The following is a 454,040-nucleotide window of genomic DNA, read 5'->3' on the forward strand; positions in this document are numbered from 1 at the left end:
GCGGTCCAGCCACGCCTCACCGAGTGCGACAGAGCGGCGGGTCGCGTCGCTGTCGACGCGCGGCGTCGCCGCCCAGCGGCCCACCATGTCGGGCGGGGTGAGCGCGGCGAACGAGGTCCGCCCGGTGCGCACCCGCGAGCGCGTCGGCCGGCGCTTCGCGCGATGCGCGGTCCGTCCCCCCGCCAGGCGCGCCCGGATCGGGGCGAAGGAGTCCGGCGCGATAACGCCGGCCTCCACGAGGTCCCAGATGGCCTCGCGCAGCTCGTCGGACGTCGTCGTGGCGCTTTCGAGCAGGTCCGTGAACAGGTACCCTCCCCCGGCGCGCACCTTCTCCGCCACCTGCGTCTGCGTCAGAGAAAGCGCGGGCTCGGGCACGTCCGGCATGAGCTGCCCGGCGTAGTCGGCGGGCAGCAGCATGATCCAGGGGTCGCGCGCGCCCGCCGTGCCGGCGCCGACGATGGCCACCTCACCGGAGGCGGTGAGCTCGTCGAGCATCTCGGGGCTGTAGTCCCCCACGCGCGAGGGCAGGACGTGCGACTCCCACGCCGAGGCCGGAAGGCGCACCCCGGCGAGCTGTTCGAGCACGGTGTACACCCCGTCGGCGCCGCGCAGGGCGGGGCGCTGCCCGGCCGGGGCGACGTGCGACCAGCTGGGCAGAAAGCGCCCGAAGGCGGACTGGGAGACGGGCTGTGTCTGGGCGCGGGCGGCCGCCAGGGAGCGCGAGCGGATGATGCGCAGCACCTCGGCGGCGACGTACTCCTGCTCCTCGACGCCCTGCCGGTAGCGGCCCTCAATCACACGCCCGGCCTCCACCGCTGGCTGCAGCGCCGAGTAGGCGGCCCCGACGGCGAGCCCGAAGGCGTCGGCGAGGTCGCGCAGGGTGAACGGCCCGCGGGTGCGCACCCATCTGCCCACGAGCTGGGCCAGCGCGTCGGGGATCGTGTCCTGCTGGGCGGGCACGCCGGGCGGGACGGGGACCCCGAGCCCGTCGCGCAGCAGCGGCGCGTCGAGGGTCTGCGCGATGTGCTCGCGCCCGCCGATGCGCACCCGCATCACGCGAGACCCGAGCGCCGACTCCAGCGCAGCCAGGGGCACGGACGTGTAGTCACCGAGCTGCTCGAGCGGCACGGGGCCGACGATGCGCAGGGTGTCGGCGAACTGCTCGGAGGTTGCGGCGCGGCCGAGGCGGCGCAGGGAGGCGTCGACCTCGGCGATGATGGTGGCGTCGAGAAGCTCGCGCAGCTCGACGGTGCCCAGCAGCTTGGCCAGCAGCGACGGGTCGAGCGCGAGCGCGGCGGCGCGCTTTTCCGCCAGCGGCGTGTCGCCCTCGTACATGAAGGCGCCGGTGTAGTTGAACAGCAGCGAGGAGGCGAACGGGCTGGGCTGGGAGGTGGTCACTTCCGCGATGCGCACGCGCCGCGTCTGCAGGTCCCCCATCACCTCGCGTAGCGACGGCACATCGTAGACGTCTTGGAGGCACTCGCGCACCGTCTCCAGGATGATCGGGAAGGACGGGTAGTTCCTGGCCACGTCGAGCAACTGCTCCGCGCGCTGGCGCTGCTGCCACAGCGGGGCGCGCGCCCCAGGGTTGCGTCGCGGCAGCAGCAGCGCGCGGGCGGCGCACTCGCGGAAGCGGGAGGCGAAGAGAGCGGAGTTGCCCACCTGCTCGGTGACGATGTCGGTGATCTCGTCGGCGTCGAAGGTGAACAGGGCCGCGCCCGGCTCCTTCTCCCCCTGCGGCAGACGCAGCACGATGCCGTCGTCGCCGGCGACGGCTTGGGCGTCCATGCCCGTTTCCTGGGACACGCGCCACCCGGTGGCCAGCGCCCACGCCGCGTTGACGCCCTTGCCGAAGGGGGTGTGCAGCACCACCCGCCAGTCCCCCAGCTCGTCGGTGAAGCGCTCGAGCACCAGCGTCTTTTCGTCCGGGAGGATGCCGGTGGCCTCCGCCTGCTCGTCGAGGTAGGCGTGGAGGTTGCGCTGCGCGTTCTCCCCCAGGGAGGGGTCCATGGTTCGCTCCCGGCGGAACTCGCCGACGGCCTTGCCCAGCTCGTAGGGCCGGCCCAAGCCGTCGCCCGTCCAGAAGGGCAGCCGGCCGGTGTGGCCCGGGGCGGGGCTGACCTGTACCTGGTCGCGCGTGATGTTCTCGATGCGCCAGCTCGACGCCCCGAGGGTGAAGACGTCGCCGACGCGGGACTCGTACACCATCTCCTCGTCCAGCTCGCCCACGCGGCGCGGGGCGGCCCCCTCTGCACCGCCCGACCCGACGAGGAACACACCGAACATGCCGCGGTCCGGGATGGTGCCGCCGCTGGTTACGGCCACCCGCTGCGCCCCGGGCCGGGCGGTGAGCACGGTGCCCTCGAGCACGGCGCGCGGGCGCAGCTCGGCGAAGTCCGTCGAAGGGTAGACGCCGATGATGAGGTTGATCACCGCGTCGTAGACCTCGCGGGCCAGGTCGCGGTAGGGCCAGGCGCGGCGGACGGTGTCGTACCACTCATCGACGTCGAGGTCGGCGACGCTGACGGCGGCGATCGTCTGCTGGGTGAGCACGTCGAGCGGGGAGACGGGGGTGTGCAGTTCCTCGATGAGCCCGGCGCGCATCCGCGGCACGGTGACGGCCGTCTGCACGAGGTCGGCGCGGTGCTTCGGGTAGAACGTGCCCTCCGAGACGGCGCCGACGGAGTGCCCCGCGCGGCCGACGCGCTGCAGCCCGGAGGCGACGGAGGGCGGTGATTCGACCTGGATGACCAGGTCGACCGCGCCCATGTCGATGCCGAGCTCGAGGGAGGACGTGGACACGACGGCGCGCAGCGAGCCCTCCTTGAGCGCCGTCTCTGTGCTCAGGCGCTCTTCCTTGGACACGCTGCCGTGGTGGGCGCGGGCGATGACGGGGGCGGCGTGGCCGGCGGTGTCCACTCCCTTCATCAGCTGGGCCGGGGGGCGTCGAGGAGCGGGGCTCAGGCTGTCCGGGTCGTGCTCGTGCGCCCAGAGCTCGTTGATCTGGCTGGTCAGGCGCTCTGCGGCGCGGCGGGAGTTGACAAAGACGATGGTCGAGCGGTGCGCCATCACCTGCTCGTAGACGGCGCGCTCGATGTGCGGCCAGATGCTGGAGCTGGCTTTCGGGAGGTCGAGCGGGACGTCGAGCGGGCTGTCGAGCTGGTCGCCGAGCTGGTCGCCGAGCTGGTCGTCGATGACTGCGGAGCCGATGGTGGAGGCGTCCTCGGGGACGGGCAGGTCGCTCATGTCCTCGACGGGCACGACGACGTCGAGCTCCCATTTCTTCTCGCCGGGCGGGTTGATGATCGTGGTGCGCGGGCCGAGGAAGTTGGCCACGGCGTCTAAGGGGCGCACCGTCGCGGACAGGCCAATGCGCTGGAAGTCCCCCGCGATCAGTGCGAGGCGCTCCAGCGACAGGGTCAGGTGCACGCCGCGCTTCGTGCCGGCGAGCGCGTGGATCTCGTCGACGATGACGGTGTCCACTGTTGTCAGGATCCCCGCCGCCTTGGAGGTGAGCATGAGGTAGAGCGATTCGGGCGTGGTGATGAGGATGTCCGGGGGCCGGCGCAGCTGGCGGGTGCGCTCGGCCTGCGGGGTGTCGCCCGAGCGCACCGCCACCGAGATGTCGGGCATGTCGCGGCCGAGGCGCTGCGCCACCCGCGCGATGCCGTTGAGCGGGGCGCGCAGGTTGTTTTCCACGTCGACGCCGAGCGCCTTGAGCGGGGAGATGTAGAGCACCCGCACGCCGCCGTGCGTGGAGGTCTGTGCGCCGTCGATGGGCAGGGCCTGCTGCCCCGCGCGTTCGACGAGGCTGTTGAGGGACCAGAGGAAGGCCGCGAGCGTTTTGCCGGAGCCCGTCGGGGCGACCACCAGGGAGTTCTCCCCCGCCGAGATGGACTCCCACGCCTCAGCCTGGACGCGGGTGGGCGCTGCGAAAACCTCCCGGAACCAGGTGGATACCTGGGGGTGGAAGCGCGCCAGAATCTCCTCGGGCATGGCTGTCACTCTACGGTAGGGTCATAACCATGACGGCTTCGTACTCTGACTCCCGGCTGACCAACCTGATCGCGCAGGGCACCGGCGAGATTCTCAAGGGCATCCGGGGTGTCGGCCTGCTGCGGGGCCGCGAGCTCGGCGAGGCGGGCGACGACCTCGCCCAGAACTGGATCGCCCGGGTGCTGTCCCAGCACCGCCCGGAGGACGGCTTCCTCTCCGAGGAGGCGGCCGACGACCTGGGGCGGTTAGACAAGGAGCGGGTGTGGATCGTCGACCCGCTCGACGGCACCAAGGAGTTCGCCACCGGCCGCCAGGACTGGGCCGTGCACGTCGCCCTCGTGGAAAACGGGGTGCCCACCCACGCCGCGGTGGGCCTGCCGGACCTGGGCGTGGTGTTCAAGTCCTCGGACGTGCGCCACGTCTCGGGCCCCTACGCCCGCAAGATCGCATTGTCGCGCAACCGCCCGCCCGCCATCGCCGGCGCCGTGGCCGAGTCCCTTGGCTTCGACACCGTCGGGGTGGGCTCGGCCGGCGCGAAGGCGATGCACGTGCTGCTCGGCGACTACGACGCCTACGTCCACGCCGGCGGCCAGTACGAGTGGGACCAGGCCGCCCCAGTGGGCGTCTCGCTGGCGGCGGGCCTGCACTGCTCCCGCCTCGACGGCTCCGAGCTGCGCTACAACAACGCCGACACGTATATCCCGGACCTGCTCATTTGCCGCCCCGAGCTGGCCGATGAGATCCTGAACATCTGCGCCGCCTTCCGCGACGAGCACGGCGACTACGAGGGCCCCGCGGCCTAGAAAGGAACCCATGGTTCCCACCCCCTACGAGGACTTGCTTGACGACGTCCTCTCCAACGGCACCCCGAAAGGCGACCGCACCGGCACCGGAACGCTGAGCGTCTTCGGCCGCCAGCTGCGCTACGACCTGTCCGAGGCCTACCCCCTGCTGACCACCAAGCGCATCTACTTCAAGGGCGTCGTCGGCGAGCTGCTGTGGTTCCTCCGCGGCGAGTCCAACGTGCGCTGGCTGCAAGACAACAACATCCGCATCTGGAACGAGTGGGCCGACGACACCGGCGAGCTGGGCCCAGTCTACGGCGTGCAGTGGCGCTCGTGGCCCACCCCGGACGGCCGGCACGTCGACCAAGTGCAGGAGGCGCTGGACACGCTGCGCGCGAACCCGGATTCGCGCCGCAACGTCGTCTCCGCGTGGAACGTCGCCGAGCTGGACAAGATGGCGCTTTTGCCCTGCCACCTGCTGTTCCAGCTCTATGTCGCGGACGGGACGCTGTCCATGCAGGTCTACCAGCGCTCCGCCGACATGTTCCTGGGCGTGCCCTTCAACATCGCCTCCTACGCGCTGCTCACCCACATGTTCGCCCAGCAGGCAGACCTGAAGGTCGGCGAGCTGATCTGGACGGGCGGCGACTGCCACATCTACGCCAACCACGTTGAGCAGGTCAAAGAGCAGCTTTCCCGCGAGCCGCGCCCTTACCCGCAGCTGAAGCTGCGCAAGGCGGATTCCCTGTTCGACTACACTTTCGACGACATCTCGCTCGAGGGCTACGACCCGCACCCCACGATCACCGCGCAGGTGTCGGTGTGATCGGCGCGATCTGGGCCCAAGACCTGGGCGGTTTGATCGGCGACGGCACGGGAATGCCGTGGCACCTGCCCGAGGACCTGAAGCATTTCAAGGCCGTCACACTGGGCTACCCCGTCATCATGGGGCGCACGACCTGGGAGTCGCTCCACGTGCGCCCGCTTCCGGGCCGGGACAACATCGTCGTCTCCTCGCGCGCGCCCGGCGAGTGGTCGCGCGGCGCCACCGTCGTACCGCAGCCGCCGGAGGAGTTCGACGGCGACGCCTGGATCATCGGCGGGGCGCAGCTCTACGCCGCCACGCTCGATACAGTGGACGTCATCGAGCGCACGCTTATCGACGCCCACCTCACCGTCCCCACACCCGTCCACGCCCCCGACATCCCAGGCGCGTTCGAGTGCGTCTCCGAGGCGGGCTGGGAGACGTCGACAAGCGGGCTGCGCTACACGTTCCAACGTTTCGAAAGGACAGCATGACCATCTACGCCACCACCTGGTGCCCCTTCTGCCGTTCCCTGCTCGACGCCCTGAGCGGCACCGACATAGACTACGAGGTCGTCGACGTCGACCAGGACCGGGACGCCGCCGCGTGGGTCGAGTCCGTCAACGGCGGCAACCGCGTCGTGCCCACCGTGCGCTTTTCGGACGGGACCCACGCCACCAACCCACCGTTCGCGCAGGTCAAGGCGAAGTATGAGGAGTTGAACGCGTAAGGTACCCTACCTGTATTGCCCTAGTAGCTCAGTGGATAGAGCACGGCTCTCCTAAAGCCGGTGTCGGAGGTTCGATTCCTCTCTGGGGCGCTTTTGTCATCAGGGACTTTCGGTTAACTTTTCCATTCATTTCAGGAAACTCCTTCCAGGTTAAACCGGGTGTTCTAAATTCGGTAACTTTTTGGAAAACTATCCCCGAAACGACGAAAACCGGCCGGTTTCAAGCCCCAGAAAGGCTTTCCGGCCGGTTTTTGCGTGGTAACTCGGCTTCGTTGCACGACCTGTAGGCTACTCGGCATGAAGTCCTTGAAATTCAAGGTCTTCGCCGGTGGCCTTATGGCTTACGCCGCCTTCGGTGGCGCGTTGTCGCCCAACTTCCATTGCTCAATGTCGTCTGAGTCGGGCCTACGCCCGCCCCGTGGAGCAGGCGGAGACGGCTTCTGTTCAGTGTGAGGGCGCGACCAAGAAGCAGCGTCGAGCATGGCAAGGTTCACCCCCACTGCGGCCATAGCCATGCACAGCATCTGCGCTGCCCACCCGCGCATGAGACGAGTCGTCACGTCGCCGGCACCCTGGTACGAGCCGTTTTTGAGCATGGCGTTGCGAGACTCAATGGTGTTGCGGCGGCCGTACTCCTTGCGCCACTCGGCGGTCATAAAGGCCGGGCCGTGCTGAAGGAACTTCGCGCCGTCCTCGGCGGTGTTCTTCAGCGTCACGGTGCGCTGCTGGCAGACTTTCGGGAACGAACGGTTCAGGTTCAACCGTTTCGTGATCTCACGAATGTCGGTTTCGCTACCACCAAGCAGCAAGTCGTCGGGTGCGCGCTTCTGGGCGACCTCCCACACGCTTCGAGCTAGCGCTGCCGCCGCCGGAACAGCAGGGGCCGCGTCTTCCGCTGCACGGTGCGTCACCGCAACCCGCACCACCCCGTTCGCGTCGAGGGCGACGTCGCCGGCTTTGATAAGAGCAACCCCCGGTCCAAGGCCGGCTCCTAAGCCAAGTCCTACAATGACGGTCGCACGCTCGCGGCGAAGCTCGGTGGACTGCGAGACAACCCAATGGTGCAAACGCTGCCAGTCGCCAGGCTCGTACGGTTTGGCGGGCGGCTTTTCGATGTCCCGTCGGTGGTAGAGACTTAACTCTTGGCCGTGCAAAGCCTCATGGATAAGCCTGAACATGTATCGCTCGTCCGCTACCGAATTCCTCGACTTCAAGCCTTCCAGCACTGCGGTCAGGTTCGACTCGCCAAGCACCGTCTCCACGGTGACAGCACGACCAGAGTTGAACACCCTCGCAGACGCGCGGGTGAGCACGCGCAACCCGCCTTTGACGTTGGGGCCCGCCGCGGTGTCCGAAACGAACACTTTCGAGCCGGTTTCCTACTCGACAACCGCCTTGATAGCCGTTTCGCGCACAAAGTCCGCAATGTGCTCCCGAGCGCCGTCGTCGGTGCCCTGGGGGACGTAATTTTCAATGCGGCGCAGGACTTCTTCGCGCTGCTGGTTGGTAAGCGTCTTGCTGCACCGCCTCGGGCCTCGGGTCGGTGCTCGACACGGGTGAACGAGACGGGGCGCTCGGCGCAACCAGGTGCAATAGCAAAGCCAGCACCCCCGCCTAGTGGTTGCGCTACGGTTCGCCGTTGAAGGGCTGTAGCGTGGCAGGCATGGCCCAGTTCCCTCCACCGCGACGCGCATACGCAACGTGGCCCGACGTGGACGTCGAAACGGTGCCCGAGGTCTACCGCAAGGCCTGGGCGCTGCGGGAAAACCTGGTCAAAGCGGTCGAGTACTACGTAGCCAAAGGGTGGGCGAAAAACAGGTCGGACTTCGCCCGCAGGTGCGGGCTGCACCCCTCGGCGCTCTCGCGCTGGGTCACAGGCGACGTGTGGCCGTCTGCCGAGACCGTCGCCGCGGTCGAAGCCGCGGTTCATATGCCCATGTGGTCGTACCAAAAAGCTCCGTCGAGGCGCGGACTGCGCTCGAAGGGCGGGTACGTCTACCCGTAAGTCGTGCGGGTGTGTGCTGGTAATCGTTTCGTTGTTTCGCATGCGTAAAACGCTCGCACACTCGAAAAGTGCACCCCCTGCCAGGCGCAAGTTGGCCCGATTCGATGCGTCGACCCGGAAGGAGTAAACGACGTCGACGCGAGCGGTGAAAGAATGTGCATGCTTGCACGCGAGATTGACCACTTCCGGGTGTGTTATGCGAACTCACTTATGTGAAGGGTTCATGTCTTTTTACCAGTCGAAAACAGGTTCCCCTTACAGGCTGTTTTGTCGGTCCAGTGTCGTGCCCCCGGCTACTGTGATATACGACGAAAACCCACACGAAGAATGCTAAGGAGACACAGTTGGGCAGACAACAACGCCTTGAGCTGACCTGGACGAATAAGGACAAGGCGCTCATTCCTACCGAGCAGGGCCGGTACGGCTACACCTGGGTTGACCCGCGGGACCCGAGGTACTGCGAAACGAGGGTGTTAACGGTTGACGAAACGGTGACCGGAACGAGGGCGGACAAGGAGGACGGCACCACCTACTCCGAGCGGGCAGACCTAACGCCGCAAACAGACAACCTGCTTATTCTGGGCGAGTCCGGCGACGTGCTCGAAGCGCTCACCCGCGTACCCGAGTGGTCTGAAAAGTACGTCAGCAAGGTGAAGTGCATTTACATCGACCCGCCGTTTAACACCGCGCAGACCTTTGCGAATTACGAGGACAATCTGGAGCACTCCGTCTGGCTGACGATGATGCGTGACCGGCTGCTGCACTTGCGGGACTTGCTCAATGAAGACGGGTCGATCTGGGTTCACTTGGATTACGCCGAAAACCACCGCATGAGAACGCTGCTCGATGAGGTGTTCGGCGCGGGGAACTTCCTATCGGAGTTCGTTTGGCAGAAGGCAGACGGTCCGCGTAACGATGCCACGTACTTCTCAACGGATCAGGATGTCATCATCGCCTATCGGAAAACCGATAATTTCTCCGTTAATCGACTACCAAGACCCGCTTGGATGAATACGAGGTTCTCAAACCCGGATAACGACCCAAAGGGTCCGTGGGCGATGGGCGACCCCTGCGCCCCCGACGCCCCGAACAATCAACCGATGGTTTATGCAATTCAACATCCAATTACCGGAGATCTCATGTATCCCTCGCAGGGAAGTTGCTGGCGAATGTCGCCCGCGACTGTCTTTGTGGAGATGAATAAATGGGCACCCTACGAAATGAGGGACATTGGCGACCGTGAGAAACGGGCTGCTGTTTCAGGTGTGAGGGTATCTGAGGCGCAAGACGTCGTTCCAGCGTTGATGCTTACTGAACCACTAGAGGAGTCTACTCGTCGTGTCCGGGAGAAAATAGACTCCGGCGAGACTATGCCGGAGTTGGTTTTCACCAGGAATGGCCTCGGGAGGCTCATGCGTAAGGCACGAATTCCGTCCGGGGGTGTAGTACCAAGAACCCTGTTGCTCAATGAGCAGGTAAGTCACAGCCGCGGTGCGAAAAAAGAGATTGTTGCTCTTTTCCCCGGCACCACAGCTTTCGCCACCCCCAAGCCCGAACGCCTCCTCGAACGCATAATCCACATCGCAACGAACCCCGGAGACGTCGTCCTCGACGTGTTCGCCGGTTCGGGAACCACCGCAGCAGTCGCCCAGAAAATGGGACGCCGCTGGGTCACCTGCGAACTCGTGGAGGACACCTTCAACCGCTTCACCCGCCCACGGCTGGAGAAGGTTATCAATAACGAAGACCAGGGCGGCATCACCATCCAGAAGGAAGAGCGAGCCGACGCGACCGAGGACGGTTTGCCTGAGGGTCTTACCCCAGAGGAAGCGCAGAAGTTCACCTCGCTGCTGAATAAGACCATCAAGAACGACGATGAGCTCAAAAAGAACCCCGCAGTCAAGCAACTCAAGGCCATGACCAAGACCAAGCCAGTCAAGGGTGTCGTCAACTGGCGAGGCGGCGGAGGCTTTCAAGTCGCCCACCTTGAGCCAGCCTGCTTCGACTACGACCCAGAAATTGCGCTTACCACCCTGACCGAGCACGCCACCGGCGATTTGCTCGTGCGTTCCGTGGCCGCCCAGCTCCGTTTCGCACTCACCCCGAGCGACCTGCATTTCGACGGCGAACGCGGCCGTGAGCACCTCGTTGTGGTCGAAGGTGTCCTCGACGAGGAGAAGGTGAGCGAAGTCATGGCGCACCTCCCAGAAGGTCACTCCGTCGTCTTCGCCGCGACTGTGGTTGACGAGAGCGCCCGCGAGCACGTCCGGTCGTTCAAGAACGGCTCGCGAGTCGTTCACGTCCCGCTTGAGATTTTCCCGTACTCCGACACAGCCGACGAGGAGAAGTAACCATGACACAGAAATTGAACCTCTCCTTTGACGAGAACCTGGTTGCAGAGTTAACCGCTAAGTTCGACCTCCGCGCACCGAACGCCGAAGCGCTTGCCGATTTGGTGCAGCGAATCGAAGATGGCAACTACGACGCGTTAGAACCGCTGGTGCTCAACCTTGCAACGGGTGCCGGCAAGACCTACGTCATGGCAGCGTTTATTGAGTACCTGCGCCGTCAAGGCCACCCGAACGTCATGGTGGTCACGCCGACGAAGGTCGTGCAGGACAAGACAGTCCTCGACTTCACCGAGGGCTCGCACCGCTACATTGGCGGCTTCGACGTGCCGCCCCGGCTGGTCGCTCCGGGTGACGTGTCGAACTTGCGAGTCAATGACGCAGCCGCCGGCCTGTTTGTAGGCGAAGGTGCCTCTACGCTCTACGTGTTCAATGTCCAGCAGCTTTTCCCTCCGAAAGACGGCGGCAAGAATGTCGCAACGGGAGACGAAGCGGCGCGCCGCAAGACATGGAAGTTCCAGGAGGACTCCGGCGCGCTGGCGCAACGGTTGATCGACACGGAAGACTTGGTCATTATTGCCGACGAGTCGCTCCTGTTCGGCTCCACTGCGAAGACATTCCGCCAGTCGCTGACTTCGCTGAAACCCGCCGTGACTGTGGGGCTGACCGCCTCGCCAGACAAGGGCGACGACGTTGTCTACCGCTACCCGCTGTGGCGGGCTATCCAGGACGGCTACGTCAAGCAACCGGTGCTGGTCTACCGCGAATCAGGCTACGACTCGGAAGATCGCCAACTCCAAGACGCATTGTCGCTTTTGGCTATCAAGGAAGAGGCATACGCGAACTACAGGGCGGCCCACCCGAACGGCAAGCAGACCAAACCGCTGCTGTTCGTGGTCTGCTCTGGGGTGCCTCACGCCACTGAGGTTGCCGAGCGCCTGCGCGGCCCCGGCTTCGTAGGCGACCCGCTTGCAGTGCTCCAGGTGGACAACGAGCACAACGACAACACCACCCAGTCGTTCTTGCGCTCCCTCGACACAGACAACTCCCCGGTTCGGGTGATCGTCTCAGTCAACAAGTTGCGTGAGGGTTGGGACACCAAGCGCATTGCCGTGATGTGTACCCTTCGCACAATGGGCTCTGAAGTACTCACCCAGCAGGTCATGGGCCGAGGCCTTCGTCTGCCGTTCGGGGCGCTCACAGGTGTTCCTGCCATAGACGAACTCGACATTTTGTCGCATGAGTCCTTCGTCAAACTTTTGGAAAACGAAAACGTCCTCAAACAGTTCGGCATCGAGGACGCGGTGCGAGAAGGCGACGGCAAGAAGGTCATCGTCCCCCCTGGCACGACCAACCCACCGCACGTGGGAACCGGTACGGGCGCCGGTGCTACGGGTGGCACCGCTACTGGCACCGGCGAGACCGGCACCACAGTGCAACCTGGCGAGGACACTGGCACCTCCGGTGACTTTCCTGACACCCCAGCAGTTGACCGCACCGTCGGCACACGAGCGCTCACCGACGAAGACGACATTGGAAAAGACGTTGAGGTATTCACCCCGGTAATCGTCAACATCAACGAGAAATTCGCCGGCACCACCTTCGACTTCCCATCTTCGACCATGACGAAAACGAAAAAGCAGTTCGACCTGGTCGACATCCCAAACTCCGTCATTGTCGAACGCGCGGACAAGGTCACCGACACCGACGAGTACCTGGCCCGAACGAAGATCGGTGTGGCAGACGAGGGCAACAAAATCGAACTCGACAACGACGACCGCTCCGCCGTGCCGAGTTTCAAACAGACTCCTTCCCAAGTCGCCGCGGAACTCATCCGCCGCGTCATGGGTTCGGGCACGGTTGCCGCGACGGCAGAGAACACGAGCCAACTCAAGCGCCGCATCGTGCCGACATTCATGGAGGCGACGAAGATCGAGCAGTGGACGGAGAAGGCCAAGGAGTCCGCGGCCCGACACCTGCGTGAACTCGTCATTGAAGAGTCTAGGAAAGCAAACGCCCAGACCGGGACCGCGGTGGCGATCCACCCGGTGGCCCTCCCGATTGACGACTCGTTCGTCCTCGACCTCGACAAGAAGGTCCTCGACCTGCTCGACCGGCAGGAAAAGACCGCGGGTAAGGCAGGTTTTAGCAACGCGGAATACTACGGCACCTGGAAGAAGGGGTTATTTGAGGCCGCGCGCTTCGACTCGTTTACCGGCGAGTACCGCCTGGCGGCTCTGCTTGACCTCGACCCCAACGTGGTGTGGTGGAAGCGTATTTACGCCCACGAAGGTGCGCGGGTGGCCTACACCCCGCACAACTCCTACGTTCCGGACTTTGTCGTATTCGACAAGGACGGAACCCACTGGATCGTCGAAGCCAAGGAAAACCGCGGCCGCGACGACGGGCGCGTCCAGGCCAAACGTGCAGCCGCCGAGCGCGTGGTGCGCCAGCTCGTGGGTATGCCGGAGTACGAGGACCAGACCTGGGGCTACCTCATTGCCTACGAGGACGACATTGCCTCTTCCGACTCGTGGGCCGACTTGGTTGCCGGTTCGGTGACGGAACGGATGCCGAGGTTGTAGTCGTGCGCAAAAGCCGGACCGTAGAACGTACCTGCGGTACGGCTTCTCGCTTTGTGAGGCGGGGTTCCCTACCAGCCCGCTCTAAAGTGAAGGCTCCGTGCCTGGACGAATGAAGCCGTTATCCAAGTTTAGGTAGTCACATCAGCTAGAGAACGATGCCCGACAGCGTGCCCCTCGTAACGCCGTTGACGTTCAACTCCAGCACCGCTTGTTTATCTGACGGGTCCCATTCAACGTAAGGAATCACGACCCGGAACTCCGTCTCGGAGTACTCGTGGCGGAAGTCAACGCACATGGTTGCCCCGGTCGCCCTCAACGCCAACGACATTGTATCTCGCTCAAAACCATCAAACTTGGCGTTGAACGTATGCGTGTCGGTGTAAAGACCGAACGTGGCGTAGCCCAAAAACGGCTCGCCCGTGAACTGCCACGCGACGGTCAACGCTTCGGTTCCCACCTCGACTCTCGCGGCGGTGAGTTCCGCTTCGGACGAGTTCCGCGCTGCGTCCGCGATGCGCTGGATGTCCTCATTAGGTGTGTTCATTGCGAAGCTACTTCCTCTCTCTAGTGGATGTGGTTCAAAGGGTAGCGCCACGTTCGCGTTGTCCGACGGCGGTAATGACCGAAGAACGAGAGGAGCAAACGTATCGAACCGTTCCGAAATACATACTGAATCGCGGGACGAGTTTGCTTTTTAGCCTGACAGAGTCGACGGGGTGTTCGAAAGAAAACGAGGCACGTCGCGGCGGCCATTACGCTTAACGTGTCGATTCCCGTTTCGAAGGAGAATGATGCTCGGCTACAGAAATTTTGCCCTGCTTGAACTGGACGTTAACCAAGGACACCAACGATTTGAGTTTGCTGACGATAGCGCACAGTCGGGTGCTATCACCTGCCCGGTGTGCGGAGAAGGAAAGACGGTCAACATCGCCTGGGCCACCGACAGGCGCAACTTCGTTGAAACCGGGTACCGCTGGATGGTCTGCCAAGATTGCTGCGGAGCTTCAATCAGCATTTTTCGGGAGGGTGGTGGCGAGGAGATCTACCCGCCGCGGACACAACAGCAACCTATCGACAACCTACCTGGCGACGTTGCAGAGATGTGGGAGGAAGCGAACCTCACATACTCTGTTGGCGCCTACACCAGCGCGGTGCTTATGTGCCGCAAGATAGTCTTCGCTGCTGCTGTTCGTTGCGGTCTACCAGAGAAAAACGACAGGGGCTGGGCACCAAAGTTCGAAGAGTGCGTGAATTTTTTAGTAAATGAGGGAATTCTCACTAAGCGCATCAAGGACAGTTGGGCTGACAGCATTCGACTCTGGGGCAATGCCGCCACTCACGAGCTGAAATCCGTGAGGCAATCCACCGCGATGAAGGCCATCGAGTTCGCCCAGATGATCCTTCGCATGGCCTTTGAGTTTGAGGGAAACGCAAGGACCGAAAACGAGTCTTGAGGGTAGTCCCCCGAAACGACACCCGCCCCGCTAACCGCTGCGCAACCCGTTCCGACCGGCGACAATACACCCATGCCAGCTGCGAAAGAACTCACCCCGCGCCAACGCAACCAGCTCGGCTGGCGGCTGGGTTACGTCCGTTAGCGTGGCTGCCGCGCAGCCCGGCTCGATCATGCGCCGCGGGGTCAGCAGATCATGCCCCCGACGCCCCCGCGGCCACTGGCGGCCTCGCGCAGCGAACCGACCCTGCCGCCGAATTAGGGCACAATCTTGCGCTCAAATTAAGTGAGCCTTACCATGCTAGAGGTTTGTCAACTAAGCCTAGGCTTACTTACCTGAAGGGTGAATCGTGAAAGTATCACGGACGTTCGCAGCGCTGCTGTTGTCGCTCATGGCAGTGCTCGGCCTCGCTGGCTGCGCATCGGATTCTGGCAGCGGCGGAGACAACAACGGCGACGGCGGAAAATCCGGCGAGACTGCGCTCACCGTGACGGACGCGGCGGGCCGGACGGTGGAGTTCGACAAGCAGCCGGAGCGCATTCTCCTCGGCGAGGGGCGCGGGGTCTTCGCCACGTCGATCCTGCTGGATGACCCGTTTGAGAAGGTCGTGGCGTACGGCGACGACCTTGACAAGGCAGCGTCGGCGATGCGCGCGAAAATGCTGGAGAAGTTCCCGGGCGCCAAAGATCTGCCGATGATCGGGTCGCTGCAAAAGGGCGATGTCACCGTGGAGAACCTCTTGGCGCAAAAGCCGGACGTCGTCGTGATGACTCTCGACCAGAAGAAGGTCGTCGAGCAGAACGGATTCCTCGCCGACATGGACAAGGCCGGCCTGAAGTACGTGTTCTCGGACTTCCGCCAGGATCCGCTGAAGAACACCCCGGTGTCCATGACGCTCTTCGGTGAGCTCTTCGGCAAGCAGGAGCGCGCGAAGAAGTACAACGAATTCTGGGAAGGCAAGGTCACCGACATTACCGAGCGGGCGGCCAAGACCACCGAGAAGCCGAAGACGGCGGTGTGGATGGCTGCCGGTTTCAACGACTGCTGCTCCATCGCCGGCGACGCCAACCTGGGCAAGCTCGTGACTGCGGCCGGCGGCCACAACATCGGCCCCGACATCCTGGGCACGGACGAGACCACCATCACCCCGGAGAAGCTCGTCGAGGTCAACCCGGAGCGGCTGATCGTCTCCGGCGGCGAGTGGGCGCGCGACCCGCAGAAGACCGACGCGTTCCGCCACGTTGAGCTGGGCTACCACGCGGATGCTGCTACCGCACAGAGCACCTTCGACGGCCCGCTGCAGACACCGGGCATGGACCAGCTGACCGCCCCCACGTCGGGGCACTACTACGCCGTTTACCACCAGTTCTACGACAGCCCGTACAACGTGTTCGCGCTCGAGGCCTTCGCGAAGTGGTTCCACCCGGAGGAATTCAGCGACCTGGATCCGGCGAAGGACTTCGAAAAGTTCCACGACGAGTGGATGCCGATCGAGTACAGCGGCACGTTCTTCCTCGACAGCCAGGCCGTTCACCAGTAACAACGAGTGACGGGAAGGACTCAATGACCACACGCGTAGTGCCCGACTCCGACGTCGCGGAGGATTCGCCGGAGCGCGCGATTGATAGTTACAGGCGGCGGAGTCGTCGAAAAGCAATCGCGATTGCCGTGCTTGTCGCGGCGGCGATCGCGAGCTTCCTCGTCGCAGTCGTCGTGGGGCCCATTGAGCTCTCCCTGTCGGAGGTCTTTCGGGCCGTCTTCTCCCCCGAATCCGTCGACGAGCAAACCGAGACCGTCGTGCGCACGCTGCGCCTTCCCGCGGCGGTGATGGCGGTGCTCGTCGGGGCGAGCCTGGGGCTGTCCGGCGCGCAGATGCAAACGATCTTGGACAACCCGCTCGCGGAGCCGTTCACCCTCGGCATTTCGGCGGCGGCGGCGCTCGGCGCGGCGGTGTCCATCGTCATGGGCTGGACGTTGATCTTCAACGCGCAGCTCAACCTCGCGCTCACCGCGGCGTTGTCGGCGCTGTTCGCGGTGCTCATCATCGCGGGCGCGGCGATCTGGCGCGGCGCCAGCGCGGAATCGATGATCCTGCTCGGCATCGCGCTGTCGTTTTTCTTCCAGGCGCTGCTCTCGCTGCTGCAGTACGTGGCCAGCAACGAGGCGCTCCAGCAGATCGTGTTCTGGACGATGGGCTCCATGCAGCGCGCGTCGTGGTCCGCAAACATCGTGCTCGCCGTCGTATTCGCCGCCGCGGTCCCCTTCTGCGTGGCCAACTCGTGGCGCCTCACCGCGCTGAGGCTTGGCGACGACCGCGCCGCCGCCCTCGGCATCGACGTCCAGCGCCTCCGCGTGAGCACCCTGCTGGTCGCGTCGCTCCTGGCGGCCGCTTCGGTGGCGTTCACCGGCGTGATCGGCTTCATTGGGCTCGTTGGACCGCACATCGCGCGCATGATCGTCGGCGAGGACCAGAAGTTCTTCCTCCCCGGCGCGGCCGCGGCGGGCGCGATGCTGCTGGGTCTGGCCTACGCGGTCTCCTTGTCGATCATCCCGGGCGTGGCCATCCCGCTGGGCATCATCACCTCGCTGGTGGGCGTCCCGTTCTTTGTGTTCCTCATCTTCACTCGTACGCGCGGAAGGAGGGGGTAGCCCATGGCGATCAGCACGACAGACCTCGTTGTCCGTTACGGGCGCACCAAAATCATCGACGGCATGACGTTCGGCCCGCTGCGCAGCGGTGCCATCACCGGCCTCATCGGCCCGAACGGCGCCGGCAAGTCGACGCTGGTGAAGACACTCGCCGGCATTAACAAACCCTCTGGCGGCAGCACCGACATCGTCGTTGACGGCCGCACCCTCACCGGCACAGAGCGCGTGCGCAACGTCGGCTACGTGCCGCAAGACATGCTTTCGCGGGCGACACTCACGGCCTTCGAGTCCATCATGGTCTCCGCCCGCCGCCGCGGCGAAGGCACCAGCGCCGCGCTGGAAAAGTCCGCGGCGGTCATGCACCGCCTCGGCATTACGCGCCTGTCGGACCGGATGATCTCCGACATGTCCGGCGGCCAGCGCCAGCTCGTCGCCGTCGCCCAGATGCTCGTGCGCGAGCCGCGCATCATGCTTCTCGACGAACCCACCTCCGCCCTCGACCTGCGCCACCAAGTGGAGCTTTTGCAGATCATCCAGGACGAGGTCCGCGGCAGTAACCGGCAGGCTTTGGTGGCCCTGCACGATCTCAACCTCGCCGCGCGTTTCTGCGACGAGCTGCTCGTGGTCAAGGACGGCCAGGCGATCGCGCAGGGAAGCCCCGCCGACGTGCTCACCCCTGAGCTACTCGAGCGGGTCTACGGGATCAGCGCCCGCATCATCAACGACGCCGGTGTGCCCATCGTTTGCCCGGTGCTGCGCTTGCCGCGACGCGACAACCCCACGGACGTGCATCCGGAGATCCCCGTCGACTCCGGGGCCAGCCTGCCTTAAGCGCCGGGGGCGTCGTCGGCCTGGCTCGTTGGCTCTGCGAGCTTGTCGAGCGCGGCGAGGTGGCCCTCGAGGGCCCTCTCGCCAGCGCGGGTCAGCGTCACCCACACGGAGTCCTTCGCCCGGCTGGAACCGTACTCGCGGAAGCGAGAAATGTATCCGTGCTGTTCTAGCGCCGTGAGCTGTTTTGACAGTGTGGCATCAGACAGGTCGGTGACCTCGCGCAGGCGCGAGAACTTCATCTCGCGGCGAGTGGTCCCCTCGGTCGCGCCCCCGGCGCGCAAGGCCGCGCATATTTTCAGGCGGTTGAGCGGGTGAATGACGGGATCGATCAATGGAACCTCCGCCACGTGAGGCCGTAGAACAACGTCATCGCCGCGGCTGTCAGCACACCGACAACGACACCGGCTGTCGCATTGCCGTCAGGAAAGTAATGCATGAAAACCTGCATGCCGACGTACACGACGGTGTACACCGCGAGGAAAGCGAGCGCTGATTTCCAGCTCCATCGTCCTTCATCTGCGTGGGGATCTTGCTTCATTGACGCTCGGACAGGCTGCCTGCTCCCCTGCTCCACGTAGATGACCAGCCCCAATGCGAGGAGGAAAGCGGCCAGGCCCAAGAAACTGCCGGCGAGCGCTGCGCCGGCGCCGAGGCCCATGAAGATTCCCACCAGTGAGATCAGCCCCCATGGCACCGGAATGTCGCGGGCGCGTGTCTCCACGTCCCGCACGGCTGCGAGGGATTCGGTCGCCTCGCGCAGACCGATAGCTGGCCGGGGAGTCTCGTTGTTTTCCACAACGGATAATATATTGCTTTCCGCAATGGAAATCAAGGGTCAGCAGCAGCGAGAACACGAAGACGCGTAGAACGGGGAGCGCTTCGCGCGCCGGTTCATTGATAAGCTCCGGCGAACGAGCGCCCCCGTTTCCTGAGGGACGCACGGGAGACACGGGCAGCTAGCGCCGGTATCCGCACCCGCGGCCGAGGTGCAGAAGGGACTCTTATTTCGACTTGCCGTTGTTCCGGATGAACATACCGAGCGCGATGCCCGCGATAAGCGCAACCATCGCGATGACGATGACGGTCAGCGACATAGTGTTCCCCTCCTCTCGACGATTCGACGATAAGGGCGAGAATACTAGTTTTTAGAAACAAACGCCGTAGCGAGCGGGACCGCCACCGCTCGGCGGGTGGCGCTAGACGCGCTCGAGGATCATATCGAGGGTGTCGTTCACCGCCTGAATGGACGCCTCGTCGGCGGTGCTGACACCGATGGTGACGATGACGCCGTTCTTCTCTGCGACCGTGGTGTAGACCTGCAGGGGCGCCCCGTCGCCGGACTCCGTGGTCTGGACCATCGCGTAGCCGTCGGAGGCGTCGGCCTCGAACGGGCGCTGCTCGGTAGTGACGTTTTGGGTAATGCCCGCGACCTCCACCGTCATGGCGCTGCATTGCTCCAATTGCGCCGTCGCGTTGGCCAGAGGGGCCTCCGAAATACTCTTGTCGTAGGCGATGACGTTCATGTCGTCGACAAGCGCGGTGCCGATGGTGAGCGTGTCGGGCGAGATCTTTGTCGTGTCGAAGGAGCCCTGCCCCTGCTGGGCGGCCTCGGCGCACTCGGGGGATCGACGACGATCCCGAGGTTCTCGGCCTCGGCGGCCCCGGCCTCCGTGATCTGCTTGAACACCTCGACGTCCTCGGCTGTATCCTGGTTGACCTGCTGGTCCTTATAGGTCACGCCAGCCAGTAGGGTGGCGAAGTCGTGGTCAAAGGGGGTTTCAGAGGCGGGGCTCTCCGCACCCCCGTCCTGTGCGGTGCTCTCCGCGGTGTCGGTGGTTCCCGTGCTCTCCCCGGCTGTGTCCGGCGCGGGGCTCGCCTGCTCCTCCTCAGAGCTGCAGCCGGCCACGGCCAGCAGCCCTGCCGTCGCGGCGCTTGCTCCCAGGGCCTTGAGTGTGCGGGTCATAGGTGTACCTATTCCTTTCCATCGAGGTCTCCGGTCATCTTCTGCGGTTCACGTCTGGCGGGACGACCCTCCACGCGTGATAACGCCCAAGCATAGGCACCTAAAGCAGACGCGACGAGCAGGTTTAAGCCCCCCCAGCCCGCTCGGGTTCCCCCGTGACGGCGAAAAGCCCGCGCCGGCAGCATCACTGATGCCGCCGGCGCGGGCTGCGACTGCCCAAAGTCGCTGCGGGCTCCTTACTCGCTGTGGTCGTAAAAGCCCTTGCCGTTCTCCTCGCCGTAGCGCTCCTTGTCCAAATAGTCTTCCTTGAGAGCCTTAACAAAGCGCTTCTGCCAGTCGGGGGCGTCGCCCTTTTCGATCTCGTTGGACTCGATGGCGTAGAGCGTACGCAGGCCGATCATGTCCATCGCCTCGAAGGGGCCCTTCACCATGCCGCTGGAAACCTTCCAGTCCGTGTCGATGTCCTCAATCTTGGCGTAGCCGTCGATCCACAGCTCCTCAGCTGCACGCAGCCATGGAAGCAGCAGCGAGTTGAGGATGTAGCCGCCCTTTTCCTTCTCCAGCACCGCCGGGATCATGCCGATTTCCTTGGCAAACTCCGTCAGCGTGTCCACCAAACCGTCCTTTGTGCCCTTGTGGGGCATAATTTCCGCGATGTTGCGCACCCAGATGTTGTTAGCAAAGTGGATGTGCAGGAAATCCTCCTCGCGGCCGGTGGACGGCGCGATGTCGGAGGGCAGCATGGTCGAGGAGTTGGAGGTGAGGATCGCGCTGTCCTTGGCGGCCTTGCCTGCCTTGGACCACACGTCGTCCTTAATGTCCGCATTCTCCGGCACGGCCTCGATGATGAGGTCGGCGTCGCGCACGGCCTCCTCTAGGTCCGAGGTCTGCGACAGGCGCTCGCGGGCCTCGGCGACGCCGTCCTTCGTGGCGTCCTCGACGTCGTTGACGTAACGGTCCTCGAAGGAGTCGAAGCGCTTCTTCGCGGCCTCCACGGCGTCGTCGTCGATGTCCCAGGAAATAACGTTGAAGCCCTTGTAGGCGATCTGGAACGCAATCTGGGCGCCGAGGACGCCGGCGCCCAGAACGGTCACATTCTTGATGTCAGTCATGAATCAATCTCCTTATATCGTGTCATCTGTGGTGACGTGCCCCACGGTACGCCCGTTTTGGTGATCCTTCAACGATGTGACGAGAACCCCAGCGCAGACTGCCCGCCGGGCGCGCCCGCCTGCATCCGGTACACGCCGCTTATGGCGCCCTGCCACCACACTCCGCCGGGCGTGAATGTGCCGACCATTTGCAGCGTGTCGGTCAGCGGCGTGTGGCCTATGCGGTTGCGGGAGGTGATGGCGCCCGTGGAGGCGTCGATAGTAATAGCGTCGAAGGCGAGACCGGTGAGTCCGAACATCGGGGGCCGCTCGACGGTGTAGATCGTGTTGTTCGCGGTGGACAGGCGCGGCACCGCGGCGGACGCGATGGGCTGCGACCACGAGCGGGAGCACGCGCCGTCGGCGACTTCGAACCTTTCCATGCCCCCGCTGAACGCCGCCGCGCGCGGGCTGGACGGCCCGGCGCCCTCGGGGACCGCTGGGTAGGGGTAGCCGTAGGTGCTGGCCACGATGACGGAGGTGCCCACCCCGATCGCGGAATTCTCCGTCCCGCTGCGCCCGGGGGAAAATAGCGGCGCGGAGCACACCAGCGCGCCGTCGGCGGCCGAGTAGACGAGCAGGTTCGTCTGGGCGTCGGCGTTATCGGTGATGGTCACGTACTCCCCGCCGGTGGGGCCGAAGAAGGTAGGGGTTGCCCCCGTGCCCCAGCTCAGCTGCCCCGGTTTGCGGGCGCTGCCCCGGTCGTAGGCCTGGCGCCACTCCACGCCGCCGCTCGCCGTCAGCACGTAGAGGGCGTGGGAGGTGGCCACCGCGACCCGCTCGCCGTGGGCCGAGATGGAGTTGTCAATGCGCTCGGGGCCGGTCGCGGCGGGATCGCCCAGCACGAACTGCCGCAGCGCTGGGGCGTCGTTGTTGGTTTCCCCCGCCGCGAGCACGCCGACGCGCCCGTGCGCGGTGGCTAGCCAGATGTTGCCGGCGCTGTCGGGCACGAGCCCGACCACGGAGTCCCCCGGCGCGATGAGGCTGGAGACGTTGACGCGCTCGTCGATAGCGATGGACGGCGCGCCGTCGCGGGTCCGCTTGGCTAGCTTGACCAGCTCGTTGTTGCCGGTGACGAGGACGAGGCGGTCGCGCTCGTCGAGGTAGGCGTAGACGCCGCCAAGCAGGGACCCCTTCGGGATGTCCAGGCTCGCCAGCGCGCGCCCCGTCGCCGGGTCGAGCAGCAGGGCGACGGGCGCGCGGCCGATCATCGTTGTGCACAGCGCCCACACGGCCCCGCTGGAGTCGGCGAGGATCGTCGGGCAGGCGGCGAAGGTGACGCTAAAGTCCGTGCGCAGCGGGCCGGGCGCGGGCCCGGCGAAGTGGGTGGTGTCGGAGGATTCGACGTCGCCATGCATCGTCGACACCTGTCCTTGTTCAGCTGCTAGCTCAGCCCCCTGCTCAGCGCGAGCCTCGGTGGCGTCGGCAACACAGGTCCCGGCCAGTGCGCAGGCCGTCAGCAGGGCCGAAAGTACGCGGGTAATCACCCGTTCAGCGTAGAAGCCGCGGGCCCAGCCGTCTACCATATTCATTCGCGTGAATAGAACCGATTGGAGCACCATGACCGGCCTGCCGCTCATGGCGGCGTTCGCCGTCGCCATCGCCGTTTTGATCCTCATGATCTCGGCCCTGAAGGTCCACCCCTTCCTGTCGCTTCTCGCGGTCTCGCTGGCGTTCGGCCTCGTCGGCGGCGTGCCGCTGCTCGACGCCGTGGGACCCGACGGTGAGGTCGAGACGCCGGGCATCGCCACCCTCATCGGCGAAGGCTTCGCCGAGACCTTCGCGTCGTTCGGCCTCGTCATCATTTTCGGCACGCTCATCGGCCTCCTCCTCGAGAAGACGGGGGCAGCCTTTCAGCTTGCCGACGCCCTCGTGCGCGTCATCGGCACCCGCCACCCCGTCCTGGCCATCCAACTGATGGGGTGGGTCGTCTCCATCCCGGTCTTTAGCGATTCCGGCTACGTCATCCTCAACCCGGTGCGCCGGGCGCTGGCGCAGCGTACCGGCGCCTCCCCCGTCGCCATGGCGATCGCCCTCTCGGCCGGCCTGTTCACCTCCCACGTGTTCATCCCGCCGACGCCGGGCCCGATCGCCGCGGCCGCCAACCTCGGCCTGGAGGACAGCCTGCTCCTCATCATCGGGCTGGGCACCCTCGTGTCCGCGCCGGTGCTCGCGGTGGCCTACGCCTACGCGGTCTACATCGGCGGGAAGATCACCACCGCCGAAAGCGAGGCTGTGCCCGGCGCGGATGTCGAGGCGGCGTACGAGGAGCTGCGCACCTCCTACGAGCGTCTTCCCTCGACGGCACTGTCAATCGCCCCCATCCTCGCCCCGATCGCGCTCATGGCCGCGGGCTCGATTGCCACCGCTGTGGGCTACGAGGACGGGGCCGGTGAGTTCGTGGTGTTTGTGGGGACCCCGACGATCTCGCTGGCGATCGGCGTCGCGCTGGCCTTCGGGCTGCTCGTGCAGACCCGCATGGCGGGCCGCTTCTACGGCTTCACCGAGGAGGGCCTGCGCATTGTCGGCCCCATCCTCCTCATCACCGCGGCCGGCGGCGTGCTCGGCCGGGTGATCGCGGCGACCGACGTCGTCGATTTCATCGCCGACAACGCCACGCAGTTGTCCCACCTGGGCCTGTTCTTCCCGTTCCTGGTCACCGCGATGTTCAAGACGGCGCAGGGCTCGACCACGGTGGCCATGGCGACCACCTCCAGCATCGTCGCCCCGCTGCTGCCTGTGCTCGGGCTGGAGACACCCGTGCAGGTGGGGCTCGCCGTCATGTCCATCGCGGCGGGCTCCCTCGTCGTCTCCCACGCCAACGACAGCCATTTCTGGGTGGTGGCCAACCTGTCGCGGCTCAGCGCGCAGCAGTCCTACCGCTCACAGACAGTCGTCACCGCGCTCATGGGCGCCACGGCCATGCTGACGATCTGGGTTCTCGGGCTCATCCTTGTGTAAGCCCGTGCGCCCGCCCTCCTAGACTGTCCCCCATGACCAGCTACCTCACCCCGACCACACAAGTGCGGGTGTCCGACCTGAAGGCAAAGAAACGCACCGACGGCACGGGCGAGAAGTGGGCCATGCTCACCGCCTACGACTACTCCACGGCGCGCGTGCTCTCCGAGGCCGGCATCGAGTGCCTGCTCGTCGGAGATTCCGCCGCCAACGTCGTCTTCGGCTACGACACCACCAACCAGGTCTCCCTCGACGAGATGGCCTACCTCGCCGCGGCGGTCGTGCGCGGGGCGGGCAACGCGCTCGTGGTCGTGGACCTGCCCTTCGGCACCTACGAGGCCAGCGACGCCCAATGCGTCACAAGCGCCACAGAGATCGTGCGGCGCAGCGGCGCGCACATGGTCAAGATCGAGGGCGGGGCCCGCATGGCCAGCCGCATCCGCGCGCTGAAGGACGCCGGGCTGGCGGTGTGCGCCCACGTGGGCTTCACCCCGCAGTCGGTGGACAGCCTCGGCGGCTTCAAGGTGCAGCGAGACAGAGATGCGGTGGAGGAGGACACGGACGCCGTCGTCGCCGCGGGCGCGGACATGGTCGTCTTCGAGATGGTCCCGGCCGCGCTCGCCGCCGAGATCACCCAGCGTTGCCCCATCCCCACCATCGGCATCGGGGCCGGCCCCGACACGGACGCGCAGGTTCTCGTGTGGCACGACATGGCGGACTTTCCGGCGGGAGCGCGTCGGCCGCGCTTCGTGCGCCAGTTCGGCGCCGTGGGCGAGGAGCTCGCGCAGGCCGCGGCGGCCTACAAGCAGGCCGTGGCCGAGGGCGCCTTTCCCTCCGCCGAGCACACGTTTTAAAGCGCCACGTTGTCGATCAGCCGCGTCGTGCCCACCCGCGCGGCGACAAGCATGCGCGCCGGCCCCTCGTAGCCCTCGGGCACGGCCTCGAGCTCCGGGGTGGTCAACGCGAGGTAGTCGAGGGTGAGGCCGGGGGTGGCGTCGAGAAGCGAGCGTGCCCGCACGGGGTCCTTCGTGGCCAACGCCCGCGACAGCACCCGCGCAACCTCGGCGTCCTCCGGCGACAGGTAGCGGTTGCGTGAGGACATGGCTAGGCCCGACTCCTCGCGCACGATGGGGCAGCCGTGGATGGTGACCGGCAGGTTGAGGTCGGCGACCATCTGCCGGATGAGCACGAGCTGCTGGTAGTCCTTCTCCCCGAAGAAGGCATCGCTCGCGCGCGTGAGCGAAAAAAGCTTAGCGACGACAGTCAGCACCCCGGAAAAGTGCGTCGGGCGCGACGCCCCCTCGAGGATCGTCCCGGCGGGCCCGGGATGGATGGTGGTGCGCGGCCCGTACGGGTACATCGTGGCCACGCTCGGGGCGAAGACCGCGTCGACGCCCTCCCCCTCGAGCAGCGTGACGTCCTCGTCGAGGGTGCGCGGGTAGGCATCCAAGTCCTCACCGGCGGCGAACTGCAGCGGGTTGACAAAGATGCTCACCACCACCGGCGCGCCGAGTTGCGTGGCCTGCCTCACGAGCGACAGGTGCCCCTCGTGGAGCGCCCCCATGGTGGGCACGAGGCTGATGGAGGGCGCTGCGCCGAGGGCGCTGCGCAGCTCGGAGGGCGTGTGGGTCAGTGCAGTCATGCCGGATAGGCTACCCCGCGCCGCCCGGCCAACGGTGATAAGTTACGCGTGTGACATCGCACTACTTGTGGGACCACTAGGAGGACCCCATGCCCCACCGCCGCCTCTCCCGCCGGACGTTCCTCGCCCTCGCGGGTACCTCGGTAGCCGCAAGCGTCCTCGCGCCGCGCGCTGCCGCGCAACCCCGCGCGCTCGGCACCGTACTCGACTACTCCGCGGGCGTGCCGTCAGGCCGCTCCGTCCGCGCCGCCGGCCACCTCGGCGCCGTGCGCTACGTCTCGCACCCGCGCCCGGGCGCCGACTGGATGCGCGGCAAACCACTTCGGCCCGCCGAAGCGGCAGACTTCAGGGCCAACGGGCTCGCCACCGCCTCCGTCTACCAGTTTGGCAAGGGCGCCACCGCCGACTGGCTCGCGGGCGCGGCGGGCGCCGCGACCCACGCCCCGCAGGCCATCGCGCTCCACCGCGCCGCCGGCGGCCCCACGGGCCGCCCGATCTACGTGGCCATCGACGACAACCCCAGCCGCGCACAGTACGACGCCCAGATCCGCCCCTACCTGCGCGCCTTCTCCGCTACGCTGGCCGCCGCCGGCTACCAGACCGGCGTCTACGGCAACTACAACGTCATCCACTGGTGCGTCGAGGACGGCATCGGCACCTACTTCTGGATGCACGACTGGGGCTCCGGCGGCCGCATCCACCCGCGCGCCCACCTGCACCAGCCCTCGGGGCAGACCACCGTCATCGACGGCGTGGAGTGTGACGTCAACACCGTCTTCGCGGCGGACTGGGGGCAATGGGCACCGTCCCCGACACTGTCACCGTCACCCGCCCCCGCGCCCGCCGCTCCCCTGCAGCAGGCGGTGCAGACCTCCAGCCAGCTGTCCTCGCAGCTGCCCGTCGAGCAGATGCTGCGCGCCGCGCTGGGACGGTAGCCCGTCCACGGGGCGAGAACCAGGCACGAAAAAAGGGGACCTCGCGGTCCCCTTTTTTGTGCAGGCTGCCCCCGGCCGTTAGTGGTCGACCGGCTTTTCGACGCCCACGCCCGTCAGGGAGCGGACCTCCATCTCCGCCTGGAGGTGGTCGAGGTTGTCGGGCTTGCCCACGAAGGTACCGATGATGCCGGCGAGGAAGGCCAGCGGGATCGAGACGATACCCGGGCTGGTGAGCGGGAAGACGGCCCAGTCAGCGTTGGGGAACATCGCCGTCGCCGAGCCGGAGACGGCGGGCGACAGAATGATCAGCAGCAGCGCCGAGACGAGGCCGGTGTAGATCGAGGCGACAGCGCCCGCGGTGTTGAAGCGCTTCCAGTACAGCGAGTACAGGATGGTCGGCAGGTTCGCCGAGGCGGCGATAGCGAAGGCCAGCGACACCAGGAAGGCGACGTTCTGCTGCATCGCGAGGATGCCGAGCACGATGGCGACGATGCCGATGACAACCACGGTGATGCGGGAGACGCGGACCTGCTCCGCCTCGGAGGCTTGGCCGTCGCGAAGCACGGCGTCGTAGACGTCGTGGGCGATGGACGCGGAGGCCGTGATGGCCAAGCCGGCGACGACCGCGAGCACGGTGGCGAAAGCCACCGCCGAGATGAGCGCCATGAAGATCGACCCGCCCAGCTCGAAGGCGAGAAGCGGCGCTGCCGCGTTTGCACCACCCGGCGCGTTCAGGATGCGGTCCGGCCCCACGAGGGCGGCGGCGCCGTAGCCGAGCACCAGGGTGAGCAGGTAGAAGGAGCCGATAAGGACGATTGCCCAGGTCACGGACTTGCGGGCCTCGGTCGCGGTGGGCACCGTGTAGAAGCGCATGAGCACGTGCGGCAGGCCAGCCGTACCCAGCACCAGGGACAGGCCGAGCGAGATGAAGTCAATCTGCGAGGTCAGGGTCGCGCCGTAGCGCAGGCCCGGGGCGAGGATGTCGGCGGCCTCGTAGCCCTTCTCCTGGATGTTCTGCGAACTCGCGTGCATGTCGACGGCGTCGGTAAACAGCGTGTTAAAGCCGCCCCTGACGGCGACGAACACGAGGACGGTCATGATGGCCACGCCGCCGATGAGCAGGACCGCCTTGATCATCTGCACGTAGGTGGTGCCCTTCATGCCGCCGATGAGGACGTAGGCGATCATCACGATACCGACGACGAACACGCACGCGGCCTGGGCGCCGAAGGAGTGCAGGTTAAGCAGCACGGACACGAGCGAACCCGCGCCTGCCATCTGCGCGATCAGGTAGAACAGCGAGACAAAGAGGGTGCCAAAGGCGGCCGCGACACGCACCGGCTTCTGGCGCAAGCGGAACGACAGCACGTCCGCCATGGTGAAGCGGCCGACGTTACGCAGCGGCTCGGCCACGAGGAGCAGGGCCACGAGCCACGCCACGAAGAAGCCGATGGAGTACAGGAACCCGTCGTATCCCGTCAGCGCGATCGAGCCGACGATGCCGAGGAAGGACGCCGCAGAGAGGTAATCGCCGGCGATGGCGAGGCCGTTCTGAGTGCCGGAGAAGGACGCGCCGCCGGTGTAAAAGTCGGAGGATTCCTTCGTGGTCTTGCCCGCGCGGGTGACAATGAACAGGGTGACGGCAATGAAGGCGGCGAAGATCGCGATGTTGAGGATCGGGTTGCCCACTCCCTCCGGCTCCGCTGCCTCTTGGGCCAGGTACAGGGTGTTCATCTTTTCTAGCCCTCCATCTCTTCACGGATGCGCGCCGCGCGCGGCTCAATGTTCTTGTTGGCGTACACCACGTACGCCCACGTGATAATGAACGTGGTCACGAACTGGAGGATGCCCAGCCACATGCCCACGTTGAGGCCCAAGAAGGGCTGTGCCATTGCGTCGGAGTAGAAGGTCGCCACAAGGACGTAGAAGATGTACCAGACGAAAAACGCCACTGAGACTGGGAAGGTGAACCCGCGGTACGCCTTGCGCAGCCCTTGAAACTCTGCGCTCTTCTGCATCGCCTCGAACTCGTTCGGCGACGGTTCGCGGCGGGTGGGGACTCGCGTCGATCCTTGGGACACGGCCTCATCCTTTCTGTGCTGTGCCAGCAGTGTCGCTGGGATGTCGTCGCAGCGCAGGCATGCGGCGGCATGTCGCACGCGACCGGACACGAAAAATGTAACCCAATACACAGCCACACAAGAGAGGTTTTGCCACACTACATGTCAGGCGCGCTCCCCGATACCCCCGAGATCCCCCCTCACCTGCTTAAATGAAAGGTATTATGTGTACCCCCGCGGTCCTAACGCCCCTCCTCCGGGAAGGTGCGGGGATCGCCCGACATGCGCCCGCCCTGCACAGCGTCCAGCGTGGCGACGTCCTCGTTATCGAGCCGGAGGTCCACCGCCGCGAGGTTCTCCACAAGCCGCTGCGGGTTCGCGGTCTTGGGAATCACGGAGCACCCCAGCCCCATGAGGTAGGCCAACGCAACCTGCGCCGGGGTCGCCCCATGCTTGTCCGCGACGGCAACGATCTCGGGGGCGTCGAAATTCGCGCCCCGCGCGAGCGGCGCCCACGCCTCGGTGAGGATGCCCTTTTCGCGGTGGTACGCGCGCAACTCCGGCTGCGTGAAGCCCACGTGGAGCTCCACCTGGTTGAGCGCCGGGACGACGCCGGTGGCGTCGATGATCTCGTCGAGGACCTCGGGGTAGAAGTTAGCCACGCCGACCGACTGCAGCTGCCCCAGCCCCTGCAGCCTGGCCAGTTGTTCGAACGCCTCGATGTAGAGGCCGCGCTGCGGCCACGGCCAGTGCACAAGGTAGAGGTCTATGAAGTCCAAGCCCAGGCGCTTCAGGGACTCCTGGTACGCCTCACCCGCTCGGTGCTGGTCGTCGTTCCACAGCTTCGTGGTCACGAACAGCTCCTCGCGGGTGACGTCCCCCGCGGCGATCGCATCGCGGATGGCCTTTCCTACCTCGACTTCGTTGCCGTACAGGGAGGCCGTATCAATGTGCCGGTAGCCGAGTTCGATGGCGGTGCGCACGATCGTGCCCACATCCTCCCCCACGAGCTTGTACGTTCCAGCTCCGATGAGGGGCAGGTCGTGGCCGTCGTTCAGCGTGGTAACAGGAATACGCATGACCCCCATTGTGCCACTAGACAAGGCCGCGGATCCGCGGCCTTGATCACCCTAGTTCGCGTCGAGCAGATCGATCACGAAAACGAGGGTGCGCCCGGACAGCGGGTGCCCGCCGCCTGCCGGGCCGTAGGCCTTCTCCGGCGGGATGGTCAGCTCACGGCGGCCGCCGACCTTCATGCCGGGAATGCCTTCCTGCCAGCCTTCGATCAGGCCCGCGAGAGGGAACTCCGCGGCCTCGCCGCGGTCCCAGGAGGAGTCGAACTCCTCGCCGGTCTCGTAGTCGACGCCGAGGTAGTGCACCTTGACAAAGCCGCCGGCGACGGCCTCGGCGCCCTCGCCGACCGACAGGTCCTCGATAACGAGCTCTACGGGGGCCGGTTCCTGCGGAACCTCGATGCTGGGCTTTTCCATAATGATTACTCCTTAATAAACGAAAAACCGCCGAGAATGTTCTCCCAAGTATAAGGGAAACGTCACTCTCGGCGGAACGCGCACGCGCTCGCTGGCTAGCTAGCGCTGATCACGCGGCACGAAGGAGCGCTGCGTCGCACCGGTGTAGATCTGGCGCGGGCGGTTAATCTTGGTGTTCATTTCCAGCTGCTCGCGGTAGTGGGCGATCCAACCGGGCAGGCGGCCGATGGCGAACAGGACGGTGAAGAAGTCCGTCGGGAAGCCCATGGCGCGGTAGATCAGGCCGGTGTAGAAGTCCACGTTGGGGTAGAGCTTGCGGGAGATGAAGTAGTCGTCCTTGAGGGCGATCTCTTCGAGCGACAGAGCCAGGTCGAGCAGCTCGTCGCCGCCGAGGTGCTCGAGCACCTCGTGGGCGGTCTCCTTGACGATGGCCGCGCGGGGGTCGTAGTTCTTGTACACGCGGTGGCCGAAGCCCATGAGGCGCACGCCCTTTTCCTTGTTCTTCACGCGGTTCATGAAGTCGGTGGCGTCGCCGTCGTGGTTGTTCTTGATGTCCTCGAGCATCTCCAGGACCGCCTGGTTGGCGCCGCCGTGCAGCGGGCCGGCCAGGGCGTTAATGCCGCCGGCGATGGAGACGAACATGTTGGCCTGCGCGGACGCGATCATGCGCACCGTGGAGGTGGAGCAGTTCTGCTCGTGGTCGGCGTGCAGGATGAGCAGCTTGTCCAGCGCCTTGACCAGGACCGGGTCGATCTCGTAGGGCTCGGTCGGGTACCCGAACATCATGCGCAGGAAGTTCTCGCGCGCGTTCAGGGAGTTGTCCGGGTACATGTAGGGCTTGCCCTGGGACGCGCGGTAGGCGTACGCGGCGAGCATGGGCACCTTCGCCATGAGGCGGACGGTGGCCTTGTCCAGCTGCGCCTCGTCCAGCGGGTCAAGCTGGTCCTGGTAGTACGCGGAGAGGATGTTTACCGACGACGCCAGGACGGCCATCGGGTGCGCGTTGCGCGGGAAAACGTTGAACGCGGCCTTGAAGTCCTCATCCAGCAGCGTGTGGTGGCGGATCTCCTGGTTGAAGGACTCGAGCTGCTCGCTCGTCGGCAGCTCACCGCGGATGAGCAAGTACGAGACCTCGTTGAAGGTGGCGTTGTTGGCCAGGTCCGCGATGTCGTAGCCGCGGTAGCGCAGGATGCCCTCGTCGCCGTCGATGTAGGTGATCTTGGACTCGGTGGAGCCGGTGGAGACGTAGCCCGGGTCGAAGGTCACCAGGCCGGTCTCGCCAAGAAGCTTGCCCAGCACGAAACCGTCGTTGCCCTCGGTCGCGCGCATGATGTCCATCTCGTACTCGCCACCGGGGTAGTGAAGTACGGCCTTGTCAGTGTTCTCGGAAGCCACTTTTTACCTTTCCACGAAAATAGGGGCACTCCCCTCATACCGTCACGCAAGGATTTCCTGGCGCGTCCTACTGAGGGGAGGATCTTTCTATGAGCCGATCCTAGCAAAGTTTGTGATACGCACGACAACAATCAGGCTTTTCAACCCCGACCACAGTTCACCCCGGTCAACGGGGGTAAGGCATACTGATGTGCAAACTTCGCAACTGCTAACGGAAGGGCCGCCATGAGCTCATACCCCACCCTCCCCGCCGACCTCATCCCCACCGACGGCCGCTTCGGGTGCGGCCCCTCCGCCATCCGCCCAGCGCAGATCGACGCCGTCGTCGCCGGCGCCACCTCGATCCTGGGCACCTCCCACCGGCAATCGGGGGTGAAAAACGTGGTGGGCGCCATCCGCGAAGGCCTCGCGGAGCTGTTCAGCCTGCCGGAGGGTTACGAGGTCGTCCTCTCCCTCGGCGGGGCGACCGCCTTCTGGGACGCCGCCACCTTCGGGCTCATCGAGCGCGCCTCCGCGCACCTGAGCTTCGGCGAGTTCTCCTCCAAGTTCGCGGCGGCCTCCTCGAAGGCCCCGTGGCTCGCCGAGCCTGAGGTGGTCCCGGCCGAGCCCGGCTCTGCCCCCTCCCCCGCCGCGCTCGCCGACACCGGCGCGGATGTGGTCGCGTGGGCGCACAACGAGACGTCGACAGGCGTGATGGTGCCCGTCACCAGGCCGAACGATTCTTCGCTCGTGCTTATCGACGCCACCTCGGGCGCCGGGGGCCTCCCCGTCGACGCGGCGGAGGCGGACGTCTACTACTTCTCCCCCCAGAAGTGCTTCGCCGCCGACGGCGGGCTGTGGCTGGCGCTGATGAGCCCCGCGGCGATCGAGCGGGTGCATGCGATCGCAGCGTCGGGCCGCTTCATCCCGGCCTTTGTGGACCTGAAAACGGCCGTGGACAATTCGCGCAAGAACCAGACGTACAACACCCCGGCTGTGGCGACGCTTCTCATGCTCGCCAACCAGGTGGAATGGATGAACAGCAACGGCGGGCTCGAAGGGATGGTGGCGCGCACGGGGGCGTCGTCACGCGTGCTCTACTCGTGGGCCGACGCCCACGATCTGGCCACTCCCTTCGTCGCGGAGCCGGAGTCGCGTTCCTTGGTGGTAGGAACCATCGACTTCGACGCATCCGTCGACGCCGCCGAGCTGGCCGCGGCGCTGCGCCACAACGGCATCGTGGACACGGAGCCCTACCGCAAGCTGGGGCGCAACCAGCTGCGCATCGGGATGTTCCCCGCTGTGGCGACGCAGGACGTGGAGAAGCTGACGGGGGCGATCGACTTTCTCCTCGACTGCGGCGTCGGACGCGCCCATTAGCACTGGCTTGTGGGTTAAGCTGGGCACATTGCCCATGCCCTCACGCAGTTGAAGGAGTTTGAATGCGCGAGCTTTACCTCATCGAGGAGGAATCGACGGAGACGTTTTACGTCCTCCGCGACGCTGAGGGGGTCCGCTACCAGCTCGCGCGCGCGGCGTTGACGGCTGAGCCCGCCGACGACACCCCCACCTTCACCGAGGTCGCGGAGGAGCGTAGCCTGCCCGAGCCGGACCCTCGCTTTTCGACGCCCCTGTCGATGCGCCCCAACGAGATTCAGTCGCGCATCCGCGGCGGCGCCACCGCCGAGGAGCTCGCGGACGAGATGGGGGTCGCCGCCAGCCGCCTCGAGGTTTACGCGCACCCCGTCCTGCTCGAGCGCGCCCAGGTCGCCGAGGCCGCGAAGCAGTCGCACCCCCTGCGCGACGACGGCCCGGCCAAGCTGACGCTCTTTGAGATCCTCGCCACCGCCTTCGCCGCCCGCGGCCACTCGATTTCCACCGCCACGTGGGATGCGACCCGCGAGGCCGGCGACGACTGGGTCGTCCACCTGCGCTGGAAGGCGGGCCTGTCAGACAACGAGGCACTGTGGTCGTTCAAGCGCGCGATGAGCTCCGCCCCGACGACCGAGGCGCGCAACGCCGTGGCCGCCGACCTGACCGACCCGGACTTCGCGCCCCCCGTGCGCTCGCTGACCGCGGTGGGCGACTCTGTCGCGGAGCACCCGGATTCAGAATCGGGCCCCGACGCGGCGACCGCGGCGGAGAGCGCGGACGCGGACGAGTCCGCCGACGCCGTCGCGGAAGGCGATTTCCTGCAGCACCCCGAGGCTGACGCCCGGCCGCAGAAGCGCTCCCGGCGCGCCGTCACCCCGCACTGGGAGGACGTCCTGCTCGGAGTGCGCACCACCACGAAGCGACCGCGTAAATAGCACGAGGCACAGAGCACGAGGGGGACCCTATGCATTACCCAGCCGTTGTTACCGTCTGGTTCGTCAACGCCGCCGACCCGGCCGCCGTCCTCGACGGCGAGCCCCGGGCCGATCGCGGTTTCGGCCGTAAGCTGCTGGCCCAGCTCAACCCGGCCTGGCCCATCACCCCGATCGGCGAGTTCCCTCTCAACCGCTCGTCCACCCCGGGCCCGGCGGAGTTCTATATTGCGGGTTTCCCCGGCGTGGCGGTCGTGCGCACCTTCGTCGAGGACGTCTCCGTCCTCTCCGACGCGATGCCTCAGCTACGCGCCAGCCTTCCCTCCTCGGACACCTACATTTTCGCCGAGGGAACCGACAGCGACTTCGCCGGCTTCGCCCATTTCACCGGCCCGAGCGTGCGCCGCGCCTTCGCCGCCACCCGGACGGCCGTCCTCGAGGACGTGGGGCTGCCCGACCCCTTCGAACAGCCGTTTTGGGCCGGGGAGGAAGCCGAGCAAGTCGGCGGGATCTCGCTGCCCTTCGACCCCGCCGACCTCACCCGCGTGGCCCAGGAGAACTGGATCGGCGTACCGGTCTCCCCGTCCGGCCCGGACATCCACGTCGTGGGCTACGCCGTCGACGGGCGCCCCGAGCCGAAGATCACCTCCCCCGCTCCCGCGACAGCGTCGGTCACGGACGTGGCCGCCCGCTTTGCCGAGCGCGACAAGGACTACGACGACTACGAGCGTGCTGCGCCCTCCGACGCGGAGGGCGGCGGGGACGAGTTCGCCCGGCTCGCCGACGCCACCGTCGCCGCCGCCCGCCGCGTCGGCCGCAGCCTGGCCCGCCAGGCGCGCGGGGTCAAGGACCTCGTCGTCGAGCGCATCCGACACTCCGACCGCTAGAGCCCGCGCGCCCTTTCGTAGAAGGCGATAGCCGCCGAGGTGGCCACGTTGAGCGAGTCCGTCCCCTCGGCCATGGGGATCTTCGCTCGCACGTCGGTCGCGCGCATCGCGTGCTCGGTGAGTCCGGGGCCCTCGCCCCCGACGAGGAGGGCCACTTTCTGCTCCTCCCGCCCCGCCAGCGCCTCCTTGATGTGCACGGCGCCGTCGTCCGGCGTCAGCGACACGAGCCACCAACCGGCGTCGCGCAGCTGCTCCAGCGAACGCTGCCACGTCGTGCCCGTGCCGTCGAGGTGGGCGAAGGGCGTGCGCAGGACGTGGCCCATGGAGACGCGGACGCTGCGCCGGTAGAGCGGGTCGGCGGTGCCGGCGCCGAAGAGGACGCCATCGACGCTCATGCCGGCGGCGTTGCGGAAGATGGAGCCGATGTTTTCGTGGTCCCCCACCCCCTCCAGCACGACGACGGTACGCGCCCCGTCGATGACGTCTGCGACGCTCAGCGGCTCGGGGCGCTCCCCCACCGCGAGCAGGCCACGGTGCATGTCGTAGCCGGCGACCTCGCCGAGGAGCTCGCGGGTGACCTCGTAGACGGGCACGCCCTCCGGCAGGCGCTCGCCGAAGTCGGCGAGGAAGGTGTCGAGCCGACCTCCGAAACCGATGACGCTGCGGACCGGGAAGCGGGATTCGACGAGACGGCCGCACACGAGCGGGCCTTCGGCAAAGACGAGGTCCTTCTTGGCGTCGGAATGCTTCAGGTCGCGGATGTCGTCGAGGCGGGGATCCAGCGGGTTCGTGATGGTTATGCGGTGCGTCATGCCGGGTTACCCCAGAGCGTCCATGATCGGGCCGTGAGCGAAGAAGACGACGAAGAGCGCGGAAATGAGCCACATGATCCAGTGGACGTCTTTGCGTTTGCCCGCGAACAGCGCCATGAGGGTAAAGGAGATGAAGCCCACCCCGATGCCGTCGGCGATGGAGTAGGTAAACGGCATTGTGGCGATGGTGAGGAAGGCCGGAAGGGCGATGTAAAACTTCGACCAATCGATGGTGCCCACCTGCATCATCATGAGCGCTCCCACGATAACGAGGACGGGCGCGGCGGCCTCGATGGGCACGATGGCGTACAGAGGGGTGAAGAACATGGCCAGCAGGAAGAGCACGCCAGTCACCACGTTGGCCAGGCCCGTGCGCGCGCCGTCGGCGATGCCCGCGGAGGAATCCACGAAGACGGTGTTCGAGGAGGAGGACGCCGCGCCGCCGAGCACCGCGCCGAAGCCTTCGACTACGAGGGCGCGCTTGAGGTTGGGCAGCTCGCCGTTGTCGTCGGTCAGCTGAGCCTGGCGGCCGAGCGCGGTCATGGTGCCCATCGCGTCGAAGAAGTTCGCCAGGATCAGGGTAAACACGAGCAGCGAGGCCGCGACGACGCCGGCGTGGACGAAGGCGCCGAACAGGTCGACGTTGCCCACGATGGACAGGTCGGGCACCCCGCCGAGCGAATCGGGCAGCGAGGGCACGGCCAGCGCCCAGCCGTCCGGCGACTCGGAGGAGGGGCCGGCGCCGACGATCGCCTCGACGATCAGGGCGATGATCGTCGTGGCCACAATGCCGAGGAACAGCCCGCCGGGGATGTTGCGGATGACGGCAAAGCCGCAGATGACCAGGCCGACGACGAAGACGAAGGTGGGCCAGGAGGCAATCGAGCCGTCGATGCCGAGCTGGACGGGGACTGTGGTCATCGCGGCGTCGGGGACGCGGCGAACAAATCCGGCGTCGACAAGCCCGATGAGCGCAATGAACATGCCGATGCCGACGGACATCGCCGCCTTCATGGAGTCCGGGATCGCGCGGAAGACCGCGGTGCGGAAGCCTGTGACGGCGAGGATGCAGATGACGATGCCGTCGATGACTACTAGGCCCATCGCCTCGGGCCAGGTCAGGCCCTGCTGGCCGACGAGGGTGACCGCCACGAGCGTGTTCAGGCCGAGGCCCGTCGCGATGCCGAAGGGGTACTTCGCCACTACACCGAACAGGATGGACATCACGCCGGCCGCGAGCGCGGTCGCCGCCGCGACCTGGGGGATGCCGAGGACCACGCCGTCGCGGTCAGCGCTTGTGCCGATGATCAGCGGGTTCAGCAAAATGATGTAGGCCATGGCGAAAAAGGTGACCACTCCGCCGCGCACCTCGGTGCCCACCGTAGAGCCGCGCTCCGAGATGTGAAAAAATCGGTCGAGCCCTCCGCCGGAGCGGCGCCGAGATGTGGATTCGCTGGTACTCACGCCATGTTTCCCTTCGTTACGCGTGTGAGCGCGGTGCAGATCTTCTGAAGTGTGTGGGCGGCGTTTCGGCCGCGGCCTGTCACCGCTAAGACTGTCACCGCTTCGGCGAAATGAGAAATTGAGGAGTTGTGTCGTGCAGGTTTTCACCTTCGTCGTCTCGGAGGGCGCCGTCGTCGATGCACCCGCCTACGCGCGGGCGCTGCGGGCCCTCGGCGTGAGCGCCTCCGAGCTGAACCGCCTGCGCGTGCGACTCTCCCTCGTCTCCGGCACGCGCCGGGCGATCATCGAGGTCAGCGGCGGCTACGCCTCGCTCTCCCTGCGCCCGCTGAGCCCCTCGCCCGAAGAGATCACCGTCACCTCCTCTCCCCTGCGTGACGAACGCGAGCACCCGGAGCTGTTCGGCCCCGACTGCGGGTGGCAGCGCTTCGCCCTCGCCTCGCTGCCCACGCACGAGGGTGTGCTTGTCGACGCCTCCTCCCGCGTCCCCCAAGCCATCGCCGCGCCCCTGCTGACCATCGCGACCGACGGCACCGCGCGCGTCACGGTCTCCGGACACCCGAGAACGACGCCCTCGATCGCCATGGACGGGGTGCTCGATATCCTCGCCTGGCGCGGCGCGACGATCACCACCGCACCGGAGGGCTTCCGGGTCGCCGAGCTCACGGAGTCCGAGACCTGGGTGGTCGACTCGCTCTACGGCGCGCGCCTCGTCGCCAGCTGGCGCGAGTACGGCACCGTGCGCGGCGGGCGCACGGCGGTGCAGCGCGGGGACCTGCCGACGCACCGGGAGGTCAACGAACTGCGCGGCGCCCGGGCGTCGTCTTTCTAGGTGCGCGCACGCGTCCTAGAACAGCGGCTTTTCGTCGTCGTACGGCGCGGCCGACGTGACGTCGGCGGTATCGAGCTCGGTGTCCGAGTGCGCCCCGCAGCCGTAGCTCGCGGCCACGACGCGCCCGTCGGCCGAGTATTCGTTGGTGCACACCCCGAAGTTGTCGCCGACGGGTTCTCCCATGGGCACCCAGAACGCGCAGCTGCGACAGTAGAGCGTCGCTTGCTCGGCGAACTCGCTGGTGGGGCCGAACTCGCCCGTTCGCCAGCGTGTTTTCGCCTCCTCGAGCCCGGCCTGGGTGAGGTAGTGCTTGGTGTCACGGCCTGCGAAGGTGACGGCGTCGCGGGAGAAGGAGTCGTCTGTCAGGCGTTCGTCGTCCGGCGCCGGCGCCATGAGGTCGCCCGGCCCGAGGTCGCCGGGGCGCAGACGCTCGGAGTAGGGAACCCAATCGGGCGCCTCGAGCGCGTCGCCGCTCGGCGACGGCACGAGCGCAACTTCGTTCACGGTGACCCAGGACGAGCCAGTGGCGCATGCGACGACGGCGTTCCACTCCCACCCCGGGTAACCGGGTTCGTCGGCCGCGAAGCGGTGGGTGGCCACGTTGGCGCTCACCCCGGCCACCCCGATGTGCTCGCCGACCTCGCCCCCGGCGATCTCGTCGAGGGCCTCCCTCGCGGTGGCGACGGCCCGACCCCCAAGCAGGGGACGGCGTGGGCGGGAGGAACGTGAAGATCTGGTGGAAGCAGACACTCACCCATTATGCGTGAGCTGATGCATGATGGTGGGTATGGGTCTTCGTCTTCGCATCACCAGCGCCCTCGTCGCCCTGCCCGTCGTCCTGCCGAGCGCAGCGTGCTCGTCCGAGACTGCGGAAACGGACGCGGCTGCGGAGCCGGAGCAGCTCACCGCGGTGGTCCAGGACCGTTACGACTTCGACCCCGGCAGCTTCACCCAGGGCCTCGAGGTCGCCGACGACGGGACGCTCTACGTCGGCACCGGCCAGGAGGGCGAGTCCCGGGTCTACCGGCGCACCCTCGGCGGAGAGGAGCTGGTCAGCCGCGACCTCGACCCGCAGTACTTCGGCGAGGGGATCACCCGCGCGGGGGACCACCTGTGGCAGCTGACCTGGCGCGACGGGGTCGCCATCCAGCGCGACGCGCACTCTTTGGAGGAAACGGCACGCGTCCCCGTCTACGGCGAGGGCTGGGGCCTGTGCGCCCGCCAGGGCGAACTGATCTACTCGGACGGCACCAGCTACCTGCGCCGGATGGACCCCGCGACGATGCAGGAGCGCGAGCGCTTCGAAGTCACTCGGCAGGGCACCCCCGTCACGGGGCTCAACGAGCTCGAGTGCGTGGGCGACGACGTCTACGCCAACGTCTTCCTCACCACGGACATCCTGCGCATCGACGCCGAGACGGGCGAGGTTACCGCCGTCATCGACGCCTCCGGGCTGGACAACAACGCCGCGCCCGACCCGAACAACGTCCTCAACGGCATCGCGTACATTCCGGGCACCGACGAGTTCTATCTTTCCGGCAAGCGCTGGCCGGACCTGTACAAAGTCACCTTCGAGCCCGCGGGATAGACTCACCGCCATGAGCTCAACGAAGAAGGTGCCCGCCTGGGTGCAACTGCTCGTCATCGCCGTGGGCGTCGCCGTCCTCGTCGGCGGTTTTGCTCTCTTCCTCGAGTGGCAACGCACCCGGCCCGTCACCCCGCCGGGGGAGCTGCGGGTGGAGGTTTCCAACGGCGGTTCGACGCTCTTGGTGGAGCCGTACACCGTCTGCGGCCTCGACGAGCAGTGCGACGGCGGCGAGCCGCCCACGTTCGAGCTGAACGAATCGAGCCCGGTCACCTTCAGCCTGCCCGACGACATCGCCTCCTCGAGCTGGGCGCTGCTGTCCATCTACGACGACCCCACAGCGAACGAGGAGCAGCTCTTCCAGTCCGGCGAGGCCGACACCGCCACGACGAAGGCGGTCAAGGACGGCGCGCGCCTCGTCGTCGCCGAGGTGTCCTTCCTCAGCGTGGACACCACCGCGGACGGGGAGGAACGCCCCGTCGTCGCCACCTGGTCCGTTGCCTTCGAATAGGAGCCGGGCCTAGGCGTCGAGCTCCTTCGCCACGGCGCGCAGGATCTCCGCCACCTGGCGGGCCTCCTTGCGCTCGGGGTAGCGCCCGGCGGTCAAGGCCGGCTGGACCTGAGTTTCGATGAGCGTCATGACGTCGGCAAGCATGCTGCCCAGCTCTTCGGGCTTGCGACGGTGGACGGGGCGGCGCTTCGGAGTCTCAAGCACCGCGACGCGCAACGCCTGGGGGCCTTTGCGCCCAGCTGCGAAGTCGAACTCGATGCGCTGGCCGGCGACAAGTTCGTCGACCCCGTCCGGCAGCACGGACTTGCTGATAAAGACGTCCTCGTCGCCCGGATTGGATGCAAAGCCGAAGCCCTTCTCAGCGTCGAACCATTTCACCTTTCCGATGGGCATGTGCGTCCCTCTTTCCTTACGATAAGTGCTGTAAATTCCGCCTATCATACCCGCGGCCGCGCCGGCAGCGCAGGGCCGACCACGGATGCATGTGACATAGTTCACATTTTGCGCTTCCGGGCGCGCGAGCTGCGCAAACGCCGACCCGCGCGGCCCACCGATGGCCATTCCGTGTTGGTTACGTGACTCAATCGTTACAAAGCGATAGAGTGACGGCCATGCCCACACCGGGCGACACGCTTTCCGGGGCGCACGCCGAATCCCGCCCAGCCCCGCGGAGGCGGATAAACCAGACGTTATTTTACCAGGGCGGGAGCGGGGAACCCACCGCGCTTTCGCGCACGGGGTGAAGCCGCGCACCGCGCGGCCTGGCACCTCCGCCAGAACCCGACAGCTAACTTCGCAGGCGAGAACAAGAGAGGACACGAATTCATGGGACGCCACAGCAAGCAGACCGCAACCTTCGCCGCCAAGGCGCTCGCCGGCACCGCCGCCGCAGCAGCCCTGACTGGTCTCGTCGCCCCCCAGGCCTCCGCCGCCCCCGACTCCGATTGGGACCGCCTCGCGCAGTGCGAGTCCGGCGGCAACTGGGCCATTAACACCGGCAACGGCTACCACGGTGGCCTGCAGTTCTCCGCCTCCACCTGGGCCGCGTACGGCGGCACGGAGTTCGCCCCGACCGCCAACCTGGCCACCCGCGAGCAGCAGATCGCCGTCGCCGAGCGTACCCTCGCCGGCCAGGGCTGGGGCGCATGGCCCGCCTGCTCCCGCAAGCTCGGCCTGAACTCCGCCCCGACCCCGCGCACCGTTTCCGCTGCCTCGGCTCCTGCCCCGGCCCCTGCCCCTGCCCCCGCGCCGGCCCCGAAGCAGCCGGTTGAGACCGAGGTCGACGCCCTGTACAAGCAGATCGTGTCCACGCTTGCTACGTACAACATCCACGTCCCGAACGCTGTGCACGACGCGTACAAGGCCAACCGCGACGACTACAACGCGTTCTACAACGCCAACAAGCCGCTCATCGAGGCCGCTCTCGCCGGCGACGCCGCGGGCGCGCTCGCAGCGCTGCGCTAAAAACCGCGTACTGGACAAACAGCAACCGCCGCCCCAGGAAAGCACGTCCGGGGCGGCGGTTGCTGTGTTCGGTGGGCGCGCTTAGCGGTTGATGCGCGTGGTGGGGTGCACGTACCCGGTTTCCTCGTAGGGGCGCGGAAGAATCAGATCGTCGCCGAAGGGGCTGGACGCGCCGGCGAGGGTGGAAGTGATTTCGGTAACAGGGTGGCCTGTCGGGGTGTACTCGGGCCAGGCCGGGTTCTTGCGGCCGATCTTCTCAACGTCTTTAGCCATAGGCAATATTGTCTCACGTCCGCTGCGAAAACGCACGTACACTCACCCCCATCATGGACACTCTCATCTCCTCCCTTGCCGCGCTGTCGGACCATGAGCTGCGTACCCTCATCCGCGCCCGGCCCGACGCTACGTTTCCCACCCCGCCCTCGCTGGCAGCGTTGGCGTCGCGTCTCGCCCTTCCCGCGTCGCTGGCTCGCGCGATACGCACGCTCAACGCGGCGGATATCGCGGTGTTGGAGACGCTCGCCGACCTCGGCGCCGAGCTCGAGCCGGTGGACCCGGCTGCGCTCGCCGGGCAGGCCGAGAAGGGCGTGGACGTGGACGCAAGCGTCGCGAAGCTTCGCACGCGGGCCCTCGTCTACGGCTCCGAGGGCCTACGGGTCGCCCCGGGCGCCCTCGCCGGCCTGCCCGCCGGGTGGCGCATCCTCGACCGGGCGCCCGCGGACCTGCAGGAAAAAGTGGAGGCCCTCGACCCAGACTCGCGCGACGTGCTGGACAGGCTGGCGCACGCGGGCGGGATTGGCATGATGCGCTCGCTGAACCCGACCGTGCAGGCCCTCATCGACGCAGGTCTGCTCGCCCAGCAGGGCCCCACCACCGTGCGCCTTCCCCGCCCGGTGCGCGAGGCGCTGCGCGGCGAGCGGCCGCGCGAGTACCCGCTTACCCCGCCGCCCGCCGACCCCGTCGACCAGGAAGCGGTCGACCGCGAGGCGACCGCCCAAGGCCTCGACGCAGTGCGCGAGATGCGCCAACTCGTGACGCTGCTGCTCGCCGACCCTCTGCCGCTGAACAAGGACTCCACCGTCGGCGTGCGCGCCCTCGCCACAGCCACCGCGCAGCTCGGTTTCGACCCCGCGCTCGCCGTGACCATCGGTGAGGCGGCCGGCATCATCGGCCGCGGCGACGTCGACGAGCGCCCCGCCCTCGCCGCGACGAGGGAGGGGCTCGCCTGGCTAGAGGCGCCGCTCGCGCAGCAGTGGGCGATCGTCCTCGCCGGGTGGGTCGCCTCCCCCTGGCGCATCGACCTCGATTTTCGGCTTTTCGACGCCCCCACGCGCAGCCATTCCCTCGCCGCCGCCCGGGAGACCATCCTCGAGGGCCCGCCCTCGCTGCTCTTCCGCGCCCCCGTCGCGGCGGCCGGCATGTCGGAAACGCTCATCGACTCGATTCTGCGCGAAGCGCACCACGTCGGCGCGGTGGCAGAAAATCACGCCTCCACCCCCATGCGCGCGCTCCTGACCGGCGGCGACGTCGTCGAGGCGACGCGTGCCCTCGTCCCCGCGGAGGTCACCGAGGTCATCGCCCAGGCCGACATGACGCTGCTCATCCCGGGCCCTCCCACCCCGGAGACGGCGCGCGCCGTCGAGGCCTTCGCCGACCTCGAGTCCCCCGGCCTGGCCAGCGTCTACCGCGTGTCCGAGGCCTCGCTGCGCCGCGCTCTGAGCGCCGGGTGGGGCGCCCGCGAGCTACACGAGTGGCTCACCGCGCACTGCATCGGGCAGGTCCCCCAGGCCTTAAGCTTCCTCATCGACGACGTCGCCCGCACCCACGGGGCGCTGCGCGCCGGGCAGGCGCTGAGCTACGTCCGCAGCGAGGACCCCGCCCTGCTGGCGAGGGCGGCGGGCACAGCGGCGTCGCTGCGCATGCTCGCCCCGACCGTGGCGGTGTCGGCCCTCTCCCTCACCGCACTGCTCTCCGAGCTGCGCGCGGCCGGGCTGCACCCCAGCGCCGAGGACGCATCGGGGGCGGTACTGAACATGCCGCCAGAGCCGGAGCTCGTGCGCGCCACCCCCTCGCGCCTGCCGCGGGTTCCCGCCCCGCGCGATACCGAGGAGGTGCTGCGCGCACTGCGGGCCGGCGGCGACGCCGGGGATGCACCCACCACCAGCACCGCCGACGCCATCGACGTCATCCGCGCGGCGGCACGGGCGCGGCGGCGCATCTCCTTGCGCTTCGTGGACAGCGCCGGCACCGCGAGGTCGCTCACGGTCGTGCCGCTGCGCGTTGCTGCGGGCCAGGTCGACGCGCAGGACGTCGCCAAGCGGCGTATCGTGCGCGTTCCCCTCTCCCGGGTGACGGCGGCGGAAGCGCTGTAAACAGCGCGTCCCTCACATATTTGTTAGCCTTTCCTTCGTCACTGATTCCCACACCGAAGGTCACCCCATGCCCACGCTCGTCATCGACAACCTGCACAAACGCTTCGGCGAGGTGCAGGCGCTTCGCGGGATGAGCCTCAGCGTCCGCCCCGGCGAGGTCTACGGCTTCGTCGGCTCGAACGGCGCCGGCAAGTCCACCACCATGCGCATCGCGCTCGGCGTCCTGAGCGCCGACGAGGGCGAGGTGCTTTTCGACGACTCACCCCTCGACACCACCTCCCGCCGCCGCATCGGCTACATGCCCGAGGAGCGCGGCCTGTACAACAAGGACAAGATCCTCGACCAGCTGGTGTTTTTTGCCACGCTGCACGGCCTTTCGCGCGCGGTGGCCACGAAGAACGCGACGCAGCTGCTGGAGGAGCTCGGCCTCGCCGACCGCGCCGACGACACCGTCGAGGCCCTGTCCCTCGGCAACCAGCAGCGCGTGCAGCTCGCGGCGAGCCTGGTCCACGATCCCGACATCCTCATCCTCGACGAGCCCTTCTCCGGGCTCGACCCCGTCGCCGTCGACGTCATGAGCGAGATGCTGCTCGAGCGCGCCCGCACCCACAACATCCCCGTGCTGTTTTCCTCGCACCAGCTCGACCTCGTGCAGAGGCTCTGCGACCGCGTCGGCATCGTCGCCGCCGGCTCTATGGTCGCCGAGGGGACGGTGGACGAGCTGCGCTCCCGCGGCCCGCGACGCTTCCAGGTGACAACACGCGCCCGCGGCTGGTACCCGCCCGGTACTCGCGTGATCTCTGACGAGGATGACTCCGTCATCCTCGAGCCCGACGACCCCACGGAGTCCGACGTGGACCAGCGCATCCTGGCTGCTGCCCTCGCCGCCGGGCCGGTGCGCTCCTTCTCCCCCGTCACCCCCGACCTCACCGACTTGTTCAAGGAGGCTGTCCAGCCGTGAGTGATTTTCCCCGGTACTCCCCCGCTGGTGCGGTTGCGACGACGGCCGCGCGCGAGAGCCGCGTTCTTCTGCGCACTGCATCGTCCTGGGCGCCGTTGATCATCCAACTCATCCTCATCGCCGTCGCCGCCGGTCTCCTCGCCTGGCAAGGGGCGCCGGGCGAGGAGGGAGAAAAATCTCCCCGGATCGCCCTCGTCGACGTGCCCGCCGCGCCCTTCGAAGAAACCGGCGCCGAGGTCTCCGAGGTGGGTGAGCGCTCCGCGGCGGAACAGAAGGTTCTCGACGGCGAGGTCGACGCCGCCATCGTGGGCACCGACGCGGGGTGGGACCTCCTCTCCGACGGCACGCCGTCCACCTCCCTCAGCGCGTTCGTCGCGGTGACCTCCGACGCGTACTCCACGCAGGAGGCCCTGGCCGCCTTCGACCTCACCCCGGAGCAGTTCGACGCCGCGGCGCCGAACACCGAGGTCACCCTCGTGGACCTGTCTGAGCCGGACCCCGGCGAGCGAAGCGATACCACCCTCGCAAGCATGATCGCCGCGATAGGGGTGACGCTGCTGCTCATGATTTCCACGATCGCCTTCGTCGTCGTTGTCGGCAACAGGGTGGCCACCGAGAAGTCCTCCCACGTTGCCGAGCTGCTGCTGACCGCCGTCCGCCCGTTCGATTTCCTGCTGGGCAAGATCCTCGGGACGTTCATCGTGGCCTTTGCCAACGCCGTCATCGTCGTCGCGGCGGTGGCCGCGGCGCTCGCCCTCAGTGGGATCACGGAGAGCATTCCCGTCGACTGGCCCCTCCTCCCCCTCATGCTCATCCCCTTCTCCCTGTCCATGCTGTTCTTCAGCCCGCTCTACGCCGCAGCCGGGGCCATGGTCAGGCGCATGGAGGACTTGGGAACGACCCAGACGCCCATCCTCATCCTCCTCATCGCCTCCATCTACGTCCCTTTCTTCGGTTTCTCCTCGACGGACCAAACGTGGATGCAGGTGCTCAGCTGGCTCCCTCCGTTTTCCATCTACACCGCGCCGGTCACCTACGCGGCCGGGGACTTCACCGCGCTGCAGCTCGCGGCCTCCCTCGCCCTCTCGCTCGCCGCCTCGCTCGCGGTGACGTGGCTGGCCGCGCGCGTTTACCGCCGCACCATCTTGAACAACGGCTCCGCGTTCAACTGGTTCAAGGCGGTGCGGGCGTAAGCCGGAGGTGCTCAGGGGCATAATGGATGGCCTCCCCGGCCACGAACGAAGGAAGGAACCCAGTGCCCGACGGCCCGCTCATTGTTCAATCGGACAAGACCGTGCTTCTCGAGACGGCCCACCCGCAGGCCAGCCTCGCGCGGGCGGCGCTCGCCCCCTTCGCGGAGCTCGAGCGCGCCCCCGAGCACGTGCATACCTACCGCATTACTCCCCTGGCGCTGTGGAACGCCCGCGCCGCTGGCTTCGACGCGGAAACCGCGGTGGACACGCTCGAGCGTTACTCCCGTTTCCCCGTCCCGCAGGCGCTGCTGATCGACGTCGCAGAGACGATGGCCCGCTACGGCCGCGTCGCTTTGGTCAAACACCCCGCCCACGGGCTCATCCTGGACGCCGACGAGGCCGCGCTACTCACCGAAATTACGCGCCACACAAAGATTCGCCCGCTGCTCGGCCAGGCAATCGACGGCACCACGGTCGCCGTGCACCCCTCCGAGCGCGGCCGCATTAAGCAGGAACTAACCAAGATCGGCTGGCCCGTCGACGACCGCGCGGGCTACGTCGACGGCGAGGCCCACCCCATCGCCCTCACCACCGACGGGTGGCAGCTGCGCGACTACCAGCAGTACGCCAGCGAGGCCTTCTGGGAGGGCGGTTCCGGGGTGGTCGTGCTGCCCTGCGGGGCCGGAAAGACGGTGGTGGGCGCGGCGTCGATGGCGCAGGCGCAGACCACCACGCTCATCCTGGTCACCAACACGGTGGCGGGCCGGCAGTGGCGCGACGAGCTGCTGCGCCGCACCACGCTGACCCCGGAGGAGATCGGCGAGTACTCCGGGGAAAAGAAGGAGATCCGCCCGGTGACCATCGCGACCTACCAGGTGGTCACGCGCAAGACACACGGCGAGTACAAGGCGCTGGAGTTGTTCGACTCGCGCGACTGGGGCCTCATCATCTACGACGAGGTCCATCTCCTGCCCGCCCCGGTCTTCCGGATGGCGGCTGACCTGCAGTCGCGGCGGCGCCTCGGGCTTACCGCGACGCTCGTGCGCGAGGACGGCCGCGAGGATGACGTGTTCTCCCTCATCGGCCCGAAGCGCTACGACGCGCCCTGGAAAGAGCTCGAGATGGCCGGCTACATCGCCACCGCCGAGTGCGTGGAAGTGCGCACTACGCTGGGGAAAGAGGAGCGGCTGGCCTACGCCACCGCGGAAACGCGCGACCGCTACCGGGTCGCCGCGTGCTCGGAGGGCAAGCTGCGGGCCGTCGATAAGCTTCTGCACAAGCACGCCGGCCAGCAGACCCTCATTATTGGGGCCTTCATCGACCAGCTGGAGGAGATCGCCCGGCGCACCGGCGCGCCGCTTGTGCACGGGAAAACCACCACAAAGAAGCGCGAGGAGGCCTTTGCCGCCTTCCGTGCGGGCGAGATTGACACCCTCGTGGTGTCCAAGGTGGCGAACTTCTCTATCGACCTGCCCGAGGCGGCCGTGGGTATCCAGGTCTCGGGCGCGTTCGGCTCACGGCAGGAGGAGGCGCAGCGGCTCGGCCGGCTGCTGCGACCGAAAAACGGCGGCGTGGAGGCGCGCTTTTACACCATCGTCGCGCGCGACACCCTCGACGCGGAGTACGCGGTGCACCGCCAGCGCTTCCTCGCTGAGCAGGGCTACGCCTACCGGCTCGTGGACGCGGACGACCTATAGAATCGTGCGCATGAGCGAGATGAAGGTGTTCCGGTTCGACGTTGACGAGGCGTACGCGCAGAAAAACAACGAAATGCTGCGGGACACGCGCTACCTGGTCATCTCGGGGGTCTCGCTCTTCGTTCTCTGCCTCATCGGCGCGATCCTGGTCTGGTTTTTCGTCGACCCGGCCTCGCCGTGGCGGCTGCTGGGGTCCCTCGGTCTGCTGCTCTTCGGCGTCATGATGCTCATCGTGGGCCTGCTCGTGCCCCGCTCGGTGGGCTCGGCGCAGTCGCTGTACGACGCCCACCCCCTCGCCGCGGCCATCATCGCGGAGAGCAGGGGCACCGACTACACGCTTCTGGCCTTGGTGAACACGACGGTCGACCCGGCCCAGCCTGCCCACTGGGCGCTGACGACGCAGACCGTCCGGTCGCTGCCGCACACCCCGGACACCGTGGGGGCGAAGGTTCCTGTCGCCGCGGTCGGCGGGCGCCGTTCCGTGCACGAAAAGGGACGGTGGCAAGTCATTACCCCCATGCCGATTGCCTGGGGCACCCCCGATCCCTCGGTCGTGGACGCCGCGAAGAAGGCCGTGCCGCGCGAGCAGTGGCACATCCTGGATACCTCGCGCCCGCGCCTCAAGGAGGTTATGGCGGCGAAGTACCGCCTCCTCCCCCTCGACGAGCTACCCCTGAATTAGCCCCTGACGGGGGGAATGTGACCCCGGATACAATTTTTTCCGGAATATTCCTTCAATCACTTCCAATCATGACCTTTTTTCGATTAATTTAGTTTCCTAAGCAAAAAGCGACCCGCCGCTACTAACAGCTATTGATCTCGGTTGTTGATCAGTACGGCGGGTGTGATGTGAAAGGAAACGGCTTTGTCGACGTCCACTACCGCGACCTCCTCCCGAGGAAGGTTCCACCGCGTCCTGGACTGGCGCCCCGCCAGCATCCTGGCTCGCATCCTCATCGTTCTCGCTCTCGTGGTGCCGCTGCTGATCTCGGCGACCTACATGTGGGCGATGTGGGACCCGAGCAAGACCTTGCCCAACGTCCCCTTGGCTATCGTCAACGAAGACAAGGGCGCCGAGAACGACGGCGAGTTCCAGGCAGTCGGCGACCAGGTGGTCCAGGGCCTGCTCGAGACCGAATACCTCGACTTCCGCGAGGCCACCGCCGAGGAGGCGCGCCTCGGCCTGACCAAGGGCGACTACCTCTTCGTGGTCACCATCCCGGAGGACTTCTCCGAGCGCGTTGTCTCCCTCATCTCGGACAACCCGCGCCAGTCCGAAATCCGGGTGGACTACAACGACTACGGCGGGACGAACGGCGCTGTCCTCACCGCCGGCCTCGTCCCGCAGCTGCAGGCGGAGGTCGCGGCGCAGATCACCGAAACCTACGCCACGGAGACCCTGGACGGCATGAACCAGTTGGGCGACGGCATCCGCCGTGCCGCCGACGGCGCGACGAAAATCGATGACGGTTTGGGCCGCCTCAAGGACGGAACCGGCAGGGCGGTCGACGGCATCGGACAGCTCGACAACGGCGCCTCCCAGCTCAACGACGGCGCCTCCCAGCTCGATAACGGCGCGACCGAGCTCAACAACGGCGCCTCCCAGCTCAACGACGGCGCGAAGCGGCTCGAGGCCGGCGCCCACGAGCTGAGCAACGGCATGGTCACGCTCAAGGACGGCACCCGGCAGCTTGGCGACGGCGCCGCCCAGATCGACGGCGGCGTCCAGCAGCTCACCGGCACCCTGATCCCGCTGCTGGAGCGCGTCCAGGGTGCGGTCGGCCAGATCCGCCCCGTCGTGGACACCCTCTACGCCGCCGGCCTGACCGCGCAGGCCGACCAGCTCAACAGCACCCTGTCCAAACTCGACCCCGCTAACTCCGAAAACATGGTGTCGCAGCTCAACCGGCTGCGCGACGGCACGGCCGAGCTGAGCTGGAACCTCAACAGCCCCGAGGCGCCCTACCTCAACGGCGTGAACCGCCTCCTCGATGGCTCCCAGCAGCTCGCCAATGGCTCCACCGAGCTGCGCGACGGCACCGACCGTCTCCGCGACGGCACGGTCCGCCTCAAGGACGGCACGGTCCAGCTGAAGGACGGCACCGTCCGGCTCAAGGACGGCACCACTCAGCTTGTCGACGGCGGCGCCCAGCTCAGCGACGGTGTCGACCAGCTCAAGGACGGCTCCGGCGAGTTGTCCGAGCGCCTCGTCGAAGGCGCCGAGAACGCCCCCGTTGTCTCGCACCTGGATGACTCCGCCCGCCAGATGGCCGTGCCCATCCTCTTCGAGGAGGCCAACCTCCACCCGACGCAGGGGCTTGTCGACGAATCGAACCCGACCGTCAAGACCGTCGAGAGCGGCTTCTCCCTCATCGTCATGCTCATCTTCGGCTACCTCGTCATGGCCGTCCTGTCCGCCCTGCTGCCCCACGTCGTGGGGCGCCGCGCGGACAGCCGCACGGCCGCGGGCCCGGTCCTGCGCGCCTTCGGCCTCATCTTCCTCATCAACCTGGCCGTCCTGGGCGTCTTCACCGCCATCTCTGTGCTCACGGGCTGGCGCCCGGATAACTGGGCGACGATGGCCGTGGTCGTCGCGTTCATCGCCGCGAACGGCGCCGCCCTGTTCCAGTTCTTCCGGGTCCTGTTCGGCCGCCTCGTCGGCGGGCTGTTCTCCGTCGGATTCTTCGCCCTCGGCCTGTTCGTCTTCGGCGGCGTCTGGCCGGTGCCGACCATCCCGGGCCCGCTGCAGTTCTTCCACGCGCTGCACCCGATGAGCTACGCCCGCGACGCGTTCATGCGCGCCACCGACGGAATCTACGACGGCACCTTCTGGGTCGCCCTCGTGGTCCTGCTTGGGTTCATCGTGGTCCCGCTGATCGCGTCGGTGGTCATTTACAACGCCCGGCGCCACGGCGCCGCGACGGAGCTCGAGGAGGACCGCCGCGAGACGCGCCTCGGCGAGGAACCACTCGCCTCCGTGACGTACTAAAAGAAAAAGCCGGGCAGATGCCCGGCTTTTTCTCTGCGCGTCACCCGCGCGCTACTCCTTGGTAATGCCATAGGAGTTGTGCAGCGCAACCTCGCGGTCCTCGCCGTTGTGCAGGTCACCCTCGACTTGGTAAAAGTCGATCGTGAAAGTCGCGGGGGTGACGGTGTAGACGGCGAAGCTCTGGATCGTCGACTGGCGGTAGTTCTCGTGCTTGTGGTCGAACTTCGGGGTCTGCTCCGGCTGCTCGGCCACGTCGAAGAGGCTGTTCCACAGGTCGACGTCCTCCTCGGTCATCCAGTCCAGCTTCGGGCGCACGTTGTGCACGTGGTCCGCGCCCTTCTGGTAGATCGCGTCGTACGTCTTGGTGCCGGACGTGTTCGGGATGACGTAGGTGACGCCCTCCGGGTTGACGTGGTGTTCCACGCCGTCGATCTCGCGCTTCTCGGTGTCCTCGACCTCGCCGTAGGAGAAGTTCTCCGGGCTGTAGGTCAGGGACTTGGTGCGGGTCAGGTTGTGGTCGTGGCCCTGCAGCACGATATCGACGTCGAGCTCGTCGGCCATCTGGACGAACTCCTCGCGCGTCACCTGGACGTCCTCGTCCTGCAGCGAGTGGTAGGACGCGGAGTACACCGGCTTGTGGTAGGCCAGGATGATCCAGTTGGCGCCGTTCTCGCGAGCCTGGCGGATGTCGTCCTTCGCCCACTCCATCTGCTCGCGGCCGACAGCCCCCTCGTCCGGGTTGTCCTCGGACTCCTTGTTGTCGTTTGTGTTCATCACCACGAAGTGCGCGCCCGAGTAGTCGAAGGAGTAGTAGGAACCGCCGTCGACCTTGTCGTTGGTGACGGGCACGTTGGTGTGCTCGTTGAACGAGGTGGTGTGGACACCGTCCTCCCAGCGCAGGTTGTACTCGTCGTGGTTGCCCGGGGTGTAGGCGTGCGGGAGGTTGAGGTTGGCGTCGCGGGAGGCGTTGAGGTTGTCCACCCACTCGTCCTCGACGGCTGCTGTTTCCACGAAGTCGCCGGTGTGCAGAGCGAAGGTTGCGTCGGGGGCAACCTCCATCGCGTGCTCCAGGGTGTCGGCGCCGTACGCGGCCTCGTTGTTCACGTGTTCGTTCCAGTACGCGTTCTGGGTGTCCGTGTAGTGGATGAACTGGAAGGATTCCTCGTTCGGGTCCGAGGTGGTGAACGACCCAGTCTCGGAGAAGCCTTCGGACTCCGAGCCGACCTGGAAGTAGTAGGTCGTGCCAGGCTGCAGACCGGTGGCGGTGGCTTTGTTGGAGTGTTCAGTGACGTCGACAAGCGATAGGTGCGCGAGCTTGGAACCCTCCGAGGTCCACTGGCTGTTCTCGCGGTCGATCTGCTCGTCGGTGAAGTAGCCTTGAATCTCCTCGGGATTGCCCTCCTCGTCGACAAGCATGTCTCCGTCCTCGTCGAAGGTGACGGCGGCGTAGATGTAGTAGCCGTTCTCGTCGCGCTCCGCGTAGCGGTTGGTCACCTCGGTGGTCTCGGCGACGAACTCCATGGCCCCCGACATGTCCTCCTGCTCGGACACGCGCAGCATGGAGTCGTCTAAATTGTCCTTGGTATACCAGTTGAAGCCCATCTCGGTGGAGGTGTCCTCCATGAGGTTCATGGCGATACGATCGGGCTCGTTGTCCACCGCGACCTCGGCCACCTCGGGCTTCGTATCCTGCAGCTCGATGAGGTCCAGACCGTTCTCCGCCCCGTACACGGGATCGACCTCGACGGCCTCGGTTTCCGTTACCGTCTCCTGAGCTTGGTTCTCGGTGTTCTCGCCCTCCTCGGCGCAGGCCGACAGAAACAGCGCTGAGCCGGTAAGCAGAGCAATAGTTTTCACAAACGTGGATTTTTTAAACACAGTCAGTCCCTCACAAAGTCTTCGCCGAGCTTATCTACACGTTTTCGCTCAGCGCTGGCCTCGCCCACCGTAGGGTGACCACCTAAACCGCTCGTGACCGAGAAGTAAACCCCAATCAAATATCGAAAAGGCCCGCCAAAGTCCGGCCGGCCGCGCAACGCTTCTCGACGCCATCTGACCGCCCACAACAAGGCCGCTGTCCCGCGGCGTCCTTGCGCTGCTGACGCCGGCTGCTCACAGTTTTCCGCGTTCGAGCATGCGGATGCGCTCGGTACCGGATCTGCGCCCATTCCTCCAATGAAATCACCCATCCAATCTTTTCCGGGTGGGCTACTTTTCGAGGAGCGTTTTGGGCTACTTTTCAAAGAGCGCTGACATCCCGCGTTGCGTGGCCGGGGTTAGCCTGAAACGTCCGCAATGCGGAGTTTCGGGCCAGCGGGTGGTGCGGTCTCCGTTGGGCGTTGAAAAAATCTGCAATGTCGTCAGGTCTGGGCATTGCTGTATGCATTGCATAGTTCCATCGCGGGCAGTAGTCCGCAGTGCGGAGTCAGAACGTCGCGACAGGGTTGACGCCGCTGGTTCCGCGTTGCGTGGCTGGCGTTAGCCTGAAAAGGCCGCAATGCGGAGTTTTCGGCTGGCCGGTGGTGCGGTGCCGGCGGGGGTTGGAACAAGTCTGCAATGTCGCCAGATTCAGGCATTGCTGTATGCATTGCATAGTTGCGTCATGGGGTGGTCGTCCGCGGTGCGGAGTTTTGCGGTGTCGCTTACATACATGTGGCGGCCAGGTATGAATGGCTGGCGGGGGGTGCGCACACCCCGTGTGGGCGCTCCCCCGCAGTTGAACATGGTGGTGCCCCCCTTGCGTGTTGGTGGGGGGCACACACAAAAAACAAGGGGGGTGGCCAGCCGTTCCACCTTGTTCTCTGCCCGCTTGGGGTGGGTGTGGTGGTGGGGCTGGTCACCCCCCTTTAGGGGTTTTATTTGGTTGTTGTTGTTGAGTTGTTGGGTCGGCGGTAACTTACTCTCCCACCCCCTCCCGGGGGCAGTACCATCAGCGCGGGCGGGCTTAGCTTCCGGGTTCGGAATGGGACCGGGCGTTTCCCCGCCGCCATCAACCACCGACACATTCATCGGGACAGGCAGCACAAACTGTGTACTGTATTCGATTCTGGTACTGGCTCACACACCATGAATAAAGGGGGTGGTGTGGTGTGTCAGATACTGCATAGTGGACGCGAACACACGGTCTTTACGGTGCTTCTTGTTGGTTTGTTTTGTTTTTTGTTGGTGTATTAGTACCGGTCACCTTCACGTATTGCTACGCTTCCAGATCCGGCCTATCAACCCTATCGTCTGTAGGGAACCTCGAATGAAACCTCATCTTAAAACAGGCTTCCCGCTTAGATGCTTTCAGCGGTTATCCCTCCCGTACGTAGCCAACCAGCCATGCTCCTGGCGGAACAACTGGCACACCAGAGGTACGTCCGTCCCGGTCCTCTCGTACTAGGGACAGCCTTCTTCAAGTTTCAACGCGCGCGGCGGATAGAGACCGAACTGTCTCACGACGTTCTGAACCCAGCTCGCGTGCCGCTTTAATGGGCGAACAGCCCAACCCTTGGGACCTACTCCAGCCCCAGGATGCGACGAGCCGACATCGAGGTGCCAAACCATCCCGTCGATATGGACTCTTGGGGAAGATCAGCCTGTTATCCCCGGGGTACCTTTTATCCGTTGAGCGACACCACATCCACAAGTAGGTGCCGGATCACTAGTCCCGACTTTCGTCCCTGCTCGACTAGTAAGTCTCACAGTCAAGCTCCCTTGTGCACTTAGACTCGCCACCTGATTGCCAACCAGGCTGAGGGAACCTTTGGGCGCCTCCGTTACTCTTTGGGAGGCAACCGCCCCAGTTAAACTACCCACCAGGCACTGTCCCCAACCCAGATCATGGGCCAAGGTTAAGGTATCCACTACGGTCAGAGTGGTATTTCAACAACGACTCCACAACCACTAGCGTGGCCGCATCAACGTCTCCCACCTATCCTACACAAACCGCACCGAACACCAATACCAAGCTATAGTGAAGGTCCCGGGGTCTTTTCGTCCTGCCGCGCGAAACGAGCATCTTAACTCGTACTGCAATTTCACCGGGCCTGTGGTTGAGACAGCAGGGGAGTCGTTACGCCATTCGTGCAGGTCGGAACTTACCCGACAAGGAATTTCGCTACCTTAGGATGGTTATAGTTACCACCGCCGTTTACTGGGGCTTAAATTCTCCGCTTCGACCCAAAGGGTCTAACAGGTCCTCTTAACCTTCCAGCACCGGGCAGGCGTCAGTCCGTATACATCAACGTAAAAGTCTTCGCACGGACCTGTGTTTTTGATAAACAGTCGCTCCCCTCTATTCTCTGCGACCCCACACAGCAACAACCACCGCAAAAGGGTGGCGCACCATGTAAGGTCCCCCTTCTCCCGAAGTTACGGGGGCAATTTGCCGAGTTCCTTAACCACAGTTCACCCGACCGCCTTAGTATTCTCTACCTGACTACCTGTGTCGGTTTCGGGTACGGGCCGTGTACACACTCGCTAGAGGCTTTTCTCGACAGCATAGGATCACCACCATCACCCACAAAAGGGCTACGCATCACGCCTCACACAAAAGGGCCGATGCATTTCACACCAACCCGTGCCACACGCTTACACCGCAATCCATTAAACGGCGTGGCTACCTTCCTGCGTCACCCCATCACTGCACTACTACGGATCAGGCCCCACCCCACACACCACCACCAGTGGCCCAAAGACCACAACAGTAGCGGCATAAAGGGCGGTTAGTATCACCGCCTCGCACCTGGGCGCATATACACGGGTACGGGAATATCAACCCGTTAACCATCGACTACGCCTGTCGGCCTCGCCTTAGGACCCGACTCACCCTGGGAAGACGAACTTGACCCAGGAACCCTTAGTCATCCGGCGGATAAGATTCTCACTTACCACTCGTTACTCATGCCTGCATTCTCACTCGCACACAGTCCACAACCCCTTACGGTACTGCTTCACCCCATGCACGACGCTCCCCTACCCAAACACACACAACATGTGCTTGCCGCGGCTTCGGCGGTGTACTTGAGCCCCACTAAATTGTCGGCGCGGAACCACTCGACCAGTGAGCTATTACGCACTCTTTCAAGGATGGCTGCTTCTAAGCCAACCTCCTGGCTGTCTTCGCGATCCCACATCCTTTTCCACTTAGTACACCCTTAGGGGCCTTAACCGGCGATCTGGGCTGTTTCCCTCTCGACTATGAAGCTTATCCCCCACAGTCTCACTGCCATGCACCACTTCACCGGCATTCGGAGTTTGGCTGACATTGCTAAGATGATAGTCCCGCTCAACCAACCAGTAGCTCTACCTCCGGCAAGCTAACATGACGCTGCACCTAAATGCATTTCGGGGAGAACCAGCTATCACGGAGTTTGATTGGCCTTTCACCCCTACCCACAACTCATCCCCTCAGTTTTCAACCTAAGTGGGTTCGCGCCTCCACAACCTCTTACAGCTGCTTCACACTGGCCATGGGTAGATCACCCCGCTTCGGGTCTAGGACATGCCACTAACAACACCCAATTAGGATTCGCTTTCGCTACGACTACCCCACCAACGGGTTAACCTCGCGACATGCCGCTAACTCGCAGGCTCATTCTTCAAAAGGCACGCCATCACACACACGAAGGTGCTCTGACGGATTGTAAGCGCACGGTTTCAGGAACTATTTCACTCCCCTCCCGGGGTACTTTTCACCATTCCCTCACGGTACTATCCACTATCGGTCACACTGAGTATTTAGGCTTACCGGGTGGTCCCGGCAGATTCACAACAGATTCCACGAGCCCGCTGCTACTCGGGAAACACACCAACATCCATGCATATGCCTTCACGTACAGGGGCTCTCACCCACTACGGCGCACCATCCCAGGCAACTTCCGCTAACACACACACAAACGCACAGACATGACAGTGCCTGAACAATGCATCCCCACAACCCCACATGCGCAACCTCTGCCAAGTATCACACACACATGGTTTAGCCTCATCCACTTTCGCTCGCCACTACTCACGGAATCACACTTGTTTTCTTCTCCTACGGGTACTGAGATGTTTCACTTCCCCGCGTCAACCCCCACACAGACTATGAATTCACCTGCAGGTAACACCACACAACCGGTGCCAGGTTTCCCCATTCGGACATCCTCGGATCAACGCTTAGTTGGCAACTCCCCGAGGCTTAACGCAGCCTCACACGTCCTTCATCGGCTCAGCATGCCAAGGCATCCACCGTACGCCCTTGACCAAAAAACACAACACAAAAAACACACAAGAATAAAGATGCTCGCGTCCACTATACAGTTCTCACACACCACACCCACACACCCAACCACCACCACAACAAAGCAGCAGCAGCAAGCATGCAAGCCACAGAACAACACACATGTGCCATCCCAGACACCCAACAGCGCACCAACACACAACCACATTTGCTTGCAGGAAAAAGGCCACATACCACACGCACAAAGCACAACAACCACACGTCATGCCGGCATGCATCCACCCGGATTTTAAACAACACAGTGGCAGCACCACACACGGGCACTCAACCACCACACCTGCAACCGCAGGCACACAAAACAAAAGCTCCTTAGAAAGGAGGTGATCCAGCCGCACCTTCCGGTACGGCTACCTTGTTACGACTTCGTCCCAATCGCCGATCCCACCTTCGACGGCTCCCACTTAAGGCCACCGGCTTCGGGTGTTACCAACTTTCATGACGTGACGGGCGGTGTGTACAAGGCCCGGGAACGTATTCACCGCAGCGTTGCTGATCTGCGATTACTAGCGACTCCGACTTCATGGGGTCGAGTTGCAGACCCCAATCCGAACTACGACCGGCTTTCAGCGATTAGCTCCACCTCACAGTATCGCACACGCGCTGTACCGACCATTGTAGCATGTGTGAAGCCCTGGACATAAGGGGCATGATGATTTGACGTCATCCCCACCTTCCTCCGAGTTAACCCCGGCAGTCTCTCATGAGTCCCCAACCAAATGCTGGCAACATAAGACAAGGGTTGCGCTCGTTGCGGGACTTAACCCAACATCTCACGACACGAGCTGACGACAACCATGCACCACCTGTACACCAGCCACAAGGGAAACTACATCTCTGCAGCGATCTGATGCATGTCAAGCCCAGGTAAGGTTCTTCGCGTTGCATCGAATTAATCCACATGCTCCGCCGCTTGTGCGGGCCCCCGTCAATTCCTTTGAGTTTTAGCCTTGCGGCCGTACTCCCCAGGCGGGGCGCTTAATGCGTTAGCTACGGCACGAACCCCGTGGAAGGGACTCACACCTAGCGCCCACCGTTTACGGCATGGACTACCAGGGTATCTAATCCTGTTCGCTACCCATGCTTTCGCTCCTCAGCGTCAGTTACTGCCCAGAGACCTGCCTTCGCCATCGGTGTTCCTCCTGATATCTGCGCATTTCACCGCTACACCAGGAATTCCAGTCTCCCCTACAGCACTCAAGTTATGCCCGTATCGCCTGCAGTCCCACAGTTAAGCCATGGACTTACACAAACGACGCGACAAACCACCTACGAGCTCTTTACGCCCAGTAATTCCGGACAACGCTCGCACCCTACGTATTACCGCGGCTGCTGGCACGTAGTTAGCCGGTGCTTCTTATCCAGGTACCGTCACAAAAGCTTCGTCCCTGGCGAAAGGAGTTTACAACCCGAAGGCCTTCATCCCCCACGCGGCGTCGCTGCATCAGGCTTGCGCCCATTGTGCAATATTCCCCACTGCTGCCTCCCGTAGGAGTCTGGGCCGTATCTCAGTCCCAATGTGGCCGTACACCCTCTCAGGCCGGCTACCCGTCGACGCCTTGGTAGGCCATTACCCCACCAACAAGCTGATAGGCCGCGAGCTCATCCCATACCGCAAAAGCTTTCCACCACCGACACTAAACGATGGTCCTATCCAGTATTAGACCCAGTTTCCCAAGCTTATCCCGAAGTACAGGGCAGATCACCCACGTGTTACTCACCCGTTCGCCACTCGAGTACTCCTGCAAGCAGGAGCCTTTCCGTTCGACTTGCATGTGTTAAGCACGCCGCCAGCGTTCATCCTGAGCCAGGATCAAACTCTCCACAAAAAGTTTCAGCAGAAACAGGCCGTGAAAAGCCCAAACCCAACCAAAAACAAACCAACCACCACACCACACCACACAAAAACATGCAGCACAGCGCAGCAAACTGGCCAATCCTCAAATTACAAAACAGCCACCCCCCACCCGACGAGGGCAAAAAAAAGGGGGGCAACCAAAAAACAGCATCCACAATCCGCGAATCAATCACGCACCACAAACACCAACAAGCAGCATCCCATCAAAGGTTCAGACACCACCCACCGGCACACACCAACCACCACCATCACAAACAACAGCAGCAGCCAGCACACGCAGCACACAACCAACCCACAAACAAAAAATGCATTGGCACACTATCGAGTTCTCACACAACACACGCACACCCTCACAGCCCAACCAGACTGCTCAAGCGGCAAGAAGTCAATCTACACAACCGGTAACCAGAAGTCAAACACAACGTTAACCCCAGCAACCAACTCTGCACTTATCAACTCCCCATCACCTCGCGGCGACGAAACAACACACTAAACCCCCACCCACCAACACCACAAATCCCCAGCACAACCCCACAAAATGCGGGCAGCGTCTAGTGGTACGCCGCGATGGGGCCGTGCGGCCCGTCGATCACCGTGATCTCGGTATTGAAGATATCGGTGAGCAGATCGTCGCGCATGATTTCGTCGGGTGTGCCGAACGCCGCGATCTGCCCGTCCTTGGCGGCGCAGATGTAGTCGGCGTAGCGCGCGGCGTAGTTGATGTCGTGCAGCACGATAATGATCGTTCGACCCAGGTCGTGGGCCGCGTCGTAGAGGTGGCGCATCATGTCCACAGAGTGGGCGATGTCGAGGTTGTTGAGGGGCTCGTCGAGAAGCACGTACTCGGTCTCTTGGCAGAGCACCATCGCTACGTAGGCGCGCTGGCGCTGCCCGCCGGACAGCTGGTCCAAGTAGCGGTTTTCCAGGGGTTTCAGGCCCAGGAAATCGACGTACTTGGAGATGATCCCCTCGTCCTCCTCATTCAGCCGCCCCTGCGTGTACGGAAACCGCCCGAACCCGACGAGCTGGCGCACCGTCAAGCGGGTGACAAAGTGGTTTTCTTGCCGCAGGATCGAGATGATCTTGGCCAGGTCCTTGGACTTCGTGGAGGTCACGTCCATCTGCGCGATTTCCACGGTGCCCGAGTCCACGGCGAGCAGGCGCCCAATCATGGTGAGCAGGGTCGACTTGCCCGCCCCGTTGGGCCCCACCAAGGCGGTGATCCCGCCGGCGGGAATTTGCAAGTTGACCGGCCCGATGGCGACGTCGTCGCCGTAGGCCTTGCGGACGTCGGTAAGCGTAATCACAAGCGGCCCTTTCTGAGGATGACGACGAGGAACGTGAGTCCTCCGACGAGCTCGATGATGATGGACACGGCACCCTGCGCGTAGAAGATGTGGTTCATCACGAAGTACGCGCCGGTCAAGATGGCAAACCCGAGGAGGAACGCCATCGGCAAGATATAGCGGTGATCGTAAGTGTCGGAGAACTGGTACGCAAGGGTGGCGACGAGGAACCCGAGGAAGGTCATCGGCCCCACGAGCGCGGTGGACACCGCCATGAGGATGGCGACGAGGACGAGCGTGAAAACCGCGTGCACGCGGTGGTTCACCCCCAGGTTGAGGGCGACGTCGCGTCCCAGCGCAAGCACGTTCAGCCGGCGCGAGTTCGCGTACATGAGGGCGGCCGCCACGATGACAAGGGGCACGGCAAGCGGGTAGTACTCGGGGTCGGCGTTGTTGACCGAGCCGAACATTCTCGCGGTGAGCACGTCGAACTCGCTCGGCGTGAGCATGCGCTGCATGAACGTCGACAGCGACCCCAGCCCGCCGCCGATGACCACGCCCACGAGCAGCATCGCGTGCATGTTCGTGTTCGAGTCCATGAGCAGCCAGGTGTACAGGATGAGCGACAGCCCCACCATGAGCAGCAGCTGCACCACAAACATGTCGAGGGTGCGCGCGTTATTGAGGCCCGCGGCGCCGAAAAAGTACACGGTCGCCGTGTGAATCGTCCGGTACAGCGCCTCGAAACCCATGATCGAGGGCGTAATGATGCGGTTGTTCGTCACCGTTTGGAACGCCACCGTCGCCACGGCCTGGCACAGCGCGACGATCGCCATCGTCACCACAGAGTTCATGCGCCGCTCGACGATGAGCCAGTAGCCGCGCGTGCCGTACTCGACGGGGTTTTCGTAGGCGATCAGCCCGATCACGAAGGCCACGGACAGCAGCGACAGGACCGCGAACAGGATCCAATAACGCCTTTTGCTTGTCGACGTCTGAAAGGCGCCAACATTCCTCACAGTGCTACCCACGACGTGTCTTCCTCACAATCAAAGCGACGAACACGACAGCACCCACGACCCCCAAGATGACGGAGACGGGCATCTCGAAGGGCGCGATGATCGTCCTTCCGAGCAGGTCACACACGGTCACGATGGCAATACCGAGCAGGCAGACGAAGGGCAAGTTGGACCGTAGGTCGTCGCCACGCGCCATGGACACGAGGTTGGGCACGATGAGCCCGAGGAACGGAAGGTTGCCCACCACGACCGTGACAACGCCGGTGGCCACGGCGACGAGCCCTGTGCCAACGAGGACCACCCGGTTGTAGTTGAGGCCCACGTTGGTGGCCACGTCCTCCCCCAGCCCCGCGACGGTGAGCTTATCTGCGTAGAAAAAGACCGCCACCACCACAAGAAGCACGATCCACAGAACCTCGTACTGCCCGGAGATCACGCTGGTAAACGAGCCCGCGAACCACACGCCGAGCGACTGCAGCAGCTCGGCCTGCAGCGCGAAGAACGTGGACACGGAGCTGACCACCGCCCCGAGCATGATGCCAACGATGGGGACGACGAGCGAGGAACGCAGCTTGACGCGCCGCAAGAACGCGAAAAACACCATGGTGCCCACAAAGGCGAAAATGACGGCCACGATCATGCGGGTGAGAATCGTCGCTTCGGGCATGAAGATCAGCGTGACCAAGAGTCCCAGTCCCGCCCATTCGGTGGTGCCCGTGGTCGTCGGCTCCACGAAGCGGTTCTGGGTAAGCATCTGCATGATCAGGCCGCTCATTGCCATCGCCGCGCCCGCCAGCACGAGCGCGACGGTGCGCGGCACGCGCGTGGCCTGAAACATGTCCCAGCCGTCGGCGTTGCGCCAAATGTCGTACTGGCCGACAAACAGCGAGGCCGCGAGCAGGGCGATAACAGCGGCAACACCCGCTAGAAGCTTCCAGCGGGTGTTGGTGGTGGTCGTTCGTGACATTACTGAGCGGATTCGAAGGCCTCTGCCAGCGCGTTCAGGATCTCGGTGTACGTGATGATCGACTCGTTGGTGTACGTGTCGTTCGGTGCCACGTAGATCTGGCCGTTCTGCACGGCGGGCACGTTCTGCAGCGGAGCGGCGTCCGCGAGGACCTGCTGCGCCGCCGGGGAGCCCTCGTCGCTGCGGGTGCCGGCGTCGCGGTCGAGGACGAGCAGCCAGTCGGGGTTGGACTGCGCGATGGTCTCCACGGAGATGTCGTCACCCTGGTGGTCATCGGTGGCGTTCTCAACCTCGAGGGCCGGCGTCAGGCCGAGCAGGTCGAAGATCGGGCCCCAGGTGCGTCCGACGGTGGGAGCGACGTAGCCGATCTCGCCGCCGGAGACGTTGAGTGCCATGACGGTCTGCTCCGGGTCGTAGGCGTCCTTGGCTCGGTCGACGGCGGCATTGAAGTCGTCGACAAGCTTCTGCGCTTCCTCCTGCTTGTCAAAGACCTCGCCGAGCGCCTGCACGTGGCGGATGAGCTCCTCTTCGAAGGGCTCGCCGTCGCGCGGCTCGAAGTCGAGCACCGCGGCATTCGGGACGAGGTTCTCAATCTCCTCGTCGTAGCGCTGGAAGCGCTGGCCGGAGACGACGACGTCCGGGTCGGCGGCCACGATGGCCTCCAGGTTCGGCTCGCGGTGGTTTCCGATGTCGACGATGTCCTCATCGTCGCCGATGCCCGGGATCGTGACCGGCACGATGGCGCGGGCAGCCGCGACGGGCTTAATGCCCCACTGGTCGAGGATCTCGAAGGAGCGGTTGTCCAAGGCGACGACACGCTCCGGCGGGCTCGGGACCTCCTTGGTGCCGTAGTTGTCCTCGACGGTGACAGTGCCCTGCGCGTCGCTGTTCGCAGCGGTCGCGGAGGTTTGCGCCTGCTCCTGCTGCTCGGGGGCGCCGTTATCTGCGCAGCCGGCGAGTCCAAGCGACGTCGAGACCGCGACTGCCAGCAACGCTACACGTGTGGGGAAACGAGACATTGATCGTGCTCCTCTTTTTCGTAAAGCTCGGTAGTAGCTACCTAGGAAAACCTACATTGCCGCCATAGCTAAGCCAATCCTTACCCCCGGCGGGTTCTGTATTTACAGTACACAAGCGTTTCCTAAATCAACGCACGGGGGTAAAAGCGGGGAGCACGTGGTGGGCGAATTCTTCGATTTGCTCCTCCGCATCGCGCTCGGAGGCGCGGAAATTCACCATCACGTGACTGATCCCGATCTCGCGCTGCGCCTCAAGCAGCCGCCGCAGGGCGGTGCGCCCCAGCCGGTAGCCAAACGTGTGGCCCTCCGCCGGGGCGTCGGGGTCCGGGTGGAGGTCCACCCACAACGACTCCGCAAAGGGCTTCCACTCCCCTCCCGCCTCAGTGACCGCCTCGTTCCAGTTGCGCACGTTCACCTTCTGCACCTCGAGGCCCTTGTGGTACATCAACCATCCGTGCGTGTTGGCCGCGCGCCACTGCATCGTCTGCTGCAGCGAGCCCGTGGCCAACAGCGGCACCTCGCGGGCCAGCGGCTTGGGCACGACATCCGCCCCGCCCATCTTTCCGCCCGCCCAGCGGATCGGGGTCCAGCTGGTCGTCAGCGCCTCGCGGTAGACGCGCAGGTGCTCCGCGAGCACGTCGCCGCGAGTCCCCCGGTCCTGCCCGAACGCCGGGAACTCCTCCGGGCGATCGCCCGTGGCGACACCCATGAGGAAGCGCCCTCCGGACAACCGATCGAGCGTCGCCGCCCGCTTCGCCAGAAGCAGCGGATGCTGGAAGGGGACGACGATCGCCGCCGTCCCCAGTGCGATCTCGCTCGTCTGCGCCGCCAGGTACGACAGGTACATCCACGGATCCCACACCTGGCCGACGTCGCCGAACGTTTCCACCCGCAGCGGGATGTCGCGCACCCACACCGCGGCGAACCCGGCCTCCTCCGCCGCGCGCACCAACCGCACCTGGTTGTCGAGGCCATCGAGCGGGTTTTCCTCCGCGCCGGCCTCAATGGGCAGCGTGAGCCCCACCGTCAGCTCGCCGCGACGGAAAGTGCGGGCAAACCCGGGCAGCTGCGTGTAGGAGCGTTCCGAGAGACGAAAGAGCGGGTTGGTCTCAGCCATAAGGCCAGGATACGAGACCGCGGCGACGTTCACGGCGGTGCGGGGGTGCGGTTGGAACCGACGCAGCACGGTGGCCGCGCCGGGGCTAGCTGTGCTTCCCCGCGGCGTTGTGAACACGCTCGTGGTCGTTGTCTAGCGGGGTGGCGCAGCCCGCGTTCGAGGAACGCAGCAAGCCCGCCCGATTCCGGGCATTTAGGATGGTGCGCTCCAGGTGAACTCGTTGAACTCCGCCAGCGTCCGCGCGTCGTCGTTTCGCACCGGCAACCCCCGATCCCTGCTGACATAGCGCGACCCGTCCGGGTAGCAGAAGTGGATGTCACCCTCGTCGCGCAGGATGGTGACGGCACCGTCGCTGACGAGGCTGTGGCACGCCGAGCACAGGGGCAGCAGGTTGTCGAGGTCGGTGGTTCCACCGTCGGCCCAGTCGTGGATGTGGTGCATCTCCATAAACCGCGTATGGGTACAGCCCGGCATGGCGCATTGGCTGCGCCACATGAGCATCAGCGCGTTGATCTGGGCGTTGGTGGCAAGGCGGAACGCGCGTCCAGTGTTGAGCACGAGTCCGGTGCCGTCGACCCGGTTGATCCGGTAGTGAGCGTTGGCGAGGAAACTCTTGACGGCGTCGGAGCCGGCACCGGGGTTCAGCGGCAGGTAGGCGCGCCCGTCGGTGGTCATCACGATGTTGACGTGGGCGCCCGGAGCACGCAGCGGGTTGTTGGGTTGCGACAAAGTGATGTTGATCATGCCCATAAACGCGCTCAGCAGGGCGTCGGCGGTGGGCTGGCCGTACATGGAGGGGGCGGCTGCCAAGCGTTGGGGGTCGAGGACGCCGTCGGCGCCTGTCAGTGTGGACCAGTCGACGCTGCGCCAAGCGAGTTCGCCGGTTTTCAGCGCGGCCATGAGGCGGGCAGCTTCTGCCGGGCTGAAGTTGGCCCACAGGCTGAGGCGCCCGTTGGGGCGTGGGGCGACGCGTACGTAGGAACGCGCCGCTGGCTGAGGGGCGCCGTTGCGGTGTGCGAGGAGGGCGAGTTGGAGGTCGCTATAGGTCAGGGTGCGGGCGAGATCAACGAGTTCGTGTTCGTTGCTGTCGTCGAGGTGTGTCAAGCCCCGAGTTTTGTAGAGGGTCCTATTGTTGTCGATTAGGCCGCTTGGGTGTTCGCGGCGGTGTATTCCTGATGGACCTGGCTCGGTGGGCGGTACCCCAGCGCCGAGTGCACACGGCGGTTGTTGTACCAGCCGACCCATGTCGACGTCGCGACGAGAACATCTCGCAGTGCCGGCCAGGTCCTACGGTCGATGAGTTCAGCTTTGAACACTGAGTTCAGCGCTTCTGCCATCGCGTTGTCGTAGGAGTCTCCCCGCGAGCCAACCGATGCGATAACCTGCGACTGGGCCAAGGTCTCTCCGTAGACGACCGACCTGTACTGCACGCCCCTGTCTGAGTGATGGATCAGACCGGAGACATCTTCACCGGCGCGCAGGCGCGCTGACAAGGCCATGTCAAGTGCGTCTTTAGCCAGCGATGTGCGCATGTGGTTGGTGATCTGCCAGCCAACAATCTCCCGGGTATACGCGTCGAGAACGAACGAGGCATACACCCACCCGACACGCGTGGGGATGTATGTGATATCCGCGACCCACAGCCGGTTCGGCGCATCGACACAAAAGTCGCGCTCGACCAAGTCGACTGGGCAGTTATCGGGGGCAGCGCTGCGGGTCGAGGGCTTTTTCTTCCGGCGCCGGATACCACGGATGCCTTCGAGTGCCATGAGGCGCTCAACGGTGCACCGGGCGACGTGACCGAAGTCACCTTGGCGATTGATCTCAGCCCATAGTTTGCGCGCTCCATAGCAGGAGTAGTTGTCGTCGTAGATGGCACGCAACGCTTTGCGTAGTTGTCGGTCGCGGATAGATCGAGATGATTCAGGCCGGGATTTGTAGGCGTAGTAGGTGCTCAGGGCGATTTTCGCGTCGGTTGCCGCCAAGGCGCGAATAATCGGCTCGACCCCGAACTCCTCCCGGTTGTCGTCGATGAACCGGACGACTACGTGTGTGGGCGCTCGCACTCCGCCGCGAAAAAAGCTGATGCTCTTTTCAAAATCTCGTTGGCGCGCTTCGCTTCAATCAGTTCAGCTCGCAGTCTGCGGTTCTCCGCTGCACAATCCACCGATTCAGCCGGGGTTGCCGCGCCGGATTGTTTATGAGCGCGGACCCAGCCGCGCAGAGTTTCCTTGCTCATTCCGAGCTCGACAGCGATGCGGGATATCGCACCACGAGACGTGTCAGGGTCAGCTTGCGCGTGCAGCACCAGTTCGATGGCGCGCTGCTTCAACTCAGGCGTGTACTTCGAGGGCATGTGTAGGGCTCCTTTTCCAAATTCCTACCCTCTATTAAACCCGGGGCGAACCAGTGAACGGTGAGCAGTCGGGCCTTGGAGTAGGTGATCTCGCCGTTGCGGAACGCGGCGGCCATGACTGGGAAACCGTGCATGGCGCGGGCGATCTTGACGTACTCGTGGGCGGTGGAGGTGGGGATATCGAGAGTGCGGATCAGCCATGTAGCAGTGGTGCGGGCGCCGAAGTGAGACGCGAGGTTGTTGGCGTCGAAAAGCGCGATGGCCCAGAGTGTGTGCGCTTTGCGGCGGGTCACCATGCCGAAGGCGTGTTCGATGGCTGCGGCGATGTCGGCAGGTGCACTTTCGCAGCTGATAGTGGTGGGTGGTGTGGTCATGAGCAAGGCCCCCGTCAGTGTCGATCGTGTGTGTGAATACGACTGTAGCAAGGCCACCGGACATGGGGCGTGGCCTGCTGTTATGCAGGGCGAAAGCCGAGTTATAAAACACACGTTTGAGACGGTCTCGGGGGGCAAAAAGTCCGCAATGCGGACCCGAGGGGAGGTGGCAAGCAGGCAATGCACCTGCGCAAAAAGTCCGCAATGCGGACCCCTCCCCCACTGCGACGCTCTGTGGCGCCGACTCGCATGCACAAACCCCCGGCCGTGATATGGCCGGGGGTTACCGCGGTGGAGATGCCGGGAATTGAACCCGGGTCCTCCGTCACCGCACCAGGGCTTCTCCGTGCGCAGTTTGCGCTACGCCTCTACTCGGCCCTCCGGATCAGGCAAACATGTCCGGATGACGGGCCCAGTTGGTGGAAAAAGTCCCTTCCGCGCCCCACCAACAAGGCCGGAAGGCAAGTCCCCTGAGTCGATGCCAGGTACCGGGACGGGGACAAGCCCGGCCTGACAGACACGCGGTCGCTACTTAGGCAGCGAGGGCGTAGTCACGCTGAGAGTTCTTCTCTGCGTTTATTGTTTGCTGCGACGCTTACGGTGGTCTCCAGCCTGCACCGGCACGCTTCCCCTGGTTTGATCAACGGAGTCGAAACCAAAATCATCCCCATTGCCTACGGCGGGATATGCAGTGACCGTAGGAGAAATTACTCTAGCCGGTTAGGGCGCAATGCGCAAGAACTCGACGGTCGCGTCCGCATCGACGGCCAGCCGGACGGCCCTGGCCACGGCGGTGGCGGGCATCTTCGGGCCGTTCTCGTCGGCGGCGAGCATGTCCGTATCGGTGCGGCCCGGGTGCACGGAGGTCACACGGATGCGCCCCCGCTCCTCTTCCCGCAGGGCATCGGTGAATCCGCGCAGCGCGAACTTGGAGGCGCAGTACGCTGTGGCGTTTTCGATGCCCGTGAAGCCGGCGCCCGAGTTAATCGTGATCAACAGGCCGTTCGAGCGGCGCAGCGCGGGCAGCAACGCCCGGGTGAGCTCGATGCCGGCGAAGACGTTGACCTCGAAAGTGTCGCGCCATTGGGCGTCGCTCAGCTCGGCGAAGCTCCCCTTCGGGAAAACGCCCGCGGCATGGACGAACACGTCGAGGGCGTCAATCTCGGCGGCCGCGTGGCGGATGGCGACCGGGTCGCGCAGGTCCACCTCGAAGGGCTCCGCGGAGGGCAGCTGCGCCACGATGCCGCTCGCGTCGCTGCTCGCCCCCGCCAGGATGTGGTGGTCGGAGGAGAGTTCCTCGGCGATCGCGCGGCCGATGCCTCGCGACGCCCCGGTGATGAGAGCCTTCTTCATGCTTTAATCCCCTTGAACTTGCGGCCGAGGTCACGGGCGATCTCCCGGTCCTCGGTGCGGCGTTTGATGGCCTGGCGCTTATCGTAGTCCTGCTTACCCTGGGCGAGCCCCAACTCCACCTTGACCTTTCCCTCCTTGAGGTACAGGGACAAGGGCACAAGCGTGCGGTTGCCGTCCTTGATCTTGCCCTCGAGCGAGTCGATCTCTCGGCGGTGCAACAACAGCTTGCGCGTGCGCCGAGGGCTGTGGTTCGTCCACGAGCCGCGCGAGTACTCCGGGATGTGGAGGTTGCGCAGCCACACCTCGCCTCTGTCCACTGTGGCGAAGGCTTCGACGAGGCTGGCACGCCCCTCTCGCAGCGACTTGATCTCGGTGCCCACGAGGGCGATGCCCGCCTCGTAGGTGTCCAGGATCGTGTAATCGTGGCGCGCCTTTCGGTTGGAGGCGATGACCGCGCCAGGCGTCTTCTTTTTCTTCTTCTTGGCCATAATTCGTGCCAGTCTACCTGCTTACTTGCGCACGTAACTGCGCAGCGCCACCTGCGCGGCTGCCCCACCGATGACCAACGCCGCCAGCGTCACCAGCGGCATGGTGATCCACACCGCAGAGTCGGGGGTCGGGGCGATTAGCTGCGCCGCGTAGAGGTCGGCGAGCATCGGGTCGACCACGAAGCGCTTGCCCGCCCACGCCAGGACCGTGCCGAGCACACCGCCGATGAGGACCGACAGGACAGCCTCGAGGACGAAGGGCGCCTGCGTGAACCAGCGCGACGCGCCGACCATGCGCATGATGCTGATCTGCTCGCGGCGGTTGAACGCCGCGAGCTGGACCATGTTGGCGATGAGCAAGATGGCGGCGAGAGCCTGCGCCGCGGCGACGAGGAAGGCGACGTTGCGGAACGTATCCATCGTGTTCGCCGCCTCCCGCACCGTGTCAGCCTGGTCGGTGACGGTGGTCACCTGAGGCAGGTCGCGGACCGCGTCGATGGGGGCCGGGTTCGAGGGGTCGACGAGGCGAACGTGCAGCGCCGCAGGCAGCGCCTCCGGGCTGGTCTCGCGCACAAGCTCGGGTTCGGTCTCCTGGAACAGCTCGACGAAGCGCTCGTAGGACTGCTCGCGCGAGCGGAAGGTCACCTGCTCGACGCGGTCGTCGGCTTGCAGCTGGTCACGAACCTCCTGGCACTCCGGGCTCGAGCAGTCCGCGTCGTTGACAGAGATCGACTCATCGAGCTCAACCATCACCTCGACGCGGTCGAGGTACAGGTCCTTCGTGTCGGCGGTGGCCTGGGAGATCATGATGCCGGCACCCACGAGGGTGAGCGACAGCGCGGTCGTGATCACCAGGGCGATCGTCATCGTGATGTTGCGGCCTAGGCCGCGCACGCCCTCGCGGACAATAAATCCCCAGTTCATCAGCGGCCCTCCGTTCCGTACACGCCGTGCGCGTCGTCGCGCACCAGCTTGCCCAGGTTCAGTTCCATGACGCGCTTGCGCATGTCATCGACGGCGCGCGCGTTGTGGGTGGACATCACCACCGTCGAGCCCAGGCGGTTAATGCGGGCCAGAAGTGCCATGATCTCGTCTGCGGTGGCGGGGTCCAGGTTGCCCGTGGGCTCGTCGGCAAGCACGAGCGGAGGCCTATCGACGAAAGCGCGGGCGATCGCCACACGCTGCTGCTCGCCGCCGGAGAGCTCGCTGGGCATGCGCGAAGCCTTGGCGTCAAGGCCGACCAGCTCCAGCGCCTCGGGCACGAGTTTGGCGATCTTGGCCTTCGATTTGCCCGTCACCTCCAGCGCGAAGGCCACGTTGTCGTACACGCTGAGCTTGGGCAACAGGCGGAAGTCCTGGAACACGTAGCCGATGGACTGTCGCAGCCTGTTGATCTCGCGGCCCTTGAGCTCGTTGACGTGGAAGTCGTTGAAGTAGATGTCGCCGCTGGTGAGGTTCTCCTCGCGGATCATCAGCTGCAGGAAGGTGGACTTTCCCGAGCCGGACGGGCCGATGAGGAAGACGAACTCGCCGTCCCCGATCTCGAAGGAGACGTTGTCCAGCGCCGGCCGCGTTGAGGTCGGGTAGATCTTGGTAACGTCCGAAAACCTAATCACCCGTTTCACCCTACCTGTTACGGGTGGGCCAGTAGTTAATTGAAAAACGCCCCGCCCCTCCGGCGCTGCGGAGGATGCGGGGAGGGCCGCGGGGAGGGCGCGGGGCGCGTGGCTCTAGTCGGCGACGTAGAGGTACTGCTTATTCACGAACTCGTCGAGCGCGAACACCGACAGCTCGCGGCCGAAGCCGGAGCGCTTCACGCCACCGAAGGGCAGGGCCGGGGAGAAGGCCTGGCCGACGTTGACGTGGATCATGCCGGTCTCGATCTGGTTCGCCACCTTGACCGCGCGGTCGGTGTCGTCGGAGAAGACCGCGCCGCCGAGGCCGTACTGGGAGTCGTTCGCCAGCGCGACGGCCTCCTCCTCGGACGCGACCTTGTAGATCTCGGCGACCGGGCCGAAGAACTCCTCGTAGTAGGACTCGCTGCCCACCGGAACGTCGGTGAGGACCGCCGGGGAGAAGTACGCCGTGGTCTCGTCGATCTCGCCGCCGGTGCGCAGGTTCGCACCCGCTGCGACGGCGCGCTGCACCTGCTCGTGGAGGCCCTCCGCCGCGTGGCGCGAAGACATCGGGAAGTACTCGCCCGCGCCCGGGGCGCTCGGGTCGCCCTTGGAGTAGCCCTCGGCGATGGCCACCATCTCGTCGACGAACTGGTCGTAGATGTCCTCGAGCACGATGATGCGCTTGTTGGAGGTGCAGGCCTGGCCGGCGTTGGAGATGCGCTTGTCCCACGCCTCCTGGGCCGCGGCTTTGACGTCTGCGGCGTCGAGGATGACGTAGGGGTCGGTCCCGCCCAGCTCGAGGACGACCTTCTTCAGGTTCCGACCCGCGATCTCCGCGATCTTCGCGCCGGCGCGCTCGGAACCGGTGAGCGAGACGCCCTGGACGCTCGGGTGCGCGATGATCGTCTCGATTTGGTCGTGCGTGGCGTAGACGTTGATGTACACGCCGTCCGGCAGGCCGGCGTCCTTGAGCAGCTGCTCAAAGGCAGCGGCGGACTTCGGGGTGATGTCTGCGTGCTTGAGGATGATGCAGTTGCCGTTCATGAGGTTCGGGCCCGCGAAGCGCGCGATCTGGTAGACGGGGAAGTTCCACGGCATGATGCCCAGCAGCGTGCCCAGCGGCAGGCGGCGGACGACGGCCGAGCCGCCGGGGACGTCGATCTTCTTGTCGGCGGAGTGCTCGGCGGCGTGGTCCGCGTAGTACTGCAGGATGTCGCCGGAGAACTCCATCTCCCACGCACCCTCCGGAACGGGCTTGCCCATCTCCTTGGCCGCGATCTCCGCCAGCTCGTTCGCGCGCTCCTTGAGCAGCTGCCCCGCCTTGCTGACGATCTGCGCGCGCTCCTCGTAGGAGGTCTGGCGCCACGTTTCGAACGCCTTCTCGGAGCGGCTCAAGATGTCCTGGATCTGCTCGTCGGTTGCGGTCTCGAACGTCTCCAGGACCTCGTTGTTCACGGGGTTTTGGACGCGATACTTGTGGGCCATCATGGTCCTTTCGGTAGGGAAATAACGCCGTGTTTGTGGACTGTATCTCACACCAAAGGCAAATGTGACCCGTCGCTCATTTTCATGCGTTTATCGTTTCCGATTAAGACCGGACGCGGACGTTAATCCTCGTTCTGCTCCGCCATACGCCAGCGGATGCCGGACTCCAAAAAGCCGTCGATGTCGCCGTCGAGCACCTTCTGCGGGTCCCCCACCTCGTAGTTCGTCCGCAGGTCCTTGACCATTTGGTACGGGTGCAAAACGTAGGAGCGCATCTGGTTACCCCACGAGGCGTTGCCGCCCGCGCCCAGGGCGTCGAGCTCGGCCTTTTCCTCCTGCCGCTTGCGCTCGAGAAGCTTCGACTGCAGCACGTTCAGCGCCGAGGCCTTGTTCTGGATCTGCGACTTCTCGTTCTGGCACGTGACTACGATGCCGGTGGGCAGGTGCGTGATGCGCACCGCCGAGTCTGTGGTGTTCACCGACTGCCCGCCGGGGCCGGAGGAGCGATACACGTCGACGCGGATGTCCGAGTCGGCAATGTCAATGTGGTCCGTCTGCTCCACCACCGGCAGCACCTCCACCTCGGCGAAGGACGTTTGGCGGCGGCCCTGGTTGTCGAAGGGCGAGATGCGCACGAGGCGGTGGGCCCCCTGCTCCACCGACAGCTGCCCGTACATGTAGTCGCCGTGGACGACGAAGGTCGCCGACTTGATCCCGGCCTCCTCCGCGTAGGAGATGTCGTAGACGTCCACCTTGTGGTCGTTCTTCTCCGCCCAGCGCACGTACATGCGCATGAGCATCTCCGCCCAGTCGGCCGCGTCGACGCCGCCAGCGCCGGAGCGGATGTTGACCACGGCCTCCCGCTCGTCGTAGTCGCCAGAAAGCATGGTCTGCACCTCGAGGGAGGACACTGCTTCTTCCAGGGCGGCCAGTTCGTCGTCGGCAAGCGATGCCTCGCCCTCTTCTTCGGCGAGCTCGTACATCACGGGCAGGTCGTCGAGCCGGGAGCGCAGGGAGGTGACCTTGCGCAGTCGGGCCTGCACGTTGGACAGCTCCGTCGTCACCTTCTGGGCGTGATCCGGGTCGTCCCACAGCGAAGGGTCGCCCGCCTGCTGCTCCAGCTCGCGCGCCCGCGCCTCGAGGGCGTCGAGATCCATGACCTTTTCAATCGTCGTCAGCGTCGAATCTAGGTCCTGTATGCGCGAAGAAGTCTCAGGATGCATAAGGCCCCACTGTAGCCCAGCGCCCATAATGGGGATCATGGCAACCACCCAAGAATTCATCACCGCCCACTCCTGCGCCACCGACGCCGAGCTCGCCGCCGCTCTTGTCACGCACGCGGGCTCACTCGCCCTGCGCATGCGCGCCGAGGGCCTGGAGACCGACTACAAAACCTCCATCTCCGACGTGGTCAGCGACGCCGACCGGGCGGCCGAAGCCTTCGTCGCCGAGGCGCTGGAGGCCCTGCGCCCGGACGACGGCATCCTCGGCGAAGAAGGCGCAGCTACCCCCTCCGCGAGCGGCCGCGTGTGGGTGATCGACCCCGTCGACGGCACCTTCAACTTCCTCCAGGGCTCCGACTACTTCTGCTCCGCCGTCGCTGTGACGCACGGCGAGGACATCCTCGTCGGGGCGGTCCACCGCCCCGCCACCGAGACGACCTGGGTCGCCGCCGAGGGCACCGCCACCCGAAACGGCGCTCCCCTCGCCCCGCTTGTCGACGCCCCCCTGTCCGACAAGGGCCTGGCCACATACCTGCACCCGAGCTCGATGCGTGACGACGCCGTGCGCGAGGCGTGGCTGCGCGCCGCCCGCGACGCGGCGACGGTGCGCATGCTCGGAGCCGGCTCCGTCGACCTGGCCAACATCGCCTCCGGCCAGCTCGGCGCGTGGCTGCAGCACAGCGTGGCGGACTGGGACTGGCTGCCCGGCAAGGCCCTGGTCGAGGCCGTGGGCGGCGCCGCGATCACGGTCGAGGCGGGCGGGGTGACCTGGTGCGTCGCCGGCAACCGGCAGATCGTCGCCGACATTGCGGCTCGGCTCGAAGGCTAGGCGCGGCGGGTAGGCTCGGAGGGCATGTCGAACACCCCGAGTTACGCAGACGATCTGGCCCTCGCGCTCGAGCTGGCCGACACCGCCGACGCCATCACCCTGGACCGCTTCGAGTCCGCGGACCTACACGTCGAGTCGAAGCCGGACATGACGCCGGTCTCGGACGCCGACCTCGCCGTTGAGGAAGCGTTGCGGGCCCGGCTCGAGGAGTCGCGCCCTGCCGACGCCGTCCTCGGCGAGGAGTTCGGCGGCGCGGCCGCGCTCGAGGGCCGCCAATGGGTCATCGACCCCATCGACGGCACGAAGAACTTTGTGCGCGGCGTCCCCGTCTACGCCACCCTGATCGCCTTGCTTGTCGACGCCACCCCGGTCGTCGGGGTCGTCTCCGCGCCCGCGTTGGCCCGCCGCTGGTACGCCTCCGCCGGCGCCGGGGCGTGGCGCACCTTCAACGGCGGGGCTCTCACGCAGCTGTCCGTCTCGGGCGTCACGGAGCTGTCCGACGCGTCCCTGTCCATGTCCTCCCTCGAAGGCTGGACGGCCCGCGGCTTGCGGGACTCGTTCCTTGGCCTGACCGAGACAACGTGGCGCTTGCGCGGCTACGGGGATTTCCTCTCCTACTGCTTCGTCGCCGAGGGCTCCGTAGACATCGCCGCCGAGCCGGAGGTCTCCCTGTGGGACCTCGCCCCCCTGTCCCTGCTGGTGACGGAGGCGGGCGGGCGCTTTACCTCCCTCGCCGGGGTCGACGGGCCCCACGGCGGCGACGCCGTGGCCACCAACGGCCACCTCCACGCGGCGACGCTCGAGGCGCTTTCTACTCCGGGAGCGTAAACCCCCGGCCCGGCGCGTCGCGGCCCTCGATGTCGCTCATGACGGCATCCATGCGGGTGCTCACCGTCGGCGCGTGCAGCGCGCCCTGCAGCGGGGTGTGGCACGCCAGGTTCACCTCCGGCGGGAAAAACCCGCCGGTGACAAGGCCGACTAGGCGGTCGCCCGCCACAAGCGGGGCGCCGGAGTCGCCGTACATCGCGCACACCTGGCTGATGTTGTTCCGGTCCCACTCGTGAAAGGTCATGCCGCAGGTGTGGCCGGAGGCAACGCCCTTCTTGCACACGACGGTGCCCGGGCGCTGCGGTGCCCCGCCGACGGTGTTGATGGTCACGCCGTTGTACGTGCGGCTCACCTCGCTGTTCGAGCCGAGCTCGATGACGGAGTAGTCCAGCTCCGGGTTGGTGGCCACCACCGTTCCGGAGTCCCCAACCTGCGGGGAGTCCGCCGAGGCGACAGGCGTGCCAGGCGCGCCGCAGTGGCCGGCCGTGATGGCGACCTTGCGCCCAGACTCGTCGTAACCAGCCACGGCCACCGTGCACATGCTGTCACCGACGTAGACCGGCGTGCCCGGCCCGTAGAGCGAGACGCCCCGCTCGCGTGCAGCGTCCGACTCCGCCGGAATCGCAGGCGCGTCGTGGAAGGACCCGGGGACGCGGTGCAGGACCTTCTCCGCGAAAGGCTTGCCCGCCAGCACCCGCGCCGGAAGGCCCGTGCGCCAGACGTAGTTGGGGTCGACGGCGCGGGCGGCTGTCTCTACGGGGGCCTCCACAGGGGGCCCCGCTGGGGTTTCCACAGGGGGTTGAGCGGCGCCGGCGAAGGGGGCAGGGGCAGGCGCGGGCACGGGCAGCTCTGGCAGCTGGGGCGGTGCAGGCGCGTGAACGTCGGGAAGCTCAGACAGCTGGACGGAGGGCAGCACGGGCAGCACGGGCGCGTTAGGCAGCTTGGGCGGCTCGGGCACCTCGATAGCGCCCGCGATTGCGTCGACGAGCTGCGCCGCCTCCGCCACGTGCGGCAGTTGCGGCACCTGTCTCTCCTGCGCGTGCGCGGCGGGAACCCCCGCCACGCCGGTCGTGCCAATAGTGACTGCAGCGGCGAGCGCCAGCGTGCGGCTGCGCCCGCGGAAACGGTGGCCCATGAATTCCGCTTTCCTCGAGTGACTTCCCGCGATTTCTCACGTATGAACATTCTTCACTTTGCCAAACCCGAGCCACTTTGTCCCCTCGCTCCTCCCCCGGCTCCCCCCGTGCGGAAATCCTGTTAGGTTTTCTTGTGTGCGAGCGTCCCAGAAGAAACCGCCCCGTCTCATCGTCCCCGACGTTGCGCGAGGTTGCGCGCTCCTCGGCATCGCCGTCGCCAACGTGAGCCAGACGTGGATCATCAACGACTACGCCCAGCCCGACGCGCTCGGCAGCACCCTCGGCGGCGTGCGCCCCGATAGCGTGACGGACAAGGTGTTCGCCGTGCTCGCCGCGCTGTTCGTCCACGTCCGCGGCCTGCCGATGTTCTCCACACTGCTCGGCTTCGGCATCGGCCTCATCGCCGCCAGCCTGTACCGGAAGAATTACCCGCCGAACGCCGCGCGCACGGTCCTCGTGCGGCGCTACCTGTGGCTCGCCGCCTTCGGCCTCATCCACATGTTCGCGCTGTTCTGGGGCGACATCATGACCGCCTACGGCGTCATCGGGGTGATCGTCGCGCTGATGCTCACGCTGTCGACGCAAGCGCTGCGCATCGTCGCGTACGCCTTGCTTGCCCTCTCGATCGCGTCGACGAGCGCGATCGGCCGGCTTGACTCCGGCGGCGCCGCACTAGGAGGCATCATGCAGACCGCCCACCTCGGCTCCCTCGCGGAGTACGTGCGCGACAACGCCATGTTCAGCCTGTTCATTGCCGCCGGCACTCCGTTCAGCTCGTTCATGCTCGGCGGGCTAGTCATCCTCGGCTTCGTGTGGGCCCGGGAGGGCTACCTTGTGGACGTCGACAAGCATCGTCGTACCCTCGTGACCTGGACCCTTGTCGCTGCGGCCGTGATCCTCGTGGTGGGCCTGCCCCTCGGCCTCTCGGCCATCGGCGTGATCGACCCGAGCTACGAGGCGGCACTGTACTACATCAATAGCGGGTTCGGCCTACTCACCGGGCCCGGCATCCTTGCCGCGATTGCGCTGGCGCTGAATTCGGTGCAGCAAGGGATGTACCGCCGCTTCGAGGAGACCGGGGAGGCCTCCGCGCCGGCGTGGACCTACCCGTTCGTCGCGCTGGGCAAGCGCTCCATGTCCGGCTACATCGCGCAGTCCGTGCTGTTCATCGCCCTGGCCATGCCGTTTAGCCTGGGGCTGGGCGTCGAGTCCTCCGTCACCGGCAAGACGGCGGTCGGAGCCCTCGTGTGGCTGATCACGCTGCTTCTCGCATGCGCGCTGGAGGCGGCGAACCTGCCGGGCCCCTTCGAAAAGGTGCACCGCAGGCTCGCCTACGGCCGCGCCGAACGCATCGAGCCCTATCAATCTCCCCAAAGCGGCCCAGAGCAGCTACCCTGACAGGAGACCGAACACGGGCGCCCCACAGCGAGGGGCTGAGACCGCGCTACTGCTCGCGCGGGCACCGTCTGAACCTGTCTGGTTAGCACCAGCGAAGGAAGTTGAAGGAGTGTCATGGCAGACATCTATGCGTCCGAAATCCACCCGAAGCACCGCTACGCCCCCCTGGTGAAGGACGGGCTCGAGGTCCCCGAGACGGCGATTGACCTCGACGACTCCCCGACCGGCCCGAACGCCCCGTTCAGCATCTACCGCACGCGCGGGCCGTGGGCCGAGCCCGAGGACGGCCTGCCGGGACTGCGCACCGAATGGATTACCGGACGCGGTGACGTCGAGGAGTACGAGGGCCGCGCACGCAATTTGCTTGACGACGGCACGCGGGCCGCCAAGCGCGGCGCAGCCAGCGAAGAGTGGCGCGGCGCCACGCGCGCCCCGTTGCGCGCGACGGAGGGCAAACGCGTCACCCAGATGCACTACGCCCGCCGCGGCGAGATCACCCGCGAGATGGAGTTCGTCGCCCTGCGCGAGCACTGCGACGTGGAAAAGGTGCGCGAGGCGGTGGCGACCGGCCGGGCCATCATCCCGAACAACGTCAACCACCCCGAGAGCGAGCCGATGATCATCGGCAACCAGTTTCTGACCAAAATCAACGCCAACATCGGCAACTCCGCGGTGACCAGCTCGATCCGCGAGGAAGTGGACAAGCTGCGCTGGGCAACCCGCTGGGGTGCCGACACCGTCATGGACCTGTCCACCGGCAACGACATCCACACCACCCGCGAATGGATTGTGCGCAACTCGCCTGTGCCCATCGGCACCGTGCCGATCTACCAGGCCCTCGAGAAGGTGGGCGGCGTCGCCGAAGAGCTGACGTGGGAGATCTTCCGCGACACCGTCATTGAGCAGGCCGAGCAGGGCGTCGACTACATGACGGTCCACGCCGGCGTGCGCCTGCCCTTTGTGCCGCTGACCACCAAGCGCGTCACCGGCATCGTCTCGCGCGGCGGCTCCATCATGGCCGGCTGGTGCCTCGCCCACCACAAGGAGTCCTTCCTCTACGAGAACTTCGACGAGCTCTGCGAGATCTTCGCCGCTTACGACGTCGCCTTCTCGCTTGGCGACGGCCTGCGCCCCGGCTCCATCGCCGACGCCAACGACACCGCCCAGTTCGCGGAGCTGAAGACCATCGGCGAGCTGTGCAAGCGAGCCTGGGACTACGACGTCCAGGTTATGATCGAGGGGCCGGGCCACGTGCCGCTGAACAAGATCCAGATCAACAACGAGAAGGAAGAAGAGTGGTGCGGCGGCGCCCCCTTCTACACGCTCGGCCCGCTGGTGACCGACATCGCCCCCGGCTACGACCACATCACCTCCGCCATCGGCGCCGCCAACATCGCCGCCGGCGGCACCGCGATGCTGTGCTACGTCACCCCGAAGGAGCACCTCGGCCTGCCCAACAAGGACGACGTGAAGACGGGCGTGATCACGTACAAGCTCGCCGCGCACGCCGCGGACGTGGCCAAGGGCCACCCCAACGCGCACGCGTGGGACGACGCGATGAGCAAGGCCCGCTTCGAGTTCCGCTGGCACGACCAGTTCGCCCTGTCCCTCGACCCGGACACCGCGCAGGCCTACCACGACGAGACGATGCCCGCCGAGCCGGCGAAGACGGCGCACTTCTGCTCCATGTGCGGCCCGAAATTCTGCTCCATGCGCATCAGCCAGGACATCCGCGACGAGTTCGGCGACAAGATCGACGAGGCGCTCGCCGACGAGCAGGCCACCCTCATCGCCGACCTGGGCATGCCCACCCTGAGCCCGCGGATGGACCGGAAGGATGGCGAGGAGGAGATGGCCGCGCAGTTCCGCGACCACGGCTCGCAGGTCTACCTCGCCGAAGGCAAAAACGCGTAGGCGCTCGTACACTTGCCGTCATGGCTAAGGACACACACCCGGAAAACACCGCCGGCGGGCCGAGCGTCAAGGACGGCGAACTCTACGAGAAGCTGCGCGACGAGGGAAACTCGAAGTCGAAATCGGCGGCGATTGCCAACAAGGCCGCCGCCACCTCGCGCTCGGCGGTGGGGGAAAAGGGCGGCGAGTCCGGTTCCTACGAGGACTGGACGCGCGAGGAGCTCTACGAACGCGCCCAGGAGCTCGAGATCGAGGGGCGCTCCTCCATGACGAAAGACGAGCTGATCAAGGCGCTGCGCGATGGTCAATAGCGGCCTGGACCTGCGCTGCTACTTTGTCACCGGCGCAGGCCCCGACGTCGTGGCCCGGGCGCGCGCGGCGGCGCTCGGCGGCGCGGGCCTGATCCAGGTCCGCAGCAAACCGATCTCGGCGCGCGAGCTCTACCACCTCGGCCGCGAGGTGGCCACCGCCGTGCGCGAGGTCAGCCCCACCGCGCGCGTGCTTATCGACGACCGCGTCGACGTCGCCCTCGCCCTGCGCGAGTACGGGGTGGCCGGCGTCCACCTCGGCCACGACGACCTCGACGTGCGCGTCGCCCGCGACCTGCTCGGGCCCGAGGCAATCATCGGCCTGACCACCGGCACCGTGGAGCTGGTGCGCGCGGCCAACGAGCTCGCCGGCTACGTCGACTACATCGGCGCGGGGCCGTTTCGGGACACCCCGACGAAGGACTCGGGGCGCGCCCCCATCGGTCTGGAAGGCTACCCCGCCCTCGTGCGCGAGGCGACGATGCCGGTCGTCGCCATCGGCGACGTCACCGCCGAGGATGCCGCCGATCTGGCCGCCACGGGGGTGGCCGGGCTCGCGATCGTGCGCGGCATCATGAACGCCCCTGACCCGCGGTCATACGTTCGCCGCGTCGTTGACGAGTTCGAGCGGGGGCGACGGGTGTTAAATAGAACACATGAATAGCAGACGAGTCTATGCCAGCGTCCTCGCTTTTTTGATGACCGCAGGATGGGCGGCGAACCACTTCGCCTCCGTGATTGTGCTCCTGCGCGAGGAGCTCGACCTCTCAGCGCTGCTGGTCAACGGCGCGTACGGCATCTACGCGCTGGGTCTGCTGCCCTGTCTGCTCCTCGGCGGCGCGGCCGCCGACCGCTTCGGCGGGCGCCCCGTGGTGATGACGGGTAGCACCATTGCACTCGCGGGCAACCTTTCGCTCATGCTCTTCCACGGCCCCGTCGGCTTGCTCGGCGGCCGCCTGATCGTCGGGCTCGGCGTGGGCCTCGTGGTCAGCCCGGGCACGGCGTGGGCGGCGCGCCTGCGCGGCGCGAGCGGGGCCACGGTGGCCGGTATCGCCCTGACGTCCGGCTTCGCCATCGGCCCCGTCGTCTCGGGCGCGGTGGCAACGTTGGATGCCCCCATCTGGCTGCCCTTTGCCCTCAGTATCGCCGCCTCGGCCGCGGCGATCGCGTTCTCCGCGACGACGGGGGATGTCCCCAACGCCGTGACGGGCCCCCAGGAGGGCACCCCCGCCCCCCTCGAACCCGGCGCGTCGGCGGGCAAGGCGCTCGCCACCGCGGTCCCCGTGGCGATGTGGGTCTTCGCGGCCATCATCTCCTCCGTCATCGTGCTTGCCTCCCGCGTCGCCGAGTACTTCTCCACCGGCGTGTTCCTTCCCGGCGTCGCCGCGGTGTTCGGCTTCGGCACGGGCATGCTCGTCCAGGCGCTCGGGCGTTCCTTTTCCTGGGGCCCGTTCTCGGGCGTGGCGGGAATCGTCCTCGCCATGAGCGGCTTCCTCCTCGTGGCCACCGGCGGCACGGACCCGTCGCTGCCACGCTTCTTCGTTGCCACGATCCTGCTCGGCGCGGCCTACGGCCTGTGCCTTCGCGACGGGCTTCTCGACGTCAACGCCTACGCCCCTCCCGCCTACCGCGGACGCGTCCTCGGCGCCTATTACGCCGCCACCTACATCGGCTTCGGCCTACCGCCGCTGCTCGAGGTGCTCGAGCCCCACACCGGCCCGTCCCTGCCCTTCTACGTGCTCGCCGGCGGGGCGGCCGCGGCGGCGGTCCTGCGCACGTGGCAGATCCGCTCGGGGTATCTAGCACGGGCGTAGAATGGCAGCGATGTTGTCGTATTCTGCTTCCCCCCGGGTCACCTCATGACGGGCCAGCTCGACGTCGCCGTCGTCGGTGCGGGCATCATCGGCCTCGCCACCGCCCTGACTCTCGCCGACCGCGGCCACAGGGTCACCGTCTACGACCCCGCTCCGCTCTCCGGCGCCTCGCACCACGCTGGCGGGATGCTCGCCCCCGCGGCCGAGGTGGTGTACAAGCAGGAGCCGCTGTTTCCCCTCATGCGCCGCGCCGCTGAGTGGTATCCGGAGCTCATCGATCTGACGGGCACGTACTCCTCCGCTCACACGGGCTACCGCATCGAAGGAACCCTCGTCGTCGGCCGCGACCGCGCCGATCGCGAGCACCTCGAGAACCTGCGCGCCTACCAGTCCGCGCACGGCATGAGCGTCGAGCCGCTCACCATGCGCCGCGCCCGCTCGCTCGAGCCCGCCCTCTCCCCCGCCCTGGCCGGCGCCGTGCGCCTGCCCGGCGACAGGCAGGTCCAGCCCCGGCAGTTCACCCAGGCGCTCTACGCCGCGTGCGCCGCGGCCGGGGTCCGCTTGGTCGACGAGGCCGTGGCCGACGTGCGCGACCTGCCCGCCGACCAGGTGGTCATCTGCGCAGGCCTCGGCGCGCGCGACATCACGGGCTGGTACGAGGGCGAGCGCACCCCGCTTAAGCTGCGCCCCGTGTACGGCGATGTGCTGCAGTTGCGCGTCCCCGCCCACCAGTTCCCGCTGCTGAACCACGTCGTGCGCGGCTTCGTCGAGTCGCGCCCCGTCTACCTCATTCCGCGCGGCGACGGCACCCTCACCATCGGCGCCACGTCCCGCGAGGACGAGCGCCCCCAACCCCAGGCGGGCGGGGTGCACCAGCTGCTTCGCGACGCCATCGAGATCCTCCCGGCCATCGAGGACTGCGACTTCATCGAAGCGACGACCGGGGCACGCCCCGGAACGCCGGACGACCTGCCGTACCTCGGGCGCGTCAACGACAGGGTGGTCGTCTCCACCGGGTACTTCCGCCACGGGATCCTGCTCGCCTCGGTGGCGGCCAGGTGCGGTGCGGAGCTCGTCGAGAAGCGAGCTCCCTCCCTAGACTTGAGTGCGTGTACCGTCATGCGTCACGCGTGAGAACTTTGGAGGTTTGTGTGAAGATCACGTTCAACGATTCCCCCCGCGACACGTCCGCGCAGACTGTCGAAGAGCTGGTCGCCGAGGCCCTCGGCTCCGTGCCCGAGGCCGGCACCGCCGTCGCCGTCGACGGGGACGTCGTCCCCCGCTCGGCGTGGGCGCAGACCCCTCTTACCGAGGGCGCGCGCGTGGACCTGCTCACCGCCGTCCAGGGAGGTTAACCGTGCTCACAATCGCGCAGCGAGAGTTCGGCTCGCACCTGATCATGGGCACGGGCGGGGCGAGCTCCATGGACATGCTCGAAAAGGCGCTCGTCGCCTCCGGGACCGAGCTGACCACCGTGGCCATGCGCCGCCACGCCGCGACCTCAGGCGGCGGCGAATCCGTCTTCGAGCTGCTCACGCGCCTCGGCATCGAGGCCCTGCCCAACACCGCCGGGTGCCGCACGGCGCGCGACGCGCTCATCACCGCCCGCCTCGCCCGCGAGGCGCTCGGCACGGACTGGGTCAAGCTCGAGGTCATCGCCGACGACCACACGCTGCTTCCCGACGTCGTCGAGACGGTCGACGCCTGCGAAACCCTCGTCGACGAGGGCTTCACCGTCCTCGCCTACACCTCCGACGACCCGGTCGCGGCGAGGCGGCTGGAGGACGCCGGCGCCAGCGCCGTCATGCCGCTCGGCGCCCCGATCGGCACCGGACTTGGCATCCTCAACCCGCACAACGTCGAGCTCATCTGCTCCCGTGCCGAGGTGCCCGTGCTTGTCGACGCCGGAGTGGGCACCGCCTCCGACGCCTCGCTCGCCATGGAGCTCGGCTGCTCCGGGGTGCTGCTCGCCAGCGCGGTCAACCGCTGCCACGACCCCGTGGCGATGGCACAGGCGATGCGCCTGGCCGTGGAGGCCGGCGCGCTGGCCCGTCGCGCCGGGCGCATCCCCAAACGCGAGCACGCGGTGGCCTCCTCCAGCTTCGAGGGCTTGGCCAGCTGGGCGGACCAGGTGTTGTAACGGCCAGGCGCTGGGCACGCGAGACCCCGGGTTCTCGCGTGCCGTCCTTTTAGTCGTGCTTTCGCGGCGACTGTTCGTCGACGATGGTGAAGCCCGGCTCCACCTCGGACTCGGACCCTGGGTCCCAATCGTTGTCGACCTCGCCGGCCACCGCAAGATCGCCCTCGATGATGAGGGACTCGTTGAGCTTCCAGCTGCCCTGGTCCTCGTCGTAGACGAGCTCGGGCAGCTCCAGCTCATTGCCGTCAGCGTCGTAGCCCGGAGCGGGCTTGTTCTCGCCCTCCTCGAGCTTCTCGGCGCTGTCGGTCTTCTCCCACTGACGGGTGCGCACGCGGCGGCGGACCGCCCTATCGTCGTTCATGGCCTTGACAAGGGCGTACATGATGAAGAAGTACGCGAAGAAGAACGGCAGCGCGATGATAATCACCACTTCCTGCAGCGCGGCGATGCCGGAGTCGTTGATGAACAGCAGCGCGGCCGTGACCACGCCGATGGCGACGACCCAGCCGACGCGGTAGTACACCGGCGTCTTTTCCTCCTCGCCAGCGGCGAACATGTCCATGACCATCGCGGCGGAGTCCATCGAGGTGACGAAGTACAGCACGAGCGTGATCAGCGCGACGGCGCCCACGAGGCCGTAGAGCGGGTACTGCTCAAGCAGCGTGAACAACGCCTGCGGGGTGTCGTCTTCGACGACGACCGGCTGGGTGAGCACGCCCGGGTTCTGCTCCTCCTCTTCGATGGCGGCGCGGCCGAAGATGGAGAACCACACGAGAACAAAGGCGGTGGGCAGAAGCAGCGTGCCGCCGATGAAGGAACGCACCGTGCGGCCCCTGGAGATGCGGGCGAAGAACATGCCCACGAACGGGGCCCAGCAAATCGTCCACGCCCAGTAGAACGCGGTCCAGGTGGCGTGCCAGCCCGGATTGTCGTTGAAGGAGTCAACCCAGAACATCATCTCCGGCAGCGAGGAGATGTACATGCCGAAGGACTCGGTCACCTGGCCGATCAGGCGCAGCGTCGGCCCGGTGAGCAGCACGAAGATCATGAGCGCGACGCTGGCGGCGATGTTGACGTTGGAGAGGATCTTAATGCCTCGGTCCAGGCCGGAGGCGACGGAGATGCAGGCGGCGAGGGTGATCGCCAGGATGATTCCCAGCTGGACCGGGGTGATAAGCGGCACGTCCCACATGATGTTCATGCCGGCGGAGATCTGGAGCACGCCGAGGCCGACGGAGACGCCGATGCCGAAGACGGTGCCGATGATGCCCAGGGAGTCGAGCAACTTGCCCGGCCACTCGTAGATCCGACGGCCCAACAGCGGGGAGAACAGGGAGGACAGGCGCGCCGGCATCTTGCGCTTGTAGCTGAAGTAGCCCATCGCCAGGCCCGGCAGCGCGAAGAGCACCCACATGTGGATGCCGAAGTGGTAGTAGGAGAACTCGAAGGACTGGTTGATCGCCTCGCGGCTCATCGACTCGAAACCGCCGCGCGGCGGGTTAAAGGCGTGGTGCAGCGGTTCCGCGGCGCCCCAGAACAGCAGGGAGGCGCCCATGCCGGCGGCGAAGAGCATGGCGAACCACACGGGGACGCTGTACTCGGGTTCCTCGTCGTCCTCGCCGAGGCGCAAGTTGCCCAAGTCGGACACGAAGATCACGATGAGAAAGACCAAGACCGCGGAGGTCCCGCCGATGTAGAACCACGAGAGGTTCTCCATCAACGTCGACGAGATGGTCGCGTACGCCTCACGCGCGCGGTCGCCGAAAGAGAGTGTAAGAATAACGAAAAGTGCAATGAACCCTACGGATGTGAAAAGGATGAGCGGGTCGGCTTGCAGCCGCCGACTTTTCCCTGCGTTCTGTGGTGCTTTGGTTGCCATGTCATGGAAGCTTAGCGAAGGGGTAGTACTAAAGTGGAACGAGTGAGTGACCTGCCGCACGGCGAGCTGCGCCGCACCGCTCGCCAGATGAACCTCCCTGGCTTCGGCCTTGAGCAGCAAAACGCACTGCACAACGCCCACGTCTTCGTCATCGGCGCTGGTGGATTAGGGTGCCCGGTGATGCAGACGCTCGCGGCGACCGGAGTCGGACGGATCTCCGTCATCGACGACGACACAGTGAATATAAGCAACATTCACCGCCAGATCCTGTTCGGCGCCGAGGACGTCGGACGCCCGAAAGTCGAGGTGGCCGGCGAGCGCCTGCGCCAGCTCCAACCCGGCATTGAGCTGGGGCTTTACCGGGAGCGCTTCACCCCCGACAACGCCCTCGGCCTCCTCGAGGGCGTCGACGTGCTTATCGACGGCTCCGACACCTTCGCCACAAAATTCCTCGCCGCCGACGCCGCCGAGCTCTCTGGAACCCCCTTGTGTGGGGGTCTGTGCTGCGCTACCGGGGCGACGTCGCCCTGTGGTGGACCGGCCCCGGGGCTCCCGCCGACGGCGCCGGCTTGCGCGACCTCTACCCCACCCAGCCCGCGGCCGACTCCGTCCCGGACTGCGCCACCGCCGGCGTGCTCGGGGTGACTACCTCCGTCGTCGGCGGGCTCATGGCCACCGAGGCGGTCAAGCACCTCACCGGCGTGGGCGAGTCGCGGGTGGGCCGCCTCCACATCTACGACGCGCTCGGCGGGAGCATCCAACGCTTCACCGTGCCCCGCGACCCCGCCCGGGCGCTCGTTGACGGCTTCAGCGAGTACGAGCCCGTGGCGTGCGAGGTCAACGATGCGGGTGGGGAGGGCGTCGAGAAGCTTTTGCTCCAACCCTCGATCGACGTCCGCGAGCCCCACGAGAAGGCGCTGCGCGACGTCGCGCGGCCGGGGGTGAACCTGCCCACGAGCGAATGGGAGGAGCACCCGGAGAGGGCCCGTGAGCTCGTGGAACGCTTCGACGAAGGCGATCAGGTCACCGTCTACTGCGCCTCGGGGGCCCGCTCCGGGCGCTTCGTCGAGCGCTTCGGGGGCGACTTCGCCGCCCGCGGCATCACGCTCCACAACCTCCCGGGCGGGGCGAACGCGCACGGCAGCGACATCTAGAACGCCCCGGCTCAGCGTGCTAGAATGACCGCCGATGAAGGGGAGTAGCTCCCTCCGCGCGGCAGCCAGCTGGGCGGTTGTGGCTGGTCGACACACTGGCGTTCGCGCCCGGCCTGCCAGCTCGTCGCCGCCCGGTACGCGGCGCGAGTGAACGAGACCTTCGGCCCGCACGTACGCGGCGCCGAACGGTCTTTGCGTTTGCGGCCGGTCGGCGCCCCGATCCGGAGGTTGCCCTGTGCCAGACCCCGACTTCGTCCGCACGCCCCAGCAGGAACAAAAGCTCCTCGAGCGCTTCATGTGGCTGTCCATCGCGGCCTCGATCGCCACCGTCGCGTTGAAGTTCGGCGCCGCCCTCGTCACCGGCTCGGTCGGTTTCCTGTCCGACGCCATCGAGTCCGTCATCAACGTCGTCGCCGCCATCGTCGGCCTCTGGGCGCTGAAGGTCGCGGCGAAGCCCGCCGACGACAACCACAACTTCGGCCACGCCAAGGCCGAGTACTTTTCGGCCCAGGTCGAGGGCGCGATGATCCTCGTCGCGTCGATCGCGATTATCTTCACGGCGATCGAGCGCATCATCAACCCGCAGCCCATCGAGCAGGCTGGGCTCGGCCTCATCCTCTCCACCGTCGCTGCGGTACTCAACCTCGCGGTCGGCCTCGCCCTCGTGCGGGCCGGCAAACGGTACCGTTCGGCCACCCTCGACGCCGACGGCCGCCACCTGCTGACCGACGTCTGGACCACCGCGGGCGTCCTCCTCGGCATCGCCGTCGTCGCTCTCACTGGGTGGCAGGTCCTCGACCCCATCGTCGCTCTCCTCGTGGGGCTCAACATCCTGGTCACCGGTTACCAGCTGCTCAAGAGCTCCATCCAGGGCCTGCTCTCCCAGACACTGCCCGACGACGAGCTCAGGCTTATCGACGCCTTCCTCGCCCGCTTCGCCGACGAGCACGACGTGGCCTTCACCAACGTGCGCACCGTCGCTTTCGGCCGCGAGCGCCTCGTCAACGTCGTCATGCAAGTCCCCGGCTCGTGGAGCGTCGAGCGCTCCCACGACTATGCTGACCTCGTCGAGTTTGGCATCGCCACAGAGCTCGGCGGCGCAGAAACCGTCGTGCACATCGAGCCGCTCGGCGTGGATACCCAGGTCGGACCGATGTGGGTGCCGTAACACCCCTGCCACCACAGCTACCCGCTAGGAGAACCCTCATGTCCCGCCCCTCCATCGCCGTGCTCGCCATGACCGTCGCAACCGTGGCCCTCGCCGCCCCGGCCCACGCTGCGCCCTTCCCCGACCGCATCGGGCAGACCCCGCCGCGCACCGCCATCTCGTTTACTCACTCCCCTTCCGGCTTTCAGGCTGGCAGCCCGAACCAACACGAGGCCCGCTCCGGGCTGTCCATCGTGAAGCTCTACATCGCCGACTACGTTTTCGACCACGGTTCGGCCGCCGACCACGCGGCGGCTGTGCAGATGCTGCGCACCTCCGACGACGGCATCGCCACGGCGCTCTACACCCGCTACCCCGACTCCATCGCCGCCACCGCCCGCAAGTACGGGCTGCGCACCACACACGCGGGGGCCGCGTGGGGCGCGAGCACGACGTCGACCTATGATTCCGCCGCGTTCCTCGAGGCCCGCAAGCGCGACCACGGCCTCGGCGACCCGATCCTCGTCGCGCTGGCCACCGCCACGCCCGTCGCCGCCGACGGCTACCGCCAGGACTACGGCACCGCCCAGCTCCCCGGGGTGATCGGCACAAAGTGGGGATGGTCCGACGACCGCACCAGCGCCCACGCCAGCGTGTCCTACGGCACGGACTTCACCGTCGCCGCCCACACGTACGGCCCCGCGGCCCAGCTCACGGCCGACGTGGCCGCGGCCTTCGACGCCCCGCCCGCGGCGTCGCCCGCCGAGCGAGCGATCACGGACGCGGCCGCCGCGGCCCACGCCGCCGTGGATAGCGCCACGGACGCGCTGGCCGGGGCGTTCGGCTCCTCCGCGCCCGCGGCTCAGGCCGTGCGCGACGCGGCAAAGGGCCCGCACGCCAGCATCAACGATGCCGCCGCGCGGGCCCGTGACGTAGCCCAGCTCAGCTCACGCTCGAACTAGTTATCCTTCTTCGGGTTGTTCTTGTCCGGGCCAGTCTCGTCGTAGAAGCCCTTTCCGGACTCCCAGCCATAGCGGCCCTTGTCCAAGTATTCTTCCTTCAACGTTGTGACGAGGCGCTCCTGCCACTCCTCCGCGTTACCCTTTTCAACGGCGTTGGAGTTAATGGCATACAGCGTGCGCAGGCCAACCATGTCCATGAACTCGAAGGGGCCCATCGGAGCGCCCGTGGAGACCTTCCAGTCGGTGTCGATGTCCTCGATGGTGGCGTAGCCCTCCATCCAGAGGTGCAGCGCAGCTCGGTGGAACGGAATGAGCAGGGAGTTGAGGATGTAGCCGTTCTTTTCCTTTTCCAGCACGGCCGGCACCATGCCGATTTCCTCGGCGAACTCCTTCATGATGTCCACCAGGCCGTCCTTGGTGCCCTTGTGCGGCATGATCTCGGCGATGTTGAGCACCCAGATGTTGTTGGCGAAGTGGAAGTTGAGGAAGTCCTCCTCGCGCCCGCTGGCCGGCGCAATGTCGGAGGGCAGCATGGTCGAGGAGTTGGAGGCGAGGATGGCGCCGTCCTTGGCGGCCTTGCCCACCTTGGACCACACGTCGTCCTTGATGTCGGTCTTCTCCGGCACGGCCTCGATAATGAGGTCGGCCTCCTTTACGGCCTCCTCCAGGTCCGTGGACTGGGCCAGGCGCTCGCGGGCCTCAGCAACACCCTCCTTCGTCGCGTCCTCGACGTCGCGCACGTAGCGGTCCTCAAAGGAATCGAAGCGCTTCTTCGCGGCCTCAACCGCGTCGTCGTCGATGTCCCACGAGATGACATCGAAGCCCTTGTAGGCGATCTGGAAGGCAATCTGGGCGCCGAGGACGCCGGCGCCCAGAACGGTCACTTTCTTAATGTCAGTCATGGATCAATCTCCTTGAATGCGTGTTTTTGCTTACACCACCACGCTAGGCGTGTCGGTCGACATCTCGCAACAACATCAGGACTTCCTTCACCTTCACACCGTCCACCATCGTGTCTGGGGTCGCCCCCGTATCGTGAGCGCCCCGCCACCGCGCCTTCCGGCAGGATGCTCACATCTCCCATAGGTCAGCGATGCCGCGAGCCTGGTCCCCGGTCGCGGGCAAAGGATCCGGGCGGCCGCCCCGCACCTCGGCCTCGGCGAGCAACTGCTCGCTCGCCGGGCCACACGAAGGGGCGGGGTAGGTTGCGTCTGTTGGCGTTTACGAACGCCCCGAAAGCGGTGTGGACGAAGGTGTGGTCACACAACCCCACCGAAAAGCTCAACCGGGAGATCAGACGCCGCACCGACGTCGTGGGGATCTTCCCCAACCGCGACGCCGTCGTGCATCTGGTCGGGGCGGTACTCGCCGAGCGACACGAGTGAGAAGGATCAAACAGAAACGCTGCATGTCACTGGCTAGTCTCGAGCAGACCACAGGCATCGCTGCTGCCGGCACGATCGATGCCGCCCCAGCAGAAGGAAACGAAACCGCCGCATGTTCACACCCCCACCCCCCCAGCCCCGAGCCAGGCCGTGACAACAAGCCCCCGAACATCACCACAATTCGAAACCAGATACACCACCACCCAGGACTTGACCGATGATGACCGACAACGGTGCGTGCTACCGTTCCACGGCGTTCAACGCTGCCCTGGGCACGATTAAGCATATCTACACCAAGCCGTACCGCCCGCAGACCAACGGCAAGGTCGAGCGGTTTAACCGCGCCCTGATGCAGGAATGGGCCTACGCACGCCCCTACAGCAGCGAAAAGGCCCGACAGCAAAGGTACGCGGAATTTATCCACGACTACAACTACCATGATGGTTCGCCCCGGGTTTAATGGAGGGTAGGAATTTGGAAAAGGAGCCCTACACATGCCCTCGAAGTACTCGCCTGAGTTGAGGCAGCGCGCCATCGAACTGGTGCTGCACGCGCAAGCTGACCCTGACACGTCTCGTGGTGCGATATCCCGCATCGCTGTCGAGCTCGGAATGAGCAAGGAAACTCTGCGCGGATGGGTCCGCGCTCATAAACAATCCGGCGCGGCAACCCCGGCTGAATCGGTGGATTGTGCAGCAGAAAACCGCAGACTGCGAGCTGAACTGATTGAAGCGAAGCGCGCCAACGAGATTTTGAAAAGAGCATCAGCTTTTTTCGCGGCAGAGCTCGACCGCCCACACACGTAGTCGTCCGGTTCATCGACGACAACCGGGAGGAATTCGGGGTCGAGCCGATTATTCGCGCCTTGGCGGCAACGGGCCCGACCCCTGGAAAGTGGACACAGGGAATTGAACTTATGCGGTCAGGGTGAGTTTACCGCAGGTGCGGTTTTCGTACTCGATGGGCGAGAGATAATCGCACCATGAGTGTCTGCGTTTCTGGTTGTAGCGCACACACCAGGCGAAGACGTCCCGTCTGGCGTGCAGCATCGAGTCGAAGCATTTCCGGTTGTGCAGCACCTCGCGTTTCAATGTCGCGTTGAACGACTCCGCCAGCGCGTTGTCTGCGCTGGTTCCCACCGCCCCCATCGATTGGGTCACCCCTAGCATCGTGCATCGTGAGCGAAATGCCTTCGAGGTATAGACACTGCCGTGATCGGAATGAAAAATCGCTCCTTTCAGACTGCCCCGGGCGCGCCGCGCTTGGTCCAACGCATCGATAACCAGATCGACGCGCATGTGGCAAGCAATAGAAAATCCCACCAGCCTGCGGGAATAACAATCGATCACGGTGGCAAGATACATATTGCCGCCACCGGATACCGGCAGGTAGGTAATGTCGCCGACGAGCACGCGATTCGGCGCCGGGGCATGAAACTGCCTGCGAACAAGAACCCGGCAAAGACACTGCGGCCAGCATCTGCCACGGTGGTGCGCACGCGACGTTTCTTCGTGAACCCCTGGATGCCCATGGCCTTCATGATGCGTGCAACGCGTTTGTGAGTAACCACCGCATGCGCCCCCGAATCAGGATCGTTCAACACCGCGGCGATGCGTTTGGCTCCGTAGAGTCCGTGTTCGTCGGTGAACACAGTGCGGATACGAGCACCAAGAACAGCATCGTCAACAACCTTCTGACGGCGCGCGGCCTGTGTGCTTTTCCACTTGTAATAGGAAGATCGCTGCACCTTCAGCACGTCGCACATCCGTGTGAGCGAAAACTCGGTGCGATGGTCCCAGATGAACTTGAAGCGGATCACAAGCCCATCTCTTTCGCAAAATACTGCGCCGCCTTGCGAAGGATATCTCGCTCTTCTTGAAGAAGCCGGTTGTGCTTCTCGAGCTGTCGGATCCGCTCTGAATCCGATGCTTTTCGGGCTCGAGCTGCGGCATCAATCGCGCGGGCTTTTTTGCCCGTGCCGTAGCGCTTGACCCAGGCAGCGAGACTGCCACGGTTAACACCGAGATCATGAGCAACCGAGTTACAAGACACACCGTCTGTGTCTTCGTACATCGCGACCGCGTCGCGCTTGAACTCCTCAGAGTAGGACTTACGAGGCATCAACTGAGACTACCTTCCTCCGGCTATCAACCGGGGCTAGCCTATGTCCACCAACAAGGGGTCAGGTCCGGTCCCAGATGAACGTGAAGCGGATCACAAGCCCATCTCTTTCGCAAAATACTGCGCCGCGGTGCGAAGGATATCTCGCTGTTGTTGAAGAAGCCGGTTGTGCTTCTCGAGCTGTCGGATCCGCTCTGAATCCGATGCTTTTCGGGCTCGAGCTGCGGCATCAATCGCGCGGGCTTTTTTGCCCGTGCCATAGCGCTTGACCCAGGCAGCGAGACTGCCACGGTTAACACCGAGATCATGAGCAACCGAGTTACAAGACACACCGTCTGTGTCTTCGTACATCGCGACCGCGTCGCGCTTGAACTCCTCAGAGTAGGACTTACGAGGCATGGACTGAGACTACCTTCCTCCGGCTATCAACCGGGGCTAGCCTATGTCCACCAACAAGGGGTCAGGTCCCTTCCTTTGGCTATCAACCGGGGCTAGCCTATGCCCACCAACAAGGGATCAGGTCCTACCGTTGCGATACTGTTTTTCTTCATGGCGAGCCTTCTACTTAGTTAAGGACAGCTTTGCTCTCTGATTTGCTTTGGATGCGGACCAAAGCAAAGTGATGATTTGTACCACTAGAGTGGCTACTGGGAGGACGTAAACTGAACCCGTAACAGCGTTACCGTCGGGCTTGAAAAAGATAAGGGCCAGCACCGAAAACAGCGCTCCTACAAAACCCGTGATTGACGCCGCATTCAAGTAAGGAATGGCCGCCTTATGGCCTTCGTCCCATGCCGCGTCGGAAGAGAGAGTAGCTCTAGTCCTGATGCCGATAGCCTCATTGCGCTCTAGGGTACCCCTGTTCGTCGCCCTAACCATCCCGGCGGACAGTAGTGAGAGAAGTAGAACCCCCGCCACTAGAAATACATAACCAAACACCAACTTACCCCTTTCTTTAACTGTGCCGAAGGAGAGAGTGTGTTGAGGAGGTGCCCAACATTCGGCAAGTCGGATGTTGGACGGCACCCCAATTCAAGCTATCACGGATCGACACGGTACCGCCCGCCCCGCCAGGCCCATCAGGAATACACCGCCGCGAACACCCAAGCGGCCTAATCAACAACAATAGGACCCTCTACAAAACTCGGGGCTTGACACCTGACCACCAACGCATAACAACCGGCAACGCCTGAGTGAGATACCGCTACCGGGTACCCACTCAGACGCTACCAGATACTCACCACACCGCTACCATTTCGGTCTTCTGAACACCGCGCACGGATGCTGGACGAGCGATCTACCAACTCGCGCTTAACCTCACGAAGATCACCGATCTTGATGAGGCGGCCGCGTGGGGTGCCAAGCTCCACGAATACGGCAACGTCTACCGCGACTGGATGAACCAGAAAACGTGGATCACCGACCCATTGACGAAACAACGCACCTGGTCGTGGACGCATGAGCGCACCCGCAAGGCCTACAACAGCCTCAACCACCTGTGGCGCAACAACTTGTTGTTTGTCTACCTCGCCCCACCCGACGGTGTGCTCGATGCTAGCCGCATCAAATCCACCACTAACAGTCTTGAAGGCGGGATCAACGCCCAGCTGAAACTGCTTGCCCGCACCCACCGCGGCAGATCCGGTGAGCATCAACGCCGGATGCTCGACTGGTGGCTTTACCTGAAAACAGAACTGCCTGACGACCCAGTCGAGATCGCCAGACAGTCCAACTGGGGTCAGGACCAACTCGCCAAAGTTTCAACCCTGACCCACAACGAGAACCACGCCGACCACGAAACAGGACGACCAGCCCTCTACGACAACGCTATCGACACCAACTACACCCACTCAATCGGCATCCAAAAAGGCCACATCTAACCCCCGCGACACGCCGACACCAGACACACATTTTGTCGCTTAACCCCCCTTAACCCAGAATCTAGCGCATAAGCGAAACCCCCTATCAACAGATTTCTGCTGGTAGGGGGTCTCCTTGGTAGCGGGGGCAGGATTCGAACCTACGACCTCTGGGTTATGAGCCCAGCGAGCTACCGAGCTGCTCCACCCCGCGACGGGTGATATTTATTTCACCTGCTGCCGTGTCCCGGCAACGTGTTTCACTATAGGCACGTTGCCGGGAAAGGCCAAATCGCCTGGTCGGGGCGTTTTTCTTACTGGGCGTTGCGGTAGCTTTCCACCGCCCTGTCGAGCTCGTCGAGGGCGCGGCCGTACTCCTCAAAGGAGCCGTCGCGTGCGTCGTCCAGGCCGCGCAGGGCGTCGTCGATACGCGTGAGCGCCTCGTCGAGGTTCGCCGGCGCCGTCGACGTTGAGTCCTCCGCGGGCGGCGTGTCAGCGTCAACCTCAGAGGACTCGACCGGAGCCGAGTCGGAGCCAGCACCGGCACCGGAGTCGGTGGCGCCCTCGTCGACGATGTCGATCTGCTGCGCGGCCGAGGAGTCGATGCCCACCTGATTCAGCGCCTGGGACACCGTCGGGGCGTAGCCTACCTGGCCGCGGTAGAAGACGAGCACGCGCAGCAGTTTCGGGAAGGCCGAGGCCTGGTCCTTGCGCTGCGAGTAGATCGGCTCGACGTAGAGGATGTCGCTATCGCCCACCGGCAGGGTGAGCAGGTTGCCGTTCTTCAGGTCGTTCGAGCCCTCCCACAGCGTCCGGTCACGCGCCACCTGGTCCGAGGACATCAACGCGTCCTGCGCCTGCTTCGGGCCCTGCGTCTGCGTATTCGTGGGCAGGACGCGGACCGTGATCTGGCCGTAGTTCTCCGGGTCCGAGGCGACCGACATGTGCGCGGAGAGGAACTCGCGGTTCAGGCCGCGGTACGGGGTGATCAGCTGGAACGACGGCTCCTTCGTCTCCGGGTCAGCGGCGACGACGTAGTACGGCGGCTGGTTCAGCTCCTGGCGGCCCTCCGGTGCGGTCGGGTCGTTAGGCACGGACCAGAAGGCGTCGTTGTTGAAGAACACGCCCGGGTCGTCGACATGGTAGCGGGCGAGCAGCTCGCGCTGCACCTTGAACAGGTCCTCCGGGTAACGCAGGTGATCGCGCAGGTCATCGGAGATGTCCGCGGCCGGGCGGACCGTATCTGGGAAGACCTTCATCCAGGCCTGCAGGACTGGGTCGGACTCGTCGAAGGCGTAGAGGTCAACCGTGCCGTCGTAGGCGTCAACCGTCGCCTTAACGGAGTTGCGGATGTACGCCAGATCGTTGTTCACCAGGCGCTGGGTGGTGCCGTCCGGGTTGAGGGCGTCCTGCGTGGTATCCGTCAGGGCAGTACGGGTCGAGTACGGCAGGTTCGACAGCGTGGTGTAGCCGTCGACGACCCACTTGATGCGCCCATCAACGACCGTCGGGTACGTCTTCGAATCCGTCGTCAGCCACGGAGCGACGCGCTCGACACGGGTGCGCGGGTCGCGGTCGTAGAGAATCTTCGACTCGGAGCCCACGCGGTCCGACAGGAGCAGGTTGAGCTCCTGGTATTTGATCGCGTACGCCAGCCGGTTCATGATGTTGCCGATATTCACCCCGCCCTCACCGGTGTAGGTGTAGGTGGAGTTGTCCGTGTCGTACTCGACTGGGCCTTGGCCGTTGTCACCGACGATGGCGTAGTCGAGCCCGTCTTGGGCGCTAGCGATCACTGGGCCGAAGTACACGCGCGGCTCGTCCACGCGGATGCCCAGCTCCTCTGCCTCGTCGCTGGACTGCGCCTGCTCGTTGGTTTGCAGGTCGGAGACGGTAAAGATCGGCAGACCACCGCGGGTCGAGCCCGCGTCCTGCGCCGCCTCGTCGACCGTGTTCGCCTGCGCGGCGACAAAGCCGTTGCCGTGGGTATACACGGTGTGGCGGTTGATCCAGTCGCGCTGGTTTTGCTGCAGCGCGTTCGGGTCGAGCTCGCGGGCGGCAACCACGAAGTCGCGCAGCTCGCCGTCGACCTCGTAGCGGTCCATCGCCAGAGTGTCAGGGAAGCCGTAGAAGTTACGCAGCTGTTGGTTCTGGGTGAACGTCGGGGCGATAATGTCCGGGTCAAGCAGACGGATGTTGCCCAACGTTGCGGCGTCGGCGGCGACCTCGTCGTTCGAGGTACCGCCCGCGCCCCAGTTCCTGTCGTATGTCACGGTGTCCTCGGTGAGACCGTACGCCTGGCGCGTGGCCTCGATGTTGCGGCCGATGTACTCGTACTCCTTTGCCTGGCGGTTCGGCTTGACAGAGAACTTCTCCAGCAGCGCCGGCCAGACGCCGCCGACGACAAGCGACGACACCAGCATGAGGACCGCCGCGAGCACTGGGATGCGAAGGTCGCGGTAGACGATCGAAGCGAAAAACGCCGCCGCCACGATGACCGCGATGACCAACAGGATGATCTTCGCGGGCAGCATGGCGTTGATCGCGGTGTAGGAGGCGCCGGTAAAAATGTCGTTTTCCTGGTATAGCAGCTCGTAGCGCTCGAGCCAGTAGCCACCGGCCTTGGTCAGCAGCCAGAGCCCAGCGGTCAACGCCAGCTGCGCGCGCGCCGCCGGGGAAACGTAGCCGGAGACCCCGGAAGCGCTGCTGCCAATGCGGATCCCGCCGAGCAGGTAGTGCCCCACCAACCCAATAAGGAAGGCGATGATCAGCATCGTGGACAGCGTGCCGACGACAGCGCTGATACCGGGCAGGGCAAACGCGTAGAATCCCAGGTCACGGTCGAACTGAGCATCACTGACCCCGAAGTCGCCGCCGTTGATCCACAACATGAAGGCGCGCCACAGCCCCTGGCCGGTCAGTCCGGCGAAGAGCCCGACCGCGAGCGGCACCCACAGCAGGAGGACGCGGGCGCCGGACTCAACCGCGGCCTGGTTCGGGTTCACCTGGGCGAAGGGGCCGCTTCCCATCGTGTTGTCCGGGCGGGTACGCCACGCGAAATAGGCCGCCGCGAACGCGATGCCGCCACCGATGAGGGCGAAGAGCAGGAAAAGCACGATGCGCGCGATGATGACCCTGCCGAAGACGCCACGGTAGTCCAGCTCGCCGAACCAGAGCCAGTCTGTGTAGAACCCCACGAAGACCGGGATGACGAAGAGAAGCGCAGCGATAATGGCTACCGCCGCGATCAAGCCCTTATTCTGTTTATTTGCCCGCGGTTGAGGACGGGTTGTGCGGGTAGGCAATCCTGCTCCTTAGGAAATAGTTCTTGATGGAACGCGTACTAAAGTCCTAGCTTAAAAGACCAACGGCCGAGCCAAAAGAAGGGTTCCCGATGCTGTCCCAGCAAGCACTCAACAAAGCGATGATGGAAGCCGTGGAGTTCGTCCACGCCGAAGGGTGGGACGCCGGGCCGACCCTGTTCGCCCTCGTCCCCACCGAGCTGCTCGTCGACCAGGTCGACGAGCTTGAACGCGACGCCCCACTCACCCTCGTGGTGCAAGACATCCCCGACCACATCCTGCCGGGCTCGGAGGAACTCGCCGAGTACGTCGCCCGCCTCGCCTGGCCCCGCGACGTCGAGGGCGTCGTCCTCGCCCAAGAGATCATGTTCCGCGACGCCTCCGCACCGGAGAACGACCCGCCGCGGGCGGCACGCCTGTTTTCCGGGGTGCTGCGCGACGACGAGCTCGAGCTGACCCTGCTGCAGCTGCGCCCCACGGAGGAGGAGCTGGAGCACAAGGGTCCCTTCGCCCACGACGACATCGAGCTACGCGGCGGCCCCGGCGTCGCCCCGCACGTGCTTGCCGCCCTGCGCTACGGGCTCGACCAGGACCTCGACCAAGACGGCGACCAGGACCTCGACGGGGATGAACTCTAACGAGGATGAACTAAAGTAAACCCGGATTTGCTGCACACCCCAGCACAAGGAGACCAGAACGTGCACTGCCCCCTTCCTGCCCTCCGCCTCGCCGCCTGCGCGGTACTGCCCGCGCTTGTTCTTTCCGGCTGCTCGGACTCCCCCGACGAGGACGACGCTACCACCGTCACCAGCACACACGAGACGACAGTCTCCCCCTCCACCACGGCAACGGTGTCGACGCCGGCCACCTCGACGTCGGCAAGCGATGGCGACGACGAGCTCGTTGGCGAGATCGCGGAGCACTTTTCGACGCTCGCGCCGGCGTCGCTGTTCGAGCAGCTCGACACGTGCACCGAAACATCCGTGGACGGGTCGTTCGACTGCTCGGGCCCCGACATCGGCCAGTTCCAGTTCTTCGACTCGGAGGCGAAGGCGGCGTCGACGACGCAGCTACTGACGGAACTGCGCAGCTCGCGCATCGTCGAAGACAGCGGGGAGCGCATCGTGGGCTGGTCCACGCTGGGCACGTCGGCGATTATTACCGTCGTGGACACTGACAAAGGCCAGGTCATGCAGCAGCTGATCTCCACGGACCAGGAGGATCCTCGTCAGCGCATCGAGGAGCTCGGCCTCATCGATTCCGCCGAGCCGTCCTCGGAACCCGCCGAGCCCGCGGAACAGCCTGCGGAGGAGCCGGCCAGCTAACCCTCCGCCTGACAGGTGTCGACCTCACGCCCGGCATTGAAGTCCTCCATGGCCCGGATGGCGTCGTCAAGCGTGGCGACGCGCGCCACGGTCATCTCCCCGGCGTCGACGCTGCTCGCCTCCCCGCAGTTGCCCGCAGGCGCGAGGAAGAGCTCCGCCCCGTCGTTCTTCGACGCCTCGATCTTATGGACGATGCCGCCGATGGGGCCGACGGCGCCCGACTCGTCGATCGTGCCGGTGCCCGCCACGAACGCGCCGCCGTTGAGCGGGCCGGGTGTGAGCTTGTCGATGACCGCGAGCGAGAACATCATGCCCGCGCTCGGCCCGCCGATGTCCTGCAAGTTATAGGTCACGCTGATGTCGTCGGCGGGCGCCGAGGTCATGAGGATGCCCAGCTGCGGCACGGAGGGGTCCTCGGGACTTTCCCCAAGGCGCACCGTAAGTTCTTCCTCCGCGCCGTCGCGCGCCACGCTCACGGTGAGCTTGTCACCCGGGGACAACGCGCGCACCGCGTCGCGCACCTGGCCCGGCTCGCTGACCTCGGCGTCGTTCACCCGCGTGATCACGTCGCCGGAGTGGACCACCCCGTCGGCCGCGGAACCGTCGACCGTGTCGTGGACGACAACATTCGTGGGGCGCCCCAGGTAGTTCATCGCCGCGACGGTGGCGGAGGCCTCGGAGGCGACGAAAGCCTGCTGGTTCGCCTCGCGCACCTCCTCCTCGCTCGTGTGAGGCGGCACGACCTGCTCAAGGGGCACAATCGTGTCGCCGGCGCCGAGCCACCGACCGAGCGCCTGGGCGAGCGTCATGTTCGTGCGCACCGACACCGTCGTCATATTCAGGTTGCCCGCCGTCTCTTCGGTCGGGGCGCCTTCCACGTCGACGACCGGGGTGCCGTTGACCTCGCCGAGCGTGTTGAAGGTCGGGCCCGGGCCTTCAGCGGCGTACGGCACGGCCAGCGAAACGTCGGTGAAGGGGATGTGGTCGATGGACAGCGCCACCGCCAGCACCGCGACGGGGACCGCACCCCACGTCAGCGTCCGCCGACGCCGCGTCCGGTGCTCGACCTCAGTGCGCGCCTGGGTCTCGGCCTGAGCCCCGGCCTGGGTCACCCCCGCAGCGCCGACACCGGCCGCGGAGACGGGTTCGGACCCCTTCGTTTCGGAATTCACGGCTTCACACCTTACCTGGCCGCGGCGAGCGTTCGCCCACAGCGCCCGCCGCATCCCCACAGAGCCCACACCCTCCTAGGTAGGGTGGAGCGCATGAACAACGGATTCGGGTTTACCTTCCCCTTTAACGGCCGTGACGACGACGGCGACGGCGACGGCGACAAGCGCCGTGGCAGCGGCGATAACCCGTTCGGCGCGCACGGCGGCCAGGGCGCCAACCTGGGCGACCTGCTCAACCAGTTCGGCCAAATGCTCTCCGGCATGGGCACCTCCATGAACAACCGGGACGATAGCGAGGCCGTCAACTTCGACCTCGCCCTGCGCATGGCGCGCCAGCGCCTGGGCGACACCCCGTCCGTCCCCTCCACCGAAGAACGCGCTGTCGCCGAGTCACTGCAGCTCGTCGACCTGTGGCTCGACAACGCGACGACGCTGCCCGCGTCCGGCGCAAAGCCCGCCGCGTGGTCGCCCGCCGACTGGCTGGCCAGCACTATGCCGGCGTGGAAGAGGCTGGTCAACCCCGTCGCCGAGCACATGAACCGGGCACAGATCGAGGCCATGCCCGCCGAGGCGCGCGACATGCTCGGCCCCATGGCCGGAATCTTTAACCAGATGAACGCCATGAACTTCGGCATGCGCCTCGGCCACGCGCTCGGCGATCTCGCGCAGCAGGCCCTGACCGGCACCGACTTCGGCCTGCCCATTGCCCCCGCCGGCACGGCGGCCATCCTGCCGCGCGGCGCTCACGCGATGGCGAAGGAGCTAGCGCTGCCCGAGCAGGAGGTGCTCGTGTTCCTCGCCGCCCGCGAGGCGGCGCGCCAGCGTTTGTTCACGCACGTGCCGTGGCTCGTCGAAAGGATCGTCTCCTCCGTCGAAGAGTACGCGGCTGGTCTTGAGCTGGACACCTCCCACCTCGAGGAGATTGCGCGCTCACTCAACCTCGAGGGCGGGGACCCGCAGGAAATCCAGGCAAAGCTCAACGAGCTGCAGGGCCAGGACCTGTCCCCGCGCGTGACCTCGCGCAACGCGATCGCCACCTCGCGCCTGGAGACGCTGCTCGCCCTGGTCGAAGGCTGGGTCGACGTGGTCGTCGGCGAGGCCCTCGATGAGCGCATCCCCTCCGCCGCGCGCCTCGCCGAGGCGTGGGCCCGGCGCCGCGCCACCGGCGGCTCCGCCGAGCAGGCCTTCGCCAACGTCGTCGGCATCGCGCTGGGCGCCCCGAAAGTCCGCGAGGCCGCCGAGCTGTGGCGGCGGGCAGGCACGGCCGTCGGCGAATCGCGCCGCGACGCCGTCTGGGATCACCCGGACTTCCTACCCACCGCCGAGCACCTGGACAACCCCGCGGCGTTCATCGACACGCTCCTCGACGACGACCCCGACACCGACTTCGACGAAGAGCTGAGCAAGCTGGAAGAAGAGCTGCGCAACAACCCCGAGCTCAAGCGCCGCGACGGCGATGGCGAGGACGACGGCGGCCAGGACGGCACCGAACTCTAACTACTCGCCCCCGTAGCGCTCCCGTAACGCTGCAGCGCCTCCAGGTATCCCTTCGCCCTCTCGGCGCGCGGCGCCCGGTCCGCCCATTTCCAAAACTCCGCCGTATGCCCCGGGATAAAGGTGTGGGTGAGCTCGTGAACGATGACGGCGTCGAGGACGTAGCCGGGGGCGTCGCGAAGCCGGTCGCTGATGCGGATGTCCCCCGTCGCCGTCGTGCACGAACCCCACCGATGGTTCTGGTTGCCCACCCACCTGATCGAGCCGACGCGAGCGCGCCCGTCGAGGACCGTCGCGTTGAGCGTCTCGGCGCGGCGGGCGAGGTCGGCGTCGGAAAGCGGCGTGCTCTGTCGAGATCCCCGCAGCTTGCGCAGCATCTTCTGCACAACCTCGCGCTCTTCCCGCTCGCTCATCGCGGCCGGGATGCGCACCTCCGCGACCCCGTCGACCCACCTCGCCTGCGCCGTGCGGCGCCTGCGCTGCGAGCGGATAACGCGAACCGGGGGCATGGACTCGTCGGACTGCATGACACGCGAGTCTAACTGTGCTGCAATAGAGAGCGTCAGTTCGTCTCCGGGGGGGAGATCATCATGCGCGATTCGACGACGGTGCAGTTCGCGCCAGGCGCTACCGTGCTCCTGCGCGGGCCAGCAAGCATCCAGTTCGGCATCGACGCGACGCGCAGCGGGGTCATCGAGACACCCGTCGCCGCCGCGTTGGCCGACGTGCTGTCGTGCCTGCGCGTGCCCACCCGCCTCGACGCGCTCGCCGAACGCGCCCGCCGCGCCTGCGGGCTCAGCGAGAACGACACCCTCAGCCTCGTCGCGGAGCTCGTCTCCTACCGCGTCCTCCTCACCGGCACGCCTCGGCCCGTCGCACTCATCGGGCGCAGCCCGCTCGCCGCCGCGATCACCCCGCTGCTCGTCGCCGCCCGCATCCCCGTGCGCGCCCCGCTGCGCGGCGAGTCCCCCGAGCGATTCCTCGACAACTGCGACCCCACGATCCCCCTCGTCGTGGTCGACCAGCTGTCCGCCGCGACCATCTTCGCCCACGCCCTTCGCCGACACACCGGCCCCACGTTCGCAGCCTCGCTTATCGACGCCCGCACCTTCCTCGGCCCCCTCAAAACCGGCCACGGCGGGCCATGCCTGCATTGCACCCACCTGTACCACCACGATCGCGACGCCAACTGGGGGCGCGTTACCCGCCAGGCGCGCGCCAACCCAACCCCGCCCGACCCCCTCGTCGTCGCCGCCGGGGCCGCCGCTGCCGCCTGCATCATCCGGCGGCTCTGCGGGGCGCCCGACCCGCCCGGCGTATCGGCGCCCGCCCCAGAGCGCGGCACCTTCGTCGTCGTCGATCCCTTCGGCCCCGTGCCTTTCACCAGGGACGTCCTCGACCCGCACCCCTCCTGCCCCGTGTGTTACTAGGTATCCGGGTGTTTTCCGTGTGGCGTGTTGCCGACGCAAGGGTTGTGCGCGCTGGGTGTCGCTGCAGTCTCTCGGGGGCTGGTCGACTTCAACAGTTGCGGGGTTACGCGACCAGGCGTTTTGCGCGCGGGTTTTCCTTGAGGTCGACCAGGGGGCTGGGGCTAGTCGACCTCAACGGATTTGAGGTTCACGCCACCAGGCGTTTTGCGCGCGGCTTTTCCTTGAGGTCGACCAGGAGGTTGGGGCTAGTCGACCTCAACGGATTTGGGGCTCACGCCACCTGGGGTTTTGCGCGCGGCTTCTCCTTGAGGTCGACCAGGAGGTTGGGGCTAGTCGACCTCAACGGATTTGGGGCTCACGCCACCTGGGGTTTTGCGCGCGGCTTCTCCTTGAGGTCGACCAGGGCGCGCGGCGTAGTCGACCTCAACGCAACCCGGGTCACGCGACCTGGGGTTTTGCGCGCGGCTCCCCTTGAGGTCGACCAGGGGGCTGGGGCTAGTCGACCTCAACGCAACCCGGGGTCAGCGGAACTGCGCGATGGTTTCCAGCACGCCCTCGCCGAAGGTGCGCAACTTCATGGGGCCGACGCCGCTCACGTCCAGCAGCTCCTCTGGGGTCGCGGGCATCTGCTCGACGATGGCGAGCAGCGTCGCGTCCGAAAACACCATGTACGGGGGCACCGCCTCCTCGCGCGCGATGCCGAGGCGCCACTCCTTGAGCGCGAGGAAAGCATCCTCGTTGTACCCGGGTTCGCAGTGCACGTGCCTGCCCAGCGACTTTTCTGCAGGCGTGTCGAGCGGGTCGCCGCACACCCGGCAGACCTTGGCGCGCTTGAGGCGCTGCGGCGCCTTTTCCACCTCGAGCTCGGGCGCGATACCGTCGAGGAAACGCGAGCGGGAGCGAGACGCGCGACCCCCCTCCTGGCGGGCGAGTGACCACGACAGCCGCAGGTGCTGCCGTGCCCGGGTGACGCCGACGTAGAACAGACGGCGCTCCTCCTCGATCTGCTCGTCGCCGGCCTTGATCGCGTGGGAGATGGGCAGCGTATTTTCTACGAGGCCAACGAGGAAGACCGCGTCCCATTCGAGGCCTTTCGCGGCGTGGAGGCTGGCGAGTGTCACCCCGTCGACGGCGGGCGGCTGCTTCGCTTCGGCGCGTTGGCGGAGGGAGCGCAGGACGTCGACAAGCGTGGCGGCCTCGCCGCGCTGGACGATCTCCTCGACAAGGTCGACGAGCGCGCGCAAGGACTGCCAGCGCTCGCGCGCCTGGGCGCCTTCCGGTTCCGTGCGCGTCAAGCCGAGCGGAGCGAGCGCGGCGCGGGTGACCGCCACCGGGTCGTCCGGCAGGTCGTCGCGGCGTGCGGCGCCGACGAGCGCCGAGATGGACTCGCGGATCTCCGGGCGCTGGAAGAACCCTTCCCCGCCGCGGACCTGGTAGACGACGCCCGCGTCGGCGAGCGCCGATTCAAAGGCGGCGGACTGGGCGTTGATGCGGTAGAGCACGGCGATTTCCCGGGCGGGCACTCCGTCGTCGAGAAGCGAGCGAATCGCCGCGGCGACCTCCCGGGCCTCGGTCGGCTCGTCGCCGTACGAGGCGAACGTCGGCTCGGGTCCGGGCGGGCGCATGCCCTCCAGCTCGAGGCGGGTGCCCGCGACGCGGCCCGTGGCCTTGCCAATGACTTTGTTGGCCAGGTTCGTGATCTGCGGGGTCGAACGGTAGTCGCGCTGCAGCTTGACGACGGTCCCGTGGCGGTACGTCCGAGAGAAGTTGAGCAGGTAGTCCGGCGTCGCCCCGGTGAAGGAGTAGATCGTCTGGTTGGCGTCGCCGACGACGGTGAGGTCGTCGCGCTGCCCCAGCCAGCCCTCGAGCACCCGCTGCTGCAGGGGTGTGACGTCCTGGTACTCGTCGACGACGAAGCTCTGGTACTGGGAACGGAACTCCTCCGCGACGGCGGGGGCGTTCTCGAGCGCGCCGGCGACGTGGAGGAGCAGGTCGTCGAAGTCGAGCAGCATGCCCTCCGGGCTCGTCTTCGCCTCCTCGTACATGCGGTAGACGTCGGCGACCTTCGCGGCCTCGGCGGGTGGGGTGCGTTTCGTGCCTTCGACGCGCGCCGCGTAGTCCTCGGCGCCGATGACGGACGCCTTCGCCCATTCGATCTCACCGAGCAGATCGCGCACCATTTCTTTGCCGGAATCGAGACCGGCCGCGCGGGCGGCCCTGCCGACCAGGGGGAACTTGTTATCGATGAGCCGCCACGGCAGATCGCCCGCGATCTGCGGCCAGAAGTAGCGCAGCTGGCGCAACGCCGCGGCGTGGAAGGTGCGCGCCTGCACACCACCGATGCCCATGACGCGCAGGCGGTCGCGCATCTCACCGGCGGCGCGTTGCGTGAAGGTCACCGCCAACACCTTGTTCGGCGAGACCATGCCCTGGTCGATGAGGTGGGCGATGCGGTAGGTGATGGTCCTCGTCTTGCCCGTCCCGGCGCCGGCGAGGATGCACACCGGTCCGCGCGGTGCGGTGGCGGCGACGCGCTGGTCGTCGTCGAGAAGCGAAAGATCGATAGCCATGCGTGTGGTGCCTACTCCCCCTGGAAGATGGAGTCGGAATCGGAATCGGATGCAGAGTCGCGGCTGTGGCGCACGTAGAGCAAACGGTCCCCCGGCTCGACTGTTTCGGCCTCGGGCGAGTCGATGCGGTAGAGCTCCCCGGAGCGCACCACGCCGAGCACCACGTCCGCCAGGTGGCGGGGATTCGCGCCGACCTCGTCATCTCCGATGGGCCGCTCCGCCACAGCGAAGCCCTCGTCGGGGCTGAGCAGGTCCTCCATCATCGCCACGACCGGCGGGGTGACGGTGGCCAGGCCGAGCAGCCGGCCGGCCGTCTCGGAGGAAACGACGACGGAATCGGCCCCGGACTGCATGAGCAGGTGCTGGTTTTCGCTTTCGCGGACGCTGGCCACGATCGTCGCCGCCGGCGCCAGCTCGCGGACGGAGAGCGTGACCAGCACCGCCGTGTCGTCGGAGGAGGGGGCCACGACGACGGAGCGGGCCCGGCGCGCGCCGGCAATGTTGAGCACGTCCGACTTTGTGGCGTTGCCGTGGACGGTGACCAGCCCCCTCTTCTCGGCGTGGGAGAGGACGGCTGGATCCGAGTCAACGACGACGATGCTGGAGGGCGCGGCGCCGTCGGCAAGCAGCGCGTCGACGGCCGAGCGGCCCTTCGTGCCGTAGCCGATGATGATGGTGTGGTTGCGCAAGGTTCTCCTCCACTGCTGAATTTGGAGCGTTTTGCGGGAGTCTTCGGTGAGGACGGACAGGGTTGTGCCGACGAGCAGCATCAGGAAGGCGATGCGCAGCGGGGTGATGACCAGGATGTTCATCAGCCGCGCGCCCTGCGTCACCGGGGTGATGTCGCCGTACCCGGTCGTCGACAAAGACACCGCCGAGTAGTAGGTGGCGTCGATGAAGGTCAGTGGCTCGCTGTACCCGTTCTTGTCCAGGTAGACGGCGAGGGACACCGCGATGATGATGAGCGCCGCGTAGATGAAACGCCTGCTGATCAGAAGCCACGGCGAGGAGCGCGCCGAGGCGGGGATGCGGACGACGTCGAGCAGCGTGTGCACCGGCGTGTCTGCGAGGTGCGTGTCCCCTTGGAGCCTGTCGCGCCACGTCATGTGCGGCATTACGCTACCGAACCACTTCATCGGCGGTCCCCCTTACTTTTTAAGCACTGCTGTGGAACTCTAGCCCGTCCCGCGACGAATCCCGAAGCAACTGCTCCAGCTCCTCGCGGTCGGCCAACCCCTCCGGGGAGTAGTTTTCCCCGGTGCGCACGTAAAAGAACACCGCGCGCACCTCCCGGCCGTCCCCGGCGATGCGCCGCCAGGCCTCGCGGTAGACCGCGAGCTGCAGTTTCAGCGACTCCATCTCACCGGCCGTGGGTTTGGCCCCGGTCTTCCAGTCCACGACGGTCCACCCGTCGTCAGACTCGAACACCGCATCGATGCGCCCGCGTACCACCGACTCCCCGAGCGCGAGCTCAAAGGGGTACTCGACGTAGGTCGGGGTTACGTTCGCCCACTGGCTCCGCGCGAAGTTCCCCTTGAGCTGCTCAAGCGTGCGCGTATCGACGTCCGACTCCTCGCTCCCTGGCAACTCGTCCTCGCTGAGCAGGGGCCGCGCCCCGTAGAACTCCTCGACCCACTCGTGGAAGGCCGTGCCGCGCTTCGCGTAGGCGTTCGGCTTGAACGGCACTGGCCGCCGTGCCCGGCGCGCGAACTGCGCCGGGTCCGCTTTTAACGCCACGATGTCGGAGGCCGTGAGCTCTCCGGGGATGACCACTGGCACCTCGGGGCGGGAGTTCGCCTCGTGTTCCCTGATGAGGGCCTCGGTGTCGCGCTCCCACAGCGAGTACAGCTCCCCGCCTGCGAGCGGGGGGAGGTCAGCCCGGGCGGCGCGGACGTCCTGGGCCGCGCGCGCCTGGTTGGCGTCGACCGAGTAGTGCGGCCACACTCCCTCGGTGACGGGCGCCTCTGCGCCGCCGTCCTCGCCGTCCGGCGTCTCGCCCTCGTCCCACGCGGCGATGTTGACGTCCGCCACGAGCCCGCGGAGGGCGGCGAAGTGCTCGTAGGGGTCGCGTTCCTTGGCCGCCCCGGCGGTGCGCCGCGCGGCCGTGACGATGAGCTTGCGCTCGGTGCGGGTGAGCGCCACGTAGAACAGCCGCGCCGACTCCTCGGCGAGCTTCTCCCGCTCCGCTGTGATGTACGCCTTGGCAGTCTTTTCGAACTCGGAGCGGTTGTCCGCCTCGTCGAACGCCGTGAAGTCCTCGTCAGGGAGGTGCTTGATCTGGGTGAGGAAGGTTTCGGCTTTCGCGTCGTAGGTGGAGGAATCTGCGTGCACCACGGCCACGGTGTCCCATTCGAGGCCCTTGGCCTTATGGGCGGTCAGGATCTGCACTCGGTCGGTGCTGATCGGCACCGCCCCCGGTTCCAGCCCGTCCTCGTGTTGGCGCGCCAGCTCGAAGTAGTCGAGCAGAGACTCCAGGCTGGTGCCGGGGTAGGCGGCGACCTCGTGGAGGAGCCGGTCCAGGTGAACTGTGCCCGCGGCCGAGGCGCGGGCGAGCACCTCGGTCCGGATGCCGAAGGCGGAGATGATGTCCGCGAACACATCAGGCAGGCGTTTGCCCAGGCTGCGGGTGCGCAGCGCGCGCAGCGTCGAGGCGAGGGCGCGCAGCCTGTCCAGGCCGCGCGGCGAGTAGCGCTCGGGCTCCCCCAGGTCGGCGACCGCGTCGGTGAGCCCGGGGGGGCGGTCTCCCCCCGCCATGATCTCGTCGGCGTCCTCCACGAGGTGTGCGAGCTGGGCATGCAGGTGCTCGGTGGGGTCGTCGGAGCCGGATTCGTCCCCCGGTTCCTCGCCAGCGCTTCCGTGCAAGTTCGCGGCGCGGCGCGCGAGGGCGTCGAGGTCTTTCAGGCCCAGGCCAACAGCCGGCCCGGTGAGGATGCGCAACGCGGCGGCCGAGTCTGCGGGTCGCACGAGCATCGTGGCGATGGCGACGGTGTCGGCGACCTCGGGGATGTCGAGAAGCCCGGCGAGCCCGACCACCTCGTAGGGCACCCCGCGCTGCTCGAGCGCCTCCGCGACCTCGGCGGAGGTCGCGTTCTTGCGTACCAGCACAGCTGCGGAAAAGTCGTCCCCGGTGGCGCAACTGTGTTCGTACTGTTCGGCGAGGTTGTCCGCGACGAAGGCGATTTCCTCGTTGTCGTCGGCGAAGTAGCCGAGGGTGACGTCACCGGCCGCGGCGCCGTCGCGGGGCGCGAGCGGGGCGACCGCGCGGCTGGGGCCGGTACCGAGCAACGCGTCGGAGACGGTGTTCGCGAGGTCGAGCACCTCCTTCGGGTTGCGCCAGGACGTCGTCAGCTGCATCTTCGGCGCGGGCGCGCCGCCTGGCAGCGGAAAATCCTCCACGAAGGCGGCGAGGTTGGCGGCGGTCGCGCCGCGCCAGCCGTAAATCGCTTGCATGGGGTCGCCGACGGCCGTCACCGTCAGGGGGTGGGCGTGCTGCTCCGCGTCGCCGCGCCCCTCACCGAAGAGGCTGCGCAACAGGACGCGCTGGGCGTGGGAGGTGTCCTGGTACTCGTCGAGCATGACTACGCGGAAGCGGCGCCGCTGGGACTCGCCCACGCGGGAGTGGGCGCGGGCGAGGCGCGCGGCCACCGACATTTGCTCGTTAAAGGTGACCACGCCGCGCTCGCGCAGCCGCTGTTCCAGCGCCTCAACGAGGGGGAGAAAGTTCGCGCGTTTCTCCTGGGTGGAGCGCCACCCCTGCATGGTCGAGTTCAACGCGTCCTTTTGCCGCGGCCCCTTCGGAAGCTCCTCGGTTTCTTTGAGGAAGGTCTCCGCGTGTTCGCGCAGATCCGCAGGAGCGGCCAGCTCGTTGCCCATTGAGGACACCAGTGCAAGCAGGTGATCCACGGCCGTGGACGTGGACATGCTCGATCCCTCGGCGGCAAGGAGTTGCCCCGAGTAGTCGGTGACCACGTCGAGGGCGATGGCGTGCAGCTCCGCGGCGGTAATGAGCCTCGCGTCCGGCTCGACGGGGACCAAGAGCCCGTACTCGCGGACCAGCTCGCCGGCGTAGGAGTCGTAGGTGGAGACCGTCGGTGCGATGACGCTGAGCGCCTCGCCAAGCTTCCCGCTCGGGTCGAGGCGCCGCACGAGGTCCTGGTTCTCGGCGAGGGTGGCCAGGCGGTCTCTGATGCGCTTGCCCAGCTCTCGGGCGGCCTTTCGGGTGAAGGTCAGGCCGAGGATCTCCTCTGGGCGGGCGTACCCGTTGGCCACCAGCCACACGACGCGCGCCGCCATCGTTTCCGTTTTGCCGGCCCCGGCGCCGGCGACGACGAGGAGCGGACCGGGGGCTGCCCCGATGATGCGGGCCTGCTGGTCGGTGGGTGGGAACTTCTGCCCGAGGTAGCGCGAGAGCAGTACCGGGTCCATGTCCCCGTGGTGTGTGGTGTTAGGCATGGGTGATCACCTGTCCTTCGGGTTGCACGGGGCACAGAGCGCGCACCGCGCACCGCGTGCAGTGCTCGCCCGCGCGCGCGGTCAGTTCCGGACCGGTCATCTCGGCGGGAAGGGGGCTGATCTCGGCGACGAACTCGTCGAGCTCTTCGGGCGTTTTCCGCGCCTGTTCGCGCGTGGTGGGTTTCTTGGACGCTTTCTTCGGGTACAGCAGCACGGCTCCTCCGACCTCGAGCGGCGTGTCGCCCTCCGTGGCTGTCACCACGGCTCCCTCGCGCACCACACCCCGCGACAGCGCGAGCTGGTAGGCGTGCAGCTGCGCGTTCTCGCGCGTCGTCTCGGCGCTCGGGATCGACGACCCCGTCTTCAGGTCGACCACGTAGTAGGCGCCGCTGGGCTCGCGCTCCACACGGTCGACCCTGCCGACGATGCGCAGCTGCGGCGCGACCTCGACGTTCACGTCCGCCTCGACCGCCACCTGCTCGAAGGTGCCGCGGGTCGAGCGCAGCCACTCGTTGGCCCGGCCCAGCATCGCCTCGAACTCTTCGACGTCGCGCTGCGCCTTCCACGCCGGCGCGTCGTCCGCCTGCCGGCGGGCCTCCACCGCGGCGCGGCGAGCCACGACCTCGTCGACGCCGTTGCCCACGGCCTCGAAGTAGGCGTGCGCGATGGACCCCCACACCATGTTCAGCGAGGAGTCGAGCCCGACCATCCGCTCCAGGACCGATCTCATGGGGCACTGGAGAAGGCTTTCAATGCGCGAGGGCGACAGGCGGGAGCTCTGAGGCAGGGCCTCGCGTGTCGACGGCTCCGTCACCGTCCACCACTGCCCCGGGTCCGCCCCGGGCACGCCGGCCTCGGCCAGCCGGGCGAGCTGGCGGGCGGCCTGGCGCCGCGTCGCTTCGTCCGTGCCCTCGGCGGCGAGGGAACGGCGCAGCTCGGCAATCAGCTCGTCGTGCGCGAGCACGCGCAGCGTCGCTACCTGCCCCGGGTGCTGCCCCGCCTCTTCGCTCAGCGGGTAGTCGGCCGCGCTGTGGTCCTGCGCCTCGATCCCGTGCTCGGTGCAGAACTCGTCGACGAAGCGGGAGGGCTCGATAACCTCGTCGCCTTCGGCGACGTCCACCGCCGTCACGAGGACCTCGTCTGTCGCCCGGCTCGTGGCGAGCTGAAAAAGCCTGCGTTCTTCTTTCAGCCGCTCGGCCTTGTGGGTCACGGGCACGGCCGGGTCAACACCGTTGTCGATGAGGTCGACGAGGTCCTCTTGCCCGAAGATCGTGCCCGTCTCCCCCAGCGACGGCCAGGACTCCTCCTGCACCCCGGCTACGATGACGCGGCGGAACTCACGCCCCGCCACGCCATGCGCGGTGAGCAGGGCAACGGCGTCGGGAGTGGCGGTGCGCCGATCGCGCACGCCGGTGGGCAGGACCTGCTCGAGGGTATAGGTGACAAAGCTGTCGACGCCTGCGGAGGCACGCCGCTCGGTGAAGTCCCCCGCTGCGTCAAAAAGCGCCATCACGGCGTCGAGGTCGCGGTCGGCCTGAGACCCGCCAGCCCCGCCGCGCAGGGCTTCGGCGAGGAGTCTGTTGGACAAGCCCGTGGCGTTCCACACCGCCCACAGCACCTCCTCGACAGTGCCCCCCTCCTCCTGGGCGGCGCGTCCGGCGTCGAGGATGCCGCGTGTGTGGGTGAGAATGTCCAGCTCCCGGTCGGTGAGCATCTCCCCGAAGTCCGGCAGCGCCGAGCGGCTGACCAGGATCTCGCGCAGCGTCTCCTCGGCGCGGCGGCCCGGCTCCCAGCGGCGCAGCCCGCGCAGGAGGCGGCGCAGCGTGACGGGGTCGGTGCCGCCGACGGGGCCCAACAAGAGCTCGCGCCATTCCGAGGCCGCCAGCTCCTCGTTGAGGGCGCGCAGGCCGAGCAGGAGCGAGGCGACGATGCGCTGCTCGCTGAGGACGACGTCCGTCGGGTTGAGCGCCGCCGGGACGCCGGCCTGCACGAGCGCGCGGCGCACGGGCTCGAGCATTCCCGTCGACCGCACCACCACCGCCATCTCGCGGTACGGCACGTTGTCCTCCAAGTTGGCCCGACGCAGCCGATCGACGAGGACGGCGTTCTGGGTGGCCGACGAGTCGACGCGCACAGCGTGGCGGGCGGGGGCGCGCCGCGTCTCTCCGAGGCCGATGACCTGGTGGTCCAGCCCGCCGAGCGTGCGCAGGAAGTCTGGCGAGGCGCCGCGAAAACGGAACACGCTCTGTTCCTCGTCGCCGGCGACAATACCGAGGTGCGCCGATTCCACCAGGCGGCGCGCCAGCTCCGCGGCCGCCGGGTCGAGGTGCTGCGCATCATCGACGAGCACCGTGTGCCACGGGCTTGTCCAGGGCACTCGCAGCGCCTCCGACACCAGCTCCGAGGCCGAGAGGTTGCGCGCCCCCGACAGCGCCATCACCTGCTGGTATTCGCGGAGGAAGTCGGCGGCCGCCGACCAGATGGGCCGACGATGGATGCGCCCGAGCTCCGCGAGCTCCTCCGGGCCGAGGCGCCGCTCGACGGCGCGGAGCAGGAAGTCGCGCAGCTGGCGGGCGAAGCCGACGAGGCCGAGGGCGGGGCGCAGCTCTGCCGGCCACGTCCCGCGCCCGTCCTCGGCGTGGCCTTGGAGCAGCTGCCGAAAGACCGCGTCCTGCTCCGCGCCGGAGATGAGCCGGATCTGCTCGCTGGCCTGCTGGCGCACTAAGGCGAAGGCGAGCGAGTGGATGGAGCGCACAAGTGGCGCATCGGCGACGAAGCCGGAGCCGGTCAGAAGGTCCGACAGCTGCGTGCGCAGCCGCGACGCGGATTCCTTGGAGGCGGTGAGCAGGACAACTCCGCTGGGGTCTGCCCCCTCCTTGATGGTGCGCACCGCGGTGTCGACCAAGAAGCTGGACACGCCCGATCCTGCCTCCCCCGTCACCTTCCACGTTCCGCGGCGGGGAATGTCGATGCCCCACTCCCGCGTGACCGTGGCGCGCGGGCGCGGGACCAAGAACGCTGTCGGCGTGACGGGGACGGGAGCCGTTGATTCCATGCCCGTTATTGTGTCAGCCTAGGCCGACACGAGTAGCGTGCGCACCCGCTCAATTTCCGAACGCATGTTCGAATGTGCCGCTGTGGCCAGAATTTCCCGGTACTCGACGGCTCGGAGCGCCAGTTCCGGAAGGTGCGCAATATGCGCCCAGCGGGAGACGACGTTGTCGTCGACGGAGCGGGTCAGGAGGCCGTCAACAAGCACGAGCGCGGCCGTATAGCCCGCAGGGCGGGGCTCGGCGGTGGGCACGATGTCAGTCAGCAGCGGCGGCAGCGACCCGGAGAAGGCGCAGCTGAAAAGGAAGTCCGCGTGCGCAACGCACGTCGGGCCGGGCACCTCGACGTCGCGCCAGGCCGCCCGATCGGCGTCCGCGAAACGGTCGGTGCGCTGGACCGTCGGCCCCGCCACCTCGCGCATCGCCTCCTCGTAGGACAGCGCCGCGGCGATCGCCTCGTCCACGCGGGACACCACCTCCCCCTCGGCGTACTCGCTCGCCTTGAAGCCACCGACAACGAATCGCCCGTCCGTCGCGCGGACCGGGCGGGCCACCCGCATGCCGTCGATGGCGAGCCGCTCGCGGACCTTCGCTGCCCACGCCGCCGTCGGCGCGGCGGTGGAGACAACAACGCGCCCGAAGCGCGCCCCGTTGTCCCAGACGGGGCCGGCGGGGACGACAGACGACGCAGGGGTGTCGTCCACCTGAAAAGCCGCGAGAACGTGCTTGGGTATGTCCACTTCGGATAAATCCACGGTGTGCGAGCCTACAAAACCGGGGGCCGAGGGTAGGGCCACGGGTTGGCGAGGCAGGTCTCAGGGCTGTCCGGGTAAACCTCCTCCGGATCGAGGGCAAACAGCTCGGCGTTGTTCGTGCTCAGCGTCTGCTGCATCATGACGGGCGCGAGCTCGCCGTCGGCCGGGCAGGGCTCGTGGTCGGCAAAGCCGATGGCGTGGCCGACCTCGTGGTTAATCAGGTACTGGCGGTAGCGCCCCAGGTCGCCCTCGAAGGGGCGCGCCCCCCGCACCCACCGGGACTCGTTGAGCACCACCGTGTCTTCGCCCGTAATCTTCGTGCGGCAGCTGACCTCCATCGTCAGATCCCCGCCGCACCGTTCGGCAGTGGTGCCCACGGAGGTCAGCTGGATGCGCAGGGACGGGTTGTCGGCCGCGCTTACCCGCTCGAATCGGAAGCGAGGGTCGTTGGTCCAGCCTCGGGGGTCGGCAAAGGTGGCGTCGATAAGCGTGGCGAAGGCGTCGTCACCGCCGTAGGTGGTGGTGTCCACCCCGTTTTCGATCTCGACGACGTAGCGCACCACCAGCTCCTCGCCCTGACCGACGGCGGCGCCCGGCGCGCCCACCTCGCGGTAGGTCCCGTCGCCCTGCTCGGTGAACGGCCCACCCGGAGGAAGCTCGTCGATGGCGGGGTCGGATTCCGGAAGGTCAATCATGGTCCGCTCCGCTTGCCCCTCGTGGCTGTGCCCGTGCGCGTCCTGCTCCTGCGTTGCCGCGGGAGGCGCGGCGACCGCGCTATCCCCGGGGTTTTGCACCATGTTGACGAGCACGAGGACCGTCACCACGGCGAGCACCGGGATGGCGTAGGCGCGCCAGCCGTACTCCCGAGCGAAGCGCACGAGGAAAGGCTCGCTCTGGCCGGATTCGGGCACGTGGCGTGGGGTCATGGGGACCTAATCTAGCCGGGCGCTAGGAGGCGAAGCCAACCGTGTGCGAGGTGGCGTTGCCGACCTCCACGTACGAGATGCGCTCGGTGCGGATAATGAAGCTCCGGCCGCGGTCGTCCGTGAGGGTGAGGGTGGGTTCCCCGCCTTCGATGGCGCGGGTGATGCGGCTCAGGAGGTCTTCCTGGTCGCCCGTGGTCGTAATCACAAGCTCGCGGGGGCTTTCGGCGAGGCCAATCTTGATGTCCATAGGTGCGAAATCACTGTCCTTCTGCTTATGCCCTGAACGGATCAGGATCTGATCTGGGTCTGATCTGGGCGCGTGTAAAACCGCTTTTCACCGCGGTGTGCCCATTGTAACGACCTCCCGATAGGATACCTGGTGTGCCCTACCCAGCCGATCGTCCAACACCCCCCGGCCCCGAGGCCACCTTCGCGCTGCTCGGCGTTGCCGCCGAGATTGTCGACGCCCTCGCCGCTCGCGGCATCACGGCCCCTTTTTCCATCCAAGAGCTGGCGATCCCCCTCGCCCTCGAGGGCCGAGACCTGATCGGCCAGGCCCGCACCGGCATGGGCAAGACGTACGCCTTCGGGGTGCCGCTCATCGACCGCGTCTTCGACGACGCTGGCATCGCCGAGCTCGACGGCACCCCCCGCGCGCTCGTGATCGTGCCCACCCGCGAGCTCGCGGCCCAGGTCACCGAGGACCTCGCCGCGGCAGCGGAAGGCACGCCGGTGCGCGTGACGACGATTTACGGCGGGCGCCCCTACGAGGAGCAGATCGCCTCCCTGCGCGCGGGGGTCGACGTGGTGGTGGGAACACCCGGCCGTCTGATCGACCTCGCCGAGCGCGGCGACCTCGTGCTAGACAGCGTCGCCATCCTCGTACTTGACGAGGCCGACGAGATGCTCGATATGGGCTTTTTGCCCGACATCGACACGCTGTGGTCCTCGCTGAGCTCGCCCCTCCAGGCGATGCTGTTTTCGGCGACGATGCCGGGGCAGATCCTTGCCCTCGCGCGCTCACTAATGAACCGCCCCGTGCACATCCGCGCCGAGTCGGGCGACGCCGCGCCCACCCACACCACGACCCGCCAGGTGGTCTTCTACTCGCACCGCATGGATAAGCCCGAGGTCACCGCCCGCATTTTGCAGGCGGCAGGGCGCGGCAGGACCATCGTCTTTGCCCGCACGAAGCGCACCGCCGCGGACGTCGCCGCGGACCTTGCCTCCCGCGGCTTCCCTGTCGGTGCTGTGCACGGCGACATGAACCAGGAGGCCCGGGAACGCTCGCTCGCGGCGTTTCGCAGCGGCGAGGCCGAGATCCTCGTGGCCACCGACGTCGCGGCCCGCGGCATCGACGTCGACGACGTGACCCACGTGATCAACTACCAGACCCCCGACGACCCGATGACGTACGTCCACCGCATCGGCCGCACCGGCCGGGCGCACAACTCGGGCATCGCGGTCACCCTCGTCGGGTTCGACGAGGCCCGCAAGTGGGAGGCCATCGACAGCGAGCTCGGCCTGAACATGGGCGAGCTGCCCTCGTGGTTTTCCACCTCGCCCGAGCTTTTCGAGGCCCTCGACATCCCCGCCGACGCCGGCCCCTCCGTCGGCCCCGCCCGGCAGGTTCCACAATCACAGGTGCCTAAGTCACAGGTGCCGAAGTCTCAGGCGCCGAAGGATCGCAGGGCCCAGCCCGGCCCCGCCGCCCAGCAGAACGGCGCCCCCCGCTCCCGCAGGCGGCGCCGCCGATGAACACGCCGCTTCGCCGCACCCGGGCCGACCTCGTCGCCACCGGCGCCATCGCCGCGCTCAGCGCCGTGGCCGTCGCCGCCGCGGTGGTCACGGCCCCGATCCGCGACGCCGACCTCGCCCCGGCGGCCCAGGAACTCACCAGCCCGGGCGAGCTCTCTTCCGTCCCGGCCACACTGACCGAGAGCTTCCGGCGTGTCGACGACTCCCCCAACGCCCGCCCGCTCGTCGCTGAGGGGCTCATCATCACCCACGCGGACGCCACCCTGACCGCGACGACGCCCGAGGGCGAGACCGCCTGGACGTACACGCGCGACGCCGAACTGTGCTCGCTCGCCGAGGCGTGGGGAAAAGTCGTCGCCACCTACCGGGGCCCGGCCGGCTGCGGCGACGTTGTCGCCATCGCCGCGTTGACCGGCCAGTACGCGGGCACGCGCTCCGCGCCCGCCCCCGACCACGTGAGCGGGATCTCCTCTAACGACAGGGTAGGGTACACGTCGCCTTCCCGGACCGAGCTGTGGCGCTCGGACCTCGTGCGCACCGTCGAGTACGGCGCCGTCGAGGCGCCGCAGGAATCGGGCATGCAGCCGCACCAGTGCACCCAGACCTCGGCGTTGACCCGCACCGAATTCCTCGCGGTCACCGAAGAATGCGGGGACGGCACCTACCTGCGGCTGCAGGCAGCGACGCCCGAGGACGCCCGCGCGCCGGAGATCGCCGCGGACGTCACCCTGCCGGCCGGCTCCTACCTCGTCGCCGTGGGGCAGCACTCCGCCGCGGTCTACGACCCGACCACGTCCCGGGTGACCAGCTACAACGACGCCGGCGAACAGCTGTGGTCCGGCCCCGCCCCTGTCCTCGCCGACAACGAGGGGCCGTTGCGCGAGGACGCCACCGGGGATCTGCCCCACCACATGACCTACTCCGACGGCACGCAGCTGCTCTTCTTCGACCCCGCCGACCTCCGGTTGAGCGGCACCTTCGACGGCGCGCTTGGCACCGGCGTGGCCGCCGGGGATCGCCTCCTTGTGGCCACGGACGGAGGCATCGCCGTGGTCGACTGGGACTCCGCGACGGCCGAACGCATCATTCCCGTCGATCGCGCAGAGTTCACCGGCCCCGTCTCGGTTGCCTCGGCGGGCGCTGGGGTCGTCGAAAAGCGGGGCTCGGAGGTCGTCTACCTCGCCGCGAACTAACGCCCGCCAGTGCCAGTGCCTGTCTTGTCCGCGTAGACCCGCCGGAGGTGCTCCCCCGAGGCCGGGTGGAACACGCCGATGATGGCGAGCAACGCGGACAGAAGCGTCGCTAGGCCGAGCGCCCACGCGCCGCCGCTGAACATGTAGAAGGCGACGCCGACGAGGATGGCCTCCAGAAGCACGATCGCGCCGGTACCGGAAGTGGTGCCCCGGATCAGGCGCACCGCGCACCAGGCGACGAAGCCGAAGATGAGAATGATGAACACCGCGGTGCCGATGCCGACGTACTCCGCGGCGGCGGACTCGGAGGTCAGGCTGTCGTCGCTTGTTCCGCTCAGGTTGGCCACGACGAGCCAGATCGCGTAGCCGTACGCCACGACGCACTGCAGCAGCACCACTACCGAGCCGAAGCGCAGGGGCGCGGGCACCGCGCGGGCGCCTTGTCGCGGGGGCGGGTTGTCCGGAAAGTCCGCGTTGGTGTTTGTCTTCTCACTCACGGCGTTAGTGTATCGCTCCGGCACCCGTACCCGCGGGTCGTGCCACCGCTGCCCGGCTCAGCACGGGCGCGGCGCTCGCCGCGACAGCAGACCCCGGACAGCGGGCCCCGAACAGTGGTCCCGGGCAAGGTAAACACCGGGCGACGCGGGCACTGGCTGCACCCCTCACACGGCGGGGGCGCCTTTGGGGCGATTTGCCATGGAGGCCGCGGTCGTATTTGACAGCAAAAGTTCATCTCCGCTGACAGAGGGCATTTTGTCGCTGGCAACCGCCTGCACTCGACGTCCACCACCCCGCCGTGCCCCGACTTCCACGCGTCCCACTCGTATGATATGCGTCACTTTTTGGCGTTTACCTCTAGCGCGCTCGCCGTTCACGTGCCATCATTCTCGGGTAGCAAAAACAAAGACCTGGTTGCCCAGGTCTGAACACTCGGCCGATGCCGGGTGAACTCCAGGAAAACGAACGTCGGCCCCCGAACCCGGGAGTGCTCGCGAAAACCTGGACGCGCCGCCCGCACTTCATCACGACACACCATCGGGATTGGTGTGCAGCACGCGCGAAAGCGACTCGACCACACAGACAAAGGAGATTTCACCATGGATTGGCGCCACGAAGCAATGTGCCGCGACGAAGACCCCGAGCTTTTCTTCCCCGTTGGTAACTCCGGCCCAGCCCTCGCGCAAATCGCGCAGGCCAAGCTGGTGTGCAACCGCTGCCCCGTCACCTCCCAGTGCCTCAAGTGGGCCCTAGAGACCGGCCAGGACGCCGGCGTGTGGGGTGGCCTCTCCGAGGAAGAGCGCCGCGCCCTCAAGCGCCGCAACAAGCAGCGCGCCCGCCAGCGCCTCAGCGCCTAAGGCACGCCCCCGATTTCCTGGCCCGTGGACGGGAGCTATAAAGTAAAATTCCTGTTCACCGTCAACCGGCTCACCAGCGCACAGGGGACTGTGCACTGTGCCACAACGTAAGGAGGCCCCCGATGAGCAAGCGTGGTCGCAAGCGCAAGGATCGCCGCAAGAAGAGCGCTAACCGCGGTAAGCGCCCCAACGCGTAAGCGCGTCGCCGCAGAAGCACGACACCCCTGCCTAGGCCGCACGGCCCGGCAGGGGTGTTTTCTTCCGAAGAGGAGCTAGGGCTGGATCCGGTAGCGGGTGACAGAGACCGTAGTCGTGGTCAGCGACGTGATGATGCGCTGGCGCAGCTGCTCCGGGGCGTGCACCTGGCCGCAGCACTCGCGCACGAGCCCGCGCACCTCCAATTCGGCGGTCAGGTGGCCCCAGCACTCCGGACACGCGCTGAGCGCGTGGCGGATCTCGTTGGCCCGGGCGGCGGTGGGGTTGCCGTCGAGAAGCTCGAGCAAAAGCTCCCTCGCCTCGTGACAGCTCGGGTTCTGCTGGTCTCCTGCACCCATTAGTTCCCACTCCTTGGATCTGTGCTGCCGTCGGGCTCGAGCCCAATCCCTTGTTCGTTGGCCACGTCTTTCAACATCCCGCGGAGCTGTTTTCTTCCCCGGTGCAGCCGCGACATGACGGTCCCGAGCGGAATGTCCATCACCTCGGCGATCTCTTTGTAGGCCAGCCCCTCGACGTCCGCGTAGTACACCACCATGCGGTAGTCCTCGTTGAGCTCGTTGAGCGCTTGCGAAATCCGCGTGTTGGGCATGGATTTCAGCGCCTCCACCTCGGCGGATTCGAGGCCCATCGAGTCGTGGGAGCTGGAGGTATAGAGCTGGTGGTCCGTGATGTCGTCGGCGGACGTCTCCACAGGTCGGCGCTGTTTCTTGCGGTACGTGTTGATGTACGTGTTCGTCATGATGCGGTACAACCACGCCTTCAGGTTCGTGCCTGGCGTGAAGCTGCCGAAGGCGTTGAACGCCTTGAGGTAGGTCTCCTGGACGAGGTCCTCCGCGTCCTGGGGGTTGCGCGTCATCCGCAGCGCGCCCCCGTAGAGCTGGTCCAGGAGCGGCATCGCCTCGTGGGTGAAGCGCTCACGCAGGTCAGCATCAGCAGGGTCGGCCATGCCGGCCATTGTAGGCCACCGGCAGTCGCAGCGCCCACACCCTCTGCCATGATGCTGCCATGATGAGGGGCCACACGAGCACCGAGAAGGTTTGGCCCGCACAACCCGCGCCCTCGAGGCACTCGGCGACACCCCGCACGAGGTGCTCGAGTGCGCCCCTAGCCGCGACAACGTCGGGCAGCACTCCGCAGCGCAGCTTCGGCTCGACCTGGACGAGGTGGCAAAGACACTGGTCGTCGAGGGGACCGACGGCTCTCTAGCGCTGTGCTGCGCTGCGCTGCGTTCCCGTTTCACGCCAGCTGAGCCTCAAGCGCGCCGCGCAGGCGCTCGGCTGGAAGCGCGCCGAGCGGGCCACGGGCTACGGCGTCGGGGGCATCTCGCCGTTGGGCACGCGCCCCCGCCGCCCTCGCGTATCGACGCCCCACTCGCCGCCCTGGCCACCCTCACCGTCTCCGCCGGACAGCGCGGCCTGTCGGTGCGCCGTGCCCCGCCGCACTCGCCGAGCTGACGGGCGCTCAGTTCGCCGACATCAGCTCCGGGTAGTCGTTGCGCACGTTGCCCACCTCGGGCGCGGCCTCCTGCGCCCGCAGCCGACCTGCCGCCCGCGAGGGGTGCACGAGCTCGAGCGCCTCCTCCGGGGTGCCGCTTACCCACTGCTGCACCTCCGCGGGCTCGAGGAACAGCGGCAGGCGATGGTGCAGCCACGCCGTCTCTTCGGGCGCGTCCGTGGTGACCATCGTGGTGGAGAGCCGCTCGCCGCCCGTGTCCCACAGCGCCGCCGCGAACAGGAGGCCATCCTCCGGGGCTACGTAGTAGGGCTGCTTCGCTCCGCCCTCGTGTTTCCACTCGTAGTAGCCGTCGAGGACCATCAGGCCCCTCTGGCGTCGAAAAGCCGCGCGGAAGGAGGGCTTCTCCGCGACTGTCTCTCCGCGCGCGTTGAACAGCGGCGGGCCCGAATCGTCCTTCTTCCAGCCGGGCAGGAGCCCCCACCGGGCGGCGTCGAGTCGGCTGCCCTCCTCCGCGAAGCGGACGAGCGGCACCTGCTGGGTAGGGGCGATGTTGTAGCGCGCGGGCGGCGTCCCGTCGGGGGCGTGCACGGGGCCTGCGCCGGGCACCTCACCGATGGCATCGATGAGGTCTTGGCCCGAGGTAAAGAGGACAAAGCGACCGCACATGCCTCCATTATGATTGTCCGCATGACTGATTTGTGGCCCGCGCCGTTCGCCCCCGCGCCCGTGACGCACACCCAGCCCGTGCCGGGGTCGAAATCCATGACCAACCGCGCCTTCGTCCTCGCCGCGCTCGCGGACGGCCCGTCGCGCGTCGTTGGCGCCCTGCGCTCGCGGGACACAGATCTCATGCGCGCAGCCCTCGAGGCACTCGGCGCGGGCTTTTCCGACGAGGCCGACGGCGCGATCCGCGTCACCCCCGCCCCGCTGCACGGCGCGGAGGTCGACTGCGGCCTCGCCGGCACCGTCATGCGGTTTGTCCCCCCGGTCGCCGCGCTCGCCGAGGGCACGGTGCTTTTCGACGGCGACGAGCAGGCGCGCGCCCGGCCCATGAACACCATCCTCGACGCCCTGCGCGACCTCGGCGTCGAGGTCACCGGCGACACGCTGCCGTTTCGCGTCTCGGGCCGCGGCCGCGTGCCGGGCGGCGCCGTCAGCATCGACGCGTCCGGCTCCTCCCAGTTCGTCTCCGGCCTCCTGCTCGCCGGCCCCCGCTTCGATAGCGGGCTGACCGTGCGCCACACCGGCGCCACCTTGCCCTCGGCGCCCCACATCGAGATGACCGTGGCGATGCTCGAGCACGCGGGCGTCACGGTCCGCGCCGCGGAGAACTCCTGGTCCGTCGACTCGCAGCCGATTGGCGGGCGCACCTGGATCATCGAGCCCGACCTCTCCAACGCTGCCGCCTTCCTCGCCGCCGCGGCCGTCACCGGCGGAGTGGTGCGCGTGCCCAACTGGCCGGCCGCGACCACCCAGCCCGGTGACGCCGTGCGCCGCATCCTCGAGCGGATGGGCTGCGAGGTGGAGCTTCACGCCGCGGGCGCCACGCACGTCCTCGAGGTGCGCGGCCCCCAGCGCGGCACGTTGCGCGGCATCCGCGTCGACATGGGTGACATCGGTGAGCTCACCCCCACGATCGCCGCCGTGGCCACCCAGGCCTCCAGCCCCTCCGAGCTGACCGGCATCGCCCACCTGCGCGGGCACGAGACCGACCGCCTCAAGGCGCTGACCGACGAGATCAACAAGCTCGGCGGGCGCTGCGAGGAGCGCGCCGACGGCCTGCGGATCCACCCCACCCCCCTGCGCGGCGGCACGTGGCTGTCCTACGCCGACCACCGCATGGCCACCGCCGGCGCGATCATCGGCCTGACCACCCACGGCGTGCGCGTGGACAACGTGGCCACCACGGCGAAGACGCTGCCCGGCTTCGCGGACATGTGGACCGACATGGTGGGGGTGTAGGGCGCGTGGCACGGCGGCTGGCCGACTACGACGAGTCCGACGTCCGGGTCCGGCCCGGGAAAGGATCGCGCCCGCGCACCAAGGACAGGCCCCGCCACGCGGACGCCGTCTCAGGGATGGTCATTACCAAGGACCGCGGCCGCTGGGGCGTCGTCCTCACCGACACGGGCACCGTGGTGCAGTGCATGCGCGCCCGCGAACTCAAGCGCGTCTCCGTGGAGGTCGGCGACCGCGTCGGCGTCGTGGGCGACACCTCCGGCGCGGAGGGCAGCCTCGCGCGCATCGTCAAACGCGAGGAGCGCTCCTCCGTGCTGCGCCGCACGGCCGACGACACGGACCCCTACGAGCGCATCATCGTCGCCAACGCCGAGCTCCTGCTCATCGTCGTCGCGGTCGCCGACCCGCCGCCGCGCACCGGATTCGTCGAGCGCGCCCTCATCGCCGCCTTCGTCGGCGGCGTGACCCCGGTGGTATGCCTGACCAAGTCCGACCTCGCCGACCCGGCCGTCTTCCGCGCCGAGCTCGAAGACCTCGACGTCGAGGTCTTCGAGGTGGGCATCGACGACCCCATCGACGACCTTCACGAGCTCATCCGGGGCAGGCTCTCGGCGCTCATCGGACATTCGGGAGTGGGCAAGTCCACCCTGGTCAACCGAGTCGTCCCCGACGCCGACAGGGAGACCGGGGAGGTGTCCGGGGTGGGTAAGGGCCGGCATACCTCCACCCAGTCGGTCGCCCTCGAGGTGCCCGGCGGCGGCTGGATCATCGACACCCCCGGCATCCGCTCCTTCGGCCTCGCCCACGTCTCGCCCGAGGAGGTCGTCCGCGTCTTCCCCGACCTCGACGCCGCCGCCGAGAACTGCCCGCGGGGGTGCACGCACCTCGGCCCGCCGGCCGACCCGGAGTGCGCCTGGGACGCGCTCGACCCCGATAGCGTGACCCGGCGTCGAGCGCTCGCCGTGCGCCGGATGCTCGAGGCGCTGCGCTCGAACAACGAGTGGGACTTAAAGCAACTCGACGAGGAACGCTAGCTCGCTCGGGTCGTAGAAGGCCATGTAGTTGTCCAGAGCGTCGCCGACGGCGAGCTCCGCGTCTTCGTCGCCGAGCTCCGCGGCGTCGATATTCTCGATGGCCGTGCGCGTCGCCGCTTCCGACTCCTTGATGTCAACGTGAATCGCCGCGACTTGCTCAAACTCCACGGGGCCGCCCAGTTTCACCACGGATTCACCCATGTCCGGCGCCCCCGTCACCGCATCGACGTCCGCGGACACCACGACGCGGCGGTGCGGGAACTCCTCCTCGTCCCCAACGGTGAGCAGGCGAATCGAGGTGCGGGCGGCCTCGTCGAAGGCGACCTCCTCGAGCTCCTCCTGCGACCCAGAGGCGTAGAACTCCACCAGCTGCGGGGTCACCGCGAAAGCCCAGCCGTTGCGGGCGTGCAGGACGCCCTCTTCCGACAGCGTCTTCAGCATCCCGAAGGTCGCCGGCACATATACGCGCACCTAGAACTCCCCCGGGATCTCGAACAGGGACTGGATCTCGACCGCGGTGCGCTCGAAGGCGGTGTGGAGGATGCCAATCATCCCGTGCTCGACGGCGGCTCGGACGTTCATGATGTCGTCGTCGATAAGCACGCAGTCAACGAGTGGGATGTCGATGGCGTTGGCGGCCGCCTGGAAGGCTGCGCGATCGGGTTTTTCGAACCCGATCTCGCCGGACAACACAACGGCGTCGACGACGCCGCGGAACTCCCACTCGCGGATCGCGTCCGCTGTCGGGCCTTCGGCGCCCTCGTTGGAGAGGATGGCAGTGGCGACGCCCTTGCCCTTGACCGCCGCAATCAGCGAGGTCCAGCGATTCTGCTCCTCCGCGTCGAGGTCAAGCACCCCGGCGTAGTCAATGATGAGTCCCTGCATTCGCTACAAACCGTCTCTTTCTTGCCTACTAAAGTGTGCGGCCGTCGTGCCCCTGCGGCCAGCGCGAGTGCCATAATACTACTCACCCCGCACCGCGTCTGCCCTCCCAGCCGCGCCTGGTCAGGCGCGCGACCGACGAGGAGGAAGCATGTATTACCCAGTCCCCGGCCACCAGCACATCAAGGTTGTAGTGCAACCCCCCGCGCGCCCCCGCCCGCCGGCACCGCGAGCGGTCACGCGCGGAACGGACCGCCCGTCGCCGCTGGTGGCGATCGCCCTCGACGCCGCCTTCGGCGTGCGCGAGGCCTCCTCGCTCGCTCACGCCCAGTACGCGGCACGAGTGCGCGGGCACATTAATGCGCGCCGCCGCGCGAACGCGCCCGCCGGCCCGGTACGCATCCTCACCTGCCACGCCCGCGAGGGCGGCGAGTTCTTTGGCACGGTACATGCCGGCGGGCGCCGCTACGCCTACGTCGCCCGCATCGAGGGCGGCACACTCGTCTCCTTCAAGGTCCTCTGAGCGCCCGCTGAGCAGGAACCTACGCCGACGTCGTACCCCCCTGCTCGGCGGGCTGTGCCTCGAACTGGCGACGCATGAGGAAGAGCTGGCGCACCGTCTCCTCCTGGATCGCCTCGTTCATCGCGTTAAACATGTCGCCGCCCTCCTTCTGGTACTCGACCAACGGGTCGCGCTGCGCCATCGCGCGCAGGCCGATGCCCTCCTTCAGGTAGTCCATCTCGTAGAGGTGCTCGCGCCACTTCGTGTCAATGATCGGAAGGATGACCATCCGTTCCAGGTTGCGCATCTGCGCCTCTCCGCCGATCTCAGCGACGTTGGCCTCGAGCGCGTCGTACTGCTTCTGGGCGTCGGCGACGAGCGCGCTGCGCAGCTGGGAGGCGGAGATTTCACCGGGGCGGCCGTACTCGCTGCCCTCAACAAGCTCCTCGGCGGTGATGGAGGGGCCGTAAAGCGAGTCGAGCGCGGACCACAGCTCGCCGAGGTCCCAGTCCTCCACGTAGCCTTCGCGGGTCGCCCCGTCGACGTAGGCGCCAACGGTGTCGCCAATCATGCGGCGGACCTGGTCCTTGATGTCCTTGGAGTCGAGGATCTCGCGGCGCTCGCGGTAGACCACCTTGCGCTGCTCGTTGAGCACCTCGTCATACTTGAGCACGTTCTTGCGCATCTCAAAGTTCTGGTTCTCCACGCGCGCCTGGGCGCCCTTGATGGCGTTGGAAACCATCTTCGCCTCGATCGGGACGTCGTCAGGCACGTTGAGGCGATTCATCATGTTCTCGAGAGACTGACCCACGAAGCGCACCATGAGCTCGTCGCGGATGGAGAGGTAGAAGCGGGTCTCGCCCGGGTCTCCCTGGCGGCCGGAGCGGCCGCGCAGCTGGTTGTCGATGCGGCGGGACTCGTGGCGCTCGGTGCCGATGACATACAGGCCCCCACTCGCCCGGACCTGGTCGCCGAGCTGCTTCGAGCGCTCCTTCGCCTGCGGGAGCTTCTCGTTCCACGCCTCCTGGTAGCGCTCCTCATCCTCGAAGGGGTCGAGGCCCTGCTCTTGAAGCTGGGCGTCGAGAAGCACCTCGGGGTTCCCACCGAGCACGATGTCGGTGCCTCGGCCCGCCATGTTCGTCGACACCGTGACCTTGCCGGGCAGGCCCGCCTCGGCGATGATACGGCCCTCCTCCTCGTGGTGCTTCGCGTTGAGCACGTTGTGCTTGACACCCTTGCGGGTGAGAAGCTGCGACAGGTACTCGGAACGCTCGACCGAGGTCGTGCCCACCAGCACCGGCTGGCCCTTGGCCACGTGCTCCGCGATATCCTCGGCGACCGCCGCGAACTTCGCCTCCTGGGTCTTGTACACCAAGTCGTCGCGGTCGACGCGCTGGTTGGTCTTGTTCGGCGGGATGGCCACCACGTCGAGCCCGTAGATCTGGTGCAGCTCCGCCGCCTCGGTCTCGGCCGTACCGGTCATGCCGGCGAGCTTGTCGTAGAGACGGAAGTAGTTTTGCAGGGTGACCGTCGCCAGCGTCTGGTTTTCGTTTTTGATCTCGACGTTTTCCTTCGCCTCGATCGCCTGGTGCATACCCTCGTTGTAGCGGCGTCCCGCGAGGACACGCCCCGTGAAGCCGTCGACAATGAGCACCTCGCCCTGCCGGATGATGTAATCCTTGTCGCGCTCGAACAGCTCCTTCGCCTTGAGTGCGTTGTTCAGGTAGCTGACCAGCTGGGAGTGCTCCGGGGCGTAGAGGTTATCGATGCCGAGCTGGTCCTCGACGAACTCGACGCCTTCCTCGCTCACGCCGATGGTGCGCTTGCGGCGGTCCACCTCGTAGTGGATGCCCTCGCGCATCCGAGGTGCAAGCTGCGCGAACACGGTGTAAAACTGGCTCGATCCGTCCACCGGGCCCGAGATGATCAGGGGGGTGCGGGCTTCGTCGATAAGAATCGAGTCCACCTCGTCGACGATGGCGAAGTTGTGGCCACGCTGCACCATGTCCGCCGTCGAACGCGTCATGTTGTCGCGCAGGTAGTCGAAGCCCAGCTCGTTGTTGGTGCCGTAGGTAATGTCAGCGGCGTAGGCCTCCCTGCGCTCCTGCGGGCGCATCTCGGAAAGAATGACGCCGACCTCGAGCCCCAAGAAATGGTGGACGCGGCCCATCATTTCCGAGTCGCGCTTGGCCAGGTAGTCGTTGACCGTCACGATGTGCACGCCCTTGCCTTCAAGGCCGTTGAGGTAGGCGGGCAGGACGGAGGTCAGGGTCTTGCCCTCACCGGTCTTCATCTCGGCGACGGACCCGAAGTGCAGGGCGGCGCCACCCATAACCTGCACCTTGTAGTGCTTCTGCCCGAGAACGCGCCACGACGCCTCCCGGGCGGTAGCGAACGCGTCGAGGAGGATGTCGTCGAGCGACGCGCCACCGGCAAGCTTGTCCCGGAACTCCACGGTCTTGGCCTTAAGCTCCGCGTCGGTGAGCGCGGCGTACTCCTCCTCGAGGTCCATGACCTGGTCGGCGATCTTGCTCAGGCGCTTGACGGTGCGGCCTTCGCCGGCACGCAGCAGCGTTGACAGTCCAAACACGTGCGTTTCGTCCTTCGTTCGGGGTTGCTTTCGAGTTAGTTTCCGAGTTTTCCGAGGCGTGACCCCCGGGCCAGCCCGCGGCGGCGGACTCGTACCAACCCGCTATTGTACGCACGCCTCTGACACCCAGCCCCGCAAGTACTGTCAGAAGCCTACGAAAACCCGCCCCGCGCTCTCCGAAGGAGGCGGCGGGGCGGGCTGCAGACCGTGGCTACGAGCGGGCGCTACTCGTGAGCGAGCGCGATCAAGCCGTAGTCGTACGCGTGGCGCCGGTAGACCACGGAGGGGCGGGAGGTCTCCTTGTCGATGAACAGGAAGAAGTCGTGGCCCACAAGCTCCATCTCCGACAGGGCGTCATCGACGCTCATCGGCGTGGCGGGGTGTTCCTTGCGGCGCACGATCTGGCCGGGCTGGAAGTCATCGACGAGGTGGTCGTACGGGTCCGCGCTCGCGTCCTCCGCCGCCGCGCGCGCCTCGCGGGCCTCGGCCTCGAGCTGCGCCGCGATCTCCCCGGTGGACTTCGGCGCGCGGTGCCCCGAGCGGGAGATCTCGCGGCGCACCTTCACCTTGCGCAGGGAGCGCTCCAGCTTGCCGACGGCCGACTCCAGCGCAGCGTAGAAGCTATCCTCCTTCGCCTCCGCGCGGGCGAGGTGACCTTTGCCCGTCGCAGTGATCTGGATGCGCTGCGCGTGTGCTTCGCGGCGGGGGTTCGGCTCGTGCTGCAGTTCGACGTGGAAGAAGGTCAGGGTCGGATCGAGCTTTTCAATTTTGGCCAGCTTCGCGTTGACGCGATCCTGGAAGTGCTCAGGGACCTCAACGTTGCGGCCAGTGATGGTCACCTGGGCCTCGGGGCTCAGGACTTCGTTGCTGCCTGCAGATGTCATCTGCTTCCTCCCTGGGGTTGTCGGAACGGGAACACCCCCAGTATACAAGTGGTCATAACCAATTGGGCCGAGAATTCGGTGTGAAAACCCTCTGTACCGCGCCGTCTCGTACCGCCTCACGCCGTCTCACGCTGCGCAGAACACAAGGCACGCCACGACATCCCCGCCCAGCGCACACAGCTTCTCGACGCTCGCCTGCAGCGTCGCCCCCGTCGTCACCACGTCGTCGACCAGCACGAGCGCCCCGGCGGGAGCCGCGACGGCGCGCACCCGCCCGGACAGGTTGGCGCGCCGCTGCTGCGCCCCCAACCCCGCCTGGTCCGCGACCCCTTCCCCGAGTGAGAGCACGGGCCACGTGTCTCGCCCGGAGGCCCGGCACAGCGCCTCCACCGGGTCTCCCCCGCGCGCCCGCGCCGATCGCGCCCGGGTGGGGGCCGGCACGAGCCCCACGCGCTGCGGGATCTCCCCGCGGGCGGCGAGGGTGTCAAGCCCCGCCGCCAGCACCGCCCCGGCGTGGCGGCGAACCGCGAGGTTGGCGCGCTCCTTCATTGCCAAGACGATCCCGCGGTGCGCCCCCGCGTAGGTGCCAAAGGCGAACACGGGCACGTGCGGAAACGTCGGCGGGCTGACCCTCTGCGGCGCGGCGCTCAACGCCGCGCGACAGCGGGCGCATACGTGCTCGCCCGCCGCGCCGCACCCGGCGCAACGCCGGGGCAACAGAAGCTCCAGCATGCGGCGCCCCCTTACCTAGCCACGATGGCCAGGGAGCGCACGCCCTGCAAGCCCGGCACCTCGCGCCAGTTCGGGCTATCCGGTGTACCCGTGGCCGGCAGCTGCAGCGTGCCGTTCGCGTCCGTGGCGTAGTACATCGCGCCGGAGGAGGCGACAGCGACCACCGGGGCGGTGAGGTTGCCGCTGGAGAGCACCGTCGTCGAGGAGCCGTCCTGCTCCACCCGCACGACCGGGGCGCTGGAGGAACTGGTGCCCACCAGCAGGGAGCCGTCCACGTTCCAGTCCGCGGCGATGACGCTGCCACCCAGGTCGGGGGCGTACTCTAGGAGGTTGACCAACCGCCGCACTCCGGAGCCGTCGGAGGCAATCACACCGGTGTAGAGGTGGCCGTCGATGACGAGGACCGCCCTGGCCCCCGTCTGCGACAGGCGTAGCACCGAGATGTTTCCCTCTACCCCGTCCGGCATCTCCACCTGGACCTCGCTGGTGGATATTTCGCCCGTGGCCGCGGAGCGCACCACGCGCAGAACGCGCCGCCCGTCCGCGACGACCCAGATGGCCTCGCTGCCCATCTCGAAGGTGGGGCGTGTGAAGTTCCCGGCGCGCTCTACCTCGGCGGGCGCCTCCGGCAGCTTCCCCAACCCGAGGCGCTGGTTTCCCTCCGGGCCGGAGACGACCGCGACATCGCCGTCGCGCTCGACGTCCGCAGAGACGATCTCCCCGCTGTGTCCGAGCGGGCCCTCCACGGACTCCGCCTGGCCGCCGCTGAGCGAGAAGAGGCTGCCGTTGAACAGGGCGAAAACGCTTTGCTCCCCGGCCGCGTCGCGCGCGGGGTGGACGTCGGCGAAATCGTCGGTTGTAAAGCTGTCGATGCCCGGGATGAGCGGATCGCCGTCCGCCATGATCTTGATCGTTCCCGTTGTGCCAGCCTGCGCGAGGACCCACACGACCTGCGCGGCAAAGCGCAGCCGGTCGACCTCGCTGACGGCGCCGAAGCCGGTGAAGTTGTACGCACCGTTTTCAAAGCCGGCGTAGCCCGCCTCCGCGGGAAGTGTGAAGCGCACTGCCGGTTGGAGGCGCTCAGCGGGGCCGTCGATAAGCAAGTTGAGCAACACCGAGCTGAGCGAGTCCCACTCGGCGAAGATCCACCTCCGGTCCGGGACGAGCACGGCGGCGTCGGGGTCGTAAAAGTAGAGGTTGTGGGGCTGGTACTTGTTGCGCAGCTCCGTGCGCTCGATGACGACGCCGCTGGGCAGGGAGGAGATGCGCCACTCGCCATCGACCTGCTCCAGCTCGATCGTCGCGTCGTAGAGCGCGCGGGCGGGGGTGAACACCCCGCCGGCCGTGACCTCGCCAATGACGTTGCCTTGGACGCTGAAACTGCGCGTGCCGGGGGCGCTGCCCGCCACGGTGGTGATGTTGAGGCGGTCGACGACGAGGATGTCCCCCGTCGGCTGCCACGCCTCGCGCGTGCCCTGCCGGAGGAAGCTGCGGGCCGCCTCGTAGTTCGCGGTGGGCACGGCCAGCGCCGCGAAAAAATCGCGCAGGAGCAGGTCGGGGTCGCTGCCGGGCTGCGGCGCGATCGCCGGCGCTTGCTCCATTTCGGGTTGATACGCGCGCAGCACGTGTGGCTCCGTGTTCGACGGCAACGTGGCGCACGAGCCAAGGCAGGTTGCCACCGTCGCCACTGCCGCGACAGCCGCCAGCCTCTGGGTGCTCATCCCTACTCTCCCTTGCCCTTCGGTTCGTCTCCGTCTTCGCCGTCTCCCGGTGTTCCTGCCTGTGCCTCAGCCTGCACCGCCGGAGCCGCCAGCTCCACGGGCGCCCCGTCGAAGCCCTTTTCCGGGTCGCGAGGCAGGACCAGCCGGAACTGGGAGCCCACCCCCAGCGTGCCCGCCGCGTCGAGCGTGCCACGGTGCAACTGGGCGTCCTCGCGCGCGATGGCGAGCCCGAGGCCCGTGCCGCCGGAGTGGCGCTTGCGGGACTTATCCGCCCGCCAGAAGCGGTTGAACACCAGCTCCTCCTGCCCCGGCGCCAGGCCCACCCCGTGGTCCGTGACGGTGATCGCGACGGCCTCCTCGTTGGCGGCCATCCCCACCTGCACGGGGTTGCCCTCCGAGTGGTCGATGGCGTTGGCGAGCAGGTTGCGCACGATGCGCTCGATGCGGCGCGGGTCACCCTCGATGAGGACGGGCTCGTCCGGCAACGAGAACTCTACCTCCACGTCGAGCTCGTCGGCGAGGTGCTGCGTCTGCTCCCACGCGGAGCGCACGGGGGCCTGGGCGTCGAGCTTTGTCGTCGCCAAGTCCGCGACCCCGGCGTCGTGGCGCGAGATCTCCAACAGGTCGCCGAGGAGCTCCTCGAAGCGGTCGAGCTCGCGCGTCATCAGCTGGGAAGCGCGCCGCGTGTGACCCTCGAGCGAGTCCTCCTCCGCCGCGATCATGTCCGCGGCCATGCGCACCGTGGTCAGCGGGGTGCGCAGCTCGTGCGAGACGTCCGAGGTGAACTGCCGCTGCAGGTCGCCGTACTCCTCGAGCTGGTTGATCTGGCGCGAAATCTTGTCGGCCATGTTGTTGAAGGACATCGCGAGCACGGCCATCTCGTCCTCGCCGTCCACCGGCATCCTCTCGCGCAGATGCCCCGCCGCGAAGCGTTCCGCCGTCCGCGAGGCCGAGCGCACCGGCGAGACGATCTGTTGCGAGGCCAGCCAGGCGATGCCCACCAACAGCACCACGACGACGATGGAGGCTGTAGCGAGCAAGCCCTGCATGAGCGCGAGCGTGGCGGCCTCGCTCTCCGTGTTCATCACGAGGTACAGCTGCAGGTCGGGAACCTCCGCACTCGTCGGGGTACCCACGATCAGCGCGTTGTACGTGCTGCCGTCCGGCCTGTCCGCCGAGGCAAACTGGTAGGCCACGTTGCCCTCCGAGACGAAGGACTGCAGGCGCTCGGGGATAACGAACCCCTCCGGGGACGACATGACGGGCCCGCCCGCTCCGCGGATGATCAGCACCGGCTCGTAGACCGTCAGCGCGTCCGCGTTCTGCTGGGAGCTTTGGGTCACGGCGGTCCGCGCCGAGTTCAGTCGCGTCTGCAGCGACGACGACGCGCCCGAGCCGTTGATCTGCTCCTCCACGACGGCGCGGGCCCGCTCGACCTCACCGCTGGCAAGGTCGATCTTGGTGGAGCTGATGCGCTGCGTCATCACCGAGGCCAAGGTGAGGCCAAGGACGAGCATCACGATTGTGGAGACGATAAGGACCGTCCCGACGAAGCGGACCTGCAGGGACGTACGCCACGACTCGGAAACGCCGTCCCGCAGCCGTCGCAGCTGGTTGACCTTCAGCGGCTACACCCCCGGCTTGCCCGTCTTGTAGCCCACGCCGCGCACCGTCAAGATGATCTCCGGGTTTTCCGGGTCTTTCTCAATCTTCGCGCGCAGCCGCTGGACGTGGACGTTCACCAGCCGCGTGTCCGAGGCGTTGCGGTAGCCCCACACCGTCTCCAACAGCTCCTCGCGCGTGTGCACCTGGTTCGGCTTCCGGGCCATCTCCAGCAACAGGTCAAACTCGAGCGGCGTGAGCGCAATCTCCTCGTCGCCGCGGGTCACCATGTGCTGCGGGACGTCGATGGTGAGGTCGCCGATCTCCAACACCTCCGCCGGGGCCTCGTCCGTGCGGCGCAGGCGCGCGCGGATGCGGGCGACCAGCTCCTTCGGCTTGAACGGCTTCGTGATGTAGTCGTCCGCGCCCGACTCCAGCCCGAGCACGACGTCGACGGTGTCGGTCTTCGCGGTGAGCATGACGATGGGGACGGCGGACTCGCGGCGGATCTCCTTGCAAATGTCCACGCCATTCATGCCGGGGAGCATGAGGTCGAGCAGCACGAGGTCGGGTTCGTAGTCGCGGAAGGCCCCCACCGCCGCCGCGCCGTCCATGATCGGATGCGCCTCGAAGCCCTCGGATTCCAGGACGATCGTGAGCATCTCGTTGATGGCGGGATCGTCATCGACCACCAGAATCTTCGGCGTCATCGCTGCTCCTTAATCACAAGTTCTCAACTGCCTGAATGATAGTGGGCGCGTGCGCCGTGCGCACCCATCGGCCTGCCCAGCTCGCCGCTGCGAGCTCCGCGTAGGCCGCGAAGGTGCGCTGCTGGAGCTCTGAGTCGCGTTCGTAGCGGTCCCGCGTGCGCTCCACGTCGGTCCGCTCGCGGCGCTGCGCCCGCCGGCGCGCCTCCTCGGGCGGGGTATCCACCAAAACCTGCAGGTCCGGCAGCGGCAGTCCGAGGCGCTCGAACTCCAGAGCACGGACCCACTCCGCCGCCGCGGGGTCCTTCGTGCGCGCCGCGGTGTAGGCGGCGTTGGAGGCCACGTACCGGTCGAGGACGATGGTGTGATCCGGGGCACCCGCGTAGGCGTCGAGAAGCTCCTTGGCTCCCGCCCGGTCAAGCGCGAACAGGGTGGCCATACCGTGGGCGGAGTCCGTCAGATCCCCCATCCGGCCGTGCAGGGCGTCGCGCGCGAGGTCGGCGTGGATGGAGGCGCCGTAGCGTGGGAAGGCGAGCGTGTCCGCGCCTAAAGCGTCGCGCAGCTGCGCCGACAGGGTGTTCTTGCCCGCGCCGTCGATGCCTTCGATCGCGATAATCATGGCTGCTAGTAGCGGTAGTGCTCGGGCTTGAAGGGGCCGGCGACGTCGACGCCGATGTACTCGGCCTGCTCCTTCGTGAGCTCGGTCAGCGTGCCGCCGAGAGCCTCGACGTGGATGCGGGCGACCTTCTCGTCGAGGATCTTCGGCAGGCGGTAGACCTCGTTGTCGTACTTGCCGGGGTTGGTGAACAGCTCGATCTGCGCGATCGTCTGGTCGGCGAAGGAGGTGGACATGACGAAGGAGGGGTGGCCGGTGGCGTTGCCGAGGTTGAGCAGGCGCCCCTCCGACAGGACGATGATGGAGTTGCCCGAGGGCAGGGAGAACAGGTCCACCTGCGGCTTAATGGTCGTGCGCTCCACGTCATCGCGGTGGATGAGAGAGTGCATATCGATCTCGTTGTCGAAGTGGCCGATGTTGCCCAGGATCGCGTGGTCTTTCATGCGCAGCATGTCCTCGAAGGTGATAATGCCGAGGTTGCCGGTGGCTGTGATGACGATGTCGGCCTGCTCGATGGCCTCGTCGACGCTCACGACCCGGTAGCCGTCCATGAGCGCCTGCAGCGCGTTGATCGGGTCGGCCTCCGTCACGGAGACGATCGCACCCTGCCCGTCGAGGGCTTCGGCCACGCCCTTGCCCACGTCGCCGTAGCCGCAGACCAAGGCCTTCTTGCCGGCGATGAGCACGTCGGTGCCGCGGTTGATGCCGTCGACGACGGAGTGGCGGGTGCCGTAGCGGTTGTCGAACTTCGATTTCGTCACCGCGTCGTTGACGTTCATCGCGGGGAAGGGCAGGATGCCTTCCTTGGCAAAGTGGTAGAGGCGGTGCACGCCCGTGGTCGTCTCCTCGGTCACGCCCTTGACCTCCTCCGCGATGCGGCTCCACGTGGAGCTATCCTCCGCGAGCGCCGCGCGCAGCATGGCATAAAACGCGATCTGCTCGTCGGAGTCGCCGGGCTGCGCCTCGGGCACCGCGCCAGCCCGCTCAAACTCGCAGCCCTTGATGACGGCCATGGTGGCATCGCCGCCATCGTCGAGGATCATGTTGGGGTAGACCCCCTCGCCCCAGGAAAAGACCTGGTTGAGGCACCACCAATACTCGTCGAGGGTCTCGCCCTTCCACGCGAACACGGGCACGCCGCGGGGGTTTTCCGGCGAGCCATGCTTGCCGACGACCACAGCAGCCGCCGCAGGGTCCTCCGTGGAAAAGATGTTGCACGACGCCCAGCGCACCTGAGCGCCGAGGGCCGTGAGCGTCTCAATGAGCACCGCGGTTTGGGTGGTCATGTGGATCGAGCCGGCGATCCGCGCCCCCGCCAGCGGCTGCTCCGCCTCGTACTCGCGGCGCAGCTGCATGAGCCCGGGCATCTCGTGCTCGGCGAGCTCAATCTGCTTGCGGCCCGCCTTGTACAACGAAATGTCGGCGATCCGGTAATCGGCCATCTGTTCCACTCTCCTGTTGCGCTGTGCTGTGCTGTGCTGCATGTGGTGTCAGTGAGGTTTCTGCGCACCGTGCGGCGCGGTTCCACACCACTGTAATAGAGGCCTCTGACACGCCCCCTCGGGCTACCCGGGGGCACGGGGCGACGAGGAGAGGGGTCGGGCAGGGTGAGGTTGAGGTTTAGGACAGCGCCTCGATGAATTGGTCGACATCCTCCTCGCCCTCCACGTCCTCGAGGAGGGCGACGGCGAGCTCGGCGATCTTCTCATCGACGTCCGCCGCGCCGTTGCGGAGGAAGCCGTACGTGTCTGCAACCTCGCCCGCGCTGAAGGGCGCCCCGGCCCAGATCGCGGCGATGGTCGCCGCGGCGCGGCCGTTGGCCACCTCGTCCGCCGTCGCCGACTCGCTCGCCCCGAGCAAGACAGCGTCGCGGACGGCCTCACGGACCTCCTCGATGTCGAGCTCAGCGAGCTCGTCGAGGAACTCAGCGTTGGCGTCGGAGGTGAAGATGTCCGTATCCCAGGTGCTCATATGGTCCTCCCTGTGGGTTGTCTCTGGGGTGGTCGGGGCCGTCGCCCCCACGCCACGATAAAGGGAAAACAGGCCGAGCGGGCGGCAGCCCTGTCCCGTACTCAATGGTGCATATCACATGCTCACGGGTTTTGTGCCGTTAAGACGTATGCTAAAAGAGAAATGCGACCGTTATGGGTTTGTAACGTTTGGGGCTTCGGTGCCCCCCAGGGAGAGGAGAGGGAGATGAGCACTTCGCGACGCCGCGTGACAGCGTTCATGGCCATTGGCGTGATCGCCGCGTGCCTCGCCGGCCTCGCCGTGTGGAAGCTCTCTCTCCCGTCCTCCGGCAACCCCTACACCGCGGGCGCCATCGACAGCCAGACCGAGTCGACCCCCACGCCAACCCCCGCCGAGACATCGTCGCCAGTAAGCACGACGCGCGTCATCCACCCGGACGAGCACCCGGCGGGAGAGGACATGCGCCCGGGCACCGCTGTGGACGGCGCGCAGGATGGTCCCGCCCAAGATCCGCTCCTGCCCCCGAATGCTGTAGTGAACCCCGCCCCGCGGGTTTCCGCTCCGACGCAGGTCTACCGGCCGACCAACGTGGCCCCCTCGGCGCCCGCGATGGAGCCTGGCCCGCCGGCGGGCGGTGAGGCCACACCCAAGCCCGCGTCCACTCCGGAGGGCACCACCCCGTCCGGCCCGACGACTCCCGGCGCCACGCAGCCAGGCGCGCCCACCACGGAGAGCCCGGCGTCACCCCAGACTCCGAACCAGCCCCAGCCGCAGCCTGGGCAACCACAATCTGGACAGCCTCAACCTGGTCAGTCTCAGCCTGGGCAGGCTGAGCCGAGCAGGGTCCCCGGCGAAGGTGGGGGGCGCACCGTGCCGGGCCGCATCGAGCCCGACCCCCAGCTTGTCCCGCCTGAGGCGGAGCCCACCCCCCAAGGGCCTGCTGTGTCCCCCGGGTCGAACGCCCAGAACTGGTGGAGCCATCTGCGCGAACGCCTCAACATCTAGAGTGGTTCACGGCATTACGTTCGAAAGGCCGTCACGCCGTGAGGTGCGCGTAGCCCTCGCTCGCCGCGCCGCCAGCGGGAGCGGCATGGCGGAACGCCCGGCCGCGCTCAACGACGTCCTCCGTGTCACACCCCGAGTGATGACCGACAACGGTGCCTACTACCGATCGAAAGCATTCAACGCGGTATGAGGCGAAAAGACGACACACATCTACACCAAGTACGCCAAGGCGTACCTCCCGCAGACCAACGGCAATGGAGAACGGCTCAACCGCACCCTCATACAGGAATGGGCCTACGCGCGCCCCGACAGCAGCGGAAGGGCCCTGTCAGCAAACGTACGCGGAGTTTATCCACGACTACAACGACCTTTGAGCCCATACCGCCATCGACGGCCTCACCCCCGCACAACGCGTTCACAACGCCACGGGGAAATACACCTAGCTACTCGGGATAGACCACCGCCTCGGCACTCTAGGTGTGAGTTCCGAGGCGGTGGTTTGTGGTCTTACTTGTCGTAGTGGTCGCTCCAACTAGACCGAGGCCGCTAAACCTTTCAGCTCTTGCTGCTGCTGGGAGTCAAGTTCCTCAATTTCCCATTTCTTGCTAGCGTCCAGCGCCTCAACGACTTGTGCCATCTCAACACTGCCGTGAAGTTCATTCATATCCAGTTGCCAGAACGTCTTAACGTCATGCGTTGAAACGATGAGCACACAAAGCTTGACGCCCTTAGGGTCACTAACTGGCATGCAAATCGGAACAACTACGTGCTCGGCGCCCTCTTTAAAGTGGCGACTAGCCGTTTCTCGAATATTAGACGCCAAGGTATCACCGAGTGCGGGAACAATAACCGGCATGGTCTCAACACCGAGACGTTCCATGAGGCGCGCACGCTCACCATTCTCATTGAGGAAAGAACGGAATAACTGTGCAACCGCCATACGTGCACGATAGTGTCGCTTCTGTTGCTCGTTCATCGTTTTCCCGCCTCCCAACGGTCTAGGTAGTCAAACGGGTCGAACAACATACGATTGTAGTGCTCCTGGAACGTTCCGTGAACGGCACGGCGTGAATTTTCTTCCTGCCTACCCCCGGCGAGCTTCTTATGAACCTCTCGTTCGCAGTCATCACAGTCAATGAAATATTGGTGGCTATGAACGGTGCTGTGCCACGTGTCGGTACGCCTCACCTGCTCAAAGTTAGCTTGCTCGCCCTTTAGTTGCTGACATCGTTCATATGCGTCGTGCGCGGGGGTGACATTGAGCATAAGGGCATACTGTTCCACCACGTCGTCAAAGGCGCGCCATTCCCGAACATGCAGCACTGTTCCAAATTCAGCCATATCAATTCTGTCTTTGATGATTTCGGCGGTTTCATCTGGGTCCGGGTACGGCACCGCATCGTCTGGCGACATGCCCATGTCGGCCAGACGATAGTTCTTTTTATTGACGTTAGGCGGCACGTTTGGAAAGTTTAGCCGGTCTAACGCTTCGCGCTAAAACCGGTACCCACTCACACCGCTCCCAACATGAGTAATTGGCATCCACCTATCGGGGCCGCATAGAGATATTGGCACCTACCGGCTCACCCCACAGGGGTTTACACCAATTCACTAATGAGCAGCCTCATCGGAGTATGCCGAACCCGCCGCCGCGAGACCGCCCCCGCCGGCAGGGCCGATGCCCGCGGCCGCGACCCGCAGTAACGTACTTTTGGCGCGGGTCTACGCCGTGGCGTAGAACACCTCGCAGCCCTCACTGCCAGCCGCCACTGCGACCGCGGGTTCGCTGGCGGGGATCCAGGCAGCTTCGCCCGGGCTCAGCTCAATCGCGGCGCCGCACGCGCAGGACCCCGAGGTGCACAACAGGATGGCCGGGCCATCCGAGGCGAAGGAATGCTCCCGCCCGGCCGCCAGTGTGTGGCGCCGAAGCACGAAGTCTGCGCACGGGGCCTCGAACCGCCGAGCGTCGCCGTCGTCAACGCTGCTGGCGAAGGGCTCCTCCAGGGGCCCAAAGTCGAGGATGCGCACGAGCTCGGGCACGTCGACGTGCTTGGGGGTGAGGCCGCCGCGAAGCACGTTGTCGGAGTTCGCCATTATCTCCACCCCCATACCTCGCAGGTAGGCGTGCAGCTGGCCGGCTGCAATGAAGAGGGCTTGTCCAGGGACCATAGCGACGTGGTTGAGCAGGAGCACGGCGAGGACGCCCGCGTCCTTGGGGTACTGCTCGACGATGGAGAGGAAGTTTCTGGCCGTGCGCCCAATCCACGTCTGATCAGCGGCCAGCGGACGGGCGCAGTCGCTCACCTCGGCGACGAGCGTCTCGCGCTGCGCGGAGGGGATGGAGATCCACGTGGTAAACAGAGCCCGCAGGCTCGCCTCCTCGCGCGTTGGGTCGATCATCGCGGCGTAGTGGTCAAGGGCCGGGCAAGCGAGGGCGTCGAAAAGCTGGCGCGTCTTCTCGTAGGGCCGGAAACCGACGAGCGCGTGGAATTCCGTGAGAGCAACCAACAGCTCCGGCTTGTGGTGATCGTCGCGGTAGTTGCGGCGGGGGCTGTCGGAGGGGACGCCGGCGGCGTTTTCGCGCCGGAATCCCTCGCTGGCCTGCTCGGCGGACGGGTGCGCCTGGATGCTCAGCGGCTCGTCGGCGGCGAGGAGCTTGAGCAGGAAGGGAAGCCTGTCACCGAAGATTTCCCGAACGCGCGGGCCGAGCGCGGCGTCTGGGTCGGCGGCGATGATCTCGTCGAGCCCGACTCCGCCGATCGTCGACGGCGCGCTGGGGTGCGCGCCGAACCACAACTCGGCCTCGGGGGTGGCCGCGGGCGTTTCGAGCCCGCGCAGCTCCGCTAGGAGAGTGTGCGAGCCCCACGGGTACGCGCGCAGTTTCCCCTCAAGCTTCTGCATCTCGTGTGTTGGTCCTTCCTACCGGTAGTGGGGTGGGCACCGCCTCACGCGTCCATCGCCGTGGCGGCGTAGGCGCGGGCGACGAGCCGGGCGGCCGAGGACGCCTCGCCCAAGCCGGTCGGTTCGACGTATTCGGCGCGGGAAGCGGGAAGCGCCGTGTCCGGCGCCGCCCACACAATGGCCCTCAACGGTACCAGCGCGGACGGGCCGTCGATGAGCGGGTCGTGGAAAATGTCGTCGGCGGGGGCGTTGTCCAGCGGTTCTTCGGTGTAGCCTGAAACGAGCCCCTGGGCGGTCCACACCTGCGCGGCGAGGGCCGCGACGGCCCGTCCGCAGCAGCCCGCTCCCGTATGCACGATGCGGGCGCCGTCCGCGAACATGGCGAGCTGCCGGGCGGCGTTGACCGTGTCGTCGCGCTGCGGGGAGAGGGCCTCGATCTCCGCGTCGACCTCATCAGCGAGGGCGCCGAGGAACTCCGCGGTGATCTCGGCGGGCTGGGCCAGCGCGTCGAGCACCGCCCACACCAGCGCCATGGCCCGCAGGGGCGAGGCGCTCGCGGTCGTGGGCAGAGCGGGCACGAGCAGGGCGGTGTCGGGGGCGTCGTCGAGGATCGGGCCGCGGGCGGGGCCCGCGAGGACCGTCTCGGCGCCGCGGCGTGCGGCGGTCAGGAGCGAGCGGGTGTCCTGCCCAGTGCGAGCGTCCTCGCTGCACTCGCCGACGACCACGACCACGTCGAGGGGGCCGACGTAGTCCGGCAGGACGTGGGTGACCACCACCGGAAGGGGAAGCGGGGCGCGCAGCTGGAGTGCGGCGGCCGCGGCGGCGCGCGAGACCTGGTCCGTGCCCACGACGACGACGCTGCGCGGGTTGATCCCCCGGAGCCGCTCGAGGTCTCTTGCCCGCTGCGCAACGCCGCGCACCTGGGCGCCTTCGTGCGCGACGTCGAAGAAGCGGACCGTCTCCCGGTCGTAGCCGCCAGCGCCTGCGAAGTAATCACCGTCATCGTTCATGCTGGCGTCCATGTTTTCGTTCATGGCATCCATGGGTTCAGGATACGGCCCCTACGCGCGGATAATGCTGAGCACTTCCTCAGCGAGGGCGTCGGTCTCCGCGCGTGTCGGCGCCTCGACGTTGAGGCGCAGGAGCGGCTCCGTGTTGGAGGCGCGCACGTTGAACCAGGCCTTCGTGCCCTTCAGCGAGACGGTTACCCCGTCGAGCCGGTCGACGTGCTCGGTGCGGGAGGCGAAGGCGTCGAGGACGCGCTGGGTGGCCGCGGATTGGTCGGCGACCTCGGAGTTGATCTCGCCGGAGGCGACGTAGCGCTCGTACTGCCCCATCAGCTCAGACAACGGGCCGTCCTGCTCCGCGAGCGCCGCAAGGACGTGCAACGCGGCGAGCAGACCGGAGTCCGCGTTGAAGAACTCCGCGAAGTAGTAGTGCGCTGAGTGTTCCCCGCCGAACAGCGCACTCGTGCGCGCCATCTCGGCCTTGATGTAAGAGTGGCCGACGCGGGTGCGGACGGCAATCCCGCCGCGTTCCGCGACGATCTCGGGCACGGCCCGGGAGGTGATGAGGTTGTGGATGATCGTCGCCCCTGGGTGCTCGGCGAGGGTGCGGGAGGCCACGAGGGCGGTGATGGCGGAGGGCGAGACCGGCCGGCCGCGCTCGTCGACGACGAAGCAGCGGTCGGCGTCGCCGTCGAAGGCGAGCCCGATGTCGGCCCCCTGTTCGACCACGAAGCTCTGCAGATCCGCGAGGTTTGCCGGGTCAAGCGGGTTGGCCTCGTGGTTGGGGAAGGTCCCGTCGAGCTCGAAGTAGAGCGGGCGCACGTCGAGGTCGCCCAGCGCGGCGGGCACCGTCAGCCCGGCCATGCCGTTGGCCGCGTCGACGGCGACGACGAGCGGGCGGCGGCGCGGCACGTCGACGACGCCGCGCAGAAACTGCGCGTAGTCATCAAGCACATCGCGCGTGTCGACGCCCCCGGGCTCGCCCTCGTACGCGGGCACGCCTTCGACGAGCATGCGCGCGATCTCCGCGAGCCCGGTCTCGGTGCTCACGGGCGTGGCCCCGGCGCGGCACAGCTTGATGCCGTTGTAGCGGGCCGGGTTGTGGGAGGCGGTGAACATAGCACCGGCGCAGCGCAGCGTTCCGGCGGCGAAGTAGAGCTCGTCGGTGGAGGTCAGCCCGAGCTCGAGGACGTCGAGGCCGTGTGCGCTGGCGCCTCGGGCGAAGGCCGCCGAAAGCGCCGGAGAGGACGGGCGCATGTCGTGGCCGACGGCGATGAGGGTTTCCCCCTCGCCGCGCAGGATGGTAGCGAAGGCGGCGCCGATATCGGCGACGAAAGCCTCGTCGATTTGCTCTCCGACGATGCCGCGCACGTCGTATGCCTTGATGACCTTGTCTATGTGTTCGCGGTCGCGCTGATGTGCCATGGAGGAGATCTTAGTTCTCGGGGTCGGGCACGACCCTCAGGTGTGCCCTGCGCACCGCCTTCGCGGCGGCGACGTGCTCCTCAATCCGCTTGGTGCGGTGCACGGGGTGATTGGAGGTCGCCGGGTCGTTGAAGTCCCGTGTGGGTTCGTACTCGATGGGGTCCTCCCCCGTCTCCACAAGCCCCGTGGTCACCCGGCCGGCTTCGCTCACGGCGGCGGCGAGGGCGGTGAGGTCTTCTTCGCTCATGGCCTCGAGCTCCTCGTCGTCAATCTCGACCTGCTCGACGCGGACGAGCTCCCAGCCGACGGGGGCGGTGATGTGCGCGGAGTGCCTTTCGCACAGGTCCCAGGCGTGGGGGTCTTGGACGGGAGCAAGGGGGCCAACGACGGCCGTTGATTCCGCGTAGGCGTAGATGAGCGTGGCCACAGCAGGCCTGCCACAGCCGGGACGGCAACAACGACGGAAGTTATTCACGCTGGCCAAGTCTAAACCTCTCCTAGAGATTTTGATAGTGACACGCGGCCCGCGCGGCCGGGCCCGTTGACATATAACCCGGTATAACATCGTAGCCCATGACCGAGGACAGCCAGCACCAGCCGCTTCACCTCCGACCGGCCCGCGACCGCCACGCGCGGGGCGCGCGGGGTCCACTGTTGCCGGTGGGCGTGCCCCGCTACCGGACCCGGTCCACGGCGTTCGACCAGCTCGTCCTCGAGGCCTACGCCCCGTTGCACAACGCCTACTTCGAGCAGCTTGCCGGTGTCGACCTCGCGGTAGACACGATCCCGCGGATGCGGCTGCGCGCCGACAGCACGGTCCTGCCCGACGAAATCGTGGCGGACGGGCCGGTCCCTCTCGGGCGAGTCCTGCAGGCCGGGGTGGACCGGCACGGAAACCCCACCCGGGCCCGCTTCGTTGTCTTCCGCATGCCGGTGGAGCGGCGAGCAAAGACGACAACAGAGCGTTCGGAGCTGCTCACATGGGTACTGACCGCCCTGGTGGCGGACTACCTCAACCTCGACCCCCGAGACATCGACCCCGAATTCCCCTGGTAGCCGACCGACAGGCGGCTTAGCCGATCTGCTTTTTCAGGCGGCGGCGCTCGCGGTCCGACAGGCCACCCCAGATGCCAAAGCGCTCGTCGTGCTCGAGCGCGTACTCAAGACACTCGTCGCGCACCGGGCAGGCCTTGCAGATGCGCTTCGCCTCCCGGGTCGAGCCGCCCTTCTCAGGGAAGAAGGCCTCTGGGTCGGTCTGGGCGCACAGCGCCTGCTCCTGCCACTCCTGCTCGACGGTGCCAAACAGCTCATCGAGGGTCATCCCGCCCGCAGCGGCGCCACGGAGAATGGCGTTCCCAGCAACGTCGTCCACGCCGTCCCCTTCCTCCGTTGTCGTTGGTCTGTGGTTTGGTCGATGCCTGTGATGCGAACCGTTGAGCGGGCGGCTGGCTCACCCTCCGCCACTCTTACATCACTGTGATTACACACGCGATTACACACCGGAGCACTAAATAGCCGCAACATTTTTTGCGTCTTCTAAGGAGGTTTCCGTCGATCACCCACGTCGCACGCCACACCAGTCACACGGGCAACACCCGGCCGCCGCCGGGGGTGGCTCATGGGGGTAGCACATATTGTGGGGCTACCCCCGGTGGGCAACTACTCGGCCCCGGCCACGGCGTGTCGCCTACGCGTCGGGCGAAAAACGCACTCCGGAATCCGGGATCTCCACCCCGGGCCACACGCGCATCCCACCCTGCAGCTCGCAGCGGGCTCCGATGCGCGCGCCCTCGCCGATGACGCAGTCGATGATGCGGGCGTTCGCCCCGATGCGCGCCCCGGCGGCGATGATGGAGCTGCGCACCACGGCGCCCGGCTCGATGGTCACCCCGTCAAAAATGACCGAGTCGTCCACGCGCACGCCCGCCCCGACATCGGCGCCACGGCCCACGGTCGTGCCGCCGATGAGGATGACTCCCCCAGCGACGCCAGCGGAGGCGTCGACAAGCGACTCGCCCGTCTTCCCCTCGAGAAGGGGCGAGTAGGCGATGCCGCGGACCAAGTCCGCGGACCCTTCGACGAAGTCGTTCGGGCGCCCCATGTCGCGCCAGTACGAGGCGTCCACGTGGCCGACAACCTTGGCCCCCGCCTCGAGCAGCCCGGGGAAGGTTTCGCGCTCGACGGACACGACGCGTCCGGCCGGGATCGACTCGATCGTTGAGCGGGAAAACACGTAGCACCCGGCGTTGATCTGGTCGGTGGGCGGATCCTCCGTCTTCTCGAGGAAGGCCAACACGTTGCCCTCCGCGTCTGTCGGCACCGACCCGAAGGAGCTCGGGTCCGGCACGCGCACAAGGTGCAGCGTCACGTCGGCGCCGGACTCGTCGTGCGTGGCCAGGATGTCGCGCAGGTCCGCGCCGGAGAGAACATCGCCGTTGAAGACCATCACGGTGTCGTGGCGCAGGTGGTCATAGACGTTGCGGATCGCCCCGCCGGTACCCAGGGCCTCCTCCTCCACGACGTACTCGATTTCCAGCCCGAACTCGGAGCCGTCGCCGAAGTATTCCTCAAAGACCTCCGCGCGGTAGGACGTGCCCATCACCACGTGGGTGATCCCCGCCTTCGCAATCCGCGCGAGCAGGTGGCTGAGGAAGGGAAAGCCCGCCGTGGGCAGCATTGGCTTCGGCGTCGAGAGGGTCAACGGCCGCAGCCTCGTGCCGCGACCGCCCACGAGCACGACCGCGTCGGTGTTTGTCGGATCCACCATCTGTCTACCTTTCTTCGTCGCCGCGACACTCCATCGCGGCCCGCAACCGCACTATTGAGCAGGCCCGCCTAGCGAGCAGGCCAGCCTAGCCGCGCCGCGCTTCGATCGCGCCGCGCAGCGTGAGCCCGCACCACAACGCCGCGCGCACGGGGGCTTGCCACCACCGCGGATGGCGGTCCGCCTGGAAACGGTACGCCGAGGCGTGGTGCGCTGGAACCGTGACGCGCGAATGCCGCCCCGCGACGTGGCCCTGGTCGTGGGCGATCACCGCGCTCGGGCAGAACACGTTGTCCCACCCCGCGCGGGCGAGGCGGTCGCCAAAGTCGATGTCCTCCATGTACATGAAGTAGCGCTCGTCGAATCCCCCAACCTCGTCGAAGGCTTCCCAGCGCACGAGGAGGCACGCGCCCGACAGCCACCCCGCGGTGCGCTGGGTGTCCATGTCCGCGCCCGCCTTGTAGGCCGCCGTGAAGGGGTTGGAGGGCCACACCCGCGACAACAGCGCGTGGCCAGCGCCCGTCACCAGGTCGGGGACCTCGCGGGCGCTGGGGTAGGCGGAGCCATCCTCCTCCTCGATGCGCGGCCCGACAGCCCCCGCGCTCGGCAGCGCCTCGGCGCAGGCGAGCAGGGCGTCGATGCTGCCGGGTCTAAAGCGCACGTCCGGGTTGGTCACCACGACGTAGCGCTCGTCGATCGTCCCGGCCTCCCGGAGCGAGCGCAGCCTGCGCGCCGCCGCGTTGATGGCGGCGCCGTAGCCGATGTTGCCGCCGGTGGGAAGGAACTCGACGCCCTCGCGCTCGCTCGCGAGCCGCTCCGCCACGCCGTCGGTTGAGCCGTTGTCGGCGCACACCACAAGCGTGGGGCCGGCGGTGGCGGCGCCCAACGAGTCGACGAGTCGGCCCAAATGTTCGCCAGGCGAGTACGTGACGGTGACCACCGCCAGCGGGGCGACAGCAGAATCATTGAATTCGTCCTTTTCCACAATGCGCAACAGCTTACCCATCGCGGGCGACATTCCCGGGTCAGGGCGCACGGGCGCGGCAGCCCCATGTCGTATACTTCCTCGCGTGAACGACAGCTATAGGCGTGCCCGTGACATCCGTCCAGCGCCCTCGCGCACGAGGGACGTGAGGCAGTCTGGGCACCCCGCGCTCAAAGGTGTCCTTGCGCTGGGCTCCGCTGTCGTCCTCGTTGTCTCCGGGGTGGGCCACTTTTCCGTGGGCCAGCTCGGCAACTCGCTGTCGGCGAGCGAGCTGACGCTTGATAAGGGCGACGACACGTCCGCGCTTGACGGCGCCGTGGACATCCTGCTGGTCGGCTCCGATTCCCGCACCGACGCCCAGGGCAACCCGCTCAGCGAGGAGGAGCTGCGGCGCCTCAACGCCGGTGTCAACGAGGGGGAGGTCAACACCGACACCATCATGGTCGTGCGCGTCCCGGAGGACGGGTCCCGCGCCACGGCGGCGTCGATCCCGCGCGATACCTATATTCACGACGAGCAGTTCGGCAACATGAAAATCAACGGCGTCTACGGCGCCTACGCCGCCGCGAAGCGCGAGGAGCTCGAAACGCGCGGCATGGAGCCGGGGCCCTCGCTCGAGCAGCAGGTCGCCCGCGCCGGACAGGAGGGCCTGATCGAGGCCGTCGCGGGCCTGACCGGCGTGGAGGTCGACCACTACGCCCAGGTCGGCCTCTACGGCTTCGCCCTGCTGACCGACGCCGTCGGCGGCGTCGACGTGTGCCTGAACGAGCCTGTCGACGACCCGCTCTCCGGCGCCCGCTTCCCCGCGGGCGAGCAAACCCTTGACGGGGCCGAGGCGCTGTCCTTCGTGCGCCAGCGCCACGGCCTGCCGCGCGGCGACCTCGACCGCATCGTCCGCCAGCAGGCGTACATGGCCTCTCTCGTGCAGAAGATCCTCTCCGCCGGCACCCTGACCAACCCGTCCACGCTGCGCGACCTCGCCGAGGCCGCCGGCCGCTCCGTCACCCTCGACCAGGGCTGGGACGTGGTCAGCTTCGCGCAGCAGATGTCCGGCCTGGCCGGCGGCAACGTGGAGTTCACGACGATCCCGGTGACCTCTGTCAATGGCGTCGGCGATTACGGCGAGTCCATCGTCACCGTCAACGTCCAGCAGGTCCACAACTTCATGGACAGCCTTGCCTCCCCTGCCGACAGCGCCGATCCCGCCGACCCCGAAGCCCCCGATGACTCGGAGCCGGGCGAGCTGCCTGCCGCCCCCGCCCTTCCCGGCGCGGAGGTCTACCTTCTCAACGCCGGGGAGACCGCCGGGCTGGCCTCCGCCGTCGGCGCCCACCTGCAGGAGCAGGGCGCCTTCGTGGCGAGCGTGTCCAACGCCCAGCCGGGGATCTACACCTTCTCCCAGGTCGTGGCCCTCGACCCGGCGGACCCTGCCGCCATCGAGCTGGCCCAGCTGCTCGGCGGCCTGCCGATCACGGCGAACGAGGGCCTCGAGCCGGGCAGCCTGATCGCCGTGGTCACGGACGACTACTACGGCCCGCGCTCGGAGGAGGGGGACTTTACGACGAACGAGGAGGAGACGGTGGGCACCCCGGGCGAGGACTTCGGCGCCCCCGAGACGGGCCCCGTGATCGACGCGGGCGGCGACGGCCCACGGTGCGTGAACTAGCGTCCATCCACCGCCCGTATGATGGGCGCACATGAGCATCCTTTCTCCCCTGCTGCGCACGAACCCGTCGGGTCCGCGCCTGACGGTCTACGACGAGGTCGCGGGAACCCGCATGGAGTTTTCCGCCCTCACGCTGGAGAACTGGGCGAACAAGGTGGCCAACATGCTCGATGCCGAGTTTGAACTTTCGGACGACGCACGCGTGCTTATCGACGTCCCCTCCTCGTGGCAGGCCGCCGCCATTGCCCTCGGCACCTACAACTCCTCGCGCACCCCCTCCTTCTCCCCAGTGGAGGCGGGCGACGAGCCCGACCTGGTGTTTACCACCCTGGAGCGCGCCGCCATGTGGACGGATCTGCCCGACGTCGTCGTGGTCTCCGCCGACCCCTTCGGGCGCGGCATCGTCGAATCCGGCGAGGAGCTTCCGCTGGGCACGGTCGATTTCGGCCCGACGGTGCGCTTCTACGGCGACGACTACCTCGGGGCTAGCCCGCGGCTGGACGCGTGGGCGCGCAGGGGGACCGGCGCCGAGCGCTACCGGATCGACCCGTGGGAGAGCCGAGCCGAGTTCGACAGCCTCGTCATGGCCCCGCTCGCCGCGGACGGCTCGGTCGTGCTGGTGACGGGGCTTGCTCCGGTTGAGCGCCTCAGCTCGATCGACGTGACCGAGAACGTCACGGCGCACCTCTCGGCGCGCTAAGAACCGGAGGGCGGATGCCCGTTTTCACCCCCTTCCCACCCCCAAAGAAGGGCAATTTCGCCCGTTTGTGTGTATCGGCGCCGGGACTGTCATTACATTGAAGGCACCCAACGTAGTGAAAGGTGCTTTTGATGATGTTCACAGCAACACGCAGGTCAGGCGCGCTCCTGTGCGCGGCGGTGCTGGCCTCCGCGACCCTGGTGTCCTGCTCCTCTGAGGACGAGCAGGACGCTGGGCAGGGCTCTGAGCAGGGCTCTGAGCAGGAGGAGGCGCCCGCCTCCGAGGGCGAGGGCCGCGGCCCGATCACCTTCGCCATGGGGCGCAACGACACCGACAAGCTCATCCCCATCATCGAGAAGTGGAACGAGGAGCACCCCGACGAGCAGGTCACGCTCGCCGAGCTCGCCGGCGAGGCCGACGACCAGCGCGACACCCTGGTGCAGTCCCTCCAGGCGGGCAACGACGACTACGACGTCATGGCACTCGACGTCGTGTGGACGGCCGACTTCGCCGCGAACCAGTGGCTGGAACCGCTCGAGGGTGACTACGCGGTGGACACCTCCAGCCTGCTACAGGCCACCGTGGACTCCGCCACCTACAACGGCACGCTCTACGCCCTGCCGCAGAACACCAACGGCCAGCTGCTGTTCCGCAACACCGACCTCGTGCCGTCGGCCCCCGACACCTTCGACGACATCGTCTCCGCGTGCGAGGCGGTCGAGGGCGACTGCCTGACCACGCAGCTTAAGCAGTACGAGGGTCTGACGGTGAACACCCTCGGCTTCATCAACGGCTGGGGCGGCGAGGTGCTCGACGATAACGGCGCCCCGGCCGTCGAGTCGGCCGACGCGAAGGAGGGCCTGCAGGCGCTTGTCGACGCCTACGCGAACGGCACCATTGCCGAATCCTCCACGGCGGCGACCGAGGAAGAAACCAACATCGCCTTCACCGAGGGCACCACCGCCTTCGCCATTAACTGGCCCTACATGTACTCCAACGCGGTCGAGGCCGGCCTGAACTTCGAGGTCCAGCCGCTGGTGGGCAAGGACGGCGTGGGGGTGTCCACCCTCGGCGGCTACAACAACGGCATCAACGTCAATTCCACCAAGAAGCAGACCGCGCGGGACTTCATCGAGTTCATCATCTCCGAGGAGAACCAGCACAGCTTTGCCGAGCAGTCTTTCCCGCCGGTGCTGGCGTCGATCTACGACGACGACGCGCTCATCGAGGAGCACCCCTACCTTCCGGCGCTGAAGGAGTCCCTCGAGAACGCGAAGCCGCGCCCCGTGTCGCCGTTCTACCCGGCGATTTCCAAGGCCATCCAGGACAACGCCTACGCGGCGCTGACCTCGGGTAAGAGCGTCGACGACGCCACCCGCGACATGGCTTCCGCCATCTCCCAGGCCTCCTAGAAACGCCCTCGGGACGCCCGCCAGCCCCGCCGATACGAGGCGCCGCCCGCATCCGGGTCCCCCGGTGCGGGCGTTGTGCCGTTGTTGGCACCAGGAGAGGAACAACATTGTGACCACTGCCATCAAAACACCGCGGACGCAGGACACCGCGAAGGCGGCCGGGCTGATCGCCCCGGCGCTGCTCGTCCTCGCCGCCGTCATCGGCTACCCCATCGTCCGGGCGATCTGGCTCTCCTTTCAGGCCAACCGCCGCCTCGACCCGGCCACGGGCGTGTTCACCGAGGGCGGCTTCGCCGGCCTGGACAACTACCTCTACTGGATCACCAACCGCTGCATGTCCCCCTCCGGCGTGGTGGGCGCCTGCCCTCCCGGGGTGCTGGCCACCGACTTCTGGCCGGCGGTGCGCATCACGTTGTTCTTCACCGTGGTCACCGTGGCCCTCGAGACGATCCTCGGCCTCGTCATGGCGCTGGTGATGAACAGCGAGTCCCGCGGCCGCGCCTTCATCCGTGCCGCAGTGCTCATCCCGTGGGCCATCCCGACCGCGGTCACGGCGAAACTGTGGCAGTTCATGTTCGCCCCGGCCGGCATCGTGAACTCCCTGCTGGGCACGGACATCGCCTGGACCACCGACCCCTGGGCGGCGCGCGGCGCCGTCATCATCGCGGACGTGTGGAAGACGGCGCCGTTCATGGCGCTGCTCATCCTCGCCGGGCTCCAGATGATCCCCAAGGACGTCTACGAGGCAGCGCGTGTCGACGGGGCGACCAGGTGGCAGCAGTTCACCCGCATCACCCTGCCGCTGGTGCGCCCGGCGCTCATGGTGGCGGTGCTCTTCCGCACCCTCGACGCCCTGCGCATGTACGACCTGCCCGTCATCATGATCTCCGGCTCGTCCAACTCCCCCACTGCCACGATCTCCCAGCTCGTGGTCGAGGACATGCGCCAGGGCAACTTCAACTCGGCCTCCGCACTGTCCACGCTGATCTTCCTGCTCATTTTCGCCGTGGCCTTCATCATGATCCGATTCCTCGGCGCCGACGTGGGGGGCGCGAGGAAGCCTGCGAAGCGGTTGCTGTGGCGTCGTCACGCGAAAGGAGCGAACCGATGAGGAAGGCTGGGCACTACCTCGGCGTGCTGTTCATCATGGTGTGGGGCCTCGCGCCCTTTTACTGGATGCTGGTCACCGCGCTGCGCGACAAGGCGTTCACCTTCGACACCACCCCGTGGCCGACGCACGTGACGCTGGAGAACTTCCGCGACGCGCTGGCGACGGACAAGGGCAACGACTTCCTCGGGGCCATCGGCAACTCGCTGATTATCTCGCTGTCGACGACCGCGCTCGCCGTCCTCGTCGGCGTGTTCACGGCCTACGCCATCGCGCGGCTCGACTTCCCGGGCAAGGGCATCGTCACCGGCATCATCCTCGCCGCCTCGATGTTCCCGGGCATCGCCCTGGTCACGCCGCTGTTCCAGCTCTTCGGCGACCTCGGCTGGATTGGCACCTACCGCGCCATGGTCATCCCGAACATCTCCTTCGCGCTGCCGCTGACCATCTACACGCTCATCTCCTTCTTCCAGCAGCTCCCCTGGGACCTCGAAGAGGCGGCGCGTATCGACGGCGCCACCCGCGGCCAGGCCTTCCGCCTCGTGCTCCTCCCGCTGGCGGCACCCGCCCTGTTCACCACCGCGATCCTGGCCTTCATCACCACCTGGAACGAGTTCATGCTCGCCCGCCAGCTCTCCACCACGGCCACCGAGCCGGTCACCGTCGCCATCGCGCGCTTCTCCGGACCGAGCGCCTTCGAGTACCCCTACGCCTCCATCATGGCGGCCGGGTCCCTCGTCACCGTGCCGCTGATCATCATGGTGCTCGTCTTCCAGCGGCGCATCGTCTCCGGCCTCACCGCCGGCAGCGTCAAGGGGTAGGGGTACGTTTCTTAGGGTGAACACCCGCACCGACCTTCTCTGGCAGGCCGCGATCGGCTTCCTTGGTTTCTTTGCCGCCCTCGCGCTCGTGCAGGCCGTGCTCAACCTGTTTCAGCCCGGACCGGCCATCTGGCCGGGCCTTTTCGCGGGCGCGCTCGTCGCCGCCACGTGGTGGCTGGTGCGCCGGTGGCGGCGCTGGCGGGTGCGCGCGCGGCGCAGCGGCCACACCCTAAAAACAGAACCCTAAAAAACGGCGTTTCCGGCCGATTGTCGGGGATTTTTAGGGGTGCGTTTTTAGAGGGAAGCGCGCAGCCGCCGCCACAGCACCCGCGCAGCGGAGTGCGGCAGCGCCACCACCTCGCGCGCGTAGTTCTTCAGCCGCGAGCGGCGCGGGGTCGGCGCGCCCACCACGCGCACCGGGATGCCGAGGTGCCAGGCCCACACGCGGGTGCGCGCAACGTGGAATGAGTTGGTCACCACCAGCAGGTAGTCCGCCTCGGGGAAGAGCGCGTGGGCCTTTTCCAGGTTCTCGTTGGTGGAGCAGGCGTCGGGCTCGAGGGTGATCGCCGAGGCGGGCACGCCGCGGCGGGTGAGCCAGCGTGCCATCGCGTCCGCCTCGCCGCGGCCGCTGACAACGAGGGGGCGGGTGGGGGTGTCGCGCCAGAGCCGGAGGGCCTGTGACAAGCGAGCCTCGAGCATGCGGCAGGGGCGCCCGTCGATGACGCGGGCGCCGAGGACGAGGATGGGCTGGCTATTCACCCATCAGGCGGGTGCGCAGCGCCTCGTCCTTGCGCTCCACCTCCGCGGCCATGTCCGCCTGGTAGTCGGCCATCTTTTGCAGCACGGCCGGGTCGGAGGCCCCGATGATGCGCGCGGCGAGCAGGCCGGCGTTTTTCGCCCCGCCGATGGAGACGGTGGCCACGGGCACGCCGCCGGGCATCTGGACGATGGACAGCAGCGAGTCCAGCCCGTCGAGGTCCTTGAGCGCGCGGGGAATGCCGATGACCGGCAGCGGGGTCGCGGCGGCGACCATACCGGGCAGGTGGGCGGCGCCCCCGGCGCAGGCGATGATGACCTTGAGGCCGCGCGTGTGGGCGTCACGCGCGTACGCGAGCATCTTCTGCGGGGTGCGGTGCGCGGAGACGACGCCCACCTCGAAGGGCAGGCCGAACTCGGCGAGCACCTCGGCGGCGGGGGCGACGGTGTCCCAATCGGAATCGGAGCCCATGATGAGGCCGACGACCGGCTGCATGGCTACCTCCATTCTGCGTTGACGATGAAGTGGGCGGCGTCCTCGGCGACCGTGCGGACGGTGTCGAGGTCGGGGCCCGAGACGTTGACGTGGCCCATCTTGCGGCCCGGGCGCCAGTCCTTGCCGTAGAGGTGGATCTTCGCCTCGGGGTAGCGGCGCATGACCTCGGCGACGCGCTGGCGCATCGGCAACTCCGGGTCGTGGTCGCCGCCCAAGGTGTTCACCATGACGGTGTAGGGCGCGATCGGGTCGGTCGCGCCGAGCGGCCAGTCGAGGACGGCGCGCAGGTGCTGCTCGAACTGGCTGGTCACGCTGCCGTTTTGTGTCCAGTGCCCCGTGTTGTGGGGGCGCATGGCCAGCTCGTTGACGGTGACGCGGCCGTCGTGTTCGAAGAGTTCGACGGCGAGCACGCCGGTGACATCGAGCTCCTGGGCGATGCGCACCGCAAGGTCGCGGCACAGCTCGGCGAGCGTGGCGTCGAGGCCCGGCGCGGGGGCGATGGCCACGCGGCACACTCCCCCGTCCTGGATGGACTCCACGACGGGCCAGGCGCGCACCTCGCCGGAGCGGGTGCGCGCCACCATGGCGGAGAGCTCTCGGTCGAAGTCGATCTTGCGCTCGGCGTAGAGCGGGGTGTCGTGGAACAGCAGCTCGTCGGTGAGCGAGGTGAACTCCTCGAGCGAGGACGGGAACCACACGCCGTGGCCGTCGTAGCCGCCGCGGGTGGCCTTGAGGCACACCTGGCCGTCGACGAGGTCCCAGAAGTCTCGGGCCTCGGCGGACGAGGTGATCGGGGCGAACTCCGGCACCGGGGCGCCGATGGCGCGAAGCCTCGTGCGCTGCTCCAGCTTGTCCTGGGCGTAAAGCAGGGCGCCGGGGCGGGGCTCGACGGTGACGTTGGCGTCGATGAGCCGCTGGAGGTGCTCGTTGGGCACGTGCTCGTGGTCGAAGGTGACCGCGTCGGCGCCCGCGGCGGCCTCCTCGAGGTCGTGCAGGTCGGTGTAGTCGCCGAGGCTGACCTCGCCGAACACCTGGGCGGCGGAGGCGTCTTCGGCCCCGGCGAGGACGCGCATCTCCAGCCCCAACTCAATCGCGGCGGGGTGCATCATGCGGGCGAGCTGGCCGTCGCCGATGACGACGACGGTGGGCATTACTGCTGAATCCATCACGCCCACCCACCTTAGTAGCGGCCCGATTTCAGCTGCCCGTTGAGCACCTTCTGCACCTTCTTGGCCCGGCCCACCGCCGGGTAGAACAGGGGCCGATCGTAGCCGCGCACCCACAGCGTCAGCCCGGCGCGGGAGCGCTGCGCCGAGTGGATGTGGTCGAGGGGGATCGAGTCGACGCCGCCGCGCCCGCTGCGGGCCATGACCCGCTGGTTGGTCACCAGAAAGCGGCGCCTGCGCGCGGCCACGACGGGGCGCACGAAACGCGTCACGAGGAGCACCAGCCACACCACGACCACGAGGTTGCGGAAGAACGGGTCGATGGGGTTGACGTCCATCCAGCCGATCACGATCCAGCACACGCCGGTGAGCACGATCGACTCGAGAAGAGGAAACACCAGTCCGGACGTGGGCTCGCACGTGTCGGCGAGGACGACCTCGCCGTCGCGCACCTTGATCCCAGTCACAGGTGGCTATGTTAGTGGGCTGGGCGCAGGTGGGTCACGTCGCCCGCGGAGTAGGCGGTGCCGTCAATGAGGATCTCGCCTGTGGAGCTGATCCCGTCGACGGTGCCCTCGACGTCGCCGCCCGCGCGCTCGAGGCGCACGCTCTGCCCGAGCGTGGCGCAGACGCCGCGGTAGTCGTCCAACAGGGCCTCGGGGTCCTCGCGCCACTGCTGCACGCGCTCGGCGAGCGCCAGCAGGATGTCCACGGCGAACTGGTCCCATTCGACGTCGATGCCCTCGAGGTTGAGGGAGGTGGCAGTCTCCACCGGCAGGTCCTCGCGCCGCCACGCCACGTTGATGCCCACGCCGACGACGACGCGGGGGCACGGGCCGTTGAAGTCGGCCTCGGCGAGGATGCCGGCCAGCTTCTTGTCGTGCAGCAGCACGTCGTTCGGCCATTTCAGGCGCGTTTCCGGCAGGACGTCGGCGACGGCCAGGCCCGCCGCCAGCGGCAGCAGGCCGAGGCGCTCGGCGGGGTCGGCCTCGAGCAGGGCGCTGAAGCACAGCTGGGAGCCGGGCGGGGTGACCCACGTGCGGTCCATCCGGCCGCGCCCGGCGGTTTGTTCGTCGGCGATGAGGATGTCGCCGGGGGTGCCCTCGTCCAGCAACTGCTTATTCGTGGAGCCGGTCGTGTCGACCCAGCGCACGTCGCGCCACGCCTCGGCGACGTTGGTTTGGATGAAAGAGATGTCCTGAACCGTCATGCGCCCGAGCATATTGCTTTTCGACGCCCCAGGGGCGCCCAGCAGCACCCGAACCCCCGGGGCAGAGGCCTAGCGGTGCTTTTCCACGAGTTCCGCGAAGCGCGCGACGTAATCATGCACAAACGCGTAGGTCGTCTCGTTGGAGAAGGTTCCGTCCTCGGCGAGCAGCGTCGGGGACTGCCCAAGAAAGACCTCCGGCTGGCCGGGCATCGGCATGTCAAAGTAGGACAGCGCGAGCCGGAGGTTCTTCTGGGAGCTGTAGCCGCCCATGCGGCCGACGGAGTGGCTGATGATCCCGGCGGGGGTGCCCCGCCACGCGGCGTTGCCGTTGGGCTTCGAACCGATGTCCACCGCGTTTTTCAGGCAGGCGGGGATGGTCCGGTTGTTTTCCGGGGTGACAAAGAGGACGCCGTCGGAGGCGGCGATGACCTGGCGGAACTGCGTGTACTCGGCCGGGGTGTCCACGTCGGTGACGCCCGGGTCGTCGTAGTCAAAGTTATAGAGCGGCAGGTGGCCGATCTCCACGATGCGGGCGTCGACGCCCGCGGGGAACATGTTGACGGTGGCGGTGGCGATCGTCCGGGCGATGGAGGCGCGGCGCAGGCTTCCCACCAGGATGGAGATTGTCGCGTTCATGAGTGGTGGTCCTTTCGGGGTTTAGAAGTCCCAGTCCGCGTCGTCCGTGTCCTCGGAGGTGCCCATGACGTAGGAGGACCCGGAGCCGGAGAAGAAGTCGTGGTTTTCGTCCGCACCCGGGGATAGGGCGCTCAAGACCTCGGGCGCGACCTCGGTCTCCTCCGGCGGGAAGTAGGCGGGGTAGCCGAGGTTCATCATTGCCTTGTTGGCGTTGTAGCGGATGAACACCGCAACCTCGTCTTCCAGGCCCAGCGGGGCGTAGAGGTCGCCGCTGTAGTCGAGCTCGAGCTCGTAGAGCTCGTCGAGCAGGTCGTGGACGAAGGTGCGCATCTCGTCTCGCCGCGCGGCGGGCTGCTTCTCCAGGCCGCGCTGGTACTTGTAGCCGGAGTAGTAGCCGTGCACCGCCTTGTCGCGCAGGATGAGGCGGATCATGTCGGCGGTGTTCATCAGCCGGGAACGCGCCGCCAAATACAGCGGCAGGTAGAAGCCGGCGTAGAGCATAAGCGAGGAGCAAAGCGTCGACGCTGCCTTGCGCTTGAGTGGATCCTCGCCGAAGTAATGCGCGAGAACCGTCTTCGCGCGCGCTTGCAACACGTCGTTGGACACGGCCCAGGCGTAGGCGTCGTCGATCTCCGGGGTGCTGGTGAGCGTAGAAAACACCGACGAGTAGGACTTCGCGTGGATCGACTGCATGAACGCGATGTTGGTGTACACGGCCTGCTCGTGCTCGGTCGTCGCGTCCTGGATCTGGACGATCTCCCCGACCGTGGCCTGCACGGTGTCCAGCATGGTCAGGCCGGTAAAGACGCGGATGGTCTGGCGCCGCTGCAGCTCGGTCAGCTGTTTCCAGTCCTGCAGGTCGTTAGACAGGGGGACCTTCTCCGGGAGCCAGAAGTTGGCGGTGAGGCGGTTCCACACCTCGAGGTCTTTGTCGTCCTGGACGCGATTCCAGTTGATGGGGCGCAGGCGCGCGCGGGGGTCTCGGGCGAACTGCGGGGGCGTGTGGGAGGCGTCGAGAAGCGAGGGCTTGATGGCGCTCACAGGCGGGTTTCCTTTCGTCGGTGCGTCTCGGCCGGCGGGCCGAAGAGGGAACGCAGGATCTGGTTGGCTGTGTCGACGTCGCGCGGCGTGCCCAGGAGTTCAAAGCGGTGGAGCACGGGGACCCCGCACTTTCTGGCGATGATGGGCCCGGCGATGCAGTAGTCGGTGCCGAAGTTGCGGTTGCCGCCCACGATGACGCCGCGCAAGAGGGCGCGGTTGTGGGCGTCGTTAAGAAATGCGACGACCTGGCGCGGCACGGCTTGGGCGCGTCGGCCGCCCCCGTAGGTGGGGACGACGAGCACGTAGGGCCGGTTGACCCGGATCATGCCGTCGGTGCGCGGGCGCAGGGGGATCCGCGTGCCGGGGCGGTCGAGCCGAGCGACGAACCGGTGGGTGTTTTCGCTTGCCGAGGAGAAATACACCACGTCACAGCCTTGTTCGCGGGGGATGTCGCGAACGGTGGGGGCGGATGTCCTATCGGTCATAGGGGTACGGTAGCAGCCCCGCGCGCCCTTTTTCCAACTAGTGAACTTTAATGTTCATCACATTGAATTCTCGCGCGGGAGAACCACGCACACCGCCACCGCATAGTCCCCGTCGTGGGACAGCGACAGCGACACCGCGGGCGGCCCCACCCGCGCCAACGCGCCGCGCAGCACGATGGCGACGCGCCCGAAGGCGTCGGGCACAACCTCGATCTCGGCGAAGTCCACGGCGTCCGCGGCAACGGGCGGCGGGGAGCCGTAGAGCGACTGGGACCACGCCTTGATATAGGCCTCCTTCGCCGCCCACCGAGCCGCGAGAGAGGCCGCGCGGTTGGGCTTGGCGGCGCAGGCACGCAGCTCGCGCTCGCTGAAGACCGCGCTAAAGCGCGACCCGGGCGTGGCGAGCTGCTCCGCGCACCCCGGGATGTGCACTATGTCCGTCCCGACGTACATCCTGACTCCTTCACAGCAATAGAGTGGCGAAAATCACACCGGCAGCATATCAGCACGGCAAAGCCACAACTTACCTTTCAGTAACCTACCAATTCGTAGGTTTTGGTGGTTTGCTAGTTCTAACGAGCACGGCCAAACCTTAGACTCCCCCGCATGACGGTTTCTTCCCACCTCAGCGAACTGGACGCCCTCGACGGGCCCCAGACCACTGCCCAGAAGATCGCGGACCTGAAGAGGCGCCGCGCCGAAGCACAGACCCCGATGGGCGAGAAAGCTCACGAGAAGGTGCGTGAATCCGGGCGCCTCACCGCCCGGGAGCGCCTGGACTACCTCCTCGACGAGGGCTCCTTCGTCGAGACCGACCAGCTGGTGCGCCACCGCACCCACGAGTTCGGGATGCAGGCGCGGCGCCCGCTCACCGACGGCATCGTCACCGGCTGGGGCACCATCGACGGCCGCGAGGTCTGCGTGTTCTCCCAGGACGGCACCGTCTTCGGCGGGGCGCTCGGCGAGGTCTACGGCGAAAAGATGGTGAAAATCCAACAGCTCGCCGTCACCACCGGCCGCCCGCTCATCGGCCTCTACGAGGGCGCCGGGGCCCGCATCCAGGAGGGCGCGGTCTCCCTCGACTGGATCGCCCAAACCTTCCGCCAGAACGTCGAGGCCTCCGGCGTCGTTCCGCAGATCTCCGTGATCATGGGCGCCTGCGCCGGCGGCAACGCCTACTCCCCTGCGCTGACGGACTTCGTGGTCATGGTGGACCAGAAGTCGCGCATGTTCGTCACCGGCCCCGACGTCATCACCACCGTCACCGGCGAGCAGATCACCCAGGAGGAACTCGGCGGCGCGTGGGTGCACATGACGCAGGCCGGCAACTGCCACTACGTCGCCTCCTCCGACGAGGACGCCCTCGATTGGGTCACCGACCTCGTCGGCTACTTGCCCTCGAGCGCGCGCCACACTCCCCCGGCCGAGCCCGCGGACCCCGAGCCCGAGATCACAGCCGCCGACCTCGAACTCGACGAGATCATCCCCGACTCGCCCAACCAGCCCTACGACGTGCGCGAGGTGATCACGCGCCTCGCCGACGACGGGGAGTTCTTCGAAATCATGGAAAAGCGCGCGGAGAACGTCGTCACCGCGCTCGCGCGTATCGACGGCGAAGTCGTCGCCTTCCTGGCCAACCAGCCGAGCGTCTTCGCCGGCTGCCTCGACATCGACTCCAGCGAGAAGGCCGCCCGCTTCGTGCGCACCGTCGACGCCTTCAACATCCCCCTCGTGCTGCTCGTCGACGTGCCCGGCTTCCTGCCCGGCGCGAGCCAGGAGCACGGCGGCATCCTGCGCCGCGGCGCGAAGCTGCTCTACGCCTACGCCGAGGCCACGGTGCCCAAGATCACCGTCACCATGCGCAAGTCCTACGGCGGCGCCTACTGCGTGATGGGCTCGAAGGGCCTAGGCGCCGACGTCAACCTCGCGTGGCCCACCGCGCAGATCGCGGTGATGGGCGCGGCGGGCGCCGTCGGCTTCATCAACCGCAAAGACATCAAGGCCGCCCGCGCGTCCGGGATGGACGGCGAGGAGCTCGCCGAGCTGATCAAGAGCTACGAGCGCGAGTACGAAGACGCCATCTTGAACCCCTACCGCGCCGCCGAGCGCGGGCTGATCGACGCCGTCATCCTGCCCTCGGAGACCCGCCAGGCCGTGGCCGCCAACCTGCGCCTGTACCGGGACAAGACCGTCTCTCGCCCCGCCCGCAAGCACGGCAACATGCCGCTGTAACCCCCCTTCTCACGAAAGACTTTCGCCGATGTCGCTCACTCCGATTTCCTCCATCACCTCCCCCGCCATCGTCTTCCAGGGGCAGGGAAGCGCCTGGCAGGCAGCGCTGTCCGACGCCACCACCAGCCCCCTCGCCCACTCCCGCCTGACCGGCCTGCTCGCCGCGGCCCGAGAGCTCACCGGCCCCGTCGCCCGCCCTCTCGCCTCGGCCGTGCCGGGCGCGGTGCAGCGCCTGCGCACGCTCATGGACCCGGACCAGCCCGCCGACACCGCCGACGCGGACGCCTTCCCGGCCGTGAGCGTGCCGGGCATCGTGCTGGCCCAGCTCGCCGCGGCCGAGCAGCTGCGCTCCCTCGGCCTCGCCGTCGACGAGGCGATCCTCGCCGGCCATTCCCAGGGAACCCTCGGCGTCGCCGCGGTGCGCCACCCCGAGCACGCGCTCGCCTTCGCGCTCATCCTGGGCGCGGCGGCCTCCGCGACGCACGGGGCGACCGACACGGCGCCGCGGATGCTCAGCGTGCGTGGTGTGCACCGAGAGGACGTCGAGAAGCATGCGGGCGAGCTCGTCTCTGTCATCAACGGGCCGCACCACGTCGTGCTCGCGGGGGAGCCCGAGCAGCTGGCCGCGGCCCGCGAGCGCATCGAGGCCGCCGCCGCTGCGTACAACGCCCGGCTCGAGGCCGCCGAGTTCGGCGGCTCCGAGATCACCCCGCGTTTCGACGCCCTCCCGGTCGCCTACCCCTTCCACAGCACCTCCAACGCCGCCGCCGTGGAGCTCGCCGCCGAGTGGGCCGAGGCGTGCGGCATCGACTTCGGCGAGGACAGCCCGCGCGAACTGGCGCAGGCGATCCTCGTGGACCGCCACGACTGGCCCGCCCGCGTCCGCGAGGTGCTCGCCGCGGCGCCGAGCCACATCCTCTCGCTCGACTCGGCCGTGGCCACCATCACCGAGAAGCTCACCGCGGGCTCCGGCGTGGCCGTCATCACCGCCGACTCCGCCGCCGCACGCGACCGCCTGGCGGTGCCCGGCGCGACGCTGCCGGAGGCCGCGGACTACGCGCGCTACGCCCCGCGGCTTGTGCGCCTGCCCGACGGCACGACCTACACGCAGACGCGCTTTTCCACCCTCACCGGGCTCTCCCCCGTCATCCTCGGCGGCATGACGCCGACCTCCGCCGACGGCGAGATCGTCGCCGCGGCCGCCAACGCCGGCTACTGGACGGAGCTCGCCGGCGGCGGCATGTACTCCGAGGAGGTGTTCAACGAGCACAAGGACACCCTCGTCGCCCACCTCGAGCCGGGCCGCACCGCCCAGTTCAACACCATGTTCTTCGACCGCTTCCTGTGGAACATGCACTTCGGCCAGACCCGCATGGTGCCCAAGGCGCGCGCCGCCGGCGCCCCCTTCAACGGCGTGTGCGTCTCGGCGGGCATCCCGGACGTCGAGGAAGCGACCGAGCTGCTCGCACAGCTGCACGCGGAGGGCTTCCCCTACGTCGCCTTCAAGCCGGGCACCGTCAAGCATGTCCGCGACGCGCTCGCCATCGCGGCCGCGAACCCGCAGGTGCCCATCATCCTTATGGTCGAAGACGGCCACGCCGGCGGCCACCACTCGTGGGTGGACCTGGACGACATGCTCATCGACACCTACGCCGAGGTCCGCGCCCACGACAACGTCTACCTCGCCACCGGCGGCGGCATCTTCTCCCCCGAGCGCGCCGCGGAGCTTCTCACCGGCGACTGGGCGACCCGCTGGGACCTGCCGCTTATGCCGGTCGACGCCGTCTTCATCGGCACCGTCGCCATGGCCACCAAGGAGGCCAAGGCCACCGACTCGGTCAAGGACCTGCTGGTCAACGCCGCGGGCATCAGCCCGGAGGACAACGGCGGCTGGGTCGCGCGCGGCTCCGCCCGCAACGGCGTCGCCTCGTCCCAGAGCCACCTGCTGGCCGACATCCACGACCTGGACAACTCCTTTGCCCAGGCGTCGCGCCTGATCACCAACATGCCCATCGAGGACTACGAGTCCCGCCGCGAGGAGATCATCGACGCGCTGTCTCGGACCTCGAAGCCTTACTTCGGCGACGTCGAGACGATGACGTACGCGCAGTGGGTCGAGCGCTTCGTCGAGCTGGCGCACCCCTTCGTCGACGCCTCCTGGGACGCGCGCTTCCACGCGCTGCTCCAGCGCGTCGAGGCCCGCCTGAACGAGGCGGACCACGGCGAGATTGACACCCTCTTCCCGGAGGTGGGGGTGAACGCCCCGGAGGCCGTCGCCACGCTGCTCGACGCGTACCCGCAGGCGCGGGAGGCGACGGTCTCTCCGCGCGACGCGGCGTGGTGGATCGGCCTGCACTACGCCTACCCCAAGCCGATGCCGTGGGTCCCGGCGATCGACGGCGACCTGAAGTCGTGGTTTGGCAAGGACACGCTGTGGCAGGCGCAGGACGAGCGCTACACCGCCGACCAGGTGCGCATCATCCCCGGCCCCGTGGCGGTGGCGGGCATTACGAAGAAAAACGAGCCGGTCGCCGAGCTGCTCGCCCGCTTCGAGGGCGCCGCGACGCAGTCGCTTCAGGGCGCCGGCACCCCCGTCCACGACCTCTACTCCCGCCTGGCGGACGCGGAAAGCGTCGAGGAGTACCTGCGCGCCGCGCCGACGCTGGTCTGGCACGGCCACCTCATGGACAACCCGGCGCACACGATGGCGCCGGAGGCCTACGAGATCGTCGAGGAGGACGAGGGCTGGGCCATCCGCGTCATCACCGACTCCGCCTGGGACGACCTGCCGGAGGAACAGCGCCCCTTCTACGTGCGCGACGTGACCATCCCCCTCGACCTGCCCGCCGGCGTGGCCACGGGCGGCTCCCCGGTGGTCTCCGACGAGCGTCTTCCCGCATCCGTTTACGCCCTGCTGGCGGGCCTGGCCGGCGTGGGCTCGACCTCCGAGGCGGGCGACGCCATCACCGAGATGCCGCGCATCGCCGAGGGCTCCGTCACCGCCGACGCCCCCTTCGGCGTGGCCACCTCCTCCTTTACCTTCCCTGCCTCCCTGCTCCGGGCGCACACCGCCGTCACCGGCGCCGCGCTGGGCACCGACGTGCCCGCCGGCACCGCGGACGCGCTCGTCGGCCCGTGCTGGCCCGCGATCTACACCGCGCTCGGCTCCGGCCTGCTGCCCGACGGCTTCCCCGTCATCGAGGGCCTGCTCAACGCGGTGCACCTCGACCACGTCATCGACCTGCGCGTGCCGCTCGCTGAGCTTGCCGACGGCCGCACCATCACCGTCACTTCCCGCTGCAGCGCCATCGACGAGTCCGCCTCCGGGCGCATCGTCACCGTGGAGCTCGAGCTCCGCGACGGCGAGCGGCTCGTGGCCACCCAGATGCACCGCTTCGCCATCCGCGGGCGCGCCACCGTGGCCACCCCGCCGAGCGCCGCCCCCGCCTTCGGCGGCGGCCCCGAGGCCGACAAGGTGGAGCCCACCCCGCGCTCCTTCGTCGACCGCGCCACCGTCACCGCCCCGCACGACATGACGCCCTTCGCGCTGGTCTCGGGCGACTACAACCCGATCCACACCTCGTACCACGCCTCCGGCCTCGTCGGGCTTACGGCGCCGCTGGTGCACGGCATGTGGCTGTCGGCCACCGCGCAGCACCTCGCCGGGCGCCACGGCGCCGTCACCGGCTGGACCTACTCCATGTACGGGATGGTGCAGCTCGACGACGAGGTCGAGATCACCGTCGAGCGCGTCGGCCGCGTCGGCGTGCGCCCCGCCCTCGAGGTGACCTGCCGCATCGGCGGCGAGGTGGTCTCGCGCGGCCAGGCGCTGCTCGCCCAGCCGGCGACCGCGTACGTCTACCCCGGCCAGGGCGTGCAGTCCGAGGGCATGGGCGCCGCCGACCGCGACGCGAGCCCGGCGGCCCGCGAGATCTGGCGCCGCGCCGACCGCCACACCCGCGCCAACCTGGGCTTTTCCATCCGCCGGATCGTGGACGAGAACCCGGCCTCCCTCACGGTGCGCGGCACCGAGTTCAAGCACCCGCAGGGCGTGCTGCACCTGACGCAGTTCACCCAGGTGGCGCTCGCCGTCGTCGCCTACGCCCAGACGGAGCGCCTGCGGGTGGGCAACGCCCTGGCGACGGGCGCATTCTACGCCGGCCACTCGCTCGGCGAGTACACGGCGCTGGCCTCCCTGGCGAACATCTTCGACCTCGAGGCCGTCATCGACATCGTCTACTCCCGCGGCTCCGCGATGGGCTCGCTCGTGCCGCGCGACGCCGAGGGCAACTCCGAGTACGGCATGGGGGCGCTGCGCCCGAACATGATCGGCGTCGCCGCCGACGAGGTCGAGGGCTACGTCGCCCGCGTGGCGGAGAGGACCGGGGAGTTTTTGGAGATTGTCAACTACAACATCTCCGGCCAGCAGTACTCGGTCGCGGGCACGAAGAAGGGCCTCGCCGCCCTCGCCCAGGCCGCGAACTCCGTGCGCGAGCGCGCCTTTGTCACCGTCCCCGGCATCGACGTGCCCTTCCACTCGCGCGTGCTGCGCGACGGCGTGCCCGCCTTCGCCGACAAACTCGACGAGCTGCTGCCCGCCACCATCGACGCCGACACCCTCGTCGGGCGCTACGTGCCCAACCTCGTGGCCCGCCCCTTCGAGCTCACGCAGGACTTCGTCGACGCCATCACCGAGGTCGTGCCCGCCGAGCGCCTGCGCGGCCTGGACGTGGACGCCGCCGAGCGCGACGAGCTGGCGCGCACCCTCCTCATCGAGCTGTTGGCCTGGCAGTTCGCCTCCCCGGTGCGCTGGATCGAAACCCAGGACCTGCTGCTCGAGCGCGTCGACCAGATCATCGAGGTCGGCCTCGCTTCCTCCCCGACGCTGACCAACCTGGCCAAGCGCGAGATGGACGTCGTGGGCCGCCACGTGCCGGTGCTCAACGTTGAGGCGGAGCAGGACCGCGTCATGCTCAACGACGTCGTCGCCGCCCCCGAGCCGGAGCTGCCGGAGGCGCCCGAGGCGGAGCTGCCCGAGGCCCCCGCACCCGCAGCACCCGCCGCGCCCGCCGAGCCCGCCGCAGCCCCCGCACCCGTCGCGGCTGCCGCCCCCTCCGGGGCCCCGGCCGCCGACCTCGCCTTCGGCGCCGCCGAGGCGATCGAGGTGCTCTTCGCCTTCCAGAACAAGATCCGCCTCGAGCAGATCTCGGACTCGGACACCATCGAGGAGCTCACCGGCGGTGTGTCCTCGCGCCGCAACCAGCTGCTCATGGACATGTCCGCCGAGCTGGGCGTGCCCGCCATCGACGGCGCCGCCGAGGCCGACGTGGCCACCCTGCGCGAGCGCGTCACCACCGCCGCGCCCGGCTATTCCCCCTTCGGCACCGTGCTCAACGAGGCCGTGACCACGCGCCTGCGCACCCTGCTGGGCGCGGCTGGTCTGAAGCCCGCCTACGTCGCCGAGCAGCTCACCGGCGCTTGGGGCCTGCCCGCCAGCTGGACCCCGCACGTCGAGGCGGAGATCCTGCTGGGCACCCGCGCGGAGGAGTCCGTGCGGGGCGGCTCGCTGACCACCCTTCCGGGCGTGGCCTCCAAGGCGGACGCGGCGGCGCTCGTCGATGCGGCCGTCCAGAACGTCGCGTCCCGCCACGGCCAGTCCGTGTCCAAGGGCGCGGCCGCGACCGGCTCCGGCGGCGGGGTCGTCGACTCGGCGGCGCTCGACGCCTACCGCGCCGAGGTCACCGACACGCTCGTGGCCACCGCCCGCACCCTGCTGTCCAAGCTCGGCATCGAGGAGGAGCACCCCGAGGTCGAGGCGCCCGACACGACGGTGCTGGAGACCGTCGAGGCCGAGCTCGGCGCCGGCTGGGTCGAGCAGGTCACCCCGGTCTTCGACGAGCGCCAGGCCGTGCTTTTCGACGACCGCTGGGCGCAAGCCCGCGAGGATCTCGCCCGGGTGGCCCTCGGCGAGGCGGAGATCGCCGTGGAGCGCTTCGCCGGCACCGGCGCCACCGTAGCGCAGCAGGCGCAGTGGTACGCCGAGCGTGGCTTCGTCGGCCCGCTGGGCGAGATCGCCGAGGCGGCGCTTACCACCCCGCAGCTGCCCTACGCCGGCGACGTCGCCCTCGTCACCGGCGCGGCCCCCGGCTCCATTGCGACGGCGCTGGTGCAGCGTCTGCTGGAGGGCGGCGCGACGGTCGTCATGACCGCTTCGCGTGTGAGCCAGGCGCGCAAGGAGTTCGCCCGCGCCCTCTACCGGGACCACGCCTCCGCGGGCGCGGCGCTGTGGCTGGTGCCGGCGAACCTGTCCAGCTACCGCGACATCGACGCGCTCACCGCCTGGATCGGCGCCGAGCAGCGCGAGACGGTGGGCAACGAGGTGCGCGTGATCAAGCCGGCGCTCACCCCCACCCTCGCGTTCCCCTTCGCGGCGCCGGGCGTGTCCGGCTCGCTGGCCGAGGTCGGCGGCAACGCCGAGACCCAGGCCCGACTGCTGCTGTGGTCGCTCGAGCGCACCATCGCGCGACTGTCCGAGCTCGCCCAGGCCGCCGACGACTTCCCCGCCACACGCACGCACGTGGTCCTGCCGGGCTCGCCGAACCGCGGCATCTTCGGCGGCGACGGCGCGTACGGCGAGGTCAAGGCCGCACTCGACGCGGTGGTGAACAAGTGGTCCGCCGAGACCGGCTGGCCCGAGGGCGTCACCCTCGCCCAGGCCCGCATCGGCTGGGTCGCCGGCACCTCCCTCATGGGCGGAAACGACGTGCTCGTTCCCTCGGCCGAGAAGGCGGGCATCCACGTGTGGAGCCCCGAGGAGATCTCGGCCGAGCTCATGGGGCTGGTCACCCCGGAGTCGCGGGCGAAGGCGGCCGAGGCGCCGCTGGACCTCGATCTCACCGGCGGGCTCGATTCCGCGGGCGTGTCCATCGCGGAGCTGGCGCGCGGCGCTGAAGGTGTGGGGGGCGCTGGTGAGGCGTCGACACGCGATAGCGCGATCAAGGCCCTGCCCAACGTGGCCACCCCGGAGCAGCCGGAGGGCGCGCAGGTCGGCGAGGTGGCGTGCAGCCTCGACGACATGATTGTCATCGTCGGCCTCGGCGAGGTGTCCTCCTGGGGCTCCGGGCGCACCCGCCGCGAGGCCGAGTACGGCATCCGCCGCGACGGCTCGGTGGACCTCACCGCCGCCGGCGTGCTCGAGCTGGCCTGGATGACCGGCCTGGTCACCTGGTCCGAGGACCCGACACCCGGCTGGTACGACGCCGAGGGCGCCCCGGTCGCCGAGGAGGACATCTACGAGCGCTTCCGCGACGAGGTCGTCGCCCGGGCCGGCGTGCGCGAGCTGACGGACAAGTACTTCCTCACCGACAAGGGCTCCATCGACCTCGCCGAGGTCTACCTCGACCGCGACATCACCTTCACCGTCGACAGCGAGGCCACGGCCCGCGACATCGAGGTCGCCGACCCCGCCAAGACGAGGGTCGAGCTTGTCGACGGCGAATGGACCGTCACCCGCCTCGCCGGCGCCACCGCCCGCGTGCCGCGCAAGGCCACGCTCTCGCGCACCGTCGCCGGCCAGATGCCGGACGACTTCGACCCCTCCCGCTGGGGCATCCCGGCGCAGATGGTGGACAACATGGACCGCATCGCGGTGTGGAACCTGGTCACCGCCGTCGACGCCTTCGTCACCGCCGGCTTCACCCCCGCCGAGCTGCTGCGCGCCGTCCACCCCGTCGACGTGGCCTCCACGCAGGGCACCGGCATCGGCGGCATGGAGTCCCTCCACCAGGTCTTCGTCTCCCGGCTGCTCGGCGAGGAGCGCCAGACCGACATCCTGCAGGAGGCGCTGCCCAACGTCGTCGCCGCGCACGTCATGCAGTCGCTGGTCGGCGGCTACGGCTCGATGATCCACCCGGTCGGCGCGTGCGCCACCGCCGCGGTGTCCATCGAGGAGGCCGTGGACAAGATCGCCGTGGGCAAGGCCGACTTCGTCGTCGCCGGCGGCATCGACGACGTGCAGGTCGAATCGCTCGAGGGCTTCGGCCAGATGAACGCCACCGCCGAGACCGCCGCCATGACCGCGAAGGGGATCTCCGAGCGCTTCATCTCGCGCGCCAACGACCGCCGCCGCGGCGGCTTCCTCGAGGCCGAGGGCGGCGGCACCGTGCTCATCGCCCGCGGCTCCGTCGCCGCGCAGCTAGGCCTGCCGGTGCGCGCCGTCATCGCCTACGCCTCTTCCTTCGGCGACGGCGCCCACACCTCCATCCCGGCGCCCGGCCTGGGCGTGCTCGGCGCAGCCCGCGGCGGCACGGCCTCGCGCCTGGCGCGGTCCCTGGCCTCGCTGGGGCTCACGCCCGACGACGTCAGCGTGCTGTCCAAGCACGACACCTCCACCAACGCCAACGACCCGAACGAGTCCGAGCTGCACTCGCTGCTCTGGCCCGCCATCGGCCGCGACGCCCGCGCGCCCCTCTACGTCATCTCCCAGAAGACGCTCACGGGCCACGCCAAGGCCGGCGCGGCATTGTTCCAGGTCGGCGGGCTTATCGACGTCCTCTCCACCGGCACCGTCCCCGCCAACGCCGCCCTGGACTGCGTCGACCCGCTCGTGGGCGAGAAGTCCCGCAACCTCGTGTGGCTGCGCGCCCCGCTGGCGCTGGGGGCCGGCGCCGTGAAGGCCGCGGCGCTCACCTCGCTCGGCTTCGGCCACGTCGGCGCGCTCGTGGTCCTGGCGCACCCCGGCGTGTTCGAGGCGGCGCTCGCTGCTTCCGGCGCGTCTGTTTCCGAGTGGCGCTCGCGGGCCACCGCCCGGCTGCGCGCCGGCGCCGGCTGGCTCGAGGCCGGCATGACCGGGCGGCGCGAGCTGTTCACGCAGGTGGAAAACCGCCGCTTTGCCCCGGGCAACACGCACGACGGGGAGATCGCGCTGCTGCTCGACCCGGACGCGCGCCTCGGCGAGGACGGGGTGTACCCGCGGGGGTAGCTCGTTCGGGGGCGCGCCCGCTTCCGGGTAAAAGCTAAACGGCAAGAATCCGCCGAGCCGCTCGTTTTCGGTGGATTCTTGCCGTTTTGTTCTTGGCTGGCAGGGACGCGACGCTAATAGGGGCACGCGCCTGTCCAGCAGCCTCCGGAGTCAGACCGCCCTTCTCCTCAAGTTGGCGTGCCACGGACTGTACGCGCCCCTACTCGGCAACCGCGTCCGGCAGATCGTTCGCGATGCGCCAGATCTTCTTGTGCAGCTCGTTGCTCTGTACCTTTCTCGTGCTGTTGGTCAAATTCTGCACCGGGCACTCCACCAGACCCTGTCGCGGGTCGATAGTGGCCAGCCACTTTGCCCCATACTGGCTAATATCAGCCTATGGCCCGCACACGCAAAACCCTCCCGAAAGACTTCGAAGAGATCTTGGCCAGCGGCGACCTCGACGCGATGAAAACCGTATACGACACGTGCGCGTTGGAGGCGACCACTGGCTACAACAAACACACTGCCCTGGCGGTGCGTGAGTGCCCGCCCGAGCTGGCCCGGTGGCTGGTTGAGCAGGGCCTCGACGTAGATCTTCCCGACCGGTTCGGTGCCACGCCCCTGGCCACCGCCGCAAGCAGAGGCGACGTCCAAAGGATGCGGCTCCTGCTGGAACTCGGCGCCAACCCGGATGCCGGCAGGAAACCCCCGCTGGTGGTGGCTGCCCGCGATCATCGTCCCGACGCCGTGCGTTTGCTCCTCGAGCACGGGGCCGACGTCCACGCGGTCCACGGGACCTTCGGGTACACCGCGGCCGACATGGCCGTCGCGGAGGACAACCCGTCCTACCTGCCACGCGTGGTGGAAACCGTCTCCGTCCTGCTCGCTTCCGGCGCGCACCTTACCGACGAAGGCCGCCGTTTCGTGACTCGCCTGGGCAAGGAACACGCCCGAATGTCGCGGAAAAGGACGGCCGACGACAGGGACGCAACCCTCGACACCGCCATGGCGGAGCTGTACCGGCTGACCGGTGTCCCGCCGGTCCCGCGGATTGAGCCGCACGACGGAGCCAGCCGGATCGACGTGCCCGAGATGAGCGTGCCCGCACAGTTCTCCTGGTTGTGGGACTACCTGGTCCCAGGTTCCGGGCCCGCGCAGACCGTGCAGGGGGAAGTGGTCCGTATCGCCGGCCGGATCGGCAATGAGCTGCTCAATAACGGCGGCGCGAACTGGGACGACGGTTTCCGCGCTATGTGCGACACCTGGTTGACCACCGTCGGCGACGAGGCGGACGCCATCGCGGTGCTGCGGCGCGGCGAGATCGACGGGGAGGCCATCGACTCCATTACGGCGGCGTCGGTGCGCTACGTGATTAACCACCCCAACCCGGTCGTGACCAGCGACCTCCCCTACCAGCGATGACGTACTTCTGGCAGCCGCCCACCGAGTGGCTGCGCGGCCACCACCAGGACCGCGTCTACGCAGTGCGCCTGAGCGTGGCGCCGAGCGGTGAACTCGACGAGGCGTGGCGGGCGCTTCGCCGCACCCGGGCGATGGAGGGATCGAGCATCCTCGATGGCGGGGCGTCGTTGAAGCGCGTCGGCCCAGCAACGGTGGAGGTGGTCAGCGGCGGTGAGGACGCGCTGGATTCCCTGCACGAGAGCATCGAGGACACCCTGCGATCGGCGCTTGGGCGCGAGGCGCGCGTGACCGTCGTCGCGCAGCGCATTATCGAGGGTTGACGCGCCCGGACATGCCCTGACTCGTCGGGCTGGGAGCTGGGTATCTCGATCGTTCCAGGTTTTTGCGGTCGCTGGTCTAAGACGTGGAGCAGCTTCTGCCCACGACGTGGGGTCACGCGACCTTTTTGGACGAGGAGACCAGCTGGGTGACGTCGTTGAGCCACTTGGCGGTACTCATCGCGGTGGTGGCGCCCTTAAACTCCCATCCGCTCAGCTGGCCAACTTTCACGGCAGGCAGCGCGTGCCACAGCTCACCGTCGAAATCGAAGCTCTCGTCGTACCCCTCGACAAAGATGACGTCCGCTGGGTACGAGGAAGCATCTTCCCAGGCAACCCGCGCCCACGGGTTATCGTTTTCTGGTTTTTCCGGTCCGGCGACGTGGGCACCCAACTGGGCAAACAGTTCGGGCTGCGCGAAATCTTTCGCGGTGTAGAGCATTTCCTTCGTCGGAATTGCAAACAGGAATTTGAGATCGGTTCCCGCGACTGCCTTCTGGAAATCCTCTTTTGCCTTGGTCAATTCCTCGTCAGCCCGTTTGACCTTATCGGACTCCACATCGCCGCCGAGGAAAGCAGCGATCTGGCGGTTTTCGTTGATTCGGCCATCAATGGTGTCCGAGTTGGACAGGGGGACGAAAGGCGCAACTCCCAGGAGTTGTTTGTTGCCGGACTCGTCGAGCCACCCCCATCCCTCCAGCGTGCCGTAGCCCAAAACAGCATCAGGGCGCATCTCCGCGAGCTTCTCCATATCGATCTCGCCTTCCTTGCCAAGAAGGGGGATACCGTTGCGGTCGATGTCCTCTTTCACTGCCGGGTCGTCGCAGCCAAAGCCGAACAACCCAACTGGAGCGATGTCGTAGTCGTGCAAGGAACTGTACGCGTAGCACTCCATGACGAGTTTTTCTGGCTTCTTGTCAAAGGAAATTACCTGCCCCTCGTAGGACGGGTGGGCGAAAGTGACTGCTTCTGTCGCTGTTTTTTCGCCCTCGCTTTCCTGAGGCGCGGAGCAGGAGCACAGCGCTGCTGCGGCAGCCACAACAGCAACGGAGAACGTGCGGAACATCGATCACCAATCTTGTAGCGAGGCAGGAACACGCCAAGCAATATGTGGCTAGGCTAACCTAATTGTATACTGGCGCTCGGGGGCGGTGCCACTCGCTAACCGGGCCGCTGGTCGCCGCTGTGCTGCCAGCGCGGAACAACCAAAGGACTGCACGATTCTGGATCCTCGATCACACGTGCATCGAGGCCGAAAACATTAGCAACCAAAGTCTCGGTAATAACCTCACCCGGGGACCCGGCTGCCACCACTTCCCCAGCCTTCATCGCGATGATGTAGCTCGCATACCGGGCGGCCTGATTCAAATCGTGGAGCACCGCGACCAAGGTGTGGCCGTCGTTCTGGTTGAGTCGGCGACACAGCTCCAACAGCTCAATCTGGTGGCTGAGGTCCAGATACGTTGTTGGCTCGTCAAGCAGCAGAATGGGTGTCTGCTGCGCCAGCGCGACTGCCATCCAGACCCTTTGGCGCTGGCCCCCGGAGAGTTCATCGACGAACCGTCCCGACAAGTCGCGAACGCCCGTAGCGTCCATGGCAGCGGCTACTGCTTCTTCATCCTCCGGGGTCCAGGGTGTGAAAATGCGCCGGTGTGGATTGCGCCCTCGGGTAACCAAGTCCACCACCCGAATGCCGTCGGGAGCGGTAGGGCCTTGCGGCAACAGCCCAATTTCCCGCGCCACCTTTTTCGTGGGCATCGAGTGCAACTGTTTTCCATCAAGAAGGACAGTGCCGCTGGTGGGCGGCAAAAGCCTCGTTAAGCTCTTAAGCAGCGTGGATTTTCCACACGCATTCGGACCGACGATTACCGTGAACTCGCCATCCGGGATAGCCACACTGACGTCTTTGCACACCACTTTGTCTCCATAAGACAAAGCAACGTGCTCAGCCATGAGACGCGTCATCGATTCTTTCCTTCCCTCAAAAGCAGCCAAAGAAAATACAGGCCGCCGATGGACACGGTGACGATGCCCACCGGAAGCGGCGATGCTGGATAAATGCGCTGCGCTGTGACGTCGGCAAGCAAAAGCAATGCCGCACCCACTGCCGCCGTGGGCCCCAACGCCAAGCCGTCAGCACGCGCCAAACGGCGAGCAATTTGCGGCGATGCGAGGGCAATGAAAGAAATTGGCCCGACTGAGGCCGTGGCCAAAGCGGTCAGACCAATGCCCACCAGCAGCGCACAGACCTGCACGCCACGAACATTTTGACCAAGGGCTGTAGCGAATGGGACGCCAATCTGCAGCACTCGCAACGACCGCGCCAGCAGCACCGCCCCTACGATGAACGCCCCCGACCCACACGCGACTATCACGAAGGTAGCCCACGAGACACCCGACAAATTGCCTGCACCCCAAAGACCGGCCATGATCGCGTCCTCGACCGTGGCGGTGAGCAACAGCCACACATTGACGGACGCAAGCATCGCGCTGACACCAATACCGACAATAATCAAGCGAACTGCCCGAACCGCCTCGCGCGAAGCAGAGAGGAAAAACACCAAGAAGGCAGTGGTGATACCGCCGACGAGCGCGCCGACCATAATTGCTATGCTCCCTCCGCGCAGCAGCAGCATCACCACCAACGCGCCGGTATAGGAACCGGTTTGAAAACCGATAACATCCGGGGAGCCAAGGGGATTTTTCGTCAGATTCTGGAAGATCGCACCACTAAGCGCCAGGCAGGCGCCCAGGACAATCGCGATAAGGATGCGCGGTGCGCGCCACTCGCCTACCACCATGGTGGTGTACGCGTCCCCGCGGCCGAAGATCACGTCGACGACCTCCGCGGGCGTGATTTTCGCCGATCCGGTAGCCAAGGCGTAAACCGCCAGCGCAGCGATCGCGAGCCACAGCACACTGCACACCACTAGGGACCGGGCATCGACGAGCATAAAGGGGCGGGAACGTCGGCCAAGGTGAATGACCCGCCGTCCATAATCGAGTTTTGTTGTGTGGTCAGGCATCTGTTTACATCTCCGAAACTCGGTAGCGCCGAACCATATAGATCAGCACGGGTGCCCCGATAAACGCGGTGACGACACCGACTGGAATCTCCCCCGTGGTCAGCACCCTGCCGAGCACGTCGGCGAATCCCATGACAGTAGGCGCAATAAGCACGGAGTAGGCAATGATCCACCCCTGGTGCGGGCCCACAATAACCCGCGCGAGATGCGGTGCCATGAGCCCGAGAAAACCAATGGGGCCGGCTGCCGCGGTGGCGCCGCCGGCCAACAAGGTAATAGCAACCAAGGCGACAATCCGCACTCTATTCGGGTTCGTGCCCAGCGCTACTGCAGCGGCCTCGCCCAAAGCGAGAAGATCCAAGGAACGAGCCGACAGTACCGCGATAAGCAATCCAAGCAGCAAGAAAGGAGCGATCGTCAGGGTGGCGTCAAGCGACTGAGAAGCGGTGGTGCCGGCGGACCAGCCGCGCATACGGGCCAGCAACTGGGAATTAGTCAACAACACTGCCGAGGAAAAACCTGTAAGCACCGCCCCTAGGGCAACGCCCGACAACGTCATGCGCACCGGATTTCCACGGGCCGGACCGGCATTGCCGACAACGAAAACAACGACAGAGGTGACCATTGCGCCGCCGAATGCCCACCACATGTATTGAGAAATGTCTGTGAGCCCGAAAAAGGCCAGACCAACTACCACAGCCAGACCGGAACCGGCGTTGACGCCGAGAATTCCCGGATCGGTCAGAGGATTCCGGGTCACTGCTTGCATTAAGGCGCCCGCCACCCCAAACGCGCCGCCCGCAGCGAGGATAAGAACTGTGCGCGGCACTCGGGAAAGCCACACCGTCTGCGAAACGGAATCATCCGGGTCGGGGTGAAGGAGGAAGCTCACTACTGTTCAGAAGACCGAAATGGTAGCGGTGTGGTGAGTATCTGGTAGCGCCTGAGTGGGTACCCGGTAGCGGTATCTCACTCAGGCGTTGCCGGTTGTTATGCGTTGGTGGTCAGGCGCATGTTTGGTCCTTCGAGTGTGATGATTTCGGCGCCGGAGACGAGTCGGTTGAGGATTGACTCGGAGATCACGGCGTCGGGGATGGACTTGTACCACTCGTGTGGGGTGAACTGTGAGGTCACAATGGTTGAGACTTTGCGTTCCCGCCCGGCGAGGATATTGAGTAGTTGGTGCGCGGTCGCGGCGTCAACAGGTGTGGTGAGAAAGTCATCCAGGACTAGGACGTCGGCGTCGTGGAGTTGCTGGATGAACTTCAGCCGTGTGGGGTTATCGGGTTGGAGGACTGCCAGTTCGGCGGCGAGCATGTCGGTGCGGTAGAACCGTGCGGAGTAGTCGTTGCGGCATGCTGCGGTGATGAGTGCTTGGGCGAGGTAGGTTTTACCAACTGAGGATTTGGTTCGCTCGTGAAATCGCGCGGTGCGAGCATCCGAGCTGGTGTTCAATCTGGCGGTAAGAACGCTGCCGAATCAGCAGCGTCATCACCGCACGGTAATCCGTCATAGGCGGACTCCTTCCAGTACGAGCCGCACCCGAGTGGTGCGGCTCGTACTGGAAGGATCACCTTGAGCGCTGTGAGCTGCTACCGGATACTCACTGAAGCGCTACCGGAAAGTCACGACGCTGCTACCAAATAGCCGGTCGCAACACACTACCTGGCCAGGTTCCAGGTGCCGGGAACCAACGAGCATGCTCAAGGCCAGAGCGGCCAAGCACAACACTGCGAGTGGAAGCAGGCCGAGCCAACGCTTCTGGTCGCTAGGACGGAGCCATGCAATACCAGCCATCCCTATGAGCTAAGCGACCTTCTTGGCTGAGGAGACCAGCTCAGTGACGTCGTTGAGCCACTTGGCGTAGCTAGTGGCCGTCGTTGCACCTTTGGAGCTCCAGCTGCCCAGTTGGCCAGCTTTTACCGCTGGCAACGCGTGCCACAGCTCGCCATCGAAGTCAAAGTGTTCGTCATAACCCTCGACGAGGAGGACATCTGCGGGGTAAGAGGCAGCATCCTCCCACGCGATCTTGCCCCACGGGTTGCCGCTTTCTGGCTTATCGGCACCAATGACGTTGGCTTTCAGCTCGGTAAGCAAATCGGCCTGCGCGAAGCCTTTGGCGGAGTACATCATCTCTTTCGTCGGGCTGACCAGCATGAGGTTAAGGTCAGTACCTTCCACGGCCTTCTGGAAAGACTCTTTAGCCATCTTCAGGTCCTCGTCGGACTTCTTGACCTTATCCGAGTGCACATCGCCGCCCAAGAACTCAGCGATCTGACGCGTCTCTTCAATTCGGCCGTCAACGGTTTCCGCCGTAGACAGGGGAACGAAGGGGGCTACCTTCGTGAGCTGCTCGTTCACGGACTCATCGAACCAAGTCCAGCCCTCTAGGTTGCCGTGGCCAATCACGGCGTCGGGGCGCAGCTCCGCAAGCTTCTCCATGTCGATCTCCGCATCTTTACCGACGACGGGAATTCCGGTCCGGTCGACATCGCCCATCGCAAAGGGGTCGTCGCACCCGTAACCGAACAAGGCCGCCGGAGAGATGTCGTATTCATGCAGTGAGCTGTACGCGTAGCAGTCCATGACAAGGTTTTCGGGCTTCTTGTCAAAGGAAATCTCCTGCCCTGCAAAGGAGGGGTGGGCGAACGTGACTGCCTCTTTCGCCGGTGTTGCACTATCGCTTTCCTACGAGGCGGAGCAGGAACACAGAGCCGCAGCGGCGGCAGCCACGGCAACAATGGAGAGCTTGCGGAACATAAATCACCAATCTTCCAAGATCACGTGGATTGCCTCTCCAATGTAAGGAAAGGCACGCCTAACAATATAACACGGTTTCGGCCCCTCTATGCAAGCCCTCCTCCACTGCCGCTCGTCCGCCCCGAAGTCCGGCGCCCGCGACTTCCTCGCACAGCTCGCGGCCGCCTACCCCGACCGCATCAACCCCTACCTCTGACCACCCGCATACACAGAAATCTTGACAGGCTCTCGAGTACAGCGTCGCGAGCTACGACTCCGTTGTCGACGCTCGCGCAGGAACGGACCTGGTACGTCAACGGCTTCTCCAAGAGCCTCAGTCCCGGCCTGCGCGTCGGCACGCTGGTGCCTCCGGAGCGGCAGCACGCGCGGGCCGACGTGATGCTCCAGGCCACAACCCTGGCGGTGAGTCCACTCATGGCGGAACTCGTCACGCGGTGGATTCAGGACGGTACTGCGGAGAACATTGCTACCGCGCTGCGCGCCGAAGCTCAGACGCGTCTCGCGACCGCAGCGTCAGCACTTGGTGATCTCCTACCCGCCGTCCCCGTCGGGCGGCTTCCACCCGTGGCTTCCTATGCCGTTGCATCACGCCGAGGAAGCGGCGCGTACCGCTGCCCGGGAAGGCCTCATCGTCACGCCGCCCGGGACGATTCTCACCGATCCGTCCGCCACGGAATCCGGCCTGCGGGTCTGTATCGGCCGCCCCGGGACCCGCCAGCTGGTGCGGGGCCTGCGGCGACTGCGAAACATCATCGTGAGCCACATCACCTCGCCTGCTTCCACCCATTCGCGATGACGACCTCTCCACCATCCACATGCCGACAGACGGCAGAGTTCACTGCTCAGCGTGACCGCTATTCGTCGCCGGTGCGTACCACCGCATCGCCCTCGAGCGCGGATGTGATGTCATCCAGGAATCCTTGCTGAATGGCCCAGGGGACACTCAACACGGAGGGAGTGGTGACTGCCATCAGAAGCTCTGGGTCTTCCAAGTAGTAGTACCGGCCCTCGGCAATCGGAGCCCACCGCGACATCAGCGGGTGGGCGAGAGTCTGCGCGATCTTCTCTCGGGAGTTCGACCATCCGATGAACACGTCGGTCGTGAGCGCATCCAGTCTCTCGAGGCTGACGGAGCCGTAGTAGTCCTCTCCGAATGAGCCGACTTCCTGAGCGACGGACGGGTCGTCGATCATACCGAACTCACGGAGCAGCGTAGGACGGGGGTCATCGGGCGAGTAGACGGCAAGGTCCGAGGAGCCGTCTTCCAGCCACTCGCCGAAGATGAAGCTCCTCCCCTCGAGCTGCGGGTGCGCATCGCGCGCTGAATCGACCGCTGCCTGTGTGCGAGAGATCAGTTCCGCAGCTTGATCGGGGCGTCCCAGCGCGGTGCCTGCGAGTTCGACGATGTCCGACCACGAGCCGTACGTCCACGGTGTGCGCGCATAGGCGATCGTCGGGGCGATGTCACTGAGCTGCTGATAGTCGGCTTCGGTGATCCCGGAGTATGGCGCGAAAATCAGGTCCGGGGCGTAACTGAGGATCTCCTCTGGGTCGTAGACACCGTCCTTTCCTGGGGAGAGAACCGGCGGCAGTTCGGCACCGAGTTCGACAGTCACATACTCTCGGAACCAATCGGTGTAGCCGTCCTGCGTGCCGTATTCTTCGGGGACCGCGACGGGGACGACGCCCAGCGCGGCGACCGCGTCTTCGGCGCTGCCCCCGAGGACGACCACACGTTCTGGGGTTGACGGGATACTCGTCTCGCCGTGCGCATGCGTTACGGATATCGGGAAGCTGCCCGGCTGCTGTCCTGAGGTCGGGCGGTCGTCAGCCGATGATCCGCACGCCGTCGAAGAGAGCGCCAGAGCTAGAACGACGAGTGGAGCCAGCGCGCGGCGTAGTCCGGCCTGACGTGGCGCCTCCTGAATCGTGTCGGAGGTCACGATCGGTCTCCTTCCCCACGGGCCTCGGTGACGGCGCGCCCGATGGCGGCGGCGATAGCGTCGATCCCCCAGTCGATGCCGAGCGGCGTCGCGGTCGCGAATGCGAGTCCCACATCCGGATCCTGAATCAGAGCGACGCGATTGTTCGCTACTGGCGCCCAGCTCCCAAATGCAGTGTTCGCGCGAACAGCCTCACGGTAGGTGTCCTCGTCAGAGATAACAACGTGAACATCGGGGTTCATTGACAGGAGTTGCTCCATACTGACGGTAAAGCTCGCCGGATCGCCGGCCTTGTGCTGCAGCTCAACGGCGCCTTCGACAGGCTTAAGGCTGAGAGCCTCGAGCACCTGAACACGCGCATCGGCGGTGCCGAAAACGACGACCTGGCCGTCGTCAGAGGGCAGGAAGCTGTGCAAAAAGCTCACGCCCGAAAGCTCGGGGTGCGCCTTAGCGACGTCGGCAACGCGCTGTTCGGTCTGCTTCTCAATTTCTGCTGCATAGCCTGGGCGTCCAAGCGCGGCACCCATCATGCGAATGTGCTCGTCTACGGTGGTCGCCCAAGGCTCTGAAGGGAAGGCGATTGTCGGCGCGATGTCAGACAACGCCTTGTATTCAGCCTCGGTGATCCCGGAGTTTACGGCCACGATGAGGTCGGGCTGCTGACCCAGGACGTACTCGAGGTCAACCTCACCACGTTCGAGAGAAGGATCAAGGGAAGGCAGAGGCGCGCCGAGCTTCTCGACGGCTTCGGAGACCCATGGGTAATAGTCGCCCTTGATTCCCGTCGCGTTGCCTTGCGCGACCGGGACCGTGCCGAGCTGAATCGCGATATCGGCACCGCTCCAGCCGATGGTAACGAGGCGCTTGGGCTGCGCAGTCACCTCCGTGGAGCCGTACGCATGCTCGATTGTTACCGGGTACGCACCGTCTTCCGCGTCTGCGAAGACACGTTGTTCATCCGCCGCGGTCGGGGACGGCGATGCACACCCGGAGAGGAGAGAGGCGCAGGCCAGCAGCGCGATCGCCCCCCTTACCGCGCGGTCGATGACTGATTTCACAGTTTATCCTTTCACTGAAGGGGAGCCTCACATAATCTGGCGACCCTGACGTTTTCCATTAAATCCATCCTCTTTTTCGCATTGAGGACACATTCCGTCGCGTTCGCGACAGGCATCCCACGCCGATTTTCTCGAGCACGTACCCAACCGGATCCTGGGGCAGCGCCACCGGGCGCCTTGATGATGAGCCGGTTCACCCGCCAAGCGGGCGCCCAGCCCCACGTCGAGGGATGATCAGCGGTGTACCGGTCTCGGGGTCCGGTCGGATGATGCACGGGAGCCCGTAGACATCCTCGACGAGTTCGGCTGTGAGAATCTGAGCGGGTTCCCCAGAGGCGACGACCGTGCCGGCCTTCATCACGATGAGGTGACTGGCGTAGCGCGCGGCCTGGTTGAGGTCGTGGAGAACTACGACGATGGTGCGATGCAGCTGGCTGCGGAGTGTCTCGAACAATTCGAGGAGCCCGTACTGGTGGGAAATGTCGAGGAATGTCGTCGGCTCGTCAAGCAGGAGAATTGGGGTCTGTTGAGCAAGGGCCATCGCGACCCAGACGCGCTGACGTTGCCCTCCGGACAGCTCTTCAACGAGCCTGCCGGAAATGCCGAGTGTGCCGGTCGCTTCGAGCGCAGCGACGACGGCGACCTCGTCTGCTTCGGACCACCGGTCGAACATGCCCTGGTGGGGGTAGCGCCCGCGGGCGACGAGATCCGCAACGCGTATCCCGTCCGGGGCGATGCAGGTCTGCGGAAGCAGGCCGAGCCGAGTGGCGAGCTGTTTCGGCGGCAGACGGTGGATGTCGTCTCCGTCGAGCAGGATCGCGCCCTCAAGGGCCGGTAGAACGCGGGCGATCGTGCGCAGAAGCGTCGATTTACCACATGCGTTGGGGCCGATGATGGCGGTGTACGAGCCGCGGGCGATGCTGATGTCGACCCCGTCGACGATGATCCGGTTGTCGTATCCAGCACGCACGCCTTCTGTGCGCACCGCGTCTGCGGTAGCGGTGCGCGGAGCAGTGTTCTTCGTGGTCATGATCTCCTCCGAAACTCCGAAATCAGCAGCCAGGCGAGGTAGGCGCCGCCGAGTGAGACAGTGACTACTCCGACGGGCATCCCAATACGTTGGGCGAGGATGTCGGAGGTAAGCAGGCAGAACGCGCCGGTGAGCGCCGACGGCCCGAGCAACAAGCCCGTTCCCCGCACCAGCCGCCGCGCGATTTGTGGGGCGGCCAGCGCAACAAAAGAAATAGGGCCGGCTGTAGCGGTCACAAGTGCCGTCAGAGCGACACCGACGACCACGGCCAGCGCGCGGAGGCGGTTCGCACGCAGACCGAGCGAGTAAGCGGCGTCGTCTCCGAGCTCAAGTTGGCGCAGCCCCGGCGTGAGCAGCGCCACCGCGGTAATCAAGATGAGCAAGATCGCAGCCATCGGCCAGAGCTGGTCGTGTCCCAGCGCATTGAAGGATCCAGCCGCCCACACGGCAGCGAGCATGGCGGTGTCGACGCTGGTGGACAATAGGAGTGCGGAGTTGAGCGAAGACAGCAACGCCGCCACACCGATACCCATGATGATCAGTCGAAACGACTGTACGGATCCGCGCACTGTGGCGAGGAGGTAGACGGCCGCGGCGGTGATGATGCCGCCGAGGATGGCGCCGGCGGCTATGTCGAGGTAACGCGTGGATCCGAGGAGGAGCATGACGACGATCGCGCCAGTGTAGGAACCGGAGGAGAACCCGATGATGTCCGGGGACCCGAGGGGGTTGCGGGTCAGCGACTGGAAAATGGCGCCGGAGATGGCGAGGGCGATGCCGCAGGCGATCGCAAACAGTGCCCGCGGCAGTCTCCATTCCACGACAAGCATGTGCGTCTGCTTGCTGGCCGTGCCGGCGAACGCTGCGATGACGTCGCCAAGCGGAACGCGGTGGGTGCCAAGCGTGAGGGAGACGAGCGCAAGGAAGACGGTAAATGCCGCGAGAGTGCTACAGACGGTAAGGGAACGCACGCTCATTACCGCCGATATCCGGGGGAGGCGAATCGCAATCGCGGGATACCCATGGTCAACACCATCGCGCCCAACGCGGCGGGGAGAAGCGCTCATAGGCCACTCACCGTCCTTCGCCGAGCAAGGAGAATAAGCACGGGTGCACCGATGACAGCAGTGACGAGGCCGACGCGCAGCTCCCCGCTGGGGAGGATGACTCGGCCGAGGACGTCGGCGAGCAATAGCAGAATCGGAGAGACTACTACCGTGTAGGCGAGGATCCATCGCTGGTCGGGGCCCACGAACCAGCGCACGACGTGCGGGATCATGAGCCCGACGAACCCGATCGGTCCCGCCAGCGCGGTCGCCGTGCCGGCGAGCAGGGTGACGGCGACGATCACGACGATCCGCACCCGCCCGGCACGAACCCCGAGCGAGGCGGCGAGCTCGTCTCCGAGCGCTAGGGCGTTGAGCGCTCGGGCGGCGCCAAGGCCGAGGAGGAGCCCGAGAAGAATCAGCGGCGCGAAGGAAAGGACGATATCAAGCTGTCGTCCGCCGATGGATCCGACGCCCCAGAACCGGAGGTCGTCGAAGGCGTCACGGTTGCCGAGAACGATCGCGGTGGTGAGGCCGCCCAGCACGGCGCTAACCGCCACGCCCGCGAGGGTGAGCTTCGCCGGAGTGGCTTTGCCGCCGCCGACAGCGCCAAGCGCGTACACGAGTATCGTGACGGCGCCGGCGCCGAGCAACGCGAACCATACGTAGCCCAGCGGTGCGGCGACGCCGAGGAACCCGACCGCCATCGTCACCGCGAACGTCGCCCCGGCATTCACGCCGAGGATGCCGGGATCAGCGAGCGGGTTACGGGTGTACGCCTGGATCAGCGCCCCGCACATCCCGAGCGCGGGCCCGACGACCAAACCAACGACGGTGCGCGGCACCCGCAACTCAAGAATGATCACGTGCTCGTCCAGCGTGCCATCGTAGGCCCATAGCGCATCCCAGATCGTCGATAAGCCGATCGCTCTGGCTCCGACCCCGATGCTGAGCACGACAATGACGACGAGCACGGCGCTCGCGATAAACAAGCCAGCCAGTCGGAGCGCCGAGCTACGGACGACGCCGCGCGGCGCTTCCGGGAGCGTCCGCCTGAAATAGTGCGGAACTGTTAAGAGCATGCCTGCGGCTCCGTCTCACTTAGCCGTGCGGACCACGGCGCCGCCGCCGATAGCTGCGGAAATGTCCCTGATGTAGTCATGCTCGATCGCCCACGGGATACTAAGCACATCTGGGCCGCTGGTGGCCATGCCGAGCGTGTTATCTTCGGCGATGTAGTAGCGGCCCTGGGCAACCGGTTCCCATCGGGTGAAGACGGGGTGCTTGAGCGTATAGGCGGTATCGGCACCGGCGTAGGACCACGCTAGGACAACATCAGCCTCAACAGTGTCGAGCTGCTCGAGGCTGATACCCCCGTACCAGGTGTCCGCCGGAACGTCTTTGGTTGCCGCGGCGAGTTGCGGGGTGTCTACCATGCCGAACTCGTGCAACAAACGCACGCGCGGGTCCTCGCCGATGTAGGCGGTGATCTCGGTCGCCCCTTCAGAGAAGGTGGTGCTGTATAGGAACGTGGCACCGTCGAGGTTGGGATACTTCTCAGCCTCGTTCTGGATGGCTGCTTCGGTCTCGCGGACGAGCTCTGCGGCTTTGTCGTCTTCGCCGAGGATCTTACCGATGATCTTGGTGTGCTCCTGCCACGTGCCGGCGGTGAACGGCCGCTCCTTGTACGCGACAGTCGGGGCGATTTCGCTGAGCCGCTTGTACTCGGTCTCGGTGAAACCGGAATACACGCCGATGATGACGTCCGGTTGGAGGGCGAGGATCTGCTCGTAGTCCGCGCCGTCCTCTGTCACGTTGATGATCTCCGGCATCTCCGCTTTTAGCTGGTTTTCAACCTGGTCGCGGAACCAGGGGGTGAAACCCTCCTCGTCCCCGCCCCATGTCTCGGGCACTCCGACGGGGGCGACGCCGAGGGCGGCGACAATATCGTGATTCATCCAGCTTAGAGTGACCACGCGCTTCGGCTTCTCGGGGATGGTTGTCTCACCGAGAGCGTGCTCAACGGTGCGCGGAAAACTCGCCTCGCCTATAGACGCTCCGGGCGAGCCGGCGGACTCGGGGGTAGACGAGCAGCCGGCGACCACGAGGGCTAGGGCGGCTACTGCGAATGCGAAGATACTGCGTAAAAGGGGCATGGGACCTCGACAAGACGTAATGAGGCTTCTCTGGGAGAGACAACCGGCACCCAAGGTTAGGTGTGCCTTGGCTAACGCTACGCGGTGCGGTTTGCCGTTGGCGGACAGTTTCTTACGCCCAGCGGCCAGCCCGCCACCAGCGCTCCATCCCTACTGGCGCAAAGCGAAGTCCCGCGGGGAACCTTGCCTCATTCGTCGGCGACGGGCGTTTCCCGATACCGCCGCCCCGCAAACCGGGTTTCCCGTCAGACGTCGGTGTTGGCAGGCAAGAAAAGGTGCGGCGGGCGCCCCATAAGGCGGTGGAACGCGGCGCTGAAGGCACTGATCGTGGCGTAGCCGACGCGGCGGGCCACCACCCCGACGGGTGTACCGCCGCTGAGGAGGCGGACGGCGGCCGACATGCGTGCAGCCGTACGCCACTGGCTGAACGTCATGCCCGTCTCGGCGCGGAAGACGCGTGCGAGAGTACGGGCACTCGTAGAGGTGACCCACGCCCAGTCCTCAATCGAGCGATTGTCGGCAGGGTTGCTCATAATCGACCGGCAGATCGGGGCGATGCGTGAATCCTGAGGAAGCGGCAGCTCGATTACGGGAAACGCCGCATCTGCGACGAGTTCGAGGCACACTCTTTGGGCGCGCAACCGCTGCTGGCGGGGCATACCGGTTTCCGCTAGGTGGCTGAGAAGCTCGCGCAGCGCGGCATTCACAGAAACCGGGTGCACGTCCGGTGCGCGCCCGTCCCACGCCTCGGGCAACAGATACAGGGCAGCCAGAGTAGTCGTGGGGTCGCGGCTGACTGCGTGCCGCGTCCCGGCGGGCACCCACAGACCTTGGCCAACGGTGAGGTTGTGGCGAACGCCATCCACCTCGACTTCGGCACAAGCTCGCTCCGGCCAGAACACGACATGCTCGGGGTGGGCGTGCGCATCCGTCGAGCACCCATCGGCGTCGTCGATATACGCGTACCGGAGATAGCGGGTGGTAAGCAGGTACCCGTCGGGCACGATCCGCCCTCTCACCGGAAAGCTCTCAGGGCAATTGATGCACTCGTTGGCCAACGAGGAATCAAGTAGAGTCACCACCGCTCCTCAACAGTTCCACGATCACACTTGTACTTAGGTAAGTGTAACCTACCCACACGTGTCCGACGGACGACAACATGTGGCGCCTTCGAGACTGACCGGGCGCCTATCCTGCCAAGAATGACGACAAACATCGCGCCGTTGCAGCGAGACCGCCCAGTTCGGGTCATGCGGTTGGCGCTGACGCGCGGTGGACGCTGGTGGCGGCTTTCGCTGGCGACCCTCGGGTTCATGCTTCACCAAGCGAGCGAGGCGGCTGTTCCCATCCTGATCGGTGTGGTCATTGACCGCGCAGTGCTGCCTCGCGACCCCGGCGCTCTGGCGTTGTGGCTCGGTGTGCTGGGAGCCGTGTTCCTCGTCCTGTCGTTCAGCTACCAAGGGGCGAGCCTGTCGATGATCCGCATCTACGGGCGCGGCGAGCACGACTTACGGCAAATAGCGGCCGCACGGGTGCTGGATACGCGCGGAATGAGAACCCGCCGGACTGGCGAGGTGCTGTCCATCACCACAAGCGACACGTATCGGGTTGCCGGAGTCTCGTGGAACATCGCCGAACAAGCGGCCACTCTTGCGGCCCTGCTTACTGCGGTGGCGGCGCTGCTGCTCATCTCGCTCCCGCTCGGCCTCGCCGTTCTGGTCGGGGCAGTTCTCATGCTGTGGGGAATGGCCGCGTTGGCCCAACCGCTCGAACGGCTGGGCCTGGCCGAACAGAGCGCAGTCTCGCGGGCGAGCGACGTGGCCACGGACGCCATGGAGGGGTTGAGGATCATTCACGGCCTCGCCGCTCACCAGCAGATCGTCGCACGTTACCGTGAAGCGAGCGCAGCCTCCCGTGAGGGCGCGATCCGCGCGTCTCGGTCACTGTTGACGTACCAGGCGGTGAGCACGGCAGTATCGATCCTCTACCTCAGCTCGTTAGCTGCCGCTGCCGGGTGGATGGCACTGCGCGGAGCCATCACCCCGGGACAGCTGATCACCGTGGTGGGGCTGGCTCAGTTCCTGCAGGGCTCCCTCGACCACATCGGCACCTTCGGAGCAAACTGGGCGCACAAACGCGCATCCGCCCGCCGCCTGCAGGATCTGCTCGTTGAACCGCACTGCCTCCCGGAGGGACGGGGAGCCCGCCCGGCTCACGGAATGCTGCGATGGAACCCGGTGAATGGCCCCGCAGTTGAGTCGAAGCCGGGCCGGATGGTCGGCCTCCGGGTCGTCGACGCCAAGCAGGCTCACGACGTAGCGTCCCGCCTGGGTTTCCGCACGACACCCGCGCCGGGGGAGCTCATCCTGGGCGAGGCCGATGCGTTGAGCATCGGCTGCGCTGCCTACCGGGGGCACGTGCTGGCCCCGCCTCACGATGCCTACGTGTTCACCGGCAGCATCCGCGACAATGTCACGCTGCGGGCGAGTGATTCCTGCCCGCTCGACGACGGCGTGGTGAGGGCAACCGCGCTGGACGACGTAATCGAATACGTCGGCTCACCCGATGCACCCGTCGGCGAGCATGGGCGCCGCCTGTCCGGCGGGCAGCGGCAGCGGCTACTTCTGGCTCGAGCACTGCATACGCCAGCCGACGTTCTCGTACTCGAGGAACCCGCTACCGCCCTCGACCCCATCACGACGCAGCGCGTTGGGGCTGGCCTCGCCGGATGCGGCCGCACCATAGTACTGGTCACGAGCGACCTCATTCTCCTCGGCAGCTGCGCGACGGTCGTCGACTTCACCTCACACGAAAACACACGAAACGAGGTGCGTGAGTGACTCATTCGCTACCCGTGGCATCCGTACGCGAGACTGCGCGCACTGTCCGCAGCCTCCTCACGCGACGACGAGGCCTGCTTGCTGCCACACTGGCGTTGCTGTTGACCTGCTCAGCCAGCGCGTTGGCAATCCCCCCTTTGCTCGGCTGGATCGTCGATATCGTCCTTTCAGGTGTTGGTGCGTGGCGCATCTGGCTCACAGCCGGTCTCCTCATCGCGGCGGGCGTCCTCTCGGCCGCCACCTCGTTGTTAGGCGGCCGACTGTTGGTCATCTGCATACAAGGCTCGCTCTCTGAATTACGCGAGGACGTGTTCGCTGCAGCGATGCGGATCGATGCGACGACGATCGAACGAGCGGGAAGCTCAGACGTGGTGTCACGGCTAACCCGGGATGTCGAGGCGGTCACTGAGGCCGGGTCTGAGGTGCTGCCGCGCTTTGTCAGCGCCCTGTTTACGATTGTGCTCACCGCAGTAGGCATCGCCGCACTCGACCCTTTCCTCGCGCTAGCCGCGTTGAGTGCCGCCCCACTTCAGCTAGTCGCCGTGTCACGCTTTCTTCGCCGTTCCCGCCCCTTGTACGTGCGGCTGCGGCGCGAGGAGTCCGACCGCGGGCAGGCGATCATAGAAAGCGTTGCCGGACAAGAGACCGTTCGCACCTACCGCCTTGCCCCTTTCCGCCTCGGCCTGATAGCCGAACGCAGCCTCACTGCTGTAGAAACCGCCCGTGCGGCAGGAAAAGCGCGAAACGTGTTCAACGGGACGCTCAACCTGGCGGAATTCACAGGTCTCGCCGCCGTGCTCGCCGTCGGATTCTGGAGGGTGGAAACGGTAGGAGTAACCGTGGGGACGGTGACTGCGGCCGCGCTTTTCTTCCACCGTTTGTTCATCCCCATCGGAGACCTACTGTCCAGCGTCGACGACCTTCAGCGGGCCCAAGCAGGACTCGAGCGCCTCGTCGGCGTGCTGCGCAGTACGGCGCCTGCACAGCCGCGCTATGAAATCCGCGACGGAGCCGTCGAGCTGTGCGGGGTGACGTTTACCTACCCCCAGGCGTCAACTGCTGCTGTCACCGATCTCACACTCACCGTCCCTTCGGGGGCGCGCGCCGTGTTCGTCGGGGCAAGCGGTTCCGGAAAATCCACCACTGCGCACCTCATCGGGGGGCTCGCCGCTCCTACCTGCGGCTCCGTCATCGTCGGCGGGCAACCCGCTACCCGTGCCGCACAGGCTTCAGGTAAGCCGGCGGTCATGCTCGTCACCCAGGAGACGCATCTGTTCTCCGGCACGCTCGCCGATAACCTGCGCCTTGCCCGCGCAGACGCCACCGACGACGAGCTACGCACCGCTCTCCGCGCAGTGGGTGCGCACTGGGCGGCCGACCTTCCGGGGGGAATCAACTCGCCCGTCCCGCACGATCTTGACGAACAACGCCTCCAGCACATCGCGCTCGCTCGCGTACTTCTCGCCGACCCACCCGTTGTGGTGCTCGACGAGGCCTCCGCCCATGCAGGAGCCGATTCGGCACTCGACCGTGCCGTGGACACAGTCGTGCACGGTCGCACCGCAATCATCATCGCTCACCGCCTCTCCCATACTGAAAACGCCGACATCACCGCTGTGTTTGAAGCCGGCCGCATCATCGAGTGCGGCGAGCCCCGCGAACTGCTCGCGACCGGCGGCGTCTTCCGTTCGCTGTGGGAGGCGTGGGCCCGTGGGCGCGAGCAGCTTCCTCGCACGTTCCAACCACCTCTTCCGCCTAAGGAGAAATAACACCATGGCCATCCCCTGCTCCCCTGCACAGGTCGAACGTGTCACACGACTCACCCCCCACATGATCCGGATCACGTTTCGCACCATCGGAGCCTGGCGCTGGAACACCGACGGCTCCGGTGACGAGCACATCGACATCGCCCTCCCCCACCCCGGTGAGACGGAGGCCGATTTAACCGTGTTTAACCTGCCCGAATACGGTCCCGGCTGGAAAGGAGAAGAACCCCCGTGGCGCCACTACACTGTCCGCGCCGTCTACGACCAAGGCAGGTTGTTCGACATCGACTTTGCCATCCACGGCGACGGAATAGCCTCAACTTGGGCTGAACGTGCGGAGCCCGGCCACGTGATCGGCGCCTTCCACGGCGGCGGCTCCTACTACCGCCCGCCTGCGGACGCCACGTTCCACCTTCTCGTCGCCGACGCCACAGGTCTTCCCGCCCTCGGACGCATCATCGAAGAAATGCCCACGGCCACCCGGGCTCTTGCCATTATCGAAGTACCCGAAAGGGCAGACATCCAAGCGATCACATCCGCCGCCTCCGTCGAGTACCGCTGGCTAACTGGGACTGGAAACGGCCGCGGCCCAAGCGCGCTGCCGGCCGCTGTAGCGGAATTCACCCCGCCCGGTGAGCCCTGGTATGCGTGGGCTGCGTGCGAAGCAGCGTCCAGCCGCTCGATCCGTTCAGACCTCCGCAAACGCCTCAGCTCACCCCGCAACCGCCACCACGTAATCGGCTACTGGGCCGAAAGCAAAACCGGCAACCGTCCCGCAGAAATGGAACGCTGACGCTGCCCTTTTTGCAACGCCCACGGCCCGCACTCCCCCTACACCGGCGCCTCCCCCAGCTTCGCAAACGTAAAACCCGCCTCTCGCAGCTGCGAGATCGCATCCCTGACACCGTCGGCCGTGCCCCGCCCGGGCTGGTTCATGGGCATGAGCACGATTGCCCCAGGGGTGGCCTGCCGCAGGTGGCTGGCCACAGCGGCGCCGGGCAGGGTGGCCCCGGCGTCGCCGTTCACGGCGAAGCCGGCGAGGCTGACGCCGAGCTCGCGCAGGAACCGGCGGTTGCCCTCGATCTCCTGCACCAACTCCGCGGCGCTTTCGGTGCCGGGGATGCCGTAGGCGGCGCGGCCGTTAACCGACAGCGGCTTGTGCAGGTTGCCGTGGTTTTCGATCTGGAACAGCGGGTTCTCCGCGATGTCCCGCGCCCGCTGCGGGTTCTGCTCGACCCAGCGCTTGTCCCAGAACATGGTCGCCGGCACCGCCTGCTGCTCGAGGAGGGCGAGCAGGGGGCATCGATAAGCGAGCCGTGCGGCCCGCCGCAGGCGTCGAAGGTCAGGGCAATCGACGTCGAACTCGGGTCGAGCGTCGCCACGATCCAGGGCAGGTCGTAGCCCCACGCGCGGGGCTCGGCGCTGTCGTACCTCGCTGCGACGTCCGCGGGCCAAGGCTTATCGACGTCCACCCTCGCCGGCCCGGTCGCCGAGGGCGTCGGGCGCCCCGGGGGCGCCTCCCCGCCGCCCGCGCCCTGCGATGCCGCGCACGACGCCGCGCCGAGCAGCGGTAACGCCAGGCCCGCGAGGAGGGCGTCGCATCGGATCACGAGGCGGACCAACTACATCAGATCAGACACAATCGCGGAAGAACCCGGTCCACGACGCGGCCGATTCGGCGGTGGCGACCTGCATGCCACACAACTCCCGGTACCCTTAGGCGTTAACCCCGGTGGCCAGCAGCACGCTGGTTTTGACGACGCGCCCGCCTTCACGCACCTTCATCGTCAGCGCGTCGCAGGAAACATAGAGGTAGGGGCCGGTGTCCAACGGGCGGGTGCGGAAGTTGTCGACCATCACGTCGAGTTCTTTGGCCATGGTAGACACTTGCGACTTCGATAGGTTGGTGATCCCGCAGGTGGCGACAAGGTCGTTCATGCGGCGGGTGGAGACCCCCTTGAGGTAGCAGGTGGCTACGACGGTGGCCAGGGCGCGTTCTGCTCTTAAGCGGCGCGGGGGCAACCAGTCGGGGAAGAATGATCCGTGGCGAAGTTTCGGGATTCTCACGTCGATGGTGCCCACGCGTGTGTCCAGGTCGCGGTGGCGGTAGCCGTTTCGGTGGTTGGTGCGGGTGTCGCTGACGGTGGCGTAGTCGGCCCCGCAGATGCTGTCTGCTTGGGTGGAGAGGATCTGGTTGATGAAGTCCTGCAGCATCTGACGCATCAGATCCGGGGATGTGTGGGCGAGCAGCTCATCAAGGTAGGCGGTCGGGTCGATATGATTGGGTCCAGCGCCCACTCGCGTTGGTTCCTTTCGAGGAGATGTTGGAATTGATTCGAAAGGTACTGCGGTCGCCGCCTCACACGTTCATGAGGTCCCTCACCGACAGTCACAGATACACCACGCTAACGGACGCAACCCTTACCTGGGCGAATATGTTAGAGATGAGCGATGACCATATTGTTCTGTGCGGATACTGGATTGGAATGAAGATGCACGATATAGAACGTAACCACATCGCAGTGGTGGCTCCTTCATCACCTGCTACGCTTATTGGCCCGGCCGTGCACGAGCAGGCTATGCGGAGAATTAACGCTGAATTTGGGTTGCCCCCCGTCGAGTATCCCTCGGCTAAGGAAAAACTTTCCGCGCAACAAAGAGCGAACGATATTAATAGCGCAAGTAAACAGCAGCATTGCAAAGCTATTTTCGCTGTAGTCGGCGGGAACGACTCAATTACATTACTGAAACATTTCAACCGGGAGGTCTTAGCCAATAGTAGAACCCCATTCGTGGGTTACTCCGATAACACAGCCATTCATAACTTCTTATGGAAGTTAGGCAGAACCAGCTACTATGGAGGATCAACACAAGTTCAACTCGGGCCAGGGCCATTTGTGGACCCGATTCAATCAGACTCCATAAAGAAAGTGTTGGAGGGGACGGGGTCCTTAGAGCTTGTAAAACCTAGCGACTATGAAGTAAGGGGAAAAGATTGGCGGTCTCCGCTTGCGCTAATCGAAGGGGGGCCTCGTTCTCCCTACCCTGATTACCTCTGGGCAGGAGATCGCAAGATCAGCAAGGGTCGTTCTTGGGGCGGCTGCGTACAAACACTTCTTCAGCTTGCAGTAATGAATGAGCTGCCGACGCCGCAGCAACTGACCAGCGCAATCCTTTTTCTCGAGCTTTCGGACGAGCATATAGGGGATAGCAACGTTCTCAAGTTCGTAAGAGCCCTCGGGGAAGCAGGATATTTTCATGTGGTCGGAGCCGTCCTTTTCGGCCTCCCACCGCATTCGAGGAATCAGGGAGCAGAACAAGAAGCCCGGCCTCATCCAAGTGCAGCAACCAAACTTCTTCGCGCAGTTTCCCGTGAAATAGGTAACTACAACGACGAGCTGCCTAGGGTTTTGGGTATCCCTATAGGACATTTGCGTCCTCAGTATGTCATTCCTTACGGAGGAACAATAGAAGTCAATGGCATAAACAGAACAGTGACGGTTTTTTACGAACCGCGGTAAACGTGCTATGAAACCAGAAGGGCAGGCCGGGGTTCAAGTGATGTCTTTTAGTATTGTCTATTAAACCAACGCTGGAAGGTTCTCTCTGCAATTACTTTGGGGGACCCTAGGGGGTCTGTTGCGTCCGTTGGCGCGCTTCGTTTCAATCAGTTCAGCTCGCAGTCTGCGGTTTTGTGCTGCACAATCCACCGATTCCGCCCGGGGTTGTCGCGCCGGATTGTTTATGAGCGCGGACCCAGCCACGCAGGGTTTCCTTGACTGATTCCGAGCTCGACGGCGATGCGGGTGATCGCACCGCGAGACGTGCCAGGGTCAGCGCGCGCGTGCAGCACCAGTTCGATGGCGCGCTGCTTCAACTTAAGGAGTGTACTTCGAGGGCATGTGTAGGGCTCCTTTTCCACATTCCTACCCTCCATTAAACCCGGGGCGAACCATGTCGCCGCACCGTGAACAACGTGATCGCTGCGCCCAATTCATACAGGGCACCTTGGCTGAACTCATTGCGCGCTATACCGATCTTGAGCCATTCAACCCGGTGACGGTGACGGTGAAGGGGTGCTTCCGCTTCGTAGTAGTAATCACCGGTGACGCGACCAATGTTGATTGTGCTGTCCGGTTTGTAGGGAGCAACGATGAGTTCCCCGGGTTTCATGACATGGGCAAACCTGTAGATGACGCCCGCGCGGGTGTTGATCCGCCCCGTGGAATCCTCAGGATTCAGACGAGACAGTTCCGCTTTAATTCCGTCACGGCCACCCGGCAGGCGTCGTAGGTCACCCAGTTCATCCCAACCGATGCTGACAAAGCCCTGTTCGACCAGCTCTTCTTTGAGCGCGTCGTTGTGCAGGCCCCAGATACGTTTTTCCACCATTGCAACTTTCCTTACTTCTTTTACACCGCCCCCAACACGGCCTGGCTGATCAGCATGTCGATGCGGCGCACATCGAGGTCGCGGCCGACCTTGATCTTGATCTTTCCGGCGCGCGTCCACAGCTCGATCTCCGCGTTGAAGTCGAGCGTGCCGGCGTTTTCGGTGGACCACATGTTGATCGCCGAGTACGGCAGCGAGTAGACCTCCACCTTCTTGCCGCGAATGCCCTGCGCGTCGCGGACGATGAGGCGGTGGCTGGTGAAGATGGCGCTGTCGCGGAAGGTTTTGAAGGCCACGATGGCCTGCTCGCCGGGCACGAGCATGGTGGAGACATCGTCGGGGATCGCGATTTCCTGCACGAACGTCCACTCGGTAATGGCTGCGGTTTCCATGTGTTCTCCTTTTCAGATGGGTACTCGAATTAGTCCTGTTCGCGGTAGGAGCGCTCCGCACGCCTCTGGCGCTCGGCTGTCCAATCGCTGCCGACGATCGCTGACATCATACGGCGATCGGAGGTGATGACGTCGTAAAGCTCGCGCGCGATGAGATAGAGCGTGCCGTCTTCGGCGCCCTTCCCGATCAAGCCCTCCGACATGCGCTCGCGGTTGCCGAAGACGACGAACCACGTGGCCAGCTGTTCGAGGTCGAAGCTCTCCGCTTCCCGTTCGCTGATGAAGCGGAAGTCGTCGCGGTGGCGCTGCCAGTCGATGCCGAGAAATTCGGTCAGGTAGATCCCGCACCAGATTCCGTTCCACAACCACCTGGGGTAGGTGGGGAAACCGAGGGCGATTACGCCGTTCCCCTGCTTCTCCGCCTCGCGCCAGGCAGGTCTGTACCCGCCAGCCAGGTTGCCGCGAAGCTTCTCGACACCCTCGAGCAGCTCACGCGGTTCCAACACATCCGGGGACCGGTCGAACGTTTCCTGTCCGCCGCGTTCAGACATGTTGTCTCTCCTTGGGTGGGTGCCGGGTCAGGCGGTCAGGCCGTGGTGGCTCCCCGGCTCTGTTGTTCGCTGCGATCACCGTAGAACACGGTCCGGACATGGACCGCGCACCGTTCGAACAACTTTCGAAATCCCAGTTCACCGGCGCCAATTGACGCCTGCGAGAATTCTTTCGAAGAAAACCTTGACCCACCGAACATGCGTGCTATTATGGGTTCGTAACCAAGGGGGTGAAATGGACAAGCTCAGCAGGATCAACGACCAGCTCGAATCGCTTTTCGACGACCTATCCAGCCTGTTCGCCGACCCCGATACGCTCGCCTTCGCCGACGTGCACTGCCAGATGGAGCGCCTCGAACGCATCGCCAACACCAAGGCTGCCATCGACGCCGCCTTCGCCTATATTTGCGAGCGCGACGATGCTGGCCGCAGCGTCGGCTCGCGATACCCCACCGCCTACCTGACCGAGAAACTCGGCATCTCCCGGTCCGAGGCCTACAGCCGGCTCTCGCGCGGCCGGAAGCTTTACGCCCCTCCCGAGCCCGCGCCCGATACCCCTGACTCAACCGACGAGCCCAACCACGACGAAAAAGAGAAGAAGGACCGCCGACGCGCACAAGACCGCGCCGGGGAAGTTTCCGCCGAAAAACAGCGCATCATCGACCGGGAGCTCGAGGCCCTGCTCCCCGGTGCCAGCCCGAACCGGGCGCAGCTGCTCGCCGACGCTCTCGACGCTGCGGCGGGGAGGAGCCCCGAGGATCTGCGACGCTGGGTGCGCCGCCGCGTCGACCAGGCGAACGCCCGGGCACCCAAACCCGACCGCCCCAAAGACCCCCGCGGGCCCTACCGCAACCGGTCCGCGCACATCGGCGCACAACGCACCGACGGTTCGTGCGACATCACCATCACGGCGCCAGCCGGGGAGGCCGCGCTGATCAAAGCTCTCCTCGACGCGGGCCTGCGCCCGGGAAGCAACCTGCCGGAGGACCAGGCGGACAAGGACTCTCGCACGCCGGCGCAGCGCCGCTTCGACCAGCTTGCAGCCATCTTCAACCACTACGAGTCCACCCGCTCCAGTGCAGGGAACACCGGATCCGCCCAGGGCGCGGCCTCCGTGGTCGTCTCCATCACCCTCGACGATCTCGCGGAAGCCGACTACGCCACGCGTTTCTCCACGAACACGGGCATCGACATCAACTGCTACGACCTGCTGCGTCTCGGACTGTCCGGCTCGGACTTCATCGTCCAGTTCGACAGAGCCATCGGCATGCCGCTTTCCATCGGCAAGACCCGCCTGGCGAACCTGCCCCAGCGCCTCGTCCTCCTCGCCGCCCAGGGCGTCTGCGCCTGGGAGGGCTGCACCACCCCCTTCAGCGAGCTGGAGATCCACCACCTCATCCCCTACGCGGGCGGAGGGCCGACCGACATCGAGAACCTGGTCGGCCTGTGCAGGCAGCACCACCGGTGCAACAATGACAACCGCGACTTCTCCGGCGGCCTCAGACACACGCAACGGGACCCGAGAAGCGAGCGCGTCGGAGTTGCTCACCCGGACGGGACGATCCACTTCAACAACACCGACGACGCCACCCACGCCCCCGGCCTGCGGCTGCGCCACCGCGCGCCGCGCTACCCGCAACCGGCCGGAGGGGACCCACCCCTGTTCACCGACCCGTCGTAAACCTTCGACGCGCAGCCCCGCGCTGCGCGGACTCCCCGTGCCGTGAAACGCCCACGTCGCCGGAAGCGATACTCCACTCATTCGGAACTGTTTCGTTCTTGGCCTGTACGGGAGTGGGCCGAGATCTCACGCCCACGCGCATCGTAAAACGCGACCGCGCAGAATACCTCGCTCGTGCCGCTTTCATACCCACAGCCACGAGCGGCCGAGGCCGCCAGTTCCGCCGCCCCCCTCACCCGGACCGGGAAAGGCAAAAGCGCACAGCACGCACGTTCCTCGAGGTGGCGCGGCCGCGTCGGTGCCTTGCCCAGTTGGCTGGAACGCGAAGCTCCTACAGCGCGCGGACGATGTCGGCCCACTCGTCCTGGTAGCGGTGCCGGAACACCGCGGTCGTGCGGCGGCGCGGGGCGCTGGCCTCCAGCCCAAGCGCCTGGTTAATCCGGCCCAGGGCCGCGTCCGGGTCCGCGGCCAAATCGGGGTCGAGGCCCATCGACGACAGCAGGCCGGCGAGGCCGCCCAGCGTGTCGTCGTGTGGCGGCGCCGCGGTGACGTCGAAACGCTCAGGCTCAAACGTCAGCCACACCCTGTCGCCGAGCTGAACGCCGAGCTCCTCGAGGAAGCGGCGGATCGTGGAGCCCGACGCCTGGCGGAGCCGGTTCACGCGAATGGTGTAAGGACCCAGCCGGCTGGGCACCTGCGTTTCCCCGTCGACGCGCGCGTTGTACAAGGCCGCCACGGCCCGCGGAAGAAGAAACCCCGAGCCCCGCAGGTGGTCGCGAGTGACGGTCACGAGGAGCTGCCACACCCCGTCGCGCTTGTAGAGGTGCTTCGCCTCCTGCGGGTCGCCCTCGAGCAGCTCGTCGCGGGTGTGGCTGCGGGTCACTGTGCCGTCGACAAGCGTGAAGTCGACCCCGCCGACGTAGGTGCGCACGGAGCTTTCGCTGATGTTGCGTTGCGGGGCCTCTGCAAGGAGGGTGCTGAGCTCGACGCTGCCGTCCTCGGATTCGTCGATGCGGCGCGCGATCCAGTCGACGATCGTGGAGTACTCCTCCATCCCCCACTCGGCGAGGGCGTAGGTGCCGTTGGAGACGCGGGCAATGCGCTCGTCGACCGCGAGCTGGTTCGCCATCGAGCGAACGCTGTCGGGCGTGCCGGCACGCTCGGCGAGCTCCGCGGCCGGCAGCGGCCGCTGCTCCACGGACAGGATGGCCACGGCCCGGTCCTGGTGGCTCTTCGCCCGCGCGAAGAGCGCGCCGCCGTTGAGCGCGGCCACCTCCGGCCTCTGCTCGAGCAGGCGGACCGCATCGTCCGTCGAACTCTCAAGGAGCCCCGCCAGGCGCTCGACGTCGACGACGCCGTACTGGTCGACGCACCGGTCCATGCTGCTCGCGAAGTGCTCCGCGAAGCCCGCCCGGTACACCCACTCCCCGCTGCGCTCCCACCGCCCGTACAGCCCGCGAAAGTACTCCTCGTAGGTGCCCGCGAGACCGTCGCAGCGGTGGGCAAGCGCCGGAAACCTCGCCTCCAGGCGGGATGCCGGGGCCAGCCACCCGATGTGGCGCTCGATCTGCTCCGCGACTGCGGACGAGAGGACGTCGAGCCCATCAAACGTCTTTCTCAGCGCATTCTCCAGCTGACGGATTCGCTCGCGGGTCACCCCGTATGCGTGGCCGAGCTCCTCCAAGGTCGCGGTGCCAAGCCACCGCCGCTCGGCGATGGCGTACAAACGCGCGTCGCCCGTCGTGCTGCGCACCAGCTCCTGCACGCACGCCGCGAAGAGAGCATCGAGCGCGCGTGGCGACGCCTTGGGGAACCGCACCCCCGTCAACTCCGCCCACCCGGCGACGACCTCCGCGTCGTCGTACTCATGTGCGTATATGTCGCCGTCGATATCAATACCACCGGAGACGTCGTCGGTCGGGCTCGCCGCCGCCTGCGTCCGGCTCAGCCGAGGCGCGCCTGTGCCCTGCTCCCCGGCGCCTCGGTCCGGCCGCGCGATGGAGACGGGCTTCGCAAAATGAGTCCGCCCGAAGGTGACGGTCAGCGCGCGGAAGAGCTCCGCCGTCGCGCGCGCCTCCAGCAGCGCAACGTGAGCGCGCGGAGTGCTCACGCCCGCGGCCGCGAGGGCCGCCTCGCGGGAGTCTTCCTCGAGGTTGAGGTGGGCGCCGGCGACGTCGCGGGTATCAATCCACGCCTGTTCGTTCAGGTTCGAGTCCACCCCCGCCCGACGGAATTCCTGGAAGAGGAACCTCTTGGTAAAGCTGGCGTTGTGCGCCACGGGGACGCGCCCGTCGAGCATGCGCCCGACCGTGTCGGCGACGCGCCCGAAGGCCGGGGCGCCGGCGGTGTCGTTCTCCGCGATCCCGTGCACGAAGGTGTTCGGGATCGCCTTGCCCGGGTCCACGAGCGTGTCCCACTCCTCCTCGACCCGCAGCGAAGGGTCGAGCTGGACAACCCCCACCTCGACGATCCGGTCCGCGGCGCTGAAACCGGTGGTTTCTATCGCCACCACCACGTACCCGGGATGCGGGCTGCGGGCCGTCGCCCCCGCCGCGGGTGTCATGCCCCGGCGCCTTTGCCCACGAGGCTATTCACGAGAACGGGGGCCGTGGGGACCGGGCCAGCGTCAGCACACGCAGGGTACAGAAAGCGCTCTCGCTTCCCCGTGTTCAGTCGCGCCATGGGCCGTCCTTCACTGTCTCTCTTCACTGTCTCTCGTCGTACCGGTACTGCACTAATGTACGTGGGGCATTGTAGACGCGCGGCGCCCCACCGGCGCCTCCCCGAGTGCCACGAAGGTGAACCCCGCCGCGCGCAGCTGCGGGATCGCTTCCCGCACGCCGTCGGCTGTCCCGCGCCCGGGCTGATTCATGTGCATGAGCACAATGGCCCCCGCGCTGCTGTGCCGGAGGGCGCTGGCCACAGCGGGCCCAGGCAGGGTGGCCCCGGCGTCGCCGTTGACGGCGAACCCGGCGAGGCTGACGCCGAGGTCGCGCGCAATCTCCACGGCCACGTCGTCGTAGAAGGCCGTCCCCGAGCGGAACCAGTTCGACTCCACGCCGAGAAACTCGCGCAGGAACCGGCGGTTGCCCTCGATTTCTTCCACCAGCTCGTCCGGGGTGGCCGTGCCCGGGATGCCGTAGGCGGCGCGGCCGTTGACGGACAGCGGCTTGTGCGCAGTGCCGTGGTTTTCAATCTGGAACAGCGGGTTCTGCGCGATCTGCTGCGCCCGCTGCGGGTTCGCGTCGATCCAGCGCTTGTTCCAAAACAGCGTCGCCGGCACCGCCTGCTCCTCGAGGAGGGCGAGCAGGGGGTCGTCGATAAGCGAGCCGTGCGGCCCGCCGCAGGCGTCGAAGGTGAGCGCGATCGACGTCGTGCCTGGGGCGAGCGAGGCCACGATTCCCGGCAGGTCGACCCCCCACGCGCTGGGCACGGCGTCGCGATACCGCGCCGCGACGTCCGCGGGCTGGGGCGTCTCGGGTGCCGCCGTCGTGGTCGTCGCCGTCGTGGTCGCTGGCGGCGCCTCCTGCGTGCGGGATGTGGGGCCGGCGTCGGGCGCCGCGCACGAGGCCGCGCTGCCCGCCGCGCCGATCAGCGGGAGCACCACACCGGCGCGGAGCGCATCGCGACGGCTCAGGAGGCGGGGCGCTCGCGTACCTTCGCTGGGCTGGAAAGGAGGCGCTGTTCCCATGGTGAAGGAGTCTATGGTGTGCGGGCGGCGCGCGCCTGCGGTGGCCCTGGATCGCGCCTGCGGCGGGGGATTCGGGCTCGGCGGGGATCGGCGGCCGCGGCTCTGATCAGCTTGAGCGCTCGGTCGTCGTAGTCATCGCAGCGCCTCAGGGACGTGAACCTGCACCGAAAATTCGAGTCCGATTGCGCTCAAAACCTGCGAGGCCTTATCTAGTTGCACTGTCTGCTTGCCGGCTTCGATCGCCCGAACCGTCCGCTCTGCCACCTGCGCTAGCTCCGCGAGTTCTTCCTGGGTCAAATTCAGTTCGCGACGGCGCCTACGCACCGCCTCAGCAAGATCCACCAACGACCCTCACCTGCCTATCCACGAGCGGACACCGCCCACCATCCGGCAACAACGTGCCGTTTATGCCATCAAAGCATACAAAGAGGACCGATCCCAGCCACTTCCGGCACGAACGTGCCTCCACAGAACGACGGCGTGAGCGATGCTGCGTGGCCGACGCCCTACCCGCGCAGCGCGGTGCGCGCGGCGTACGCGTGGATCGCGCTGACCGGCTCGAACTGGTCGTGCGCGGAGGCGAGGAACTCCTCAAAGACGCTCGGCTGAACACCGAGGCCGGCGGCGTTGTCGCGGAGCGTCTCCCACAGCCCCATCTTGGCGCTGATGGCCTGGTACAGCGCGTCCGCGTCCTGCAGAAGCGCCAGCTGCGTGCGCTTCGCCGCGCCGCGCCCGACGCGCCCGCGCAGCTGCGCGGCGGCCGCCCGCGCCGGCTTTGGACGCCGCTCGAGCTCGCGGGCGAGCTGCTCCAGAAAATCGCGCTCACGGCGGACCTCGCCGGCGACGCGCGCGATCTCCGCGAACACGCCGGTGTCCTGGTAGTCCAGCGTCATCTCGTCGAGCAGGTCGGCGGCCTGACGGGCGCTGGCGAGGTGCGCGGCGAGGTAGGTGGAAAGGCGCCCCCGATCCACCGAGCCGTCCGCGGCACCCGGCGCGACGATAGGCGCCGCGCCGCGCCCTGCGTCCGGGGCGCGTTCGGCCCACAGGCTCGGGGAGTTGTGGCCCTCACCGTCGATCATGGCGCTGATCAGCTCGCGCACCGTGTCCTTCGCCGAGCGGGTCGGCTCCCAGCCCAGCTCCCGCTTGGCACGAGAGTTGTCCAAAAGCGGCACGCCCATTGCCATGTCCACCCACCCGGCGTCCGCGGGCACAGCGCCGGAGGCGTGGGCGGCTGCCAGCGCGGAGCGCACGAGCTTCGGCGGCACCTCAACGAAGCGGCCCTGCCCCACCAGCTCGGCAAGGTCTTTCGGGTACAGCACGTCGTCGGCGCAGATGTTAAACGCGCCCGTCGCCCGCCTCGTCGCCGCGAGGCGGTACGCCTGCGCCATGTCGTCGGCGTGGACCGCCTGCGCGCGCACACCCTTCGGTAGCGGCACGAGCAGAGGGCGCACCGTGTCCAGCAGCTGGACCGGGGCCGCGGAGCCGAGGAAGAAGCGCTTTATTTCCGACGCCGCGGCCGGCTGGAAGATCAGGCCCGGGCGCAGGCGGGCGAGGGTGATCTCGGGGTGGGCGGCCTCGAAGGCGTCGAGAAGCTCCTCGACCTTGCCCTTGTCCTCGCTGTAGTGGGACCCCTCGATGCCGCGCGCGGGGAAGTCCTCCGCCCGCAGCGGCGAGGCCTCCTCCGGCGAGGACACCTCCGCGCGCGCCGGGTCCGGGCTGTAGGCACCGACGGACGACGCCACCACGACATGCCTCACCCCGGCCGCCACGCAGGCCTCGAGCGTGCGCTGCGTGCCCTCGACGTTCACGCGGCGCAAAAGCTCCCGGTCGTGGTTGGGGTAGATGATCCACGCCAGGTGGATCACCACGTCGACCCCCTCGAACGCCCTGGTCAGGGCGGTAATGGTCTCGTCCGGCCCGGCCGCGGCGCCGACGTCGACGCTGTGCCACTCCACGCCGACGTACGGCTCCACCTCGGGCGGCGTGCGCCGCGAAATGCCCACGATCTGCGAGACCGTCTCGTCTGCCTGCAACGCCCTCAGCACGGCGGTGCCGACGTTGCCGGACGCGCCCGTCACTGCGATCTTCATGTGTTCCCTCCGCTCTATAAGACTGAACTAATGCGTCCCAGTAAACACGGAACGCGAAAAGGGCTCCGACTTCGTCGAAGCGCCCACTAAATGACCAGAGCACAGCGAAATCGCCTCATGCTGCGGCAGGCCCCTGTTTACCCCGCAGTCCCCGCGAACGCACGCTAGGTTTTCCGGCATGGAAGCAACACACGACGCGAACAAAGCTACCGGCGAGACGTCGCCGACCATGACCTTTACCTCGTGGCCCGTCCGCTCAGGCGACAGCTTGGCCCCGCTTATTGCCAGTGACCGACGCCGTGGCATCTACGTCCTCGAGTTCGAGGACGGGTCCCGGTACGTCGGAAAAGCAACCAACGTTCTCTCCCGCTACAACAGCCACGTTCACGGCTCCAACCACCACGGCCCGTGGGCTGACATCGTCGCCGTCCTTTTCCGCGACGTCGCTGACGGTAACCTCGACGTAGAGGAGAGGCGGACAATTCGTTACTTCCGCGATCGAGGCGTGCCGCTTCGCAACCGCACAGGAGTGCCCGAGAGCGTTTCCGAATCCCCTTTGGACCAGGTCATCTCCGTTCATCAGGCTCATCACTGGTCCTTGGGCGGCACCGACCACTGCCACGAGGATTTCACTCGGCATGCAATGTTCCACCCACCGCAGAGCACATTGACCCAGAAAGCACCCACGTCGGTGTACGAAGCAGTACTCGCTGACCTTGCCTTCGCTCTTGAATACCTCGTACCCAGCGCGCAGGAAACCGAGCGCGCCTACTGGACGCTGTCCGATTATCCCTCCACAGCAGGAGGCAGATACGCGACCCTGAACACGGGCACGCTGGAATTTCTCGTCTTCCCACGGAAACTGCTCGCTCTCGACCTGGAGGGGTGGACTGATCATCTGCCGGATGACCATCCCATCGCGTACCTCAATCTTTTTCTCGACGAGGGCGTCGATTGGTCGGCCCACGACTTTCGCACTCCCACCATCTTCGGTTTCGATTTCACTGACTACGACGCGGTCAGCTGCGAGGCCCTTTACTATCCCGTGGGTTCTCTCCAGCAACTGCTCGAAACACACCCGGAGCTCATGCGGGCAGCACGCGAGTTTTCCCTCACGATGATGCGGTTTCGTCGTTCCGGGCTTTTCACACGATGGCACAGTGCGCCGCTGGTCCACGAGGCCTATACCCTCATTGGCCACAACCAATGGATGGCGGAACACCCCACCTAACGCACTGAACGGAAACACCCGCCTACCCCACGCCGATACACCCCACGGCGCGCCGTACCACGGCCGCCGCCAAGTACCCAGTTCCGCAACCGCGCATTAGAGTAAAGGCCTATGACTTCCTCCAAACCCGACTTGTCCACGACCGCTGGCCGCCTTCAGGACCTGCGCAACCGCCTGGAGGAGGCCCAGGCGCCGGTCGGGCAGGACGCCGTCGAGGCGACGCGTGCCGCGGGGAAGGCGACGGCGCGCGATCGCGTCGAGAAGCTGCTCGATGCCGGCTCCTTCGTGGAAACGGACGCGCTCGCCCGCCACCGGGTCGAGGCCTACAAGATGGACCGCACCAAGCCGCCCACAGACGGCGTGATCACGGGCTACGGGCTTATCGACGGCCGACGGGTCTGCGTCTTTTCCCAGGACTCCACCATCTTCGACGGCGCCGTCGGCGAGGTCTACGCGGAGAAGGTACTCAAGCTCTACGACCTGGCGACCAAGACGGGTGTGCCGGTGGTCGGCATCTACGATTCGGCCGGCCCGCGCGTCCAGGAGGGCGTCGTCGCCGCAGCGATGCAAGCGAAGATCCTGCGCGCCGCCGCCCAGGCGTCGGGGCTGATCCCCCAGATCGCCGTGGTCGCCGGCCCGACGGCGGGCCTGTCGGCGGCGCAGGTGCCGCTCTCGGACATCGTCATCCTGGCCGAGGGCGCCGCGCTGCACCTGACCGACCCGGACATCGTGACCAAGGTCAGCGGCCATGAGGCCACCGCGCAATCCCTGGGCGGGGCGTCCGTCCACGCCGCGGACACCGGCCTCGCCCAGCTGACCGCCCCGACCGACACCGCCGCCGTGGACCTCGCCCGCGAGCTGGTGGGGTACCTGCCGGACAACAACCGCGCCGCCTCCCCCATCGCCGCACCGTCCGAGCCGGGCGAGGCGGACCTCAACGCGTTCATCCCCGACGACGACGCCGCGGCCTACGACGTCCACGACGTCATCTCCGCCGTCACCGACGGCGACCTGCTCGAGCTCGGCGCGAACTACGCGGACAACGTGGTCACCGGCTTCGCCCACGTCGGCGGGCGCGCCGTCGGCGTGGTAGCCAACCAGCCGTCCTCGCTGGCCGGCTGCCTCACCACCGCGGCGGCGCGCAAGGCTGCGCGCTTCATCCGCACCTGCGACGCCTTCAACCTGCCGCTGGTCCTGTTCGTCGACTCGCCCGGCTTCGTCCCCACCGCCGAGGAGGAGCACGCCGGGTCCCTGTCCGGGGCGGCGGCCTTGGCGTACGCCTTCGCGGAGGCGCAGGTGGGCACGGTCACCGTGGTTACCCGCAAGGCGTTCGGCGAGTCCTACGCGCTCATGGGCTCGAAGCTGCTTGGCGCCGACCTCGTCTTCGCGTGGCCGACCGCGCAGATCGCCCTTGCGGACGCGTCGACGGCGGCGGATGCTCTTGGCGTCGATAAGCAGGCGTACGAGGACGAGAACCTCAACCCCTACGTCGCCACCGAGCGCGGCCTCGTCGACTCCGTCATCGAGCCGGCCGCCACCCGCTCCCAGCTTCTCGAGGGCCTCCGCCTCCTCGAGCGCAAGGTCGTCTACCCTGCCATGAAGAAGCACGGCAACATCCCCCTGTAAGGAGAATCCGCCATGACCGCACCGACGTTCAGCGTTGTCAAGGGCAACCCGACCGACGAGGAACTCGCCGCCCTCACCGCCGTCCTCGCCGAGCTGCAGGCAGCCGCCACCGCGACCGCCGGCCCCGACGACCGCAACCTCTGGGGCCGGCCCTCCCCGCTGCGCCACCCCGACGTGTTCAACCCCGGCGCCTTCGCCAACATCACCTACTTCTGATGCGCCTCGTCCTCGCCTCCCAGTCGCCCTCGCGGCGGATGCTGTTGGAGCAGGGCGGCGTCCGGCCCGTCCTACACCCCGCGCACATCGACGAGGACGCGCTCATCGCTTCGCTTCCCGACGCCCCGCCCGCCGACATCGTCGCCGCCCTCGCCCGCGCCAAAGCCTCCGCCGTCGCCGGCACCTACCCCGACGACGTCACCGTCGGCTGCGACTCCATGCTGCTTCTCGACGGCACACTCCTCGGCAAACCCCACACCACCGACACCACCATCGCCCGCTGGAAAGCACAACGCGGCCGCACCGCCCACCTGCTGACCGGCCACGCCGTCCACTACCAGGGCGAATGGTTCACCGGCACCACCTCCACCGCCATCCGCTTCGGCGACGTCTCCGACGCCGACATCACCGCCTACGCCCGCTCGGGGGAGCCCCTCGAATGCGCCGGCGCATTCACCCTCGAAGCGCTGGGCAGCTGGTTCATCGACTCCATCGACGGCGACCCCACCAGCGTCATCGGCCTATCCATGCCGCTTCTGCGCCGCGCCCTGTACTCGTTCGGGCTGTCGGCCTCGCAGTTCTGGGAGTAAACGCGCGCGGGGTGTCGTCGACCTCAACGGGTTTTGTGTGTTCTGGTTTTCGTTGCGGTCGACCGTGGTCGACGTCAGCGTATATCGGGGTTGCGCGACCTGGGGTTTTGCGCCCGGGTTTTCCTTGAGGTCGACCAGGGCGCGGGGCGTAGTCGACCTCAGCGCATTTCAGGTTTACGCGACCTGGGGTTTTGCGCCCGGGTTTTCCTTGAGGTCGACCAGGACGCCAAAATACGCCGCCCTCAACGCACACCCCACCCCACGCAACGTCGCGCGCACCGCCCCACCGGCAAAACTCTAAAAACGGAACTCCAAATATCCGCGAAAAAGGCGCCCGAGCGTGGTTTTTTAGGGTTCTGTTTTTAGGGGGAACGGGACGCCCCCCACCGCGCCCCGTCAGTATGGTGGGGCGCATGAAGATGAACGACATGATGGCCCCGCCCCCTGTGCACCTGCCGGAGGACCCGGCGCACGGTAAGGACCCGCTCGCGCGTGAGACGGCGCTGGAGCACCCGGATTCGCCGACGGTCTGGGCGGCGCGGGCGGAGAAAGAGCTGGACGGCGGGGATGACCTCGTCGCGTACGCGTACGCCCGCACTGGTTACCACCGCTCGCTGGATCGGCTGCGCGCCAACGGGTGGAAGGGCTGGGGCCCGGTCCCGGCCAGCCACGAGCCGAACCAGGGCGTGTTGAAGGCGATCGCGGTGTTGGCGTTGGCGTCGCGACGCATCGGCGACGAGGCCGAGTACGACCGGTGCCGCCAGATGCTGTCGGACGCTGACCCGCAGAGCGTGGGCGCCCTGCTGGGCTAGCCGCTAGGCGTTGCGCTCCTCGATGCGCTTGACGGCCTCGTCGGCGACGAGCTGCTGGATGCCCATGTCGAGCTCGGAGGTGAAGCCGACGCAGGAGCAGTTGATTTCGCCGAGGACGTAGGTGTCGGTACCGGTCTCGTCGTCGTCGGCGAGCATGAAGTCGGCGGTCCAGATCAGCGGGATGTTGTCGCCGCCGAGCTTCTCGGCGATGACGGGGCGGGCCTCAGCGAACATGTCGATGAGCTCCTGCCACTCCTCGGGCTTGTTGTAGGTGTACTTCGCGCCGGAGAACAGGGTGGCGGAGAAGGCGTCACCGCCCTCGGCCGGCTTCTTGTGCACGACGAAGACGGGGTGCGGGCCGACGAGGAGGATGCGGATCTCGCCCTCGACGATGCGGGGCAGGAAGCGCATGTCCACGAGCATGCCGTTGTCGCCGACGATGTACTGGTCGCAGAAGTCCATGAACTCGCCGAGCTGGCGGGTCTCGGTGTGGTTGTCCACGGCCTCGGTGCACTTGATCTCGGTGTCCAGCGGCAGGGCGGTGCCCGGCTCGACGGAGGCGGCGAGGTCGGCGTCGGCGAGACGGACGCGCCAGATGCCGGAGCCGGTGGAGCCGCGGTTCTGCTTGAGCACGCGCTCGCCGTAGGACAGGGAGGTCGGGAAGGTGGAGTGGAAGTCTTCGACCTCGTAGTAGGCGGCGGTGTCGGAGGGAACCAGGTCAGTGTCGTTGAGCTTGACCAGGGCGTCCTTGGCGCCGTAGGCCATCATTTCGTCCGGGGTGGACATGCCCACCAGGCCGGCCTCGGACAGGCGGGTCAGCAGGTCGAAGTAGCCTTTTTCGCCGCCGGGGATGTTGCCGGGATTGACGCGGGAGATGTAGCCGTCGAAGTTCTCGGAAACGTAGGAAAACAGGTCCTCGGTCCACTCGGGGCGGAAGAAGACCACCTCGGCGTTCCAGCCCTTGTCCTTGATGGCGTTGACGATGGGCATGGTGTCCCGGCGGTGGCCGTCGATGTACTTGTCGGAGCCGCCTTCGACCTCGAAGACCACGATTGCCTTGTGCATGCGAGTTACCTTTCAGATGTCGGGTCAGGTGTGTGAGATGTTGGTCCATCACGGAGTGTATGGGCGTTTCCTGAGGCCTGCAGGACGAGCAATTTCAAAGGTGGTCGACCTCACATGCCGACGGTGGGCGGGGGCGCGGGTAAGGTTGGGCGGTAGGAATTCGAGCGTCGAGAAGCGTGCACATGCGCGCGAGAGGGAAGGTTGCTAATGGGGGTCGAACTCGATCCGCACCCGCTGTTTCAGGAGTACGCGCACCCCGAAAAGTTCGTGTCTGCGGCGTGGCTGTCGGCCCGGCTCGGGGTTGACGGCCTGCGCGTCGTCGAAAGCGACGAGGACGCGTTTCTCTACGACATCGGCCACATCCCCGGCGCCGTCCGCATCGACTGGGAGCGCGACTTAAACGACCCGGTGCGGCGCGATTTCATCGACGGCGAGGCCTTCGCCCGGCTCATGTCCGAGCGTGGCATCGCCCGCGACGACACCGTCGTGATCTACGGCGACCGCTCGAACTGGTGGGCCGCCTACACGGCTTGGGTCTTCGAGCTTTTCGGCCACCCCGACGTGCGGCTTCTCGACGGCGGACGCGACGCCTGGATGGGAGAAGAGCGCGACACCTCCTTCGCCGTCCCCGACCTGCCCGCCACGCGTTACCCGGTGGTCGAGCGCACCGACGGGCCGCTGCGCGCCTTCGCCGGCGAGCTGCTCACCTCCCCGCCCGCCCAGCTCATCGACGCCCGCTCCCCCGAGTCCTATGCCGGCGTCCCGCGGGACGTGCGCGAGGGCAAGGCGCCGGGTTTCCTTCGCCACGGGCACATCCCGGGCGCGGTGAACGTGCCCTGGGGCAACTCCGTCCACCCCAACGCGCGCTTCAAGCACCGGGCGGAGATTGAGCAGGTCTACGCGGACTTTGACCCGTCGAAACGCACTGTCACGTACTGCGAGATGGGCGAAAGCTCCGCGCACTCCTGGTTTGTGCTGCGTCACATCCTTGGCTTTTCCAACGCCGCGCTTTACGACGGCTCGTGGGCGGAGTGGGGAAACATGGTGCGTGTCCCCATCGAAAAGACACACACGGAACCTACGGAGTAGTAAGTTAGGAACTCACATGCCCTTCGCCGCCCCGGCGACGGGGTAACACTCCGACCTTGAATCCCGTTAACGTTTAGCGGGAACTAATAGAACGACGCAGACGGGATTATTTCGTGTCTCAACTAACGAAGGTACTCATCGCCAACCGCGGCGAGATCGCGGTCCGCATCATTCGCGCCACCAAGGACGCCGGCCTGGCGTCCGTCGCCGTATACGCGGAACCCGACGCTTCCGCACCGTTCGTCGACATGGCCGACGAGGCCTTCGCCCTCGGCGGCACGACCGCCGCGGAGTCCTACCTGGACATCGACAAGATCCTCGCCGCCGCCGCCGATTCCGGCGCCGACGCCGTCCACCCCGGCTACGGGTTCCTCGCGGAAAACGCCGAGTTTGCCCAGCGCGTCATCGACGCCGGCCTGACGTGGATCGGCCCCTCCCCCGCCTCCATCGAGGCGCTCGGCGACAAGGTCACCGCCCGCCACATCGCCGAGGCCGCCAACGCCCCGATGGCCCCGGGTACCAAGGACCCCGTCGCCGACGCCGACGAGGTCGTCGCCTTCGCCCAGGAGCACGGCCTGCCCGTGGCCATCAAGGCCGCCTTCGGCGGCGGCGGGCGCGGCATGAAGGTGGCGTACACCCTCGAGGAGATCCCCGAGCTCTACGAATCCGCCACCCGCGAGGCCACCGCGGCATTCGGCCGCGGCGAGTGCTTCGTGGAGCGCTACCTGGACAAGGCCCGCCACGTCGAGGCCCAGGTGCTGGCTGACCAGCACGGCAACGTCATCGTCGTGGGCACGCGCGATTGCTCGCTGCAGAGGCGCTTCCAAAAGCTCGTCGAGGAAGCACCCGCCCCCTTCCTCACCGAGGAGCAGCGCGAGCGCATCCACTCCTCCGCCAAGGCCATCTGCCGCGAGGCCGGCTACTACGGCGCGGGCACCGTCGAGTACCTCGTCGGCGCCGACGGGCTGATCTCCTTCCTGGAGGTCAACACCCGCCTCCAGGTCGAACACCCCGTCACCGAGGCGACCACCGGCATCGACCTCGTGCGCGAGCAGTTCCGCATCGCCCAGGGCGAGACGCTGCGCTTCACCGAGGACCCCACCCCCCGCGGCCACGCCATCGAGTTCCGCATCAACGGCGAGGACGCCGGCGCGAACTTCATGCCCGCGCCCGGCACCGTCACCGAGTACTCCGAGCCCGCCGGCCCCGGCGTCCGCGTCGACTCCGGCGTGCGCGCCGGCTCCACCGTCGGCGGCCAGTTCGACTCCATGCTGGCCAAGCTCATCGTCTCCGGCGAAACCCGCACCGAGGCCATCGAGCGCTCCAAGCGCGCCCTCGCCGAATACACAGTCGCGGGCCTGCCCACCGTCATCCCCTTCCACCAGGCCGTCCTCAGCGACCCGGCCTTCGTCGGCGACGGCTCCACCTTCGGCGTCTACACCCGCTGGATCGAGGAGGAGTGGGCCAACGACATCCCCGCCTTCACCGACACCAACACCGCCTCCCCCGACGGCGAGGAGCCCGAGGAGACGCGCACCTTCGCCGTCGAGGTCAACGGGCGACGCATCGAGATCGCTCTGCCCGCCTCCCTCGTGTTCGGCGCCGGCCCGCGCCGCAAGAAGAAGAAACGCCGCTCCTCCGGGGCCTCCGCCGCCGCGTCCGGCGACTCCGTCGCGGCGCCCATGCAGGGCACCGTGATCAAGGTCAACGTCTCCGAAGGCGACGAGGTCTCCGAAGGCGACGTCCTCCTCGTCCTCGAGGCCATGAAGATGGAAAACCCCGTCAAAGCCCACAAGGCCGGCACCGTCACCGGCCTCGCCGCGGAAACCGGCGGCCAGGTGAACAAGGGCGCCGTGCTCATGGAGCTCAAGTAACGCCGCTGCCCCCGACGCCCCGGGGGCCGGGCTACGGTGGTGGCTATGACTTTTACACTGAGAGAAGCCACCGAGTCTGACCGCACCTACCTTCATCGCCTGAACTTCCTCACCGAGGTCTTCGGGGATGAGAACGGCGAGGTGGGCGAAGACATCATCGCCAGCGCCGCGGCCTACGTCGGCGACTGGGACCCCGACCGCGATGGCGGGGTCATCGCCCTCGACCACCTCGGCATCCCCGCCGGCGGGGTGTGGCTGCGCCGCTGGGCTTCCCCCGACGACTACGGCTGGGCGGCACCGCTGGGGCCGGACGTGCCGGAACTCGCGATCGCGGTGGAGAACCGCTACGCGGGCCACCGGCTCGGGGCGCAGCTTCTCGAGGCCGCCTGCGACCTCGCCCGCAGGCAAGGCGCGCAGCGCATCTCGCTGCACGTCGAGCCGAACAACCCCCGCGCGCACCACCGCTACGTCTCCTCCGGCTTCACGGAGCTCTCGCCCGAAGAATCGGGCTGCCGCCCCGTGACGATGGTCCGCGCGCTCTAGCCCCCGCGCTCAGCCTAGGAGATCACCACCACCAGGTCCCCGCCCTCGACCTTCGTGGCCTGGGTGAGCGCCACGCGCTCGACGGTGCCGGACGTCGGCGCGGAGATGCTGGCCTCCATCTTCATCGCCTCGATCGTGGCCACCTGGTCGCCCTCCGTGACCTCGTCGCCCACGGAGACGGTGATGTTGACCACGCCGGCGAACGGGGCGGCGACGTGGCCCGGGTTGGAGGCGTCGGCCTTCTCCACCTCGGCGACGGTGGACTCGGCGCTTTCGTCGCGGACGAACAGCGGGCGCACCTGCCCGTTGACGGTGAGGATGACCTGGCGCATGCCCTTCTCGTCCGGGTCGCCGATCGCCTCGAGGCGGACCACCAGCGGGGTCCTTTCCTCGTCGACCTCGCCGTAGTAAATCAGCGTCTCCTCGCCCTCGGTGAGGCCGTAGAAGAAGGTGCGGTCGGACAGCTGGTCCGTGATGCCGTAGGTGCGGCGGTGCTCGAGGAACTCATCGTATTGCTTGGGAAAGAGCAGCTTGTCCAGCGTCGCGCGGCGGACCTTGTAGTCGTCGCTGGTCAGCGCCTCTTCCTGCTCTGCAGGCACCTCGACGGTGCGGTTGACCTCGGCGCGGCCGTCGAGGGCTTTGTCGCGCAGCAGCGGCCAGCCGCCGGGCGGGGTGCCCAGCTCGCCCTGGAGGAAGCCGATGACGGACTCGGGGATGTCGTACTTGCGGGGGTTCTCCGCGAAATCGGCGGGGTCGACGCCCGCGCCGACGAGGTGGAGCGCAAGGTCGCCGACGACCTTGGAAGACGGCGTCACCTTGGTCGGGCGGCCGAGGATCTCGTTGACAGCCGCGTAGTAGTCTTCGATGAGCTCGAAGCGCTCCCCCAGGCCCAGGGCGTTGGCTTGGGTGCGCAGGTTGGACAGCTGCCCGCCGGGGATTTCGTGCTTGTACACCCGGCCGGTCGGGCCGGGGATGCCGGACTCGAAGGGGGCGTAGACCTGGCGCACCGCCTCCCAGTAGGGCTCGAGGTCGGAGACGGCCTTAAGGGACAGGCCGGTGTCGCGCTCGGTGTTGGCGAAGGCCGCGACCAGCGCCGACATCGACGGCTGGGAGGTCGTGCCGGCGAGCGGCGCGGAGGCGACGTCGACGACGTCGGCGCCGGCGTGGGCGGCGGCGAGGTAGGTGGCCAGCTGGCCGCCGGCGGTGTCGTGGGTGTGCACGTGGACGGGCAGGTCGAAGCGCTCGCGCAGGGCGGAGACGAGCTTCGCCGCCGCGCCCGGGCGCAGCAGGCCGGCCATGTCCTTGATGGCCAGGACGTGGGCGCCCGTGTCGACAATCTGCTCGGCGAGCCTCAGGTAGTAGTCCAGCGTGTACAGGTCCTCGGCCGGGTCGAGGAGGTTACCGGAGTACGCCATCGCGACCTCGGCGACGGTCGTGCCGGTCTCCAGGACGGCCTCGATGGCCGGGCGCATCTGTGAGACGTCGTTAAGCGCATCGAAGATGCGGAAGATGTCGATGCCGGAGCGCGCCGCCTCGTTGACGAAGGCGCGGGTGACAGTGTCCGGGTACGGGGTGTAGCCGACGGTGTTGCGCCCGCGCAGCAGCATCTGGATGTTCACGTTGGGCATGGCCTCGCGCAGCTCGTCGAGGCGCATCCACGGCGACTCGTGCAAAAAGCGCATGCCGACGTCATACGTCGCGCCGCCCCACGCCTCGACGGAGGTCAGCTCCGGGGTGAGGTGGCCGACGTGCTTGGCCGCGGCGACGAGGGTGTTCGTGCGGATGCGCGTGGCCAGCAGCGACTGGTGCGCGTCGCGGAAGGTGGTCTCGGTAACGCCGAGGGCGGTCTGCTCGCGCAGCTTCTGCGCCCACTTCTCGGGGCCGAGCTCGAGCAGCTCGTCGCGGGAGCCGCGGGGCGTATCAGTGTAGTCGAGGTCGGGCAGCTTCTTCGACGGGCTGATGCGGGTGGGCTGCGGGCCGTTCGGCTTGTTCACCGTGACGGAGGCGATGTAGTCGAGGATGCGGCCGGCGTCGTCGGGGGCGACGGGAGTGTCCACGAGGTGCGGGTGGTCGGTGATGAAGTTGGTGTTGATGCGCTCGTAGCGGAAGTCCGGGTCGGAGAGCAACCCGCGCAGGAAGGCAATGTTGGTGGACACGCCGGTGACGGTGAACTCGTTGAGGGCGCGCAGGGCGCGGTCCACGGCAACCTGGAAGTCCTTGCCTCGGCAGGTCATCTTGACCAGCAGGGAGTCGAAGTTCGGGGTGATTTCGGTGCCGACGCCCACGGAGCCGTCGAGACGCACCCCGGCGCCGCCCGGGGAGCGGTAGCCGGTGATGAGGCCCGAGTCGGGGCGGAAGCCGTTGGCCGGGTCCTCCGTGGTGATGCGGCACTGCAGCGCCGCGCCCGTCAGCGACACCGACTCCTGGCTCAGCCCCAGGTCCTCGAGGGTCGCGCCCGCCGCAATGTACATCTGGGAGCGCACAATGTCGACGCCGGTGACCTCCTCGGTCACGGTGTGCTCGACCTGCACGCGCGGGTTCATCTCAATAAAGACGTGGTTGCCGTTCTCGTCCACGAGGAACTCGACGGTGCCGGCGCCCTCGTAGTTGATCTCGCGGCAGAAGCGCACGGCGTCGGCGCAGATCTGTTCGCGCTGCTCCTCGGTGATGTGCTGCGCGGGCGCGATCTCCACGACCTTCTGGTGGCGGCGCTGCAGCGAACAGTCGCGCTCGAAGAGGTGGATGACGTTGCCCTGCCCGTCCGCGAGGATCTGCACCTCGATGTGCTGCGGGTTAATCACGGCGCGCTCGAGGTAGACGTGCGCGTCGCCGAAGGCGGCCTCCGCCTCACGCGACGCTTCCGCCGCGAGCTTTTCGAGGTCCTCAGGGCGCTCCACAAAACGCATCCCGCGCCCGCCGCCGCCGGCGACCGCCTTGACAAAGACCGGGAACTCGAACTCCTCCGCGAACCCCACCAGCTCCTTCGGGTCCGTCGAGGGGGCGGAGTCCTTCAGCGTGGGCAGCCCGGCGCGCTCGGCGGCGTGGACGGCGGCGGCCTTGTCGCCGGTCAGGTCGAGGGTCTCGGGCGAGGGGCCGATAAACCGGATGCCGCTGTCCGCGCAGGCGCGGGCGAGCTCGGCGCGCTCGGAGAGGAACCCGTACCCTGGGTAGATGGCGTCGGCCCCGGACGTCTGGGCGGCCTCAATGATCTCGTCGATGTCGAGGTACGCGCGGACGGGCTGGCCTTCGCGACCGATCTGGACGGCCTCGTCGGCAAAGGCACGGTGGAAGGAGTTGCGGTCCTCCCGCGGGTAGACAGCGACGGTCTTCGCGCCAGTTTCGAAAGCGGCGCGGAACGCGCGGACCGCGATTTCGCCGCGGTTCGCCACAAGGACTTTGCTGAAGTGTGGGAGCGAGTGAGTCACTGGGAACTATTCCTTTACACGTGCGAGCGGGGTAACGCTTTGATTCTACGGTGCCGTACCTTCCTGCGACGCCCGATCGTTGCCTAATTCTCGCAACACGAGCAAAAGCAGCGCGTAACGTGGGACGTAGCCGCTGCGGGCGGGCGAATATTTTCAACAGAAAAAGGAGTTATCATGAGCGACAACCAGCTCAGCGACCTCTACACCACGATCGACGAGGCTGCAGCCGCGATCGCCAGCGACGTCACCGAGTGGCGCCACCACCTCCACCAAAACCCGGAGCTGTCCAACCGCGAGGAGGAGACCGAGCGCTACATCCTCGACCGGTTAGCCGAGTTCGGCATCGAGGAGGTCACCAGCGGCATCGCCGGCCACGGCATCGCCGCCTGGATCAGGGGCAACGGCGACAGCGACGGCGACTCCCGCACGATCCTGCTGCGCGCCGACACCGACGCGCTGCCGGTCAAGGAGAACTCCGGCGAGGACTTCGCCTCCGAGAAGGTGGACAAGGACTACCCAGGCGGCCCCTTCCCCGTCGCCCACGCCTGCGGCCACGACACCCACATTGCGATGCTGCTCGGCGCCTCGAAGGTCCTGCAGGACTTGCGCGAGGAGTTGAACGGCGACATCCTGCTTGTCTTCCAGCCGGCCGAGGAAGGCCCGCCCGCCGGCGAGCCCGGCGGCGCGGATCTCATGGTCAAGGAAATGGAGGAGCAGGGCTTCTTCGACCCCGCCCCGACGATGGCCTTCGGCATTCACATCGTTCCCGCCCCCGTGGGCGCGATCGCCTACGCCCGCGGCATCCAAAACGCGGCCTCGGAGACCGTGAAGATCACCATCGTGGGCGAGCAGGTACACGGATCGACCCCGTGGCAGGGCGTCGACCCGATGCCCGCCGTCGGCGACGTGCTGTCCAACATCGGCCAAATCTACCGCCAGGTGGACGTCAAGGAACGCTTCTCCATCTCGCTCGGCCACATCGTGGACCAGGGCCGCTTCAACATCATCGGCAACCAGGTGGAGATCTGGGGCACGGTCCGCTCGCTGACCACGGACGTGATGGAGGACGTCAACGAGCGCATCGCGCGCTACGTGTCCAACCTCGCCACCGCCCACGGCTGCGAGGGAACCGTCGAGTTCTTCGACGACATCCCGCCGGTGGTCAACGCCCCCGAGTGGCTTGACGCCACCCTGCCGACGTACGAGCGCGTCGCGGACGGCAAGCCCGTCTTCGAAATCCCGCCGAGCATGGGCTACGACGACGTCTCCGAGTTCATCGCGCGCTTCGGCGGCGTCTACGCCCTGCTGGGCGGCCAGAACTTCACCTTCACGGCCGACGGCGGCGTGGAAAACACCGAGGGCGACAGCCGCGGTATGGTGCCCAACCACAGCCCGAAGTTCTACGTCAACGACGACGCCCTCACCTACGGCGTACGCCTGCACGCCCAGGTGGCCGTCGACCACCTGATGGGCGAGCTCAACGCCGAGGCCAAGGGCACCGAAGAGGAAGCCACCGAGAGCTAACACGCGTACAGCGCCCACACCCCACCCCGCCGAGGCTGTCGGCCGGGTGGGGCGTGCGTGTTTAGCGCTGCGGCACGTGGCGCTCGTCCGGGCCGTTGTAGGCGGCCAGCGGGCGGATGATCGTCGGGTTGTTGTACTGCTCGATGATGTGCGCGGTCCAACCGGTGATGCGCGCCATGACGAACAGCGGGGTGAAGAACTCGATGTCGAAGCCCAGGATGTAGTACGCCGGGCCGGCCGGGAAGTCCAAATTCGGGCGGATGTTGATCGAGGTGTTGTCGTACATGGTCTTCGCCATGATGTCGTACATCTCGACCCACTTCGCGGCGTCCTTCTCCGGGTGCTCGGAGGCCAGCTTCTTAAAGCAGGCCTCCATGGTGGGCACGCGCGAATCGCCCTTCTTGTACACGCGGTGCCCAAAGCCCATGACAAGCTCCTTGTTCTTGAGCTTGTTCAGGGTCCACTCCTCGGTCTTCGCCGGGTCTGCGATCTCCACGAAGTTGTGCATCACGAACTCGTTGGCGCCGCCGTGCAGCGGGCCCTTGAGAGCACCGATCGCGCCGGTGATGGCGGACCAGGCGTCGGAGTTCGTGGAGGTGATCACGCGCGCCGCGAAGGTGGAGGCGTTGAAGGAGTGCTCGGCGTAGAGGATCATCGACTTCTCAAAGGCCTCGACGTCCGAGGGGATCGACGCCGGGGAGCCCTCGCCGTCGCCGAAGACCATCCACAGGAAGTTCTCGGCGAAACCGCGTGCGGGGTCCGGCTCGATGTAGCCCTCGCCGCGGCGACGGCCGAGTCCTTACTCGACGTTTTAGGATTCTCAAAGCCGCTGCTTCAGGCTCCGACTCCATTCACCCCGACTATGAGGTGGCTTGGGTTGGTCGGGGACTTGGTCTTGCGTTGGGAGGGCGTTCAACATGGTCAACATGGTAGGTCCCTCAGGCAGTACGATGCAGCGACCCAGAAGGGACCTGACCCCTTGTTGGTGGACATAGGCTAGCCCCGGTTGATAGCCGGAGGAAGGTAGTCTCAGTCCATGCCTCGTAAGTCCTATTCTGAGGAGTTCAAGCGCGACGCGGTCGCGATGTATGAAGACACAGACGGTGTGTCTTGTAACTCGGTTGCTCATGATCTCGGTGTTAACCGTGGCAGTCTCGCTGCCTGGGTTACGCGCTACGGCACGGGCAAAAAAGCCCGCGCGATTGATGCTGCAGCTCGAGCGCGAAAAGCATCGGATTCAGAGCGGATCCGACAGCTCGAGAAGCACAACCGGCTTCTTCAACAAGAGCGAGATATCCTTCGCAAGGCGGCGCAGTATTTTGCGAAAGAGATGGGCTTGTGATCCGCTTCAAGTTCATCTGGGACCATCGCACCGAGTTTTCGGTCACACGGATGTGCGACGTGCTGAAGGTGCGGCGATCTTCCTATTACAAGTGGAAAAACACGCAGGCCGCGCGCCGTCAAAAGGTTGTTGACGATGCTGTTCTTGGTGCTCGTATCCGCACTGTGTTCACCGACGAACACGGACTCTACGGAGCCAAACGCATCGCCGCGGCGTTGAACGACTCTGATTCGGGGGCGCATGAAGTGGTCAATCACAAACGCGTTGCACGCATCATGAAGGCCATGGGCATCCAGGGGTTTATGAAGAAACGCCGCGTGCGCACCACCGTGGCAGATACTGGCCGCAGTGTCTTTTTCGGATCTTGTTCGCAGGCAGTTTCATGCCCCGGCGCCGAACCGCGTGCTCGTCGGCGACATTACCTACCTGCCGGTATCCGGTGGCGGCAATATGTATCTTGCCACCGTGATCGATTGTTATTCCCGCAGGCTGGTGGGATTTTCTATTGCTGACCACATGCGCGTCGATCTGGTTATCGATGCGTTGGACTCAGCGCGGCGCGCCCGGGGCAGTCTGAAAGGAGCGATTCTTCATTCCGATCACGGCAGTGTCTATACCTCGAAGGCATTTCGCTCACGATGCACGATGCTAGGGGTGACCCAATCGATGGGGGCGGTGGGAAGAAGCGCAGACAACGCGCTGGCGGAGTCGTTCAACGCGACAGTAAAACGCGAGGTGCTGCAAAACCGAAAAATGCTTCGACTCGATGCTGCACGCCAGACGGGACGTCTTCGCCTGGTGTGTGCGCTACAACCAGAAACGCAGACACTCATGGTGCGATTATCTCTCGCCCATCGAGTACGAAAACCGCACCTGCGGTAACCTCACCCTGACCGCATAAGTTCAATTCCCTGTGTCCACTTTCCAGGGGTCGGGCCCCATCGATTACCACACCGCGAACGGCCACACGTCGGCGGCTGCTTTAGACCAGCTCATCACTAACTTGAGCGGTGGACCCGACCAGATGTTCGCATCGCGCGACGTCCGTCAAACCCTTTTCCGACACCATCTCGACGCGTCGTCTTAACCGACTTTCGTGCACTGAGTCGCTCGGGCACGCGAACATCAAACACCACGAGCACGCACAAAGGAATCACCCACATCCTCGTACTCTAAAGCGCAAAAGACAACTTAGGACGAGCAGCAAGACTTATCTTCTCTCCCTATCTAAGTGTTGCCGCGGCACGATGGTTTCATATAGCATTCTGGGAAAAGCCACTTCATGAACGGGAAACGCCATGCTTAAGCTCAATAACATCAGCAAAAGTTACGGCTCCCGGCAGGTACTCCGCGGCGTCAGTCTCGAGGTCCTTCCGGGCGAGCTGTATGGATACGTAGGTGGCAACGGTGCCGGAAAAACTACATCCATGCGCATCATGCTAGGTATTGGCGAAGCTGACTCCGGCACGGTGACGCTTAACGGAGAGTCCATAGACGACCGTGTGCGCTCAGGTATCGGTTACATGCCCGAGGAACGCGGCCTTTACCCGAAAATGACTCTGATTGATCAGCTTACGTACTTCGGCGTTGTTCACGGGATTGATTCTCGCTCCGCCCGCGCCGCCTCGGACTACTGGCTCCATCGTTTTGGCTTGTCGGACCGTTCTCATAGCCCACTTGAGTCCTTGAGCCTTGGCAACCAGCAGCGTGTGCAGCTGGCCGCCGCCCTCGTCCATGAGCCAACCGCCCTCATCCTGGATGAGCCTTTCTCCGGGCTGGATCCGGGGGCCGTGGAGACAATTGCGGAAGTTCTTCGTGAGGAGGCCGCCCGAGGCATTCCGGTTGTCTTTTCCAGTCACCAGCTCGATTTAGTCGAAAAACTCTGCGACAGAATCGGCATCCTGCGCGACGGGCGCATCATCGCGGAAGGCACCTATGAAGAATTGGGTAGAGCAGTCGGCAGACAGTACGTCATCGAGACACCCGTCGCCTGTGAGACGTGGCTGTCGCACCTGCGGCGGAGCATCGGCGACGAAGCAAACGAGGCAACTATTATAGCACAGGAGGGAAGCCGCATCCGCCTCAAGGTTCCCGAGCACTTCGACGAGCAAATCATTATCGACGTTATCCGCCTTAATGGCGAACTCACAGCATTCTATCGATGGGTGCCGTCGCTATCCGAAATTTATGCCGCGGCGATGTCTGACACGGCGGACTCCTCGACTGCCACGAGGACCTCGGACGCACGCAAGAATACCACCGCCGACGCACAGTCTCGCCACACTTAGAAAGAAATACCATGCCAACTTTGGAAAACTCCCGCGCCTCACTCACAGAAGCTCCCCCACAACAGCGCCCGCAGCTGACGCGCACTAGTGGAAACCGCTGGTCGATCGTCGCTGCTGTTCTCCTCCGCGAGTTGAAAGCCAGGCTGTTAACGCCTGGTTACCTGTGGAGTACCGTTGCTTTCGCAGCGGTTGCGTTCTTTACCCCGGCTGCTCTCAATCGCGGGGATAGCGAATCCCCAGTCATCGCTGTTGCGCGGGAAGCCGGCGAGCTAACCAGTTTTCTTGAATCCGGCGCTCAAGGCGCCTGGTCGATCCGCGAAGTAGCGAACACCGCTGAAGCCGAGGCACTCGTCGCTAACGGCGATGTTGATGCTTTCCTCACCCCTGCAGTTGACGGTGGCTGGTCACTGGTCAGTGCAACGTCTCTAGACCCCGAACTTCAGAACTCGCTGCAGTCCCTGCTGGCGAGTGTCGCACTCACCGACGCTGCTGCCGAAGCCGGCGCTTCTCCAGACCAGTTGGCCGAGGCTGCATCCTGGGCCACGGTCACCCCTGTTTTTCTCGAGCAAAGCGCCGATTTGCCATCGCAGCTTTTCGCCCTGGGTGTCGGCTTGGTAACCGTTTTTATCGTTGTCCTGTGGGGCGCAAGCATGGCCGGGGACGTGGTTCAGGAGAAAACCACTCGCGTCGTGGAGATTCTGCTGGCGACACTGCGCCCGTGGCAGCTGTTGGCTGGGAAGATCCTCGCAATCACGACGATAGGTATTCTCCAGGTCTCCGCAGTGATCCTCGCTACGTGGGCGGGGCTCGAGCTATTCGGCGATGGCATCTCCTTAGAGGGTATCCCCGTCGAGGTATTTGTCGTCGGCGTCATTAGTGTCGTAATCGGCGTGCCGCTGCTGTGCTCCTTCATGGCTGCCATGGCCGCGCGTGTCGATCACCCAGATGACGTCTCTACCGCCACCCAGCCAGTCTACCTCCTACTCATGGTTCCCTTCGCTGCCGTCGTCTTTTTGGCCTTCGAAATGCCTAACAGCACGGTAATGGAGGTCCTAGCTTACCTACCGGTAACTAATATTTTTGCGATGCCAGTGTTCGTCACCGTAGACGATATTCCTCTATGGCAGCTGCTGGCAAGTCTGACGGTCGCACTGCTGACACTGGTTGCGGTGATCGCCCTGGCAGGGCGCATCTACTCGAACTCAATCTTGCGCACCGGCACTATCGTCTCCTTCCGAGAAGCGGTCTCCTCCACCTAATTCCGAGCGACCGTCGTGCCACATTAGTAACGAAAGGACTACCTTGAATATCTCCACCTTACGCACCACTGTCACCGTTGTCAGCGCCATCGTGATGATCGCGCTCATTACTCTAGTCTTCGCCACGCCCTTCCCTTGGTGGGCAGGCCTGATCGTCGCGGTCGTAATCTTGATCCCGATGCAGATCTACCTGAACAGGTCGAAGCCACAGCAAAAGGACTCGCGCAATGACTACTAACGCATCACACAACAGCGTCCTGCCCGGCGATGTCTCTTTCGACATTGATAGTCTCGACGGAAGGAACCTGCTCTGGGTGCTCACCGGTTCTATTAGCGCAGCTTCCAGTCCGTTCTGGGTGAACTGGGTGCGCCAGCTCGACGTCCGTATCTCACTTCGGATGATAATTACTCGCACTGCTCAGCGCTTTGTCAGTGACGAGGCTCTGACGGCTCTTCTTGGCAACAGGGTCGATATCGATACCTGGGAAGAGCCCAACGTAGGGGCCCTCCACGTCGATCTGGCCCAGTGGGCCGATGGAATCATCGTCCATCCGTGCACTTTGGATTACCTATCGAGGATTGCTCTCGGTCGAGGTGACTCTCCTTCCGTGCTAGCTGTTCAAAGCACCGATCGTCCAATCGTTGTGTGTCCAGCAGTACCTCCGGGTGCGACCTCTCAGCCGGCGTATCGGTCCCACACTGCGGCGCTAGTCGAGCGACCGAACATATACTTACTAGACCCAGTTTCCGCGTTCAGCGTTCACACCCACTCTTATAACGGTACTGCGCCCGCGCCATTCCCTAACGCGCTTTCGGTCCTAGCGGACGCGCTTCACGGTTCTTAGGACTGACCGGGCGGGTTTTTCGGAAAGACACTGTGAGCACGCAAGTACATATTATCAAGCAATCTAAAACGCCTTTGCGACAAACCCGAACTATTCTCCGCGACGGGAGTCTGAGGCTTCACCGTGATGCTGGCCCAGATGCTCCTACGTGGAAACCGCCCGACATCAAAGGGGTACTGCCGGAAAACCCTCGGCTACATTGGGTCATACCGAGCGATGTAGACGGCCAATCCCGTTGGTTCTCGTTGCCCTCGGCGTTGAGCCTGTCACAAAGGTCATTAGCTGGTGCAGACCGCCATAACATTGCCACACTCGTAGACTCCTTTCTTACTGGCTTACCTCAAATTCGCGCCCTGCCGACTGATGGCGATGGAGCTGAGCCCGCCATCCTTCGGCGGCTGCGGCAATGGTGGACCGGCAACAGACTGCGCGAACCAGAGGTCAAACTTCGCGACCGCGTTACCGAGCTCCTGGGGCCAGCAGACATAGAACGCGTCAAACGTCTTATTACCGCAGACTACAGAACAAGCGTTCTGGGGTCGGCCAGCTGCTCCGAGCTTTTCCCTACCGCGGACGGGCGCGAAGTACACGCATTGATCGATGAGGTGTGCGTCGGACCTGCAGACTGGGAAATCGGAGTATTACTTGGGGAGCAAATTGAAATTCTCACGCAGATATCTCCCAAGGTGCATCCCGCTGAGGATCCAGTTGTTATTACCTTGTTGGCACACTCCGCTACGCCGAGGAGCCATCTAGGCCTCATTGCTGGGCTTCGGTGGCTTCTCCACTTGCACGACTACCTAACCTACGTTTCTTACTCTGGTATCATTCTTGAAAAGGCGATTCCCGCTTGCGCACTCATCACAAATCCCTTCGAACCAAAAGCGGTGGCCGCATCCAGCACAGTCGCCCCGTCCGCCATTCCTGATTCAGAACCTACCGACTGCGAGGATCCAGATGAAAGTACTTGGTCTAGCTCCGCCGAATCTATCAACCCCCGTCTCGGGTTTCAAAGTTCTAGGTGATGTCTCCGTGGGTTCTACCACGGTGACTGCCGGCGTGCTCGATATCCCCCAAATTGATTTCGAGCCGACGGCATACACACACAGTGTCCTAATTCGGGTGGACGCATTGACGTGCAACTACCGCGACAAGGCTATTGTACTTTCTGAGTTTGACCACATTTCAATTGGACAGATGGGAACACAGCAGGTGACGTTTCTCGGCTCCGAATTTTGTGGCACCGTCATCGAAATAGGGGTAGAAGTGATAAGCATACAAAAGGGCGACCGTGTCATCCCTAATGCACAGTTTCCGGACGCTCCTGCAAAAGGGGTGATTCCGGGTGTAGCCACTAATCACGCCTCCGTTGGCTGGCTTATCCTCCATGAGTCGAAACTTGTAAGAGTTCCAGATGGAATACCGACATCTGTCGCTGCAGGACTCTCCCTAGGGTGCCAGACCGCTCATAGTATGATCCGAAGAAGTCAGGTTAGTGCGCAAGACAAGGTGCTCGTCACGAGTGCACGGTCGGCAACTTCCTTATTCCTGATTGCCATGCTCGAGGAAACCGGGGCACAGGTATGGGCCACCTCAACCTCTCCGTGGACTGATGAGGAGAAGGCGACTCTGCCGGATAATGTCACCCTCGTACCCGTGGCGCGGGAAGAGACGTATTTCCCGAATGACGCATTCGCCCGCGACCTTATCAGCAAAGGTGGGGCGACTGCCGTTGTTGACCCGTTTTTCGATCTCCATCTGGTTTCAGCGGTTACTTTGATGAGCCAGCATGGCCGCTACATTTCCTGTGGCCGCGTCCACCAACATCCGGCACTCGGCCGAAACATTGCTGATATTGGCACCAAAAACATACTGAATGCCGATTATATTTTTAACATGATGATTTTCAAAAACCTCTCGATCATCGGTAACTGCCTTGGTTCCAAAGAGGATCTACTCGATGCGCTCCGCATGGTCTCCGAAGGGCGGCTTATCCCTCCGCCAGTTGATTCCGTATTCGGCCCCGACGAGGGCCACCAATTCCTTGACCGTTCTTTCTCCAGTAGCGCTCGGTTAGGTAAAGTCGTCTTAGACTATCGATAATCTCCGAGGGCTCGGAGAAGGGAAATCCCCTAGTTTCTGGAAAGGTGTCTATCTGTCAGTAAGCCCGCTCGTCATGAAGGATCAAGTCCTTTTGAATGGTGTGTCTGCCGCTCGTTAAAATTAGCAGCGTGACGGTTCCAGGGTCCGTCAAGAGCCCGAATACTGTGGTCAGCTTACGTGACCTGCTGAGCAACATCGCCACCATCGATAATGCTGGGATATCAGCGACTACAAGGGCTTACGTTTTCTCCAGACTCGTCAGTGTCATCGAGCGCTTCCGCTGAACCCTATCATAGAGCTGCTCCGCGAGCGCCAGCCAGTCTCTGATCAAGGCGTCACGGTTGGAAAGATGCTCAAGACGTCGGTACGCCGGTGGATCTTTTGATTGAGCCGCTCGGTCATGTTGTTCGACCACACGCTCTTACGTCGCTGATGGCGAGAAGGATACCCAGGTGTGCGTTGCTGGTGTCTAGGTAGACTTCGTTTAATCCCCGGGCCTTGAGAATCGCGAAAGAACCCGGTCCAGGAGGCCACAGCGTCGCTCGTGGCAACCTACATGCCGAGGAGCTCGCGGGAGCCTTCGGCGTTGACACCGGAGACTAGCAGGAAGGAGGTCTCTACTACGCGACCCTCCTCGCAGACCTTCATCGTCAATGCATCTGTGTTTTGTCAAGTTGTTGTAGGCCGTTTCGGCGCGGTTTTTTAGGCCGGGGTGGCGTGGTTTTGGGCCGTTTGGGCGTTGCTGGGTTTTCGGGTTATTTCATGAGGGCGTTTGCCAAGGTCCGACCCCTGGAAAGTGGACACAGGGAATTGAACTTATGCGGTCAGGGTGAGTTTACCGCAGGTGCGGTTTTCGTACTCGATGGGCGAGAGATAATCGCACCATGAGTGTCTGCGTTTCTGGTTGTAGCGCACACACCAGGCGAAGACGTCCCGTCTGGCGTGCAGCATCGAGTCGAAGCATTTCCGGTTTTGCAGCACCTCGCGTTTCAATGTCGCGTTGAACGACTCCGCCAGCGCGTTGTCTGCGCTGGTTCCCACCGCCCCCATCGATTGGGTCACCCCTAGCATCGTGCATCGTGCGCCAAATGCCTTCGAGGTATAGACACTGCCGTGATCTGAATGAAGAATCGCTCCTTTCAGACTGCCCCGGGCGCGCCGCGCTGAGTCCAGCGCATCGATAACCAGATCGACGCGCATGTGGTCAGCAATAGAAAATCCCACCAGCCTGCGGGAATAACAATCGATCACGGTGGCAAGATACATATTGCCGCCACCGGATACCGGCAGGTAGGTAATGTCGCCGACGAGCACGCGATTCGGCGCCGGGGCATGAAACTGCCTGCGAACAAGAACCCGGCAAAGACACTGCGGCCAGCATCTGCCACGGTGGTGCGCACGCGACGTTTCTTCGTGAACCCCTGGATGCCCATGGCCTTCATGATGCGTGCAACGCGTTTGTGATTGACCACCTCATGCGCCCCCGAATCAGAGTCGTTCAACACCGCGGCGATGCGTTTGGCTCCGTAGAGTCCGTGTTCGTCGGTGAACACAGTGCGGATACGAGCACCAAGAACAGCATCGTCAACAACCTTCTGACGGCGCGCGGCCTGCGTCTTTTTCCACTTGTAATAGGAAGATCGCCGCACCTTCAGCACGTCGCACATCCGTGTGACCGAAAACTCGGTGCGATGGTCCCAGATGAACTTGAAGCGGATCACAAGCCCATCTCTTTCGCAAAATACTGCGCCGCCTTGCGAAGGATATCTCGCTCTTCTTGAAGAAGCCGGTTGTGCTTCTCGAGCTGTCGGATCCGCTCTGAATCCGATGCCTTTCGCGCTCGAACTGCGGCATCAATCGCGCGGGCTTTTTTGCCCGTGCCGTAGCGCGTAACCCAGGCAGCGAGACTGCCACGGTTAACACCGAGATCATGAGCAACCGAGTTACAAGACACACCGTCTGTGTCTTCATACATCGCGACCGCGTCGCGCTTGAACTCCTCAGAATAGGACTTACGAGGCATGGACTGAGACTACCTTCCTCCGGCTATCAACCGGGGCTAGCCTATGTCCACCAACAAGGGGTCAGGTCCGGGGGACACCCCCGACTTTTGCGTTAAGACGTGGAATTTCAGCCAGCAACGCACGTACTTGTGGTTCAAAGGCGGCGAAACTCGTGGCTCTAGCCCGACGCGGCGGGTACTTCAAAGGCGAATCCAAAGCGAGTGCCCGCTCGACAGTCTTCTTCGCGCAACCAACCTCGTCGGCGATCTTGCGTATCGATAAACCCTGCCCACGCAGGTAAAGGATCTGTGCCCATTGCTCCAAAGAAATCACCCATCCAATCATTTTCGAATGGGCTACTTTCCGGAGAGCGTTCTGGGCTACTTTTCAAAGAGCGCTGACAGATCACGCACACGGAATTACCTACACCCTCTTATCCTCAAACAACACACTTGACAGCCATTAATTACCCAGCGGTTCCGCATTGCGATCTCATCCTAGGAAAGTTGCTGGAACCCTTGCGGCTGTGTATTCCCTCTGCTAGCGTCGTGAATGCGCCACGACCCTTACTGGTTGGAGCTGTCGCATCCGAAACACTCACTTGCTCAACGATTCCGAAAGGACCACACTGTGACTACTCAAACACTGATTAGCGGCTACGCCAATTACACCACCCCCTCCGCCATCTCAAACGCAGTTGCCGACGAAGCTCCGGCAATCTCTCCTACTGCCACTGTCACCACGTCTTCGCAGGCATGCATCACCACTATCAGCATGACCGTAACCGCCACCATCGATAACGGCTGCTAAAGGCGTTATCAAAGAATCAACAAGACACTCACAAAAATATGAGTGCTCCTAGGCATGTTGCTCTGCCCCCTGGGTTGATCAACATGCTTAGCACAATTTCGGTTCCCCGCCTCAACCAACGGGAAACATCTGTTTACTTACATAATTTGGAACAACACCGCAATTGCAGCTAACGAAACCTTGGAAGTATACTTCATGTCCATACACGCCGATGGCGCAAAAAGCGAAGTGTCTGCGATAACGGAGTTCGCCGACTCCTTAGATATAATACTCACAACACATGATTTAGGTCTCATCGAAAGGGCGTCCTTCTCCGCTAAGCGAGGACGCAACCTGAGCTGCACCTTCGAAACAACTAAGCACAATGCGCTATTCGCTAAGAACGCCATGGACGATATCCGATTCAAGGCGTCCGTCTTAGCGGCTCAAACACTACCGAGGATTGTGGGTGACACAGACCACGTTCTGTTTCAGCTACCTCGGTTGATGGCGGCTAATGGCACCGACAAGATCTTGATCTTCGAGGATGTCTTAAATTCTGACAGCCTGGCGACAGTCCTCCAGGGTGGCGCCGTCGAGGACAACCAAGTACGCCGTCTGATGAATAATATCGGTGCAGGCTTGCGCGAGGTGCACGACCAGGAAGTTAGCAAATCCAACCTTAACAGTGCGCCAAGTCCTCTACCACTACTCAGCCACTTTTCGCAATTACCGTGGTCATCCTTCGAAACACTCTCGGCCGAATCGCTCCATACGTGGGGGACGCTTCAGCAAGACAAAGAACTTTACCGGGCGATTGTATCACTCAGGGAGATGGAGAGCGCCGGCGCACAAGTGCCCATCCATGGGGACCTCCGCTTTGACCAGTTTTTGCTTGACACCGACGAAGGACTATGGCTAGTCGATTGGGAAGAATATCGCTTTGGCCATCGTGGCCGTGACCTAGGCACCCTTATCGGCGAATGGTTATACCTCGCGTTCATCACCTTATCGGACAAAGAGGTGCCTAACGGTGCGGTTGAACCCACTCCTCAGCCCGCATTCGACGAGGAACTTACACATTTTGAGATTGTTGCCCGAGGGCAAGAGGCGCTCGAGAGGGTTCTCCCGTTTATTTCTACGATTTGGTCTAGTTATTTAGGAAAGGCCACTCCAGTACATGACCTTCAGGATCTAGCTGCAGTAAGCGCGGCATTTGCCGGATGGCATCTCTACGACAGGTTACTCGCCATATCAGAACTAGTTCCGCGGGTCTCAGCACTCTCCTGGGCCGCCGCAGGCATCGGCCGGAATGTCCTCCTTGATCCGATTGGGGCGGCAAATGCCCTAGGCCTCACGGCCCGCTTCGCACCCACTATACACAGGGAATGTGATATCGAGACTGATACGGAGGGAAGCTAGCAAAATCGTGCCATTTGAGACAATTCCTTCCGTCACGAACAGTAGCCCTAGCGAGATAATGAAGATATCAGACGAGGCTTTATCCATCTGCCAGAGTATCAAGGTTGACATCAAGCCGAAAGTTGGGGTTTATCACGCAACTGTCCAAGCGCGTCCCCGTGTCGAGGCCAAAAGCGTTCGCTCTCTGATACACCAATTGACATACGAAATATATTCGGAGTTCCACACCGGCAATACGAACTCGGGGGACGAGACCATACTGCTTAATCCACGGACGACACGCGACCCATGCATCGAGCAGCAATTGAGTTCGGCGGTACCCCATACTTTCACGGAAGCGCCTGGCATATTCGTCGACTGGCTCGAAGAGCGTACAGCCGCGGTCGTAGAGTTTGATAGGACCCGGATTGAAGTGCCTGTCGACAAAATCTTGTCTTCTTCTGTAAAGCCGGGGCTTCCCGTGATAGTACAAGTTCCCGCAGTTCGACCTGCGCTCTCTCAGGGCTTCTGCGTGGTAGATGGGCCACGCCCACTTGGTCAACCACGCGCGAAAGAAATTCGACGCGTCTATCTACATGTTGCTTCCCCGGATGCCGCCGCGCAAGTTTGGAAAACTGTGTTACCCATGCTCAATGCGCTACGCGCACCATACCGCACCAAGGCCCTTTCCCGGCTGCAAGAATACCCAAGACGCGACGCGATTGTTTTCTACCTGCAGGCCGACACGTTGTCTCAGGTCTCCAGTCTTATCATGGAGCGACTTTCGGATTCCTGTCTCCTTGAAGACGCTACCTCTGCATTCGCCCACCGACTTGGCCCTGGCGTCGCGGTTGCGGACGAACCCAACGACCTCCGACCAAATCTGCGCGGGTTGAGTTTCGGCGAGCATCGCGCCCAGGTGCTAGCCGATGTAACCGTCCGGCATGCGCTCCAACCACAGAGTAGGCTTGCGGACGTCCTAACCGAAAGCCTCCTATCCGCCGGGATCTGTCCTTGCAGTCTTGCTTTCAACGCCGCTGAAACCGCCTAACAGACGCACTCGACAGCTGAAACAACCACCGATATTTTCGATTTGAAAGGGAAACGTATGGCCAACGATTACACCGCAGAAAGCTACGGAGAGGCCCTTGCCGACATCTACGACTTGATGTATCCCGATACTCCGGACGCCCACGACGCCGGTAAATTCCTGGCAGATTTGGCGGGCCATGGAGGGTCTGTTCTTGAACTTGGCGTTGGCACTGGGCGTATCGCCGTTCACACCGCGTCTCACGGGGTCCGAGTCCATGGTGTTGATGCGTCCCAGTCCATGCTAGACAAGCTTCATAAGAATAACCCAAACACGACCGTCACCACAGAGAAGCTTGATTTCATCACCCAATCCACTGGCCGAAAATTCGACGTTGTCGCCGTTCCACTGTCCACCTTTTTCGCGGCAAGCACCCCGACAGCCCAGCTGAATGTAATGAAGCTGATGAAGGAACAGCTGAGCGCCGGTGGTACTATCGTCCTCGAGGGATTCGATCCAACGGACTACCATGCGCAGCGCACACCCAAGACCGAAACTCTTCCACTGGCAGATGGACGCCTACAAATCAACACGACGTTCGTCGACCGTATTCGTCAGCTCCTTATTGTTGACCACGTCACCATCGGCCCAGAAGGAGCTTACAATCAAGCTAAAGAAATTGTCCGCTACGTGTTCCCCACGGAGATGGACATGATGGCGCTGTCTCAAGGCCTTAATGTTACCGCTCGCTACGGCGATTGGAAAAGATCACCGCTCACCGCCAGCTCGCTTAGACACGTTTCTTTGTATAAGAATCTAGAACACCGGTAGCCTAATTTAGGCATCGTCGTCCCCTGCCACTCAGACTATTGCAGATTAGGATTTCCCATATGCTTATTGTAGAGAACCTTTTCCTCCTGTTTACTCGCGACAACGGTCGAGTTAATGTCGGAATACCTAACCAGGACAAGGCGCTGAACGCTGGGCTATTCAGCGATCTTGTTTTGGCAGGTGTGGTGACGGTAGATCAATCCAATCATTTTAGAGAGTCTCTGATCCGAGTGCTGGAGTCGGCCCCTGTGGCTAACGTCGATCCCGAGTTGATCGTCGCCGGGTATAAAGCTCTATGCGAAAATCCCGGCGCTACTGTAGAAAGTCTGTTGCACGCTTCTTGGTTCGTCACTAGGAATCAGATTGCGCGATCACTCGCCAATCAAGGCGTCGTCACTATTGGCAGAGATAAGTTCTTTGGAATCGAACTGGAAAAATACCCCACCATTGATAGGCGGCCAGAAGAGGAACTTCGCGAGCGTCTCGCTTCTATGCTAAGAGGTGAAGAGGCGTCGACCGTGCAGGAAGCTCTTACTCTGGTACTTCTCGCTGAAGTGGGAAATATCAAGTTGGAACTGCGCGAACAGCTTAGTGGGGTTTCTGTTCTCGACATTAAGACACGGGTTCGCGAGTTGGCAGAAGAGCACCTAACCCCTGTGGACGAACGCACAATTAAGGCCGTGCGCAGGGCAGTGGACTCTATGGTCTCCGTTCTCTCCGGCAGCGCTCTCTTCATGTCTTGACAAGACAGTTCCCCGTGGCGTCCACTACTTGGCTAAGCGATGCAAATTTGTTCGATCGGAATTAGCAGGCGCGCTATTTGCCAGCCTGGTTGTGAGTCATCCGAGTCAAGGAGTTCATAATCATGTTGAAGTTTCGTGCTGCCGCTGAGAAAGCGGATTTGATCACGGAATACCTTGCCGTGCCGCATAGAAAGAAAGCCCAGTGGCGACAAGAGCATAACTTGTCGTCCAATGACGTCTGTAAGTGAAGGCGTCAGTACTTCGGCGGGAACGTGGATCGTGATCTGACACCACGCACAATAGGTTCCATGGACAAACCTTCAGCGCGCCTTGTCGGACCTGACCCCCTGTTGGTGGACATAGGCTAGCCCCGGTTGATAGCCGGAGGAAGGTAGTCTCAGTCCATGCCTCGTAAGTCCTACTCTGAGGAGTTCAAGCGCGACGCGGTCGCGATGTATGAAGACACAGACGGTGTGTCTCTTAACTCGGTTGCTCATGATCTCGGTGTTAACCGTGGCAGTCTCGCTGCCTGGGTCAAGCGCTACGGCACGGGCAAAAAACCCCGTGCGATTGATGCCGCAGCTCGAGCCCGAAAAGCATCGAATTCAGAGCGGATCCGACAACTCGAGAAGCAAAACCGGCTTCTTCAAGAAGAACGAGATATCCTTCGCAAAGCGGCGCAGTATTTTGCGAAAGAGATGGGTGTTAAGAAGACCGAAATGGTAGCGGTGTGGTGAGTATCTGGTAGCGCCTGAGTGGGCACCCGGTAGCGGTATCTCACTCAGGCGTTGCCGGTTGTTATGCGTTGGTGGTCAGGCGCATGTTTGGTCCTTCGAGTGTGATGATTTCGGCGCCGGAGACGAGTCGGTTGAGGATTGACTCGGAGATCACGGCGTCGGGGATGGACTTGTACCACTCGTGTGGGGTGAACTGTGAGGTCACAATGGTTGAGACTTTGCTTTCCCGCCCGGCGAGGATATTGAGTAGCTGGTGCGCGGTCGCGTGCCGTTTCCGTGTAGTTGGTAGGGGCAATCCGCGTAGTTGGTAGGGGTTTTCCGGATAGGTGGTAGGGATCCCTTTTTTCGGTCATTTTTGTAGATGGCGTCGGCTCAATCTGTGCCGGCGTGTCACCACTTTCTGACCGCAAAGAGGGCCTTTATGGCCAACTTCAAAGACATCATGGCGATGTGTTTGGGCGGAGCGAGCTATGCAGCCATCTCTGCTGCCTTGGAGTGCTCCAACAGGGATATCGCCAAAGTCAAAACAGTGAGGTCAAGTCCACGGTGGTGGTGTATCTGCCTTCCGATATGAACAAGCAGGATGACGGTGTCAGGGGCCGTCACGAGCTCGGTGCTGGCGTGGGCTCATGCAACCTCCTGAGTGGATTCGCCGGCATCAATGACGGTGGCTGTCATCATCGTCTTGGTCTGTTCCAGGCTGGTTAGCGACATGTAGCGTTTCTGCTGGATCCAATCATCGTGTTGCTCGGCGAGTACCGCCCCGACCAGACGCACGACGGCGTCGCGGTTGGGGAAGATCCCCACGACGTCGGTGCGACGTCTGATCTCCCGGTTGAGCCTTTCAGTGGGGTTGTTTGACCACACCTTCGTCCACACCGCTTTCGGCGCGTTCGTAAACGCCAGCAGGTCGTCCAAGGATTCCTCCAGGTAATCCGCCACATGGGGGAACTTCTGCTGGCAAAACTCAATGACGTCTCGGGCCTGGTCCCACACGGCCTGGGCGTCGGGTTGTTGGAAGATCGTGTGAAACATCGCCGACAATGTCGGCCACTGGGTTTTCGGCACCATCGATGACAGATTCTTCGCGAAATGGGTGCGGCACCGCTGCCAGGATGCGTTGGGTAGGCAGTCACCCACAGCGGCTTGGATGCCTAGGTGGGCGTCGCTGGTGACCAGGTACACCTGATCCAGGCCCCGGGCTTTCAGGTCGCGGAAGAACCCGGTCCACGACGCGGCCGATTCGGCGGTGGCGACCTGCATACCAAGCAACTCCCGGTACCCGTCGGCGTTAACCCCGGTGGCCAGCAGCACGCTGGTTTTGACGACGCGCCCGCCTTCACGCACCTTCATCGTCAGCGCGTCGCAGGAAACATAGAGGTAGGGGCCGGTGTCCAACGGGCGGGTGCGGAAGTCTTCGACCATCACGTCGAGTTCTTTGGCCATGGTAGACACCTGTGACTTCGACAGGTTGGTGATCCCGAGGGTGGCGACAAGGTCGTTCATGCGGCGGGTGGAGACCCCCTTGAGGTAGCAGGTGGCTACGACGGTGGCCAGGGCGCGTTCTGCTCGTGAGCGGCGCTCCAACAACCAGTCGGGGAAGAATGATCCGTGGCGAAGTTTCGGGATTCTCACGTCGATGGTGCCCACGCGTGTGTCCAGGTCGCGGTGGCGGTAGCCGTTTCGGTGGTTGGTGCGGGTGTCGCTGACTGTGGCGTAGTCGGCCCCGCAGATGCTGTCTGCTTGGGTGGAGAGGATCTGGTTGATGAAGTCCTGCAGCATCTGACGCATCAGATCCGGGGATGCTTGGGCGAGCAGCTCATCAAGGTAGGCGGTCGGGTCGATATGATTGGGTCCAGCGGTCATCGCGTTGGTTCCTTTCGAGGAGATGTTGGAATTGATTCGAAAGGTACTGCGGTGGCCGCCTCACACGTTCATGAGGTCCCTCACCGACAGTCACAGGTACACCACGCTAGCGGACGCAACCAACAGTGATTGCTGACCACGCAATCACGCAGTCTTCGTTCGCCCAGCTGGATCCAGAGTTCTTCGATACGCACTTCAGCGATCAGCTGTTGCGCGGTCGTATCTAGTAACACCGTGGTGAGTATCGAGTAACGCATTGGTGAGTATCCAATAACAGTCCGGGGGAGGATTCTGGTGACCGCGTGACTTCAGGGCACGCGTCGTTACCAGAGGAGTCTGATTGTGACTGACTACCGGGCGGTAATGGATCAAGTGCTGAAAGGCTGGTCTGTCCGCCAAATCTGTTCGAGTGGTTTGCCCCGGGTTTAATGGAGGGTAGGAATTTGGAAAAGGAGCCCTATACATGCCCTCGAAGTACACGCCTGAGTTGAGGCAGCGCGCCATCGAATTGGTGCTGCATGCGCAAGCTGACCCTGACACGTCTCGTGGTGCGATATCCCGCATCGCTGTCGAGCTCGGAATGAGCAAGGAAACTCTGCGCGGCTGGGTCCGCGCTCATAAACAATCCGGCGCGGCAACCCCGGGCGGAATCGGTGGATTGTGCAGCAGAAAACCGCAGACTGCGAGCTGAACTGATTGAAGCGAAGCGCGCCAACGAGATTTTGAAAAGAGCATCAGCTTTTTTCGCGGCGGAGTGCGAGCGCCCACACACGTAGTCGTCCGGTTCATCGACGACAACAGGGAGGAATTCGGGGTCGAACCGATTATTCGCGCCCTTTCAGCAACCAACGCGAAAATCGCCCTGAGCACCTACTACGCCTACAAATCCCGGCCTGAATCATCTCGATCTATCCGCGACCGACAACTACGCAACACTTTGCGTGCCATCTACGACGACAACTACTCCTGCTATGGAGCGCGCAAACTATGGGCCGAGATCAACCGCCGAGGCGATGTCGGTCACCTCGCCCGGTGCACCGTTGAGCGCCTCATGGCACTCGAAGGCATCCGTGGTATCCGGCGCCGGAAGAAAAAGCCCTCGACCCGCAGCGCTGCCCCCGATAACTGCCCATCCGATGTGGTCACACGCGACTTTTGTGTCGATGCGCCGAACCGGCTGTGGGTCGCGGATATCACATACATCCCCACGCGTGCCGGATGGGTGTACGCCTCGTTCGTCCTCGACGCGTATACCCGGGAGATTGTTGGCTGGCAGATCACCAACCACATGCGCACATCGCTGGCTAAAGACGCACTTGACATGGCCTTGTCAGCGCGCTTGCGCGCCGGTGAAGATGTCTCCGGTCTGATCCATCACTTTAGACAGGGGCGTGCAGTACAGGTCGGTCGTCTACGGAGAGACCTTGGCCCAGTCGCAGGTTATCGCTTCGGTTGGCTCGCAGGGAGACTCCTACGACAACGCGATGGCAGAAGCGCTGAACTCAGTGTTCAAAGCTGAACTCATCGACCGTAGGACCTGGCCGGGGCTGCGAGATGTTCTCGTCGCGACCTCGACATGGGTCGGCTGGTACAACAACCGTCGTGTGCACTCGGCGCTAGGGTACCGCCCGCCCCGCCAGGCCCATCAGGAATACACCACCGCGAACACCCAAACGGCCTCATCAACAACAATAGGACCCTCTACAAAACCCGGGGCTTGACACTCCGTGCTGGTTGAATCACGCTGGCACATCCGCTCGCCGGAATACAGGTGCCGATGGCGATGGAGAAACTCCACAATCACTTCTATGCGCGGTCGAGCTCCGCCTGGGCGAAAAATTTAGGGGCAGCTTCATGACTTCATGAGCTTCCTTAGCTTGGTGACTTCCCTGCGCAGTTTCCTGAGTTTAGCATCTCTATCCGCGTCACTTACCTGAGCTGCTTGCTCATCAGTATGCTCGGCCCTCCTAGCTCAATTTCGCAGCGTGGAGGCCTTTATTCCTGTTTTGGCTTCCACATCACGAATCACCACCGCCTTCGACGGAGCACCGTAAGCAAGAATGTCAAAGTACATCTTCACCGCACGGTCACGGGTTTCCCGATCATAAGGGTTGATAGAAATGCGGCGACCCCCTTGGGTACAACTTGACCTCTAACAAACCCAATCCGCTCTATTGTGCTTGCCCATCAGCTTAGCCGAGATACGGCCTATGGTATACTTCAGTCCGCGTAATCGCTCGACTGGACAATTACTCCTTTATCAATGCTTCGCCGAACTTTTGGTTTGAGCACATAACACGAACAATCCTTCAAAGCATTTAGGTTTCGTGCTATGCAAGCTCAGTCTCGGACTCCACATAATCGCAACACTAGGATCCACAACAAATGTGCCAACCTCCACCACAGATTATCCTCGACAACGGGGTTCGGATCTGCACCCTTCCCGGACCAACACCAACGACCGCAGTCATCGCAGTACATGTCCGCTCCGGCTTCCGTTCTGAGCCTGAGGGACTGCCCGGTCTAGCCCATCTGTTTGAACACATGCTCTTCGCGCAAGGCACTAGTATCGCGGACGATTCCTTCCTTGCGACAGTCAGCAAGCTTGGCGGTCATGCCGCCGCGCACACGCGCCACAACTATACCGAATTTTTTGACGTAATTCCACGCCGACACCTCGGTGATGTCCTCTCCCTGGAGGGCAACCGGTTCTTGGCGGAGCCACCTAGCCCTGCTGCTATACGAAACCAACTACAAATAATCAACGCCGAAATACTTGAAGTGACCCACGGTACCGGCATCGGAGGATTTCCTTGGAGGCAACTGCCACAAGTGATGTACTCCCACTGGGCGAATGCCCATGACGGGTATGGCGACGTGGATGCCTTAGCGTGCGCCTCTATAGGCGACATTCAGGAGCACTTCTACCATTCTTACGCACCCGCCAACCTCATCGTTTCGGTGGCCGCTGATCAGCTCACTACATCAGAACTAGACACCCTTACTCAGCTTTTCGGGGGCATACAAGCACGGTCGGCACATGCACCCGCTGTCCGAACAGAACCCCGCGTGACGGCCGACCAACACAGTGAAAGCGCGCATCCGGTTTGCCCCCAGCCGACAACTGCAGTTGGACTGGCACTTCCTGACCCTGTTAAATACCCGCGACTCTACCGAGGCAGTACGGCACTGGGAACGCTGATTGGCGTACTGTCCGGTCCGAACGGACTGCGCCCCCAGACTGGATGGTTTGGTCGTCCGCTCGACACCAGTATTCCCGACGCCTGGATCATTATCGCGCCGGCCTTGGGAGACGTGCCGGGTGAAGGATTGACCGAAACCGTTCGTGCGACCCTGAGATCGTGGGCCGCAGGTGAGTTTACCGAGGATCAGTTCAGATTCTTGACGGCTCAGCTGCGCATTGACGGCCAACGCCGAGCCCAACACCCTGCCTTCGCTGCTCGCGCAACCGGAGCGAGGACCATTCTGTATAACGCACCGGAGAATGTTGTCGAGGCGGACTGTCACTACCGGGGAGTCTACCGCGAGGATCTTGTAGCAGCGGCCGACTGGTTACTAAACCAACCAGCTGCTAGTGTTACGATCCGTAAGGAACTTTGATGATCCTCCTGCCACCACATGCTAAGTTTGCAGTAGACGGGCTCGACGTCCACGTTTTCTCAACGCCACATTGCGAATTGTCTGAGGTTCGAGCGGCAATCCCACTTTTCCGAGAAACTGAAACTGACGCCGCAGCGGCGGCGATACTGGGTAACGTAGCCTTGCAGCCGACGTTGCCCTCACAGCGTTGCTATAGGGATACATTGCTCAGGAAGGGAGCTGAATTCAGCGTCTCGCTGATGTCCGACAAAGTCTTCATTAGTGGCGTTTGTCCTCGCGATAGAATTGCTGATTGCCTTTTCACCGTGTTCCAGGCCTGCTTGGACGTTCCTACTGGAGCTGAGTTCGCATACCTACTGCGCACCGCCAAAGTGCACGCCCAGATGCTGGCCGAGGTTCCAGATATAGCTTTACATACTGAAAATCTCCGTCGCCGCTGGGGTAGCCATCCTTTTGCGATGGGAATGACTACTGTAGAGGCACTACAAAAGCTAACACACTCGGATTACGCCGCCTTTGTTGCAGAACGGATTGGTGTTGCCGGCGGACAGTTCGTTATCTGCACTGATATCCCGGACCACGGGAAGTTGCTTGATGACTTTGCAGCTGAAATCGCTGACGGGATTAGAAGCCTGCCAACGCACAATCTTCACCTGGGACCGGAGATAGATATAGCGCCGGTGACGCCGGGAACTTATCAGCTTGGCCGTGCTGAACCGGAAGCTGTCGTCTCGATGCAGCTCATGATGCCGGCCGCGCCGCGCACCGCATCGGACAATGCGGCATTTCGTACGGCGTCAACTATCCTCGGTGGATATCCTAATTCACGATTACTTACTCAACTACGTGATGTTCTAGGAGTAGTTTATCAAATCTCCAGCTACACCGAAGATTATCGGGGGGCGGCCAATCTCACCATATCGCTAAAAACTCCAATTCACTTGTTTCAGGAAACGGCGGTGCGACTTGATGAAATCGTCAATGACTTTGTCAGCAATGGACCTGGCACAGGAGAATTAAATGACGCTGTCCGCTATCTTATAAACTCTACCGCTGTAAGCTGGGCTAACCCGGCGGGGTTCGGTTCTGCACAAGCGGCGCTATTGAGCACTGGCGTTACCCTAGACTACTGGGACCGACTCGCCTTTGATCTCGCTGAGCTAAACGTCGACGACGTTACGCAAGCGGCTCGACGCTATATGGGTGAGGGCGTTCGCATCCTAGGAAGCGCCTGACTTCCCTGAACTGTGTGTAGATTGCAACTTCTGGTAGGCGTTTACTACGTAGGTTGCCGATGTCAACCGCGCAGCGGCTGGGCCTAAACCTCGGTAAGTGCACATGGGGATGCAATCAAGATGCGATAGCTAGCGTGACTGATTCGGCGGTCCTGAGTGCGTTCTGGAGCAGCCTGGTTTTGGGGCCGTGTTACCTAAGCGGGGGTGTCCCCCGAGTAGTGGACACGGCGTTGGTGTCAGTTAGGCAACGAGGCCTACGGTAGCAGTCGTCGTCGCGGTCTCGAAGGCAAGGGGCGAGCTGTAGTCCAGGGCTGAGTGGCGTCGGCGAGTGTTGTAGCGTGTGACCCACCGGAAGACCTCGCGACGGCACACCTCGGCAGAGTCCCACCCACGAGCACCTTGGAGAGTTTCTCGCTTGAGGGAGGCGTTGAACGACTCGGCCATCGCATTATCCGCACTCGAGCCGATCCGGCCCATCGACTGGCGGACTCCTAGCCGCCGACAGGTGGTCTGGAAGGCTGAGGAGGTGTATTGCCGTCCGTGGTCGGAGTGGAATACGGCCCCGGCCAACGAGCCCCGCGCCCGGGCCGCGTTTTCCAGGGCGGCTTCGACGAGACTGGTGCGCATGTGGTCGGCGATCGACCAGCCGACCAGACGCCGGGAGCACACGTCGATGACGGTGGCCAGATAGAGGAATTGGCCCTGGCCGCAGGGCAGATAGGTGATGTCGCCGACGTAGACCTGGTTCGGTGCCTCAGCCCGGAACTTGCGTTTGAGGAAGTCGTCGACAACGCGTGCGCCCTGGTCCTTGACCGTGGTCTTCTTCGGTTTACGTAGGTTCACACCGACGATGTTGTGGGTGCGCCTCAGCCGTTCCACGCGTTTGTGGTTGATCGGCTGATCTGCTTTCTCATTGAGTTCGATGGTCATTCTCCTGACTCCGATGGTGCCGTCGAATTCCCGGTGGTACTCGCGCATGCGCTTAACCAGCGCCTTGTCGGCGTCTCGGCGGGCGGCGCGGGCGTCGCGTCCGGCCCGCCATCTGTAGCAGCTCGACCGGCTCAGGCCGAGTACCTTGCACAACCGCTTCACCCCGTGGGTGGTGTGGTGGTCGTCAACGAACTGGAAGCGGCTCACCAGGTCGTCTCTCCCGCGAAATAATTGGCCGCCTTGCGCAGAATGCCGAGCTCGGTCGTCAGCTTCACTGTTTCGGCTTTCAGGCGTTGGAGCTCTGACCGCAGGCGGACCAGCTCATCCTCGGGGTCCAGCCCCTGATCGGCACCAGCGGGAAACGTCGAGGGAATCTGCCCTCGGTCCCGACGGGCCTTGTGGACCCAGGTCTTCAGCGTGCCGCGGGCGATCCCGAGGTCTTCCGAGATCGAGGAATACGAGGCTCCCTCGGTGGTCTCGTAGAGCCCGACCGCGTCGGCTTTGAATTCATCGGAGTAAGTGATTTTCGGTATAGTGCCTCAGCTATCTCCGGTCCAGTCTGGACCAGTTCCAGCGTGTCCACTAAACAGGGGTCAGGCCCTGTGCGCTACAACCAGAAACGCAGACACTCATGGTGCGATTATCTCTCGCCTATCGAGTACGAAAACCGCACCTGCGGTAAACTCCCCCTGACCGCATAAGTTCAATTCCCTGTGTCCACTTTCCAGGGGTCGGGCCCCCCGGTCTTCCATGGATATCAGCCATCCATTCTTATCGGTGGACTACTTTTGGACCGTCGTAGGCGGACTACCTTTCGACCGCTGCCAACACCACGGTCATCGTATACGTTCAGTTGCGGTGACAAGTAGTACCTGCAGGAGCTATGCCTTCCCTGTCACCGAGCTGGTAGCAAAGGTGGGTACAAATCTCAGCGTGTAAAGACAGGAGTAATCGAGGCGTGGAACGTTTCCCGAATGAGGTGGTAACCCGCGGCTCCAGCCCCACTTTTGAAAAAGCCCTAGCCCTCATCGCCTGATCCTGCGCGAATGTTGGCCGGATGGGGCCGCAGGCCTAGGCGATGAGGGATAGAGCTAAAGAGGGGATCGCGCCGCGGCGCAACCCTACATCCCGGGCACGTGGCGCTCGTCCGGGCCGTTGTAGGCGGCCAGCGGGCGGATGATCGTCGGGTTGTTGTACTGCTCGATGATGTGCGCGGTCCAGCCGGTGATGCGCGCCATGACGAACAGCGGGGTGAAGAACTCGATGTCGAAGCCCAGGATGTAGTACGCCGGGCCGGCCGGGAAGTCCAAATTCGGGCGGATGTTGATCGAGGTGTTGTCGTACATGGTCTTCGCCATGATGTCGTACATCTCGACCCACTTCGCGGCGTCCTTCTCCGGGTGCTCGGAGGCCAGCTTCTTAAAGCAGGCCTCCATGGTGGGCACGCGCGAGTCGCCCTTCTTGTACACGCGGTGCCCAAAGCCCATGACAAGCTCCTTGTTCTTGAGCTTGTTCAGGGTCCACTCCTCGGTCTTCGCCGGGTCTGCGATCTCCACGAAGTTGTGCATCACGAACTCGTTGGCGCCGCCGTGCAGCGGGCCCTTGAGCGCGCCAATGGCGCCGGTGATGGCGGACCAGGCGTCGGAGTTCGTGGAGGTGATCACGCGCGCCGCGAAGGTGGAGGCGTTGAAGGAGTGCTCGGCGTAGAGGATCATCGACTTCTCAAAGGCCTCGATGTCCGAGGGGATCGACGCCGGGGAGCCCTCGCCGTCGCCGAAGACCATCCACAGGAAGTTCTCGGCGAAACCGCGTGCGGGGTCCGGCTCGATGTAGCCCTCGCCGCGACGGCGACGGATGTCGAGGGCGACGATGGTCGGCAGCTTGGTCAGGAGCGTCAGCGCGATCTCGCGGATGTGGTCGGCGTTGGGCGTGAACTTGTGCTCGTCCTGCGCGCCCAGGAAGGACACGGCGGTGCGCAGGACATCCATGGGGTGGCAATCCTGGGGCATGGACAAGATGACGTCGATAAGCGCCTGGTCGAGGCCCCTGCGGGCGCGGGCCTTGGTGTAGAACTCCTGGAGCTCCTTCTCGCTCGGCAGCTCGCCGTTCCACAGCAGCAGGGCGACTTCCTCGAAGGAGACGTTGTCTGCCAGCTCCTGGACCGGGTAGCCGCGGTAGAGCAGCGAGTTGGTTTCGGGGTTGACCTTGGACACGGCGGTGTAGTCGGCGACGACGCCGTAGAGGCCTTTGCGCACTTCTTGCTCGGTCATGGTGGATCCTTTCTGGTTTCGGGGGTCTGGTTTCGGGGTCTCTAGCGCTCGAATGTCTGGCTGTAGCTGTCCACCGAGTAGGTGAACACGGACTGGTCGAACTGGTTGTACTCGTCGTAGCGGACGAGCTCGTAGAGCCGGGAGCGGTGCTGCATCTTGTCCAGCCACGGCTCCTGCGTGCCCGTCTGCGCGATGTCGCGCAGCATCTTCTCCGTCTGCCCCATGGCGAGGCGGAACGTGGTCACCGGCCAGATGACGGCGTTGTAGCCGAGCTCCTCGAGGCGGGCGGCCGGGAGGAGGTCGGTCTTGCCAAACTCCGTCATGTTGGCCAGCAGCGGCACGTCGACGGCGGCGCGGAAGCGTTCGAAGTCCGCCTCCGAGTAGAGGGCCTCGGTGAAGATGAGGTCCGCGCCGGCGTCGGCGTAGGCCTTGGCGCGCTCGATGGCCTCGTCGATGCCCTCGATGCCGGCGGCGTCGGTGCGCGCGCAGATGACGAAGGCGTCGTCGCTGCGCTCGCGCACCGCCGCGGTGATACGCCGCAGCATCAGGTCGCGGGGGACGACCTCCTTGCCGTCGAGGTGGCCGCAGCGCTTCGGGTTGACCTGGTCTTCGAGGTGCAGCGCCGCGACGCCGGCCGCCTCGAACTCCGCGACGCTGCGGGCCGCGCTCATGGGTTCGCCGAAGCCGGTGTCGGCGTCGACAAGCACGGGCAGGCTGGTCACGCGCGCGATCTGGCGCGAGCGGGCGGCGACCTCCGTCAGGGTGGTCAGGCCGATGTCTGGAAGGCCGAGGTCGTTGGCCACGACCGCGCCGGAGACGTACACGCCCTCGAAGCCGCCGATGTCTTCGATCAGCCGCGCCACCAGCGGGGAAAACGCCCCAGGCAGCTTGGTGATCGTCGGCGCGGTGAGCGATTCGCGCAGGGCCAGCCGCCGCTCGTGCGGCGTGGCATCCGGGGTGAACATTAGAAGATACCCCCGGGGATCTCCGGCGCCTTCCCCGCCGCGTCGGCGGTGACCGTGATGTTCAGCGCGCTCAGGTCGGTGAGGTTCTCCAGGTCCTGCACGGCGGCGAGGAAGCGCTCCTGCTCCTCGGGGGCGACGATGCCCTCGGCGAGAGTGCGGAACTTGGCGATGTAGTTGTCGCGCTCGAAGGGGCGCGCGCCAAGCGGGTGGGCGTCCGCGACGGCGAGCTCATCCTCGATGACGGTGCCGTCGGCGAAGGTGATCACGGCCTTGGCGCCGAAGGCCTTCTCGTCCGGGTCGGTGGAGTGGTAGCGGCGGGTCCACTCCGGGTCTTCGACCGTGCTGATCTTGTGCCACAGCTCGACCGTGTCGGCGCGCCCGGCGCGCTCCGGGGTGTAGGAGTCCACGTGGTGCCACGTGCCGTCCTGGAGCGCGACGGCGAACATGTACATGATGGAGTGGTCGAGGGTCTCGCGCGAGGCCGTCGGGTCCATCTTCTGCGGGTCGTTGGCGCCGGTGCCGATGACGTAGTGGGTGTGGTGCGAGGTGTGCAGGACGATGGACTCGATGTCCGCGGTGTCGAGGCCGGCCTCGGCGATGGTCTGCTTCATCCGGCGCGCGAGGTCAATCGGCGCCTGCGCCTGGTACTCGGCGGAGTGCTCCTTGGTGTAGGTGTCCAGGATGGCCCGCTTGGCCTCGCCCTCGGCGGGCAGCGGCACGACGTACGTGCGCTCCGGGGAGTGCAGCAGCCAGGCGATCACGCCGTCCTCGCCCTCCCAGATCGGGGCGGGAGCGCCCTCGCCGCGCATCGCGCGGTCGACAGCTTCGATGGCCATCTTGCCGGCGAAGGCGGGCGCGGAGGCCTTCCAGGAGGAGATGAGGCCCTTGCGGGACTGGCGGGTCGCGGTGGTGGTGTGCAGCGCCTGGCCGACGGCCTGGTAGATGGTGTCCACGTCGAGCTCCAGCATGGTTCCCAGGCCCGCCGCGACGGAGGGGCCGAGGTGGGCGACGTGGTCGATCTTGAACTCGTGGAGGGAGATGCCCTTGACCAGGTTGACCTGGATTTCGTAGCCGGTGGCGATGCCACGGATGAGCGCCTTGCCGTCGAGGCCCTTGTGCTGGGCCACGGCGAGGATCGGCGGGATGTTGTCGCCGGGGTGGGAGTACTCGGCGGCGAGGAAGGTGTCGTGGAAGTCCAGCTCGCGCACGGCGGTGCCGTTGGCGAAGGCGGCCCACTCGGCGGAGTAGGCGCCGTCGACGCCGAAGACCTGGGCGCCGCCCTGCTCAACGGGGTGCGCCTGGGCCATGACGCGCGCGGTGGTGACCGGGCGGCGGGCGTAGGAGGCGACGGCGACGGAGGCGTTGTCGATGATGCGGTTGATGATCATCTCCTTGGTGTCCTCCGGCACCTCGACCGGGTCCGCCGCGACGGTGGCCACCTTGTAGGCCAGGTGTTCTTCGATGGGGAAGTCCTCGGCGGAGCGGCGGGTGCGTACTTCGTGGTTGATCATGGGCTGGTCGTTCTCCTCTCGCGAGAGTCCAAGAGTTCTATGGTGAACCTCATAGTAGGCACCCGGCTGTGGTCCACGCCATGATGCAAAACGGCGAAATTATGCAGCGGCAAACAGTACTTTTTGTAAAACTTGTAAAAGCACAGTTCATCGGGATGACGGGAGGCGCCCAGCAATGCCGAAGCACTACGCGGGGGGCAGAATCCGGACGCTGCGCCACCAGCGCGGCCTCACCCAGGTGGAGATGGCGCGGCGCGTGGGCATCTCCACCAGCTACCTCAACCAGCTCGAAAACGACCACCGCCCGCTGACGGTCTCCGTCCTCGTGCAGCTCTCCAGCGCCTTCAACCTCGACCCGACCTTTTTCTCCGGCGACGACGAGCGCCGCGCCATCACGGAGCTCGCGGGCGTTCTCCCCGGGATCCCGCACGACACGCTCAGCGAACTCGCCGCCCGCTACCCCGACGTCGCCGACGCTATCCTCGCCCTCCCCGAGGCCTTCGGCGCCGCGGAGCACAACCCCTACGTCACGGTCCGCAACTTCTTCCAGGACAACCGCAACTACTTCCACGACCTGGACATCCGCGCGGAGGAGCTCGCCAGCGGAGCGCGCGGGCGTCAGCTGCGCCTGACCCACCTCGCCGCGACCTTCGACGGCGACCTCGGCTACACTGTCCGCTTCAACCAGCCCTCGGAGGGACCCCGCTCGCTTTTCGACCCCACCAGCCGCGAGCTCCGCCTCCGCGCCGGCCTCACCGAGGCACAGCAATGCTTCGAGCTCGCCTACCACTTCGCCTCGCTCACGCACGGCTCGCTTATCGACGGCCTCCTCGACGCCCACTCCGAGTCCCACCCCGAACTCCGGCAGGCCGCCACCCGCCGCATCGCCCGCCACGGGCTGTGCCAATACTTCGCCGCCGCCGTGACCATGCCCTACGGCGAAATCCTCGAGGCCGCCGAGTCCACCCGCTACGACATTGAGGTGATCTCCGCCCGCTTTGGCACCAGCTTCGAGTCCACCTGCCAGCGCCTCGGCACGCTGCAGCGCCCCGGCGCCCGGGCGGTGCCCTTCTTCTTCATCCGCACCGACCGCGCCGGCAACATCTCGAAACGCCAGTCCACCACGTCCTTCCCCTTCGCCGTCTCGGGCGGCACGTGCCCGCTGTGGGTGGTCCATCGCGCCTTCGACACACCGAACAGGGTGACCCGGCAGGTCTCCGTCATGCCCGACGGCGGCGCCTACCTCTGGGTGGCGCGCATGGTGCAGGGCCCCACCGCCGGCTTCGGGGTGCCGCGCCAAGAAAACGCCGTCGCCCTCGGCTGCGAGCTCGACCACGCGGGCCGGCTCGTCTACGCCGACGGCCTGGACCTTTCGCCCGGCTCGGCCACGCCGATCGGCCCGGGCTGCGCCACGTGCCCCCGCACGACGTGCCCTCAGCGAGCCTTCCCCGCTTTTCGCGCGGGCGCTCCTGTTTAGTCCAGATCGGTGCTGGTGACCAGGCGGCGCGCCGCCTCCGTGATGGAGCCGGACAGCGAGGGGTAGACCGCCATGGACTCGGCGAGCTGCGACACCGTCAGGTTGTTCGTCACCGCGATGGTGATGGACAGGATGAGCTCGGAGGCGGTCGGGGCGACGATGACGCCGCCGAGGACCTGGCCGGAACCCTTGCGGGCGAAGATTTTGACAAAGCCGTGCTGCAGGGACCGCATCTTGGCGCGCGGGTTGGTGGACAGGTCCAGCTTGATCACGTCGGCGTCGACCTCGCCGCTGTTGATCTGCTTCTCGCTCACGCCCACCGCGGCGATCTCCGGGCGGGTGAACACGGCGTTGCCCACCGTCTTCAGGCGCAGCGGCTCCACGCCCTCGCCGAGGGAGTGGTGCATGGCGATGCGCCCCTGCATCGCGGCGACGGAGGCCAGCGGCATGAGGTCCGAGCAGTCTCCGGCGGCGTAGATGCCGGGCACGTTGGTGCGCGAGACGCGGTCGACGTGGATGTGGCCCGAGGGGGTGGTGGCCACCCCGGCGCCCTCCAGGTTCAGGTCGGCCGTGTTCGGGATGGAACCGATGGACATGAGCGCGTGGCTGCCCTCGATCTCCCGGCCGTCCTTGGTGCGCACGATGACGCCGTCGCCGGTGTTGACCACGGAGTCGGCGTAGGCGTCCTTGACCAGGGACACGCCGCGCCCGGCGAGGACCTCCTCGAGGACGTCCGCGGCGTCCGCGTCGTCGTGGGGCAGGATGCGGCTGCCCGAGGAGACCATGGTGACCTTGATGCCCAGCTCGGCGAAGGCGGAGACCATCTCCGCACCGGTCACGCCGGAGCCGACGACGATGAGGTGCTCGGGCTGCTCGATCAGGTCGTAGACCTGGCGCCAGTTGAGGATGCGCTGCCCGTCCGGCTCCGCACCCTTGATCACGCGGGGGTTCGCGCCGGTGCAGACGAGGACGACGTCCGCGTCGAGGCGCTCGAACTCGCCGTTGGGGTAGGTCACCTTCACGCTGTGGGTGGTGTGGCCGGTCTGCGCGGTGGAGAACGCGCCGCGGCCCTTGATGATGGTGACGCCAGCGCGCTCCAGCTGGAGGCGGATGTCGCGCGACTGCTCCGAGGCGAGCGCGACGACGCGGTTGTTCAACGCGGTAAACAGCAGCTTCGCGGTGCCAATACCGTGGTTGAGGCCCATGTCCGCGGCGCGGCGCAGGTCGGTCTTAATGTTCGCCCCGGCGATGAAGCCCTTCGAGGGCACCACGTCAAGGTTGATGCCCGAACCGCCGATCGCCCGATCCTCCACCAGGGTGACGTCCGCCCCGTACGTCGACGCGACCAGCGCCGCCTCATAGCCTGCCGGGCCACCACCGATGATGACGATCCTCTTTGACACCTAAGTTCTTCTCCTTCGCGCAGCGCAGCACAATACAACACAGCACAGCACAGCACAGCACAGCACTGTGTCACCGCGCCGTGATCGGCTGTCTTCCTTGAAAAATCACGGGCCAGTGTACAGCCCGGCCCCCTCCCCTGCGACCGCAGCAAAATACTTATCAACCAGCGAGGCGAAAAGCTTCACGCCGACGGAGATGCAGCGCTCGTCGACGTTGAGGTCCCCGCGGTGCAGGTCCTGCTTCGCGCCCTTGCCCGACCAGGCCCCCAGGCGCACCATCGCGCCCGGGACGTGCTCGAGGTACCAGGAGAAGTCTTCGCCACCGGAGGACTGCTGCGCGGAGACAACGGCGTGCGGGTCGATGGCGCGCCCGGCTTCGACGACCAGGGCGGTCGCGAGGTCGTCGTTAAGCACTGGCGGCACCCCGCGCACGTAGTCGAGCGTGAAGGTGCACCCCGTCGGCGCAATGACCTGTTCGACGAGTTCCCCGAGGAGTTCCTCGAGAAGCCGCCACGTCGCGATGTCCGTCGTGCGCACCGTGCCGCGCAGGATGCCGCGCTCCGGGATCGCGTTGGCCGCGATGCCCGCCTCGACGTTGCCGAAGACGATGACGGTGCCGGTGCGCGGGTCCACCCGGCGCGACAGCAGGGCCGGAAGCTGGGTGACCAACGCCCCGAGGGCGTAGACCACGTCCGCGGTCAGGTGGGGGCGGGAGGTGTGCCCGCCGGGGCCTTTCACCTCGATGGCCAGCGTGTCCGCCGCCGAGGTGATCGCCCCGGCGCGCACACCGACCTGGCCGACGCGCAGCGCGGGCTCGACGTGGAGGGCGTAAATCGCGGCGACGTTGGTCAGCCCGCCCCAGTCGATGACGTCGACGGCGCCGCTGCCCATCACTTCCTCGGCGGGCTGGAAGATGACGCGCACTCCGTACGGCAGCTCTACCTCCGACAAAGCGCAGGCCAGCGCGATCATGATCGTGGTGTGCACGTCGTGGCCGCAGGAGTGCGAGACCCCGGGGGTACCCGAGGCGTACTCGAGCCCCGTGAACTCGGAGACGCCGAGGGCGTCGATGTCTCCGCGGAACGCGAGGCGCTCGCCCTCCGCGGGGCCGATGTCGACGTAGAGGCCGGTGCCCGGGAAGGGCACGGGGTTCAGGCCGTGCTCGGTGAGCACGTCGCTGATGAACTGGGTGGTGGCGACCTCCTGGTTCGACAGCTCCGGGTGCGCATGGAGGTGCCTGCGCCAGCCGATGACCGTGTCGTGGTGTTCGTCGAGCCACTCGCTGACAACGTCGGCAATGCGCACAGGGTCCTCCTTCAGTGGGCGGTACTCTACCTCACCGGAAGTTTAGCAACCTGCGTTAATGGCCCCAGCTCCCCCACGGGGGTCACGGACGGAGTCGAGCATGAGCGCGAACGGCGGCCGCTCCAGCGTCGGCCCCGTCAGCAAATAGGAGGCGTCGAAGCGGGCGGTGTCCTCCGGCAGCTGCGGCCACTCGACGCGCAACGGGCTCAGCGAGACGGGCCGGTCTTGGCAGCGCGCCGCGACCGCTGCGCCCACGCCGGGTAAAAGGGCCGCGGGCGGCACGTGGAGGGCGTGGGCGATGCGGTAGAGCGTGGACAGCGTCGGGTCGGCGCTGCGGGCGCTGTTGTAGTGGTTGCGCTCGAGGTTGGAAATCAGGCTGCGCGACAGCCCCGACAATTCGGCCAAGCGGCGCTGCGTCAATCCCCGCATCCGGCGCAGCGTCTTGAGCCTCACGGCGAGCACATACCCGTAGCTCGCCCAGTACGACTCCGGCAGAACATCAGCCATTTCTCACCCCGATTGTCATGGCAGCCCCCCGCTGCCGTCCCCAATAGTGAGACCAGGGTACTACAGGTCGATGTTGCGCGGCCCGTACAACCGATCGCCCGCATCGCCCAGCCCCGGCACGATGTACGCGTCGTCGTTGAGTTCGGGGTCAATCGCAGCCGTGACCAGCCGAAGCGGCCCGCCAAGAGCTTCAAGCTTAGCGACGCCCGGCCGCGCCGACACCATACAAATACACGTGATGTCGTCCGCGCCGCGCTCGCGCAGCAGCCGGATGGAATGGACGAGGGAGCCGCCGGTGGCGAGCATCGGGTCCACGAGGAACACCGGCTGGCCGGACAGGTCCTGCGGCAGCGCCTCGAGGTACGGCACCGGCTCGTGAGTGACCTCGTCGCGGGCGAGGCCGATGAAGCCCACCTGGGCATCGGGGATCATCGACAGGGCGGGGTCGATCATACCCAGGCCAGCGCGGATGACCGGCACGATGATCGGCGGCTGGGCGAGGCGCTGCCCCTCCGCCGTGGCGACGGGGGTGACGCACTCGAAGCTTTCCACCTCGAGGCCGCGGGACGCTTCGTAGATGAGCATCGCCCCCAGGTCGGCCAGCGCCGCCCGGAAGGTGGTGGTGTCGCTGCGCGCATCGCGCATGATGCTCAGCCGCGCGGCGGCGAGCGGGTGGTTGATGACGGTGATCTCCATGCCCCTCATGCTAACGCCGGGCTGGCGCGGCGAGGGAACCTTGCGGCCCGCCGCGCCGTCCAATACGGGCATGAGGCCCACACATTCCGCTCCGCTCCCCGTCTTCCACCTCTCGCCGCCCGCCGTGTCCGCGCTCACAGGATCGTTGCGCGACGACGCCGCCCGCCTCACCCCGCTCGACCTAGCCCCGCCGCCGGCGGTGGGGCCGCTGCGCGACTTCGCGCACGCCTGCGCGGGTGCCGTGGCCAGCGTCAACGAACGCACCGTGGCGCTGCGCGGGGAAACCGAACGCCTCGCCGCGGCCATGGACGCCACGGCGGAGGCCGCGGTCGCCGTGGACGCGCGGCTCGGCCGAGCCTTGGGGGCGATGCTGCCGTGATCACGCCAGCGCAGATCGCCGCCGCCATCATCGCCCACGCCCCGGCGCCCGTCGCCGTGCCGGCTGCCGCGTCCTCGCCGCTTCTCAGCGCAGCCCGCGAGCTCGGCCCCCTTGTGGGCGCCGACCCCGCCCGAGTGCTGAGCGCCGCGGAGGCGCTCGCCGCCGACCGCGAGACCATCGCCCGCAGCAGCGCCGCCGCAGCGGTGCTCGCCGCCGAGGCGGGTGCCGACCTCGTCGCCCTGGCCGCCCGCTACCAGCAGCAGGCCGCGCCCCTGGTCGGCCTGGCGCTGACCCCGCTGAGCGCACCGGGCGCGGTCACCAGCCTCGTCGCGCTGACAGTGCGAACACTCGCGCTCGCCCACGCGCGCGTGAGCGAGCTGGAGCGCGACCTCGCGCCCCTCGCGCAGCGCCTCGCGGCGATCCCGCAACGCGCGGCCGCTGAGCCGGAGATCGCCGCGGGCCCGGCGGCGCACGAGGCGGCGCGGGATTTGCACGCGATGGCCGCCACGGATTCCGAGCCCTCGGCGTCACCCGCGTCGCCGCCCCAGGCGCCCGTCCCCGCCCCTGACGGCGGCGAGGGGTCGGCGGCGGGCCGGGCCGCGGTAGCGGCCGCGAAGTCTCAGCTAGGCACGCCCTACGCGTGGGGCGGGACCGGGCCCGGGGGCTTCGATTGCTCCGGGCTGACGTCGTGGGCGTACCGGCAGGCGGGCGTCGAGCTACCGCGGATGGCCCACGAGCAGGCCGTCGGACGGCAGGTGACCTACCAGGAGCTGCAGCCGGGCGATTTGGCCGTGTGGGACGGGCACGTGGCCATGTACGCCGGCGACGGCATGTACATCGAGGCGGGCGACCCGGTGCAGATGAACCCGGTGCGCACCGAAAACATCGGGATGGGCTTCCGCGGCTTCTGGCGGCCTACCGGCTAAGCCGCAGAGCGTTCAGTAAAGTTACCTGGCATGAGCACCCGCGCGATTCTCCCCGTCAAGATCTCCCTGACCAAGGGCGATGTCTACACCCTCTGGGCCCCGGCCTGGAAGGAGCACGGCACCGAGTGGCAGGCTTTCCTCGGCGACGGGGACGCTGTCTTGGGTTTCTCCTCCCCGGCGGCGCTTCTGGCCTACCTGGAGTCGACCCCCCGCCACGACCTGAGCGATCACCCCGCGTGGGAGGCCTTTCAGGCCTCCGGCGACGACCGGGTCGTGCCCGCGGAGGGGCACTACTACGACATCGTCGGCGCTCCGGATTTCCTCGCCGACCGCCCCTCGTACGCCAACGTCACCTCGCTTGGGCGCGTGTTCCAGCTCGCCCGCTCGCTGGCCGACGTCACCAGCGCCGAACATGCCCAGATCTTTTTTGCCTCGCACTCGATCCTCGGCAATGTCTCCCGCGGGCACGAGCACTACTCGGGCCCGAACGGCGCCAGCGAGTGGACCGGCGTCGGCCGTGTCGTGCTGACCAACTGGGAAAACGTCGTGCACTCCCTCGACGAGGTGGTCCAGGACGCGGATGAGTCCGTCTTCGGCGAGGCCGTGCTGAGCGACGCCGCCGCGCGCATCGACGCTGCGCAGCAGCGGCGCGAGGAGCAGCTGCGCACGGCCGAGAAGGAGAAGAAGGCCGCCGCGGAGGCCGCCGACCCCTACGACACGTCAATCTGGTCGCAGGCGGGCATCGACCCGGTGCGCATCAGCGTCCAAGGCAAAAGCGTGTACACGCTGCGCACCTACATCGACGCAGCCCCGGTGTTTTTGGGTAAGTACGGCGAGATCACCACCTTCCCCACCCCGAAGCACCTCACCCGCTGGATCGTCGAACACGACGACCACGACCTCGCCAGCGCCTCCACCTGGCCCGAGCTCACCACCGCCGCCAACTCCGGGGAACTGGAGGTCGTGGTTCACCCCGATAACGCCTACTCCTTCACCGGCATCGCCGAGGACATTGCGAAGGGCCCCGACGCCGTGGACACCGCTCAGATGGGCAAGGCCTACGAGCTTCTCGCGGACGCGGCGGACTGGGCGAAGGACGACTCGCTCAACGCTTTCCTGCTGTCGAACCCGCGCATGCAGGACTACTTGGCCTACATGCTCGGTTCCACCGAGACCGCGGGCTACGTCCCCTCCGCTCCCTTCGACGACAAGGTCGAGGCGTGGCGGGAGCTGGAGAACCAGCTGGTGAAGCGCTTCTCCAAGTTCTAAGCCGCCGCCGACGCTACAGCGCCGTGCTGCCGAAAAGGTTGCCCACGCCGTAGGTCGCGGCGAGGCCCAGCGCGCCGCCCACGACGAGGCGCAGGACGGCCCGCTTCGGGTCGGCGTCGCCGATTTTCGCGGAGATCGCGCCGGTGATCGCCAGCGCGACGAGCGTGACCACGAAGGTCACCGCCACGCGCGCAGACTCCGGGGGCAAAAGCACGGCAGCCAGCGGCAGCATCGCGCCGAGGAAGAAGCTTACGAACGAGGCGATCGCCGCGCTCCAGGGGCTGACAATGTCTTCCTCGTCAATGCCGTAGTGCAGTTCTAGGTGCGCCTTGAGCGGGTCAATAGCCGAGCGCTCCTGCGCCACCTTGGTGGCGGTCTCCTCGCTGAGCCCGTCGCGCATGTAGCCCCGGACAAGGTGGGCAAACTCCCCCTCGGGGTCTTGGGCCTGCAGCGCGGTCTCCTTGGCCACGTACGCGCGCTCGCTGTCGCGTTGGGAGGAGACGGAGACGTACTCCCCCAGCGCCATAGACACCGCGCCGCCGACGACGGCGGCGATGCCTGCCGTGGCAATCGCCGCGACGCTCGATGTCGCGCCGGCCACGCCGAGCACGACCGCGGCGGTGGATACGATTCCATCGTTTGCGCCAAGGACCGCGGCGCGAAGTTTGTTGAGTTTTTCGTTGAGGCCCACGCGGGCGAGGTCAGTGCCAGTGCCAGTGCCAGTGCCAGTGTCAGTTGCTGTCATACGTCAAGTTGTAGCCCCTCCCATCCTCCCTGCGCAACGAAGGAAAGGCTACGTTATTGCAGGTCAGAGGCTTTTTAGGGGAGGCAAACGCAACGTCGGGGCGGGTGCGCGTAAACTTTCGCCCCGTGCTCATACCCGTACGCGCCGGTTGCATCCTCGCCCTTTCCTTCGCGTGCGCGCTCGCGCCCACCGCGGTAGCCAGCGCGGACGAGCACGCGCCGGACACGCGGGGCCACTACGAGGACGGCGTGTTTATCCCCGGCACGCGCGAAGAAGCCCCCAACACGGACGGCTGCCCCCAGGCGACGCGCCCACCCGAGCCGGTCTCCACCTCCGAGGCGTCCGTCGCCGGCCCCAGCCCGACCCCGCCGCCCGTGGCCTACACCGGCCCCTGCGGCATCACCGCCCCGCCGGGCTTTACTATCGACGCCTCCGTCCTCGCCTCGGCTTGGCTGATCGCGGACCTGGACACGGGCGAGATCATCGCCATGAAGGATCCCCACGGGCGCTACCGGCCGGCGTCGATCATCAAGGTGCTCCTCGCCCTTGTCGCCATCGACGAGCTCCCGCTGGACCGTGTGGTCACCGCGAGCCCGGAGTCGGCCGGGCAGGAAGGCTCGCGTGTCGGCCTCGTCGAGGGCGGCAGCTACAGCGTCAACGACTTACTCCATGGCCTGCTGCTCGCCTCCGGCAACGACGCGGCGCACGCGCTCGCTCAGGAGCTCGGCGGCGACGAGGAGACGCTGGCAAAGGTGAACGCGCTGGCGCGGCGGCTCGGCATGGACGACACGTACGTGGCGTCCTACTCCGGTCTCGACGCCCCGGGGATGTCCTCCTCCGCTTTCGACCTCGGGCTGGCGTACCGCGAGGCTTTTGCCCACCCGGTTTTCGCGGACATCGTGGACACAGTGTTTTACGACTTCCCCGGGCACGAGGACCTTCCCGGGTTCGAGGTGTGGAACGACAACGCGCTCTACCACGAGGACCCCGACGGCATCGGCGGCAAGACCGGGTACACCGACGACGCGAACCACACGTTCGTGGGCGCGGTCAACCACGAGGGGCAGCGCCTCGTGGCCGTGCTGCTGGACACGACCGCGGACAAGGCGCGGCCCTGGGAGCAGGCTCAGCACCTGCTCCACGAGTCGTACGCGTTCCGCGGACACGCGGGGGTCGCGCGGCTTGAGCCTCGCGCCGCGGCGGAGCCGACGCCCGCCCCGCGGCCCGCCACTCCGCAGGCTCAGCAACCACCCGAACAGGCCACCGTGGAGCGGAGCGCGCCGTGGCGCTCGCTGCTCATCGTGGCAGGAGTCGTGGTCCTTGCGGCGGTGGGCGTGGCGCTTAGTCTCGGGTCACAAGCGAAATCAGGCCGACGCCGATAGCGCCCACCGCCGCACCAACACCGAGGAGCGCCCCGTTGCGGTTCTGCTTACCCAGGCCTTGGCTCGCGGCCGCTGCCCGCACGTTGATCACGGCCGGCTCGGGCACGTCCGCCGGCTCCACGGCGAGGGACTCCGGCGTCGTGGCGGTCCAGGCAGAGACGTAGAGCACCACGCGCCAGACCAGGTAGAGCACGACCATCAGGGCGATGATCGGGCCGAAGATTGCGCCGGCCGGGTTGTTCGCCGCTGAGCTGACGATGAGGGTGGCAAACTGCTTAATCAGCTCGAAGGCCAGCGCGCCGATGAGCGCGCCCTGCAGGCCGGACTTACGGGGCACCGAGGTGCGCGGCATGAAGATGATCAGCCAGCACATGACGAGGAAGTTAGCGACGAGACCGACGCCGAAGCCGACCAACCACACGACAAAGCGCGCCCCTGGGAAGTCGCCAACACCCAGCCAGTCCATGAGGTCGGACGTGAAGCGCGAGGCGCCAACACCCGTCACCGTGAAGGCGAGCACCAGCAGTGCGATAAGCACGAGCAGCGCCACCAGGTCGCCGAGCTTCTTCACCACGAAATTCCCGCCCTCGTTGCCGGGGATCTTCCACATGGCGGAGATGCCAATGCGCAGGTGATTCATCCAGCTCAGGCCCGACCACAGGGTGGTCAGCAAACCAATGCCGGCCACCGCGCCGCGCTGGTCAATAGCGGATTCGACGAGGCCCGCCATCATCTCACCGACGTCGCCCTCCGCCGATTCGAGGATGCGCTGTTGCACCTGCTCCAGGATGTCGGGGCGCGCCGCGAGGAAGAAACCAAGGCCGGCGAAAATCAGCATCGTGAGCGGGAAAATTGCCAGGACGGAGAAGTACGTAATACCCGCAGCGAGCTGGTTGCCGCCCTGGGCGCCGAATCGCTCGTTCATCCGCAAAAGGTGTGCTACGGGCGGCACGCGCTGAGCAACGTCACTGTCGCTCGCGTTCTCCGGCTTGCGGGAGCGTTCGATGCCCTGCTCGTCCGTGTACGCCCCATGGGGCGAGGTCGCGGTTGCCATGGTGGTCCTTCCTCAACTATGTGTCTAACAGCACCTCATCGTAGAGGAACTTCTGCGCAGGGCGGAGACTAGCGCCGCGGCGCCAGGAAGCCCACCTTCTCGTACACGCGTTCAAGAAGCGGCGCCGCGATCTCTCGGGCGCGCTCCGCGCCGGCCGAGAGGATCGACTCGAGCTCGCCGGGGTCGGCCATCAGGGCGTCGTAACGCGAGCGAAGCGGGGTGGTGAACGCCTCGAGGGCCTCGGCCGTGTCGGTCTTCAGTGCGCCGTAGCCGTGGCCCTCGTAGCGGGCCACGAGGGCGTCGATAGGCGTGCCTGTCAGCGCGGACTGGATGACGAGCAGGTTGGACACGCCGGGCTTCGTCTCCTTGTCGTAGGCGACGACGCCGTCGTTGTCCGTGACGGCGGACTTGATGCGCTTGGCGGAGGTCTTCGGGTCGTCGAGAAGATTGATGATGCCCTTCGGGTTTGACCCCGACTTGCTCATCTTTGCGGTGGGTTCCTGCAGGTCCTGAATCTTCGCCGCGCCCTCCGGGATGAAGCCCTCGGGCACGACGAAGGTCTCGCCGAACCGCGAGTTGAAGCGAGCCGCCAGCGTGCGGGTCAGCTCGAGGTGCTGGCGCTGGTCCTCCCCCACCGGGACGAGGTGCGGCGAGTACAGCAAGATATCGGCGGCCATGAGCATGGGGTAGGTGAACAGGCCGACGGTGGTGCGGTCCTGGCCCTGCTTGGCGGACTTGTCCTTGAACTGGGTCATGCGGGAGGCCTCGCCAAAACCCGTGATGCACTGCAGGACCCACGTCAGCTCGGCGTGCTCGGGCACGTGGGACTGAACAAAGAGCGTCGACTTCGCCGGATCAATGCCCAGCGCGATGAGCTGGGCGCAGCCCTTCAGCGTGCGCTCGCGCAACTCCGTCGGATCCTGCTCCACGGTGATCGCGTGCAGGTCAGGAATGAAATAGAAGGCCTCGTAGCGGTCCTGCAGGTCGATCCACTGCTTGAGGGCGCCGAGGTAGTTGCCCAGGTGGTACGAGTCCGCGGTGGGCTGGATTCCGGAGAGAACACGCTGCTTGTCAGTCATGTCTGCCCATTCTAAACGCACCCCCTTGCGGCCCGAAGGTCCTAGTTGTATGGTTAACCACATGAGTGGTAAACCCATATACATGCAGATCGCGGACGAGCTTCGCGACTTCATCGCCGCGGGCCGCCTCGCCCCTGGTGACCGCGTCCCCTCCACCAACGAGTTGTCCCACTACCACTCCGTCAACCCCACCACCTCGGCCAAGGCGCTCACCTCGCTTTTCGACGAAGGCCTCCTGGAAAAGCGCCGCGGCCTCGGCATGTTCGTGCTCCCCACCGCCCGCGAGCAGGTGTTGTCCACCCGGCGCGCCGCGTTCACCGCCGACTTCCTCCGACCCCTGCTCCGCGAGGCGGACAAGCTGGGCATCTCCCCCGCCGAGTTGAGCGCAATGATCGACAAGGAGCGAAACCGATGACCCCTGATCACTCCCCTGACCACTCCCCCGGCTTCTACGGCCTCGTCGGCCCCAACGCCGCGGGCAAGACCCACTACCTGCGCTCTCTGTTCGGCCCCGGCGCGGCGCTCGTGCCCGCGGCCGCCGATGCCCTCTTCGTCGGCCGCACCGTCCGCGACCACCTCGCCTGGGCCGCCGAAGCCAAGCCGCTGGACGAGATCTCCCTGGACATTTCCGAAAGCTCACACCTCAACTCACTCTCCGTCGGCCAGCGCCGCGAGCTCACCTTCGCCGTCGCCCTCGCCGCGAACGAGCCGATTTTGCTTCTCGACGAACCCTTTGACGGCTTGGACATCAACACCCGCATCCGACTGCGCGCGCGGCTGATCGACTACATCGCCGCCGACCCGGGCCGCACCGTCATCATGGCCTCGCACCGCGCGGAAGACCTCGCAGGGCTGGCCGAGCACGTCATCCAGGTCTTCGGTCGCGAGGTCTCCGACCCCGTGGCGCTCGACGAGGCCCGCACCCGCTTCCCCGTCCTCAGCGGCGACGGGGGCGACCCAGGGCAGCTGCTCGCGGGCCTGGACGTCGTCAGTGTCTCCACCCTCGGCCCCGCGTGGCGGGCGCAGCTCGCGCAGCCGCTCGACCGCGACGTCCCCGGCGCCACTGTGGACTACCCCGACGACGCCGCGCTCATCGATCTGCTCGCATCCCGAAAGGCCTGACCGACATGAAGCTCTTCCTCAGCCCCCACAAGTTCTTCGTCCCCGTGGCGCTGGTCGCCCTCATCGCCCTGGCCGGGGCGGGCGGCCGCTTCGCCGTCGGGTCCGGCACCGGTTGGACGATCCTCGCCGGGGCCCTGTTCCTCGCCCTGAACGCCTCGTTAGCCGCCAACTGGCCCGCTCTGGACCAGCTCGGCGCCGGCTACGGGCGCTTTGTGCGCGGAGGCGCGGCGTTCACTCTCCTAGGTTCCGCCGCGCTCTCCGCCGCGATCTCGGCCGGGGCGCACGCGAAGCTGGCGGACAACCCCTGGTACTCCCTGTACGATCTCTTCCTGGTCACGCGAGGCCCGGCACCCTTCGTTGACACCAACGGCGAGCCCTATGTTGTCGAGGGCGCAGGGCACTCCCCGGCGACAGTCCTGCTGACCCTGGCGCTCGCTTTTGCCCTCTTCGCCGTCGCCGGGCTAACGGGCGTGGCCGCCGGGCTGGCCTGGAAGAACCGCGCCTCGGCCACCATTCTTGTGGGCAGCGCGTGCCTCGCGGGGCTTGGGGCGGGCGTCCTCCTCGCCGCCACGACCACAACCAGGACGGTGGCCGGGGACCTGGTGGCGTACGCTCCCGACTATTCGACGCCTGGGGCGGTCGGCATCGTCCTGGCTGCGCTGGCGCTGGGCTCGGCGTGGGTGCTCGCCCGCACCCCGCGAAGCAACAGGTAGTCTGGCGCGCGGCAGACTGATCCTCCGGGAGGACAACCATGGACGCACGCTTCCTGCTCCCCGCCCTCGCCGCGGCGTTGTGCGCTGCCGCGGGACGCGTCGTGCCCGTGGCCACCGCCACGATGTGGAGCGCGCTCGCCTGGCTGCTTGTCGCGGCCGCAGCTTTTTCGGCGGGTCGCGCTGTATCCGGTTTTGCCGCTGCGGCGCTCACGGCCGTGGCCGCCACCGGCGCCGCAGTGGCCCGGGTATACCGCGACCCCGACTACTCCTTCTTCGAGGACGCCTTCCTCGCCCCGCTCGATGGGGGTCCGCTACAGGGCGCCCAGGGCGTTCCCTATGTCTCCGCCGGGCCGGCCATCTCACCCGCCGAGCTCGGGGCGGTGGCGGCGCTCAACCTCGCGTTCTACTGCCTCGCGGCGCTGGCCGGGCTTGCCTTTGCCCGCGCCGACGCACGCTCCCGTCGTGTGCTCGGTGCGTCCGCGGCGGCCGCCGCGCTCGTTTCCCTGAGCGCCTGGGCGGGGCTGGCGCGGGTCGGACCCATCTCCACGCCCTGGATCCCCGCCCTCGCGTTCGGGGCGGGCGGCCTCGTCCTGCTGGTGGCCTGCCTCAGGTCGTTGAACCGGTCGTCCGGCTAGAGCTCCCCGTCGGTGCGCTTCGGGCGCTTCGGGCGCTTCTGGCGTCGGCCGCGGTTGTGGGGCCCGCTGTTGCGCATGCGGCGCAGGCCGCGGTAGGCCTGGCGCGCCCCGGGGATGAACCGCCCGTTGCTGTAGAGGAAGTGATACATCTCCTCGCGGGCGGTGCGGTCTTTGATTTCTTCCTCGTCGTAGTTGTAGACCGGCAGGCCCCACCCGTATTTCACGGACAGCAGGCGCAACGAGAGCACGACGGTGAGGGTGGTGATGACGACGGCCCAGGTGGGAGCGTTGAGCATCATGAGGAGCCACCACACGGCGGTGCCGATGACGGCTGTGGCGGCGTACATCTCTTTGCGGAACACGAGGGGGACGCGCCCGGAGAGGACGTCGCGCATGACGCCGCCGCAGACGCCGGTGGTGACGGCGCCGACGCAGCAAAGGATGAAGCCGTAGCCCTGCTGCAGGGCGACCTGGATGCCGAGGACGACGAACGTCGCGAGGCCGATGGCGTCGGCGATGAGGAAGTAGCGGCGCAGGTGGTACATCAGCCAGCTGATGCGCACCGTGACTACCGAGGCCACGACCACCACGATCAGGTATTCCGGGTGTTCGACCCAGGTGAGCGGGTGCGCGTCGAGGAGGACGTCGCGCACTGTGCCGCCGCCGAGGGCGGTGAGCGCCCCGAGGGTGATCACGCCGAACAGGTCCATGCGCATGCGCCCGGCGGAGACGGCCGCGGTCATCGCCTCAGCGGTGATGCCGATGAGGTAGAGGATCGCGAGGAGCGCGTCGATGTTGTTGTCTGTCATGACCGGTAGGTGACGATTAGCGGCGAGTGGTCCGACCAGCGCTCTTCGACGCTGGGGGCCTTGTCCACCCAGCTGCGCTCGGCGCGCTCGAGCATGGCCGCGGTGGCCGCCTGGTAGTCGATGCGCCACCCGGCGTTGTTGTTGAAGGCTTGCCCGCGGTAGGTCCACCACGTGTAGGGCGCGTCCTCGGGGTTCAGGCGCCGCGCCACGTCGAACCACGCGGGTGTCGCCGCCGCTTCTCGACGCCCCTCCGACGCGTACTCCACAGCCCCAGCCCACTGGGCCGGCTGCTTCGCGTCGAGGTCCTGGGCCTCGTCGTCGGGGAAGGCGCCGAAGACGGCGTCCATGAACGCGCGCTCGTCGGGGAGAAAGCCCGACTTGGTGCGGTTGCTGCGCCAGTTCTTCAGGTCTTCGCGCCGGTGGCAGATGTTCCAGTCGCCGCCGATGACCATGTTCTCGTACTGCACGGCCCAGTTGGCGAGCAGGGGTTCGAAGGCGTCGAGGAAGGCGTACTTCTCGTCCTGCTTCGCGGTGCCGGCGGAGCCGGACGGTAGGTAGAGGGAGGCGACCCGTGTGCCGTCGTCAAGCGAGCCCGCGATGAAGCGGCCGGCATCCTCGAAGCCGGGGACGCCCACTTCGACGTCGGAAAGCGGGGTGCGGCTTAGGATGCCGACTCCCGCGCGGCCCTTCGCTCCCGGCGACTCGGCGGGGGCGACGGCGAGGTGCCACCCCTCGTCGAGCGCGGGCTGGAGGCTGGCTGCGGCCTGCTCGGCGGAGGCGCGGACCTCTTGGAGGAGCACGACGTCGGCCGGCGTCTGCCCCAGCCATGCGAGCATCCCCTGGTTGTCCTCGTGACGGACCTTGGTGGCCGCGCGGATGCCGTTGACGTTGACGGACGCGATGCTAAGGCTCATGCGCAACAGACTACAACGCGCCCAAGACGGCGGCGGGTGCGCCTTCACGTTACGCCCATGAAAGAGATAGGTATCCTGTGCAACAGAATTGTCACGCGATAATTAGAGGAGCAAAATAGTGGCTACGATCATCTGGACGCGCACCGACGAAGCACCGCTGCTCGCGACCTACTCCCTCACACCGATCATCCAGGCATTCGCCTCCAACGCCGGCGTTGACGTGGAAACGCGCGACATTTCCGTCGCCGGACGCATCCTGTCCCTCTTCCCGGAGCGAGTACAGAACGATGCCTACGCCCACGACGCGCTCGCTGAGCTCGGCGCGCTGAGCGAGACCCCGGAGGCGAACATCGTCAAGCTCCCCAACATTTCGGCCTCCCTCGTGCAGCTGAAGAAGGCCATCGCCGAGCTGCAGTCGAAGGGCTTCGACATCCCCGACTACCCGGACAACCCCGAGACCGACGAGGACCGTGACATCCTCAAGCGCTACGCCTCGGTCACCGGCTCCGCTGTCAACCCGGTCCTGCGCCAGGGCAACTCGGACCGCCGCGCGCCGGAGGCCGTCAAGAACGTGACGCGCACAAACCCCCACACGATGGGCGAATGGTCCAAGGACTCCAAGACCAACGTGGCCACGATGGACGCCAACGACTTCCGCCACAACGAAAAGTCCGTCATCATGGACGCCGACGACACCCTGCGCATCACGCTGCGCACCGCCGACGGCGAGGAGGTGCTCAAGCCTGAGCTGAAGGTGCTCAAGGGCGAGGTCATCGACGGCACCTTCATGTCCGCCAAGGCGCTCGACGCCTTTCTTCTCGACGCCATCGCCCGCGCCAAGAAGGAGGGCGTGCTCTTCTCCGCGCACCTGAAGGCCACGATGATGAAGGTCTCCGACCCCATCATCTTCGGCCACGTCGTGCGCGCCTACTTCAAGGACGTCTACGACCGCTACGGCGAGACCCTCCTCGCCGCAGGCCTCAACGGCGAGAACGGCCTTGGCACCATCCTCGACGGCCTCGACTCCGTGGACAACGGCGACGAGATCAAGGCCGCCTTCGAGCAGGGGCTTATCGACGGCCCCTCCCTCGCCATGGTCAACTCCGCGCGCGGGATCACTAACCTGCACGTGCCCTCCGACGTCATCGTCGACGCCTCCATGCCCGCGATGATCCGCACCTCCGGCCACATGTGGAACGCCGACGACCAGGAGCAGGACACCCTGGCCACCCTGCCGGACTCCTCCTACGCGGGCGTCTACCAGGTGGTCATCGACGACTGCCGCGCCAACGGCGCCTTCGACCCGACCACGATGGGCACCGTCCCCAACGTCGGCCTCATGGCCCAGAAGGCCGAGGAGTACGGCTCCCACGACAAGACCTTCAAGATCCCGGCTGACGGCACCGTCGAAGTCACCAACTCCGCCGGCGAGGTGCTCATCTCCCACGACGTCGAGGCCGGCGACATCTGGCGCGCCTGCCAGACCAAGGATGCCCCGATCCGCGACTGGGTCAAGCTCGCCGTCAGCCGCGCCCGCAAGTCCGGCATGAAGACCATCTTCTGGCTCGACGAGGACCGCGCCCACGACCGTAACCTCATCTCCCTGGTGAACACCTACCTCGCCGAGCACGACACCGAGGGCCTAGACATCTCTATCGCCTCCCCCGTCGAAGCCACCCGCACTACTCTCGCGCGCCTGCGCGCCGGCGAGGACACCATCTCCGTCACCGGCAACGTCCTGCGTGACTACAACACGGACCTCTTCCCCATCCTCGAGCTGGGCACCTCCGCCAAGATGCTCTCCATCGTCCCGCTCATGGCAGGCGGCGGCCTGTTCGAGACCGGCGCCGGCGGCTCCGCCCCCAAGCACGTGCAGCAGCTCCAGGAGGAAAACCACCTGCGCTGGGACTCGCTCGGCGAATTCCTCGCCCTCGCTGAGTCCCTGCGCCTCGAGGCCGACCACGGGAACACCAAGGCCGGCGTCCTCGCCGACGCCCTGGACAAGGCCACCGAGACCGTGCTGCAAGAGGGCAAGTCCCCCTCCCGCAAGGTCAACGAGATTGACAACCGCGGCTCCCACTTCTACCTCGCCCTGAACTGGGCCGAGGAGCTGGCGAAGCAGAGCGACGACCAGGAGATCGCCTCCGTCTTCGGCCCCGTCGCCGAGGCGCTGCGCAGCAACGAGGAGACCATCGCCGAAGAACTCCTCGCGGTGCAGGGCTCGCCCGCCGACCTGGGCGGCTACTACCTGCCTGACGAGGAGAAGACCACCGCTGTCATGCGCCCGTCTGCGACGTTCAACGAGATCATCGACGGCCTGGCGGCGAAGTAGGGGTTAGCCCTGGCGCGCAGCCCCCTTCTCGTCGCGCCTCGCGCGCGGCGGCCCCAGCGTCCTTCCGGGGATAATCTCCCCCGGGAGCTTGACGTTGACGAGAGAGCGGCGGCTATCCGGGGTACCGTGCCGCTCGATGAGGTCGATGATGACATCCACGGCTGTCTGGGCCACATGCCGCACCGGCCAGCGGTACGTGGTCAAGCCCATCAGCTCGAGGCCGAGCACCAGCCCATCACAGCCCGTCACGCTGACGTCCTCGGGAACCCGCAGCCCATTCTCGTGAAACACCCTCAGGTAGGTCAGCTGACGACGGTCTGTCGGGCACATCACCACCGTCACTGCGCCGCTCTGCACCAGCGGGAGCACGTACTCCTCGCCCGTGAAATTCCCGACGTCAACGACGAAGGGCTCCAGGCCGGCCGACCTGATCGTACGGATCATCGCCGACGCCCTGGTCCACTCTGGCAACGACGTCTCGCGGCGGGTACGCACAACTGCGATGCGCGTGTGCCCCGCCCCAAGAACGAGATCGGCGAGCTCCCTGCCCGCGGCCTCTGCGTCGTACGACACCGCGTGGATCAATCTCTTCGGCTCCGGCCGACCTGCCCGAACAATGGGGATGTGTGTCCCGAAGGGTTCGAGCACGTCACTCGGAAGATCACCCGTAGCGACGATGAGGCCCGCCACCCCCATCCCGACAAGGCTCGACAGGCTGTCGACCTGCGCATCGTCGTTCTTTCCGGCAATCACGGCCATGGTGGCCAGCTTCCACCCCCTCAGCTCCGCGGCACTATGGATTTCCGAGAACAGTTGCCCGTAGGAGGGGTTCGAGACGTCGCGAAGCAAAAGCCCAATCGTTCGGTTGTCCATCAATGCCGTTCGGCGGGAGAGCGACTGCGGCACGTATCCAATATCTCGAGCGACGTCGAGGACTCGCCTTCTCGTCTCATCGGAGACCTTCTTCTGTCCTAAAAAGACTCGGGACGCGGAGCTCGGGGACACCCCGGCCAGGCGCGCAACATCGTTCAGCGTCGGCTTCGATCTTCGTTCAGACATCGTGGGCTGTGGTCACCACCTGACAGTGTCGTGGCCGTGGTTGTGTTGCGAGGATTCCCAATCAGTTGGCGTGGCAATTCTGAGAGCCCTTCGTCGCACCAGAGAAGCGGGCGCGTCGCGCTATCACAGCACATGCAGCCCACAATATAAGGAACGTTCCCACACGTGCCACTCGAACGCGGTACATCACACGAGAGGCGGAAACGACGGCGTGACGGCCACCTTTTCTCCCCCTTTCCTGCCAGACGCCGCCAATCGCACCTCCCCTCAGCCACCCCCAACAGGCACCCCCGCTCCACAATCGGCTCGAGAATAGTTGCTTTCGATGGGAAAGTTCCCCCTCACCGTCCACTCTCGACGGCACTACGACGTTAACCAGCCGACGTTTCTTACGTTCGCGTAAACATACTTCGCTTTCCATTCGTCTCAGAACCGGCAATCGCGGCCATTCCCGCAGGGTTTTTCGCACCTGCAGTTCAGCTCCTCCCAGCAAAACACTATCTAGCTGCACGAATGTCCGACTTTTCGATTTTGATTTCCATTCACCCTTCGGACAGCACGTTGTCACACTCCGCTGCGACTCTTTGTTCCGCTCCCACACGTCGAGCACTTCCTACCAAACCAACCCTTGACCACATACAGGGAAAGTTGAGACATGGCAGAAATTCTCTTCGATGCGGCAACTCTGCAGTACCCCGGCAATCCGCGACCGACCATCAACAACCTCGATCTGAAGATCGATGATGGCGAGCTGATTGCAGTCGTCGGCCCGTCTGGGTCCGGAAAGTCCACCACCCTGCGCATGGTCGCAGGCTTGGAGGCCCTGACCTCGGGCGAGATTTACATTGGTGGAGAACCCTCCTCGACAACCGCTCCGTCCAAGAGGGACGTCGCGATGGTTTTCCAGTCCTACGCCCTCTACCCGCACATGACCGTCGCAGAGAACATGGCGTTCGCCCTCAAGATGCAAAAGGTGGCAAAGGAAGAGCGCGACCGCCGCGTGCAGGAAGCGTCCCGTCTTCTCGAGCTTGACCCCTACCTTGACCGCCTCCCGAAGGCACTATCGGGTGGTCAGCGCCAGCGCGTCGCCATGGGCCGCGCCATCGTTCGCGAGCCCAGCGTCTTCCTCATGGACGAGCCACTTTCTAACCTTGACGCGAAGCTCCGCGTGAGCACCCGCACTCAGATCAGCCAGCTGCAGCGTTCTCTCGGCACCACGATGCTCTACGTCACCCACGACCAGGTAGAAGCCATGACAATGGCCCACCGCATTGCGGTGCTTGAGGGCGGCAACATGCAGCAAGTAGGCACGCCGGAGGAGCTTTACCTGCGCCCCGTCAACATTTTCGTGGCGACGTTTATCGGCTCCCCGTCGATGAACCTGCGCCGCGGCACCGTCGCCGAGGGCAAGCTCCACGTGGGATCGATCAGCATCGACTTTCCGTCCCGTGCAGCCAACGCAAGCGGGATGTCCATCATTCTCGGCGTTCGCCCCGAGGATGTGGACCTGTGCAGCGAGACCGAAGCCGACTTTACGGGCCAGGTGACCTTTGTGGAGAACTTCGGTTCCGACAAGTTCGTCCACGTCGTCGCCGAGGACCTAGGCACGCCGGATGAGCTGATTGTTCGTGTCCGTAACACCGAGAGCTTCTCCGAGGGCTCCCCCATCTCGCTGCGCATCAACCGGAACAAGATGCACGTCTTCGATGCCGATACCGAGGAGCGGATCGTCGAATGAGTTCCCCCGTCGAGCAAAAACCGAAGACGCATAAGCAACCCATCGACTGGATCGCCTGGCTCTTCCTCGTGCCAAGCCTAATCCTGTTCCTTGTCTTCGAGTTCTACCCCTTTTTTCGTGCCCTTTACCTGTCGTTTTCAACGGTCGACCTTTTCGGTCGCCCGAGCGGGTTCGCGGGCATTGATAACTACCTCGCGATCTTCTCGGACCCGACGTTCTTGGCCACCCTGTCGCGCACCCTGATCTTCACGGTGGTTTCCGTCGTTCTGAAGCTCGCTCTTGGCCTCGCTATCGCGCTGCCGCTGAGCTACCGCCTCAAGGGAACGTTCTGGATGCGTTCCGTCGTTCTTGTGCCCATGGCCGTGTCCACCGCGATTGGCACCCTGGTGTTCCGCAACATGTTCGCGCCGCTCGTGGGCTTGTTCGATCAGATCGCCATCTCCCTTGGGTTTAACCAAGTCGGGTGGCTGACCAGCCCGGAGATCGCCCTGTGGTCCGCGATCATCGTCGACCTCTGGATCGGCATTTCCTTCGTGATCCTGCTCCTCATGGTGGCTATCGACACCATCTCTCCGGAGGTGGTCGAGGCCGCGAACCTCGACGGCGCGACGGGCGGGAGGTACATCCGGCACATCGTCATTCCCGGGATCGCGCCCATGTTGCTGTTCCTTGCCGTCACGCAGTCGATGTCCGCCATGAAAGAATTCACCATCTTCCACGTCCTTACCGGCGGTGGTCCTGGTAACGCCACGAGGACGCTCGTCCTCGACATCTACGAAAACGCGTTTGGTGGCGGTACAGCCGACTTCGCGAGCGCATCGGCGCGAGGCATGGTGCTCTTCATCATCATCCTCGTCCTCACGCTCATCCAGTTCCGCATCTCCAGAAAGAATGCCTAGCCGTGAATTCTCAACTTCGATCCCCTGTCGTCACAGTAATTCTGTGGATTTGGCTACTCATCGCCTGCCTGTTCATCATCTTCCCCGTCGCGTACGCGCTGATCGGCTCGTTCCGTTCCACCCCCGACATCCAGGGTGGTATCCAGAGCCTGCTGTTCGGTGACTTCGTCGCCTCGAACTACCCTCGCGCGTGGCGGCAATCCGAGGTGGGGCAGCAGATGCTGAACTCGGTGATCGTGACCATCCTCCAGACCGGCGGACAGTTCGTCACCGGTGTTCTGGCCGCGTTCGCTCTGGCGTTCGGGCGGATCCCCATGCCCGGGAAGATTCTCCTGTTCTTCCTCATCCCCATGATGATCCCGTCGGAGCTCTCCGTCATCGGTAACTACCTCACCGTTCGTGAGATGGGCCTCTACGACACCATCATCGCGATCTTCCTGCCCTACGTCGCCTCGTCGTTCACGATCTTCCTGTTCTACCAGGCGTTCAAGCAATTCCCGAAGGAAATCCTGGAGGCGACCCGCCTCGAGGGCGTAGGCCCCCTGCGCTTCCTATTCACCTTCCTCATCCCCCTCAACCGGTCCGTGTGCATGACCGCGCTTGTTACTGGCGCGATCGCCGCATGGAACGGCTACATGTGGCCGCTGCTTATTACGCAATCGGCCTCCGTCCGTACCATCCAGCCGGGTATTAAGGCTCTGGCTGACGAAACCGCTGTGGATACAGGTCTGGTTCTTGCCGGCCTGCTCATCGCAGCGCTACCCACCATCATCCTCGTGATTTTTGGTCAGAAGTACCTGAGTCGCGGCCTTACCGAAGGAGCTGTCAAGTAATGAAGAAGTACGCCCGCATCCTGTCCATGGCCACCGTGGCCACCCTCACCGCCACCTCGCTCACCGCCTGCGGCAACGGCGGAGACACCCCCACCAACGCTGACGGCGCAGTGGTTGTCGACTTCTGGCACTCATCTTCCGGCGCCGCCGGCCAGACACTCCAGGAGCTCGTGGACCAGTTCAACGAGGAGCACAAGGGCGAGATCGAGATCCTCGCTTCCTACCAGGGCGACTACGGCGATTCCATCTCCAAGTTCGTGGCGTCCGTCCAGACCGGCGACCTGCCCGCTCTGCTACAGGCCAACGACGTTCAGACCCGCTACCTGAAGGATTCCGGCCTCGCCCTGCCCGCGCAGGACCTGGCTGAAGAAGACGAATCCTACGACTTCTCCGTGCTCATTCCCGCCGTCGCGAACTACTACACCATGGATGATAAGGTGTTCTCCATGCCTGCGATGGTCTCCCAGCCCGCGTTGTTCACCAACGACACCCTGCTCGCTGAGGCCGGCGTCGACCCCGAGTCCCTCACCACCCTCGACGGCCTCCTCGACGCAGTCGAGCAGATCCACGAGGCCACCGGCCGCGCGGGCCTGACCTTCCACCAGTCGGGGTGGTACATGGAGCAGACGATGTCGATGCTGGGCAACGAGTTCTGCCTCCCCGAGAACGGCGTGGGCGCCGAGCAGCCGACCGAGTTCGACCTCACCAACCCCGAGCTCGTGTCCACCTGGACGCGTATCGGTGAGCTGTACGACAGCGGTGCCATCCACAACCCAGGCAACGATGGCTCCGCGGCAACCGGCGCCTTCCTCAGCCAGGAAGCCGCGATCCAGATGAACTCCTCCTCCAACTACGGCAACGTCGCCGAGGCTAACCTCGACTGGGACTGGTCCATCCGTAGCCTGCCCCGTGATACGGCAGAGGCTGGCGCCGTGCCGGGTGGTAACTCCCTGTGGGCGATCGCAGAGGGCACGTCCGAGGAAGAGCAGGCTGCAGCCTGGGAGTTCATGAAGTTCATCGGCTCGGACGAGTCCCAGATGACCATCTTCCAAGAGACCGGCTACTTGCCCACCACCTCTTCCGCTGCCGAAAACCTCACCGACCTCACCCCGCAGCACGAGAGTCTCCTTGACCAGCTGACCTCCACCCCCGTCAACACCGTGACGGCTGGCTGCCACTCCGGCGCTCTGAACGACGCCCGCACGTCCTACGGCGAGGCAATGTCCACCATCGCCAACGGAGCGAACGCCGACGAGGCGCTTCAGACCGCCAAGGAGGGCGCAGACCAGTCGATCACTTCCTACAACGAGCGCGCAGGGAACCAGTAATGACAGAATTCGTTGACAACCTCCGTACCTGGGAAAAGTTTGACCGAAGCGGCACCGCCCTCCGCCACCCAGGGACGACCTTCGTCGCCGAGGCGGTCGAAGGCTCCCCGCTGTACTCGCTCGGCCGACGCATCCAAGACGATGTGCGAGCACGCGGATGGGCCAGCGACTTCGGTCTGACCGTCCCGTCAAGCTTCCACATGACCGTGCTGGCGGGCCTCAAAGGCCCGCACTTTGACGGCCAGTCGGAGGCGTGGCCTGCCTGGCTCAGCGATTCCGCTCGATTTCCCGAGGCCGCCCTACTCATGCTGGAGCGGCTACAGAAAGCGGAGATCCGCGGCCCGCGGGATATGCGGATGGTCTCCCCGGGCGTCTACCCTCTGGCACGTAAGCTGACACTGCGCTTGGAGCCTGCTGACGAGGATGTCGCCAACGAATTGGCGCGCTTCCGCCGCGAGGTGGGCGAGGTGCTCGAGATCCCCGTAGAAGCCCCCGGCGACTACGCGTTCCACAGCACCTTCGGCTACCGCCTGACGAAGGCGGACGTTGAGGACCCCGAGCTCGTTGCCGCTGCGGACGAGTACAACTCGTGGGTGCGCGAGATCGACGTGTTCGAGGTCGACGCACCTGCCTACTGCATCTTCAACGACATGCAGAGCTTCGCGCCTCTCCTCTACTTCCGCTAACGGCTCCCCCGCTGCACGACTGTTCCCCGCCTAGGCGATACACCGAGGCGGGGCGCAGTCGTGCGATACAGAGCTAATTCACGGCGCGGCGCGCCGCCTCCTCCCCCGCCCACAGGTGCGCGTTCCACCCAAATTCACGGGCCGCCTCGACGTTGACCTCACGGTCGTCGAAAAAGTGCACCTCCGAGCGCTCGTAGCCCGCGAATTCTTGCGAAAGCTCGCGCTCGGCGATCTCGTAGATCCTCCGGTCGGGCTTTGCCACGCCCACCTCGGAGGAAAAGATCTTTACCCGAATTGGGCGGCCCCACTCGGACTCTCTCACCGCCTCCACCATTGAGACTGGGGCGTTGCTCAGCAAGCCAAGGTTGTGCCCGGCCGCGTCGAGCTCACTCAGTAGCTTTTCGACGCCCACATCCGCCGTCGCGTTGCGCTGACCGTCGAGACGCCCAAGCGCGATGACGTCGAGGCTCTCCGCGTCATACGTCGCGCCGGCGCGGCCGAGTACCTTCGGCCAATACTCCTCGTCAGGTAGTCCAAGGTCGTACTCGTCGCGGTAGGCCCAGTAGCCTTCCATGAGCTCCGTCACCCCCACCTCGACGTGGTGCTTTCGGAGGAACCCCACTAGGCGCTGAACCCTGTCCCCCTCGGGAACGATGACTTTGCCGATGTCAAAGACAATGACGGCCATTTCCACTCCTTCCGCAACGTTCTGCCGTCTTCACCTTAATCCCCATATTTCGCTGTGTGAGCTGGAGAAACACGTGTTCATGAACGTTTCACTCGCACCGTTTACCCGCAGTTCATGAAACCCTGTGAACCTGCACCCTCCATTAGACCCCTCGGTCCATTTAGCGTTCTTTGGTGGGATTTTTATTCACAGGAAATGCCTGGTCAATTGGGTAGACAGACAGCTTGGTACACAAGACGTGACACAGCCGATACATTGTTGGCCATGGCAAAGTACGACAACTCACAAGCACAGGAATGGGGCTTCGGCACCCGCTCGATCCACGCAGGCCAGACCGTTGACTCCGACACCGGCGCCCGCAACCAACCCATCTACATGACGACGTCCTACGTCTTCAACGACGCCCAGCACGCCGCCGACCGTTTCAGCCTCGCCGATCCCGGCCCCATCTACACCCGCCTGACCAACCCGACCCAGCAGGCCCTCGAAGACCGCATCGCCAGCCTCGAAGGCGGCGTCGCCGCCGTGACCTTCGCGTCCGGCATGGCCGCTGAGACCGCCGCGATCACCAACCTCGCGTCCTCCGGCGACCACATCGTCACCTCCCCGCGCCTGTACGGCGGCACCGAGACCCTCTTCCAGATCGCCCTCAAGCGCTACGGCATCGACGTCACCTTCGTCGAGAACCCGGACGACCTCGACTCCTGGCAGGCAGCCGTGCAGCCGAACACCAAGGCCTTCTACGGCGAGACCTTCGGCAACCCGATCGCCGACGTTCTGGACATCCCGGCCGTCGCCGAGGTTGCCCACCGCAACAGCGTCCCGCTCATCGTGGACAACACCGTGGCCACCGCCGCGCTGGCGAAGCCGCTCGAGCTGGGCGCCGACATCGTCGTCGCCTCCACCACGAAGTTCTACACCGGCAACGGCGCAGCAGTCGGTGGCGTGCTCGTCGACGGCGGAAAGTTCGACTGGACCGTCGAGCGCGACGGCCAGCCGGTCTTCCCCTACTTCGTCACCCCGGACCCCGCCTACCACGGCCTCAAGTACGCCGACCTGGGCGCCCCGGCCTTCGCCCTCAAGGCCCGTGCCGGCATCTTGCGCGACACCGGTGCCGCGATCTCGCCGTTCAACGCGTGGGTCGCCCTGCAGGGCCTCGATACCCTCGGCCTGCGCATCGAGCGCCACAACCAGAACGCCCTCAAGGTCGCAGAGTTCCTGTCCAACCACGACAAGGTCGCGCGCGTGAACTTCGCCGGCCTGCCGGACTCGCCCTACTACGCCGTGAAGGAAAAGCTGGGCCTGCGCTACACCGGCTCCGTCCTCTCCTTCGACATCGCGGGCGACGAGAACGATCGCGCCAAGGCGTGGACCTTCATCGACGCCCTGAAGCTGCACTCCAACCTCGCCAACGTTGGCGACGTGCGCTCCTTGGCCGTCCACCCGGCCTCCACGACGCACTCCCAGTCCGACGAGGCAGGCTTGAAGCGCGCCGGTATCAGCCAGTCGACGGTCCGCCTGTCCGTGGGCATCGAGGACATCGAGGACATCATCGCTGACCTCGAGCGCGGCTTCGCCGCTATCTAACACCGCCAACTGTTAAGGAGGCACGCACGTTGACTCTGCCGGAGGCCGGAAAGCTCCACAAGGTCAGTATCGGAGACTTTGACACGGAAGCTGGGGCGCTGATCAGCGATGTCCACATCGCCTTCCAGCGCTGGGGGGACCTCCGCGGAGACAACGTGCTGCTGGTTGAGCACGCCTTGACCGGCGATTCCGACGCCGCACAGTGGTGGGCCGAGGCGATCGGGCCGGGCAAGGCGCTCGACACCGACCGGTGGTGCGTCATCTGCACCAACGCGCTCGGCTCCTGCTACGGCACCACCGGACCGTCCAGCACTCACCCCGATGGCCGAGCCTGGGGCTCGCGCTTTCCCGCGGTCTCCATCCGCGACCAAGTCCACGCAGAAAAGGCATTCCTCGACGCTCTCGGCATCGGACGCGTCCACGCGGTCCTCGGCGGATCCATGGGCGGGGCACGCACCTTGGAATGGACCCTGCTCTACCCCGAAAAAGTTGGCGCCGCCTGCGTCATCGCCGTCTCGGCGCGCGCGAGCGCCTGGCAGATCGGCATTCAGAGCGCGCAGATCTCCGCCATTACCCGCGACCCCGCCTGGAACGGCGGTGACTACTACAACACCGGCGACGCCCCCAGCCACGGACTGGCTGCAGCGCGGCGCATCGCCCACCTGACCTACCGCGGAGAACTCGAGATCGACGAGCGCTTCGGCACCACACCGCAAGCCGACGAAAACCCCTTCGGGCCGTTCCGCAGCGACAACCAACGCTTCGCCGTGCAGAGTTACCTCGAGCACCAGGGCACGAAGCTCGTGAACCGTTTCGACGCCGGCGCGTACGTCAGCCTCACCGAAGCCCTCAACCGCCACGATGTCGGCCGCGGCCGAGGCGGGCTCAACAAGGCGCTGGCCTCCTCGCAAGTACCGACCATGGTGGTCGGCGTCGACACCGACATTCTGTACCCCTACCACCAGCAGGAACACATCTCACGCAACCTTGGCCATCTCCTGGGCATGTCCAAGCTTTCCAGCCCAATGGGCCACGACGCGTTTCTGACCGAAGCGCGCCAGATGGACCGCATCCTGCGGAAATTCATCAAACGGTCCCAGGACGACGTATCCGGCACACAGCACTGAACGTAGGCAAGCTGCTGCGCAGGGCTTCGGCTCGCATCACGCACCCACGCACCATGCGTCACCCTCACGTCATGGCAGCATGGACATGCCACCAGGTCAAGTCCTAGGGTCAAGTCCTGGGTAGCGGTATATCTGGTTTCGAATTGTGGTGATGTTTGAGGGCTTGTTGTCAGGGCCCGGCTCAGGGCTGGGGCGGGGGTGTGATCATGCGACAATCCCCTTCGAGTCGTCTACTGACACTATCGCAGAGTAGGTTGCATTCTGCTCAATGCGGTCTGTCGCATCACTTCCGCCGCGCTGGCGGGGGATGATTGCTCCGCTTCGGCAGGCGGCAAGATTGTTGCACCAATTGCAAAAACAGTCACTGACGCGATTGATGAGTTTCTTGCGGTTAAAAATGCCTGCAGGCCCCTTCCAGGTATGAGAAAATCTGTTGAGCAGCTGATTGTGTGGGGTGCCGCAGAACCCGTTGTGCCTCACGCTTCATGTGAAGTGGAAAGCCCCGAGCTGAGCGACATGATCGAGACGCACATGTCTGACGATGACACGGCCGCAGCAGCGGAGAAGGGTTGCAGGATGCCGAAGACGCGATTTCACGAAAAGTTAACGGATCAACTACGCGTACCGCTCTGAGGGTTACCCCGCTGTTCTCTTCGCTGCAGGTACCGGTATGTGCGCTGTTTCGGCCTGCCCGCCGATCTCAACACTGGATCCGAATGCAGGGTACGCTCACAATGCAGGTCTGAAGGGAAATACTGTTGCGTCATGCATCGGTGGGGGTGCCTCTGGTCTCGCCGTGGCACAGTGGAGTGCGCAAAATCCCTGGCCTTCCGGTGCGTTTTGAATGGTATTGGCCTTGGTCACCTTGCAGTCGAGAGTGCTTCAGCCAAAAGGACCATGTTGCCTAAAGACGTATTTGACACCATCCCAAAAGAGATGGAGGAGATCGAAGACGGGTCTCTTTAGCAGGGGCTCTTGGTTCTTGCGGCATGCATCCTTTTCGGGCTGCTAATGAAGAAATATTTCCATTAGTAGACCGAATTAAAAATGATAGGAGGATTCTAAACTCTTTCTACCGTACACCCAAGGGTCCTATATTTGAAGAGGATTCCGGTGAGTACATCCATATTGAGGTTACCCCGAACAGGGGTGTACGAACGTACCCTCATCGGTGGATGTGCTTGTTGACAAGGCCTTGAGGGCATAGGCTCAGAAGTGCCGGGAAAACGCTTCGCGGCACACTGTTCGAGAGCTTGCCTCAACCGTAGACGCCGAATTGCTCTGAAATTGATTTGAAACTAGAGAAGATCATATGCGGTTTAAGAATACTCTTGCGGCCGTGCTTGTCGCCGCCGCGATCATTCCAGCGGGCGCAGCATCCGCTCAGGACACTCGCCAGCTCGCGACTTCGTATTCACTATCGGCTGTCAATGAAGGGCGCGATGTTGTAGTTTCGCTCGAGGATGGCTTCAGTTTCGATACTATCGACGGGCAAACGGTGGTGAGGGACCCGCAAGGGGTCGTTTCGGAAGCGATGCCCACTGGTGCAACGGATTCTGACGGCGAGGAAATTGGATTCTTCTATGAGAAAATCTCCGACAGTGAGCTTCTGGTGGTTAAGACCGGCCCGAATGGCACTGTGGCCTATGGATGGTGGTCCGATTGGGGCAAGTGCGTCGCAGGTACAGCGGGTTCCGCTATAGGTGGCGGAGCCGCAGGCGGACCCTGGGGTGCTGTCGGGGGCGGTTTGGTCGGCGCTGCAACTTTCTGCTAAGCGGTCACAGCCTAAAACTATCGTTGGAAGGAGATAACACATGAGCTTCTCTGGAAATTCGCAGAGAAAAGTGAATATTGGAATTGGATTGGTGCTTGCGTCTGTCGCGTGCATTATTGCGTTAGGGACCGTGGCGGTTCCCCTCTTTCTTATCAGCATGATGTTCCTTGGAACATCCGCAAGGGCGATGTCAAAAAGGACCGGCGAAAACTAGCGCAGGTACCCGCTCGAACGCCTGGAGTGAGGTGTTTTCCGATCACCTACCTCCTAGATGGGGCATGACTGGGGGGTGCGGTTTTTTACCCAGATCCCCGCGGTTCGTTTCCCGGGCATGTAAGGCAATGTACATCGTTTAAAAAATGAGTTGGAGAGCTTTAGTCCTCCCGCCCAAGGCTTCTCGCGAGGAAGCTTGACGTTAACGGCCTAGCGCACTGTGTACCATGTGGCGCGTTTGTCGTATCCGGCGTTGATCTTTACCGGCCTCATTTCAGGCGTCTCATTGGTCGCCAGGACGTATTCTTCATTGCCTTGGCGCGTAGTGCCGGGGCGGATGTTCACCACCGACGTATGCGCATGAACACTTGAGAGTGCCTATTTGTTTGTGTGCGGGGCGTGGTTGATATGTGGTTCGCGGATCGGTCGGGGTAGGCCACGGTTAGTTGGTTGATGGCGTGTTTCCGCCCTTCGGGTTTGCGCCCCTTTCATGTAGCCGTCGCAGTCGACGCCACGTTTAGCTTTCCTCGCCGGTTGGGTGGCGCGCTTGTCCTTGATGGTGCGGATCATCAACCACAGCGTGTTCAACGCCGCAGCATCCGTGGGGAACTGGCCACGATGACGGGCCGCCTTGCGCAGTTCGGTATTGAGAGATTCGATCGCGTTGGTGGTGTATGCCACCCGACGAGCAGTCGGCGGAGACTGCAGAAACGGCACGAACCGCTCCGACGCGTCTTCACCAATTGCGGGAATTTTTTGCCCCATCTCAGAGACGTCGGAGGCGTCCAACGCGGTTGCGGCGGTGTCGGTGTCCTCGTTCGCGGCGGTAGAGACCTGAGGTAGTGCGTGAGTGAGAAGGTTTACGGTCCTGATAGGACACCCACCGGTTGACAGCCCAGATCACATGCACGATGCAGGCGTGCACCGATCGAATTCGGCCATAGCGCGTCCATGGCCTCAGGCAGGCCTGTAAGCCTTTTAGTCGATGAGCATGTCGCTGGCTCGACTATTGGCCAGATCCGCGCACACGGATGCCCAGAATGCAGCCCCTTCCATGTCGGCGATCTACCAGCCCACGGTGTGGTTGATGCCGTCGATGTCGATGCCGGCCGCCACGGGGCAGGTTTTATTGACCACCTGGTGACCGTCGCGGATCTTCACCTGCAGCGCGGCGCATCGCCCACCTGACCTACCGCGGAGAACTCGAGATCGACGAGCGCTTCGGCACCGCGGGTCAAGTCCACGGTGGTGGTGTATCTGCCTTCCGATATGAACAAGCAGGATGACGGTGTCAGGGGCCGTCACGAGCTCGGTGCTGGCGTGGGCTCATGCAACCTCCTGAGTGGATTCGCCGGCATCAATGACGGTGGCTGTCATCATCGTCTTGGTCTGTTCCAGGCTGGTTAGCGACATGTAGCGTTTCTGCTGGATCCAATCATCGTGTTGCTCGGCGAGTACCGCCCCGACCAGACGCACGACGGCGTCGCGGTTGGGGAAGATCCCCACGACGTCGGTGCGACGTCTGATCTCCCGGTTGAGCCTTTCAGTGGGGTTGTTTGACCACACCTTCGTCCACACCGCTTTCGGCGCGTTCGTAAACGCCAGCAGGTCGTCCAAGGATTCCTCCAGGTAATCCGCCACATGGGGGAACTTCTGCTGGCAAAACTCAATGACGTCTCGGGCCTGGTCCCACACGGCCTGGGCGTCGGGTTGTTGGAAGATCGTGTGAAACATCGCCGACAATGTCGGCCACTGGGTTTTCGGCACCATCGATGACAGATTCTTCGCGAAATGGGTGCGGCACCGCTGCCAGGATGCGTTGGGTAGGCAGTCACCCACAGCGGCTTGGATGCCTAGGTGGGCGTCGCTGGTGACCAGGTACACCTGATCCAGGCCCCGGGCTTTCAGGTCGCGGAAGAACCCGGTCCACGACGCGGCCGATTCGGCGGTGGCGACCTGCATACCAAGCAACTCCCGGTACCCGTCGGCGTTAACCCCGGTGGCCAGCAGCACGCTGGTTTTGACGACGCGCCCGCCTTCACGCACCTTCATCGTCAGCGCGTCGCAGGAAACATAGAGGTAGGGGCCGGTGTCCAACGGGCGGGTGCGGAAGTCTTCGACCATCACGTCGAGTTCTTTGGCCATGGTAGACACCTGTGACTTCGACAGGTTGGTGATCCCGAGGGTGGCGACAAGGTCGTTCATGCGGCGGGTGGAGACCCCCTTGAGGTAGCAGGTGGCTACGACGGTGGCCAGGGCGCGTTCTGCTCGTGAGCGGCGCTCCAACAACCAGTCGGGGAAGAATGATCCGTGGCGAAGTTTCGGGATTCTCACGTCGATGGTGCCCACGCGTGTGTCCAGGTCGCGGTGGCGGTAGCCGTTTCGGTGGTTGGTGCGGGTGTCGCTGACTGTGGCGTAGTCGGCCCCGCAGATGCTGTCTGCTTGGGTGGAGAGGATCTGGTTGATGAAGTCCTGCAGCATCTGACGCATCAGATCCGGGGATGCTTGGGCGAGCAGCTCATCAAGGTAGGCGGTCGGGTCGATATGATTGGGTCCAGCGGTCATCGCGTTGGTTCCTTTCGAGGAGATGTTGGAATTGATTCGAAAGGTACTGCGGTGGCCGCCTCACACGTTCATGAGGTCCCTCACCGACAGTCACAGGTACACCACGCTAGCGGACGCAACCGGCACCGCGCCCCAAGCCGACGAAAACCCCTTCGGCCCGTTCCGCAGCGACAACCAACGCTTCGTCGTGCAGAGCTACCTCGAGCACCAGGGCACGAAGCTCGTGAACCGTTTCGACGCCGGCGCGTACGTCAGCCTCACCGAAGCCCTCAACCGCCACGATGTCGGCCGCGGCCGAGGCGGGCTCAACAAGGCGCTGGCCTCCTCGCAAGTACCGACCATGGTGGTCGGCGTCGACACCGACATTTTGTACCCCTACCACCAGCAGGAACACATCTCACGCAACCTTGGCCATCTCCTGGGCATGTCCAAGCTTTCCAGCCCAATGGGCCACGACGCGTTTCTGACCGAAGCGCGCCAGATGGACCGCATCCTGCGCACATTCGTTGAGCTCTCCCAGAATGGACCGAGCAGCAGCGAACGCTGCACGTAGGACTTGGAGAAGCGGGCGCACACGATCCCACGACATGCACCTGCCCTACGTCGTTGACGTAGGGCATAACCGTGTGAAGGACCCCGGCCGGTACATGTGTCCCCAATCACGACACGGGCGCAATACAAGGTCCCGTCACAACCATTTTAGAACATTCTATCTAAACCTATCACGCCCATAGTGGTATCGTTTTACCCACTCTCCCCATATTGGGGTACGGCCCTTGGCACGATTTCCTATCAGCGCTCGCTAATAAGATGTCCCACACGTGGCCGCCACACGCTCTCACCTCAGAAAACTGCTAGTCGGCGCCCGAATGATGTCGTTATCTCAACATTCGCGGGAAGTTAACGCACTAGTCATGGGAACGTTCATGTTCGTCCACCGTTCATTGACAAGCTAGCGGGGAGCATTTCGTTTCCTCTGGCTATTTGCCACCCCCCTCCAGGGATCGAATGGATTTTCGCACGAAATGCCGAGTCGACCGAACTAGGAAAGGACTTCACAATGCGACTTGGTTTCGCCAAAACTGCCGCATCCGTACTTACCGTGTCGCTTGCCGCAGCGACGCTGACCGCTTGCGGTTCCGACCCGGAGAACGAACCCCTCGTGATCTACTCCAACTCGGTCTCTGACGGCCGTGGAGAGTGGCTGCAAGAAGAGGCTGCCGCAGCCGGCTTCGAGATCGAGTTCGTCGACCTCGGCGGTGCCGACATCCAGAACCGCCTCATCGCCGAGCAAGCGAACCCCATCGCCGACGTCGTCTACGGCCTCAACAACATCTATTTCGAAAACCTCAAGTCCTCCGGCGTGCTCCAGCCCTACGAGCCCGCATGGTCCAGTGACGTCGACCCGTCGATGGGTGACGGCGAAACCTTCTGGCCGATCGTCCGTGAGCCGATCATGCTCGTCTACAACGACGCGGCATACACCGAGGAGACCGCGCCGAACGACTGGCCGGACCTGTGGGAGAAGGAAGAATACCACGGCCGCTACGAAGTCCCCCGCAATTTGGGCGGTGCTACCACGCAGCTCGTGATCTCCGGCATCCTGGCACGCCACTTCGACCCGAACGGCGAGCTCAACGTCAGTGACGAGGGCTGGGACGCCATTGAGCAGTACTTCGAGTACGGCGTGCCCGCTGTTGAGGGCCAGAACCTCTACGGCCACATGGCCAGCGGCGAGGTTGACATGGGTCAGATGTACCTGGCGGGTAAGGCTGCCCGCGAGGAGGAGTACAACCTCCCGACCACCGCGGTTCAGCCGCCGGTGGGGGTCCCGATGGCGACTCAGCAGGTCGGCTTGGTGGCTGGTACCGATAAGCCGGAGCGCGCACAGGAGTTCATCGACTGGTTCGGCGGCGCCGAGTTCCAGGCGAAGTGGTCGAACCAGTTCTTTACTGCACCGACCAACCAGGCGGCTCTGGAGGACGCAGATCAGGATGCCGTCGAGCAGACTGAGGCGTTCAAGGAGCAGGACATCGACTGGACCATCGTCTCCGAGAACCTTCCTGCGTGGATCGAGCGCATCGAGCTCAACTACCTCTAACTCGTCTATCTCGAAGGAACATTCCCGTGATCAAATTCGAAGACATCGTTGTCCGCTACGACAACGACTTCCTCGCGTTGCCCGAGTTTAACCTGACGATTGAAGACGGAGAGTTTTTCACCCTCCTCGGCCCATCAGGCTGCGGCAAGTCCACCGCGCTGCGCACGCTGGCTGGCTTTATCAACCCAACCTCGGGTCGAATCATGTCGAAGGACCGCGAGATTACTCGCTCCCCGAGTAACAAGCGCGGCATCGGCATGGTGTTCCAAAACTACGCCTTGTTCCCTTCGATGTCCGTGGGGGACAACATCGCCTATGGTCTGAAAACTGCCAAGGTGGCCAAGGACGAGATCGCTGAGCGTGTTGCCACGGTGGCCCGCGAGGTCAACTTGACACCCGAGCAGCTGGACAAGGGTATTGCCGCTCTCTCTGGTGGCCAGCAACAGCGCGTGGCGATCGCACGCGCGCTGGTCATGCGCCCCGACATCCTTCTGCTGGATGAGCCCCTGTCCAACCTGGACGCCAAGCTGCGCCAACAGCTGCGTGTCCAGCTTAAGGAACTGCAACAACAGTCTGGCATCACGACCGTCTACGTGACGCACGACCAGGAAGAGGCCCTGTCCATGAGCGACCGCATCGCGGTGCTCAACCGCGGAATGATCGAACAGGTCGGCCGCCCCCAGGACGTCTACAGCGACTCCGAAACAGAGTTCGTCTGCAACTTCCTTGGCGACGTCAACCGCCTCTCGCCAGGTCAGGTTGCTGAGCTCAACAAGCAGGGTGCGGGGCTCAACCCCGAGCACAACCACTACATTCGGCTCGAAAAGGTGCGTTTCACCCAGAACCAGAGCGAGTTGCCGGCGGGCATCCACGTCCTGCGTGGTGTCCCCGAGGGACGCAGCTATCTCGGTACGACCTCGGTGTACATGATCCGGGCGCTGGATTCGTCCATTCGCGTGCTCGTGCAGGAAACCGGCCACTTCGAGTGGGCCGAAGGCGAGGTTTTCCTCGGCATTGACCCCCAGTGGATCCGTAGCTACGCGCCGTCGAGCGAGAACTTCGGGGATAGCGGGGACAAAAAGTGAGTAGACAGAAAAAAGACATCCAAGCGATGTTCAGGTCGCCCCTGAACATCATTGTGATGATCATCGTGGCGTGGTTTATCCTTGCCTTCCTGATCGTCCCGCTGGTGACCCTGCTGCTCACGGTGTTTAGGCCGGGCGGAGAATGGTCGTTCAGCGTGTTCCCTCGCCTGTTCGAATCGGAGCGAGCGATGAATTCGCTCCGCAACTCCTTCCTGCTTGCCGTGATTCTGTCCTTCACAGTGAACATCGTCGGTGTGTTCATCGTGCTGGTCACGCGCTACTTCGACATCAAGGGAGCGCGAATCCTCTACTTGGGCTTCGCCACCACCTTGCTGTACGGGGGTGTGGTGCTCGTTTCGGGCTACAATCTCATCTACGGCCCGAACGGCTTTATCACATCCTTGCTGTCGAACTACTTCCCCGACATGAACAAGGAATGGTTCACAGGAATGCTCGCCGTCGTGCTCGTCATGACGTTCTCTACGACGGGTAACCACCTGCTGTTCATGACGAACGCGATCTCCAAGATCGACTACCAGACCATCGAGGCTGCCCGCCAGATGGGCGCCAGCACCTGGGGCATTATCTCCAAGATTGTCCTTCCGGTGATGAAGCCCATCTTCTTCTCCATCACCGTCCTGACGTTCCTGACAGGCCTGAGCGCGATGTCGGCGCCGCTGATTCTTGGTGGCGAAACGTTCCAGACGATTTCCCCGATGATCCTGACCTTCGCGAACACCGTCACTTCCCGCGATCTTGCTGCTGCGCTGGCAATGTTCCTCGGTATTGCCACCATCCTGCTGCTGGTTATTCTCAACAGGCTCGAGGCGGGTGGCACCTACTTCTCGGTGGCTAAGGTCCCGTCGCCTCTGCCGAAGCAGAAGATTGAGAACCCGGTTGCGAACGTGATCGTTCACTTCTTCGCGTACGTGCTCTTCATCATCTACGCGATCCCGCCGGTGCTCATCACCATCTTCTCCTTCACGGACGCCCAAACTATCTCGACCGGCCAGCTGACGCTCGACTCGTTCACGCTCGACAACTACCTGTTGATCGTGACCGACTCGGCCGCACTGCGCCCATTCCTGATCTCGATCATCTACTCCGCCATTGCCTCCGCGATCGTCGTGTTCTTCCTCCTGTTCGTCGCGCGGATTGTCCAGAGGCACAAAAACTGGATCGCGGTAGCATTCGAGTACTTGCTGCACATCCCGTGGATCTTGCCGTCGACCCTCATCGCCCTCTCGCTCGTGCTTACCTTCAGCCAGAGCAACATCCTCGTGGGCGGAATGGTGTTGACGGGTACAACGATCATTCTGGCGATCGGCTACATCATCGAGAAGATTCCGTTCACCCTCCGCATGCTCAAGGCAAGCTTCATGGGTGTTCCCGACAGCCTGGAAGAAGCAGCCCTGATGCTCGGTGCCTCTTCGTTCCGTGTGTTCCGGACCATCCTGCTGCCGATTGTTTTCCCGGTCGCGATGGGTATCTTCGCCCTGAACTTCAACTCGTTGCTGGATAACTACGACATCGCGGTGTTCCTGTCTCACCCGTTCTTCCAGCCGCTCGGTATCTTCATCCAGAGCGCTACGACGTCCGAGTCGATCAACGACACCACGGCACTGACCTTCGTCTACACCGTGCTGCTCATGATCATCTCCGGTATCGTGCTCTACCTTGTGTACGGACCGTCGATCTTCAAGGGCAGCCGTCGCACCGCGAAGTCCTCCGCTTACTCCGAAATCCTTCGCCGTAAGCTCACCGAGGATGCGCAGAACCTCGACCCGGCCGTCACCGCGAACATCGAAGGCGGTACTGGTAAGTAATGGCTCGTGAATACTCCTCTCTCGGCTTGCCCGAGTGCGCGGGGATGAACGGCGTCCTTCTGGAGAGGCTGAACAGCCAGCCCTTCCTGATCGCCGCGCATCGTGGCCAGGCTGGCGGCACCATCGTGGAGAACACATCCGCAGCGATCAACGCCTGCTTCAATCTTGGTGCAGATATCGCGGAGATTGACCTCATGCGATCGGCCGACGGAGTGTTCTACCTGTTCCACCCCGGTTACGAAAAGATGCACTTCGACCTCAACGTCGACATTACGACGTTGACGTCAGAAGAGATCGACTCTCTGCAGTACGCCTGGTTCGTCAGCGAGAGCAACCGCCCCTGCACCCCGGTGCGCCTGTCGGACGTTCTCGAGAAGGTTGGCGACGGCCTGCTCAACCTAGATAAAGCGTGGCTGTACGGGGCAGAACTGCTCGATTTTTTGGCAGCGCATCGGGCCCACAGGAACTGCATCCTCAAGGGCCCAGCACACGCCGAAAACTTCGATCTCATGAGCTCCCACGACGAGAAGTTCATGTTCATGCCGATCGTCGAAACAGCGAGCGAGCTCGAGGCAGCCCTCGCAGCCGCCGACAGCGAGACCATCAACATGGTGGGCATCGAGCTGCTTACCGACGGCTCCGAGGACACACTGTCATCACAAGAAACGCTCGACCGCATTCGCAGCAAGGGGCTGTATCTCTGGCTCAATGCGATTAACGTCGCCGAGGGCACCCCGATGTTTCTGGGGTGGGACGATGAAACATCCGTTCTCCACGACCCAGCGATGGGCTGGGGCCGGCTCATTGATGCTGGGGCCAATGTGATCCAAACGGATTTCACCCCGGCACTTGCTTCCTACCGGGCCTCGTAGATCATCTCCCGACGGTGCCCCACCGCCAGCTGGCGGTGGGGCACGTTCACGTTCGGTGGGCGTCGTGAAGCGGCAGAGAGCGCTCGAGCATCTCACGGGCGGATGGGGTAGTTGATACTTTTCGTGTCCGTCCCCATCGGGTCGATTCAACGAGTCCGGCCCGCTTCAGAATGTGAATGTGGCGGCACAAAACAGACGAGGAGACACCAAGGGTCGCTCGCAGCTCGGTTTGGGTGCGCGAACGTGAGGCGCACAGGCGAAGGATGTTCCACCGCACGCCGTCGGACACAGCGGAAAGCACGCTGACGTACTCCTCGCCGTACCGGTAGCAATTGATGCGCTCGACGGCGAGCTCCGGTTCGACCGCCTTACGAAGATAGTTCACCACGGCTTCACAATAACGTTCCAGCAGCCACGGCGCGCTAATGAACGTTACTCATTTCTTTGAACGAGATCTTGGTCCTACGGGTGGAGGGCCCCTTCCTTTTAGCGTCCAGGGACGTCGACTGAACGGCAGTCGACGCGAACGAGGAGGAAACTCATGAAACGCACCATTCCTGGCGCGGTGTATACAGGGGCCGTTGTGCTGGCGCTGTTGCTGATATTCAGCGGCGCTCATACCTGGCATGGCAACGCGGAGGAAGGACCGACGTGCCTGCCGTGGCAAGAGCAGTACGATCAGATCGTCGATAAGGCGACGAACGGGAAGGTCATCAGCGCCCAGCACCGAGGCGCATTCAACCAGGATGTCCCGGAAAACTCGATCGAGGCGTTCAAACGAGGCTTCGCCCAGTGCCGCCCGGCGATTGAAACAGACATCCGGCTCACATCCGACGGCGAACTCGTCCTGTTCCACGACACCCATATCGGGAAAATGCTGGAGCCAACGTACAACCCGGAAACGAACGAGGGGCCGAACCCGCCGGTAAACCAGGTAAGCTATGCGGACATTGCATCGAAGCCGCTGCTACGGCCTGACCGGACGACAACCCATCACGTCGTCCCTCGCCTGGATGACCTCATCGAGTTCATGGCGCACAACCCCAGCGACTCCATCATCCACCTCGAGGTCAAGGACACCCCGGCGATCAGCACCGCCCTCGACATCCTGGTCAAAGCAGACACGGAGTACCCTGAGCAGCACTTTCTCAAGCGCTTCGTGGTGAAGATGCCGATGTCGGAGTACCCAACCCCCCAGCAGTGGCGCGACAGCGTCGCGGCAGCCGGCGCTACTTCACCGGTCATGGCCATGCCCGTCATCGCGCCATGGAACGCGTCGAAGATCGACGAAGGGCCAGAGATCCCCGACCCCACCGAACTCCACCTTTCGTCCAACGCCAGCCGCGCCGTGGCCGCGTGGGCTGCCGAGGACCCGCAATGGGCTCCTTTCGTGGAAGTAGTCATCAAGGACTCATCCGAATTCGGCCACACGATTCACACGCCTACCAGCAATTTCGGCCCGTTCGACGCTCCTGCGTCGATCGCCTTGGACAACGCCGAACCCGGTACTGTCGCTGAGTTCGTCGCGCTCGTTCACTTCTACGAAAAGAAGCTAGGCGCTTTCGTTCCTGTTCCAACCTTCGTGATGTACACGGACGGCCCCACGGCGGGGTTTACCGTCCCTAACAAGTACGGGGACAAGCGTCCGATCCCAGCGACTGATGCCTTCTATAACGCGGACTCCAGCTGCTGCTATGTGTTGAACGACCGTCGCCGACCGACCCAGTACGCGCAGGAGGCGCACGATTGGCGGGACAACCTCGACTGGCTGCGCTCCATCGGGGCGAATGTGCTTACTTCCGACGACCCCGACACTATTGACCTGTACGCGAGCCTCAAGGGTTACCTCAACACCACGGCGCAACCGGATCCCTCTGCTCCGCCGGCCAACCTGAACTCCAGCCTGTACACACGGATGAGGGGCGCTGCAGTCCCCGACTACGACTACGTAAACATCAAAGGGTGGAACGGCGGGGCATCCGGCGCGTGGGGCGGGCAAGTGTGCTTGTTCACTGATCCTGGTTATTACCTCTGGACTGTGTCTTGCCAGTACGAAAACCCTGCGTTCAGCAACGAACTCGAGATACGGACAACGGGGGACGGTTACATGCTCATCCGCGACATTTCATCGGGTCAGTGCCTCTATTCCGATCCACAGCGTGACTGGGCAATTCTGTGGAGCCCGGAATGCACGTCGCCACGAGCAAAATGGACCCGGACCCCCGACCATCGCTTCGAAGACATCGACGGGCGACAAATCAACTTCGAATGGGACGATCGATACGCTTATGGCTACCCGTTCGCATACAACTACCTGACCCGCGGCGACACGTCGCCCTGGTCAATCTGGAAGCTAGAGCGCGCGGAGGGGACAACATCTACGCGCCCGCCTCACGACGTGCCGGACGCGACAGAAAAACCACTCGTCCCAGAAAGTGGACACCGCCCGGGACCTGACGAGCCCCGCCATCCCGAGGACGCCGCCTAACTCCCCAGCGCGTCCACCGAGCCCGCCAAGAACATCATCGCAGCGCCGAGCGAGGCGCAGAACAGGGCGTCGAAGCGGCGGGAGCGCACGGCGAGAAGGCCGATGACGCGTGAGTCACACGTACACCGCATCAGCGCCAGCCACACCATCGCGGCGCCAAGCGTGAACGTCGCGCGGCGCCAGTGCTCGGTGGCGGAAAAGACTCCGGAGGCGACGAAGCCCACGACGAAGACCCCGACCATCACCCGCTGCGCCCACAGGGGCAGCGGGGAGGCCGGGTTGTCGGCGTCGTGGGGGTTGTCAAGAGGCAGCCCCCGGGGGGCGTTACACAAGCTGCTCGGCACGCTCCACGATGTTGCGGACGAGGAAGGTCCGCGTCATCGGGCCTACGCCGCCCGGGTTCGGGGAGACCCAGGAGGCCTTGTCCCAGACGTCGGGGTGGACGTCGCCCACCGTCTTCCCGTCGACGCGGGACACGCCGACGTCGAGGACGGCGGCGCCCTCCTTGACCATGTCCGCGGTGAGCATGTGGGGCTTGCCGGCGGCGGCGATGATGACGTCCGCGCGGCGCGTCTCGGCGGCGAGGTCCTTCGTTCCGGTGTGGCAGAGGACGGCGGTGGCGTTGATGTTTTTGGTGGTGAGCATGAGCGAGATCGGGCGGCCTACGGTCACGCCGCGGCCGATGACGCAGACGATGGCGCCGTTGAGGTCCACGCCGAAGCGCTCGAGAAGCTTCAGCGATCCGTTCGGGGTACACGGCAGGGGCGCGGGCTCGTTGAGCACCAGTTTGCCCAGGTTGACGGGGTGGAGGCCGTCGGCGTCCTTGTCCGGGGTGATGCGCTCGAGCACCCGGTTCTCGTCGAGGTGCTTCGGCAGCGGCAGCTGAACGATGTAGCCGGTGACGGCCGGGTCGTCATTCAGGGCGTCGATAAGCTCCTCGAGCTCCTCCTGCGTGGTGTCGCCGGGCAGCTCCTTCATGATGGAGGCGATGCCGAGCTCGTCGCAGTCCCGGTGCTTCATGCGCACGTAGTTCTGGCTTGCGGGGTCGTCTCCAACGAGAACCGTGGCCAGGCCGGGCGTGACGCCCTGGTCCTTCAGCGCCGCCACGCGCTGTTTCAGGTCCGCGAAAATCTCCTCGCGGTAGAGTTTGCCGTCCAGTTTCTTCGCAGTCACGACCCCCATCCTAGACTTGGAGCGCGTGTGCGCACTCCACGTCATCTTTGATAATCCTGTGATCCCGCCCAACACGGGCAACGCGATCCGCATGTGCGCGGGCACGGGCGCGACCCTGCACCTCGTCGAGCCGCTCGGCTTCGACCTCAGCGAAAAACACCTGCGCCGCGCCGGCTTGGACTACCACGACCTCGCGCACGTCATCATCCACCCCACCCTCGACGAGTGCTTCGCATCGCTTCCCGACGCCCCCATCTACGCCTTCACCACCCACGCCACCACCCACTACCACGACGTGGCCTACCGCGACGGCGCCGCCCTCCTCTTCGGCACCGAGCCCACCGGCCTGCCCCACGAGCACGCCCACCACCCGCGCGTCACCGAGCGCGTGCGCATCCCCATGCTCCCCGGCCGGCGCTCCATGAACCTCTCCAACTCCGCCGCCGTCGCCTGCTACGAGGCGTGGCGCCAGCTTGGCTTCCCCGGCGGGGTCTAGGGCGCCCTACCCAGGAAGGACGCGCCCACGCAGCGTATCGACGACCCGCCGGGCCTCCCCCTCGTCCACGTCGCGTACCGTCGCGCTCACGGGACCCGGAACGAGATCGAGCCGGACACTAGCCAACCCCGCGGCGCGCTGCAGCGGCCCCTGCTTCAGCGTGAGCTCCTGAATGTGCGGGGCCTCGACCACCGCGAAGCGCCGCGACACCCTGCCCCACGTGACCACGACGGCATCCGCGCCGCTCATGGTCAGCGACTGGCGCGCGTAGTCCAGCGGCGACACCCACCGCGCCCGGCGCGGGGAGCGCACGTCTACCGTCGCCGACGCCGGATCCAGGTCCTCGAACGCCGGGGCGTCCAGCGGGCTCAGCGCGTCCACCACGGCCAGCGCCTGGTCGAGCGTGCCCACGGGCAGCAGCGTGAGCGTGCCCCCGTCCCCGTCGATCTTGTAGCCGGCGACGTTCACCTTGACCTCCCACCAGCCCAGCAGGCGCCACAACGGGGGCTGCGTCAGCGACACCGCGTGGATGCGTTCGAGAGGCACGAGCTGGCGACGTCGATTAGCAAGCCCGTAGGTGACCGTAAGAACCTCCGACGACTCGCCGCCCTGGACCGAATGGAAGCGCCACGACTGGTCGATCATCCGCCACAGCGGCGGCACCGCACCGACGAGGACCACCACAGCCGCACCGGCCGTCAGGTCCGTGAGCAGCGGGATCGCGACGACCACCGCGGCCGCAATCGTGCCCAGCTGCAGCGCCGCCCCGATCAGCGTGCGGCGGATGGGCACGGGCTCGACAAGGTAGTCGGTGGCGTCATCGTCGTGGTCTGCGTCGCCCGCCCCCGATTCGGCCCCGCCGCCCTCGCGGGCCACGGCGTGCATGATCTCCGCGCGGAGCTCCTCGGCCTCCTGCTTCGGCACGTACGCGATCTCGACCGCCGAGTCGCCGCCGCCGGCCGCCTCGACGCGCACGGCCGCCAGCCCAAAGATGCGCGCCACCAGCGGCTCAACGACGTCAACGGCCTGGATGCGGTCGTAGCGGACGGTGCGCACGTGGTTGGTCACCACCCCGCGCGTGACGCCCACCTCCTCCTCGCCGAGGCCAAAACCCATCTTCGCCCACCACAGTTGCGACACCGCGGCGAAGACGAGCAACCCCGCGACGAACACCCCCAGGCCGCGCAGCAGAACGGCCGCCCCGAGGTTGCCGTCGCGCGCCCACGTGAACAGCGGCTCCAGGCCGTTGACCAGGGCGATCGCAGCCAGGGCGAACACGATGCCCCACCCCCGGATAATCGGCGTCAACCTGTGGACTCTGCGCTCCATCACAGGCCGCTCATCCGTTCGCGCGCCTTCTCCGCGAGGCGGTCACGCAACGCGTCCGCCTCATCCGCCTCAATCCCCGGCAGCGACGACACCGACGTCGTCGACGCCGTGTTCACCTCCAGCGTCTTCATCCCCAACGCGCGCGCCACCGGGCCCGACGTGACATCGACGAACTGAATGCGCCCGTACGGCACGACCGTCAACGAGCGCCACATCCTGCCCCGCGCCAGGACGAGCTCATCCTCCGTCTCCAGCCACCCCATCGCGCGCACGCGCAGCGGGATGAGCACCGCGTTGAACAGCGCAATCGCGAGCACGATGCCCAACGGGATCAGCCACCATTTCCCCCAGATGAGGTAGGCCACCACCAGCGCGCCGCCGATGATGAGCGTCCACATCAACGTCGTGAGGTAATGGGGGACCACCAGTTTTGGGGAGACCCGGTTCATCTCCTCGGCCGATCTTGGCAGTGTTCGCGTCATGGCAGCCAGTGTACGGGTCCGCGCGGCGGCCCTCTCTCACCCTAAAAACAGACCCCTAAAAATCCACGGATCTCGGCGTTTTCGGTGGTTTTTTAGAGTTCCGCTTTTGGGGTTGTGGCTCTACACCTTGCCCAGCGCCTGCATCTGCTCCGCGCGGCCGAGCGGCCCGTGGATGTCGTGGACGATCGACGAGGTCACACCGGTTCCCTCAGGGCCCCACGCGTTTGTGGCCTCCAGGCCGGTCCACTGCCCCTCCGGGTGACGGTAGATGTGCACGGTAAGGTCCACGTTCGGAAAGGCCCACTCCTCAGGGCTGCGCCTCGCGGTCACCCCGTTGGCGGTGTCGATGCGGGAGAAATGCTCGGCCAGCGCGATGCGCTCGTCCGCGTCGACGAGCTTGGCCGGGGAGGTAAACCACGCGAAGAACTTGCCCGTCGGCAAGCCTGTGACCTTCCGTCCGGTGAGCTGACGGATGTATCCTCCGCCCCACACTTCGGAAAAGCGCTGGTCGGCGCAGTCCTCCGGCAACGGGAAGGTCTGACCACACGGGTCGGCGACGTCCGAGGTGTCCCAGGCCTCGAGGTACCAGATCCGGGCGATGATCGCGCTGCGCCCCTCCAGCTGCACCGTCACCTGCACCAGCTCGATCCTGCGGCCGGGGCGGATCGTCTCCACCAGCACCGTCGCCTCCTTCAGGGGCAGGCGCCCGAGGATGTCGTAGGACACCCGCGCCAGCTTCTTCGTGTCGCCCTCCGGGCGGGAGCGCTCGGCGACGTGGACGACGAGCCCGGCCAGCGCGGCGAAGTGGTAGTCCTCGGGCGACCAGGCGCCCTCGCAGTGGATGGTGGGGGCGAATGTGTCGGCGCCCGTGCGGGCGAAGTAGTGGGCGGCGGGCATGACGGTCCTTTCGTTCGCCGGGGATAGCTCTTCCCCCTAAAAACAGAACACTAAAAAACGGCGGATGTCGGCGTTTTCGGCGGTTTTTTAGGGTTCCGTTTTTAACGGGAAGCGCGGGCCCGCTCGATCATCCGCATGACGCCGTCCGTGTCGCGGAGCATGTCCTCGAACGAGACTCGCAGGACAACGAAGCCGAGGTTCATTAGGGCGCGCTCCCGCTCGCGTTCCTTCATCAGGACCTCGTGCGTGGCCTCCGCATATTTCAAGCGGCCGTCGATCTCCACAACGAGAAACTCGTCGAAGAGAAAGTCCACGCGGAACCCGCCAATCTGGGCCTGGATGCGCCAGCCGGTGATGCCGCGCGTGATGAGCTCTCCGCGGAACCAGCTCTCCAGGGGCGACTCCGCGAGCGCGGACGCGTAGGCGAGCACCCGGCGAACGGTGCTTTTGCCCACGCACCGGCCCATACGGTTCATCTGCCACGTGATGTCCGCGGGGGTGATCGGCATGGTGCGCAGGAGCCAGTCGACTGCGATGAGCCCTTCGACAAAGCCGTGGTAGCGGGCCATGTCAACGCTGGTGCGCAGGGGGGTTGTCGCCCTCACACCGAGGACGTCGTGCACCTCGTCCTCCCCGATGCCGGCACTGCGGTAACGCACCCCGGGCATGCGGGTTGTCCGGGACGGCGTACCGCCCGACGGGAGCACGACCTCTGGTGTGTCCGCGCTCATCGCTACGACGGGCATTCCCATAACGCGCGCCGCCGACCTCCCGACAAGGACTCCCTTTGTCATGCTGCGCCCCGTGGCGAGCGCCCTCAGGGTGTGCTGCTGCCACCCCGGCAATGACTCCCACACAGGTCGCGGCACGACCTGTGTCGGCGCGACGAAGTGGTAGCGGTGCTGCGCGATGTCCGTGCGAAGCGTGTGATCTGTCCGTGTCAGTGCGCGCGTGTCTGTCAGCAGCGCGGCCACATCCCCCGTTGTGTGAAACCCCATGTGTGCATCGTGCCGTACGGCATGCTGCACGGTCGAGGGGGAGCCGCCCCCTGTGGATAACACGGCGCCGAATTGCACAGGCGCCGCGCGCTAGTGGAAGTCCCGCGACCCCCGGGACAGCCACTCCCCCATCACCAGCGGTTCGAGTTTGTCCGCCACGACGGTGACGGCGCCGGAAGCGTTCTGGACCACGCCGCGCACGATGAGCGCCTTCGCGGTGCGCGCCACCACCTTCTGCCTTTTCCATAACCCCGGCGAGACCATAACGTTGATCAGGCCCGTCTCGTCCTCCATGCCGAGGAAGACGATGCCGCCGGCGGTGCCGGGGCGCTGGCGGTGCGTGACCACGCCGGCGACGCGGACGCGGGTGCCGTCCTCGACGGTGGCGAGGTCGTGGGCGGTGAGGATGGCGTCGTGAAGCAAGGCGTCGCGCAGCAGCTCGATGGGCTGCACGTCCGGGGTGACCCCGGTGGCGGCGATGTCGGCGGCCATGAGCTCGAAGGCGTTCATGCCGGGCAGCACGGGCGCGGCGATGGCGGACAGGCCCGGCAGCATGCCCTCGCGTTCGGTGGCGGCGATGCCGGCCTGCCACTGCGCTTGGCGGCGATCCACGCCGAAGCAGTCCAGCGCCCCGGCCCGCGCGAGCGCCGCGACCTGCTCGACCGACAGGTCCGCCCGGCGCGCCAGGTCCGGGATCCCGGTGAAGGGTTGGGCGGCCTCGACGCGCGCGGCGCCCGCGGCGCCTAGGCCTTTGACCAGGTTCAGCCCGACGCGGATGGTGGCGTTGTCGACGCAGCGCGCCTCCACCCCCGACTCGTTGACGCTGACGGGGTGCACCGTGATGCCGTGGCGGCGGGCGTCCTGGATGAGCGACTGCGGCGAGTAGAAGCCCATCGGCTGGGCGCGCAGCAGGCCGACGCAGAACTGCGCCGGGTAGTAGCGCTTGAACCACGCCGAGAAGAACACCAGCGACGCAAACGACTGCGAGTGCGACTCCGGGAAGCCGTAGGCGGCAAAGGCGACGATCTTGGTCCACAGCTTCTCCGCCGTCTCCTCGTCGATCTGGTTGGTCTGCCAGCACCCGTCGAAGAAGCGTTTCTTCAGCCGCGCCATCTTCTCCGGCGAGCGCTTCGATCCCATCGCGCGGCGCAGGGCGTCCGCCTCGCGGCCGGAGAAGCCGGCGGCGTCGACGGCGATCTGCATGAGCTGCTCCTGGAACAGGGGGATGCCCAGGGTTTTGCCCAGCGATTTCTCCAGCACCGGGTGGTCGTACACCACGGCCTCCGTCCCGTCGCGGCGGCGCAGGTAGGGGTGCACGGAGCCGCCCTGGATCGGGCCGGGGCGGATGAGGGCGACCTCGACGACGAGGTCGAAGAAGCGGCGCGGTTTCAGCCGCGGCAGGGTGGACAGCTGGGCGCGCGATTCCACCTGGAACACCCCCACGGCGTCGGCGCGGCACAGCATGTCGTAGACCTCGCTGTCGGTGACGTCAAGCTCCCAGAGGTTCACATCGCGGCCGGTGGTGTCGCGCACCACGTCGATCATGTGGTGCAGCGCCTCGAGCATGCCGAGGCCCAGCAGGTCGAACTTCACGAGGCCGGCCGAGGCGCAGTCGTCTTTGTCCCACTGCACCACCGAGCGGTTCTCCATCCGCGCCCACTCCACGGGCACGACGTCTGCGATGGGACGGTCGCAGATGACCATGCCGCCGGAGTGAATGCCCAGGTGGCGGGGCTGGCCCTTCAGCTGGGCCGCGAGGCGTTCAACGGCCTCCGGCGGGTCCTCCAGGCCCTTCGACCACGCGTCCGCCGCGCCCTGGGCGTAGCCGAGCGCGCGGGCGGCGTCGCGGATCGCGCCCTTGGTGCGGTAGGTGATCACGTTGGCTACCTGCGCGGCGTTGTCGCGCCCGTAGGTGTCGTAGACGTACTGGATCACCTCCTCGCGCCGGCCCGATTCGATGTCGAGGTCGATGTCCGGCGGGCCGTCGCGGTCCGGGGAGAGGAAGCGCTCGAAGAGCAGGCCCGCGCTGATCGGCTCCGCGTTGGTGATGCCCAGGGCGAAGCACACCGCCGAGTTCGCGGCCGAGCCCCGGCCCTGGCAGAGGATGTTCTCCCGGCGGCAAAAATCGACCAGGTCGTGGACGATGAGGAAGTACCCGGGGAAGTTCAGCTCCTCGATGACGCCGAGCTCGTACGCAATCTGCCGCATCGCCTTCTCCCGGATCTCGGCCGGGCGCGTGGCGTAGCGGACCTCCGCGCCAGCGAGCGTGATACGGCGCAGCCAGCTCATCTCGTCGTGGCCGGCGGGCGTGTCCCAGCGCGGCAGGTTCGGTGCGACGAGGTTGAGGGTGAAGGCGCACTGCGCGCCAATCGCCAGCGCGACATCGATCTTTTCGCGCGCCCCGGGCAGCATCTGCTCGATCTGTTCGCCGGAGCGCAGCCAGTTCGCGCCCATCGGGTGCAGCTCGCTGTAGGCAGCATCGAGTGCTTGTCGACGCCCCAGTGACCGCTTCGCCCCCGCCACCCGCGCCTGCTCCCGCGTCGCCGCGGCCGGGGCCGCCGTGACAATCGCCGGCACGTGCGGATACCGGTCGAGCAGCGCGTGGTGGTCGGCGTCCTCGGGCGTCAGCGACACCTCGTACTCCCTGACCACTCGGTCTACTCCAAACAATTCGACCAGGTGATCGATCTCATCGGCCCACCGCCACCCGGCCACGACAATGCAGGAGCCGCCAAGCCGGTCGGCGATGAGCTCCAGCGGCGGGTAGGAGACGCGGCCTTTTTCTCCCGCGTCCATGTGCGCCCGGGCGATCATGCGCGACAGCCGCCGGTACCCCTCCGGCCCCGTCGCCAGCACAGGCAGGACACGATCGCCCAGGGTGAGCTCCGCGCCGAAAACGGTATCAATCCCCACCTCGGCGGCCGCCTCCGCGACCTTCACTGCGCCGTAGAAACCGTCCCTATCCAGCACGGCGAGCGCCGTCATGCCTAACTGGTGGGCACGCTGAACGAGTTCTTCCGGTTCGCTCGCCCCGTTGAGGAAGCTGTAGGAGGACACGGCGTGCAGCTCGGCGAAGGGCACGCTGCCCGCCGACGGTCGCGGCGCCGCCGCGGCGGGCGGCGGGACGTGCCCGACGGGCACGGGGGCAGGCCCGGGCCGGCTGGAGAGGATGCGCTCCAGCCGGGACCAGGTCATGACCTCCCCGCCGTTGAATCTCATGGGGCCACTCTACACAATATCGCCACTGTGTTCGAATCGGCGCAATGGCGCGGCCCGCAAGGAATAGACTAAGCGGTACACCGAGTGGTACGTTGGCACACGCCAACAACTTCTGACGACACAGACTGACAAAGGAGTACCCCTATGCGCTTCACCCGTGCTTTCGCCGCTGCGTCGGCGACACTGATCGCGGCTGCCGGCTTGACGGCCTGCTCCGACGAGCAGGAGCAGGCAGACCCCGCCAACAACGCTGACGGCGAGCCCGCCGTCGTCCGCATCGGCACCACCGACGCCGACCAGCAGGCGTGGTCCGTCTTCTCCGACCTCGCCGCAGAGGAGGGCATCGAGCTCGACATCGTCTCCTTCTCCGACTACAACCCGGTCAACGAGGCTCTCGCGCAGGGCGAGCTGGACGTGAACAAGTTCCAGCACATCAAGTACCTGTCCGAGTACAACGTCAGCTCCGGCAACGACCTGCGCATCGTCGGCTCCACCGAGATCGTGCCCCTCGCCCTGTTCTGGAAGGACCACGACACCCTCGACGGCATCGAGGGCGAAGAGGTGGCCATCCCGAACGACCCCTCCAACCAGGGCCGCGCGATCAACGTGCTCGCGCAGGCTGACCTGGTGACGCTGAAGGACGGCGTCCAGGACCCGCTGACCCCGACCCCCGCCGACATCGACGGCGAGAACTCCAAGGTCTCCGTCGTCCCGGTGGACGCCTCGCAGACGCCGTCCGCCTACAACGAGGGCCGCCCCGCCATCATCAACAACAGCTGGCTGGACCGCTCCGGCATCGACCCGCAGCTGGCCATCTTCCAGGACGACCCGAACTCCCCCGAGGCCGAGCCCTACATCAACGTCTTCGCCACCACTTCTGACCGCGTCGACGACGAGGTGCTCAACCGCCTCGCCGAGCTGTGGCACGACCCGAAGGTGACCGATGCTGTCGCCCAGGATTCGAAGGGCACCTCCGTCCCGGTCCAGCGCGACAAGGGCGAGCTCAACGACATCCTCGAGCGCCTGGAGAGCCAGCAGTAATTCCGACACCACCGCCGAGGACCCACACATGAGACTGACCCATTTCGCTGCCGCAGCAGCGGCCGCCCTCGCCGCGACGAGCCTCGTCGCCTGCTCGAACGAGTCCGGCGACGCGTCCGGCGATTCCGCCTCCGGTGACGGTGACGGTGACACCGTCACCGTGCGGATAGGCACAACCGACGCCGACCTCGAGGCGTGGTCCGCGTTTGAGAAGAAGGCCGAGGAATACGGCGTCGCGCTCGACATCGTCCGCTTCACGGAGTATCCGCCGGTCAACCCGGCTCTGGACGAAGACCAGATTGAGATATCGAAGTTCCAGACGATCAACTACCAGGCTCAGTACAACGCCTCCACGGGCAAGGATCTGCGCATCATCGGTTCCGGTGAGATCAACATCCTCGGCCTGTTCTGGAAGGACCACGACTCCCTCGACGGTATCGAGGGCGAAGAGGTTGCGATCCCGAACGACCCCTCGAACCAGGGCCGCGCGATCAACGTCTTGGTCCAGGCGGACCTTGTCACGCTCAAGCCTGGCGCGCCGACGCTGACGCCGACGCCGTCCGACATCGACGAGAACGCCTCGAAGGTCACCGTCGTCGCCGTCGACGCGTCCCAGACCCCGTCGGCGTACAACGAGGGTCGGCCGGCCATCATCAACAACAACTGGCTGGGCCGCTCCGGCATTGACCCTGCCTCTTCCGTCGCCGCGGACGACCCGAACTCCGAGCTCGCCGAGCCGTACATCAACGTGTTCACCGTCCGCGCCGAGGACATCGACAACGAGACCTACGCGACGCTTGTCGACGCCTGGCAGTCCGACGAGGTCACCGAGGCCCTGAACCGGGACTCGGGCGGCACCGCCGTTCAGGTCCAGCGCTCCAAGGAGGAACTCAACGAGATCCTCGACCGACTCGTGGAGGAGTACAGCTAACGTGTCCACAACCGGTACCCGGGTCGAGCTCCGGGATGTGTCCAAGGTGTTCACCTCCGGCGGCCGCGATGTCACCGCGGTCGACGGGGTCACCCTCACCGTCGAGCCCGGAGAGATCCTCGGCGTCATCGGCTATTCGGGCGCCGGCAAGTCGACGCTTGTGCGGCTCATCAACGGCCTCGACATGCCGACGGGTGGCGAACTCCTGCTCGACGGCACCGACGTCGTCGGCATGAGCGAGAAGAAGTTGCGCGCCATCCGCCGCAACGTCGGCATGATCTTCCAGCAGTTCAACCTGCTGCAATCGCGCACCGCGGCGGGTAACATCGCCTACCCGTTGGAGCTGGCGGGGATGAAGAAGGCGCAGCGCAAGGAGCGCGTGGCGGAGCTGCTCGACTTCGTCGGGCTCGCCGACCGCGGCAGCAACTACCCAGAGCAGCTCTCCGGCGGCCAGAAGCAGCGCGTGGGCATCGCCCGCGCCCTGGCCACCAACCCCTCGCTGTTGCTTGCCGACGAAGCCACCTCCGCCCTCGACCCGGAAACGACGCAGGAGGTCTTGGCCGTCCTGCGCCGCGCCAACGAGGAGCTGGGCATCACCATCATCGTGATCACCCACGAGATGGAGGTCATTCGCTCCATCGCCGACAAGGTCGCGGTGATGGAAAACGGCAAGGTGGTCGAGTACGGCTCCACCTACAAGGTGTTCTCGGACCCGCAGGCGGCGGTGACCCGCCGCTTCGTGGCCACCAGCTTGCGCGACACCCCCGACGAGGTCGAGGTCGCGGCGCTTCTCGACGCGCCGGGCCGCCTGTTCACCGTCAACCTCACGGAGGACTCCGGCTTCTTCGGCGCCGCGGCCCGCGCCCGCGAGAAGGGCGTGTCGGTGCAGCCTGTGCACGCGGGCATCACCACGCTGCAGCACCATTCCTTCGGCAAGATGACGGTGCGCCTCAACGGCAGCGACGAGGCCATCACCGAGTTCCTCACGACCCTCCAGAACACCACCGACATTGAGGAGATCACCCGATGAACCAGTTCGTCCTCGCGGCTGGCCCGGACTGGGACCGGCTCGGCCCCCTCTTCGTCGAGGCCATCGGCGACACCCTGGTGATGGTCAGCATCACCATGGTCGTCGGCGGCATTTTCGGCCTCATCCTCGGCCTGCTGCTGTACACCACGCGCCCGAGCGGGATTCTGAAGAACGCCCCGATCTACTGGATCATCAACATCCTGGTGAACTTCTTCCGCCCGATCCCGTTCATCATCATGATCGCGATGCTCTACCCCATCACCCTCAACGTCGTGGGGACGACCATCGGGCGCGAGGCCGCCACCTTCGTCATGTGCGTCGCCGCCACCTTCACCGTGGCCCGCATCGTCGAGCAGAACCTCGTGGCCATCGACCCCGGCGTCATCGAGGCGGCCCGCTCCATGGGCGCTGGCCCCTGGCACATCATCCGCACGGTGATCCTGCCCGAGGCTCTCGGCCCGCTGATCCTCGGCTACACCTTCATCTTCATCGCCGTGATCGACATGTCCGCGATGGCCGGCTACATCGGCGGCGGCGGCATCGGTGACTTCGCCATCGTCTACGGCTACCGCCAGTTCCAGCCCTCGGTGACCTTCGCCGCGGTGATCGTCATCGTGGTGATCGTGCAGCTGGCCCAGTTCCTGGGCAACTGGCTGTCGAAGAAGGTCATGCGCCGCTAGGCACATGGGCGCGCGTGGGCGGGGGATGGCTCCCCCGCCCTTTTTTTAGCTCTGCGTCAGCGTGACGTCCTGCGCCTGCCAGTACGACCCGTCCTTGGGGGCGTCGCCGCAGGACGAGATGATGCCCGAGACCGCGTGGCGGCGCAGCCTCACGGTGTACTTGGCGCCGGAGCCGGTGTCCGCCACCCCAACCGTGGCCTCGTTGTCGTCCGTGTCTTCTGAGGCGATGCGGAGCTGGCCGTACATGACCCGCTCCCCTGTGCCGGCGAGGTGGGAGGCCACCGCAATCTCCGCGGCCTGGCCGACTGGCGAATAGATTCCTCGCCCGCGGTTGCCGGGAACGAAGAACAGCCCGCGCATCGCCTCGGCGAGCATGGCGACGGTCGCCTCTAGGTTCATCCGCCCGAAACTGTAGCCCCACGGCATGAGCATGAGCGTGGCGGCGAAGCGGTGGCCCTTCATGTGCGAGGTCTCCCACACCACGTCGCGGCCCTCCTTGAAGGGGTAGCGCCGCTCAATCTCGTTGACCAGCGGGCGCCCCTTGATCGCGCAACACCGGTCGCGCTTGGCGTGGGTGCACACGAGCACGAGCGGGGCCAGGCGCGCCATCGCGTCGTTGCGCCCCGGCCCGGACAGGTCGAGGTCGAGGATCGCCTCGGGGCCGTCGACATGCTTGACCTCCGTGAGCCCGATGTCGCTGAACACGATGTAGAGGTGGTGATCTTTGATCTGCCGCCCCTCCCGCGTGGGGTGGCGGATGAGCTGCAGCGACGCGCCCCATGTGGCCATGTGGTCCTTCAGCTTGGCGGTGAGCTCGGGGCCGAAGGTGTCGCCGTCGAGGATGTCGTGGCTCCAGCTACCCGGCCACTCGAACAGGACGTAGACCACTCCCTTTTTGGCGGTCCCGGGCAGCGGTTCGACCTCGTTGTCGGAGCAAAGCATTTCCACCGTGTCGCTCATACCCCCCACTTTAATAACTTTAGGCAACCCTAACCGCGAAATGGCCCCGCGCCGGTGAAACAAAGCAACAATATCGTCTCTTTTCGGCAGAGCATTTCACTTACTTCCTGAATGTCACTAGCATAATGCGCATGAATTTTAAGGTAGGTGTGGTGGCCGCCGTGGCCGCAGCCGCAGCGTCCCTCGCGGGCTGCGCGGCTCCGGGCCCCGGCGACCCCGGTTCAGAAGAACGCGTCGCCTCCCTGCCTACCTCGACCCCCTCCGCCACCGCCACGGAGCTTGCCCCGCTGGGCACGCCGGACGCTGCCCCGAAGACGATGCGCCCCGTGGAGCCCACCGAGCTCGCGGTCACCGGCGTGCGCGTGGGCAGTCACAAGGCCTTCGACCGCGTGGTCGTCGACCTGGCGGGCACAGGCACCCCGGGCTGGTACGTCGACTACGTGCCCTCCCCCATGGAAGAAGCAACGGGCCGGCCGCTCAACGTGGTCGGCTCCGCCTTCCTCAACATCTACATCGACGGCACGATCTACCCCTTCGAGCTGGGCCTGGGGCCCGTCCCCGTCGACACCTCGGGCGGCTCGACCAACATCGTCGACGTGCTCAACGTGGGCACCTCCGAGGGCCGCAGCCAAGTCGTCGTCGGCCTGCGCTCGGAAAAGCCCTTCTCGGTACAGGTGTTGGACAACCCCACGCGTCTCGTCGTCGACATCCTCAAGTCCTAGCTGCGCGGGCTCGACGGCCGGTGGGCGCTCACTAGCCGTAGACGGCCTCGACGCGCCACCTCCCCCTCGTCCACACCAGCAGCCAGGCCTGCGGGGTATCGCTTCCTTCTCGCGTGCCGACGACCTGCAGCCGCGCCACCTTATGCGGGCGCGCACCCCACCAGCCCTCGTCCACCGGCCACGGGCCCGCCCACCCCGTCACGAGGTAGCGCTCCTGCCCCCACGCCATCGCGTAGGGCGCGGCGGTGAGCAGGGCTTCCGCTGTGACACCGATGCGCTGCGCTGAGGCGTCGATAAGCGTGACTGCGGACGCTGGGTGCTCGATCCCCCCGCCGAGCCGGGCGGGCAACGGCGGCGGGATCGCCCCCGGCCACGCGTGCCGCTGCGCCTCCGGGGGCTGCTCGCCGAAAGGGACGAGGGCGACCCGTTCGGCGACCCCGCGCCCACCGACGGGGATGGGCTGAACGACGGCGTCGATGCCCAGCTGCGATTGCACCCGCTCGACCACGCGCCGCGCCGTGTCCGTGCCCGCGGCCTCGCCCCACAGCTGCGCGACCTCCTCCGGCTGCGCCAGCTCGAGCGGTTCAAGGATGAGGGAGGTGATCGCGCCCGCCCCACCGCTGGTGAGCCACCCGTCGAGCTGCCAGCGCACGCGGTCGGCCGTAGCGGACTCGCTGAGCGCCTCGCGGGTGCGCCACACGCGCTCGACGCGCTGCCCCGTCTCCAGCTCGGCCACCACTTTGAGGCGCAGACAGTTACAGCCGGCAGCCTTCAGCCGTTCGTGCAGCCCGGCCGCGAGCGCGCGTGCGGCGAAGGCCGCGGCGTCGACGCGGTCGATCGGCTCGTCCGGAGTGACCGCGACGGCCAGATCCGCCACCGGCAGCTCCGGGGCGACGCGGCGGTCCGGGGCCGCACGGGCGATGCGGTGCAGGTGCATACCCGCGGCGCCGAAACGCGTGGTCATCGCTGTCGCGGGCACCGCCGCGAGGTCGCCGAGGGTGGCAATGCCCAACTGCCCCAGCTCCGTCACCGTCTGCGCGTCAGCGCCCAGCGCCACCTCCGCCAGCAACACGCGCAGCGGCAGGCCCGCCAAGAAGCGGGCGGAGCCGCCAGGCTTCACGACGGCCGACGCCCGCGCCGCAATAACCGCCGTCGCGATCTCGTCGGCAACACCTGCGAAGGCGTCGATGCCGCGGCGCGAGGCGGCGTCGAGAAGCATCTCCGTCGCCACATCCTCACCCCCGTGGAAACGCCCCGCGGCGGCGGCGTCGACCACCACGAGACCGGGCCGCAGCACCTCGACGGACGAGGCGACCTCATCGAAGCTCGCCGCTAAGGCGGCGAACGTGCGCCCGTCGCGGTCCGGGTTGTCCTCCACAACGCTCACAGCGGGCACGAGCGCCTGAGCGTGGCGCAACTTCATCCCCCGCCGCACCCCCGCCTCGCGCGCCGCGGCGGAACACGCCTTGACGCGGTGCTGGGCCACCACCGCGACCGGCTCGGCGAGCTCGTCCTCCGCCTCGAGCCGCGCCGCCTGCACCGGCCAGTCCGGAAACCACACGGCGGCGACGCGCACGCTACTTCATCACCTTCAACGCCGGGCGCTCCTGCGGGCCCGGCCCCAGCGTGATCACGCCAGACGCCGGACGAGCGCCCTTGGCCTGCACCCGCACCCGGATATCCAGGCCCGTGATCCGCCCGCTGCCTCGCCCCACCCCATGGATGGCCACGACCTCGCCCGCCACCTCCAGCGCCGGCGAGGGGACGCGCGTGCCCACCGCCACCAACGCCGCGCGGCCCTGACGCAGCCGGGCCAGCAGCGGACGCGCCCGCACCGGGGACAGCTCGAGGCGCTGCGGGGTGTGCAGAACCACGAGGTCAAGCCCCTCCGCCAGCACACCGGCCACCCCCAGCGGATCAATGCCCGGCTCGGGCACCGCCACGACGCGCCCCGCGTCCTCCGCCGGCACCCCGGCATAGGAGAGCTCCGGCCACCCCACCACACCGCAAAACCCCCCTTTCGCCGCGACCTGCGCAATGAGCTCCACGACAAGAGCGGGCGTGTCACTGACGTGGCTCACCGCCCGGCGCGGCAGGCCGCCACCGGGGAACAGCATTCGAAGACTCTCTCCAACAGGGAGGGTCAGCGTCGACTCCACGGACGAGCGTTCCTGCTCTACACCGAGCGCCTCCATACGCGAGCGCAGCTCAGCAATCTGCTCAGCCCTACTCGTCTGAGCAGCTGCTTTACCCGCCGCCGCCATTCGAATACGTGTTCCGCTCACGGGATTCAGTATGCACTCCCACGCCACCACGAGCAACAGCCAAGATAGAACATGTTTTCTATGCAGGTTGAGGTGCCGAGGGTATGTTTTTCGCCTGCCCGACGGGTGGCACCACTTGCGGGAGGCGTCAGTTGGGCTCTGCTCGACCTCAACGGAAACCCCGGGTCGCGCTGGGGTGGAACACGCTGAGGTCGACCACGGTCGACCTCAACGAAAACCCGCGCGCGAAACCCCAGGTCGCGCTGGGATGAAAAACGCTGAGGTCGACCACGGTCGACCTCAACGAAAACCCGGGCACAAAACCCCAGGTCGCGCTGAGCCGAAAAACGCTGAGGTCGACCACGGTCGACCTCAACAAAAACCCGGGCACAAAACCCTAGGTCGCACTGAGCCGAAAAACGCTGAGGTCGACCACGGTCGACCTCAACAAAAACCCGGGTATAAAACCCCAGGCCGCGCAACCCCCAACACGCTGAGGTCGACCACGGTCGACCTCAACAAAAACCCGGGCACAAAACCCCAGGTCGCACTCAGCCGAAAACGCTGACGTCGACCACGGTCGACCTCAACAAAAACCCGGGCACAAAACCCCAGGTCGCCCTAAGCCGAAAAACGCTGACGTCGACCACGGTCGACCTCAACAAAAACCCGGGTATAAAACCCCAGGTCGCGCAACCCCCAAAACGCTGACGTCGACCACGGTCGACCTCAACAAAAACCCGCGCGCAATGAACTAGCCCCCGAAAGTTGGACTGGTTTAATTCGGTCAAGTCCACGGTGGTGGTGTATCTGCCTTCCGATATGAACAAGCAGGATGACGGTGTCAGGGGCCGTCACGAGCTCGGTGCTGGCGTGGGCTCATGCAACCTCCTGAGTGGATTCGCCGGCATCAATGACGGTGGCTGTCATCATCGTCTTGGTCTGTTCCAGGCTGGTTAGCGACATGTAGCGTTTCTGCTGGATCCAATCATCGTGTTGCTCGGCGAGTACCGCCCCGACCAGACGCACGACGGCGTCGCGGTTGGGGAAGATCCCCACGACGTCGGTGCGACGTCTGATCTCCCGGTTGAGCCTTTCAGTGGGGTTGTTTGACCACACCTTCGTCCACACCGCTTTCGGCGCGTTCGTAAACGCCAGCAGGTCGTCCAAGGATTCCTCCAGGTAATCCGCCACATGGGGGAACTTCTGCTGGCAAAACTCAATGACGTCTCGGGCCTGGTCCCACACGGCCTGGGCGTCGGGTTGTTGGAAGATCGTGTGAAACATCGCCGACAATGTCGGCCACTGGGTTTTCGGCACCATCGATGACAGATTCTTCGCGAAATGGGTGCGGCACCGCTGCCAGGATGCGTTGGGTAGGCAGTCACCCACAGCGGCTTGGATGCCTAGGTGGGCGTCGCTGGTGACCAGGTACACCTGATCCAGGCCCCGGGCTTTCAGGTCGCGGAAGAACCCGGTCCACGACGCGGCCGATTCGGCGGTGGCGACCTGCATACCAAGCAACTCCCGGTACCCGTCGGCGTTAACCCCGGTGGCCAGCAGCACGCTGGTTTTGACGACGCGCCCGCCTTCACGCACCTTCATCGTCAGCGCGTCGCAGGAAACATAGAGGTAGGGGCCGGTGTCCAACGGGCGGGTGCGGAAGTCTTCGACCATCACGTCGAGTTCTTTGGCCATGGTAGACACCTGTGACTTCGACAGGTTGGTGATCCCGAGGGTGGCGACAAGGTCGTTCATGCGGCGGGTGGAGACCCCCTTGAGGTAGCAGGTGGCTACGACGGTGGCCAGGGCGCGTTCTGCTCGTGAGCGGCGCTCCAACAACCAGTCGGGGAAGAATGATCCGTGGCGAAGTTTCGGGATTCTCACGTCGATGGTGCCCACGCGTGTGTCCAGGTCGCGGTGGCGGTAGCCGTTTCGGTGGTTGGTGCGGGTGTCGCTGACTGTGGCGTAGTCGGCCCCGCAGATGCTGTCTGCTTGGGTGGAGAGGATCTGGTTGATGAAGTCCTGCAGCATCTGACGCATCAGATCCGGGGATGCTTGGGCGAGCAGCTCATCAAGGTAGGCGGTCGGGTCGATATGATTGGGTCCAGCGGTCATCGCGTTGGTTCCTTTCGAGGAGATGTTGGAATTGATTCGAAAGGTACTGCGGTGGCCGCCTCACACGTTCATGAGGTCCCTCACCGACAGTCACAGGTACACCACGCTAGCGGACGCAACCGTTTAATTCTAGGTGGTTAGGGTTTCCAGGGTCTGATTCCGGTATTGCATCGGGGTCAGGCCCTTGAGTCGTTGTTGGAGTCGTTGCGTGTTGTACCACTGGATGTACTCGTCGACCGCGGCGATGAATTGCTCAATGGTGTCGAAGACTTCTCCGTGGAACATTTCGGTTTTCAGGTGGCCGAAGAAGTTCTCCATGACCGCGTTGTCGTAGCAATTGCCTTTGCGTGACATTGACTGGACTCCATGGTGCTGGCTAATCAGGGTGCGCCAGGATGAGTGCTGGTACTGGAATCCTTGATCGGTGTGGATCATCCAGCCCGGCTCTGGAGCACACGCTTCGATCGCCTGCGCCAACGAGGCCGAGGTCAACGCTGTAGTCGGCGATGTGGCCACTGTGTGGGCGACGATTGCGCGGTCGAACAGGTCCATCACCGGTGAGAGATACACCTTGCGGCCGGCGACCTTGAACTCGGTGACGTCGCTGACGAAAACAGAGTTGGGCTTATCCGGGGTGAAGTTGCGCTCGAGTGTGTTCTCGGCGATGTGACTGGTTGTGCCTGCGTAGGAGACGTAGGGCCTGCGCAGGCGGATCTTGGCCTTCAAGCCCATCTCACGCATGAGCTTTAAGACAAGTTTGTGGTTAACTATCCAGCCCTGGTTACGAAGGTCGAGCAGTACCCGCCGGTAGCCGTAGCGGTGTTTGTTGCGCTCGAAACTGTCCCGGATCGCCTGTTTGAGCTCGGCATGTTTATCCGGTGCGGTGAGTCGTTTCTGGTGGTAGAAGAAAGTCGAGCGTGCCATGCCGGCCGCATCCAGGAGGTACTCCAAGCGGTGGTGTGACTTGAGGATGACGATCGCCTGGGCTTTTAGGCGTGTCCCTGGTTCCTCAAGTCCCGCAATTTTTTTAAGTAGGCGATTTCCGCTTCCAGCCGTTCAACCTGGCAGCGAAGCTTTTCTTCCTCAGAAAGCACCTTCGGTTTGCCTGAACCTTTCGGCCTGCCCTTCGGCTTCGGGCGCAGAGCCTCGTCGCCGCCTTTGCGCCACTTAATCACCCAGTCCTTGACGAGTTGATCGGATGAAAGATTGAACTCTCGGGCAAGATCCATCTTCGACTCACCGGCCAGATGACGTTCCACAACCTCCTTCTTCGTCTCGAAGGAGTAGCGCTGCTTGTTCGGTTTCTCCACGAGACATAGCCTGCCACGCAGTTGGAAACGGCGATAGAGGCAGCGCGCTGCATCCCTCGAGACACCGACAACACGAGAAGCGGCGTGGGAACCCATTCCCTGCTCAAAAAGGTCGACTAACTGCTCACGCTGAACTTCACTCAGCGAACTACGTGCTCTCAAAGAACATGCTCCCCACTAGTTGTTAGCAACTGATTTCTCAGTCCAACTAATGGGGAGCAGTTCACAAAAAGCGCACACGCCGCGGCCGCCCGGCGGCGGACACCTAGTCCAGGTCGCGGTCCACGGCCCAGCGCGCGAGCTGGTGGCGGTTGGAGGTCTGCGTCTTGCGCAGGATGTTCGAGGCGTGCGTCTCGACGGTTTTGACCGAAATGAACAGCTGTTTGCCGATCTCCTTGTAGGTGTAGCCGCGGGCGAGCAGGCGCAGCACCTCCACCTCCCGGCGCGTCAGGGCGTCGACGGCGGGGTCGTCGATCTTCACGGGCTCGCCTTCCGGGTCGTCGACGACCCCAGGGCCGGCGTCAGAACCGGAGACGAAGGCGTCGAGGACAAAGCCGGCCAGGCGGGCGGAGAAGTAGGCATCGCCGCCGTGGACCCGGGCGATGGCCTCGGCGAGTTCTGCGCCACCGATATTTTTGGTCACGTAGCCGCGGGCCCCGGCGCGGATGAGGGCGATGACGTCCTCGGCCGCGTCGGAGACAGACAGGGCGAGGTAGCGGGGCCCGGGCGCGGCGCCGCGGAGGACGGCGAGGCCCCCACCGTCGGGCATGTGGACGTCGAGAAGCACGACGTCGGGGCTCGTCTCGTTGATGCCGGCGATGGCCTCGGGCACGGTGCCCGCCTCGCCGACGATGTCCATCGTGTCGGCGAGCTCGGCGCGCACGCCGGCGCGGAAAACGGAGTGGTCATCGACGAGAAATACGCGCAGCATGCCCCTCAGATTAGCCCGTCTAGCGGAAGCGCTTGGGCACGTCCGGCTGGCCGAGGCCGAGCATGAGACGGTTGGCCCAGTTGAAGAACGAGGCGGAGTTGATGACGTCGACGATGCTGACCTCGTCGAGCCCCTGCGCGCGCAGCTGCTCCACGTGGCGGGGGGCGAAGCCCACCGGCGTCGTCGTGAGCGCCAGGGCGGCCTCCCGGATGGCGTCCCACAGGGGCGAGCCGAGGTCGGCGCCCACGCCCTCCTGCAGGAGCCTGTCGATCGCCTCGGCGTCGCCGCCTTCCTCCTTCGCACGGGCCTGGTGCACCGACGCGCAGTACTCGCAGCCGTTCAACCGCGACACGACGGTGGCGGCCAGCTCGCGCTCGGCGCGCCCCAGCCCGCCGTCCGTGTTGTAGAAGATGTCCAGGTCCGTCAGCGTGCGCGCCTTCAGCGCCTCCGGGTCGCGGGCGAGGAGCCGGAAGTACTCGGAGCCGATGCGCTCCGGCTTGATCAGGGCGTCGAGGTGGCGCTGGGTGAACTCCTCCTTCGGCAGGTCCGCCAGCCAGGGCTTCCACCCCAGCGAATGCGCGACGAAGCCCTCCGGCGCGACGACGTCGGGGCGCAGCGTGCGCGGCCCGGGCTCCCAGCCCGGCGTGCCGACGCCGTCCGCGCGCTCCGCCTCGCCCGCAGGCGCCGGGCGGCCGGCGAGCACGGCCATGCCGTGGACGACGCGCAGCTGGAAGGCCAGGAACGCGATGAGCTGGGCGAGAGAGACGATCGCGTCGTCGCTCCAGCCCGCCTCCTGCAGGTGGCCAATCGCCGCCGGCGAGGCGTCCTTCGGGTGGAAGGTGAACAGGTGCGCGACGTCGAAGGCCGCCGCGAGGGGCCCGCTGAGCCCAGACTCAGGCCCGAAGGTGACAAAGCCCCCGCCCGAGTACGGCCCCGTGGACACCCCGCGCGCGATCGCCGTATCGACGCCCCGAGCAAGCGCCTCGCCCTCCGGGCCGTCCTCGACCTCCTCCACGAGGAGCTCGCGGTAGAAGTCCCGCGCGGTGGCGTTGCCGGTGACGCCGGCGACGAAGGTGGCCACGGCGTAGCGCCACGCCTGCGACAAGCCCCCGGGCTCGTCCGGTTCGAGCAGGGCGCGGAAGCTGGCCTCCGCGTTGTCTCTGGCGTCCGGGCGCTTGCCGCGCACGGCGGCGACGTCGGCGGGCGCGCCGGACAGAAGGTCGATGACGTTGGGGTTAGACTCAGACAAAGAACTCTCCTAACTCGCGGGCGCGGAAGACTGCGCCCGGGATGGCGTCGATAAGCGTGCGAGTGAGCTGCGCCTGGGGGTGGGCGAAGACCTCGTCGGTACGCCCCGTTTCTACCTGGGTTCCGGCGCTGAAGACGCTGACGGTGTCCGAGACCTGCCGCACAACGGCGAGGTCGTGGGAGATGAAGATGAACGTCAGGCCGAGCTCGCTCTGCAGGGTGTCCAGAAGGCGCAGGATCTGGGCCTGCACGGTGACGTCGAGGGCCGAGACCGCCTCGTCGAGCACGACGAGCTCCGGCTCGACGACGAGCGCCCGGGCAATGGCGACGCGCTGGCGCTGCCCGCCGGACAGCTCCGCGGGACGCCGCTGCGCCTGCTCCGGGCTCAGCGCCACGCGCTCCAGGAACTCGCGGGCCTTCGCGCGGGCCGCGCGTGTGTCCAACCCGTCGAAGTTGCGCAGCGGCTCGGCGACGATGTCCTCAACCGACATGCGCGGGTCCAGGGAGGAGAAAGGGTTTTGGTGGACCATTTGGATTTGCTTGCGCAGCGCCCGGCGCCCCGCCTCCGAGACCGCGGTGACGTCCTCGCCGCCGAAGCGGATCGCACCCGCTGTGGGGGCGCGAAACAGCGAGACCGCGCGGCCGGTGGTGGTCTTGCCCGAGCCGGACTCCCCCACGAGCGCGTGGGTGGAGCCCCGGGCCACGTCGAAGCTCACTCCGTCGACGGCGGTGAAGTCCCCGAAGCGCACCGTCAGGTCGCGGACCTCGAGGAGGGTCTCGCCCGTGGGGGCGGGGCGCCGGTAGGCGTTGGCGGAGGCGAGGGAGGGCGCGTCCGCGAGCAGGCGGCGCGAGTAGTCCTGCTGCGGGTTCGCGAGCACCACATCCGTCGGCCCCGCCTCGACGACGCGGCCGCGCTCCATGACAACGATGTCGTCGGCGCGGTCGCCCGCCACCGCGAGGTCGTGCGTGATCAGCAGGATCCCCAGCCCGAGGTCCTCGCGCATCCGGTCGATGAGGTCGAGGATGGTTTTTTGCACCGTCACGTCCAGCGCGGACGTCGGCTCGTCGGCGATAAGCACCTCGGGCTCAAGGGCGACGGCCGCGGCGATGAGCACGCGCTGCTTCATGCCGCCCGACAGCTCGTGCGGGTATTGGCCGTGGCGTCGCTGCGGGTCGTCGATGCCCACCTGCTCGAGCAGCTCCACCGCGCGCTGACGGCGCTGCGCCGCGTCCCCCACGCCGTGGATGGCCAGGCCCTCCTCGATCGACGCGCCGACCGTCTTCAGGGGGTTGAGCGAGTTGTTCGGGTCCTGCGGCACCAGCCCGATACGCCGGCCACGCAGGGCGCGCCACTGCGCGTCGGAGCTGCCCAGCACCTCCGCGCCGTCGAACACGACCGAGCCTGAGGCGACCGTCGCGGACGGGCTGAGCAAGCCTATCGACGCCAGAGCCGACGTCGTCTTCCCCGACCCCGACTCGCCAACAAGGGCCGTCATTGTCCCCGGGCGCACCGTAAAGCTGACGCCGTCGACGGCGCGCACCTCGCCGTAGTCCACGCTCAGGCCCTCTACCACGAGCGAGGGCCCGCTCTTGTGCTGCTTCGTCGCCATTTACTTCTCCTCCCCACCGATGTTGCGCGACAGGCGGTTCGCCGACATAACGGTGGCCACGATGGCCAGGGCGGGCAGCGTGATGGTCCACCACGCGAACGCCATGAAGTCGCGCCCCTCCGCGATGATCAGGCCCCACTCCGGCACCGGCGGCGGCGCGCCGTAGCCCAAGAAGCCCAGGATGGACAGCTGCAGCACGGCGGTGCCGAACTGCAGGGCGGCGAGCGCGACGACCGGGGTGAGCGAGTTCGGCAGCACGTGGCGCCACAACACCTGCATGCGCGTCGCCCCCGAGCCGTAGGCGGCCTCGACGTAGTCGGCCTGGGCCACCGTCATCACGTTCGCGCGCGCGAGGCGGGCGAACGTGCCGATGGTGGTCACGCCCACGGCGAACGCCGCCTGCAAGGAGCCGAAGCCCAGCACGATGATGAGGGAGAGCGACAGGAGGATGCCCGGGATGGCAAGGAAGACGTCGACAAGCCGCATGATCACGGTGTCCACCCAGCCGCGCAGCGCCCCGGCGACTAGGCCGAGCGCCGTGCCCACGACGAGGCCGACCGCGACGGCGAGCAGCGCGCCGAACAGCGACTGGCGGGCGCCGTAGACCACGCGGGAGTACACGTCGCGGCCGACGGAGTCGGTGCCGAACCAGTGCTCGCCGCTCGGCGGCTGAAGCGCCTCCTCGACTCCCGTATACGGGTCCCACGTGGCAAAGACGCCGGGCACGAGCGCCCAGAGGAAGGCGACGGCAAGGATGACGATGGCCACGATCGAGCCCGGCGCGGTCCACCGCTGCGCCGCGGCGCGGCGACGCCGCCGGGTGCGGGCCCTCACGCCGGTAGTAGGAGGGGTGAGTGCCTGGCTCATGCGCTCGTCCTTTCTTCCCTGGCGGTCGCGTGTGGGCGACCCCGCTGCTCGCCCGCGTCGCGGAGGCGCACGTCGAGCACGGGGTAGAGCATGTCGACGATGAAGTTGATGAGCACGTAGGCCACCGCCGCCACGAGGACCACGCCGAGCAGCACCGGGGTGTCCCTGTTCGACACGGCGGTGACCACGAGCGAGCCCAGCCCGGTGCGCCCGTAGACCGTCTCCGTGACCACGGCGCCGCTGATGAGCTCGCCGAAAAGCAAGCCCGTCATGGTCAGCGCGGGCAGGGCGGCGTTGCGCAGCACGTTGCCCCAGAAGATGCGCGACTCCCCCGCCCCGCGGGCGCGCAGCACCTGCACGAAGGGCTGCGCCTTGACCTCGTCGATGGAGCGGATGAGCACCTGAATCAACGGCGCGGCCATGGGCACCACGAGCGTGAGCGTCGGCAGGATGAGCCCCTCGACGGGGCCCGGGTCGATGACGTCGACCCAACCGAGGCGGAAGGAGAAGAACTGCAGAAGCAGGATCGCCACCCAAAAGCCCGGAAGCGAGACCAGGAAGGAAGGCAACGCGCGGAAGAAGGAGCCGATCACGCCCATCCGCGGCAGCGTGGCCACGTACGCGATGAGCAGCGCGAGAAGCGCGGCCAGCGCGATCGCCGCGCCGGCGAGGGCGAGCGTGGCCGGCAGCGCGTCCGCGATGAGAGCTCCCACGGGCGTGCCGGTGCGCACCGAGTAGCCCAGGTTGCCGGTGAGGAAGCCACCGAGGGCGGTGACGTACTGCACGATGACGGGTTGGTCGGCGCCAAGCTCGCGGCGGATCTCCTCGATCTCCGCCTGGGACAGCCCCAGCGCGGGGTCCGCGTAGCGGGCCATCACGCCGTCGGAGGGCAGCGCCGACAGCAGGAAAAACGCCACCGTGTAGGCGATGAGCAGGACGATGAGCCCCTGCCCCAGGCGGCGCAGCGCGTAGCGGATCATTGTGCGCTCCCTTCTGCGTGCGTGTTCCCCGTGCCGGAGCGCTCGGAGTGGTCCACGTACACCTCGTAGAACGACGGGCGGGCCACGGCCTCGACGTCGAAGCCCTTGAGCCGGGGCGACAGGGCGTAGACCTGCGGCTCCTCGAACAGCGGCAGGGCGTACGCCTGCTCCGTGACGTAGTCCTGCACGCGGCCGACCACCTCTGCGCGGTCTGCCTCGTCCGGCAGCGAGACTGTCATCTGCAGCAGGTCCTCGAGGTGCTGGTCGGCAACGGCAGCGCCGTCCTCGTCGCCCGCGGCGCCCTCCTCGTCGAAGGGGCGGTTGACAAAGACGTCGCGGGCCGTGACCGAGTACAGGGACTCGATGGCGCCGTAGTCCGCCCGGCCCACCATGGAGTGGTAGATCTGAATCTTCTCGGGGTCCTTGGCGTCGGCGTTCTGGCTGGCGTTGTCGCCAGAGTTGATGCTCAGCTCGATGCCGATGTCGCGCAGCTGCTCCTGGATCATCGTCTGCACCTCGCGCGAGCGCGGCTGCGGGCCGGCGACGTTGACGCGCAGGGCGAGCCGCTCCCCGTCTTTGGCCAGGATGCCGTCCGGGCCGGGCTCCCACCCTGCCTCGGCGAGCAGGCGCCGCGCCTTGTCCGGGTCGAAGGCGTAGGCCTGCGGGTCCTGGGTCCGATGGCCCAGCCCGTTCTCGGCGACCGGCGCGCTGGCCAGCGGGTAGGAGGGCGAAAACAGCACGCGCAGGATTTCCTCGCGGTCGATGCCGTGGAAGATCGCGCGGCGCACCCGGATGTCGCGCAGCAGCGGGTGGTCGAAGCGCAGCGCCAGCTGGTTGTTCATGGAGTTGGTCCCGCGCGACTCGACGGTCACGCCGGCGTCCTCCAGGTAGCTTTCCGCCGGGGCGGTGATGCTGCGGGCGATGTCGGCCTGCCCCGAGAGCACGGCGCCGGTGCGCATGGATTCCTCGGGGGCGTGGACGTAGCGCACGCCGCCGATACGGGCCGGGCCCTGGTGCTCGCGCACCGGAGGGGCCCAGTCGTAGTCCTCGCGGGTCACGAGCGTGAGCTCGGTGTTGATCTCCTCGTCGGCGATGACGAAGGGCCCGGAGCCGATGACGTTGACGGCGTTTCCCGGGCCGAATTCTTCGTTGGTGAAGGCCAGTGTGGCGTCGGCAAGCAAGCCCGCGTTGTAGACGGAGACCGCCTGGGGAAAGCCCGGGGCCGGCTCGGTGAAGTGGAAGCGCACCGTGTCCTCGTCGAGGACCTCGCCGCGGTCGTAGCCGCTGATCTGCTCGGACGCGCTGAGCACGCGGGAGGCGTCGCCGCGGCCGAAAAGGTCGATGTTGTCCACGATGTTCTGCGCCGTCATCGGCGTGCCGTCCGAGTAGGTCACGTCGGTGCGGATGGTGAAGGTGAACTCGGTGGCGTCCTCGTTGACCTCGGGCAGCTCGGTGGCGATCCACGGGTGTAGCTCGAGCGTCACGGGGTCCTGGTAGAGCAGCCGGTCCGTGATCTGGTTGACCACGCCGCCGTTGGGGTAGAAGCCGGCCGAGGGCGGGTACAGGGAGGTGAACCAGTTGGGCTCGAGGTAGGTGATCATCTCCCCGCCCTCCGGCTGCGCGACGGTGTCCGGGGGCTTGACAGAACCCGCCGGGGCGCCGCAGCCCGCTACGAGGGCCCCCGCGGCCAGGATGGCCCCGGCCGCCGTTGTCCTCGCCTTCGCTGTGCCCACCTTCACTCCACGCATTCCTTTCTGGCTCTCGCCCGTCACGCGCTGGCGCCGTTAAAACACGGAGGCTACCATACATAGACGAACCTGTTTCTTTCAAACAGACCGATTGGTCTATAACGGGCCGGGGTACGGTAGAAGGCATGCACGCTGAGACCGCCGACACCGCTGTGTCCTCTGAGATGTCCGTCGCGCTCGTGGGCATGGGCCCGCGCGGCATCTCCACCATCGAGCGCATCGCTGCCTACCTCGCGGCCTCGACCGCTCCCCCGCCCCGTCTCGCGCTGCACCTCATCGACGACTCCGACATCGGCGCAGGCCGCGTCTGGCGCACGGACCAGACGCTCACGCTGTGCATGAACACCCTCGCCGGGGCGGTCACCCTGTTCACAGAGCCCGGCGCCACCATCGGCGCGCCCGCGCTCGAGGGCCCCACCATGTACGAGTGGATCCAGCTCCAGCGCGGCGAGCGCGAGCAGGTCTCCGCGCCCGCGCGCTTGCTTTACGACGCCCACCCGGCCGCCCCGGAGCACCTCAGCCGCTACTCCGCCGAAATCGCCGCCACCCGCCCCGAGTCCAACCCCTCGCGCGCCCTCTACGGCGAGTACCTGCACTGGGTCTTCGGCGTCGCCCTCGCGCAGCTTCCCGAGACCGTCTCCGTGCACACCCACAACGCCCGCGCGCTGGCGATCTCCGAGCGCGACGGCCGCGACGCCATCGAGCTCAGCGACGGCACCACCGTCCTCGCCGACGCCACCGCGCTGTCCACCGGCTGGGTACTGCCGCGCGTCACCCCCGAGCCCGGCGGCGGCACGTGGGTGCGCCCCGGCAACCCCGTCGAGCAAGACGTCGCCGCCCTGCCCGCCGGCGAGGACGTCCTGGTGCGTGGCCTGGGTATGGGCTTTTTCGACCTCATGGCGCTGGCGACCATCAACCGCGGCGGGCGCTTCGTCGAGGACCACTCCGCCCGCGCGGGGCTGCGCTACGAGCCCTCCGGGCGCGAGCCGCGCCTCGTGGTGGCCTCGGGCCGCGGCTACCCCTACCTGCCCAAATCCGAGTACCACTCGCTGCCGCCGCAGGCGCGCCTGCGCCGCCTGCGCGCCGCCTTAGAGTCCGCGTCGGCCCAGGCCGCGCCCGTGAGCTTTGGCACGCAGATCTGGCCGGCGCTCGTGCGCGACGCCTACGCCCTCTACTACGAGGAGCTCGACCGCGTGCGCCCCGCCGCTCTTGAGGCGCCCGTCGAGGAGATCCTGCGCCTCATCGACGCCGCCGACCTCGAGGCCAGCGCCTCCCCCACCGACATCGAGGCGGTGCCCGCCGCGCTCAACGCGGAACTCGACGGGCTCAGCCGCGAGCCCTTCGACATGCTCGAGTGGATCGCCCCGCTTCGCGGCGCCTCCACGCTCGACCGCGCAGCGCTCACGAGCCGCGTCGCCGGGCGCCTCGAGCGCGACATCGCCGAGGCCGTCGCCGCGTGGGACTCGCCGCTCAAGGCCGCGCTCTGGGAGATCTCCTCCGCCCGCCGCCCCACGCAGCTGGCCATGGACAACGGCCGCGTCGCGGAGGCCGACCGTCTGACCTCCCTGCGCTCCTTCCTCGCGTTCGGCCAGATGGTCGGCTCCGGCCCGCCCTTGTTCCGCACCCGCGAGCTGCTCGCCCTCGTCGACGCCGGCCTGGTCACCTTCCTCGGCGACCGCCCCACGCTCACCGCCGCCGGCGGCAACTTCACCCTCACCAGCTCGGGCCGCAGCGTCACCGCTCACACGCTTGCCGACGCCTTCCTCCCCGGCCCCGACATCCGCCACGCCGCCGACCCCCTGACGCGCTCGCTCCTCGACGCCGACCGCGTGCGCCCCTTCACGCCCCACGACATCGCCTCCCCCGCCCCGGAGACCGACGCCGTCACCCGGCGCACCGTCCACCCCGACGGCAGCCTCGACCCACGCCTGCACATCGCCGGCATCCCCACCGGGGGCCAATGGGCCGACACGACCATCTCCCCACTCCCCGGCACCGACGCCCCCTTCCTGCAGGAAACCGACAAGGTCGCCGCCTCGCTGCTGGGCGCGGCGGGCGTCATAGTGCGAGGCTAAGCACCACCTCGGTGCCCTCCCCCGGCTCCGAGTGCACGGTCGCCGTCCCTCCCGCGCGCTCCATCCGCGCGACGATGGAGTCGCGCACCCCGTGGCGGTCCGCCGCCACCGCCGCCGGGTCGAAACCGGCGCCGCGGTCGCGCACGTACACCGCCAGCTCGCCGCCCAGGTTCTCGGCGTAGACGTCGACGCGGTCGACCCCGGCGTGCTTCGCCGCGTTCACCATCGCCTCCCGGGCGGCGAGCACCACCGGCTCCGTCGCCCCGGTAAACGCAGCGTCGTCGCCGACGGTGACGGGGCGGATCGTCACCGCGTGCAGGTCTTCGACCTCCCCGGCCGCCTTGGCGAGGGCGCCGAACAACGTAAGGTCCTCCGTGCGTGCGCCGGGGGTGGCGTCGAAAAGCCACGCCCGAAGCTCGCGCTCCTGGCTACGCGCCAGGCGGGCGACCTCCGCCGGATCCGCCGCCCGCTTTTGAATCAACGCGAGCGTCTGCAGCACCGAATCGTGCAGCCGGGACGCGATCTCGCTGCGCTGGTCCGCCACCGCGGTGGCCTTGCGCTCCTCCGCGAGCGAGGTGGCAAGCCGGACCAGCAGCGGCACCACGAGCAGACCCACGCCGGTGACCGCCGCCAGCACGGCCACCACCACGCCTGTCGTGCCCCCGTCCTCGCCGACGAACGCCACGGCCGTCACCCCGCCCATCACCAGCACGATCCCGAGCGCCAGCGCGAGGAAGTTGCGCGTTGAGCTCAAGCCGCGGTCGTAGGCCTGCCACGCGACCACCGCGCCCACCGCCACGACGCCCGCGACAAAGACGACCACCCAGTTCGCGCCACCGAACACGGACAGCGACACCATCGCACCCACGACGCCGATCGCGGCGAGCAGGTAGGAGGTGGTCGCGGGCCACGCCGGACCCGACTCCGTCTGGGGTTCCTCCCCCGGCGGGCACAGCGGCGTAAACATCCACAGCAGCGAGTAGAGGATCAGCCCCACGCCCGCGGCGAAGCAGGCCCCCGCAAAAAACAGGCGCACCCACCGCACGTCCACCCCAAGATGGGCGGACACTCCCGCGCAGACCCCGCCGACAATGCGATCGCGCCGCAGCCGGACAAACTTCGGGTACAGCGCCGACGCCGCGGCCGCGTGTGCATGAGACATGCGCTCATCTTCCCACGGGCACCACCCGGGCAGCATCGGGGAAACCCCTGAATTCACATTTCGGGGCAGATCCCGATGGTGCGGGCGGGCCCGGTGGGCAACACTAAGGGCATGGAAACGACACACAGCACACTCCAGGAATTGTGGGCCACCCGCCCGCCCCGTATCCCCGAGAAGCAAGGCGGCAACGCCGTCCTCGCCGGCGTCTGCGAAGGCATCGGCGCTCGCTACAGCATCGACCCCGTCCTTGTCCGCCTCGCCTTCGTCGCGCTCACGCTCGCCTTCGGCGGCGGCATCTTCCTCTACCTGCTGTTCTGGCTCAACATGCCGCTCTTCGGCACCACGACCTCACCCTGGCGCGCCGTGAACGCCGACAAGAGCGGTCTCAATGACGTCGAGAAGAAGCAGCGCGATACAGGGTGGGCGCTTATCGTCGGCCTTGTCCTTTTCTTCCCCACCATCGCCGTCAGCGACGGCGGCTGGGCCGCCTCCGCCCTTGTCACCCTCGCGCTGGGGATGGGCGCGATCTACCTTCTGCATCGGTCCCACCCAGTGCCGCCCGAGGGGCTGCTTCCCCGCCCGGCGACGTCCGCAAGTACGGACACGGCCGCGCCCATAGCCACGGCTACGACGGACGCCGCGCCCGGCGACGACACGCGGCGCATCGACACGACATCGCTGACGGTGCCCGCAGGCTACGAGCACCCCGCAGCTAGCGCTGCGACCCCCCCGAGCTGGGACCCGCTCGGCGCCGCACCCCAGCTGTGGCACCTGCCCGACCCCGCCCCGGTCGAGGGCGCGCCGTCCACGCGCAAACGCGGCAACGTGCTGCGCGGCGTGCTCATCGCGCTCGTCCCCATCACCGTCGTCGCCATAGCCGCTGCCGCTGTCGGCCCCAAGATCCCCGCCGTACTCACGGAAAACGACGCCACGCGCTCCTACGTCATCGAGGATGACCTCGCGGACACCTACGACAGCTCGGTGGGCACCGCCCGCTTCGATATGGCGGGACTGCGCCCGCTCGAGGGCGAGCGCTCCGTGTCCATTGACCACGGCATCGGCACCGTAACCATCGTCCCGCCGCGCGACGTGCGGGTCGAGTTCGCGTGCGAAGTGGGCATCGGCACCCACAACTGCCCGAGCGTGCTCAACGACGACGCCGAGGGGCCGACCCTCACCCTCACCGTCGACGTCGGCATCGGCGACATCACCGTCGAAGGCGCAAGCTCCTAGTCGGCGGCTACTCCCACTCGATCGTCGCCGGCGGCTTCGAGGTCACATCCAGCACCACGCGGGTGACGGCCTCGACCTCGTTGGTGATGCGGGTAGAAATCGTTTCCAACACCTCGTACGGCACGCGCACCCAGTCGGCCGTCATCGCGTCCTCCGAGGCGACGGGGCGCAGCACCACAGGGTGGCCGTAGGTGCGGCCGTCGCCCTGCACGCCGACGGAGCGGACGTCGGCAAGCAGCACGACCGGGCACTGCCAAATCTGCTCGTCGAGGCCCGCCCGGGTGAGCTCCTCGCGGGCGATCGCGTCGGCGGCGCGCAGCGTCTCTAGGCGCTCCTCGGTCACCTCGCCGATAATGCGGATCCCCAGGCCGGGGCCCGGGAACGGCTGGCGGCTGACGATGACCTCCGGCAGGCCGAGCTCGCGTCCGACCGCGCGCACCTCGTCCTTAAACAGCAGGCGCAGCGGCTCCACGAGGGTGAACTCGACGTCGTCCGGCAGCCCGCCGACGTTGTGGTGGCTCTTGATGTTCGCCGTGCCGGTGCCCCCGCCCGACTCCACAACGTCCGGGTAGAGCGTGCCCTGCACCAGGAAGTCCACGCCCTGGTCGTCTTGACCGTCCTGGCCGGAGAGCACCCCCGCCACGGCGCGCTCGAAGGAGCGGATGAACTCCGCGCCGATCGCCTTGCGCTTCGCCTCCGGGTCCGTCACGCCGGCGAGCTTGCCCAGGAAGGCCTCGCGCTCATCGACGGTGACCAGCTTCGCGCCGGTGGCGGCCACGAAGTCCGTCTCCACCTGCTCGCGCTCGCCCTGGCGCAGCAGCCCATGGTCGACGAAGACGCACGTGAGGCGGTCGCCGATGGCGCGCTGCACGAGCGCCGCCGCGACGGCGGAGTCCACCCCGCCCGACAGGCCACAGATAGCGCGGCCCTTCTCGCCCACCTGCTCGCGCACCTGCTCAATGAGCTGCTCGGCGATGTTGGAGGCGGTCCACTCCTGCTCCAAGCCCGCCACCTCGGTGAGGAAGCGGGTGAGCACCTGCTGGCCGTGCGGGGAGTGCATCACCTCCGGGTGGTACTGCACGCCCGCGAAGCGCTTCTCGGTGTTCTCGAAGGCCGCGACCGGGGCGCCGGCGGACGACGCGGTGACGGTGAAGCCCTCCGGCGCCTGCGTGACGGAGTCGCCGTGGCTCATCCACACCGGGTGCTCAGCCGGCAGACCCTCGTGGAGGACGCCGCCGGTGGCGGTGACGGCGGTGCGGCCGTACTCGCGCGCGCCGGTCTTTTCCACCTTTCCGCCCAACGCCTGCGTCATCACCTGGAAGCCGTAGCAGATGCCGAAGATCGGCAGGCCGAGCTCGAAGATCTCCTGGTCAAGCTGCGGCGCCCCCTCCGCGTAGACGGAGGACGGCCCACCCGAGAGCACGAGCGCAACCGGGTTTTTCTCCTGCACCTCGGCGGCGGTGATCGTGGAGGGGACGACCTCGGAGTAAACGCGTGCCTCTCGCACGCGGCGGGCGATGAGCTGCGCGTACTGCGCACCGAAGTCGACGACGAGAACTGGGCGTGTTTGAGGAGTAGTCACGGCCCAAATCTTAGCGGACGGCCAGCGACACCTTCTGGAAGGACTTGGTGTCGGTGTAGCCGCACTTGGCCATCGCCCGGCGCAGGCCGCCGACGAGGTTGGTCGTGCCGTACGGGTCGGTCGCAGGGCCGTGCAGCACTGACGCGAGCGGCTGGCGCTCGGAGGCGTAGCCGGTCGGCTCCACCGAGCCGCGCGGGAAACGCGGGTGGGCGGAGGCCGCCTCCCAGTACACGCCGTGCCCGGCCGCCTCCTCGGCGGCGGCGAGGGGGCGGCCCACCATGACCGCGTCGGCGCCGCACGCGATCGCCTTGGCGATGTCCCCGCTCGTGCGGATCTCCCCGTCGGCGATGACGTGGACGTAGCGCCCGCCGGTCTCGTCGAGGTACTCTCGGCGCGCGGCGGCAACGTCGGAGATCGCCGTGGCCATGGGCACGCCGAGGCCTAGCGCCTGCGCGCTGTTGGTGTTGCCCGCGCCGACGATAATGCCGGCCGCGCCGGAGCGCATGAGGTGGGTCGCCGTGGTGTAGTCGTACACGCCACCCGCGATGACCGGCACCTCCAGCGAACCGATGAACTCCTTGAGGTTGAGCGGCTCGCCGCCGCTTTGCACGTGCTCCGCGGAGATGAGCGTGCCGTGGATAAACAGGATCTCCGCCCCGGCCTTGATCACGCAGGGCGCAAGGTCGCGGGCGTTTTGCGGGGAGACGCGCACCCCGACGGTCACGCCCGCGTCACGCACCTGCGCGATGCGCTCGCTCAGCAGGTCGGGGTCGACCGGCGCGGCGTGCAGCTGCTGCAGCGTCTTCGTCGCGGCGGCGCGCCCGCTGAGCACCTCGTCGACGCGGGCGAAGTTCTCCTCCGCCGCGCCGATGCCCGCCACCCGGGCCACCGCCTCCTCGAAGGAGGCGTGGCGCGCCAGAAGGCCCTCGGCGTTAAGCACGCCGAGGCCACCGTTGCGGCCCATCTCGATGGCGAACTCGGGGCTCGCCAGCGCGTCGGTCGGGTGCGACAGGACCGGGATGTCGAAGGTGTAGGCGTCGAAGTTCCAACTCGTGTCCACGTCCGAGGACGAACGGGTGCGCCGGGAGGGCACCAGGGAGACGTCGTTGAGCGAATAGGCCCGGCGTGCTTCCCGCCCGATCCCGATTTCGACGTAGTCGCGCATCGTGTGTGCTCCGCTTCTTTTAGCTGTGGTAGTTCGGCGCTTCGACGGTCTGCGTGATGTCGTGCGGGTGGGACTCGCGCAGGCCGGCGGAGGTGATCTGGACGAAGCGCTTGGTCTGCAGCTCCTCGATCGACGCCGAGCCCGTGTAGCCCATCGCCGCGCGCAGGCCGCCGACGATCTGGTGCGTGATGGAGTCGAGCTCGCCGCGGTACGGCACACGGCCTTCGATGCCTTCCGGAACGAGCTTGTCCTCGCTGGTCACGTCGGCCTGGAAGTAGCGGTCCTTGGAGAAGGAACGCTTCTCGCCCGACAGACCGCGGCCCTGCATCGCGCCCATCGAGCCCATCCCGCGGTAGCGCTTGTACTGCTTGCCGCCCACGACGACGACGTCGCCGGGCGCCTCCCGGGTCCCCGCCAGCATGGAACCGAGCATGACGGTGGAGGCACCGGCCGCAAGCGCCTTGGCCACGTCGCCGGAGTGCTGCATGCCGCCGTCCGCGATGATCGGCACGCCGGCCTCGCGGGCGGGCACGGACGCCTCCAGGATCGCGGTGATTTGCGGGGCGCCCACGCCCGCGACGACGCGCGTGGTGCAGATGGAACCGGGGCCGATGCCCACCTTCACGGCGTCGGCGCCGGCCTCGATCATGGCCTTGGAGGCCTCACGGGTGGCCAGGTTGCCGCCGATGACGTCGACGCGGTCGCCGAAGTCCTTCTTCACGCGGGCGACCATCTCCAGCACGCGGTTGTTGTGCGCGTGGGCGGAGTCGACGACGAGGGCGTCTACGCCCGCCTCGACGAGGAGGGCGGCGCGCTCGTAGGAGTCCTCGCCGGTGCCGATGCCCGCGGCCACGAGCAGGCGGCCCGCGGCGTCTTTGGAGGCGTTCGGGTACTGCTCACTCTTGACAAAGTCCTTGACGGTGATCAGGCCGGTCAGCTTGTCGTCGGCGTTGACGATCGGCAGCTTTTCCACCTTGTTGGCGCTCAGCAGTTTCAGCGCCTCCTGCTTGCCCACGCCCTCGCGGGCGACGACGAGCGGCATGGCCGTCATGACGTCGGCGACGCGGCGGCCGAAGTCCGGCTCGAAGCGCATGTCGCGGTTGGTGATGATGCCCACGAGGGTGCCGTCGGCGTCAACCACCGGCAGGCCCGAAATGCGGAAGCGGGCGCACAGCTCGTCGACCTCCGCGAGCGTCATGTCGGGGGCGGCGGTGACGGGGTTGGAGATCATGCCGGACTCGGAGCGCTTGACGATGTCGACGTGCTCCGCCTGATCCTGCGCGCTGAGGTTGCGGTGCAGCACACCAATGCCACCCTGTCGCGCCATCGCGATGGCCATGCGCGACTCGGTGACCGTGTCCATCGCCGCGGAGGCAATCGGCATGGAAAGGCGGATGTTGCGCGTCAGCTGGGAGGAGGTGTCCACCTCGCCGGGGACGATGTGGGACTCCGCGGGCAGGAGCAACACGTCGTCGAAGGTCAGCCCCCGCAGGACCACCTTGTCCGGGTCGTCCCCGCCGGTGAGTACTCGGACGTCCTGGTCTGCGTCCCGGTTGGCGTCATGATGTGCCATAGAAAGTCAGCTCCTTCGCGCGCGTGGCTACCCTGCTTGCTCGATTCATGATATAACGACCCGCCAATTCCCACATTTGGGGAGGTCACGCCCGGTGCGTCCCCCGCGCACGGCCCCCGGGGGAATTGCTTGGCTTCCCGCCGCGCAATAGGGTGGTGAGGTGTGAATTACGACGACATGATGCCCCTCGACCCCTTCGCGGACGACCCGAACGACCCGGCGTCGTTCATCGAGGACGACGAGGTCGCCCAGCCCCTGTCGCCGCAGGAGCGCATCGACGTCATCCGCGACCTCGCCCAGGTCCGCGAGTTCATCCACAACCTCAGCCCGCGCGGCATCCTCGGTATCTACTTCACGTGCGAGGACTGCGAGCAGGTGCACTACTACGACTGGGAGATCATGGAGCAGAACATGCTCGCCAGCCTGCGCGGTGAGCTGCCCCCGGTGCACGAGCCGAGCGCGCAGCCCAACGTCGACGCCTACGTGACCTGGGACTACGCCCTCGGCTACATCGACGGGCTCCGCGCCCGCTAAGGGCTTGCTTGTCGACGCCTACTCGGCCGCCACACCCGCCGCCGGCGCGATCGGCGACGCGGGCTGCAGCAGGCTCGGCTGCACCGTCGTCGTCGGGCTGGTCGGCGTGGTCTCGCTCGGCCTGCTCGGCGCCGGCGCCGGGTTCTCGCTTGACGGCGCGGGCGCGGGCGTCACGGTGACGGTGACCGTCTCGGTCTGCGTCACCGTCGCCGGGGCCGGAGAGGCCGGCACGGGCGCCGCGGGCGGTGCGGGGTCTCCGCTCGGCGTGGGAGGCTGGGCGGTCGTGCGTTCGGTGACGGTGGTGCTCGGGGTGGCGCCCTTGTCCTGCCCGTCGTTGCCGGCGATGATGCCCAGCAACATCTGCGCCTGCTCCAGCAGGCCCCGAGTCGCGTTGTCGTCGCCCGAGGCGCTGGCCGCCTCGAGCTCTTCGAGCGTGCCTGCGAGCTCGACGACGGCGGCGCGGTCGCCGAACACCGCGGTGGCGGGGCCCCACAGCGGCGAGCCCGGCGTGGCGTTGTAGAGCGCCGACCCCGTTCCGGCCACCACCACGGTCGCCGCTGCGGCGCCGATCAGCCCCGACAGCCAGGGGCTGAGGGAACGCCGCCTGCTGCGCTCAGCGTCGAGGTCAACGACGGTGCTGCCGCCGCCGTGTGCGTCCCCGTCCTCTGCCCCGTCTTCGGCTCCGGCGATCGTCGGTGCGGGCGGCATCTGAGCGTTGACGTCGGCGCGCAGCTCTAGAAGCAGCGCAGCCAGGTCATCCGCCCCCCTAGTGGGATCCTCTCCGTGGGAGAGGGCGGTGAGGAACTCGTCATCGTCGACAAGCGGCTGAAGGTGCGCGGACACGCCATCGGGCCGGGATGGCTTTCCCGCAAAATTACGACGCGTCATGCGTCCTCCCCTTCTTTCATGGGCGTGCCGTCAATGGTTGAGCCCTCAATGGTTGTGCGCAGTGTGGCAAGAGCGCGGTGTTGGGCGACTCGAACTGCCCCGGCCGTACTACCAACAATCTCGGCAGTTTCCTCGGCGGAGAGCCCGACGAACACTCTCAAGATGAGGATGTCGCGCGCCTTGTCACTTAAAGAATCGAGCAGCGCCCGCACTCTGTTACTACCATCGCTCACCAGCGCGAAGTCCTCGGGCGTGCCACCCGTGTATTCCGTGTCTGGGACGTCCTCGGTGGGGTTGAGCTTGTCGCGCGCCATGGCGCGATGGGCGTCGGCGACCTTGTTAAAGGCAATACCGTATACGAAGGCCATGAACGGCTTGCCGGTGTCCACGTAGCGCTCGACGCTGGAGGCAACGGCGAGGCAGATTTCCTGGGCCACGTCCTCCGCGGTGGGGGTCCGCCCGCCGCCGATGCGGGCGCGGGCGTAGCGCAGCACGGGCGGGTGGATGAGCCGAACAACCTGCTGGAGCGAGCGGCGGTCTCCGGCGGATGCGCGCGGAACAAGCTCGGCAAGCTCGTCGTCGAGGTCGCTCGTCGCCATCGGTCTCCTTCCATCCACTCTTGCACTCACCCCCGCGGGGGGCGCAGGCCGGGCTTTTATCAGAGATTCATACTACGCGCTGGCCCCTCGGTTTCTCGCGCGACCGGCACATTATCGCGCGTTACACCACGCCGCAGCGCCACACCAGAAATTCACGGAGCTTTAACCTCGGGCGAAACCCCAGGTAGAACCGCGTGAATTCACAGCGCGTACACATGTTCAAGGTGGCGGTTACCGCCCCGACACCCACCGTTAACTCTGCTTCGGAAGCATTCCTACCGGCGCACCGCACAGGTGCAACCTGCCCGGGTGGAGTGCCCGAGCGGACCACGCCGTGAACGCCGTTACGTATATAAGGAGTCACGATCCATGTCTCAACCTCATCTCCTCCCCGGCCCCAACGCGGATTTCTGGGACTGGCAGTTGCACGGCGCGTGCCGTGGAGAGGCATCGGAGGTTTTCTACCACCCAGACGGTGAGCGCGGTCGCGCCCGGGCGCAGCGCGAAAACCGGGCCAAGGCAATCTGCTACACCTGCCCCGTCCTCGCCGAGTGCCGCGAGCACGCACTGCGCGTCGCCGAGCCCTACGGCATCTGGGGCGGCATGAGCGAGTCGGAGCGCCAGGCGCTGCTGCGCAGCGGCGCGACGAACGCCACCGTATCTACGCCCAGCGCCAAGGTCCCCGCCGCGTCCCGCTAGGCACCCGCCGCAAGGCGCGGAAGGCGTATGCCACGACGCCCCGGCCCCCTCCTTCTCGGAGGCGCCGGGGCGTTGTCGCGGCCTAGGGCCGGACGCGCCTAGTGGGCGTGCCCGTGGTTGTCGTTGCCCTCGTCGGCCGGCTTCGTCACCACGGAGGCCTCGGTAGTGAGGATCATCCGGGCGACGGAGGAGGCGTTGACGACGGCGGAGTGCGTCACCTTGACCGGGTCGATGATGCCCTGCTCGATAAGGTTGCCGTACTCCAGGGTGGCGGCGTTGAAGCCCTCGCCGTTGCCCAGCTCGGCGGTCTTGGACACCACGACGGAGCCGTCGATGCCGGCGTTGTCGCCGATCCAGAACGCGGGCTTGGTCAGGGCGCGAGCCACGGACAGCACGCCCGTCTTCTGCTCGCCGGTGAACTCCTCGGCGAAGGACTGCAGCTCGCGGGAGATCTGCACGAGCGCGGAGCCGCCGCCGGCGACGATGCCCTCCTGCACCGCGGCGCGGGCGGCGTTGATGGCGTCCTCGACGCGCAGCTTACGCTCGTTGACCTCGGTCTCGGTGGCCGCGCCGACGCGCAGCACGGCGACACCGCCGGAGAGCTTCGCCAGGCGCTCTTCGGCCTTTTCCTTGTCCCAGGTGGAGTCGGTCGTCTCGATCTCGCGGCGGATCTGCGCCCGGCGCTCCTCGACGGCCTCGGCGGAGCCCGCGCCGTCGACGATGATCGTGTCGTCCTTGGTCACCGTGACACGGCGGGCCGAGCCGAGGTGCTCGAGGGTGGCGTCCTTGAGGGTGATGCCCACCTCCGGGTCGATCACGGTGGCCTGGGTGACCACCGCCAAATCGTCCATGAAGGCCTTGCGGCGCTCGCCGAAGTACGGCGACTTCACGGCGACGACCTTCAGGGTCTTGCGCAGGGTGTTGACCACGAGGGTCTGCAGCGGCTCACCGTCGACGTCCTCGGCGATGATGAGCAGCGGCACCGACTCGTTGGCCACCTGCTCGAGCAGCGGGAGGAAGTCGGGCAGCGAGGAGATCTTGGTGCGGACGAGGAGGACGCGCGCGTTCTCGAGGACCGCCTGTCCGGCATCCGGGTCCGTGACGAAGTACGGGGAGAGGAAGCCCTTGTCAAAGGAGATACCCTCGGTGATGTCCACGTAGGACTCGATGGACTGGGACTCCTCGACGGTCAGCACACCGTCCTTGCCCACCTTGTCCATCGCGCCAGCAACCATCTCGCCGACCTCGGGGTCGCGGGAGGAGACGGTGGCCACGTTGGCGATCTCCGCGGAGGAGGACACCGGGGTGGCGCGCTTTTTCAGCTCCTCGACGACCTTTTCTGCGGCGGCGGCGATACCCTTGTTCAGCTCGATGGGGTTCGCCCCGGCCGCGACGTTGCGCAGACCCTCGGAGACAAGCGCCTGCGCGAGCAGGGTCGCCGTGGTGGTGCCGTCGCCGGCGATGTCGTTGGTCTTGACGGCCACCGACTTCACCAGCTGGGCGCCGAGGTTTTCGAAGGGGTCCTCGAGGTCGATGTCGCGGGCGATGGTCACGCCGTCGTTCGTCACGGTCGGGCCGCCCCATGCCTTCGACAGCACGACGTTGCGCCCGCGCGGGCCGAGGGTGACCTTGACCGCGTCGGTGAGGGTGTCCACGCCGCGCTGGATGCCTTCTCGGGCCTCCTGGTCAAATGCAATCAGTTTTGCCATTGGTGGCTAAGCCCCCTTTGCTTACTTTTCGACGACGGCCAGCAGGTCGCGGGCGGACAGGAGCAGGTACTCCTCGCCGTTGTACTTCAGCTCCGTGCCGCCGTACTTGGAGAACACGACGGTGTCGCCCTCCTTGACGTCGATGGCGACGCGGTTGCCGTTGTCGTCCAGGCGGCCCGGACCGACGGCGATGACGACGGCTTCCTGCGGCTTCTCGGCGGCAGAGTCGGGGATGACCAGGCCGGAGGCGGTGGTGGTCTCGGCCTCGGCGATCTGGACGAGGACCTTGTCTTCGAGCGGCTTGATGTTGACGTTAGCCATGATCAACAACCTTTCGTGATGTGTTGAGCCTTGTTCAGTGTCAGCGGTTCTTCGTGGGCGCAGCCGTCGTCGCGGGTGAACAACTGTGCTCGAAACAACCTGCTAGCACTCTACCCTCTCGAGTGCTAAACAACAACACTTCCGACGGCGCCGCCTACTCGGCTTCTCGACGGTTGACCACCGCGTTGCGCCACAGCTCGTACTCGTCCTCGTTGTCGGCGCGGTAGTTGCTCACGGCGCGCACCGCCTGCGCGATGGCCTCGACCGTCGCCTCCCCCAGATTGCCGCCCTCCTGAGCGGCAAACAGCACGCTCCCGCAGATCGCGCGGGTCGGGTCCGCCAAGAACTCCGGGTTCGCGGTATCTGCCGTGTTGCGGGCCAGGGAGGCCACCGGGTTCGGCTCCCCGCCCTGGGTGTCCGCCAGCGGGTCGAAGAAGAGCGCGTAGCGCTCGCCTTCCTGCTCGAAGGCTGCGGCGGTAGTCGCGGCGGCCTCGACTGCGCCGATGAGCCGACTCGCGTCCTCCGGGCGGAAGATGACGCGCCGGTAGTCACAATCCGGCTGGACAAGAACGCCGAAGCGCTCGGCGGCAGCGGGGGTCGGGGTTGTCGTCGGGGTCGCAGAGGTCGCAGAGGTTTCGGGGGTCATGGGGGCAGCACCTTTCCACGCGGTGAAAAAAGCAAGGGGAACGAACACCGATCACGCTAGCCTGATTCGCCGACTTCAGCAGCGCATCATCCCTAGACCAGCGGCGTCTCCACCTCGAGGGTGGGGTTCGTGGCCACGCCCAGGTCGGACGGCTCCGCCCCCTCATGAATCAGCTGGGCCCCCAGCGCCGCGACCATGACGCCGTTGTCCGTGCACAGCGCGAAGCGGGGCACGCGCAGCTCGATCCCCTTCTGCGCGCAGCGCTGACCCGCGAGCTCGCGCAGCCGAGCGTTCGCCGCAACGCCCCCGCCGAGCAACAGCGTGCGCGCGCCCGTGTCCTCGCAGGCGAGGACGGCCTTGGCGGTGAGCACGTCGCACACCGCCTCCTGGAACGACGCGCACACATCCTCGACGGAGATGACCCGCCCCTCGCGCTCGGCGGCCTCGACGTAGCGCGCCACCGCTGTTTTCAGCCCAGAGAACGAGAAATCGTAGCGGTGCTCCCCGCGCAGGTCCTCCGCCTTGCTGAGCCCGCGGGGGAAAGCGATCGCCTCGCGGTCTCCGCGCGCGGCAAGCCTATCGACGACAGGACCACCCGGGTAGCCCAACCCCAGCAAACGGGCGACTTTGTCGTAGGCCTCACCGGCGGCGTCGTCAAGCGTCGACCCGAGCTCCTTCATGGGTCGGCCCACGGCTCTGACCTCGAGGAGCTGGGTGTGGCCCCCAGAGACGAGCAGCGCCACCGAGTGCGGCAGCTGCGCCTCGCCGTCGAGGGTGGCCACGGCAACGTGCCCGCCCAGGTGGTTGACCCCGTAGAAGGGCACCCCCCACGCGGCGGCGTAGGCCTTCGCCGCGGAGGCACCCACGAGCAGCGCCCCAGCCAGGCCCGGCCCGATCGTCGCGGCCACCGCATCGGGGGCGGCAATGCCGGCCTCGCGCAGGGCCTGGTCCATCACCTGCGGCATGGCCTCCAGGTGCGCGCGGGAGGCGATCTCGGGCACGACGCCGCCGAAGCGGGCGTGCTCCTGCATCGAGGAGGCGACCACGTCGGCGAGGATATCCATCGTGCCGTCCGGGCGCAGCTCGACGATGCCCACGCCGGTCTCGTCGCAGGAGGTCTCGATGCCGAGGATGATCATTCTTCTTCCCTTCCGCCGTCCCGCTCGCTCGCGCGGTGGCGCATCATCGAGTACGCGTCCGCGCCGGAGGGCTGATAGTAGTTCTTGCGCACCGCGAGGGTGAAAAAGCCAAAGCTTTCGTACAGCGCGATCGCCCGCTCGTTGTCCGTGCGCACCTCGAGAAACATCGGGCCGTCGAGAAGGTCGGCGGTGTGCACGAGCTGGTCCATGAGGGCGCGGCCCAGCCCGCGGCCCTGGAAGGCGGGGTCGACGCCGATCGTGTGCACCTCGAACTCAGGGTCGTCGCGCGGGCCCAGCATGGCCAAGCCCGCGTAGCCAACGAGGCGCTCCTCGTCTGCGCTGTCGTTGCCGTCGCTCTCGTCAGAAAACGCCCCGACGTAGAAGGTGTACGGCTGCGCGAACTCCGCGACGAACACGTCGCGCGACCACGGGGCGTCGCCGGCGAACAGGTTGGCTTCGATGGCGGCGGCGCGTGTGGCGTCGTGAAGCGTCAGCTCCCGCATCTTCATCGCGGCCCCTCCCCCAGGTCGACGTCCGGTATCGCGGGCGACTTCGGCGCCGCCGCCGGCGGCACGGCGTCCGGGCGGCGCAGGTAGTAGGGCACGAGCGGGCCCGGCTCGGCGGCTAGGTCCGCGACGGCGACGAGCGCCGCGGCGCGCGGCGCCGCATACGTCACGCGGCGCGCGGGCACGCGCACCTCCTCTGCGAGGTGCTCGGGCACACTCACCACATCCACATCCTCGGGCACCGGCAGGTCGGCCGGGGCGCACACGCCCGGGCCGTCCACGCGCACCCCGTCGTGGTAACGAGCCCAGTAGACCTCGCGGCGGCGGGCATCGCTGACCACGAGCGCGCTCCCCTGCCCGCCGAGCTCGGCCGCGACCGCGTCGTGCGTGACCACTCCGTGGACGGCGATTCCAAGCGCCTGACCGAGCGCCTGCGCGGTGGCCATGCCCACGCGCAAGCCGGTGAAGGGGCCGGGGCCGCAGCCCACCACGATCGCGCCGAGGTCCGGGAACCCCAGGCCGGCGCTCTCGAGCGCCCGCGACGCGGCGGGGATAAGCTCCTCGTTGTGTGCGCGGGTGCGGCGGACGGTCTCCGCGAGCGCCCGGCCGGAATCCGTGTCGACGACGCCCACGATCAGATCCGCCGTGGCGGTATCGAGGGCGAGGACGATCACGACGCTGCCGTCCCCAGGACCCAGGAGCCAGCGCTGGTGTAGAAGGGCAGCGGCGCGTTCAGCGGGTAGGAGGTGTCCATCGGGATCGTGCAGATGTCCACGGCGTTGAGATCCACCTCGTCCAGCCCCGGCGCGGAACCGTCGGTCGGCAGCAGCACCACGTAGCCGTAGCGGCCCTCGAGGTCCACCGCGGACTCGTCGATGCCCAGCTGCGCGATCTTGTCCGCCGCGAGCGGCTCCGGTTCGGTCGGGCACAGCGTGACGTAGCCGACGTAGAGCGCCGGGTCGTAGACCCTGGCGGGGTCGACCAACTGCGCCACCACGGCGTCGCTGTCGGCGGGGGTGCTCTCGCGCAGGCTGCGCTGCAGCGAGTTGGTGTAGGTCGCCTGCCCCTCGCCCCCGGCCCGCGACTGCGGGATGAAAATAATGGCGGCCAGGACAGCAAGCCACACCGCGACGGCCACGATTACCCAGGCCCGGTGCTTGGAGTTCAACGTCAACATGGTTGCCCAGCTTAGCGCCCCACCATGCGCCACGAGACGACGCGTGCCTCCGAGGCCGGATCCGCGGCGGCCAGCGTGCTGCGATCCAGCTCGACACGCAGGTAGCCACCGGCGATCTGCTCCACCAGGCCGCCGCCCCACTCCGCGACCACGACCGCCTCCTCCAGCTCCGTGTCCAGGTCGAGCGCGTCGAGCTCGCCCAACGGGTCGCCCGAGGACCCCTCGCCGAGCAGACGGTACGCGTCGACGTGCACGAGCGCGGGCCCCTCGCCCGCCGGGCGGTGCTCGCGCGCGATGACGAACGTCGGGCTGGTCACCCGGCCGACGACCCCCATCCCCTGCGCCACGCCCTGCGTGAACGTGGTTTTGCCCGCCCCCAGCGGGCCGTCGAGGATCACCACATCGCCCGCCTCAAGCGCCTGGCCCAGCTCGACGCCAAGCTGCGTCGTCTCCGCGGCCGTGGCGCATACGCGGCGGCCCTGCGTGCCAAACGTGTCCTTCATGCTCTCCCCTTAATCGGTATACACCCGGTGCGTGCGCCCCGTCGGCGCGCACACCACCTCGTAGTTAATGGTGCCAGCGCTCTGGGCAAGCTCCGTCGCGCTCATCCCCCCGGCGCCGAAAATGACGGCCTCGTCGCCGGCGGCCACGCCGTGCGGGTTGTCCCCCAGCCACACGAGGAACTGGTCCATGCACACCCGCCCGACCTGCGCATAGCGCCGCCCGCCCACGCCCACGTCGAAGCGCCCCTGCCACGCGCGCGACACCCCGTCCGCGTAGCCCGCGGAGATCACGGCGGCGTACCCGTCGTCGGGCGCCTGCCACGTCAACCCGTAGCTCACGCCCTGGCCCCGGCGGACGCGGCGCACCGCGAGCACCCTGGCCACCCACGACATCGCCGGGCGCAGCCCGTGGGACGCCCCCGCGACCGGCTCCAGCCCGTAGAGCGCCACCCCGACGCGGGCTTGGTCGAACAGCAGGTCGCCCCGGGTCAGCGACGCCGGGGAGTTCGCCAGGTCGTTGCGCTCCAGGTCGAGACCGTGCGCCCGCGCCCGGTCGATCGCGCGGCGAAACGCCCGCGCCTGCACGTCGTTATAAGGGTTAGCCGGCTCGTCCGCGCACGCCAGGTGGCTCATCAGCCCCACCACGTTCAGCCCGGCGCGCGCCGCCAGCGCGAACGCCTCCTCCCAGTCCTCCTCGTCGACCCCGGCGCGGTTCATGCCAGTGTCCACCTCGATGTGGACGGGGGCGGTGACTCGGGCGTCGATAAGCGAGCGAAGGTGCTCGACGCTGGGCGCGGCGACCTCGATGCCCGCGGGGACCGGCTCGCCCGGGACCCACAGCCACGCGACGACGGGGACGCGCGTCAGCGCCCGTACCCGCGCGGCCTCGGCGAACGTGGCCACCCCGAAGGCATCCGCCCCCGCGCCCTCCATCACGGGCACGACGCGCTCCACGCCGTGGTTGTACGCATTCGCCTTGACGACGGCCACCAGACGCGCCCCACCCACCAGCGCTTTCATCGTGCTGGTGTTGTGCGCGATCGCGCTCAGGTCAATGCGGGTGGCAAGCAAACTCATGCGCATAGCCTAGACCCGCGGCACCTACGCCAGCTGCAGCACACCCAGCACGACGAGCAGGCCCGCCACGGACCACGTCGCCGTCGAGGCCACGGTGCGCGGATTCTCGCGCGCCCACGCGAAACCGCGACCGAGCGTGCTGCCCGGCCGCGCGCGAACCCACCCGACGAGCAGCGCGCTCAGCGTCGGCAGACTCAGCGCGACCGTGGCGTAGAGCACGAGGGAGGCGTAGCGCACCGCCGGCTCGATCCCCGCGGCCGAGAGGACCGCGAGGCCGCTGTAAAACGGCACCGAGGTCGCCGACTGCACCACGCCGAGAACGACGCCCGTGAGCACCGTGAGCAGGTTCGGCGCGCGCAACGGCCGCATTATTTTGTCCACCAGATCCGAGTTCCCGGCGCCGCGCAGGGCCAGAAACGCCGTGGCCAGGCCCACCACGATGAGGACGACGCCGAAGATCGGCCCCTCCACGAAGCGCTGCACCACCGGGCCCAACCCGTCGAAGATGAGCAGCATGATGAGCGCCAGGCCGGCCACGCCGAGCCAGTCCCCGGCGATCAGCAGCGCGGCGATCGGCGCGTAGCGGCTTCTCGTTGCGCCCGTTGCGCCCGTTGCGCGAGGCACGGCGATGCCGACGGCCACGATCACCCCGATGAGCAGGAGGTTGATCGAGTCGACGAACGCGAAAGTGAGGGCGGTGAGCACTACTCTACGGTGACCGACTTCGCCAGGTTGCGCGGCTTGTCGATGTCCTCGTTGCCGTTCTCGCGCGCGATGTCCGCCGAGAGGAACTGCAACGGCACCGTGGCCAGGAGCGGCTGCATGATCGTCGGCGACTGCGGGATGCGCACCAGCCAGTTCGCGTAGGGCTCGACAGCGGTGTCGCCCTCCTCCGCGATGACGATGGTTGTCGCGCCGCGCGCCCGGATCTCCTGGATGTTAGACACGATCTTCGAGTGCAGCTGCGACACGCCGCGCGGGCTCGGCACGATGACCACAACGGGAAGGTCGTCCTCGATGAGCGCGATGGGCCCGTGCTTGAGCTCGCCGGCCGGGAAGCCCTCCGCGTGGATGTACGCCAGCTCCTTGAGCTTGAGCGCGCCCTCGAGCGCGATGGGGAAACCCACACCCCGGCCGAGGAAGAGCATCGTCTTCACGGCGCCGAGCGTCCGCGAGATCTGCGCGACCTGCTCGCGCGTTGCAAGCACCTTCTCGATCTTCGCCGGGATCGCCTCCAGCTCCTCCCAGATCTGGCGGACCTCGTCCGGGTATTTCGTGCCCTTCGCCTGCGCGAGCGCCAGCCCGACAATGTAATTCGCCGCCACCTGGGCGAGGAACGCCTTCGTCGAGGCAACGCCGATCTCTGGGCCGGCGTGAGTGTAGAGCACCGCGTCGGACTCGCGCGGGATCTGCGAGCCGTTGGTGTTGCACACCGCCAGCACCTTCGCGCCCTGCGCCTTGGCGTGGCGCACCGCCTCGAGCGTGTCGGCGGTCTCGCCCGACTGCGAGATGGCAAGCACGAGGGTGCGCTCGTCGAGGATGGGGTCGCGGTAGCGGAACTCCGAGGCGACCTCGATTTGCACCGGAATGCGTACCCAGTGCTCGATGGCGTACTTCGCCGCCAGCCCCGAGTGGTACGCCGAGCCGCAGGCTACGACGAAGACCTGGTTGAACGATGCCAGGTCGGCGGTGCTCAGGTTGTTCTCGTCCAAGGTGACGCGCCCGCCGTCCCAGTGCCCGGCCAACGTGTCGCGCACGGCGGCGGGCTGCTCGAAGATCTCCTTCATCATGAAGGAGTCGAAGCCGCCCTTCTCCGCGGCCTCCAGATCCCAATCGATGGTGAACGGGGTGCCCTCGGCCGGGGAGCCGTCGAAGTTGAGGATCTCGTAGCTGTCCTTATCGATGACCACCACCGAATCCTGCCCCAGCTCGACGGCGTCCTTCGTGTGCTCGATAAACGCCGCGACGTCCGAGCCGAGGAACATCTCGCCCTCGCCCACGCCCACCATGAGCGGGGTGGAGCGGCGCGCCGCGATGATCCGGTCGGGGTGGTCGGCGTGCAGGAACAGCAGCGTGAACGCGCCCTCGAGGCGGTTGAGCACCTTGAGCGCCGAGGCCCGGAAGTCGCCCGCTGTCTCGCCGCTGTTGTACGCCAGCGCGAGCAGGTGCGCCGCGGTCTCCGAGTCGGTGTCCGAGGTCAGCTCGACGCCGCTTTTCTCCAGCTCCTCGCGCAGCTGGCCGAAATTCTCGATGATCCCGTTGTGCACAATCGCGACCTTGCCGTCGAAGGACACGTGCGGGTGCGCGTTGTCATCCGTCGGCCGGCCGTGGGTGGCCCACCGGGTGTGGCCGATCGCCGTGGCGCCCGCCAGAGTGTCGCGGCCGACCTCCTCGATCTTGTCGTCGAGGTTGGCCAGCTTGCCGGCGCGCTTGACCACGTCGAAGCCACCCTCGCCCGCCACCGCGATACCGGCGGAGTCATAGCCTCGGTACTCCATGCGCCGCAGCGCCTCGACGGCGACGTCGAGCGCGGCCCGCTCGCCCACGTATCCCACGATTCCACACATAGCGATCACAATAAACCACCCGCCGCACCATTCCCCAACGGCGGCGCCGCGCGCCCCGATCCTGTCCCCCGATCCTGTTCCCGCGCCCGTCGGCACGCTTATCGACGCCCCGCCCACCGCCCACCGCGCCCAACCGCGGCCCCGCTTTCAAGTATTCTCGGATGCGTGTCTGCGAATCTGAAGAAACTTTCCTCCCTGTCCACGAAGGGGCCCCACCACGTGCTCGAGGGCGACCTTGGCTACACGGGCCTGCCCGGCAAGGTCTACGCGCCCGAGGAAGGTAAAAACCTCCCGGCTGTCGCCTTCGGCCACGACTGGATGCGCGGCGTGGACGATTACCACGACACCCTGCGCCACCTCGCCAGCTGGGGGATCGTCGTCGCCGCCCCGGACACGGAGACGGGGCTGCGCCCCGACCACGCTGGCCTCGCGGCCGACCTGGAAACCACGCTGCAGATCCTTTCCGGCGTGAGGCTCGGCAACGGCAACATCACCGTCTCCCCGGGCAAGCTCGGCCTCGCCGGCCACGGCATGGGCGGCGGCGCGGCCGTCCTCGCGGCGGTCGACAACACGAAGGTCGCCGCCGTCGCCGCCGTCTACCCGGCCGCGACCGCCCCGTCGGCCGTGGAGGCCGCCCGCGAGGTGCTCCTACCCGGCATGATTATCGGCCCCGACTCCGACAGCGACGCCATCTTCGACCCCGGCAACCCCGCCGAGGTGGCCTTCAACTGGGCCGGCGAAAAAGTCTACCGCGTGGTTAAGAAGGGCAACCAGCGCGCCATCCCCGAGGACGGCCTGCTCAAGCGCCTCGCGGGCGTGGGCGCCCCGAACAGCAAGGTGCAGCAGACCGTCCGGGGCCTGTTGGTCGGTTACTTCCTCCACCAGCTTGGCGGCGAGAAGAAGTACGCCGATTTCTCCGCCCCGGACGCCTCCGGCGGCGGGGTCTCGTCGGTGACCGGCGACGGGATCGCCTCTCTCGTGGGCTTTGACACCAGCGGCGACGCGCTCACACTGGGCTAAGCTGCCCCGGTCGGCTCCGTGTCCGTCGGGCCCGCCCCGGTGGGGTCGTCGCGCTGCAGGATCTGCTGCACGCGCCCACCGCGGCGCGGCGGGCGGTAGGCGCCGCGCGGCGGGTCCATGGGTGGTTTGCGCAAGTTGAGGTCCCGGACCATCTGCTGCTGGCGCCCCGCCTGCTCCATCTTTCGGTGGGCCTCGTTGATCGCAGCCTCGAAGTCCGCCATGCGTTTCGCAGTGCGCAGCTTGTACTGCTCAACAAACTCGAGAAAGTCCATTACCATCCACTCGTTTTCTTAATCTGGGGGCCTGTCGGAGGACGTGAAGGCTCCGGGGGTGTCGGGGGCTGCCCGGGCGCCGGGGGCTCAGTAGGCGGCGGCGCGGCGGGCGTTGAGTCGGCGCTCTGGGCGGCGGGCGCGGTCTGCGCCGCGTTCGCCATGTGGGCCAGCTTGTCGGCGGGCGGCGTCGGCTCCTTGACCTGCGCCAGCTCAGGCGGCGGGGTGAACGTCGCCTCCTGTGTCGGTGGCTCCGCCGCAGGGGCAGGCTCCGGGCACGGTGGTTCGGGCGGGGTGTCGCAGGGCTCGTGGCCAGGCTCCTGGTCAGGCTCCTCATGGTGGCTGTCACAGGTGCAGTCACAGGCGCTGGGCTGGTCGCAGGCGGCCAGCACCTGCTCTACCGTCGTGTGCACGGCGGCCTCGGCCTGGCTCACCGCCGCGGCGACGCCCTGCGCTCCCGCCTGGGCCATCGCCGTCACCGCCTCGGCGGCGCTGGCGATGGCGCAGGCGCCGGCGGCGGAGCCCACGGCGGGCGGAACGGCACCGCTCGCACCGGCGGCGATATCGATATCGACGTTGACGTCGATATCGATGTCCGCTTGGAGGCGCGCGTGTGATCCAGCGGGGTGTGGCAGCGCCCGGATGTCCGCCGCCGCGCTCGCCGCCGCGCTGACTGCCGAGGCCCCGTTGCTCACCTCACACGGCGGGGCCGGCGGTGCCGGAGCGGGCGGCGGCGACATGGAAGCCGCATGCGTCGCAGCGGCCGCCGCGGACGCCGGGGCGACCGGGGCGACCGGGCGCGGCGGGTCGCACGCGTCGACAACCGGCGCGGGCGAGGGCGCAGGTGTACTACCGCACGGCCCGAGCGGCGCGGGCGGCGGAGCAGGCCTGTGCTGTTCCGCTTCGCGGCACATCTTCTCGCACTCGGCAAGGCACCGGTCGATGCTGTGGTTGCGGTCCTGCACCGTCCCCAGCACGGTGCCGAGCCCCTCTTCCGCCACCGGAAGCAGGAGCGAGACCGCCCTCCCGTAGGGGGTGGCTTTGCACAACGTAAGGACCAACGCGACGAGATCAAGCATCGCCGAGGACCCCGCGTCCGAGGCGGTGCACACTTCGTCGATTGCCGTGCAGCACTGATCCACCGCCTCGCGCAAGCGCTCGGCGTTGTCCCCTTGCTGGTTTTCCCCCTCCTGCCGCGACTTTTCGTCCTCGCCGATGCCGACGCTGTCGAACCACTCGCCGACCCCGGGCACCGCGTTGATGAACGACGTGGATGCGACCTCCGCGACGATCTTTTCCAGCACGTCACGCCCGAGGGAGACCAGCGCATTTCCCCGGCCCGACCCGCGAGAGCGGACGAGGTTGTCGGCGCCCGCACGCACGAGCGCGAGGTTCATCCCCTCTGTCTGCTGCTGCGCCTCCGTAATCTGGGCGGCCAAGCCGTCGATCCGGGCCACCTGCGCCGGCGAGGCCAGCGAAATCGAGTGCGCGTCGACGACGATGCGCGAGAGTTTGTCCAGCACACCGCCCATCAGCGCGCACCCCCACCGAGCGCCTCGGCGGTGGTAGCGTCGCTCGCCTCCACCGTGCCCACGAGCGCGAGGATCTGCTCCCACGCTGCCACGCGGTTTTCCATGAACTCAATGGTCAGTTGCTGGACTCTCACCATCGCCCGCGACAGCCCTCCAGCGGTGTCGGCGAAGCCCTGCCCGGCCGCGCCGGGCGGAAAGTCGGGCAGATTCGCGCGCAGATCGGCGATCACCTGCTGGTGCTCGTCGACGGCCGCGCGCAGCTCGGCGCGCGCGACCTCAGGATCCACGTTCAGCGGAACACTCATCGTCCCCCATATCCCCCCTGGGCGGCCCCGCGGCCGCCCCATCGCAGGGCCAACAACACTTGCACCCTACTTAGACTGATTTTTTCCCCGCCCGGTTCCCGCCTCCCCACACTTTCTGGCGGGACCGATGGCCACTACGCTACACGGCCGCGACGACCGCTGCGAGCTGTCCCGCGACCCGGCGCGCCACCTCGGGGTCGGCGGCCTCCACCATGACCCGGAACAGCTCCTCCGTCCCGGACGGGCGCAACAGCACACGGCCCGACTCGCCGAGCTCCGCTTCCGCTGCGCTGATCCCGGACCGCACGGATTCGTCGTCAAGGATGAGCGCCTTGTTGGACACCGGCACGTTGATGAGCACCTGCGGCAACACCGTCATCACGCTCGCCAGGTCTGCGAGGCTGCGGCCGGTCTCCGCCATGCGCGCCATGAGTGTGAGGCCGGAGAGTGTGCCGTCGCCAGTCGTCGCGTGGGCGGGGATGACGATGTGGCCGGACTGCTCGCCGCCGAGGGAGTAGTCGCCGCGGCCGAGCTCCTCGAGGACGTAGCGGTCGCCGACTTTCGTCTGCTTAACCTCGATGCCCTCGCGCTCCATTGCGAGCTTGAGCCCCAGGTTGCTCATGACCGTGGCCACGAGAGTGTTTTCGTGCAGGCTCGAGCGCTCCTTCATGCCCGTGGCGAGGATGGCCATGATTTGGTCGCCGTCGACAATCGTGCCGCGGGCGTCGACGGCAAGGCAGCGGTCCGCATCCCCGTCGTGGGCAAGCCCGAGGTCGGCACCGTGTTCGACGACTGCCGCCTGGATCTTGTCCATGTGGGTCGAACCGGAGCCGTCGTTGATGTTAAAAGCGTTCGGGGAGTTGAAGATGGGCACGACTTCCGCACCGGCCGCGGCGTAGGCCTTGGGCGCGACGACGGAGGCGGCGCCGTTCGCGCAGTCGACGACCACTTTGATCCCGCTCAGATCCGTGCTCACCGCCTCTTTGAGGTGCGCAAGGTAGCGCTCCTGTGCGTCCGCCCCCTCCTCGATAACGCGCCCGATGCCGGTGCCGGTCGGGCCCGTCTCGTCGAGGTGATTCATCGCCTCCTCGATGCGGTCTTCCACGCTATCCGGCAGCTTCCTGCCGCCCGCGGAGAAAAACTTAATGCCGTTGTCGGGCATCGGGTTGTGCGAGGCGGAGATCATCACCCCAATATCCGCGCCGTAGTCGTCGGTGAGAAACGCCAGGCCAGGCGTCGGGATCACGCCGACACGAAGCACATCGACGCCTTTCGACGCCATCCCGGCCGCCATGGCCGCGGCAAGCATCTCCCCCGACACGCGGGGGTCCCGGCCGATGATGGCCGTGGGCCTGCGCTGGCCCGAGCTCGTATTCTCCGTGAGCACGACCGCCGCCGCCGCGCCCAGCTTGAGCGCGAGCGGGGCGGTGAGCACCTGGTTGGCCAGGCCGCGGACACCGTCGGTTCCAAACAATCGAGTCATGGCGCCAATTATGCCCGACCGCCCCGAGGCCACCGCAGACGCGGCCGGGCCCCCGACACGCGAAAACCGCCCCGCTGGAGTCCAGCGGGGCGGCACGCGCGGTAGAGGCCCGAGCGATTAACGCTTGGAGTACTGCGGAGCGCGGCGGGCCTTGTGCAGGCCGGCCTTCTTGCGCTCGACGGCGCGGGCGTCACGGGTGAGCAGGCCGGCCTTCTTCAGAGTCGGGCGCTCAGCCGGGTTGTAGACGTTGAGGGCGCGGGCGATAGCCAGGCGCAGGGCACCGGCCTGGCCGGTCGGGCCGCCGCCGTTGATGGTGGCCTTGATGTTGAACTGGCCCTCGCGCTCCAGGAGGGTCAGCGGGGTGAGGATGTCCTGCTGGTGCAGCTTGTTCGGGAAATAGTCCTCGAACTCGCGGCCGTTAACCACGATGACGCCTTCGCCCTCGGTCACGGTGACGCGGGCGATGGCGCGCTTGCGGCGGCCGACGGTCTGGATCGGGCCCTCGTGGAGGGGGGCGACCTCGACGGCGTCCTCGGACTCAGCGTCGACCTCGGGGGCGATCGCGTCACCGATGGTGTAGTTGAACTCCTCGGTAGCGGCGGTGGCTGCCTCGATGTCGGTGGCAGCGCCGAGGTTCTCTTCTGCGTAGTTGTTCGGTTCGGTCATTACTGTGCCACCTGCTTGAACTCGAAGGTTTCCGGCTTCTGAGCGGCGTAGGGGTGCTCGGAGCCGACGAAGACGTGAAGCTTCTTGATGGACTGGCGGGAAAGGCGGTTGTGCGGCATCATGCCGCGCACTGCCTCCTCGATAACGCGATCGGGGCGCTCGTCAAGTGCACGACCCAGGGTCATGGACTTCAGACCACCCGGGTAGCCGGAGTGGCGGTAGCGCATCTCGCGGTCGCGCTTGTTGGAGGAGATGTGGACCTTGTCGGCGTTGATCACGATGACGTGGTCGCCGGTGTCGACGTTCGGTGCGAACTGCGGCTTGTGCTTGCCACGCAGGATGTCAGCTGCGGTGGAAGCAAGCTTGCCCAGCACCACGTCAGTGGCGTCGATGACGTACCACGCGCGGGTGATGTCACCGCTCTTCGGGTGGTAAGTAGACATGCATGACTCCTTAAAGTCTGTCTAGTGAGCTGCCGGCCAGACGATCGCGTGCCCACCACACCCGTCGGCGGCCGGTGGAGACCCGGCGGGTGACGCGCCCGAAGACGCCAGAACACACAGGTGTATCAGGGTAGAGGACTCCCCCGGTAAACACCAAAACGCCCCACGCCGCCGCGTCGACCGCGACGATGTGGGGCGCCCCCCGATATGTCCCCCGATATACGTGCCCGCCCGCCGGTGACGTGGCGCGCTCCCCCAAGCACGCCGCCCCAGCGGGCGGAGCGTCATGCGGCGCGGCGGGCTGCGTCTACCCCCGTATTCCGCCCGTCGGCCGCACGTTTGTCACACGCGTGGTTTTTTAGCCCCAGCTCGCGGCCGCGGCCGCGTTCACGGCCTGCATGCGGCTGTTGCCCTCTTCCACCGTGGCTGCGATGGTGCGCAAGATCGTGTTGAGCTCCTCGGCCGCCTGGTCCCACTTCTGCTGGTGGGCGGCGTAGGCCTCGGCGGCCTCGCCCTGCCACGTGGTGACCAGGGGCTGGAGCAGGCTCTTCAGGTCGTTGAGCTGCGCCTCGATCGCCGCGGCGGAGGCGTCCATATCCTGGGCCGCTCCGGAAAGCTGGCCAAAGCCGTACTTGATTTCCATGCTGTTTCCTTCCTCTTCCTTTTCCTTTTCCTTTTCGCCAATAGCGCTGAATGATTCCGCGGCGCCGCCCTACAGGGCGAGCCCCGCGGAGATGGAACGCAGGTCGTCTGTGGTGGACGCGTCGGCGCCCTCGTAGTTCGTCGCGTTGTCGCGGATGTTGACAGCGATGGCGCTGAGCGCCTCGCCGAGGCGGCGCTGCGCGTCGTCGTAGCGCACCATGAGCTCGTCGAAGCTGCGCTGGGCCTCACCTGCCCAGAAGGATCGGGTCGATTCCGCGACCTGCTGGACACGGTCGATTTCGAGGTTGACGCTGCTGTTGGTCTCGTCGACGCGCTCGGCGGCCGAGCGCATCACGTCTGCTTCGGTTGTGAACTGTCCCATCTGGGTCCGTCCCCCCTTGTGTGTTTGGAGTGCTGTCGTTGCCCTAGTGGCGGCGATTGCCGGAGGCTGCGCCGCCGCGTGCGGTCCGGCGTACCTCGCACCCCTATTGGACTGAGAAACGACGCCCCCGGTTCCCTCGTTTTCCGAAAAATTTTTTCCTAGGCGGGCGGATCCGCCGCCGACGAGTCGAACGACGCGGAATCCATGGCCATGCGGCAGGTCGCCTGCTGCACCGTCGTCGGCGCGGTCCGAGTGTGGCAGCCCACGAAGAGCTGTCTGCCGGAGTGCGCCCACGTCTTCCACATCGCCTCCGACCCGTCCGGCGAACGCTGGAGGTACTGCACGACGGAGCCGTCGTTGCTCACCAGCTCCACCTCGGGGTCGGCCTCGATATCGCGCAGCACCTGGGCGATCATCTCCTCGGGCGGCAGCTGGTAGAGCTCCTCGACGGCGAGCTGCAGGCGGAAATCCGGGTCCGGCCCCGTCGCCCGCCACATCTCCGCGTCGGGGGCCACGCTAAAACCCGGTGGTACCTCGACGCTCAAGCCCTCGCGCACAATGACGACCCGCGCAGGGGCCGGGGCAGACGGTGGGGCCTGCACCGACGGGGAGGCCTGCTCCGACGATGGCGCCGTGGTGGCCGCCGGCGGTTCGTCCGCGCCCAGCGCGACCGTGCCCCAGATCGCCGCCCCGATGACGAGGACCACGGCGATGACGACGGCGGGCAGCACCCACGGTGATCCCGTCCGTGCGACGCGGGGCTGCGGGCGGGTGATCTCCACCTCCTCACCCGCCGGGGCGAGGGTATGGTCCTCCGGGTTTTCCGGTTCTTCCCGGGGCCGCTCGGCGGTGAGAACGATGTCGTAGCCGGCCAGCGCCTGGTCGAGCGCGTCGACGTCGCCCTCCTCCGCGACGACGTGCACCACCGCGCCGCCTGGGTCGGGCCCGAAGACGCTGCGCACGTAGCTCGCGATCTCCGCCGGGGAGGGCCGGTCGTAGCGGTAGAGGCGGGCGGCGCCATCGAAGATGACGACATCGCGGGTGATCGTAATGCTGAGGTCGGGCCCGCTCACAGCGTTCCTCCCTCGCCGTAGGGCGCGGCCACCTGCACGGTGCCCACCACGTCGCTGCCGCGCACGAGCGTCGCCCTGCCCGGTTTGTGCGCGCTCGGGCGTACACCGAAGATGGTGCCTTCGTCGCGGGTGGCGTCGAAAAGCATGACGTCGGGCGCGAGGTCCTTGGCTGCCCCGAGGAAGCCGCCGTAGAGGGCGCGCGCCACCCCGCCGAACTTGCGGGCTACGACGAGGTGGAGGCCCACGTCGCGGGCGTGCGGCAGCAGCGGGATCAGGGGCCGCAGCACCTCATCGGCGACCAGGTCGAGGTCGTCGATGACGACCCAGATGTCCGGCCCCTGCCACCACGAGCGTGCGGCGAGCTGCTCGGCGGTGACGTCGGCGCCGGGCAGGCGTTGGCTCAGTGTCGTGGCGGCCGCCGCGAGAGCCTCCGCCGCCGCGGACGAGGTCGCGGCGTAGGCGGCGACCATCTCGTCCGGAGCGCGGCCGAGGTGGGTGCGGCGCGGGTCGACGATGACCAGGCGCGCCTCCTCCCGGGGCCAACGCGCGACGACCTCGATGGCGCTAGCCAGCAGCGTGGACTTACCGCTGCCGCCGGTTCCGAAGGCCAGCAGGTGGCCGGAGGCGCACGCGAGCGGCTCGAGGCGGGGCCCGCCCACGCCGAGGGGAAGGGCGTTCGGGGTGGCGTCGAGAAGCGGATGCACGGACACGTGGGCGGGCAGGACCTTCAGGCGCGGCACGGGGGTCTGCCCGGCCGCGCGCGCGGCGATGTGCGCGAGGTCCTGCGGGTACGTGGCCGCAATCAGCATCGGGGTGCCCTCCGGCGACAGGCCGCGGCCGGGTGATGCGGGCAGGCTGGCCTGGGCCTTGCGGTCGAGCAGCGAATCGTGCGCCTCCGTCAGGCGCAGCTCCACGCGGGTGCCTATGAGGTCGCGGACGGTGGCGCGCACCGCGCTCCAGCGCTGGGCGGTGAGCACCAGGTGCACCCCGGCCGCCGGTCCGTCCGCCGCGATGCGCGTGAGCTCGTCGCGCAGGTCGGCCAGCGGCGATTCTGTCCCCGCCACCGCGTGCCAGCCATCGACGATCAGGATGGCGTGGCGCCCGCCGAGGGTGGCCGGATCGTCGATGAACCCGGCGACCTCCGCCACCACGCGGCGCACCTTCTCCTCGTTCTCGCGCGGGGCCACGCCCGCGACGTGCGGCAAAACCTCAAGCCCCTCGAGCCGGCCCGCCCCGGCATCGATGGCGTAGACCGCGACCTGCTCCGTGGTGTGCGTCGCCGCCAGCGAGGCGACCAGCGTGGTCAGCGCCATCGATTTGCCCGTCTGGGGCCCGCCGACGATGGCGAGGTGCCCGCCCGCCGCCGACAGGTCGACCACGAAATGCTCCTGGCGCTGCTTGTAGGGCTCGTCCGTCAGCCCGATCACGGCGCGGAGGAACCCCGCTTCCTCGCACACCGCGGCCAGCTCGATCGAGGCGGGCAGCGGCGGCAGCCACACGGTGTGGGCGCGCAGCCCCCGCTCCCGCGCGGTGCGCGCCGCCGCGTCAACCACGGCAGACAGGACGGTAGTGGACTCGTCGACGACCTGGTGGGTTTCGGGGGCGGTGTGCGACGGGTCCGACCAGCCGTCGAAAAGCTGCACGCGCGGGCCTTCCCCCGGCACCTGGTGCTCGACGTGCCTGGTCACGGGCCCGGAGACGTAGGCGGCGCGGAAACGGGTGAGCTCGCCGGGGCCGGTGGACAGGAAGCCGGAGCCCGGCTCGGCGGGCAGCTCGTGCGCGTCCGGCACCCCGAGGACCTGGCGCGACTCGGCGGAGGAAAACGTCTTCAGGCCGATGCGGTACGACAGATGCGAATCGAGGCCGCGCAGCCGCCCCTCCTCGAGGCGCTGGGAGGCGAGCAGGAGGTGAACGCCGAGCGAGCGGCCGAGCCTGCCCACCGCCACGAACAGGTCGGCGAAGTGCGGGTGCTGGCTGAGCAGCTCGGAGAACTCGTCGACCACGATGAGCAGCGCCGGCAGCGCCTCCAGCGTCGGGTCGTGCGCGCGGGCGGCGGCGTAGTCGGTGATGTTGGAGACGTTTCCCGCGGCGCGCAGCAGCTCCTGGCGGCGGTTGAGCTCGCCGGAGATCGCGTCGTGCATGCGCTCGACCAAGAAAGACTCCTCGGCGAGGTTGGTGATCACGGCGGAGGTGTGCGGCAGCGCCTCGCAGCCGAGGAAGGTGGCACCGCCCTTGAAGTCCACGAGGACGAGGTTGAGCTCTTCCGGCGAGTGCGTCGCCGCGAGCGCGACAACGAGGGTACGCAGGAACTCGCTCTTGCCGGAGCCCGTCGCCCCGATGCACAGCCCGTGCGGGCCCATGCCGCCGTGCGCGGCCTCCTTCAGGTCGAGGTAGACGGGCTGGCCGTCCGGGCTGACGCCGAAGGGGACGGTGAGGTGCTGGCGCGTGCCCGCGCGGCCGCCCCACATCGTGTGGGCGTCGAGCTGGTCCACGTCGGCGATGCCGAGCATGTCCAGCAGCCCCGACGACGCCGTCGCGGAACCCTCGGCCGGGCGGCGGTAAAAGGCCAGGTGGCGGGCGATGAGCAGCGCCTCTGCCGCGCCGAGGGCGTCCGGGGTGCCCAGAAGCTCCTCCCCCGCCTCCGTGCGCGCTCGGATGTCCTCGCCGCACACGAGGTTGAAGGCGTCCTCGTCGACCACGTAGTCGGGGTCGTCGTCGATGACGATGACGCAGCTGGCCGCGGGATCCGCCAGCGCCGCGTGGGCGCTGGCCGCGTCGGCGAGCACCACCGTCAGCCAGGCGCGCTCGGGGGCGGCGGTGTGCGGCAGCCATTTCGTCCACTCCAGGGAAGGGTCTGCGTGGCGGTTGACCACTCCCACAGCCTCCGGGCCGTGGAAGAAGGCGAGCTGGGCCAGCAGGGCCCGCGCCACGCCGAGCGCAGTCGGCCCGGCCAGGGTCAGGGTGGGAAAGGCGGCGAGCTGCACGACGATCGGCATGCCGGGCACCGTGCCCACGGCGGCCACGGTGCGTCGCAGGCTCACCGCGCACACGGGATCGAGGTCCTCGGGCGAGCCCGGGTCGGCGACGTCGATGGGGGTGCACAGCGCGCTGTCGCCGAGCCCGATGCGCACCTCCCCGGCGCGCGGGGAGTCTGCGCCGCGTTCCCACACCCGCCACGTCGGCGTCGCGGCGAGCAACAGCGCCGGGTCGGGATGAAAGTGCAGCGCGTGCGCGCGTTGCTTGACGGCGTTGGCGCGGGCCCGCGCCGCGAGCGCGTCGAGGTGGCGCAGGTAGACTCGGCGAGTTTCGTCGATGTTGCTCGTCTTGTCCGGCGGCGCGACCATCATGAGCAGGCCGACGAGCATCATGAGGGGGAAAAGCATCATCATCGGGCTCACCCCGCGCCCCGACAGCGCCATGATGGCCACCATCGCCCCCACCGCGGCCAGCACGACGATAGGCATGAGGATTTTGACGAGCGGCGGCGGCGTGGCCTTCTGCGCCGCCGGCACCCCCTCGGCGGTGAGCGCGCCCGTGGGCAGCGCCGGGGCTGGCTCCGCGGCCTGCGGCGACAGCGGCACCAAAACAGCGTTGTGATCAAGCCCTAGCACGGACGTTTCCCCCTTGCAGTCCCCCGCCACAGCCGCCGACCCACCCCGAGCCGGCACATCCTGCTGTGGACGTTCCCACGATCTTAGGCAATAATGGTTTTTCACGCGCGGCAACGGGGGACGCCGCGCCGGTTACAGCGCTTTTCGGGGGTATCCATGGTTGCTACGTCTGCGCACCACGTCGTGCGCGTCACCGTCCGCATCGACGTCGTGTCCTTCCACCGCGACGTCGACCTGACCCTTCCTACGTCGTCGACGCTCAGCGAGGTCTTTCCCGAGCTCGCGCGGATGGTGGAGCTGCCCGAGGTCCATCGCCCCTGGCAGGCGACGACCGTCGCGGGCGCGCCGCTGGACATGAACACGCCGCTGTACCAGCACAAGCTTCGCGACGGCAGCGTGATCGTCCTCCGCCCGCAGGAGCTCGTGCATCCGCCGGTCGTGCGCGACGCCGCCGAATCGCTGGCCGCGGCCGCCGACGGCGCCGCCTCCCTCCGCGGACTCGACGCCGTGACCTCCCTCGTCGGCTGCGCGGTGCTCGCCGCCGCCGTGGCTCCCTTCATCGGGGTGGTGGCGGCATGCGCGGGCGCGGCGGCCGCCGCTGCCGTGCTGGGCCTGTACTCGGGGTCGCGGCTGCTCTACCTCGCCGGCGCGCTCGCCGCCTCCGCCGCGTGCGGGGCGTGGGTGGCCGGCCCGCCCGCCCAGTGGGCGGCGACAGACCCGGCCCTCGGGGTCCTCGCCGCCGCGGCCACCCTCGCCGTGCTCACGGGCGGCGGGGTGCTCGTCTCGCTTCTCGACGCCCCCACCACCGCCGCCAGCCTCACCACCGCCCTCCTTTGCGCCGCGGCGGCCGCGGGGGCGTGGCTGCCCTCCCCCTCCGCCCCGGCCGCCGTCGCGGTCACCGGCGCGCTGCTCGCCGCCGCGGCAGCGCCCGGTGTGGCCACCCGCGCCGCCGGCCTGCGGGTTCCACGCATCCCCACAGCCGGGGAAGAACTTGCCGCGGCGGACGGCTACCAGCCGGATGTCGACGCCCGGGCGCGCCGGGCCCGCGCGACCCTGGCGGGCATCGCCGTCGGCTGCGCGCTCGTCGCGGCTCCTGCGCTCGTGTGGCTGGCGTGGGACGCCGACGTCTGGGCGACCGTGCTGTGCTTGTGCGTGCTCGGCGCGGTGGCCTTCCACGCCACCCGGCACCACTACCGCGTGCCGCGGGTGGCCCTGAGCGCCATCGCTCTGGCCGCGGCGCTCGCCTGCGGCATCGCGGCGGCGCGGATGGAGCCGACCCACCCGGCCGCCGTGGTGCTCGCCGGGATCGTGGGCCTCGCCTGCGCCTCGGCCGTCGCGTGGGCGCCGCGCCTGCCGGACCTCGAGCCGACCACCGTGGTGTGGCTGGAGCGGGCGGAAGCCGTCGCCCTCGTCGCCGCGCTGCCCGTCGCCGCGTACGTCGTCGGGGTGTTTGACCTGGTGCGGGGTTTCTAGATGCGCGCCGCCGCCCTCGCAGCCTGCACGGCCAGCACCGCCATCCTGTGCGTCGCCGTCCCGTCGGCGGCGGCCCAGGATGTCCCCTGCGCCGTGCCCGCACCCGCCGCAGCGCCCGCCGCACCGGCGTGGACAGGCGAGCTGCGCCGCTTTGCCACGGGCGCCGGGGTCCGGGTCGCCGTCATCGACACCGGGGTCAGCCCCAACGAGGAGCTGCCCCGCCTCGTCGGCGGGGCCGACCTGGTCTCCCCCGACGCGCCGAACCCGCTGTTCGACTGCGACGGCCACGGCACTGTCGTCGCCGGGATTATCGCCGCGCGCACGGTCGGCGTCGCCCCCGGGGCGGAGATCCTGGCGGTGCGGCAGACCTCTGCCCACTACCGCAACCGGCAGCCGGGGGACGAGGTCGAGGCGTCGGGAAGCGTGCGCTCCCTCGCGCAGGCGATCCACGCCGCGCTCGACGAGCGGGCGCGGGTGATCAACGTGTCCGTCGTCTCCTGCGTGGACCCGCGCGACCGCGCCGCGCTCGACGCGTCCGAGCTCGAGGGGGCGCTGTCCCGCGCGGAGGCGGAGGGCGCGGTGGTCGTGGCCGCGGCCGGCAACGTCGGGCCGCACTGCGCCCAGGGCTCCGCCGTGGTGCCGTCGCATTTTCCCACCGTCCTCGCCGTCGGGGCGCGCGACAGCGAGCATACGGTGGCGGACTTTTCGGTGGCCGCTCCGGCAGACGCAGTGCCCGTCTCGGCGGCCGGCACGGTCGAGGTGGGGCTGTCCTGGGCGGGCGGCGGGTTCGCCGGCGGCGTGGCCCCGCAGCGCGACGCGGTCACCCCGTTCGTGGGCACGAGCTTCGCTGCCCCCGTGGTCGCGGGCACCGCCGCGCTGCTCATCGAGCGCTACCCGCACCTGACGCCCGGCGAGGTCCGCGCGCTCATCGCGGCGGCGGCGCAGCCCTCCGGTGGGGCCGTCGACCCGCTGGCGACCATCACGTTCGTGGGCGACACGCGCCGCGACAGCGCCGAGCCCTTGGCCATCGATCTCGCCCAGGGGAGCGAGTCCCCGGCGCGCGGGCGCTGGGCGTGGGCCATGGCCGGCCTCACCCTCGCCGCGGGCTGCGCCGCCGCCGTGGCGGGTGCGCTCAGTAGGTGGCGGTCAACGCGGCCGCGCGGCTAAGCGGGCTGCCCTCCGGCAGCAGGGAGAGGATCTCCCACGGCACCGTCTCCACGTGCGCCGCCCCGAGCACCTCGAGCGTCGCGGCGCTGTCCGCCTCGTGGCGCAGCCCGTGCAGCGACACCACGTGGTAGCCGTGCCCGGTATCCACTGCCACGGAGCCCGCGGGCAGCCCGGCGAAGTGGGTGGCCACCGCACCGCCGGACAGCGGGGTCCGCCCGGCGGCGTCAACACCCTCTCCCCCGGCCGCGCCGCGCGACTCGTCCACGCAGACGGCCCCCGCCGCCGGGTCCGCCCAGCGCGGGGCCGTCTCCGGCAGCCTCAGGTCCACGGCCGGGGCGGCGTCGGGGTAGCCTGCGACGTCGTCCCGCTCCACCTCGCGCACGCTGGCACCCGCGTCCGCCAGGATGTCGCGCTGCGTCGGGGACACATTCTGCACGCCGCCGTCGGCGGTGAGCAGCCACGATTCCTCGCCCGCCGTGAGCACCTCGGGCAGCGGGTCCGGCAGCGCGACGGGCGGGTGTTCCCGCAGCGCGCCCAGCACGCCCGCTGGGGGCTGCCAGCGCGGCGTCCCAGCGTCGATGCCGAGGCGGCGGCGCACGACGCGCCCCTGCGGCGAATCCGATGCCGGGAGCAGCGTGCGCCCCTCCGCCGTGACCACCCATTCCTTCCCGCCCACCGAAGCGAGCACCGCCGTGTCGGGCGCGAAGGCGCGCGGCGCCGCGGCGGCCTCCACGGCCAGCACCGTGACCTCCCCGGCGCGTTCGCACACCGCCCACGTCAGATCCGGCGTCTCCGCCGCCGCGAAGGCGGAAGGCGCGTCGCCGATGCCGATGGGCACCCCGCGCGGCGCGCCGACGAGGTGCTCCTGGCCCACCCGCGCGGGCTCTTCCGCCGTGCCCGCCACGAGCCGCGCGGACGCGAGGTTGCTCACGGGGTGCACCGTGTCGTCGACGCGCACGTACAGGTTTCCCGCCGCGTCCCGCCAGATCAGGGCGTCGCCCGGGTTCGGGGCGGGCTTCAGCCACGCGAACAGCGCCGCCGCGGCCACGCCAAGCGCCACGGCGACCACCCCCAGGATCATCGCGCGGCGCCTCGTGGCCAGCGGGTCGTGGATCATCCTGATGTCGCCGAACACTAAACCGTGCTCCACCCTGCGACGCATAAAGCGGTGGCCGGTGACCTGCGCCCGAGTGGTCGGCAGCAGCCGCTCCGGCCGCGCGTGAGCGGGTTTTCTCATACACACTCCCCCCGTGTGGTTCCCGCCCGGCTCCCCCGAGCCGGGCACATGCCCGCTTACTCTAGCGCACCGCCCTCGGCCGCGCCGGGGTGTGCGGTCGACTCCACCGCGGGGAGGGGGTCGGAGCCGCTTCGTTGGGCGTCGAGACGCATCGCGCGAAGCTCGGCCTCGGAGAACTGCTCGTTGACCGCGAAGATGACGGTGGAGCCCTTGCGGTACACCGCGGTCGCCCCCGGGGCCGTCCACAGGCCCTTAATCAGCTCGTAGTTGGGAAACTGCTCCCACCAGAAGGGCTCGGGGCTGAGCAGGAAAAACTTCACGTTGAGGTCGCGCGCCGCGAGGTCGGCGATCGTGTCTGCCTCCGGGTCGCCGCGGCGCCCGTTGCCGAGCATGTCCGCGTGCCAGTAGAGCGTGTCAAAGCTCGCGCCGCGCCCGCCCGTCGGCCACAGGTAGTGCCGCGAGATCGTGGGCACGCCGTTGTAGGCGTAGATCCAGGAGTGGCCGTCGGCGGGGTCGCCCATGGTGTAGCCCTCCCAGGCGGCAGGCTGCGTGGCCAGCCAGTCGAACGCGAGCAGGTCGTCGTCGTTGACCATGCGCCCGCCCACGCGCACCGCTCGGTAGCTCGCCTCGGCGCCCTCGGCGGCGCGGTCGTGCACCCACCACGCGGCCCCCGCGCCGGCGACAAGCGCGACCACTGTAGAGGCGGCCGCGCTTGCCCTCACCCACCGGGGCGAACCGCTGCGCGCCGCGAGCGGGGCGAGAGTAAGCAGCCGGATCATCGCCGCGACGCCGATCGCGGCGCCGGCGACGGTGAGCATCGCCACCGGTAGCACGAGGCGGTGGGCGGCGTTGTAGTGCAGCCCGGTGAGGACCGAGAGAATCTCGCCCCCCACCCCGTCGAAGGGCACAAGCGCGTGGACGGCGGCGGCCACGGACAGGGCGTAGAACAGCACGGGCCACGCCTGGCCGCGCCACAGCAGCGTCACGAGCGCGCCGAGGCCCGCGAGCCACAGCAGCGTCACCACCGAGAAATCGGGGAAGAACTCCGACACGTGGCGCGTGTTCAGGCCGATCACCGCGCTCCACGGCTCGGTAATGCCGGTGTCGGTCGAGCTGTCCCAGCCCGCGACCTCCTCCGCCTGCTGCGAGCCAGCCATCGCCTGCGGTACGTAGAGCACCACGGACACCAGGGCGGGCACCGCAAGCCAGACGAGGTCCATCAGCCGCGAACGGGCGGGGCGGATGAGCAAGCTGGTCAGCCAGAACAGGGCGACCGGCAGCGCGATGTAGGTCACCGCCGACGGGTGCACCTGCAGCACGCCGACGAATGCCAGCGCCGCGGGCAGCGCGAGCGCCCGCCGGTACGGCACCGCGCAGAAGAGGTAGACGACGGCACCGGCCATGGAGGCGGCGACCACGTACGGCCACATGCCCACGTAGTCCGCCACCCAGATGGGCGGGGCCACGTAGATCGCGGCCGCGGCGATGCCCCCGGCGATCTGCGCCGTCAGCCCCCGCGAGCGCAGCGCCGCGAAGACGAGGCACGCCATGGACACCGGCAGCGCCGCCCCCACGAGCACCGTCGTGGCGATGTTCACCGCGGGGATCGGCTCCAGCCCCGCCGCCTCGGCAAAGAGGGCGACCGCCGCGTGGTAGGCCGAGGGGTAGAGCAGGTCGGCGTGGGTTTCGACGTTCTGCAGCTCGCCCATGCGCGTGGGCGAGGCGACGCCTTCTTCCATGATGAACCGGACCACGTTGGCGTGCCACTGCGAGTCCCAGCCCTGCACGATGTTGCCCACGCCGTGGGGCAGGCGCACGAGCCAATTCAGCCGGTCCCCGATGAGCATCCAGGCGCCGAGCACCACGCCCGCGGCCGGGAGCAGCCACGAGGGGTCGACGATGCTGGCGGCGCGCCAGTCCCCCGGCCACAGCGCCGCCCGCCAGCTGCCGGCCCCCGCCTGCGCGCGCGCCGGGCAAAGGCCCAGCGCCACAGCCCCGCCGCGGCGACGGCGAGCAGCAGCGTGATGGACAACGTCAGCCACCCAAACCGCGCGCCCACCCCGCCCCACATCCAGGCGCTCAACCCGACAAGCCCGAAGGTGGCGGGGATTGAGGCGGCGACGGCGGCGGGCACCCGCGCGCCCGCGATCCAGGTGACCACGAACCCGGGGAGGACGAAGACAAGGAGGCCAAGAACCACCGTCCCTGCTAGTGCCATCGCCTCGTCCTTCCCGTCGCCGCGCCCCGCGCGGGGCGCACTCCGCGTAACACACGCATTATATTCAGCTGCCCGAAGGAGCCCTGTTCCGACGCGCTTCGTCCTCGTCGCGGCGCGCCCGTGTTGCGCGGATGCGCTCAGCGTAGTCCGCCTCCGCCGGGTAGCTCACCCCGGTCAGCGTCAGCCCGCGCGCGGGCGCAAGCCGCACCTCGGCGCAACGCTCACGCTCCCCCAGCAGCGCCCCTACCCACGTCGCGTCGCGAGCGCCCTCGCCCACCTGCAGGCACGACGCGACGAGCGCGCGCACCATGTTCCAGCAGAAGGCGTCGGCGCGCACGTGGGCCTCGTAGAGGTCGGGCTCATCGCGTGTCGACGCCTCCACCCACCGCATCTGGGTCACCTCCCGCACCGTCGTCGCGTGCGGGCGCGGCTTGCAAAACGCCGCATAATCGTGCAGGCCCACGACGAGGTCGGCGGCGGCCTGCATCCGCTCGATGTTCACCGGCTTCGGCCACACAGCGGTGTCCGCCCGGCGGGTCGGCAGCGCCCCGGCCGGGTTGGTGGTCACCCGATACACGTAGCTGCGCTCCAGGGCGGCGAATCGGGCGTCGAAAAGCGGGTGCGCCTCGGTGACCTTGTACACCCGCACGTCCTCGGGGAGGAACTTGGCCAGGCGGCGCACGAGGTTGCCGGGGCGGCCATCGATGAAGCGCTGCTCGAGGCTCGCGCGCGGGACGTCGAGGTGCGCGACCTGGCCGGTGGCGTGGACGCCGGCGTCGGTGCGCCCCGCCACCGTCAGCTGCGCGGGCGCGCGCAGGATGGTGCTCAGCGCGTCCTCGAGCGTGCCCTGGACCGTGCGGGTGGGCGTGCCGTCGGGCGCGTCCTTTTGCCGGGCCCAGCCGTGGAAGTCGGTGCCGTCGTAGGCGATGTCGAGGCGGAGCCGGAGCGTGTCGGCGGCGCCGTTCGGGGTGGGGGTGGTCACGGCCCTCACACTAGCAACCCTCCCTCACGCGAACACCCCGCCTGGCTCCGGGGAACCAGGCGGGGTGCGCGGGTGCGGGGAGACTAGTTGTCCGTGGTCTCCTCGTCGGCCTCAGACACGGCCTCAGCCTCAGCCTCAGCCTCAGCTTCGTCAGCCTCAGCCTCAGCCTCAGCCTCGTCAGCCTTGGCCTCCTCGGCCTTCGCCTTCTCGGCCTCCTTGGAGGCGGCGGCGCGGGCGGTGCGGGTCGCCTCGGCGGAGACGGTCTCTTCGAGGACGAGGGAGATGTGGGTCATCGGGGCGTTGTCGCCGGCGCGGTTCTCCAGCTTGATGGAGCGGGTGTAGCCGCCATCGCGGTTGGCGAACTTCGGGGCGAGCTCGTTGAACAGGTACGCGACGATGTCCTTGTTCGGCAGCTCGGCGGCGACGGCGCGGCGGTCGGCCAGCGTGCCCTTCTTGGCCTTGGTGATCAGCTTCTCTGCGTAGGGGCGCAGGACCTTGGCCTTGGCTGCGGTCGTTGTGATGGCTCCGTGCTCGAAGAGGGACTGGGCCAGGTTAGAAACGATGTGCTTCTGGTGGCTGGCGGACCCTCCGAGACGGGCACCCTTCTTAGGGGTAGGCATGTTCGTACTCCTCGTTGCGGTTAGGTGAGCGCGTGCTCGGTGGTGTTACTCGGTCTCGTCCGCGCTGACGTCGACGTAGTCGCCGGTTTCGGCGTCGTAGCCCTCGATCTGAGTCGGGTCGAAATCTTCCGGGGCGTCCTTCAGGGTCAGGCCCAGGGAGGCGAGCTTGATCTTCACCTCATTGATGGACTTCTGGCCGAAGTTGCGGATGTCCAGCAGGTCGCTCTCGGTGCACTCAGCGAGCTCACCCACCGTGTGAATCTCCTGGCGCTTCAGGCAGTTGTAGGAGCGCACGGAGAAGTTCAGGTCCTCGATGGGCAGGTTGTAGGCCGCGATGTACTCGGTCTCCTGCGGGGAGGGGCCAATCTCGATGCCCTCGGCGGCGGTGTTCAGCTCGCGGGCGAGGCCGAACAGCTCGACGAGGGTGGAGCCGGCGGACGCGAGGGCGTCGCGGGCCGTGATGGAGTTCTTGGTCTCCACATCGATCACCAGGCGGTCAAAGTCGGTGCGCTGCTCAACACGGGTGGCCTCCACCTTGTAGGCGACGCGGGTCACCGGGGAGTAGATCTGGTCGACCGGGATGCGGCCGACCTCGCCGCCAGCGCTGGGCACAGCCGGGACGTAGCCGCGGCCGCGCTCGACGATGAGCTCCATCTCGAGGCGCGCCTGCTCGTTGAGCGAGGCGATGTGCAGGTCCGGGTTGTGGACCTCCACCCCGGCGGGCAGCTCAATGTCGCCCGCGGTGACGTCGCCAGGCCCCTGCTTGGACAGGTACATGACCACCGGCTCGTCGGAGTCGGAGGACAGGACAATGTCCTTGACGTTGAGGATGATCTCGGACACGTTCTCCTTGATGCCGTTGATCGTGGTGAACTCGTGGAGCACGCCATCGATCTTGATGGAGGTCACGGCCGCGCCCGGGATGGACGACAGCAGCGTGCGGCGCAAGGAGTTGCCGAGGGTGTAGCCGAAACCGGGCTCGAGCGGCTCGATGACGAACTTCGAACGGTTGGTGTCGATGTATTCCTCGGTCAGCTGGGGGCGCTGCGAGATGAGCATGTGCTTCTCCTTTGTCGGCAACCACTATTTGATGCCGGTAGGAACGGGTGCTGGAAAATTGGAAGATTTCGCGCCTGAGGCGGTGGCCCCGGGCAGGGGTCGCGCCGGCGCGGGGTGAAGTGCCTGTACCTAGGCTACTTCGAGTAAAGCTCGACGATCAGCTGCTCCTGCAGCGGAACCTCGATCTGAGCGCGCTCGGGCAGCTGGTGCACGAGAATGCGCAGGGTCTCCGGCACGACCTGGAGCCAGGCCGGCACGACGGAGTCGACCAGGTTGTCCTGGGCCTCCTCGAACCACAGCATGCCGCGGGACTTCTCGCGGACGTCGACGATGTCGTACTGGGACACGCGGTAGGACGGGACGTTGGTCTTCTTGCCGTTGACCGTGAAGTGGCCGTGGGAGACCAGCTGGCGGGCCTGGCGGCGGGTGCGGGCCAGGCCAGCTCGGTAAACGACGTTGTCCAGGCGGGACTCCAGGAGGATCAGCAGGTTGTCGCCGGTCTTGCCGGGAAGGCGGTTCGCCTCCTCGTAGTAGCGGCGGAACTGCTTCTCCATGACGCCGTAGGTGAAGCGGGCTTTCTGCTTCTCCTGCAGCTGGAGCAGGTACTCGGACTCCTTGATGCGGGCGCGGCCAGCCTGCCCCGGGGGGTAGGGGCGACGCTCGAAGGACAGGTCGCCGCCGACGAGGTCGACGCGGAGGCGACGGGACTTACGGGTAGCAGGGCCGGTATAACGAGCCATGGTGTTTTACCTCTTCCTTTCTGCCTTAAACGCGACGACGCTTCGGCGGACGGCAGCCGTTGAAGGGCTGCGGCGTCACGTCGGAGATCGAGGACACCTCGAGGCCGGCGGCCTGGAGCGAACGGATGGCGGTCTCACGGCCGGAGCCCGGACCCTTGACAAAGACGTCAACCTTCTTCATGCCGTGGTCCATCGCCTTGCGGGCGGCGTTCTCCGCCGCCATCTGGGCTGCGAAGGGGGTGGACTTGCGGGAGCCCTTGAAGCCGACGTGGCCGGAGGACGCCCACGAGATCACGGCACCGTTCGGGTCCGTAATAGACACGATGGTGTTGTTGAACGTGGACTTGATGTATGCGTGGCCAGCGGCCACATTCTTCTTGACGACGCGGCGGCCACCACGGCGCGCGCCGGAACGAGTCTTCGGAGGCATGTGTTACTTCTTCTTTCCTGCGATAGTCTTCTTCGGTCCCTTACGCGTACGCGCGTTCGTCTTGGTGCGCTGACCGCGCACCGGGAGGCCGCGGCGGTGACGCAGACCCTGGTAGGAGCCGATTTCGATCTTGCGGCGGATGTCGGCCTGGACCTCGCGGCGGAGGTCGCCCTCCACGGTGTAGGAGGACTCGATGGCGTCGCGGAGCGCGGCGAGCTGCTCGTCGCTCAGGTTATCCGTGCGCAGGTCAGGAGAAATGCCCGTCTTCTCGAGCAGTTCCTTGGAACGGGTTGCGCCGATTCCGTAGATGTAGGTGAGTGCGATCTCCATGCGCTTGTTGCGCGGAAGATCCACACCAGCGAGACGTGCCATGTGGGACGTACCTTTCAGGTTGTTACGGTGGTTTTCTCCCTACTCGTCCGCGCCACGCGACTCCTTACCCGGCCCTCACCGGATGATGGGTCGTGGTATCGCACGGCTCCGGCCACCGTGGCCGGAGGTAAAAGACGCACACCCGCCGGAGCGGGGATGCGTTTGGGTAAGGAGGCTTGTCTTCTTACTTGTAGCGGTAGGTAATACGCCCGCGGTCCAGGTCGTACGGGGACAGCTCCACGACGACGCGGTCCTCGGGGAGGATACGGATGTAGTGCTGGCGCATCTTGCCGCTGATGTGAGCAAGGACTTCGTGCCCGTTGTCGAGCTCGACACGGAACATAGCGTTCTTCAAGGGCTCGACGATGCGGCCCTCGACCTCAATAGCGCCTTCTTTTGCCATACACTCCACTTCCTCGAGCACCGTTTGTGCTGGTTACGTGCGTATTTCCGGGATTGCTACACCGTGCGCGCGAGCCGGTATCCTCCGCTCGCCGCGCACAGAAACGCTAGTTTATCCCTTTACCAGCACAAACACAAACCCGAGCTGCGGCGCGGGCTAATAGACGTAGACCTTGTCGCCGATCTGCAGGTCGTTGAAGTAGCGCTGCGCGTCTCCGCGGTACATGCGGATGCACCCGTGCGACAGAATCGTGGGGTCACCCTGGTGGAACGCGATGCCGTTGTTGGTGAAGTACGTGGCGTACGGCATCGGCGCGTTGCCAAACTCCCAGGAAATCTCGTCCTTGACCTTGCGGTTGACATAGAAGGTGCCGCGGGGCGTCTCGTACCCCGGCTTGCCCGGCCCGATCGTCGCCGCCTGGTAGTACATCGTGCCGCCCTGCTGCAACCACGACCGGCGCCCATCGATGTCGATGCAGGCCTTCGCGTCCTTCGGGCAGGGGCCGTAGTCAAAAGCCGGCGCGGCGGGCGCCGGAGCCGGGGCCGCCGGGGCCGGCGCAGGTGCCGGCGCCGGGGCGGGCTTCGGGGTGCGCTGGGCGATCAGCCCGGGAAAGAACGTCTCCACCGCCTGATCGATCGCCGCCTTCGCCTGCGCCGGCGCCTGCGGGTTGATCGCCCCCAGGGCCTCCGCCTGCTGGATCAGCGTGGTGCGGGTGTTCCACGCCGCGTCCTGCGCCGCCTGATCCTGCTGCTTCGCCAGCTGTTCGAAGGCGGAGTTCACCTGGCCCACGAAACCCTGGAGGCTTCCGGCCGAGGAAGCGGAGCTGAGCTACTCCAGGGGAAGGGTCTGAGCCTCGGCCTGCGCGGCGAAGAGGGAGGCCGTCAGCCCCGCAAGCACAGCGGCGCTCGCAATGCGGCGGGTCGTCTGCGAGGGTTTCGAGTGGCGCGGAATGTACGACATGCGCTCAGTATAACGCCCCCTCCGTTACATTTCGGAGTTTCGCCCCCTCCGCGCGCACTCAGACAGGACGCGGAGTGAGGATGCGCGGGCCCTGCGCCGTCGCCGCAACCGTGTGCTCCCAGTGAGCGGCGGGCGCCTTGTCGCGCGTCACCACGGTCCAGTCGTCGTCGCACACCTCGCTGTCGGTTCCGCCCCCGAGGATGAGCATCGGCTCGATCGCGAGCACGGAGCCCTCCTGGATCCGGGGACCGCGGTGCGGGCGCCCCTCGTTCGGCAGAAAGGGGTCTTCGTGCATGCTGTGGCCAATTCCGTGCCCGCCGTAGCCGTCGAGGATCCCCAGGGCGACGCCGAAGCGCTCTTCGGCCCGCCGTGTCGCCACCTCGAGCGCGTGCGAGACATCCGTCAGCCGGTTGCCGGGCACCATCGCCTTCATCCCCTCGGCGAGGACCCACTCGGTCGCACGATTGAGCTTATCGACGTCCGGCGCAAGCGCCCCGACCCCGAACGACCACGCGGAGTCCCCCACCCACCCGTCGAGGGTGGCGCCGCAATCGATGGAGACGAGGTCGCCCTCCTCGAGCACGGTGGCGGCGTCGGGGATCCCGTGCACCACCACGTCGTTCACCGAGGCGCAGATGGAGGCGGGGAAACCCTCGTAGCCGAGAAACGTCGGCGTGGCGCCGTGGCTACGGATGACCTCTTCGGCCACCCGGTCCAGCTCCTGGGTGCTCACGCCGGGCGCCGCGGCCTCGCGCACCTTCACCAGGGCCTCCCCCACGACGCGGCCTGCGGCCTCCATGGCGTCGAGCTCGCTCGGGGTCTTGGCCGGGATTGCACGGCGGCGAAAAACCACTGAGTGTTGTCTCCTTTGTGGCGTCGGTAAGCGAGAAGCTGTTACTTGCCCAGCTTCTCCATTGCTCGCGCGTTGACGTCGTCGACATCGCCGACGGCGTCGATGTTGATGATGGCGTCGCCGTAGTGCTCGATCAGCGGGGCTGTCTCGTCACGGTAGACCCCGAGGCGGGTGCGGATGGTCTCCTCGTTGTCGTCGGCGCGGCCGCGGGCGAGCATGCGCTCGACGACGACCTCCTCTGCCACGACGAAGTTCAGCACACCGTCGAGCTCGACGCCTTTGTTGCGGAGCAGATCGGCGAGGATCTCCGCCTGCTCCACGGTGCGGGGGAAGCCGTCGAGGAGGAAACCGTCCTTCGCATCGTCCTCGTTGAGGCGGGCTTCGACCATGCGGGCGGTGACGTCGGTGGGAACGAGCTTACCGGCGTCAATGTACTGCTTCGCCTCAACACCCAGCGGGGTGCCCTCCCCGATGTTGGCGCGGAACAGGTCGCCGGTGGAGATGTGGGGCACGCCGAGCTTTTCGGAGAGAATCGCTGCCTGGGTGCCTTTGCCAGCACCGGGAGGGCCAAGGAGAACAAGACGCATTATCGCAAGAGTCCTTCGTAGTTGGATTGCAGAAGTTGAGATTCGATTTGCTTGACCGTGGTCAGGGCCACGGACACCATAATCAGGATAGCCGTGCCGCCGAACGCGGTCATACCCATGTTGCCCGCGCCAGTGATGCCCGCGTCGAGCGCCAGGTTCGGCAGAATTGCGATGAGCGCGAGGTAGAGCGCGCCCACGAACAGCAGGCGGTTCATGACAAACCCGAGGTACTGCGCCGTCGGCCGGCCCGGGCGGATGCCGGGGATGAAGCCGCCGTACTTCTTCATGTTGTCCGCCTGCTCCACCGGGTCGTACTGGATGGAGACGTAGAAGTACGAGAAGAAGATGATCATGGCGAAGTACGCCACGATGTACTGCCACGACGCCGGGTTCTGCAGCCACGACATCACGTTGTTCATCCACCAGTTATCCGGCGGGGTGGGGTTGTTCATCGTGACAATCTGGGTGATCAGCACCGGCACGTACATCAGCGAGGAGGCGAAGATGACGGGGATGACGCCGGCCTGGTTGACCTTGAGCGGCAGATAGGTCGAGGACCCGCCGTACTGGCGGCGACCCACCATGCGCTTCGCGTACTGCACCGGAATGCGGCGCTGGCCCTGCTCCATGAAGATAATGCCCACGACCAGCACGATGACGGCCGCGATGACCAGGCCGAAGGTGAGTCCGCCCGCCTGGGTCAGGATGTTCGCGCCCTGCGCCGGCAGCTGGGTCGCGATACCGGCGAAAATGAGCAGCGACATACCGTTGCCGACGCCCTTTTCGGTGATGATCTCGCCGAGCCACATGATGAGCACCGCGCCCGACGTCATGACGATGATCATCATGATCAGCGTCCACGCGGAGCGGTCCTCGACGAGGACCGGGGTTCCAGCGCCGAGGAGCTGCTCACGGTCAGCCAGGGCGACGATGCCGGCGGACTGCAGCAGCGCCAGCCCCACCGTGAGGTAGCGCGTGTACTGCGTCATCTTGGTCTGGCCGGCCTGCCCCTCCTTCTTCAGCTCTTCGAACTTCGGGATGACCACGGTGAGCAGTTGCACGATGATCGACGCCGTAATGTACGGCATGATACCGATGGCGAAGATCGACAGCTGCAGCAGCGCGCCGCCCGAGAACAGGGAGATGATCGAGAACATCGTCGCCGCGTCGCCGTCCTCGAGATCGCTGAGGCGCTGGCTAATCAGCCCGTAGTCCACACCGGGCGTGGGGATTTGCGCACCGATCCGGTACAGGATGATCAACGCGATCGTGATAAGGATCTTTTTGCGCAGATCCGGGTCTTTAAACGCCTGAACAATAGCGGACACTAAGCCTCCTGGCTCCTCCCCCGGCCGGCGGGAGAATAGGACGTACTGCTGCAGCGACGGCCGGGGCGCGACCCCGGTCCGGCTGAATTGACCCCCCTACCTTACCAGCCGCCCCCGCGAGAGCCACCTCGCCCGTCCCCTTTGTACTTTTCCCCCAGTTTTTTGTCAGTTACTGCGCGGCGAGCACAGCACAGCACCGCTGCGCACAGCACAACTCCCCGCCGCGCTCACAGTGAGCGCGACGGGGAGTCAGCGTGTCTGCTTTACTTGTCGTCTTCGGCCGGAACCTCGGAGCCCGCGATGGACGCGGTCTCGGTCAGCGGATCGGAGGGAAGCATGCCCTTGGCGTCCGCAGCGTCGGCCTTCTGCGCGCCGGAGCGCGGGTTGAAGGACTCCTCGGTGACGGAGCCGCCCGCTGCCTCGATCTTCTCGACGGCAGACTTGGAGAACTTCGTCGCGGTGACGTCGAGCTTGACGCTCAGGTCGCCGTTACCGAGAACCTTGACCGGCTGGTTCTTGCGCACCAGGCCGGCGGCGACGATGTCCGCGACGGCGATCGAGCCGCCGTTGGGGAACTTCTCGGCCAGGTCGGCGACGTTGACAACCTGGTACTCGACGCGGTTCGGGTTCTTGAAGCCCTTGAGCTTCGGCAGACGCATGTGCAGCGGCATCTGGCCACCCTCGAAAGCAGCGGAAACCTGCTTACGAGCACCGGTGCCCTTCGTACCGCGGCCGGCGGTCTTGCCCTTGGAGGCCTCACCGCGGCCGACGCGGGTCTTGGCCTTGTTGGCGCCCTGTGCCGGGCGCAGATCATGGAGCTTGATGATGTCAGCCATGGTGTATCTACTCCCCTGCAACTTCTTCAACGGTGACGAGGTGGCGCACCTTGAGAATCTGGCCGCGGGTGGCAGCGTTGTCCTGCTTGACAACGGACTGGCCAATCTTGCGCAGGCCCAGCGCCTCGAGGTTCTTCCGGGTGACCGGCTTCTCGCCAACCTTGCCGTGGTGCAACGTGATCTTCAGTGCCATTGTGCTTTAGGCCTCCTGTCCTGCGCGGGCGCGCAGCATACGGGCCGGGGCGACGTCCTCGATGGACTTGCCGCGCTTCGCGGCGACCTCCTCCGGGCGCACGAGCTCCTTCAGGCCGGCAACGGTGGCCTGGACCACGTTGAGGGCGTTGTCGGAGCCGAGCGACTTGGCAAGGATGTCCTGGACGCCAGCGCACTCGAGCACGGGGCGCACGGCGCCACCGGCGATGACACCGGTACCAGGGGCGGCGGGGCGGAGCATGACGATGCCCGCGGCGGCCTCGGCCTGGACCGGGTGGGGGATGGTGCCGCCGATCATCGGGACGCGGAAGAAGTTCTTGCGAGCCTCCTCGGCGCCCTTCTGGATAGCGGCGGGAACTTCGCGCGCCTTGCCGTAGCCGACGCCCACCATGCCCTGGCCGTCGCCGACGACGACGAGCGCGGTGAAGGACATGTTGCGGCCGCCCTTGACGGTCTTGGCAACGCGGTTGATGGTGATGACGCGCTCGATGTACTTGTCGCGCTCGTCGTTCTGGTGGCGACGGTCGTCGCGGCGACCGCGGCCGCCACGCCCGTTGTCGCGGTTGTTGTTGTGGTTGTCGGCGGAGCGTCCGCCGTCACGCCGTTCACGTTCGGCCATTACGCGATCCTTCCGTTGGTGATGTTGAGTGCGGTGATCATTAGAACTTCAGACCACCTTCACGAGCTGCGTCAGCGAGGGCCGCGATGCGGCCGTGGTACTTGTAGCCAGCGCGGTCGAAGACAACCGACTCGATGCCGGCGGCCTTGGCGCGCTCAGCGGCGAGCTGGCCAACCTTGGCAGCCTTGTCCTTCTTGTCGCCCTCGAGGGTGCGCACGTCCTGCTCCATGGAGGAGGCGGAGACGAGCGTGTGGCCTGCGAGGTCGTCGATGATCTGGACGTGCATGTGGCGAGACGAGCGGTGCACGACGAGACGCGGGGTCTCCGGGGTGCCGCGCAGGGTCTTGCGGATGCGGTTGTGGCGGCGCACGCGTGCTTCGCGGCGGCGCGAGGAGATGTCGCGGCCGACCGGGGTGCGCTTGGTGTTTTCTGCAGTGTTGCTCATGATTACTTACCCGTCTTTCCGACCTTGCGGCGAACCTGCTCGCCTGCGTAGCGGATGCCCTTGCCCTTGTACGGGTCATCCTTGCGCAGTCGGCGGATGTTAGCCGCGATCTGGCCAACCTGCTGCTTGTCAATGCCCTCGATCGAGAACTTGGTGTTGCCGTCGACGGCGAAGGTGATTCCCTCCGGCGCCTCGATCAGGATGGGGTGCGAGTAGCCCAGGGAGAACTCGAGGTCCTTGCCCTTGAGCTGGACACGGTAACCAACACCGAAGACCTCCATGTCGATCTTGTAGCCCTCGGTCACGCCGACAACGAGGTTGTTGACGAGCGAGCGGGACAGACCGTGCAGAGCGCGGTTGGTGCGGTGGTCGTCCGGGCGGGACACCACAATCTCGTTGTCCTCAACGGACGCGGTGATCGGGCTGGGCAGCTCAATCCCAAGGGTTCCCTTCGGGCCCTTGACCTGAACGCTCTGGCCGTTGATCGTGGTCTCGACGCCATTCGGAATGGCGATGGGTGCTTTACCTACACGCGACATAGTCTTTACAACCTCCCTTTACCAGACGTAGGCGAGGACTTCCCCACCTACGCCCTTCTCCTGGGCCTGACGGTCGGTCAGCAGGCCGTGCGACGTGGAGATGATGGCCACGCCAAGGCCGCCAAGAACCTGCGGCAGGTCGTTCGACTTTGCGTACACGCGCAGACCCGGCTTGGACACGCGACGCAGCCCAGCGATGGACGCCTCGCGGGTCGGACCGTACTTGAGGTCGAGGGTGAGCTGCTTGCCCACCTTCGCGTCCTCAACCTTGTAGTCAGCGATGTAGCCCTCCTGCTTCAAGATCTCGGCGATGTTCGCCTTGATCTTGGAGGAAGGCATGGACACGGTCTCGTGGTGCGCGTTGTTTGCGTTGCGCACGCGAGACAGCATGTCCGCGATCGGATCAGTCATGGTCATAGTGCGACCGTTTGCCTTTCTCGTTGCGGTTCCCTGAACCCACCTCGACGCAGCACAAGCTGCCGTCGCGTTTACCGTGTGGTTTGTCGGGGGCTACTCCACGCTCCCCACGCTCAGTAACGTGGGGCGCTCGCCGCCGCCCTTTCACCCGGTCCGCATGTTGGCGGGGGGCCTGCAACAAAGTTGGATGTTCACATGTACGACGGATGCGCGCGCGAGCATGCCGGCGCGCAAGTCCACCGCACTACCCTACCGGTCCGCGCTCGAATGCCAAAATCGCTTCTCGACGCCCACCCTTCCGCACCGGGGACTCGCCTTAAGGAACCAGAAGCGTGTGGAAGTAGGTCGTCTGCGTCTCGTTGAAGTTGTCGTCCGACACGACGATGAGGGTGCGCCGGCCGTCCTCGCTGCGCGGCCCCCACGCGAGGCCTTCCACGTTGTCCGGGTGCGGCCTCACGCTGGCGAAGTCGAAGACCCGGTTCTTTGCCACCGGCGTTTCGTCGCCGGTGAGCGCGTCGAGGGTGAGCACGTCGGTCGCCCCGCGGAGGTCGAGCTTGTAGATCTCCGCCTTGTTCTCCCCGTTCTCCCCGAGGTCCTCGAAGAAGCCGCGCTCGAGCATGTAGAGGTCGCCGTTGTCGTCCGCCAGCAGCGAGGTCGCACCCCGGCCCGCCTCGACCTGGACGACGTACTCGCGGGTCGGTGTGCCAGTGGCGAGGTCGTAGAAGGTCACGCGGTTGCGCGACGGGTTGACCTCGGAGTTTCGCGGGCCGTCCTGGGCAAGGGCGTCCTCGTTGACCGTGACGGCGGTGGTGCCGTCGGCAAGCACTGCCATGCCCTCGGGGCCATTGTTGTGATAGATGCCGCGGGTGGACAGTCCGTTGGGCACGTGGTGGTGGGGCACGGCGATGCGGCGGACTTCCGCGCCGTCGGGCGTGGACTCGATGAGCTGCGGCGGTGCGACGCGGCCAGGCGTGGCGTTGCCCTCGGTAGTCCACAGCAGGTTGCCGTTGGGCAGGACGCGGATCTCCTCCGGGTCCATGTATTCGGAGTACGGCTGGCCCTGCGGGTCAGTGAACACAACCGCGTCGCCCATCGCGAAGGTTGTGTGGTCTGTGATGGTAAAGCGGTACGCGCGGACCGGGCCGTGCTCGCCCTTGTCGTCAGAGATGACAATGTAGCGCCCCGGTGCAACCTCGTCGATGCCGCTAAATCCGCCGGCAGCCTCGTGAGGGTTGACCGCGCTGAAGTTGAAGCTGTGGAGGTGCTCGCCGGGCGCGGGGGCCGGGTCGGACGGCTGCGGCGCGCCGCCCCGCGAAGAGCCCCCACTAAGCGCCGAACCCTCACCGCGTGCGGAGCCGATGCCAAGCGAAGAGCCGACAGCCAGCGAGGAACCGGCGGCGGGCAGCGCGCTGCCGATCGCTGGGGCCGGGGTGAGCGCGACAGCGGCGGCGACGGCTCCAGCGAACGCGGAGAAGCCGAGGCTGCGGATGACGCTTAGAGCGGAACGGGACATGGTTCCTCCGGTGGGGGGCAGAAGACGTCGGAGAACGCTGTTCAGTCTAGGAGCCTGCCGCGACACCGCAACCGGAACGGCCCTCGAGCCCAGCTGCGCCTGCGCGAAAACGCTCGCCTGCGCGAACAGGCCCGTGCGTGGAGGCTAGAAGGGCAGCGTCACCCCGGCGTTGCGCAGCAGCGGAAGCAGGGACACCGTCACGCCGCCGAGCGCGGCGAGGACGACCGCGACAATCGCGGCGATCGTTCCTTCCGGCGAGGTGATGCCGGAGCCGTGGACACCGGAGCTCGATCCCTCTCCGGCGCCGGGCGCGACGAGGCCGCTCGACAGGGGCAGGCTGGATAGGGCGGAACTCAGGTCGACGGCCGAGGAGCCCTCGTTCCCGTTCCAGTTCGTGCACAGCGTCGATGCGTCCAGCTCTCGCCCGTGGAAGCGGTCCATCAGGAACGGGATGCCGAAGGACCCGCCCGACACCGACTGCGCGACGTGGTTGTACTCGCCGATGGGGCCGATCTCGGGGATGATGTCGTCGCGGTAGTAGACGGGAACACCCTTGCCGCACCACGCGCGCGCGAGATCCTTGGCTTGGCCGTAGGCCACGTTGCGGTCGAAGCGGCCGGAGACGATCATGACCGGGACCTTCGGCGCCCCGTTGCCGATGCGCTGGTCGGCGATGGCCTGCTGCGCCTCGGGGGACTCGGCGACGAGCTCGCTGAGCGAGCGCCCGCCCGTGATCCACTCGCGCGTCGTGTCGTAGCCGTACTTCTCCATGATTTCGTCGGTGCACATCCCGGAGAGAGTGTCGAGGGCTTCGCGCCCCGTCTCGTTGACGTTGTCCGCGATGATCTTTTCCAGGCCGGGGTAGCGGCGCACGAGACCGTTGACGGAGAAGCCGATCGCCCCGGACAGGTCGGAGCCGTCGATGTTGGCCATCACGGCGTTCAGGTCGGCCGGCGGGGCCGAGGCGTAGGCGCCCACGAGGTTGAGATCCGGCGCGTATTCGGGCTGCGCCTCCGCCGCGGCGGTCGAGGCTCCGCCGCCCTGGGAGTGCCCGTAGAGGCCGACGGCGCCGAACGTCTCTCCCCGGCTTTCCACGAGGTTGCGCGCGGCGCGGGCGGCGTCGAGCATCGCGTGCGCCTGGTCCAGGCGGTTCATGTAGGTGTGGGTTCCCGGTGTGCCCATGCCGATGAGGTCGGTGACCACGACGCGCACGCCCTGGTTGGCGAACATCATGTCGTAGAGGCCCTCGAGGTTGACAAAACGCCCCGTGTACACCGGGTCCGGCTGCCCGTCGAGGGGCCAGTTCCGGGAGGGCGCGCACTGGTCGCCCTGGCCGACGGTTCCGCGCACGACCACGAGCGTGGGGCGCGGCCCTTCGCCGCGCCACGGCACCGTGGGCTCGAGGACGTAGCCCGTCACCGGCTCGAGCTTGCCCTCCGCGTTCGTAGTGGTGTACATGATCTTGTCCACCTGGTCGGGCAGGGCGAGGTCGTTGTCGCCGAAGAGCCCGGAGTAGGGCGCGGTCGCGTGCCGCAGGATCTCGCCGGCCTTCGCGGGAGTGACGGTGCTGGTGTCGTAGAAGGGGTCGGCGCTGCCCGCTTCCACTGTGCCGGTGGTCACTTTCGACGACCCGACGCTCGAGCCTTTGAGGGAGCTGCCTTCCTCGGCTCCGGCGGGCGAGACCATGCTCAGCGTCAGAGCAGCGGTCGCCGCAGTCGCCGTGAGTACCGTTCCCCGGCGCGCGAGGAAACGTCGATTGATAGCTTTCATCTTTGCCCCACTTTCTTTTGATCGATTTTGATCGGAAAATGCTTAGCGGTACAATAACGTAGCAAAGTGATCGACAACACATATTCGTGGTTTTTTATCCGCACCTGGGTGTGCGCGCCTACCCCCGCCTACCCCCGCTCACGACGGCAGCGCGGGTCGCGAGCGCACCCGGTCCTGCCCCAGGTCAGTGCTGTCGCCCGCGCGCACGCCGTGACCGTAGGCGTGCCCGTCGATAATCCCGCGCGGGCGTGAAGTGCCGATGAGCAGATCGTTCGCTGCGGCGAAGGCGTCTCGTGCGTCTTCGGCGCGGTGCAGGTCCCCCACGAGCGCGAGGGCGTAACGGTCGTCGCCGCACGCCACCGTGTCCTCAGCGGTGCTGAGCCGTTCCCCCACCGCGCTGGCGAAACCGATCATGAAGGAACGCCGCTGCACCACGGTCGCCGCCTCAAAGCTTTCCTGGCGTGCGTGCCTGCGCGCCCCGGTCAGCATCACCGGGTTGAGCAGCGTGTACAGCATCTCGGCGCGCTCGAGGTGGCGGCGGGCGCCGAAGACCGAGGCCTCCACCACGCGCGTCGTGTTCGGGGCGCGCTTCACAAACCCCGTGCAATGCAGCGCGCTGGCGATAGCCATGAGCAGCCCCGCCTGCCTATCCGTGTACGCGCCCGAGAAGCTGAAGGTCCGCCGCTCCACCTCGTCGCCGGCATCCGGCCTCTCGAGGTCGCGCTCCTCAAAGCCGTAGGCCGCCATGTACTCGAAGGCCTTGGCGTAGAACAGGTCCCCCTCCGGCGTGCCGTCGCGGTCCGCCGCGTGGTCGAGCAGCTTGCGCACCTTCTGCTTGACCTTGTCGATGTCTCTCATACTTCCCCCCGTGATATGCAGGCCGCGCCGCGTGTCGGTGCGGCTGGCTCCGTTATAGCCAGCCGCACCGACATCGCCCCGCCGGCACCGCCCCTCCCTGTGGATAACCCCCGCGCGGGCCTCCCGCCTGTGGATAACGAACACCACGGGGCATAGGGTTGGTGTATGGCTCATTCACGTCCCCAGCTCCGCGGCGAGGGGTTTCGCTCCCTGCTGCCCATGGTGAAGTACTCCTCGCAGAACACCCCCGAGCAGTACCGCCATCTGGTGTCCCTTCGCGCCTCCGTGCTCAACGACTGCCGGGCGTGCATCACCACCCACCGCCGCGACGCGCGCGACGACGGCTGGTCGCACGAGCGCATCCTGCGCGCCGAGGACTGGACGAACCACACCGACGCCTTCGACGACTCGGAGACCGCCGCGCTGCGCCTGACGGACGCCGTCACGCACATCGACGGGGAGGCCTCCGTGCCGGACGAGCTCTGGGACCGCACCGTGGAGCTGTTCGGCGAGGACGGCGCGCACAACCTGCTGGTGAGCATCCTGGCGATCAACACGTTTAACCGACTGAGCATCACCACCCGCACCGACCCGCACTCCATCAAGGGCACCACCGACTTCGACCTCGACTACAGCGCGCACTAACCATATGGGACGCATCACCCGCAACGTCGCCGTCACCCGCGTCACCCGCGGCGACGGCCGCATCATCACCGACACCCGCGCCGGCTCGACCAGCGTCGAGGAGCCCCTGGAGATCAGGGCGGGCGGTCGCACACTGACCACGACCATGCGCACCCCGGGCCACGACGTCGAGCTCGCCCACGGCTGGCTCTACACCGAAGGGCTCATCGCATCGCTTCACGACGTCTCCACAGCGCGCTACTGCGCCGGTGCCGTCGGCCCCGAGGGGCGCAACACCTACAACCTCCTCGACATCGACCTCGAGACCGCACCCGACACCACCGCCCGCCGCGCCCCGACCATCCCGCTCCAACTCGCGCCGCCGGCCCCCGGGGCGGGCTCCGCGTGCGGGGTCAGCGGCGAGCAGACCATCAGCGAGCTGCTCCACCGCGTCCCCTCCCCCGGAGACCCCCTCGCGCTCGACCCGGAGCTGGTGATGGGGCTGCCCGGGGCGCTGCGTGCGCAGCAGAAACCGGTGCGCAAAACCGGCGGGATCCACGCCGCCGGGGCCTTCGGTGCGGACGGCACCGCGCTGGTAGTCAGGGAGGACATCGACGCCCACAATGCCGCGGACAAGGTCGTGGGCCACATGCTCCTCGAGGAGCAGCTGCCCGCCGTGGGCGCGATCCTCGTCGTCACCTCGCGCGCGTCCTTCGAGCTGGCGAAGAAAGCGGCCGCGGCTGGGTTTTCCGCCCTCGTCGCCGCCGGCCCGGCGTCCTCGCTCGCGGTCGAGTTGGCCCGCCGGGCGGGCGTCGCTCTCGCGGGTTCTGCAGGCGTAGATGGATTCCGCTTGTACGCGGGGGAGCTGGAGGAGGGACGCTGATAAGCGCCAGCTGCTGGTTTTTCCCCACCACAGCAACCCCACTAGAGGTTAGCCAATCCTTATTTTGATAACGTCGGTTCATGCCCTCCACACATGAGCAGACCCCGACCACCGGCGTCGGCCACTACCTCATCGGGCGCGGCGCGACGACGGGGGAGTTCTCCGCCGCCATCGGCCAAGCGGCATCCCTCGCCGCGCGGGCGATCTACGGCACTGACCACCCCATCCCCGCCTGCGACGCCGCCTCCGCGGCCGAAAAACTCGCAGACATCGATCTCGCCGCCCCGCTCCACGAGCTCCACCGCACCCTTGCGGAGCTGCGTGACATCTGGCTCGACGGGGCGGTGCTTTACCACCACCCCAGATACCTGTCCCATCTCAACTGCCCCATCGCCCTCCCCGCCGTCGCCGCGGAAGTTCTGGCCACCTCGCTCAACACCTCGGTGGAGTCCTGGGACCAAGCGGGCGCGGCTGCGTTGATCGAGCAACGCCTGATCGAGTGGGTCAGCCGCATCCTGGGGTTTCCGGAGTCCGCCAACGGCGTGTTCACCTCCGGCGGCACCCAATCCAACCTGCAGGCTCTGGCCATCGCGCGGAACAAGGCCCGCGCCTCGGCGCCCCTCGACTCGCTCGCAATCTTCGCCTCCCCCACGGCGCACTACTCAGTGCACCGCGCGGCTGACCTCCTCGGCATCGCGCCGGGCAACGTCGTGAGCGTCGCCATGGAGCCCGCTGCGCTGAGCGCCGCCCTCACCCGCGCCCAACGGAGCGGGTGCACGCCCGCGGCCGTGGTGGCCACGGCCGGAACGACGGATCGCGGGCTCATCGACCCGCTCGACGGCATCGCCGACGTCTGCCGGGCCGCCGGGGTGCACCTCCACGTCGACGCCGCCTACGGCGGGGCCGCGTGTTTGTCGCCTACCCACGCGGGTCTGCTGCGCGGCATCGACCGGGCCGACAGCGTGACCATCGACTTCCACAAAACCTTCTACCAGCCCCTCACCTGCTCCGCGCTGCTCTGTCGCAACGCCTCTGACTTCGCCGCCGTGCGCGTGCACGCCGACTACCTCAACCCCGCCGATGCCCCGCGGCTCAACCTCGCCGACTACTCACTGCAAACCTCGCGGCGCTTCGACGCCCTCAAGCTCTGGGTCACCCTCAGGACGGTCGGCCCCGAGGCCTTCGGCGCTGCCTTCGACAGCATCATCGCGCTCGCCCGCGACGCCGCGCACGCCATTGAACACGACCCCGAGCTCGCCGACCTCGACCTCTACGAAAAGCCCCATCTCAGCACCGTGCTCTTTTCCCTGCGCGGTGACCCACGCGGGGCACTCGCCGCCCCCATCCGCGACGCCCTCTTTTCCTCCGGCACCGCCGCCATCGCCGTCACCCGCATCGACGAACGCACCCTGATGAAGCTCACCATCCTCGACCCGACGCTGAAGCTCGACGAAATCACCTCGGTCCTTCGCGCCGTTGTCCGCGTCAGCCGTACCCTGCCCACACCTCCCGATCGAGCAGCAGACACACTGTAAAAGGAACAGCTTTTCATGCCCACGCCTCACACCACCGACACCAACCGCACAGTCGACATCGCTGGGGTCGGCATCGGCCCCTTCAACCTCGGCCTCGCCGCGCTCGCGCAGCCGCTGGTCAGCGCCGGGGAACTCACCGCAGCGTTCTTCGACCGCCGCCCCGCCTTCCGCTGGCACCCAGGCCTGCTGCTCGAAGAATCCACCATCCAGGTCCCCTTCCTCGCCGACCTGGTCACCCTGGCCGACCCCACGAGTCAGTTCAGCTTTCTCAACTACCTCAAGCTCAAGGGCCGCCTGCACCGCTACTACATCCGCGAGGACTTCTTCCCCCTGCGCAGCGAGTACTCCGACTACTGCGCCTGGGTGAGCGAACAGCTCAGCACGACGCACTGGGGCCACGACGTCCGCGCGGTGCGCCCGGCGCCGGAGCAGCTCCGCGCCGCCACCGGCGCCCGCTGGGTCGTCGAGATTGACGGACAGCCCGACGTTTTCGCCCGCAACGTGGTCAGCGGCGTGGGCACCGACCCCTACGTCCCCGAGGATTTAGCCGGCGCGCTGCTCGCCAGCGACTCACCCCGCGCGATCCACTCCGCCGACTACCTTCCGGCGCGCGCGTGGCTCCGGCAGGCAGAGTCGGTGACCGTGATCGGCTCCGGACAGTCCGCTGCCGAGATCTACGCCGACCTGCTCGGCCAGGCTGTCGCGAACGGCACGCGCGTGGATTGGATCACCCGCTCTCCGCGCTTTTTTCCCATGGAATACACCAAGCTCACCCTCGAGCTGACCTCCCCGGAGTACGCGCGCTACGTGCGCGGGCTTCCCATGGACCAGCGCGACCGGCGGGTGCGCGAGGACCGCAGCCTGTACAAGGGCATCTCCTCGGAGACGGTGAATGCCATCTACGACATGCTCTACCGGCTCAGCCTCTCCTACGACTTAGCGGAGCACACCACGCTGCGCGCCGGGGTAAGCGTGCGCTACGCGCGCACCCGCGGCGACGCCCTCGAGTTCGACCTGCGGCACGACGAAAGCGGCACTCAGGCCACGCACACCACCCACGCCGCGATCCTGTGCACCGGTTACCGCAGCGCCCAGATCCCCGCCTTCCTCGAACCCGCCCGCGACCTGATCAACCTTGACCCGAAAGGGCGCTTCGACCTCAACGAGAACTTCGCCGCAGACGACGAAGGCTCCCTCTTCGCGCTCAACGCGGACGAGCACCTCATCTCCCTCAACGGCCCCGACCTCGGGATGGGACCATGGCGCAACTCCATCGTTTTGCGCGCCATCACGGGCCGGGAGGTCTACCCCATCGAGCGCTCCATCGCCTTCCAAGACATCGGGGGGTTCGGCGCATGAGCGTTATCCACACCACCGCCGGGTGGCTCACGTTTCGCCCCGCGGCCGCTGCCGACCACGACACCCTACACCGCTGGGTCACCGACCCGCGCTCGCGGTTCTGGGGTGCGCTCGACGCCTCGCCCGAAGACGTCGCCGTCGAGCTTGCCCGCCTCGCCGCCGCCGCGCACGAAGCCGGCTACGTGATCGAACGCGCGGGCACCCCCCTCGCGTTCGTCGAGCTCTACGACCCCTCCCGCGTGCTTTTAAGCCACCTCGCCGAGCAGCTGCCCCTGCGCCCTGGCGATCTCGGCATGCACCTGCTGTGCGCCCCGCCGGAAGGAGAGGCCACGGAATCCGGTCTGACCTCGGCGCTCATGGCCGCGACCGTCGCGTGGATTTTTGCAGCCCCGCGCAAGCACCGGCGCATCATCGTGGAACCCGACACCCGCAACACCAAGATCCTGGCCAAAAATGCCCTCGCCGGGTTTCGCACTGTGCCCGGCTTCGAGCAGACCGCGCTTGCCGGAAAAACCGCCTGTATCCAGGCCGTTGATCCCGCACAGTTTTTCGCCTCCCCGCTCGCCGCGCGGGCCCGGGTGCCACAGCTCGCCCTACCTTCGCCCGCCACGCACCTCACGGGTCAGTCAGCCCGGCGCGCGGAGGCTCACCTCGTGGCCAAGGCGCTGCGTGAAATGATCCACGAGCGCGCCCTCACCCCGCGCTCGGCCGGGCAGCCCGGCTACTACAGCATCGACGCCGGAGGCACGACCATCCGTTTCGCCGCGACGAAGCATCCGCTGGAGCACTACAGCATCGACCCGGACACGGTGCGCGATGAGAGCGGAGCTCCGGTCCGGCTCATCCCGCTCGTCGCGCGCCTAGCGCCGCAGCTGGGCATTCCCGCGTCCTTCGTGCACACCTACCTGGAGGAATTGTCCTCCACCCTCGCCGGGCGCGCCCGCGCCGAAGCCCTGGCTCGCCCCGGGGTGGCGGAGCTATCCGACGCCGCCGCATCGCTGGATGCCGCCGCCTACATGCAGTACATCGAGTCGGCGATGGTGGAGGGCCACCCCGGGTTCATCGCCAATGCCGGGCGCGCCGGAATGAGCGAAGCCGAGGCCACGGCCTACGTGCCCGAGCAGGGACGCTCCACCGCGTTGGTGTGGGTCGCGGTGCGCAGGGAGGCGGCAACTGTGGCGTCGATACGCGGCGTGCGCATGGAAGACCTGACCGGGGCCGTTCTCGCACGCCATGGGCTCGACCCGGCGCGCTACGTCGCTCTGCCGGTGCACCCCTGGCAGTGGGAAAACAAAGTTACGACAGTCTTCGCCGACCTCCTCCTCAGCGGCGACATGGTCTACCTCGGGGAGGGTGAGGACCTCATGCACCCGCAGCAATCGCTGCGCACCTTCTTCAACCTCACGCGCCCCGAGCTGCCGTATGTCAAAACGGCAGTGGCCGTGCGCAACATGGGTTTCACCCGCGGTTTGTCGCCGGCGTACATGTCGGTCACCCCCGCCATCAACGAATGGGTCGCTTCGCTTCTCGACGCCGACCCAGACTTCACCCACTACAACGTGCGCCTGCTCAAAGAAATCGCCTCGATCGGCGTCACCGGCGACGTATACCACGGCAGCGCCGCCTCCGGCGTCGCCGACAACGGCCCCCACCAGAAGATGCTCGCGGCCCTATGGCGCGAGTCCCCGATCCCGATGCTCGGCGAGGGAAACGTCGCGGTCACCCTCGCCGCGGTACTGCACACCGACCCCGCCGGACGCCCGCTCGCCGCCGAGTGGATCGCCCGCTCGGGCCTGACCCCCGCCGACTGGCTGGCCCGGCTACTCAATGTCTACCTCCGCCCCGCCGTCCGCGCCCTGGCAGAGTACGACATCGCGTTCATGCTGCACTCCGAGAACGTCATCCTGGAGCTTGACGGCTTCGTCCCGGTCGGTTCCTTCCTCAAAGACATCGGCGAGGAGGTGGCGGTGCTTAACCCCCAGCGCGAGGTCCCCGAGGCCATCGCCCGTATCACCAGCGACGCCACCATGGACCAGGAGCTGCGGGCCCAGCCGATTCACGCCGACATCATCGACGGGGTGCTGCGCCACCTCGGCGCCCTCTTATCCGATGCCGGCGCCCTCAGCGACGAAGAATTCTGGGCCTGCGTCCGCGCATGCGTGGACGGGTATAGGGCCGACTACCCCGACTCGGGCTCAACCCTCCCCCTCTGTGCCCCGGACTTCATGCACTCCTGCCTCAACCGGCTGCAATGGCGCAACCCCGAGACCATGGTGAACTTGAGCGACCAGAATGCGTCGCTGCTGTACGCGGGCCGGATCCGCAACCCGCTTCGCGGACCCGTCTAGCGAACAGTACCCCGCGGGACGATCACGGGAGCGGCCCCCGCGGGGTCGTCCCACACCTCGGCGCGCAGCCCGTAGGCCTCGGCGAGCACCTCGGTGGTGAGGGCCTGCTTCGGGGTGCCGTGGGCGAGAATGTGCCCCCCGCGCATGACCACCAGCGTGTCGGAGAACATGCCGGCCAGCATGAGGTCGTGCAGCACCATCACCACTGCTTTACCGGCGCGCGCCTGCTCGCGGGCGAGGGCCAGCATGTCGATGGCGTTGGCGGGGTCGAGGAAGGTCGTCGGCTCGTCGAGGAGCAGCACGGGGGTGTCCTGCGCCAGGGTCATCGCCAACCACACCCGCTGCCGCTGGCCGCCGCTGAGCGCGTCGATCTCGCGCTCGAGCAGGTCGGTGATGCCGGTCGCCTCGCAGGCGCGCGCAATCGCCTCGTGGTCCGCGGCCGATGGGCCAGCCATGCGCCCTTGGTGCGGGTGGCGCCCGCGCGCAACAAGCTCGCCGACGTACAACCCGTCCGGCGCCGTGGGGTGCTGCGGGAGAAGCGAGACGCGCTGGGCAGCCTCGCGTGCGGATAGGGTGTGCACCTCGGTGCCATGGACACGCACCGTGCCCTCGCGGGGCGTCAGCAGCTTGGACATCGACTTCAGCAGCGTGGACTTGCCACAACCGTTCGGCCCGATGAGGGTGGTCACCTCTCCCGCGCGCGCCGCGAGGTCGACGCCGTGGAGGACGTCCGCCCCGTCTGTATAGCCCGCGCGGATACCGCGCGCGACGAGTGCAGCATCAGTTCGTTCCATGTCCGCCTCTCTGTTTCCGAATGAGTTCACTGCCCCGATCGCCTCCACACCAGCACCACCAGGACGATCCCGCCAACGACGGCCGAGACCGCCCCCACCGGCGCCGTCGACGGGATGAGGCCCGCGATCACCGCGCACGCTGCCAAAATCGCCGCTCCTGCCGCCGCCGCAACCAACGGCGGCGGGGTGGGTGTTCGGGCAACGAGCCTGCCGAAGTGGGGCGCGATGAGGGCAACGAAGCCGATCGGCCCCACCGCCGCGACGACCACGGCGGACACCCCCGTTGCCGCGACGAGCAGCAGCCTGCGCTGCATCGTGATGTTCACCCCCAGCATGGCCGCGGAGGCGTCGTCGTGCGCCAGCAGCGGAAGGTCGCGCCCGCACCACAGCCCCAACGCGACGAAGGGGGCCAGCCCAATAAGGAGGGGAAGGATGGCATCCATGCGGATGAAGCCCGTCGATCCCGCCAACCAGGTCTGCGCCTCGGCGGCGCGCAATAGCTCCGCACGCAAGAGAAGGTAGCTCACGCCTGCCTGCAGCATCATCGTCAGCGCAAAGCCGACGAGGACGATTCTGTTGCTCGTGCCGATGCCACCCAGCAGCGACAGCACCACAACGACAGCAACCGCCCCCACCAGCGCCAGCACGGCACGCCACCAGAAGATCGGGATATCGTCGACGAAGGAGGGGCGGTACGAGATGCTTCCTAGCACGACGGCGACTGCGGCGCCGGAGGTGACGCCCAAAATGTCCGGAGAGGCCAGCGGGTTGCGCGACATCGACTGGGTCCACGCCCCCGCCATGCCCAGCGCCGCACCGACGATCAGGGTGGCGAGGGCAACGGGGATCCGCAGGTCCCACACCGCCATGATCTCGCGCGAGGTGCCGCCGCCGCTCAGCACCTCGACGACCCGCCCGGGGGACATGGACACGGCCCCCTGCCCGAGGAGGATGAGGTAGGCCCCACCTGCCACGAGCGCGAATAACGCCCCGGCGGCGCTCTTTCTCATCGTGCGCTCGCGCTTCTGCGCGCGAAAGACGCGTACTGCCTGGTTGCTCACTTACGCCACCCCTTTTCGGCTGGTACCGCCTATGCCGCGGCGCACCGCCGCGATGAGCACCGGGCCACCGATGACGGCGATGACGATAGACATTTCCAGCTCCCCGGGGCGCATCACGAGGCGCCCGATGATGTCGGCGCACAGCACAAGCGCTCCCCCGAAGAGCGCCGCGGGCAGGAGCAAGCGACTGACCTGCGGGCCGAGGAAGCGTCGCAGGATGTGCGGGGCGGCGAAGCCGACGAAGGCGACAGGTCCCGCGGTCGCGGTGGCGGTGCCAGCGAGCACGACCACGCCGAGGGCTGCCAGCACGCGTGCCAACCGCGGCGACCCGCCGAGCGCCAGGGAGGCCTCCTCCCCCATCGATAGAAGGTCAAGCGGGCGCGCAGCGAGGGCGGCGATGACCGCGCCGACGGCCACACCCGCCCAGGCCACGGCGGCGTCGTCGTAGCTGCGGCCGAAGGTCGAACCCACCGTCCAGTGCCTCATACTGTCCAGCACCGAGGTGTCGAACAGGCCGATGAGGACCGACCCTGCGCGCAACGAGGCGTCTACGCCGAGGCCTACCAGGATGAGGGTGAGCGGGCTCGCTGAGCGCCGCGCAACCATCAGCACCAGCGCGGAGGCCGCGGCCGCTCCGACGAAGGCGTACACCGTCGCCCCTGCGAGGCCGACCACAGCGCCCGCCGCGCTGCCCACGGCCACGGCAAAGGCCGCGCCCGCGGTCACGCCGATGAACCCGGGATCCGCGAGCGGGTTGCGGGTCCACGCCTGCGCGAGAACACCGGCGATGGCCAGCGATGCGCCGACGGCGTAGGCGAGCAGGGTCCGCGGCGCGCGCAGCTGCCAGAAGATATTGCGCACGTCGTCGCTTCCCTCGCCGAGAGCTGCGGCGACGAGATCGGCGAGAGAAATGGTGCGCGAGCCGAACGCCAGCGAAGCCACGACCGCGAGGAGAGAGACAACGACAAGCAGCGCGATGGCCCGCGCACTATCGCGGGACCGGCGCACTGTGAGAGTGCCGGGGGTACTCATCGAGTGTTAGTTCAGCTGCTCCTCGAACCTTTCGGCCACCCACGGGATGGTCACCGGGTTGGGCATGCTCAACGCGTTGCCGGTATCAGTGTCGAGGTAGCGCACGCGCCCGTCCTTGACCACCTCGAGGTCTTGGAAGATCGGGTCGTTCTTGACCTGGTCGACGAGGCCGTTGTAGTCGAGCACGAAAAGGTAGTCGACGTTGTTGAGCTCGGTGTAGTTCTCCGGGGCGTAGTCAACGAAGAACGTGGAACCGTCGCCCTCCAGCTCGTCGGGGATGACAAAGCCGAGGTCCTCAATGAACTGCCCGCGCCCATCGTCGGAGGTGTACAGGCCGATCTTGCCGTCGTACGGCATGACGATGGCCGCGCGAGCGCCCTGCACCTCGGGGTGGTTGGCCCTGAAGTCTTCGAAGACCTGCTCGGTCTGTTCCACGAGGTCGCGGCCCTCGGCCGACTTGTCCACGGCGTCGGCGATGGTCTCCACCTGCGCTTCCCACGGCACCTGCCAGTCGTCGTACTCCGCCGGCTTCACGGTCGTCGGCGCGATGTTTTCCAGGGACTCTTGCGCCTCAACGTCGACGGCTTGGTTCACGGCGACGATGTGGGTGGGGTCGACCGCCGAGACCTGTTCCAGGATGTCTGCGGTGAACCCACTGGCAACGTTGTAGATGACCTCCGGCTGGGCGTCGCCGAGCAGGTCCTCGGCCCACGGGCCAACACCGGAGGGGCCGACGTCGCCCTCCGCACCCCACGGCGCGACGGCGACAGGGGTGATGCCGAGGGCCAGCAATGTGTCCGCGTCGCCCAAGCCGAGGCTGGCGACACGCATCTCACTGTCGTCGCCCTCAGCCTGCGTCGAGTCCCCCTCGCCGCGGGAGCAGCCCGCCAGCGCGAGCGTGGCGGCGGTGAGGGCGGCCACGATGCCCGTGGCGCGCTTGTTCAAAAACATCATTGCGTGTGTCCTTCTGTAGGCCGTCCGATTTACACCACATGGGTATGTGCAAATTGTGGTGACTGTCGTATAGTAGGACGCGCACCTGACGTAATGCAAGCCTTACCTCACACACCCTAGGTCACAGAGCATGCCCACACACCTTTTGCACCCCGTCACCCTCGTCGCAAACGAGCAGCTCAAGCCGCGACTGCACCGCCTCACCTTCACCGCAGAGGCCTTCGCCGACTACCCCCTGAGCGGCCCCGACGAGTACTTCGGTCTGCTCATGCCACAGCCGGGCCAGTCCTTCCGGCCCTTCGAGCTCACCGGAATCAACATCCGCGCGGCCGTCGCCACCATGCCCGAAGCGACGCGGCCCGACCTACGGTGGTACACCATTCGCAGCCTCGATAGGGCGCAGAAGCGTATCGACGTCGACGTGGTCACCCACGGCGACTCCGGCCCCGGTTCCCGCTGGATCCGCCGGGCCCGCCCGGGCGACACGGCCGGAATGTTCACCTGCCCCGCCCTGTGGACCCCGCCAACGACCTCGCAGCTTCTCCTCGCGGACGCATCGGCCCTCCCGGCGATGCGCCACATCCTTGACTACCAGCAGGCAAACGCCCCCGAAGCGCTGGCGCAGACCCACGTTGTCGCCGTGGTCACCGACCCCGCGGAAGTCGAGGACGGGCTCGCCGAGCAGTGGGGCGAGAAGCTAGCCTCCTTCACCTTCGTCGAGGCGCCGAAAACCGCCGAGACCGAGGCCACCCTCGCCGCGCTCCACGCCCTCTTCGACACCGCGGCCGGGGACAAGCCGCGCTCCGTGTGGGTTTCTGGCGAAGGCAACCTGACCAAGGCGGTCCGCGCGCTCGCCGTCAAGGAGTGGGGCCTTGACCCTGCCGACGTCACGTGGGTGCCCTTCTGGTTCCACGGCAAGGCCCGGCCGTAGCCGCGCCGGCCCCTCACCCGGAGTGGGTAAGAACACACGGGATTCGAACCACCCCACGAACGACGAAACCCCCTGCTCAACCCGGTGGGCTGTGCAGGGGGTGTGGCGTCGTGAAGCGAAGCCCTAGGCCTGCTTCATCTTGCCGTCCTTGTCGGCGAACGGGAAGCCGAGGTGCGTCAGCAGCGCGCGGCCCTCGTCGTCGTTCGTCGCGGTGGTCACGAGCGTGATGTCCATGCCGCGGACGCGGTCGATCTTGTCGATGTCGATCTCGTAGAACATCGTCTGCTCGGACAGGCCGAAGGTGTAGTTGCCGGCGCCGTCGAACTGCTTGTCGTTGAGGCCGCGGAAGTCACGAATACGCGGCAGAGCGACGTTGAGCAGGCGGTCCAGGAACTCCCACATGCGGTCGCCGCGGAGGGTGACCTTGGCGCCAATGGGCATGCCCTCGCGGAGCTTGAAGTTCGCGATGGACTTCTTCGCGCGACGCAGCTGCGGCTTCTGGCCGGTGATCGCGGTGAGGTCCTCGAGCGCGCCGTTGATGACCTTGGAGTCACGGGCAGCGTCGCCGACACCCATGTTGACCACGATCTTGGTCAGGCCGGGGATCTGCATGACGTTGTCGTAGCCGAACTGCTCGTTGAGCTTGGCGCGGATGTCGTCCTTGTAGCGGGTCTTGAGACGCGGGGTGTAGTTCTCAGCCATGCTTAGATGTCCTTCCCGTTCGTCTTGGCCACGCGGACCTTCTTGCCGTTCTCGTCGAAACGGTAGCCCACGCGGGTCGGGGTGCCGTCGGAGTCGAGCACCATCACGTTGGAGACGTGGATGGGGGCCTCCTGGGTGACAATGCCACCGGACTCGGCGCCGCGCTCGTTGTAGGAGTTAGCGACGTGCTTCTTCACACGGTTCACACCCTCGACCAAGACCTTGTCGCGCTTCGGGTAGGCCTCGATGACCTTGCCCTGAGCGCCCTTGTCCTTGCCCGAGATGACCTGGACCATATCGCCCTTCTTGATCTTCATACTTAGATCACCTCCGGTGCGAGAGACACGATCTTCATGAAGCGCTTGTCGCGCAGCTCACGCGCGACCGGGCCGAAGATACGGGTGCCGCGGGGCTCGGTGTCGTTCTTGATCAAAACGGCAGCGTTCTCGTCGAACGCGATGTAGGAGCCGTCCGGGCGGCGGGTTTCCTTGGTAGCGCGGACGATGACGGCGCGAACGACCTCACCCTCCTTGACGTTGCCGCCGGGGGCGGCTTCCTTCACGGTGGCGACAATCGTGTCGCCAATGCCGGCGAAGCGTCGGACAGAACCGCCGAGCACGCGGATGCACAGAATCTCTCGTGCACCGGTGTTGTCGGCGACCTTCAGACGCGATTCCTGCTGAATCACTGTGGTCTCCTGACCTGGTTGAATGTGCGCCAGATTTCCGTCCTGCGCGCACGTGGTCACTACTGTTCGGAGCCTTGCGCTTATCGACGAACCACCGGCGCCACCGGGGTCGAAGGGTCTCGGCCGCCCCACTCGGAAACGCGCGGTGCAGCCGACCAACTCAAGGCAACTGTGGTATTAAACCACGCGTTCAACCCGGGAATCAAATCTCTGCCTGGGACTTCTTCTCCGCGGGCTCCACCGTGAGCAGGTCCGCCCCCGCCTCGACGTCTCCCGGCAGAAAACAGTGCCGGGGCAATCGCGCCGACCTTCTTCGTGTTGGACACCACCACGGGCGTGGTCACCTCGTAGCCGGCAGCGGTGATGCCCGCGGGTCACCGCGTCGCCCTTGGACACGTGCGCGGTGAAGTGCTCGCCCTGAAGGTTCACGGTGTCGAAGCCGATGTGCTTGGGGATGTCGACGTTTTTCCCGTCCGCGCCCGTCGCGCGCCCCGCGTAGGCGTGGCCTGAGCGATCGTCACCGCAGCGGCCTCGTCCGCGCGCGGGCCCTCCGGCGAATCCGGGTCGTTGCCCGCCGCCTCGGTGTTCACCGTGTCCGGATCCTTGAGCACGAGCCGCAGCCGCGTCGCACAGTGGGCCGCGCCCACAATGTTGTCCTCGCCTCCGATGCCGGTGAGAACCCGCCGGATCCGGGGCGCAGGGCCACGTCAGCGAGGCTTTTTCGGACAGGCCGAACACCCGTGCAGCCATTACCATGCGCCGTATGAGTTTCGCCGAAAAGGCCCCCGCCTCCATACACAACAAGCTCGACCTCTTTGGTCGCGAGCCCGCCCGTTTCGCTGCTCGCGCCGTCATGGCGGGTCTCTACCTCAGCATCATGACGGCGTTCGCGGCGTCGACGGCCACGCTCGTCGAGGCCGCGGCCCCGGAGTGGGGCAAGTACGCGTTCGGGGCGATCTTTGCCGCCACGTTGTACATCATCATTGTGCTGCAAGGCGAGCTCGCGACCGGCGACATGATGTTCATGACGTACGGCGCTGTCCACCGCATGAACACCGTCTGGCGCGGACTGCTCATCATCGTCTTTGTCACGGCGTTCAACCTCGTCGGCGCCGTCATCTTCTCGTGGTTGATCTCCACGACGACGATCGCCCACGACGTGAGCCTCAACGGCGGGTTCCTCCACGACTTGTTGAGCGACAAGCTCACCAAGCCCTCGGTGACTCTCTTCTTCGAGGCGATCTTGGCCAACATCGTGGTCAACATCGCGTTCATGGTGTCCACGCAGGCCGGCAAGGACTACTCGGCGAAGCTGTGGGGCGTGATCCTCATCATCCCGGCGTTCGCGGCCATGAGCTACGAGCACTCCATCGCCAACTTCGTGCTCACTTCCCTCGGCGGCTTCATCATCGGCCCCGACGCGATCGAAGGGTTCACCGTCGGCAACGTCCTGCGCAACTGGGGGATCGTCTGGCTGGGCAACCTCGTCGGCGGCGGGCTCATCATGGGCGGGATCTACGGCTGGCTGAACCGAACGTCGACGGACTACAAGGATTAGCCCCTACTGCACCTCGAGGCGCTCCCACGGCGCACCGTCCCGGGAAAACACCGCCGAGGAGAAGGCGACCTCTCCCCCGGCGGCGGTGACCTCGACGGCCGCGCCGTCAGCGGTGACCAGAACCTCGCCGGCGGCGCACTCGGCCCACCGCACTAGGCCGCTCTTTTCCAGGGCGAGGGTGCCGCGCCCGGGGGTTGAGGGGGTCCAGGTGAGGGTGAGGGGGGCGTCACCGGTGGCGTCGATAAGCTGTGCTCGCAGAGGTTCGGCGCCGACCTCGACGCGTTCGACGAGCATGTCCGGGTGGGCGGGAAGGATGAGCTCCTGGACGAGCCGGCCGCCGCGCAGGCGCACCCTGCGGGGGAGAGTGAGCTGGTGGACCCAGCCTTCGGCGGCGAGCGTGGGCGTGTCGTCGCGGCCGGGCAGACCCATCCAGCCGAGCATGAGCGCGCCGTCACCGTGGGCGATGAGCTGCGGGGCGTAGAACTCGTGGCCGTAGTCGACCGGGGTGTAATCGGTCTCCACCTCGAAGTGGGTGCCCGTGAGGGTGCCAACGACGTAGCCGCACTCATCGACGTCCCGAAACTGCGGGCAGAACACCAGCACGTCGCGCTCGGCGCCGGTCGCCTCGTCGACGAGGCGCACGAGGTTGGGACACTCCCACATGTAGGCGGCGGCGAGGTTGCGCGACAGACCGGCGAAGGTGAGCTCGCCCTCGAAGCGCCAGACGTCCAGGTCGTCGCTGGTGTACATGACCACGGCGCCCGCGAGGTCGGCGCGCTGGGCACCCAGCAGCATCCGCCACCGCCCGTCGGCCCCGCGGGTGACGTGGGGGTCGCGGTAATGGGCGGTGTAGCCGGGCGCGGGGGCACCAATGAGCGGGTTGTTCGGGCTGCGACGGAAGTATCCGCCGGCGGGGCCGTCGAGGTCGGTGACCTCCACGAGGTTCTGCGTGGCGTAGCGCTCGCCGTCGACCGTGAGGTTTCCGGTGTAGAGCAGCGCCACTCGCTCCCCGTCGACGGCGGCGGAGCCGGAGTAGCAGCCGTGGCGGTCGTAGGGGAAGTCCGGGTAGAGGGCGTCGGGAAGATGGCGCCACGTGCCCTCCCCGAGCGTGGTCACCGCGTGGCCCCAGCCGGTGCGCTTCTTACCGGCGGGGAAGGCCGGGTCGTGCTGGTAGAAGGCGTGGAGCGTCTGGCCCGACAGCACAAGCCCGTTCGGGTCGTTGAGCCGGCCCTGCGGCGGGCTGAGATGATACATCGGGCGGTAGGTCATGCCGCGTAGTCTACGGTTGTCGGCATGATCACCGTGTACGGCGAAGGGCTCATCGACCTCGTGCCGTCAGCCGCTGGCCCGCTCACCCCGCTGGTGCCCTCCCTCGGCGGGGGCCCCTTCAACGTCGCCCGCGCGTTGGGGCGCTTGGGCTCCCCGGTCGCGTTCCAGTCGCGCCTGTCCACCGACGGCTTCGGCGAGGCGCTGGTGGCGGCGCTGGCCAGCGCCTCCGTGGACACGACGGGCGTTGCCCGCGGCCCCGAGCCGACGACACTGGCCGTGACCTCCCTGCGCCCGGACGGCTCGGCCGCCTACACCTTTTACACGGAGGGCACGGCGGACCGCTTTGCCGAGCCCACCCCCGCGACGGGCGGCTTCGCGGTCTTCGGCACCGTGTCGCTGGCGCTCGAGCCGGCGGCCTCGCGCTACGCCGCCGCCGCGTCCGCCAGCGCCGCCGCCGGCGCCGTGGTCTGCCTCGACCCGAACGTGCGCCCGTTCTACGCCACGCGCTCTCACCGCGAGTTCCTCCGCTCCATGCTGCCGAGCGTCACGGTGCTCAAGATGTCGGACGAGGAGGTGGGTTTCATGGGCGACGTCTCCGCGGTGCCCGTGGTGGTCACCACCCTCGGCCCCGCCGGCATCGAGGTCCGCGCCCCCTTCGGCACAGTACGTGTCGGTGCTCCGCGCACCGCCGTCGCCGACACCATCGGCGCGGGCGACACGGTGATGGCCGCCCTGGTCCACGAGTTCGACGCCCGCGGCCTCGACCGCGACGGCCTGCGCGCACTTGACGCCGGGGCGTGGCGCGAGATCCTCCGCTTCGCCGCGACGGCGGCCGCGATCACCGTCTCCCGGCGCGGCGCCGACACCCCAACCCGGGCCGAGGTCCTCGCAGCGTACTAGCGGCGGCGCCGGATTCCGGTTAAACGTGGAAGGTATGACACACCAACCCCGAGTCCTCTCCATCGCCGGCACCGACCCCACGGGTGGGGCCGGAATCCAGGCCGACCTCAAGTCCATCGCCGCCTCCGGCGGTTACGGCATGTGCGTGGTCACCGCGCTTGTGGCCCAAAACACCCGCGGCGTGCGTGAGGTGCACACCCCGCCCACCGATTTCCTCGTCGCCCAGCTCGAGGCCGTCTTCGACGACGTCGCCGTCGACGCCGTCAAGGTGGGCATGCTCGGCAGCGCCGAGATCACCCGCACCGTCAACGATTTTCTGGCCGCTCACCCAGTCGACGTGGTCGTCATCGACCCGGTGATGGTGGCCACCTCCGGCGACCGCCTCCTCAGCGAGGACGCCGAGGACAGCCTGCGGGATCTCGTCCGCGCGCACGCGAGCGTGGTCACCCCCAACATCCCCGAGCTGGCGATCCTCGCGGGCGCGTCTCCCGCCACCACCTTCGACGCGGCGCTCGAGCAGGGCGCCGCGCTCGCCGCCGACCTCGACGTGCAGGTGCTGGTCAAGGGCGGCCACCTCGACGCCCCCGAGGCCTCGAACGCGCTGGTCACCCCCTCCGGCGAGGTCCACGTCACGCGCCTGCCGCGGCTTGAGACCACCACCACCCACGGCACGGGCTGCTCCCTGTCGGCCGCGTTGGCAACGCGCTTGCTTCTCGACGCCTCCCCCGCCGCAGCCGCCGAGCACTCGACGCGCTGGCTCCACGACGCCATCGCGGGCGGCGCCGCCCTCAACGTCGGCGAGGGCCACGGCCCCGTCGACCACATGCGCCCGCTGCGCCGGCTCGCAGCCGCCGCGGACACCACCCCTTGGAACACCGACCCCGCCCCGGCCTCCGAGCCGCGGCCTCGCATCGCGGCCGCTGGCCCCCACACCGCCGACTTGTGGGGGCGCGCCGCGGCGCGCGCGTGGCCGGACACTCTGGGCCTGAGTTTTCTCGCCGAGCTGCGCGCCGGCACGCTGCCCGCGCGCGCGTTCGAGTTCTACCTTTCCCAGGATGCCTACTACCTGTCCGAGTACGCCCGCGCGCTATCACTTGTCGCCTCCAAGGCCCCGAGTCGCACCGCCCACGAGTGGTGGTCCGCCGCCGCGACCGGTGCCACGGCCGAAGAAGCGAGCCTGCACCGCGAGTGGCTGTCTCAGCGCGGTCTCGGCGAGGCCGCGCAGTCTCCCTCCCCTGTCACCCTCGCCTACGTCAGCCACCTGAAGGCGGCGACGGCGACCGGCGACTACGCCGTCGCCGCCGCCGCGGTGTTGCCCTGCTTCTGGCTCTACGCCGAGGTAGGCCTGCACCTCGCCGACGCCGACCACCCGGACCACCCCTACCACGCGTGGTTGTCGCTCTACGGCGGCGAGGACTTCGTCGCCGAGACCTCCCGCGCCATCGAGCTGACCGAGCAGGCGCTGGATGAGGGCTCCCCCGCGCAGCGAAAAGCCGCGCGCGAGGCCTTCATGCACTCCTGCTTCTTCGAGCGGGAGTTCTTCGACCAAGCGGCGCGGCTTCAGGGCGTGACGCGTTAGGCGTCGACGCCGATCTGCTTGCCGTCGGGGCGCCACGCAACGGCGACGGCCGGACGCGGGACGGAGTCGCCGCCCTCCGGCCAGTTCGAGCCCGGGTTTTCGAAGGTGGCGTCGTCCTCCTCGCCCGGGTGCTGTACGTTGACCATGACGCGCATGTCGTCGACGATCGGGCCGCAGGTCTCCGCGGCCTTCGGCACCGTGAGGAAGCACTTGACCTGGCCGCGGTTCTCTCCCTCGAGGCCGACGGCGTAGAGGCCGTCGTTGCTGCCCAGCGCGTTGCCGTCGGTGGAGATCCACAGGTTGCCGTGGCTGTCGAAGGCAAGGTTGTCCGGGCAGGAGATCGGGGACACCTTCGACTCGTCGAAGCCACCGAAGTAGGTCTGTGCGGCCTCCGGGTCGCCGCACACGAGCAGCAGGTTCCAGGTGAAGGACTCGCCGGCGTGCTCATCGTCGATCTCCATGACCAGGCCGTTCTTGTTTTCGCGGATCGGCGCGTACTCCATGACGTCTTCCTTGCTCTTCTCCGCGTTCTCGCCGGTGGCGCCGCGGTAGGAGTTGTTCGTCAGGGCGAGGTAGAGCTTGCCGGTCTCCGGGTGCGGCTCGAAGTCCTCGGGGCGGTCCATCTTTGTTGCGCCGACGGCGTCGGCCGCCAGGCGGGTGAACACGGCGACCTCCTCGCCGGTGAAGCCGTCGACGTGCGACTCGACGCCGTCGGCAGTAGCGGTAAGCAGCTTGTGCCAGGTGCCGGTGCCGTCGAAGTGGCCGTCCTCCGGCAGCTCCCCGTCGCCGGTGATCTGGTCCTGCGGGGAGTTGCCCTCCAGGGAGGCCACGTACAGGGTGCCCTCGTCGAGGATGGTCATGTTGTGGGCGACGTCGCCCTCCTTGATCTGCTTGGAGGAGACGAACTTGTAGATGTACTCGAAGCGCGCGTCGTCACCCGAGTAGCACACCACGGTGCCGTCGTCGGTGACGTGGATCGTGCCGGCCTCGTGCTTGAAGCGGCCCATGGAGGTGTGCTTGACCGGGGTGGACTCGGGGTCGAAGGGGTTGATCTCCACGATGTAGCCGAAGCGGTGGAACTCGTTCGGCTCCTTGGCCAGGTCGAAGCGGTCGTGGATGCGCTCCCACTTGCGCTCGGAGGCGCCCTCCTCGACGCCGAAGCGCTTGACGTCCTCGGCCGCGCGCTCATCGGTCACCGCGGCCGCGTTGGCCCAGTACTGGTCGATGTTCTCCTCGCCGGAGAGGAAGGTCCCCCACGGGGTGACGCCGCCGGAGCAGTTGTTGAAGGTGCCCAGCACCATCGTGCCGGTCGGGTCGGCGCTGGTCTTGAGCAGGTCGGAGCCTGCGGCGGCACCCTTCAGCTCGAACTCGGTCGTGCCGGTGATGCGGCGGTTGAGCGGGCCGAACTCGCGCTGCAGCTGCCCGGAGTTGCCCACCTTGGACACCTCGAGCACGGTGTGGCCGTGGGACGCGATGCCGATGTTAATCTCCTCGTCCGTCGGGTTCTCCGGATCGTAGTTCGGGAACATGTGCGGCTCGGTGGAGTACTCGTGCGAGCACACGTAGACGAGGCGGTTCGGGTCGTCCGGGTGCTCGAGAAGACCGGCGAAGTCGTTGTTGAAGCCGAACTGGCGCGCCGCGGCCTCCGCGGTCTGGTTCATCGGGTCGAACTCGGGCGCGTCCTCGTACACCGGGTCGCCCCAGGCGATGAGCACGGCGCTGGTGTAGCCCGCCGGGACGACCACGAGGTCCTCCGTGTTCGGCTCCACGGACTCGAACTGCATACCGGGGCGCGGCGGGGCGTCGTTGGCCTGGGTGGCGGTGTCCTGCGGGCTGGTGGTGCCCTCCGGCGCGGCAGCCTCGTCCTCCGTCGCGCACGCCGCGAGGGCCGCGCCGCCGCCGACGGTGACCACGCCGAGGCCGAAGGCCTGCAGCACGCCGCGGCGCGACACGATGTCGCCGAAGTACTCGTTGTCAGAGGTGTTCGCGCACTCGCCGTAGCAGGCGTTACCGCACTTGTAGGTGCAGGTCAGCTTCGAACGGTTGGACGCAAACGGTAGTTTCAGGCCCTTCAATCCCATGTGTCGGCTCCTTCTCGCGCTTATGGTGCTGGTCACCACGATGTGTAGGACACAGGAAGAGTAGCGTCGGCGGGTGTCGCGAGCGGACCAACGAGGTAAACAGTGCGTGACGCTTGGGAGGCGGTGAGGTGGACGTCGATAAGCAAAAAGCCCCGCACGGGGCGGGGCTTCGGGCTGGCTCGCTTAACGGGCCTTCTCGATGATGTCGACGAGACGGAAGTGCTTGTCCTTCGACAGCGGGCGGGTCTCCTCGATGAGGACGAGATCGCCGATGCCGGCGGTGTTCTCCTCGTCGTGGGCCTTCACGCGGTTCGTGGTACGCACGATCTTGCCGTAGAGGCTGTGGGACTTGCGGTCCTCGACCTCGACCACGATCGTCTTGTCCATCTTGTCGGACACAACGTAGCCGCGGCGGCGCTTCTGCAGGCCCTTCGGCTTCTTGTTTTCGGTCACCTTGGTTTCGTTCACGTTTGCCTCAGTCATGGTTATGCCTCAGCTCCCGGGACGACAGACAGGCCGAGCTCGCGCTCGCGCAGCACGGTGTAGATGCGTGCGATGTCGCGCTTGACGGTGGAGATGCGGCGGTTGTTGGTCAGCTGGCCGGTGGCGAGCTGGAAGCGCAGGTTGAACAGCTCTTCCTTCGCCTCGGTCAGGCGGGTGTGCAGCTCATCGTCGGTGAGCTCGCGGAACTCAGATGCGGGGGTACCGTTAGCCATTAGAACTGGTCCTCCTTCTTGATGATGCGAACCTTGCACGGCAGCTTCGCACCCGCGCGGCGCAGAGCCTCGATCGCGGTCTCCTCGTTCGGGTAGGACATCTCGAAGAGGATGCGGCCCGGCTTGACGTTCGCCACCCACTTCTCCACGGGGCCCTTACCGGAACCCATGCGCACGCCGAGCGGCTTCTGGGTCAGCGGGCGGTCGGGGAAGATGTTGATCCAGACCTTGCCGCCGCGCTTGACGTGGCGGTTGATCGCGATACGCGCAGATTCGATCTGTCGGTTGGTGATGTAGGCCGGCTCGAGAGCCTGGAGACCGTAGTCACCGAAGTTGATGGTGTTGCCACCCTTGGACACGCCACGGCGGTGCGGGCGGTGCTGGCGGCGGTACTTCACGCGCTTAGGAATAAGCATGTTTTAGCCCTCCTGCTTCTGCTCGGCGCGCTGGCGACGCTGGCCGCCGCGGCGCGGGCGGCGGTCGCCGCGGCCGCGGCGTTCGTTGGCCGGAGCGTTGAGCTCGGACTCACGAACGCCACCGACGACGTCGCCCTTGTAGATCCACACCTTGACGCCGATGACGCCGAAGGTGGTGTGTGCTTCTGCAATGCCGTAGTCGATCTCCGCGCGGAGCGTGTGCAGCGGCACGCGGCCCTCGTGGTAGCGCTCGACGCGCGACATCTCGGCGCCGCCCAGGCGCCCGGACGTCATCACCTTGATGCCCTTGACCTGCGGGTTGCGCATTGCGGACTGGATGGCCTTGCGCATCGCGCGGCGGAAGGCAACGCGGTTGACCAGCTGCTCGGCGATGGACTGCGCCACCAACGCCGCGTTAGCGTCGACGTTTTTGACCTCGAGGATGTTCAGGGCGACCATCTTGCCGGTGAGCTTCTCCAGCTCACGGCGAATGCGGTCGGCCTCGGAGCCGCGGCGGCCAATCACAATGCCCGGGCGGGCAGTGTGGATGTCCACGCGGACGCGGTCGCGGGTGCGCTCGATGACGACGTCGGCGATGCCGGCGCGCTCGAGGCCCTTCGAGAGGAAATCACGGATCTTGATGTCCTCGGCGACGTAGTCAGCGTAGTTCTTGTCGGCGTACCAGTGGGACTTCCAGTCGGCGGTGATTCCCAGGCGCAGGCCGTGTGGGTGAATCTTCTGGCCCATTACTTAGCCCCTTCCTTGGACTCGACAACGACGGTGATGTGGGACGTGCGCTTCCGGATCTGGAAGGCGCGGCCCTGGGCGCGCGGCTGGAAGCGGCGCATGGTCGGGCCCTCGTTCGCCCACGCCTCAGAGACAACGAGCGTGCGGGGGTCCAGGCCGAAGTTGTTCTCGGCGTTGGCGGCGGCGGACGCGACGACCTTGGCCACCGGCTTGGCGGCACCCTGCGGCGCGTACTTCAGGATCGCGAGGGCCTCGGAGACGGACTTTCCGCGAACGAGCGCCAGCACGCGGCGGGCCTTCATCGGGGAAGTGCGGACGAACTTGGCCGTCGCGGATGCAGTGGTGATGGTCTCAGCCATTGCTTATCGACGTCCCTTCTGTTCCTTGACGTGACCCTTGAAGGTCTTGGTGGGTGCAAACTCGCCGAGCTTGTGGCCGACCATGGACTCATCAACGAACACCGGCACGTGCTTCCGGCCGTCGTGGACGGCGAAGGTGTGACCGATGAAATCGGGGAGAATGGTCGAGCGGCGAGACCAGGTCTTGATGACCTGCTTGGTTCCGGCCTCGTTCTGAGCGTCCACCTTGTTGAGGAGGTGCTCGTCGACGAACGGGCCCTTCTTCAGGCTACGTGGCATGTCTGTTTACCTCCTCTTAGCGCTTCTTGTTCGAGCGACGACGGCGCACGATCATGTTGTTCGAGTAACGGTTCGGGTTGCGGGTGCGGCCTTCCTTCTGGCCCCACGGCGACACCGGGTGGCGGCCGCCGGACGTCTTGCCCTCGCCACCACCGTGCGGGTGGTCGACAGGGTTCATGACGACACCGCGGACGGTCGGGCGCCAGCCCTTCCAGCGCATACGGCCGGCCTTGCCCCACCGGATGTTGATCTGGTCGGCGTTGCCGACCTCGCCAACGGTGGCACGGCAGCGGATGTCCACGCGGCGGATCTCGGAGGACGGCATACGCAGCACGGCGTAGGACCCCTCCTTACCCAGCAGCTGGATGGAGGCACCAGCGGAGCGCGCGAGCTTGGCGCCGGCGCCCGGCTTCAGCTCCACGGCGTGGATGGTGGTACCGGTCGGGATGTTACGCAGCGGCAGGTTGTTGCCCACCTTGATGTCCGCGCCTGCGCCGGACTCGACGACGGTGCCCTGGGTCAGGCCCTTGGGAGCGATGATGTAGCGCTTTTCGCCGTCGTAGTAGTGCAGCAGCGCGATGTTCGCGGTACGGTTCGGGTCGTACTCGATGTGAGCGACCTTGGCCAGCACGCCGTCCTTGTCGGAGCGGCGGAAGTCGATCACGCGGTAGCGACGCTTGTGGCCGCCGCCGCGGTGACGGGTCGTGATGTGGCCGTGCTGGTTACGGCCACCCTTCTTCGGGAGCGGGCGCAGCAGGGACTTTTCCGGCGTGGAGCGGGTGATCTCCTCGAACTCGGAAACGGAGCTGGCGCGGCGACCCGGGGTTGTCGGCTTGTACTTACGAATAGCCATAATGTGTCCTTTTCTATCGAGTCACTTAGACGGCTGCGCCGCCGAAGATGTCGATGGAGTCGCTGCCCTCGCGGAGAGTGACGTAGGCGCGCTTGGTGTCTTTGCGCTTGCCAAAGCCGGTGCGGGAGCGCTTGCGCTTGCCCTCACGGTTGACGGTGTTCACCGAAGCGACGTCGACGCCGAAAATCTCTTCCACGGCAATCTTGATCTGGGTCTTGTTGGCAGAAGGCGCCACCAGGAAGGTGTACGTGTTCTGCTCCATCAGCGAGTAGGTCTTCTCGGAGAGGACCGGGGCGATGATGATGTCACGCGGGTTGGCGATCTTGGCCATTACTTATCCTCCTCCACGGCTGCAGCGCCGACGCCGGTGGCGGCGTTGACGAAGGTGTGGAGTGCCTCCACCGAGAACACGAGGTCGTCGGCGTTGAGCACGTCGTAGGTGTTCAGCTGCGTCGGCTCAAGGATGTGCACGCCCGGCAGGTTCCTCGCGGAAAGACGGGAGTTGACGTCCTCACGGCCGATCACGAGCAGAACGCTCTTGCGGTCGGTCAGGCGCTCGATGAAGGCGCGGGCGGACTTCGTCGAGGGGGTCTGGCCCGGGACGAGGTCCTCAACGACGTGGATGCGCTCGTTGCGGGCGCGGTCGGTGAGGGCGCCGGCAAGAGCAGCCTTGATCATCTTCTTGGGGGTCCGCTGCGCGTAGGAGCGCGGCTGCGGACCGTGGACGGTGCCACCGCCGGTGAAGTGCGGCGCGCGGGTCGATCCCTGGCGGGCGCGGCCGGTGCCCTTCTGGCGGAACGGCTTCTTACCACCGCCGCGGACCATGCCGCGGGTCTTGGTGGCGTGGGTGCCCTGGCGAGACGCAGCAAGCTGCGCGGTCACAACCTGGTGCATCAGGGGGATGGACACTTCGCGGTCAAAAAGCTCTGCCGGAAGCTCAACGGAGCCGTTGGTCGTACCGTCGGCGGTGTGGACGTCAAGCGTCAGGTTCGTCATGCGTGAGCACCGCCCTTCACTGCGGTCTTGACAGTCACAACGCTGCCCTTGGCGCCGGGGATGGCGCCCTTGATCAGGATCAGGTTGTTGTCACCGTCGATGCGTTGGATCTTCAGGTTCTGGGTGGTAACGCGGTTACCGCCCATGCGGCCGGCCATGCGGGTGCCCTTGAACACGCGGCCCGGGGTGGCGCAGCCACCGATGGAGCCGACGCGGCGGTGGGACGCCTGGTTGCCGTGGGCAGCGCCCTGGCCGGCAAAGCCGTGGCGCTTCATGGCGCCGGCGTAGCCGTGGCCCTTGGTGGTGCCGACGACGTCAACGAAGGTGTCACCGTCGAAGATGGTCGCGGTGATCTCCTGGCCGACCTCGTAGGCAGAGGTGTCGTCCATGCGGATCTCGGTGACGTAGCGGCGCGGGTTGACGCCGGCCTTCTTGAAGTGGCCAGCCTGCGGCTTCTTGGTCTTACGGGGATCGATGTCGCCGTAGGCGATCTGGATGGCGGAGTAGCCATCGGTCTCGGGGGTCCGGATCTGGGTGACCACGGCCGGCCCAGCCTCGACGACGGTGACCGGGATAACGCGGTTTTCCTCGTCGAAGATCTGGGTCATGCCGAGCTTCTTGCCCAGAATGCCCTTGATCTGGTTGTCAGACATGTTCTAGTTCTCCACTGAAGGTTGGGGATCTCGCTCTTACTGGATGTTCACGTCGACGCTGGCCGGCAGGTCGATGCGCATGAGGGCGTCAACCGTCTTGGGCGTCGGGTCGAGAATGTCGACGAGGCGCTTGTGAGTGCGCATCTCGAAGTGCTCGCGCGAGTCCTTGTACTTGTGGGGAGAACGAATCACGGCGTACACGTTCTTTTCGGTGGGCAACGGCACCGGCCCGACGACGCGGGCACCCGTGCGGGTGACCGTCTCGACGATCTTCTTCGCGGATGCGTCGATCGCCTCGTGGTCGTAGGCCTTGAGCCTGATGCGGATCTTCTGTCCCGCCACGCTTACCTCTTCCTCGCATCCCCACATTCGTTGGTGAAGCGGTGGGGTTGTAGCTTCTAGTTTCTCTATAACGTTGTCCGGGCTTGGCCCTTGGCTCAACGCCAGTGTCGTTTGACTGCCATGACACATCCGGGAGGTGAGACGCACGGCAACAAACATCGTGCTGTATCAGTGCTTCCGCCAGAGCCGCCCCGATGTGGGCGCTCGGGTGTCAGACTCGGAAGGGCGCGTGACCCTTGCGTACTGCCGCTGTTTATTTGCCATGGACCTTCGCCGGTTCCCGCCGCGCGGGCGGAAGGTGTCATGTTTACCGAACCATCGCGCCCGGAGGCGCCATGTCACGGCAACCGGTATATTTAAACATTTCCGCCCCGGATACGCAAGACGCTGCGTATCGACGTGATCAACGGCACGTCTCCCCCGGCGGACCCCCTGCCCTGTGTAGCCTGAATGGACATGCCTCCGGCGCGGGTGGCCCCCCAGCTGACCGCCGGAGATACCGCATTTTAGCTGCATACATAGCCGCATACATAAAGGGAGGACCCCCATGGCCGAGCAGACGCCGTCGCCCGCGCCCGAACCTGCCGTCGAGCAGGCCCGTCAACGCAACCTCAACTTGGAGACGGAGCACGGCACCACCGTCATCGATGACACCGTCGTGGGCAAGATCGCCGGCATCGCCGCGCGCGAGGTGTCCGGGGTGTACAACCTGGGCGGAGGAGCCGCCCGCATGTGGGGCGCGGTGCGCGAGTCCTTGACCGCCTCCAGCAACGTCCAGCAGGGCGTCAACGTCGCCCTCGAGCAGGGCCACGCCTCCGTCGCTGTCGCCATCATCGCCGAGTACGGGGTGGCCATCCACGAACTGGCGCACGCGATCCGGGAGAACGTGACGGTCGCCGTGACCCGCATGACCGGGCTGATCGTCGACCGCGTCGACGTCACCGTCCACGACGTCCACCTGCCCGGCCAGGAGCACGAGCCCGCGGATCCCGTGCCCGCCCCGCGCGTGGACCAGTAGCCCGTGCCTGCCCCCGCCGTCACTATTGAGGAGGCCTCCGCTGCCCGCGAGGCCGCGCTGGCCGTCGCCGGCGTCGCCGGCCTCGACCGAGGCCGCTTCGGCGAGGTCTGCCTCCTGTTCCCCGGCGGCCGGGTCGAGGGGCTGCGTCTCGCGCGCGGCAGCCTCGAGGTCCACGTCGTCGTCGACGTTGCGGCGGCGCGCTCGCTGTACGACGTCGCCGACGACGTCCGCTCGGCCGTGCTCTCGGTCACCCGCCTCGACAGCGTCGACGTGATCGTCACCGACGCGCTCTCACGACACCTCCACACGCCCATTCAAGGAAAGTGAAACGCAATGAACGTGTTCTCCAACAAGATGGCGCTGGGCATCATCTGCGGCGTCGTCGTCGCCTTCTTCGTCACCTTCGGCGGTTGGCTGGGGCTCATGTGGCTGATTCTGTTCACCGCCATCGGCGGCCTCGTCGGAGCCCAGCTCGACGGCAAGCTCGACCTCGCCTCCATTATCAGCGCCACGTCCGGGAGGGGCCGCAGCTGATGCCGGGCACATCACGTATCAACGACAAGGCCGTGGCCCGCGTCGCCGAGGCGGCAGCGCTGAGCGTGCCGGGCTGCGCCGCCGTCGACGCGAAGCTCGCGGGCCTGGCCGGGCGCGGCCTGCCCCGCGTGGAGGTCAGCCTCGATCGCGCCGCCTCGACGGCGTCGATGTCCGTGGAGATGGCCGTGTCCTACCCTTCTCCTGTCGTCGCGGTCACCGAGGCTGTGCGGGCGGCTATTGTCGCCCAGGTGGCCACGCTCACCGGGTTCCGCGTTACCCGCGTCGACGTCACCGTGGCCGCCGCGCGGCACAACGCTGCTGCCGTGACGCGCGTGGCGGTGGAGCGCCACCCCGCCGACATCACGCCGACCCCGGTGACTGTCCGCCCGCTGCGCGTCGTCTCGCCGCGGGTCCGGACGTCGTCACGCCCCCTGGCCCATCCCCGCGTCCCTCCGCAACGGCCGCTGGCCCCCATCGAGGTGCCGCCGCCCCCCGCGGTGCGGCCCGTCACCGCGCCGCCGGCCGTGACGGTCCGCCGCATCGTCAGGCTCCACCCTCCGCGCGTGCCCGTGGTTGCGGCCCCGCAGCCGGTGCGTTCGGTCCAGGCGCCGGAGCCAGTCGTGGTGGGCGTGCCGCGCGCGCCGCTGCCGACTCCGCTGACCCCCATCACGATCCGCCCGGCGGCACAAAAGCGGGTGAGCGGCGATGCCTGATCACGCTTCCCCCTCCCCCGGCGGCGAGCCGCGCGGCTTGGCGGCGGTGCAGTGGGTCACCGTCCTCGTCGGCGTCGCGCTGTGCGCGCTCGCCGGTGTCATCGCCCGCGACCTCGGCGTGCGCTACGGCTCCGACAGGCCCGACGATTCCTGGGTGGCCGACGCCCTGCGCTGGCTGTCGGAGCTGCCGGTCAACGCGTGGACAGTCGCGGCGGGCGTCGTTTTCGCCGTGCTCGGCCTTGCCTTCCTCGTCGCCGCGGTGCGCCCGCGGCCGCGCACGCACGTGCGCTACGCCTCCCGCGCGTCGATCTGGCTGCGCCCGGTCGACATCGCCCGCAGAGCCACCTACACCGCGATCCAAGAAACGGGTTCGAGCGCAGTTCGTTCCCAGGCCACCCGCTCGCGCGTGCGGGTTCGCGTCCAGGACAACGGCCAGGGTGAGGCCATGGCCACCCAGGTGCGCCAGGCCCTCACCGAAACCTTCGCGGGGCTTTCGCGCCCGCCGCGTATCAGCGTCACACTGACCCCGCCACCGCCGACCAGCGAGGAGGCCACCCGATGACCCGACGCCTGGCGGCGCTCAACCGCATTGTCACCTTTCTCGTTGGCGTTCTCCTCGTCGCCGCGGGCGTGGTGCCGGCGGCGCTGTACTGGGATATCCCCGTGCTTTCGGAGCGCGTCACGCGCATCGACCGCTCCCTTGTCGCCGGGCTTCCGGAGCAGCGCTGGTTTTTCGCGGCAGCCGTCGCCGCCCTCGTGCTCCTGCTGGTTCTCGGGCTTTGGCTGATCGTCGCTAACGTGCGCAGCCACGCCTTCGACCACCGCACCGTGACGCGCACCCAGCCCGTCCCGGGCTCAACCGTGGTCAACGTCCGCGGCGTCGGGGCGGCCGCGTGCTCCGCGCTAGAGTCCCACCCTATGGTCTCGAGCGCGTCCTGCGCGGTCGCGTACGTGGGGCCTGAGCCGACTGCCACGTTCACCGTGGTCACCGATCCGGCGCTGCCGCTGCGCGAGGCCGCCGCGCTCCTCGACGAGACGGATGCCCAGCTCGCCGACGCTCTCGAGGGCATCGACCTGCGCACGGTGTACAAGGTGGAGCTCGAGCGCATTACCCGCTAGAACTGCCCCGTTTCGAGCAGGACGACGCGCTCGACGCGGCCGAGTACCTCCTGGGGTCGACCTCCCGCCGGCGCGACGACCATGTCCTCGCCAGGTGCGCAGTTCTCGACGCGAGCCCAGGCGAGGGTGCGCGTACTCACGTCGCGGCGGCGCTTCACCCAGACGCGAATGCGCTGCCCCACGACGGCGCGCGCGCCGTCCTCGAAGGCGACCAGCCAGCGGTGCGCGCCCACGTCCTCGTGGTGAAGGCCCGCCAGCGCGGGCGCGTCCGCGTCGTCGATGCGCGTGATGAGCTGCACCACGCCGAGGCGGTGCTCGATGCCCTCCGTGTCGCGGACGACGAGGGGGCGCCCCGGCCCGGTACGGCGGAGCGAATCGTAGGCCCACACGCCCGGCATCGCCACCGGGTCGTGTCCGGAACGCACCACCACGACGCCGCCGGAGAGAGTGACAAGGCGGTCCGGGGCGACGGTGATGATGGTGTGGGGGGCGCCGGGGTGGGCGTCGAGAAGCGAGGGGTGCTCGTTCTCCATCTCGGCCAGCGCGGCGACGAGCTCCGCGTCGCTCGCGCCCCACCCGATGCCTCGGTTGGCCAGGATGCCCATGAGCGCGGGCAGGCTCAGGGAGGGCTGGCCCTCCCACGCGCGCTGCAGCTTATCGACGACACGGGGGATGCGGGTGGGGTCTGAGCTGTCGTACACGCGAAAGAGTGTACGCATGACAACGGGCCGCCCTCCCTTTAAGGGAGCGGCGGCCCGTGTTCAGCCCGGCGTGGGCTCAGTCGGGTGACCCGACGCGGCGAGTATTACTCGACGATCTTGGTCACGCGGCCAGCGCCGACGGTGCGGGAGCCCTCGCGGATAGCGAAGCGCAGGCCCTCGTCCATGGCGACCGGCTGGATGAGCTCGACGCTCATCTCGACGTTGTCGCCCGGCATGACCATCTCGGTGCCCTCCGGCAGCTTCACAACACCGGTGACGTCGGTGGTGCGGAAGTAGAACTGCGGGCGGTAGTTGTCGAAGAACGGGGTGTGGCGGCCGCCCTCGTCCTTGGACAGGACGTAGACGGAACCCTCGAACTTGGTGTGCGGGGTGTAGGCGCCCGGCTTGATGACAACCTGGCCACGCTCGACCTCTTCGCGCTTCAGGCCGCGGAGCAGCAGAGCGGCGTTGTCGCCGGCCTCAGCGGTGTCGAGAAGCTTGTTGAACATCTCGATGGAGGTGACGGTGGTCTTCTGCGCCTTGTCCTTGATGCCGATGATCTCGACCTCGTCGTTGAGGTTGAGCACACCGCGCTCGACACGGCCGGTCACGACGGTGCCGCGGCCGGAGATGGTGAAGATGTCCTCGATCGGCATGAGGAAGTCCTTGTCCGTCTCGCGGACCGGATCCGGGATGGAGTCGTCGCACGCCTGCATGAGGTCAAGCACGGACTGAACCCACTTCTCGTCGCCCTCGAGGGCCTTGAGAGCGGAGATGTGGACGATCGGAGCCTCTTCGTCGTAGTCCTGCTCGGCGAGGAGCTCGCGGACCTCCATCTCGACGAGCTCGATGATCTCCTCATCGTCGACCATGTCGCACTTGTTCAGGGCGACGAGGATGTAGGGGACGCCGACCTGGCGGGCGAGCAGCACGTGCTCACGGGTCTGCGGCATCGGGCCGTCGGTGGCGGCGACGACGAGGATCGCGCCGTCCATCTGAGCAGCGCCGGTGATCATGTTCTTGATGTAGTCGGCGTGGCCCGGGGCGTCGACGTGGGCGTAGTGGCGCTTCGGGGTGTTGTACTCCACGTGGGAGATGTTGATGGTGATGCCGCGCTCGCGCTCCTCCGGAGCCTTGTCAATCGCGTCGAACGCGAAGGCCTGGTTCTCCTCCGGGTAGGCGTCCGCCAGCACCTTGGTGATGGCAGCCGTCGTGGTGGTCTTGCCGTGGTCGACGTGACCGATGGTGCCGATGTTTACGTGCGGCTTCGTACGCTCAAACTTAGCCTTTGCCACTGCATGTCCTCCTGGACTTCATGGTGGCTACGACCTTCGCAGCCACGTGGTTTACATTTCGCCTTGACCCGCCCCGGTGAAACCCGGGCGCGACAATGGCCATTTCACAATGTGCCAGTTACACGATCTTAGAGTCATCCGGGCCGTATTTCAAACCCGGCCGCACCTCGTCGCGGCCGGTCACGCCCGATGAGAGAGAAGATCTGCCACGAGAGTAACGGCCGGCTCAAGCCCCGGTGACACCGGACCCTCAGCCCAGCCGCTACTCTCCGGCATCGCCGGGTCGAGCACCGGCGCCCGCTGGCACGCGGGCGCCGGTATCCCCGTCAAGCGCGGTGCTTAGTTACCGTTGCGCTCGTCGATGATCTCCTGCGCGACGTTCGTGGGAACCTCGCCGTAGGAGTCGAAGACCATCGTGTAGTTCGCGCGGCCCTGGGTGCGGGAGCGCAGGTCGCCGACGTAGCCGAACATCTGCGACAACGGGACGACGGCCTTGACAACCTTCGCGCCGGAGCGGTCATCCATCGAGTTGACCTGGCCGCGGCGGGAGTTCAGGTCGCCGATGACGTCGCCCATGTACTCCTCGGGGGTCACGACCTCGACCGACATGAGCGGCTCGAGCAGAACCGGCTTCGCCTTGGCCACCGCCTCCTTGAGGGCCTGGGAGCCGGCCATCTTGAAGGCCATCTCCGAGGAGTCAACCTCGTGGTAGGCGCCATCCTCGAGGGTGGCCTTGATGTTGACCAGCGGGAAGCCAGCCAGGTATCCGTACTGCATGGCGTCCTGGATACCGGCGTCGACCGACGGGATGTACTCCTTGGGCACGCGGCCACCGGTGACGGCGTTCTCGAACTTATAGGTCGCGGACTCGCCCTCCTCCAGGGCCTCCAGGTCCGGCTCGTAGGGCTCGATGGTGACGATGACCTTTGCGAACTGGCCCGAACCACCCGTCTGCTTCTTGTGGGTGTAGTCGAGGGACTCGACCTTCTTGCGGATGGTCTCGCGGTAGGCCACCTGCGGGGAGCCGATGTTCGCCTCGACCTTAAACTCGCGCTTCATGCGGTCCACGAGCACGTCGAGGTGCAGCTCGCCCATGCCGCCGATGACGGTCTGGCCGGTCTCCTCGTCGAGCTTGACGGTGAAGGTCGGGTCCTCCTCCGCAAGCTTCTGGATCGCGGTGCCGAGCTTCTCCTGGTCAGCCTTCGTCTTCGGCTCGATGGCCACCTGGATCACCGGGTCCGGGAAGTCCATGGACTCGAGGATGATCGGGTGATCCGGGTTGCACAGGGTGTCGCCGGTGGTGGTGTTCTTCAGGCCGATGAACGCGTAGATGTTACCGGCGTCCGCGTGGTCGACCGGGTTCTCCTTGTTCGCGTGCATCTGGAAGAGCTTGCCCACGCGCTCCTTGTGCTGCTTCGTGGAGTTGAGCATCTGCTCACCGGGGATCGCCTGGCCGGAGTAGACGCGCACGTAGGTGAGCTTGCCAAAGAAGGGGTGGACGGCAATCTTGAACGCCAGAGCGGAAAACGGCTCCTCGACGGACGGCTTGCGGGTGAGGTTCTCGTCGCCGGTCAGGTCGGTGCCGTGCACCTCGCCGATGTCGAGCGGGTTCGGCAGGTACTCCACGACGGCATCAAGCAGCGGCTCGATGCCCTTGTTGCGGTACGCGGTGCCGCAGTACACGGGGTAGATCTCGGAGGCGACCGTCATCTTGCGGATCGCGGCCTTGATCTCGTCGGTCGTCAGCTCCTCGCCGCCGAAGTACTTTTCCATGAGCTCTTCGTCGGACTCGGCGACGGCCTCGAGCAGCTTCTCGCGGTACTCCTCCGCCTTGTCCTTGAGGTCGGCGGGGATCTCCTCGATCTGCGGCGGGGTGCCGGTCTCGACCTTGCCCGGCCACAGCAGGGCCTTCATCTCGACGAGGTCGATGACGCCGTCGAAGTCGTCCTCGGCGCCAATCGGCAGCTGCATAACCAGCGGCTTCGCGCCGAGGCGGTCGACGATGGTCTGCACGGTGTAGTAGAAGTCTGCGCCGAGCTTGTCCATCTTGTTGACGAAGCAGATGCGCGGCACGTCGTACTTAGCAGCCTGGCGCCAGACCTGCTCGGACTGGGGCTCGACGCCCTCCTTGCCGTCGAAAACCGCGACTGCGCCGTCGAGCACGCGCAGGGAGCGCTCCACCTCGACGGTGAAGTCGACGTGGCCCGGGGTATCGATGATGTTGATCTGGTTGTTGTTCCAGAAGCACGTCACGGCGGCGGAGGTGATCGTAATGCCACGCTCCTTCTCCTGCTCCATCCAGTCGGTGGTCGCGCCGCCGTCGTGGGTCTCGCCCACCTTGCGGTTGATACCGGTGTAGAAGAGGATGCGTTCGGTGGTGGTGGTCTTACCGGCATCGATGTGGGCCATGATGCCAATGTTGCGGACCTTCTTCAGGTCCTTAAGCACTTCTTGTGCCACGTTTATTACCCCAACTTCGAAGTCATCGACGCTCCCTCAGGCACCGCGAAGCGCGCCGAGCCAGCAGGAAACGTCTCTGGCGAATATGTATCTTTGTCAATCTTGCCACCTTTTTGTTCAGGTGGCAGCGCGGGCGACGAAACAGACAACCCCGCCAGCGTCGCTTACGCCATTTCAGTGGACAAGCAGTATGCAGTTCAACTGGGAATGGGCGGAAGGGCGCGCGGGGCGGGGTTGTGCACGGTATAGTTCTGGTTCTCTCGTCGCCGCTACCGAACTACCAGCGGTAGTGAGCGAAGGCGCGGTTGGCCTCGGCCATCTTGTGGGTGTCCTCGCGGCGCTTGACGGAGGCGCCGAGACCGTTGGACGCGTCCAGGATCTCGTTGGCGAGGCGCTCAATCATGGTGTTCTCGCGGCGCTGACGGGTGAAGGTCACCATCCAGCGCAGGGCGAGGGTGTTGGAGCGAGCCGGCTTGACCTCGACCGGGACCTGGTAGGTCGCGCCACCGACGCGGCGGGAGCGGACCTCGAGGTCCGGGCGGATGTTGCCGAGGGCCTTCTCGAGCGTGCCGACGGGATCCGTGCCGGTCTTCTCGCGGCAGATCTCGAGAGCACCATAGACGATGCGCTCGGCGGTGGACTTCTTGCCGTCGAGCAGGATCTTGTTGACCAGCTGGGTCACGATCTCGGAGTTGTAGACCGGATCCTTGACGACGGGACGCTTCGGAGCTTGCTGCTTACGCATGAGTGATTACTGTCCCTTCTTCGCGCCGTAACGGGAACGTGCCTGCTTGCGGTCCTTGACGCCCTGGGTGTCCAGCGCGCCGCGGATGATCTTGTAGCGCACACCCGGCAGGTCCTTCACACGGCCGCCGCGCACGAGCACCATGGAGTGCTCCTGCAGGTTGTGGCCCTCACCCGGGATGTAGGCGGAGACCTCGATGCCGGAGGTCAGGCGCACACGGGCGACCTTACGCAGAGCGGAGTTCGGCTTCTTCGGGGTGGTGGTGTACACGCGGGTGCACACACCGCGGCGCTGCGGCGAGCCCTTCAGGGCGGCCGTAGCAACCTTGCCACGCTTGTCGTGGCGGCCCTTGCGGACCAGCTGCTGAATAGTAGGCATACCAACGCTTTCTTGTCGTGTTGTGGGTTCCCCGCCGCAATGCGCCCGAAGGCAGGCCCGGTAAACATGCAAAAATGGGGGCTCTTCTTCGGGGCCCTACCGCGTGCATGAACCGCCGTGCCGCCCAGCGAGGGAACGTCAGGGAGTTCGATATTTTCCTACCCGCTAGATCCTCCAGCGGTGGAATCAGAGTTCAAACTACAGGCTGCGGGCACGCGAACGCAAATTGCTTTTCCGCTTTCACCCAGCCCACGCGGTCGTTGCCGCGTGCCCGCCGGGCGGGGCTCGGCGCGCAGCGCCAGCCACCACCTCCCTTGACCTGCCCGCCCGGTGTATTATCGGGGTATGAACACCCCGACTCCACCCGAGCCGCCCCGCCTTCGCGCATCCCGCTCCCAGCGTGAGCGCGCTGCGCACGCGCTTTCCGACGCATTGTCCGACGGCCAGATCTCCCTCAGCGAGTTTGACGCGCGCTGCGCGCAGGTCTGGGACGCTACCTATTCCGATGAACTCGATACCCTGACCGCCGACCTCTCCCCCGTCGGCGAAACCCCCGGCGTCGTCTCTCATACGGCCCCCTGGTCGCAGGGGGCGAGCGCCCGCGTCGACCCCTCCGCCAACGGTTCTGCGCTCACGGTGTCCGTCTTCGGCGCCACCGATCGCCGCGGCAGCTGGGCCATCAGCCCCCAGCACCTGAGCATCACCGTCTTCAGCGGCAACGACCTCGACCTGCGCCACGCCGTGCTGGAGTCTCCCGACATCACGATCACGTGCGTGGCCATCTTCGGCGGTATCGACATCATCGTCCCCGAGGACGCGAAAGTGATCACCGAGGGCGTCGGCATCTTCGGCGGGTTCGGCGACTCGGCGCGCACGCCCGTGCCGCCCCGCGCTGATGCGCCCGTGATCCGCGTCCGCGGTCTCGCCGCCTTTGGTGGAGTCGATATCGTCCGAAAGCCCGGCGGCAGCGGCGCCTAATCCCCCGGCGCCCCGCTCGAGCCTCCTCAGCCGAAGGTCAGCGAGTACATGCTCACGCCCTCGCTGGCATGGATACGCAGGATGCCGCTCATGGGGTCGGCGGCTTTGTACAGGTCGAGCGTCCCGTCGGTCACGCTCATCGTTTTCTGCGTGCCGTTTGGGTAATCGACGGTGACGTCGCCGGAGCCCGACACGACGAGCTGCACCCACGCTGCGTAGACGTTGACCTCCATGTGCCCACCGAGGGAACGGATGGATTCCGGCCCAAGCTCCCAGCGCCCGGACAACGCGTAGCGCCCCGCCCCCGGCGCGGCCTGCGCACCGAAATCGTGCTCGCCGGGGGTATAGCCGGCGTTGTCCGCGAACCTGGCCCGGTCTGTCCCCAGGTAGGTTTCGCGGTTGCGCCCCTCAGTGCCGATGGGCGCGGCATCGCCTTCGACCGGCGCGGGGAGCTCGACGTCGGGGTTCGCCTGAACCAGCAGCTGCCGAATCAGCTGTTCGGTCTCCGCGTACGAGCCCTCGCCCTCGACAATGCTGCGCACGTTGCCGGCGGCGTCGACAAGATAGCGGGCCGGCCAGTACCGGTTGTTGTAGGCGCGCCACGTGTCAAAATTGTTGTCTTGGGCGACGGGGTAGCGGATGCCCTCGCGCTGCACCGCGCTGCGCAGGTTGTTCAGGTCGTGCTCGAAGCCGTACTCCGGGGAGTGCACGCCAACGACTTGGAGGCCGGCGTCGCGGTAGGCGTCGTAAAGCGCCGTGATGTGCTCGCCGGCGCGCTGGCAGTTGATGCACGCGTACGCCCAGAAGTCGACGAGGGTGACGGGCGCGGCCGCGGGGGTGACGGGGTCGCTGGTGTTGATCCAGTTCTCCAGCCCGGCGAACTCGGGCACCGGCCCGCAGTCGTGGAGCTGGCCGGCGTCGAGGCCGCGGCATTCGTCGAGCGTGCCACCCGACGGTCGCACCTTCGACAGTGCCTCGTCGACCGCGCTGCTGTCGTTAAAGCTCCGGGCGAGCCCCGCAGTCCAGTCCGGGAGCGCTCGCTGAATCGCCGCCGGCGCCCGCAGAGCGAGCGCAAGCGTAAAGACCAGGATCACCACACCGATGGCGCGGCGGTGGCGCTGCACCAGATCGACCCTGTCGCCGATCGCGCTGCCCGCGAGCGCGAAGAAGAACAGCGGCACAGCGGAACCCGCCGCGAAGGCGAGGGTGAGCACGACCGTGTTCCACCCGATCTCGCCGGTGCTTCCCGCCACGGTCACGGCGGCGAGAATGGGCCCCGCGCAGGGCACGTAGACCGCGCCGAGGGCGAGGCCGATGAGAAAACCGCCCCTGCCGCGCGCCTTGTCCTGCAGGATGGTGGGGCGCGGGAGGGCGTCGAAAGGCTTTTGGATCCACTCGCCCGCCTGCGGGACGATCATGCCGACGCCGACGAGCGCGAGCATGAGGATGCCCGCCCAATGCAGCACCGACTGCGGCAGGCCAAGGATGCCAAGCAAGAGAGTGCCCAGCAGCGCGATGCTGGCGAAGCTCAGCACCATTCCCGCGATGACCAGGGCGGGCCTCCTGCCGACGCTGACGCTGAGTACCACCGGCAGAACCGGCAGGATGCAGGGCGATAGCCCCGTGATTACTCCCCCGATGAACCCCACGACCGCTATGCCAAGCATGCTTTCCGTCCTTTCCACATGTGCAGCAGACCCCGGAAAGACACTCCGGGGCGTTTACAGGGAAGTACGGAGGCCCACCGGTTCCCGGATTGCCGGAAAGATTTTTTTCCGTCGTCCAATCCACCCCGCCCCCCGGCTCCGTAGGTACGTATAGAGGGCCTCGCCCGAGGCTCTCACCACCTACAACCGTGAGGAGACGACATGTTCACCCCTAACGCACGCCTTGTGTCCGCCGCCGCTGCTGTCCTGCTCGCTTCCGCGGGGCTCGTCGCCTGCAACGACACCGACGCCCCGGAAAGCTCGACGATGTCGCCGCAGTCCTCCACGTCGGATTCCATGATGTCCAGCGAGATGATGGAACCCTCGGATTCCATGATGTCCAGCGAGGCAATGGAACCCTCGGACGCCATGATGTCCAGCGAGGCAATGGAACCCGCCGCGCCGTCGAAGTAGGGCCGAGTAGCGGGGCGCTCATGCGCAGGGTGCTAGATTCTTCCCCCGTGGACACCAGTCGGGGCACGGCCGACATCGATCGGCTCATGGACGAGGTCGCTCGCGGCGACGAAGCAGCCTTCGGCATGCTGTACGACGCCCTCGCGCCCCGCGTCCTCGGCCTCGCCACCCACATCCTGCGCGACCGCGGACACGCCGAAGAGGTCACGCAGGAGGTGTTCGTCGAACTGTGGCATGGCGCCCACAAGTTCGACGCGTCGCGCGGCAGCGCCACCTCCTGGGTGCTGCGGCTGGCCAAGCTCCGCGCGATCGACCGGCTGCGCAGCTGGCGCAGCGCCCAGGCGCGCGACCAGCACGATTTCCTCCGCCAGATCACCACGTGGGTTGCCGCGGAGGTGGAGGCCGAGGAGCACCTAGAATCGCAAGAGTTGCAGGCGCTCGTCGACTCGATCGGCGAGCCCCACCGAAGCGCGCTCATGCTCGCCTACTACGGCGACATGTCGCACGCAGAAATCGCCGAGGCGACCGGGGTCGCCCTCGGCACCGCAAAGACCCGTATCCGCGACGGCCTGAAGAAGCTGCGCGACGCTGTGAGCCTGAAGGGAGGGTTCTGATGGAGGAGCACGAACGCCGCCAGCTTGACGACGCCATGCTGCACGCCCCCACCCCCATCACTCCGCCCGAGGACATGAAGGCCGCCATCTTTGAGCGCATCCGGGACACACCCCAGCCGGCCAGCATGGACAGTGCGCGGCGGAGGCGGGGCGTCGCCACGCGTGCTGCCGCTGTTGCCGCGTCGGTCGTGTTGCTTGCGGGCGGCGGCTTCGTGGTCACCCAGCGCCTCGTGCCCCCCGCGTCCGATTCTGTGGCCGACGGCCCCGACGGCGCAGCCCAGATGCACGCCATCATGGAGGCGCCGGACCTGCGCACCGCGGACGCGCGGGCGATGGGGGCGCGCCTGAGCATCGTGGTCAGCACGGACATGGGCAAAGGCGGCGCGATGGTCGACGGGCAACCCGAGCTCGGCGACGGCATGGGCGCGCAGGTGTGGGCCGTGATGGCCGACGGCTCCACGAAGTCCGCCGGCGTCATCGGGCAAGAGCCGCACGAGGACGTGTGGATGCCGCTGCCGGGCGAGACGATGTCGGTGATGATCACGGAGGAGCCCGCGGCGGGCATGCCGCAGCCGACGGGCCGAGTGCTCGCCACGGTGGACGTTCGCCGTTAGGGGATTGCCCCGTCACCGGCGCGGTGAGAACTGAAGCCCCGCTTCTGCGAGGTATCCGTGCTTGTCAACCACCCCCGGCCCGTGGTTGTGAAGCCGCGCAGGCACACCCCGCTCCTACCTTTGCGTTTATGATACGGGCAGGACCGAGCAGCCCCGCCCCGCGCCTCCCTCGCCCAGCGCGAACACGCCGCCAGCACGCTTTCCGACGCCCTTTCCGACGGCGAGATCACTATCCGCGAATTCGACGAACGCTCCGCCGCCGTCTGGAAGGCAACCTTCTCCGACGAGCTCGAGCCCCTCACTGCGGACCTCGCCCCGGTCGACGCCCCATCACACCTCAGACAGGAGAACTACTGTGACTAGTTCAAATACTGCCGGATCCAAGTCGGCTGCTCTCCGCAATCCAACCGACAGCTACTTCGCGGTCTGCGATGCCGCGGAGGAGGTGTCCCGAAAAACCCGCCTGCCGCTCACCCATGCGGATAGATCCGCGTGGGTGATCCTCGGGCTTAGTCACCTCTATGCGGCCCTTAACACCCGCCAAGTCGCAGAAGAATCGATGCGGCGACTGCCTAGCGATGTCGCGGCTACCGCAGAAAGCGGGTCATCCAGCATTTTTCTCTTCGGTACTGCCGCCGGTCTGGTCTTTTCAGCGATAGTTTTCACGCTCGTTCGTTGCACTGAGTGTACTTCGCACGTTGGGACGCTTTGCCGCGGAAGGCAGCGACCAGACCGGTGTTTTCCAGGCTCTCTCTAGCACAGTAAGTGTTGCCTTATAGCTCCACTCGCGCTACGACTCATTCCCGGTGGCGATGGCATGGTCGCGACAGTCTGCGCCGTTCTCGTCGCTGGGACCGTGGCCTACACCACACGCAAACATGTCAAACGGGCAATTCGCGCCCTCATTCCCGCCGCGGTTGCTCTACTAATCTCAGCGCTCTTTTTTTCACAGCGTGTATAGCCCACTGTTCGCTAGTCTTGGCTCGTAATCGTCTTCTCTCCCTGATAGCTGTTTTCTGTAAGGAAAGGTCATGGATTTCAAATACGTTCCCTTCGGCTGGGCACTGGCTGCCATGGCGCTCGTGTACCCAGCTTTCGCGTCTTGGCACGAATATGCTGAGGCGGGACTGAGCGAGAAAAGCATGGGTGCTGCTGTGGCTCAGACCGCGATCTTGGTCGTCGCCGCCCTGTACGCGGCAGTGAGTGAGCGCTCAGCATCGCTGACGTTTTTCCTGGCGATTAGCTTCGCGTTTTCTCTATGGGTACTGGCCTCTTTCGCCGTCGGGGCCGGGACCCTCCCCACGTATGCAGCGGCTGTCGTATTAACCGGCATCGGCATCTGGGCGGCTTTGGAGATGATGAACCGCAACGCTCAACGTCGCACGACCTACCTCTCCTAGCACGCTTGGGTACTGCCGCCTTGTCCTCCACCACAGCATCTCACCACCCTCCCGCGCATGCGAGCCACAGTTGGTCCGGGGCGCGCGTTGCCCGCACGCTTAAGACCACCGAGTTCATCGACCGGATTGGGATGCCGCTGAACCCAATCGTTCTCATGCACTTTCTTCCCGCCATGTTTGGGGTAGTTATCGCGTGTGAGGTATTGGTTTGGGGTTTCGTAGTCAGACGTGCCGCCCCTCAGCTCGCAGCGGACATTCCCACGGTGACCGGCTTCGATGGCGCGGACGGCACCTATTTCCTTTTTGCGTTTGCCTCGATCCCCGCGCTCATCGACGTCCTTGCCCACGTCACCCGCCTAGCTACCAGCGCACGTCTCGAGCCCGGCCCCTTCGTCCAGGCGCTCCCGACCTTGAGCGTCTCCACCCGTGACGCTCTAACTGCATTTATCGCCGTTCCACTCGTATGCCGGTGGGCAATCTTTTGGAGTCCACTCATCGTCGTAGCGGTATTTACTGCCAACAGTTCTGTCTGGCGTTTGAGCGCCGCAGTGCTGTGCTTTTCCATTGCTCTGTACGGAGCGAGCGCTTACCGGCGTCTCCTCCTGTTTGTCTGGCTGCCCGTCCCTGCGCCGATGAACTGGTTTGTCGCCGTTCTCATTGTGATCCTTTCAGCGGCGGCGGGCGTAGCGGCGGGGTCGTCAGTTGCGTCGATAGGCGCGGTCCTTCATGTTGCTGGCGGCGCGCCGACAGAGTTGTCGGTGCCCCTCGCTCCTGTTCTCTTCTTCGTCACCCGCCCCGCAGTTGCGTGGACGTTGGCATTGCTCGCACTTGCAGCAGGCGTAATCTTCCTCTTATTCACCCGCCGATTGATTCTGACGGCGCCGCGGCTGTATAGCCATCGGGTGCCACGGGTGAAAGCACTAGTTAGTCTGCGCGCTCCGGGGGCCACTGCCGGGCAGCTTGATAGGCTTCTGTTCCCAGTTGTCGGGGAACAATGGGTGCGGATCATGTGGACTCGGCCGTCCACAATTGCCGCATGCTTCGCGTTGTCTGCGGCAGCCGGGCTTACGCTCACAAGCACCGGGCCGTTGCCTGAGGCTCTGTCCGTTTTCGTAGTCGTGCCCGCGCTTACCGCTCCCCTAGCCGAACATTTCCGGTCCGTTGACCCGCGGGAAAATCTGCTTCGGTACCGCTTTCATGCTGAGATGAGCTGTACCGCGGAAACGTGGATAGTTTTTCGGCTGTTCATGGCGATCGCGTTAGGGCTGCTTCCATTGCTCGTCAGCTCGGCGCTGTGGCTTGTTGCCTCGGATACCTCCCCCGCCATCGCATTCGGCCCGCTCTTCGCATTCGTGTCTGTGAGGTCCTTTTTCGCCTTTTCGCCCGCAGGTAAAGGAGCTTTGTTGACCCTGATGCTTCTGTGTGAACTGGGAACTTCCTACGCGCTGGGTTTCATCACTTTATGGTCCGCGGTGGCCGGGTGGTGCGTTCTTGCGTGTGTCTTCACCACAGCAACCTTCGTCACTCGCTCCCGGCTCAGCACGGTGAAACTATGACTTTCGGAATCGACGGCCACTCCATGGCCGCTGGATACAAGCGTGATCAGCCGGTCTTTACGGACGTTTCTATCCGCATGGCGGGCCCCGGATTGAGGTTGCTCAGCGGGCCGAACGGAGCCGGCAAGTCAACCTTGCTCGAAGTTTTCTCGGGCTTTCTTCCGTTGCTCTCTGGGAGCCTGGATGTGACCGGAGAGGTCGTCTTTCTGCGACACACGCCGGCGCTTGTGCCGTTTCTCACCGTGAGTGACAACCTGAGCCTGTACACACGCCGGTACGGACTCAGCGCCGACGACGTTCGTCGGTTCGTGGACGCTTTCTGTCTTCAGGAACACCTCTCCAAGCTGCCCTCCGAGCTCTCCACAGGCACTTTACGCAAAGCCTGGATGTTGTGCGGTCTACTCACACGCAGTGACATTCTCTGTCTCGATGAGCCCTTCAACGGCCTCGACCAGTACTCCTGCGACGTTCTCGCCACCGAGCTCCTCCAGCAAAGCGAAGAGCGCTTAGTGCTTGTTGTCGCACATCAGCCTCCCGAGAAGTTCACAATCGAGCAGGACAACCGCTTTGGGGACCTCTGCCGGTCCGTGGCGGGGTTCGGTCTCCACTCGGTGAGCGGGGTTAGTGCCGAAACCCGATCTTTCCCGGCGGAGAAGGGTTGAAGATCAGTACTGCGACACCAGAGCAAAACGGGAAAGCCAATCTCCTTTTTCCTACCACCACGCCGGTGTGTGCGTAAGCAGAGGTGGGAACTCGCTTTTTTTAGCGCAGGCTTCTGCGCGGCAACGACCTTGACCTGGCCGAGGCCGTGTTCAGCTCGCGCGAGACGGTGATTAACCGTATCCCCCCTTCGGCGACTTCGACGGCGCCACCCGCGACCCCTCCGTCATACGCGTCCGAGGCGTGGTCTTGTTCGGCGGGGTCGACATCGTCCGCAAACCGAAAAGCGATAAGCACGATAAAAACTAGCCCCGCGGCGCCGCCCGCCGAACCACGTCCCGGATCCGGGCCTCGGTCTGCCCGGTCAGCTCCAACAGCGCGAAACTCGTCGGCCACATCGCCCCCTCATCGAGCCGGGCAGCGGGCTCGAAACCAAGCGTGGAGTAACGCACATCGAACTTCGAGGCAACCTGCAAGAACACGACCACACCGTCCTCGCCCTCCCACGCCGGCATCCCGTACCACGTGCGGGCATCAAGGTGCGGCGCCTCCTCCGACACGATGAGATGGATCGCCGCCGCAAGGGAACGATCCCCGTCAGGCATCTCCTCGATAAGCGCCTGCAACGCTTCCAGGTTTCTGGCCTTCTTGTTGCCGCCCTTTTCGCGGCGCAGCTCCTCCGCGCGCTGACGCATAGCCTCACATTCAGCGGGGCTAAACCCCGTCCCACCACTCATAGCGCCCAAGACTACCTGGAAAAAGGGCCCCAAACGGGACGAAAGCCCGGCCCCCGGGAGGGGCCGGGCTAAGGGCGCCGGATTTAGCTACATCTGGTCGAACCCGTACTCGTCCAGCGGCACCGAAGCCCCGGTGAACTCGCCGTAGCCGTCGTCGCCGTAGATCGAGTCGCCGAAGCTCGGGATGGAGTACGCCGCGCTGCGCGCCGCCTCGGTCGGCTTGACCTGGATGTTGCGGTAGCGCGAGATACCCGTACCGGCCGGGATGAGCTTACCGATGATCACATTCTCCTTCAGGCCGATGAGCTTGTCGGAGCGCTTGTTGATCGCGGCGTCGGTCAGCACGCGCGTGGTCTCCTGGAAGGAGGCCGCCGACAGCCAGGACTCGGTAGCCAGCGAGGCCTTGGTGATGCCCATGATCTCCGAGCGCATCTCCGCCGGCTGCCCGCCGTCCGCCACGGCCGCGGCGTTGACCTGGCGCGCCTCAGCGAGTTCCACCAGGGTACCCGGCAAGAACTCCGTGGTACCCGAGTCGATGACGGTGCCGCGGCGCAGCATCTGGCGGATGATGATCTCGATGTGCTTGTCGTGGATCGACACACCCTGGGTGCGGTACACGGCCTGCACCTCGTCGATCAGGTGCTTCTCCACACCGCGGCGGCCCAGCACCTCGAGCACGTCGTGCGGGTCGGCCGCGCCGCGCAGCAGGCGGTCACCCACGCTCACATGGTCGCCCTCGCGCAGGGAACGCTCGATCATCGCGTCCGGGTTGGACTCCATCGGGCGTCGCACCTGGGCCAGTCCCTGGCGCTTGGACAGCTTCTCGTAGACCACAACGTCGGAGCCGTCGTCCGGCGTGATGGTCAACGTCCAGAAGTTGCCCTCGTCCTCGAGCGAGACCGTGCCCGCCACGGACGCGATCGGGGCGCGGTTCTTGGGCACGCGGGCCTCGAAGAGCTCCTGCACACGCGGCAGACCACCGGTGATGTCGCCACCGACACCGCCCTGGTGGAAGGTACGCATGGTCAGCTGGGTGCCCGGCTCACCGATCGACTGGGCGGCGACGATGCCGACAGCCTCGCCGATATCGACGAGCTTGCCGGACGCCATCGACTTGCCGTAGCACTTGGCGCACACGCCGGTCGCGGTCTGGCAGGTGAGCACGGAGCGGACCTTCACCTCGGCCACGCCGGCGGCGACGAGGGCGTCGATACGCTCCTCCGACAGCTCGGTGCCGCCCTCGAGGATGACGTTGCCCTCGGCGTCCTTCGCGTCGGAGGCGAGCACGCGGCCGGACACGGAGGTCTCCGCGAGCTCGTCGCGGACCCACGTGCCGGCGACCTCGGTGGCCACCGGGACCTTGACGCCCTGGTGGGTGCCGCAGTCCTCCTCGCGGACGATGACGTCCTGCGCCACGTCGACAAGGCGGCGGGTGAGGTAGCCGGAGTCGGCGGTGCGCAGCGCGGTATCGGCGAGGCCCTTGCGGGAGCCGTGGGAGTTGTTGAAGTACTCCATCACCGTCAGGCCCTCGCGGAAGGAGGTCTTGATCGGGCGGGTGATGTACTCACCGCGCGAGTTCACGACCATGCCCTTCATGCCGGCCAGCGTCCAGATCTGGCGCATGTTGCCGGCCGCGCCCGACTTCACGATCATCGGGATCGGGTTGTCGTCCGGGTAGAGGTCCTCGACGGCCTGGCCCACCTTGTTGGTAGCGTCCTGCCACAGCTCGACCAGGCGGTCGTAGCGGTTCTCCTCCGTGAGGGCGCCCTTCTCCCAGAACTTGCGCTCGATCTCCTCGGCCTCCTTCTCGTACTGCTCGAGGACCTCGGTCTTGTTCGGCAGCACGAGAACGTCGGACATGGAGATGGTCACGCCGGAGCGGGTGGCCCAGTAGAAGCCGGCGTCCTTCATCTTGTCCAGGGTCTGGGCGACGGTGATCATCGGGTACTTCTCCACCATCGACTGGATGATGTCGCCGAGCAGCACCTTGCCGGCACCGCCGCCCTTGCGCACCATCGCGCCTTCCTGGTACGGGAAGTTGAACGGCAGCAGCTCGTTAAACATGATGCGGCCAAGGGTGGTCTCCGCCATCCACGACTGCCCGCGCTCCCAGCCCTCCGGGAACTGCTCCGCCTCGATCTCGACGGTCGGGCGCAGGTGGTCGATGCGCACGCGGATCGGCGCCTGCAGGCCCAGAACGCCCAGGTCGTAGGCCATGATGGCCTCGCGGTAGGAGGAGTACACGCCGGTCGCGGGGCCGTTCTCGTCGGCCGGCGCGTAGGCGCCCTCGCCGCCGATCTCGGTTCCGCCCTTCACCATGGTGAGGAAGTACAGGCCGGTGACCATGTCCAGGCGCGGCATCGCCAGCGGCTTGCCCGACGCCGGGGACAGGATGTTGTTGGAGGACAGCATGAGTACGCGGGCCTCCGCCTGCGCCTCGGCGGACAGCGGCAGGTGGACCGCCATCTGGTCGCCGTCGAAGTCAGCGTTGAACGCCTCGCAGGCCAGCGGGTGCAGCTGGATGGCCTTGCCCTCGACCAGCTTCGGCTCGAAGGCCTGGATGCCCAGGCGGTGCAGCGTCGGCGCACGGTTGAGCAGCACGGGGTGCTCGGAAATGGCCTCCTCGAGCACGTCCCACACCTCGGGGCGCTGGCGCTCCACCATGCGCTTCGCGCTCTTGATGTTCTGCGCGTAGTCGTTGTCCACCAGGCGCTTCATCACGAACGGCTTGAACAGCTCGAGCGCCATGAGCTTCGGCAGGCCGCACTCGTGCAGCTTCAGCTGCGGGCCGACGATAATGACGGAGCGGCCGGAGTAGTCGACGCGCTTGCCCAGCAGGTTCTGGCGGAAGCGGCCCTGCTTGCCCTTGAGCAGGTCGGACAGGGACTTCAGCGGACGGTTGCCCGGGCCCGTCACCGGGCGGCCGCGGCGGCCGTTGTCGAAGAGCGCGTCGACGGACTCCTGCAGCATGCGCTTCTCGTTGTTCACGATGATCTCGGGCGCGCCGAGGTCGATCATGCGCTTGAGGCGGTTGTTGCGGTTGATCACGCGGCGGTACAGGTCGTTCAGGTCGGAGGTGGCAAAGCGGCCACCGTCGAGCTGGACCATCGGGCGCAGCTCCGGCGGGATCACCGGGATGGCGTCGAGGATCATGCCGGCCGGGTCGTTGCCGGAGCGCTGGAACGCGGCGACGACCTTGAGGCGCTTGAGCGCGCGGACCTTCCGCTGGCCCTTGCCCTCGGCGATGATGGAGCGCAGCTCCTCGGCCTCGGAGTCGAGGTCGAAGTTGCGGATGAGCGTCTGGATCGCCTCGGCGCCCATGCCGCCGGTGAAGTAGTCCTCGTAGCGGTCCACGAGCTCCTCGTAGAGGTTCTCGTCGATGACCATCTGCTTCGGGGCGAGCTTGACAAAGGTCTGCCAGATCTCGTCGAGGCGCTCGACCTCGCGCTCACCGGCCTCGCGGATGTGCGTCATCTCCTTGTCGGCGGCCTGCTGCACCTTCTTGCGGGCAGAGGCGTTCGCGCCGGCGGCCTCGAGCTCGGCGAGGTCCTCCTCGAGCTTCTGGGCGCGCTCGGCGATCTCGGAGTTGGCGTCGGCCTCGACTTCCTTCTTCTCCAGGATCATCTCGGCCTCGAGGGTCGACATGTCGTTGTGGCGCGCTTCCTCGTCCACGCTGGTGATGATGTTCGCGGCGAAGTAGATGATGCGCTCGAGGTCCTTCGGCGCCAGGTCAAGCAGGTAGCCCAGGCGCGAGGGCACGCCCTTGAAGTACCAGATGTGGGTGACCGGCGCGGCGAGCTCGATGTGGCCCATGCGCTCGCGGCGCACCTTGGACTTGGTCACCTCGACGCCGCAACGCTCGCAGATGATGCCCTTGTAGCGCACGCGCTTGTACTTGCCGCAGGCGCACTCCCAGTCGCGGGTCGGGCCGAAGATGCGCTCGCAGAACAGGCCGTCCTTCTCCGGCTTGAGGGTGCGGTAGTTAATGGTCTCGGGCTTCTTGACCTCACCGTGGGACCAGCGGCGGATGTCGTCGGCGGTGGCCAGGCCAATGCGAAGCTCGTCGAAGAGGTTTACGTCAAACACGTAAATTCCCTTTCACCTCCCGGTTCGGGAGGATCGATTGTTGTCTAAGTTCTGTGCGTTTCTTCCGGGCGTCGCTACGCGTGCGCGTGGCGACGCCCGCCTGGCCTCTTAGGCGGTATCCGCCGCCGAGCTCTCGTCGCGCGAGAGGTTGATGCCCAGCGAGGACCCTGCCTGGTCGAATTCGTCGTCGTCGCCCGACAGCTCCATCGGCACGCCGTCGGTGGAGAGGACCTCCACGTTCAGGCAGAGCGACTGCAGCTCTTTGAGCAGCACCTTGAAGGACTCCGGGATGCCCGGGTCCGGGATGTTGTCGCCCTTGACAATGGCCTCGTAGACCTTCACGCGGCCGACCACGTCGTCCGACTTGATGGTGAGCAGTTCCTGCAGGGTGTAGGCGGCGCCGTACGCCTGCATCGCCCAGACCTCCATCTCGCCGAAACGCTGGCCACCGAACTGGGCCTTACCGCCCAGCGGCTGCTGCGTAATCATCGAGTAGGGGCCGGTGGAACGGGCGTGGATCTTCTCGTCCACCAGGTGGTGCAGCTTGAGCATGTACATGTAGCCCACCGACACCGGGTACTTGAACGGCTCGCCGGAACGGCCGTCGAACAGCCGCGCCTTGCCGTTGCCGTCGACCATGACGTCGCCGTCGCGGTTCGGCTTTGTGTTGGCGAGCAGGCCTGCGATCTCCTCGTTGGTGGCGCCGTCGAACACCGGGGTCGCGGTGAGCGACTCGGCGGGCACGTCGTAGAGGTGCTCCGGGAGGGTCTCCAGGAGCTTCGCGTTGGCCGGGTCGTCCGGGTTGACCGTCCAGCCGGCCTTGGCCAGCCAGCCGAGGTGCACCTCGAGGACCTGGCCAATGTTCATACGACGCGGCACGCCGTGGGTGTTGAGGATGATGTCCACCGGGGTGCCGTCCTCCATGAACGGCATGTCCTCCTGCGGCAGGATCTTGCCCACGACACCCTTGTTGCCGTGGCGGCCGGCCATCTTGTCGCCGTCCTGGATCTTGCGCTTCTGGGCCACGTAGACGCGGATCATCTCGTTGACGCCCGGGTTGAGGTCGTCGTCGTCCTCGCGGGAGAAGCGGCGCACTGCGATGACCTTGCCGGTCTCGCCGTGGGGCACCTTCAGGGAGGTGTCGCGGACCTCGCGGGCCTTCTCGCCGAAGATGGCGCGCAGCAGGCGCTCCTCCGGGGTCAGCTCGGTCTCGCCCTTCGGGGTGACCTTGCCCACGAAGATGTCGCCGTCGCGCACGTCCGCGCCGATGCGGATGATGCCGCGCTCGTCGAGGTCCTTGAGCACGTCCTCGGAGACGTTCGGGATCTCGCGCGTGATTTCCTCGGCACCGAGCTTGGTGTCGCGGGCGTCGATCTCGTGCTCCTCGATGTGCACGGAGGTGAGGATGTCCTCCTCCACCACGCGCTGGTTGAGGATGATGGCGTCCTCGTAGTTGTGGCCTTCCCACGGCATGAACGCGACGAGCAGGTTGCGGCCGAGCGACATCTCGCCGTTCTTCGTGCCGGGGCCGTCGGCGATGACCTGGCCGGCCTCGACGCGGTCGCCCTGGGAGACGATCGGGACCTGGTTGTAGCAGGTGCCCTGGTTGGTGCGCTCGAAGGTGCGCAGCATGTAGGTGTCCTGGATGCCCTCGTCGTCCATGACGGTGATGTAGTCGCCGGTGACGTTGGTGACGGCGCCCGCCTTGCGGGAGATCACGGTGTCGCCCGCATCGTAGGCGGCGCGCTGCTCCATGCCGGTGGCCACGTACGGGGCCTCGGAGCGCAGCAGCGGCACGGCCTGCTTCTGCATGTTCGCGCCCATGAGCGCACGGTTCGCGTCGTCGTGCTCGAGGAAGGGGATCATCGCGGTGGCCACGGAGACCATTTGGCGCGGGGAAATGTCCAGGTAGTCGACGCTCTTTGCGCCAACAACACCGATGTCGCCATCCTTGAGGCGGACCTCGATGCGCTCCGCGATGAGCTCGCGCTTCGCGTTCATCGGGGTGGCCGCCTGCGCGATGGCGTAGCGGTCCTCCTCGTCGGCGGTGAGGTAGTCGATCTGGTCGGTCAGGCGGCCGTCCTCGACCTTCTGGTACGGCGTCTCGATGAAGCCGAACGCGTTGACGCGCGCGTAGGAGGCCAGGGCGCCGATCAGACCGATGTTCGGGCCTTCCGGCGTCTCAATCGGGCACATGCGGCCGTAGTGAGACGGGTGCACGTCGCGGACCTCGATGCCGGCGCGCTCGCGCGACAGGCCGCCTGGGCCCAGCGCGGACAGGCGGCGCTTGTGGGTCAGTCCGGACAGCGAGTTGTTCTGGTCCATGAACTGCGACAGCTGGGAGGTGCCGAAGAACTCGCGGATGGCGGCGGAGACCGGGCGCACGTTGATCAGCGAGGTCGGGGTGATCGACTCCGCGTCCTGGGTGGTCATGCGCTCGCGGACGACGCGCTCCATGCGCGACAGGCCCACGCGGACCTGGTTCTGGATGAGCTCGCCGACGGTGCGCAAGCGGCGGTTGCCGAAGTGGTCGATGTCGTCGGTGTTGATCAGGATGACCTCGCCGTTCGGGGAGGTCATCTCGGTCTCGCCGGCGTGCAGGCGCACCAAGTACTCGAGGGTGGTGGCGATGTCCTCTTCGGTCAGCGTCATCAACCCGTCGTGGTCTCCGCCGAGCCCCAGCTTGCGGTTAACTTTGTAGCGGCCCACGCGGGCGAGGTCGTAGCGCTTCGCGCGGAAGAACGCGTTCTCGAGCAGGGACTGCGCGAGGTCGCGCGTCGGCTGCTCGCCCGGGCGCTGCTTGCGGTAGATCTCCAGCAGCGCCTCATCGGTGTTGGACACGCCGTCGGACTCGAGGGTGGACATCATGATCTCGGAGAAGCCAAAGCGCTCCGTGATCTGCTCGGTGGTCCACCCCAGGGCCTTGAGCAGGACGGTGACCGGCTGGCGGCGCTTGCGGTCGATGCGCACGCCGACGGTATCGCGCTTGTCGACGTCAAATTCCAGCCACGCACCACGCGACGGAATCACCTTTACCGAGTGCAACGGGCGCTCGGTCGACTTGTCAATGGTCTCGTCGAAGTACACACCCGGGGAGCGCACGAGCTGCGAGACGACGACACGCTCGGTGCCGTTGACGATGAACGTGCCCTTGTCCGTCATCAGTGGGAAATCGCCGATGAAGACGGTCTGGGACTTGATCTCCTGGGTGTCGTTGTTAATGAACTCCGCCGTCACGTACAGCGGCGCGGAGTAGTTGATGTCCTTGTCTTTACACTCGTCGATGGTGTACTTGACGTCCTCGAAGCGCGGCTCGGACAGCGACAGGCTCATGTTGCCCGAGTAGTCCTGGATCGGGGAGAGCTCCTCGAGGATGTCCTCGAGGCCGCTGGTCACGCGGGCGCCCTCGCCGCGCGCAGCCTGCTCGCGCTCACGCCACTCCGGCGTGCCCACGAGCCACGCGAACGATTCACGCTGAACATCAAGAAGCCCCGGAACCGTGATCGGCTCAGAGATCTTCGCAAAAGAGTAACGCTGCGGAGCTCCGGGGGTCGTAGCCATAGACATGGTCTGGTGGGAGACTGCCAAGTTGGGTCCTTCCAGCACCTCACGCGGGCCCGGGACGCTGCTCTGGCGTACAGCCTCTCCGGACAACCGCTGGATAAATTAGCATTCGGTCTGCTGTGGAAGATCCGCCCCCAAAAATGCACAAAGTCACCTTGTCAAATACGGTGATGTCCGCGAAACGTGCCCCGCAGAAACTCCGTAAAAACAAGGTTCCTCACCCAAACTGGAGACGGCTTCCAGCGCAACCACCTAGCTTATACAACAGCGCGCGCATTGTAAAGCCTTGCCGCCCGACGCTCAACACCACCCCCCGTGGTGCTCCAGTCACTGTCCGCGAGCCCCGCCCGCCGTCGTGGGCGGGTTACTCGCCTGCGGGGAACTCTACCACCGGGCGCGGACTATTCCGCAACTTCCCCGTCCTCGCGCTCGGCGCGCCGCGCGGAGCGGAACGCCAGAATGAGCCACACCAGCCCGCCGACTGCGAGGATCGCGCCAAGAACGATCACGCCGATGGTCACCGCCCGCGACTGCTCCTGGGAGAACACGGCGTTGAGCTGCCCAGCCATCGCGTCGACGCGCTCCGGCGCCATGCGGGCGTCGTAGGAGACGCCGTCTTCCAGCCGCTGCCCTTCGGCATCCGCGTAGTAGTTGTCCACCTTCTCGTCCATCCCGACAACGAAGCCCGAGATCTGGTCGACGCTGATCCGCCGCGACGCGGAGTGGTGCAGGAAGGCCCGCACGGGGTCCTCCCCCTCCTCGGCGATGACCTTGGTGTTGCGCAGGTCCGCGTACGCCTCGGCGAGGTTCGTCGGGGCGACGGTCTGCTCAAACACGTAGACGGTGCGCCCGGCGATCTCCTCCTCGCCGACGTACTCCGCGGGGGCAACATCGCGCAGCGCGGGGTCGAACACGTCGTAGCTGTGCTGGCCCACGTCGGCGGGGAATTTCAGCCAGTGCCCCGCGCCCTCGACCTCGGTCGAGGGCAGCCCCATGATCGAGCGCAACGACATCGGCCCTTCCGGCTCCCCGGAGAGCCGGTTCATGGTGTAGGACCACGTCTCGGCGGTCACTAGGTTCTCAAAGTCAGACTCCTCGTCCCCGGCCCGCAGCGTGTCGCCGACGCGGACGCCGACGCTCTCCTCGTCCGCCGGCCCCTGAAGTTCGAGGTGCAACTGCCGGGTGACGGGCACCGTCTCCTCGCCATAGCGTCCCTGCGGGTCCTCCATCGTCCACGTCGTCTCTTCGAGGTCGAGGGGCAAGCGCCCGTCGCCAAGGAGAAAGCGGGGCGCGACGCCCGCGCCGACCATGAGGGCAACGCCCAGACCGACGAGGAGAATCGGGATAATACGGAGCCTAAAGAGCATGAATCCCGATTGTATCGGACTGAGAGCACCAACCCTAGGTGTACTTCCCCGTGGCGTTGTGAACGCGTTGTGCGGGGGTGAGGCCGTCGATGACGGTGTGGGCTCGATGGTCGTTGTAGTCGTGGAGAAACTCCGCGTGCGTCTGCTGCCGGGCCTTTTCGCTGGCGTATGGGCGGATGTGGGCCCATTCCTGCATAAGTGTGCGGTTGAATCGTTCTACTTTGCCGTTGGTCTGCGGCCGGTACGCCTTGGTGTCAACATGCTTAACCGCACCCAGGGCAGCGTTGAACGCCTTGGAACGGTAGCAGGCGCCGCTGCCGGCCATCACCCGGGTCACGTCGACGTCGTGGGCGGAAAAGAACGCGCAGGCACGCCGCATAAACCCGGCGGCGGTGTCTTTCTTCTCGCCGGCCAAGGTCTCCGGGTACACCATCGGCGAATAGTTATCCACGGCGTGATGCAGGTAGGAATACCCGCGTCCGGCGATCCTGCGCGAAGCCTCGCCCGCGCCGCTGACCACACTGAAGAGATGCCGCTGACGTTTCTTGGTTGGCTCGAGACCTTTGTTCCTTTCGTCGCCGGTACTACCTCCGTCTTGCTCATGCTCGGCTGGCGTGGCATCGCGAGGCTCGCCGTGTCGAGGCGCCGCTAGACCCAGCTGAGCTCGTTGAACTCCTCCAGCGTCCGGGCGTCGTCGTTGCGCACCGGCAGCCCGCGGTCTGTGCTGACGTAGCGCACCCCGCCCGGGCCCAGGAAATGAAAGTCCCCACCGTCGCGCAAAATCGTGATGTGGTTGTCGCTGACGAGGCTGTGGCACGCCGAACACAACGGCAGCAAGTTGTCCAGATCCGTCGGCCCGCCGTCCGCCCAGTCGTGGACGTGGTGCATTTCCATAAAGCGCGTGTGACTGCACCCGGGCATCGCGCACTGGTGACGCCACATGAGCATCAGCGCGTTGACCTGGGCGTCGGAGGCAAGCCGAAACGAGCGCCCACTGTTGAGCACCAGCCCTTTATCGTCGACCCTGTTGAGCCGGTAGGAGGCGTTGGCGAGGAAGTTTTTCACCGCCTCCGAGGGCGCACCAGGGTTGTAGGGCAGGTAGGCCTTTCCGTCGGTGGTCATAACGACATTGACGTGCGCCCCCGGTGCGCGCAACGGGTTACGCGGCCGCGACAACGTCATGTTGACCATACCCATAAACGCGCTAACCAGCACTTCCCCGATGGGCAGGCCGAAACCGGAGCAGCCGCGTGTTTTCTTATCCTGGCGGTCCATTTCAGCGTCGATACGCTCCGGATCCACTGTCCCGTCGTTGCCTGCTAAGGATGTCCAGTCCACGTCGTGCCAGGCGAGTTCCCCGACCTTCATCGCCGCCATCACACGCGCGCCTTCCGCCGCGTTGAAGTCCGCCCACAGCTTTATACGCCCATCCGGCGCGGCTTTTAGACGCACGTAGGACGTCCTCGTCGCTTTCTTTGCTGGCTGGCGGAATTGCAGCAGCGCGATCTCCAACTCGTGAAACGTCATGGTGCAGGCCAGCTCCACCAGCTCAGCCTCGTTGTCCTTTGTGAGCAGCGGCAGTATCAATCTGACCTTGGAGTAGTTTGTTCGCCCCTCCAAGAATGCTTGTGCCATCACCTCGAAGCGCAGCATTGCGCGGGCAACCCTGACGTACTCGTGGGCGGTGGAGTTCGGCACCGCGATGCTCCTAACAAGCCATAATGCGGTCGTTTGTGCGCCGAACTGGGGGGCGAGCCCGAGGACGTCGAAAAGTGCTATGGCGTAGAGTATCTGCGCCTTGCGGCGCGAGAATACGCCGAACCCTTTTTCGATGGTGTGCGCGATATGCAAGGGTGCGCTGTCCCTGCTGACGGTGGTTGGTGGTGTGTCCATTGCTCCCCCAAGCGTGTCGATCATGTGTTTGATTGACAGTATAACAACGCTTCGGACATGTGGGTTGAGCTGGCTAAAGGCAGCTTTTCGACGTTTGCATAGCGCGCGTGTTTGAATGCAACGGATTATGCAATGCGTACCGATCAGCCCCCGACCGTCGAGCGCCGCAACTATGCAACGCATACCCCCGGCCGCATGCGGACGGGCCCGAAACTATGCCATGCATACGGATCAGCGCCCGAGCGTCGAGCGCACCGACTATGCAATGCATACGGATCAATGCCCAACCGTCGAGCGCCGCAACTATGCAACGCATACCGATCAGCCCCCAGCCGTCGAGCGCCGCAACTATGCAATGCATACCGATCGGCGCCCGAGCGTCGAGCGCCGCAACTATGCAATGCATACGCCCCGGCGCCGAAGCGGAGGGGCCTGAAACTATGCAATGCATTCATCTCGGCCCCGAAGCGGACGGGCCCGCGCCTATGCAATGCAGACCGATCAACCCCCCGACCAACGAGCGCCGCGCCTATGCAACGCATACACCCCAGCCCCGAAGCGGACGGGCTCAAAACTATGCAATGCATACGGAACAACCTCCAACCGCCAAGCGCCCCGACTATGCAATGCATACATCCCGGCCCCTGTTCGCGACGGTCGAAAAGTAGCCCACCCGAAAAGAATGGATGGGTGATTTCATTGGAGCAATGGGCACAGATCCGGTAGCGCGCCAGCACCCGACCGACCATGGACCGCGGAATCCCCAGGTGGTAGCTAATACGGTGCGGGACCCCACTGGCGGGTAAACCGCAGTGTGATGATGCGGCGCTGGGTGCGCACCGGCAGCTGGTGCACACACGTGCGTTGGTCGGCTGGAGCGGTCAGTGAGCACTTCCCCCGGCGGGCCCGGCTCACCCACCTGTCGACGGTGGCCGAGCAGACCTAGAAATATTTAGCGACTCGGCTCGGTGTTCATCCGTGGGTGAAGACCAGCTCAACCATCCCTACTCAGCCGGCCGGGGTCAAAGGCGCGTGACGGTGTGGCATGGAAGCCTTCGTTGTGGATGTTCGAGTCGGTACCTACAGCTTCCCCCATCCGCTTACAACCTCCCAGGGACGTACCCCTAGCGCAGGATATCCCGGCCCAGCTTCAGCGCGGTCGCCATCGCTTCCGCCCACTGCGGTCGAGGCACGACGTTATCCATGAGCGTGATCAGGCGGGTCTGGGTGACGTTACGCTGCTCGGTGTACTTGGTCAGGCCGCCGTCACCGTGGCGGCGGCCCACGCCCGACTTCTTCCAGCCGCCCATCGGGGCGTCGATAGCCGACCAGGCGGGGGCGTAGCCCTCGTTGATATTGACGGTGCCCGTCTCCAAGCGCTCGGCTATGCGACGCCCCGTCGCTCCGCTCGCCCACACGGAGGCGTTGAGGCCGTAGTCGGTGTCGTTGGCGCGCTCGATGGCCTCCTCGTCCGAGTCGACGACCTCGATGTAAACCACCGGGCCGAAGACTTCCTCGCGGTAGAGCTCCGCGTCGGCCGGGACGTCGGTGAGCACCGTCGGCGCGAAGAAGGTCTCGCCGAGCTCCGGCAGGCGCCGCCCGCCGGTGAGCACCGTCGCCCCCTTGTCCACGGCGTCGTTGACCAGGCGCTCGACCTCGTCCGCGTGCTCCACCGAGATGAGGCTGCCCATGTCGATGTCCCAGTCGTGGCCCGCGCCGACACGCAGACTCTGGACCTTGGACACGAACGCCGGGATGAACTCCTCGGCCACGTCGCGGTGCACGTACATCCGCTCAATGGAGATGCATAGCTGGCCGGTGTTGCCGAAGCAGGCGATCCACGCGCCGTCCACGGTGCGCTTGACATCCGCGTCGTGCGCCACGATCATCGCGTTCTTGCCGCCGAGCTCCATCGAGTAGTCAATCAACCGCGCCGCCGCCTGCTGCGCCAGCTTCTCCCCCGTCGCCGTGGAGCCGGTGAACATGAGGTAGTCGCACTCCTCAACGATGGCCTGGCCCACCTCGGAGCCACGGCCCGGCACCACCTGGAACACATCGCGCGGCAGGCCCGCGCGCTCCAGCAGCTCGACACCGGCCAGGGCGGACAGCGGAGTCTGCGAGTCCGGCTTGAGCACGACCGCGTTGCCCGCAAAAATCGCGGCGAGCGCGTCGCACACCGACAGCGACAGCGGGTAGTTAAACGGGGCGATCACGCCCACCACGCCCTTCGGGGCGCGCTGCTCCCACGTGCTGGTCAGAACCGGCACGACGGGCTTACGCCGGCGCGGCTTCAGCAGCTTGGCTCCTTTGTAGGCGTAGTGGCGCGACGTCAGTGCGACGTCGAGAAGCTCCTCGAGCGCGGACAGGCGGCTCTTGCCGTTTTCGTCCTGGATGGTGTCCATGAGGCGCTCGCGGTTATCCAGCACCAGGTTGTGGAAGCGCAGGAAAATTTTCCGGCGCTCGCGGAAACTCGTCTGCGCCCACCGCTTCTGCGCCACGCGGGCGCGCGCGAAGGCCTCCTTCGTCTCGCCTTTCGTGTGCTCGGGGACGGTGGCGATAACCTCGCCGGTTGCGGGGTTGACAATGTCGGTCGTCGCTTCTTCGCGGAGCGCGTGCGTCACGGGGTGTCCTCTCTCGGTGATTCATCAGCCGGTTCATCGGCCGCGAAAACTTTTGGCCCCGATCCTATACCTGTGGCGGCACCTACATCTAGAGTTCACTTCATGGCTCAATCACAGAAGGACGCAAAGGCGCTGTTCATCTCCGGCGGCGCCACCGGAATCGGCAAAGAGACCGCGAAGAAGATGCTCGCACGCGGGTGGGTCGTGGGATGCTACGACATCGTCGACGTCGCATGGGGCGCGGAAGCGGCGGACCTGCCCGGGACCTTGATCACCGGGCACCTCGACGTCCGCTCCTGGGAGGACTGGCAGGCGGCACTGACCGACTTCACCGCCCACACCGGCGGCCGGCTCCACGCCTTCTTCAACAACGCCGGCGTCATCGTCGACGGCCCCTTGCGCGAGCAAGACCCCGAAAAGATCCAGTGGCTCGTGGACATCAACGTCGTCGGCGCGACGTACGGGGCAAAAGCGTGCCACCCTTACCTCAAGCGCACGCGGGGCGCGGTCATGATCTCTATGTGCTCGGCGTCCGCGTTTTTCGGACAGCCCGACGTGTCTACTTACTCAGCGTCCAAGTTCTACGTCAAGGGGCTCACCGAGGCGCTCGCCATCGAGTGGGCGAAGGACAAGATCCGCGTCCACGACCTCATGCCGCTGTGGGCGAAGTCGGCAATCTCTGAGGTCAACGCCCGCTCCATCAGCACGCTCGGGGTGCGCATGATGCCGGAGGACATCGCCGACAAAGCCGCCAAGGTGTTCACCACCTCCAACCCGTACAGCAAGAAGAAGATGCACCACACCGTCAGCGGCCCCGATACGGTGCTCAAGATCCTCTCGGACTTCGGGCCGGACATCGCGAAGCGCTACGTGAACAAGTTCCTCGTGGGGTAGCGCCGGGAGGGGGCGTCGATAAGCGAAAGCTCCCCACACCGAGCGGTGCGGGGAGCTGAGCGCGAAAGAGGGGGCGCGATTACTTGAGGGTAACCTGCGCGCCAGCCTCCTCGAGCTTGGTCTTGGCGGCCTCGGCGTCGTCCTTGTTGGCGCCCTCGAGGATCGCCTTCGGAGCGCTCTCGACCATCTCCTTGGCGTCCTTCAGGCCGAGACCCGGAACGAGCTCGCGGACAACCTTGATCACGCCGATCTTCTTGTCGCCGGCGGACTCGAGGACGACGTCGAACTCGTCCTTCTCCTCCTCAGCGGCAGCCTCGCCGCCGGCCGGGGCGCCAGCAGCTGCAACAGCAACCGGAGCGGCAGCGGTGACGTCGAAGACCTCCTCGAACTCCTTCAGGAACTCGGAAAGCTCGATAAGGGTCATTTCCTTGAACTGCTCAATGAGCTCGTCCTTAGACAGCTTAGCCATGGTGGCTTCCTTTCTTTCGCGGGCCCGATCCGGGCCCATGGGTGTGGGGTGTTACGTTGTTCGCGCGTTACGCAGCGTCGCCCTGCTTGTCCTGCAACGCAGCGACAAGGCGGGCGGTCTTGGATGCTGGAGCCTGGAACAGGCCAGCAGCCTTTGCCAAGGAGCCCTGGAAGGCGCCGGCGATCTTCGCAAGGGTGGTCTCGCGGTTATCCATCTCGGCGATGGCGTCAACCTGGGAGGCATCCAGGACGCTGCCGTCCATGTAGCCGCCCTTGATCACGAACGCGTCGTGGTCCTTGTTGAACTTCTTCATCACCTTCGCGGCGTCGACGGCCTCGCCCTTGATGAAGGCGACGGCGGTCGGGCCGGTCAGGAGATCGTCGAGACCCTCAATGCCGTTCTCGTTCGCGGCGATCTTGACGAGGGTGTTCTTGGCGACGTGGTATTCGACATCGAAGCCCAGCTCACCGCGCAGCTCCTGCAGCTGACCGACGGTCAGGCCGCGGTACTCGGTGAGAACGATGGAGCTCGCGTCCTTGAACTTGCCCTTGAGGGCTTCAAGCTCCGCAGTGTTCTTCGGGTTAGCCATTACGCACGCCTCCTTCCAATCCAATCCAATAACGTCATGTCCTTCAATCCGCCGGGGCACGTGCTCGAGAACGCTCTACAACGCCTAGAAAGCACAGATGCCCCGTGCAGAAAGCACGAGGCACCACAATGAAGGGTGAGCCACGTTCCTCCTGCGTAGGCCGGTCCCTGGAGTGGGACGCCTTCGGCCCTGCGTGCAGGGCGACCGACGGTCTTCGGTGAAACTTGAGCTCGGGAGTCAACCCGTTCAAACTTCGTGAGAGAGTCTAGCGCCCCTCCGCGCCACGACCAAATCGCGGCGCGGCCTGCACACGCCAGGGAACGCACAGCGGCGCCCCCGGCTCCGAGGAACCGGGGGCGCCGTCGCGTCAGATCGGAGGCCTACGCCTTGGTGGCGTAGCCCTTCTGCACGCTCGGGTCGACCGGGACGCCCGGGCCCTGCGTCGCAGAGACGGAGATCTTCTTCAGGTAGATGCCCTTAGCCGAGGACGGCTTGAGGCGCAGGACTTCGTCGAGAAGCGCGCCGTAGTTCTCGGCGAGCTGCTCGGCGGTGAAGGAGGCCTTGCCGATGAGGGCGTGCAGGTTCGCGGCCTTGTCCACGCGGAAGGCGATCTTGCCGCCCTTGACTTCCTCGATCGCCTTAGCCACGTCCGGGGTGACCGTGCCGGTCTTCGGGTTCGGCATGAGGCCACGCGGGCCGAGGACGCGGGCGACGCGGCCCACCTTGGCCATCTGGTCCGGCGTCGCGATCGCGACGTCGAAGTCGAGCTGGCCGTTGTTGATCTGCTCGATGAGCACGTCGGTGCCCACGATGTCGGCGCCGGCCTCCTCGGCCACGGTCGCCTTCTCGCCCTCGGCGAAGACGGCGACGCGGACGGTCTTGCCGGTGCCGTTGGGCAGGGAGACTGTGCCGCGGACCAGCTGGTCGGCCTTGCGCGGGTCGACAGACAGGCGCATTGCCACGTCGATGGTCGCGTCGTACTTGTCGGAGGAGGTCTCCTTCGCCAGCGCGACGGCGTCGAGCGGGTGGTAGAGGGTGTTGCGGTCGACCTTGGCCGCCATCTCCTCGTAGCGCTTGGACTTCTTAGCCATGTTGGGTTCCTTTCCTGTTTTTAAGTCAAACAGCGGGAGTTGTGGTGCGGGCCTGGCCGGCCCTGCCACAGGGGGTGGTATTACTTGGTGACGTCGATGCCCATGGAGCGGGCGGTGCCGGCGATGATCGCGGCGCCAGCCTCGATGTCGCGGGCGTTGAGGTCAGCCTTCTTGGTCTCGGCGATCTCCTTGCACTGCTCCCAGGTGACGGTGCCGACCTTCTGGGTGTGCGGGACGCCGGAGCCCTTCTGCAGGCCAGCCGCCTTGAGCAGCAGCTTCGCGGCCGGCGGGGACTTCAGGATGAAGTCGAAGGAGCGGTCTTCGTAGACGGTGATCTCGACCGGGATGATGTTGCCGCGCATCGACTCGGTGGCGGCGTTGTAGGCCTTGGTGAACTCGACGATGTTCACGCCGTGCGCACCCAGGGCCGGGCCGACCGGCGGGGCCGGGTTTGCCATGCCGGCCTCGATCTGCAGCTTGATCAGGCCGGTGACCTTCTTCTTTGCCATCGGATTACCTCAATTCCTTGGTACGGCCCGCGGCCACGATGTCCTGCCGGGGCTGCCGGATGCCCTGCCGCGCGTGGGCGCGGCGCAGGCCACCGGGGATGAATGGATTACAAACAGTGCGCCCGCTCGCGGGCACACGCGTTTGTCCACTCTAGGGCGTACGCAGGAAAAGAAGCAAACCAGATCCCGCTAGATGATGCGCTCGATCTGGTCGGCGGTGAGCTCGACCGGCGTCTCGCGCCCGAAGATGGACACGAGCGCCTGGATCTTGCCGGTCGCCGGGTCGATCTCGGAGATGGTCGCCGACACCGTAGCCAGCGCACCGGAGAGGATGGTGACGGCCTCGCCGACCTTGTAGTCGTGCGCGGGTGCCGGCGCGGCCTCCTCCTCCGGCATCGCGACGACGGTCTCGCCCTCGGCGTTCGCTGCGCTGGGCTGCCCCTCGGCCGCGGGCTCCTTGGGCATGAGGAACTTTGCGACGTCGCGGTGCTTGACCGGGGTGGCGTTGCCCTCGTTGCCCACGAAGGACGTCACGCCGGGGGTCTCGCGGACGACGGACCACGCGGCGTCGTTCATATCCATGCGCACGAGGACGTAGCCCGGCAGGAGCTTGCGCTTGACGAGCTTGCGCTTGCCGTCCTTGAGCTCTATGGCCTGCTCGATAGGAACGACGACGTCGTAGATGGAGTCCTCCACCTCGAGCGTCTGGATGCGCATGTCGAGGTTCGTCTTCACCTTGTTTTCGTAACCAGAGTAGGACTGGATGATGTACCACTGCCCCGGCAGCTTCTTCAGCTCGCGGGTGTATTCGCGCAGACGGCGGCGGTACTCGCTGTCCTGGCTGTCGGCGGCGTCCCCGCCGAGGGCCTGCTCCGCTTCCGCGACGGTCATGTCGCCAGTACCGTCGGTGGCTTCTTCCGCGGGCACCTCAGCCGGGGTTTCGACGGGGCCCCCCTCGGAGACCATCTCCTCCTCGGCCTCCTGCTCGCCGTCCTCGCTCGCGTCGTCCGCGTGTGTACCGGCCGACCCTTCGGGGGCTTCCGATTCGTCAGAGTCTTCAGAGTCCTCCGACTCGTCGGAGTCCTCGGCCTGCTCGGCTTCCTTGGCCTCCGGGTCGGTCTCCGGCTGGACGGGCGCACCCTCGCCGACCATTTCGGTTTCGTTGTTCTCGACCTTGGTGGTGTCTTCAGCCATTGCTACTCCTCCGTGTGTTCCTGAATCTGGCCCCAGCCTACAGAGACGTCCGGGGCACTGGGACAAAAAGTATCCCGCCCTCCCCAGTGTCGGGGCGGCGGGATGAACGAACGGTGAACGAGTATAGCTAACGGACGAAAGCTTGCTCAACTACCCAGCTGGCGGCCCAGTCCACGGACCACACGAGGGCGGTGAGGACGATCAGGAAGGCGAACACGATCAGCGTGTAGTTGACCATCTGCTTCCCGGTCGGCCAGATGACCTTGCGCATCTCGCCGACGACCTCGGCGGGGAACGTAACCACGCCCCCACCGGGCGAGTCATCCCCCTCGGGCTCGCGCCGCTCGGGGCGCTTGTCGTCGTAAGACGAGGAGGAGACGGGAGAGGCGCCATGAAGCTGGCGCTTGCCGGTCGGACGCGCCGCGTTCTGTGCGTTGGGGTCTGTCACAGCTCTCCTCGTTACTCAACGTTGTGGCAGGGGCGACAGGACTCGAACCTGCAACCTACGGTTTTGGAGACCGTTGCGCTACCAATTGCGCCACGCCCCTTGGGCACTGCCCTCAGACAGTACGCTAACCCTAGCACGAGCGCCGAGGCGCCCATCGTGGGTGAGTAGCGATGGAGAGAATTGAACTCTCGACACAGCGATTATGAGTCGCTTGCTCTACCACTGAGCTACACCGCCCTGCGTTCGCCGCCGGGGCGACAAACAACAGAGCCCCCTATCAGAATCGAACTGATGACCTTTTCCTTACCATGGAAACGCTCTGCCGACTGAGCTAAGGGGGCACAGCCTCTATGTTGTGGGTCTCACTGTCGTGCAACCCGCTCCGTTGAAGCCTCGTAGAGATTAACCCACGCGCGTGACTCTTTACAAATCGGCAGTTCAGGCGGTGTTTTAGCCACGTTAGCGCGCGGACACACCGCGCACCCGCGCAACGAAAAACCCGCCACCGTCATGGTGGCGGGTTGTGCGCTGTGCCAGGTAGAAGATTCGAACTTCTGAAGGCAATGCCGGCGGATTTACAGTCCGCTCCCTTTGGCCGCTCGGGCAACCTGGCGGGCACTCAAGGTGCGCTCCATACTCTACAACACACCGGGCGCTGCGCAACAAATCGCCAGCGCAGCGGCCTTTATTAGCCGACGCGCTCGACGGTGTAGCGGCACAGCTGGCGCAGCGCCTGGTTCGCGGGGATGTCCGGCAGGGCGTCGAGGTGCCAGGTGGCAAGGGAGAGGTACCTGTGGACGTCGTTAAGCGCATGCTCCCTGCCCTTCGTGCGTGCGATGAGCTCGAGAGCGCGGGCGACGTCTTCGTCCCGCTCCAACGGCCCCGTGAGCAGGCCGCGCAGCTCTTCCGCCGCCGGGGAGTCCTCGCGCAGCGCGTAGAGCACGGGCAGCGTGAACACGCCCTCGCGCAGGTCCGTGCCGGGAACTTTGCCGGACTCGGCGGTGGTGGAGAAGATGTCGATGATGTCGTCGACGATCTGGAAGACCATGCCGATCGCCCCGCCGATGGCCTCGCAGTGGCGCACCACGGCGTCCTCGGCGCCGCTCAATCGGGCCCCGAGGTAGCCGGAGGAGGCGATGAGCACCCCCGTTTTTTCCTCGATGACCTTCAGGTAGTGCTCGACGGGGTCCGCGCCGCGCGGCCCCACCGTCTCGCGCATCTGGCCTGTGACCAGTTGCGCGAAGGTGTCGGCGAAGTGACGGACCGTTTCGGTGTCGATCTCGCTCATGATGCGCGAGGCGTGGGCGAAGAGGATGTCGCCGGCGAGGATGGCCACGGTGTTGCCCCAGCGGTGGTTGGCGGAGTCGACGCCGCGGCGCTTGTCGGCCTCGTCCATCACGTCGTCGTGGTACAGGGTGGCTAGGTGCACCATCTCGGCAATCACCGCGCCCTTGACCACCTTGGGGGCGCCCGGGTTCGCGCCGAACTCGCTGCACAGCAGCGCGACGAGGGGGCGGAAGCGCTTCCCGCCGGCCTTCACAAGGTGGGTGACCTTGTCCGTGATGAATTCCTCGCCCACGGAGAGGCGCTCGCGCAGCTCCGCCTCAACGCTTCCCATCCCCTCCGCGATACGGCGGTTCAACTCGGCGTCGCCGAGATCCATGGGGAGCTCGCTGGAGGCGGACGGTGGGGTGCCGTTGGTCATCGATGATGTCCTTGCAGGTTGAGTGTCCTTCCCGAGGCGATCACGCATCGCCGAGGGCGAATGATTTTCGGACTTTACCGTAGCCCACCAGCGTACGCTTGCGCACTAGCGGGTGGCCCTTGCCGCCGCGGCCGTGTACCACACACCGTGTGCCACAATGGGTCACCGTGAACAGCAGCTGGGATGTCGTTGTGGTGGGCGCCGGCCCCTCAGGCTCGGCAGCGGCGCTTGCCGCGCAGAGGAAGGGCCTTGAGACGCTGCTTATCGACGCCCAACCAGCGCACCGCGACAAAACCTGCGGCGACGGCCTCACCCCGCGCGCGGTCAACGCGCTGCGCCACCTCGGCCTCGACCACGTGCTGCCCTCCTACCGCAACCGGGGCCTGAAGCTGCACGGCTACGGCGGCTCCGTCACCGCCCCCTGGCCCGACGGCGCATTCGGCGCGGAGGGCACCGCGATGGCGCGCGCCCAGCTCGACGAGGCGCTGTGCCAGGAGGCCGCGAACGCCGGGGCGACGGTGTGGCGCGTATGCCCGGCCACTTTGGCCACGCTCGGTCCCCGGGGTATTCGCACCATCACCACCCCGCGCGGCGACATCGCCGCCCGGTGGGTCATCGTCGCCGACGGGGTGCGCTCCACCTTTGGCAAGCTGCTCGGCCGGACCTGGCACCGCGGCGAGGTCTACGGCATCGCCGCCCGCTCCTACTGCGCCACCCCCCACGCCGGGGAGCCGTGGATGCACTCGCACGTGGAGCTTCGCGACGCCTCCGGCACCCTCCAACCCGGCTACGGGTGGATCTTCCCCCTCGGCGCCGCCGAGGGGGCCGTCAACCTGGGCTGCGGGGCGCTGTCCACCGACGCGCGCCCGGCGCGGGTGAACACGAAGAAGCTGCTGCGCCAGTACGCCGCCCAGCAGCGCGCCCGGTGGGAGCTTGGCCCCGAGCGCGCCGTCACCAGCGCCCTGCTGCCCATGGGCGGGGCGGTGACCAACGTCGCGGGGCCGAACTGGGCGCTCATCGGCGACGCCGCCGCCTGCGTCAACCCGCTCAACGGCGAGGGCATCGACTACGGCCTCGAAACCGCCGTCGCGGCCGTGGAGCTCATCGCCGCCGGCGGCGACCTCACGCTGGCGTGGCCGGATGCGCTGCGGCAGCGCTACGGTGAGGCCTTCGCCCTGGCACGGACGGCGGCGCGGCTGCTCACCTACCCGCAGTTCCTTCCGGTGGCGGGGCCGCTGGCGCTGCGGGGGCCCGTGGGCGCGCTGCTCATGCCCGCCGCCGCCCGGTTGATGGGCAACCTCATCACCGACGACGACCGCGACCTTCTCGCGCGGGCGTGGAGGGCCGCCTCGCGGCACGCCCCCGCCGGCGCACCGCTGTGGGACGCGGCGTAACGAGGGGCTGCCAACGACGGCTACGCCGCTTTGACGGCGCTGTGCAGCGCGACGACGCCCAGCGTGAGGTCCTGCCAGCCCGCGTCGGCCCAGCCGTTGCGGTTGAGCGCGGCGGCGAGCTCCTCCTGCTCGGGCCAGGCCCGGATGGATTCCGCGAGGTACTCGTAGGCATCCGGGTTGGAGGAGAAGACGCGGGCGAGCAGCGGCAGGGCGCGAGGCAGGTATTCCTTGTACACGGTGCGAAAGATCGGGACGACCGGGGTGGAGAACTCGTTGACGAGGAGCCGGCCGCCCGGTGCGGTCACGCGGGCCATCTCGCGCAGCCCCGCCTCGAAGTCGTGGACGTTGCGCAGGCCGTAGGAGATGGTGACCGCGTCGAAGGACGCGTCGGCGAAGGGCAGGTGCATGGCGTCGCCGACGACCTTGGGCACGTCGCGCTGCGCGCCGGCGGCGAGCATGCCCTGGGAGAAGTCGCAGGCCACCACCCACGCGCCGGACTTCGCCAGCTCGACGGTGGACACGGCCGTGCCGGCGGCGAGATCGAGCACCCTCTCCCCCGGCTTCAGGTGGAGGCGCTGCCGGGCGCGGCGGCGCCAGTGTTTATCGAGGCCGAAAGACAGCACGGTGTTGGTGATGTCGTACCGGCTGCCCACCGCGTCAAACATGCGCGCCACGTCGAAGGGCTTTTTCTCCAGGTCTGCCTTGGCCATGGGGGCTGATTGTACAACCCCGCGCCGCCCTCCTACTCGGGGCTGGAGTCGGCGGAGCGGCGGCGCCGGAACGGCAGGGCGAAGCGGCGCCCGAACAGCGTCACCGCGGGCCGGTTGTAGCCGCGGATGGCGTCCTCGTAGTAGCCGAGGAGCTGCTCGCACAGCGCGTGCCAGGTTTTGTCGGCCACGGACGCGCGGGCGTTGAGGCGCAGCTCGGCATGGCGGGCTTCGTCGAGGAGGTAGGTTGTGGCGCTGTGAAGATCCTGCGTGAAGGTGTCCACGTTGAGGAGCATGCCGTTGTAGCCCTCGGTGATGAGGTCGATGGGCCCGCCGGCGCGCGGGCCGATCGTGGGCACGCCGCTGGCCTGGGCCTCCTGGATGGCCTGGCAGAAAGTTTCGAACTCGCCGGTGTGGACGAAAAGGTCGAGGCTGGCGTAGGCGCGGGCCAACCGCTCCCCCGTGAGCGCCCCGGTGAACACGGCTGACGGCAAGGTTCGCTCGAGGCAGGGGCGCTCCGGGCCGTCGCCGACGATGACGAGCTGGATATCGGGGTCGTGGACAAGCGGGGCGAGCCGGTGCACGCCCTTCTCGGCGGCGAGGCGGCCGACGAAGCCGACGATCTGCTTCGTGCCCGTCGGGTCCCACTCGCGGCGCAGGGCGTCCGAGCGCTTCTCGGGCCTGAACAGCTCGGTGTCCACCCCCCTGCCCCAGTGGTGGACGTTTTTGATGCCATGCTTTTCCAGCTCCCGGATCGCCTCCGAGCTCGGCGCGAGCGTGAGCTCGCAGCGATTGTGGATGCTGCGGGTCCACTCCCACGCCATGTTGGACAGCAGCGACAGCTGGTATTGGGTGGCAAAGCCAGCGACGTCGGTCTGGTAGAGCGCCACGGCGGGAATGCTCATCTGCGCGGCCGCAAGGGAGCCCGCCCCACCCAGCACAAACGGGCTGGCCAAGTGCACCACGTCCGGCTCGAAGTGGTGCAGCGCGTTGTTGATGACGGTGGTGGGCACGCCGATCGGCAGGGAGTCGACGAGCGGGATCATGACCGTGGGCACGCGGATGACCTCGAAGCCGAGGTAGTCCGGGATCTCATCCTGGAAGTCTCGGGCGCCGGGGGCGATGACGATCGCCTCGTGCCCTTGCGCGTGCAGGTGCTCCAGCACGCGCAATACCGAGTTGGTCACCCCGTTGACATTCGGAAGGAACGACTCCGCAACGATAGCAACGCGCATGTCCTGCAACCTCTCATACTTGCGCTACGCGGGCGTGTATTAGGGAAGAAATCTGGGTGAATTATGCGGCGGGACTCGGGCGCCGCCGCGCCCCGACAGCCCACCACGCCGCCCCCGCGATGAGCGTCGACACCGCCGCGACCGACAGCGCGGGCACGATCGACAGCGTCCACGCGCGCCCCTCCACCTTCACCAGGTCGGGCCGCGACGTCGAGTAGGTCACCCACACGCGCTGGCCTTCCCCCAGGCCCGTCGGGTAGAGCAGCCCGTAGCGCGGCGAGTGGTAGCGGCCCTCCTCGTCCTGGTACTCGGCGGAGGTACGCAGCCAGTTCACTCCCGTCACCGTGGCCAGGCCGCGGCCGGGGTCGCGCGCGATGAGGACGTCGTTGATCGCCGGGCCGATGACCATCGCCACCGAGCCCAGCAGCGCGCACGCGTACAGCGCGAGGACGAGCTGCAGCAGGCGGCGGCGCACGTTCACCGGCGCAGCCTCTCCGCCAGCGCCCGCCGGGTGGCCCGGGTCGTGGGGGCCTCGATGACGGTGAGCGGCTCGGCTTCCTCGTCCATCAGCGCCTCCAGCAGCTCGGGGATCGTCTCCGCGCGCCGATACCCCGCACCATAGGCGCACGCAAGCTTCTCGACGTCCACCCCATGCGCCGTGCCAAACGCCCGCTCGAAGTCCCGCCTCACGCTGGCGTCGCCGACCTCGAGCGTTTCGAAGATTCCGCCGCCGTCGTCGTTGGCCACCACGATGGTGAGGTTGCCCGGGCGCGGCTCATCGGGGCCGATGAGCAGCCCGTTGACGTCGTGGAGGAAGGTCAGATCCCCCACGAGCGCCACCGTGCGCGGGGCGCGAATGTCGGCCGGGTGCAGCGCCTGGGTCGCCAGGGCGATGCCGACCGCCTGAGAGAGCGTCCCGTCGATGCCGGCGGCGCCGCGGGCACTGAACGTGCTCACCCCGTCGAAGGGCAGGCCGACGTAGCTGGCGTCGCGCACCGGGTTCGAGGACCCGAGCACCAGCGTGTCGCCCACCGCCAGGGTGTCGGCGACCGCCGCAGCGACGTGGAGGCCGGTGAAGCCGTAGTGTTCGTCCGCCAGCGCGTCGCGCACCGTCTGCGCCCCGACCTCGCCGGCCGCCTCGCAGATTTTCAACCACGTGTCGCTCGGCTGGCCGCTCACGCGGGCCCGGCTGCCGCGGCGGGCGGGCTGGCCCGTGAAGGTCTCGGTGCGGCTGATCCCGATGACCTCGATGTCCGGGTCGGCGAGCAGCGCCATGACGTCGCGGTGCAGCGTCGGGTGGCCCACCACGACGACCTGCTCGGGCTTGGTGGAGGCGGCGAAGTCTCCGCCCTCGTGGCTGATGGCCACCTCGGACTGCGCGAAGAACCGCGCCGCCAGCGGGTGCACCTGGTGGAAGGGCGTGGGCGCGGTGGGCTCGGCGATGGTGGGCACGTGCTCGAGGCCGGGCACCTCCCAGGCCTCGTCGCCGGCGATGACGAGGGTGTCGCGGTCTAGGTCGATGTCCACCGCCCCGTGGTCCACCCACGTCGGCGGGGTGGCCAGGCGCCCCGGCCCGACGCGGCGCGGCTCGCCCGCGCGCTCCGGCAGGGCGTCGGGCACGAGCGGGGTGTCCAACGCGACGTTGACGTGCACCTGGTCTTCCGTGAAGTCGAGCCGGGTGGCGTCGTCAAGCGTGGTGACCTGCTGGGTGCGCGCGTAGCGGCCGAAGATGCCCTGCTGCCAGATGGTCTGGCTGGCGCCGGTGCCGAGCAGGCGCTCCGGGCGATCCGCGCTGACCACCGCGAGCGGAGTGTGGGACATGTGCGCCTCCACCACCGCGGGCAGGGTGTTAGCCACGGCCGTGCCCGAGGTCATCACCACCGCCACGTGGCGGCGCTGCACCCGCGCCAGGCCCAGGGCAGTGAAGGCGGCGGAGCGTTCGTCGATACGCACGTGCACGCGCAGATCCCCCCGCGCGAGCAGCGCGTACGCCAGCGGCGAGTTGCGCGAACCGGGGCAGAGGACGACGTCAGTGACGTGCTCGGCCAGCTGTGCGACGACCGTCGCGGCCACATCCATGCTGTCTGGCATCTACTGCCCCCTGAGTACTCGGTCGGCCTCGTTCAGGAGGTCGTCGATAATGCTGCCGCCGCCCTGGCCGTCGGGCTCGACGGGTTCCACCGGCTCCCCTGGTTCAGCGGGCGGTGCGGGCTCCTCCGGCGCGTTGGTGGAACGATCCGGCAGAAGAGAAAACCCTCGCGTCGTGGTCGTGGTGGTGGTCTCCGTCTGGGTCTGCGTCACCGTCACGGGCGGCTGGTTCGCCTCCTCGGCGGCGCCGCGCCACAGGAACATGAACACCAGCGCCGCGAGGGTGGCCAGCACCGCGACGACGCCGAGGGCGATCGCCGCCGCATTCGAGCCGGACCCGGACGCGGGAGCAGCGCTCGAACCAGCCTGGGGCGGGGGCCCGTACGAGGCCTCGCCCGCGTACGCGTATTCCTGTTCGTTCGGGTCCGGGAAGTACTGTCTGGGCCGCTCCGACTGCGGCGGCTGGTGCGACGCCTGCGGCTCCCGCCGGAACTGGCGGGTTTCGTCGTCGTTGGAGTTCGTCGGGGGGTCATAGGGACAGGGTAGCGCGCGGAGGGCGGACCCCCGTCACGCCGTGTCTTCGGAGAAAGGGCGCCTGCGCTCTCCGGCCGATCTTGGGCCCGTACCGGCGTGACGGGTCATTCGCCGGTTCCGCCACTGTTGCCGACCCATTTTCCTCGGCCATCCGAGCTACAACACCAACCCGAACACCGGGACCGCGATGAAGTAGGTGGCCAGGGTGATCAGCACCAGGCCGATGAGGTTGAGCCAGATGCCGCCCTTGAGCATCTCACCCATTGTGACGTAGCCCGAGGAGTAGGCGATGGCGTTCGGCGGGGTGGCCACCGGCAGCATGAACGCGCAGGTGGCGGCGAGAGCAACCGGAATCGTGAGCAGCAACACGTTCATGTCCGTCGCCTCCGTCAGGCCAATGCCCACGGCGACGCCGCCCATGATGGGCAGGAAGGTCGCGGCGGTCGCCGTGTTGGAGGTCAGCTCGGTGAGGAACAGAACGATCGCTGCGACAGCGGCGACAAGCAGGAAGATCGGAAGCGTACCCAGCCCCTTGGTCGCCTCGCCGATCCACAGCGACAGCCCCGTCGAGGTGAACATGGAGGACAACGAGAGGCCGCCGCCGAAGAGGAGAAGCACGTCCCAGGGCAGCTTGTTGGCCGTTTCCCAGTCGAGGATGCGGGTGCCGTCCTTCTTCGCCGGAACGATGAACATGAGCAGGCCGGCGATGATGCCCACGACGGCGTCGTCGTAGGGGAAGTCCCACCCTAGGTAGTCGAGGCCCAAGGGGATGATAATCCAGCTCAACGCCGCGGCGACAAAAATCACGCCGACCGCAACCTGCGGGAAGGTCCAGGGGCCGAGCTGGCGGATCTCGTCGCTGATGAGCTCGCGCCCGCCGGGGATCTCGTCCACCTCCGGAGCGAAGACAGTAATAAGGACGAACCAGGCGATGAACAGGAACACCACCGCGACGGGCAGCCCCACGAGCATCCACTGACCGAAGCCGATGGTGATGTCGTGCGCCTCTTGCATGTAGCCGGCGAGCAGCGCGTTTGGCGGGGTGCCGATGAGCGTGCCCAGCGATCCGATCGAGGCAGAGTAGGCGATGGCGAGCATCAGCGCCGTGGCGAACTTCTTCTGGTTCTTCATCCCGCCGACCGAGTCGGCGGTAAGGGTGAGCACCGACACGCCGATGGGCAGCATGACCACGGCCGTGGCGGTGTTGGAGACCCACATGGACATAAACCCTGTGGCCAGCATGAACCCGAGGATGATTCGTTTGGGGCTGGTGCCTACAACCCCGACCACCGCGAGGGCGAGGCGGCGGTGGAGGTTCCAGCGCTGCAAGCCCAAGGCCATGAGGAAGCCACCCATGAACAGGAAGATCGTCGAGGAGGCGTAGGGGCTGGCCACCGCTTTAAACTCAGCCACCCCGGCGAGCGGGAAAATCGCGATGGGCACGAGCGCGGTGGCAGCCAGGGGGATCGCCTCCGTCATCCACCACACGGCCATGAGTACCGTCACCGCGGCGACGACGCGCATCGCCCCGGAAGAATAGGTGGCCTCGGGGTCCGCGCCCGAGGAGTTCGCGACGGTCTCGGCTGCCCCTCCGGGGAAGATGAGGTACACGAGCGCGGCCAGAACGATGCCTGCTATGAGGCCGATGGCTTGGCGGCGCCACTCGCCGGGCGTGGGGGCGGGCGCGGTTTCACCCGGCGCCTGGTGAGTGGATTGTTGGGTCACGGGAGTGGACACGGCTGATCCTCCTACGTCACGGGAACCTTATTGCGTTATGTTTGCACATTAAAAGGCAATTCGCCCCCAAAAGAAAAATTTTCGCCCTTCACAAATTGCGGCTTAGCGCGCGTTGGCCCCAATGTGGGGGTAGCACTCCCGCACCCGATCGAACCACCAGTCGCGGCGTTCGCCCGGGGCGCGCAGCCCGCGGAGCCGTTCCGGGTCGGGGGTGGTGCGGGTGATCTCGATTTTCCCGCCGACGATCGCCCGCGGCTCCGCCACGTCCTCGACGAAGAGACGCTGCGTGGCCAGGCCCGCGGCCCGCGAGCCGGTCAGCTTTGCCGCGACCAGCCCCGCATCCATGCCCACGGCGGTGTCGAGGGCGCTGGCCACCGTCAGCGACAGCCCCAGCTCCTCCCCGACCGCGACCAGCCTGCGCACGCCCCCCAAAGGAGCAGGCTTGACGACGCCCACATCCGCCGCCCCCGCCTCCACCACGCGGTACGGGTCAGCGGCGCGCCGGATCGACTCGTCCGCCGCGATCGGAGTAGCAACCCGCCGCCTCACCTCCGCGAGCTCCTCGACCGTCGCGCAGGGCTGTTCGATGTACTCCAACTCCCCCAGCGCGGCGGCGGCGTGCACCGCCTCGTCGACGGACCAGCCACGGTTCGCGTCCACACGCAGAGCCGCGTCCGGGCGCGCGCGGCGCACGGCGGTGACGCGGGCGATGTCGTCGTCAAGCGACTGGCCCTTCTCCGCCACCTTGATCTTGAAGGTGCCCACCCCCGGGTAGCGTTCGAGCACCTCGGGGACCCGGGAGGCAGGCACCGCGGGCACCGTGCCGTTGACCTCGACCCAGCCGTGCGCCTCGGGCAGGCCGGTGAACGCGGCCTCGATCCCGGCGGCGAGCCAGCTGGCCGACTCCCCCGGGCCGTACTCCACAAACGGCGAGAACTCCCCCCAGCCGGCGGGGCCCTCGATGAGCAGGGCCTCGCGGGTGGTCACACCGCGGAAAGCAACGGCCATGGGCAGGGCGACCACGTGGGCGCGCTCAAGGATGCTGTCGAGGGTCGGGATCATGGGGCCCAGGGTAGTTCCGGCCCCGTTCGGGCAAAGCCGACGTGGAGGAAGAGACGCTTCCGTATTCACAGCCAGGCGAGATTTTCGGGAGTACTCCCTCCGTGCTGCGGTTGGTGGCGGGTTGTGTCTGAAGGCTGTGCACAGCATTTTTTCGCATCCGCCGCACAGTTTTCCTTCGGGACGCCAATATTGCTGTTTCGTACGAGAAATCAGAGCACGGCATGGCCATTGACGAGTTGAAGGCGTTGAGGATCATGGGGAAACATCGGAGGTTGTCCGCGCTTGTGTCTGCGGCGCTTGTGTGCGGCTCACTGGGCACCGCTGCGGCAGGTGGGGCCGTTTTTCACGGCTACTGGATCGGCGGGAAGATCGAACAGACCTACCATCGTCTCGGCGGGTGGGCCAGGTTCGGGGATGCCACCACCCCGGAGAGTGTCTCCGCGTGGAACGGACGGTTCCAGGTCTTCGCGCGCGGTTCCTCCATCTATTGGCACCCTAACGTCGATGGCGGCACCGCTCATCAGGTCAGACACAGGGCTCAAAGGCCTGCCTGAGGCTGTGGAAGCGACCTGGCCGAACTCGATGGTACAAACCTGCATCGTGCACCTGATCCGGGCCGCCAACAGGTGGGTGTCCTACTAGGACCGCAAATCTGTATCCAGCGCACTGCGCAAGGTCTACACCGCACCGAATCAGGACGCCGCTTGCGCCGCACTCGATGCCTTCGAAGCCTCGGAACTGGGGCGGAAGTACCCCCAGTCGGTGAAAGTCTGGCGCGACGCATGGGAGAGATTTATACCGTTTCTGCAGTTCCCGCCTGCAGCTCGCCGGGTGCTCTACACCACCAATGCCATCGAGTCGCTTAACGCTGAGCTGCGGAAAGCGACCCGCAACCGCGGCCAATTCCCCACGGATGCTGCGGCGTTGAAGACGCTGTGGTTGATGGTCTGCAACATCGAAGACAAACGCGCCGCCCAACGCGCGAAAAAAGCGAAGCGGGCAATCGACCGCAACGGCTATATTGAAGGCGCAAAAACCTCAGGGTGGAAACAAGCCATCAACCAACTATCCGTGGCCTACCCAGACCGGTCCGCCAACTACTTGTAAACCAAGCCCCCGCACACAAACAAACGGACCCTCTCTCCGTTGTGGATGTTCGTGTCGTTATCTACACCACTACCGGAGGCTTCCCCCATCCGCCCACACCGTTCACAACCTCCCAGGGAAGTACACCTAACCCACGACCCGCCGAAACACTCACACCAAGCGCGACATCGACTTCATCCTGGCCCGCGCCCTCAAAAAAGCACGCGCTCTCGCGGCCGCCGTCGAACGAGGCGAGCTCGCAGTGCGCTTCCGTCCGCGCAGCCGCATCCCCGGCCCCAACACCTACAAACGCATGAGCGCCGGCGAACTCGCCGCAGCAGCCCTCGGCGGAGCAGCACTCTACGCCTAGTCAGAACAGGAACAGCGATTCTTCACAAACGAGCTCGAGTCACGTGGCTTCGACGAATCACTCGCAAGCTGGCACGACAACGACCACGAGCTCCCAGAAGAAGCCCAGGAGTACCAACTGGAGCGCTTCGAGCGCATCAGCGACTCCCTCACAGTACTCACCAGCACGGGGCTTGCAACGCTCGCAGCCGCAATCGACGACGTCATCTTCGGCGGCGACAGCCGCGTCGACGGAGCACTCCCCCCAGCAGAAGTCATCGAATACATGCAACTCACCGGCGCCAACCCAGACGCCATCGCCGCCTACGAGCAAGGCGTCGGAACCTCCACAACATCCCCCACCCACGCCCTTACCGCACAAGGCCCGCTGGAACCAGCAGCCACCACAGAACTAGAGCACACCCCCGAACTCTCAGACGGGCTATCCCTGTAAGCAATGGTTGGCTTCGATGTACGCCATGCCGAGCGCCTTGGTACGCGTGCTGCACCGATACGGCCCCGTCTTACTGTTAGCTGCGAGCGGAACCCTCGGTAGCCAGTGGAAGAAATGTCGCGCACAAGAGCGAGATAGGTGTTATCGTAGTATTTGTTGGAAAAACTCCGATAGGTCGTCTCTCGTTGGTCCACAAGGAAGGCAAGCACATGGGTATCTTGAGTAAATGCGTAGCGGCGGCTGCGCTTTCCATATCAGCAATCAACACGGTCGCAATGTCTGCGGCGCTCGCGCAGGAAGCACCATCTCCTGAAATGAAGCAGACAATCCAGTCGGTAAACGAAAAGCAGGGCGCGGACAGGTCTGCTGTCGTGCCAGTAAATCCTGCTGGGGGAATCACAACCTTCTCAGCAGATGGGGTGACTGCTGCACCAGGTGGAAATGGTGCATATGTCGCCATCAATGTTAGGGGAGAAGGATTGCACGTTGATACTGCTTTTGTAAACTACTTCCCTGGCACTGACATTGCCGGTAGTAATGCGTCTGCGCAGGCTTTCGAACTCGCCTGGTATGAGGGCGGACAGCGTAAGTCTGACGTTCGGGGAACCGACTCGGGGTTCTTGGTTGCTTCACAGCAGTGGGATTTCAATCGCGATATCGATGCTGGTCCCATGTGTGGTCGAGTCCAGATTGATGGGCAGTGGACCAACTACGCATGCGTAGAAATTAATTAGTAGACGAAGAAAAGGGGCGATAAAGTAGCCTACCGCCCCTTTTCTTCGTCTACTATTCTTCGATGGAGTGCGACTGCTTTTTCCCCCGATCGATTATCGCCTCAAGAGCTTCCAGAACTTTCGAGGCAAAAATAACAAGAAACGCAATGATGGCTATGGGGATTATTAAAACGGCGATTATGAGGATGATCTCTACTGCGCCCATGTTTCACTCCTAGATGCGTCGATGGTTAGTCTGAGGATGTCATCTGCTCACATTATCTATGATGGTACGTTTTTCTGCAACCCCAAGAGGTTCCTCGTGCCTCCCTTTCATGTAGCGAAGGACGATCGCTGGTGAGCCACCGCAACAACTATACGTCCTCTGTATATGGCGGATCTGCCATTCTGACGTGATACCTACAGCTCGTGCTCGCGGGAGTGCTGGGCAGTGGTCTCTTCCTGGGCCGGTATGCCGGAGGATGGTTTGCCCCAGCAGAAGGAAACGAGACCGCCGCAAGATCACACCCCGACCCCAGCCCCGAGCCGGGCCCTGACAACCAGCCCCCAAACATCACCAAATTCGAATCCAGATACGCCACTACCCACGACTTGACCGAGGAAAGAAAACACAACCGCAGCCACTTAAAGCCACACGGCCCTAATTTTCAGCCCACACCAAATATCTAAAGACGGAAATGAACTGCCGGCCTACCGGGGAGTTCTTGGGGGAACCTCGTACTCGAGCAAATTTCCGGGTGCGTATGAATAGAGGCCAGGTTCGAATTATCCCATTTCGAAACCTAAGTAAATAAACTGGGCAGCACTGAAAGCGTTATCTGTAACCGGCACGCTTGATTTCATTTTCGCAGCCGGCCCACACCGCAATCCGGAGAGCTACCCCCAGCTGTCCTTGAACTCCACGAACTGCCAGATTCCGCGGGAAACGCCGTCGAGGCCGTAGAGGACTTCGTCGCGGAATTGGGCGTCGGAAAGCTCGAGCCCGTCGAGGATGCGGTACTCGCAGTGCAGGATCACGCGCATCGCACCCTCGTAGGTTTGTTCCGTGATGAATGCGACCGGGCCGTTGTTGCCGTTGTTGTGCTCGATGACCCAATCGGACGTGGAGCGGGAGGCGGGCGCGTAGTTTTCGCCCTCCCCCGCCAGGAAGAACGTCCCGAGCGCCAGGTGATTGTGCGCCTGGGCCATCACGATCTGCAGCCCGTTGACCTCGACTAGATGGCCGCCGGTGGTCATCGGGTCCACCCGCAGACCGGCCTGACGGCAGACCTCGATGGCCCGCTCCAGCGTCACCGCGCCCACCGCCGGCGCCGGCTGCTCAGTGCGCTTCTTTCCGAACAATCCCATCGTCACACCTGCGCATTCTGCGCGATGCCGCGCTGCTCGAACTCGTCCAGGACCATGAACGCCGTCTGGAAGTAGGCATCCAGCAGCACGCACAGCTGGTATTCACTGAGGCCGTGCGCCGCGAAGAAGTGCTCGCGCACGTCGATCGTCGGCGTCTCCTCCACCACGATCGGGGTGACCTTCCCCGTCGGGATCTGGCGGTTGAGCGTGTTGATCAACTCGAGCACGTCCTCCTGCCGCTCGGGCGCGACCGCCCCCGTCCAGACCGTATGCACGGTGAGGAAGTTCTCGTCCAGGAAGAACTGGGCCACCGCGTTGGGAAACGCCGCTCCCAGCACCCCGTCCTCGTCGGGGCCAGCCGCAACGCCCAGCTTGGACAGCGCCTTCAACAAATGCTCTTCGGTGAGCCGCGGAAACTCCATCGATGCCCTTCCCTGAGTTCTCGGCGTTCAGCTTCCTCGCGCACTGTTTTTGCAGCGCGCGCTAACCAGAAAGCGTAGCCGGACCGGCGGCCCCTTGCGGCCCCATCCGGGGAACACGTACGTTTCGGGGTGAAAGCATCTCACCCCGTGACCACCCAAGGAGTTTCCCATGGAAAACCTGCTGAGCCGTTGTGCCGCCGCCGCCGTGGCGGCCGTCGCCGCCCTCGGGGGCGTTGCTGCGGTGCCGCACGCTCACGCCGAGGCCCCCCGTCCTGTCCTCCGCCCCCACTGAGCAGTGGCAGCGCGACGCGCTGGCCGCGCTGCTCATTCTCACGATGCCCAGCTCGCTCGCCTCGAGCTTCCTCGCCCCGCAGTGCTCACTGCTGGACACACGGGGCTGCTGACACTTTAGCGGCTAGCTGAGCCCCGGCCCACGGCCGAGCACCAGCGCCACCGGGCCTTGCTGGATCGAACACGCCTCGTTGGAGGAGCAGCTGCCGCAGCCCCCGGCGGCGCAGGAGGAGTTCAGACCCTCGCGGCGCAGCTGGCCCATCGCCTCAAGGCGCTCGATGACAGCGTCGACGGTGGAGCGGGTCAGGCCGGTGCGCTGCGCAATGTCGGCGCGGCCCGTGGCGCCGGCGCGGATCTCAGCCATCACGGCGGACACGGGGCCCATCTACAGCACCACCTTCAGGATCTGGAACGTGGCCACCGCCAACACCCAGGCGGTGCTGAGCTGCACCGCCACGCCGAACAGGGTCCACTTCATGCCGATCTCGCGGCGCTGCGCGCCGAGGGTGGCCACGCACGGGGTGTAGGCGAGCAGGAAAACCATAAACGCCCACACCGCGGCGATGGCGTTGCCGCCGGAGGCCTCGTCGAAGTCCTCGCGGATTCTCTGCGCCAGCGCCGAGGAGCCCTGCTCCTGCGCCGACAGCGCCGACGGGTCCTCCAACGAATAGGTCTGCGCCCAGCTGGCGATCACCGCCTCCTTGGCCACAAACCCGGTCACGAGCGGGCCGGTGAGCGACCACGAGCCGAAGCCGGCGGGCTCGAACACGGGCGCCATCGCGCCGGAGACCGTGCCGTAGACAGAGTCCTCGGGGGCGACCTCCCCGAAGCTCTCGCCCGGATGCGCCGGGGTGGACTGCAGAGCCCACACCACGACCACGGTGGCCACGATGATCTTGCCTGCCGTTTCCAGGAAACCGCGCAGACGCGTCCACATCACCGTCAGCGCGATGCGCGGCACCGGCCACTGGTAGCTAGGAAGGTCGATGACCAGCGGGTCAGACCCCATCGTGCGCCACAGAAGCCCGCGCATGAGCAGGCCCGCCGCGACCACCAGAAGGATGGAGATCACGTACATGGCAAAGACCACGGAGCCGGCGTTCTGGGGGAAGAACGTGGCGGCCAGCATGACGTACACCGTCAGACGCGCCGAACACGAGGTAAACGGCACGAGCAGCGCCGTCATGCGGCGCTGGCGCGGGTCTCCCAGCACGCGGGTGGCCGAGATCGCCGGCACGTTGCAGCCGAAGCCCACGATGAGCGGGATGAAGGCCTTGCCGGGCAGGCCGATCGCGCGCATGAGCCTGTCCGCCACCACGGCGGCGCGGGCCATGTAGCCAGAGTCCTCGAGCACCGCCAGGCACAAGAACATCAGGCCCATAAGCGGCACGAAGGTGAGCACCATGCCCACGCCGGCGATGAGTCCGTCGACGACTAGGCCCTGCAGCCAGGCGACGTCGGGAAGCAATGCCTCGGCGGCCGCGGCCACGGGTCCGGCGAAGAACGCGTCCAGGGCCGACTGCAGCGGCGCGGCGGCGGTGATGGTGACCTGGAAGACGCACCACATGGCAAGGAGGAACACCGCTGGCCCGGCGACGGGGTGGAGGATGACTCGGTCGACCTTCTCCGTCAGCGTCGCGCGCGGTTCGTTGCGCACCGTCGCCGCGGCGACGGCGTTGTCCACCCAGGTGAAGCGGGCGTCGGCACGCTCGAGCTCGTCGGCGCCGCTGACCGGGCGGACCGTGTGGGCGGGCAGCACCAGCTGCTCCTCCACAACCTCCCGCAGACCCGCGAGCGTCCGCTTGCGCGGATCTACCGCGACCACCGGCAGGCCGAGCTCACGCGCCAACGCAGCCGCGTCGATCTCGAGACCCTGGGATGCCGCGACGTCGGTCTTCGTCAGCACCACCACAACCCGGTAGGGGTGCTCGGCCACCTGCGCGGCAAGGTAGAGCCCGCGCGCGATGTTCGCCGTGTCCACCGCCACAAGCACCAGGTCAGGACGCTCCTCGACGGGACGCTCGAGCAGCAGCTCGCGAGTCAGTTCCTCGTCCGGGCTCACCGGGTCAAGCGAGTAGGCGCCGGGGAAATCGATCACCGCGTACTCGCGTCCGGCGCGCCACAGGCCGCGCGCCACCTCGACGGAGGTGCCGGGCCAGTTACCCATCTTCACGTGCGCGCCTGTCAGCGCGTTGAACAACGTGGACTTACCGGCGTTTGGCGCGCCGATGAGCGCGATGATCGGGGCGCTCGGCGGGGCCTCCACGACGCCCGCGTCCTCGCAGCGGCAGGACGGGGCCGCAGAAAAAGTGTTCTGAGACATCGCGTGGCCTACCGGGCGACCGCGATGCTGCGCAGGGCCGTCGCGCCGAGCGCGTAACGGGAGGCGCCCACCCGCACGACGCGGCCGCCGCCAGCAGTCTTCTGCACGACGGTCGCCTGCGCGCCGGGGCGCAGACCCAGCTCGCGCAGGCGGCGCGACGCCGACGCGGGTGCGGTGTGCGCGCCGATGACGGCCTGGGCGCCGACGGGGACGTCGATAAGCGATGTGCCTGCGCGAGACGGCGCGCGGAAGGTGCTGATCAAGCTCATAGGTGAAGAATAGACCTCGCGACTTGAGGTGAGCAATACCTAACGTGGATTTTCTCCACGCATCTGTTGCGAAATTGGCGGCACGTAGGATCGGCCGCATGACCTACAGCACCCAACAACCCTTCGACCCCGCGCAGGGACCAACGGCGGGCAACATAACGCTACGGGTCCTTTCAGAGATTCCGTCGACGTCAGCACAGTTGAAATAACCCGCGACATCGTGAAGGCCCCCCGCGCACGCGCCGCCGTAACAATTGATTACTGCACGGCATCCTCAGCCCATTTATAGAGACGCCCGCTGCCTGCAACGAATGCGTAGAGAAGAATCGGATAGAGCAAGGAAGCTGTTAGGACCACGTGTTTAGTAACGGTGTGGTGAGTATCGAGTAACGCCCGGGTGAGTATCGAGTAACACCCGGGCGTTTTGGGGTTTCGGTGGGGTTATTAGGCCAGTCGCATGTTGGTGCCTTCGAGTGTGATGATTTCGGCGCCGGCGACGAGTCGGTTGAGGATGGATTCGGCGATGACGGCATCCGGGATGGATTTGTACCACTCGTCGGGTGTGAACTGGGATGTCACGATGGTGGATCCGCGGGGTTCGCGCTCTGCGAGGATGTTGAGCAGTTGGTGTGCGGTAGCGGCATCGATTGGGGTGGTCAGGAAGTCGTCGAGGACTAACACGTCTGTGTGGTGGAGGTCTTCGAGGAATGTGATGCGGGCTGGGTCGTCGTGTTTGAGCACGGCGAGGTGGTTGGAGAGTGTGTCGGTGCGCAAGAAGCGTGCGGAGTAGTCGTTTCGGCACGCCGCGGTGAGCAGTGCTTGGGCGAGGTAGGTCTTGCCGACGGAGGATTTGCCCAGGATGACAATGTTTTGTGCGCTTTGGCACCATCGGCAGTAAGCGAGTCGGGTGATTTGCTCTTTGTTGATGGTGCGGCCGGGCGTGTAAGTGATGTCTTCGATACAAGCATCGGGATTTGGCGATCGGGATGCTTTGAGCAGTTTGTTGACTCGCCTCTCACGCTTGGCCGCTACCTTTTTGTCGAGTGCGTAGAGCACTTTGTCGGAGAAGCTCCAGTCGTCGAATGCGGGATCGGCGGCGATGTCGATGACGCTTTGTCCGAAGGCGGTCATGCGCAGGTCGGTAAAGACCGGCAGGACTGATTCGTCGAGGAAGCGGGCAGATGCTGATGCTGGTTGTGGGTGGGGCATGGGTTATGCAGATCCCTTCTTGGTGAGGTTGTCGAGGCTGAACTGGGCAGCACCACCGAGGTAGGCGCCGCGTGTGTCACGCGCTGTCGGCGCAGGTACGTCTTGGGTGGGTCTGCTTGTTGGCAGATCGGTTGAAAGGTCAGTGCCTGTAGGCCGTGTGGAGGTGTCTTTGCGCACGGCGGACATCATGTTTTTCACCGCGGTATACGACACAGCACGCCTGGCGCCGTCGGTGGACACCAACCGTCTGCAGGCTTCTTCGAGGATTGGCTTGTTGGTGTGTTTGCCCATGTTGAGCACGTTGCGGCACGCTTGGTACGCCTGGGCAGGGATCGCTTTGGCTTCGATGAGCTCGGCAATCACCTGGCGGGTGGCCGGCCCGATTTTGGCGGCTTCGCGCAGGAAGTACTCGCTTGTCCACAACCCACGGGTCTCACCCATGTTCGCCGGGATGTGGTCGGTGTCGGTGACATACACCCCGCGGGCACGTGCGAGTTGGTGGGTGGCCACACGCTGCCCGGCGTCGAAGACGGCGAGACTGTCACCGGTGATACGCACATCCACGGTGCGGCCCACCAGCTGGTGCGGCACCGAGTAATGCACGTTGTGCACTCTGATGTGGAAATTGGGCGCGACTTTGGCGCGTTTCCATTCGGTACGCTGCCACGGTGTTTCAGGCAGCGCGGTGAGCACGTCGCATTCGAACTGATCAAACAATGCGCGCCTGCTCGTCGCATTGCCGCGAAACGGTTCGGCAGCGTTGATCCCATCGACCAGGACGATAATTTTTGCGTTGAGCTCGTCTATTCCGGCGCACTGATGACCATCGAGTGCGTGGATAACGTTCTGGGTGACAATCTTGACTGCAGCTTCAACGCTGGCCTTATCCTTGGGACGTTTCGCCCGAGCCGGCAACGCGGCGGTGTTGTAGTGCTCCAAAAACTCCTCGTAGGTGGAGTTGACCCGGCGATTCCTGTCCGCGACACTAATCGCATTCGAAGCCGTCGAGGCATTATCCGGCACGATGACCTCGGCAACCCCGCCGAAGTACTCGAACGCGCGGATATGGGCTGCAAGCCACGCGTCCTGGCGCTCATTAGCGCACGCGCAGGCGAACACCATGCCCGAATACGGCAGCGAGGCGACAAAGATGCTGACCTTCGAGCCTTGTCCGCCGGTGGGGTCAAACAACCGCATCTTCGTGCCTGCCCAGTCCACCTGCATCGTATGGCCCGGGGCATGGGTGATCCTGGCGCTCAGCCCGGCTGCATCAACGTGTTGAGCCACAAGTTGACGAAACCGCTCGTAGCTGTAGTACCGCTGGCCTGTGCCCCCAGGCTGTGCGGTGTAGCGGCCCCACAGCACCTGCAAGGTCACCTTGTTGCGCCCGGTGCGCGCTTTGGCGACAGCGTCGAAATCGATCGGGACGAAATCCCCCTGAGCATGGCTGCGCCCGTCGACGAACCAGCCCGCCAGCTCATGATCCGCAACCCCACGAAGTTGCTCACGGGTTGTGATGTTGTGTTCCACCAGCGAATCGCGAGCCTTTTGCACGGTGGTGTGCGAGCACCGCGAACTCGAACAGATTTGGCGGACAGACCAGCCTTTCAACACTTGATCCATTACCGCCCGGTAGTCAGTCACAATCAGACTCCTCTGGTAACGCCGCGTGCCTTGAAGTCACGCGGTCACCAGAATCCTCCCCCGAACTGTTACTGGATACTCACCAATGCGTTACTCGATACTCACCACGGTGTTACTAGATACGACCGCGCAACAAGGAAGCCGCAGAAAGTCCCCCCTGCCAAGACCCGATGACACCGGGGATGTACGCCGCAAACAGTGGAGCAAAGGAACTGGGCAGAAGTCGCCTGGGCTTCGTGCGGGAATACCTGGGAGCAAAATAGAGGAGGGCTCCAAACACAATTACGGCTGCGAAGATGCCCCAACAATATCCAGCTGCAGACCGTGCATTGGCAATGCACGAATAAGCCAAGCCCAACGCGGGCACCGTCAGCGCGGCCAGCCACGAGAGATTGAGGCCCTTTTCCCGCCGAGTGAGCCCGGCAGAGTGAAGATGCGCTCCAGAGATCGGCATCAGCTAAGCACATCCCTCCGTGTAGTGTTCCGGAGTCACTCCCAGCGATGGAGGAGTAACGCTGCCCGTAGCGCCAACTTTGAGCGCGAGACATTTATCCTGCGCCACCGCCGCTGTTGCCCAGACGGTCACGTTAACACTATTGTCTGCCCACCACGCCCCTAACACCTCGCCGAACGGGGGCGGAACCAGAACCCAGAAAGGTGAAATTGCTGCCCCCGCTGCCGATGCGGCAGCCATTCGCCGAGTTTCTTCCTTGCTGAAGTAAATATGACCGCTGACAATCCCCCAATTTTGAACTAGCCCCCGAAAGTTGGACTGGTTTAATTCTAGGCGGTTAGGGTTTCCAGGGTCTGATTCCGGTATTGCATCGGGGTCAGGCCCTTGAGTCGTTGTTGGAGTCGTTGCGTGTTGTACCACTGGATGTACTCGTCGAGCGCGGCGGTGAATTGCTCAATGGTGTCGAAGACTTCTCCGTGGAACATTTCGGTTTTCAGGTGGCCGAAGAAGTTCTCCATGACTGCGTTGTCGTAGCAATTGCCTTTGCGTGACATTGACTGGACTCCATGGTGCTGGCTAATCAGGGTGCGCCAGGATGAGTGCTGGTACTGGAATCCTTGATCGGTGTGGATCATCCAGCCCGGCTCTGGAGCACACGCTTCGATCGCCTGCGCCAACGAGGCCGAGGTCAACGCTGTGGTTGGCGATGTGGCCACTGTGTGGGCGACGATTGCGCGGTCGAACAGGTCCATCACCGGTGAGAGATACACCTTGCGGCCGGCGACCTTGAACTCGGTGACGTCGCTGACGAAAACAGAGTTGGGCTTATCCGGGGTGAAGTTGCGCTCGAGTGTGTTCTCGGCGATGTGACTGGTTGTGCCTGTGTAGGAGATGTAGGGCCTGCGCTGGCGGATCTTGGCCTTCAAGCCCATCTCACGCATGAGCTTTAAGACAAGTTTGTGGTTAACTATCCAGCCCTGGTTACGAAGGTCGAGCAGTACCCGCCGGTAGCCGTAGCGGTGTTTGTTGCGCTCGAAACTGTCCCGGATCGCCTGTTTGAGCTCGGCATGTTTATCCGGTGCGGTGAGTCGTTTCTGGTGGTAGAAGAATGTCGAGCGTGCCATGCCGGCCGCATCCAGGAGGTACTCCAAGCGGTGGTGTGACTTGAGGATGACGATCGCCTGGGCTTTTAGGCGTGTCCCTGGTTCCTCAAGTCCCGCAATTTTTTTAAGTAGGCGATTTCCGCTTCCAGCCGTTCAACCTGGCAGCGAAGCTTTTCTTCCTCAGAAAGCACCTTCGGTTTGCCTGAACCTTTCGGCCTGCCCTTCGGCTTCGGGCGCAGAGCCTCGTCGCCGCCTTTGCGCCACTTAATCACCCAGTCCTTGACGAGTTGATCGGATGAAAGATTGAACTCTCGGGCAAGATCCATCTTCGACTCACCGGCCAGATGACGTTCCACAACCTCCTTCTTCGTCTCGAAGGAGTAGCGCTGCTTGTTCGGTTTCTCCACGAGACATAGCCTGCCACGCAGTTGGAAACGGCGATAGAGGCAGCGCGCTGCATCCCTCGAGACACCGACAACACGAGAAGCGGCGTGGGAACCCATTCCCTGCTCAAAAAGGTCGACTAACTGCTCACGCTGAACTTCACTCAGCGAACTACGTGCTCTCAAAGAACATGCTCCCCACTAGTTGTTAGCAACTGATTTCTCAGTCCAACTAATGGGGAGCAGTTCATTTACGCGGGGATCGGCTTCAATCGGATAGGCCACATCAGGTTGATTCACCTCGACAACTTGGGTGAACGTATCGCCAGCGACTTCATAGTGGGTGGGGAGCACCTTTCCGGCAGCGTCGCGCGCCCAAGGAGCATCAATGAGCGCCACTATTCCGGTCGACATGCAGGTCAACCTGGCCATCCGCCTCTACCCTGAACGACTTTTGATGTTCCTCTGCGGGCGACGCAATACTCCACTCGAGTTGCACCCCCGAAGGAGTATCAGTCTTCTCGCCAATCCCCCCTCCCGAGGCATTCCAAATTGTAATGCTCTTTACGGATGGAGCAACGCTATGCGCAGCGTCACTGTTGTTATTCACAGTTACAAATTGATCAGAGCCGGTGACGCCTTCAGCATTCGCCTTTTCCGTCACAACTCCGCCGGAAAGGATCACCGAAACACTGAGACTTGCGAGCAATTTCTTCATGGACCACTCCGCCTGTCGACGCGAGACCAATAGTCACGCATTGAATGAGGACTGTCCCCAAACTGGGACTGCGGGCTCCCTCACCGAAGAATCGACCACTCGGCTTAGGTTCTCCCGCCAAGAGTCTAGAACCCGCATCTCGCGGGCGAAACCCGAATTTAGAAGTCGGTACTAAAGTAGATAAGAAATGTGTGAGTTTACGCACGGGTGAGAATGATGGAAGCTATCGCCCGCACCCCCTACACACCGACGGGGACGTCGATAAGCGAGCCACTGGCCGTGCGGGAGGATCGGAGAAAACTCATGGAACACACGATAATCCCCCCGCGCCTAAGGTGAGCAATACCTAACGTGGATTTTCTCCACGCATCTGTTGGGAAATTGGAGGCACGTAGGATCGGCCGCATGACCTACTCCACCGAGCAGCCCTTCGACCCCGCGCAGTGGGACGAGGTCGACGGCTTCGACTTCACCGACATCACCTACCACCGCCACAACGGCGGCGGCCGCGCCAACGGCATCGCGCGCATTGCCTTCGACCGCCCCGAGGTGCGCAACGCGTTTCGCCCCCACACGGTCGACGAGCTCTACCGCGCGCTCGACCACGCCCGCCGCGACCCCACCGTCGGAACGGTCCTGCTCACCGGCAACGGGCCGAGCCCGAAGGACGGCGGCTGGGCCTTCTGCTCCGGCGGCGACCAGCGCATCCGCGGCCGCTCCGGCTACCAGTACGCCACCGACGCCGGCGAGGTCGACGAGGCCCGTGCCACGGCGGAGGGCGGCCGCCTGCACATCCTCGAGGTGCAGCGCCTCATCCGCACCATGCCCAAGGTGGTCATCGCCGTGGTGAACGGCTGGGCCGCCGGCGGCGGGCACTCCCTGCACGTGGTCTGCGACCTGACCATCGCCTCGCGCCAGGAGGCCCGCTTCAAGCAAACCGACGCCGACGTCGGCTCCTTCGACGCCGGCTACGGCTCCGCCTACCTGGCCAAGATGGTAGGCCAGAAATTCGCCCGCGAGATCTTCTTCCTCGGCCGCACCTACACGGCCGAGGACATGCAGCGCATGGGCGCGGTGAACATCGTCGCGGACCACGCTTCCCTGGAGGAAGAGGCCATCGCCGCCGCCCGGGAGATCAACACCAAGTCCCCCACCGCCCAAAGAATGCTTAAGTTCGCTTTCAACTTGCTTGACGACGGCCTGATGGGCCAGCAGGTCTTCGCCGGCGAGGCCACCCGCTTGGCGTATATGACCGACGAGGCCGTCGAAGGCCGCGACTCCTTCCTGGAAAAGCGCGCGCCCCGCTGGGAGGAGTTCCCTTACTACTACTAAGGCGTTCGGCACCGAACTAGACAGCTTGGTCTTTGCAGAATACACTGATTTGTCTTATCGTGAGGGGGAGAACGAAGGAAGGATTGAGCATGTCTGTTTCACGTACTGTGCCCCGTATCATCGCCGCCGCCACCATTACCGCCACCGCCGCCACGACGCTCGTGGCGTGCGGCGATGACGCCGCGGAGAACGACGCCGCAGGAAACGACCAGCAGACGATCCGCGTCGCCTCCTCCCCCGGCCCCTACACCGAGCTGTTCCAGGACGCGATCGAGCCGATCCTGGCCGAGGACGGCTACTCCGTCGAATACATCAACTTCACCGACCTCACGCAGGCCAACACCGCGCTCAGCGAGGGCTCCGCCGACCTCAACGTCGAGCAGCACTCGGCCTGGATGAACGTGTTCAACAGGGAGCAAAACGCCAATCTGGTGTCTATCACCGAGGTCCCCACCGCCCCGGCGGGGCTTTACACCGAGAAGTACACCAACGTCGACGAGGTCGCCGACGGCCACTCCGTGGGCGTGCCGCAGGACGGGTCCAACAAGTCCCGCGCGCTGCACATGCTGGCGGACGTCGGTTGGATCACGATCAGCGAGGACGCCGACCCCACCTTGATCTCCGAGGCGGACATCGCCGAAAACCCGCACAACCTCGACATCGTGTCGATGGACTCCGCGAACCTTGCCCGCTCGCTGCCGGACCTCGACTGGGCCGTCATCCCCGGCTCCATGAGCTACTCGGCCCAGCTCGACCCCCAGCTCAGCGTGTTCCAGGAGAACCTCCGCCCGGAGCTGATCCTCGTCGCGGTGACCACCGAGGACAAGCAGGACCAGCCGTGGACCACCGCGGTCGCCGACGCCTACCGCTCGGACGAGTTCCTGTCCTACATGGACGCGAACAACCCCGACAACTACTGGTTCGTCCCCGACTCCCTCAAGTAGGACGCCGTGTCGGACGCAGCCATCACCTTTCGCGACGTCACCAAGACCTTCGGCCCCGATTTCCGGGCGCTTGATTCCGTCACGCTCGACGTCCCCGAGGGCTCCGTCTACGGGGTCGTCGGCACGAGCGGCGCCGGCAAGTCAACCCTCATCCGCATGGTCAACGGCCTAGAAAAGCCCACCTCGGGGACGGTGACGGTGCTCGGCTCCGAGCCCGCGCGTTTGTCGGGCGGGGACTTGCGCGCTTTTCGACGCACAGTCTCCATGGTCTTCCAGAACTACAACCTGCTGGAGTCCCGCACCGTCTCGGAGAACGTGGCCATGCCCCTCGTGCTGGCCGGCGTGAAGCGCTCGGCGATCTCCGAACGCGTCGCCGCCACCCTTGAGATGGTCGGCCTCACCGAGCGCGCGGACCACAAGCCCCGCCAGCTCTCCGGCGGCCAACGCCAGCGCGTCGGCATCGCCCGCGCCCTCGTTACCGAGCCCCGACTCCTCCTGTGCGACGAGCCCACCTCGGCACTCGACCCGCTGACCACCTCGCAGATCCTCGACCTCATCGCGCGCATCAACAACGACCTCGGCGTGACGGTGCTCATCATCACCCACCAGATGGACGTCATCGCCCGCCTCGCCGACCGCGTCGCCGTCCTCGACTCCGGCGCCGTCCTCGAAAACGGGACCGTCGCCGACGTCTTCGCACGGCCGCGCACCCCACTTGCCGCCCGCTTCGTCGACACCGTCATCCCGAACGAGGTGCCGCAGCACGTGCGCGACGCCGCCACCTCCTACGACCAGGTGTGGCGCCTGACCCACTCCCATTCCGCCGCGCGTGCCGTCGTCGCGGATCTTGGGCAACGCTTCGGGGTGCGCGCAGACATCCTCCACGCCGTCGACGCCCCCCTCGGCGGCACCGTCGTAGGCAAACTTGACCTCGGCGTCAGCGGGGGCAGCCTGCGCGAGGCGCAGGATTACGTCAACGAACTCGAGCATGTGACCGTGGAGGTACTCCCATGACCGATTGGTGGACCGAACTCACCGGCTCCCGAGTCTCCCTCGCACAGTACGGGGAAGCCTTCGGCGAGACCGTCGGTGGGCCTGTCGCTGTTCATCGGCACGCTCATCGGCGTGCCCCTC

Annotated in this window: 411 protein-coding genes, 6 tRNA genes, 3 rRNA genes, 1 other RNA gene, 22 pseudogenes, 2 riboswitches and 3 other annotated features (2 of these 448 only partly in view); of the genes and pseudogenes, 172 read left to right on the forward strand and 271 right to left on the reverse strand. The window is 66.3% G+C overall.

Going from position 1 to position 454,040, the window contains the following annotated elements:
- On the reverse strand, positions 1-3,996 hold the 5' portion of the coding sequence (locus BLT81_RS06990; RefSeq protein WP_019194245.1) for an ATP-dependent helicase. 645 nt of this gene lie to the left of the window's left edge; only the first 3,996 of its 4,641 coding nucleotides appear in the window; it begins with the start codon at positions 3,994-3,996; its stop codon lies off the left edge, out of view.
- Between the two features lie 29 nt (positions 3,997-4,025).
- Between BLT81_RS06990 and BLT81_RS06995 the strand changes: the two genes are divergently transcribed.
- The 5 genes from BLT81_RS06995 to BLT81_RS07015 all read left to right on the forward strand — a co-directional run bounded on the left by BLT81_RS06995 (position 4,026) and on the right by BLT81_RS07015 (position 6,406).
- On the forward strand, positions 4,026-4,799 hold the full coding sequence (locus tag BLT81_RS06995; protein ID WP_019194246.1) for a 3'(2'),5'-bisphosphate nucleotidase CysQ: 774 nt from the start codon (positions 4,026-4,028) through the stop codon (positions 4,797-4,799).
- A 10-nt stretch (positions 4,800-4,809) separates the two neighbouring features.
- Positions 4,810-5,607, forward strand: a complete 798-nt coding sequence (locus BLT81_RS07000) for a thymidylate synthase (protein WP_019194247.1) — start codon at positions 4,810-4,812, stop codon at positions 5,605-5,607.
- Positions 5,604-6,080 carry a dihydrofolate reductase gene (locus BLT81_RS07005; protein WP_019194248.1) on the forward strand — a complete coding sequence of 159 codons (477 nt, stop codon included), beginning with the start codon at positions 5,604-5,606 and terminating at the stop codon, positions 6,078-6,080. The genes BLT81_RS07000 and BLT81_RS07005 overlap by 4 nt, the downstream gene beginning before the upstream one ends.
- Entirely contained in the window at positions 6,077-6,316 is a 240-nt protein-coding gene (locus BLT81_RS07010) for a mycoredoxin (RefSeq protein WP_019194249.1), read from the forward strand. The genes BLT81_RS07005 and BLT81_RS07010 overlap by 4 nt, the downstream gene beginning before the upstream one ends.
- Positions 6,317-6,333: 17 nt before the next feature.
- Positions 6,334-6,406 (forward strand) — tRNA-Arg (locus BLT81_RS07015).
- 251 nt (positions 6,407-6,657) lie between these two features.
- Here BLT81_RS07015 and BLT81_RS07020 read toward each other — a convergent pair.
- Positions 6,658-7,680 (reverse strand): hypothetical protein, encoded by a 1,023-nt coding sequence (locus BLT81_RS07020; protein ID WP_019194250.1) that lies wholly within the window; start codon positions 7,678-7,680, stop codon positions 6,658-6,660.
- 299 nt (positions 7,681-7,979) lie between these two features.
- Here BLT81_RS07020 and BLT81_RS07025 point away from each other — a divergent pair, with 299 nt between their 5' ends.
- The 3 genes from BLT81_RS07025 to BLT81_RS07035 all read left to right on the forward strand — a co-directional run bounded on the left by BLT81_RS07025 (position 7,980) and on the right by BLT81_RS07035 (position 13,254).
- The gene (locus BLT81_RS07025) at positions 7,980-8,321 is read left to right on the forward strand and encodes a helix-turn-helix domain-containing protein (protein WP_040421303.1); all 342 of its coding nucleotides are present in this window, start codon (positions 7,980-7,982) and stop codon (positions 8,319-8,321) included.
- 344 nt (positions 8,322-8,665) lie between these two features.
- Complete coding sequence (locus BLT81_RS07030; protein WP_019194252.1) at positions 8,666-10,672, forward strand: site-specific DNA-methyltransferase; 2,007 nt, start codon at positions 8,666-8,668, stop codon at positions 10,670-10,672.
- Between the two features lie 2 nt (positions 10,673-10,674).
- Positions 10,675-13,254 carry a DEAD/DEAH box helicase gene (locus BLT81_RS07035; protein WP_019194253.1) on the forward strand — a complete coding sequence of 860 codons (2,580 nt, stop codon included), beginning with the start codon at positions 10,675-10,677 and terminating at the stop codon, positions 13,252-13,254.
- A 145-nt stretch (positions 13,255-13,399) separates the two neighbouring features.
- On the opposite strand, the gene BLT81_RS07040 is transcribed toward BLT81_RS07035, so the two are convergent.
- The gene (locus tag BLT81_RS07040) at positions 13,400-13,798 is read right to left on the reverse strand and encodes a hypothetical protein (protein ID WP_019194254.1); all 399 of its coding nucleotides are present in this window, start codon (positions 13,796-13,798) and stop codon (positions 13,400-13,402) included.
- Between the two features lie 244 nt (positions 13,799-14,042).
- Between BLT81_RS07040 and BLT81_RS07045 the strand changes: the two genes are divergently transcribed.
- The 4 genes from BLT81_RS07045 (at position 14,043) to BLT81_RS07060 (ending at position 18,188) form a co-directional block, all read left to right on the forward strand.
- On the forward strand, positions 14,043-14,708 hold the full coding sequence (locus tag BLT81_RS07045; RefSeq protein WP_019194255.1) for a DUF4145 domain-containing protein: 666 nt from the start codon (positions 14,043-14,045) through the stop codon (positions 14,706-14,708).
- Between the two features lie 349 nt (positions 14,709-15,057).
- Complete coding sequence (locus BLT81_RS07050; RefSeq protein WP_040421305.1) at positions 15,058-16,248, forward strand: ABC transporter substrate-binding protein; 1,191 nt, start codon at positions 15,058-15,060, stop codon at positions 16,246-16,248.
- Between the two features lie 23 nt (positions 16,249-16,271).
- Positions 16,272-17,357 carry a FecCD family ABC transporter permease gene (locus BLT81_RS07055; RefSeq protein ID WP_051011464.1) on the forward strand — a complete coding sequence of 362 codons (1,086 nt, stop codon included), beginning with the start codon at positions 16,272-16,274 and terminating at the stop codon, positions 17,355-17,357.
- A 3-nt stretch (positions 17,358-17,360) separates the two neighbouring features.
- The gene (locus tag BLT81_RS07060; RefSeq protein ID WP_019194258.1) at positions 17,361-18,188 is read left to right on the forward strand and encodes an ABC transporter ATP-binding protein; all 828 of its coding nucleotides are present in this window, start codon (positions 17,361-17,363) and stop codon (positions 18,186-18,188) included.
- Here BLT81_RS07060 and BLT81_RS07065 read toward each other — a convergent pair.
- The 6 genes from BLT81_RS07065 to BLT81_RS07090 form a co-directional block, all read right to left on the reverse strand.
- A complete protein-coding gene (locus tag BLT81_RS07065; RefSeq protein WP_019194259.1) occupies positions 18,185-18,520 on the reverse strand; it encodes a transcriptional regulator in 336 nt (111 codons plus the stop codon). The genes BLT81_RS07060 and BLT81_RS07065 overlap by 4 nt on opposite strands.
- Positions 18,517-18,984 carry a hypothetical protein gene (locus BLT81_RS07070; RefSeq protein WP_019194260.1) on the reverse strand — a complete coding sequence of 156 codons (468 nt, stop codon included), beginning with the start codon at positions 18,982-18,984 and terminating at the stop codon, positions 18,517-18,519. The genes BLT81_RS07065 and BLT81_RS07070 overlap by 4 nt, the downstream gene beginning before the upstream one ends.
- A 400-nt stretch (positions 18,985-19,384) precedes the next feature.
- The gene (locus BLT81_RS07075; protein WP_083337255.1) at positions 19,385-19,711 is read right to left on the reverse strand and encodes a hypothetical protein; all 327 of its coding nucleotides are present in this window, start codon (positions 19,709-19,711) and stop codon (positions 19,385-19,387) included.
- Positions 19,708-20,151, reverse strand: a complete 444-nt coding sequence (locus BLT81_RS07080) for a hypothetical protein (protein WP_083337256.1) — start codon at positions 20,149-20,151, stop codon at positions 19,708-19,710. The genes BLT81_RS07075 and BLT81_RS07080 overlap by 4 nt, the downstream gene beginning before the upstream one ends.
- Positions 20,152-20,387: 236 nt before the next feature.
- A complete protein-coding gene (locus tag BLT81_RS07085) occupies positions 20,388-21,263 on the reverse strand; it encodes a 3-hydroxyacyl-CoA dehydrogenase (protein WP_019194263.1) in 876 nt (291 codons plus the stop codon).
- Positions 21,264-21,331: 68 nt separating this feature from the next.
- Positions 21,332-22,834, reverse strand: coding sequence for a hypothetical protein (locus tag BLT81_RS07090; protein WP_231286608.1), 1,503 nt, complete (start codon positions 22,832-22,834; stop codon positions 21,332-21,334).
- Positions 22,835-22,838: 4 nt separating this feature from the next.
- On the opposite strand from BLT81_RS07090, the gene BLT81_RS07095 reads away from it, so the two are divergent.
- Both BLT81_RS07095 and panB read left to right on the forward strand, forming a co-directional pair.
- The gene (locus tag BLT81_RS07095) at positions 22,839-24,263 is read left to right on the forward strand and encodes a GntP family permease (RefSeq protein WP_231286609.1); all 1,425 of its coding nucleotides are present in this window, start codon (positions 22,839-22,841) and stop codon (positions 24,261-24,263) included.
- 32 nt (positions 24,264-24,295) lie between these two features.
- Positions 24,296-25,114, forward strand: a complete 819-nt coding sequence (gene panB / locus BLT81_RS07100) for a 3-methyl-2-oxobutanoate hydroxymethyltransferase (protein ID WP_019194266.1) — start codon at positions 24,296-24,298, stop codon at positions 25,112-25,114.
- Here the strand turns inward: panB and panC are convergent.
- Complete coding sequence (gene panC, locus BLT81_RS07105; protein ID WP_019194267.1) at positions 25,111-25,902, reverse strand: pantoate--beta-alanine ligase; 792 nt, start codon at positions 25,900-25,902, stop codon at positions 25,111-25,113. The two genes, panB and panC, sit on opposite strands and share 4 nt — an antisense overlap.
- Positions 25,903-25,991: 89 nt before the next feature.
- Between panC and BLT81_RS07110 the strand changes: the two genes are divergently transcribed.
- The gene (locus BLT81_RS07110) at positions 25,992-26,837 is read left to right on the forward strand and encodes a DUF1906 domain-containing protein (protein ID WP_019194268.1); all 846 of its coding nucleotides are present in this window, start codon (positions 25,992-25,994) and stop codon (positions 26,835-26,837) included.
- A gap of 78 nt (positions 26,838-26,915) precedes the next feature.
- On the opposite strand, the gene BLT81_RS07115 is transcribed toward BLT81_RS07110, so the two are convergent.
- The 5 genes from BLT81_RS07115 to BLT81_RS07135 all read right to left on the reverse strand — a co-directional run bounded on the left by BLT81_RS07115 (position 26,916) and on the right by BLT81_RS07135 (position 31,782).
- Entirely contained in the window at positions 26,916-28,571 is a 1,656-nt protein-coding gene (locus BLT81_RS07115; RefSeq protein WP_019194269.1) for a solute symporter family protein, read from the reverse strand.
- Positions 28,572-28,576: 5 nt separating this feature from the next.
- A complete protein-coding gene (locus BLT81_RS07120; protein ID WP_051011486.1) occupies positions 28,577-28,855 on the reverse strand; it encodes a DUF485 domain-containing protein in 279 nt (92 codons plus the stop codon).
- A 284-nt stretch (positions 28,856-29,139) separates the two neighbouring features.
- Positions 29,140-29,976 carry an aldo/keto reductase gene (locus tag BLT81_RS07125; RefSeq protein WP_081582925.1) on the reverse strand — a complete coding sequence of 279 codons (837 nt, stop codon included), beginning with the start codon at positions 29,974-29,976 and terminating at the stop codon, positions 29,140-29,142.
- A gap of 51 nt (positions 29,977-30,027) precedes the next feature.
- Positions 30,028-30,387 (reverse strand): FKBP-type peptidyl-prolyl cis-trans isomerase, encoded by a 360-nt coding sequence (locus tag BLT81_RS07130; protein WP_019194272.1) that lies wholly within the window; start codon positions 30,385-30,387, stop codon positions 30,028-30,030.
- Positions 30,388-30,486: 99 nt separating this feature from the next.
- Positions 30,487-31,782, reverse strand: a complete 1,296-nt coding sequence (locus BLT81_RS07135; protein WP_019194273.1) for a citrate synthase — start codon at positions 31,780-31,782, stop codon at positions 30,487-30,489.
- Positions 31,783-32,007: 225 nt separating this feature from the next.
- On the opposite strand from BLT81_RS07135, the gene serC reads away from it, so the two are divergent.
- From serC to BLT81_RS07150, 3 genes are all read left to right on the forward strand, one after another.
- Positions 32,008-33,141, forward strand: a complete 1,134-nt coding sequence (serC, locus tag BLT81_RS07140; RefSeq protein WP_019194274.1) for a phosphoserine transaminase — start codon at positions 32,008-32,010, stop codon at positions 33,139-33,141.
- 62 nt (positions 33,142-33,203) lie between these two features.
- Positions 33,204-34,070: a septation protein SepH gene (gene sepH / locus BLT81_RS07145; protein WP_019194275.1), complete on the forward strand. Its 867-nt coding sequence runs from the start codon at positions 33,204-33,206 to the stop codon at positions 34,068-34,070.
- Positions 34,071-34,099: 29 nt separating this feature from the next.
- A complete protein-coding gene (locus BLT81_RS07150) occupies positions 34,100-34,954 on the forward strand; it encodes a DUF6928 family protein (protein WP_019194276.1) in 855 nt (284 codons plus the stop codon).
- Here the strand turns inward: BLT81_RS07150 and BLT81_RS07155 are convergent.
- Positions 34,951-35,766: a TrmH family RNA methyltransferase gene (locus BLT81_RS07155; RefSeq protein ID WP_019194277.1), complete on the reverse strand. Its 816-nt coding sequence runs from the start codon at positions 35,764-35,766 to the stop codon at positions 34,951-34,953. The genes BLT81_RS07150 and BLT81_RS07155 overlap by 4 nt on opposite strands.
- A 6-nt stretch (positions 35,767-35,772) precedes the next feature.
- Positions 35,773-37,230, reverse strand: a complete 1,458-nt coding sequence (locus BLT81_RS07160) for an NCS2 family permease (protein WP_040421309.1) — start codon at positions 37,228-37,230, stop codon at positions 35,773-35,775.
- A gap of 133 nt (positions 37,231-37,363) precedes the next feature.
- On the opposite strand from BLT81_RS07160, the gene BLT81_RS07165 reads away from it, so the two are divergent.
- On the forward strand, positions 37,364-38,059 hold the full coding sequence (locus BLT81_RS07165; protein ID WP_019194279.1) for a hypothetical protein: 696 nt from the start codon (positions 37,364-37,366) through the stop codon (positions 38,057-38,059).
- Positions 38,060-38,074: 15 nt separating this feature from the next.
- Here the strand turns inward: BLT81_RS07165 and BLT81_RS07170 are convergent, their stop codons facing one another.
- Positions 38,075-38,809, reverse strand: a complete 735-nt coding sequence (locus tag BLT81_RS07170; protein WP_040421311.1) for a DUF3027 domain-containing protein — start codon at positions 38,807-38,809, stop codon at positions 38,075-38,077.
- Positions 38,810-38,846: 37 nt separating this feature from the next.
- Between BLT81_RS07170 and BLT81_RS07175 the strand changes: the two genes are divergently transcribed.
- Together BLT81_RS07175 and BLT81_RS07180 are read left to right on the forward strand one after the other, a co-directional pair.
- Complete coding sequence (locus BLT81_RS07175) at positions 38,847-39,647, forward strand: glutaminyl-peptide cyclotransferase (RefSeq protein WP_019194281.1); 801 nt, start codon at positions 38,847-38,849, stop codon at positions 39,645-39,647.
- A 10-nt stretch (positions 39,648-39,657) separates the two neighbouring features.
- Positions 39,658-40,155, forward strand: coding sequence for a DUF2771 family protein (locus BLT81_RS07180; protein WP_040421313.1), 498 nt, complete (start codon positions 39,658-39,660; stop codon positions 40,153-40,155).
- Between the two features lie 9 nt (positions 40,156-40,164).
- Here the strand turns inward: BLT81_RS07180 and BLT81_RS07185 are convergent, their stop codons facing one another.
- Complete coding sequence (locus BLT81_RS07185) at positions 40,165-40,548, reverse strand: cold-shock protein (protein WP_019194283.1); 384 nt, start codon at positions 40,546-40,548, stop codon at positions 40,165-40,167.
- 284 nt (positions 40,549-40,832) lie between these two features.
- Positions 40,833-40,972: riboswitch (cyclic di-AMP (ydaO/yuaA leader) on the forward strand.
- A gap of 8 nt (positions 40,973-40,980) precedes the next feature.
- Between BLT81_RS07185 and BLT81_RS07190 the strand changes: the two genes are divergently transcribed.
- Positions 40,981-41,619, forward strand: coding sequence for a resuscitation-promoting factor Rpf1 domain-containing protein (locus BLT81_RS07190; RefSeq protein WP_019194284.1), 639 nt, complete (start codon positions 40,981-40,983; stop codon positions 41,617-41,619).
- An 81-nt stretch (positions 41,620-41,700) separates the two neighbouring features.
- On the opposite strand, the gene BLT81_RS07195 is transcribed toward BLT81_RS07190, so the two are convergent.
- A complete protein-coding gene (locus BLT81_RS07195) occupies positions 41,701-41,892 on the reverse strand; it encodes a hypothetical protein (protein WP_019194285.1) in 192 nt (63 codons plus the stop codon).
- A 53-nt stretch (positions 41,893-41,945) separates the two neighbouring features.
- Between BLT81_RS07195 and BLT81_RS07200 the strand changes: the two genes are divergently transcribed.
- From BLT81_RS07200 to BLT81_RS07225, 6 genes are all read left to right on the forward strand, one after another.
- Positions 41,946-43,991, forward strand: coding sequence for a helicase-associated domain-containing protein (locus tag BLT81_RS07200; RefSeq protein WP_019194286.1), 2,046 nt, complete (start codon positions 41,946-41,948; stop codon positions 43,989-43,991).
- A 67-nt stretch (positions 43,992-44,058) separates the two neighbouring features.
- Positions 44,059-44,952, forward strand: a complete 894-nt coding sequence (locus tag BLT81_RS07205; protein ID WP_019194287.1) for an ABC transporter ATP-binding protein — start codon at positions 44,059-44,061, stop codon at positions 44,950-44,952.
- Positions 44,949-46,145, forward strand: coding sequence for an ABC transporter permease (locus BLT81_RS07210; protein WP_019194288.1), 1,197 nt, complete (start codon positions 44,949-44,951; stop codon positions 46,143-46,145). Before BLT81_RS07205 ends, BLT81_RS07210 begins: the two co-directional genes overlap by 4 nt.
- 26 nt (positions 46,146-46,171) lie before the next feature.
- A complete protein-coding gene (locus BLT81_RS07215; RefSeq protein ID WP_051011466.1) occupies positions 46,172-47,842 on the forward strand; it encodes a DNA repair helicase XPB in 1,671 nt (556 codons plus the stop codon).
- 10 nt (positions 47,843-47,852) lie between these two features.
- Positions 47,853-48,524, forward strand: a complete 672-nt coding sequence (locus tag BLT81_RS07220; protein WP_019194290.1) for a DUF3239 domain-containing protein — start codon at positions 47,853-47,855, stop codon at positions 48,522-48,524.
- Positions 48,525-48,707: 183 nt separating this feature from the next.
- A complete protein-coding gene (locus BLT81_RS07225; protein ID WP_019194291.1) occupies positions 48,708-50,831 on the forward strand; it encodes a YhgE/Pip domain-containing protein in 2,124 nt (707 codons plus the stop codon).
- Between the two features lie 51 nt (positions 50,832-50,882).
- Here BLT81_RS07225 and BLT81_RS07230 read toward each other — a convergent pair whose 3' ends face one another.
- The 20 genes from BLT81_RS07230 to prfB form a co-directional block, all read right to left on the reverse strand.
- Positions 50,883-52,688, reverse strand: a complete 1,806-nt coding sequence (locus tag BLT81_RS07230; RefSeq protein ID WP_231286615.1) for a purple acid phosphatase family protein — start codon at positions 52,686-52,688, stop codon at positions 50,883-50,885.
- A 1,026-nt stretch (positions 52,689-53,714) separates the two neighbouring features.
- Positions 53,715-53,832: ribosomal RNA gene (rrf, locus tag BLT81_RS07235) — 5S ribosomal RNA — on the reverse strand.
- A gap of 150 nt (positions 53,833-53,982) precedes the next feature.
- Positions 53,983-57,071: ribosomal RNA gene (locus BLT81_RS07240) — 23S ribosomal RNA — on the reverse strand.
- 341 nt (positions 57,072-57,412) lie between these two features.
- Positions 57,413-58,925, reverse strand: a 16S ribosomal RNA gene (locus BLT81_RS07245).
- The 16S, 23S and 5S rRNA genes sit together here, the layout of an rRNA operon.
- 580 nt (positions 58,926-59,505) lie before the next feature.
- On the reverse strand, positions 59,506-60,261 hold the full coding sequence (locus BLT81_RS07250; RefSeq protein ID WP_019194502.1) for an iron ABC transporter ATP-binding protein: 756 nt from the start codon (positions 60,259-60,261) through the stop codon (positions 59,506-59,508).
- Complete coding sequence (locus BLT81_RS07255) at positions 60,258-61,271, reverse strand: iron chelate uptake ABC transporter family permease subunit (protein WP_019194501.1); 1,014 nt, start codon at positions 61,269-61,271, stop codon at positions 60,258-60,260. The genes BLT81_RS07250 and BLT81_RS07255 overlap by 4 nt, the downstream gene beginning before the upstream one ends.
- Positions 61,264-62,226, reverse strand: a complete 963-nt coding sequence (locus BLT81_RS07260; protein WP_019194500.1) for an ABC transporter permease — start codon at positions 62,224-62,226, stop codon at positions 61,264-61,266. The genes BLT81_RS07255 and BLT81_RS07260 overlap by 8 nt, the downstream gene beginning before the upstream one ends.
- Positions 62,226-63,245: a siderophore ABC transporter substrate-binding protein gene (locus BLT81_RS07265; RefSeq protein ID WP_019194499.1), complete on the reverse strand. Its 1,020-nt coding sequence runs from the start codon at positions 63,243-63,245 to the stop codon at positions 62,226-62,228. Before BLT81_RS07265 ends, BLT81_RS07260 begins: the two co-directional genes overlap by 1 nt.
- Positions 63,246-63,372: 127 nt before the next feature.
- Positions 63,373-64,362 carry an LLM class oxidoreductase gene (locus BLT81_RS07270; RefSeq protein WP_019194498.1) on the reverse strand — a complete coding sequence of 330 codons (990 nt, stop codon included), beginning with the start codon at positions 64,360-64,362 and terminating at the stop codon, positions 63,373-63,375.
- 192 nt (positions 64,363-64,554) lie between these two features.
- On the reverse strand, positions 64,555-65,466 hold the full coding sequence (locus BLT81_RS07275) for an HNH endonuclease signature motif containing protein (RefSeq protein ID WP_019194497.1): 912 nt from the start codon (positions 65,464-65,466) through the stop codon (positions 64,555-64,557).
- 35 nt (positions 65,467-65,501) lie between these two features.
- Positions 65,502-66,428, reverse strand: a complete 927-nt coding sequence (locus BLT81_RS07280; RefSeq protein ID WP_019194496.1) for an IS3 family transposase — start codon at positions 66,426-66,428, stop codon at positions 65,502-65,504.
- Positions 66,318-66,446 (reverse strand) — a sequence feature (AL1L pseudoknot). (Overlaps the previous gene by 111 nt.)
- The gene (locus tag BLT81_RS07285; RefSeq protein ID WP_081582955.1) at positions 66,407-66,718 is read right to left on the reverse strand and encodes a transposase; all 312 of its coding nucleotides are present in this window, start codon (positions 66,716-66,718) and stop codon (positions 66,407-66,409) included. (Overlaps the previous feature by 40 nt.) The genes BLT81_RS07280 and BLT81_RS07285 overlap by 22 nt, the downstream gene beginning before the upstream one ends.
- Positions 66,691-67,092 (reverse strand): DUF222 domain-containing protein, encoded by a 402-nt coding sequence (locus tag BLT81_RS07290; protein WP_019194495.1) that lies wholly within the window; start codon positions 67,090-67,092, stop codon positions 66,691-66,693. Before BLT81_RS07290 ends, BLT81_RS07285 begins: the two co-directional genes overlap by 28 nt.
- 289 nt (positions 67,093-67,381) lie before the next feature.
- Positions 67,382-67,761, reverse strand: a transfer-messenger RNA (tmRNA) gene (gene ssrA, locus BLT81_RS07295).
- A 51-nt stretch (positions 67,762-67,812) separates the two neighbouring features.
- Complete coding sequence (locus tag BLT81_RS07300) at positions 67,813-68,445, reverse strand: SDR family oxidoreductase (RefSeq protein ID WP_019194494.1); 633 nt, start codon at positions 68,443-68,445, stop codon at positions 67,813-67,815.
- Entirely contained in the window at positions 68,442-68,933 is a 492-nt protein-coding gene (gene smpB, locus BLT81_RS07305) for an SsrA-binding protein SmpB (RefSeq protein WP_019194493.1), read from the reverse strand. Before smpB ends, BLT81_RS07300 begins: the two co-directional genes overlap by 4 nt.
- A 21-nt stretch (positions 68,934-68,954) precedes the next feature.
- Positions 68,955-69,857, reverse strand: coding sequence for a permease-like cell division protein FtsX (gene ftsX, locus BLT81_RS07310; RefSeq protein WP_019194492.1), 903 nt, complete (start codon positions 69,855-69,857; stop codon positions 68,955-68,957).
- Positions 69,857-70,549: a cell division ATP-binding protein FtsE gene (ftsE, locus tag BLT81_RS07315; RefSeq protein WP_019194491.1), complete on the reverse strand. Its 693-nt coding sequence runs from the start codon at positions 70,547-70,549 to the stop codon at positions 69,857-69,859. Before ftsE ends, ftsX begins: the two co-directional genes overlap by 1 nt.
- Positions 70,550-70,663: 114 nt before the next feature.
- Positions 70,664-72,037, reverse strand: a complete 1,374-nt coding sequence (locus tag BLT81_RS07320) for an NAD-dependent succinate-semialdehyde dehydrogenase (RefSeq protein ID WP_019194490.1) — start codon at positions 72,035-72,037, stop codon at positions 70,664-70,666.
- Between the two features lie 122 nt (positions 72,038-72,159).
- The gene (gene prfB / locus BLT81_RS07325) at positions 72,160-73,260 is read right to left on the reverse strand and encodes a peptide chain release factor 2 (protein ID WP_040421539.1); all 1,101 of its coding nucleotides are present in this window, start codon (positions 73,258-73,260) and stop codon (positions 72,160-72,162) included.
- Between the two features lie 28 nt (positions 73,261-73,288).
- Here prfB and BLT81_RS07330 point away from each other — a divergent pair, with 28 nt between their 5' ends.
- The gene (locus BLT81_RS07330) at positions 73,289-74,089 is read left to right on the forward strand and encodes an inositol monophosphatase family protein (RefSeq protein ID WP_019194488.1); all 801 of its coding nucleotides are present in this window, start codon (positions 73,289-73,291) and stop codon (positions 74,087-74,089) included.
- 24 nt (positions 74,090-74,113) lie between these two features.
- Complete coding sequence (hisN, locus tag BLT81_RS07335; protein WP_019194487.1) at positions 74,114-74,917, forward strand: histidinol-phosphatase; 804 nt, start codon at positions 74,114-74,116, stop codon at positions 74,915-74,917.
- On the opposite strand, the gene BLT81_RS07340 is transcribed toward hisN, so the two are convergent.
- The gene (locus BLT81_RS07340) at positions 74,901-76,052 is read right to left on the reverse strand and encodes a S1 family peptidase (protein WP_019194486.1); all 1,152 of its coding nucleotides are present in this window, start codon (positions 76,050-76,052) and stop codon (positions 74,901-74,903) included. The two genes, hisN and BLT81_RS07340, sit on opposite strands and share 17 nt — an antisense overlap.
- Before the next feature lie 136 nt (positions 76,053-76,188).
- Here BLT81_RS07340 and BLT81_RS07345 point away from each other — a divergent pair, with 136 nt between their 5' ends.
- The 8 genes from BLT81_RS07345 (at position 76,189) to BLT81_RS07380 (ending at position 83,627) form a co-directional block, all read left to right on the forward strand.
- The gene (locus BLT81_RS07345) at positions 76,189-77,451 is read left to right on the forward strand and encodes a DUF418 domain-containing protein (protein WP_019194485.1); all 1,263 of its coding nucleotides are present in this window, start codon (positions 76,189-76,191) and stop codon (positions 77,449-77,451) included.
- 3 nt (positions 77,452-77,454) lie between these two features.
- Positions 77,455-77,568, forward strand: a riboswitch (TPP riboswitch).
- Entirely contained in the window at positions 77,566-79,365 is a 1,800-nt protein-coding gene (gene thiC, locus BLT81_RS07350) for a phosphomethylpyrimidine synthase ThiC (RefSeq protein WP_019194484.1), read from the forward strand. It overlaps the preceding riboswitch by 3 nt.
- A gap of 20 nt (positions 79,366-79,385) precedes the next feature.
- Positions 79,386-79,676: a DUF7218 family protein gene (locus BLT81_RS07355; protein ID WP_019194483.1), complete on the forward strand. Its 291-nt coding sequence runs from the start codon at positions 79,386-79,388 to the stop codon at positions 79,674-79,676.
- Positions 79,666-80,337, forward strand: a complete 672-nt coding sequence (locus tag BLT81_RS07360) for a thiamine phosphate synthase (RefSeq protein ID WP_019194482.1) — start codon at positions 79,666-79,668, stop codon at positions 80,335-80,337. Before BLT81_RS07355 ends, BLT81_RS07360 begins: the two co-directional genes overlap by 11 nt.
- The gene (locus BLT81_RS07365; protein ID WP_040421435.1) at positions 80,330-81,487 is read left to right on the forward strand and encodes an MFS transporter; all 1,158 of its coding nucleotides are present in this window, start codon (positions 80,330-80,332) and stop codon (positions 81,485-81,487) included. The genes BLT81_RS07360 and BLT81_RS07365 overlap by 8 nt, the downstream gene beginning before the upstream one ends.
- A gap of 45 nt (positions 81,488-81,532) precedes the next feature.
- Positions 81,533-82,621, forward strand: a complete 1,089-nt coding sequence (gene thiO, locus BLT81_RS07370) for a glycine oxidase ThiO (protein ID WP_019194480.1) — start codon at positions 81,533-81,535, stop codon at positions 82,619-82,621.
- A 17-nt stretch (positions 82,622-82,638) separates the two neighbouring features.
- Positions 82,639-82,842: a sulfur carrier protein ThiS gene (thiS, locus tag BLT81_RS07375; RefSeq protein ID WP_019194479.1), complete on the forward strand. Its 204-nt coding sequence runs from the start codon at positions 82,639-82,641 to the stop codon at positions 82,840-82,842.
- Positions 82,843-82,844: 2 nt separating this feature from the next.
- The gene (locus tag BLT81_RS07380) at positions 82,845-83,627 is read left to right on the forward strand and encodes a thiazole synthase (RefSeq protein ID WP_019194478.1); all 783 of its coding nucleotides are present in this window, start codon (positions 82,845-82,847) and stop codon (positions 83,625-83,627) included.
- A 49-nt stretch (positions 83,628-83,676) separates the two neighbouring features.
- On the opposite strand, the gene BLT81_RS07385 is transcribed toward BLT81_RS07380, so the two are convergent.
- Entirely contained in the window at positions 83,677-85,506 is a 1,830-nt protein-coding gene (locus BLT81_RS07385) for a BCCT family transporter (protein WP_040421433.1), read from the reverse strand.
- Between the two features lie 42 nt (positions 85,507-85,548).
- Between BLT81_RS07385 and BLT81_RS07390 the strand changes: the two are divergent.
- From BLT81_RS07390 to BLT81_RS07400, 3 genes and pseudogenes are all read left to right on the forward strand, one after another.
- Positions 85,549-86,660 (forward strand): annotated as a pseudogene (locus tag BLT81_RS07390) (ThiF family adenylyltransferase).
- Between the two features lie 295 nt (positions 86,661-86,955).
- Positions 86,956-87,828 carry a cation diffusion facilitator family transporter gene (locus BLT81_RS07395; RefSeq protein ID WP_051011510.1) on the forward strand — a complete coding sequence of 291 codons (873 nt, stop codon included), beginning with the start codon at positions 86,956-86,958 and terminating at the stop codon, positions 87,826-87,828.
- A gap of 38 nt (positions 87,829-87,866) precedes the next feature.
- The gene (locus BLT81_RS07400; RefSeq protein ID WP_019194474.1) at positions 87,867-88,769 is read left to right on the forward strand and encodes a hypothetical protein; all 903 of its coding nucleotides are present in this window, start codon (positions 87,867-87,869) and stop codon (positions 88,767-88,769) included.
- On the opposite strand, the gene BLT81_RS07405 is transcribed toward BLT81_RS07400, so the two are convergent.
- Positions 88,766-89,671: a 3-hydroxyacyl-CoA dehydrogenase gene (locus tag BLT81_RS07405; protein WP_019194473.1), complete on the reverse strand. Its 906-nt coding sequence runs from the start codon at positions 89,669-89,671 to the stop codon at positions 88,766-88,768. The two genes, BLT81_RS07400 and BLT81_RS07405, sit on opposite strands and share 4 nt — an antisense overlap.
- A gap of 300 nt (positions 89,672-89,971) precedes the next feature.
- On the opposite strand from BLT81_RS07405, the pseudogene BLT81_RS07410 reads away from it, so the two are divergent.
- The 3 genes and pseudogenes from BLT81_RS07410 to BLT81_RS07420 form a co-directional block, all read left to right on the forward strand.
- Positions 89,972-90,145: pseudogene (locus BLT81_RS07410) on the forward strand (transposase); the annotation flags it as partial.
- 226 nt (positions 90,146-90,371) lie between these two features.
- Positions 90,372-90,614: pseudogene (locus BLT81_RS07415) on the forward strand (IS481 family transposase); the annotation flags it as partial.
- 34 nt (positions 90,615-90,648) lie between these two features.
- On the forward strand, positions 90,649-90,960 hold the full coding sequence (locus tag BLT81_RS07420) for a transposase (RefSeq protein ID WP_081582954.1): 312 nt from the start codon (positions 90,649-90,651) through the stop codon (positions 90,958-90,960).
- Positions 90,921-91,020: a sequence feature (AL1L pseudoknot), on the forward strand. (Overlaps the previous gene by 40 nt.)
- A gap of 48 nt (positions 91,021-91,068) precedes the next feature.
- Here the strand turns inward: BLT81_RS07420 and BLT81_RS12650 are convergent.
- The 3 genes and pseudogenes from BLT81_RS12650 to BLT81_RS13355 all read right to left on the reverse strand — a co-directional run bounded on the left by BLT81_RS12650 (position 91,069) and on the right by BLT81_RS13355 (position 93,154).
- Positions 91,069-92,275 (reverse strand): annotated as a pseudogene (locus BLT81_RS12650) (IS3 family transposase).
- A gap of 93 nt (positions 92,276-92,368) precedes the next feature.
- A complete protein-coding gene (locus tag BLT81_RS07440; RefSeq protein ID WP_081582953.1) occupies positions 92,369-92,674 on the reverse strand; it encodes an IS3 family transposase in 306 nt (101 codons plus the stop codon).
- Positions 92,675-92,836: 162 nt separating this feature from the next.
- Entirely contained in the window at positions 92,837-93,154 is a 318-nt protein-coding gene (locus BLT81_RS13355) for an SdpI family protein (protein WP_407918962.1), read from the reverse strand.
- Positions 93,155-93,546: 392 nt separating this feature from the next.
- On the opposite strand from BLT81_RS13355, the pseudogene BLT81_RS07450 reads away from it, so the two are divergent.
- Positions 93,547-94,155 (forward strand): annotated as a pseudogene (locus BLT81_RS07450) (IS1249 family transposase); the annotation flags it as partial.
- Between the two features lie 116 nt (positions 94,156-94,271).
- Here BLT81_RS07450 and BLT81_RS07455 read toward each other — a convergent pair.
- Positions 94,272-94,348 (reverse strand) — tRNA-Met (locus BLT81_RS07455).
- A gap of 100 nt (positions 94,349-94,448) precedes the next feature.
- Positions 94,449-97,439 (reverse strand): UPF0182 family protein, encoded by a 2,991-nt coding sequence (locus tag BLT81_RS07460; RefSeq protein WP_081582951.1) that lies wholly within the window; start codon positions 97,437-97,439, stop codon positions 94,449-94,451.
- Positions 97,440-97,528: 89 nt separating this feature from the next.
- Between BLT81_RS07460 and BLT81_RS07465 the strand changes: the two genes are divergently transcribed.
- Together BLT81_RS07465 and BLT81_RS07470 are read left to right on the forward strand one after the other, a co-directional pair.
- On the forward strand, positions 97,529-98,074 hold the full coding sequence (locus BLT81_RS07465) for a PPA1309 family protein (protein WP_019194467.1): 546 nt from the start codon (positions 97,529-97,531) through the stop codon (positions 98,072-98,074).
- A gap of 60 nt (positions 98,075-98,134) precedes the next feature.
- Positions 98,135-98,761 carry a hypothetical protein gene (locus BLT81_RS07470; RefSeq protein WP_019194466.1) on the forward strand — a complete coding sequence of 209 codons (627 nt, stop codon included), beginning with the start codon at positions 98,135-98,137 and terminating at the stop codon, positions 98,759-98,761.
- Here the strand turns inward: BLT81_RS07470 and BLT81_RS07475 are convergent.
- Positions 98,758-99,798 carry a YlbL family protein gene (locus tag BLT81_RS07475; protein ID WP_040421530.1) on the reverse strand — a complete coding sequence of 347 codons (1,041 nt, stop codon included), beginning with the start codon at positions 99,796-99,798 and terminating at the stop codon, positions 98,758-98,760. The genes BLT81_RS07470 and BLT81_RS07475 overlap by 4 nt on opposite strands.
- 228 nt (positions 99,799-100,026) lie before the next feature.
- On the opposite strand from BLT81_RS07475, the gene BLT81_RS07480 reads away from it, so the two are divergent.
- On the forward strand, positions 100,027-101,430 hold the full coding sequence (locus BLT81_RS07480; protein ID WP_019194464.1) for a zinc-dependent metalloprotease: 1,404 nt from the start codon (positions 100,027-100,029) through the stop codon (positions 101,428-101,430).
- Here BLT81_RS07480 and BLT81_RS07485 read toward each other — a convergent pair.
- Complete coding sequence (locus BLT81_RS07485; RefSeq protein WP_040421528.1) at positions 101,427-101,936, reverse strand: M48 metallopeptidase family protein; 510 nt, start codon at positions 101,934-101,936, stop codon at positions 101,427-101,429. The two genes, BLT81_RS07480 and BLT81_RS07485, sit on opposite strands and share 4 nt — an antisense overlap.
- 81 nt (positions 101,937-102,017) lie before the next feature.
- Here BLT81_RS07485 and BLT81_RS07490 point away from each other — a divergent pair, with 81 nt between their 5' ends.
- Positions 102,018-102,857: a hypothetical protein gene (locus BLT81_RS07490; RefSeq protein WP_019194462.1), complete on the forward strand. Its 840-nt coding sequence runs from the start codon at positions 102,018-102,020 to the stop codon at positions 102,855-102,857.
- A 521-nt stretch (positions 102,858-103,378) separates the two neighbouring features.
- Here BLT81_RS07490 and BLT81_RS07495 read toward each other — a convergent pair.
- From BLT81_RS07495 to BLT81_RS07525, 7 genes are read right to left on the reverse strand one after another with little or no spacing between them, the layout of a single operon-like run.
- Positions 103,379-105,427 (reverse strand): ATP-dependent DNA helicase UvrD2, encoded by a 2,049-nt coding sequence (locus BLT81_RS07495; protein ID WP_019194461.1) that lies wholly within the window; start codon positions 105,425-105,427, stop codon positions 103,379-103,381.
- 11 nt (positions 105,428-105,438) lie between these two features.
- Positions 105,439-106,533, reverse strand: coding sequence for a potassium channel family protein (locus tag BLT81_RS07500; RefSeq protein ID WP_231908932.1), 1,095 nt, complete (start codon positions 106,531-106,533; stop codon positions 105,439-105,441).
- A gap of 49 nt (positions 106,534-106,582) precedes the next feature.
- Positions 106,583-109,879 carry an ATP-dependent helicase gene (locus tag BLT81_RS07505; RefSeq protein ID WP_019194459.1) on the reverse strand — a complete coding sequence of 1,099 codons (3,297 nt, stop codon included), beginning with the start codon at positions 109,877-109,879 and terminating at the stop codon, positions 106,583-106,585.
- Positions 109,872-112,934: an ATP-dependent DNA helicase gene (locus BLT81_RS07510; protein WP_019194458.1), complete on the reverse strand. Its 3,063-nt coding sequence runs from the start codon at positions 112,932-112,934 to the stop codon at positions 109,872-109,874. Before BLT81_RS07510 ends, BLT81_RS07505 begins: the two co-directional genes overlap by 8 nt.
- 18 nt (positions 112,935-112,952) lie before the next feature.
- Entirely contained in the window at positions 112,953-113,684 is a 732-nt protein-coding gene (locus tag BLT81_RS07515; protein ID WP_231286642.1) for a hypothetical protein, read from the reverse strand.
- Positions 113,685-113,695: 11 nt separating this feature from the next.
- Positions 113,696-114,610 carry a DUF3152 domain-containing protein gene (locus BLT81_RS07520; RefSeq protein ID WP_019194456.1) on the reverse strand — a complete coding sequence of 305 codons (915 nt, stop codon included), beginning with the start codon at positions 114,608-114,610 and terminating at the stop codon, positions 113,696-113,698.
- A gap of 22 nt (positions 114,611-114,632) precedes the next feature.
- Complete coding sequence (locus BLT81_RS07525) at positions 114,633-114,857, reverse strand: DUF3107 domain-containing protein (RefSeq protein ID WP_019194455.1); 225 nt, start codon at positions 114,855-114,857, stop codon at positions 114,633-114,635.
- A gap of 134 nt (positions 114,858-114,991) precedes the next feature.
- Between BLT81_RS07525 and BLT81_RS07530 the strand changes: the two genes are divergently transcribed.
- Positions 114,992-116,368 (forward strand): DEAD/DEAH box helicase, encoded by a 1,377-nt coding sequence (locus BLT81_RS07530; RefSeq protein ID WP_019194454.1) that lies wholly within the window; start codon positions 114,992-114,994, stop codon positions 116,366-116,368.
- Positions 116,365-117,561, forward strand: a complete 1,197-nt coding sequence (locus BLT81_RS07535; protein WP_019194453.1) for an Rv3212 family protein — start codon at positions 116,365-116,367, stop codon at positions 117,559-117,561. Before BLT81_RS07530 ends, BLT81_RS07535 begins: the two co-directional genes overlap by 4 nt.
- Here the strand turns inward: BLT81_RS07535 and BLT81_RS07540 are convergent.
- Positions 117,558-118,058: a hypothetical protein gene (locus BLT81_RS07540; RefSeq protein ID WP_231286641.1), complete on the reverse strand. Its 501-nt coding sequence runs from the start codon at positions 118,056-118,058 to the stop codon at positions 117,558-117,560. The genes BLT81_RS07535 and BLT81_RS07540 overlap by 4 nt on opposite strands.
- Positions 118,059-118,658: 600 nt before the next feature.
- Here BLT81_RS07540 and BLT81_RS07545 point away from each other — a divergent pair.
- The gene (locus BLT81_RS07545; protein ID WP_019194451.1) at positions 118,659-118,916 is read left to right on the forward strand and encodes a WhiB family transcriptional regulator; all 258 of its coding nucleotides are present in this window, start codon (positions 118,659-118,661) and stop codon (positions 118,914-118,916) included.
- Between the two features lie 122 nt (positions 118,917-119,038).
- Complete coding sequence (locus tag BLT81_RS13360) at positions 119,039-119,113, forward strand: 50S ribosomal protein bL37 (RefSeq protein ID WP_100227335.1); 75 nt, start codon at positions 119,039-119,041, stop codon at positions 119,111-119,113.
- Between the two features lie 75 nt (positions 119,114-119,188).
- Here BLT81_RS13360 and rsrA read toward each other — a convergent pair whose 3' ends face one another.
- Positions 119,189-119,470 (reverse strand): mycothiol system anti-sigma-R factor, encoded by a 282-nt coding sequence (rsrA, locus tag BLT81_RS07550; RefSeq protein WP_019194450.1) that lies wholly within the window; start codon positions 119,468-119,470, stop codon positions 119,189-119,191.
- Positions 119,470-120,078: a sigma-70 family RNA polymerase sigma factor gene (locus BLT81_RS07555; RefSeq protein ID WP_040421522.1), complete on the reverse strand. Its 609-nt coding sequence runs from the start codon at positions 120,076-120,078 to the stop codon at positions 119,470-119,472. Before BLT81_RS07555 ends, rsrA begins: the two co-directional genes overlap by 1 nt.
- A 91-nt stretch (positions 120,079-120,169) precedes the next feature.
- Here BLT81_RS07555 and BLT81_RS07560 point away from each other — a divergent pair, with 91 nt between their 5' ends.
- Positions 120,170-120,586 carry a YbaK/EbsC family protein gene (locus tag BLT81_RS07560; protein WP_231286640.1) on the forward strand — a complete coding sequence of 139 codons (417 nt, stop codon included), beginning with the start codon at positions 120,170-120,172 and terminating at the stop codon, positions 120,584-120,586.
- A gap of 7 nt (positions 120,587-120,593) precedes the next feature.
- Here the strand turns inward: BLT81_RS07560 and BLT81_RS07565 are convergent, their stop codons facing one another.
- A complete protein-coding gene (locus BLT81_RS07565) occupies positions 120,594-121,253 on the reverse strand; it encodes an SOS response-associated peptidase (RefSeq protein WP_019194448.1) in 660 nt (219 codons plus the stop codon).
- A 21-nt stretch (positions 121,254-121,274) separates the two neighbouring features.
- On the opposite strand from BLT81_RS07565, the gene aroA reads away from it, so the two are divergent.
- Complete coding sequence (aroA, locus tag BLT81_RS07570; RefSeq protein WP_040421521.1) at positions 121,275-122,549, forward strand: 3-phosphoshikimate 1-carboxyvinyltransferase; 1,275 nt, start codon at positions 121,275-121,277, stop codon at positions 122,547-122,549.
- A 5-nt stretch (positions 122,550-122,554) separates the two neighbouring features.
- Positions 122,555-123,580, forward strand: a complete 1,026-nt coding sequence (rsgA, locus tag BLT81_RS07575) for a ribosome small subunit-dependent GTPase A (protein ID WP_081582949.1) — start codon at positions 122,555-122,557, stop codon at positions 123,578-123,580.
- Here the strand turns inward: rsgA and BLT81_RS07580 are convergent.
- Positions 123,554-124,051 (reverse strand): DUF6912 family protein, encoded by a 498-nt coding sequence (locus BLT81_RS07580; protein WP_040421430.1) that lies wholly within the window; start codon positions 124,049-124,051, stop codon positions 123,554-123,556. The two genes, rsgA and BLT81_RS07580, sit on opposite strands and share 27 nt — an antisense overlap.
- Positions 124,052-124,465 (reverse strand): HAD-IA family hydrolase, encoded by a 414-nt coding sequence (locus BLT81_RS07585; protein ID WP_019194444.1) that lies wholly within the window; start codon positions 124,463-124,465, stop codon positions 124,052-124,054.
- Positions 124,466-124,613: 148 nt separating this feature from the next.
- Here BLT81_RS07585 and BLT81_RS07590 point away from each other — a divergent pair, with 148 nt between their 5' ends.
- Positions 124,614-124,985: a hypothetical protein gene (locus BLT81_RS07590; RefSeq protein ID WP_019194443.1), complete on the forward strand. Its 372-nt coding sequence runs from the start codon at positions 124,614-124,616 to the stop codon at positions 124,983-124,985.
- Between the two features lie 19 nt (positions 124,986-125,004).
- Here the strand turns inward: BLT81_RS07590 and secA are convergent, their stop codons facing one another.
- From secA to BLT81_RS07635, 9 genes are all read right to left on the reverse strand, one after another.
- Positions 125,005-127,554, reverse strand: a complete 2,550-nt coding sequence (gene secA / locus BLT81_RS07595; protein ID WP_019194442.1) for a preprotein translocase subunit SecA — start codon at positions 127,552-127,554, stop codon at positions 125,005-125,007.
- 224 nt (positions 127,555-127,778) lie between these two features.
- The gene (hpf, locus tag BLT81_RS07600) at positions 127,779-128,438 is read right to left on the reverse strand and encodes a ribosome hibernation-promoting factor, HPF/YfiA family (protein WP_019194441.1); all 660 of its coding nucleotides are present in this window, start codon (positions 128,436-128,438) and stop codon (positions 127,779-127,781) included.
- 126 nt (positions 128,439-128,564) lie between these two features.
- Positions 128,565-129,170: a ComF family protein gene (locus BLT81_RS07605; protein ID WP_019194440.1), complete on the reverse strand. Its 606-nt coding sequence runs from the start codon at positions 129,168-129,170 to the stop codon at positions 128,565-128,567.
- Between the two features lie 11 nt (positions 129,171-129,181).
- Positions 129,182-130,891 (reverse strand): LpqB family beta-propeller domain-containing protein, encoded by a 1,710-nt coding sequence (locus BLT81_RS07610; RefSeq protein ID WP_040421427.1) that lies wholly within the window; start codon positions 130,889-130,891, stop codon positions 129,182-129,184.
- A 2-nt stretch (positions 130,892-130,893) separates the two neighbouring features.
- Complete coding sequence (gene mtrB / locus BLT81_RS07615; protein WP_196794475.1) at positions 130,894-132,492, reverse strand: MtrAB system histidine kinase MtrB; 1,599 nt, start codon at positions 132,490-132,492, stop codon at positions 130,894-130,896.
- Positions 132,493-132,519: 27 nt separating this feature from the next.
- On the reverse strand, positions 132,520-133,203 hold the full coding sequence (mtrA, locus tag BLT81_RS07620; RefSeq protein WP_019194437.1) for an MtrAB system response regulator MtrA: 684 nt from the start codon (positions 133,201-133,203) through the stop codon (positions 132,520-132,522).
- A gap of 13 nt (positions 133,204-133,216) precedes the next feature.
- Entirely contained in the window at positions 133,217-133,819 is a 603-nt protein-coding gene (locus BLT81_RS07625) for a dTMP kinase (protein ID WP_019194436.1), read from the reverse strand.
- A 5-nt stretch (positions 133,820-133,824) separates the two neighbouring features.
- On the reverse strand, positions 133,825-135,258 hold the full coding sequence (gene ahcY, locus BLT81_RS07630; protein ID WP_019194435.1) for an adenosylhomocysteinase: 1,434 nt from the start codon (positions 135,256-135,258) through the stop codon (positions 133,825-133,827).
- Positions 135,259-135,436: 178 nt separating this feature from the next.
- Complete coding sequence (locus tag BLT81_RS07635) at positions 135,437-135,787, reverse strand: DUF4259 domain-containing protein (protein WP_019194434.1); 351 nt, start codon at positions 135,785-135,787, stop codon at positions 135,437-135,439.
- Positions 135,788-136,012: 225 nt separating this feature from the next.
- Between BLT81_RS07635 and BLT81_RS07640 the strand changes: the two genes are divergently transcribed.
- A complete protein-coding gene (locus BLT81_RS07640; protein ID WP_040421423.1) occupies positions 136,013-136,792 on the forward strand; it encodes a hypothetical protein in 780 nt (259 codons plus the stop codon).
- A gap of 532 nt (positions 136,793-137,324) precedes the next feature.
- On the opposite strand, the gene BLT81_RS07645 is transcribed toward BLT81_RS07640, so the two are convergent.
- The 6 genes from BLT81_RS07645 to BLT81_RS07670 form a co-directional block, all read right to left on the reverse strand.
- The gene (locus tag BLT81_RS07645) at positions 137,325-137,768 is read right to left on the reverse strand and encodes a hypothetical protein (protein WP_156784090.1); all 444 of its coding nucleotides are present in this window, start codon (positions 137,766-137,768) and stop codon (positions 137,325-137,327) included.
- The gene (locus BLT81_RS07650) at positions 137,765-138,253 is read right to left on the reverse strand and encodes a hypothetical protein (RefSeq protein ID WP_040421422.1); all 489 of its coding nucleotides are present in this window, start codon (positions 138,251-138,253) and stop codon (positions 137,765-137,767) included. Before BLT81_RS07650 ends, BLT81_RS07645 begins: the two co-directional genes overlap by 4 nt.
- 261 nt (positions 138,254-138,514) lie before the next feature.
- Positions 138,515-139,693, reverse strand: a complete 1,179-nt coding sequence (gene manA, locus BLT81_RS07655; RefSeq protein WP_019194431.1) for a mannose-6-phosphate isomerase, class I — start codon at positions 139,691-139,693, stop codon at positions 138,515-138,517.
- Between the two features lie 44 nt (positions 139,694-139,737).
- Complete coding sequence (locus BLT81_RS07660) at positions 139,738-140,736, reverse strand: hypothetical protein (protein ID WP_231286639.1); 999 nt, start codon at positions 140,734-140,736, stop codon at positions 139,738-139,740.
- Between the two features lie 18 nt (positions 140,737-140,754).
- Complete coding sequence (locus BLT81_RS07665) at positions 140,755-142,125, reverse strand: phosphomannomutase/phosphoglucomutase (RefSeq protein ID WP_019194429.1); 1,371 nt, start codon at positions 142,123-142,125, stop codon at positions 140,755-140,757.
- A 10-nt stretch (positions 142,126-142,135) separates the two neighbouring features.
- A complete protein-coding gene (locus tag BLT81_RS07670) occupies positions 142,136-142,600 on the reverse strand; it encodes a DUF3499 domain-containing protein (RefSeq protein WP_231286637.1) in 465 nt (154 codons plus the stop codon).
- 98 nt (positions 142,601-142,698) lie between these two features.
- Between BLT81_RS07670 and BLT81_RS07675 the strand changes: the two genes are divergently transcribed.
- The gene (locus BLT81_RS07675; RefSeq protein ID WP_019194427.1) at positions 142,699-143,181 is read left to right on the forward strand and encodes a metallopeptidase family protein; all 483 of its coding nucleotides are present in this window, start codon (positions 142,699-142,701) and stop codon (positions 143,179-143,181) included.
- Between the two features lie 16 nt (positions 143,182-143,197).
- Here the strand turns inward: BLT81_RS07675 and BLT81_RS07680 are convergent, their stop codons facing one another.
- From BLT81_RS07680 to BLT81_RS07690, 3 genes are all read right to left on the reverse strand, one after another.
- Positions 143,198-143,446, reverse strand: coding sequence for a WhiB family transcriptional regulator (locus BLT81_RS07680; protein ID WP_172812420.1), 249 nt, complete (start codon positions 143,444-143,446; stop codon positions 143,198-143,200).
- A gap of 366 nt (positions 143,447-143,812) precedes the next feature.
- The gene (manB, locus tag BLT81_RS07685) at positions 143,813-144,892 is read right to left on the reverse strand and encodes a mannose-1-phosphate guanylyltransferase (protein ID WP_019194425.1); all 1,080 of its coding nucleotides are present in this window, start codon (positions 144,890-144,892) and stop codon (positions 143,813-143,815) included.
- A gap of 85 nt (positions 144,893-144,977) precedes the next feature.
- Complete coding sequence (locus BLT81_RS07690) at positions 144,978-145,895, reverse strand: glycosyltransferase family 2 protein (RefSeq protein WP_019194424.1); 918 nt, start codon at positions 145,893-145,895, stop codon at positions 144,978-144,980.
- A 64-nt stretch (positions 145,896-145,959) separates the two neighbouring features.
- Here BLT81_RS07690 and BLT81_RS07695 point away from each other — a divergent pair, with 64 nt between their 5' ends.
- The 6 genes from BLT81_RS07695 to BLT81_RS07720 all read left to right on the forward strand — a co-directional run bounded on the left by BLT81_RS07695 (position 145,960) and on the right by BLT81_RS07720 (position 151,828).
- Positions 145,960-147,540 (forward strand): LCP family protein, encoded by a 1,581-nt coding sequence (locus BLT81_RS07695; RefSeq protein ID WP_231286635.1) that lies wholly within the window; start codon positions 145,960-145,962, stop codon positions 147,538-147,540.
- A gap of 31 nt (positions 147,541-147,571) precedes the next feature.
- On the forward strand, positions 147,572-148,240 hold the full coding sequence (locus BLT81_RS07700; protein ID WP_019194422.1) for a TIGR03089 family protein: 669 nt from the start codon (positions 147,572-147,574) through the stop codon (positions 148,238-148,240).
- 134 nt (positions 148,241-148,374) lie between these two features.
- Positions 148,375-149,652: an ABC transporter substrate-binding protein gene (locus tag BLT81_RS07705; protein ID WP_040421510.1), complete on the forward strand. Its 1,278-nt coding sequence runs from the start codon at positions 148,375-148,377 to the stop codon at positions 149,650-149,652.
- Positions 149,653-149,761: 109 nt separating this feature from the next.
- Entirely contained in the window at positions 149,762-150,763 is a 1,002-nt protein-coding gene (locus tag BLT81_RS07710) for a carbohydrate ABC transporter permease (protein ID WP_019194420.1), read from the forward strand.
- Positions 150,760-151,581: a carbohydrate ABC transporter permease gene (locus BLT81_RS07715; RefSeq protein WP_019194419.1), complete on the forward strand. Its 822-nt coding sequence runs from the start codon at positions 150,760-150,762 to the stop codon at positions 151,579-151,581. Before BLT81_RS07710 ends, BLT81_RS07715 begins: the two co-directional genes overlap by 4 nt.
- 16 nt (positions 151,582-151,597) lie before the next feature.
- Positions 151,598-151,828: a hypothetical protein gene (locus BLT81_RS07720; RefSeq protein ID WP_019194418.1), complete on the forward strand. Its 231-nt coding sequence runs from the start codon at positions 151,598-151,600 to the stop codon at positions 151,826-151,828.
- 47 nt (positions 151,829-151,875) lie between these two features.
- Here BLT81_RS07720 and BLT81_RS07725 read toward each other — a convergent pair whose 3' ends face one another.
- From BLT81_RS07725 to acpS, 9 genes are all read right to left on the reverse strand, one after another.
- The gene (locus tag BLT81_RS07725) at positions 151,876-152,340 is read right to left on the reverse strand and encodes a YdcF family protein (RefSeq protein WP_019194417.1); all 465 of its coding nucleotides are present in this window, start codon (positions 152,338-152,340) and stop codon (positions 151,876-151,878) included.
- Positions 152,333-152,833, reverse strand: a complete 501-nt coding sequence (gene purE / locus BLT81_RS07730; protein WP_019194416.1) for a 5-(carboxyamino)imidazole ribonucleotide mutase — start codon at positions 152,831-152,833, stop codon at positions 152,333-152,335. The genes BLT81_RS07725 and purE overlap by 8 nt, the downstream gene beginning before the upstream one ends.
- A 2-nt stretch (positions 152,834-152,835) precedes the next feature.
- The gene (locus tag BLT81_RS07735; RefSeq protein WP_019194415.1) at positions 152,836-153,984 is read right to left on the reverse strand and encodes a 5-(carboxyamino)imidazole ribonucleotide synthase; all 1,149 of its coding nucleotides are present in this window, start codon (positions 153,982-153,984) and stop codon (positions 152,836-152,838) included.
- 29 nt (positions 153,985-154,013) lie between these two features.
- Complete coding sequence (locus tag BLT81_RS07740) at positions 154,014-154,466, reverse strand: hypothetical protein (RefSeq protein ID WP_019194414.1); 453 nt, start codon at positions 154,464-154,466, stop codon at positions 154,014-154,016.
- An 11-nt stretch (positions 154,467-154,477) separates the two neighbouring features.
- The gene (locus BLT81_RS07745) at positions 154,478-155,209 is read right to left on the reverse strand and encodes a biotin--[acetyl-CoA-carboxylase] ligase (RefSeq protein WP_231286633.1); all 732 of its coding nucleotides are present in this window, start codon (positions 155,207-155,209) and stop codon (positions 154,478-154,480) included.
- 69 nt (positions 155,210-155,278) lie between these two features.
- The gene (locus BLT81_RS07750; protein ID WP_019194412.1) at positions 155,279-155,845 is read right to left on the reverse strand and encodes an NADPH-dependent FMN reductase; all 567 of its coding nucleotides are present in this window, start codon (positions 155,843-155,845) and stop codon (positions 155,279-155,281) included.
- Positions 155,846-155,866: 21 nt separating this feature from the next.
- Complete coding sequence (gene nrdF, locus BLT81_RS07755) at positions 155,867-156,886, reverse strand: class 1b ribonucleoside-diphosphate reductase subunit beta (RefSeq protein ID WP_019194411.1); 1,020 nt, start codon at positions 156,884-156,886, stop codon at positions 155,867-155,869.
- The gene (gene nrdI, locus BLT81_RS07760) at positions 156,883-157,371 is read right to left on the reverse strand and encodes a class Ib ribonucleoside-diphosphate reductase assembly flavoprotein NrdI (protein WP_051011496.1); all 489 of its coding nucleotides are present in this window, start codon (positions 157,369-157,371) and stop codon (positions 156,883-156,885) included. The genes nrdF and nrdI overlap by 4 nt, the downstream gene beginning before the upstream one ends.
- Before the next feature lie 57 nt (positions 157,372-157,428).
- On the reverse strand, positions 157,429-157,824 hold the full coding sequence (acpS, locus tag BLT81_RS07765) for a holo-ACP synthase AcpS (protein ID WP_019194409.1): 396 nt from the start codon (positions 157,822-157,824) through the stop codon (positions 157,429-157,431).
- 153 nt (positions 157,825-157,977) lie between these two features.
- Here acpS and BLT81_RS07770 point away from each other — a divergent pair, with 153 nt between their 5' ends.
- From BLT81_RS07770 to BLT81_RS07785, 4 genes are all read left to right on the forward strand, one after another.
- The gene (locus tag BLT81_RS07770; protein ID WP_019194408.1) at positions 157,978-159,603 is read left to right on the forward strand and encodes an acyl-CoA carboxylase subunit beta; all 1,626 of its coding nucleotides are present in this window, start codon (positions 157,978-157,980) and stop codon (positions 159,601-159,603) included.
- 28 nt (positions 159,604-159,631) lie between these two features.
- Entirely contained in the window at positions 159,632-168,583 is an 8,952-nt protein-coding gene (locus tag BLT81_RS07775) for a type I polyketide synthase (RefSeq protein WP_019194407.1), read from the forward strand.
- 375 nt (positions 168,584-168,958) lie between these two features.
- Positions 168,959-169,984 carry an ankyrin repeat domain-containing protein gene (locus BLT81_RS07780; RefSeq protein WP_019194405.1) on the forward strand — a complete coding sequence of 342 codons (1,026 nt, stop codon included), beginning with the start codon at positions 168,959-168,961 and terminating at the stop codon, positions 169,982-169,984.
- Complete coding sequence (locus tag BLT81_RS07785; protein ID WP_019194404.1) at positions 169,981-170,304, forward strand: hypothetical protein; 324 nt, start codon at positions 169,981-169,983, stop codon at positions 170,302-170,304. The genes BLT81_RS07780 and BLT81_RS07785 overlap by 4 nt, the downstream gene beginning before the upstream one ends.
- 112 nt (positions 170,305-170,416) lie before the next feature.
- On the opposite strand, the gene BLT81_RS07790 is transcribed toward BLT81_RS07785, so the two are convergent.
- The 6 genes from BLT81_RS07790 to BLT81_RS07815 form a co-directional block, all read right to left on the reverse strand.
- Positions 170,417-171,367: an ABC transporter substrate-binding protein gene (locus BLT81_RS07790; protein WP_019194403.1), complete on the reverse strand. Its 951-nt coding sequence runs from the start codon at positions 171,365-171,367 to the stop codon at positions 170,417-170,419.
- Positions 171,368-171,462: 95 nt separating this feature from the next.
- On the reverse strand, positions 171,463-172,266 hold the full coding sequence (locus BLT81_RS07795) for an ABC transporter ATP-binding protein (RefSeq protein ID WP_019194402.1): 804 nt from the start codon (positions 172,264-172,266) through the stop codon (positions 171,463-171,465).
- Entirely contained in the window at positions 172,263-173,327 is a 1,065-nt protein-coding gene (locus tag BLT81_RS07800; RefSeq protein ID WP_040421418.1) for a FecCD family ABC transporter permease, read from the reverse strand. Before BLT81_RS07800 ends, BLT81_RS07795 begins: the two co-directional genes overlap by 4 nt.
- A gap of 4 nt (positions 173,328-173,331) precedes the next feature.
- Positions 173,332-174,219, reverse strand: coding sequence for an iron chelate uptake ABC transporter family permease subunit (locus BLT81_RS07805; RefSeq protein WP_081582944.1), 888 nt, complete (start codon positions 174,217-174,219; stop codon positions 173,332-173,334).
- Positions 174,220-174,317: 98 nt separating this feature from the next.
- Positions 174,318-174,782: an ATP-binding protein gene (locus BLT81_RS07810; RefSeq protein WP_231286632.1), complete on the reverse strand. Its 465-nt coding sequence runs from the start codon at positions 174,780-174,782 to the stop codon at positions 174,318-174,320.
- 351 nt (positions 174,783-175,133) lie between these two features.
- A complete protein-coding gene (locus tag BLT81_RS07815) occupies positions 175,134-175,913 on the reverse strand; it encodes an ABC transporter substrate-binding protein (RefSeq protein WP_019194397.1) in 780 nt (259 codons plus the stop codon).
- A 694-nt stretch (positions 175,914-176,607) separates the two neighbouring features.
- On the opposite strand from BLT81_RS07815, the gene BLT81_RS12655 reads away from it, so the two are divergent.
- Entirely contained in the window at positions 176,608-176,883 is a 276-nt protein-coding gene (locus BLT81_RS12655) for a hypothetical protein (RefSeq protein ID WP_156784091.1), read from the forward strand.
- Positions 176,884-176,941: 58 nt separating this feature from the next.
- Here BLT81_RS12655 and BLT81_RS07820 read toward each other — a convergent pair whose 3' ends face one another.
- The 7 genes from BLT81_RS07820 to BLT81_RS07850 all read right to left on the reverse strand — a co-directional run bounded on the left by BLT81_RS07820 (position 176,942) and on the right by BLT81_RS07850 (position 184,399).
- Positions 176,942-178,030: an ABC transporter substrate-binding protein gene (locus BLT81_RS07820; protein WP_155860846.1), complete on the reverse strand. Its 1,089-nt coding sequence runs from the start codon at positions 178,028-178,030 to the stop codon at positions 176,942-176,944.
- On the reverse strand, positions 178,027-179,088 hold the full coding sequence (locus BLT81_RS07825) for an ABC transporter substrate-binding protein (RefSeq protein WP_019194394.1): 1,062 nt from the start codon (positions 179,086-179,088) through the stop codon (positions 178,027-178,029). The genes BLT81_RS07820 and BLT81_RS07825 overlap by 4 nt, the downstream gene beginning before the upstream one ends.
- Before the next feature lie 193 nt (positions 179,089-179,281).
- A complete protein-coding gene (locus BLT81_RS07830) occupies positions 179,282-180,118 on the reverse strand; it encodes an ABC transporter ATP-binding protein (protein WP_019194393.1) in 837 nt (278 codons plus the stop codon).
- Complete coding sequence (locus tag BLT81_RS07835; protein ID WP_231286631.1) at positions 180,115-181,095, reverse strand: FecCD family ABC transporter permease; 981 nt, start codon at positions 181,093-181,095, stop codon at positions 180,115-180,117. Before BLT81_RS07835 ends, BLT81_RS07830 begins: the two co-directional genes overlap by 4 nt.
- 86 nt (positions 181,096-181,181) lie before the next feature.
- Positions 181,182-182,156: a FecCD family ABC transporter permease gene (locus BLT81_RS07840; RefSeq protein WP_231286630.1), complete on the reverse strand. Its 975-nt coding sequence runs from the start codon at positions 182,154-182,156 to the stop codon at positions 181,182-181,184.
- A 105-nt stretch (positions 182,157-182,261) separates the two neighbouring features.
- Complete coding sequence (locus BLT81_RS07845) at positions 182,262-183,320, reverse strand: iron-siderophore ABC transporter substrate-binding protein (RefSeq protein WP_040421417.1); 1,059 nt, start codon at positions 183,318-183,320, stop codon at positions 182,262-182,264.
- A 245-nt stretch (positions 183,321-183,565) separates the two neighbouring features.
- Positions 183,566-184,399: a helix-turn-helix transcriptional regulator gene (locus BLT81_RS07850; protein WP_019194389.1), complete on the reverse strand. Its 834-nt coding sequence runs from the start codon at positions 184,397-184,399 to the stop codon at positions 183,566-183,568.
- A 123-nt stretch (positions 184,400-184,522) separates the two neighbouring features.
- On the opposite strand from BLT81_RS07850, the gene BLT81_RS07855 reads away from it, so the two are divergent.
- Genes BLT81_RS07855 through BLT81_RS07865 form a run of 3 tightly spaced genes read left to right on the forward strand, consistent with a single transcriptional unit; the run spans position 184,523 to position 188,719 of the window.
- Positions 184,523-186,160, forward strand: coding sequence for an ABC transporter transmembrane domain-containing protein (locus tag BLT81_RS07855; RefSeq protein WP_051011494.1), 1,638 nt, complete (start codon positions 184,523-184,525; stop codon positions 186,158-186,160).
- A gap of 14 nt (positions 186,161-186,174) precedes the next feature.
- Entirely contained in the window at positions 186,175-187,929 is a 1,755-nt protein-coding gene (locus tag BLT81_RS07860; RefSeq protein ID WP_019194387.1) for an ABC transporter ATP-binding protein, read from the forward strand.
- Positions 187,930-187,933: 4 nt separating this feature from the next.
- Entirely contained in the window at positions 187,934-188,719 is a 786-nt protein-coding gene (locus BLT81_RS07865) for a siderophore-interacting protein (protein ID WP_019194386.1), read from the forward strand.
- Between the two features lie 38 nt (positions 188,720-188,757).
- On the opposite strand, the gene BLT81_RS07870 is transcribed toward BLT81_RS07865, so the two are convergent.
- Together BLT81_RS07870 and BLT81_RS07875 are read right to left on the reverse strand one after the other, a co-directional pair.
- Positions 188,758-189,333, reverse strand: coding sequence for a polysaccharide deacetylase family protein (locus BLT81_RS07870; protein ID WP_155860845.1), 576 nt, complete (start codon positions 189,331-189,333; stop codon positions 188,758-188,760).
- Between the two features lie 228 nt (positions 189,334-189,561).
- Positions 189,562-190,224 (reverse strand): annotated as a pseudogene (locus BLT81_RS07875) (IS256 family transposase); the annotation flags it as partial.
- A gap of 146 nt (positions 190,225-190,370) precedes the next feature.
- Here BLT81_RS07875 and BLT81_RS07880 point away from each other — a divergent pair.
- Positions 190,371-191,447 (forward strand): S66 family peptidase, encoded by a 1,077-nt coding sequence (locus BLT81_RS07880; RefSeq protein WP_231286629.1) that lies wholly within the window; start codon positions 190,371-190,373, stop codon positions 191,445-191,447.
- Between the two features lie 415 nt (positions 191,448-191,862).
- On the opposite strand, the gene BLT81_RS07885 is transcribed toward BLT81_RS07880, so the two are convergent.
- Genes BLT81_RS07885 through BLT81_RS07895 form a run of 3 tightly spaced genes read right to left on the reverse strand, consistent with a single transcriptional unit; the run spans position 191,863 to position 193,261 of the window.
- A complete protein-coding gene (locus BLT81_RS07885; RefSeq protein ID WP_019194382.1) occupies positions 191,863-192,318 on the reverse strand; it encodes a restriction endonuclease in 456 nt (151 codons plus the stop codon).
- A 20-nt stretch (positions 192,319-192,338) separates the two neighbouring features.
- Entirely contained in the window at positions 192,339-192,710 is a 372-nt protein-coding gene (locus tag BLT81_RS07890; protein WP_019194381.1) for a PH domain-containing protein, read from the reverse strand.
- A gap of 29 nt (positions 192,711-192,739) precedes the next feature.
- Positions 192,740-193,261 (reverse strand): hypothetical protein, encoded by a 522-nt coding sequence (locus BLT81_RS07895; protein ID WP_019194380.1) that lies wholly within the window; start codon positions 193,259-193,261, stop codon positions 192,740-192,742.
- 235 nt (positions 193,262-193,496) lie between these two features.
- Between BLT81_RS07895 and BLT81_RS07900 the strand changes: the two genes are divergently transcribed.
- Positions 193,497-194,942 carry an HNH endonuclease signature motif containing protein gene (locus tag BLT81_RS07900; protein WP_019194379.1) on the forward strand — a complete coding sequence of 482 codons (1,446 nt, stop codon included), beginning with the start codon at positions 193,497-193,499 and terminating at the stop codon, positions 194,940-194,942.
- Between the two features lie 331 nt (positions 194,943-195,273).
- On the opposite strand, the gene BLT81_RS07905 is transcribed toward BLT81_RS07900, so the two are convergent.
- The 4 genes from BLT81_RS07905 to BLT81_RS07920 form a co-directional block, all read right to left on the reverse strand.
- On the reverse strand, positions 195,274-197,505 hold the full coding sequence (locus BLT81_RS07905) for a 3'-5' exonuclease (RefSeq protein WP_019194378.1): 2,232 nt from the start codon (positions 197,503-197,505) through the stop codon (positions 195,274-195,276).
- Between the two features lie 171 nt (positions 197,506-197,676).
- A complete protein-coding gene (locus BLT81_RS07910) occupies positions 197,677-198,546 on the reverse strand; it encodes a polysaccharide deacetylase family protein (RefSeq protein ID WP_231908933.1) in 870 nt (289 codons plus the stop codon).
- A gap of 219 nt (positions 198,547-198,765) precedes the next feature.
- Entirely contained in the window at positions 198,766-198,975 is a 210-nt protein-coding gene (locus BLT81_RS07915; RefSeq protein WP_019194375.1) for a helix-turn-helix domain-containing protein, read from the reverse strand.
- Positions 198,976-199,139: 164 nt separating this feature from the next.
- Complete coding sequence (locus BLT81_RS07920; RefSeq protein ID WP_019194374.1) at positions 199,140-200,723, reverse strand: NAD-dependent epimerase/dehydratase family protein; 1,584 nt, start codon at positions 200,721-200,723, stop codon at positions 199,140-199,142.
- Positions 200,724-200,901: 178 nt separating this feature from the next.
- Between BLT81_RS07920 and BLT81_RS07925 the strand changes: the two genes are divergently transcribed.
- The 5 genes from BLT81_RS07925 (at position 200,902) to BLT81_RS07945 (ending at position 205,198) form a co-directional block, all read left to right on the forward strand.
- Positions 200,902-201,954, forward strand: a complete 1,053-nt coding sequence (locus BLT81_RS07925) for a GIY-YIG nuclease family protein (protein ID WP_083337258.1) — start codon at positions 200,902-200,904, stop codon at positions 201,952-201,954.
- Positions 201,955-202,065: 111 nt separating this feature from the next.
- Positions 202,066-203,580: an acyl-CoA carboxylase subunit beta gene (locus BLT81_RS07930; RefSeq protein ID WP_019194372.1), complete on the forward strand. Its 1,515-nt coding sequence runs from the start codon at positions 202,066-202,068 to the stop codon at positions 203,578-203,580.
- A gap of 12 nt (positions 203,581-203,592) precedes the next feature.
- Positions 203,593-203,796, forward strand: a complete 204-nt coding sequence (locus tag BLT81_RS07935; RefSeq protein WP_019194371.1) for an acyl-CoA carboxylase subunit epsilon — start codon at positions 203,593-203,595, stop codon at positions 203,794-203,796.
- Positions 203,796-204,386, forward strand: coding sequence for a Maf family protein (locus BLT81_RS07940; RefSeq protein WP_019194370.1), 591 nt, complete (start codon positions 203,796-203,798; stop codon positions 204,384-204,386). The genes BLT81_RS07935 and BLT81_RS07940 overlap by 1 nt, the downstream gene beginning before the upstream one ends.
- 413 nt (positions 204,387-204,799) lie before the next feature.
- The gene (locus BLT81_RS07945; protein WP_019194369.1) at positions 204,800-205,198 is read left to right on the forward strand and encodes a DUF3151 domain-containing protein; all 399 of its coding nucleotides are present in this window, start codon (positions 204,800-204,802) and stop codon (positions 205,196-205,198) included.
- Positions 205,199-205,201: 3 nt separating this feature from the next.
- Here BLT81_RS07945 and BLT81_RS07950 read toward each other — a convergent pair whose 3' ends face one another.
- Entirely contained in the window at positions 205,202-206,263 is a 1,062-nt protein-coding gene (locus BLT81_RS07950; protein WP_019194368.1) for a Cj0069 family protein, read from the reverse strand.
- Between the two features lie 207 nt (positions 206,264-206,470).
- On the opposite strand from BLT81_RS07950, the gene BLT81_RS07955 reads away from it, so the two are divergent.
- From BLT81_RS07955 to BLT81_RS07965, 3 genes are all read left to right on the forward strand, one after another.
- Complete coding sequence (locus BLT81_RS07955; RefSeq protein ID WP_019194367.1) at positions 206,471-207,352, forward strand: sulfurtransferase; 882 nt, start codon at positions 206,471-206,473, stop codon at positions 207,350-207,352.
- Positions 207,353-207,465: 113 nt separating this feature from the next.
- A complete protein-coding gene (locus BLT81_RS07960; protein ID WP_019194366.1) occupies positions 207,466-209,226 on the forward strand; it encodes an acetyl/propionyl/methylcrotonyl-CoA carboxylase subunit alpha in 1,761 nt (586 codons plus the stop codon).
- A gap of 45 nt (positions 209,227-209,271) precedes the next feature.
- Positions 209,272-209,769 (forward strand): GNAT family N-acetyltransferase, encoded by a 498-nt coding sequence (locus tag BLT81_RS07965; RefSeq protein WP_019194365.1) that lies wholly within the window; start codon positions 209,272-209,274, stop codon positions 209,767-209,769.
- Between the two features lie 14 nt (positions 209,770-209,783).
- Here BLT81_RS07965 and BLT81_RS07970 read toward each other — a convergent pair whose 3' ends face one another.
- Positions 209,784-213,194 (reverse strand): pyruvate carboxylase, encoded by a 3,411-nt coding sequence (locus tag BLT81_RS07970; protein WP_019194364.1) that lies wholly within the window; start codon positions 213,192-213,194, stop codon positions 209,784-209,786.
- Positions 213,195-213,368: 174 nt separating this feature from the next.
- Between BLT81_RS07970 and BLT81_RS07975 the strand changes: the two genes are divergently transcribed.
- Positions 213,369-214,718, forward strand: coding sequence for a M20 metallopeptidase family protein (locus BLT81_RS07975; RefSeq protein WP_019194363.1), 1,350 nt, complete (start codon positions 213,369-213,371; stop codon positions 214,716-214,718).
- Positions 214,719-214,779: 61 nt separating this feature from the next.
- On the opposite strand, the pseudogene BLT81_RS07980 reads toward BLT81_RS07975, so the two are convergent.
- Positions 214,780-215,508, reverse strand: a pseudogene (locus tag BLT81_RS07980) (citrate/2-methylcitrate synthase); the annotation flags it as partial.
- 246 nt (positions 215,509-215,754) lie between these two features.
- Here BLT81_RS07980 and BLT81_RS07985 point away from each other — a divergent pair.
- The 6 genes and pseudogenes from BLT81_RS07985 (at position 215,755) to BLT81_RS08010 (ending at position 222,555) form a co-directional block, all read left to right on the forward strand.
- Positions 215,755-216,961: pseudogene (locus tag BLT81_RS07985) on the forward strand (IS3 family transposase).
- 397 nt (positions 216,962-217,358) lie between these two features.
- On the forward strand, positions 217,359-218,348 hold the full coding sequence (locus tag BLT81_RS07990) for an ABC transporter ATP-binding protein (protein ID WP_081582939.1): 990 nt from the start codon (positions 217,359-217,361) through the stop codon (positions 218,346-218,348).
- A 20-nt stretch (positions 218,349-218,368) separates the two neighbouring features.
- Positions 218,369-219,607, forward strand: a complete 1,239-nt coding sequence (locus BLT81_RS07995; RefSeq protein ID WP_172812382.1) for an ABC transporter permease — start codon at positions 218,369-218,371, stop codon at positions 219,605-219,607.
- A 43-nt stretch (positions 219,608-219,650) separates the two neighbouring features.
- Positions 219,651-219,845, forward strand: a complete 195-nt coding sequence (locus tag BLT81_RS08000) for a hypothetical protein (protein WP_019194359.1) — start codon at positions 219,651-219,653, stop codon at positions 219,843-219,845.
- Positions 219,835-220,452 (forward strand): flavoprotein, encoded by a 618-nt coding sequence (locus BLT81_RS13365; protein WP_081582938.1) that lies wholly within the window; start codon positions 219,835-219,837, stop codon positions 220,450-220,452. The genes BLT81_RS08000 and BLT81_RS13365 overlap by 11 nt, the downstream gene beginning before the upstream one ends.
- Before the next feature lie 1,032 nt (positions 220,453-221,484).
- The gene (locus BLT81_RS08010; protein ID WP_172812383.1) at positions 221,485-222,555 is read left to right on the forward strand and encodes an alcohol dehydrogenase catalytic domain-containing protein; all 1,071 of its coding nucleotides are present in this window, start codon (positions 221,485-221,487) and stop codon (positions 222,553-222,555) included.
- Between the two features lie 238 nt (positions 222,556-222,793).
- Here the strand turns inward: BLT81_RS08010 and BLT81_RS13470 are convergent.
- The 3 genes and pseudogenes from BLT81_RS13470 to BLT81_RS13380 form a co-directional block, all read right to left on the reverse strand.
- A pseudogene (locus BLT81_RS13470) lies at positions 222,794-223,215 on the reverse strand (transposase); the annotation flags it as partial.
- Between the two features lie 156 nt (positions 223,216-223,371).
- Positions 223,372-224,578, reverse strand: a pseudogene (locus BLT81_RS08015) (IS3 family transposase).
- A gap of 61 nt (positions 224,579-224,639) precedes the next feature.
- Positions 224,640-224,903 (reverse strand): helix-turn-helix domain-containing protein, encoded by a 264-nt coding sequence (locus BLT81_RS13380; protein ID WP_081582936.1) that lies wholly within the window; start codon positions 224,901-224,903, stop codon positions 224,640-224,642.
- Positions 224,904-225,188: 285 nt separating this feature from the next.
- Here BLT81_RS13380 and BLT81_RS12665 point away from each other — a divergent pair, with 285 nt between their 5' ends.
- From BLT81_RS12665 to BLT81_RS08040, 6 genes and pseudogenes are all read left to right on the forward strand, one after another.
- Positions 225,189-225,368, forward strand: a complete 180-nt coding sequence (locus tag BLT81_RS12665) for an LxmA leader domain family RiPP (protein WP_155860843.1) — start codon at positions 225,189-225,191, stop codon at positions 225,366-225,368.
- Positions 225,369-225,563: 195 nt separating this feature from the next.
- Positions 225,564-226,769 carry a phosphotransferase gene (locus tag BLT81_RS08025; protein ID WP_019194352.1) on the forward strand — a complete coding sequence of 402 codons (1,206 nt, stop codon included), beginning with the start codon at positions 225,564-225,566 and terminating at the stop codon, positions 226,767-226,769.
- A 58-nt stretch (positions 226,770-226,827) separates the two neighbouring features.
- Positions 226,828-227,799 (forward strand): T3SS effector HopA1 family protein, encoded by a 972-nt coding sequence (locus tag BLT81_RS12670; RefSeq protein WP_156784092.1) that lies wholly within the window; start codon positions 226,828-226,830, stop codon positions 227,797-227,799.
- A 57-nt stretch (positions 227,800-227,856) separates the two neighbouring features.
- Positions 227,857-228,609, forward strand: coding sequence for a class I SAM-dependent methyltransferase (locus BLT81_RS08030; RefSeq protein ID WP_019194351.1), 753 nt, complete (start codon positions 227,857-227,859; stop codon positions 228,607-228,609).
- A 59-nt stretch (positions 228,610-228,668) separates the two neighbouring features.
- A complete protein-coding gene (locus tag BLT81_RS08035) occupies positions 228,669-229,352 on the forward strand; it encodes a GPP34 family phosphoprotein (protein WP_081582935.1) in 684 nt (227 codons plus the stop codon).
- Positions 229,353-229,756: 404 nt separating this feature from the next.
- Positions 229,757-230,041 (forward strand): annotated as a pseudogene (locus tag BLT81_RS08040) (transposase); the annotation flags it as partial.
- A gap of 109 nt (positions 230,042-230,150) precedes the next feature.
- Here the strand turns inward: BLT81_RS08040 and BLT81_RS08045 are convergent.
- Together BLT81_RS08045 and BLT81_RS08050 are read right to left on the reverse strand one after the other, a co-directional pair.
- Positions 230,151-230,384: an ATP-binding protein gene (locus tag BLT81_RS08045; RefSeq protein WP_231286627.1), complete on the reverse strand. Its 234-nt coding sequence runs from the start codon at positions 230,382-230,384 to the stop codon at positions 230,151-230,153.
- 332 nt (positions 230,385-230,716) lie between these two features.
- Positions 230,717-231,955: an IS256 family transposase gene (locus BLT81_RS08050; protein WP_083337246.1), complete on the reverse strand. Its 1,239-nt coding sequence runs from the start codon at positions 231,953-231,955 to the stop codon at positions 230,717-230,719.
- 463 nt (positions 231,956-232,418) lie between these two features.
- Between BLT81_RS08050 and BLT81_RS08055 the strand changes: the two genes are divergently transcribed.
- The 5 genes from BLT81_RS08055 to BLT81_RS08075 all read left to right on the forward strand — a co-directional run bounded on the left by BLT81_RS08055 (position 232,419) and on the right by BLT81_RS08075 (position 236,811).
- On the forward strand, positions 232,419-232,646 hold the full coding sequence (locus tag BLT81_RS08055) for a transposase (protein WP_081582933.1): 228 nt from the start codon (positions 232,419-232,421) through the stop codon (positions 232,644-232,646).
- A 45-nt stretch (positions 232,647-232,691) separates the two neighbouring features.
- Positions 232,692-232,820, forward strand: a sequence feature (AL1L pseudoknot).
- On the forward strand, positions 232,710-233,474 hold the full coding sequence (locus BLT81_RS08060; protein WP_081582932.1) for an IS3 family transposase: 765 nt from the start codon (positions 232,710-232,712) through the stop codon (positions 233,472-233,474). (Overlaps the previous feature by 111 nt.)
- Positions 233,440-233,676, forward strand: coding sequence for an integrase core domain-containing protein (locus tag BLT81_RS13385; RefSeq protein ID WP_081582931.1), 237 nt, complete (start codon positions 233,440-233,442; stop codon positions 233,674-233,676). The genes BLT81_RS08060 and BLT81_RS13385 overlap by 35 nt, the downstream gene beginning before the upstream one ends.
- Before the next feature lie 664 nt (positions 233,677-234,340).
- The gene (locus tag BLT81_RS13390) at positions 234,341-235,576 is read left to right on the forward strand and encodes a M16 family metallopeptidase (RefSeq protein ID WP_081582930.1); all 1,236 of its coding nucleotides are present in this window, start codon (positions 234,341-234,343) and stop codon (positions 235,574-235,576) included.
- Positions 235,576-236,811, forward strand: coding sequence for a M16 family metallopeptidase (locus tag BLT81_RS08075; RefSeq protein ID WP_081582929.1), 1,236 nt, complete (start codon positions 235,576-235,578; stop codon positions 236,809-236,811). Before BLT81_RS13390 ends, BLT81_RS08075 begins: the two co-directional genes overlap by 1 nt.
- 240 nt (positions 236,812-237,051) lie before the next feature.
- On the opposite strand, the gene BLT81_RS08080 is transcribed toward BLT81_RS08075, so the two are convergent.
- From BLT81_RS08080 to prpD, 4 genes are all read right to left on the reverse strand, one after another.
- A protein-coding gene (locus BLT81_RS08080) for an IS3 family transposase (RefSeq protein WP_407918959.1) occupies positions 237,052-238,274 on the reverse strand; the annotation gives its coding sequence in 2 pieces (ribosomal slippage) (positions 237,052-237,962 and positions 237,962-238,274; 1,224 coding nt in all).
- Positions 238,275-238,862: 588 nt separating this feature from the next.
- On the reverse strand, positions 238,863-240,011 hold the full coding sequence (locus tag BLT81_RS08085; RefSeq protein ID WP_019194347.1) for a bifunctional 2-methylcitrate synthase/citrate synthase: 1,149 nt from the start codon (positions 240,009-240,011) through the stop codon (positions 238,863-238,865).
- 41 nt (positions 240,012-240,052) lie between these two features.
- Entirely contained in the window at positions 240,053-240,976 is a 924-nt protein-coding gene (prpB, locus tag BLT81_RS08090; protein ID WP_019194346.1) for a methylisocitrate lyase, read from the reverse strand.
- Positions 240,976-242,487 carry a 2-methylcitrate dehydratase PrpD gene (gene prpD, locus BLT81_RS08095; RefSeq protein WP_019194345.1) on the reverse strand — a complete coding sequence of 504 codons (1,512 nt, stop codon included), beginning with the start codon at positions 242,485-242,487 and terminating at the stop codon, positions 240,976-240,978. The genes prpB and prpD overlap by 1 nt, the downstream gene beginning before the upstream one ends.
- Before the next feature lie 175 nt (positions 242,488-242,662).
- Between prpD and BLT81_RS08100 the strand changes: the two genes are divergently transcribed.
- The gene (locus tag BLT81_RS08100) at positions 242,663-243,964 is read left to right on the forward strand and encodes a short-chain fatty acyl-CoA regulator family protein (protein WP_019194344.1); all 1,302 of its coding nucleotides are present in this window, start codon (positions 242,663-242,665) and stop codon (positions 243,962-243,964) included.
- On the opposite strand, the gene BLT81_RS08105 is transcribed toward BLT81_RS08100, so the two are convergent.
- The 4 genes from BLT81_RS08105 to upp form a co-directional block, all read right to left on the reverse strand.
- Entirely contained in the window at positions 243,961-245,367 is a 1,407-nt protein-coding gene (locus tag BLT81_RS08105) for an NAD(P)H-quinone dehydrogenase (protein ID WP_019194343.1), read from the reverse strand. The two genes, BLT81_RS08100 and BLT81_RS08105, sit on opposite strands and share 4 nt — an antisense overlap.
- Positions 245,368-245,472: 105 nt before the next feature.
- Positions 245,473-246,672, reverse strand: a complete 1,200-nt coding sequence (locus tag BLT81_RS08110) for an amidohydrolase (protein ID WP_019194342.1) — start codon at positions 246,670-246,672, stop codon at positions 245,473-245,475.
- Between the two features lie 42 nt (positions 246,673-246,714).
- Complete coding sequence (locus tag BLT81_RS08115; RefSeq protein WP_019194341.1) at positions 246,715-247,179, reverse strand: helix-turn-helix domain-containing protein; 465 nt, start codon at positions 247,177-247,179, stop codon at positions 246,715-246,717.
- 60 nt (positions 247,180-247,239) lie between these two features.
- Complete coding sequence (gene upp, locus BLT81_RS08120) at positions 247,240-247,875, reverse strand: uracil phosphoribosyltransferase (protein WP_040421464.1); 636 nt, start codon at positions 247,873-247,875, stop codon at positions 247,240-247,242.
- Between the two features lie 70 nt (positions 247,876-247,945).
- Between upp and BLT81_RS08125 the strand changes: the two genes are divergently transcribed.
- The 3 genes from BLT81_RS08125 to BLT81_RS08135 are packed head-to-tail and all read left to right on the forward strand — an operon-like array spanning position 247,946 to position 250,449.
- Positions 247,946-248,254, forward strand: a complete 309-nt coding sequence (locus BLT81_RS08125) for a hypothetical protein (RefSeq protein ID WP_083337260.1) — start codon at positions 247,946-247,948, stop codon at positions 248,252-248,254.
- Positions 248,251-249,180: a C40 family peptidase gene (locus BLT81_RS08130; RefSeq protein WP_019194338.1), complete on the forward strand. Its 930-nt coding sequence runs from the start codon at positions 248,251-248,253 to the stop codon at positions 249,178-249,180. The genes BLT81_RS08125 and BLT81_RS08130 overlap by 4 nt, the downstream gene beginning before the upstream one ends.
- A gap of 30 nt (positions 249,181-249,210) precedes the next feature.
- Entirely contained in the window at positions 249,211-250,449 is a 1,239-nt protein-coding gene (locus BLT81_RS08135) for a hypothetical protein (RefSeq protein ID WP_019194337.1), read from the forward strand.
- 13 nt (positions 250,450-250,462) lie between these two features.
- On the opposite strand, the gene BLT81_RS08140 is transcribed toward BLT81_RS08135, so the two are convergent.
- Positions 250,463-251,194 carry a VIT1/CCC1 transporter family protein gene (locus tag BLT81_RS08140; RefSeq protein ID WP_019194336.1) on the reverse strand — a complete coding sequence of 244 codons (732 nt, stop codon included), beginning with the start codon at positions 251,192-251,194 and terminating at the stop codon, positions 250,463-250,465.
- Between the two features lie 125 nt (positions 251,195-251,319).
- Between BLT81_RS08140 and BLT81_RS08145 the strand changes: the two genes are divergently transcribed.
- Positions 251,320-252,576 carry a D-alanyl-D-alanine carboxypeptidase family protein gene (locus BLT81_RS08145; protein WP_407918957.1) on the forward strand — a complete coding sequence of 419 codons (1,257 nt, stop codon included), beginning with the start codon at positions 251,320-251,322 and terminating at the stop codon, positions 252,574-252,576.
- On the opposite strand, the gene BLT81_RS08150 is transcribed toward BLT81_RS08145, so the two are convergent.
- Together BLT81_RS08150 and trpS are read right to left on the reverse strand one after the other, a co-directional pair.
- A complete protein-coding gene (locus BLT81_RS08150; protein WP_019194334.1) occupies positions 252,536-253,630 on the reverse strand; it encodes a YhjD/YihY/BrkB family envelope integrity protein in 1,095 nt (364 codons plus the stop codon). The two genes, BLT81_RS08145 and BLT81_RS08150, sit on opposite strands and share 41 nt — an antisense overlap.
- A gap of 68 nt (positions 253,631-253,698) precedes the next feature.
- Complete coding sequence (trpS, locus tag BLT81_RS08155; protein WP_019194333.1) at positions 253,699-254,709, reverse strand: tryptophan--tRNA ligase; 1,011 nt, start codon at positions 254,707-254,709, stop codon at positions 253,699-253,701.
- Positions 254,710-254,770: 61 nt separating this feature from the next.
- On the opposite strand from trpS, the gene BLT81_RS08160 reads away from it, so the two are divergent.
- Genes BLT81_RS08160 through BLT81_RS08175 form a run of 4 tightly spaced genes read left to right on the forward strand, consistent with a single transcriptional unit; the run spans position 254,771 to position 257,179 of the window.
- Positions 254,771-255,124 carry a GntR family transcriptional regulator gene (locus BLT81_RS08160; RefSeq protein WP_040421458.1) on the forward strand — a complete coding sequence of 118 codons (354 nt, stop codon included), beginning with the start codon at positions 254,771-254,773 and terminating at the stop codon, positions 255,122-255,124.
- A complete protein-coding gene (locus BLT81_RS08165) occupies positions 255,121-255,831 on the forward strand; it encodes an ATP-binding cassette domain-containing protein (protein ID WP_019194331.1) in 711 nt (236 codons plus the stop codon). Before BLT81_RS08160 ends, BLT81_RS08165 begins: the two co-directional genes overlap by 4 nt.
- Before the next feature lie 5 nt (positions 255,832-255,836).
- Complete coding sequence (locus BLT81_RS08170) at positions 255,837-256,544, forward strand: hypothetical protein (protein WP_019194330.1); 708 nt, start codon at positions 255,837-255,839, stop codon at positions 256,542-256,544.
- A 38-nt stretch (positions 256,545-256,582) separates the two neighbouring features.
- The gene (locus tag BLT81_RS08175) at positions 256,583-257,179 is read left to right on the forward strand and encodes a hypothetical protein (RefSeq protein ID WP_019194329.1); all 597 of its coding nucleotides are present in this window, start codon (positions 256,583-256,585) and stop codon (positions 257,177-257,179) included.
- Here the strand turns inward: BLT81_RS08175 and BLT81_RS08180 are convergent.
- Complete coding sequence (locus BLT81_RS08180; protein ID WP_019194328.1) at positions 257,176-257,988, reverse strand: trimeric intracellular cation channel family protein; 813 nt, start codon at positions 257,986-257,988, stop codon at positions 257,176-257,178. The genes BLT81_RS08175 and BLT81_RS08180 overlap by 4 nt on opposite strands.
- Entirely contained in the window at positions 257,985-258,902 is a 918-nt protein-coding gene (locus tag BLT81_RS08185; RefSeq protein ID WP_040421455.1) for an exodeoxyribonuclease III, read from the reverse strand. The genes BLT81_RS08180 and BLT81_RS08185 overlap by 4 nt, the downstream gene beginning before the upstream one ends.
- 118 nt (positions 258,903-259,020) lie before the next feature.
- Between BLT81_RS08185 and BLT81_RS08190 the strand changes: the two genes are divergently transcribed.
- A complete protein-coding gene (locus BLT81_RS08190) occupies positions 259,021-261,234 on the forward strand; it encodes an NADP-dependent isocitrate dehydrogenase (protein WP_019194326.1) in 2,214 nt (737 codons plus the stop codon).
- A gap of 3 nt (positions 261,235-261,237) precedes the next feature.
- Here BLT81_RS08190 and BLT81_RS08195 read toward each other — a convergent pair whose 3' ends face one another.
- Complete coding sequence (locus BLT81_RS08195) at positions 261,238-262,293, reverse strand: LacI family DNA-binding transcriptional regulator (protein WP_081582928.1); 1,056 nt, start codon at positions 262,291-262,293, stop codon at positions 261,238-261,240.
- 655 nt (positions 262,294-262,948) lie between these two features.
- Here BLT81_RS08195 and BLT81_RS08200 point away from each other — a divergent pair.
- Genes BLT81_RS08200 through BLT81_RS08220 form a run of 5 tightly spaced genes read left to right on the forward strand, consistent with a single transcriptional unit; the run spans position 262,949 to position 267,777 of the window.
- The gene (locus BLT81_RS08200; protein WP_019194324.1) at positions 262,949-264,031 is read left to right on the forward strand and encodes an ABC transporter ATP-binding protein; all 1,083 of its coding nucleotides are present in this window, start codon (positions 262,949-262,951) and stop codon (positions 264,029-264,031) included.
- Positions 264,028-264,930 carry a carbohydrate ABC transporter permease gene (locus BLT81_RS08205; protein ID WP_019194323.1) on the forward strand — a complete coding sequence of 301 codons (903 nt, stop codon included), beginning with the start codon at positions 264,028-264,030 and terminating at the stop codon, positions 264,928-264,930. Before BLT81_RS08200 ends, BLT81_RS08205 begins: the two co-directional genes overlap by 4 nt.
- A 2-nt stretch (positions 264,931-264,932) precedes the next feature.
- Positions 264,933-265,763, forward strand: coding sequence for a carbohydrate ABC transporter permease (locus BLT81_RS08210; protein ID WP_019194322.1), 831 nt, complete (start codon positions 264,933-264,935; stop codon positions 265,761-265,763).
- On the forward strand, positions 265,763-267,091 hold the full coding sequence (locus tag BLT81_RS08215; protein ID WP_019194321.1) for an extracellular solute-binding protein: 1,329 nt from the start codon (positions 265,763-265,765) through the stop codon (positions 267,089-267,091). Before BLT81_RS08210 ends, BLT81_RS08215 begins: the two co-directional genes overlap by 1 nt.
- Positions 267,091-267,777 carry a DUF1868 domain-containing protein gene (locus tag BLT81_RS08220; protein ID WP_019194320.1) on the forward strand — a complete coding sequence of 229 codons (687 nt, stop codon included), beginning with the start codon at positions 267,091-267,093 and terminating at the stop codon, positions 267,775-267,777. The genes BLT81_RS08215 and BLT81_RS08220 overlap by 1 nt, the downstream gene beginning before the upstream one ends.
- Positions 267,778-267,850: 73 nt before the next feature.
- On the opposite strand, the gene BLT81_RS08225 is transcribed toward BLT81_RS08220, so the two are convergent.
- On the reverse strand, positions 267,851-268,465 hold the full coding sequence (locus BLT81_RS08225; protein ID WP_019194319.1) for an HAD-IA family hydrolase: 615 nt from the start codon (positions 268,463-268,465) through the stop codon (positions 267,851-267,853).
- 264 nt (positions 268,466-268,729) lie between these two features.
- Here BLT81_RS08225 and BLT81_RS08230 point away from each other — a divergent pair, with 264 nt between their 5' ends.
- The 3 genes from BLT81_RS08230 to BLT81_RS13010 all read left to right on the forward strand — a co-directional run bounded on the left by BLT81_RS08230 (position 268,730) and on the right by BLT81_RS13010 (position 272,953).
- Positions 268,730-270,052 carry an O-acetylhomoserine/O-acetylserine sulfhydrylase gene (locus BLT81_RS08230; RefSeq protein WP_019194318.1) on the forward strand — a complete coding sequence of 441 codons (1,323 nt, stop codon included), beginning with the start codon at positions 268,730-268,732 and terminating at the stop codon, positions 270,050-270,052.
- A 29-nt stretch (positions 270,053-270,081) separates the two neighbouring features.
- Positions 270,082-271,179 (forward strand): homoserine O-acetyltransferase MetX, encoded by a 1,098-nt coding sequence (gene metX, locus BLT81_RS08235; RefSeq protein WP_019194317.1) that lies wholly within the window; start codon positions 270,082-270,084, stop codon positions 271,177-271,179.
- A gap of 1,339 nt (positions 271,180-272,518) precedes the next feature.
- Positions 272,519-272,953 (forward strand): hypothetical protein, encoded by a 435-nt coding sequence (locus BLT81_RS13010; RefSeq protein ID WP_155860841.1) that lies wholly within the window; start codon positions 272,519-272,521, stop codon positions 272,951-272,953.
- A 620-nt stretch (positions 272,954-273,573) separates the two neighbouring features.
- Here the strand turns inward: BLT81_RS13010 and BLT81_RS13105 are convergent.
- Positions 273,574-274,336, reverse strand: a pseudogene (locus BLT81_RS13105) (transposase); the annotation flags it as partial.
- A gap of 156 nt (positions 274,337-274,492) precedes the next feature.
- Positions 274,493-275,731: an IS256 family transposase gene (locus tag BLT81_RS08250; protein ID WP_083337246.1), complete on the reverse strand. Its 1,239-nt coding sequence runs from the start codon at positions 275,729-275,731 to the stop codon at positions 274,493-274,495.
- Positions 275,732-275,852: 121 nt separating this feature from the next.
- On the opposite strand from BLT81_RS08250, the pseudogene BLT81_RS08255 reads away from it, so the two are divergent.
- The 5 genes and pseudogenes from BLT81_RS08255 to BLT81_RS08275 all read left to right on the forward strand — a co-directional run.
- Positions 275,853-276,284: pseudogene (locus BLT81_RS08255) on the forward strand (homoserine O-acetyltransferase MetX); the annotation flags it as partial.
- Between the two features lie 507 nt (positions 276,285-276,791).
- Positions 276,792-277,832, forward strand: a complete 1,041-nt coding sequence (locus BLT81_RS08260; RefSeq protein ID WP_019194314.1) for an extracellular solute-binding protein — start codon at positions 276,792-276,794, stop codon at positions 277,830-277,832.
- A gap of 26 nt (positions 277,833-277,858) precedes the next feature.
- Positions 277,859-278,917 (forward strand): ABC transporter ATP-binding protein, encoded by a 1,059-nt coding sequence (locus BLT81_RS08265; protein ID WP_019194313.1) that lies wholly within the window; start codon positions 277,859-277,861, stop codon positions 278,915-278,917.
- A gap of 26 nt (positions 278,918-278,943) precedes the next feature.
- Positions 278,944-280,743, forward strand: coding sequence for an ABC transporter permease (locus tag BLT81_RS08270; RefSeq protein ID WP_019194312.1), 1,800 nt, complete (start codon positions 278,944-278,946; stop codon positions 280,741-280,743).
- Positions 280,743-281,615 (forward strand): glycerophosphodiester phosphodiesterase family protein, encoded by an 873-nt coding sequence (locus BLT81_RS08275; RefSeq protein WP_019194311.1) that lies wholly within the window; start codon positions 280,743-280,745, stop codon positions 281,613-281,615. The genes BLT81_RS08270 and BLT81_RS08275 overlap by 1 nt, the downstream gene beginning before the upstream one ends.
- A 46-nt stretch (positions 281,616-281,661) precedes the next feature.
- Here BLT81_RS08275 and BLT81_RS13395 read toward each other — a convergent pair whose 3' ends face one another.
- Positions 281,662-282,003 carry an ArsR/SmtB family transcription factor gene (locus tag BLT81_RS13395; RefSeq protein WP_172812386.1) on the reverse strand — a complete coding sequence of 114 codons (342 nt, stop codon included), beginning with the start codon at positions 282,001-282,003 and terminating at the stop codon, positions 281,662-281,664.
- A gap of 153 nt (positions 282,004-282,156) precedes the next feature.
- Between BLT81_RS13395 and BLT81_RS08285 the strand changes: the two genes are divergently transcribed.
- Positions 282,157-284,103: a glycerophosphodiester phosphodiesterase family protein gene (locus BLT81_RS08285; RefSeq protein WP_019194310.1), complete on the forward strand. Its 1,947-nt coding sequence runs from the start codon at positions 282,157-282,159 to the stop codon at positions 284,101-284,103.
- On the opposite strand, the gene BLT81_RS08290 is transcribed toward BLT81_RS08285, so the two are convergent.
- Both BLT81_RS08290 and BLT81_RS08295 read right to left on the reverse strand, forming a co-directional pair.
- Positions 284,100-284,447 carry a DUF3017 domain-containing protein gene (locus BLT81_RS08290; protein ID WP_407918956.1) on the reverse strand — a complete coding sequence of 116 codons (348 nt, stop codon included), beginning with the start codon at positions 284,445-284,447 and terminating at the stop codon, positions 284,100-284,102. The two genes, BLT81_RS08285 and BLT81_RS08290, sit on opposite strands and share 4 nt — an antisense overlap.
- Positions 284,428-285,276 (reverse strand): bifunctional methylenetetrahydrofolate dehydrogenase/methenyltetrahydrofolate cyclohydrolase, encoded by an 849-nt coding sequence (locus BLT81_RS08295; protein WP_019194308.1) that lies wholly within the window; start codon positions 285,274-285,276, stop codon positions 284,428-284,430. Before BLT81_RS08295 ends, BLT81_RS08290 begins: the two co-directional genes overlap by 20 nt.
- Before the next feature lie 25 nt (positions 285,277-285,301).
- Here BLT81_RS08295 and BLT81_RS08300 point away from each other — a divergent pair, with 25 nt between their 5' ends.
- The gene (locus BLT81_RS08300) at positions 285,302-285,772 is read left to right on the forward strand and encodes a tRNA (cytidine(34)-2'-O)-methyltransferase (protein WP_019194307.1); all 471 of its coding nucleotides are present in this window, start codon (positions 285,302-285,304) and stop codon (positions 285,770-285,772) included.
- A gap of 6 nt (positions 285,773-285,778) precedes the next feature.
- Here BLT81_RS08300 and BLT81_RS08305 read toward each other — a convergent pair whose 3' ends face one another.
- The 5 genes from BLT81_RS08305 to BLT81_RS08325 form a co-directional block, all read right to left on the reverse strand.
- A complete protein-coding gene (locus tag BLT81_RS08305) occupies positions 285,779-287,080 on the reverse strand; it encodes a PH domain-containing protein (RefSeq protein WP_231286624.1) in 1,302 nt (433 codons plus the stop codon).
- Positions 287,081-287,100: 20 nt separating this feature from the next.
- On the reverse strand, positions 287,101-287,583 hold the full coding sequence (locus BLT81_RS08310; protein WP_040421413.1) for a PH domain-containing protein: 483 nt from the start codon (positions 287,581-287,583) through the stop codon (positions 287,101-287,103).
- 120 nt (positions 287,584-287,703) lie between these two features.
- Positions 287,704-288,480, reverse strand: coding sequence for a thioesterase family protein (locus BLT81_RS08315; RefSeq protein WP_019194304.1), 777 nt, complete (start codon positions 288,478-288,480; stop codon positions 287,704-287,706).
- 101 nt (positions 288,481-288,581) lie between these two features.
- The gene (locus BLT81_RS08320) at positions 288,582-289,478 is read right to left on the reverse strand and encodes an endonuclease domain-containing protein (protein WP_019194303.1); all 897 of its coding nucleotides are present in this window, start codon (positions 289,476-289,478) and stop codon (positions 288,582-288,584) included.
- 90 nt (positions 289,479-289,568) lie between these two features.
- Positions 289,569-292,697, reverse strand: coding sequence for an error-prone DNA polymerase (locus BLT81_RS08325; protein ID WP_040421411.1), 3,129 nt, complete (start codon positions 292,695-292,697; stop codon positions 289,569-289,571).
- A gap of 144 nt (positions 292,698-292,841) precedes the next feature.
- Here BLT81_RS08325 and BLT81_RS08330 point away from each other — a divergent pair, with 144 nt between their 5' ends.
- The 4 genes from BLT81_RS08330 to BLT81_RS08345 are packed head-to-tail and all read left to right on the forward strand — an operon-like array spanning position 292,842 to position 296,379.
- Positions 292,842-293,738, forward strand: a complete 897-nt coding sequence (locus BLT81_RS08330) for a MetQ/NlpA family ABC transporter substrate-binding protein (RefSeq protein ID WP_019194301.1) — start codon at positions 292,842-292,844, stop codon at positions 293,736-293,738.
- 28 nt (positions 293,739-293,766) lie between these two features.
- Positions 293,767-294,669: a MetQ/NlpA family ABC transporter substrate-binding protein gene (locus tag BLT81_RS08335; protein WP_019194300.1), complete on the forward strand. Its 903-nt coding sequence runs from the start codon at positions 293,767-293,769 to the stop codon at positions 294,667-294,669.
- 1 nt (position 294,670) lies between these two features.
- The gene (locus BLT81_RS08340) at positions 294,671-295,699 is read left to right on the forward strand and encodes a methionine ABC transporter ATP-binding protein (protein WP_019194299.1); all 1,029 of its coding nucleotides are present in this window, start codon (positions 294,671-294,673) and stop codon (positions 295,697-295,699) included.
- Positions 295,696-296,379 carry a methionine ABC transporter permease gene (locus tag BLT81_RS08345; RefSeq protein ID WP_019194298.1) on the forward strand — a complete coding sequence of 228 codons (684 nt, stop codon included), beginning with the start codon at positions 295,696-295,698 and terminating at the stop codon, positions 296,377-296,379. The genes BLT81_RS08340 and BLT81_RS08345 overlap by 4 nt, the downstream gene beginning before the upstream one ends.
- Before the next feature lie 45 nt (positions 296,380-296,424).
- Here BLT81_RS08345 and BLT81_RS08350 read toward each other — a convergent pair whose 3' ends face one another.
- Entirely contained in the window at positions 296,425-297,339 is a 915-nt protein-coding gene (locus tag BLT81_RS08350) for a sucrase ferredoxin (RefSeq protein WP_019194297.1), read from the reverse strand.
- Positions 297,340-297,470: 131 nt separating this feature from the next.
- Between BLT81_RS08350 and BLT81_RS08355 the strand changes: the two genes are divergently transcribed.
- Positions 297,471-298,061: an AMIN-like domain-containing (lipo)protein gene (locus BLT81_RS08355; RefSeq protein WP_040421439.1), complete on the forward strand. Its 591-nt coding sequence runs from the start codon at positions 297,471-297,473 to the stop codon at positions 298,059-298,061.
- Between the two features lie 31 nt (positions 298,062-298,092).
- On the opposite strand, the gene BLT81_RS08360 is transcribed toward BLT81_RS08355, so the two are convergent.
- The 10 genes and pseudogenes from BLT81_RS08360 to BLT81_RS08415 form a co-directional block, all read right to left on the reverse strand.
- Complete coding sequence (locus tag BLT81_RS08360; RefSeq protein WP_019194295.1) at positions 298,093-299,637, reverse strand: Y-family DNA polymerase; 1,545 nt, start codon at positions 299,635-299,637, stop codon at positions 298,093-298,095.
- Between the two features lies 1 nt (position 299,638).
- Positions 299,639-300,346: a hypothetical protein gene (locus BLT81_RS08365; protein WP_231286623.1), complete on the reverse strand. Its 708-nt coding sequence runs from the start codon at positions 300,344-300,346 to the stop codon at positions 299,639-299,641.
- A gap of 858 nt (positions 300,347-301,204) precedes the next feature.
- On the reverse strand, positions 301,205-302,443 hold the full coding sequence (locus BLT81_RS08375; RefSeq protein WP_083337246.1) for an IS256 family transposase: 1,239 nt from the start codon (positions 302,441-302,443) through the stop codon (positions 301,205-301,207).
- A 129-nt stretch (positions 302,444-302,572) separates the two neighbouring features.
- Positions 302,573-303,860, reverse strand: a pseudogene (locus BLT81_RS08380) (IS3 family transposase).
- Between the two features lie 158 nt (positions 303,861-304,018).
- Positions 304,019-304,681 carry a LuxR C-terminal-related transcriptional regulator gene (locus BLT81_RS08390; RefSeq protein ID WP_172812423.1) on the reverse strand — a complete coding sequence of 221 codons (663 nt, stop codon included), beginning with the start codon at positions 304,679-304,681 and terminating at the stop codon, positions 304,019-304,021.
- A gap of 22 nt (positions 304,682-304,703) precedes the next feature.
- Positions 304,704-305,933, reverse strand: a complete 1,230-nt coding sequence (locus BLT81_RS08395; protein ID WP_019194025.1) for an alkylhydroperoxidase domain protein — start codon at positions 305,931-305,933, stop codon at positions 304,704-304,706.
- Entirely contained in the window at positions 305,926-307,542 is a 1,617-nt protein-coding gene (locus BLT81_RS08400; protein WP_019194024.1) for a dipeptide ABC transporter ATP-binding protein, read from the reverse strand. The genes BLT81_RS08395 and BLT81_RS08400 overlap by 8 nt, the downstream gene beginning before the upstream one ends.
- A complete protein-coding gene (locus BLT81_RS08405; RefSeq protein WP_019194023.1) occupies positions 307,543-308,409 on the reverse strand; it encodes an ABC transporter permease in 867 nt (288 codons plus the stop codon). It abuts the gene before it with no gap.
- Positions 308,406-309,389: an ABC transporter permease gene (locus tag BLT81_RS08410; protein WP_019194022.1), complete on the reverse strand. Its 984-nt coding sequence runs from the start codon at positions 309,387-309,389 to the stop codon at positions 308,406-308,408. The genes BLT81_RS08405 and BLT81_RS08410 overlap by 4 nt, the downstream gene beginning before the upstream one ends.
- Entirely contained in the window at positions 309,386-311,128 is a 1,743-nt protein-coding gene (locus BLT81_RS08415; RefSeq protein ID WP_019194021.1) for a TIGR04028 family ABC transporter substrate-binding protein, read from the reverse strand. Before BLT81_RS08415 ends, BLT81_RS08410 begins: the two co-directional genes overlap by 4 nt.
- 134 nt (positions 311,129-311,262) lie before the next feature.
- Here BLT81_RS08415 and BLT81_RS08420 point away from each other — a divergent pair, with 134 nt between their 5' ends.
- Positions 311,263-313,212 (forward strand): FAD/NAD(P)-binding protein, encoded by a 1,950-nt coding sequence (locus tag BLT81_RS08420; protein WP_019194020.1) that lies wholly within the window; start codon positions 311,263-311,265, stop codon positions 313,210-313,212.
- Here BLT81_RS08420 and BLT81_RS08425 read toward each other — a convergent pair.
- Positions 313,196-314,374 (reverse strand): ATP-binding protein, encoded by a 1,179-nt coding sequence (locus BLT81_RS08425; RefSeq protein WP_019194019.1) that lies wholly within the window; start codon positions 314,372-314,374, stop codon positions 313,196-313,198. The genes BLT81_RS08420 and BLT81_RS08425 overlap by 17 nt on opposite strands.
- A 111-nt stretch (positions 314,375-314,485) precedes the next feature.
- Here BLT81_RS08425 and BLT81_RS08430 point away from each other — a divergent pair, with 111 nt between their 5' ends.
- Complete coding sequence (locus BLT81_RS08430) at positions 314,486-315,607, forward strand: PspC domain-containing protein (RefSeq protein WP_083337302.1); 1,122 nt, start codon at positions 314,486-314,488, stop codon at positions 315,605-315,607.
- Positions 315,608-315,614: 7 nt separating this feature from the next.
- On the opposite strand, the gene guaA is transcribed toward BLT81_RS08430, so the two are convergent.
- From guaA to guaB, 3 genes are read right to left on the reverse strand one after another with little or no spacing between them, the layout of a single operon-like run.
- A complete protein-coding gene (gene guaA / locus BLT81_RS08435; RefSeq protein ID WP_019194018.1) occupies positions 315,615-317,189 on the reverse strand; it encodes a glutamine-hydrolyzing GMP synthase in 1,575 nt (524 codons plus the stop codon).
- Positions 317,190-317,199: 10 nt separating this feature from the next.
- Complete coding sequence (locus tag BLT81_RS08440; RefSeq protein ID WP_019194017.1) at positions 317,200-318,354, reverse strand: GuaB3 family IMP dehydrogenase-related protein; 1,155 nt, start codon at positions 318,352-318,354, stop codon at positions 317,200-317,202.
- Between the two features lie 19 nt (positions 318,355-318,373).
- Positions 318,374-319,927 carry an IMP dehydrogenase gene (gene guaB / locus BLT81_RS08445; RefSeq protein WP_019194016.1) on the reverse strand — a complete coding sequence of 518 codons (1,554 nt, stop codon included), beginning with the start codon at positions 319,925-319,927 and terminating at the stop codon, positions 318,374-318,376.
- A gap of 162 nt (positions 319,928-320,089) precedes the next feature.
- On the opposite strand from guaB, the gene BLT81_RS08450 reads away from it, so the two are divergent.
- A complete protein-coding gene (locus tag BLT81_RS08450; RefSeq protein ID WP_019194015.1) occupies positions 320,090-320,461 on the forward strand; it encodes a DUF5319 domain-containing protein in 372 nt (123 codons plus the stop codon).
- An 18-nt stretch (positions 320,462-320,479) separates the two neighbouring features.
- Here BLT81_RS08450 and BLT81_RS08455 read toward each other — a convergent pair whose 3' ends face one another.
- Entirely contained in the window at positions 320,480-321,349 is an 870-nt protein-coding gene (locus BLT81_RS08455) for a hypothetical protein (protein WP_051011441.1), read from the reverse strand.
- Positions 321,346-321,948, reverse strand: coding sequence for a sigma-70 family RNA polymerase sigma factor (locus BLT81_RS08460; RefSeq protein ID WP_019194013.1), 603 nt, complete (start codon positions 321,946-321,948; stop codon positions 321,346-321,348). Before BLT81_RS08460 ends, BLT81_RS08455 begins: the two co-directional genes overlap by 4 nt.
- Before the next feature lie 369 nt (positions 321,949-322,317).
- Between BLT81_RS08460 and BLT81_RS08465 the strand changes: the two genes are divergently transcribed.
- Entirely contained in the window at positions 322,318-322,647 is a 330-nt protein-coding gene (locus tag BLT81_RS08465; protein WP_019194012.1) for a WhiB family transcriptional regulator, read from the forward strand.
- Between the two features lie 98 nt (positions 322,648-322,745).
- Here BLT81_RS08465 and groL read toward each other — a convergent pair whose 3' ends face one another.
- From groL to glmS, 11 genes are all read right to left on the reverse strand, one after another.
- A complete protein-coding gene (gene groL / locus BLT81_RS08470; RefSeq protein WP_019194011.1) occupies positions 322,746-324,356 on the reverse strand; it encodes a chaperonin GroEL in 1,611 nt (536 codons plus the stop codon).
- Positions 324,357-324,377: 21 nt separating this feature from the next.
- Positions 324,378-324,677 (reverse strand): co-chaperone GroES, encoded by a 300-nt coding sequence (gene groES / locus BLT81_RS08475; RefSeq protein ID WP_019194010.1) that lies wholly within the window; start codon positions 324,675-324,677, stop codon positions 324,378-324,380.
- A gap of 154 nt (positions 324,678-324,831) precedes the next feature.
- The gene (locus tag BLT81_RS08480) at positions 324,832-325,323 is read right to left on the reverse strand and encodes a hypothetical protein (RefSeq protein ID WP_019194009.1); all 492 of its coding nucleotides are present in this window, start codon (positions 325,321-325,323) and stop codon (positions 324,832-324,834) included.
- A 92-nt stretch (positions 325,324-325,415) separates the two neighbouring features.
- Positions 325,416-326,462: a tRNA (adenosine(37)-N6)-threonylcarbamoyltransferase complex transferase subunit TsaD gene (gene tsaD, locus BLT81_RS08485; protein ID WP_019194008.1), complete on the reverse strand. Its 1,047-nt coding sequence runs from the start codon at positions 326,460-326,462 to the stop codon at positions 325,416-325,418.
- Positions 326,459-326,971: a ribosomal protein S18-alanine N-acetyltransferase gene (rimI, locus tag BLT81_RS08490; RefSeq protein WP_019194007.1), complete on the reverse strand. Its 513-nt coding sequence runs from the start codon at positions 326,969-326,971 to the stop codon at positions 326,459-326,461. The genes tsaD and rimI overlap by 4 nt, the downstream gene beginning before the upstream one ends.
- Complete coding sequence (tsaB, locus tag BLT81_RS08495; RefSeq protein ID WP_019194006.1) at positions 326,968-327,642, reverse strand: tRNA (adenosine(37)-N6)-threonylcarbamoyltransferase complex dimerization subunit type 1 TsaB; 675 nt, start codon at positions 327,640-327,642, stop codon at positions 326,968-326,970. The genes rimI and tsaB overlap by 4 nt, the downstream gene beginning before the upstream one ends.
- A complete protein-coding gene (locus tag BLT81_RS08500; RefSeq protein ID WP_019194005.1) occupies positions 327,639-328,145 on the reverse strand; it encodes a hypothetical protein in 507 nt (168 codons plus the stop codon). Before BLT81_RS08500 ends, tsaB begins: the two co-directional genes overlap by 4 nt.
- 11 nt (positions 328,146-328,156) lie before the next feature.
- The gene (tsaE, locus tag BLT81_RS08505) at positions 328,157-328,648 is read right to left on the reverse strand and encodes a tRNA (adenosine(37)-N6)-threonylcarbamoyltransferase complex ATPase subunit type 1 TsaE (protein WP_019194004.1); all 492 of its coding nucleotides are present in this window, start codon (positions 328,646-328,648) and stop codon (positions 328,157-328,159) included.
- A 9-nt stretch (positions 328,649-328,657) separates the two neighbouring features.
- Positions 328,658-329,725 (reverse strand): alanine racemase, encoded by a 1,068-nt coding sequence (gene alr, locus BLT81_RS08510; RefSeq protein ID WP_040421221.1) that lies wholly within the window; start codon positions 329,723-329,725, stop codon positions 328,658-328,660.
- Between the two features lie 24 nt (positions 329,726-329,749).
- Positions 329,750-330,430: a hypothetical protein gene (locus tag BLT81_RS08515; protein ID WP_019194002.1), complete on the reverse strand. Its 681-nt coding sequence runs from the start codon at positions 330,428-330,430 to the stop codon at positions 329,750-329,752.
- Positions 330,430-332,292 (reverse strand): glutamine--fructose-6-phosphate transaminase (isomerizing), encoded by a 1,863-nt coding sequence (gene glmS / locus BLT81_RS08520; RefSeq protein WP_081582887.1) that lies wholly within the window; start codon positions 332,290-332,292, stop codon positions 330,430-330,432. Before glmS ends, BLT81_RS08515 begins: the two co-directional genes overlap by 1 nt.
- On the opposite strand from glmS, the gene BLT81_RS08525 reads away from it, so the two are divergent.
- Entirely contained in the window at positions 332,206-333,312 is a 1,107-nt protein-coding gene (locus BLT81_RS08525) for a poly(ethylene terephthalate) hydrolase family protein (protein WP_456236217.1), read from the forward strand. The genes glmS and BLT81_RS08525 overlap by 87 nt on opposite strands.
- On the opposite strand, the gene BLT81_RS08530 is transcribed toward BLT81_RS08525, so the two are convergent.
- The 10 genes from BLT81_RS08530 to BLT81_RS08575 form a co-directional block, all read right to left on the reverse strand.
- On the reverse strand, positions 333,309-333,584 hold the full coding sequence (locus BLT81_RS08530) for a hypothetical protein (protein ID WP_019193999.1): 276 nt from the start codon (positions 333,582-333,584) through the stop codon (positions 333,309-333,311). The genes BLT81_RS08525 and BLT81_RS08530 overlap by 4 nt on opposite strands.
- Positions 333,584-335,104, reverse strand: coding sequence for a hypothetical protein (locus BLT81_RS08535; protein WP_156784094.1), 1,521 nt, complete (start codon positions 335,102-335,104; stop codon positions 333,584-333,586). Before BLT81_RS08535 ends, BLT81_RS08530 begins: the two co-directional genes overlap by 1 nt.
- An 8-nt stretch (positions 335,105-335,112) precedes the next feature.
- The gene (locus BLT81_RS08540) at positions 335,113-335,418 is read right to left on the reverse strand and encodes a hypothetical protein (RefSeq protein ID WP_019193997.1); all 306 of its coding nucleotides are present in this window, start codon (positions 335,416-335,418) and stop codon (positions 335,113-335,115) included.
- 139 nt (positions 335,419-335,557) lie between these two features.
- Complete coding sequence (gene glmM / locus BLT81_RS08545) at positions 335,558-336,901, reverse strand: phosphoglucosamine mutase (RefSeq protein ID WP_040421052.1); 1,344 nt, start codon at positions 336,899-336,901, stop codon at positions 335,558-335,560.
- 117 nt (positions 336,902-337,018) lie between these two features.
- The gene (gene rpsI, locus BLT81_RS08550; RefSeq protein WP_019193995.1) at positions 337,019-337,567 is read right to left on the reverse strand and encodes a 30S ribosomal protein S9; all 549 of its coding nucleotides are present in this window, start codon (positions 337,565-337,567) and stop codon (positions 337,019-337,021) included.
- Positions 337,567-338,010: a 50S ribosomal protein L13 gene (gene rplM, locus BLT81_RS08555; RefSeq protein ID WP_019193994.1), complete on the reverse strand. Its 444-nt coding sequence runs from the start codon at positions 338,008-338,010 to the stop codon at positions 337,567-337,569. The genes rpsI and rplM overlap by 1 nt, the downstream gene beginning before the upstream one ends.
- A gap of 358 nt (positions 338,011-338,368) precedes the next feature.
- Positions 338,369-338,653: a WXG100 family type VII secretion target gene (locus tag BLT81_RS08560; RefSeq protein ID WP_019193993.1), complete on the reverse strand. Its 285-nt coding sequence runs from the start codon at positions 338,651-338,653 to the stop codon at positions 338,369-338,371.
- A 69-nt stretch (positions 338,654-338,722) separates the two neighbouring features.
- Positions 338,723-339,034, reverse strand: coding sequence for a WXG100 family type VII secretion target (locus BLT81_RS08565; RefSeq protein ID WP_019193992.1), 312 nt, complete (start codon positions 339,032-339,034; stop codon positions 338,723-338,725).
- A 158-nt stretch (positions 339,035-339,192) separates the two neighbouring features.
- Positions 339,193-340,107, reverse strand: coding sequence for a type VII secretion-associated protein (locus BLT81_RS08570; RefSeq protein ID WP_019193991.1), 915 nt, complete (start codon positions 340,105-340,107; stop codon positions 339,193-339,195).
- Positions 340,104-343,718 (reverse strand): type VII secretion protein EccC, encoded by a 3,615-nt coding sequence (locus BLT81_RS08575; RefSeq protein ID WP_040421218.1) that lies wholly within the window; start codon positions 343,716-343,718, stop codon positions 340,104-340,106. The genes BLT81_RS08570 and BLT81_RS08575 overlap by 4 nt, the downstream gene beginning before the upstream one ends.
- A gap of 156 nt (positions 343,719-343,874) precedes the next feature.
- On the opposite strand from BLT81_RS08575, the gene eccD reads away from it, so the two are divergent.
- Both eccD and BLT81_RS08585 read left to right on the forward strand, forming a co-directional pair.
- Entirely contained in the window at positions 343,875-345,191 is a 1,317-nt protein-coding gene (gene eccD / locus BLT81_RS08580; protein ID WP_019193989.1) for a type VII secretion integral membrane protein EccD, read from the forward strand.
- A complete protein-coding gene (locus BLT81_RS08585; protein ID WP_019193988.1) occupies positions 345,192-346,358 on the forward strand; it encodes a S8 family serine peptidase in 1,167 nt (388 codons plus the stop codon). It abuts the gene before it with no gap.
- Here the strand turns inward: BLT81_RS08585 and eccB are convergent.
- From eccB to BLT81_RS08695, 24 genes and pseudogenes are all read right to left on the reverse strand, one after another.
- The gene (gene eccB, locus BLT81_RS08590) at positions 346,324-347,595 is read right to left on the reverse strand and encodes a type VII secretion protein EccB (protein WP_040421050.1); all 1,272 of its coding nucleotides are present in this window, start codon (positions 347,593-347,595) and stop codon (positions 346,324-346,326) included. The two genes, BLT81_RS08585 and eccB, sit on opposite strands and share 35 nt — an antisense overlap.
- 56 nt (positions 347,596-347,651) lie before the next feature.
- Positions 347,652-349,442, reverse strand: coding sequence for a DUF6541 family protein (locus BLT81_RS08595; protein WP_414835981.1), 1,791 nt, complete (start codon positions 349,440-349,442; stop codon positions 347,652-347,654).
- Positions 349,421-349,813 (reverse strand): DUF6541 family protein, encoded by a 393-nt coding sequence (locus BLT81_RS13280; RefSeq protein WP_331712307.1) that lies wholly within the window; start codon positions 349,811-349,813, stop codon positions 349,421-349,423. Before BLT81_RS13280 ends, BLT81_RS08595 begins: the two co-directional genes overlap by 22 nt.
- A 64-nt stretch (positions 349,814-349,877) precedes the next feature.
- On the reverse strand, positions 349,878-350,795 hold the full coding sequence (gene truA / locus BLT81_RS08600; protein WP_019193985.1) for a tRNA pseudouridine(38-40) synthase TruA: 918 nt from the start codon (positions 350,793-350,795) through the stop codon (positions 349,878-349,880).
- 83 nt (positions 350,796-350,878) lie between these two features.
- The gene (gene rplQ, locus BLT81_RS08605) at positions 350,879-351,415 is read right to left on the reverse strand and encodes a 50S ribosomal protein L17 (RefSeq protein WP_019193984.1); all 537 of its coding nucleotides are present in this window, start codon (positions 351,413-351,415) and stop codon (positions 350,879-350,881) included.
- Between the two features lie 45 nt (positions 351,416-351,460).
- Positions 351,461-352,474, reverse strand: a complete 1,014-nt coding sequence (locus BLT81_RS08610; RefSeq protein WP_019193983.1) for a DNA-directed RNA polymerase subunit alpha — start codon at positions 352,472-352,474, stop codon at positions 351,461-351,463.
- Between the two features lie 134 nt (positions 352,475-352,608).
- Entirely contained in the window at positions 352,609-353,214 is a 606-nt protein-coding gene (gene rpsD, locus BLT81_RS08615) for a 30S ribosomal protein S4 (protein ID WP_019193982.1), read from the reverse strand.
- Between the two features lie 25 nt (positions 353,215-353,239).
- Positions 353,240-353,644 (reverse strand): 30S ribosomal protein S11, encoded by a 405-nt coding sequence (gene rpsK / locus BLT81_RS08620; RefSeq protein WP_019193981.1) that lies wholly within the window; start codon positions 353,642-353,644, stop codon positions 353,240-353,242.
- Between the two features lie 3 nt (positions 353,645-353,647).
- Complete coding sequence (rpsM, locus tag BLT81_RS08625) at positions 353,648-354,016, reverse strand: 30S ribosomal protein S13 (RefSeq protein WP_019193980.1); 369 nt, start codon at positions 354,014-354,016, stop codon at positions 353,648-353,650.
- A 184-nt stretch (positions 354,017-354,200) separates the two neighbouring features.
- Entirely contained in the window at positions 354,201-354,419 is a 219-nt protein-coding gene (infA, locus tag BLT81_RS08630) for a translation initiation factor IF-1 (RefSeq protein WP_019193979.1), read from the reverse strand.
- A gap of 156 nt (positions 354,420-354,575) precedes the next feature.
- Positions 354,576-355,199 (reverse strand): L,D-transpeptidase, encoded by a 624-nt coding sequence (locus BLT81_RS08635; protein ID WP_331271098.1) that lies wholly within the window; start codon positions 355,197-355,199, stop codon positions 354,576-354,578.
- A gap of 48 nt (positions 355,200-355,247) precedes the next feature.
- Complete coding sequence (locus BLT81_RS13285; protein WP_019193977.1) at positions 355,248-355,379, reverse strand: hypothetical protein; 132 nt, start codon at positions 355,377-355,379, stop codon at positions 355,248-355,250.
- Positions 355,380-355,437: 58 nt separating this feature from the next.
- Entirely contained in the window at positions 355,438-356,232 is a 795-nt protein-coding gene (gene map / locus BLT81_RS08640; RefSeq protein WP_019193976.1) for a type I methionyl aminopeptidase, read from the reverse strand.
- Between the two features lie 41 nt (positions 356,233-356,273).
- Positions 356,274-356,819, reverse strand: a complete 546-nt coding sequence (locus tag BLT81_RS08645; protein ID WP_019193975.1) for an adenylate kinase — start codon at positions 356,817-356,819, stop codon at positions 356,274-356,276.
- Positions 356,819-358,147 carry a preprotein translocase subunit SecY gene (gene secY, locus BLT81_RS08650; RefSeq protein WP_019193974.1) on the reverse strand — a complete coding sequence of 443 codons (1,329 nt, stop codon included), beginning with the start codon at positions 358,145-358,147 and terminating at the stop codon, positions 356,819-356,821. The genes BLT81_RS08645 and secY overlap by 1 nt, the downstream gene beginning before the upstream one ends.
- Before the next feature lie 398 nt (positions 358,148-358,545).
- Positions 358,546-358,983: pseudogene (gene rplO, locus BLT81_RS08655) on the reverse strand (50S ribosomal protein L15); the annotation flags it as partial.
- 7 nt (positions 358,984-358,990) lie between these two features.
- Positions 358,991-359,176: a 50S ribosomal protein L30 gene (rpmD, locus tag BLT81_RS08660; protein WP_019193972.1), complete on the reverse strand. Its 186-nt coding sequence runs from the start codon at positions 359,174-359,176 to the stop codon at positions 358,991-358,993.
- 6 nt (positions 359,177-359,182) lie between these two features.
- The gene (gene rpsE / locus BLT81_RS08665; RefSeq protein ID WP_019193971.1) at positions 359,183-359,815 is read right to left on the reverse strand and encodes a 30S ribosomal protein S5; all 633 of its coding nucleotides are present in this window, start codon (positions 359,813-359,815) and stop codon (positions 359,183-359,185) included.
- A 40-nt stretch (positions 359,816-359,855) separates the two neighbouring features.
- Entirely contained in the window at positions 359,856-360,260 is a 405-nt protein-coding gene (gene rplR, locus BLT81_RS08670; protein WP_019193970.1) for a 50S ribosomal protein L18, read from the reverse strand.
- 2 nt (positions 360,261-360,262) lie between these two features.
- Complete coding sequence (gene rplF, locus BLT81_RS08675; RefSeq protein WP_019193969.1) at positions 360,263-360,799, reverse strand: 50S ribosomal protein L6; 537 nt, start codon at positions 360,797-360,799, stop codon at positions 360,263-360,265.
- An 18-nt stretch (positions 360,800-360,817) separates the two neighbouring features.
- Entirely contained in the window at positions 360,818-361,216 is a 399-nt protein-coding gene (gene rpsH, locus BLT81_RS08680) for a 30S ribosomal protein S8 (RefSeq protein ID WP_019193968.1), read from the reverse strand.
- Between the two features lie 316 nt (positions 361,217-361,532).
- A complete protein-coding gene (locus tag BLT81_RS08685; protein ID WP_019193967.1) occupies positions 361,533-362,729 on the reverse strand; it encodes an esterase-like activity of phytase family protein in 1,197 nt (398 codons plus the stop codon).
- Between the two features lie 144 nt (positions 362,730-362,873).
- The gene (locus BLT81_RS08690; RefSeq protein ID WP_019193966.1) at positions 362,874-364,415 is read right to left on the reverse strand and encodes a lipase family protein; all 1,542 of its coding nucleotides are present in this window, start codon (positions 364,413-364,415) and stop codon (positions 362,874-362,876) included.
- Positions 364,416-364,637: 222 nt separating this feature from the next.
- Positions 364,638-365,357 (reverse strand): DUF2786 domain-containing protein, encoded by a 720-nt coding sequence (locus BLT81_RS08695; protein WP_019193965.1) that lies wholly within the window; start codon positions 365,355-365,357, stop codon positions 364,638-364,640.
- A 165-nt stretch (positions 365,358-365,522) separates the two neighbouring features.
- On the opposite strand from BLT81_RS08695, the gene BLT81_RS08700 reads away from it, so the two are divergent.
- From BLT81_RS08700 to BLT81_RS08720, 5 genes are all read left to right on the forward strand, one after another.
- On the forward strand, positions 365,523-366,002 hold the full coding sequence (locus BLT81_RS08700; RefSeq protein WP_019193964.1) for a carboxymuconolactone decarboxylase family protein: 480 nt from the start codon (positions 365,523-365,525) through the stop codon (positions 366,000-366,002).
- A 4-nt stretch (positions 366,003-366,006) separates the two neighbouring features.
- Complete coding sequence (locus BLT81_RS08705; protein WP_019193963.1) at positions 366,007-366,864, forward strand: formate dehydrogenase accessory sulfurtransferase FdhD; 858 nt, start codon at positions 366,007-366,009, stop codon at positions 366,862-366,864.
- Positions 366,865-366,944: 80 nt separating this feature from the next.
- Complete coding sequence (locus BLT81_RS08710; RefSeq protein WP_019193962.1) at positions 366,945-368,399, forward strand: pyridoxal phosphate-dependent decarboxylase family protein; 1,455 nt, start codon at positions 366,945-366,947, stop codon at positions 368,397-368,399.
- Positions 368,400-368,414: 15 nt separating this feature from the next.
- Entirely contained in the window at positions 368,415-369,758 is a 1,344-nt protein-coding gene (locus BLT81_RS08715; protein ID WP_019193961.1) for a lysine N(6)-hydroxylase/L-ornithine N(5)-oxygenase family protein, read from the forward strand.
- Complete coding sequence (locus BLT81_RS08720; RefSeq protein WP_019193960.1) at positions 369,755-372,106, forward strand: GNAT family N-acetyltransferase; 2,352 nt, start codon at positions 369,755-369,757, stop codon at positions 372,104-372,106. The genes BLT81_RS08715 and BLT81_RS08720 overlap by 4 nt, the downstream gene beginning before the upstream one ends.
- Here the strand turns inward: BLT81_RS08720 and BLT81_RS08725 are convergent.
- Genes BLT81_RS08725 through BLT81_RS08740 form a run of 4 tightly spaced genes read right to left on the reverse strand, consistent with a single transcriptional unit; the run spans position 372,103 to position 375,947 of the window.
- Positions 372,103-372,900, reverse strand: a complete 798-nt coding sequence (locus BLT81_RS08725; RefSeq protein WP_019193959.1) for an ABC transporter ATP-binding protein — start codon at positions 372,898-372,900, stop codon at positions 372,103-372,105. The two genes, BLT81_RS08720 and BLT81_RS08725, sit on opposite strands and share 4 nt — an antisense overlap.
- 26 nt (positions 372,901-372,926) lie before the next feature.
- Entirely contained in the window at positions 372,927-373,910 is a 984-nt protein-coding gene (locus tag BLT81_RS08730) for an iron ABC transporter permease (RefSeq protein ID WP_051011452.1), read from the reverse strand.
- Positions 373,911-373,961: 51 nt separating this feature from the next.
- Positions 373,962-374,993, reverse strand: coding sequence for a FecCD family ABC transporter permease (locus BLT81_RS08735; protein ID WP_019193957.1), 1,032 nt, complete (start codon positions 374,991-374,993; stop codon positions 373,962-373,964).
- Between the two features lie 6 nt (positions 374,994-374,999).
- Entirely contained in the window at positions 375,000-375,947 is a 948-nt protein-coding gene (locus tag BLT81_RS08740; RefSeq protein WP_019193956.1) for an ABC transporter substrate-binding protein, read from the reverse strand.
- A gap of 130 nt (positions 375,948-376,077) precedes the next feature.
- On the opposite strand from BLT81_RS08740, the gene BLT81_RS08745 reads away from it, so the two are divergent.
- Positions 376,078-376,878: a siderophore-interacting protein gene (locus BLT81_RS08745; protein ID WP_019193955.1), complete on the forward strand. Its 801-nt coding sequence runs from the start codon at positions 376,078-376,080 to the stop codon at positions 376,876-376,878.
- A 123-nt stretch (positions 376,879-377,001) separates the two neighbouring features.
- On the opposite strand, the gene rplE is transcribed toward BLT81_RS08745, so the two are convergent.
- From rplE to BLT81_RS13400, 4 genes and pseudogenes are all read right to left on the reverse strand, one after another.
- Entirely contained in the window at positions 377,002-377,580 is a 579-nt protein-coding gene (gene rplE, locus BLT81_RS08750) for a 50S ribosomal protein L5 (protein ID WP_019193954.1), read from the reverse strand.
- A gap of 2 nt (positions 377,581-377,582) precedes the next feature.
- Positions 377,583-377,897 carry a 50S ribosomal protein L24 gene (rplX, locus tag BLT81_RS08755; RefSeq protein ID WP_019193953.1) on the reverse strand — a complete coding sequence of 105 codons (315 nt, stop codon included), beginning with the start codon at positions 377,895-377,897 and terminating at the stop codon, positions 377,583-377,585.
- 2 nt (positions 377,898-377,899) lie between these two features.
- The gene (gene rplN / locus BLT81_RS08760) at positions 377,900-378,268 is read right to left on the reverse strand and encodes a 50S ribosomal protein L14 (RefSeq protein ID WP_019193952.1); all 369 of its coding nucleotides are present in this window, start codon (positions 378,266-378,268) and stop codon (positions 377,900-377,902) included.
- Positions 378,269-378,825: 557 nt separating this feature from the next.
- A pseudogene (locus BLT81_RS13400) lies at positions 378,826-378,957 on the reverse strand (PTS transporter subunit EIIB); the annotation flags it as partial.
- Between the two features lie 74 nt (positions 378,958-379,031).
- On the opposite strand from BLT81_RS13400, the gene BLT81_RS08770 reads away from it, so the two are divergent.
- Complete coding sequence (locus BLT81_RS08770) at positions 379,032-379,826, forward strand: formate/nitrite transporter family protein (protein ID WP_040421212.1); 795 nt, start codon at positions 379,032-379,034, stop codon at positions 379,824-379,826.
- A gap of 3 nt (positions 379,827-379,829) precedes the next feature.
- Here BLT81_RS08770 and BLT81_RS08775 read toward each other — a convergent pair whose 3' ends face one another.
- Positions 379,830-381,095, reverse strand: a complete 1,266-nt coding sequence (locus BLT81_RS08775) for a glycoside hydrolase family 32 protein (protein ID WP_019193949.1) — start codon at positions 381,093-381,095, stop codon at positions 379,830-379,832.
- Between the two features lie 24 nt (positions 381,096-381,119).
- Here BLT81_RS08775 and BLT81_RS08780 point away from each other — a divergent pair, with 24 nt between their 5' ends.
- Together BLT81_RS08780 and BLT81_RS08785 are read left to right on the forward strand one after the other, a co-directional pair.
- Entirely contained in the window at positions 381,120-381,995 is an 876-nt protein-coding gene (locus BLT81_RS08780) for a PfkB family carbohydrate kinase (RefSeq protein ID WP_019193948.1), read from the forward strand.
- 34 nt (positions 381,996-382,029) lie between these two features.
- The gene (locus tag BLT81_RS08785; RefSeq protein WP_019193947.1) at positions 382,030-383,574 is read left to right on the forward strand and encodes a bifunctional hydroxymethylpyrimidine kinase/phosphomethylpyrimidine kinase; all 1,545 of its coding nucleotides are present in this window, start codon (positions 382,030-382,032) and stop codon (positions 383,572-383,574) included.
- Here the strand turns inward: BLT81_RS08785 and BLT81_RS08790 are convergent.
- The 12 genes from BLT81_RS08790 to rpsJ form a co-directional block, all read right to left on the reverse strand.
- Positions 383,571-385,655 (reverse strand): PhoX family protein, encoded by a 2,085-nt coding sequence (locus tag BLT81_RS08790; protein WP_019193946.1) that lies wholly within the window; start codon positions 385,653-385,655, stop codon positions 383,571-383,573. The genes BLT81_RS08785 and BLT81_RS08790 overlap by 4 nt on opposite strands.
- Before the next feature lie 183 nt (positions 385,656-385,838).
- Positions 385,839-386,138: a 30S ribosomal protein S17 gene (rpsQ, locus tag BLT81_RS08795; protein ID WP_019193945.1), complete on the reverse strand. Its 300-nt coding sequence runs from the start codon at positions 386,136-386,138 to the stop codon at positions 385,839-385,841.
- Positions 386,139-386,140: 2 nt separating this feature from the next.
- On the reverse strand, positions 386,141-386,371 hold the full coding sequence (gene rpmC / locus BLT81_RS08800; RefSeq protein ID WP_019193944.1) for a 50S ribosomal protein L29: 231 nt from the start codon (positions 386,369-386,371) through the stop codon (positions 386,141-386,143).
- Positions 386,371-386,787, reverse strand: coding sequence for a 50S ribosomal protein L16 (gene rplP, locus BLT81_RS08805; RefSeq protein WP_019193943.1), 417 nt, complete (start codon positions 386,785-386,787; stop codon positions 386,371-386,373). The genes rpmC and rplP overlap by 1 nt, the downstream gene beginning before the upstream one ends.
- A 3-nt stretch (positions 386,788-386,790) precedes the next feature.
- The gene (gene rpsC, locus BLT81_RS08810; protein ID WP_019193942.1) at positions 386,791-387,534 is read right to left on the reverse strand and encodes a 30S ribosomal protein S3; all 744 of its coding nucleotides are present in this window, start codon (positions 387,532-387,534) and stop codon (positions 386,791-386,793) included.
- Complete coding sequence (gene rplV, locus BLT81_RS08815) at positions 387,534-387,893, reverse strand: 50S ribosomal protein L22 (protein ID WP_019193941.1); 360 nt, start codon at positions 387,891-387,893, stop codon at positions 387,534-387,536. Before rplV ends, rpsC begins: the two co-directional genes overlap by 1 nt.
- A 3-nt stretch (positions 387,894-387,896) precedes the next feature.
- Positions 387,897-388,172: a 30S ribosomal protein S19 gene (gene rpsS, locus BLT81_RS08820; protein ID WP_018017481.1), complete on the reverse strand. Its 276-nt coding sequence runs from the start codon at positions 388,170-388,172 to the stop codon at positions 387,897-387,899.
- A gap of 16 nt (positions 388,173-388,188) precedes the next feature.
- Entirely contained in the window at positions 388,189-389,025 is an 837-nt protein-coding gene (rplB, locus tag BLT81_RS08825) for a 50S ribosomal protein L2 (RefSeq protein ID WP_019193940.1), read from the reverse strand.
- Between the two features lie 25 nt (positions 389,026-389,050).
- Positions 389,051-389,356, reverse strand: a complete 306-nt coding sequence (gene rplW / locus BLT81_RS08830) for a 50S ribosomal protein L23 (RefSeq protein WP_019193939.1) — start codon at positions 389,354-389,356, stop codon at positions 389,051-389,053.
- Positions 389,356-390,021, reverse strand: a complete 666-nt coding sequence (rplD, locus tag BLT81_RS08835; RefSeq protein ID WP_019193938.1) for a 50S ribosomal protein L4 — start codon at positions 390,019-390,021, stop codon at positions 389,356-389,358. Before rplD ends, rplW begins: the two co-directional genes overlap by 1 nt.
- Complete coding sequence (gene rplC / locus BLT81_RS08840) at positions 390,018-390,674, reverse strand: 50S ribosomal protein L3 (RefSeq protein WP_019193937.1); 657 nt, start codon at positions 390,672-390,674, stop codon at positions 390,018-390,020. The genes rplD and rplC overlap by 4 nt, the downstream gene beginning before the upstream one ends.
- A 36-nt stretch (positions 390,675-390,710) precedes the next feature.
- A complete protein-coding gene (rpsJ, locus tag BLT81_RS08845; protein WP_019193936.1) occupies positions 390,711-391,016 on the reverse strand; it encodes a 30S ribosomal protein S10 in 306 nt (101 codons plus the stop codon).
- 547 nt (positions 391,017-391,563) lie between these two features.
- Between rpsJ and BLT81_RS08850 the strand changes: the two genes are divergently transcribed.
- Genes BLT81_RS08850 through BLT81_RS08875 form a run of 6 tightly spaced genes read left to right on the forward strand, consistent with a single transcriptional unit; the run spans position 391,564 to position 394,400 of the window.
- Complete coding sequence (locus BLT81_RS08850; RefSeq protein ID WP_019193935.1) at positions 391,564-392,034, forward strand: Asp23/Gls24 family envelope stress response protein; 471 nt, start codon at positions 391,564-391,566, stop codon at positions 392,032-392,034.
- A gap of 3 nt (positions 392,035-392,037) precedes the next feature.
- Complete coding sequence (locus tag BLT81_RS08855; RefSeq protein WP_019193934.1) at positions 392,038-392,361, forward strand: hypothetical protein; 324 nt, start codon at positions 392,038-392,040, stop codon at positions 392,359-392,361.
- Between the two features lie 6 nt (positions 392,362-392,367).
- Positions 392,368-392,568 (forward strand): hypothetical protein, encoded by a 201-nt coding sequence (locus tag BLT81_RS08860; protein WP_019193933.1) that lies wholly within the window; start codon positions 392,368-392,370, stop codon positions 392,566-392,568.
- On the forward strand, positions 392,568-393,281 hold the full coding sequence (locus BLT81_RS08865) for an Asp23/Gls24 family envelope stress response protein (protein ID WP_019193932.1): 714 nt from the start codon (positions 392,568-392,570) through the stop codon (positions 393,279-393,281). Before BLT81_RS08860 ends, BLT81_RS08865 begins: the two co-directional genes overlap by 1 nt.
- A complete protein-coding gene (locus BLT81_RS08870; protein WP_019193931.1) occupies positions 393,274-393,843 on the forward strand; it encodes a DUF6286 domain-containing protein in 570 nt (189 codons plus the stop codon). The genes BLT81_RS08865 and BLT81_RS08870 overlap by 8 nt, the downstream gene beginning before the upstream one ends.
- Complete coding sequence (locus BLT81_RS08875; RefSeq protein ID WP_019193930.1) at positions 393,840-394,400, forward strand: hypothetical protein; 561 nt, start codon at positions 393,840-393,842, stop codon at positions 394,398-394,400. Before BLT81_RS08870 ends, BLT81_RS08875 begins: the two co-directional genes overlap by 4 nt.
- Here BLT81_RS08875 and BLT81_RS08880 read toward each other — a convergent pair.
- The 5 genes from BLT81_RS08880 to rpsL form a co-directional block, all read right to left on the reverse strand.
- The gene (locus tag BLT81_RS08880; protein WP_231286585.1) at positions 394,397-395,101 is read right to left on the reverse strand and encodes a hypothetical protein; all 705 of its coding nucleotides are present in this window, start codon (positions 395,099-395,101) and stop codon (positions 394,397-394,399) included. The two genes, BLT81_RS08875 and BLT81_RS08880, sit on opposite strands and share 4 nt — an antisense overlap.
- 104 nt (positions 395,102-395,205) lie before the next feature.
- Positions 395,206-396,396: an elongation factor Tu gene (gene tuf, locus BLT81_RS08885; RefSeq protein ID WP_019193928.1), complete on the reverse strand. Its 1,191-nt coding sequence runs from the start codon at positions 396,394-396,396 to the stop codon at positions 395,206-395,208.
- A 339-nt stretch (positions 396,397-396,735) separates the two neighbouring features.
- On the reverse strand, positions 396,736-398,856 hold the full coding sequence (gene fusA, locus BLT81_RS08890; protein ID WP_040421043.1) for an elongation factor G: 2,121 nt from the start codon (positions 398,854-398,856) through the stop codon (positions 396,736-396,738).
- Positions 398,857-399,133: 277 nt separating this feature from the next.
- Positions 399,134-399,601, reverse strand: coding sequence for a 30S ribosomal protein S7 (rpsG, locus tag BLT81_RS08895; RefSeq protein ID WP_019193926.1), 468 nt, complete (start codon positions 399,599-399,601; stop codon positions 399,134-399,136).
- A 6-nt stretch (positions 399,602-399,607) separates the two neighbouring features.
- Positions 399,608-399,979 (reverse strand): 30S ribosomal protein S12, encoded by a 372-nt coding sequence (rpsL, locus tag BLT81_RS08900; RefSeq protein ID WP_019193925.1) that lies wholly within the window; start codon positions 399,977-399,979, stop codon positions 399,608-399,610.
- Positions 399,980-400,324: 345 nt separating this feature from the next.
- On the opposite strand from rpsL, the gene BLT81_RS08905 reads away from it, so the two are divergent.
- Complete coding sequence (locus BLT81_RS08905; RefSeq protein WP_019193924.1) at positions 400,325-400,957, forward strand: DUF1707 SHOCT-like domain-containing protein; 633 nt, start codon at positions 400,325-400,327, stop codon at positions 400,955-400,957.
- A gap of 26 nt (positions 400,958-400,983) precedes the next feature.
- Here BLT81_RS08905 and BLT81_RS08910 read toward each other — a convergent pair whose 3' ends face one another.
- On the reverse strand, positions 400,984-402,624 hold the full coding sequence (locus BLT81_RS08910) for a cytochrome c biogenesis protein CcdA (protein WP_040421041.1): 1,641 nt from the start codon (positions 402,622-402,624) through the stop codon (positions 400,984-400,986).
- 201 nt (positions 402,625-402,825) lie between these two features.
- On the opposite strand from BLT81_RS08910, the gene BLT81_RS08915 reads away from it, so the two are divergent.
- The 7 genes and pseudogenes from BLT81_RS08915 (at position 402,826) to BLT81_RS08940 (ending at position 407,923) form a co-directional block, all read left to right on the forward strand.
- Positions 402,826-403,077, forward strand: a complete 252-nt coding sequence (locus tag BLT81_RS08915; protein WP_019193922.1) for a hypothetical protein — start codon at positions 402,826-402,828, stop codon at positions 403,075-403,077.
- Positions 403,078-403,163: 86 nt separating this feature from the next.
- Positions 403,164-403,691 (forward strand): sigma-70 family RNA polymerase sigma factor, encoded by a 528-nt coding sequence (locus BLT81_RS08920; protein WP_040421208.1) that lies wholly within the window; start codon positions 403,164-403,166, stop codon positions 403,689-403,691.
- The gene (locus BLT81_RS08925; protein WP_019193920.1) at positions 403,691-404,305 is read left to right on the forward strand and encodes an anti-sigma factor; all 615 of its coding nucleotides are present in this window, start codon (positions 403,691-403,693) and stop codon (positions 404,303-404,305) included. The genes BLT81_RS08920 and BLT81_RS08925 overlap by 1 nt, the downstream gene beginning before the upstream one ends.
- Before the next feature lie 171 nt (positions 404,306-404,476).
- A pseudogene (locus BLT81_RS13405) lies at positions 404,477-404,668 on the forward strand (DUF1707 SHOCT-like domain-containing protein); the annotation flags it as partial.
- Between the two features lie 668 nt (positions 404,669-405,336).
- Entirely contained in the window at positions 405,337-405,705 is a 369-nt protein-coding gene (locus BLT81_RS08935) for a hypothetical protein (RefSeq protein WP_019193919.1), read from the forward strand.
- Between the two features lie 5 nt (positions 405,706-405,710).
- Positions 405,711-407,261, forward strand: coding sequence for a hypothetical protein (locus BLT81_RS12685; RefSeq protein WP_155860815.1), 1,551 nt, complete (start codon positions 405,711-405,713; stop codon positions 407,259-407,261).
- Entirely contained in the window at positions 407,258-407,923 is a 666-nt protein-coding gene (locus tag BLT81_RS08940; RefSeq protein ID WP_019193917.1) for an ABC transporter ATP-binding protein, read from the forward strand. The genes BLT81_RS12685 and BLT81_RS08940 overlap by 4 nt, the downstream gene beginning before the upstream one ends.
- Positions 407,924-408,226: 303 nt before the next feature.
- On the opposite strand, the gene BLT81_RS08945 is transcribed toward BLT81_RS08940, so the two are convergent.
- From BLT81_RS08945 to BLT81_RS12690, 5 genes and pseudogenes are all read right to left on the reverse strand, one after another.
- A complete protein-coding gene (locus tag BLT81_RS08945; RefSeq protein WP_231286584.1) occupies positions 408,227-408,616 on the reverse strand; it encodes a hypothetical protein in 390 nt (129 codons plus the stop codon).
- Between the two features lie 129 nt (positions 408,617-408,745).
- Positions 408,746-412,744, reverse strand: a complete 3,999-nt coding sequence (locus BLT81_RS08950; protein WP_019193915.1) for a DNA-directed RNA polymerase subunit beta' — start codon at positions 412,742-412,744, stop codon at positions 408,746-408,748.
- A 108-nt stretch (positions 412,745-412,852) separates the two neighbouring features.
- Positions 412,853-416,350, reverse strand: coding sequence for a DNA-directed RNA polymerase subunit beta (gene rpoB / locus BLT81_RS08955; RefSeq protein WP_051011438.1), 3,498 nt, complete (start codon positions 416,348-416,350; stop codon positions 412,853-412,855).
- Between the two features lie 359 nt (positions 416,351-416,709).
- On the reverse strand, positions 416,710-417,675 hold the full coding sequence (locus tag BLT81_RS08960) for a PorA family protein (protein WP_019193913.1): 966 nt from the start codon (positions 417,673-417,675) through the stop codon (positions 416,710-416,712).
- A 34-nt stretch (positions 417,676-417,709) separates the two neighbouring features.
- Positions 417,710-418,153, reverse strand: a pseudogene (locus tag BLT81_RS12690) (integrase core domain-containing protein); the annotation flags it as partial.
- Between BLT81_RS12690 and BLT81_RS12695 the strand changes: the two are divergent.
- A complete protein-coding gene (locus BLT81_RS12695) occupies positions 418,133-418,327 on the forward strand; it encodes a hypothetical protein (RefSeq protein ID WP_155860814.1) in 195 nt (64 codons plus the stop codon). The pseudogene BLT81_RS12690 and the gene BLT81_RS12695 overlap by 21 nt on opposite strands.
- On the opposite strand, the gene BLT81_RS08970 is transcribed toward BLT81_RS12695, so the two are convergent.
- The 3 genes and pseudogenes from BLT81_RS08970 to BLT81_RS08975 all read right to left on the reverse strand — a co-directional run bounded on the left by BLT81_RS08970 (position 418,324) and on the right by BLT81_RS08975 (position 422,189).
- Entirely contained in the window at positions 418,324-419,592 is a 1,269-nt protein-coding gene (locus BLT81_RS08970; protein WP_231908935.1) for an HNH endonuclease signature motif containing protein, read from the reverse strand. The two genes, BLT81_RS12695 and BLT81_RS08970, sit on opposite strands and share 4 nt — an antisense overlap.
- Before the next feature lie 692 nt (positions 419,593-420,284).
- Positions 420,285-420,507, reverse strand: a pseudogene (locus BLT81_RS13410) (IS481 family transposase); the annotation flags it as partial.
- A gap of 185 nt (positions 420,508-420,692) precedes the next feature.
- Positions 420,693-422,189, reverse strand: a complete 1,497-nt coding sequence (locus BLT81_RS08975; protein WP_019193910.1) for a succinic semialdehyde dehydrogenase — start codon at positions 422,187-422,189, stop codon at positions 420,693-420,695.
- A gap of 102 nt (positions 422,190-422,291) precedes the next feature.
- Here BLT81_RS08975 and BLT81_RS08980 point away from each other — a divergent pair, with 102 nt between their 5' ends.
- On the forward strand, positions 422,292-423,083 hold the full coding sequence (locus tag BLT81_RS08980) for an SDR family oxidoreductase (protein WP_019193909.1): 792 nt from the start codon (positions 422,292-422,294) through the stop codon (positions 423,081-423,083).
- A gap of 79 nt (positions 423,084-423,162) precedes the next feature.
- Here the strand turns inward: BLT81_RS08980 and rplL are convergent, their stop codons facing one another.
- The 11 genes from rplL to BLT81_RS09035 all read right to left on the reverse strand — a co-directional run bounded on the left by rplL (position 423,163) and on the right by BLT81_RS09035 (position 429,088).
- The gene (rplL, locus tag BLT81_RS08985) at positions 423,163-423,552 is read right to left on the reverse strand and encodes a 50S ribosomal protein L7/L12 (RefSeq protein WP_019193908.1); all 390 of its coding nucleotides are present in this window, start codon (positions 423,550-423,552) and stop codon (positions 423,163-423,165) included.
- Positions 423,553-423,619: 67 nt separating this feature from the next.
- Positions 423,620-424,141, reverse strand: coding sequence for a 50S ribosomal protein L10 (gene rplJ, locus BLT81_RS08990; protein ID WP_019193907.1), 522 nt, complete (start codon positions 424,139-424,141; stop codon positions 423,620-423,622).
- A gap of 380 nt (positions 424,142-424,521) precedes the next feature.
- Positions 424,522-425,232 (reverse strand): 50S ribosomal protein L1, encoded by a 711-nt coding sequence (gene rplA / locus BLT81_RS08995; protein ID WP_019193906.1) that lies wholly within the window; start codon positions 425,230-425,232, stop codon positions 424,522-424,524.
- A gap of 80 nt (positions 425,233-425,312) precedes the next feature.
- On the reverse strand, positions 425,313-425,741 hold the full coding sequence (rplK, locus tag BLT81_RS09000) for a 50S ribosomal protein L11 (protein WP_019193905.1): 429 nt from the start codon (positions 425,739-425,741) through the stop codon (positions 425,313-425,315).
- A 189-nt stretch (positions 425,742-425,930) separates the two neighbouring features.
- On the reverse strand, positions 425,931-426,935 hold the full coding sequence (gene nusG / locus BLT81_RS09005) for a transcription termination/antitermination protein NusG (protein WP_019193904.1): 1,005 nt from the start codon (positions 426,933-426,935) through the stop codon (positions 425,931-425,933).
- A 127-nt stretch (positions 426,936-427,062) separates the two neighbouring features.
- Positions 427,063-427,383: a preprotein translocase subunit SecE gene (gene secE, locus BLT81_RS09010; RefSeq protein ID WP_019193903.1), complete on the reverse strand. Its 321-nt coding sequence runs from the start codon at positions 427,381-427,383 to the stop codon at positions 427,063-427,065.
- 24 nt (positions 427,384-427,407) lie between these two features.
- Positions 427,408-427,483: transfer RNA gene (locus BLT81_RS09015), tRNA-Trp, on the reverse strand.
- Between the two features lie 65 nt (positions 427,484-427,548).
- Positions 427,549-427,620, reverse strand: a tRNA-Met gene (locus tag BLT81_RS09020).
- 31 nt (positions 427,621-427,651) lie between these two features.
- Positions 427,652-427,724: transfer RNA gene (locus BLT81_RS09025), tRNA-Thr, on the reverse strand.
- Positions 427,725-427,914: 190 nt separating this feature from the next.
- Positions 427,915-427,996 (reverse strand) — tRNA-Tyr (locus BLT81_RS09030).
- A 75-nt stretch (positions 427,997-428,071) separates the two neighbouring features.
- Entirely contained in the window at positions 428,072-429,088 is a 1,017-nt protein-coding gene (locus BLT81_RS09035) for a polyprenyl synthetase family protein (RefSeq protein ID WP_019193902.1), read from the reverse strand.
- 167 nt (positions 429,089-429,255) lie between these two features.
- Between BLT81_RS09035 and BLT81_RS09040 the strand changes: the two genes are divergently transcribed.
- Positions 429,256-430,482: a geranylgeranyl reductase family protein gene (locus tag BLT81_RS09040; RefSeq protein WP_155860813.1), complete on the forward strand. Its 1,227-nt coding sequence runs from the start codon at positions 429,256-429,258 to the stop codon at positions 430,480-430,482.
- A gap of 20 nt (positions 430,483-430,502) precedes the next feature.
- On the opposite strand, the gene BLT81_RS09045 is transcribed toward BLT81_RS09040, so the two are convergent.
- The 7 genes from BLT81_RS09045 to BLT81_RS09080 all read right to left on the reverse strand — a co-directional run bounded on the left by BLT81_RS09045 (position 430,503) and on the right by BLT81_RS09080 (position 437,845).
- Positions 430,503-431,192: a demethylmenaquinone methyltransferase gene (locus BLT81_RS09045; protein ID WP_019193900.1), complete on the reverse strand. Its 690-nt coding sequence runs from the start codon at positions 431,190-431,192 to the stop codon at positions 430,503-430,505.
- 32 nt (positions 431,193-431,224) lie between these two features.
- Positions 431,225-432,424: a glycosyltransferase family 4 protein gene (locus BLT81_RS09050; protein WP_019193899.1), complete on the reverse strand. Its 1,200-nt coding sequence runs from the start codon at positions 432,422-432,424 to the stop codon at positions 431,225-431,227.
- 61 nt (positions 432,425-432,485) lie between these two features.
- Entirely contained in the window at positions 432,486-432,905 is a 420-nt protein-coding gene (locus tag BLT81_RS09055; protein ID WP_019193898.1) for a DUF3592 domain-containing protein, read from the reverse strand.
- Positions 432,902-434,515, reverse strand: a complete 1,614-nt coding sequence (gene menD / locus BLT81_RS09060) for a 2-succinyl-5-enolpyruvyl-6-hydroxy-3-cyclohexene-1-carboxylic-acid synthase (RefSeq protein ID WP_019193897.1) — start codon at positions 434,513-434,515, stop codon at positions 432,902-432,904. Before menD ends, BLT81_RS09055 begins: the two co-directional genes overlap by 4 nt.
- On the reverse strand, positions 434,516-434,806 hold the full coding sequence (locus tag BLT81_RS09065) for a hypothetical protein (protein WP_083337263.1): 291 nt from the start codon (positions 434,804-434,806) through the stop codon (positions 434,516-434,518).
- 396 nt (positions 434,807-435,202) lie between these two features.
- Positions 435,203-436,783 (reverse strand): SLC13 family permease, encoded by a 1,581-nt coding sequence (locus BLT81_RS09075; protein WP_019193895.1) that lies wholly within the window; start codon positions 436,781-436,783, stop codon positions 435,203-435,205.
- Positions 436,784-436,885: 102 nt separating this feature from the next.
- Entirely contained in the window at positions 436,886-437,845 is a 960-nt protein-coding gene (locus tag BLT81_RS09080; protein ID WP_019193894.1) for an o-succinylbenzoate synthase, read from the reverse strand.
- Positions 437,846-438,099: 254 nt separating this feature from the next.
- On the opposite strand from BLT81_RS09080, the gene BLT81_RS09085 reads away from it, so the two are divergent.
- From BLT81_RS09085 to BLT81_RS12700, 3 genes and pseudogenes are all read left to right on the forward strand, one after another.
- The gene (locus tag BLT81_RS09085; protein WP_155860822.1) at positions 438,100-438,399 is read left to right on the forward strand and encodes a hypothetical protein; all 300 of its coding nucleotides are present in this window, start codon (positions 438,100-438,102) and stop codon (positions 438,397-438,399) included.
- A pseudogene (locus BLT81_RS09090) lies at positions 438,380-438,952 on the forward strand (IS256 family transposase); the annotation flags it as partial. The gene BLT81_RS09085 and the pseudogene BLT81_RS09090, both read left to right, overlap by 20 nt.
- Positions 438,953-439,942: 990 nt before the next feature.
- Positions 439,943-440,467: a hypothetical protein gene (locus tag BLT81_RS12700; RefSeq protein ID WP_155860812.1), complete on the forward strand. Its 525-nt coding sequence runs from the start codon at positions 439,943-439,945 to the stop codon at positions 440,465-440,467.
- Between the two features lie 52 nt (positions 440,468-440,519).
- Here the strand turns inward: BLT81_RS12700 and BLT81_RS12705 are convergent, their stop codons facing one another.
- The 3 genes from BLT81_RS12705 to BLT81_RS09105 form a co-directional block, all read right to left on the reverse strand.
- The gene (locus BLT81_RS12705; protein WP_019193890.1) at positions 440,520-440,672 is read right to left on the reverse strand and encodes a hypothetical protein; all 153 of its coding nucleotides are present in this window, start codon (positions 440,670-440,672) and stop codon (positions 440,520-440,522) included.
- A 671-nt stretch (positions 440,673-441,343) separates the two neighbouring features.
- Positions 441,344-441,820 (reverse strand): hypothetical protein, encoded by a 477-nt coding sequence (locus BLT81_RS09100; RefSeq protein ID WP_155860811.1) that lies wholly within the window; start codon positions 441,818-441,820, stop codon positions 441,344-441,346.
- Positions 441,817-442,236 (reverse strand): YbjN domain-containing protein, encoded by a 420-nt coding sequence (locus tag BLT81_RS09105; RefSeq protein ID WP_019193888.1) that lies wholly within the window; start codon positions 442,234-442,236, stop codon positions 441,817-441,819. Before BLT81_RS09105 ends, BLT81_RS09100 begins: the two co-directional genes overlap by 4 nt.
- A gap of 169 nt (positions 442,237-442,405) precedes the next feature.
- Between BLT81_RS09105 and BLT81_RS13215 the strand changes: the two genes are divergently transcribed.
- Positions 442,406-442,528, forward strand: coding sequence for a hypothetical protein (locus BLT81_RS13215; protein ID WP_269208315.1), 123 nt, complete (start codon positions 442,406-442,408; stop codon positions 442,526-442,528).
- A 123-nt stretch (positions 442,529-442,651) separates the two neighbouring features.
- On the opposite strand, the gene BLT81_RS09115 is transcribed toward BLT81_RS13215, so the two are convergent.
- From BLT81_RS09115 to BLT81_RS12715, 8 genes and pseudogenes are all read right to left on the reverse strand, one after another.
- On the reverse strand, positions 442,652-442,912 hold the full coding sequence (locus BLT81_RS09115) for a MarR family winged helix-turn-helix transcriptional regulator (RefSeq protein ID WP_019193886.1): 261 nt from the start codon (positions 442,910-442,912) through the stop codon (positions 442,652-442,654).
- Positions 442,913-444,850: a ferrous iron transport protein B gene (feoB, locus tag BLT81_RS09120; protein ID WP_019193885.1), complete on the reverse strand. Its 1,938-nt coding sequence runs from the start codon at positions 444,848-444,850 to the stop codon at positions 442,913-442,915.
- An 8-nt stretch (positions 444,851-444,858) separates the two neighbouring features.
- A complete protein-coding gene (locus BLT81_RS09125) occupies positions 444,859-445,119 on the reverse strand; it encodes a FeoA family protein (RefSeq protein WP_019193884.1) in 261 nt (86 codons plus the stop codon).
- A gap of 444 nt (positions 445,120-445,563) precedes the next feature.
- A complete protein-coding gene (locus BLT81_RS09130; protein WP_040421036.1) occupies positions 445,564-446,328 on the reverse strand; it encodes an ATP-binding protein in 765 nt (254 codons plus the stop codon).
- Between the two features lie 3 nt (positions 446,329-446,331).
- Complete coding sequence (gene istA / locus BLT81_RS09135) at positions 446,332-447,972, reverse strand: IS21 family transposase (protein WP_083337265.1); 1,641 nt, start codon at positions 447,970-447,972, stop codon at positions 446,332-446,334.
- 783 nt (positions 447,973-448,755) lie between these two features.
- Positions 448,756-450,043, reverse strand: a pseudogene (locus BLT81_RS09145) (IS3 family transposase).
- A 70-nt stretch (positions 450,044-450,113) separates the two neighbouring features.
- Entirely contained in the window at positions 450,114-450,311 is a 198-nt protein-coding gene (locus BLT81_RS12710) for a hypothetical protein (protein ID WP_156784095.1), read from the reverse strand.
- Positions 450,298-450,630 (reverse strand): hypothetical protein, encoded by a 333-nt coding sequence (locus BLT81_RS12715; protein WP_156784096.1) that lies wholly within the window; start codon positions 450,628-450,630, stop codon positions 450,298-450,300. Before BLT81_RS12715 ends, BLT81_RS12710 begins: the two co-directional genes overlap by 14 nt.
- A gap of 405 nt (positions 450,631-451,035) precedes the next feature.
- Here BLT81_RS12715 and BLT81_RS09155 point away from each other — a divergent pair, with 405 nt between their 5' ends.
- The 4 genes and pseudogenes from BLT81_RS09155 to BLT81_RS09170 form a co-directional block, all read left to right on the forward strand.
- Complete coding sequence (locus BLT81_RS09155) at positions 451,036-451,962, forward strand: 1,4-dihydroxy-2-naphthoyl-CoA synthase (RefSeq protein WP_019193881.1); 927 nt, start codon at positions 451,036-451,038, stop codon at positions 451,960-451,962.
- Between the two features lie 89 nt (positions 451,963-452,051).
- Positions 452,052-452,906 carry a MetQ/NlpA family ABC transporter substrate-binding protein gene (locus BLT81_RS09160; RefSeq protein WP_040421034.1) on the forward strand — a complete coding sequence of 285 codons (855 nt, stop codon included), beginning with the start codon at positions 452,052-452,054 and terminating at the stop codon, positions 452,904-452,906.
- Between the two features lie 6 nt (positions 452,907-452,912).
- A complete protein-coding gene (locus BLT81_RS09165) occupies positions 452,913-453,920 on the forward strand; it encodes a methionine ABC transporter ATP-binding protein (RefSeq protein WP_019193879.1) in 1,008 nt (335 codons plus the stop codon).
- Positions 453,917-454,040 (forward strand): annotated as a pseudogene (locus BLT81_RS09170) (methionine ABC transporter permease); it runs 549 nt beyond the window's last position. The gene BLT81_RS09165 and the pseudogene BLT81_RS09170 overlap by 4 nt, the downstream one beginning before the upstream one ends.

The organism is Corynebacterium timonense, assembly GCF_900105305.1.
Taxonomy (GTDB): Bacteria; Actinomycetota; Actinomycetes; order Mycobacteriales; family Mycobacteriaceae; genus Corynebacterium; species Corynebacterium timonense.

Excerpts from the sequence above, each read along its gene's own strand:
- BLT81_RS06995 (WP_019194246.1), top strand. The coding sequence starts at position 4,026 with ATGACGGCTTCGTACTCTGACTCCCGGCTGACCAACCTGATCGCGCAG.
- BLT81_RS07000 (WP_019194247.1), top strand. The coding sequence starts at position 4,810 with ATGGTTCCCACCCCCTACGAGGACTTGCTTGACGACGTCCTCTCCAAC.
- BLT81_RS07010 (WP_019194249.1), top strand. The coding sequence starts at position 6,077 with ATGACCATCTACGCCACCACCTGGTGCCCCTTCTGCCGTTCCCTGCTC.
- BLT81_RS07025 (WP_040421303.1), top strand. The coding sequence starts at position 7,980 with ATGGCCCAGTTCCCTCCACCGCGACGCGCATACGCAACGTGGCCCGAC.
- BLT81_RS07035 (WP_019194253.1), top strand. The coding sequence starts at position 10,675 with ATGACACAGAAATTGAACCTCTCCTTTGACGAGAACCTGGTTGCAGAG.
- BLT81_RS07040 (WP_019194254.1), bottom strand. The coding sequence starts at position 13,798 with ATGAACACACCTAATGAGGACATCCAGCGCATCGCGGACGCAGCGCGG.
- BLT81_RS07045 (WP_019194255.1), top strand. The coding sequence starts at position 14,043 with ATGATGCTCGGCTACAGAAATTTTGCCCTGCTTGAACTGGACGTTAAC.
- BLT81_RS07055 (WP_051011464.1), top strand. The coding sequence starts at position 16,272 with ATGACCACACGCGTAGTGCCCGACTCCGACGTCGCGGAGGATTCGCCG.
- BLT81_RS07060 (WP_019194258.1), top strand. The coding sequence starts at position 17,361 with ATGGCGATCAGCACGACAGACCTCGTTGTCCGTTACGGGCGCACCAAA.
- BLT81_RS07075 (WP_083337255.1), bottom strand. The coding sequence starts at position 19,711 with ATGAACGTCATCGCCTACGACAAGAGTATTTCGGAGGCCCCTCTGGCC.
- BLT81_RS07080 (WP_083337256.1), bottom strand. The coding sequence starts at position 20,151 with ATGACCCGCACACTCAAGGCCCTGGGAGCAAGCGCCGCGACGGCAGGG.
- BLT81_RS07085 (WP_019194263.1), bottom strand. The coding sequence starts at position 21,263 with ATGACTGACATCAAGAATGTGACCGTTCTGGGCGCCGGCGTCCTCGGC.
- BLT81_RS07090 (WP_231286608.1), bottom strand. The coding sequence starts at position 22,834 with ATGAATATGGTAGACGGCTGGGCCCGCGGCTTCTACGCTGAACGGGTG.
- panB (WP_019194266.1), top strand. The coding sequence starts at position 24,296 with ATGACCAGCTACCTCACCCCGACCACACAAGTGCGGGTGTCCGACCTG.
- panC (WP_019194267.1), bottom strand. The coding sequence starts at position 25,902 with ATGACTGCACTGACCCACACGCCCTCCGAGCTGCGCAGCGCCCTCGGC.
- BLT81_RS07110 (WP_019194268.1), top strand. The coding sequence starts at position 25,992 with ATGCCCCACCGCCGCCTCTCCCGCCGGACGTTCCTCGCCCTCGCGGGT.
- BLT81_RS07115 (WP_019194269.1), bottom strand. The coding sequence starts at position 28,571 with ATGAACACCCTGTACCTGGCCCAAGAGGCAGCGGAGCCGGAGGGAGTG.
- BLT81_RS07120 (WP_051011486.1), bottom strand. The coding sequence starts at position 28,855 with ATGCAGAAGAGCGCAGAGTTTCAAGGGCTGCGCAAGGCGTACCGCGGG.
- BLT81_RS07125 (WP_081582925.1), bottom strand. The coding sequence starts at position 29,976 with ATGCGTATTCCTGTTACCACGCTGAACGACGGCCACGACCTGCCCCTC.
- BLT81_RS07130 (WP_019194272.1), bottom strand. The coding sequence starts at position 30,387 with ATGGAAAAGCCCAGCATCGAGGTTCCGCAGGAACCGGCCCCCGTAGAG.
- serC (WP_019194274.1), top strand. The coding sequence starts at position 32,008 with ATGAGCTCATACCCCACCCTCCCCGCCGACCTCATCCCCACCGACGGC.
- sepH (WP_019194275.1), top strand. The coding sequence starts at position 33,204 with ATGCGCGAGCTTTACCTCATCGAGGAGGAATCGACGGAGACGTTTTAC.
- BLT81_RS07150 (WP_019194276.1), top strand. The coding sequence starts at position 34,100 with ATGCATTACCCAGCCGTTGTTACCGTCTGGTTCGTCAACGCCGCCGAC.
- BLT81_RS07155 (WP_019194277.1), bottom strand. The coding sequence starts at position 35,766 with ATGACGCACCGCATAACCATCACGAACCCGCTGGATCCCCGCCTCGAC.
- BLT81_RS07175 (WP_019194281.1), top strand. The coding sequence starts at position 38,847 with ATGGGTCTTCGTCTTCGCATCACCAGCGCCCTCGTCGCCCTGCCCGTC.
- BLT81_RS07180 (WP_040421313.1), top strand. The coding sequence starts at position 39,658 with ATGAGCTCAACGAAGAAGGTGCCCGCCTGGGTGCAACTGCTCGTCATC.
- BLT81_RS07185 (WP_019194283.1), bottom strand. The coding sequence starts at position 40,548 with ATGCCCATCGGAAAGGTGAAATGGTTCGACGCTGAGAAGGGCTTCGGC.
- BLT81_RS07190 (WP_019194284.1), top strand. The coding sequence starts at position 40,981 with ATGGGACGCCACAGCAAGCAGACCGCAACCTTCGCCGCCAAGGCGCTC.
- BLT81_RS07195 (WP_019194285.1), bottom strand. The coding sequence starts at position 41,892 with ATGGCTAAAGACGTTGAGAAGATCGGCCGCAAGAACCCGGCCTGGCCC.
- BLT81_RS07200 (WP_019194286.1), top strand. The coding sequence starts at position 41,946 with ATGGACACTCTCATCTCCTCCCTTGCCGCGCTGTCGGACCATGAGCTG.
- BLT81_RS07205 (WP_019194287.1), top strand. The coding sequence starts at position 44,059 with ATGCCCACGCTCGTCATCGACAACCTGCACAAACGCTTCGGCGAGGTG.
- BLT81_RS07215 (WP_051011466.1), top strand. The coding sequence starts at position 46,172 with ATGGCCTCCCCGGCCACGAACGAAGGAAGGAACCCAGTGCCCGACGGC.
- BLT81_RS07220 (WP_019194290.1), top strand. The coding sequence starts at position 47,853 with ATGAGCGAGATGAAGGTGTTCCGGTTCGACGTTGACGAGGCGTACGCG.
- BLT81_RS07260 (WP_019194500.1), bottom strand. The coding sequence starts at position 62,226 with ATGTCACGAACGACCACCACCAACACCCGCTGGAAGCTTCTAGCGGGT.
- BLT81_RS07265 (WP_019194499.1), bottom strand. The coding sequence starts at position 63,245 with ATGTCTCGTTTCCCCACACGTGTAGCGTTGCTGGCAGTCGCGGTCTCG.
- BLT81_RS07270 (WP_019194498.1), bottom strand. The coding sequence starts at position 64,362 with ATGGCTGAGACCAACCCGCTCTTTCGTCTCTCGGAACGCTCCTACACG.
- BLT81_RS07285 (WP_081582955.1), bottom strand. The coding sequence starts at position 66,718 with ATGCCCTCGAAGTACACGCCTGAGTTGAAGCAGCGCGCCATCGAACTG.
- BLT81_RS07290 (WP_019194495.1), bottom strand. The coding sequence starts at position 67,092 with ATGACCACACCACCCACCACTATCAGCTGCGAAAGTGCACCTGCCGAC.
- BLT81_RS07300 (WP_019194494.1), bottom strand. The coding sequence starts at position 68,445 with ATGAAGAAGGCTCTCATCACCGGGGCGTCGCGAGGCATCGGCCGCGCG.
- smpB (WP_019194493.1), bottom strand. The coding sequence starts at position 68,933 with ATGGCCAAGAAGAAGAAAAAGAAGACGCCTGGCGCGGTCATCGCCTCC.
- ftsX (WP_019194492.1), bottom strand. The coding sequence starts at position 69,857 with ATGAACTGGGGATTTATTGTCCGCGAGGGCGTGCGCGGCCTAGGCCGC.
- BLT81_RS07320 (WP_019194490.1), bottom strand. The coding sequence starts at position 72,037 with ATGGCCCACAAGTATCGCGTCCAAAACCCCGTGAACAACGAGGTCCTG.
- prfB (WP_040421539.1), bottom strand. The coding sequence starts at position 73,260 with ATGCATCCTGAGACTTCTTCGCGCATACAGGACCTAGATTCGACGCTG.
- BLT81_RS07330 (WP_019194488.1), top strand. The coding sequence starts at position 73,289 with ATGGGGATCATGGCAACCACCCAAGAATTCATCACCGCCCACTCCTGC.
- hisN (WP_019194487.1), top strand. The coding sequence starts at position 74,114 with ATGTCGAACACCCCGAGTTACGCAGACGATCTGGCCCTCGCGCTCGAG.
- BLT81_RS07340 (WP_019194486.1), bottom strand. The coding sequence starts at position 76,052 with ATGGGCCACCGTTTCCGCGGGCGCAGCCGCACGCTGGCGCTCGCCGCT.
- thiC (WP_019194484.1), top strand. The coding sequence starts at position 77,566 with ATGGCAGACATCTATGCGTCCGAAATCCACCCGAAGCACCGCTACGCC.
- BLT81_RS07355 (WP_019194483.1), top strand. The coding sequence starts at position 79,386 with ATGGCTAAGGACACACACCCGGAAAACACCGCCGGCGGGCCGAGCGTC.
- BLT81_RS07360 (WP_019194482.1), top strand. The coding sequence starts at position 79,666 with ATGGTCAATAGCGGCCTGGACCTGCGCTGCTACTTTGTCACCGGCGCA.
- BLT81_RS07365 (WP_040421435.1), top strand. The coding sequence starts at position 80,330 with ATGAATAGCAGACGAGTCTATGCCAGCGTCCTCGCTTTTTTGATGACC.
- thiO (WP_019194480.1), top strand. The coding sequence starts at position 81,533 with ATGACGGGCCAGCTCGACGTCGCCGTCGTCGGTGCGGGCATCATCGGC.
- BLT81_RS07385 (WP_040421433.1), bottom strand. The coding sequence starts at position 85,506 with ATGGCAACCAAAGCACCACAGAACGCAGGGAAAAGTCGGCGGCTGCAA.
- BLT81_RS07395 (WP_051011510.1), top strand. The coding sequence starts at position 86,956 with ATGTGGCTGTCCATCGCGGCCTCGATCGCCACCGTCGCGTTGAAGTTC.
- BLT81_RS07400 (WP_019194474.1), top strand. The coding sequence starts at position 87,867 with ATGTCCCGCCCCTCCATCGCCGTGCTCGCCATGACCGTCGCAACCGTG.
- BLT81_RS07405 (WP_019194473.1), bottom strand. The coding sequence starts at position 89,671 with ATGACTGACATTAAGAAAGTGACCGTTCTGGGCGCCGGCGTCCTCGGC.
- BLT81_RS07420 (WP_081582954.1), top strand. The coding sequence starts at position 90,649 with ATGCCCTCGAAGTACTCGCCTGAGTTGAGGCAGCGCGCCATCGAACTG.
- BLT81_RS07440 (WP_081582953.1), bottom strand. The coding sequence starts at position 92,674 with ATGCCTCGTAAGTCCTACTCTGAGGAGTTCAAGCGCGACGCGGTCGCG.
- BLT81_RS13355 (WP_407918962.1), bottom strand. The coding sequence starts at position 93,154 with ATGGTTAGGGCGACGAACAGGGGTACCCTAGAGCGCAATGAGGCTATC.
- BLT81_RS07465 (WP_019194467.1), top strand. The coding sequence starts at position 97,529 with ATGCTGTCCCAGCAAGCACTCAACAAAGCGATGATGGAAGCCGTGGAG.
- BLT81_RS07480 (WP_019194464.1), top strand. The coding sequence starts at position 100,027 with ATGAACAACGGATTCGGGTTTACCTTCCCCTTTAACGGCCGTGACGAC.
- BLT81_RS07485 (WP_040421528.1), bottom strand. The coding sequence starts at position 101,936 with ATGCCCCCGGTTCGCGTTATCCGCTCGCAGCGCAGGCGCCGCACGGCG.
- BLT81_RS07490 (WP_019194462.1), top strand. The coding sequence starts at position 102,018 with ATGCGCGATTCGACGACGGTGCAGTTCGCGCCAGGCGCTACCGTGCTC.
- BLT81_RS07495 (WP_019194461.1), bottom strand. The coding sequence starts at position 105,427 with ATGGCTATCGATCTTTCGCTTCTCGACGACGACCAGCGCGTCGCCGCC.
- BLT81_RS07500 (WP_231908932.1), bottom strand. The coding sequence starts at position 106,533 with ATGACGTGGCGCGACAGGCTCCAAGGGGACACGCACCTCGCAGACACG.
- BLT81_RS07505 (WP_019194459.1), bottom strand. The coding sequence starts at position 109,879 with ATGCCTAACACCACACACCACGGGGACATGGACCCGGTACTGCTCTCG.
- BLT81_RS07510 (WP_019194458.1), bottom strand. The coding sequence starts at position 112,934 with ATGGAATCAACGGCTCCCGTCCCCGTCACGCCGACAGCGTTCTTGGTC.
- BLT81_RS07520 (WP_019194456.1), bottom strand. The coding sequence starts at position 114,610 with ATGACCCCACGCCACGTGCCCGAATCCGGCCAGAGCGAGCCTTTCCTC.
- BLT81_RS07525 (WP_019194455.1), bottom strand. The coding sequence starts at position 114,857 with ATGGACATCAAGATTGGCCTCGCCGAAAGCCCCCGCGAGCTTGTGATT.
- BLT81_RS07535 (WP_019194453.1), top strand. The coding sequence starts at position 116,365 with ATGAACACGCCGCTTCGCCGCACCCGGGCCGACCTCGTCGCCACCGGC.
- BLT81_RS07545 (WP_019194451.1), top strand. The coding sequence starts at position 118,659 with ATGGATTGGCGCCACGAAGCAATGTGCCGCGACGAAGACCCCGAGCTT.
- rsrA (WP_019194450.1), bottom strand. The coding sequence starts at position 119,470 with ATGGGTGCAGGAGACCAGCAGAACCCGAGCTGTCACGAGGCGAGGGAG.
- BLT81_RS07555 (WP_040421522.1), bottom strand. The coding sequence starts at position 120,078 with ATGGCCGACCCTGCTGATGCTGACCTGCGTGAGCGCTTCACCCACGAG.
- BLT81_RS07565 (WP_019194448.1), bottom strand. The coding sequence starts at position 121,253 with ATGTGCGGTCGCTTTGTCCTCTTTACCTCGGGCCAAGACCTCATCGAT.
- aroA (WP_040421521.1), top strand. The coding sequence starts at position 121,275 with ATGACTGATTTGTGGCCCGCGCCGTTCGCCCCCGCGCCCGTGACGCAC.
- BLT81_RS07585 (WP_019194444.1), bottom strand. The coding sequence starts at position 124,465 with ATGCAGGGACTCATCATTGACTACGCCGGGGTGCTTGACCTCGACGCG.
- BLT81_RS07590 (WP_019194443.1), top strand. The coding sequence starts at position 124,614 with ATGTATTACCCAGTCCCCGGCCACCAGCACATCAAGGTTGTAGTGCAA.
- hpf (WP_019194441.1), bottom strand. The coding sequence starts at position 128,438 with ATGACATCTGCAGGCAGCAACGAAGTCCTGAGCCCCGAGGCCCAGGTG.
- BLT81_RS07605 (WP_019194440.1), bottom strand. The coding sequence starts at position 129,170 with ATGCTGGAGCTTCTGTTGCCCCGGCGTTGCGCCGGGTGCGGCGCGGCG.
- BLT81_RS07610 (WP_040421427.1), bottom strand. The coding sequence starts at position 130,891 with ATGAGCACCCAGAGGCTGGCGGCTGTCGCGGCAGTGGCGACGGTGGCA.
- mtrA (WP_019194437.1), bottom strand. The coding sequence starts at position 133,203 with ATGACGCCGAAGATTCTGGTGGTCGATGACGATCCCGCCATCAACGAG.
- BLT81_RS07625 (WP_019194436.1), bottom strand. The coding sequence starts at position 133,819 with ATGATTATCGCGATCGAAGGCATCGACGGCGCGGGCAAGAACACCCTG.
- ahcY (WP_019194435.1), bottom strand. The coding sequence starts at position 135,258 with ATGGCCGATTACCGGATCGCCGACATTTCGTTGTACAAGGCGGGCCGC.
- BLT81_RS07635 (WP_019194434.1), bottom strand. The coding sequence starts at position 135,787 with ATGAGCACCTGGGATACGGACATCTTCACCTCCGACGCCAACGCTGAG.
- BLT81_RS07640 (WP_040421423.1), top strand. The coding sequence starts at position 136,013 with ATGAGCACTTCGCGACGCCGCGTGACAGCGTTCATGGCCATTGGCGTG.
- BLT81_RS07645 (WP_156784090.1), bottom strand. The coding sequence starts at position 137,768 with ATGAACGAGCAACAGAAGCGACACTATCGTGCACGTATGGCGGTTGCA.
- manA (WP_019194431.1), bottom strand. The coding sequence starts at position 139,693 with ATGCAGAAGCTTGAGGGGAAACTGCGCGCGTACCCGTGGGGCTCGCAC.
- BLT81_RS07660 (WP_231286639.1), bottom strand. The coding sequence starts at position 140,736 with ATGGATGCCATGAACGAAAACATGGACGCCAGCATGAACGATGACGGT.
- BLT81_RS07665 (WP_019194429.1), bottom strand. The coding sequence starts at position 142,125 with ATGGCACATCAGCGCGACCGCGAACACATAGACAAGGTCATCAAGGCA.
- BLT81_RS07675 (WP_019194427.1), top strand. The coding sequence starts at position 142,699 with ATGACCGAGGACAGCCAGCACCAGCCGCTTCACCTCCGACCGGCCCGC.
- BLT81_RS07680 (WP_172812420.1), bottom strand. The coding sequence starts at position 143,446 with ATGACCCTCGATGAGCTGTTTGGCACCGTCGAGCAGGAGTGGCAGGAG.
- manB (WP_019194425.1), bottom strand. The coding sequence starts at position 144,892 with ATGGTGGATCCGACAAACACCGACGCGGTCGTGCTCGTGGGCGGTCGC.
- BLT81_RS07690 (WP_019194424.1), bottom strand. The coding sequence starts at position 145,895 with ATGGGTAAGCTGTTGCGCATTGTGGAAAAGGACGAATTCAATGATTCT.
- BLT81_RS07700 (WP_019194422.1), top strand. The coding sequence starts at position 147,572 with ATGAGCATCCTTTCTCCCCTGCTGCGCACGAACCCGTCGGGTCCGCGC.
- BLT81_RS07705 (WP_040421510.1), top strand. The coding sequence starts at position 148,375 with ATGTTCACAGCAACACGCAGGTCAGGCGCGCTCCTGTGCGCGGCGGTG.
- BLT81_RS07715 (WP_019194419.1), top strand. The coding sequence starts at position 150,760 with ATGAGGAAGGCTGGGCACTACCTCGGCGTGCTGTTCATCATGGTGTGG.
- purE (WP_019194416.1), bottom strand. The coding sequence starts at position 152,833 with ATGCAGCCGGTCGTCGGCCTCATCATGGGCTCCGATTCCGATTGGGAC.
- BLT81_RS07735 (WP_019194415.1), bottom strand. The coding sequence starts at position 153,984 with ATGCCCACCGTCGTCGTCATCGGCGACGGCCAGCTCGCCCGCATGATG.
- BLT81_RS07745 (WP_231286633.1), bottom strand. The coding sequence starts at position 155,209 with ATGACGGTTCAGGACATCTCTTTCATCCAAACCAACGTCGCCGAGGCG.
- BLT81_RS07750 (WP_019194412.1), bottom strand. The coding sequence starts at position 155,845 with ATGAACGCGACAATCTCCATCCTGGTGGGAAGCCTGCGCCGCGCCTCC.
- nrdI (WP_051011496.1), bottom strand. The coding sequence starts at position 157,371 with ATGACCGATAGGACATCCGCCCCCACCGTTCGCGACATCCCCCGCGAA.
- acpS (WP_019194409.1), bottom strand. The coding sequence starts at position 157,824 with ATGTACGTCGGGACGGACATAGTGCACATCCCGGGGTGCGCGGAGCAG.
- BLT81_RS07770 (WP_019194408.1), top strand. The coding sequence starts at position 157,978 with ATGACGGTTTCTTCCCACCTCAGCGAACTGGACGCCCTCGACGGGCCC.
- BLT81_RS07775 (WP_019194407.1), top strand. The coding sequence starts at position 159,632 with ATGTCGCTCACTCCGATTTCCTCCATCACCTCCCCCGCCATCGTCTTC.
- BLT81_RS07780 (WP_019194405.1), top strand. The coding sequence starts at position 168,959 with ATGGCCCGCACACGCAAAACCCTCCCGAAAGACTTCGAAGAGATCTTG.
- BLT81_RS07785 (WP_019194404.1), top strand. The coding sequence starts at position 169,981 with ATGACGTACTTCTGGCAGCCGCCCACCGAGTGGCTGCGCGGCCACCAC.
- BLT81_RS07790 (WP_019194403.1), bottom strand. The coding sequence starts at position 171,367 with ATGTTCCGCACGTTCTCCGTTGCTGTTGTGGCTGCCGCAGCAGCGCTG.
- BLT81_RS07795 (WP_019194402.1), bottom strand. The coding sequence starts at position 172,266 with ATGACGCGTCTCATGGCTGAGCACGTTGCTTTGTCTTATGGAGACAAA.
- BLT81_RS07800 (WP_040421418.1), bottom strand. The coding sequence starts at position 173,327 with ATGCCTGACCACACAACAAAACTCGATTATGGACGGCGGGTCATTCAC.
- BLT81_RS07815 (WP_019194397.1), bottom strand. The coding sequence starts at position 175,913 with ATGGACTGCTACGCGTACAGCTCACTGCATGAATACGACATCTCTCCG.
- BLT81_RS07830 (WP_019194393.1), bottom strand. The coding sequence starts at position 180,118 with ATGACCACGAAGAACACTGCTCCGCGCACCGCTACCGCAGACGCGGTG.
- BLT81_RS07835 (WP_231286631.1), bottom strand. The coding sequence starts at position 181,095 with ATGAGCGTGCGTTCCCTTACCGTCTGTAGCACTCTCGCGGCATTTACC.
- BLT81_RS07845 (WP_040421417.1), bottom strand. The coding sequence starts at position 183,320 with ATGCCCCTTTTACGCAGTATCTTCGCATTCGCAGTAGCCGCCCTAGCC.
- BLT81_RS07855 (WP_051011494.1), top strand. The coding sequence starts at position 184,523 with ATGACGACAAACATCGCGCCGTTGCAGCGAGACCGCCCAGTTCGGGTC.
- BLT81_RS07865 (WP_019194386.1), top strand. The coding sequence starts at position 187,934 with ATGGCCATCCCCTGCTCCCCTGCACAGGTCGAACGTGTCACACGACTC.
- BLT81_RS07880 (WP_231286629.1), top strand. The coding sequence starts at position 190,371 with ATGAGCGATGACCATATTGTTCTGTGCGGATACTGGATTGGAATGAAG.
- BLT81_RS07885 (WP_019194382.1), bottom strand. The coding sequence starts at position 192,318 with ATGGTGGAAAAACGTATCTGGGGCCTGCACAACGACGCGCTCAAAGAA.
- BLT81_RS07890 (WP_019194381.1), bottom strand. The coding sequence starts at position 192,710 with ATGGAAACCGCAGCCATTACCGAGTGGACGTTCGTGCAGGAAATCGCG.
- BLT81_RS07895 (WP_019194380.1), bottom strand. The coding sequence starts at position 193,261 with ATGTCTGAACGCGGCGGACAGGAAACGTTCGACCGGTCCCCGGATGTG.
- BLT81_RS07900 (WP_019194379.1), top strand. The coding sequence starts at position 193,497 with ATGGACAAGCTCAGCAGGATCAACGACCAGCTCGAATCGCTTTTCGAC.
- BLT81_RS07905 (WP_019194378.1), bottom strand. The coding sequence starts at position 197,505 with ATGACACCCGCGGCGGGGGCGACGGCCCGCAGCCCGCATCCCGGGTAC.
- BLT81_RS07920 (WP_019194374.1), bottom strand. The coding sequence starts at position 200,723 with ATGAAGATCGCAGTGACGGGCGCGTCCGGCAACGTCGGCACCGCCGTG.
- BLT81_RS07925 (WP_083337258.1), top strand. The coding sequence starts at position 200,902 with ATGGAAGCAACACACGACGCGAACAAAGCTACCGGCGAGACGTCGCCG.
- BLT81_RS07930 (WP_019194372.1), top strand. The coding sequence starts at position 202,066 with ATGACTTCCTCCAAACCCGACTTGTCCACGACCGCTGGCCGCCTTCAG.
- BLT81_RS07935 (WP_019194371.1), top strand. The coding sequence starts at position 203,593 with ATGACCGCACCGACGTTCAGCGTTGTCAAGGGCAACCCGACCGACGAG.
- BLT81_RS07940 (WP_019194370.1), top strand. The coding sequence starts at position 203,796 with ATGCGCCTCGTCCTCGCCTCCCAGTCGCCCTCGCGGCGGATGCTGTTG.
- BLT81_RS07945 (WP_019194369.1), top strand. The coding sequence starts at position 204,800 with ATGAAGATGAACGACATGATGGCCCCGCCCCCTGTGCACCTGCCGGAG.
- BLT81_RS07950 (WP_019194368.1), bottom strand. The coding sequence starts at position 206,263 with ATGCACAAGGCAATCGTGGTCTTCGAGGTCGAAGGCGGCTCCGACAAG.
- BLT81_RS07955 (WP_019194367.1), top strand. The coding sequence starts at position 206,471 with ATGGGGGTCGAACTCGATCCGCACCCGCTGTTTCAGGAGTACGCGCAC.
- BLT81_RS07965 (WP_019194365.1), top strand. The coding sequence starts at position 209,272 with ATGACTTTTACACTGAGAGAAGCCACCGAGTCTGACCGCACCTACCTT.
- BLT81_RS07975 (WP_019194363.1), top strand. The coding sequence starts at position 213,369 with ATGAGCGACAACCAGCTCAGCGACCTCTACACCACGATCGACGAGGCT.
- BLT81_RS07990 (WP_081582939.1), top strand. The coding sequence starts at position 217,359 with ATGCTTAAGCTCAATAACATCAGCAAAAGTTACGGCTCCCGGCAGGTA.
- BLT81_RS13365 (WP_081582938.1), top strand. The coding sequence starts at position 219,835 with ATGACTACTAACGCATCACACAACAGCGTCCTGCCCGGCGATGTCTCT.
- BLT81_RS13380 (WP_081582936.1), bottom strand. The coding sequence starts at position 224,903 with ATGATTGGATGGGTGATTTCTTTGGAGCAATGGGCACAGATCCTTTAC.
- BLT81_RS08025 (WP_019194352.1), top strand. The coding sequence starts at position 225,564 with ATGTCCATACACGCCGATGGCGCAAAAAGCGAAGTGTCTGCGATAACG.
- BLT81_RS12670 (WP_156784092.1), top strand. The coding sequence starts at position 226,828 with ATGAAGATATCAGACGAGGCTTTATCCATCTGCCAGAGTATCAAGGTT.
- BLT81_RS08030 (WP_019194351.1), top strand. The coding sequence starts at position 227,857 with ATGGCCAACGATTACACCGCAGAAAGCTACGGAGAGGCCCTTGCCGAC.
- BLT81_RS08035 (WP_081582935.1), top strand. The coding sequence starts at position 228,669 with ATGCTTATTGTAGAGAACCTTTTCCTCCTGTTTACTCGCGACAACGGT.
- BLT81_RS08050 (WP_083337246.1), bottom strand. The coding sequence starts at position 231,955 with ATGACCGCTGGACCCAATCATATCGACCCGACCGCCTACCTTGATGAG.
- BLT81_RS08055 (WP_081582933.1), top strand. The coding sequence starts at position 232,419 with ATGCCCTCGAAGTACACGCCTGAGTTGAGGCAGCGCGCCATCGAATTG.
- BLT81_RS13385 (WP_081582931.1), top strand. The coding sequence starts at position 233,440 with ATGGCAGAAGCGCTGAACTCAGTGTTCAAAGCTGAACTCATCGACCGT.
- BLT81_RS13390 (WP_081582930.1), top strand. The coding sequence starts at position 234,341 with ATGTGCCAACCTCCACCACAGATTATCCTCGACAACGGGGTTCGGATC.
- BLT81_RS08075 (WP_081582929.1), top strand. The coding sequence starts at position 235,576 with ATGATCCTCCTGCCACCACATGCTAAGTTTGCAGTAGACGGGCTCGAC.
- BLT81_RS08085 (WP_019194347.1), bottom strand. The coding sequence starts at position 240,011 with ATGACCGAGCAAGAAGTGCGCAAAGGCCTCTACGGCGTCGTCGCCGAC.
- prpB (WP_019194346.1), bottom strand. The coding sequence starts at position 240,976 with ATGTTCACCCCGGATGCCACGCCGCACGAGCGGCGGCTGGCCCTGCGC.
- prpD (WP_019194345.1), bottom strand. The coding sequence starts at position 242,487 with ATGATCAACCACGAAGTACGCACCCGCCGCTCCGCCGAGGACTTCCCC.
- BLT81_RS08100 (WP_019194344.1), top strand. The coding sequence starts at position 242,663 with ATGCCGAAGCACTACGCGGGGGGCAGAATCCGGACGCTGCGCCACCAG.
- BLT81_RS08115 (WP_019194341.1), bottom strand. The coding sequence starts at position 247,179 with ATGGCTGATGTTCTGCCGGAGTCGTACTGGGCGAGCTACGGGTATGTG.
- upp (WP_040421464.1), bottom strand. The coding sequence starts at position 247,875 with ATGGAGATCACCGTCATCAACCACCCGCTCGCCGCCGCGCGGCTGAGC.
- BLT81_RS08125 (WP_083337260.1), top strand. The coding sequence starts at position 247,946 with ATGAGGCCCACACATTCCGCTCCGCTCCCCGTCTTCCACCTCTCGCCG.
- BLT81_RS08135 (WP_019194337.1), top strand. The coding sequence starts at position 249,211 with ATGAGCACCCGCGCGATTCTCCCCGTCAAGATCTCCCTGACCAAGGGC.
- BLT81_RS08140 (WP_019194336.1), bottom strand. The coding sequence starts at position 251,194 with ATGACAGCAACTGACACTGGCACTGGCACTGGCACTGGCACTGACCTC.
- BLT81_RS08150 (WP_019194334.1), bottom strand. The coding sequence starts at position 253,630 with ATGGCAACCGCGACCTCGCCCCATGGGGCGTACACGGACGAGCAGGGC.
- trpS (WP_019194333.1), bottom strand. The coding sequence starts at position 254,709 with ATGACTGACAAGCAGCGTGTTCTCTCCGGAATCCAGCCCACCGCGGAC.
- BLT81_RS08160 (WP_040421458.1), top strand. The coding sequence starts at position 254,771 with ATGAGTGGTAAACCCATATACATGCAGATCGCGGACGAGCTTCGCGAC.
- BLT81_RS08165 (WP_019194331.1), top strand. The coding sequence starts at position 255,121 with ATGACCCCTGATCACTCCCCTGACCACTCCCCCGGCTTCTACGGCCTC.
- BLT81_RS08170 (WP_019194330.1), top strand. The coding sequence starts at position 255,837 with ATGAAGCTCTTCCTCAGCCCCCACAAGTTCTTCGTCCCCGTGGCGCTG.
- BLT81_RS08175 (WP_019194329.1), top strand. The coding sequence starts at position 256,583 with ATGGACGCACGCTTCCTGCTCCCCGCCCTCGCCGCGGCGTTGTGCGCT.
- BLT81_RS08180 (WP_019194328.1), bottom strand. The coding sequence starts at position 257,988 with ATGACAGACAACAACATCGACGCGCTCCTCGCGATCCTCTACCTCATC.
- BLT81_RS08185 (WP_040421455.1), bottom strand. The coding sequence starts at position 258,902 with ATGAGCCTTAGCATCGCGTCCGTCAACGTCAACGGCATCCGCGCGGCC.
- BLT81_RS08195 (WP_081582928.1), bottom strand. The coding sequence starts at position 262,293 with ATGTCTGAACGAAGATCGAAGCCGACGCTGAACGATGTTGCGCGCCTG.
- BLT81_RS08200 (WP_019194324.1), top strand. The coding sequence starts at position 262,949 with ATGGCAGAAATTCTCTTCGATGCGGCAACTCTGCAGTACCCCGGCAAT.
- BLT81_RS08205 (WP_019194323.1), top strand. The coding sequence starts at position 264,028 with ATGAGTTCCCCCGTCGAGCAAAAACCGAAGACGCATAAGCAACCCATC.
- BLT81_RS08215 (WP_019194321.1), top strand. The coding sequence starts at position 265,763 with ATGAAGAAGTACGCCCGCATCCTGTCCATGGCCACCGTGGCCACCCTC.
- BLT81_RS08220 (WP_019194320.1), top strand. The coding sequence starts at position 267,091 with ATGACAGAATTCGTTGACAACCTCCGTACCTGGGAAAAGTTTGACCGA.
- BLT81_RS08225 (WP_019194319.1), bottom strand. The coding sequence starts at position 268,465 with ATGGCCGTCATTGTCTTTGACATCGGCAAAGTCATCGTTCCCGAGGGG.
- BLT81_RS08230 (WP_019194318.1), top strand. The coding sequence starts at position 268,730 with ATGGCAAAGTACGACAACTCACAAGCACAGGAATGGGGCTTCGGCACC.
- BLT81_RS08250 (WP_083337246.1), bottom strand. The coding sequence starts at position 275,731 with ATGACCGCTGGACCCAATCATATCGACCCGACCGCCTACCTTGATGAG.
- BLT81_RS08260 (WP_019194314.1), top strand. The coding sequence starts at position 276,792 with ATGCGACTTGGTTTCGCCAAAACTGCCGCATCCGTACTTACCGTGTCG.
- BLT81_RS08270 (WP_019194312.1), top strand. The coding sequence starts at position 278,944 with ATGTTCAGGTCGCCCCTGAACATCATTGTGATGATCATCGTGGCGTGG.
- BLT81_RS08275 (WP_019194311.1), top strand. The coding sequence starts at position 280,743 with ATGGCTCGTGAATACTCCTCTCTCGGCTTGCCCGAGTGCGCGGGGATG.
- BLT81_RS08285 (WP_019194310.1), top strand. The coding sequence starts at position 282,157 with ATGAAACGCACCATTCCTGGCGCGGTGTATACAGGGGCCGTTGTGCTG.
- BLT81_RS08310 (WP_040421413.1), bottom strand. The coding sequence starts at position 287,583 with ATGACGCGAACACTGCCAAGATCGGCCGAGGAGATGAACCGGGTCTCC.
- BLT81_RS08315 (WP_019194304.1), bottom strand. The coding sequence starts at position 288,480 with ATGCCCGCCGCCCACTACTTCGCCCGCACGGGCGCCGACACATTCGCC.
- BLT81_RS08320 (WP_019194303.1), bottom strand. The coding sequence starts at position 289,478 with ATGGGGTTTCACACAACGGGGGATGTGGCCGCGCTGCTGACAGACACG.
- BLT81_RS08325 (WP_040421411.1), bottom strand. The coding sequence starts at position 292,697 with ATGAGATTCAACGGCGGGGAGGTCATGACCTGGTCCCGGCTGGAGCGC.
- BLT81_RS08330 (WP_019194301.1), top strand. The coding sequence starts at position 292,842 with ATGCGCTTCACCCGTGCTTTCGCCGCTGCGTCGGCGACACTGATCGCG.
- BLT81_RS08335 (WP_019194300.1), top strand. The coding sequence starts at position 293,767 with ATGAGACTGACCCATTTCGCTGCCGCAGCAGCGGCCGCCCTCGCCGCG.
- BLT81_RS08345 (WP_019194298.1), top strand. The coding sequence starts at position 295,696 with ATGAACCAGTTCGTCCTCGCGGCTGGCCCGGACTGGGACCGGCTCGGC.
- BLT81_RS08350 (WP_019194297.1), bottom strand. The coding sequence starts at position 297,339 with ATGAGCGACACGGTGGAAATGCTTTGCTCCGACAACGAGGTCGAACCG.
- BLT81_RS08355 (WP_040421439.1), top strand. The coding sequence starts at position 297,471 with ATGAATTTTAAGGTAGGTGTGGTGGCCGCCGTGGCCGCAGCCGCAGCG.
- BLT81_RS08375 (WP_083337246.1), bottom strand. The coding sequence starts at position 302,443 with ATGACCGCTGGACCCAATCATATCGACCCGACCGCCTACCTTGATGAG.
- BLT81_RS08400 (WP_019194024.1), bottom strand. The coding sequence starts at position 307,542 with ATGGCGACGAAGCAGCACAAGAGCGGGCCCTCGCTCGTGGTAGAGGGC.
- BLT81_RS08405 (WP_019194023.1), bottom strand. The coding sequence starts at position 308,409 with ATGAGCCAGGCACTCACCCCTCCTACTACCGGCGTGAGGGCCCGCACC.
- BLT81_RS08410 (WP_019194022.1), bottom strand. The coding sequence starts at position 309,389 with ATGATCCGCTACGCGCTGCGCCGCCTGGGGCAGGGGCTCATCGTCCTG.
- BLT81_RS08420 (WP_019194020.1), top strand. The coding sequence starts at position 311,263 with ATGCACGCTGAGACCGCCGACACCGCTGTGTCCTCTGAGATGTCCGTC.
- BLT81_RS08425 (WP_019194019.1), bottom strand. The coding sequence starts at position 314,374 with ATGTCTCATGCACACGCGGCCGCGGCGTCGGCGCTGTACCCGAAGTTT.
- BLT81_RS08430 (WP_083337302.1), top strand. The coding sequence starts at position 314,486 with ATGGAAACGACACACAGCACACTCCAGGAATTGTGGGCCACCCGCCCG.
- BLT81_RS08440 (WP_019194017.1), bottom strand. The coding sequence starts at position 318,354 with ATGCGCGACTACGTCGAAATCGGGATCGGGCGGGAAGCACGCCGGGCC.
- guaB (WP_019194016.1), bottom strand. The coding sequence starts at position 319,927 with ATGGCACATCATGACGCCAACCGGGACGCAGACCAGGACGTCCGAGTA.
- BLT81_RS08455 (WP_051011441.1), bottom strand. The coding sequence starts at position 321,349 with ATGACGCGTCGTAATTTTGCGGGAAAGCCATCCCGGCCCGATGGCGTG.
- BLT81_RS08460 (WP_019194013.1), bottom strand. The coding sequence starts at position 321,948 with ATGGCGACGAGCGACCTCGACGACGAGCTTGCCGAGCTTGTTCCGCGC.
- BLT81_RS08465 (WP_019194012.1), top strand. The coding sequence starts at position 322,318 with ATGTCTCAACCTCATCTCCTCCCCGGCCCCAACGCGGATTTCTGGGAC.
- groL (WP_019194011.1), bottom strand. The coding sequence starts at position 324,356 with ATGGCAAAACTGATTGCATTTGACCAGGAGGCCCGAGAAGGCATCCAG.
- groES (WP_019194010.1), bottom strand. The coding sequence starts at position 324,677 with ATGGCTAACGTCAACATCAAGCCGCTCGAAGACAAGGTCCTCGTCCAG.
- BLT81_RS08480 (WP_019194009.1), bottom strand. The coding sequence starts at position 325,323 with ATGACCCCCGAAACCTCTGCGACCTCTGCGACCCCGACGACAACCCCG.
- tsaD (WP_019194008.1), bottom strand. The coding sequence starts at position 326,462 with ATGATCATCCTCGGCATCGAGACCTCCTGCGACGAGACCGGCGTGGGC.
- rimI (WP_019194007.1), bottom strand. The coding sequence starts at position 326,971 with ATGAAGATGCGGGAGCTGACGCTTCACGACGCCACACGCGCCGCCGCC.
- BLT81_RS08500 (WP_019194005.1), bottom strand. The coding sequence starts at position 328,145 with ATGTTGACGTTGAACTCCAAGCACCGGGCCTGGGTAATCGTGGCCGTC.
- tsaE (WP_019194004.1), bottom strand. The coding sequence starts at position 328,648 with ATGAAGGACACGTTTGGCACGCAGGGCCGCCGCGTATGCGCCACGGCC.
- alr (WP_040421221.1), bottom strand. The coding sequence starts at position 329,725 with ATGAGTTTGCTTGCCACCCGCATTGACCTGAGCGCGATCGCGCACAAC.
- glmS (WP_081582887.1), bottom strand. The coding sequence starts at position 332,292 with ATGTGTGGAATCGTGGGATACGTGGGCGAGCGGGCCGCGCTCGACGTC.
- BLT81_RS08530 (WP_019193999.1), bottom strand. The coding sequence starts at position 333,584 with ATGGACTTTCTCGAGTTTGTTGAGCAGTACAAGCTGCGCACTGCGAAA.
- BLT81_RS08540 (WP_019193997.1), bottom strand. The coding sequence starts at position 335,418 with ATGAGTGTTCCGCTGAACGTGGATCCTGAGGTCGCGCGCGCCGAGCTG.
- glmM (WP_040421052.1), bottom strand. The coding sequence starts at position 336,901 with ATGACTCGATTGTTTGGAACCGACGGTGTCCGCGGCCTGGCCAACCAG.
- rpsI (WP_019193995.1), bottom strand. The coding sequence starts at position 337,567 with ATGACCGAACCGAACAACTACGCAGAAGAGAACCTCGGCGCTGCCACC.
- rplM (WP_019193994.1), bottom strand. The coding sequence starts at position 338,010 with ATGTCTACTTACCACCCGAAGAGCGGTGACATCACCCGCGCGTGGTAC.
- BLT81_RS08560 (WP_019193993.1), bottom strand. The coding sequence starts at position 338,653 with ATGGAAATCAAGTACGGCTTTGGCCAGCTTTCCGGAGCGGCCCAGGAT.
- BLT81_RS08565 (WP_019193992.1), bottom strand. The coding sequence starts at position 339,034 with ATGGGACAGTTCACAACCGAAGCAGACGTGATGCGCTCGGCCGCCGAG.
- eccD (WP_019193989.1), top strand. The coding sequence starts at position 343,875 with ATGGTTGCTACGTCTGCGCACCACGTCGTGCGCGTCACCGTCCGCATC.
- BLT81_RS08585 (WP_019193988.1), top strand. The coding sequence starts at position 345,192 with ATGCGCGCCGCCGCCCTCGCAGCCTGCACGGCCAGCACCGCCATCCTG.
- eccB (WP_040421050.1), bottom strand. The coding sequence starts at position 347,595 with ATGAGAAAACCCGCTCACGCGCGGCCGGAGCGGCTGCTGCCGACCACT.
- BLT81_RS08595 (WP_414835981.1), bottom strand. The coding sequence starts at position 349,442 with ATGCTCATCGGGGACCGGCTGAATTGGCTCGTGCGCCTGCCCCACGGC.
- BLT81_RS13280 (WP_331712307.1), bottom strand. The coding sequence starts at position 349,813 with ATGGCACTAGCAGGGACGGTGGTTCTTGGCCTCCTTGTCTTCGTCCTC.
- rplQ (WP_019193984.1), bottom strand. The coding sequence starts at position 351,415 with ATGCCTACCCCTAAGAAGGGTGCCCGTCTCGGAGGGTCCGCCAGCCAC.
- BLT81_RS08610 (WP_019193983.1), bottom strand. The coding sequence starts at position 352,474 with ATGCTCATCTCGCAGCGCCCCCAGCTGACCGAGGAATACATCGACACC.
- rpsD (WP_019193982.1), bottom strand. The coding sequence starts at position 353,214 with ATGGCTCGTTATACCGGCCCTGCTACCCGTAAGTCCCGTCGCCTCCGC.
- rpsK (WP_019193981.1), bottom strand. The coding sequence starts at position 353,644 with ATGCCTCCGAAGACTCGTTCCGGCGCGCGCCGTGGTGGCCGCCGCGTC.
- rpsM (WP_019193980.1), bottom strand. The coding sequence starts at position 354,016 with ATGGCACGTCTCGCTGGTGTGGATCTTCCGCGCAACAAGCGCATGGAG.
- infA (WP_019193979.1), bottom strand. The coding sequence starts at position 354,419 with ATGGCAAAAGAAGGCGCTATTGAGGTCGAGGGCCGCATCGTCGAGCCC.
- BLT81_RS13285 (WP_019193977.1), bottom strand. The coding sequence starts at position 355,379 with ATGTCGTACATTCCGCGCCACTCGAAACCCTCGCAGACGACCCGCCGC.
- BLT81_RS08645 (WP_019193975.1), bottom strand. The coding sequence starts at position 356,819 with ATGCGTCTTGTTCTCCTTGGCCCTCCCGGTGCTGGCAAAGGCACCCAG.
- rpmD (WP_019193972.1), bottom strand. The coding sequence starts at position 359,176 with ATGGCACTGAAGATCACGTTGCACCACGGCAAGGTTGGCGAGAAGCCG.
- rpsE (WP_019193971.1), bottom strand. The coding sequence starts at position 359,815 with ATGGCCGAACGTGAACGGCGTGACGGCGGACGCTCCGCCGACAACCAC.
- rplR (WP_019193970.1), bottom strand. The coding sequence starts at position 360,260 with ATGAGCAACACTGCAGAAAACACCAAGCGCACCCCGGTCGGCCGCGAC.
- rplF (WP_019193969.1), bottom strand. The coding sequence starts at position 360,799 with ATGTCGCGTGTAGGTAAAGCACCCATCGCCATTCCGAATGGCGTCGAG.
- rpsH (WP_019193968.1), bottom strand. The coding sequence starts at position 361,216 with ATGACCATGACTGATCCGATCGCGGACATGCTGTCTCGCGTGCGCAAC.
- BLT81_RS08685 (WP_019193967.1), bottom strand. The coding sequence starts at position 362,729 with ATGTCCCGTTCCGCTCTAAGCGTCATCCGCAGCCTCGGCTTCTCCGCG.
- BLT81_RS08690 (WP_019193966.1), bottom strand. The coding sequence starts at position 364,415 with ATGGTCTCGCCCGCCGGAGCCGAGGAAGGCAGCTCCCTCAAAGGCTCG.
- BLT81_RS08695 (WP_019193965.1), bottom strand. The coding sequence starts at position 365,357 with ATGAGAGACATCGACAAGGTCAAGCAGAAGGTGCGCAAGCTGCTCGAC.
- BLT81_RS08700 (WP_019193964.1), top strand. The coding sequence starts at position 365,523 with ATGGCTCATTCACGTCCCCAGCTCCGCGGCGAGGGGTTTCGCTCCCTG.
- BLT81_RS08705 (WP_019193963.1), top strand. The coding sequence starts at position 366,007 with ATGGGACGCATCACCCGCAACGTCGCCGTCACCCGCGTCACCCGCGGC.
- BLT81_RS08710 (WP_019193962.1), top strand. The coding sequence starts at position 366,945 with ATGCCCTCCACACATGAGCAGACCCCGACCACCGGCGTCGGCCACTAC.
- BLT81_RS08715 (WP_019193961.1), top strand. The coding sequence starts at position 368,415 with ATGCCCACGCCTCACACCACCGACACCAACCGCACAGTCGACATCGCT.
- BLT81_RS08720 (WP_019193960.1), top strand. The coding sequence starts at position 369,755 with ATGAGCGTTATCCACACCACCGCCGGGTGGCTCACGTTTCGCCCCGCG.
- BLT81_RS08725 (WP_019193959.1), bottom strand. The coding sequence starts at position 372,900 with ATGGAACGAACTGATGCTGCACTCGTCGCGCGCGGTATCCGCGCGGGC.
- BLT81_RS08730 (WP_051011452.1), bottom strand. The coding sequence starts at position 373,910 with ATGAGAAAGAGCGCCGCCGGGGCGTTATTCGCGCTCGTGGCAGGTGGG.
- BLT81_RS08735 (WP_019193957.1), bottom strand. The coding sequence starts at position 374,993 with ATGAGTACCCCCGGCACTCTCACAGTGCGCCGGTCCCGCGATAGTGCG.
- BLT81_RS08740 (WP_019193956.1), bottom strand. The coding sequence starts at position 375,947 with ATGATGTTTTTGAACAAGCGCGCCACGGGCATCGTGGCCGCCCTCACC.
- BLT81_RS08745 (WP_019193955.1), top strand. The coding sequence starts at position 376,078 with ATGCCCACACACCTTTTGCACCCCGTCACCCTCGTCGCAAACGAGCAG.
- rplE (WP_019193954.1), bottom strand. The coding sequence starts at position 377,580 with ATGGCTGAGAACTACACCCCGCGTCTCAAGACCCGCTACAAGGACGAC.
- rplX (WP_019193953.1), bottom strand. The coding sequence starts at position 377,897 with ATGAAGATCAAGAAGGGCGATATGGTCCAGGTCATCTCGGGCAAGGAC.
- BLT81_RS08770 (WP_040421212.1), top strand. The coding sequence starts at position 379,032 with ATGAGTTTCGCCGAAAAGGCCCCCGCCTCCATACACAACAAGCTCGAC.
- BLT81_RS08775 (WP_019193949.1), bottom strand. The coding sequence starts at position 381,095 with ATGACCTACCGCCCGATGTATCATCTCAGCCCGCCGCAGGGCCGGCTC.
- BLT81_RS08780 (WP_019193948.1), top strand. The coding sequence starts at position 381,120 with ATGATCACCGTGTACGGCGAAGGGCTCATCGACCTCGTGCCGTCAGCC.
- BLT81_RS08785 (WP_019193947.1), top strand. The coding sequence starts at position 382,030 with ATGACACACCAACCCCGAGTCCTCTCCATCGCCGGCACCGACCCCACG.
- BLT81_RS08790 (WP_019193946.1), bottom strand. The coding sequence starts at position 385,655 with ATGGGATTGAAGGGCCTGAAACTACCGTTTGCGTCCAACCGTTCGAAG.
- rpsQ (WP_019193945.1), bottom strand. The coding sequence starts at position 386,138 with ATGACTGAGGCAAACGTGAACGAAACCAAGGTGACCGAAAACAAGAAG.
- rpmC (WP_019193944.1), bottom strand. The coding sequence starts at position 386,371 with ATGGCTAACGGTACCCCCGCATCTGAGTTCCGCGAGCTCACCGACGAT.
- rplP (WP_019193943.1), bottom strand. The coding sequence starts at position 386,787 with ATGCTTATTCCTAAGCGCGTGAAGTACCGCCGCCAGCACCGCCCGCAC.
- rpsC (WP_019193942.1), bottom strand. The coding sequence starts at position 387,534 with ATGGGCCAGAAGATTCACCCACACGGCCTGCGCCTGGGAATCACCGCC.
- rplV (WP_019193941.1), bottom strand. The coding sequence starts at position 387,893 with ATGGCTGAGACCATCACCACTGCATCCGCGACGGCCAAGTTCGTCCGC.
- rpsS (WP_018017481.1), bottom strand. The coding sequence starts at position 388,172 with ATGCCACGTAGCCTGAAGAAGGGCCCGTTCGTCGACGAGCACCTCCTC.
- rplB (WP_019193940.1), bottom strand. The coding sequence starts at position 389,025 with ATGGCTATTCGTAAGTACAAGCCGACAACCCCGGGTCGCCGCGCCAGC.
- rplW (WP_019193939.1), bottom strand. The coding sequence starts at position 389,356 with ATGGCCAAGATCGCCAACCCGCGTGACATCATCATCGCCCCGGTCCTC.
- rplD (WP_019193938.1), bottom strand. The coding sequence starts at position 390,021 with ATGACGAACCTGACGCTTGACGTCCACACCGCCGACGGTACGACCAAC.
- rplC (WP_019193937.1), bottom strand. The coding sequence starts at position 390,674 with ATGTCTGACAACCAGATCAAGGGCATTCTGGGCAAGAAGCTCGGCATG.
- BLT81_RS08850 (WP_019193935.1), top strand. The coding sequence starts at position 391,564 with ATGGCCGAGCAGACGCCGTCGCCCGCGCCCGAACCTGCCGTCGAGCAG.
- BLT81_RS08860 (WP_019193933.1), top strand. The coding sequence starts at position 392,368 with ATGAACGTGTTCTCCAACAAGATGGCGCTGGGCATCATCTGCGGCGTC.
- BLT81_RS08865 (WP_019193932.1), top strand. The coding sequence starts at position 392,568 with ATGCCGGGCACATCACGTATCAACGACAAGGCCGTGGCCCGCGTCGCC.
- BLT81_RS08870 (WP_019193931.1), top strand. The coding sequence starts at position 393,274 with ATGCCTGATCACGCTTCCCCCTCCCCCGGCGGCGAGCCGCGCGGCTTG.
- BLT81_RS08875 (WP_019193930.1), top strand. The coding sequence starts at position 393,840 with ATGACCCGACGCCTGGCGGCGCTCAACCGCATTGTCACCTTTCTCGTT.
- rpsG (WP_019193926.1), bottom strand. The coding sequence starts at position 399,601 with ATGCGTAAGCAGCAAGCTCCGAAGCGTCCCGTCGTCAAGGATCCGGTC.
- rpsL (WP_019193925.1), bottom strand. The coding sequence starts at position 399,979 with ATGCCTACTATTCAGCAGCTGGTCCGCAAGGGCCGCCACGACAAGCGT.
- BLT81_RS08905 (WP_019193924.1), top strand. The coding sequence starts at position 400,325 with ATGAACACCCCGACTCCACCCGAGCCGCCCCGCCTTCGCGCATCCCGC.
- BLT81_RS08910 (WP_040421041.1), bottom strand. The coding sequence starts at position 402,624 with ATGCTTGGCATAGCGGTCGTGGGGTTCATCGGGGGAGTAATCACGGGG.
- BLT81_RS08915 (WP_019193922.1), top strand. The coding sequence starts at position 402,826 with ATGTTCACCCCTAACGCACGCCTTGTGTCCGCCGCCGCTGCTGTCCTG.
- BLT81_RS08920 (WP_040421208.1), top strand. The coding sequence starts at position 403,164 with ATGGACGAGGTCGCTCGCGGCGACGAAGCAGCCTTCGGCATGCTGTAC.
- BLT81_RS08925 (WP_019193920.1), top strand. The coding sequence starts at position 403,691 with ATGGAGGAGCACGAACGCCGCCAGCTTGACGACGCCATGCTGCACGCC.
- BLT81_RS08935 (WP_019193919.1), top strand. The coding sequence starts at position 405,337 with ATGGATTTCAAATACGTTCCCTTCGGCTGGGCACTGGCTGCCATGGCG.
- BLT81_RS08940 (WP_019193917.1), top strand. The coding sequence starts at position 407,258 with ATGACTTTCGGAATCGACGGCCACTCCATGGCCGCTGGATACAAGCGT.
- BLT81_RS08945 (WP_231286584.1), bottom strand. The coding sequence starts at position 408,616 with ATGCGTCAGCGCGCGGAGGAGCTGCGCCGCGAAAAGGGCGGCAACAAG.
- BLT81_RS08960 (WP_019193913.1), bottom strand. The coding sequence starts at position 417,675 with ATGCTCTTTAGGCTCCGTATTATCCCGATTCTCCTCGTCGGTCTGGGC.
- BLT81_RS12695 (WP_155860814.1), top strand. The coding sequence starts at position 418,133 with ATGCAGGTAGGAATACCCGCGTCCGGCGATCCTGCGCGAAGCCTCGCC.
- BLT81_RS08970 (WP_231908935.1), bottom strand. The coding sequence starts at position 419,592 with ATGATCGACACGCTTGGGGGAGCAATGGACACACCACCAACCACCGTC.
- BLT81_RS08980 (WP_019193909.1), top strand. The coding sequence starts at position 422,292 with ATGGCTCAATCACAGAAGGACGCAAAGGCGCTGTTCATCTCCGGCGGC.
- rplL (WP_019193908.1), bottom strand. The coding sequence starts at position 423,552 with ATGGCTAAGCTGTCTAAGGACGAGCTCATTGAGCAGTTCAAGGAAATG.
- rplJ (WP_019193907.1), bottom strand. The coding sequence starts at position 424,141 with ATGGCTAACCCGAAGAACACTGCGGAGCTTGAAGCCCTCAAGGGCAAG.
- rplA (WP_019193906.1), bottom strand. The coding sequence starts at position 425,232 with ATGGCTAAGAAGTCCAAGCGCTACGAGGAGATGGCGGCCAAGGTCGAC.
- rplK (WP_019193905.1), bottom strand. The coding sequence starts at position 425,741 with ATGGCAAAGAAGAAGGTCACCGGCCTGATCAAGCTGCAGATCGAGGCC.
- nusG (WP_019193904.1), bottom strand. The coding sequence starts at position 426,935 with ATGGCTGAAGACACCACCAAGGTCGAGAACAACGAAACCGAAATGGTC.
- BLT81_RS09035 (WP_019193902.1), bottom strand. The coding sequence starts at position 429,088 with ATGACCAACGGCACCCCACCGTCCGCCTCCAGCGAGCTCCCCATGGAT.
- BLT81_RS09045 (WP_019193900.1), bottom strand. The coding sequence starts at position 431,192 with ATGGCCAAGGCAGACCTGGAGAAAAAGCCCTTCGACGTGGCGCGCATG.
- BLT81_RS09050 (WP_019193899.1), bottom strand. The coding sequence starts at position 432,424 with ATGCGCGTTGCTATCGTTGCGGAGTCGTTCCTTCCGAATGTCAACGGG.
- menD (WP_019193897.1), bottom strand. The coding sequence starts at position 434,515 with ATGCCAGACAGCATGGATGTGGCCGCGACGGTCGTCGCACAGCTGGCC.
- BLT81_RS09080 (WP_019193894.1), bottom strand. The coding sequence starts at position 437,845 with ATGATCCCGACCCTCGACAGCATCCTTGAGCGCGCCCACGTGGTCGCC.
- BLT81_RS09085 (WP_155860822.1), top strand. The coding sequence starts at position 438,100 with ATGGGGAAACATCGGAGGTTGTCCGCGCTTGTGTCTGCGGCGCTTGTG.
- BLT81_RS12700 (WP_155860812.1), top strand. The coding sequence starts at position 439,943 with ATGGGTATCTTGAGTAAATGCGTAGCGGCGGCTGCGCTTTCCATATCA.
- BLT81_RS12705 (WP_019193890.1), bottom strand. The coding sequence starts at position 440,672 with ATGGGCGCAGTAGAGATCATCCTCATAATCGCCGTTTTAATAATCCCC.
- BLT81_RS09105 (WP_019193888.1), bottom strand. The coding sequence starts at position 442,236 with ATGGAGTTTCCGCGGCTCACCGAAGAGCATTTGTTGAAGGCGCTGTCC.
- BLT81_RS13215 (WP_269208315.1), top strand. The coding sequence starts at position 442,406 with ATGGAAAACCTGCTGAGCCGTTGTGCCGCCGCCGCCGTGGCGGCCGTC.
- BLT81_RS09115 (WP_019193886.1), bottom strand. The coding sequence starts at position 442,912 with ATGGGCCCCGTGTCCGCCGTGATGGCTGAGATCCGCGCCGGCGCCACG.
- feoB (WP_019193885.1), bottom strand. The coding sequence starts at position 444,850 with ATGTCTCAGAACACTTTTTCTGCGGCCCCGTCCTGCCGCTGCGAGGAC.
- BLT81_RS09125 (WP_019193884.1), bottom strand. The coding sequence starts at position 445,119 with ATGAGCTTGATCAGCACCTTCCGCGCGCCGTCTCGCGCAGGCACATCG.
- BLT81_RS09130 (WP_040421036.1), bottom strand. The coding sequence starts at position 446,328 with ATGCCCCACCCACAACCAGCATCAGCATCTGCCCGCTTCCTCGACGAA.
- BLT81_RS12715 (WP_156784096.1), bottom strand. The coding sequence starts at position 450,630 with ATGAAGAAATTGCTCGCAAGTCTCAGTGTTTCGGTGATCCTTTCCGGC.
- BLT81_RS09155 (WP_019193881.1), top strand. The coding sequence starts at position 451,036 with ATGACCTACTCCACCGAGCAGCCCTTCGACCCCGCGCAGTGGGACGAG.
- BLT81_RS09160 (WP_040421034.1), top strand. The coding sequence starts at position 452,052 with ATGTCTGTTTCACGTACTGTGCCCCGTATCATCGCCGCCGCCACCATT.